This window comes from Micromonospora sp. NBC_00821, from assembly GCF_036347035.1.
Lineage (GTDB): Bacteria > Actinomycetota > Actinomycetes > Mycobacteriales > Micromonosporaceae > Micromonospora > Micromonospora hortensis.
In genome coordinates this window covers 4,395,768-4,855,356 of the sequence record NZ_CP108880.1, presented here as the reverse complement: position 1 = coordinate 4,855,356, position 459,589 = coordinate 4,395,768, and the positions used below count along the sequence as shown (strand labels likewise).

The 459,589-nt window shown below is 70.4% G+C and carries 403 protein-coding genes, 4 pseudogenes and 1 riboswitch (2 of these 408 only partly in view); of the genes and pseudogenes, 230 read left to right on the top strand and 177 right to left on the bottom strand.

Features of this window, described 5'->3' with window-relative positions; genetic code table 11:
- Positions 1-336 carry the 3' end of a penicillin acylase family protein gene (locus OHB44_RS22175; protein ID WP_330438112.1) on the top strand. It extends 2,850 nt beyond the left edge of the window, so 336 of the gene's 3,186 nt are visible here — the last part of the coding sequence; the start codon falls outside the window, past its left edge; its stop codon occupies positions 334-336.
- 59 nt (positions 337-395) lie between these two features.
- On the opposite strand, the gene OHB44_RS22170 is transcribed toward OHB44_RS22175, so the two are convergent.
- Both OHB44_RS22170 and msrA read right to left on the bottom strand, forming a co-directional pair.
- Entirely contained in the window at positions 396-1,052 is a 657-nt protein-coding gene (locus OHB44_RS22170) for a TetR/AcrR family transcriptional regulator (RefSeq protein ID WP_330438111.1), read from the bottom strand.
- A gap of 238 nt (positions 1,053-1,290) precedes the next feature.
- Complete coding sequence (msrA, locus tag OHB44_RS22165) at positions 1,291-1,797, bottom strand: peptide-methionine (S)-S-oxide reductase MsrA (protein ID WP_238684211.1); 507 nt, start codon at positions 1,795-1,797, stop codon at positions 1,291-1,293.
- A 466-nt stretch (positions 1,798-2,263) separates the two neighbouring features.
- On the opposite strand from msrA, the gene OHB44_RS22160 reads away from it, so the two are divergent.
- Positions 2,264-3,181, top strand: a complete 918-nt coding sequence (locus tag OHB44_RS22160; RefSeq protein ID WP_238684210.1) for an NADP-dependent oxidoreductase — start codon at positions 2,264-2,266, stop codon at positions 3,179-3,181.
- Positions 3,182-3,423: 242 nt separating this feature from the next.
- Positions 3,424-4,434 (top strand): mechanosensitive ion channel family protein, encoded by a 1,011-nt coding sequence (locus OHB44_RS22155; RefSeq protein WP_330438110.1) that lies wholly within the window; start codon positions 3,424-3,426, stop codon positions 4,432-4,434.
- A 23-nt stretch (positions 4,435-4,457) separates the two neighbouring features.
- On the opposite strand, the gene OHB44_RS22150 is transcribed toward OHB44_RS22155, so the two are convergent.
- Positions 4,458-5,585: a hypothetical protein gene (locus OHB44_RS22150; protein ID WP_238684209.1), complete on the bottom strand. Its 1,128-nt coding sequence runs from the start codon at positions 5,583-5,585 to the stop codon at positions 4,458-4,460.
- Positions 5,586-6,000: 415 nt separating this feature from the next.
- On the opposite strand from OHB44_RS22150, the gene OHB44_RS22145 reads away from it, so the two are divergent.
- Positions 6,001-6,270, top strand: coding sequence for a hypothetical protein (locus tag OHB44_RS22145; protein ID WP_238684208.1), 270 nt, complete (start codon positions 6,001-6,003; stop codon positions 6,268-6,270).
- Positions 6,271-6,319: 49 nt separating this feature from the next.
- On the opposite strand, the gene OHB44_RS22140 is transcribed toward OHB44_RS22145, so the two are convergent.
- From OHB44_RS22140 to OHB44_RS22110, 7 genes are all read right to left on the bottom strand, one after another.
- Positions 6,320-7,531, bottom strand: coding sequence for an esterase-like activity of phytase family protein (locus OHB44_RS22140; protein WP_238684207.1), 1,212 nt, complete (start codon positions 7,529-7,531; stop codon positions 6,320-6,322).
- A gap of 110 nt (positions 7,532-7,641) precedes the next feature.
- A complete protein-coding gene (locus tag OHB44_RS22135) occupies positions 7,642-8,376 on the bottom strand; it encodes a hypothetical protein (protein ID WP_330438109.1) in 735 nt (244 codons plus the stop codon).
- Complete coding sequence (locus tag OHB44_RS22130; protein ID WP_330438108.1) at positions 8,373-9,983, bottom strand: hypothetical protein; 1,611 nt, start codon at positions 9,981-9,983, stop codon at positions 8,373-8,375. The genes OHB44_RS22135 and OHB44_RS22130 overlap by 4 nt, the downstream gene beginning before the upstream one ends.
- Positions 9,980-10,852: an ATP-binding cassette domain-containing protein gene (locus OHB44_RS22125; RefSeq protein WP_238684204.1), complete on the bottom strand. Its 873-nt coding sequence runs from the start codon at positions 10,850-10,852 to the stop codon at positions 9,980-9,982. Before OHB44_RS22125 ends, OHB44_RS22130 begins: the two co-directional genes overlap by 4 nt.
- Positions 10,849-11,676: a hypothetical protein gene (locus OHB44_RS22120; protein ID WP_238684203.1), complete on the bottom strand. Its 828-nt coding sequence runs from the start codon at positions 11,674-11,676 to the stop codon at positions 10,849-10,851. The genes OHB44_RS22125 and OHB44_RS22120 overlap by 4 nt, the downstream gene beginning before the upstream one ends.
- Positions 11,673-12,215, bottom strand: coding sequence for an RNA polymerase sigma factor (locus OHB44_RS22115; protein WP_238680895.1), 543 nt, complete (start codon positions 12,213-12,215; stop codon positions 11,673-11,675). Before OHB44_RS22115 ends, OHB44_RS22120 begins: the two co-directional genes overlap by 4 nt.
- A gap of 172 nt (positions 12,216-12,387) precedes the next feature.
- Positions 12,388-13,728, bottom strand: coding sequence for a carbohydrate-binding protein (locus OHB44_RS22110; protein WP_266301871.1), 1,341 nt, complete (start codon positions 13,726-13,728; stop codon positions 12,388-12,390).
- A gap of 434 nt (positions 13,729-14,162) precedes the next feature.
- Between OHB44_RS22110 and OHB44_RS22105 the strand changes: the two genes are divergently transcribed.
- Entirely contained in the window at positions 14,163-15,029 is an 867-nt protein-coding gene (locus OHB44_RS22105; protein WP_266301872.1) for an alpha/beta fold hydrolase, read from the top strand.
- Positions 15,030-15,109: 80 nt separating this feature from the next.
- On the opposite strand, the gene OHB44_RS22100 is transcribed toward OHB44_RS22105, so the two are convergent.
- Together OHB44_RS22100 and OHB44_RS22095 are read right to left on the bottom strand one after the other, a co-directional pair.
- Entirely contained in the window at positions 15,110-15,961 is an 852-nt protein-coding gene (locus tag OHB44_RS22100) for an alpha/beta fold hydrolase (RefSeq protein WP_330438107.1), read from the bottom strand.
- Positions 15,962-15,977: 16 nt separating this feature from the next.
- On the bottom strand, positions 15,978-16,811 hold the full coding sequence (locus tag OHB44_RS22095) for an alpha/beta fold hydrolase (protein WP_330438106.1): 834 nt from the start codon (positions 16,809-16,811) through the stop codon (positions 15,978-15,980).
- A gap of 125 nt (positions 16,812-16,936) precedes the next feature.
- On the opposite strand from OHB44_RS22095, the gene OHB44_RS22090 reads away from it, so the two are divergent.
- The 3 genes from OHB44_RS22090 to OHB44_RS22080 all read left to right on the top strand — a co-directional run bounded on the left by OHB44_RS22090 (position 16,937) and on the right by OHB44_RS22080 (position 21,805).
- Entirely contained in the window at positions 16,937-19,894 is a 2,958-nt protein-coding gene (locus tag OHB44_RS22090) for an AfsR/SARP family transcriptional regulator (protein ID WP_330438105.1), read from the top strand.
- Between the two features lie 92 nt (positions 19,895-19,986).
- Positions 19,987-20,499, top strand: a complete 513-nt coding sequence (locus OHB44_RS22085) for a response regulator transcription factor (protein ID WP_330438103.1) — start codon at positions 19,987-19,989, stop codon at positions 20,497-20,499.
- 34 nt (positions 20,500-20,533) lie between these two features.
- Positions 20,534-21,805 carry a CehA/McbA family metallohydrolase gene (locus OHB44_RS22080; protein ID WP_330438102.1) on the top strand — a complete coding sequence of 424 codons (1,272 nt, stop codon included), beginning with the start codon at positions 20,534-20,536 and terminating at the stop codon, positions 21,803-21,805.
- 105 nt (positions 21,806-21,910) lie between these two features.
- Here the strand turns inward: OHB44_RS22080 and OHB44_RS22075 are convergent, their stop codons facing one another.
- Entirely contained in the window at positions 21,911-23,251 is a 1,341-nt protein-coding gene (locus OHB44_RS22075) for a M1 family metallopeptidase (protein WP_238684200.1), read from the bottom strand.
- Positions 23,248-27,165 carry a Pls/PosA family non-ribosomal peptide synthetase gene (locus OHB44_RS22070; protein WP_330438099.1) on the bottom strand — a complete coding sequence of 1,306 codons (3,918 nt, stop codon included), beginning with the start codon at positions 27,163-27,165 and terminating at the stop codon, positions 23,248-23,250. Before OHB44_RS22070 ends, OHB44_RS22075 begins: the two co-directional genes overlap by 4 nt.
- A gap of 394 nt (positions 27,166-27,559) precedes the next feature.
- Between OHB44_RS22070 and OHB44_RS22065 the strand changes: the two genes are divergently transcribed.
- On the top strand, positions 27,560-28,906 hold the full coding sequence (locus OHB44_RS22065) for a PP2C family protein-serine/threonine phosphatase (protein ID WP_330438098.1): 1,347 nt from the start codon (positions 27,560-27,562) through the stop codon (positions 28,904-28,906).
- 594 nt (positions 28,907-29,500) lie between these two features.
- Positions 29,501-30,586 (top strand): branched-chain amino acid aminotransferase, encoded by a 1,086-nt coding sequence (locus OHB44_RS22060; RefSeq protein ID WP_330438097.1) that lies wholly within the window; start codon positions 29,501-29,503, stop codon positions 30,584-30,586.
- 54 nt (positions 30,587-30,640) lie between these two features.
- Here the strand turns inward: OHB44_RS22060 and OHB44_RS22055 are convergent, their stop codons facing one another.
- A complete protein-coding gene (locus OHB44_RS22055) occupies positions 30,641-31,870 on the bottom strand; it encodes a PucR family transcriptional regulator (protein ID WP_330438096.1) in 1,230 nt (409 codons plus the stop codon).
- Positions 31,871-32,112: 242 nt separating this feature from the next.
- Between OHB44_RS22055 and OHB44_RS22050 the strand changes: the two genes are divergently transcribed.
- The 5 genes from OHB44_RS22050 to OHB44_RS22030 all read left to right on the top strand — a co-directional run bounded on the left by OHB44_RS22050 (position 32,113) and on the right by OHB44_RS22030 (position 38,366).
- Positions 32,113-33,030 carry a dihydrodipicolinate synthase family protein gene (locus tag OHB44_RS22050; protein ID WP_330438095.1) on the top strand — a complete coding sequence of 306 codons (918 nt, stop codon included), beginning with the start codon at positions 32,113-32,115 and terminating at the stop codon, positions 33,028-33,030.
- A 178-nt stretch (positions 33,031-33,208) separates the two neighbouring features.
- Positions 33,209-35,254, top strand: a complete 2,046-nt coding sequence (locus tag OHB44_RS22045; RefSeq protein ID WP_330438093.1) for a M6 family metalloprotease domain-containing protein — start codon at positions 33,209-33,211, stop codon at positions 35,252-35,254.
- 85 nt (positions 35,255-35,339) lie between these two features.
- Entirely contained in the window at positions 35,340-35,774 is a 435-nt protein-coding gene (locus OHB44_RS22040) for a hypothetical protein (RefSeq protein WP_238684193.1), read from the top strand.
- Positions 35,771-36,349, top strand: coding sequence for a TlpA family protein disulfide reductase (locus OHB44_RS22035; protein WP_330438090.1), 579 nt, complete (start codon positions 35,771-35,773; stop codon positions 36,347-36,349). The genes OHB44_RS22040 and OHB44_RS22035 overlap by 4 nt, the downstream gene beginning before the upstream one ends.
- 121 nt (positions 36,350-36,470) lie before the next feature.
- Entirely contained in the window at positions 36,471-38,366 is a 1,896-nt protein-coding gene (locus tag OHB44_RS22030) for a CocE/NonD family hydrolase (RefSeq protein ID WP_330438089.1), read from the top strand.
- A gap of 134 nt (positions 38,367-38,500) precedes the next feature.
- Here OHB44_RS22030 and OHB44_RS22025 read toward each other — a convergent pair whose 3' ends face one another.
- Positions 38,501-39,694, bottom strand: coding sequence for a DUF418 domain-containing protein (locus OHB44_RS22025; protein WP_330438088.1), 1,194 nt, complete (start codon positions 39,692-39,694; stop codon positions 38,501-38,503).
- Positions 39,695-39,906: 212 nt separating this feature from the next.
- Between OHB44_RS22025 and OHB44_RS22020 the strand changes: the two genes are divergently transcribed.
- Positions 39,907-40,794, top strand: coding sequence for a TetR/AcrR family transcriptional regulator C-terminal domain-containing protein (locus tag OHB44_RS22020; RefSeq protein ID WP_330438087.1), 888 nt, complete (start codon positions 39,907-39,909; stop codon positions 40,792-40,794).
- A gap of 59 nt (positions 40,795-40,853) precedes the next feature.
- On the opposite strand, the gene OHB44_RS22015 is transcribed toward OHB44_RS22020, so the two are convergent.
- Together OHB44_RS22015 and OHB44_RS22010 are read right to left on the bottom strand one after the other, a co-directional pair.
- Positions 40,854-41,939, bottom strand: a complete 1,086-nt coding sequence (locus OHB44_RS22015; protein ID WP_330438086.1) for a hypothetical protein — start codon at positions 41,937-41,939, stop codon at positions 40,854-40,856.
- 205 nt (positions 41,940-42,144) lie between these two features.
- Entirely contained in the window at positions 42,145-44,355 is a 2,211-nt protein-coding gene (locus tag OHB44_RS22010; protein WP_330438085.1) for a hypothetical protein, read from the bottom strand.
- A 290-nt stretch (positions 44,356-44,645) separates the two neighbouring features.
- Between OHB44_RS22010 and OHB44_RS22005 the strand changes: the two genes are divergently transcribed.
- The gene (locus tag OHB44_RS22005) at positions 44,646-45,854 is read left to right on the top strand and encodes a low temperature requirement protein A (RefSeq protein ID WP_330438084.1); all 1,209 of its coding nucleotides are present in this window, start codon (positions 44,646-44,648) and stop codon (positions 45,852-45,854) included.
- 177 nt (positions 45,855-46,031) lie between these two features.
- Here the strand turns inward: OHB44_RS22005 and OHB44_RS22000 are convergent, their stop codons facing one another.
- The 3 genes from OHB44_RS22000 to OHB44_RS21990 are packed head-to-tail and all read right to left on the bottom strand — an operon-like array spanning position 46,032 to position 48,342.
- The gene (locus OHB44_RS22000) at positions 46,032-46,712 is read right to left on the bottom strand and encodes a GOLPH3/VPS74 family protein (protein ID WP_266301890.1); all 681 of its coding nucleotides are present in this window, start codon (positions 46,710-46,712) and stop codon (positions 46,032-46,034) included.
- Positions 46,709-47,428 carry an ABC transporter permease gene (locus tag OHB44_RS21995; RefSeq protein WP_330438080.1) on the bottom strand — a complete coding sequence of 240 codons (720 nt, stop codon included), beginning with the start codon at positions 47,426-47,428 and terminating at the stop codon, positions 46,709-46,711. Before OHB44_RS21995 ends, OHB44_RS22000 begins: the two co-directional genes overlap by 4 nt.
- Before the next feature lie 26 nt (positions 47,429-47,454).
- Positions 47,455-48,342, bottom strand: coding sequence for an ABC transporter ATP-binding protein (locus tag OHB44_RS21990; RefSeq protein WP_330438079.1), 888 nt, complete (start codon positions 48,340-48,342; stop codon positions 47,455-47,457).
- Positions 48,343-48,449: 107 nt separating this feature from the next.
- Between OHB44_RS21990 and OHB44_RS21985 the strand changes: the two genes are divergently transcribed.
- From OHB44_RS21985 to OHB44_RS21970, 4 genes are all read left to right on the top strand, one after another.
- Positions 48,450-49,604, top strand: coding sequence for a sensor histidine kinase (locus tag OHB44_RS21985; RefSeq protein WP_330438078.1), 1,155 nt, complete (start codon positions 48,450-48,452; stop codon positions 49,602-49,604).
- Complete coding sequence (locus OHB44_RS21980; RefSeq protein ID WP_330438077.1) at positions 49,601-50,203, top strand: response regulator transcription factor; 603 nt, start codon at positions 49,601-49,603, stop codon at positions 50,201-50,203. Before OHB44_RS21985 ends, OHB44_RS21980 begins: the two co-directional genes overlap by 4 nt.
- 280 nt (positions 50,204-50,483) lie before the next feature.
- Positions 50,484-50,978 carry a nuclear transport factor 2 family protein gene (locus OHB44_RS21975; protein WP_330438076.1) on the top strand — a complete coding sequence of 165 codons (495 nt, stop codon included), beginning with the start codon at positions 50,484-50,486 and terminating at the stop codon, positions 50,976-50,978.
- A gap of 220 nt (positions 50,979-51,198) precedes the next feature.
- The gene (locus OHB44_RS21970) at positions 51,199-51,549 is read left to right on the top strand and encodes a hypothetical protein (RefSeq protein ID WP_330438075.1); all 351 of its coding nucleotides are present in this window, start codon (positions 51,199-51,201) and stop codon (positions 51,547-51,549) included.
- A gap of 178 nt (positions 51,550-51,727) precedes the next feature.
- Here the strand turns inward: OHB44_RS21970 and OHB44_RS21965 are convergent, their stop codons facing one another.
- Positions 51,728-52,639 (bottom strand): GNAT family N-acetyltransferase, encoded by a 912-nt coding sequence (locus OHB44_RS21965; protein ID WP_238684175.1) that lies wholly within the window; start codon positions 52,637-52,639, stop codon positions 51,728-51,730.
- A 237-nt stretch (positions 52,640-52,876) separates the two neighbouring features.
- Between OHB44_RS21965 and OHB44_RS21960 the strand changes: the two genes are divergently transcribed.
- Positions 52,877-55,090 (top strand): hypothetical protein, encoded by a 2,214-nt coding sequence (locus OHB44_RS21960; RefSeq protein ID WP_238684174.1) that lies wholly within the window; start codon positions 52,877-52,879, stop codon positions 55,088-55,090.
- Here the strand turns inward: OHB44_RS21960 and OHB44_RS21955 are convergent.
- The 7 genes from OHB44_RS21955 to OHB44_RS21925 form a co-directional block, all read right to left on the bottom strand.
- Entirely contained in the window at positions 55,052-56,185 is a 1,134-nt protein-coding gene (locus OHB44_RS21955) for a hypothetical protein (RefSeq protein WP_330438073.1), read from the bottom strand. The two genes, OHB44_RS21960 and OHB44_RS21955, sit on opposite strands and share 39 nt — an antisense overlap.
- 47 nt (positions 56,186-56,232) lie before the next feature.
- Complete coding sequence (locus OHB44_RS21950) at positions 56,233-57,048, bottom strand: NAD-dependent epimerase/dehydratase family protein (protein WP_238684172.1); 816 nt, start codon at positions 57,046-57,048, stop codon at positions 56,233-56,235.
- Positions 57,049-57,063: 15 nt separating this feature from the next.
- A complete protein-coding gene (locus tag OHB44_RS21945; protein ID WP_238684171.1) occupies positions 57,064-57,468 on the bottom strand; it encodes a cupin domain-containing protein in 405 nt (134 codons plus the stop codon).
- The gene (gene pdxR / locus OHB44_RS21940; protein WP_330438072.1) at positions 57,456-58,907 is read right to left on the bottom strand and encodes a MocR-like pyridoxine biosynthesis transcription factor PdxR; all 1,452 of its coding nucleotides are present in this window, start codon (positions 58,905-58,907) and stop codon (positions 57,456-57,458) included. Before pdxR ends, OHB44_RS21945 begins: the two co-directional genes overlap by 13 nt.
- 124 nt (positions 58,908-59,031) lie before the next feature.
- On the bottom strand, positions 59,032-59,916 hold the full coding sequence (gene sigJ, locus OHB44_RS21935; protein WP_330438071.1) for an RNA polymerase sigma factor SigJ: 885 nt from the start codon (positions 59,914-59,916) through the stop codon (positions 59,032-59,034).
- Between the two features lie 97 nt (positions 59,917-60,013).
- Positions 60,014-60,313, bottom strand: a complete 300-nt coding sequence (locus OHB44_RS21930) for a sigma factor (protein WP_330438070.1) — start codon at positions 60,311-60,313, stop codon at positions 60,014-60,016.
- Between the two features lie 29 nt (positions 60,314-60,342).
- Complete coding sequence (locus OHB44_RS21925; protein ID WP_238684167.1) at positions 60,343-60,777, bottom strand: hypothetical protein; 435 nt, start codon at positions 60,775-60,777, stop codon at positions 60,343-60,345.
- A gap of 252 nt (positions 60,778-61,029) precedes the next feature.
- Between OHB44_RS21925 and OHB44_RS21920 the strand changes: the two genes are divergently transcribed.
- The 3 genes from OHB44_RS21920 (at position 61,030) to OHB44_RS21910 (ending at position 62,961) form a co-directional block, all read left to right on the top strand.
- Positions 61,030-61,563, top strand: a complete 534-nt coding sequence (locus OHB44_RS21920; RefSeq protein ID WP_330438069.1) for a copper resistance CopC family protein — start codon at positions 61,030-61,032, stop codon at positions 61,561-61,563.
- 148 nt (positions 61,564-61,711) lie between these two features.
- Positions 61,712-62,479: an SDR family oxidoreductase gene (locus OHB44_RS21915; RefSeq protein WP_330438067.1), complete on the top strand. Its 768-nt coding sequence runs from the start codon at positions 61,712-61,714 to the stop codon at positions 62,477-62,479.
- Positions 62,431-62,961, top strand: a complete 531-nt coding sequence (locus OHB44_RS21910; protein ID WP_330438066.1) for a hypothetical protein — start codon at positions 62,431-62,433, stop codon at positions 62,959-62,961. The genes OHB44_RS21915 and OHB44_RS21910 overlap by 49 nt, the downstream gene beginning before the upstream one ends.
- 114 nt (positions 62,962-63,075) lie before the next feature.
- On the opposite strand, the gene OHB44_RS21905 is transcribed toward OHB44_RS21910, so the two are convergent.
- The 3 genes from OHB44_RS21905 to OHB44_RS21895 all read right to left on the bottom strand — a co-directional run bounded on the left by OHB44_RS21905 (position 63,076) and on the right by OHB44_RS21895 (position 68,532).
- Complete coding sequence (locus OHB44_RS21905; RefSeq protein WP_238684163.1) at positions 63,076-64,413, bottom strand: poly(ethylene terephthalate) hydrolase family protein; 1,338 nt, start codon at positions 64,411-64,413, stop codon at positions 63,076-63,078.
- A gap of 143 nt (positions 64,414-64,556) precedes the next feature.
- On the bottom strand, positions 64,557-66,896 hold the full coding sequence (locus OHB44_RS21900) for a non-reducing end alpha-L-arabinofuranosidase family hydrolase (RefSeq protein ID WP_442932707.1): 2,340 nt from the start codon (positions 66,894-66,896) through the stop codon (positions 64,557-64,559).
- 652 nt (positions 66,897-67,548) lie between these two features.
- Positions 67,549-68,532 carry a GNAT family N-acetyltransferase gene (locus OHB44_RS21895; RefSeq protein WP_330438063.1) on the bottom strand — a complete coding sequence of 328 codons (984 nt, stop codon included), beginning with the start codon at positions 68,530-68,532 and terminating at the stop codon, positions 67,549-67,551.
- A gap of 284 nt (positions 68,533-68,816) precedes the next feature.
- Here OHB44_RS21895 and OHB44_RS21890 point away from each other — a divergent pair, with 284 nt between their 5' ends.
- From OHB44_RS21890 to OHB44_RS21840, 11 genes are all read left to right on the top strand, one after another.
- A complete protein-coding gene (locus OHB44_RS21890; protein WP_330438062.1) occupies positions 68,817-69,695 on the top strand; it encodes a hypothetical protein in 879 nt (292 codons plus the stop codon).
- On the top strand, positions 69,688-70,188 hold the full coding sequence (locus tag OHB44_RS21885) for a SigE family RNA polymerase sigma factor (RefSeq protein WP_112639157.1): 501 nt from the start codon (positions 69,688-69,690) through the stop codon (positions 70,186-70,188). The genes OHB44_RS21890 and OHB44_RS21885 overlap by 8 nt, the downstream gene beginning before the upstream one ends.
- A gap of 233 nt (positions 70,189-70,421) precedes the next feature.
- Entirely contained in the window at positions 70,422-71,036 is a 615-nt protein-coding gene (locus OHB44_RS21880; RefSeq protein ID WP_330438059.1) for a hypothetical protein, read from the top strand.
- On the top strand, positions 71,029-71,952 hold the full coding sequence (locus tag OHB44_RS21875; protein ID WP_330438058.1) for a serine hydrolase: 924 nt from the start codon (positions 71,029-71,031) through the stop codon (positions 71,950-71,952). The genes OHB44_RS21880 and OHB44_RS21875 overlap by 8 nt, the downstream gene beginning before the upstream one ends.
- A gap of 165 nt (positions 71,953-72,117) precedes the next feature.
- On the top strand, positions 72,118-72,747 hold the full coding sequence (locus OHB44_RS21870) for a fasciclin domain-containing protein (RefSeq protein ID WP_238684158.1): 630 nt from the start codon (positions 72,118-72,120) through the stop codon (positions 72,745-72,747).
- A 2-nt stretch (positions 72,748-72,749) separates the two neighbouring features.
- Positions 72,750-74,330 (top strand): molybdopterin-dependent oxidoreductase, encoded by a 1,581-nt coding sequence (locus OHB44_RS21865; RefSeq protein WP_372488301.1) that lies wholly within the window; start codon positions 72,750-72,752, stop codon positions 74,328-74,330.
- A 138-nt stretch (positions 74,331-74,468) separates the two neighbouring features.
- Positions 74,469-75,257, top strand: coding sequence for a hypothetical protein (locus OHB44_RS21860; protein WP_238684157.1), 789 nt, complete (start codon positions 74,469-74,471; stop codon positions 75,255-75,257).
- Positions 75,258-75,273: 16 nt separating this feature from the next.
- A complete protein-coding gene (locus tag OHB44_RS21855; RefSeq protein WP_238684156.1) occupies positions 75,274-75,960 on the top strand; it encodes a class F sortase in 687 nt (228 codons plus the stop codon).
- 48 nt (positions 75,961-76,008) lie between these two features.
- A complete protein-coding gene (locus tag OHB44_RS21850) occupies positions 76,009-76,635 on the top strand; it encodes a sigma-70 family RNA polymerase sigma factor (RefSeq protein WP_238684155.1) in 627 nt (208 codons plus the stop codon).
- The gene (locus tag OHB44_RS21845) at positions 76,632-77,360 is read left to right on the top strand and encodes an anti-sigma factor (protein ID WP_238684154.1); all 729 of its coding nucleotides are present in this window, start codon (positions 76,632-76,634) and stop codon (positions 77,358-77,360) included. The genes OHB44_RS21850 and OHB44_RS21845 overlap by 4 nt, the downstream gene beginning before the upstream one ends.
- A 119-nt stretch (positions 77,361-77,479) precedes the next feature.
- Positions 77,480-79,135: a serine/threonine-protein kinase gene (locus OHB44_RS21840; RefSeq protein ID WP_238684153.1), complete on the top strand. Its 1,656-nt coding sequence runs from the start codon at positions 77,480-77,482 to the stop codon at positions 79,133-79,135.
- A 15-nt stretch (positions 79,136-79,150) separates the two neighbouring features.
- Here the strand turns inward: OHB44_RS21840 and OHB44_RS21835 are convergent, their stop codons facing one another.
- Positions 79,151-80,086, bottom strand: coding sequence for a DUF4394 domain-containing protein (locus OHB44_RS21835; protein ID WP_238684152.1), 936 nt, complete (start codon positions 80,084-80,086; stop codon positions 79,151-79,153).
- Positions 80,087-80,502: 416 nt separating this feature from the next.
- Here OHB44_RS21835 and OHB44_RS21830 point away from each other — a divergent pair, with 416 nt between their 5' ends.
- Positions 80,503-80,862: a VOC family protein gene (locus OHB44_RS21830; RefSeq protein ID WP_238689872.1), complete on the top strand. Its 360-nt coding sequence runs from the start codon at positions 80,503-80,505 to the stop codon at positions 80,860-80,862.
- Positions 80,863-80,942: 80 nt separating this feature from the next.
- Here the strand turns inward: OHB44_RS21830 and OHB44_RS21825 are convergent, their stop codons facing one another.
- Positions 80,943-81,548 (bottom strand): lytic polysaccharide monooxygenase auxiliary activity family 9 protein, encoded by a 606-nt coding sequence (locus OHB44_RS21825; protein ID WP_238680842.1) that lies wholly within the window; start codon positions 81,546-81,548, stop codon positions 80,943-80,945.
- 268 nt (positions 81,549-81,816) lie between these two features.
- Entirely contained in the window at positions 81,817-82,395 is a 579-nt protein-coding gene (locus OHB44_RS21820; RefSeq protein WP_330438055.1) for a hypothetical protein, read from the bottom strand.
- 473 nt (positions 82,396-82,868) lie between these two features.
- Here OHB44_RS21820 and OHB44_RS21815 point away from each other — a divergent pair, with 473 nt between their 5' ends.
- From OHB44_RS21815 to OHB44_RS21795, 5 genes are all read left to right on the top strand, one after another.
- A complete protein-coding gene (locus tag OHB44_RS21815) occupies positions 82,869-83,414 on the top strand; it encodes a carboxymuconolactone decarboxylase family protein (protein ID WP_330438053.1) in 546 nt (181 codons plus the stop codon).
- A gap of 132 nt (positions 83,415-83,546) precedes the next feature.
- Positions 83,547-86,144: a class III lanthionine synthetase LanKC gene (gene lanKC, locus OHB44_RS21810; protein ID WP_330438051.1), complete on the top strand. Its 2,598-nt coding sequence runs from the start codon at positions 83,547-83,549 to the stop codon at positions 86,142-86,144.
- Between the two features lie 5 nt (positions 86,145-86,149).
- On the top strand, positions 86,150-86,269 hold the full coding sequence (locus OHB44_RS21805; RefSeq protein ID WP_013734295.1) for a SapB/AmfS family lanthipeptide: 120 nt from the start codon (positions 86,150-86,152) through the stop codon (positions 86,267-86,269).
- A gap of 71 nt (positions 86,270-86,340) precedes the next feature.
- A complete protein-coding gene (locus tag OHB44_RS21800) occupies positions 86,341-88,068 on the top strand; it encodes an ABC transporter ATP-binding protein (protein ID WP_330438038.1) in 1,728 nt (575 codons plus the stop codon).
- Positions 88,065-89,843, top strand: a complete 1,779-nt coding sequence (locus tag OHB44_RS21795) for an ATP-binding cassette domain-containing protein (protein WP_330438037.1) — start codon at positions 88,065-88,067, stop codon at positions 89,841-89,843. The genes OHB44_RS21800 and OHB44_RS21795 overlap by 4 nt, the downstream gene beginning before the upstream one ends.
- 15 nt (positions 89,844-89,858) lie before the next feature.
- Here OHB44_RS21795 and OHB44_RS21790 read toward each other — a convergent pair whose 3' ends face one another.
- Both OHB44_RS21790 and OHB44_RS21785 read right to left on the bottom strand, forming a co-directional pair.
- Positions 89,859-90,443: a response regulator transcription factor gene (locus OHB44_RS21790; RefSeq protein WP_330438036.1), complete on the bottom strand. Its 585-nt coding sequence runs from the start codon at positions 90,441-90,443 to the stop codon at positions 89,859-89,861.
- Positions 90,444-90,559: 116 nt separating this feature from the next.
- A complete protein-coding gene (locus tag OHB44_RS21785) occupies positions 90,560-91,168 on the bottom strand; it encodes a response regulator transcription factor (RefSeq protein WP_266301917.1) in 609 nt (202 codons plus the stop codon).
- A gap of 691 nt (positions 91,169-91,859) precedes the next feature.
- On the opposite strand from OHB44_RS21785, the gene OHB44_RS21780 reads away from it, so the two are divergent.
- Complete coding sequence (locus OHB44_RS21780) at positions 91,860-92,036, top strand: hypothetical protein (RefSeq protein WP_330438035.1); 177 nt, start codon at positions 91,860-91,862, stop codon at positions 92,034-92,036.
- A 668-nt stretch (positions 92,037-92,704) separates the two neighbouring features.
- Here OHB44_RS21780 and OHB44_RS21775 read toward each other — a convergent pair.
- Complete coding sequence (locus OHB44_RS21775; RefSeq protein WP_266301918.1) at positions 92,705-93,844, bottom strand: substrate-binding domain-containing protein; 1,140 nt, start codon at positions 93,842-93,844, stop codon at positions 92,705-92,707.
- Positions 93,845-94,245: 401 nt separating this feature from the next.
- On the opposite strand from OHB44_RS21775, the gene OHB44_RS21770 reads away from it, so the two are divergent.
- The 10 genes from OHB44_RS21770 (at position 94,246) to OHB44_RS21725 (ending at position 104,668) form a co-directional block, all read left to right on the top strand.
- A complete protein-coding gene (locus OHB44_RS21770; RefSeq protein WP_330438034.1) occupies positions 94,246-96,249 on the top strand; it encodes a DUF2264 domain-containing protein in 2,004 nt (667 codons plus the stop codon).
- Positions 96,250-96,292: 43 nt separating this feature from the next.
- Positions 96,293-97,597, top strand: coding sequence for an ABC transporter substrate-binding protein (locus tag OHB44_RS21765; protein ID WP_330438033.1), 1,305 nt, complete (start codon positions 96,293-96,295; stop codon positions 97,595-97,597).
- Between the two features lie 116 nt (positions 97,598-97,713).
- Positions 97,714-98,577 carry a carbohydrate ABC transporter permease gene (locus OHB44_RS21760; RefSeq protein ID WP_238684139.1) on the top strand — a complete coding sequence of 288 codons (864 nt, stop codon included), beginning with the start codon at positions 97,714-97,716 and terminating at the stop codon, positions 98,575-98,577.
- Positions 98,577-99,473: a carbohydrate ABC transporter permease gene (locus OHB44_RS21755; protein WP_238684138.1), complete on the top strand. Its 897-nt coding sequence runs from the start codon at positions 98,577-98,579 to the stop codon at positions 99,471-99,473. Before OHB44_RS21760 ends, OHB44_RS21755 begins: the two co-directional genes overlap by 1 nt.
- A 5-nt stretch (positions 99,474-99,478) precedes the next feature.
- Positions 99,479-100,156 (top strand): hypothetical protein, encoded by a 678-nt coding sequence (locus tag OHB44_RS21750; protein WP_330438031.1) that lies wholly within the window; start codon positions 99,479-99,481, stop codon positions 100,154-100,156.
- A gap of 84 nt (positions 100,157-100,240) precedes the next feature.
- A complete protein-coding gene (locus tag OHB44_RS21745; protein WP_266301922.1) occupies positions 100,241-101,428 on the top strand; it encodes a glycoside hydrolase family 88 protein in 1,188 nt (395 codons plus the stop codon).
- Positions 101,429-101,473: 45 nt separating this feature from the next.
- Positions 101,474-102,298 carry a 5-deoxy-glucuronate isomerase gene (iolB, locus tag OHB44_RS21740; RefSeq protein ID WP_238684135.1) on the top strand — a complete coding sequence of 275 codons (825 nt, stop codon included), beginning with the start codon at positions 101,474-101,476 and terminating at the stop codon, positions 102,296-102,298.
- Positions 102,299-102,387: 89 nt separating this feature from the next.
- Entirely contained in the window at positions 102,388-102,777 is a 390-nt protein-coding gene (locus tag OHB44_RS21735) for a GntR family transcriptional regulator (protein WP_112583335.1), read from the top strand.
- Positions 102,774-103,655: an ABC transporter ATP-binding protein gene (locus OHB44_RS21730; protein WP_238684133.1), complete on the top strand. Its 882-nt coding sequence runs from the start codon at positions 102,774-102,776 to the stop codon at positions 103,653-103,655. Before OHB44_RS21735 ends, OHB44_RS21730 begins: the two co-directional genes overlap by 4 nt.
- A complete protein-coding gene (locus OHB44_RS21725) occupies positions 103,652-104,668 on the top strand; it encodes an ABC transporter permease subunit (RefSeq protein ID WP_266301924.1) in 1,017 nt (338 codons plus the stop codon). Before OHB44_RS21730 ends, OHB44_RS21725 begins: the two co-directional genes overlap by 4 nt.
- 68 nt (positions 104,669-104,736) lie before the next feature.
- Here the strand turns inward: OHB44_RS21725 and OHB44_RS21720 are convergent, their stop codons facing one another.
- Positions 104,737-106,512 carry a vWA domain-containing protein gene (locus tag OHB44_RS21720; protein ID WP_238684131.1) on the bottom strand — a complete coding sequence of 592 codons (1,776 nt, stop codon included), beginning with the start codon at positions 106,510-106,512 and terminating at the stop codon, positions 104,737-104,739.
- A gap of 84 nt (positions 106,513-106,596) precedes the next feature.
- Positions 106,597-107,889: a serine/threonine-protein kinase gene (locus OHB44_RS21715; RefSeq protein ID WP_238684130.1), complete on the bottom strand. Its 1,293-nt coding sequence runs from the start codon at positions 107,887-107,889 to the stop codon at positions 106,597-106,599.
- A gap of 664 nt (positions 107,890-108,553) precedes the next feature.
- Here OHB44_RS21715 and OHB44_RS21710 point away from each other — a divergent pair.
- Complete coding sequence (locus OHB44_RS21710) at positions 108,554-109,369, top strand: SigB/SigF/SigG family RNA polymerase sigma factor (RefSeq protein ID WP_330438026.1); 816 nt, start codon at positions 108,554-108,556, stop codon at positions 109,367-109,369.
- 110 nt (positions 109,370-109,479) lie between these two features.
- On the opposite strand, the gene OHB44_RS21705 is transcribed toward OHB44_RS21710, so the two are convergent.
- Positions 109,480-110,238, bottom strand: a complete 759-nt coding sequence (locus OHB44_RS21705) for a GAF and ANTAR domain-containing protein (protein ID WP_238684128.1) — start codon at positions 110,236-110,238, stop codon at positions 109,480-109,482.
- A 355-nt stretch (positions 110,239-110,593) separates the two neighbouring features.
- On the opposite strand from OHB44_RS21705, the gene OHB44_RS21700 reads away from it, so the two are divergent.
- Positions 110,594-111,334: a GAF and ANTAR domain-containing protein gene (locus OHB44_RS21700; RefSeq protein WP_238684127.1), complete on the top strand. Its 741-nt coding sequence runs from the start codon at positions 110,594-110,596 to the stop codon at positions 111,332-111,334.
- Between the two features lie 18 nt (positions 111,335-111,352).
- Here the strand turns inward: OHB44_RS21700 and OHB44_RS33515 are convergent, their stop codons facing one another.
- Both OHB44_RS33515 and OHB44_RS21690 read right to left on the bottom strand, forming a co-directional pair.
- Positions 111,353-111,739, bottom strand: coding sequence for an STAS domain-containing protein (locus tag OHB44_RS33515; protein WP_372488306.1), 387 nt, complete (start codon positions 111,737-111,739; stop codon positions 111,353-111,355).
- A 152-nt stretch (positions 111,740-111,891) separates the two neighbouring features.
- Positions 111,892-113,112, bottom strand: coding sequence for a PP2C family protein-serine/threonine phosphatase (locus OHB44_RS21690; RefSeq protein WP_330438024.1), 1,221 nt, complete (start codon positions 113,110-113,112; stop codon positions 111,892-111,894).
- A gap of 194 nt (positions 113,113-113,306) precedes the next feature.
- Here OHB44_RS21690 and OHB44_RS21685 point away from each other — a divergent pair, with 194 nt between their 5' ends.
- The 4 genes from OHB44_RS21685 to OHB44_RS21670 all read left to right on the top strand — a co-directional run bounded on the left by OHB44_RS21685 (position 113,307) and on the right by OHB44_RS21670 (position 116,683).
- Entirely contained in the window at positions 113,307-113,744 is a 438-nt protein-coding gene (locus OHB44_RS21685; RefSeq protein WP_238684124.1) for an ATP-binding protein, read from the top strand.
- Between the two features lie 48 nt (positions 113,745-113,792).
- On the top strand, positions 113,793-114,554 hold the full coding sequence (locus OHB44_RS21680) for a cyclase family protein (protein ID WP_238684123.1): 762 nt from the start codon (positions 113,793-113,795) through the stop codon (positions 114,552-114,554).
- A gap of 12 nt (positions 114,555-114,566) precedes the next feature.
- Positions 114,567-116,213, top strand: a complete 1,647-nt coding sequence (locus OHB44_RS21675; protein ID WP_330438023.1) for a thiamine pyrophosphate-binding protein — start codon at positions 114,567-114,569, stop codon at positions 116,211-116,213.
- Positions 116,214-116,299: 86 nt separating this feature from the next.
- Positions 116,300-116,683 carry a VOC family protein gene (locus OHB44_RS21670; protein WP_238684121.1) on the top strand — a complete coding sequence of 128 codons (384 nt, stop codon included), beginning with the start codon at positions 116,300-116,302 and terminating at the stop codon, positions 116,681-116,683.
- Between the two features lie 146 nt (positions 116,684-116,829).
- Here the strand turns inward: OHB44_RS21670 and OHB44_RS21665 are convergent, their stop codons facing one another.
- Positions 116,830-117,795 (bottom strand): GAF and ANTAR domain-containing protein, encoded by a 966-nt coding sequence (locus OHB44_RS21665; RefSeq protein WP_266301928.1) that lies wholly within the window; start codon positions 117,793-117,795, stop codon positions 116,830-116,832.
- On the opposite strand from OHB44_RS21665, the gene OHB44_RS21660 reads away from it, so the two are divergent.
- Complete coding sequence (locus OHB44_RS21660; protein WP_266301929.1) at positions 117,776-118,477, top strand: GAF and ANTAR domain-containing protein; 702 nt, start codon at positions 117,776-117,778, stop codon at positions 118,475-118,477. The genes OHB44_RS21665 and OHB44_RS21660 overlap by 20 nt on opposite strands.
- A gap of 363 nt (positions 118,478-118,840) precedes the next feature.
- The gene (locus OHB44_RS21655) at positions 118,841-119,077 is read left to right on the top strand and encodes a hypothetical protein (RefSeq protein WP_266301930.1); all 237 of its coding nucleotides are present in this window, start codon (positions 118,841-118,843) and stop codon (positions 119,075-119,077) included.
- A 403-nt stretch (positions 119,078-119,480) separates the two neighbouring features.
- Here the strand turns inward: OHB44_RS21655 and OHB44_RS21650 are convergent, their stop codons facing one another.
- Genes OHB44_RS21650 through OHB44_RS21635 form a run of 4 tightly spaced genes read right to left on the bottom strand, consistent with a single transcriptional unit; the run spans position 119,481 to position 124,812 of the window.
- Entirely contained in the window at positions 119,481-119,939 is a 459-nt protein-coding gene (locus OHB44_RS21650) for a hypothetical protein (protein ID WP_266301931.1), read from the bottom strand.
- A gap of 3 nt (positions 119,940-119,942) precedes the next feature.
- Positions 119,943-122,378 carry a molybdopterin oxidoreductase family protein gene (locus tag OHB44_RS21645; RefSeq protein ID WP_266301932.1) on the bottom strand — a complete coding sequence of 812 codons (2,436 nt, stop codon included), beginning with the start codon at positions 122,376-122,378 and terminating at the stop codon, positions 119,943-119,945.
- Complete coding sequence (locus tag OHB44_RS21640) at positions 122,347-122,973, bottom strand: HPP family protein (protein WP_266301933.1); 627 nt, start codon at positions 122,971-122,973, stop codon at positions 122,347-122,349. Before OHB44_RS21640 ends, OHB44_RS21645 begins: the two co-directional genes overlap by 32 nt.
- 12 nt (positions 122,974-122,985) lie before the next feature.
- Positions 122,986-124,812, bottom strand: a complete 1,827-nt coding sequence (locus tag OHB44_RS21635) for a thiamine pyrophosphate-requiring protein (RefSeq protein WP_266301934.1) — start codon at positions 124,810-124,812, stop codon at positions 122,986-122,988.
- 285 nt (positions 124,813-125,097) lie between these two features.
- On the opposite strand from OHB44_RS21635, the gene OHB44_RS21630 reads away from it, so the two are divergent.
- The 3 genes from OHB44_RS21630 to OHB44_RS21620 all read left to right on the top strand — a co-directional run bounded on the left by OHB44_RS21630 (position 125,098) and on the right by OHB44_RS21620 (position 126,774).
- Positions 125,098-125,499 carry an STAS domain-containing protein gene (locus OHB44_RS21630; protein ID WP_330438021.1) on the top strand — a complete coding sequence of 134 codons (402 nt, stop codon included), beginning with the start codon at positions 125,098-125,100 and terminating at the stop codon, positions 125,497-125,499.
- A gap of 199 nt (positions 125,500-125,698) precedes the next feature.
- Entirely contained in the window at positions 125,699-125,929 is a 231-nt protein-coding gene (locus tag OHB44_RS21625; RefSeq protein ID WP_330438020.1) for a hypothetical protein, read from the top strand.
- Positions 125,920-126,774, top strand: coding sequence for an alpha/beta fold hydrolase (locus tag OHB44_RS21620; protein WP_330438019.1), 855 nt, complete (start codon positions 125,920-125,922; stop codon positions 126,772-126,774). The genes OHB44_RS21625 and OHB44_RS21620 overlap by 10 nt, the downstream gene beginning before the upstream one ends.
- Here OHB44_RS21620 and OHB44_RS21615 read toward each other — a convergent pair.
- The 9 genes from OHB44_RS21615 to OHB44_RS21575 all read right to left on the bottom strand — a co-directional run bounded on the left by OHB44_RS21615 (position 126,771) and on the right by OHB44_RS21575 (position 135,089).
- On the bottom strand, positions 126,771-128,057 hold the full coding sequence (locus tag OHB44_RS21615) for a ricin-type beta-trefoil lectin domain protein (RefSeq protein ID WP_238684390.1): 1,287 nt from the start codon (positions 128,055-128,057) through the stop codon (positions 126,771-126,773). The genes OHB44_RS21620 and OHB44_RS21615 overlap by 4 nt on opposite strands.
- A gap of 119 nt (positions 128,058-128,176) precedes the next feature.
- Complete coding sequence (locus tag OHB44_RS21610; protein ID WP_330438018.1) at positions 128,177-129,529, bottom strand: ricin-type beta-trefoil lectin domain protein; 1,353 nt, start codon at positions 129,527-129,529, stop codon at positions 128,177-128,179.
- Between the two features lie 373 nt (positions 129,530-129,902).
- Positions 129,903-130,487 carry a DM13 domain-containing protein gene (locus tag OHB44_RS21605; RefSeq protein WP_372488299.1) on the bottom strand — a complete coding sequence of 195 codons (585 nt, stop codon included), beginning with the start codon at positions 130,485-130,487 and terminating at the stop codon, positions 129,903-129,905.
- A 66-nt stretch (positions 130,488-130,553) separates the two neighbouring features.
- Entirely contained in the window at positions 130,554-131,393 is an 840-nt protein-coding gene (locus tag OHB44_RS21600; protein ID WP_238684111.1) for an S-methyl-5'-thioadenosine phosphorylase, read from the bottom strand.
- A gap of 46 nt (positions 131,394-131,439) precedes the next feature.
- Positions 131,440-131,865 (bottom strand): hypothetical protein, encoded by a 426-nt coding sequence (locus OHB44_RS21595; RefSeq protein WP_238684110.1) that lies wholly within the window; start codon positions 131,863-131,865, stop codon positions 131,440-131,442.
- Entirely contained in the window at positions 131,862-133,028 is a 1,167-nt protein-coding gene (locus OHB44_RS21590; RefSeq protein ID WP_238684109.1) for a molybdopterin-dependent oxidoreductase, read from the bottom strand. The genes OHB44_RS21595 and OHB44_RS21590 overlap by 4 nt, the downstream gene beginning before the upstream one ends.
- Positions 133,025-133,738 (bottom strand): class I SAM-dependent methyltransferase, encoded by a 714-nt coding sequence (locus OHB44_RS21585; RefSeq protein WP_238684108.1) that lies wholly within the window; start codon positions 133,736-133,738, stop codon positions 133,025-133,027. The genes OHB44_RS21590 and OHB44_RS21585 overlap by 4 nt, the downstream gene beginning before the upstream one ends.
- Entirely contained in the window at positions 133,735-134,415 is a 681-nt protein-coding gene (locus OHB44_RS21580; RefSeq protein ID WP_330438017.1) for a TIGR04282 family arsenosugar biosynthesis glycosyltransferase, read from the bottom strand. The genes OHB44_RS21585 and OHB44_RS21580 overlap by 4 nt, the downstream gene beginning before the upstream one ends.
- Complete coding sequence (locus tag OHB44_RS21575; RefSeq protein WP_238684106.1) at positions 134,412-135,089, bottom strand: glycosyltransferase family 2 protein; 678 nt, start codon at positions 135,087-135,089, stop codon at positions 134,412-134,414. Before OHB44_RS21575 ends, OHB44_RS21580 begins: the two co-directional genes overlap by 4 nt.
- A 156-nt stretch (positions 135,090-135,245) precedes the next feature.
- Between OHB44_RS21575 and OHB44_RS21570 the strand changes: the two genes are divergently transcribed.
- Positions 135,246-136,601, top strand: coding sequence for a hypothetical protein (locus OHB44_RS21570; protein ID WP_330438015.1), 1,356 nt, complete (start codon positions 135,246-135,248; stop codon positions 136,599-136,601).
- Here the strand turns inward: OHB44_RS21570 and OHB44_RS21565 are convergent.
- Complete coding sequence (locus tag OHB44_RS21565) at positions 136,573-137,652, bottom strand: NAD-dependent epimerase/dehydratase family protein (RefSeq protein ID WP_330438014.1); 1,080 nt, start codon at positions 137,650-137,652, stop codon at positions 136,573-136,575. The genes OHB44_RS21570 and OHB44_RS21565 overlap by 29 nt on opposite strands.
- Before the next feature lie 159 nt (positions 137,653-137,811).
- On the opposite strand from OHB44_RS21565, the gene OHB44_RS21560 reads away from it, so the two are divergent.
- From OHB44_RS21560 to OHB44_RS21525, 8 genes are all read left to right on the top strand, one after another.
- Complete coding sequence (locus OHB44_RS21560; RefSeq protein WP_238684103.1) at positions 137,812-138,507, top strand: response regulator transcription factor; 696 nt, start codon at positions 137,812-137,814, stop codon at positions 138,505-138,507.
- On the top strand, positions 138,500-139,516 hold the full coding sequence (locus tag OHB44_RS21555; protein ID WP_330438012.1) for a sensor histidine kinase: 1,017 nt from the start codon (positions 138,500-138,502) through the stop codon (positions 139,514-139,516). The genes OHB44_RS21560 and OHB44_RS21555 overlap by 8 nt, the downstream gene beginning before the upstream one ends.
- Positions 139,517-139,705: 189 nt before the next feature.
- Positions 139,706-140,128: a YbaB/EbfC family nucleoid-associated protein gene (locus OHB44_RS21550; RefSeq protein WP_330438011.1), complete on the top strand. Its 423-nt coding sequence runs from the start codon at positions 139,706-139,708 to the stop codon at positions 140,126-140,128.
- Entirely contained in the window at positions 140,125-140,448 is a 324-nt protein-coding gene (locus tag OHB44_RS21545; protein ID WP_238684100.1) for a hypothetical protein, read from the top strand. The genes OHB44_RS21550 and OHB44_RS21545 overlap by 4 nt, the downstream gene beginning before the upstream one ends.
- A 4-nt stretch (positions 140,449-140,452) precedes the next feature.
- Positions 140,453-140,947 carry a WXG100-like domain-containing protein gene (locus OHB44_RS21540; protein ID WP_238684099.1) on the top strand — a complete coding sequence of 165 codons (495 nt, stop codon included), beginning with the start codon at positions 140,453-140,455 and terminating at the stop codon, positions 140,945-140,947.
- A complete protein-coding gene (locus OHB44_RS21535; RefSeq protein WP_238684098.1) occupies positions 140,940-141,470 on the top strand; it encodes an endonuclease in 531 nt (176 codons plus the stop codon). Before OHB44_RS21540 ends, OHB44_RS21535 begins: the two co-directional genes overlap by 8 nt.
- The gene (locus tag OHB44_RS21530; RefSeq protein ID WP_238684097.1) at positions 141,467-142,009 is read left to right on the top strand and encodes an SUKH-4 family immunity protein; all 543 of its coding nucleotides are present in this window, start codon (positions 141,467-141,469) and stop codon (positions 142,007-142,009) included. Before OHB44_RS21535 ends, OHB44_RS21530 begins: the two co-directional genes overlap by 4 nt.
- A complete protein-coding gene (locus OHB44_RS21525; protein ID WP_238684096.1) occupies positions 142,006-142,545 on the top strand; it encodes an SUKH-4 family immunity protein in 540 nt (179 codons plus the stop codon). The genes OHB44_RS21530 and OHB44_RS21525 overlap by 4 nt, the downstream gene beginning before the upstream one ends.
- Before the next feature lie 42 nt (positions 142,546-142,587).
- Here the strand turns inward: OHB44_RS21525 and OHB44_RS21520 are convergent, their stop codons facing one another.
- From OHB44_RS21520 to OHB44_RS21510, 3 genes are all read right to left on the bottom strand, one after another.
- The gene (locus OHB44_RS21520) at positions 142,588-143,190 is read right to left on the bottom strand and encodes a GNAT family N-acetyltransferase (RefSeq protein ID WP_330438010.1); all 603 of its coding nucleotides are present in this window, start codon (positions 143,188-143,190) and stop codon (positions 142,588-142,590) included.
- Positions 143,191-143,282: 92 nt separating this feature from the next.
- The gene (locus OHB44_RS21515; RefSeq protein ID WP_238684094.1) at positions 143,283-143,813 is read right to left on the bottom strand and encodes a GNAT family N-acetyltransferase; all 531 of its coding nucleotides are present in this window, start codon (positions 143,811-143,813) and stop codon (positions 143,283-143,285) included.
- A gap of 44 nt (positions 143,814-143,857) precedes the next feature.
- Positions 143,858-144,385 carry a MarR family winged helix-turn-helix transcriptional regulator gene (locus OHB44_RS21510; RefSeq protein ID WP_238684093.1) on the bottom strand — a complete coding sequence of 176 codons (528 nt, stop codon included), beginning with the start codon at positions 144,383-144,385 and terminating at the stop codon, positions 143,858-143,860.
- Positions 144,386-144,424: 39 nt separating this feature from the next.
- Between OHB44_RS21510 and OHB44_RS21505 the strand changes: the two genes are divergently transcribed.
- Complete coding sequence (locus tag OHB44_RS21505) at positions 144,425-145,051, top strand: mycothiol-dependent nitroreductase Rv2466c family protein (RefSeq protein ID WP_308193654.1); 627 nt, start codon at positions 144,425-144,427, stop codon at positions 145,049-145,051.
- A 151-nt stretch (positions 145,052-145,202) separates the two neighbouring features.
- Positions 145,203-146,078, top strand: a complete 876-nt coding sequence (locus OHB44_RS21500) for an endonuclease/exonuclease/phosphatase family protein (RefSeq protein ID WP_238684092.1) — start codon at positions 145,203-145,205, stop codon at positions 146,076-146,078.
- A gap of 22 nt (positions 146,079-146,100) precedes the next feature.
- On the opposite strand, the gene OHB44_RS21495 is transcribed toward OHB44_RS21500, so the two are convergent.
- Positions 146,101-146,700, bottom strand: coding sequence for a GNAT family N-acetyltransferase (locus OHB44_RS21495; protein WP_238684091.1), 600 nt, complete (start codon positions 146,698-146,700; stop codon positions 146,101-146,103).
- A 61-nt stretch (positions 146,701-146,761) separates the two neighbouring features.
- Between OHB44_RS21495 and OHB44_RS21490 the strand changes: the two genes are divergently transcribed.
- The 11 genes from OHB44_RS21490 to OHB44_RS21440 all read left to right on the top strand — a co-directional run bounded on the left by OHB44_RS21490 (position 146,762) and on the right by OHB44_RS21440 (position 158,445).
- Complete coding sequence (locus OHB44_RS21490; protein WP_266301953.1) at positions 146,762-147,604, top strand: ATP-grasp domain-containing protein; 843 nt, start codon at positions 146,762-146,764, stop codon at positions 147,602-147,604.
- Between the two features lie 577 nt (positions 147,605-148,181).
- A complete protein-coding gene (locus OHB44_RS21485; protein WP_330438009.1) occupies positions 148,182-149,558 on the top strand; it encodes a family 43 glycosylhydrolase in 1,377 nt (458 codons plus the stop codon).
- A 36-nt stretch (positions 149,559-149,594) separates the two neighbouring features.
- Complete coding sequence (locus OHB44_RS21480; RefSeq protein WP_330438008.1) at positions 149,595-151,034, top strand: glycoside hydrolase family 43 protein; 1,440 nt, start codon at positions 149,595-149,597, stop codon at positions 151,032-151,034.
- 51 nt (positions 151,035-151,085) lie between these two features.
- Positions 151,086-152,579 carry an RICIN domain-containing protein gene (locus OHB44_RS21475; protein ID WP_266301956.1) on the top strand — a complete coding sequence of 498 codons (1,494 nt, stop codon included), beginning with the start codon at positions 151,086-151,088 and terminating at the stop codon, positions 152,577-152,579.
- Between the two features lie 296 nt (positions 152,580-152,875).
- Positions 152,876-153,907, top strand: coding sequence for a hypothetical protein (locus OHB44_RS21470; protein WP_330438007.1), 1,032 nt, complete (start codon positions 152,876-152,878; stop codon positions 153,905-153,907).
- Between the two features lie 316 nt (positions 153,908-154,223).
- Positions 154,224-154,445, top strand: a complete 222-nt coding sequence (locus tag OHB44_RS21465; protein WP_330438006.1) for a hypothetical protein — start codon at positions 154,224-154,226, stop codon at positions 154,443-154,445.
- A 241-nt stretch (positions 154,446-154,686) separates the two neighbouring features.
- Positions 154,687-155,397: a ThuA domain-containing protein gene (locus OHB44_RS21460; protein WP_238684387.1), complete on the top strand. Its 711-nt coding sequence runs from the start codon at positions 154,687-154,689 to the stop codon at positions 155,395-155,397.
- On the top strand, positions 155,367-156,479 hold the full coding sequence (locus tag OHB44_RS21455) for a Gfo/Idh/MocA family protein (protein ID WP_266301958.1): 1,113 nt from the start codon (positions 155,367-155,369) through the stop codon (positions 156,477-156,479). The genes OHB44_RS21460 and OHB44_RS21455 overlap by 31 nt, the downstream gene beginning before the upstream one ends.
- 50 nt (positions 156,480-156,529) lie before the next feature.
- The gene (locus OHB44_RS21450; RefSeq protein WP_266301959.1) at positions 156,530-156,889 is read left to right on the top strand and encodes a DNA polymerase ligase N-terminal domain-containing protein; all 360 of its coding nucleotides are present in this window, start codon (positions 156,530-156,532) and stop codon (positions 156,887-156,889) included.
- Positions 156,890-156,947: 58 nt separating this feature from the next.
- Positions 156,948-157,682: a VOC family protein gene (locus OHB44_RS21445; protein ID WP_266301960.1), complete on the top strand. Its 735-nt coding sequence runs from the start codon at positions 156,948-156,950 to the stop codon at positions 157,680-157,682.
- A gap of 430 nt (positions 157,683-158,112) precedes the next feature.
- Positions 158,113-158,445 (top strand): TraR/DksA family transcriptional regulator, encoded by a 333-nt coding sequence (locus tag OHB44_RS21440; protein ID WP_266301961.1) that lies wholly within the window; start codon positions 158,113-158,115, stop codon positions 158,443-158,445.
- A gap of 72 nt (positions 158,446-158,517) precedes the next feature.
- Here OHB44_RS21440 and OHB44_RS21435 read toward each other — a convergent pair whose 3' ends face one another.
- The 3 genes from OHB44_RS21435 to OHB44_RS21425 all read right to left on the bottom strand — a co-directional run bounded on the left by OHB44_RS21435 (position 158,518) and on the right by OHB44_RS21425 (position 161,080).
- Positions 158,518-159,183, bottom strand: a complete 666-nt coding sequence (locus OHB44_RS21435; RefSeq protein WP_330438005.1) for a DUF2306 domain-containing protein — start codon at positions 159,181-159,183, stop codon at positions 158,518-158,520.
- A 98-nt stretch (positions 159,184-159,281) separates the two neighbouring features.
- Positions 159,282-159,944, bottom strand: a complete 663-nt coding sequence (locus OHB44_RS21430) for a response regulator (RefSeq protein WP_266301963.1) — start codon at positions 159,942-159,944, stop codon at positions 159,282-159,284.
- A complete protein-coding gene (locus OHB44_RS21425) occupies positions 159,941-161,080 on the bottom strand; it encodes a sensor histidine kinase (protein WP_238684079.1) in 1,140 nt (379 codons plus the stop codon). Before OHB44_RS21425 ends, OHB44_RS21430 begins: the two co-directional genes overlap by 4 nt.
- Before the next feature lie 349 nt (positions 161,081-161,429).
- Here OHB44_RS21425 and OHB44_RS21420 point away from each other — a divergent pair, with 349 nt between their 5' ends.
- Both OHB44_RS21420 and OHB44_RS21415 read left to right on the top strand, forming a co-directional pair.
- The gene (locus OHB44_RS21420) at positions 161,430-162,029 is read left to right on the top strand and encodes a hypothetical protein (RefSeq protein WP_330438004.1); all 600 of its coding nucleotides are present in this window, start codon (positions 161,430-161,432) and stop codon (positions 162,027-162,029) included.
- A 169-nt stretch (positions 162,030-162,198) separates the two neighbouring features.
- Positions 162,199-163,464, top strand: a complete 1,266-nt coding sequence (locus OHB44_RS21415; protein WP_330438003.1) for a prolyl oligopeptidase family serine peptidase — start codon at positions 162,199-162,201, stop codon at positions 163,462-163,464.
- A 70-nt stretch (positions 163,465-163,534) separates the two neighbouring features.
- On the opposite strand, the gene OHB44_RS33510 is transcribed toward OHB44_RS21415, so the two are convergent.
- The 6 genes from OHB44_RS33510 to OHB44_RS21380 form a co-directional block, all read right to left on the bottom strand.
- Positions 163,535-165,274 (bottom strand): RICIN domain-containing protein, encoded by a 1,740-nt coding sequence (locus tag OHB44_RS33510; RefSeq protein ID WP_442932618.1) that lies wholly within the window; start codon positions 165,272-165,274, stop codon positions 163,535-163,537.
- A complete protein-coding gene (locus OHB44_RS21400; protein WP_330438002.1) occupies positions 165,271-165,402 on the bottom strand; it encodes a hypothetical protein in 132 nt (43 codons plus the stop codon). Before OHB44_RS21400 ends, OHB44_RS33510 begins: the two co-directional genes overlap by 4 nt.
- A gap of 54 nt (positions 165,403-165,456) precedes the next feature.
- Positions 165,457-165,978: a hypothetical protein gene (locus OHB44_RS21395; RefSeq protein ID WP_266301965.1), complete on the bottom strand. Its 522-nt coding sequence runs from the start codon at positions 165,976-165,978 to the stop codon at positions 165,457-165,459.
- Entirely contained in the window at positions 165,975-166,496 is a 522-nt protein-coding gene (locus OHB44_RS21390; protein WP_330438001.1) for a hypothetical protein, read from the bottom strand. The genes OHB44_RS21395 and OHB44_RS21390 overlap by 4 nt, the downstream gene beginning before the upstream one ends.
- A gap of 55 nt (positions 166,497-166,551) precedes the next feature.
- Positions 166,552-168,207: an RICIN domain-containing protein gene (locus tag OHB44_RS21385; RefSeq protein ID WP_330438000.1), complete on the bottom strand. Its 1,656-nt coding sequence runs from the start codon at positions 168,205-168,207 to the stop codon at positions 166,552-166,554.
- Positions 168,208-168,269: 62 nt separating this feature from the next.
- Positions 168,270-169,784, bottom strand: coding sequence for a family 43 glycosylhydrolase (locus OHB44_RS21380; RefSeq protein WP_330437999.1), 1,515 nt, complete (start codon positions 169,782-169,784; stop codon positions 168,270-168,272).
- Positions 169,785-170,043: 259 nt separating this feature from the next.
- Here OHB44_RS21380 and OHB44_RS21375 point away from each other — a divergent pair, with 259 nt between their 5' ends.
- Positions 170,044-170,478 carry a glutaredoxin domain-containing protein gene (locus OHB44_RS21375; protein ID WP_238684072.1) on the top strand — a complete coding sequence of 145 codons (435 nt, stop codon included), beginning with the start codon at positions 170,044-170,046 and terminating at the stop codon, positions 170,476-170,478.
- Positions 170,479-170,492: 14 nt separating this feature from the next.
- Here the strand turns inward: OHB44_RS21375 and OHB44_RS21370 are convergent, their stop codons facing one another.
- Positions 170,493-171,680 (bottom strand): metal-dependent hydrolase family protein, encoded by a 1,188-nt coding sequence (locus OHB44_RS21370; RefSeq protein WP_330437998.1) that lies wholly within the window; start codon positions 171,678-171,680, stop codon positions 170,493-170,495.
- Positions 171,681-171,910: 230 nt separating this feature from the next.
- Between OHB44_RS21370 and OHB44_RS21365 the strand changes: the two genes are divergently transcribed.
- From OHB44_RS21365 to OHB44_RS21355, 3 genes are all read left to right on the top strand, one after another.
- Complete coding sequence (locus OHB44_RS21365) at positions 171,911-172,330, top strand: VOC family protein (protein ID WP_112583511.1); 420 nt, start codon at positions 171,911-171,913, stop codon at positions 172,328-172,330.
- 62 nt (positions 172,331-172,392) lie between these two features.
- Positions 172,393-173,271, top strand: a complete 879-nt coding sequence (locus tag OHB44_RS21360; protein WP_330437997.1) for a DUF1963 domain-containing protein — start codon at positions 172,393-172,395, stop codon at positions 173,269-173,271.
- Between the two features lie 111 nt (positions 173,272-173,382).
- Positions 173,383-174,336 carry a cyclase family protein gene (locus tag OHB44_RS21355; RefSeq protein ID WP_330437996.1) on the top strand — a complete coding sequence of 318 codons (954 nt, stop codon included), beginning with the start codon at positions 173,383-173,385 and terminating at the stop codon, positions 174,334-174,336.
- A 40-nt stretch (positions 174,337-174,376) separates the two neighbouring features.
- On the opposite strand, the gene OHB44_RS21350 is transcribed toward OHB44_RS21355, so the two are convergent.
- Genes OHB44_RS21350 through OHB44_RS21340 form a run of 3 tightly spaced genes read right to left on the bottom strand, consistent with a single transcriptional unit; the run spans position 174,377 to position 176,124 of the window.
- Positions 174,377-174,616, bottom strand: coding sequence for a hypothetical protein (locus OHB44_RS21350; protein WP_330437995.1), 240 nt, complete (start codon positions 174,614-174,616; stop codon positions 174,377-174,379).
- Positions 174,582-175,109, bottom strand: coding sequence for a hypothetical protein (locus OHB44_RS21345; RefSeq protein WP_330437994.1), 528 nt, complete (start codon positions 175,107-175,109; stop codon positions 174,582-174,584). Before OHB44_RS21345 ends, OHB44_RS21350 begins: the two co-directional genes overlap by 35 nt.
- On the bottom strand, positions 175,096-176,124 hold the full coding sequence (locus OHB44_RS21340) for a hypothetical protein (protein ID WP_238684066.1): 1,029 nt from the start codon (positions 176,122-176,124) through the stop codon (positions 175,096-175,098). The genes OHB44_RS21345 and OHB44_RS21340 overlap by 14 nt, the downstream gene beginning before the upstream one ends.
- A 231-nt stretch (positions 176,125-176,355) precedes the next feature.
- On the opposite strand from OHB44_RS21340, the gene OHB44_RS21335 reads away from it, so the two are divergent.
- Entirely contained in the window at positions 176,356-178,836 is a 2,481-nt protein-coding gene (locus OHB44_RS21335) for a M14 family zinc carboxypeptidase (RefSeq protein WP_330437993.1), read from the top strand.
- An 81-nt stretch (positions 178,837-178,917) separates the two neighbouring features.
- Here the strand turns inward: OHB44_RS21335 and OHB44_RS21330 are convergent, their stop codons facing one another.
- Positions 178,918-179,385, bottom strand: a complete 468-nt coding sequence (locus tag OHB44_RS21330) for a cupin domain-containing protein (protein ID WP_238684064.1) — start codon at positions 179,383-179,385, stop codon at positions 178,918-178,920.
- A 110-nt stretch (positions 179,386-179,495) separates the two neighbouring features.
- On the opposite strand from OHB44_RS21330, the gene OHB44_RS21325 reads away from it, so the two are divergent.
- On the top strand, positions 179,496-179,972 hold the full coding sequence (locus OHB44_RS21325) for an RrF2 family transcriptional regulator (protein WP_330437992.1): 477 nt from the start codon (positions 179,496-179,498) through the stop codon (positions 179,970-179,972).
- Between the two features lie 19 nt (positions 179,973-179,991).
- Here the strand turns inward: OHB44_RS21325 and OHB44_RS21320 are convergent, their stop codons facing one another.
- From OHB44_RS21320 to OHB44_RS21305, 4 genes are all read right to left on the bottom strand, one after another.
- On the bottom strand, positions 179,992-182,121 hold the full coding sequence (locus tag OHB44_RS21320) for a ThuA domain-containing protein (RefSeq protein ID WP_330437991.1): 2,130 nt from the start codon (positions 182,119-182,121) through the stop codon (positions 179,992-179,994).
- Between the two features lie 188 nt (positions 182,122-182,309).
- A complete protein-coding gene (locus OHB44_RS21315) occupies positions 182,310-182,552 on the bottom strand; it encodes a VOC family protein (protein WP_330437990.1) in 243 nt (80 codons plus the stop codon).
- Positions 182,553-182,566: 14 nt separating this feature from the next.
- Positions 182,567-183,775, bottom strand: coding sequence for an RNA polymerase sigma factor (locus tag OHB44_RS21310; RefSeq protein WP_330437989.1), 1,209 nt, complete (start codon positions 183,773-183,775; stop codon positions 182,567-182,569).
- Positions 183,775-184,140 (bottom strand): YciI family protein, encoded by a 366-nt coding sequence (locus OHB44_RS21305; RefSeq protein ID WP_330437988.1) that lies wholly within the window; start codon positions 184,138-184,140, stop codon positions 183,775-183,777. Before OHB44_RS21305 ends, OHB44_RS21310 begins: the two co-directional genes overlap by 1 nt.
- Before the next feature lie 451 nt (positions 184,141-184,591).
- On the opposite strand from OHB44_RS21305, the gene OHB44_RS21300 reads away from it, so the two are divergent.
- The 8 genes from OHB44_RS21300 (at position 184,592) to OHB44_RS21265 (ending at position 192,933) form a co-directional block, all read left to right on the top strand.
- Complete coding sequence (locus OHB44_RS21300) at positions 184,592-185,806, top strand: cellulose-binding domain-containing protein (RefSeq protein ID WP_330437987.1); 1,215 nt, start codon at positions 184,592-184,594, stop codon at positions 185,804-185,806.
- A gap of 193 nt (positions 185,807-185,999) precedes the next feature.
- Positions 186,000-187,004, top strand: a complete 1,005-nt coding sequence (locus OHB44_RS21295; protein WP_330437986.1) for an ABC transporter substrate-binding protein — start codon at positions 186,000-186,002, stop codon at positions 187,002-187,004.
- Complete coding sequence (locus OHB44_RS21290) at positions 187,001-187,789, top strand: class I SAM-dependent methyltransferase (protein WP_330437985.1); 789 nt, start codon at positions 187,001-187,003, stop codon at positions 187,787-187,789. The genes OHB44_RS21295 and OHB44_RS21290 overlap by 4 nt, the downstream gene beginning before the upstream one ends.
- Positions 187,790-187,884: 95 nt before the next feature.
- Complete coding sequence (locus OHB44_RS21285; protein ID WP_330437984.1) at positions 187,885-188,874, top strand: FecCD family ABC transporter permease; 990 nt, start codon at positions 187,885-187,887, stop codon at positions 188,872-188,874.
- On the top strand, positions 188,871-189,704 hold the full coding sequence (locus OHB44_RS21280) for an ABC transporter ATP-binding protein (RefSeq protein ID WP_330437983.1): 834 nt from the start codon (positions 188,871-188,873) through the stop codon (positions 189,702-189,704). Before OHB44_RS21285 ends, OHB44_RS21280 begins: the two co-directional genes overlap by 4 nt.
- A gap of 112 nt (positions 189,705-189,816) precedes the next feature.
- The gene (locus OHB44_RS21275; protein ID WP_266301984.1) at positions 189,817-190,458 is read left to right on the top strand and encodes a GNAT family N-acetyltransferase; all 642 of its coding nucleotides are present in this window, start codon (positions 189,817-189,819) and stop codon (positions 190,456-190,458) included.
- A 132-nt stretch (positions 190,459-190,590) separates the two neighbouring features.
- Entirely contained in the window at positions 190,591-190,737 is a 147-nt protein-coding gene (locus OHB44_RS21270) for a hypothetical protein (protein WP_167337290.1), read from the top strand.
- A 162-nt stretch (positions 190,738-190,899) separates the two neighbouring features.
- Positions 190,900-192,933 (top strand): hypothetical protein, encoded by a 2,034-nt coding sequence (locus tag OHB44_RS21265; protein WP_330437981.1) that lies wholly within the window; start codon positions 190,900-190,902, stop codon positions 192,931-192,933.
- A 41-nt stretch (positions 192,934-192,974) separates the two neighbouring features.
- Here the strand turns inward: OHB44_RS21265 and OHB44_RS21260 are convergent, their stop codons facing one another.
- The gene (locus tag OHB44_RS21260; protein WP_330437980.1) at positions 192,975-193,556 is read right to left on the bottom strand and encodes a TetR/AcrR family transcriptional regulator; all 582 of its coding nucleotides are present in this window, start codon (positions 193,554-193,556) and stop codon (positions 192,975-192,977) included.
- Between the two features lie 125 nt (positions 193,557-193,681).
- On the opposite strand from OHB44_RS21260, the gene OHB44_RS21255 reads away from it, so the two are divergent.
- From OHB44_RS21255 to OHB44_RS21235, 5 genes are all read left to right on the top strand, one after another.
- A complete protein-coding gene (locus OHB44_RS21255) occupies positions 193,682-195,130 on the top strand; it encodes a serine hydrolase domain-containing protein (protein ID WP_330437979.1) in 1,449 nt (482 codons plus the stop codon).
- A 176-nt stretch (positions 195,131-195,306) separates the two neighbouring features.
- A complete protein-coding gene (locus tag OHB44_RS21250) occupies positions 195,307-196,329 on the top strand; it encodes an NBR1-Ig-like domain-containing protein (RefSeq protein ID WP_266301988.1) in 1,023 nt (340 codons plus the stop codon).
- A 207-nt stretch (positions 196,330-196,536) separates the two neighbouring features.
- Positions 196,537-197,400: a peptidoglycan-binding domain-containing protein gene (locus OHB44_RS21245; RefSeq protein WP_330437978.1), complete on the top strand. Its 864-nt coding sequence runs from the start codon at positions 196,537-196,539 to the stop codon at positions 197,398-197,400.
- Between the two features lie 33 nt (positions 197,401-197,433).
- Positions 197,434-198,318, top strand: coding sequence for a peptidase inhibitor family I36 protein (locus tag OHB44_RS21240; protein ID WP_266301990.1), 885 nt, complete (start codon positions 197,434-197,436; stop codon positions 198,316-198,318).
- Positions 198,319-198,324: 6 nt separating this feature from the next.
- Positions 198,325-199,248, top strand: coding sequence for a peptidase inhibitor family I36 protein (locus tag OHB44_RS21235; protein ID WP_266301991.1), 924 nt, complete (start codon positions 198,325-198,327; stop codon positions 199,246-199,248).
- Between the two features lie 69 nt (positions 199,249-199,317).
- Here OHB44_RS21235 and OHB44_RS21230 read toward each other — a convergent pair whose 3' ends face one another.
- From OHB44_RS21230 to OHB44_RS21220, 3 genes are read right to left on the bottom strand one after another with little or no spacing between them, the layout of a single operon-like run.
- Positions 199,318-202,185: an FAD-binding and (Fe-S)-binding domain-containing protein gene (locus OHB44_RS21230; protein WP_330437976.1), complete on the bottom strand. Its 2,868-nt coding sequence runs from the start codon at positions 202,183-202,185 to the stop codon at positions 199,318-199,320.
- A gap of 23 nt (positions 202,186-202,208) precedes the next feature.
- Complete coding sequence (locus tag OHB44_RS21225; RefSeq protein WP_330437975.1) at positions 202,209-203,393, bottom strand: anhydro-N-acetylmuramic acid kinase; 1,185 nt, start codon at positions 203,391-203,393, stop codon at positions 202,209-202,211.
- Between the two features lie 11 nt (positions 203,394-203,404).
- A complete protein-coding gene (locus OHB44_RS21220) occupies positions 203,405-204,970 on the bottom strand; it encodes a sodium:solute symporter (RefSeq protein WP_238684050.1) in 1,566 nt (521 codons plus the stop codon).
- Between the two features lie 252 nt (positions 204,971-205,222).
- Between OHB44_RS21220 and murQ the strand changes: the two genes are divergently transcribed.
- Positions 205,223-206,116 carry an N-acetylmuramic acid 6-phosphate etherase gene (gene murQ / locus OHB44_RS21215; RefSeq protein WP_238684049.1) on the top strand — a complete coding sequence of 298 codons (894 nt, stop codon included), beginning with the start codon at positions 205,223-205,225 and terminating at the stop codon, positions 206,114-206,116.
- 457 nt (positions 206,117-206,573) lie between these two features.
- Here the strand turns inward: murQ and OHB44_RS21210 are convergent.
- From OHB44_RS21210 to OHB44_RS21195, 4 genes and pseudogenes are all read right to left on the bottom strand, one after another.
- A pseudogene (locus OHB44_RS21210) lies at positions 206,574-206,921 on the bottom strand (ADP-ribosylation/crystallin J1); the annotation flags it as partial.
- Positions 206,922-207,084: 163 nt separating this feature from the next.
- Positions 207,085-207,369 (bottom strand): hypothetical protein, encoded by a 285-nt coding sequence (locus tag OHB44_RS21205; protein ID WP_238684048.1) that lies wholly within the window; start codon positions 207,367-207,369, stop codon positions 207,085-207,087.
- Between the two features lie 981 nt (positions 207,370-208,350).
- Positions 208,351-209,589 carry an MFS transporter gene (locus OHB44_RS21200; protein WP_238684047.1) on the bottom strand — a complete coding sequence of 413 codons (1,239 nt, stop codon included), beginning with the start codon at positions 209,587-209,589 and terminating at the stop codon, positions 208,351-208,353.
- Positions 209,590-209,663: 74 nt separating this feature from the next.
- On the bottom strand, positions 209,664-210,302 hold the full coding sequence (locus tag OHB44_RS21195) for a DNA alkylation repair protein (protein WP_274530921.1): 639 nt from the start codon (positions 210,300-210,302) through the stop codon (positions 209,664-209,666).
- 236 nt (positions 210,303-210,538) lie between these two features.
- Here OHB44_RS21195 and OHB44_RS21190 point away from each other — a divergent pair, with 236 nt between their 5' ends.
- Positions 210,539-211,252, top strand: coding sequence for an alpha/beta fold hydrolase (locus OHB44_RS21190; RefSeq protein WP_238684045.1), 714 nt, complete (start codon positions 210,539-210,541; stop codon positions 211,250-211,252).
- A 65-nt stretch (positions 211,253-211,317) separates the two neighbouring features.
- Here OHB44_RS21190 and OHB44_RS21185 read toward each other — a convergent pair whose 3' ends face one another.
- Positions 211,318-213,081 carry an alpha/beta hydrolase-fold protein gene (locus OHB44_RS21185; protein WP_330437974.1) on the bottom strand — a complete coding sequence of 588 codons (1,764 nt, stop codon included), beginning with the start codon at positions 213,079-213,081 and terminating at the stop codon, positions 211,318-211,320.
- 346 nt (positions 213,082-213,427) lie between these two features.
- Between OHB44_RS21185 and OHB44_RS21180 the strand changes: the two genes are divergently transcribed.
- Positions 213,428-213,820 (top strand): YybH family protein, encoded by a 393-nt coding sequence (locus OHB44_RS21180; RefSeq protein WP_238684043.1) that lies wholly within the window; start codon positions 213,428-213,430, stop codon positions 213,818-213,820.
- A gap of 117 nt (positions 213,821-213,937) precedes the next feature.
- Here the strand turns inward: OHB44_RS21180 and OHB44_RS21175 are convergent, their stop codons facing one another.
- Positions 213,938-215,506, bottom strand: coding sequence for an alpha/beta fold hydrolase (locus OHB44_RS21175; RefSeq protein ID WP_238684042.1), 1,569 nt, complete (start codon positions 215,504-215,506; stop codon positions 213,938-213,940).
- Positions 215,507-215,575: 69 nt separating this feature from the next.
- The gene (locus OHB44_RS21170) at positions 215,576-218,404 is read right to left on the bottom strand and encodes an AfsR/SARP family transcriptional regulator (RefSeq protein ID WP_330437973.1); all 2,829 of its coding nucleotides are present in this window, start codon (positions 218,402-218,404) and stop codon (positions 215,576-215,578) included.
- 189 nt (positions 218,405-218,593) lie between these two features.
- Between OHB44_RS21170 and wrbA the strand changes: the two genes are divergently transcribed.
- Positions 218,594-219,202 (top strand): NAD(P)H:quinone oxidoreductase, encoded by a 609-nt coding sequence (gene wrbA / locus OHB44_RS21165; protein ID WP_091399821.1) that lies wholly within the window; start codon positions 218,594-218,596, stop codon positions 219,200-219,202.
- A 94-nt stretch (positions 219,203-219,296) separates the two neighbouring features.
- Here wrbA and OHB44_RS21160 read toward each other — a convergent pair whose 3' ends face one another.
- Entirely contained in the window at positions 219,297-219,899 is a 603-nt protein-coding gene (locus OHB44_RS21160; protein WP_330437972.1) for a class I SAM-dependent methyltransferase, read from the bottom strand.
- A 53-nt stretch (positions 219,900-219,952) separates the two neighbouring features.
- On the opposite strand from OHB44_RS21160, the gene OHB44_RS21155 reads away from it, so the two are divergent.
- The 4 genes from OHB44_RS21155 to OHB44_RS21140 all read left to right on the top strand — a co-directional run bounded on the left by OHB44_RS21155 (position 219,953) and on the right by OHB44_RS21140 (position 222,650).
- Complete coding sequence (locus OHB44_RS21155; protein WP_238684038.1) at positions 219,953-220,735, top strand: hypothetical protein; 783 nt, start codon at positions 219,953-219,955, stop codon at positions 220,733-220,735.
- Between the two features lie 76 nt (positions 220,736-220,811).
- Positions 220,812-221,648, top strand: a complete 837-nt coding sequence (locus tag OHB44_RS21150; RefSeq protein WP_238684037.1) for an alpha/beta fold hydrolase — start codon at positions 220,812-220,814, stop codon at positions 221,646-221,648.
- A complete protein-coding gene (locus tag OHB44_RS21145; RefSeq protein ID WP_330437971.1) occupies positions 221,641-222,231 on the top strand; it encodes a TetR/AcrR family transcriptional regulator in 591 nt (196 codons plus the stop codon). Before OHB44_RS21150 ends, OHB44_RS21145 begins: the two co-directional genes overlap by 8 nt.
- Positions 222,232-222,401: 170 nt before the next feature.
- Complete coding sequence (locus OHB44_RS21140) at positions 222,402-222,650, top strand: hypothetical protein (protein WP_330437970.1); 249 nt, start codon at positions 222,402-222,404, stop codon at positions 222,648-222,650.
- Positions 222,651-222,787: 137 nt separating this feature from the next.
- Here the strand turns inward: OHB44_RS21140 and OHB44_RS21135 are convergent, their stop codons facing one another.
- Together OHB44_RS21135 and OHB44_RS21130 are read right to left on the bottom strand one after the other, a co-directional pair.
- Positions 222,788-223,174, bottom strand: a complete 387-nt coding sequence (locus tag OHB44_RS21135; protein ID WP_330437969.1) for a hypothetical protein — start codon at positions 223,172-223,174, stop codon at positions 222,788-222,790.
- An 11-nt stretch (positions 223,175-223,185) separates the two neighbouring features.
- Positions 223,186-223,614 carry a hypothetical protein gene (locus OHB44_RS21130; protein ID WP_330437968.1) on the bottom strand — a complete coding sequence of 143 codons (429 nt, stop codon included), beginning with the start codon at positions 223,612-223,614 and terminating at the stop codon, positions 223,186-223,188.
- Between the two features lie 81 nt (positions 223,615-223,695).
- On the opposite strand from OHB44_RS21130, the gene OHB44_RS21125 reads away from it, so the two are divergent.
- Together OHB44_RS21125 and OHB44_RS21120 are read left to right on the top strand one after the other, a co-directional pair.
- On the top strand, positions 223,696-224,313 hold the full coding sequence (locus OHB44_RS21125) for a TetR/AcrR family transcriptional regulator (protein WP_238684032.1): 618 nt from the start codon (positions 223,696-223,698) through the stop codon (positions 224,311-224,313).
- Positions 224,314-224,436: 123 nt separating this feature from the next.
- Entirely contained in the window at positions 224,437-224,751 is a 315-nt protein-coding gene (locus OHB44_RS21120; RefSeq protein WP_266302004.1) for a chorismate mutase, read from the top strand.
- A gap of 19 nt (positions 224,752-224,770) precedes the next feature.
- Here the strand turns inward: OHB44_RS21120 and OHB44_RS21115 are convergent, their stop codons facing one another.
- Entirely contained in the window at positions 224,771-225,562 is a 792-nt protein-coding gene (locus OHB44_RS21115) for an IclR family transcriptional regulator (protein WP_330437967.1), read from the bottom strand.
- A 135-nt stretch (positions 225,563-225,697) separates the two neighbouring features.
- Here OHB44_RS21115 and OHB44_RS21110 point away from each other — a divergent pair, with 135 nt between their 5' ends.
- The 7 genes from OHB44_RS21110 (at position 225,698) to OHB44_RS21080 (ending at position 234,631) form a co-directional block, all read left to right on the top strand.
- Positions 225,698-226,972, top strand: coding sequence for an ABC transporter substrate-binding protein (locus OHB44_RS21110; protein WP_266302006.1), 1,275 nt, complete (start codon positions 225,698-225,700; stop codon positions 226,970-226,972).
- Positions 226,973-227,048: 76 nt separating this feature from the next.
- Positions 227,049-227,996 carry a carbohydrate ABC transporter permease gene (locus OHB44_RS21105; RefSeq protein ID WP_238684028.1) on the top strand — a complete coding sequence of 316 codons (948 nt, stop codon included), beginning with the start codon at positions 227,049-227,051 and terminating at the stop codon, positions 227,994-227,996.
- A complete protein-coding gene (locus tag OHB44_RS21100; RefSeq protein WP_238684027.1) occupies positions 227,993-228,823 on the top strand; it encodes a carbohydrate ABC transporter permease in 831 nt (276 codons plus the stop codon). Before OHB44_RS21105 ends, OHB44_RS21100 begins: the two co-directional genes overlap by 4 nt.
- A gap of 8 nt (positions 228,824-228,831) precedes the next feature.
- Positions 228,832-230,013 carry a mandelate racemase/muconate lactonizing enzyme family protein gene (locus tag OHB44_RS21095; protein WP_238684026.1) on the top strand — a complete coding sequence of 394 codons (1,182 nt, stop codon included), beginning with the start codon at positions 228,832-228,834 and terminating at the stop codon, positions 230,011-230,013.
- Positions 230,010-231,218, top strand: coding sequence for a fumarylacetoacetate hydrolase family protein (locus OHB44_RS21090; RefSeq protein WP_330437966.1), 1,209 nt, complete (start codon positions 230,010-230,012; stop codon positions 231,216-231,218). Before OHB44_RS21095 ends, OHB44_RS21090 begins: the two co-directional genes overlap by 4 nt.
- Positions 231,215-232,732, top strand: a complete 1,518-nt coding sequence (locus tag OHB44_RS21085) for an aldehyde dehydrogenase (NADP(+)) (protein ID WP_330437965.1) — start codon at positions 231,215-231,217, stop codon at positions 232,730-232,732. Before OHB44_RS21090 ends, OHB44_RS21085 begins: the two co-directional genes overlap by 4 nt.
- Positions 232,733-233,083: 351 nt before the next feature.
- Positions 233,084-234,631 carry an alpha/beta hydrolase-fold protein gene (locus tag OHB44_RS21080; RefSeq protein ID WP_330437964.1) on the top strand — a complete coding sequence of 516 codons (1,548 nt, stop codon included), beginning with the start codon at positions 233,084-233,086 and terminating at the stop codon, positions 234,629-234,631.
- 111 nt (positions 234,632-234,742) lie between these two features.
- Here the strand turns inward: OHB44_RS21080 and arfA are convergent, their stop codons facing one another.
- Positions 234,743-236,266 carry an arabinosylfuranosidase ArfA gene (gene arfA / locus OHB44_RS21075; protein WP_330437963.1) on the bottom strand — a complete coding sequence of 508 codons (1,524 nt, stop codon included), beginning with the start codon at positions 236,264-236,266 and terminating at the stop codon, positions 234,743-234,745.
- Positions 236,267-236,550: 284 nt separating this feature from the next.
- Between arfA and OHB44_RS21070 the strand changes: the two genes are divergently transcribed.
- The 8 genes from OHB44_RS21070 (at position 236,551) to OHB44_RS21035 (ending at position 248,783) form a co-directional block, all read left to right on the top strand.
- The gene (locus tag OHB44_RS21070; protein ID WP_330437962.1) at positions 236,551-238,923 is read left to right on the top strand and encodes a glycoside hydrolase family 3 N-terminal domain-containing protein; all 2,373 of its coding nucleotides are present in this window, start codon (positions 236,551-236,553) and stop codon (positions 238,921-238,923) included.
- Between the two features lie 289 nt (positions 238,924-239,212).
- Positions 239,213-240,235 (top strand): LacI family DNA-binding transcriptional regulator, encoded by a 1,023-nt coding sequence (locus OHB44_RS21065; RefSeq protein WP_238684020.1) that lies wholly within the window; start codon positions 239,213-239,215, stop codon positions 240,233-240,235.
- Positions 240,236-240,339: 104 nt separating this feature from the next.
- Positions 240,340-242,523, top strand: a complete 2,184-nt coding sequence (locus OHB44_RS21060) for an alpha/beta hydrolase (RefSeq protein ID WP_330437961.1) — start codon at positions 240,340-240,342, stop codon at positions 242,521-242,523.
- 104 nt (positions 242,524-242,627) lie between these two features.
- A complete protein-coding gene (locus OHB44_RS21055; protein ID WP_238684018.1) occupies positions 242,628-243,968 on the top strand; it encodes an ABC transporter substrate-binding protein in 1,341 nt (446 codons plus the stop codon).
- A 76-nt stretch (positions 243,969-244,044) separates the two neighbouring features.
- On the top strand, positions 244,045-244,986 hold the full coding sequence (locus tag OHB44_RS21050) for a carbohydrate ABC transporter permease (RefSeq protein ID WP_112589083.1): 942 nt from the start codon (positions 244,045-244,047) through the stop codon (positions 244,984-244,986).
- Positions 244,986-245,870: a carbohydrate ABC transporter permease gene (locus OHB44_RS21045; RefSeq protein WP_238684017.1), complete on the top strand. Its 885-nt coding sequence runs from the start codon at positions 244,986-244,988 to the stop codon at positions 245,868-245,870. The genes OHB44_RS21050 and OHB44_RS21045 overlap by 1 nt, the downstream gene beginning before the upstream one ends.
- Positions 245,871-245,956: 86 nt before the next feature.
- Positions 245,957-247,684 (top strand): IlvD/Edd family dehydratase, encoded by a 1,728-nt coding sequence (locus OHB44_RS21040; protein ID WP_330437960.1) that lies wholly within the window; start codon positions 245,957-245,959, stop codon positions 247,682-247,684.
- A gap of 112 nt (positions 247,685-247,796) precedes the next feature.
- Positions 247,797-248,783 carry a LacI family DNA-binding transcriptional regulator gene (locus OHB44_RS21035; protein ID WP_330441264.1) on the top strand — a complete coding sequence of 329 codons (987 nt, stop codon included), beginning with the start codon at positions 247,797-247,799 and terminating at the stop codon, positions 248,781-248,783.
- Positions 248,784-248,880: 97 nt separating this feature from the next.
- Here the strand turns inward: OHB44_RS21035 and OHB44_RS21030 are convergent, their stop codons facing one another.
- Both OHB44_RS21030 and OHB44_RS21025 read right to left on the bottom strand, forming a co-directional pair.
- Positions 248,881-250,581, bottom strand: coding sequence for a cellulose binding domain-containing protein (locus tag OHB44_RS21030; RefSeq protein WP_330437959.1), 1,701 nt, complete (start codon positions 250,579-250,581; stop codon positions 248,881-248,883).
- Positions 250,582-250,757: 176 nt separating this feature from the next.
- Positions 250,758-251,693, bottom strand: coding sequence for a hypothetical protein (locus tag OHB44_RS21025; RefSeq protein WP_330437958.1), 936 nt, complete (start codon positions 251,691-251,693; stop codon positions 250,758-250,760).
- A gap of 224 nt (positions 251,694-251,917) precedes the next feature.
- Between OHB44_RS21025 and OHB44_RS21020 the strand changes: the two genes are divergently transcribed.
- On the top strand, positions 251,918-252,745 hold the full coding sequence (locus OHB44_RS21020; protein ID WP_330441263.1) for an SAM-dependent methyltransferase: 828 nt from the start codon (positions 251,918-251,920) through the stop codon (positions 252,743-252,745).
- Positions 252,746-252,819: 74 nt separating this feature from the next.
- Here the strand turns inward: OHB44_RS21020 and OHB44_RS21015 are convergent, their stop codons facing one another.
- Positions 252,820-253,344 (bottom strand): MarR family winged helix-turn-helix transcriptional regulator, encoded by a 525-nt coding sequence (locus OHB44_RS21015; protein WP_238684013.1) that lies wholly within the window; start codon positions 253,342-253,344, stop codon positions 252,820-252,822.
- A gap of 143 nt (positions 253,345-253,487) precedes the next feature.
- Here OHB44_RS21015 and OHB44_RS21010 point away from each other — a divergent pair, with 143 nt between their 5' ends.
- Positions 253,488-255,785, top strand: coding sequence for an LLM class flavin-dependent oxidoreductase (locus OHB44_RS21010; protein ID WP_330437957.1), 2,298 nt, complete (start codon positions 253,488-253,490; stop codon positions 255,783-255,785).
- On the opposite strand, the gene OHB44_RS21005 is transcribed toward OHB44_RS21010, so the two are convergent.
- Positions 255,764-256,474 (bottom strand): DNA alkylation repair protein, encoded by a 711-nt coding sequence (locus tag OHB44_RS21005; RefSeq protein ID WP_330437956.1) that lies wholly within the window; start codon positions 256,472-256,474, stop codon positions 255,764-255,766. The genes OHB44_RS21010 and OHB44_RS21005 overlap by 22 nt on opposite strands.
- A gap of 158 nt (positions 256,475-256,632) precedes the next feature.
- Here OHB44_RS21005 and OHB44_RS21000 point away from each other — a divergent pair, with 158 nt between their 5' ends.
- From OHB44_RS21000 to OHB44_RS20990, 3 genes are all read left to right on the top strand, one after another.
- On the top strand, positions 256,633-257,349 hold the full coding sequence (locus tag OHB44_RS21000) for a GAF and ANTAR domain-containing protein (RefSeq protein WP_330437955.1): 717 nt from the start codon (positions 256,633-256,635) through the stop codon (positions 257,347-257,349).
- Between the two features lie 43 nt (positions 257,350-257,392).
- Entirely contained in the window at positions 257,393-257,926 is a 534-nt protein-coding gene (locus OHB44_RS20995; protein ID WP_330437954.1) for a hypothetical protein, read from the top strand.
- 64 nt (positions 257,927-257,990) lie between these two features.
- Positions 257,991-258,875 (top strand): pyridoxal-phosphate dependent enzyme, encoded by an 885-nt coding sequence (locus OHB44_RS20990; RefSeq protein WP_330437953.1) that lies wholly within the window; start codon positions 257,991-257,993, stop codon positions 258,873-258,875.
- 77 nt (positions 258,876-258,952) lie between these two features.
- On the opposite strand, the gene OHB44_RS20985 is transcribed toward OHB44_RS20990, so the two are convergent.
- Complete coding sequence (locus tag OHB44_RS20985; RefSeq protein ID WP_330437952.1) at positions 258,953-259,798, bottom strand: SDR family oxidoreductase; 846 nt, start codon at positions 259,796-259,798, stop codon at positions 258,953-258,955.
- A gap of 87 nt (positions 259,799-259,885) precedes the next feature.
- On the opposite strand from OHB44_RS20985, the gene OHB44_RS20980 reads away from it, so the two are divergent.
- From OHB44_RS20980 to OHB44_RS20935, 10 genes are all read left to right on the top strand, one after another.
- A complete protein-coding gene (locus tag OHB44_RS20980; RefSeq protein WP_266302023.1) occupies positions 259,886-260,365 on the top strand; it encodes a MarR family winged helix-turn-helix transcriptional regulator in 480 nt (159 codons plus the stop codon).
- Positions 260,366-260,464: 99 nt separating this feature from the next.
- Positions 260,465-261,655 carry an MFS transporter gene (locus OHB44_RS20975; protein ID WP_330437951.1) on the top strand — a complete coding sequence of 397 codons (1,191 nt, stop codon included), beginning with the start codon at positions 260,465-260,467 and terminating at the stop codon, positions 261,653-261,655.
- 64 nt (positions 261,656-261,719) lie between these two features.
- Positions 261,720-262,349: a VOC family protein gene (locus OHB44_RS20970; RefSeq protein ID WP_238684004.1), complete on the top strand. Its 630-nt coding sequence runs from the start codon at positions 261,720-261,722 to the stop codon at positions 262,347-262,349.
- 286 nt (positions 262,350-262,635) lie between these two features.
- Positions 262,636-263,460, top strand: coding sequence for an AfsR/SARP family transcriptional regulator (locus tag OHB44_RS20965; RefSeq protein WP_238684003.1), 825 nt, complete (start codon positions 262,636-262,638; stop codon positions 263,458-263,460).
- A 9-nt stretch (positions 263,461-263,469) separates the two neighbouring features.
- On the top strand, positions 263,470-266,811 hold the full coding sequence (locus OHB44_RS20960) for a type 2 lanthipeptide synthetase LanM family protein (RefSeq protein ID WP_330437950.1): 3,342 nt from the start codon (positions 263,470-263,472) through the stop codon (positions 266,809-266,811).
- Between the two features lie 73 nt (positions 266,812-266,884).
- On the top strand, positions 266,885-267,136 hold the full coding sequence (locus OHB44_RS20955; RefSeq protein WP_112603060.1) for a mersacidin/lichenicidin family type 2 lantibiotic: 252 nt from the start codon (positions 266,885-266,887) through the stop codon (positions 267,134-267,136).
- 88 nt (positions 267,137-267,224) lie between these two features.
- Positions 267,225-267,503 (top strand): mersacidin/lichenicidin family type 2 lantibiotic, encoded by a 279-nt coding sequence (locus OHB44_RS20950; RefSeq protein ID WP_091399738.1) that lies wholly within the window; start codon positions 267,225-267,227, stop codon positions 267,501-267,503.
- Positions 267,504-267,596: 93 nt separating this feature from the next.
- Positions 267,597-270,929: a type 2 lanthipeptide synthetase LanM family protein gene (locus OHB44_RS20945; protein WP_330437949.1), complete on the top strand. Its 3,333-nt coding sequence runs from the start codon at positions 267,597-267,599 to the stop codon at positions 270,927-270,929.
- Positions 270,922-271,419, top strand: coding sequence for a hypothetical protein (locus OHB44_RS20940; protein ID WP_238684000.1), 498 nt, complete (start codon positions 270,922-270,924; stop codon positions 271,417-271,419). Before OHB44_RS20945 ends, OHB44_RS20940 begins: the two co-directional genes overlap by 8 nt.
- Positions 271,416-273,590 (top strand): peptidase domain-containing ABC transporter, encoded by a 2,175-nt coding sequence (locus OHB44_RS20935; protein WP_330437948.1) that lies wholly within the window; start codon positions 271,416-271,418, stop codon positions 273,588-273,590. Before OHB44_RS20940 ends, OHB44_RS20935 begins: the two co-directional genes overlap by 4 nt.
- A gap of 9 nt (positions 273,591-273,599) precedes the next feature.
- On the opposite strand, the gene OHB44_RS20930 is transcribed toward OHB44_RS20935, so the two are convergent.
- Both OHB44_RS20930 and OHB44_RS20925 read right to left on the bottom strand, forming a co-directional pair.
- Positions 273,600-276,437 carry an AfsR/SARP family transcriptional regulator gene (locus tag OHB44_RS20930; protein WP_266302028.1) on the bottom strand — a complete coding sequence of 946 codons (2,838 nt, stop codon included), beginning with the start codon at positions 276,435-276,437 and terminating at the stop codon, positions 273,600-273,602.
- Positions 276,438-276,599: 162 nt separating this feature from the next.
- Positions 276,600-277,208 (bottom strand): TetR/AcrR family transcriptional regulator, encoded by a 609-nt coding sequence (locus OHB44_RS20925; RefSeq protein WP_238683997.1) that lies wholly within the window; start codon positions 277,206-277,208, stop codon positions 276,600-276,602.
- A 116-nt stretch (positions 277,209-277,324) separates the two neighbouring features.
- Between OHB44_RS20925 and OHB44_RS20920 the strand changes: the two genes are divergently transcribed.
- Positions 277,325-278,335: an aldo/keto reductase gene (locus OHB44_RS20920; protein ID WP_238683996.1), complete on the top strand. Its 1,011-nt coding sequence runs from the start codon at positions 277,325-277,327 to the stop codon at positions 278,333-278,335.
- Positions 278,336-278,338: 3 nt separating this feature from the next.
- Here the strand turns inward: OHB44_RS20920 and OHB44_RS20915 are convergent, their stop codons facing one another.
- Positions 278,339-279,166, bottom strand: coding sequence for a hypothetical protein (locus OHB44_RS20915; protein ID WP_266302029.1), 828 nt, complete (start codon positions 279,164-279,166; stop codon positions 278,339-278,341).
- Positions 279,167-279,173: 7 nt separating this feature from the next.
- Positions 279,174-280,745 (bottom strand): helix-turn-helix domain-containing protein, encoded by a 1,572-nt coding sequence (locus tag OHB44_RS20910; RefSeq protein ID WP_266302030.1) that lies wholly within the window; start codon positions 280,743-280,745, stop codon positions 279,174-279,176.
- 198 nt (positions 280,746-280,943) lie between these two features.
- On the opposite strand from OHB44_RS20910, the gene OHB44_RS20905 reads away from it, so the two are divergent.
- Positions 280,944-281,204 (top strand): hypothetical protein, encoded by a 261-nt coding sequence (locus OHB44_RS20905; protein ID WP_266302031.1) that lies wholly within the window; start codon positions 280,944-280,946, stop codon positions 281,202-281,204.
- Between the two features lie 13 nt (positions 281,205-281,217).
- Entirely contained in the window at positions 281,218-282,351 is a 1,134-nt protein-coding gene (locus OHB44_RS20900; RefSeq protein WP_266302032.1) for a cupin domain-containing protein, read from the top strand.
- Positions 282,352-282,399: 48 nt separating this feature from the next.
- Here the strand turns inward: OHB44_RS20900 and OHB44_RS20895 are convergent, their stop codons facing one another.
- The 6 genes from OHB44_RS20895 to OHB44_RS20870 all read right to left on the bottom strand — a co-directional run bounded on the left by OHB44_RS20895 (position 282,400) and on the right by OHB44_RS20870 (position 290,615).
- On the bottom strand, positions 282,400-283,776 hold the full coding sequence (locus OHB44_RS20895; protein ID WP_266305128.1) for a PepSY-associated TM helix domain-containing protein: 1,377 nt from the start codon (positions 283,774-283,776) through the stop codon (positions 282,400-282,402).
- Positions 283,710-285,839, bottom strand: coding sequence for a cytochrome c oxidase assembly protein (locus OHB44_RS20890; protein WP_330437947.1), 2,130 nt, complete (start codon positions 285,837-285,839; stop codon positions 283,710-283,712). The genes OHB44_RS20895 and OHB44_RS20890 overlap by 67 nt, the downstream gene beginning before the upstream one ends.
- 183 nt (positions 285,840-286,022) lie before the next feature.
- A complete protein-coding gene (locus OHB44_RS20885) occupies positions 286,023-286,604 on the bottom strand; it encodes a copper resistance CopC family protein (RefSeq protein ID WP_442932617.1) in 582 nt (193 codons plus the stop codon).
- Positions 286,601-287,815, bottom strand: a complete 1,215-nt coding sequence (locus OHB44_RS20880; protein WP_330437946.1) for a Dyp-type peroxidase — start codon at positions 287,813-287,815, stop codon at positions 286,601-286,603. Before OHB44_RS20880 ends, OHB44_RS20885 begins: the two co-directional genes overlap by 4 nt.
- 23 nt (positions 287,816-287,838) lie before the next feature.
- Entirely contained in the window at positions 287,839-288,441 is a 603-nt protein-coding gene (locus tag OHB44_RS20875) for a copper chaperone PCu(A)C (RefSeq protein ID WP_266302036.1), read from the bottom strand.
- Positions 288,442-288,506: 65 nt separating this feature from the next.
- Positions 288,507-290,615 (bottom strand): copper resistance protein CopC, encoded by a 2,109-nt coding sequence (locus tag OHB44_RS20870; protein WP_330437945.1) that lies wholly within the window; start codon positions 290,613-290,615, stop codon positions 288,507-288,509.
- A 130-nt stretch (positions 290,616-290,745) separates the two neighbouring features.
- Positions 290,746-290,959, top strand: a riboswitch (cobalamin riboswitch).
- A gap of 197 nt (positions 290,960-291,156) precedes the next feature.
- Here OHB44_RS20870 and OHB44_RS20865 point away from each other — a divergent pair.
- The 3 genes from OHB44_RS20865 (at position 291,157) to OHB44_RS20855 (ending at position 294,175) form a co-directional block, all read left to right on the top strand.
- A complete protein-coding gene (locus OHB44_RS20865) occupies positions 291,157-291,603 on the top strand; it encodes an acyl-CoA thioesterase (protein ID WP_238684380.1) in 447 nt (148 codons plus the stop codon).
- A 109-nt stretch (positions 291,604-291,712) separates the two neighbouring features.
- Complete coding sequence (locus OHB44_RS20860; protein WP_330437943.1) at positions 291,713-292,705, top strand: zinc-dependent alcohol dehydrogenase family protein; 993 nt, start codon at positions 291,713-291,715, stop codon at positions 292,703-292,705.
- Between the two features lie 537 nt (positions 292,706-293,242).
- The gene (locus OHB44_RS20855; RefSeq protein WP_330437942.1) at positions 293,243-294,175 is read left to right on the top strand and encodes a GNAT family N-acetyltransferase; all 933 of its coding nucleotides are present in this window, start codon (positions 293,243-293,245) and stop codon (positions 294,173-294,175) included.
- A 260-nt stretch (positions 294,176-294,435) separates the two neighbouring features.
- Here the strand turns inward: OHB44_RS20855 and OHB44_RS20850 are convergent, their stop codons facing one another.
- The 4 genes from OHB44_RS20850 to OHB44_RS20835 all read right to left on the bottom strand — a co-directional run bounded on the left by OHB44_RS20850 (position 294,436) and on the right by OHB44_RS20835 (position 297,780).
- The gene (locus OHB44_RS20850) at positions 294,436-294,993 is read right to left on the bottom strand and encodes a hypothetical protein (RefSeq protein ID WP_330437941.1); all 558 of its coding nucleotides are present in this window, start codon (positions 294,991-294,993) and stop codon (positions 294,436-294,438) included.
- Positions 294,994-295,174: 181 nt separating this feature from the next.
- Entirely contained in the window at positions 295,175-296,011 is an 837-nt protein-coding gene (locus tag OHB44_RS20845; protein ID WP_330437939.1) for an NAD(P)H-binding protein, read from the bottom strand.
- On the bottom strand, positions 296,008-296,901 hold the full coding sequence (locus OHB44_RS20840) for an NAD(P)H-binding protein (protein ID WP_238683982.1): 894 nt from the start codon (positions 296,899-296,901) through the stop codon (positions 296,008-296,010). The genes OHB44_RS20845 and OHB44_RS20840 overlap by 4 nt, the downstream gene beginning before the upstream one ends.
- A 276-nt stretch (positions 296,902-297,177) precedes the next feature.
- Positions 297,178-297,780, bottom strand: a complete 603-nt coding sequence (locus tag OHB44_RS20835; protein WP_330437938.1) for a helix-turn-helix domain-containing protein — start codon at positions 297,778-297,780, stop codon at positions 297,178-297,180.
- Positions 297,781-297,859: 79 nt separating this feature from the next.
- Here OHB44_RS20835 and OHB44_RS20830 point away from each other — a divergent pair, with 79 nt between their 5' ends.
- Together OHB44_RS20830 and OHB44_RS20825 are read left to right on the top strand one after the other, a co-directional pair.
- On the top strand, positions 297,860-298,837 hold the full coding sequence (locus OHB44_RS20830; RefSeq protein ID WP_330437937.1) for an NAD(P)/FAD-dependent oxidoreductase: 978 nt from the start codon (positions 297,860-297,862) through the stop codon (positions 298,835-298,837).
- 133 nt (positions 298,838-298,970) lie between these two features.
- The gene (locus tag OHB44_RS20825; RefSeq protein WP_330437935.1) at positions 298,971-300,569 is read left to right on the top strand and encodes an MFS transporter; all 1,599 of its coding nucleotides are present in this window, start codon (positions 298,971-298,973) and stop codon (positions 300,567-300,569) included.
- A gap of 1,051 nt (positions 300,570-301,620) precedes the next feature.
- Here the strand turns inward: OHB44_RS20825 and OHB44_RS20820 are convergent.
- The 4 genes and pseudogenes from OHB44_RS20820 to OHB44_RS20805 all read right to left on the bottom strand — a co-directional run.
- Positions 301,621-301,989, bottom strand: a complete 369-nt coding sequence (locus tag OHB44_RS20820; protein WP_238683978.1) for an SCO4402 family protein — start codon at positions 301,987-301,989, stop codon at positions 301,621-301,623.
- Positions 301,990-302,498: 509 nt separating this feature from the next.
- Positions 302,499-303,029 (bottom strand): AAA family ATPase, encoded by a 531-nt coding sequence (locus OHB44_RS20815; RefSeq protein ID WP_238683977.1) that lies wholly within the window; start codon positions 303,027-303,029, stop codon positions 302,499-302,501.
- A gap of 281 nt (positions 303,030-303,310) precedes the next feature.
- Positions 303,311-303,506: pseudogene (locus OHB44_RS20810) on the bottom strand (HD domain-containing protein); the annotation flags it as partial.
- A 59-nt stretch (positions 303,507-303,565) separates the two neighbouring features.
- Positions 303,566-303,676: pseudogene (locus OHB44_RS20805) on the bottom strand (transcriptional regulator); the annotation flags it as partial.
- 108 nt (positions 303,677-303,784) lie between these two features.
- On the opposite strand from OHB44_RS20805, the gene OHB44_RS20800 reads away from it, so the two are divergent.
- Positions 303,785-304,678: a sigma-70 family RNA polymerase sigma factor gene (locus OHB44_RS20800; RefSeq protein WP_330437934.1), complete on the top strand. Its 894-nt coding sequence runs from the start codon at positions 303,785-303,787 to the stop codon at positions 304,676-304,678.
- Positions 304,679-304,738: 60 nt separating this feature from the next.
- Here the strand turns inward: OHB44_RS20800 and OHB44_RS20795 are convergent, their stop codons facing one another.
- Entirely contained in the window at positions 304,739-305,098 is a 360-nt protein-coding gene (locus OHB44_RS20795) for an ankyrin repeat domain-containing protein (protein ID WP_330437933.1), read from the bottom strand.
- 176 nt (positions 305,099-305,274) lie between these two features.
- On the opposite strand from OHB44_RS20795, the gene OHB44_RS20790 reads away from it, so the two are divergent.
- Positions 305,275-306,174, top strand: coding sequence for an ABC transporter substrate-binding protein (locus OHB44_RS20790; RefSeq protein ID WP_330437932.1), 900 nt, complete (start codon positions 305,275-305,277; stop codon positions 306,172-306,174).
- An 84-nt stretch (positions 306,175-306,258) separates the two neighbouring features.
- Here the strand turns inward: OHB44_RS20790 and OHB44_RS20785 are convergent, their stop codons facing one another.
- Genes OHB44_RS20785 through OHB44_RS20765 form a run of 5 tightly spaced genes read right to left on the bottom strand, consistent with a single transcriptional unit; the run spans position 306,259 to position 311,392 of the window.
- On the bottom strand, positions 306,259-306,939 hold the full coding sequence (locus tag OHB44_RS20785) for an ABC transporter ATP-binding protein (RefSeq protein ID WP_330437931.1): 681 nt from the start codon (positions 306,937-306,939) through the stop codon (positions 306,259-306,261).
- Positions 306,936-307,940 (bottom strand): ABC transporter ATP-binding protein, encoded by a 1,005-nt coding sequence (locus tag OHB44_RS20780; protein ID WP_330437930.1) that lies wholly within the window; start codon positions 307,938-307,940, stop codon positions 306,936-306,938. The genes OHB44_RS20785 and OHB44_RS20780 overlap by 4 nt, the downstream gene beginning before the upstream one ends.
- Positions 307,937-308,821: an ABC transporter permease gene (locus OHB44_RS20775; protein ID WP_238683971.1), complete on the bottom strand. Its 885-nt coding sequence runs from the start codon at positions 308,819-308,821 to the stop codon at positions 307,937-307,939. The genes OHB44_RS20780 and OHB44_RS20775 overlap by 4 nt, the downstream gene beginning before the upstream one ends.
- Complete coding sequence (locus OHB44_RS20770; protein ID WP_330437929.1) at positions 308,814-309,833, bottom strand: ABC transporter permease; 1,020 nt, start codon at positions 309,831-309,833, stop codon at positions 308,814-308,816. Before OHB44_RS20770 ends, OHB44_RS20775 begins: the two co-directional genes overlap by 8 nt.
- On the bottom strand, positions 309,803-311,392 hold the full coding sequence (locus OHB44_RS20765) for an ABC transporter substrate-binding protein (RefSeq protein WP_266305129.1): 1,590 nt from the start codon (positions 311,390-311,392) through the stop codon (positions 309,803-309,805). The genes OHB44_RS20770 and OHB44_RS20765 overlap by 31 nt, the downstream gene beginning before the upstream one ends.
- A gap of 187 nt (positions 311,393-311,579) precedes the next feature.
- On the opposite strand from OHB44_RS20765, the gene OHB44_RS20760 reads away from it, so the two are divergent.
- The gene (locus OHB44_RS20760; RefSeq protein ID WP_266302052.1) at positions 311,580-312,089 is read left to right on the top strand and encodes a signal peptidase II; all 510 of its coding nucleotides are present in this window, start codon (positions 311,580-311,582) and stop codon (positions 312,087-312,089) included.
- On the opposite strand, the gene OHB44_RS20755 is transcribed toward OHB44_RS20760, so the two are convergent.
- The 4 genes from OHB44_RS20755 to OHB44_RS20740 are packed head-to-tail and all read right to left on the bottom strand — an operon-like array spanning position 312,078 to position 315,589.
- On the bottom strand, positions 312,078-312,692 hold the full coding sequence (locus OHB44_RS20755) for a LutC/YkgG family protein (protein ID WP_330437928.1): 615 nt from the start codon (positions 312,690-312,692) through the stop codon (positions 312,078-312,080). The two genes, OHB44_RS20760 and OHB44_RS20755, sit on opposite strands and share 12 nt — an antisense overlap.
- Positions 312,689-314,134: a LutB/LldF family L-lactate oxidation iron-sulfur protein gene (locus OHB44_RS20750; protein ID WP_238683967.1), complete on the bottom strand. Its 1,446-nt coding sequence runs from the start codon at positions 314,132-314,134 to the stop codon at positions 312,689-312,691. Before OHB44_RS20750 ends, OHB44_RS20755 begins: the two co-directional genes overlap by 4 nt.
- Positions 314,131-314,841: a (Fe-S)-binding protein gene (locus OHB44_RS20745; RefSeq protein ID WP_266302054.1), complete on the bottom strand. Its 711-nt coding sequence runs from the start codon at positions 314,839-314,841 to the stop codon at positions 314,131-314,133. Before OHB44_RS20745 ends, OHB44_RS20750 begins: the two co-directional genes overlap by 4 nt.
- A 28-nt stretch (positions 314,842-314,869) precedes the next feature.
- On the bottom strand, positions 314,870-315,589 hold the full coding sequence (locus tag OHB44_RS20740) for a GntR family transcriptional regulator (protein WP_238683966.1): 720 nt from the start codon (positions 315,587-315,589) through the stop codon (positions 314,870-314,872).
- Between the two features lie 112 nt (positions 315,590-315,701).
- Between OHB44_RS20740 and OHB44_RS20735 the strand changes: the two genes are divergently transcribed.
- The 6 genes from OHB44_RS20735 to OHB44_RS20710 all read left to right on the top strand — a co-directional run bounded on the left by OHB44_RS20735 (position 315,702) and on the right by OHB44_RS20710 (position 321,422).
- A complete protein-coding gene (locus tag OHB44_RS20735; RefSeq protein ID WP_330437927.1) occupies positions 315,702-316,541 on the top strand; it encodes a fumarylacetoacetate hydrolase family protein in 840 nt (279 codons plus the stop codon).
- Positions 316,542-316,567: 26 nt separating this feature from the next.
- Positions 316,568-317,329, top strand: a complete 762-nt coding sequence (locus tag OHB44_RS20730; RefSeq protein ID WP_308193648.1) for an SDR family NAD(P)-dependent oxidoreductase — start codon at positions 316,568-316,570, stop codon at positions 317,327-317,329.
- A gap of 12 nt (positions 317,330-317,341) precedes the next feature.
- Positions 317,342-318,250, top strand: coding sequence for a hypothetical protein (locus OHB44_RS20725; RefSeq protein ID WP_238683963.1), 909 nt, complete (start codon positions 317,342-317,344; stop codon positions 318,248-318,250).
- A 126-nt stretch (positions 318,251-318,376) separates the two neighbouring features.
- Positions 318,377-319,375: an RNA polymerase subunit sigma-70 gene (locus OHB44_RS20720; RefSeq protein WP_330437925.1), complete on the top strand. Its 999-nt coding sequence runs from the start codon at positions 318,377-318,379 to the stop codon at positions 319,373-319,375.
- A 182-nt stretch (positions 319,376-319,557) separates the two neighbouring features.
- The gene (locus OHB44_RS20715; protein ID WP_330441261.1) at positions 319,558-319,944 is read left to right on the top strand and encodes a DUF6069 family protein; all 387 of its coding nucleotides are present in this window, start codon (positions 319,558-319,560) and stop codon (positions 319,942-319,944) included.
- Positions 319,945-320,096: 152 nt separating this feature from the next.
- Positions 320,097-321,422: a carbohydrate-binding domain-containing protein gene (locus tag OHB44_RS20710; RefSeq protein ID WP_330437924.1), complete on the top strand. Its 1,326-nt coding sequence runs from the start codon at positions 320,097-320,099 to the stop codon at positions 321,420-321,422.
- Positions 321,423-321,440: 18 nt separating this feature from the next.
- Here OHB44_RS20710 and OHB44_RS20705 read toward each other — a convergent pair whose 3' ends face one another.
- Positions 321,441-322,214 (bottom strand): FadR/GntR family transcriptional regulator, encoded by a 774-nt coding sequence (locus OHB44_RS20705; RefSeq protein ID WP_330437923.1) that lies wholly within the window; start codon positions 322,212-322,214, stop codon positions 321,441-321,443.
- 183 nt (positions 322,215-322,397) lie between these two features.
- Between OHB44_RS20705 and OHB44_RS20700 the strand changes: the two genes are divergently transcribed.
- The 11 genes from OHB44_RS20700 (at position 322,398) to OHB44_RS20650 (ending at position 333,571) form a co-directional block, all read left to right on the top strand.
- Positions 322,398-323,636, top strand: a complete 1,239-nt coding sequence (locus OHB44_RS20700; RefSeq protein ID WP_266302062.1) for an ABC transporter substrate-binding protein — start codon at positions 322,398-322,400, stop codon at positions 323,634-323,636.
- Positions 323,637-323,711: 75 nt separating this feature from the next.
- Positions 323,712-324,665: a carbohydrate ABC transporter permease gene (locus tag OHB44_RS20695; protein ID WP_266302063.1), complete on the top strand. Its 954-nt coding sequence runs from the start codon at positions 323,712-323,714 to the stop codon at positions 324,663-324,665.
- A complete protein-coding gene (locus tag OHB44_RS20690; protein WP_238683956.1) occupies positions 324,662-325,477 on the top strand; it encodes a carbohydrate ABC transporter permease in 816 nt (271 codons plus the stop codon). The genes OHB44_RS20695 and OHB44_RS20690 overlap by 4 nt, the downstream gene beginning before the upstream one ends.
- Positions 325,478-325,484: 7 nt before the next feature.
- Entirely contained in the window at positions 325,485-326,633 is a 1,149-nt protein-coding gene (gene dgoD / locus OHB44_RS20685) for a galactonate dehydratase (RefSeq protein WP_330437918.1), read from the top strand.
- Positions 326,634-326,664: 31 nt separating this feature from the next.
- A complete protein-coding gene (manD, locus tag OHB44_RS20680; RefSeq protein WP_145795781.1) occupies positions 326,665-327,894 on the top strand; it encodes a D-mannonate dehydratase ManD in 1,230 nt (409 codons plus the stop codon).
- Positions 327,884-328,474, top strand: coding sequence for a gluconokinase (locus OHB44_RS20675; protein WP_266302065.1), 591 nt, complete (start codon positions 327,884-327,886; stop codon positions 328,472-328,474). Before manD ends, OHB44_RS20675 begins: the two co-directional genes overlap by 11 nt.
- Positions 328,475-328,529: 55 nt before the next feature.
- Positions 328,530-330,236 (top strand): ABC transporter ATP-binding protein, encoded by a 1,707-nt coding sequence (locus OHB44_RS20670; RefSeq protein WP_330437917.1) that lies wholly within the window; start codon positions 328,530-328,532, stop codon positions 330,234-330,236.
- Entirely contained in the window at positions 330,233-332,059 is a 1,827-nt protein-coding gene (locus OHB44_RS20665; protein WP_330437916.1) for an ABC transporter ATP-binding protein, read from the top strand. The genes OHB44_RS20670 and OHB44_RS20665 overlap by 4 nt, the downstream gene beginning before the upstream one ends.
- Positions 332,060-332,229: 170 nt before the next feature.
- Complete coding sequence (locus OHB44_RS20660; protein ID WP_238683950.1) at positions 332,230-332,808, top strand: sigma-70 family RNA polymerase sigma factor; 579 nt, start codon at positions 332,230-332,232, stop codon at positions 332,806-332,808.
- A 69-nt stretch (positions 332,809-332,877) separates the two neighbouring features.
- Positions 332,878-333,099, top strand: a complete 222-nt coding sequence (locus OHB44_RS20655) for a hypothetical protein (RefSeq protein ID WP_330437915.1) — start codon at positions 332,878-332,880, stop codon at positions 333,097-333,099.
- 10 nt (positions 333,100-333,109) lie between these two features.
- On the top strand, positions 333,110-333,571 hold the full coding sequence (locus tag OHB44_RS20650) for a hypothetical protein (protein ID WP_330437914.1): 462 nt from the start codon (positions 333,110-333,112) through the stop codon (positions 333,569-333,571).
- Between the two features lie 86 nt (positions 333,572-333,657).
- On the opposite strand, the gene OHB44_RS20645 is transcribed toward OHB44_RS20650, so the two are convergent.
- Positions 333,658-339,120, bottom strand: coding sequence for an ATP-binding protein (locus tag OHB44_RS20645; protein ID WP_330437913.1), 5,463 nt, complete (start codon positions 339,118-339,120; stop codon positions 333,658-333,660).
- A gap of 875 nt (positions 339,121-339,995) precedes the next feature.
- On the opposite strand from OHB44_RS20645, the gene OHB44_RS20640 reads away from it, so the two are divergent.
- Complete coding sequence (locus tag OHB44_RS20640; RefSeq protein ID WP_330437912.1) at positions 339,996-341,093, top strand: winged helix DNA-binding domain-containing protein; 1,098 nt, start codon at positions 339,996-339,998, stop codon at positions 341,091-341,093.
- Positions 341,094-341,198: 105 nt separating this feature from the next.
- On the opposite strand, the gene OHB44_RS20635 is transcribed toward OHB44_RS20640, so the two are convergent.
- The 4 genes from OHB44_RS20635 to OHB44_RS20620 form a co-directional block, all read right to left on the bottom strand.
- On the bottom strand, positions 341,199-341,996 hold the full coding sequence (locus OHB44_RS20635) for an SAM-dependent methyltransferase (RefSeq protein ID WP_238683946.1): 798 nt from the start codon (positions 341,994-341,996) through the stop codon (positions 341,199-341,201).
- A 129-nt stretch (positions 341,997-342,125) separates the two neighbouring features.
- Positions 342,126-342,770 (bottom strand): response regulator, encoded by a 645-nt coding sequence (locus OHB44_RS20630; protein WP_238684378.1) that lies wholly within the window; start codon positions 342,768-342,770, stop codon positions 342,126-342,128.
- A gap of 8 nt (positions 342,771-342,778) precedes the next feature.
- The gene (locus tag OHB44_RS20625) at positions 342,779-344,074 is read right to left on the bottom strand and encodes a sensor histidine kinase (RefSeq protein WP_330437911.1); all 1,296 of its coding nucleotides are present in this window, start codon (positions 344,072-344,074) and stop codon (positions 342,779-342,781) included.
- A 42-nt stretch (positions 344,075-344,116) separates the two neighbouring features.
- Complete coding sequence (locus tag OHB44_RS20620) at positions 344,117-346,153, bottom strand: serine hydrolase domain-containing protein (protein WP_330437910.1); 2,037 nt, start codon at positions 346,151-346,153, stop codon at positions 344,117-344,119.
- A 250-nt stretch (positions 346,154-346,403) separates the two neighbouring features.
- On the opposite strand from OHB44_RS20620, the gene OHB44_RS20615 reads away from it, so the two are divergent.
- The gene (locus tag OHB44_RS20615) at positions 346,404-347,117 is read left to right on the top strand and encodes a hypothetical protein (RefSeq protein WP_238683943.1); all 714 of its coding nucleotides are present in this window, start codon (positions 346,404-346,406) and stop codon (positions 347,115-347,117) included.
- On the opposite strand, the gene OHB44_RS20610 is transcribed toward OHB44_RS20615, so the two are convergent.
- Entirely contained in the window at positions 347,114-348,478 is a 1,365-nt protein-coding gene (locus OHB44_RS20610; protein WP_330437909.1) for a serine/threonine-protein kinase, read from the bottom strand. The genes OHB44_RS20615 and OHB44_RS20610 overlap by 4 nt on opposite strands.
- 56 nt (positions 348,479-348,534) lie before the next feature.
- On the opposite strand from OHB44_RS20610, the gene OHB44_RS20605 reads away from it, so the two are divergent.
- Together OHB44_RS20605 and OHB44_RS20600 are read left to right on the top strand one after the other, a co-directional pair.
- Positions 348,535-349,083: an RNA polymerase sigma factor gene (locus tag OHB44_RS20605; RefSeq protein ID WP_330437908.1), complete on the top strand. Its 549-nt coding sequence runs from the start codon at positions 348,535-348,537 to the stop codon at positions 349,081-349,083.
- A 173-nt stretch (positions 349,084-349,256) separates the two neighbouring features.
- On the top strand, positions 349,257-351,338 hold the full coding sequence (locus OHB44_RS20600; RefSeq protein ID WP_330437907.1) for a PQQ-dependent sugar dehydrogenase: 2,082 nt from the start codon (positions 349,257-349,259) through the stop codon (positions 351,336-351,338).
- A gap of 26 nt (positions 351,339-351,364) precedes the next feature.
- Here OHB44_RS20600 and helR read toward each other — a convergent pair whose 3' ends face one another.
- The 4 genes from helR to OHB44_RS20580 form a co-directional block, all read right to left on the bottom strand.
- Positions 351,365-353,500: an RNA polymerase recycling motor ATPase HelR gene (gene helR, locus OHB44_RS20595; protein WP_330437906.1), complete on the bottom strand. Its 2,136-nt coding sequence runs from the start codon at positions 353,498-353,500 to the stop codon at positions 351,365-351,367.
- Between the two features lie 154 nt (positions 353,501-353,654).
- Positions 353,655-354,035, bottom strand: coding sequence for a YccF domain-containing protein (locus tag OHB44_RS20590; RefSeq protein WP_266302077.1), 381 nt, complete (start codon positions 354,033-354,035; stop codon positions 353,655-353,657).
- A gap of 48 nt (positions 354,036-354,083) precedes the next feature.
- Positions 354,084-354,698: an STAS domain-containing protein gene (locus tag OHB44_RS20585; RefSeq protein WP_330437905.1), complete on the bottom strand. Its 615-nt coding sequence runs from the start codon at positions 354,696-354,698 to the stop codon at positions 354,084-354,086.
- The gene (locus OHB44_RS20580; RefSeq protein ID WP_238683935.1) at positions 354,695-355,024 is read right to left on the bottom strand and encodes an STAS domain-containing protein; all 330 of its coding nucleotides are present in this window, start codon (positions 355,022-355,024) and stop codon (positions 354,695-354,697) included. The genes OHB44_RS20585 and OHB44_RS20580 overlap by 4 nt, the downstream gene beginning before the upstream one ends.
- A 152-nt stretch (positions 355,025-355,176) precedes the next feature.
- Here OHB44_RS20580 and OHB44_RS20575 point away from each other — a divergent pair, with 152 nt between their 5' ends.
- From OHB44_RS20575 to OHB44_RS20560, 4 genes are all read left to right on the top strand, one after another.
- Positions 355,177-355,866, top strand: coding sequence for a response regulator transcription factor (locus OHB44_RS20575; protein ID WP_112678279.1), 690 nt, complete (start codon positions 355,177-355,179; stop codon positions 355,864-355,866).
- On the top strand, positions 355,863-357,218 hold the full coding sequence (locus OHB44_RS20570) for a sensor histidine kinase (RefSeq protein ID WP_330437904.1): 1,356 nt from the start codon (positions 355,863-355,865) through the stop codon (positions 357,216-357,218). The genes OHB44_RS20575 and OHB44_RS20570 overlap by 4 nt, the downstream gene beginning before the upstream one ends.
- Complete coding sequence (locus tag OHB44_RS20565) at positions 357,215-357,778, top strand: GerMN domain-containing protein (RefSeq protein ID WP_266302080.1); 564 nt, start codon at positions 357,215-357,217, stop codon at positions 357,776-357,778. The genes OHB44_RS20570 and OHB44_RS20565 overlap by 4 nt, the downstream gene beginning before the upstream one ends.
- A 162-nt stretch (positions 357,779-357,940) precedes the next feature.
- On the top strand, positions 357,941-358,537 hold the full coding sequence (locus tag OHB44_RS20560; protein WP_330437903.1) for a hypothetical protein: 597 nt from the start codon (positions 357,941-357,943) through the stop codon (positions 358,535-358,537).
- Positions 358,538-358,588: 51 nt separating this feature from the next.
- On the opposite strand, the gene OHB44_RS20555 is transcribed toward OHB44_RS20560, so the two are convergent.
- From OHB44_RS20555 to OHB44_RS20525, 7 genes are all read right to left on the bottom strand, one after another.
- On the bottom strand, positions 358,589-360,505 hold the full coding sequence (locus tag OHB44_RS20555) for a glycerophosphodiester phosphodiesterase family protein (protein WP_330437902.1): 1,917 nt from the start codon (positions 360,503-360,505) through the stop codon (positions 358,589-358,591).
- Positions 360,506-360,606: 101 nt separating this feature from the next.
- Positions 360,607-361,344, bottom strand: a complete 738-nt coding sequence (locus OHB44_RS20550) for a cellulose binding domain-containing protein (protein WP_238683930.1) — start codon at positions 361,342-361,344, stop codon at positions 360,607-360,609.
- Positions 361,345-361,418: 74 nt separating this feature from the next.
- Positions 361,419-361,799, bottom strand: coding sequence for a DUF742 domain-containing protein (locus OHB44_RS20545; RefSeq protein WP_266302084.1), 381 nt, complete (start codon positions 361,797-361,799; stop codon positions 361,419-361,421).
- Positions 361,777-362,226, bottom strand: coding sequence for a roadblock/LC7 domain-containing protein (locus OHB44_RS20540; RefSeq protein WP_238683929.1), 450 nt, complete (start codon positions 362,224-362,226; stop codon positions 361,777-361,779). Before OHB44_RS20540 ends, OHB44_RS20545 begins: the two co-directional genes overlap by 23 nt.
- The gene (locus OHB44_RS20535) at positions 362,223-364,175 is read right to left on the bottom strand and encodes a sensor histidine kinase (RefSeq protein WP_266302085.1); all 1,953 of its coding nucleotides are present in this window, start codon (positions 364,173-364,175) and stop codon (positions 362,223-362,225) included. Before OHB44_RS20535 ends, OHB44_RS20540 begins: the two co-directional genes overlap by 4 nt.
- Positions 364,172-366,733, bottom strand: a complete 2,562-nt coding sequence (locus OHB44_RS20530) for a helix-turn-helix transcriptional regulator (protein WP_330437901.1) — start codon at positions 366,731-366,733, stop codon at positions 364,172-364,174. The genes OHB44_RS20535 and OHB44_RS20530 overlap by 4 nt, the downstream gene beginning before the upstream one ends.
- Positions 366,734-366,738: 5 nt before the next feature.
- A complete protein-coding gene (locus OHB44_RS20525) occupies positions 366,739-367,998 on the bottom strand; it encodes an Hsp70 family protein (protein ID WP_330437900.1) in 1,260 nt (419 codons plus the stop codon).
- A gap of 302 nt (positions 367,999-368,300) precedes the next feature.
- Between OHB44_RS20525 and OHB44_RS20520 the strand changes: the two genes are divergently transcribed.
- The 7 genes from OHB44_RS20520 to OHB44_RS20490 all read left to right on the top strand — a co-directional run bounded on the left by OHB44_RS20520 (position 368,301) and on the right by OHB44_RS20490 (position 376,680).
- Complete coding sequence (locus OHB44_RS20520) at positions 368,301-369,182, top strand: IniB N-terminal domain-containing protein (protein ID WP_238683924.1); 882 nt, start codon at positions 368,301-368,303, stop codon at positions 369,180-369,182.
- A gap of 196 nt (positions 369,183-369,378) precedes the next feature.
- Positions 369,379-371,154, top strand: a complete 1,776-nt coding sequence (locus tag OHB44_RS20515) for a dynamin family protein (protein ID WP_330437899.1) — start codon at positions 369,379-369,381, stop codon at positions 371,152-371,154.
- Positions 371,151-372,611 carry a hypothetical protein gene (locus OHB44_RS20510; RefSeq protein WP_330437898.1) on the top strand — a complete coding sequence of 487 codons (1,461 nt, stop codon included), beginning with the start codon at positions 371,151-371,153 and terminating at the stop codon, positions 372,609-372,611. The genes OHB44_RS20515 and OHB44_RS20510 overlap by 4 nt, the downstream gene beginning before the upstream one ends.
- Positions 372,612-372,748: 137 nt before the next feature.
- Positions 372,749-373,771 (top strand): ABC transporter substrate-binding protein, encoded by a 1,023-nt coding sequence (locus OHB44_RS20505; protein WP_330437897.1) that lies wholly within the window; start codon positions 372,749-372,751, stop codon positions 373,769-373,771.
- A gap of 31 nt (positions 373,772-373,802) precedes the next feature.
- The gene (locus OHB44_RS20500; protein WP_330437896.1) at positions 373,803-374,810 is read left to right on the top strand and encodes a FecCD family ABC transporter permease; all 1,008 of its coding nucleotides are present in this window, start codon (positions 373,803-373,805) and stop codon (positions 374,808-374,810) included.
- Positions 374,811-374,812: 2 nt separating this feature from the next.
- Entirely contained in the window at positions 374,813-375,910 is a 1,098-nt protein-coding gene (locus OHB44_RS20495) for a FecCD family ABC transporter permease (RefSeq protein ID WP_330437895.1), read from the top strand.
- Complete coding sequence (locus tag OHB44_RS20490; protein WP_266302089.1) at positions 375,907-376,680, top strand: ABC transporter ATP-binding protein; 774 nt, start codon at positions 375,907-375,909, stop codon at positions 376,678-376,680. Before OHB44_RS20495 ends, OHB44_RS20490 begins: the two co-directional genes overlap by 4 nt.
- Before the next feature lie 63 nt (positions 376,681-376,743).
- Here the strand turns inward: OHB44_RS20490 and OHB44_RS20485 are convergent, their stop codons facing one another.
- Entirely contained in the window at positions 376,744-377,034 is a 291-nt protein-coding gene (locus OHB44_RS20485; RefSeq protein ID WP_112678265.1) for a DUF1540 domain-containing protein, read from the bottom strand.
- 136 nt (positions 377,035-377,170) lie between these two features.
- Positions 377,171-377,830, bottom strand: coding sequence for a DUF2470 domain-containing protein (locus OHB44_RS20480; RefSeq protein ID WP_330441260.1), 660 nt, complete (start codon positions 377,828-377,830; stop codon positions 377,171-377,173).
- Positions 377,831-377,943: 113 nt separating this feature from the next.
- Here OHB44_RS20480 and rpsD point away from each other — a divergent pair, with 113 nt between their 5' ends.
- Both rpsD and OHB44_RS20470 read left to right on the top strand, forming a co-directional pair.
- A complete protein-coding gene (rpsD, locus tag OHB44_RS20475; protein ID WP_330437894.1) occupies positions 377,944-378,552 on the top strand; it encodes a 30S ribosomal protein S4 in 609 nt (202 codons plus the stop codon).
- Positions 378,553-378,807: 255 nt separating this feature from the next.
- On the top strand, positions 378,808-382,749 hold the full coding sequence (locus OHB44_RS20470; protein ID WP_330437893.1) for a ThuA domain-containing protein: 3,942 nt from the start codon (positions 378,808-378,810) through the stop codon (positions 382,747-382,749).
- A gap of 315 nt (positions 382,750-383,064) precedes the next feature.
- Here OHB44_RS20470 and OHB44_RS20465 read toward each other — a convergent pair whose 3' ends face one another.
- Both OHB44_RS20465 and OHB44_RS20460 read right to left on the bottom strand, forming a co-directional pair.
- Positions 383,065-383,853 (bottom strand): SDR family oxidoreductase, encoded by a 789-nt coding sequence (locus OHB44_RS20465; RefSeq protein WP_330437892.1) that lies wholly within the window; start codon positions 383,851-383,853, stop codon positions 383,065-383,067.
- A gap of 37 nt (positions 383,854-383,890) precedes the next feature.
- On the bottom strand, positions 383,891-384,253 hold the full coding sequence (locus tag OHB44_RS20460) for a nuclear transport factor 2 family protein (RefSeq protein ID WP_330437891.1): 363 nt from the start codon (positions 384,251-384,253) through the stop codon (positions 383,891-383,893).
- Between the two features lie 78 nt (positions 384,254-384,331).
- On the opposite strand from OHB44_RS20460, the gene OHB44_RS20455 reads away from it, so the two are divergent.
- Positions 384,332-385,168, top strand: a complete 837-nt coding sequence (locus OHB44_RS20455) for a MerR family transcriptional regulator (RefSeq protein ID WP_238683914.1) — start codon at positions 384,332-384,334, stop codon at positions 385,166-385,168.
- 28 nt (positions 385,169-385,196) lie between these two features.
- Here OHB44_RS20455 and OHB44_RS20450 read toward each other — a convergent pair whose 3' ends face one another.
- On the bottom strand, positions 385,197-385,715 hold the full coding sequence (locus OHB44_RS20450; protein ID WP_330437890.1) for a septum formation initiator: 519 nt from the start codon (positions 385,713-385,715) through the stop codon (positions 385,197-385,199).
- A 102-nt stretch (positions 385,716-385,817) separates the two neighbouring features.
- On the opposite strand from OHB44_RS20450, the gene OHB44_RS20445 reads away from it, so the two are divergent.
- The 4 genes from OHB44_RS20445 (at position 385,818) to OHB44_RS20430 (ending at position 389,031) form a co-directional block, all read left to right on the top strand.
- Positions 385,818-386,513, top strand: coding sequence for a response regulator transcription factor (locus OHB44_RS20445; RefSeq protein WP_330437889.1), 696 nt, complete (start codon positions 385,818-385,820; stop codon positions 386,511-386,513).
- Positions 386,510-387,805, top strand: a complete 1,296-nt coding sequence (locus tag OHB44_RS20440; protein WP_238683912.1) for a sensor histidine kinase — start codon at positions 386,510-386,512, stop codon at positions 387,803-387,805. The genes OHB44_RS20445 and OHB44_RS20440 overlap by 4 nt, the downstream gene beginning before the upstream one ends.
- A 28-nt stretch (positions 387,806-387,833) precedes the next feature.
- The gene (locus OHB44_RS20435) at positions 387,834-388,388 is read left to right on the top strand and encodes a DUF5872 domain-containing protein (RefSeq protein WP_238683911.1); all 555 of its coding nucleotides are present in this window, start codon (positions 387,834-387,836) and stop codon (positions 388,386-388,388) included.
- Positions 388,389-388,494: 106 nt separating this feature from the next.
- The gene (locus tag OHB44_RS20430) at positions 388,495-389,031 is read left to right on the top strand and encodes a PepSY domain-containing protein (RefSeq protein WP_330437888.1); all 537 of its coding nucleotides are present in this window, start codon (positions 388,495-388,497) and stop codon (positions 389,029-389,031) included.
- 101 nt (positions 389,032-389,132) lie between these two features.
- Here OHB44_RS20430 and OHB44_RS20425 read toward each other — a convergent pair whose 3' ends face one another.
- Both OHB44_RS20425 and OHB44_RS20420 read right to left on the bottom strand, forming a co-directional pair.
- A complete protein-coding gene (locus OHB44_RS20425; RefSeq protein WP_238683909.1) occupies positions 389,133-391,025 on the bottom strand; it encodes an ABC transporter ATP-binding protein in 1,893 nt (630 codons plus the stop codon).
- A 697-nt stretch (positions 391,026-391,722) separates the two neighbouring features.
- Positions 391,723-392,973: an HNH endonuclease signature motif containing protein gene (locus OHB44_RS20420; RefSeq protein ID WP_330437887.1), complete on the bottom strand. Its 1,251-nt coding sequence runs from the start codon at positions 392,971-392,973 to the stop codon at positions 391,723-391,725.
- A gap of 18 nt (positions 392,974-392,991) precedes the next feature.
- On the opposite strand from OHB44_RS20420, the gene OHB44_RS20415 reads away from it, so the two are divergent.
- Positions 392,992-393,117, top strand: coding sequence for a hypothetical protein (locus tag OHB44_RS20415; protein WP_330437886.1), 126 nt, complete (start codon positions 392,992-392,994; stop codon positions 393,115-393,117).
- 318 nt (positions 393,118-393,435) lie between these two features.
- Here the strand turns inward: OHB44_RS20415 and OHB44_RS20410 are convergent, their stop codons facing one another.
- Together OHB44_RS20410 and OHB44_RS20405 are read right to left on the bottom strand one after the other, a co-directional pair.
- Positions 393,436-393,801: a hypothetical protein gene (locus tag OHB44_RS20410; RefSeq protein ID WP_330437885.1), complete on the bottom strand. Its 366-nt coding sequence runs from the start codon at positions 393,799-393,801 to the stop codon at positions 393,436-393,438.
- A gap of 281 nt (positions 393,802-394,082) precedes the next feature.
- Positions 394,083-395,294, bottom strand: coding sequence for a chitosanase (locus OHB44_RS20405; protein WP_330437884.1), 1,212 nt, complete (start codon positions 395,292-395,294; stop codon positions 394,083-394,085).
- A gap of 271 nt (positions 395,295-395,565) precedes the next feature.
- On the opposite strand from OHB44_RS20405, the gene OHB44_RS20400 reads away from it, so the two are divergent.
- The 3 genes from OHB44_RS20400 (at position 395,566) to OHB44_RS20390 (ending at position 397,640) form a co-directional block, all read left to right on the top strand.
- Entirely contained in the window at positions 395,566-396,165 is a 600-nt protein-coding gene (locus tag OHB44_RS20400; protein WP_238683905.1) for an RNA polymerase sigma factor, read from the top strand.
- A complete protein-coding gene (locus OHB44_RS20395; RefSeq protein WP_330437883.1) occupies positions 396,162-396,875 on the top strand; it encodes a hypothetical protein in 714 nt (237 codons plus the stop codon). The genes OHB44_RS20400 and OHB44_RS20395 overlap by 4 nt, the downstream gene beginning before the upstream one ends.
- Before the next feature lie 141 nt (positions 396,876-397,016).
- The gene (locus OHB44_RS20390; protein WP_330437882.1) at positions 397,017-397,640 is read left to right on the top strand and encodes a hypothetical protein; all 624 of its coding nucleotides are present in this window, start codon (positions 397,017-397,019) and stop codon (positions 397,638-397,640) included.
- 46 nt (positions 397,641-397,686) lie between these two features.
- Here OHB44_RS20390 and OHB44_RS20385 read toward each other — a convergent pair whose 3' ends face one another.
- Positions 397,687-399,312: a glycoside hydrolase family 43 protein gene (locus OHB44_RS20385; RefSeq protein WP_330437881.1), complete on the bottom strand. Its 1,626-nt coding sequence runs from the start codon at positions 399,310-399,312 to the stop codon at positions 397,687-397,689.
- Positions 399,313-399,554: 242 nt separating this feature from the next.
- On the opposite strand from OHB44_RS20385, the gene OHB44_RS20380 reads away from it, so the two are divergent.
- Positions 399,555-400,535 carry a LacI family DNA-binding transcriptional regulator gene (locus OHB44_RS20380; RefSeq protein ID WP_442932706.1) on the top strand — a complete coding sequence of 327 codons (981 nt, stop codon included), beginning with the start codon at positions 399,555-399,557 and terminating at the stop codon, positions 400,533-400,535.
- Between the two features lie 29 nt (positions 400,536-400,564).
- Here OHB44_RS20380 and OHB44_RS20375 read toward each other — a convergent pair whose 3' ends face one another.
- The 5 genes from OHB44_RS20375 to OHB44_RS20355 all read right to left on the bottom strand — a co-directional run bounded on the left by OHB44_RS20375 (position 400,565) and on the right by OHB44_RS20355 (position 403,608).
- A complete protein-coding gene (locus OHB44_RS20375) occupies positions 400,565-400,867 on the bottom strand; it encodes a hypothetical protein (protein WP_330437879.1) in 303 nt (100 codons plus the stop codon).
- A gap of 19 nt (positions 400,868-400,886) precedes the next feature.
- A complete protein-coding gene (locus OHB44_RS20370) occupies positions 400,887-402,038 on the bottom strand; it encodes a WXG100 family type VII secretion target (RefSeq protein ID WP_330437878.1) in 1,152 nt (383 codons plus the stop codon).
- Between the two features lie 2 nt (positions 402,039-402,040).
- Positions 402,041-402,355 carry a type VII secretion target gene (locus tag OHB44_RS20365; protein ID WP_330437877.1) on the bottom strand — a complete coding sequence of 105 codons (315 nt, stop codon included), beginning with the start codon at positions 402,353-402,355 and terminating at the stop codon, positions 402,041-402,043.
- Entirely contained in the window at positions 402,345-402,743 is a 399-nt protein-coding gene (locus tag OHB44_RS20360) for a YbaB/EbfC family nucleoid-associated protein (RefSeq protein WP_330437876.1), read from the bottom strand. Before OHB44_RS20360 ends, OHB44_RS20365 begins: the two co-directional genes overlap by 11 nt.
- A 157-nt stretch (positions 402,744-402,900) precedes the next feature.
- Positions 402,901-403,608 carry a SanA/YdcF family protein gene (locus OHB44_RS20355; protein ID WP_330437875.1) on the bottom strand — a complete coding sequence of 236 codons (708 nt, stop codon included), beginning with the start codon at positions 403,606-403,608 and terminating at the stop codon, positions 402,901-402,903.
- A 900-nt stretch (positions 403,609-404,508) separates the two neighbouring features.
- On the opposite strand from OHB44_RS20355, the gene OHB44_RS20350 reads away from it, so the two are divergent.
- Complete coding sequence (locus OHB44_RS20350) at positions 404,509-404,955, top strand: hypothetical protein (protein WP_330437874.1); 447 nt, start codon at positions 404,509-404,511, stop codon at positions 404,953-404,955.
- Between the two features lie 550 nt (positions 404,956-405,505).
- Here the strand turns inward: OHB44_RS20350 and OHB44_RS20345 are convergent.
- On the bottom strand, positions 405,506-406,840 hold the full coding sequence (locus OHB44_RS20345) for an extracellular catalytic domain type 1 short-chain-length polyhydroxyalkanoate depolymerase (RefSeq protein ID WP_330437873.1): 1,335 nt from the start codon (positions 406,838-406,840) through the stop codon (positions 405,506-405,508).
- 440 nt (positions 406,841-407,280) lie between these two features.
- Here OHB44_RS20345 and OHB44_RS20340 point away from each other — a divergent pair, with 440 nt between their 5' ends.
- The gene (locus OHB44_RS20340; RefSeq protein WP_330437872.1) at positions 407,281-409,341 is read left to right on the top strand and encodes a cellulose binding domain-containing protein; all 2,061 of its coding nucleotides are present in this window, start codon (positions 407,281-407,283) and stop codon (positions 409,339-409,341) included.
- A gap of 81 nt (positions 409,342-409,422) precedes the next feature.
- Here the strand turns inward: OHB44_RS20340 and OHB44_RS20335 are convergent, their stop codons facing one another.
- Positions 409,423-412,182, bottom strand: coding sequence for an AfsR/SARP family transcriptional regulator (locus OHB44_RS20335; RefSeq protein ID WP_330437871.1), 2,760 nt, complete (start codon positions 412,180-412,182; stop codon positions 409,423-409,425).
- A gap of 147 nt (positions 412,183-412,329) precedes the next feature.
- Between OHB44_RS20335 and OHB44_RS20330 the strand changes: the two genes are divergently transcribed.
- A complete protein-coding gene (locus tag OHB44_RS20330) occupies positions 412,330-412,707 on the top strand; it encodes a hypothetical protein (RefSeq protein WP_146766342.1) in 378 nt (125 codons plus the stop codon).
- Positions 412,704-413,081, top strand: coding sequence for a hypothetical protein (locus OHB44_RS20325; protein ID WP_146766340.1), 378 nt, complete (start codon positions 412,704-412,706; stop codon positions 413,079-413,081). The genes OHB44_RS20330 and OHB44_RS20325 overlap by 4 nt, the downstream gene beginning before the upstream one ends.
- Positions 413,082-413,199: 118 nt before the next feature.
- Here OHB44_RS20325 and OHB44_RS20320 read toward each other — a convergent pair whose 3' ends face one another.
- A complete protein-coding gene (locus tag OHB44_RS20320; RefSeq protein ID WP_330437870.1) occupies positions 413,200-415,554 on the bottom strand; it encodes a VWD domain-containing protein in 2,355 nt (784 codons plus the stop codon).
- Positions 415,551-416,153, bottom strand: a complete 603-nt coding sequence (locus tag OHB44_RS20315; RefSeq protein WP_238683895.1) for a hypothetical protein — start codon at positions 416,151-416,153, stop codon at positions 415,551-415,553. Before OHB44_RS20315 ends, OHB44_RS20320 begins: the two co-directional genes overlap by 4 nt.
- A 447-nt stretch (positions 416,154-416,600) precedes the next feature.
- Between OHB44_RS20315 and OHB44_RS20310 the strand changes: the two are divergent.
- Positions 416,601-416,690 (top strand): annotated as a pseudogene (locus tag OHB44_RS20310) (DUF397 domain-containing protein); the annotation flags it as partial.
- A gap of 69 nt (positions 416,691-416,759) precedes the next feature.
- Here the strand turns inward: OHB44_RS20310 and OHB44_RS20305 are convergent.
- Positions 416,760-419,552: a M14 family zinc carboxypeptidase gene (locus tag OHB44_RS20305; protein WP_330437869.1), complete on the bottom strand. Its 2,793-nt coding sequence runs from the start codon at positions 419,550-419,552 to the stop codon at positions 416,760-416,762.
- Between the two features lie 187 nt (positions 419,553-419,739).
- Between OHB44_RS20305 and OHB44_RS20300 the strand changes: the two genes are divergently transcribed.
- The 3 genes from OHB44_RS20300 (at position 419,740) to OHB44_RS20290 (ending at position 424,686) form a co-directional block, all read left to right on the top strand.
- Positions 419,740-420,117 carry an effector-associated constant component EACC1 gene (locus OHB44_RS20300; protein ID WP_266305130.1) on the top strand — a complete coding sequence of 126 codons (378 nt, stop codon included), beginning with the start codon at positions 419,740-419,742 and terminating at the stop codon, positions 420,115-420,117.
- Positions 420,118-420,320: 203 nt separating this feature from the next.
- Positions 420,321-422,414, top strand: a complete 2,094-nt coding sequence (locus OHB44_RS20295) for a hypothetical protein (RefSeq protein WP_330441259.1) — start codon at positions 420,321-420,323, stop codon at positions 422,412-422,414.
- 10 nt (positions 422,415-422,424) lie between these two features.
- Positions 422,425-424,686 carry a hypothetical protein gene (locus tag OHB44_RS20290; RefSeq protein ID WP_330437868.1) on the top strand — a complete coding sequence of 754 codons (2,262 nt, stop codon included), beginning with the start codon at positions 422,425-422,427 and terminating at the stop codon, positions 424,684-424,686.
- Between the two features lie 61 nt (positions 424,687-424,747).
- On the opposite strand, the gene OHB44_RS20285 is transcribed toward OHB44_RS20290, so the two are convergent.
- Positions 424,748-426,091 carry a glycoside hydrolase family 18 protein gene (locus OHB44_RS20285; protein WP_238683892.1) on the bottom strand — a complete coding sequence of 448 codons (1,344 nt, stop codon included), beginning with the start codon at positions 426,089-426,091 and terminating at the stop codon, positions 424,748-424,750.
- Positions 426,092-426,237: 146 nt separating this feature from the next.
- Here OHB44_RS20285 and OHB44_RS20280 point away from each other — a divergent pair, with 146 nt between their 5' ends.
- Positions 426,238-427,122 carry a bile acid:sodium symporter family protein gene (locus tag OHB44_RS20280; protein WP_238683891.1) on the top strand — a complete coding sequence of 295 codons (885 nt, stop codon included), beginning with the start codon at positions 426,238-426,240 and terminating at the stop codon, positions 427,120-427,122.
- A gap of 59 nt (positions 427,123-427,181) precedes the next feature.
- Here OHB44_RS20280 and OHB44_RS20275 read toward each other — a convergent pair whose 3' ends face one another.
- On the bottom strand, positions 427,182-427,601 hold the full coding sequence (locus tag OHB44_RS20275; RefSeq protein ID WP_196926210.1) for a PPOX class F420-dependent oxidoreductase: 420 nt from the start codon (positions 427,599-427,601) through the stop codon (positions 427,182-427,184).
- Positions 427,602-427,741: 140 nt separating this feature from the next.
- On the opposite strand from OHB44_RS20275, the gene OHB44_RS20270 reads away from it, so the two are divergent.
- Positions 427,742-428,635: an NAD-dependent epimerase/dehydratase family protein gene (locus OHB44_RS20270; RefSeq protein WP_330437867.1), complete on the top strand. Its 894-nt coding sequence runs from the start codon at positions 427,742-427,744 to the stop codon at positions 428,633-428,635.
- Position 428,636: 1 nt separating this feature from the next.
- Here OHB44_RS20270 and OHB44_RS20265 read toward each other — a convergent pair whose 3' ends face one another.
- Positions 428,637-429,740, bottom strand: coding sequence for a glycoside hydrolase family protein (locus tag OHB44_RS20265; protein WP_330437866.1), 1,104 nt, complete (start codon positions 429,738-429,740; stop codon positions 428,637-428,639).
- Between the two features lie 494 nt (positions 429,741-430,234).
- Here OHB44_RS20265 and OHB44_RS20260 point away from each other — a divergent pair, with 494 nt between their 5' ends.
- The gene (locus tag OHB44_RS20260; protein ID WP_330437865.1) at positions 430,235-431,863 is read left to right on the top strand and encodes a hypothetical protein; all 1,629 of its coding nucleotides are present in this window, start codon (positions 430,235-430,237) and stop codon (positions 431,861-431,863) included.
- Positions 431,856-432,407 carry a hypothetical protein gene (locus OHB44_RS20255; protein ID WP_330437864.1) on the top strand — a complete coding sequence of 184 codons (552 nt, stop codon included), beginning with the start codon at positions 431,856-431,858 and terminating at the stop codon, positions 432,405-432,407. The genes OHB44_RS20260 and OHB44_RS20255 overlap by 8 nt, the downstream gene beginning before the upstream one ends.
- Before the next feature lie 10 nt (positions 432,408-432,417).
- On the opposite strand, the gene OHB44_RS20250 is transcribed toward OHB44_RS20255, so the two are convergent.
- Together OHB44_RS20250 and OHB44_RS20245 are read right to left on the bottom strand one after the other, a co-directional pair.
- On the bottom strand, positions 432,418-432,924 hold the full coding sequence (locus OHB44_RS20250; RefSeq protein ID WP_330437863.1) for a nucleoside deaminase: 507 nt from the start codon (positions 432,922-432,924) through the stop codon (positions 432,418-432,420).
- Between the two features lie 429 nt (positions 432,925-433,353).
- Positions 433,354-434,307 carry an AraC family transcriptional regulator gene (locus tag OHB44_RS20245; protein WP_330437862.1) on the bottom strand — a complete coding sequence of 318 codons (954 nt, stop codon included), beginning with the start codon at positions 434,305-434,307 and terminating at the stop codon, positions 433,354-433,356.
- Between the two features lie 224 nt (positions 434,308-434,531).
- Between OHB44_RS20245 and OHB44_RS20240 the strand changes: the two genes are divergently transcribed.
- The 4 genes from OHB44_RS20240 to OHB44_RS20225 all read left to right on the top strand — a co-directional run bounded on the left by OHB44_RS20240 (position 434,532) and on the right by OHB44_RS20225 (position 439,493).
- Positions 434,532-436,073 carry a flavin-containing monooxygenase gene (locus tag OHB44_RS20240; RefSeq protein WP_330437861.1) on the top strand — a complete coding sequence of 514 codons (1,542 nt, stop codon included), beginning with the start codon at positions 434,532-434,534 and terminating at the stop codon, positions 436,071-436,073.
- Between the two features lie 115 nt (positions 436,074-436,188).
- Positions 436,189-437,388 carry a low temperature requirement protein A gene (locus tag OHB44_RS20235; protein WP_238683883.1) on the top strand — a complete coding sequence of 400 codons (1,200 nt, stop codon included), beginning with the start codon at positions 436,189-436,191 and terminating at the stop codon, positions 437,386-437,388.
- A 158-nt stretch (positions 437,389-437,546) separates the two neighbouring features.
- A complete protein-coding gene (locus tag OHB44_RS20230) occupies positions 437,547-438,443 on the top strand; it encodes an acetyltransferase (RefSeq protein WP_330437860.1) in 897 nt (298 codons plus the stop codon).
- Positions 438,444-438,518: 75 nt separating this feature from the next.
- Positions 438,519-439,493 (top strand): alpha/beta hydrolase, encoded by a 975-nt coding sequence (locus tag OHB44_RS20225; protein WP_330437859.1) that lies wholly within the window; start codon positions 438,519-438,521, stop codon positions 439,491-439,493.
- A gap of 181 nt (positions 439,494-439,674) precedes the next feature.
- Here OHB44_RS20225 and OHB44_RS20220 read toward each other — a convergent pair whose 3' ends face one another.
- Complete coding sequence (locus OHB44_RS20220) at positions 439,675-440,769, bottom strand: aldo/keto reductase (RefSeq protein ID WP_238683880.1); 1,095 nt, start codon at positions 440,767-440,769, stop codon at positions 439,675-439,677.
- A 131-nt stretch (positions 440,770-440,900) separates the two neighbouring features.
- Between OHB44_RS20220 and OHB44_RS20215 the strand changes: the two genes are divergently transcribed.
- The 12 genes from OHB44_RS20215 (at position 440,901) to OHB44_RS20160 (ending at position 455,164) form a co-directional block, all read left to right on the top strand.
- Complete coding sequence (locus OHB44_RS20215) at positions 440,901-441,512, top strand: TetR/AcrR family transcriptional regulator (protein ID WP_210785280.1); 612 nt, start codon at positions 440,901-440,903, stop codon at positions 441,510-441,512.
- 212 nt (positions 441,513-441,724) lie between these two features.
- Entirely contained in the window at positions 441,725-443,350 is a 1,626-nt protein-coding gene (locus OHB44_RS20210) for an ABC-F family ATP-binding cassette domain-containing protein (protein WP_330437858.1), read from the top strand.
- A gap of 186 nt (positions 443,351-443,536) precedes the next feature.
- On the top strand, positions 443,537-444,640 hold the full coding sequence (locus tag OHB44_RS20205) for a LacI family DNA-binding transcriptional regulator (RefSeq protein WP_238683878.1): 1,104 nt from the start codon (positions 443,537-443,539) through the stop codon (positions 444,638-444,640).
- Positions 444,637-445,572 carry a carbohydrate ABC transporter permease gene (locus OHB44_RS20200; protein ID WP_238683877.1) on the top strand — a complete coding sequence of 312 codons (936 nt, stop codon included), beginning with the start codon at positions 444,637-444,639 and terminating at the stop codon, positions 445,570-445,572. Before OHB44_RS20205 ends, OHB44_RS20200 begins: the two co-directional genes overlap by 4 nt.
- A 1-nt stretch (position 445,573) precedes the next feature.
- Positions 445,574-446,413: a carbohydrate ABC transporter permease gene (locus OHB44_RS20195; protein WP_238683876.1), complete on the top strand. Its 840-nt coding sequence runs from the start codon at positions 445,574-445,576 to the stop codon at positions 446,411-446,413.
- 40 nt (positions 446,414-446,453) lie between these two features.
- Positions 446,454-447,746, top strand: a complete 1,293-nt coding sequence (locus OHB44_RS20190; RefSeq protein WP_330437857.1) for an ABC transporter substrate-binding protein — start codon at positions 446,454-446,456, stop codon at positions 447,744-447,746.
- 4 nt (positions 447,747-447,750) lie between these two features.
- Positions 447,751-448,920, top strand: a complete 1,170-nt coding sequence (locus OHB44_RS20185; RefSeq protein ID WP_266302120.1) for an ADP-ribosylglycohydrolase family protein — start codon at positions 447,751-447,753, stop codon at positions 448,918-448,920.
- On the top strand, positions 448,917-450,278 hold the full coding sequence (locus tag OHB44_RS20180) for an ADP-ribosylglycohydrolase family protein (protein WP_330437856.1): 1,362 nt from the start codon (positions 448,917-448,919) through the stop codon (positions 450,276-450,278). The genes OHB44_RS20185 and OHB44_RS20180 overlap by 4 nt, the downstream gene beginning before the upstream one ends.
- Positions 450,275-451,213: a ribokinase gene (locus OHB44_RS20175; protein WP_266302122.1), complete on the top strand. Its 939-nt coding sequence runs from the start codon at positions 450,275-450,277 to the stop codon at positions 451,211-451,213. The genes OHB44_RS20180 and OHB44_RS20175 overlap by 4 nt, the downstream gene beginning before the upstream one ends.
- Positions 451,210-453,159: an SUMF1/EgtB/PvdO family nonheme iron enzyme gene (locus tag OHB44_RS20170; RefSeq protein ID WP_330437855.1), complete on the top strand. Its 1,950-nt coding sequence runs from the start codon at positions 451,210-451,212 to the stop codon at positions 453,157-453,159. Before OHB44_RS20175 ends, OHB44_RS20170 begins: the two co-directional genes overlap by 4 nt.
- Positions 453,156-454,343 carry a CaiB/BaiF CoA transferase family protein gene (locus tag OHB44_RS20165; protein ID WP_266302124.1) on the top strand — a complete coding sequence of 396 codons (1,188 nt, stop codon included), beginning with the start codon at positions 453,156-453,158 and terminating at the stop codon, positions 454,341-454,343. Before OHB44_RS20170 ends, OHB44_RS20165 begins: the two co-directional genes overlap by 4 nt.
- Entirely contained in the window at positions 454,343-455,164 is an 822-nt protein-coding gene (locus OHB44_RS20160; protein ID WP_266302125.1) for an HpcH/HpaI aldolase/citrate lyase family protein, read from the top strand. The genes OHB44_RS20165 and OHB44_RS20160 overlap by 1 nt, the downstream gene beginning before the upstream one ends.
- A gap of 44 nt (positions 455,165-455,208) precedes the next feature.
- On the opposite strand, the gene OHB44_RS20155 is transcribed toward OHB44_RS20160, so the two are convergent.
- The 4 genes from OHB44_RS20155 to OHB44_RS20140 all read right to left on the bottom strand — a co-directional run.
- Positions 455,209-455,829, bottom strand: a complete 621-nt coding sequence (locus OHB44_RS20155; RefSeq protein ID WP_330437854.1) for a DUF305 domain-containing protein — start codon at positions 455,827-455,829, stop codon at positions 455,209-455,211.
- A 71-nt stretch (positions 455,830-455,900) separates the two neighbouring features.
- Positions 455,901-456,815, bottom strand: coding sequence for a DUF1996 domain-containing protein (locus tag OHB44_RS20150; protein ID WP_266302127.1), 915 nt, complete (start codon positions 456,813-456,815; stop codon positions 455,901-455,903).
- Between the two features lie 242 nt (positions 456,816-457,057).
- Entirely contained in the window at positions 457,058-457,717 is a 660-nt protein-coding gene (locus OHB44_RS20145; RefSeq protein ID WP_330437853.1) for a C39 family peptidase, read from the bottom strand.
- A 615-nt stretch (positions 457,718-458,332) separates the two neighbouring features.
- On the bottom strand, positions 458,333-459,589 hold the 3' portion of the coding sequence (locus OHB44_RS20140; RefSeq protein ID WP_330437852.1) for a Xaa-Pro dipeptidyl-peptidase. It continues 627 nt past the right edge of the window; the window shows 1,257 of its 1,884 coding nt (coding positions 628-1,884); the start codon falls outside the window, past its right edge — the gene reads right to left on this strand; it ends in the stop codon at positions 458,333-458,335.

Sequence of the window (459,589 nt, the reverse complement as noted above, 5' to 3'; positions counted from 1 at the left end):
AGCCACACCCCGGCCAAGGCGGTCGACGGCAGCCTCGGCAGCCGGTGGGCGAGCAGCTACAACGACAACCAGTGGCTCCGGGTCGACCTCGGCGCGGCCCGCAGCGTCAACCGGGCGGTGCTGCGGTGGGAGTCCGCTCACGCCACCTCGTACCGGATCGAGGTCTCCGGCGACGGCACCTCCTGGACGCCGGTGTTCGCCACCACCGCCGGCAACGGCGGCGTCGACAACGCCACCTTCGCCCCGGTCACCGCCCGCTACGTGCGGGTGTACGGGGTCAAGCGGGCCACCTCGTACGGGTTCTCACTCTACGAATTCGAGCTGTACGGAAAGTGACAGTGCCGGGAGGGGTCGGCGGGAATCACTCGCCGGCCCTTTCGGTCTACAGCGGGGCCCTAGCGCGTCGGCTCCTCGGACGGCGGCACCAGGAACGATCTGATGTGTTCCAGCGCCATGTCCAGAGCGACTTCCATGGGAGCGACGTCGTGTGCGGCGTTCGCCAGCAGGTAGCCGCCCTGCAAAGCGGCCATCAATCCCGTGGCCAATTTCTCCGGGTCGGCGTCCTGGCGCAGTAGGCCGCTGTCGCGCATCCGGTGCAGACCATCACTGATCAGCTTTTCCCATGCCGCGAACGTCTCCGACAGGGACGATCGAGCCTGCTCATCTTGATCAGACAGCTCCAGAGTCATCGACCCGAGGCCGCACCCGTACTTGCCGTTGTTCAGCGAGTTGGCCTGGACCAGCGCGTTACGCCACCGGACCAGCCCGGAGAACGATCTGAGTCGTTCGAGCCCCGCGCGTTCACGCTGAAGCACGAGCGCGCCTCGATGTTTGACCAAGGCGCGCACGAGTTCCTGCTTGTCGGCGAAGTGGTGGTAGAGCTGAGACTTGCTCGTCTGGCTTGCCTCGCGGATGTCGTCGAGGGTCGTCGCGTTCACTCCGCGTACGAGCATGAGCCGGTTCGCTGCCTCGAGGATCCGCTTTCGCGTCGCGATGCCCCGTTGACTGATCCGCCGCCTGTTCGTCGGCGCAGCCAGCTGCTCGTCGCTCATCTGTCAAGTCTATCCGGCACACCAGATGATCTAGGTGGAGTTGGACCTCGGAGTCCATCATGCGTCATGGCGCATTGCGTGCTGGTGAAGGGCGGGCACGCGTTCCCATGGCTTGGTGGACGGGGGCACCACTACCGCTAGATCATCATCGGTGCGAAATTACCTGGACCCTTCGGTCCTAAGCGCGAAGGGGCTCCCCGGGACCGGCGCGCGGACCGGGGTCCGCGCGCCGGAGGTGTCAGGCCGTCGCCCGCTTCGGAAGCTTCCACCCGGGCCGGGGGAAGTGGCAGGTGTATCCGTTGGGGTAGGTCTGCAGGTAGTTCTGGTGCTCAGGCTCTGCTTCCCAGAAGTCGCCTGCCGCGGTGACCTCGGTAACGACAGTGCCGGGCCACAGGCCCGAGGCGTCGACGTCGGCGATGGTGTCCTCGGCGACCCGCTTCTGCTCGTCGCTGGTGTAGAAGATCGCCGAGCGGTAGCTGATGCCGATGTCGTTACCTTGGCGGTTCTTCGTCGACGGGTCGTGGATCTGGAAGAAGAACTCGAGCAGCGCGCGGAAGTCGGTCTTGTCGGTGTCGTAGACGACCTCGATGGACTCCGCGTGGGTGCCGTGGTTGCGGTAGGTGGCGTTCGGGACGTCGCCGCCGCTGTAGCCGACGCGCGTGGACACGATGCCGGGCTGGCGGCGGAACAACTCCTCCATGCCCCAGAAGCAGCCGCCGGCGAGGATTGCCTTTTCGGTGTTCACGTCGTCTCCTTGCCTGTCGTCGTGCCAGCCCACCTGGACACGTAGGTACAGACGCTCTCCTGGTCGGTCATATTCCCGCACCCTCGATTCTATCTGGACTCTTGAGTCCAGTCGTGATCCTGTCCAGCCGTGCCGGGCAGTCGCGCCGGTGATGAGGTTGAACTGGGACTTCCTGCTCGGCCACAGCAGTAACCCCGCGCCCCAACAGTGGACTTGACAGACCAGTTTTACCGTAGCTAGGTTCGGGATGACCGACGGGCGGCTCCGGTAGCGACGAGGAGCCCGACTTACCCGTCGGCGTCAGTTCGACACACGTCCCCGCCCCTCTCGGCGATGTCCTCGCGCCCCAACCACTGCCGATCAGCGTGGTGTGCACGGCGTCGAGGCTTGGCGCCGTCAATGCGGGGAAACGGACATGCGCTCCTCGTGCCAGTGCAGACGAGGGCTGGATGCAGGGAGATATCTGATGAAGGCGATAGTGGTGACGGACGAGGCTGCGGGAACGGCCGGGATGACGCTGGTGGAGCGGCCTGAGCCGGAACCGGCACTCAACGACGTCGTCGTTCAGGTTCACGCGTCGGGGTTCGTCCCGACCGAGATGGCGTGGCCCTCGACCTGGACCGATCGCCTCGGCCGTGACCGGACTCCGTCGATACCCGGGCACGAGCTGGCCGGGGTGGTCAGCGCTCTCGGGTATGGCACCACGGGGCTGTCGGTGGGACAGCGGGTGTTCGGCCTGACGGACTGGACCCGCGACGGCACCCTGGCGGAATACGTGGCCGTCGAGGCGCGCAACCTCGCGCCGCTGCCCGGCGACGTCGACTTCACTGTGGGAGCGAGCCTGCCGATCTCTGGCCTGACCGCCTGGCAGGGGTTGTTCGAGCACGGCCGCCTGCAGGCGGGGCAGAGCGTCCTCGTGCACGGTGCGGCCGGCGCAGTCGGGTCGATGGTGACGCAGCTCGCCCGTGAGTTCGGCGCCTACGTCATCGGCACCGGGCGCGCCGCCGACCGTCAGAGGGCGCTCGACTTCGGCGCACACGAGTTCGTCGACCTCGGCAACGAGGCAGTGGAAGACGTCGGTGGGGTCGACCTGGTTTTCGACGTCATCGGCGGTGACATCGGGAAGCGGTCGGCAGGCCTGATTCGAGCCGGAGGAACACTGGTGTCCGTTGTCGGACCGTCCGAGGCGCGGCCGGCGGGCGGCCTGGCGATAGATTTCGTCGTGATGCCCGATCGCACCCAACTGGGGGAAATCGTCCAGCGGGTACGGGACGGGCGACTGCGGACGAACATCGGCAACGTCGCAGACCTCGACGACGCCGTCGCCGCTCTCAACCCGACCAAGCGGATCACCGGAAAGACGATCATCCGCGCTCGCTCCTAGGTTCGGGCACAGCGACAGTCGCGGTCAGCGCCTCGCCACCACTCCGCTTGCCGGCGCCGGCTCCCCGGCCGCACGAGTGCAACTGCTCCGGTGAAGCGATCGTCGAGCGGCTGACGCGGTTGCGGTCAGCTGTTGTTCGCCGATGTTGGCCGCCTGCCACTGGACGGGGTGGCACCCTGAGCACGTGGACTGGGCAGTGAGCCGGGGGAAGCTGGCATCGGGACTACGGTGAGCGGCCTCTGATGCGTACCGCGTTGATCGTAGTGGCCGCGCTGGCGACGGCGGTGGTCGTGGACCTGGTCTCTGGCATGGTCGTCCGCCGGGTAGCCCGCGGCCGTTACCGGTGGCTGCTGGAGCCCCTGCGGCATGCCTGCCGCCGCCCGGCGGCGGCGCTGCTGCTGGTCGGGGCGCTGTACTACGCGCTGCCGTTGGGTCCGGCCGAATGGCAGCCTCATCTGCGGCACGTCGCCCGGGTGGCGTTGGTGATATCCGGGGCATGGTTGGTGAACAAGGCGTTGCACGTGGCCGAGGCGGTCGCGTTCAGTCGACTGCCTGGTGACGCGGTCGCCAGCCGGCGGGTCCGGCGGGCCCGGACGCAGATTCGGCCCATGCGGCGGCTCACGGTCGCCGTGGTCACGATCGTCGCGATCGGCCTGATCCTCATCACCTTCCGGCCGGTACGCCTCTTCGGCGTCTCCGTGCTGACGTCGGCGGGCGTGGTCGGCGCGTTGATCGGCCTCTCGGCCCGTACCGCGCTCGGCAACGCGTTCGCCGGTGTCCAGGTCGCCTTCGCCGACGGCCTGCACGTCGGCGACGTGCTGGTGGTGGACGGCGAATGGGGCCGAGTTGAGGAGGTGAAGCTGACCAACGTGGTGATCCGGCTCTGGGACGAGCGGATGCTCATCCTGCCGACCACGTACTTCACCGAGCGGCCGTTCCAGAACTGGACCCGGAACGAGTCCCGGGTTGTCGGCAAGATCCAGATTCATGTCGACCACACCGCCGACCTGGACGACCTGCGCCGGGAGGCGCGCCGGCTGGTCGAGTCCTCACCGCTCTGGGATCGCGACCAGTGGGTGCTCCAGATGGTCGACTTCACTCCACAGACAGCGGTCATCCAGGTGCAGGCCTCGGCCGCCGACGGGGCCAGCGCCTGGGACCTGCGCTGCGATCTGCGCGAAGGGCTGGTCAGCTACCTTCGCGACCATCATCCGCAGTGGTTGCCCCGCACCCGCGGTCAGTATCAGCCTTGAGTAGGGCGGGCCCGACGGCCCGCTTACCTCCCGCCGCGGGACTGCCCGCTCTTCTCGTCCCGCCAGCCATCGGGTTGCGGGTGATAGCCGTAAGCGGCGGCCCGAACCGTCTCCTCGTTCTCGAGCCCGGAGCCGATCGCGCCGCCGACGGTGGCCAGCGAGCTGGTGATCCAGGCGAGCGTCAGATAGTCGGTGACGTCGACCGGCCGCTGCAAGGTCTGTTCCAGGACTGATGTGTCGATCAGCAGCGCCGCGACGAGCACCGTTCCCACGAACAACACCACGTAGGACAGCACCGTGGCCAGAGTGAGGGTGAGGATCGTACCCAGGTTGAACAGCCGTGCCAGCTCGGTCGGCGTCTCGCGGCTCGGTTTCTCCCACAGGTCGTGCGCGACGATCAACCAGGCCACCAACGCTGTCAGCCCGAGCACCATGATCACGGCGAGCCGCAGTCCGCCGAGCGCAGCGCCCATCTGCCAGATGGTGTCCGTGGTGAGTGCGAACGCGGCAGTGCCGAACGCGCCCACCAGCAGCTTCGACAGGCCCAGCAGGGCTCGCCCCGGACGGTTGGCGCGAACCATGCCGATCAACAGCCGTAACCGGCCGATGAGCCGCGAGGCGACGTAGCGCCGCTCACCGGTGTCGGCCTCGCCGACGACCCGGTGGACGGCGGGAACCCGGCTTGCCGTCTCGGCCGGTGCCCAGCCGCCAGGCGGCACTCGCTGGTCGGTTGCGTCGGTCAGCAGCCGGCTCACCAGATCCGGAACGGCTGCGCGGGCCGCTCGCAGCTGGTGCAGTCCCAGCGCGGGCAGGGACACCACAGCGACTCGACGCCGAGCGGAGGTCTGCGCGACCAGCGGCACCCGCTCGGCATGCAGCGGCAGGTCGGTCAGGCAGACGGCGACGTCCCACTGGTCGTCGGCACGCCGTTGGGCGAGATCATCGAGTAGCGCCTCAACGCCGCCGTCGCGGCGCGGCGCCACGTCGCCCCAGCCTTCCCGGACGATCCACCGCACGTCCGCGTTCACCCGCTCGGCGAGCCCGCTGGTCAGCTCGGCGGTGAGCCGCGCGGCCACCCGGGCCGGGTGGTCCGGCGGGGTTGCCACCAGTCCGACGACGATCTCCGGGCGGTCCTGTTCACTCTGCGTCATCGGTGCTCCTCACCGGTAGCCAGGCTCGGCCGCTGACGGCGAACAAACCGGGGCCTCAGGCGCCGTCGCGGCGGCTCCCGTGTCGACTGAGGTAGCGGTACCGCCAGGCCGCCGGGAGGAGCACCCGACCAGCCCGTACAGCGCCACCGCGAACCGCACTCGTCGAACCGGGCACCCCGCCCACGCAGCCTAAGAGACCGCCCCGATCGGTGCAGCGGATTCAGTTGAAGGGCTCCGCCGCCGCCACCACCGCCCGCCTCGCTCGCCGAACTGATGCGCCTGGCCCATGGGCCACCTGCGGCCCGATGTGGTCCTGGACGACCTTGTCCTCATGCTGATGGCCAACGGTGGCCTGATCGGCACCCAGCAGTGTGCCGCTGAGGCCGGCGGGGGGAGACCACCGGACAATGGGGCGATGAAGCGAGACGTGAGCCTGATGCGGTTGACTGGTACGCGCGCCAACGGCGCGGTGGCGACGGGCGCGGCGGCTACCGGCGCCAGGGCTGCGGGGGCGGCGTCGCTCGGTGCCCTCGCCGTGGGGGCGCTGGCTGTGGGAGCCGTGGCCGTCGGGGCGCTGGTCATCGGGCGGCTGGCGATCCGCCGGGCGGTCGTGCGGGAGTTGCGCGTCGGCCGGTTGGAGATCGACGAGTTGGTGGTGCACAGCCGGCCCACTGCCGAGGGATGACCCACGGACGGGGTGGACAGCCGGTCGGCTGCCCACCCCTGGCATCGGGTCAGTAGCGACGCAGGACGCGCTTGTCCGCGTCCAGGTGGCGGTCGAGTTTGATCACGATGAACTCGTTGTTGTCCGCCTGTCCGGCCGTCCGGCCCGCCGATGACGGGAAGTTGTTGTCGTTCAGGACGGCGAGCGTGCGGTCGTCGAGGATTACCACGTCCTCGATCGTCTGGAACGGGAATGTGAACGGGTCACCGAACCCGCCGACGTGCCGAGGGTTGCCGATTGCCATCAGGTCGGCGACCAGCGTCTTGTCGAGCAGTCCGTCGCGGTTCCGGTCGCGCTTGTCGGCGAGATAGATCTTCTTGACCTTTGCCGTCTCGCCCTGGCCGTTGTCGCGTTCGATGATCAGGAAGCGGTCGCGATCGACCATGATGGCGTCACCGATCGCGTGAGCGGGAGAGTCGAGCGCGTAGGCCCAGCGCCGGCCGGTGTAGGTGTTGGTCCGGGTGTCGAACTCGTTCAGCCGGAGGGTGCCGGCCGGGTCCCCAGTGGTCGTGCCCTCGAGCAGCGGGTAGAGCGTGCGACCGTCTGGCGACTGGGCCATGCCCTCGAAGCCCTTGCTGCTGGCGAGGTTGGCCGGGGTCGCACCGCGGCCTGGGTTCTCGGGGGCGAACACCCCGGGCAGCGGCACCGGTGCCTGTAGCAAGCGGCCCGCCCGGTCGAAGTGCAGCAGGTACGGACCGAACTCGTCACCGAGCCAGTACGTGCCATCCGCCGTCCGGGTGATCGACTCGACGTCGAAGTCGGCTCCGGTGAGCACGCGGTCGGCACGAGTGAGCGGGAAGCGCACCTTGCCATACGGGTCGGTCAGGTTGATGCCACCGAGCACGTCCACGGCGCCGCTGCCGAAGTCGGGCGCGACCCGCTGAACGCGCAGCACGAAGTCGGCACTGTTGGCCTTGTTGCCGAAGCCGTTGTCGGACAACACGTCGAAGGTGCCGTCGGTGTTGCGCAGGACGCCGCTGAACCCCTGGATCGGTTGGTCGGCGAACGGCGGGGTGATCCCATTGACGGGGGCACTGCCGAGCGACGAGCCGGACGGTTCGCTGCCGGGAACGAAGGTTGCCGCTGGCAGCGCGGCGAACCTCAACAACTCGGCCTGGCCCCACGTGTTCCGCTCGGCCGCGGCCGCTGTCGCGGCGCCCGGCAGCGTCAGGGTCAGGGCGACCACCGCAGCGGTCAGTCCCACCCGCTTGCTTACTGCCATCAATCCTCATCTCTCCACGTACGAGCAGGGTGTTCTCGGTCCGCTGGCACCGTAGAGCGACGTGGTGAATTCGAACTGGCCACAGGGGAATGCGCGCTCAAACCGTGCTGTCACTTTGCCGGCGAATGCCGCACGGCTGTCAGCCGCACCCGGGGGTACCGGCGGACGGTGAGCACCCCGGCGCTCGCCACCAGCGTCCCCGCCAGGAGGTACGTCCAGCGGTCGTGAGCCGCGCCCCAGCCGTCGCCCACGCCGACGAGTAGTGCCACCGGGGTCGGCAGCAGTGCCACCACCGCCATCCCGAGCAGCAGCATCGGCGCGGCGAGTGGACTGCCGATCCCGCGCGGCGAACGCCGCCAGCCGATTGCCGACGCGAGGAACGCGACCGCCGCGACGGTCGCGGCCTCACGGGTCAGGTCCGTGTACGGCAGCGATGCCGTTTCTGGCCCGGACCGTGTCACCAGCAGCGCTGCCGCCCAGCACGCACCGCCGACGACCGCGGCGAGGGCCGCTCGGATCAGCGCGCCGAGCCAGGCCGGAACCGGCACGGTCTCCGTGGTCGGCTTCGCCGGGTCGTCGAGCGTGAACGTGACGCCGAGGCCGATGCAGGCCATCACCAACCGCAGCAACGTGAGGTGCTCGTCGGGAGGCAGGACCGACCCGGTCACGGCCGGTGGGGTCACGATCGCCGCGCCGACGACCCCGGCCGCCAGCAGCGGCGAGATGCGCGTCGCCCGCAGCGTCGGCCAGAGCAGCGCCGCCGCCGTCCGCAGTCGCCCGGCCCGCCGCCGCGCGGGCCCACCGGCCGCCGGCCCCGACGCGCTGACGGCGGGCACGTCGCTCACGGGACGCACGGCGGCGCCTCGTCGTCCGGCGCGAGCGGCTGGATCGGCACCCCGAAGATGGCGCCGAAACGCTCCAACGGTGTGTCGGGCGCCGTCAGCTCGGCCCAGTGCCGCTCGACGAGTGGTGGCACCTCGTCGGACTGCCGTTCCAGCAACTCCAACGCCGGTGCCGCCGCCCGGTCGGGTGCCAGGATGCCGTACAAGCCCGATATGTCGCTGAAGACGAGCGCACCGGTGCTCGTCTCGTCCAGCGAACGCATCCCGGCCAGGGTGGTCGGCGACGCCCGCCCGACCAGCCACACCAGGAGCGCCGCCCGCGCCCCGCAGAGGAAGTTCCCCCCGTCGTACGTCTTCGCGGCCATCAACCGGTAGGCAACCTCGGCGGCCAGGGCGGCGGCTGCCCGATCGTCGCCCCACGCGGTGTCGACCCGGACCGCCTCCGGGGTGCCCGCCGCCGCGTCCTCGACCTTCCAAGCGGCCACCGCCTGCATGGCCTCGGCGACGGACCCGGAACCCCCGGCCGAGATCTCCTCGGCGAGGGCCCGCTGCCGCACCGCGAGCGGTGGCCCGGACGAGGCGGCGCTGTCCGGCACGACCGCGCGTACGGAGGTGACCACCGACTCCCACCCGGGAACGAACCCGTCGAACCCGTCGAAGTAGCAGTAGGTGACGTCGCTTCGCATGGTGCACGACTGGATGCTCGCCGGCCGGTCTCTGACGGTCGCGCGGGCCACCGCGATGTCGGGGTCGGGTCGCGACTGGGCCAGCCCGCCGCCGACGGTGAGGATCAGCCCGACGGCGAGCCCGGCCGCGACGACCGACCGCCGTGCGTGGGCCCGAGCCACGGCGGCCGCGACGAGCAGCACGGTGATCCCGACCAGGTAGACCAGGTGCCGGGCCGCGGGCCGGTCGGAGACACCGGCGGGCACCGGAGCCGGGAACTCACTGATGTAGACCGGAAACAGGAAGCGCCAGCCGGTCCCGATGAGCATCAGGGTGCCCACCATGATCGCCGCGTACTCCAGCACGAGGACGAGCAGGGCGAGCAGGGGGGCGACCAGCACGGAGCGGATCAGCACCCCGGCGAGCACCCCGACGGCGCCGAGGAGCAGCGTCAGCGCCGACGGGGTCAGCAACGTGGCGACGTCGACCGACCCGGCAGCGCCCGGCAGCGCCGCGGAGACCCCGACCCGGACGCCGACGAGCAGCAGGCTGAGGCCGGCCAGCGGCAGCAGTGCCAGCAGGAACCCGCCGATCCGCCAGGCCGGCGGCAGCACCAGCACGTCGTAGGACGCGTCGACGTGGTGTCGGTGCGCCCGTAGCGTGACGAGGTTCGCCACGATCAGCGCCGACCCGCCGAGGACCGGCAACGCGAGCAGCTGGATGGTGATCAGCTCGTCGGGGAGCACCGGATATCGGTTGGCCGAGCCGGACAACGAGCCCCACAGCCACGGGCCGAGGAACAGCAGCGCGGCCGCGATGGTGAGCGGGTGTCGCAACATCCGGACCGACTCGAACCGGGTGAGGGCGAGCATCGCTCGCCGACGCCCGTGCGTGGACGACGGCGTCGGACGGGCCGACGCGGCCACCGTCAGGGTCGCGGTCATCGCGTGCCGCCCGCGACCGCCGATGCCTCGGTGACGACGCCGACAAGCGTCAGGTAGCCGTCCTCGATCGACGGCTGCACCAGCGCGGCCCCGGGTGGTGGGTCGCCGACGTGGCGGTGCAGCCCCGTGCCCGTCCGCCACGACGCCAACGCCCCTGCCTGGCGCGCCGCGCTCGTCCACACCCGACCGGCGGCCAGCCCGGCCAGCTCCACCGGGGTGCCCTCGAACCGCACTCGGCCCCGGTCGAGGACGATCACCTCCTGGCACAGCGACATGACGTCCTCGGTCTGATGGGTGGACAGCAGCACCGTCTTGCGCTCGCCGAGGTCCGCGATCAGCTCCCGGAACCGCAGCCGCTGCTCCGGGTCGAGGCCGACCGTCGGCTCGTCGAGGATGACCAGGTCCGGGTCGCCGACCAGGGCGGCCGCCAGCGCGAGCCGTTGCCTCATGCCGCCGGACAGGGTCCGGATCCGGGATCGCCGTCGGTCGTCGAGGCCGACGGCGGAGAGCACCCGGGCGACCTCGGTGTGCCGCGTAGCCCGGTGGGTGAGCTCCTTGAGGATCGCGACGTAGTCGACGAACTCGAACGCGGTGAACGACGGGTGGAAGCCCGGGTCCTGCGGCAGGTAGCCCAGCAGCCGCCGGACCGCGAGCCGCCCTGGTGGTGTGCTCGGGTCGTGGCCGAAGACCCGCAGCGATCCGCCGTCGGCCGGCAGGGCGGTCGCCACGATCCGCAGCAGCGTCGTCTTGCCCGCGCCGTTCGGGCCGAGCAACCCGGTCACCCCGGTGCGCAACGTGAACGACACGTCCTCCAGCGCTGTGGTGCGCCCGTACCGCAGCGCCAGACCGGTTGCCTGAACGGCAGTCATGAAACCCTCCTCATGAAGTTGGGGACGTGGTAGCGGTCGTAGGTGCCGCGCTGACGGGACAGCGCCACCGCGGCGATCCCGCCAACGATCACGACGCCGACCTGCCCGGCCACTGTGAAGATGAGCCGGTCGCCGACGGTGACGGCGACCACCGCCGCCCAGCCGACGCCGACGACGACCGCGGCCGGCACCGCGCCGAGCCGAGGCGAGAGCAGCACCGACAGCACTGTCAGGGCGAGCGAGGGCAGGAACCAGCCGGTCGCGCGCAGCCCGTACTCGTAGATGAAGAGGCTGGCCACGGCGGACAGCGCGGTGGTCGCGGACAGGACAGCGAGGCACCGCAACAGCAGTAACCGGAACGAGCGGATCGGAGCGACCACAGTGATCTCGTCGGTGGGGTCGATGCCGGGCGCGAAGGACATCGCGACAGCGACCAGCGGCAACAGCGGGGCTACGGCGAGAAAGACGACCGGGTCGGTGAACACGGCGACCGTCGCCGTCAACGCGGCAGTGACCGCGATCGCCAGCAGCCACGACAGTCGCAGCGCCGGCGTCGCCGCGAGCAGCCGCGCGGTGTGGTCAGGCACGCCCACCGTGGTCATCAAGCGTTCGACAGGCCCCGGTCGCGGCGCGTCCAGGGTGGCGTCGAGGCGGGCCCAGCCGCCGTCGACCGCCCACCGGAGGTCGACTGTCGCGGCGGCGGCGAGGCGTTCGCGGCACTCACCGCACGCGACCAGGTGCGCTTCCGTGGACCACAGACCAGGGGCGGCGAGGGTACGGGTGGCGTAGGCCCGTAGGTCCTCGTCGAGTAGATGCCAGGTCATGTCAACTCCTCTCGCAGCTGCCGGCGGGCGCGCATCGCCCGGGTCTTGACGGTGCCGGCGGGGATGCCGAGCAGGACGGCGGCCTCGGCGGTGGAGAGGCCGTCGAGGACGGTGGCGCGGATGACGGCGCGTAGCTCCGGGGAGAGACGGGCGAGGGCGCCGCCGAGGTCGCCGTGCTCGAGACCGATGAGGACCTGCTCCTCGGCGGACGACTCGTCGCGGCCGCGCAGGCGGGCCAGAAGCCGGCCGAGCCGGTCGCGGGACGTGCGGCGACGCAGCGCGTCGATGAGCCGGCGCGACCCGATTCGCCACAGCCAGGCAGCGGCGTCGGTGTCGCGAGGGCGGAAGGAAGCCGCGGCGCCGGTCCACACGGCGAGGAACGTCTCCTGCACGACATCGTCGATGAGGGCGTCGTCGGCGCAGCGGTAGCACAGGCGCAGACGCAGCCACGGCGCGTGCCGGCGGTAGAACGCCTCGAACGCGTTCCGGTCGCCGCCTGCGATCAGGGCCAGGAGGCCGACGTCGTCCTGGACGGTCATGCCTACCTATCGCAGCGGCACCGAACTTTGGTTCGCAATGGTGGCACGACTTCTCGTTCCTGGTCGGCGCGCCGCACGACCGAGTGCGATTCCGGTGTGCCGACCATTCGAAGCGCCGGGCCTACCGCCCGCCGGAAAGACCGGCTGGCGGTAGGCCCGGCGCCGTCACCCGTCAGCGGCCCTGCAGGCGCTTCACGTTGTCGCCGAAGGTCCAGCCCTTCGACCCGTCCCAGTTCGCCGACCAGGTCATCAGGCCCTTGAGGCCGGGCACGGAGTTCCAGGCCTGCGTGACAAGCGACGTCGGCAGGTAGCCGCCGCCCGCCCCAATCTGCGCCGGCAGACCCGGGACCTGCTTGTCGTACGGCACCCGGATGGTGGTGCCCTGGATGGTGAGCCCGTTGTTCAGGCACTGCGTCTGCACGGTGAAGCCCTGCACGGTGCCCGCCGGGTACGAGTCGCCGGCGCAGCCGTACATGCTGCCGTTGTAGTACTGCATGTTCAGCCACCAGAGCCGGCCGTTGTCCACGTACTTCTTGATGATCGGCAGGTACGAGCCCCAGATCGAGCCGTAGACCACGCTGCCGCCGGTGACGTAGGCCGTCTCCGGTGCCATGGTCAGGCCGAAGTTCGACGGCATCCGGGCCAGCACGCCGTCGATGATCCGGATCAGGTTGGCCTGCGACGTGGACAGGGTGTTGATGTTGCCGCTGCCGGTCAGGCCGGTCTCGATGTCGATGTCGATGCCGTCGAAGTGGTAGGCCGTCAGGATCGGCACGATCGTCGCGATGAACCGGTCGGCGACGGCGGCGGAGCTCAGGTCGATGCCCGCTGCGGCTCCGCCGATCGACATCAGGATGGTGGCGCCGGCCGCTTTGGCCTGGCACATCTCGGCCGGGGTGGCCACCTTCACGCCGACGTCCATGCCGTTCTCCCAGAGGACGGTGCCGTCCGAGCGGATCACCGGGAACGCCGCGTTGATCACGTTGTAGCCGTGCTGGTTGAGCCGGCTGTCGGTGATCGGGATCCAGCCGAGGCCGGGGTGTACGCCGTTGGAGGCTCCGTCCCAGTTCTCCCAGTAGCCCTGCAACACCTTGCCGGTGGGCCGCGACTTCACCGCACAGGTCCCACCGGTCGGCGGCGGTGTGGTGGGGGGAGGTGTGGTTGGTGGTGGGGTGGTGGGCGGCGGGGTCGTCGGTGGTGGCGTGGTGGGCGGTGGCGTGGTTCCCGAGCACGCGCCGAGGTCACGCCACAGCGATGGGGTCGAGGCGGGGTTCCAGCCGGCGCCGGGGTGTGCGGTGTGGGTGACCAGCGCCTGGTAGAGCCGGCCGCCGTAGGTGACCTGGGTGCCCGCCTGGTAGGTGGGGCCTTCGGCCCAGGTGGGGGCGGTGCAGGCGACCATCGGGACGGCGTTGGCCGAGGGCATGGCCGCCATGCTGCTGGGGACGAAGGCGACGGCGGCCGTGACGGTCATCGCCGCCCCGGCTACCACTGCGAATATTCGACGGCTTCTCATGGCTCACTCCCCAGGCTTCGATGACCCGCGACCTCCACATATTGACGTTCATGAGACTTAATATCAAGGGTTGTTTACAGATACCGGGAAGTCGGGGGAGTGGCCGACCCTCGTGGCCACGAACCTGCGTGCGGCGACTCTTCGCGGGGGCCGGTCGTCGCGTCCGCTGGTCCGTTGAGCAGGCCCGTTTGACGGCGTGTCCTACTGCAAGGTGAAACTTGAGTTATTTTCCTCTTCTGTCCGAGATTCGCCCTCGGCGCGAATACGGTGAGGTCGGGCGATCAGGCACGTCATCGCGGCAGCGGAGCCTGCCGCCATCGGTACACGCGCTGCTCAGCGGCGCGGCCGGCCGGTTGCGGCTTGGACCGGGTCGCGTTGGCAACCGTGCACATCTGCCCGCGTTCCCAAACGACTGACCAACGAGGGGGAAGAACGTGCTCGGTATCTCGCTACGTCGGCCGAAGAGCATCGCCGCAACGCTCGCCGCCGCAACCCTGGTGACGGTGCTCGGCTCAGCCGCCCCAGGCGTGTCCGCGGACGGCGGTGGGCGACCAACGCCGGACGAGGGGCGTCGCACCAAACCGACAATCGTCCTGGTGCACGGCGCCTGGGCCGACGGCTCGAGCTGGAGTGGGGAGGTCAGCAGACTCCAGGCACGCGGCTTCGATGTCCAGGTCGCGCCACAACCCAACCGGGGGCCGTCGATCGACAGCGGCTACCTGAAGGACTTCCTGTCCACCATCGAAGGTCCCATCGTGGTCGCGGCCCACTCGTACGGCGGTTTCGTGGCGAGCGACGCCGCGACCGGCAACAAGAACGTCAAGGCACTCGTGTTCGTCGACGCCTTCGCCCCTGACAAGGGTGAGACCGTGGAGGAACTCACCGCCGGCTCCGGCTCGGTGCTCGAGCCGGCCTTGACCGACCCCACGAGCGTCTTCAAGCTCGTGCCGTTCCCTGGCGCCCCGGAAGGCGCTGTCGACGCGTACGTCCTGCCGAAGATATTCATCACCGGCTTCGCCAACGGCCTGCCCCGGCGGCAGGCGGAGGTGCTCGCCGTGTCCCAGAGCGCCCTGGCCACGAACGCCCTGGGTGAGCCGGCCACGGAGCCGGCGTGGAAGACGATCCCCGTATGGGCGGTGATCGGCACCGAGGACCGGGTCATCCCGCCGGCCCGTCAGGAGGAGATGATGAAGCGGGCGGGGGCCGACATCACCCGGATCGACGCCGGTCACCTCGGCCTGATCTCGCATCCCGGTGAGGTCACCGAGGTCATCCTGGAGGCGGCCCGGACGACCGCCTGACGGTCTCCTGACCCTCGGCGGCAACGGCGAAGAAGCCGGCCGTGGCATCGCGGTGAGCGATGCCACGGCCGGCTGTCGTGTCAGTCGGTCGCCTTGGCGGCCGCCTCGATCTGGTTGGTGACCGCTCCCGCGTCGGTGACCATGGACAGGTGGGGGGCGTTGATCTCGATGGCGTGCGCCTTGGCCCTCTTGGACATGGCGATCTGCTGAGCGGCGGGGATCACGGCGTCCTGCTTGCCGATCACCGACCACGAGGGAATGGTGTGCCAGGCCGGCTCGCCGGACTCCTCGACCAGGGCGTTGAAGGCCAGTGGACGCTGCCGGGCGGCCAGCACCGCCACGTCCTTGGCGGGAATGCTCTTGTCGGCGAACGCCTTGCCGAAGATCGACGGCTTCACGTAGAGGTTGACGTTGTGCGGGTCGTCACCGGGGATCGCCACCTGGTCGAAGACGGTGGACGCTTCGGCCGCGAAGACCGAGCCCGGCACGGCCGACGTCAGCGACAGCACCGTGTCGTGCTGCTCCGGGATGTACGCGTCGACGTACACCAGGGCCTTGACCTGCTTGTCGCCCAGAGCGGCGTTCGTGATGACCATGCCGCCGTACGAGTGCCCGACGAGGACGATCGGTCCGGTGATGGTGTCCAGGTACGCGCGCAGATTCGCGGCGTCGTTCTGCACGCCCGTCAGGAGGTTCGGCGGCGTGACTACCCGGTAGCCGTCGTGCTGGAGCTTGGCCGCCACCTTGTCCCAGCTCGACCCGTCCGCCCACGCCCCGTGCACGAGTACGACTGTCGGCTTGACCGCTGCGGGGCGCGAATGCAAAGCGTTACTCGTCGAGGCCTGCGCGGTGCCGATACCGGCACCTACCAGGGTGAGGGCACCGATGGCCACGCCTACGGAAATGAGGCGCCGCCGGAAGGACAATGTCACTGTGTTTCCTTTCACGTCACTTCGCAAAGAAGTCGAGCAGGGCGGCGTTGACCTGATCGCTGTGGGTCCAGGCAATGGCGTGCGGCCCGCCCTCGATGACGAGCAACCGCGAATCCCCGACGAAGGCGGACACCCGCTGGCCGGTCACCCCGATGGGTAGGACCCGGTCCTGGTCGCCCTGAATCACGAGTACCGGCACGTCAATCTTGGACAGGTCGGCACGGAAGTCGGTGAGCCAGGTCGGGATACAGGCCACCGCGGCGACAGGAGATCCGGCTACGGCCACGTTCGCACTTGCCTGGAACTCGTCGTCGCTGACCAGCGAGCCGCCGTAGACGTCGAAGTTGTAGAAGTTCTTTAGGAACTGCTCGAGCCACCCGTTGCGGTCCGCCCGCGCGGCCTGAATGAACCCATCGAACAACGACTGCGGTGCGCCGTCGGGGTTGTCGTCCGTCCGCAGGAGAAAAGGCGGGATCGGCGACATCAGCACGGCCTTCGCGACCCGCTCGGTGCCGTAACGACCCAGGTACCGGGCAACGTCGCCGGTTCCCATCGAGTGACCCACGAGAATGGCGTCGCGGACGTCCAGTTTCGTGAGCAGCACGTTCACATCGTCGGCGAACGTGTCGACGTCGTACCCACCGTCGGGCTGGCTGGAATTGCCCCAACCACGCCGGTCATACGTGATGACCCGGTAACCGGCTGCGAGCAGTGCGGAGACCTGCTTTTCCCAGGCCTGCCCGCTCAGCGGGTAGCCGTGGCTGAGCACCACAGGCGTACCGGCGCCGTGATCCTCGTAATAGATCTCGATCGGGTCGGCTCCCTCTGAGCCAACTGTGACATGGGGCATGCGCACTCCTTGGGCTTGCGTTCCGCGTTGGAACCATGCCGAAGGTACGGAGATGACACCCTTTCGCGAATCACCCGAACCACGTAGTCCCCGTTATTGGCGACCGACTCGACAGACAACGAGAAGTGGGCGATGCGGGGGACCCGGGGCAAACCGCAGGCTGGGCCGAAAAGCGAAGCCGCTGTCCTTCCATCCCTAGGATGTCAATCGTGACGACGCCCGACCGCAGGCTGCCGGACGGGCCGCCGTCCCACTGCGAGTTCAAGGTCTTCGGCGGTCTTGGCTGCCGGCGAGACGGCTCAGACGTCGATCTTGGCCCGGTCCGCCAGCGGATCATCCTGGCCAAGCTCCTCGCCGCCGGGGGTGACGCGGTCAGCCTCGACACCATCATCGACAGCCTGTGGGACGAACAACCGCCGCCCAGCGCCGCCAACCAGATCCACCGGCACGTCGGGAACCTCCGGCGGATCCTCGAACCGGACCTGGACGTCCGCGAAACCGGTCGGTACCTTCTACCGGCCGGTACGGGCTACCGGCTGACCCTCGCGACCGAGGCCTCCGACCTGGCCATGTACCGCGAGTTGGTCCGGCGGGCCCGCGAGGCGCTCGCCAGCGAGGACGTCATGCCCGGCGTCCGGGCGTACCTGACCGCTCTGGAGCTTGGCCGCAGCCCCGCGTTCACCGACCTTCCGGCCAGCGCGTTGAGGTCGCCGGAGTTCGTCGCCATCGAACGGGAGCGCGTCGCGGTGGCGCTCGCGGCCAGCGAGGCGGCGATCGCCCACGGCATGCCCGACGCCGTGTTGACCCCGCTGCTGAGCGTGGCCGCCGCGGTGCCGCTGGACGAGGCGTTACAGGCGTGCCTGATGCGCGCGTACGTGGCCACCGGTCACCGGGCGGAAGGGGTGCGGGTCTTCGAGCGGACCCGTCAACATCTCGCCGAGGAACTGGGGGTGGACCCGGGGCCGGAACTGCGGGAGGCGTACCGGGAACTGCTCGCCAGCGGCTGGACCCTGCAGGAGGAACTGCGCCCGCCGGAGGCTCCCCGGCCCGCACAGCTGCCGCCACAGGTCGCGGGCTTCGTCCGCCGAAACGACGTTGCCACCGTGCTCGACGACCAACTGTCTGACGCCTTCAGCGATGCGACCATCGTGATCACCGTGCTCGGCGGCATGGGTGGCATCGGCAAGACCGCGCTCGCCGTGCACTGGGCCCACCAGATCGCCAGCGAGTTCCCCGATGGCCAGTTGTTCCTGAACCTGAGGGGCCTCGATCCGGACGGACGCGTCATGTCACCGGAGGAGGCGCTCGCCACGTTGCTCGCGTCACTGGGCGAGGCGGCGGTGTCGTCACCGCAGGAGACCGTCGACGCGCAGGCAGCTCGTTACCGCAGTCGCCTCTTCGGTCGTCGGCTGCTGATCCTCCTGGACAACGCGCGCGACTCCGATCAGGTCCGCCCGCTGCTGCCAGCCTCCCGCGGCTGTCTGGTCATCGTGACGAGCCGCAACCGGATGACGAGCCTGGTCACCCGGGAGGGTGCACGCTACCTGCAGGTCGACCGGCTGACCGGGGCCGAGTCCCGCCAGCTTCTGATCAACCGCCTCGGGGCCCGTCGCGCCACAGCGAACCCGGAGGCGTTGGAGAAGGTCATCACGCTCTGCGCCGGGCTGCCGCTCGCACTGGCGATCGTCGCGGCCCGGGTGGCCCTCAATCCGGCCCTGCCGTTGAGCGCGGCCGTCAGCGACGTCTCGGCGCCGTCCGCGAGACTCGACGCGCTGTCCAGCACGGACTCGACCGACGATGTCCGATCGGTGTTCTCGTGGTCGTACCAGGCCCTCGACCCCGCAACGGCGCAGGCGTTTCGTACCCTCGCCGTCCACCCGGGCCCACTGATCTCGCTGGAGTCGGCTGCCAGTGTCGCCGGGGTCGGCCACGCACAGGCGCGCGCGCTGCTCATGGAACTGGTGACAGCGAGTCTGCTCGATGAGTTGCAGGCCGGGCGGTATGTGCTGCACGACCTGTTGCGGGCCTACGCGGGTGAGCTTTTCGACGAGGATCAGGAACGACCGGAGTACGAGCGGCGTCTCATCACGCATTACCTGCACTCGGCCCGCGCCGCGTACGCGAGGCACCACCGGCAGCCAGTCGGCGCCGTCGGCGAACCGCCGTCAGAGGTGACGCCTGAATCGTTCGACAGCGTGCCACGGGCTGCCGCCTGGTACGCACGGGAACGGGCCGCGCTGTGGGCGACAATCGACCTGGCCCTCGCCCACGGCCTGGGGCGGGACGCGGCGGCCATGGTCCTCGCCGCCTCGGCGCCGGGCAGCAACTCCATACCCCCGGGCCGGACGCAGACCGTACTCGCGATCTTCGATCTGGTCAGCGTGCTCGGTGAGCCGCTGATGGAGGCCGAACTTCTCCGTACCGTCGGTGAGGCCTTCGCCCCGCTGCCGCAGGCCGACGAACATCTCCGTCGAGCCCTGTCCATCTTCGAAGGCGCTGGAGAGCTGGCCGGACAGGCCGACGTCCTGCGAAACCTCGCCGTGTTGTCGTTGTCGCGTGGCGACCACGATGCCGCCAACGCGTACGGCGAACGTTCGGTGGGTCTTGCCCGGCAGTCGGGGCACCAGGAACTGCTCGCCGTATCGCTGCTGACTCTCACCAGAGCGCTCCTGGGGTCCGATCGGTTCGAGACCGGCACACGGCTCGCGGACGAAGGCCTGGCCATTGCCGTGGCGCAGCACCTCGACCACCTGAAAATCTACTACGCACAGCTCATCGCCGAGTCCTCCTGGAAACTTGGCCGGCTCGAACGAGCGGTGAAGGTGTCCGAGTGGGGATTGACCGAAGGCGTCTGTGAGTCGGACGGTCCCCGCTGTGCCGTCGCGGCGATCCTCGCGCGGGCCGCCTTCGATCTGGGCGACCTGGTGCGCGCGGAACGGGGGTGCCAGCAGTTCGAGAACCTGATCGCCGACAACGGCTTCCGGGAACTGATCGAGTTCTCCGGCCTGGAGCAGGCCGAGACATACCGGACAATGGTCGCGTATGTCCGGGCCCGCTTGAGCTTGATGAGGGGCGCGTCGTGAGCGGATAGGGCGAGCACTCAGTCTGCACTCGTCGTGCACCGCGGTGCGATCGGATGGTCGTCGAGACCCCGAACCCTCGCCCGAGGAGCACCATGCGCTGCGTCGTAGCCGAGCCTGCCCGAGCCCTTCCCCGTGCGGTGTTGACCCCACGGCAGGAACAGATCGCCCTGCTGGTGGCGGCCGGCTCCACAAACGTCGAGGTCGCGACGAACCTGGTCATCAGCACCCACACCGTCAAACATCACCTACGCGGAGTGTTCCACCGGCTGGGCGTCGCGTCGCGCCGCGAACTGCGCGGCAGGCTGGCCGGCCACGACACGACCAACCACTTTGCCCAGAGCTGCTGCCTGACCGGCCAGGAGCGGGACATCGCGCGGCGGGTCTCGAACGGCGCCTCCAACCGCGAGGTGGCGGCACAACTGTTCCTCAGCCCGAGCACTGTGGACTATCACCTACGCAAGATCTTCCGCAAGCTCGGCATCACCTCGCGCAGAGAGCTGGCGAGACGGGACGCACGAGCCGCGTCCGACCTGGTCCGGCAACCAACCCTCACCCAGCAACACGACGCGTACCGCAGTGTTCGCCTGACCGACGACTCGGCTTGACGTCTCGGCCAGATCCATCTACATCCATATAGCCATGACCGCACATCACTCACACCACTGCCATCACGACAACGGATCCGACGACGACGTGCCGTACGGCCAGGTGGCGATTCCCGCGGGCCTCGGCCGACGGGCGCTCCTGGCCGGTGCCGGCGGAACGTTGATGCTGGCCGCGCTGCCGACCGCCGCCAGGGCGACCAACACGACGATGGCCGGCGCCCCGACCGCTGCGGTCGGCGCCGGCCGGTCGTCCCTGATCACCCAGGGCACCACGCTGGTCCACGCCGACATGCACAACCACACGGTCATGTCGGACGGCGACGGCAGCGCCGAGGCCGCGTTCGCCTCGATGCGCGAGGCCGGCCTGGACGTCGCCGCGCTGACCGATCACGCCACCCTCTTCGCCATCGACGGGCTCAGCTCGTCCGAGTGGCGGACCACCGGTGACCTGGCCAACGCGGCCAACGACCCGGGTCAGTTCACAGCGATCCGCGGATTCGAGTGGTCGCATCCGTTGCAGGGCCACATCAACGTCTGGAACACCTCCGACTTCGCCGACCTGTTGCGGGCCGGCAGCCCCGGCAGCCTGTACAACTGGCTCGCCGGCCGGCCCGGGGGTCTGGCGAGCTTCAACCACCCCGGTCGGGAGGCGGGCCGGTTCAACAACTTCTCCCTCAACGCCTCGGTCCGCGATCAGCTCGTGGGGCTGGAGATGTTCAACCGGACCGACGACTTCCTGTTCGAGGGCTGGTCGTCGGGCGTGGCGTCGCCGCTGGTGGCCTGCCTGAACGCCGGTTGGCGGCCCGCTCTGACCGGTGTCACCGACGAGCACGGCACCACGTGGGGCTTCCACGAGGGCAAGGGCCGCAGCGGCCTGTGGGTCGCCGAGAACACCCGCGCGGCGGTGTTCGAGGCGATGGCCTCCCGCCGTTCCTTCGCCACCCGCGTCTCGGGCCTACGGGTGGACGCCACCGCCAACGGCGTACGCATGGGCGGGGTGCTGAACGTGACCTCCGGCGACGTCCGGTTCCTGCTGGACCTGGACCGCGGCTCGGCCTGGGACGGCAAGCCCCTGCGGATCCAGGTCCTCCGCCCCGGCACCTCGGCGCCGACCGTCGTCGACGTCATCGACACCGTCAACGGCCAGGTCACCGACTTCACAGTGCCACTCAACGTCGCCGACGGCGACTGGGTGGTGCTCCGGATCTCTGACCCGTCAGTGCCCAACGGCACCCCCGGCCCAGCCGGCCACCCGTGTAACGACTTCGGCGTGGCCTACACCAGCCCCTGGTGGCTCCGGCAGTGACCGTCGAGGTGCCGGTCCCGGCCCAGCCGGCCAGCCGCGGGCGGCTGCGTCGGTCGTTGCGGGACCGGCATCCGGTTTCGCGAGGCGGCCGCGTCTCGGCCCCGGTCAGCGGGGTGGCGGGGGCAGCGTCGGGCTGTCGAGCCAGGCAGCGAACAAATCATCCAGTGGCTCGCGGGCGAAGCGCTGGGCGTGCAGCCGGAACTGCTCGGTCGTCACCGTCGCGTGCTGGTGCTCGGCGACCCAGGCTCGCAGCAACGCGAAGAACGAGTCGTCACCGACCCTCTTCCGCAGGGCGTGCACCGCGAGCGCGCCACGCTTGTAGACCAGCGGGTCGAACATCCGGTCGACGCCGGGATCCGCGACGACGACCTCGCGCGGACGATCCGCGACCCACGCGTACCACTGTGCGGCAAGGGCGTCAGTGGGCAGGCCGCCGCAGACGCCCGACCACAACCACTCGGCGTACGTGGCGAAGCCCTCGTTGAGCCAGATGTGCCGCCAGTCCGCCACCGTCAGGCTGTTGCCGAACCACTGGTGGGCCAGTTCATGGACGACAAGCCGTTCGTGTGTGCGCCGCCCGTCGACGTGGTTCCGGCCGAAGACGGCCATGCCCTGCGCTTCGACGGGATCGTCGAGGTCGTCGTCGGCGACCACGACGACGTACTCGCGGAACGGGTACGGTCCGAAGAGCCGCTGCAGCGCCGACATGATCTCGCCGTGCCGACCGAAGTCGTGGGCGACGTTCCTGCGCAGCGCGGGTGGGATCGCGGCGCGTTGCACCACCGCACCGACGGTCAGGTCCACCACCTCGTAGCGTCCGATCTGCACGCTCATCAGGTACGGCGAGGTGGGCTCGCGTCGCTCGTACAGCCAGGTCGTGCTGCCCGCGCCCCGGCGCTGGAGCACCGGATCGCCAGTCACCAGCACTGTGTACGGGGAGGAGGTCGTGACCGCCACCCGGAAGGTGGCCTTGGCGCCCGGCTGGTCGTCACACGGAAACCAGGACGGCGATCCGTTCGGCTGGCTGGCCACGAGCGCCCCGTCGGTGAGTTCCTCCCACCCGAGTTCGCCCCAGCGGCCGGAGATGGGCACCGGCTTTCCCGCGTACCGGACCTCCACCCGGAAAGTGTCCCCGGCACCGATCGGCCGCTCGGGTTTGATCTGCAGTTTGTCCGGCCGGTGCAGGTACTTCGCCGGTCGCCCATCCACCCGGACGTCCTGGACGCGGAGCCGACCGAGATCGAAAGTGAACCGCGACAACGACTGCACGGCCACCGCGGTGATGTCCGCCCGCCCGCCGAGGCGGTTCGACACGACCCGGTAGTCGAGGTCGAGGTCGTAGTGCAGCACCCGGTAGCCGCCGTTGCCGTGCTCGGGCAGGTAGGAGTCGCCGGAGTGGCTGGCGCCGGACGTTGCGCCGCTCGACGCCGACGCCTTCGGACTCATGCCGACCGTGCCGCTGGCGCCGGCCAGGTGGTGATCGGATTCCCCAACCACCGGCTGTCGCACGGCACGGCGTCACCGCGGGTCACCAGCGAACCGGGCCCGACGGTGGTCCGCGCGCCGATGCTCGCGCCCGGCAGGATGATGCCGTGTGGGCCCAGCGCGGCTCCCGCGCCCAGTGTCACCTCGTCCATACTCATCACACGATCATGGAACAGGTGGGTCTGCACCACACAACCGCGGTTCACCGTCGCGCCGTCGCCGAGGCGCACCAGGTCGTACTCGGGCAGCCAGTAGGTCTCCAGCCACACACCCCGGCCGATCTTCGCGCCGAGCGTGCGCAGCCACGCCGCGAGCAGTGGCGTGCCGGTCGCGAAGCGCACCAACCACGGCGCGGCGAGGACCTCGACGAACGTGTCGGCAAGCTCGTTGCGCCACACGAAGGAGGTCCACAGCGCGCGCTCGGCCACCCGGAAACGCCCGACCAGCAGCCACTTCGCGGCCGTTGCGATGGCGGCGGCGACGAGCGCCGCACCCAGCAGCACCGGCCCGGCCCCGAGCGCGGCCGCCCACCACCCGACAGCGCGCCACACGAGCGCGAGTACGGCCAGGACGCCGACCGCCAGGGCACCGGCGCACATCACCGGAACGATCCGGCACAACTCGATCGCCGCCCGGGCAAGCTTCAACCGGACCGGCGGGTCGACGGTGCGGCTGGTGTCGGCTGCCTCCACGGTCCGGCGCAGCGGCATCGGCGGTGCGCCGAGCCACGACGAGCCCTTCTTCGCCTTGAACGGCGCCGACGACAACACGCCGACAAGTCCACGCTTGGGCACCGAACGCCCTGGCGCCGCCATTCCTGAGTTGCCGAGGAACGCCTGCTTACCGATGCGGGCCGGGGCGACCCGCAGCCACCCGTGGCTCAGCTCGTAGGTCGCGACCATTGTGTCGTCGGCCAGGAAGGCCCCGTCAGCCACAGTGGTCATCGCCGGCAGCGCGAGCACTGTGGATGCCTCCACTCCGCGTCCCACCTTCGCGCCCAGCAGCCGCAACCACACCGGTGTGAAGAGGCTGGCGTAGAGCGGAAACAGTCCGACCCGGGCCATCCCCATCAGCCGCTCGGTCGTCCAGACCTGCCACGCCACCCGCCCCTGCACCCGGTGATAGCCGGCGCGCAGACCGACGCTGAGCGCCCGGACCGCTCCGAGCACCAGCAGCGCGTAGCCCACCACGTAGGCGACGGTCGCCACCGCGACGGCACCCAGCATGGCGCCGACCGTCGGTCGGACGGCGAGCGTCCAGCCGAGCAGGGCGAGCGCCGGCAGGGCCGCCACGACCGGAACCAGCCCCAGCACCTGGGCGGTCATCCCATACGCGAGCGGCCAGAGGCGTGCGCCCATCCGCGATCGAGGGGGACGCCGGCCGGGCCACCCGTTCGAATCCTTCTTGCCAGCGGCGGCGGCCGGTGAGCCGGCCCAATGGTGGTTCGGCGGTACGGCGCCGGCCACCGTCGAGCCCGCAGCGACCCGGGCACCCTTGCCGACCCGAGCGCCCGGCATCAGGGTGCTGCGGGACCCGACCCGGGCGTCGGCCCCGACGCGAACCCTGCCGATGCGGACGACATCGCCGTCGACCCAGTGGCCGGACAGATCGACCTCCGGCTCGATCGCCGCGCCTCGGCCGAGCTTCAGCAGGCCGGTCACCGGCGGCGCGGAGTGCAGGTCGACGTCGGCCCCGATCTGCGCGCCAAGGGCCCGGGCGTAAGTGATCATCCAGGATGCTCCGGCGACGCTGGTGGCGCCGCTCAGCTCGGCGAGGCGTTCGGCGGCCCACAGCCGCAGGTGCACACCGCCGCCGCGCGGGTAGCTGCCGGGGCGGACCCCACGAAGCAGCAGTCGCGCTCCCGCGGCGGCCAGGGTTATCCGGCCCGGCGGACTGAACAGCACAAGCCAGCCCAGGGCCACCCACCACCAGGAAACGACCGGTGCCCAAGGTGCCGGAGCGAACAGGGCGAGGACGTTGCCGAGGGCGGCCAGAACGGTCAACCAGCGAAGCCCGACCAGCGCGAGCATCGGCACCATCATCGCGGCCTGGATCAGCCCGGCGCGCCTCGGCACCGGCCGGACCTCACGGCGCGTCACCGCCGAACTGTCGAGCGCGTCGAGCACGGCCGCGAGCCGCGACAATTTCGGGTGGAGGTAGATGTCGGCCACCGAGACGCGCGGGTGCCGGTGCCGGATCCACGCCACCAGTTGCGCCGCGTTCAGGCTGCCGCCGCCACAGGTGAAGAAGTCCGCGTCCGCCTCGGTGGGGCGTACGCCCAGGATCTCCGCCCAACCGCCGGCGAGCCATTCCTGCGTCGCGGTCAGCTCAGCCACCGTGGCGCCCGCGGTGGCCAGCGGCCACGGCAGCGCGGCTCGATCAACCTTGCCTGATGTCCGGGTCGGCAGCGCATCCACCACGGCCAGCAGCGGCACGAGCGCGGCCGGCAGTTGCTCACGGATCCGCAGCGCCGCCGCCGCGGCATCGAATGCGGCGCCGTCGTGCGGAACCACGTACCCCACCAGCAGTTGATTGCCCGCGGCGGTGCGCTGCACCGCCGCAGCCGCACCGGCGACGGTGGGCAGCGCCTGCAGTGCGGCGTCTATCTCACCCAACTCGATCCGACGTCCGCCGAGTTTCACCTGCTCGTCACCGCGACCGACGAACAGGAGCCCTTCTGGCTCCGCCCGGACGATGTCCCCACTGCGGTACGCCCGCTGCCAGCCGAGCGCGGGCAGCGTCGCGAACTTCTCGGCGTCCTTGGCCTCGTCCAGGTAGCGGGCGAGTCCCACCCCACCGATGACCAGCTCACCGGTCTCACCCATCTCGACCGGAACACCGAAGCCGTCGACCACGGCTAGCTCCCAGCCGGCCAGCGGCAGCCCGATGCGTACCGGTTCCTCGCCGGTCATCCGCGCGGCGCAGGCGACCACCGTCGCCTCGGTCGGTCCATAGGTGTTCCAGACCTCGCGACCCTCGACGGCCAGGCGCTGCGCCAGCTCCGGTGGGCAGGCCTCCCCACCGAAGATCAGCAGCCGGACCTCCTCCAGCGCGTCGACCGGCCACAGCGCAGCGAGCGTCGGCACCGTGGACACCACCGAGATGCGCTGCTCGGCCAACCACGGACCGAGGTCGACGCCACTACGGACGAGTGACCGCGCGGCCGGCACCAGACACCCGCCGTGCCGCCACGCCAGCCACATCTCCTCGCAGGACGCGTCGAATGCCACCGACAGCCCGGCCAGGACCCGATCCTGTGGGCCGATCGGCTCACTGGCCTCGTCGGTGAGGAACAACTGCGCCTCGGCGTCCACGAAAGCCGCCGCCGCGCCGTGGCTGACCGCCACACCCTTCGGGGTGCCCGTCGAACCGGAGGTGAAGATGATCCAGGCGTCGTGGTCCGGGCCGGGCCGGCCGCTTCGACCCGCGGGGGTACGGCGCAGCGACACCGCCAGCCCGTCACCGAGGACCGCCACGACCCCCGCCTCGGCGAACACGAGCTCGGCGCGTTCCTCGGGATCGTCCGCGTCGACCGGCACGTAGGCCGCGCCCGCCGCGAGAACGCCGAGGATAGCCAGGTACAGCTCTGCCGTACCGGAGGAGATCCGGACGCCAACCCGATCGCCGACACCGATTCCGTACCCGGCGAGCGACCTCCGTAAGGCCTCGACCTCATCGGCCAGGTCGCGGTACGTCAGCGCCGTAGCACCGTTGTCGAGAGCAAGAGCCTCAGGATGCGCGCGCACGGAGTCGTCGAGAATGTCGACCAGCGTGCGGCGGGGCGGGGCCGTGGAGGATCGGAACACCGCCGGGATCACCGGTGCGGCAGCTGTCGGCGGTAGCGCGACCACCTGTGGATCACTCGTTACGGGCACCGGGCGTTCACCATCTTCAGCTCGCGGATCAGCGTCAACCAGGCGTGCGGCAAGCGGACCCGCCCCGGGCAGCCCTCAACGCTACGTCGCACCGGCCGAATTTGACGGCGAAGCATCGGCTTCGTGTCCACCACCACACGATTCGTTCCGAGAACACCGAACAGTGCCTGACACGGCCCACGGCCTGAGCCGCCGGTACGGGTCAGGCAACTTCCGGCGACACCGGTGACAGATCGCTCAGCGGCAGAGCCGATCGGCCGCTACCACCAGTGGCGGCGGTGTGGTCACAATGACCCCATGCCGGAAGCTGATCATGCTGACACCGGCAGCGCCGCGACCGCCCGCTGCCCGCACCGTTGGTCACGCAGCTCGCAGTGATGAATCAGGCGGGCCGGTGACCCGGTCGACGCAGGACCACCCCCGTGTCCTCGACCCGGCCCGCATCTCCGCGGTGTACCGCACCCGGCTGCTGGACACCGGGCCGGAAGTGGCGTTCGACCGGCTGACAGGTTTGGCGGCGACCCTGCTGGGCACCCCATTCGCGTTCGTGACATTGGTCGACGAGACCCGATCATTCTGGAAGAGCTGCATCGGCGTCAGCAGCACCCACCTCGCCGACCGGCAGAACAGCGTGCAGCAGTCGTTCTGCCGATACGTCATCGAGGCCGACGCCGAACTCATCGTCGACGACGCCCGCGCGGATCCGCGGACCGCTGACAACCCTTCCATCGAGCTGATGGGAGTCGCCGCGTGGGCGGGCTTCCCGGTGCGCTCCCCGGACGGTCACGTACTGGGCACCTTCTGCGCCGTCGACACCTCGACACGGCACTGGACCCCCCACGACATCGAAGTCCTCAAGACTCTCGCGCTGGCGGCAGCCGGCGAGATCGCACTGCGAGAAGCCGTCGAGAACGCCGAGACGGCGACCATCCACGCTCAGGCCGCGACGACCCGGGCCAACGAGGCGACCGCTGACGCACGCGCCGCCGCCGACCAGGCGCAACAACTGGCCGACACGCTGCAGGAAAGCCTGCTGCCCCCACACCTGCCACAGGTGCCCGGCGTCGAGATCGCCGTTCGCTACCGGCGCGGCGCCGGCGGCACCGCCGAAGTCCTCGGCGACTTCTACGACGTCTTCCCGTCGGCGCGCGACACCTGGGCCGTCGTCGTGGGCGACGTGTGCGGCAAGGGTCCGCAAGCGGCCAAGACCACCGCGCTGGCCCGCTACACCCTGCGCGCGACAGCGGGCCGCTTCATCACCCCGAGCCGCAACCTCGCCACCCTAAACACCACACTGCGTGCCTGGCAGACCAACGATCCTCGTTTCCTCACCGCCGCCTATGCCGCCCTGGGCCTGCACCCCAAGGGCGTCAGCGCCCAGATCAGCTGCGCCGGACACGAGCCCGCCCTGATCCGCCGCGCCGACGGCCGGGTGGAATCCTTCGGCCATCACGGCGTGGCCATCGGCCTCATCGACCAGCCCGTCCTACGGGACAAGCGTACCGTGTTACACCCCGGCGACAGCCTCATCCTCTACACCGACGGGGTCACCGAAGGCCGCCGCGCCGACAGCAGTGAACTGTTCGGCATCGAGCGACTACACCACGTCCTCGCTGGCAACGGCGCCACCTCCGCCGGTCGGCTCGTCGACGCGATCGACAACGCCGTCACCACCTTCACCGCCGGTCACGTTCACGACGACACCGTCATCCTCGTCATCCACCTACCCGCCAGCGGATAGCGGTCCAGCAGATCGCGTCCGCCTCCTCCCGAAAACCCATGCCGCCCATGCTGGCTCCCGCGACACTGCCTCGACGCCAGGTTGGCCGTCCATCACAGGGTCGAGAGTGGCCGCCCACGGCAAGAACACCATCCTCCCGTCGTACGGCTTCCCTCACCGCCTGAAAAGGGCGCGAGGGTCGAGCTCGCACGGTTTCGTCGGCCGGCACCGGGTAGGTCACCCGTGTAGACCGAACCGACGAAGGGACTAGGGCCCCGGCCGCGGATATGCAGCAGGTAGATCGCCGCTCGGGCCGTTGCCAGGGTGATCCGGCGGGTGTCCTCGGTCCAGCAGTCGGGCAAGGACGCCCGCGTCCAACCATTCGCCGTGCGACGACCGCGGCGCAGAATTTCGTGACCTCGGCGGCGGCCTCGTGGTCGAGTTGGACGCCGGTGCGATGCGCGATCTCGACGAAGTGGGGCGGCGGCTCGGCGGTCTACGGCCGGAGACACTACGGTCGGTATTCTGCACCGGTCATCCGACAACCTTCCCCCCGGCGTGTTCGTTCTCGGTGACCTGAGCGCCCAGGGATGCGGCCATTGAGAGGACCCGGCGATGAGCCTGTCGTTCCCGTTGCACCAGAATCCGAGCCCGGCGAGCGCGCAGCGGCGAGCCGAGATCATGGCGAATCCGGGGTTCGGCAGGCACTTCACCGACCACATGGCGCGGGCGCTGTGGAGGCCGGACGGCGGCTGGCAGGACTCCGAGATCGTCCCCTTCGGTCCGATCCTCATGCACCCGGCGGCTGCCGTACTGCACTACGCCCAGGAGATCTTCGAGGGGATGAAGGCGTACCGGCACCGTGACGGCTCGATCTGGTCGTTCCGGCCGCAAGCCAACGGCGAGCGCTTCGCCCGGTCCGCCCGGCGGCTGGCACTGCCCGAACTGCCGGTGCCGGACTTCATGGCCTCGGTCGAGGGCCTGGTCCGTGCCGATCAGGTGTGGGTGCCGGACGAGGACGAATACAGCGTCTATCTGCGGCCGTTCATGTTCGCCTCCGAGCCGTTCCTGGGGGTTCGCCCGGCGAAGGAGATCACCTACATGGTGATCGCCTGCCCGGTCGGCGCGTACTTCTCCGGTGGCGTCAAGCCGGTCTCCATCTGGCTCTCCACCGAGTACACCCGGGCGGCGCGGGGCGGCACGGGCGAGGCGAAGTGCGGCGGCAACTACGCCTCCAGCCTGGCGCCGATGGTCGAGGCCGCCGAGCACGGCTGTGAGCAGGTCTGTTTCCTGGACGCCGCCGAGGGCCGCTACGTGGAGGAGCTCGGCGGCATGAACGTCTACTTCATCACGGCCGACGGCCGGATCATCACCCCGGAACTCGGCACGATCCTCGAGGGCGTCACCCGGGGATCGATCCTCATCCTGGCCAAGGACCTGGGCCTGGAGGTCGAGGAGCGCCCGGTGGAGATCAGGGAATGGCAGGAAGGGGTGGCCTCCGGCGCGATCACCGAGGTCTTCGCGTGTGGCACCGGTGCCGTGGTCACGCCGGTCGGGCGCCTGGTCTGGGACGGCGGCGAGGTGACGGCCCCGAAGGCCGGCGCCGAGGACTCGGTGACCATGCGGCTGCGCCGCCATCTGCTCGACATTCAGTACGGCCGGGCCGCCGACCCGTACGGCTGGATGACCCGCCTCGTCTGACGAGGAACGCCCGGGACCGGCTGTCCGCGGTGGCACCACGGGCGGGCGGCCGCCTCACGGCGTGCGGTAGTGACCGGTGAGCCGACCGAGCTTCATGGCCAGGTGCAGGCACAGCCGTTCGTTGCCGTCCTTGAGGTCGGTCCCGGCGAGCTGCTCCACCCGTTGCAGCCGGTAGTAGAGGGTCGTCCGGTGCAGTCGGAGCTTCTCGGCGGTCGCGTGCGCGTTGCCCGCCAGGTCAAGGTAGGCCTCCAGGGTCTCCAGCAGCACCTGGTGGGCATCGTCGCGCAGCAGCCGCTCCAACCCGGGATGAACACCCGCGACGTCGAGCTGCTGGCTGTCCAGTTGAGACAGCACCCGGTAGATGCCCAGGCCGGCCCAGGAGACCACCCCGCCCAACGCGGGCAGTTGCACACCGACCCGGGCGGCCTGCGCAGCCTCCTGGTAGGACTCCACAGCGCTGGACAGCCCTGCGCGAGGTTGGCCGATCCCGGTGACCGTCCGGCCCACCGAGGCCAGGCCCCGGGTCGCGGTGCCCAACGCGTCGTTGAGGTGCCCGGCGGAGGCTTCCGGCGAGGGGCGGCCGGCGACCCGGTCGCCGCAGACCAGCAGCACCCCGTGGTCGTGCCAGACCAGGTGCAGCGTCTCCCGCACGCCGATCCATCGGCGGGTGGCGACCAGGGCCTGTTCCAATGCGATCCGGGCCACCTCGTCGGGCTGCCGCCCGGGAGCCGGCACGAGCTGGGCGACGAGCGCGACTGTCGACCCGTCGGCGATGACCACCCCCTCCTCCACCAGCGCCCGCGCCGCGTGCTCGCGCGCCTGCCGGCTCTCCACCAGCAGGGTGCGGGTGGCCTCGGTCTCGCGCTGTGAGGCGAGCTCACCGAGCAGGTTCTCCCGGTACAGGGCCAACGACAGGTCGGTGAAGGGGCCGGTCGCGGTGGCGATGTCGGCGTCGGTCATCGAACCGTCCGCGTCGATGAACCAGACGAACCCGAGCAGCAGGTCGTCGTGCCGGATCGGCACGCACACCCTCGCCAGCAGGTCCAGCTCGGCGCACGCGGGGGTGCGGACCGGCGCGTGCGCCGTGAGCACGCCCTTGTCCCGGAACCAGGCGATCACCTCCGGCGTCGTCTGCCGGCGCAGGATCGACGTCCGGCGGACGTCGTCCATCGGGCCGTCGTGCTCGCTGTAGGCGACCACCCGCTGCCGCCGGTCCTCGATGAGGGCGGGTCGCCCCACCCGGGCGGCGACGGCGTCGACGATTCGCTGGAGCTCACCGTGCATGTAACTCCCCAGGTTGCGCTGCGTGACAGGGATCGCGCGACCGCCAGTCCTTACCCTCCGGTGCGGGTGGGTCATCGCGCAAGGTCCACTGTCGAAGTCACGACAAAAAGACGGACGGCGCCGCGACTGTTCCGGCATCTGTCCGAAGACCGGGGGCGACGGGCGTTCCTAGGGTTCCGGTACGGACCGCACCAGCGCCGCCGCGCACGGTGCGGGTGGGATGACGGGCGGGGGATCGCCGAGTGGGAGCTGGTAGGCCCTGGCGGGGCGTGCTGGTCGCCATCGCCACGCCGTTTCGCGCCGACCTGTCGGTCGACTTCGACAAGCTCCAGGAACACGTCAGTTGGCTCGCCTCCGAGGGGTGTGACGGAATCGCGCCGTGCGTGTCGATGGGGGAGTACCGGGCCCTCTCCGACGATGAGCGGGCCGCAGTGGTGCGGGCGACGGTGCAGGCCGCGCCGTCCGGCTGCGCTGTGGTGCCGGGCGTCGGTGGCTACGGCAGCAGGCAGGCCCGCCGTTGGGCGGAGCAGGCCGCCGAGGCCGGCGCCCACGGCGTGCTCGCGCGGCCACCCGACGGACCCGCCGCTCGCGCCGCCGACGTGGTCGCCCACTACCGGGAGGTGGCGGCGGTCGGCCTGCCGGTCGTCGCCCACAACGACCCGTACGACTCCCGGTTGGACCTCACACCGGACCTGCTGGCGACCGTCGCCGAGATCGACGGGATCGTCGCCGTCAAGGAGGTCACCGGCGACGTACGCAGGTTGCACCGCCTGCGGGACCTCTGCCCGCACGTGGACGTGCTGGTCGGCGCGGACGACGTGGTGCTCGAACTGGTGCTGTGTGGCGCCACCGGATGGGTCGCCACCCTGCCCAACGCGCTGCCCCGCCAGGCCGTGCGCCTGTACGAGCTGTGCGCCGCCCGCGACCTGGGCCGGGCGCTGCCGCTCTACGCCGAGCTGCACCCGATCCTCGGCTGGGCCTCCCGGCCGGAAGCCGTGCAGGCCGTCAAGCTCGCCATGGAGTGCGCCGGACGGTTCGGTGGGCGGTGCCGCCCACCGCGCGGACCGCTGTCCGGGACTGCCGCCGACCGGGTGCGCCGCGACGTGCTGCGGGCCCTCGCGGCAACTGCCGATCCGGCTTCCGGGACGGGCCCTGGCTGATCCTCCGGTGGGCGGGGGTCATTCAGGTGTCGGAAGTCGCCGGCCCACCTGCCGACATCTGCACAGTGACCGGCACCGGCCCGTACTCCTAGATTCGCTGCGCGGCCTGCTGACAGGTGTTCCCCTCCACCCCCACCGGAACGCCGGCGCCGCGTTTCCTCCGACGAGAGGTGGTTCCGTGCACCGTGCTACCCCCCACCGCACCCGGCTGAGGCGGGCCGTGCTGGCCGCAGCCGTGGTGACCACGCTCGTGGCGACCGGCGCGGCGCAGGCCGCCGCGGCCCCGGCCAACCCGGCCGGCGGCACCGCGCCGTTCCAGGTCCTCGATCCGCAGGCCTGGCAGAACCCGGACACGATGACCTGGAACGACTACAAGGCCGTGCCCGGCAAGAACTGGGCCGACCCGAGCGTGTCCGGCTCGGTCCGCAACTTCAAGATCGCCCTGGTGGCGCTCGACTATCCGGACGAGACGTTCGCGGTGTCCCAGCGGGCCCGCTCGACGGTCTTCGGCAACCCTCAGTCCGTCGCGACAAACATTCCCCGGGCGGACGTGCCGACGTTCTACCAGGACTTCCTGAACACCCCGAACACCCTCAACAAGGGCCACACGCTGCACGAGTACTGGATGCAGGACTCCAACGGTCGCTACGGCGTCGACCTCACCGGGTTCGGGCCGTACCAGATGCCGGCCAAGTCCTACCAGTACGGGCTGGACAACGGGTTCAACCCGGGCGCCTGCCCGAGCGGGGACGTGTGCGGCAAGAACATCCGTACCGACGGCCTGGGCGCCTGGCGGGCTGCCGTCGGCGAGGAGGTCGCCAACCAGTACGAGCTGGTGTTCATCCTCAGCGCCGGCCAGGACGAGTCGTCGACCTGGCAGGAGTTCGGGCAGATGATCTTCCAGAACAAGGAGGACGTGCCGGACGCCTGGGGCCCGCCGGACCCCACCCTGCCGAACTGGGCGAAGACCCGCTACGTGGACTGGACCTCGTGGAAGGCGGCGGCGACACTGTGGCCGAACGCCGGCGGCGGTTCCTCGACGCAGGGGGAGAGTTCCGGCATGGGCGTCTACGCTCACGAGCTGACCCATCTGCTGGGCATCGGCGACAACTACAACAACCCGTACGGCGAGCCGCTGCGCAGGGCGTACACCGGGATCTGGAGCATGATGTCGCGCGGGTCGTTCAACGGCCCGGGCGGTCCGCACACCCGCTGGCAGATCCCGCCGACAAACGGCGGCTCGATGGGCTCGCTGCACACGGTGCGGGACAAGCTCAAGATCGGCCTACTCGGTGAGGAACACGTGCTGCGGCTCTCGCGGGAGTCGCTGGCCTCCTCGGGCCTGGTGGTCGCGCAGGTCACGGCCCGGGCGGTCGACGCCGGCCCGAAGGGTCTGAGCGGCGTGAACATCGCGCTGAACAAGGACCTGTCGCCGACATGCGGTGTCACCACCGACCCGTTGTGCGACGGTGGCAACTTCAACAACTACACGGTCGAGGTCGTCGACCGGATGGGTGCGGACTCCTTCACCCCGGACAGCGGCGTGCTGGTCAGCAAGACGAAGAACGCCGACAGCGCGCCGTTCCAGTGGGTGGTGGACTCCAACCCGCAGGACATCGACATGATCGACTTCTATCGGCCCGACGGCACCCCGCAGAAGATCACCATGGGTGACTACCGGCAGCTCTCCGACGCGCTGTTCCACGCCGGCGCGGACACCGGCAGCCAGTACGAGTACGTCGACGAGGCCAACCGACTGCACTTCTACATCATCGACCTCAAGCGGGACTCGGCCGGCTCGCTCTCCTACACGGTGGCGGTGCGTTCGCTGGACGGCACCGGCGGGCCGAGCAGCCACGACGTCCTGCTGGGCAAGGGCGAGGTGACCGGCGGCGGCAAGCCGACCAACCGCGGGGTGACCTGCTCGTTCGAGCTGACCAACACCGGTTCCTACTCAGCCGGCGGGCAGCAGCACCCGGAGGACGTCAGCGCGTACCTGAAGTCGGACGTCTATCGCCTGTCGGCGGAGGTGGCCGGCAAGGGCTGGCGAACCTGGTTGCCCAACCAGCTCGCCACCGCGCAGTTCGGCAAGGCCACCACGGTCAAGGTGTCGGTGGGTGCCACCGCCGCCGCCGCGAACACCGGTTTCGTGAAGCTCACCGCGACCTCGGAGAGCGACCCGACGAAGACGGTGACCAAGCAGTGCCGGGTCGAGAAGTCCTGACCGGCGTCCGAGGTTGACCCCGTTCCTGCCGGGTCCGCGGCGGTAGGCCGCCACGGACCCGGCAGGCGGACGGAAGGAGGATGACGTGCGGCGAAGCATCGTGACTCTGCTCTCCCTGCTGCTGGCCGGCGCGACCGGCTGCGGCACCGTCGGCGCCGCCCAGGAGGCCGGCGATCCGACGACCGTCCGGGTCCTGGTTCGTGACATCAACATCCGGGCCGCTGGCGTGGACTGCGCCGGCACAGGCCCGTACCAGCACTTCCACAACCGGGCGCCGTTCCGCGTGCTCGACCCGGACGGGGTGGCGCTGGCCAGCGGGCAGCTGCCGGCGGGGACCGCGGTGGCCGCCTTCGCCGAGGATCTGGGGGTCGAGCGCCTGCCCACCTACTGCGAGTTCGCCGTCGGAGTGCGTGTGCCGCAGCGGACCTCCTACCGGCTGGAGGTGGACGGTCGCCCGGCGCTCGACCTGACGCCGGACAGCAGCGAGGGCCCGGCGCTGGTGGCGGTGGTGCCGTCATGAGGCGGGTGTTCCTGCCGCTGGTGCTGGCGGCGGCGCTGCTGGGCGGATGCAGCACGCCCGAGCCCGCGCCCGCTCTTACGCCCGCCGGAGGGGCGGCGACACTGCCCGGGCCGGTCCCCGCCGACCTGGCGTTGCGCCCGGCGCCCGGCACCGCCCCGGCCGCCCCGGCGTTCACCGGCGCGCTGACCGACGGCACACCGTTCGTCGCCGCCGAGCTGTGGGCGCAGCGACCCGTGGTGCTCACCTTCTTCAACTCCTGGTGCACCACCTGCGCCAGCAGCCAGGCCGCCCTCAGTGAGCTGGCCCGCAGCTATCGGGACCGGGTGGTCTTCGTCGGCGTGGCCGGCGCGGACCAGGCCGACGAGGTCCAGGACTACCTCCGCGCTCACCGGGTGGAGTACCCGGTCGTCCTGGACGACCAGCAGACGATCTGGCGCTCGTACGCGGTGCGGGAGCCGCCGACCGTTGTGCTGGTGGCCAAGGGTGGCGCCCTGCTCCGTGGCTGGCCGGGCGGTCTGGACGCCCCGACACTCGACCGGCGGCTGCGGGAACTGGTGCTGGCCGACACGCCGTAAGTCCCGTCGCCCGGGTACGGCCCGCGTCGAAGCACACCCGGCGAAGTTCCTACAGGTGCAGGTGGTGGCGCAGGCCACCGGCTCGTAGCGTACGCAGCCTCGGACACATCAAGGAGACTGCATGCCTACAGTGGGAACGCGCTGGCGCACAGGCGTGGCCGTACTGTCCGCGACTGTGCTCGCCGCCCTCGGCGCGGCGCCGCAGGCGCAGGCGGCGGACGGCCCGCCGTCGATCGTCGTCCAGGACGGCGTCACCCAGCCGGTGTTCGGCTACGCCGACGCCATTCGGGAACGCCTGTTCATCGACTCCACCTTCGACAGTGACAACGATGGTCTGCGCGACATCATCGCGTTCGACCTGATGCGGCCGGCGGCCACCGCGCAGGGGCTCAAGGCCCCCGTGGTGATGGACGCCAGCCCCTACTACTCGACGGTCTGCCGAGGCAACGAGTCCGAGTGCAAGGCGGACCTCGACGGCGACGGGCTGCTCGACAAGTGGCCGCTGTTCTACGACAACTACTTCGTGCCGCGCGGCTACGCGGTCATCCTGCTGGACATGGTCGGCACCAACAACTCCACCGGCTGCCCGACCACAAACGCCAACCAGGACAACCTGAGCGCCAAGCAGGCCATCAACTGGCTCAACGGCCGGGCCACCGCCCGTAACGCCGCCGGCGAGGTCGTCAAGGCGGACTGGCACAACGGCAAGACCGGGATGATCGGCAAGTCGTACGACGGCTCGCTGGCCATGGCCACGGCGGTGACCGGCGTGAAGGGCCTGACCACTGTCGTGCCCATCAGCGGACCGACCGAGTACTACGACTACGTGCGCAGCAACGGCGTGGTCACCCGTGGCAACAGCTACGTGTCCTCGCTGGCCAACACGGTCACCAACCCTGAGCGCCGGGACTACTGCAAGCCGGTGCGCGACGCGATAGGCGCAGCCGACGGCGACGAGCACGGCGACTACACGGCCTTCTGGAACGAGCGCAGCTACGTCAAGAAGGTCCCCAACGTCACCGCCAGCGTCCTGCTCTACCACGGCCTCAACGACGACAACGTCCGGCCGGACCACTTCAGCAAGTTCTGGTACGCCCTGGCGGAGAACAACGTGCCGCGCAAGCTGTGGCTGTCGCAGGAGGGCCACGTCGACCCGTTCGACTCGCGCCGCGCGGTGTGGGTGTCGACGCTGCACCGGTGGTTCGACTTCTGGCTGCAGAACGTCGCCAACGGCATCATGGATGAGCCGCGGGTGGACCTGGAGCGCTCCGCCGACGTGTGGGAGACCCACGCCGACTGGCCGATCCCCGGCAAGGCCGACACGGAGGTGTTCCTCCAGCCCGGCACCACCGGCGCGGGCGGTCTCGGGCTGGTGCCCACCACGAAGCCGGCGACCGGCGCGTTCCAGGACAGCCGCACGCAGAGCCAGAACACCATGATCCTCAACCCGGACGTGGTGCAGCCCAACCGGCTGGCCTTCCTCTCCGCGCCGCTCACCGCGCCGCTGCACATCTCCGGCACACCCACAGTGCAACTGCGGGCCTCCGCCGACCAGATCGACACCAACCTCGGGGCGATCCTTGTCGACTACGGCACCGACGAGCGGGTCGCGCACCGGGCCTCCGGCGAGGGAATCATCACCCTGACCACCGAGGACTGCTGGGGCCAGAGCAGCCCGACCGACGACGGCTGCTACAAGCAGACGACGAAGCGGGTGGCCACTGCCGACTACGAGCTGGTCACCAAGGGCATCATGGACGCCCAGAACCGGCAGTCGATCCGCGTCGCCGTGCCACTGGTGCAGGGGGAGTCGTACAACTTCAGCTTCCCGCTGCTGCCGGAGGACTACGTCTTCAAGCCCGGCCACCGGATCGGCGTGATCATCGTGGCCAGCTACCCGCAGTACTCCAGCCAGGCGGACACCACCGCCGCGAACCTGCAGGTCGCGCTGAAGAGCAGCAACATCGTCCTCCCCGTGGTCGGCGGCACCGCCGCCGCGCACGCCGCCGGCCTCTGACCGGCTGACCGGCGGGCCGCCGCGCGCGGCTCGTCACCGGGACGGCCCGGCGATCAATCCCTCACGGAGGGCTTCGATCGCCGGGCCGCCCCGCTGCCGACACCGGCTGACCTCGTCGCGGAAGCCACCACTCGCTACCGTCGCATGGCGGGTCGCCTGCTGTGGGTCCACGCGCGCAACGCCCATTCGAACGGGCCGTACCGGAACCGCCGCATCCACCAGTAACTGGCAGCCACCTGGGCTACGAAGATCGTCAGTGCGATGAGCAGCGTCTGAGCCGGCGAGGTGTGGCCGGCCAGGCCCAGCCCGACGCCGGTGAAGACGAGCACGCAGATGACCGACTGGCCCAGATAGTTCGTCAGCGCCATCCGTCCCGCAGGCGCCAACGCGTCCGCGACGCGTGGACGCCGTGTGAACAGACGCAGCAGAGTCGCGGCGTAGGCCGCCGCGAGGAACGGCGCGGTGACGATGCTGACCATCAGTGCGGTCATGTTCGCCGTGCCGCCGCCGATCGCGAACACGGTGGCGCCGGCCAGACCAACCGGATAGCCGACCCGCTCACATCGGCGCAGCACGTTCTCGTGGGTGTGCGTGGCGGCGAGCATCCGGTGCTTGCCAGCGGCCAGACCGACGAGGAAAGCGGCGAAGGCCAACGGTCCTTGCACGACCAGGGCGCCGAGCATCGCCGGCAACGAGCGCACGTGCTCAAGGACGACATCACCGAGCCCGCCGCGTAGGGCCTCCGTCGAACGCGCACCGGCGGTGACCGCGGCGGCCTGGTCCGGGACCACCGCGGCACCAAGGACCGCGGCCAGACCGACCACGAACGCGGTAACACCCACGATGATCGCCGCCGTACGCAGGGCGGAACGCGGCTCGATCCGCCGAACGGCGAGCAGCACGAGACCGAGCAACGCGTACGTGATGAGGATGTCGCCGTGGAACAGCAGCACCGCGTGTAGCGCCCCAAGCACGAACAACCCGGACAGCCGACGCGCGAACGACCGGCCGAAGGCCGCCCCACGCCGGGCCGCCGAGTCGAGTTGCAGGGTGAAGCTGTAGCCGAACAGGAACGAGAACAGCAGGTACGCCTTCATCGCGAACAGCAGTTCAACAGCACCTGTCACCAGCCGGTCGAGCGCACCGTGCGCCGGGTCGCTGACCAGTTGGAACGCGTATCCGGAGCTGAAGTACCACACGTTCACCAGCAGGATGAACAGCAGCGCAATCCCGCGCAACGCGTCCACAACGTTGATCCGGGCGGCGTCGGTATCCTCAGCGGTTGCATCCGGGGCATGGCCCTGCCGGCCAGGTCGGAGCACAGTCATGACATCGCTCCTCGCCAGACCGCGGTGTCGGCGTACGTGACGTTGTTGGGCGCGGTCACCGGGCCGTCGTAGGTCTCGCGAAGCGATTTCAGCGCAACGAAGTCAGTCATGTCGTACAGCGTATGAGTGCACTATTAGTTAGCGACAGTGAGGCTGGCACCCGTATTCGTCCACGGGGTACCGTGACTGCACTAGTGCACGGGGAGGCCGCTGTGGAGGAACCGCCGTACCGCCGGATCGCCGCCGATCTCGCGGACCGGATCGCGTCGGGCGAGCTCGCGCCCGGGGCGAGGATCCCGTCGACCCGGCAGCTCATGGCCGAGTACGGGATCGCGATGGCGACCGCGACGAAGGTCCTGGCGACCCTGCGCGAACGGGGTCTCGCTGAGCCCATGCGGGGTGTCGGCACCGTGGTCGCCGCCGCAGGCGCGGGTAGAGCACCCGGCCCCGACCGCGAGCAGGTGGTCGCCGCCGCCGTGGCCATCGCCGACGCCGAGGGGCTGCACGGTCTGTCGATGCGCCGGCTCGCCGGCCAGCTCGGCATTCCGACAATGACGATCTACCGGTACGTGGCCGACCGGGAAGAGCTGGTGCTGTTCATGATCGACAAGGTCATGGCCGACAACCCGCCCCCGGCCCTCACCCCGGACCGCGACGGCTGGCGGGTCTGCCTGGAAGCCGTCGCCCGGTCGCAGTGGGCGATGTACCGCCGGCACACGTGGCTGGCCCAGGCACTCTCCTTCACCCGGCCACTGCCGGCCCCGCACGCCATGGCCCACACCGAGTGGATGATGCGGACCCTGGGCGGGCGCGGGCTCGACCTCAACGCACAGTTCACGGCGGCGGTGACGGTGGCCAACTACGTGCGCGGCACGGCGGTGAACCTGGCCGAGGAGGCGCAGGCCGAGCAGGACAGTGGCCTGACCGACACCCAGTGGATGGCGGCCCACGGAGAACGGATCGGAACGGTACTGGCCGACGGGCGGCTACCGCTGATGGCCCGCTTCATCACCGCCGACGACATGGTCTGGAGCCTGGACACGCTCTTCGAGTTCGGCCTCCAGCGCCTCCTCGATGGCCTCGCCCCGCTGCTGCGATGACGTCAGGGCATTCACCGGGCCGGCGGCAATGGAGACCGCCGGCGCGGCGCGATGCGGTGTCAGAGTCGGGAGGTGAAGGTGGCCAGGAAGCGGTGCGGGGTGACGACGCCGGCGTTGTCGAAGCAGATGACGTCGACGTCGGCGTTTGTGGTGTACGGCCAGGGTTGGGTGAGGTGGCAGTAGTTGTTACCGGTGCCTTGCGCCACCACCTGGGCGTGCGTCTCCTTGAGGCCGACCTGCGGGAAGGTCGCCAGGTAACGGCCGGCGGGCGCCAGCGGTGCCACAGTGTTCGCGCCGACGCCGAGCACCGAGTTGTCGTTGGTCGGCCCGCCGACGGCGGTGCCCAGATAACCGAAGTACGACGGCGGTCCGAGCGAGCCGATCACCGGCCGCCGACGGTGGTACGAGAACGCGAAGTCGGTGTTGACGAACGCGCCGGCCTGGTCGTAGCAGAAGACGTACACCTGCACGCCGGTGCCGACCGCGCTCCAGGAGTAGACCTTGCAGCGACGTGGACCGGCGTTCGGCTGCACGGCGGTGACCTGCACGTTGCCGGCGAGCACTCCGGCCAGTCCCACCCCGGGCAGCCGCACCAGATACTGCCCGACGCCGAGCGGCCCGACAGTGTTCACCGCACCCGTGGAGTTGTACGACTGCGCCACCAGGCCGCTGCTCCACTGCGCGTACGCGTGGGCGGTGCCGGCTGGAAGCACGCCCGAGCTGGTCGTCCAGAGCACTGTGAACGGAGTGTCATCGCGCGCGCCGCCCGGCTTGTGGCACTGCACGTCGACGATCTCGTCGGCGCCGGACTGGAACCAGCGGACCACCTCGCAGTAGTGACCGGTCCGGTTCACCGGGGTCACGTGCGGCACGCCCCGGGAACCGGCGCCGATCTGCGGGAAGCGGACCTGGAACCGGCCCGGTGCGAGCTTGATGCCGTCGGCCCAGGCGGCCGGGAACGCGGTCTTCCAGCTACCCCACTGCCGGCTGGTGTCCAGCACGGTCCAGACCGACACGGTGGGGTCCTTGACGTACGCGAAGCCCCAGCGGTCGGCGGTGGCCGCCGCCGCCGGCGCCGGCGGCGCGAGTGCGCTGGCGGCCAGGACGGCGGCCAGCGCCGTGGTGACGAACGATCGGAGACGCATCTGTTCCTCCAGTCGACGGGAACATGTCGAAGAGGAGTGTGCGCGTAGTGATCTGATGGTCACAGTCGGCTACATCGTGGTCTGGTGTCGGCTGTCCGCTACTCGTGACCGCACTTCTGCGCAGTGCGAGCACATGGGGGACGTCTCGGGTCTGCTGTCGCTGACCGCATCACACCGAGACCCAGGCACCCTGCGATCGGTGCCCTCAGCGGAGGTGGTCGGCCAGGTGACGCACCGCCTCGGTGAACGCCTCCTCGGATTCGCAGGGCCGGTGCCCTTTGATCGGTGGCGGGAAGATGTCGCCGGACGGAGGCGTGACGCCGTACGGGTCGCGAAGCCGTCGGTCCACGGTCGCCTCTCGGTCGCACGCCGCGGGCGTCTCGTCGGGGCCATGCGGCGGAAAGACGCGGCCGCCGATGGGGTCGGTGTCCCGCCACAGATTCACCCACCGCCAGTCCACCCGGTCGGCGATCTCGTGGATCACCTCGTCGCTGACGTATGCGGGAAAGAGACGGGCGTACAACCGACGCAGCGGCGAACCGTGGGTCAGCAGCGCGACCCGGTCGGTGACCCGTCGCGGCAGTTGGAGCACTGTCGCGGCGAGCAGGACGGAGCCGTGGCTGTGCCCGGTGAGCACCACAGCGTTGCCGGAGTCGACGAGGTGAGTGATCCGGCAGGTCAGTTCGGGAACGGCCCGTTCGGCGTAACACGGTGGCGCGAACGGGTGCGCGGCTCTCGGCCAGAAGGTGCCCAGGTCCCACAGCACGCCGACGTACCGGCGGAATCCGGGGGTGCGGTAGGCGAAGATTCCGCCGACGACCAGGCCGACGATGAGGGCGGCGATCAGATAACTGCCGACACCGATGCCGAAGTTGACGAAGCCGGCCGGCAGCCCGACGTAGCGCTGGACCAGTTCGCTGGGAGGCGTCGGTAGCAGGCCGAGCGCGACCGCTGCTATGCCGATCCCGGCCAGGCAGGCGTAGAGAACCGCGAGCGGCACCAGCCGCTCGGTGAACCGGGCGCGGGCCATGCTCTTGCGCACCTGCCGCAGCCGCGGCGTGGCATCGGCAGGCGCGGCCGGGAAGTCACGAGCAACGATTGCCGACGCGGCCCGGATCCGTCCCGGTCGTGACGCCACCGACACCACACCGGCGACGGCAAGCGTCACCAGCACCGCCAGCGAGAAGCCGAGGATCGCCCAGATGCAGGCACGCGGTGGGCTGGTAATCAACGCCTCCGCGGTCGGCGCCCCCCTGTTCAGGACGTCGGACACCCGATAGACCAGTTCGGCGGAGAACGTGAGCGCCAGGCTGATCGCGGCTACGGAGGTCGCCAGGGCGCCGAATCCGAGCGCGGGCGCGACACCCGGCTCTCGACGCCGATGCCAGAACAGCACCACCCCCAGGGCAGCCAGCAGCACCGCCTGACCGATGAACAGCCCGACGACGGTCAGGTTGTAGCCGGGCAGCCCGTTCCGTTCCGGCCAGGAGGCTGAACTGGTCAGGACGTGGATCCAGACCAGCACGGTCAGACCGAGGGCGATCGTGCGCAGTGCGCTGACCAACCGGTCGAGCCGCCACTCCGTTGGCCTGGTCAGGGGTGGGATGCAGAGCAGAACCGCACTCATGATCAGCAGGAGTCCGCAAGTTGCCGCCAGCGCGACGGTGCCGATCGACAAACCCTGTGCGGCCCGGGCACCGAGCAGGCTGAGGTCCAGCGTGGCAAATGCCGCCGCGACGTGAATCGAGCGCAGTCGACCGACCAGCGGCTCATTGTCCCACCGGCCGACGGCGGTGAGCCGATTCGCCGCAAGAGGCTGGTCGGCCGAGCGGAAGACGTGAGACGGGAGTGCCGGGCGAGCGCTGAGCCCCCACACCAGGCTGATGGCCGCAGCCGGCACCAGCGCGAGTACCGCCAGGCGCAGTCCGGCAGGACGCCCCCCGAGCCAGGAGAGCCAACTGCGTCCCGCCAGGCACTCCGGTGAGGACATGCACTTCCACGCAATCACATCCAGCGCGATGCCCACCATGCTCAGCACGTACATCCCGGTCAGGGTGAGCGCCAACAACCGGCACAGGGCCTTGATCACCGGGTCGGAGCCGGCCGTGGCCGGACGCATCCAGATGGCGAGGTTGATCAGCATGAAGGGCAACAGGATCACCATCGACAGCGTTCGCACCGCGTTGCCGGCGGGCAGGTTGTTCCAGCGGTAGGCCTCCAGCGTCACCCCGTCCGTCTCGGCGCCCTCGTGGTTTCCCGGCCGGGGTCGATAGAAGCCGCCCCTGTGGTCACCCGCCACCTGCTGCACGTGCTGTCGATCCAGGAGGTCGTCCGGTCCGGTGGCGGAGACCCCGTGCACCCGTAGTTCCACGAAGCCGTCGGCCCTGGCGCGCCCGCCAGCGTCTCGCTGATCCATCCGGTACCGGCCCTCCGGCGCGTACGCGGCTCACACCGACCCGCTCGGCTGATCCGACGGCACCCGCGTGGCGCAACGGGCGTACCCCTCGAAGGGGGATACAACCCCGCGCTCGTAGCGCGCCGAATCGTGCCCATTACCGGTGGCGGACCAACCCGTCGGAGGAATGGGGATCGCGACGCCTACCAAAGAGGTTGTGGCCCACCGGCATTCTTCGGGTATCGACTCGACGACCCTTCCGGCGTGGTACCAATACCCGGATAGGCGAAGCCGGCAGGAATGGGCGGCCCATGTCGACAAGGGCAGCAGCGCTGCTTCGAAAACCCGGGCAACCGCAGCGTCCGAGCCTTCTGGAACTCTTCTTCGACCTCGTCTTCATCTTCGCCCTCAATCGGGTCTCACAGCGACTGGTCGCGGAGCTTACCGAGCAGCGCGTCGTCCTCATCGACGTCGGCGAGACGCTCCTGTTGCTGCTGGCCTTCATCGTGCTGTGGTTCGTCACGGCGTGGGTCACCGACCTCTACGATCCGCAGCGGCCGCAGCTTCAGGTGCTGGTCTACACGGCCATGCTCGGCGCGCTGGTGATGGCGGTCGCGGTGCCGCACGCGTTCGGGGACAGAGGTCTGGCCTTCGCTGGGGCCTACGTCGCCGTCCACATCATTCGTGGGCTGGTCATCGTGCCGCTGCTGCGTGGCCACGAAGCTCAGCGCCGAGCGGCTGGGGTGTTCTTCTGGTTCACGTTGTCGGCAGTGCCGTGGATCGCCGGCGCGATCGTGACGGATCTGGCCCGCAGCCTGTTGTGGACGCTCGCGATCGCCATCGACGGCGCGGCACTGCTGCTGTTCTATCCCGCGCCGTGGTCCCGTCCCACGCAACGGCAGTGGCCCGTTCTGGCCGAATACCTGTCTGAGCGCTACCGACAATTCTTCATCATCGCTCTCGGTGAACTTATTTTGACGACCGGCTCGGCCTACAGCGACACCTCGTTTCGGCACGGCGGAGCCGCGGCAGCCTTCGCGGTGTCATTCATCACCACCGTGCTGCTGTTTCGCGTCTACGTCTTCAGGGCGGGCCAGCTGTTGCCCGAAGCCATCAGGGTCGCCGCTGAGCCCGCGCACCTCATCCGGGAGGCTTTCCTCGCGCACGTACTCATGGTGGCCGGGATCGTCGCCGTTGCCGTGGGGTACGAAATCGTGATCGAACATCCGTTCGGGCACACCAACGCGGCGTGGGTTCTCGTCGTCCTCGGCGGGCCGATGCTCTTCCTGATTGGACGAGCCCTGGTGGAACATGCCGTATTCGCCCGGGTGTCCCGCTCCCGGATCATCGGCGCTCTGGCGCTCGCCGCCGCCTCACCGTTCATGATCCTTCTGCCGCCGCTGGCCGTGGCCGTCACCGCCGTCATCGTCCTCGCCGGCATCGCCGCCTCCGACGCCGTCCACGCCAAGGGGAAACCACCCGAACGGCCGCACCCGTCCAACACCCGAGAGGGAGCGTAGAAGGCTTCCACCGAACCGCACACGTCCGTCGGTCCTGCGGAGGCCGCTGCCGGGGCGCGGTGTGCTGCCGCACCCTGGCAGCGGGTCGCCGGTCGTCAGACGGAGACAGTGAGCACCAGTTTGCCGGCCGTGTGACGGTCTCCACGGCCGCCAGCGCCTCCCGCGCTCTCCTCGAAGCTAGCTTCGAGGAAGCACTGTGATGGCCGCGATGGCGCTGTTGACGACGGTGGCCGTCACGGTGCGGGTCACGGCCGCCGCCGCGGCGTCGGCACCCCAGTTGCCCCGCTCGAGTTCCTTGGCCCGGCTGATCACCGGTGACGTCCACGGGATCTCGCGGTCGAACTGCGGGAGCGTCCCGCTCGCCGAGAGCAGCGCCGCGAGCGCGGCGACACGGGCTTGCGGCTCCGCGCCGTCCACCAGGACCCGCCGAACGTCGGCGAGCAGGCGGGCCCGTCGTTCGGTCCTGCCCTCCCGAAGCGCCGTCGTCCGGAACAGGCCGAGCACCTTACGGGGCTCCTGGTCGATGTCGCCCCGCGCGATGAGCCGTTCCAGCACCGGCTGGCGCAGGGCTGGACCGATCGCGGCCAGGGCCGTCTGCACCCCCCTCGGTTTCTCGGCGAGGTAGTCCCACGCGGGACCCAGGAGGCCATCGGTGGGTGGGTGACCTGCCACGCTCCTGAGCCGCCCCCGGTCCGCAGTGGTCAGGTGGTCGCCGAGGGCGAGGTCCGCGAGAACGGCGCCGCCGAGGACGTAGAAGAGGGTGTTCTCTCCCGCGATGGTCCCGGATCTGGGTTGGAAGAGGAGTAGTAGGAGATCTTCCACCACTGTCGGCGCGTCGGATCGGGCTTCGATGGTCATCGGCGCGGCTCCCAGCGGAAGAGTCGGGTGGCCAGAGCGACGGCGACGACGACCCAGCCGAGCGTGGGCGCGAGCAGGAGCAGGGAGTCGGTCACGGCGACGCCGCCGTTCCAGGCGTTCATTGTCAGTTCGGTGGCCGCGCCGCCGGGCAGCAGCCGCTTGAGCCAGGCGAGGTTCTCGGTGCCGGTGATGCCCACCCAGCTGGCCATGGCGATCACCCCGAGGGTAACGGGCAGGGTGGTGACCTGGGCGTGTTCGGGGGAGTTCGTCAATCCGGCCGTGGCCAGCGCCAGGCCGATCATCATGGCCACTGTCGCGAGGACCGCCACCACCAGCAGGGCGACGTTCGCCGGTGCGTCGGCGACCACGGCCAGGGCGGTCAGGATCGCTGTCACCTGCACCCCGGCGAGGACGACCACTGGCAGCAGGAGGCCGGCGAGGATGCCGGCGTCGCCTTCGGCGGTGGAGCGCAGCCGCTTGAGGAAGAGATTCTGTCGCCGGGACGCCAGGGTGGTGACGGCGGTGGCGTAGAGCCCGAACGCGGCCACCGTGAACGTGACGATCGCGGCGATGTAGCCGAGGCTCCCGATGGCGGCGTACGTCTCGTGCTGACGGACGAAGAACACGCAGACCGCGACCGGGATGATGAGGCTGGTGATCAGCACGAGCCGGTTGCGGAAGATCTGGATCAGTTCGCTGGACGCGATGGACAACACGGTGAGGCTCCTCGCGGAAGATCGAATCAACTGTTGATGGCGCGGAAGACGTCGTCGAGGCGGGTCGGCCCTGCCGCCAGGTCCCGCAGCTCCACGGCGTGGTCCTGCGCCCAGCCGAGCAGGAGGTGCAGGTCCTTCTGCAGCTCGAAGGTCTCGACCACGACCTTCCCGGCCGCGTCGACGGCGGCACGCACCGGCAGCGTCGGTGCCGGTGCCGGTGCCGGAAGGGAGAAGCGGATGACCGCGGGCAGGGTGCGGGTCAGTTCGGCCACGGTGCCCTCGCGGTGGAGGGTGCCCTGGTGCATCAGTCCGATGCGGTCGGCGCGTTGTTGTGCCTCCTCCAGGTAGTGGGTGGTGAGCACGATGGTCGCGCCGTTCTCGCGGAGCCGGTCGACGGTCGCCCAGACGGCGTCGCGGGACTGGATGTCGAGGCCGGTGGTCGGCTCGTCGAGGAAGATCAGCTCCGGGGTGCCGTAGACGGCGGTGGCGAAGTCCAGCCGCCGCTTCTCTCCGCCGGAGAGCTGCGACACCTTGCGGCCGGCTCGGCCGGTGAGGTCGACCATGTCGAGCACCCGGTCGACGTCGTCGCTACGCCCGCTGAGCCGGCCGATCAGACCGACGGACTCACGGACGGTGAGGTCTGGGGAGAATCCGCTCTCCTGGAGCATGACGCCCATTCGGGGACGTACCGCTCTCCGGTCGTCGGGGCTGTGCCCGAAGACGCGTACCGAGCCCGAGGTTGGCCTGCGGTGTCCCTCGATGACCTCCAGGGTCGAGGTCTTTCCGGCGCCGTTGGTGCCCAGCAGCGCGTACAGCTCTCCGGGTCGTACCTGGAAGGAGAGGTCCTTGACGGCGTGGAAGTCGCCGTAGGTGAGGTTCAGCCGTTCGACGTCGATGACGGGTGTGGTGGACATGCACCAATGACAGCGCGGGCGCGGCCGACCCGTCAGTGGCACCACGTCATCACCGCATGTGACGTGGTGTCACTGGTCGGCGCCTCTGGCTGCCGGATACTGAGGTGGTGACCGCTCGATCGCCGCGCTTCACCGAGTCGACGCAGGGGAGGCTGCGCCGGCTCAACCTGGCCACGTCACTGCCGCCGGTGGTGTTCGCCGCCGTGGTCCTGCTCTACACCGATGCGCGTGCCTGGTGGCACCTCGCCGTTCTGGCCCCGGGGGCCGTGGCGGCCGTGGTGGCGTTCGAACGGTGGACGGCAAACGACCTCGCCCGGGTCGCGCTGCCCTGTCTGGTCGTGGCGGCAGCGGTGTGGCCGCTCGGGGTCCTGGTGACCGGCAGCCCCAACGCCTACTGGGGTGTCTGCGCCGTAGGTTCACTTGCCCTGCGCGAGGTGCGACGACGCCGGAAGCTGGTGATGGCCGGGCTGTTCACCTACGTCGCTGTCGTCGGCGCGGCGCGGCTGCTGGTGCAGCGGGACGACGTCGGTCACGTTCTGGTCACCTACGTTCTCATCCCGACCGCCCTCACCATCGTCGTGACGGTCTTCACGGTGGTGGGCGAGCGGTTCTACGACCTCATCCGGGAGCTCGAACAGACCCGGGAACGCGAGGCGGAGCTGGCCGTGGTGCGGGAGCGCGTGCGGTTCGCCAGCGACCTGCACGACATCCAGGGTCACACCCTGCACGTGGTGAAGCTGAAGATAGCCCTGGCCCAGCGACTGCTGCTCCGCGACACCGCTCGGGCGGAGAAGGAACTGCGGGAGACGTACACGCTGGTCAGCGACACCATCGCGCAGACCAAGGAACTCGCCTACGCGCAACGGCGGCTCAACCTCACCGCCGAGATCGAGAACGCGAAGAACCTGTTCGAGGCCGCCGGAATCCGGGTCCGGGTGACCCGGGAGGCCGAGGTCGACGCCCGCGCCAGCGAACTGCTCGGGCAGGTGCTGCGCGAGACGACCACCAACATCCTGCGCCACGCCCAGGCCACCCAGGTGCAGATCACGCTCGCCGCGTCGGGCATCACCATCGTCAACGACGGCGCGACCGCCAGCACGCCCCCGGAACTCAGGGGCCTGGCGGCGCTGAGGCAACGGGTGGCGGGCGACGGGGGTGAGCTGACTGTGGAACAGGAGGACGGGCGGTTCCTGACCGCAGCGACCTTCCCACCCACTCGGGTCGACGCGCCCCCGACGGCTACCGGGAAGGACGGCCGATGACCACCATCGTGCTCGCCGACGACGAGGCGCTGCTCCGCACGGCCCTGGCCGCGCTGCTGCCGATGGAGGGCGACATCACCGTTCTCGCCGAGGCGCAGGACGGCCGCACGGCGATCGCCGCCACCCTGCGGCACCGGCCCGACGTGCTGGTCATCGACCTGGAGATGCCCGGCGTGGACGGCCTCGGCGCGGTCGCGGAGATCCGCCGCGAGCGACCGGAGCAGGTGGTCCTCATGCTGACCCGACACGCCCGCCCCGGCGTGCTGCGCAAGGCCCTGAAGCTCGGCGTCCAGGGCTTCGTCAGCAAGTCCGCCGAACCGGCCCACATCACCTCGGTCATCGCCACCCTGCACGCGGGCAAACGCTGGATCGACCCGGACGTGTCCACGCTCGCCGTCACCGACGACTCCCCCCTCACCGACCGTGAAGCCGACGTCCTGCGGGTCACCGGCGAGGGCTACTCGGTCGCCGACATCGCCGCACGCCTGCACCTCGCTCCGGGCACCGTCCGCAACTACCTCTCCAACGCCATGCGCAAGACCCAGACCCGGACCCGCCACGAAGCGGCCCGCTACGCCCGCCAACACGACTGGCTGTAGACGGGCCGAAGTGGCGATCGCGGCGCCGGTTGCCTTCCACGTCGCCATGGTGGTGCTGGTCTGGCTGCACGAGCGGCGAGCCCGGTTGTCGAACGCGGGACGTCGTGTACGCCATTCACCAACTACGTTGGACGTACGCACCCCAGCCCTGATTGCCGAACGATCGCTGCGGGACGAACGTGCCGACGGCGGAGAGCCGTCTCCCCAAGGCGGTCCTGACGTGACAGCGGCATGCAGTACCAGAGCCTCCGGTGTCCACAGCAAACATGGGGGAGTGCCCGTGAATCAGTCGTATGACGCCGTCGCCGCCTGGCGGACCGCCGGCGAGGCCGGTGACGCCGCCGGCGCGGTCGCCGCCCTCAGCCCTGATGTCACAGTGGTCTCGCCGATCACGGAGCAGTTCACCTTTCAAGGCCGCCAGCAGGTACGCACCTTGCTCGAAGTGGCCCTGGCCGCGATCGATGACATCACCTACACCGACCAGGTCGCCGAGGGCCGCACCGTGGCGCTCTTCTACGAGGCGCAGGTCGGCGCGGTGCGTCTCTACGAAGCCCAGCGCCTGCGTCTGGGTGCCGACGGCCTGATCAAGCACATCACCCTCTACGTCCGGCCCTTGCCGGCGCTCACCCTGCTGATGGCTCGCCTCGGGCCCGACCTGGCCCGACGCAACGGACAGCCGGGCCTGGCTCGGCTGATTCCGCTCGCCAGCGCCGCGATGCACTCGATGGCCGCCACCGGCGAACGGAGAATCATGCCGAGAGTGGCACCCCGGTAGCAGCATTCGACACTCCCGCACCTCGCTCTGCTGGGGGAGCGAAACCCACCCAGGGCGGGAGGCGTCACGGTGCCGCCTTGGCGAGAGTGCTGGTATGTCCGCTCGCAGAGGCCGTCGCTGGGCGTACGGCGCCTTGGCTTGGTTGATCTTCTTTGTGGTGTCCCACGTGTTCCTGGTGTTCTTTCCTGGGCCCGATCCAACCGGTGATGGACCGTGGGGCATGAGGGCCTACGTGATCTTCAACGTGGTGCTCATCTCCATGTCGGCCATCGGAGCAGCCGTCGTTCTGGCCACAGTCCGCCCGCCGGCCCGACGTCTTCCCCAATGGTTGCTGCTGACGCCACTGGTGTTCGGCAGCACCCTGCTCGTCATCCGGGGTGTTCCAGGAATGGTCGAGAATCTTCTGATGGTCACCGGTGTCCGTCGCGGTGGTTTCGTGGGGGCGGTGGACATCTCGACGGGCGAGTTCTGGACCGGCATCGGAGTCAACACCTACTTCTTCGCAGGAGCGGTGTTGCTGGTGGGGACAACCGTCTCCTACGGCCGACGATCAGCGGGCCCGTCTCGGTGAGGCGTACCGGCGTCCGCGCGGGCGATCTCCTCCCGCAACAGAGTCGCCTCGTCGTCGCGGTCACAGAGCAGCAGCACAGTGAACTCTGGCTGGCCGAACGGGCTCGCCCAGTGATGAACGGCCTGCGCACTGCGCGAGCAGACCTCGACCTGAGCGGTGGAGCCGCTCCGCCAGTTGCTCATCGGACGATGACCAGGTTGGCCATGTCGACGACCGGCCGGTAGCCGAGGGCGGCGTAGATCTTGTTTGACGTCGGGTTGGCCTGGTCGGTGAACAGGCAGACCCGCGCGCCCTCGGCCTGGATTCGGCGGGAAACCTCGGCTACCGCGTTGCTGGCCCAACCGCGTCCGCGCTGGGCCGGCGGTGTGTACACCGGGCCCAGGCGGGCCACCCCGAACGACTGTGGGTTCGCGCCGGTGAGGTGCACCGGCTCCCCGGTCTCGTCGACCCAGAACCACAGCCGTCCGGCTCGGATCCGACGCAGCACCTCCGCGTGGTCGGGCGCTTCGTGCGCACTCGTACCGGGCGGGCGGCCCGCCTGTTCGTCGGCGTCGCCAATGAACGCGGCGAGCCACTGCGTGACCAGTCCCGCGTCGTCTTCGGTCGCGGTAACCAGGCTGCCCGGTACCAATGGTGGCCACGTCAGCTCGCCGAGCTCATGCAGTCGTGTGTGCTGGGCGACCTGAACGTCACCCCCGCTGAGCCGGGCCAGCGCGGCGGCGCACAGCTCGGCGGCAGGCAGGGCCCCGTTGACAGCGAGGACCTCCTCCCCGCGCTCGTGCAGGGCGTGGGCCAGCGCAGCGGCCGCCTCGTCGGGCATGGGCAGCAGGAACGGGGGATAGGGGGCATACGGCGCCGAGCGCATCCCGGCGCCGACCACGGCACCGGAGTCGTCGCTGACCACCAGCCACCAGTTGCGGTCGGGCTGCGGGATCCCCTCGGTCCGCTGCGACAACAGCCGGTGCGCGATGGTGGTCACGACAGTGCTGACGACCGGATCGGCGCGCAGGTAGTCACCAGCAACGGCCAGGAACTCGCCCGGATCGCTGAGGAACCGCAGCCGCAGGCCGGTCCTTGGGACGATGCTCATCCGCGTACGCTAGCCACCGCCTACCAGATCGACACAGGAATTTTGTGCGGCCCGAGGACCTGTAAGCGCTGAGCCAGCCGTGCGGCGGGCGCACGGTTGGTCTCGGCCGGGCGGGGTACACCGCCGCGAGTGGCGCGGGGGCTGGGTTCACCCGGTTTGGCCACCGAAGGTGCTTCGGAGGGGCCGATGTCGGGTGCATCAGCGCGGTCAGGCGGGCCCGGGACGTCCGATGACGTGGTGGAACTGCGGGTACACGGCGCCGCCAGCGCAAGCGCCGCCCAGGTGTTGAACGTGGCGCAGGTCGAGCAGGTCGCGGGCGACCGCAGTGGGGGCTTCTACCGACCCCGACGCCCATGTTCGTGCGGCGGCGGCGAACGGGTGACTGAGGCGTACCGCTGGGGTGACCTTCCCGCCGGAAGCGTGGTCCGAACACTGACGCTGGTGTTCCTCCTGCCGTTCATGCTGGCCAACCTGGCGATCTGGATGCGACCGGCGAGCCCTGGCTCCGACGCGACGGTCAGATCCCTGTGCCGGTTGCTGGCGCTCACCCTCACCGCGCTGTACGTGCTGGCCTTCGTCGGCGTCACGCTGGACCTGATCGCGTGGAAATGCATGGGCTCGTCACGTTGCCTGGCCGGGCGTACCTGGTTGTCCTGGTTGGGTGGGCAACCTGTGGGCCTGCGCCTCGCGGTACTCGCTGTGGTTCCGGCCGTCGCCATCGGCCTGCTCTGGCGGGCCAGCACCCGGCCGGGAAAGATGTTCGACGCGTTCCGCGCTCCGGCGGACGAGGTCTCCGAGCACCGACTCAGTGGGATCGGTCAGTGGGACGCCGGGCCGCTGGTGGGTCGGCTGCGCTCGATTCACGTCGCGGCGGCGTTCGCGACACTGGACGTCGCCCTGCTCGCCGCCCGAGCCGCGAACGGCGCCTCGGCCAGCACGATCGTGTTGGCCGTGGCCACCGGGACGGTGCTGGCCGGCTGCGTGGTCCTGCTCTGCCTGCCCGCGCTGCTCGACCGGGCCGCCTCGGATCAGCGACTGGACCGAATCACCCGCACGGTGCGGACGGTAACCGTGGCCCTGACCATCGTGGTGGCGGTCCACGTCCTCGCCAGCCCGGCGCCGTGGCACGAGGGGGGCGGCCTACCCGGCTACGGCGCACTCCTCACCTCGCTGTTCGTTGCCCAGACGACCCTGCTGACCGCCCTCGGCGCTGTGCTGCTCTGGCGCCGGGTACGGCGGCGGGACGCCATCCCGCTGCTCGGGCTGGGCGCGCTGGTGATGGCGGCCAGCGCGGTCAGTCTGGCGGTGGCAGTGTCCGCTGAGTTCGTCTACCGGGTGGCGGATCTACTGGATCGCGACGCGCCGACCGGAGAGGGCCTGGCCTCCGGTCTGCCGCCGGCGTTCACCTGGGCGATCTTCGGCTTTCTCCGGACAGTGCTGTTCACGCTGGTGGTAGCGGTTCCGGTCGTCCTCGTCTCTCGACGCCGTCGACGTCGTGCCGCGGCGGCGATCGTGGCCTGCGACTTTCCGGACCGCCCGCCCGCAGCCGCGACCCGACTACGGCAGGTGCAGGAGGCGATAGCCAGGGCCCGTTTCACGGAAAGGCTGATTCCGTTGGCGGTGGTCTACGCCTGCCTGGCCGGAATCGGCACGGCCACCACCACCCTCGGTCTGCTGGAGTTGCTGCCGAGCGAGTCTGTGCAGCGGTACGCACGGGTACCCGGCGACCTGATCACCTTCTCCATCGCGTTCGGGAGCTGGGGGATCGCCGCGATCATCCTCGGCCTTATCATCGGCGGCATCTTCGCCTACCGGACGGCCGAATTCAGGCGCCACGTCGGTGTCCTGTGGGACCTGGGCACCTTCTGGCCACGGGCCGCCCACCCGTTCGCGCCACCCTGCTACGCCGAACGAGCGGTGCCGGAGTTGACCAGACGAATCACGTATCTGGTCGGACGCGGCAACCTCGTGCTGCTCACCGCACACAGCCACGGTGCGGTCCTGGCCGCCGCGACAGTGCTCCAGTTGCCGCCCCAGGTCAGCAGTCGAGTCGCTCTGCTCACCCACGGGTCGCCACTGAGCCGACTCTACGCGCGACTGTTCCCCGCCTTCGTCGACGACGAGGTGCTGCACGAGATCGGCTCTCGCGTCGATTGGCGGTGGGTGAACCTGTGGCGTGACACCGACTCGATCGGCGGCTGGATATTCACCGCCCACCGGACAGCAGTGCCGGCGACCGTCGGCCAGAGGGCGGCAACGGTGGACCGCCGGCTACGGGATCCCGCCGACGTGGTGCCGTTACCCGGCGACAGCGTCCCGCCTCCGATCCAGGGGCACCGGCCCCGCGGATCGGAGCAGCGGTACGCCGAGGCCGCCCGCGAGTTGATCGAGCGCCTTCGCCAGCCGATGGACTCAGTGCCGCTTCCGGGCGACCCGCCGACCGGGCACTGACGAACCCGCGACGGTGGCGCGGGCGTGCCCGAAGTACATGAGCTCCCAGATCGCGTCCTCGGCGAACGCCTCGACCACCTGTCCGCCCTTGTGGTGCTCGATCGTGAGCAGGCCGGCGAAGCGGAGGTAGGCGCCGTCGAACCGGACCAACCGGGCCGCTGCCCGCTTCAGCCAGGGCAGGTCCTTGGTGAGGGGATTGCGGACCAGGTCGCGCTCGCGGTCGAAGGTCACCACGTACGTGTCGTCGTCGTCCACGTAGGTGTAGCGGACGATGCCCGCCACCGGCTTGCCGGTCTTCGCGTCGGTGTAGACCCCGTCCCGCTCGAACGTCATCTTCGCTGGATCGTCGCCGATGATCCGGCCGTCGCGGGCCAGCATGAAGATGGGAATCTCGGCGAAGCCGTACTTTTCGGCGCCGGTGATGAACGACGCGATGACCGTGTACGGTCCGGCCTGCCCCCGTCCCCAATACCAGTCATTGATGATTTTCGGCAGCCCGACGTTGCCCCAGTTGTGGTCGTGGTAGCCGACGCCGGTCGTCTCGTGCCGCACCCCGTCGATCGTGTACGAGCCCCGCACGGCTCCCTGGGGCACCGAGGGCAGCCAGTTGAACTCGAGGTCGCCCTCCGGGCCGAACAGCATGTGCCCGGTGGCCGGACGCCAGGCCGGGACCTCGGACGTCAGTGTGAAGTCGACCCTCAGCCCCCCGGCGGTCGCCTGGATCCGGTACTCGCGCAGGCTCTCGCCGTGGAAGCGGTTGCCCGGCCCCATGCGGACGTCAGTACGCCCGCTCGCCGCCGACCAGTCCGCTGCGGGGATCGCGATCGTGTTGTGGGACGTCGTCCCGTCAGGCAGTTCCAGGTTGACCCGGAGCTGCGGTGACAGCGGGCTACCCGCCGCGCCGAGGTCCTTGTTCATGAACACCACGACAACCTTCGCGCCGTCGTCGAGGTGGGCGTCGAAGTACCACCACTCGTACGACCCGGCGCGATTGTCGGTGCGGGCGCCGTCCTCCCATTCGCGTACCGCATCGCGCTCCAGCCCGAAGCGGGCATAGTCGTCGCTGAGCGCGGCGAGTTCGGGGTGATCGAACATGACTCTTCGTCTCCGTTGCTTCTGCAAGATCAAATTGTGCGGACGCCTCACAGGGTGGCGAATCCCTGACGCCAGGACGGGTAGGTCGGGTTCCAGCCAAGGTGCGTGCGGGCGTGGTGGTTGCTCGCTCCTCGCGCCCAGCCATGCCGCTCGCCCTCGGTCACCGCTGGCGCTGGCACATTGGCCGCCGCGCAGAACGCGGGCACCCACTGCGAGGCGGCGGCTGGCTCGTCGTCGCAGACGTTGACGACGCCGACGGGCCACTCCAGAGCCGCGACCGCGGCGGCGACGGCGTCGTCGACGTGCAGCAGGCTACTCACGTCCGCGTCGGCGGGGACCTTGCCGGCGGCGGCGAACTGGGCCATCAGACCGTCGCGGGCGTACCAGGTGCCCGGGCCGTAGAGGGTGCCGTACCTCAGCAGGACCCACTCGGGCGCCTCCTGGACGGCGGATTCGAGCGCGGCGGCACCGGCCACACTGGTCTGGCGTGGCTCTGGGGCGTCGAGGTCGAGCGGGGTCTGCTCGGCCGCCGGCTCGGCGCCCGGCTCGTACGCCCAGGCGATGCTCTGTGCCACGATCCGGCGTACCCCGGCGGCGAGCGCCGCGTCGACCAGATTGCGGGTCCCGGTCCGGCGCAGCCGCGAATTGGCGGCGAAGTCGCCGGTGCTCAGGCTGGTCAGCTGGTGCATCACCACGTCGGGCCGGGCGTCGCGGACGGCGGCCGCGACCGCGTCCCGGTCGAGCACGTCGACGGCGACCGGGCCGTTGCGGGCCAACCCGATGACCTCATGCCCCCGGGCGGTCAGGATCGGCTCGAGCCGGCGGCCGATGACGCCGGTCGAACCGGCGAGAACGATACGCATGACGTGCCTCTTCCGTCAGTTCGGCCGGATTGAGCGGCGGTTCTTACGCTGTTCGAGCTCGTCGGGGCTCACCAGCACCAGCATTTCCTGGCCGGGCGCGCACACCATCACGACCAGGAACTTGGTCACCCGATCGGACAGGTTGTTGGCGGACCGGTAGTGGATGACGTCGCCGCCTGGCTCCCAGAACGCCTCACCGGCCTTGATCACCCGTTCGGGCTCGCCCTCCAGCTCGAAGATCATCTCGCCCTCGAGCAGGTAGCCGAAGACCGGGCCGGAGTGCCGGTGTGGCGGCGTGCCCGGGTCGCCCGGTGGCAGTTCGATCGTCGCTGTCATCACGTGGGAGCCATCCGGCAACTCCGGTGGCATGGCCGTGCCCAGCAGCACGATCTCGTTATTTCCGATCTTCATGGTCTGCATGAGTCGAACGTATCCCCGACCGGACCAGCAGGATGGACCAGTTGGTGACCGGTCTGATGGACCAGTTGGCAGAGTCCGGACAGTGCCTCCTGCCAGGCGTGAGCCGGCGGCGCCGCGTATCCGAGGACCAGGGCCGCCGGCTGCCGCTCATCCGCGGGATCGTGCCAGTAGCCGTTGCCGTGCAGGCCGATCAGGCGCAGTCCCTCGCGGCGTCCGGCCTGGATCAGCCAGCGCTCCTCCGCCACGGAAGCCAGCGGTAGCAGCGCGTGCACGCCGGCAGCGATGCCCTCCAGCGCAGTGGTGGTCACCTCGGCAAGGCGGGCGGCCAGCTCGGTCCGGCGACGTCGGTAGGTCAGGCGCATGCGGCGGATGTGCCTGTCGTAGTCGCCGTGCGTGAGCAGGTCGGCCATCGTGAGCTGGTCGATCGCGGAAACTGCGGCGCCGGCCTCCGCGATCGTCGTCGTCAGGTCACGACGCAGTGGCTCGGGTACGACGAACCAACCCAGGCGGACGCCCGGCGCCAGCGACTTGCTCGTGCTGCCCGCGTACACGATCCGCTCTGGTGCCAGCGCCTGCATGGCGCCCACCGGCCGCTGGTCGTAGCGGAACTCGCCGTCGTAGTCGTCCTCGATGAGGAACGCGTCGTGCTTCCGTGCCCACGCGATGAGCCGGTAGCGGTGCCGTGGGGCGAGCACCACTCCGGTCGGATGCTGGTGCGCCGGGGTGAGCAGCGCGGCCTGACCCGCCGCGTCATCCGGGTCGGCCCCGCCGGGGCCGACGGTGAGCGGGGTGACGGTCAGGCCCGCAGCACGCAGCACCGTGCGGTGATGGGCCAGACCGGGGTTCTCGGTGGCGATGGCGCGGACGCCGCGCCGGTGCAGCGTCCGCGCCAGCAGGGAGAGGCCCTGGGTGAAGCCCGCCGTGATCACCACCGCCTCCGGGTCGCAGAGCACCCCACGAGTGCGCGCGAGATAGCCGGCCACCGCCGCCCGCAGTGCGGGTAGCCCGGTCGGTTCGGAGTAGTCCAGCGTGCCGCGTGGAGCCGTCGTCAGCGCCCGGCGGACGCTGTCCGCCCAGGCCGTTCGGGGGAAAGACGCGAGGTCGGGAATCCCCGGCCGCAACTCGATCAATGGCCCGGCCGGGGGCGACGGCCGCGGTTGTCCGCGCGTGCGGGGCGGATCATGGAGCACGTCAGCGACCCGGGTGCCCGAGCCGGGTGCCGCCAGCAGCCACCCTTCCGCCACCAACTGCGCGTACGCCTGCACCACGGTGCCCCGGGCCAGGCCCAGGTCGGCGGCCAGGCTCCGGCTGCCAGGTAGGCGCGACCCGGCCCGCAGCCGGCCGGTCCGAATGCTCTCCCGTAACGCGCTCTCCAGCGAGCGACCCGGGGAACCCGCACTCCGATCGAACTCCAGATGCAGGTCAAGCGACTTCGTCACTCAGCAACGATCCCATTCGTGCGAGCGGCACCGGCAGGTTCGGCGACGACTCAGGCGCCAGACCACCGACCTCGACGTACGTGCCGTCGACGAACCACGCGTCGCCAGGCGCCGGTGCCGACTGTCACCGCTGGAACTGGGCTAGTTTCTGCGGGTTGAGGACGATCAACACTCGTTCGATCCCGGCTGGTGAGGCGTCGATGGTGACCAGAGCGACAGTTGCCCCGGGCCGCGAGACGAGGATCGCGGCGTGGCCGTTGGACTCGACGATCTCCGGTGAGAGGTCGCGGCCGAACTTCCGGATCAGTCCCAGGATGTAACGCGCGACGTTGTCACGTCCGACGACGGGTAGCTGGGCGGCCCGGACGGCGCCGCCGCCGTCGGCGTAGGAGATGGCTGTTTCGGCGAGCAGTTCCTCGAGCTGGGCCAACTCACCGGAGCGGGCCGCGGCGAGAAAGGCATACAGCAGGCGGTCGCGGTCGGCGTGGCCGACCGGTTCGCGCCGCTGCCGGGCCAGGTGCGTGCGGGCGCGGTGGCCGAGCTGTCGTGCGTACGCCTCGCTGACGTCGAGTACCTCGCCGATCCGCCGGAATGGGTAGTCGAACGCCTCCCGCAGCACGTACACCGCCCGCTCGGCCGGGGTGAGCCGTTCCAACAGGAGTAGCACGGCGAGTTCGAGTGACTCGTTGCGTTCGGCCTGGAGTGTCGGGTCGGCGGAGGTGTCGACGGGCTCGGGCAGCCACGGTCCGGGATACAGCTCGCGGCGGGCGCGGGCCGACGTCGCGGCGTTCAGGGCGAGCCGAGAAGTCGTCGTGACCATGAACCCGACCGGGTCCCGTACCTGGCTGCGTTCGGTCTGCTGCCACCGGAGCCAGGCTTCCTGCACGATGTCCTCCGCCTCGGCGACGCTGCCGAGCATCCGGTAGGCGATGCCGAAGAGCCGTGGACGGACCGCGTCGAACACCGCCAACGCGTCGACCAGTGCCCCGCCTTTTCCTTGCCCTGCCATGGCCGCCTCGTCGCCCCTATCCCTGAATTCGCACTGCCGCCGATATCGCTGCTGTCTGTTGAGCGCCAGCCACACAGGTACCCCTTGCGGGGCCGTACTACAGCACTTGAGCGGTGTTCTGGCCAGCGGCTTGGGTCGGCGACGATGTGAGCAGACCGATACAGACCTGCACGAGCGTGCCGACGAGCCAGGTAAAGGGACTGTCGATGCCATCCTGTTCGTCGTCCGGCATCGTGTACCAGACGGTGTACGTCGCTTGTACCGCGTGTTCAGCGACGTCGACTGAACCCAGCAGCTGGTACGCGAGGTTCTTGAGGAGGCGTCGTTCGGCGACGACGACGCAGAACGCGCTGGGTAGCGCGTTTGGCCGAAGTGGCCGGAGGGGTTCGGGAACCATCGGCTCTCCCAGTGGTTGACGCAGCAGGTTCAGTGGGCGGCCCGAGCCGAGGCGAGGTCGCGCCGAGCGGCCGAACGGTCGCGTAGCGCCGTCAGCAAGATGATCACCAGGCCGATGAGCGCCACGGCCGCGTTTGCGGTGGTGAGGAGGATCGCCTCACCTACTGTCGCCCCCTGCATGTTCGTGAGGTGATAGAAGAAATGGGGGAGCGCGAAGACCGAATAGGCAGCCGCGGCGGGGATGACGAAGTGGGCCTTGGGTTTGACCGCCGCGATGCCCAGCAGCAGGGCGATCGCCAGTGATGCCGTACCGAAGTCCCGCGCGTAGTGCTCGCTGAACGGCGGCGTGAGATCCACTGTCGGGAAGTTCGCGTAGAAGCTGGCCGGCCAGATCGCGTTCCAGGCCCCGACCACGAAATTGTCGAGAAACACGATTGCCAGTGCGATGCGGATGATGGCGGTCATGATCGTCGCTCCTTGCGCTGTACCGGTGGTGGGCGAGTGTCACCAGGTACGGACCGAGCAGGTCTCCGATTCGTGACACAGGGCCCCGGCCGCGACCTCTGCTGTCACGAATCGGGGGGCCGCTCGGTCCTGTTCGCAGACGCCGCGGTCGTTCGCGGCGGAGGGGAGCACGCCATGAAGAGAAGCACTGCGGCTCGCGTGACCGACACGTCAGACACCGGTCGGGCGTCTCGCATTCGTCCTAGCATCAGATTGATCGTCACGGTCGCGCTCGCTGCCGGTTTCCCGCTGGCGGTCACGCCCGCGCCCGCGTTCGCGCACGGCGCGACGCATTCGATCACGCCGACCGCCGGTGCCAGGCTCGCGAAGGCCCCGCAACGGGTCGAGGTGGTGTTCGCCGGCGAGATCACGTCCGACAGCAGTGTCACGGTGACGGACCACACGGGGACGGACTGGACAGGCGGTCGGCCGGTTGTCCACGGGGCGACGCTGCGCCATCAGGTGAGAGCGGATATGCCTGACGGCTGGTACGAGATCAGTTGGCGAGCGACCTTCACCGACGGACACCCGGTGGCCGGCACCGCGGAGTTCACAGTGGGAGCGGCGGCTGCGGCGGCCGCAGCGGCGAATCCGCTTCGGGCCCGTCTCACGCACGGCGGCGTCGTCGCGTTGTACGCCGCCTCGGGTGCAGCGGTACTGGGTCTCCTCCTCGCGATCATGACGCTCTCCCGTGGTGTCTACGCCGCCAGCAAGCGCACCGACCCAGGCGAAGGTTCCACCCTTTAGGGCTATTGCGCGGTCTATGTCGTGAACAAGAAGTCTCGGAAAGGTAGAACGGTGACATCACAGCGGCTCATCCCCCTCTCACCCGGCCCCGGGTCCGGGCCACCCGCCAGCGCGGCGTTACGGCGAACGCGGATCGGGAGGTAGCTCAGTGCGTATCGCGGTAGCCGGCGGGACCGGCGGCGTCGGACATCTCGTCGTTCACGCCGTACGGTCCGCCGGCCACGAGCCGGTCATCCTCGCCCGCTCCACGGGCGTGGACCTGATCCGCGGTTCCGGGCTGGACGAGGCGCTGACCGGCGTGCCGGTCGTGATCGACGTCAGCAACGTGTCGACGATCAACCGGAAGAAGTCGGAAAGCTTCTTCGGCGCGGCGACGACGAACCTGCTCGCCGCAGGCCAGCGCGCCGGGGTGCGGCACCACGTCGCACTGTCGGTCGTCGGCGCCGACCGGGTCAATTGGGGTTACTACGCGGGCAAACGACGCCAGGAGAGCCTCGTCCTGGGCGGTGCGGTACCCGCGACGGTGCTCCGCTCGACGCAGTTCTACGAGTTGGCCGCGCAGATGCTCGCCACCATTCCCGGCCCGATCGCGGTGGTGCCCCAGATGCTCATGCAGCCGATCGCGGCCCACGACGTCGCCAACTGTCTCGTCGACCTCGCCCTGGCAGAACCGGCCGGCCGCGCGCCCGACATCGCCGGCCCGCAACAGTTGCGCATGTCTGCCATGGCCCGCCGCCTGCTCCGCACCCGCGGGAGTCACCGCCTTGTCCTGCCCGTCCGACTTCCGGGAGCGACCGGTCGAGCCATGGCCGGAAACGGCCTGCTGCCCACCGGCCCCGGTCCGCGCGGCAGACAAACCTTCGACCAGTGGCTGGCGAGCCCGGCAGCGCGGAACGACGCTGGGCGGACCCGGTGAACGAGGGCCGGTCACCCACCCCCGCCGCACCGCGGGCAACGTCAACAGACGGGCGCGACACCGCGCTGACCGCGTTGATCCGGATCGCCCTGGCCGTCCTCTTCCTCGACGAACTCGTTGTCGGGTTCTGGAACCAGGTCTTCCCCGAAAGCTTCTACAACAACTTCCCGACCGTCAGCCTCACCCCGCCGTTCAGCGAGCACTACGCGCGAGACTTCGGCGGAGCCACCCTCGGCCTGGCCGTCGTCCTCGGCATAGCGCTCGTCGCACCTCGGGCCGTTTTCACCATCCCCGCCGCGGCGGCGTTCTCCACCTTCGCCATACCCCACTTCTTCTTCCACCTGACCCATCTGCACCACGCCACCCCTGGCGAGAAGGTGGCCCTCACAACCGCCAATGCCGTCGTCGCCCTGCTCGGCCTTCTCGTCATCGCCCTGACGCTGGTGCGAGACGCCAGGCGTCGCCGCACCTCGGCGACGTGATGCGGGCGGACCCGGCGCGACGCCGGGTCCGCCCGTTTCAGGTGTGCGGGATCTCGCCCTGCCGCTGGTCCATCCGCAGACCCCCGAACAGGTGCTGTGCGAACTCGGCCGCGATCAGCCTGCGAGCGGCGCGAGCCTGAACTGTTGGTTGGTCTGTCCGTGGCAGTCGTAGAGCTGGATCTGGGCGCCGTTGGCGGTGCTCCAGGCGTCGAGGCATCGTCCGGACTGGACGTTGCTGATGGTGCCGTTGGAGTTGACGTTCCACTGTTGGTTGGTCTGGCTGTGGCAGCTGTAGATCTGCACTGCGGCGCCGTTGCCGGTCCCGGCGGCGTCGAGGCACATGGTGCCGTACACCTGCAGTTGTTTGGTCGACGTGTAGGTCCATGCCTGGTTGGTCTGTTTGTTGCAGCCGTAGAGCTGGACCCTGGTGCCGTTGTTCCGTGAGGCGTTGGGTACGTCGACGCACCGGCCGGACTGCGTGCCGACGATCTCGCTGGCGGAGCCGGGCGGAACGGTCGGCGGATCGGTGGGGGTTGGCGGATCGGTCGGCGGATCGGTCGGCGTCGAGGGCAGCAACGGGCAGGTGCTGCGGTAGGTGACCACGCCACTGGAGTCCAGCAGGGGACAGAGGAACTGGCTGTACCGGGTGTCGTTGTCGATGAACATCTTGACGAACGGCAGCATGGTCCGGACCATCACCGGGTTCGACCGTCCGACCATGAAGCCATGATCCGCACCGGCGACCTCCAGGTAGACGCTCTCCGTCGTGGCCGGGAGGCTGTTGTACAGGCCGGTGGCGTAGGACGGGGTGACCACCGTGTCCGCCTGCCCAGAGAAGATCATGGTGGGCACCCGGTCGTTGGCCAGGTTCGACGACGGCGAGTACGGCGCGATGCCGACCACGGCCTTCAAGGACGAGCGTCGGGTGGCCGCACTCAGCGCGCCACCGCCGCCCATCGAGTGACCGGCGACCGCTAACCGGTTGGGGTCGACCCGGTCACGTACGGGACTCTGCTGCGTGAGGTAGTCCAGTGCGGCGAGCAGTTGGGTGCCTCGGGCAGTGTCGAAGTCGTTGCGGCTGTTGGTCTCGATGCCGATCACGACGAAGCCGTGCGACGCCAGCCACGGTCCCATCCAGGCCAGCTCGGCGGAGAACAACGCGGTGTAGCCCGGCGAGATCGCGATGGCCCCGAAGGTGCCCTGGCTGGTGTCGGTCGGGTAGTAGATCCGGCCGCCGTTGAAGCCGTACCCGGTCGGGACGCTGACCGACGTGTTGGCGAAGGGGCCGTTCACGGCGGTGACGCTGGTCCGGGTGGGGTCCGGGCCCCGCTGGTACGGGTTGTCGGCGGCCGACGCCGATCCGGTCGCCACGGTGATGGTGAGCAACCCGACCGCGGCGGCGATCCCGGCCGCGGCGAGCTTGAACAGCCGTCCCCGAAGACGGGGGGACACTCGCTCGGTGTGGGTGTTGCCCGCGGGCGGGGGGTGGTGCCCGTGTCCTCGCACTATCGCTACCTCCTGGTGGTGGTGGATGGGTGCGGGGCGGGCGGGCCCGGCGTGGTGCCGAGCCTGCCCGCCCCGGCGTTGTCCGGTCGTCAGCGTTGCAGCGTCAGCAGACCCGGCCGGTACGGCAGCAGGCCGTAGTCGCCGCCGGAGCTGGGAGAACGCCCCTGGTAGAGCAGTTGCAGGTTGCAGGCGTCAACGGTCATGGTCTGATCGGCGTTGCTGCGGATCAGTTCGCCGTGACTGATGTCGTTGGTCCAGGTGGCGCCGCTGTTCGCCTTGCCGGCGAACGGGTTGCTCTCCGACGTGGCCTGCGGCGTCCACGTACCACCCAGGCTGGTGGCCGTGAAGGAACGGAAGTACCGGCCCTGCGAACCGATCGCCTCGACGATCATCAGGTACTTGTTCAGGCCCTGGAGCTTGTAGACCTGAACGGCCTCGAAGAGGTTGTTAGTCGTGTCGGTCATGATTGTCGTGTAATTGGAGCCGAAGCTGCCCGGGAAGTTCCCGATGGGCATGCTGGCCCGGTAGATCCGGCCGTTGTCCCCGGCGAAGAACAGGTACATGTTCTGGTCGTCACCGATGAGCGCCTGGTCGATCGGACCGGTGCTGGAGTTGGAGATGCTGCCGCTGAACAGCGTCTGCGGCGACGACCACCCGTTCGGGTTGGTCGGGTCGCTGGAGGTCCGGTACGAGAAGGCCGGGCCGCCCCACTGGTAGGCCAGCACCCAGATGTTGCGCGGCGCGAAGTAGAACAGCGACGGTGCGACGGTCGCCGAGTTCATCGCGTTCTGGCTGGCCGAGCCCATCTGCGAGTAGTTGCTGAAGAGGCCAAAGTTCATCGAGCCCCACGTGGTGCCGGTGTCGTGGGTGGTGGCGTAGACGAGCTGCTGGCCGTTGTACGGCGCGACGGTGAAGTCCTTCAGCGACACCCACCCGGACCTCGGCTGCGCCAGCGCACCCGACGACGACCAGCGGTACGACGACGGAAGGTCACACGTGCCGCCGGTCGGCGGCGGCGTCGTCGGGGTCGGCGTCGGGGTCGAGCCGCCACCCGAGCCGGCGAGCCGGAACTGCTGGTTGGTCTGTCCGTGGCAGTCGTAGAGCTGGATCTGGGCACCGTTGGCGGTGCTCCAGGCGTCCAGGCATCGTCCGGACTGCACATTGCTGATGGTGCCGTTGGAGTTGACGTTCCACTGCTGGTTGGTCTGGCTGTGACAGCTGTAGATCTGCACCGCCGCACCGTTGCCGGTCCCCGCGGCGTCGAGGCACATGTTCCCGTACACCTGTAGCTGTTTGCCCGAGGTGTAGGTCCATGCCTGGTTGGTCTGCTTGTTGCAGTCGTAGAGCTGCACCCGGGTGCCGTTGCTGGTCGAGGCGTTGGGCACATCGACACACCGGCCCGACTGCGTGCCGACGATCTCGCTGGCGGAGCCGGGCGGGTTGGTGGGCGGGTCGGTGGGTGGGTCGGTGGGCGGGTTGGTGGGGCCCGCGCTGTTCAGCGCCTCCAAGGTGGAGGTGTAGGCGGCCTTCTTGGTGCCGTTGCACTCGAAGAGCAGCGGAGTGCCACCGGAGCGCCACGAGTCGCAGTCGCGCACCCCCCACACGGTGAGCCCGTTGCAGCGCGCCACGGCAAGGCAGTCGTTGACCACACTGCGGTAGGTGTTGGCCTGCGTCGTGCCGGATCCCTCGATGTCCAACTCGGTGACCTGCACGTCCACCCCGAGGGCGGCGAAGCTGGACAGGGTGGTGCGGTAGTTGCTGTTGTACGGCGAGTTGGCGTTGAAGTGCGACTGGAAGCCGACGCAGTCGATCGGCACCCCACGAGACTTGAAGTCGCGCACCATGTTGTAGACGGCCTGCGTCTTGGCCCAGGTCCAGTTGTCGGTGTTGTAGTCGTTGTAGCAGAGCTTCGCGTTCGGGTCCGCCGCGTCGGCCGCGCGGAACGCCGCCTCGATCCAGTCGTTGCCGGTGCGCTGGAGGTTCGAGTTGCGGCGGGCGCCGCTGTTGCCGTCCTCGAACGCCTCGTTCACCACATCCCACGAGTCGATCTTGCCTCGGTAGTAGCTGGCCACCCGGGTGACGTGGTTCAGCATCGCGTTGCGCAGCGCGGTGCCCTCCATGCTCTGCATCCAGCCCGGCTGCTGCGAGTACCAGGCCAGGGTGTGGCCGCGGACCTTCCAACCCCGGGAGATGGCGTGGTTCACGATCCGGTCCGCGTTGCCGAAGGTGAAGTTGTTCTGCTGCGGCTCGGTCGCGTCGATCTTCATTTCGTTCTCGGGGGTGACGCTGTTGAACTCGCGGTTCAGGATCGTCGTGTAGGCGCTGTCGTTGAGTTTGTTGGCGGCGACGGCGGCACCGAAGTACCGGCCGGACTGCGCTGCGGCGGCACCGAGGGTCGTCTCGGCGGCCTGGGCCAGGTTGGGCAGCAGTGCCACGACTAGGGCCAGAATTATCGCGGCCGTTCCGGAAAATGTGAGCGTTCGCAGTCGGGCGCGCCCGATGGGACGGGTTCGGGGAACCATGCTGATCCTCCTGTGGTGGGGTAAGAGATTCCTGTCGCTGTTTCGTTGGGAGGTCCCACCGGATGGCGGCGGGCACGATGGTGAGTCCGCCCGAGCGGGCCGGAGCCCAGGTCAGGCATCAGACCGGATGCGAGTCGGATCGGGGCTTCCTGGCCAGCGGATAAAGGAGCGGTGGCAAGTAGGCCCGGTCGCCCGTCGGGGGTGGTTGGGGGCGTTGCGCTCTTTCGGTGGTGGACGTGGTCACCTGGCAGGTGGGTGGGCCCGACGGTCGCGTGGAGCGCCTCCAGTCCTAACGGATCTTGTTAACGTTCACACTTGTCGATGCCTCTCAGGCTGGCAGAAAATTCCAGAGTTTTCAACCGGTAGTTTCGGGCCTGTTACGGATCTGGGCGGCGGGATTGGAGGCCCGCGCACGGTGGCTGGTCGACCGGGCGTTGCGCGGTGGACCGGCTCGGAGGCGACAAGCTGGACGTACGCGTCGGCGGGCTCCACGCGCTGTGGCGAATGGCGGAACATTCCGCGTACGCGGCGCAGAGCGCGCGCCGACGAACCGCTTGGCTTACGGCTGCTCGTCGGCCTCGGGGGTGAGCTGCCGCATCAGCACCGCGAACCCTTGCCCCGACTCCACGAAACCCAGTTTCCGGTAGAGCGTCAGAGCGGGTTGATTGCTGTCGGTGACCTTGAGTCGTAGTTGTCTGACGCCGGCTGAGCTGGCGCGGTGCAGGACCCGCGAGATCATCGCAGTGGCCAGGCCGCTGCGGCGCCAGGGTGCTCGGGTGCCCAGACAGTGCAGAATCGCCGTCGGTGTGTCGGTGCTGCCGTCGGCGAGCGCGAAGAGGAAGGCGGCCACCGGGTTGTCGCTTCGGTCGGCCTCGGCGAGCGCCAGGCAGGAGAGGTCGGGCAGGAACCGCGGATGTCCGGTCGCGTGCTGGGGCCAGGTGCGTTGGTCTGGTCGAACCGCTGCCGGACTGTCGGCGTAGGCCTCATTGTGGGCCAGCCGGGCCAGCTCGTCGTAGCGCTCGTCGACGGGTGTCAGCACCAGACCGGGCGGAAGCGCGGGAGCCGGCGGCTCATCAGGCACCGCCAGGACGAGGTCCCGTTCGTGTCGGACCAGCGCGAAGCCGCCACGGATCAGCCGCTCGCGGCCGGCCCGGTCGTTCTCGGCACACCGGATACCGAGGACGGCCTGTGCCGATCCCCGGTCATCCCGTAACTGCTTCGCCTGGTCGACGAGCCAGTGGTGCAGCTCTGCGCGGACGTCGTCGGCAAGGTCGGGATGAAACACGGTGGTCAGGCGAATCCGGAGCACGTCGTCAGCTGTTCCCATGTCGGCGACCTCGCCGTACGCGGCGACGCCGCCGGTGTCATCGCGGCCGACTCGGGTACGTCCGGCGCTGTCCGGCCCGAGAGTGGCCAGTCGATTTCGGACGTCCTCGGCGCGCTGCTCCAGGCCGATCGGGGCGACCCCCTCGGCGCGCTGGAAGAGTGCTGCCAGCGCTGCCGCCTCGGCTGGTGTGGCGCGACTCCAACCCGCGATCCTCATCGATGGTCATCTTATGGAACCGGTTCGACGACGGTCAATCGCACGCCCGGATCGCCGAAGAGCGTCGACCTAACCTCCTAGGACGGTCTGCGGGTTGTGCCTCACCGCTCACACAAGCGGAGCGTGACGCTACGAAGGTGGCCGCACACGTACTGAAGCACCGCGTTCCGCCGACGCGTTTGCGGAAAGTTCGCGCCGATGTTCGGTAACCAAATCGGCGGGTCAACCCGTCAGGTCAGTGACGGATCGCCACCGGGGCGGTCGGCCGAGGAGGAATACGGGACATGGGCGACGTGCGTGGGCGTTTCAGGGACGACCTGGCCCGACACCCTGCACCGCCGTTGGGTGACCTGGTCCAGCAGTCGGTTGCGCAGGGCCGCCGACTGCGCCGCCAGCGCCGCCGGGCCCAGTTCGGCGCCGGCGGATCGGCGTTGGCGGTGCTGCTCGTGATCGGCCTGGCCGCCGGCCCAATCGGCGTCGGAGCGGATGACGCCGGTCAGCCCGGCGGGGCGAACGTGGGCTTGCCGGGCGGATCGGTCGACCCCACCACGCCGTCCCCGGCTGGATCCTCCGGTGGTGCTCCGGCCGGGTTCGAAGCGGGCACTGAGAGAGACCCCTTTCGGCCAGCGCCGCCGACTCCCTCGACCACGGTGATCGACACTGTGAGGATCGGGGCAGGACCGGAGGGTGAACTGCTGACCACCACACCGCAGGGTGCCCTGGAACTGCTGACCAGGCTGCTGCCCAAGGGGAAGACCAGCGGTTACACGAGTCTGGAGAGCAGCGGGGCAGGCCCCGGCATGCCGTACGTCCAGCTCTACCTGGACCGAGGCGATGGACCGGGCATGCTGCGGCTCTCCATCTACCGGGACCGCCTCGGCGGCGACCCCGCCCCGGGAACGGTGGAGCTGACCGAAGTACCCGACAACTGCGTGCAGACCCAGACGGTCACCGTGCACCACCACGCCGGCCTCCAGGTCGATCTCATGATCTCCACCTGTCTGGTCTGGGACGCCAAGGGGACTTTGCCGGCACCGCCCGTCCTCTCCGTGAAGGAGGCGATCGAGGTCGCCGCGAACCCGAACTGGGGGACGACGCTGCCGGCCGAGTACGTCGTCAACGGGACCAAGAGGTTCCCGAAGCTGGCCCGGTCGAATGGCTGACGAAGACTTCGTGGAGTTCGCGCAGGCGACCGTTGGCCGCCTGCGCGACGCGGCGTTCCTGATGTGCCGCGACTGGCATCTCGCCCAGGACCTCACCCAGACGACGCTGGCCAAGGTGTACGCCAACTGGAGGCGGGTCCGCCGGGCCGACGACCCCCACGCGTACGCGCGCAAGATACTGCTGCGCTGCATGATCGACCAGCAACGGCGTCGCTCCAGCCGGGAGTTGGCGATGTCGGCGCCGCCGGAGCGGGGCGAGGAACATCCGGCCGAGCTGCGCATGACGTTGCTGGACGCGGTCGCCACCTTGCCGTTGCGGGACCGGGCGATCATCGTCCTGCGCTACTGGGACGACCTGAGCGTGGAGACAACCGCCGAGGTTGTGGGCGTCTCCACTGCCGTCGTCAAGAGCCAGAGCATGCGCTCCCTCAACCGCCTGCGTGAGTTGCTCGGCGAGACCCGTTCCGAGCTGTTCGCCGAGGAGCGCCATTGACCGGTCCCGCCTGCGGCCGGGGTGCGGCGGATCCCCGATGGGGTCGGACCGTCGGCCGGTAACCGCCGGGTCGGTGCTGCGGCGGCGACGAACGTGCCGCCGCGCGTCGTCGGCTGAGGCGCCACCTGCGGTGGCCAAGTACCTGCGTCTGGGGGAGGTTTTCGGTGTCCGTATCGAGTAGCAGGACGAGCCGAGGCCGGATTCGCGGCAGAGGCCGAGGTTCGGTCGCGGTCGTGCCGGCGGTCCTGTCGGCGTTGATGCTGATTGCCGCAGGGTGCCATCGGGGGGAGCCCGGTGTCGCCCCCGACGAGCTGCACACCGCAAACGCGGAACGGGGCGACCGGAGCCCGCTGCTGGGGGCGGGAGATCTGGGAGCGGACTGGCATGAGGACGAGGCGCGAACCGGTCTGGCGTCCTGGCCGTGGGAGCAGGACAGCTGCCCCAAATACAAGAGCAGCGACTACCCGGCCAAGTCGCATCGGCGCGCTGCCGTGCAGCGCTACTACCGGCCGTCTGACGGCTCGCCGCCGGCCCACCACGTCGTGGAGACGTACGAACCTGGGTGGGCCGAGCGGAATGTCGATGACGTCCGTCGGGTCCTCCTGCGGTGCGCCAGCTACCCGGTCCTCGGATCGCAGGTCTCGTTCGACGTCGTCGATCCGCATTATCTGGAGGGCACCGGCATGCTCGTTCGAGGTCGCATCGCGCATGCGGAGATCCCGAACACCATCACGTACTTCGTGATGCTGAAACGAGGCGAGACGGTCTCGACGATCCGCCTGCCCGATCCGGGCAGCCAGGCCGCGGTGGACGAGATCGCGGCGAGGGCGGTGGCCCGCCTTGGTTGAGCGGAAAGGGCGGCAGTTGCCGCGACGGTGGGTCGTCTCCGCGGTCGCCATGTCGCTGGCCGGCGTCGGGACGGCCGCCTTCGGTGCCACGCGCGGTGGCGACGGCGACGGAGTCGGACCATCGCACGGCCCATCGCCTACCAGCCCGATCCCCACGACGCCGGCCATCGACCGGATCGAGGAGGCGAGAACGCGCATCAAGGCCTACGTGCAGCGATACGACGGCCACCTGGCGGTCGCGGCACTGGATCGACAAGGAACGGCTGCGGTGACGGTCGGCGCCAAACGGTTCGAGACCGCCAGCATCGTCAAGGTCAACATCCTCGCGGCCCTTCTGCTGCGCCAGAACCCGCCGGGAAAGGCCCTGAGTTCTGACACCCGGCGGTTGGCCGAGGCCATGATCGTGTCCAGTGACAACGATGCGGCGGTCGCCCTGTGGCAGCGGATCGATGGCTCGCGCGGCCTCACCGCCGCGAACCGCGCGCTCGGTCTGCGTGAGACGAAGCCCAACTCGCAGTGGGGACTCACCACGACAACTGTCGCCGACCAACTCCGTCTGCTGACCGCGCTCACGTCACCGACGGGACCGCTGACCCCGCAGGACCGTACCTTCGTCATGGGCCTCATGAAGAAGGTGATCCCCGAGCAGCGGTGGGGAGTCACCGCCGCGCGGGAGCCGGGCAGCCGTTCCGCGTACGTCAAGAACGGCTGGGACACCGCTGATGTCGACGGCGGCCGCTGGCTGGTCAACAGCATCGGACGGATCGTCGAGGCCCGTCACGACTGGCTCATCGCCGTGCTCTCCGATCATCACGTGAGCCAGAAAGAGGGCATCCGCGTCGTCGAGAAGGCCGCCACGTACGTGCTCAAGGAGCTGCGTACCGCCACTGCGGGCGACGGGCTCTCGCAGGGGTAGGCCCCACGTCCGCTCGGGCCGACCATGGGTCCGTCGACCTGCCCCGACGGGGCGCTCGTCATCGGTGGCGGCAAACAATTCCCGATCTTGTACCCATCCGTCTGCGGGGCGGCCTCGAATGCCTCATGACAGCAGCAATCGAGTACAAGCATCTGAGGAGTTCGTATGAAGCGGCGCCTGTTTGCCACGGTCGGCGTAATCGCCGTGCTGGCCCTGTCCGCCTGCGGCGGTACCGACAGCGAGGACACCGCCAGCGGCGCGCCGAGCACGTCCGCCAGCGCACCGATGGCCTCGGCCTCGCCGTCGATGATGATGTCTGGTCAGTTCGGCTCGGGGTGCGCGGCGGTGCCGACCGACGCGTCCAACCCGGGAAGTTTCGAGGCGATGGCGAAGGTGCCGGTGGCCACCGCCGCGTCCGGCAATCCGCTGTTGTCGACGCTGGTGACGGCGGTGAAGAAGGCCAACCTGGTGGACTCGCTCAACGGCGCGCAGGGCGTCACGGTGTTCGCGCCGACCAACGACGCGTTCGCCAAGATCCCGAAGGCCGACCTGGACAAGGTTCTGGCCGACGACGCCATGCTGAAGAAGATCCTCACCTACCACGTGGTGACGACCCAGCTGTCCCCGGACACCCTGGCCGGCACCCACAAGACGTTGCAGGGCGACGACGTCACGGTGACCGGTAGTGGCACGTCGTTCTCCGTCGACGGCACCTCGATGGTGGTCTGCGGGAACGTCTCGACGGCCAACGCCACCGTGTACATCGTTGACAGTGTCCTGATGCCCAAGAGCTGAGGATGTCCACCACCATCGAGCCCCGACCGGCGACTCGCCGGTCGGGGCCGTCCCGAAGCATGACCGCCGCCCGCGGCCTCGTCGTCGGCGTGCTGAGCGCCGGGGTCACCCTCGGCGTGGCGCACCTCGTCGCGGCACTGGTCGATCCGGCCGCCGACCCGGTGCTGGCAGTCGGCAGTGTCGCTGTCGACCTGGCACCGCAACCGGTCAAGGCATTCGCCATCCGCACCTTCGGCGCCAACGACAAGGTCGCCCTGCTCGCTGGTGTCTACACCCTGCTGGCCCTGAGCGCGGTCCTGCTCGGCGCGGCGACGTTACGACGACGCCGGTACGGTCTGGCGGGCCTTGGCGCGTTCGCTGCCGTCGGTGTCGCCGCCGCCCTGTCCCGCCCGACGGCGACATACGTGGACGTCCTGCCGGTCCTGGCGGGCGCCGGCATCGGGACGGCAGCGATGCTGGTGATGGCGCGCGCCGCTGGGACGGTCCCGGTTCCTGGCTCGGGTCGGCCCCGGCTGCTCGACCGCCGCCAGTTCCTGGCCGCGGCGGCGGGGGCAGCGGTCACCGCCGGGACCACAGCAACCATCGGTCAGGCTGTCGGTCGTCGCAGCGCCGCAGGTGCCCGTTCCCGAGCGGCCGTTCGCATACCGCCGCCGGCGCGACCTGCGCCGCCGCTACCCGGCGGCGTCGCGGTTGGCGTGGACGGGGTCCCGGCGTTCCTCACCCCCAACCGGGACTTCTACCGCGTCGACACCGCCCTCACCGTCCCGCAGGTCGACGTGGAAACCTGGCGACTGACAGTGGATGGAGCGGTCGACCGGCCCCGTACCTGGACCTTCGATGACCTGCTCGCCCGTGGCCTGGTGGAGCGCGACATCACCCTCAACTGCGTCTCCAACGAGGTCGGCGGACCCTACATCGGCACCGCCCGTTGGACGGGGATCCCCCTGGCGCCGTTGCTCCGCGAGGCGGGCATCCGCGCCGGGCAGAACCAGCTCGTCAGCCGTTCCGTGGAGGGCATGACCATCGGCACTCCGCTCGAGGCGATCCTCGACGGCCGCGACGCGCTGTTGGCAGTGGCCATGAACGGCGAACCCCTGCCCCTGGAGCACGGCTTTCCCGTCCGCATGCTCGTCCCCGGTCTCTATGGCTACGTCGGTGCCTGCAAGTGGCTCACCTCCATGCGGGTGACCACCTTCGACGCGTTCGATCCTTACTGGGTGCAGCGCGGGTGGGCCGCCGAGGCGCCCGTCAAGACCGCATCCCGCATCGACACTCCGAAACCCTTCGCCAAACGGCGCGCCGGCCCGGTCATGATCGCCGGTGTCGCCTGGGCGCAACGGCGCGGGATCACCGCCGTCGAGGTGCAGATCGACGACGGGCCGTGGCGGCAGGCCCGCCTCGCCGACGGCCCATCGCCGGACCTGTGGCGGCAGTGGACCTACCGCTGGGACGCCACCTCCGGCAGTCACACACTGCGCGTACGGGCCACCGATGCCACCGGCGCCACCCAGACCGACGAACGGGCCGCGCCCTTCCCGGACGGCGCGACCGGCTGGCACAGCACCACCGTCACCATCACCTGACCTGGTGCGCCCGACGGGTCGCCGTCCGGGCCGGAAAAGAATCCGGGCCCGGACCAATCCGGTGGACGGGAGGCGACGAATCCCCCATGACAGCACCTGAGCATCGACGCCGTACCCAGGCGGAGACGGAGATTCGTTGTGAGATTGTCCCGAGCCCTGCTCGCCGTGCCCGCCGCCGCGCTGGTCCTCGCGTTTCCGGGCGTCGCGCACGCCGACGAGAGCGTGCAGGTCCAGTTGCAGGACCTCAACGAGACCGGCGCGACCGGTACCGCCACGTTGACTGCCACCAGCGGCGGTGACCTGAAGGTCATGATCCGCTCGAAGGGCATGACGCCGAACTCGCCGCACGCCCAGCACGTGCACGGCGCGGCGAACGGCATGGACTTCCACTGCCCGGACAAGTCCGCCGACGCCAACGGCAACGGCTACGTCAGCACCGAAGAGGGCCTCAAGATGTACGGGGACATCTTCATCTCGTTGACCACCACCGGAGACACGACAAAGGCCAGCGGCCTGGCGGTGGACCGGATGCCGACCGCCGACGCGAAGGGCAACCTCAGCTACGAGCGCACCATCCCCGCCGCGGACCTGCCCCAGGGCACGATCGCGCACCTGAAGGACCTGCACCTCGTGCAGCACGGCATCGACGCCAACAAGAACGGCAAATACGACATGGAAGCGCTCGGGGAGTCGATGTTCGCCAAGTCCGTGGGCGTCAACGGCATCCCCGCAGAGGCCACCGACCCCGCGACGTGCGGCATGGTCAGCGGCGCGGCCGCCGGCTCCGTACCCGCTGGGGGTGTCGCCACCGGCGACGGCAGCACCTCCGGCGGATCGCCGATGATGATCTACGCCGTGGGTGGCCTCGCGTTGCTCGGGGCCGCCGGTGCGGTCGTCGCGCGACGCCGGCTAGCCGGCGAGAGCTGAGCCGGCGGCGATCGTGATGGACACCGGTGACGCACCAGTGCCGGCCGGCCGTCGCCGGGGGCGCCGCGCGCTCCTGGCGACGGCCGGCATCCTCACCGCGACGGCGGCCCTGACGATCGGTGTCGCAGTCGCCGACCGGGGCGGCGACCCACCCGGACCCGACGCGTCCGCTGCGGCACCAGCCGCGAACGCGTCGCCTGCCCAGGCGAGCGGGCCGGGTGAGCTGACCTCGGGACCGCTGATGGCCGGCTCACCGCCGACGCGGGTGTCGATCCCGTCGCTGAAGGCCACCGCCGCCATCGTCGCCCTTGGCCTGCGGGCGGACGGTGCGATGCAGGTTCCCGACAGCGCCACCGACGTGGGCTGGTTCACCAAGGCGCCGACGCCCGGCGCTCTCGGCCCGGCCGTGCTGGCCGGGCACGTCGACTGGAAGGGCCGGCGCGGGACGTTCTTCGACCTGGGCAAGCTGCCCGTCGGCGCCGGGATCACCGTCGACCGTCAGGACGGCAGCACCGCGATGTTCACCGTCACCAAGGTCGAGCAGCATCCCAAGGACCGCTTCCCCACCGCTGAGGTGTACGGGGCGACCGACCACGCGGCGCTACGCCTGATCACCTGCGGCGGCGAGTTCGACGACACCACCCAGCACTACCGCGACAATGTCATCGTCTACGCGCGCCTCGCCCACGCTCATCCCGCCTAGACACGAGTGCGGCGGCACACCGGAGCCGCCGACAGCACAGGAGAGGACATGCCGAGAATGAGCGGTGACCCGGAACAGGGGCGGCGGTTGCGTTCGGTGCCGCCGGACACCGCGACCCCGCCGAACGCCGACGAGCTGCTGCCACGGGTGGCGCGGGGTGACGAGGCGGCGTTCGCCACGCTGTACGACGCCATGGCGGGCCGGGTCCTCGGGCTGGCCCGGCGGGTCGTACGCGATCCGGCGCAGGCGGAGGAGGTGACGCAGGAGGTGATGGTCGAGGTGTGGCGCACCGCCGGTCGCTTCGACGCCGGGCGGGGCTCCGCCTCGGCGTGGATCCTGACCATGGCGCACCGCCGCGCGGTGGACCGGGTGCGCTCCGAACAGGCCCACATCAACCGCACCCAGCAGGTCGCCGCCACCGAGGCACACGTCCCGTACGACGAGGTGGTCGAGGATGTCACCGCCCGGTTGGAGCGGGAACAGGTCCGCCGGTGCCTCGGCCGGTTGACGCCGGTGCAGCGGGAGTCGGTGACGCTGGCCTACTACGGCGGTCACACGTACCGAGAGGTCGCCGAGAAGTTGCAGACGCCGCTGCCGACGGTGAAGACGCGGATGCGCGACGGACTGATCCGGATGCGCGACTGCCTGGGCATCGAGATGGAGGGACGGGCATGAGCGCCGATGTTCACACCCTCGCTGGTGCGTACGTCCTGGACGCGGTCGACGATGTCGAGCGGGCTGCGTTCGAGCGGCACCTGGCCGAGTGCGAGCCGTGCCGCGTCGAGGTGGCCGAGTTGCGGGAAACCGTCGCACGCCTCGCCGACGACACCGTCATCGAGGCGACCCCGCCGGGTCTGCGGGAGCGGACCCTCGCCCAGGCGGCCCGGACCCCGCAGCTGCGCGTCGAGGGCGCGGGCGCCAGCGGCGGACGGCAGGCGGGCAGGTGGCGACGGCTCACAGTGGCCGCCGCCGCAGCCGTCCTCGTCGCCGGTGGGGCGAGCGCGGTCACCTGGACCGTCAGCAACGATCGGATCAGCGACGAGCAGGCCAGCAGCGAGCAGGCCCGGCAGATCGCCGCCGTCCTGGACGCCCCGGACGCCCGGGTGTTCGAGCGGTCGCTGCCGCCCGGTGGTGCCGCCACGGTGGTGGTCTCCCGTGACCGCGACCGGGGTGTGGTGCTGCTGCGCGACCTGCCCGCGCCCGGTGCGGGGCGGATCTACGAGCTCTGGCTCATCCGTGGTAGCGAGCCCCGCAAGGTGGGACAGCTCGCCGAGGGGGACAGGGCGTCGACCACTGTCATCGGTCCGGTCGGCGAGGCGGGCACGTTCGGGGTGTCCAACGAGCCCGTCGGTGGTTCGGTCGCCCCCACGCTGATCGTGGGTACGGTCGGGCTGAGCTGAGACCGGGCTGGGCCGGACGCCGTCACACCGGTGGCCGGCCCAGCCCGGTCCGCTGCCCGACCCCTGGTGCATCTGGTCAACCCACCCATCCGGGCGGCGGACTGCTCCGAATCACTCGCATGGATGACGAGTTGCTCGCCGGCCGGTACCGCAGGCTCCTGCTGATCGGGGACGCGGCGACCCCGGGACGAGTCTGGCTGGCACGCGACGAGGTGCTCGACCGGCACGTCGCGCTCCAGCAGATCGCCCTGCCGGGATGGGTGAGCGACGCCGAGCGGTCCCGGCTGCGGAACGGCACGCTCGCAGAGGCGCGCGGCCTGGCCGGTCTGGATCATCCAGGCGTGCTCGGGGTGTGGGACGTGCTGAGCACCGACGGATATCTGTGGCTCGTCATGGAGCACGTGCCCTCCCGGTCCCTGTCCGAGGTGGTTGCCACCGATGGTCCGCTGGCACCGGCCGAGGTGGCGCGCGTCGGCCTGCACCTGATCGCCGCACTGAGTGCCGCCCACGCGAGGGGCGTGACGCATCGGGAGGTCCGGCCGCACAACGTGCTGCTTGCCGACGATGGGCGGGTCGTGCTCGGCGGATTCGGTCTGTCGATCTTCGACACCCGGGATCCGGCGACCGTCACCACGGCGAGCCTGTCGACGGTCCACTACACCGCGCCGGAGCGGGCCCGCGACGGCAGGGCCACGCCCGCCACCGACCTGTGGGCCCTCGGCGCGACGCTCTACCTGGCCGCCGAGGGCCGCCCGCCCTGGAGCCGGCCGTCGACACTGGCCATGCTCGCCGCCCTGGCCACCGAGACGCCGGACCGGATGACCGTCGCGCCGCTCGAACCCGCGATCACCGGTCTCCTGCTGCGCAACCCCCGCCAACGTCTCTCCGCGCAGGAGGCCCGCGACCAACTGGAGCAGGTGGCCGCTGCGACGCCCGTGCCGGTGCCGCGAGCGCGCCGCTGGCCTCGTGTGCGCGCCACCTCGCGCCGTCGACCCCGGGCCGTCACGCCGACGCATCCGATCGCCGCGGACGCGATCACCACTATGGTCATTCCGGTCCTGGCACCCATTACCCGCGATCGGACGACCGGCTGGGCGTTCGCTGGCGCCGTGGTGGGCCTGCTGGGGGTCGTGGCCGTCGTCGTCACGGCAACCGGCGTCGTGATCGGCGGTTGGCGCGGCCAGGACAGCACTGCGGCGGCCGAACCAGGCGGTGCGGCCGCCGGCGTGGTGGAGTCGACCGCGACGGCACCGCCGGCCCACCCCTGCCTTGACGATGCCGCCTTCAGCGAGGCCGAGCCTCTGCGGGAGGCCGACGCGCCGCTGCCGTACGCCCTGCCGAACGGGTGGGCGTGGCACCAGGACCCCGCCGGGTTTCTGCTGGCGGTGCCCGAGAGATGGACCCGGCACACCGAGGGCGCACTGGTGTGCTTCCGCGACCCCGCCGAGGTGCGGGTCATCGCCGTCGACCCCGCCGCCGCGGCTTCCTCCGTACCGTCGAGGCGGTGGGAGGCCGCCGAGCGCGACGCGCTGACCACCGGGGCGCTGGCCGGCTACCAGAAGATCAGCATCGGGCCGGTCATCCGCCCCGGTGGCGCGGCGGAGTGGGAGTACACCTGCGACCAGGCCGGCGGGGTGCGGCTGCACGCCCGCCGGCTGCTGGTCAACGACAGCAGGGCCCGCGCTTACAGCCTGTCCTGGATCACACGGGACAGCCGGTGGAACGAGACCGAGCCCTTCCAACGACTGGCCCTCGCAAGCATCCGCCTCGACTGACGCGGCGGTGGCCGGTCACTGCCGCAGGAGCAGGGCGAGATCGAGAACCACGTGCCCGTTGAACACGCCGGTCGTCTGAGCCGCACCGGTGAGCAGGTCGACCCGGTACAGCCGGGAGCCGGCGATGCCGTTGAGGACGGCCCAGGCGTTGTTCCCCACGGCGCGGTCTCCACTCAGCGGGCTGTGGATGTCGAAGCCAGCTTGGAGGGTCGCGTTGACCCCGAGTGCGCCGGTGGCCACCAGTTGCCCGGAGTTGGCGGGAGATTGCAGGGCAACCTGGTCGAGTGTGGTGTCGATGTCGAACAGTGTGGTCGCGGTGGCGGGGTTGAGGTCGTTGTTGGTGTACGCCGCGGCGGTGACACCGACGGCGGCGGTGCTGGGCGGGTAGGTGAGCGAGCCGTCGACAAGTGTCGTGCCGCCGGGGTTGATGTTGTGGCGCAGGTTCTGGCCGGTGTCGCTGATGATGCGGAGTCGGTCGGCGGCGGGGTTGAAATCGACGCCGAACGACGTGCCGTTGAGCGCGACGGTCAGTTGGCTGATCGTCGTGGCCGCCGCGGTGCGCGTGTTCAGCGCGTAGACGCCGCCGTTGTTGCCGACGCCGTAGAGACGTCCGTCCTGGACGCGAAAGTCGATGCCGATGAGCGCTTCGCTGCCGGGCAGGTCGACTGTGCCGATGGTGCAGGCGAGGGCGGGGCGGTTGGCGGCGAACTTGATCAGCTGCTGGTTGGCGGTGAGACCGATGGCGATGAGCCCGTTGCGGCCTCCGGCGTTCAGCAGGTCCCACAGCAGGGTGCAGGTCCCATTGCCCAACGAGGGCAGGCCGCGCGCCGGGAGGCTCGCTGCTGTGCTGTGGCTTGGTGGGGCGGCGGTTACTGGCGTCGCGGTGATTCCGATGCTGGCGACCATCATCGTGGCGGCTACGAGCAGCCCTCGGCGAAGCGTACGGTGCATGAGAGGCACTTCCTTGATCAGATGCACCGACGGACTCCTCGGCGGAATCCGACGCCGTTTCTGGCGACGGTGCAGGGATGAATTCCCTGCTCAGAGCCTATGTAGAGGCGATCCGAAGCATCTGTCGGGATTCGGCCTTTCCTTCAACTTTCGCACCTTCTGCACACTGTGGTCGGGTGCGGCGATCAACCGCACCCCGAAACAGCGAATCCCCGGCCTGTGGCACGGCCCGGTCGGCATCGCCCGGGTGGGCGGTGGCGAGAGCCGTCGTCGCTGACAACCACTGCCCAGGTGCTCTGCCGCGTTGCCCGCAGGGCGCGGACCTGACGGTCTCCGATTCGACGCCCCGATTCGTCGAGCACCTGCCAGAGTGGTTCATGCCCTTGAGTACGTACCACCTCAGAGCCTCTGTCGCCGTGTCCGACATTCAGACGGCCGTGGCCTTCTACGAAGGCGCGCTGGGCCTGCGCGCGTTGCGGTCCGGCCCCAGCGCCACCATCGCCGACGGTAGCCGCGTCTATGGCTCCGGTGGCGGGCCGGCGCTGAACGTGTACCAGTCGGTCACTGCCGGGCAGACCTCGGCGACGGTGGCGACGTGGTACGTCGACGACATCGACCAGATCGTCGACGAACTCACCTCGTCCGGCGTCGAGTTCGTTCGCTACGAGCAGTTCGAGCACGACGACAAGGGGATTACCGCGCGGGCCGGAGGCGGACGTATCGCCTGGTTCCAGGACCCGGACGGCAACACCTTCGCTCTCGAAGCCGACGCGTGACCTCCACCTGAGACAACCAATCCGGCTCAGGGCGTTGACGCCCTGAGCCGGAATAGTTCTGTAGCTGTTGGTGCCGCCGATCAGGTGACGTTGATGTCGCTGCACCACATGTAGGTCTGGTCGAGGTGCGACGCCCTCCAGAGCACGAACAGGATGTGGTTTCCGCTGCGCGACGGGAGCGAGACGTTGAACGAGATGTTCTGCGCCGGCGCGTAGCGCCCGGTCGTCGTGATCAGGTCGAGGTTGCCCCATCCGAGCTTCTGGGTGGACGGGTTGAACCCCTGCTTGGTGACGTAGACCTGGAAGTAGTCAGCGCCGTGGCTGGCCTGGTCGTACAGCTGGACCGTCAGGTTGCGGCTGACGGTGGTCGTCTTCCACGCCCCGGGCTGGTTCACGCTGTCGTTCCTGGACAGGGCGTTGCTGCACAGTTGGCCGTCCGGGGTGCGGGCCTGGTACTGGCCGCCGAGGCCGTCGCGCAGCTGGCTCATCCAGTTCCACATGGTGTCGGGGTTGGCCTGGAACGCCCGCCAACACATGGGGTCCTGCTGCTGCATGGCGGGGTTCATGTGCTGGTTGCCCCACGCCTTCCAGCATTGGTAGGCGCGACTCATCGGGTTGATGATCGTGCCGTGGGCCTGGGCTGCCCCGGTGAAGGGCAGCATGCCGGCCACGATGGCGAACACCATGACGAATGCTCGCAGCGACCGACGGACTGGTGACCGGGATCGTCCGCCGGATCGATCGGACTTGAGTGAACGCACTGTTCATCCTCCGCTCTTCGGGACTACTTATCGGTATGGGAACGCTCCCAAGCCAACTGTTGCATCTCACGACTTAAATATCAACCGTTATCTATCTATGGTCGGATGTGGATCGAGCTGACCGGGGTGTCCGCAGCCGCCCGGTTCGGATCCGGGTGCGGGTAACGACCGCGCCACCGTTCGCCTGGCGCGGTCACAGGCCGGCTGCGGCGTCGTATCGGCGGCGCTGGTCGGCCATCTCCGACTCGGACAGCGCCTCCTTGAGCGCCAGATCCGCGTACTTGGGCGGGAGCATCTGCCGCACCCGGTCGGTGAACATGACCTCGGCGGTCGCCTCGACCACCTGGATGCCCGGAGGCTGGGTGGACATGTCCATGATCACGGGGCCGGCCAGTTTGACAGCCACATCCCAGGGGCGCTTCTGTTCGGCGACCCCGCAGAGGTGGAAGCCGTAGACCGTCTGCACATCGGCGAGCGCGGCGGCCTCGGTCGGCTCGTAGCCGTAGACGCGGACCCCGCAGATCACCGCCGGCTTCTCCGTGGTGGCCGCCTGCTGGGCGCCGTGTCCGGCGTGGTTGTGCTGCCCCGGGTCCGCCTGTTCGAGCGTGGTACGCATCCGGGCGACGATCTGCGACTGCAGATCCGCCGGCTTCGCCTCCGAATCGGCCCGGTTGACCAGTACGACCGCGCCGGCCGATACCACCAGCAGGATCACCGCCACCCACACGAAGCGGTTTCGGTACCAACCCGCGAAGTTCTCTCGGGAAATCATGATTGCTTCTCACCTCGTCGCCGGTGCTGGTGCTGGCAGGCCGAATCGGACGCTCCCCGTCGGGTCGGGCGTCGAGCGCGTCAGCCGTTGGGGGACACGTGCCGGGGGTTACCGACGGCGGGCGAGGATGATTGCCCGGCAAGGTGCCCCGCCGTCGTAGAGATGGCCCGGCGATCCGCCAGGCGAGCGCCCGCCAAGGCGGCGCGCTGCCGGCGCTGCGATGCTCCCGTGCTGGCCGTTCCCAGCGCGGTTGCCCCCGCGCTGCGGCGATATCAGCCATTCCAACACGTCTGGGCCGGCTCTGGCAACATCGACGAGCATCAGCGTGGATTTGCCCAGCTCACCCGCGCCTTCGTCGCGCACGAATGCTCATCGGCACACCGCCGCCGGTCTCGCCGAACGGGATCCGCCGCGAGCGCAACCAGGATCGGATATGGTCCGTGACACCCGATTTGCCGCTTCTAAGGGGAACCATGAGTCGCCTGCCATATGTGAACCCGGCCGAGGCCCCGCCACCGGTCCGCGACGCTTTGCAGGCCGCGCGTCCCCTGAGCTTCTTCCGCGTCATGGCCCACGCCGAGACCGCGTTTCCGGACTGGATGCGCTGGGGCGGCACGCTGCTCAAGGACCTGGCCCTCGACCCACTGCTGCGCGAGATCGCGATCCTGCGAGTCGCCCAGTTGAGCGACGTCACATACGAGTGGGCTCAGCACGAGCCCATCGCCCGCTCCGCCGGCGCCACGGACGAGATGATCCACGCGCTCGGGCGCGACGAGATCGGGGACGACTGTTTCACGTCAGACCAGCGGATCGTCCTGCGTTTCACCACCGAGGTCGTCCGCGACGTCCGCCCGCCCGACGACACCACCGCCGCACTCACCGGGCTGCTCTCCCCGCGCGAGGTGGTCGAACTCCTGATGGTGATCGGGCAGTACATGATGATCGCCCGGGTCGCCGCGGTAACGGACCTCGACGTCGACAAGCCCATGGGCGCCGCCGTCTACGGCGCGCGGACCTGACTAATGTCATGAGTACCTGTGCACCCCGCATCGAACGTCGTGACTAAGCGCACTGGAGCCCACTCGTCCCGTCGATGAGACTCGATTCAACGCCGGAACACCAGCCGGCCGAGTTCGAGGGGCGGCGAGACGGTGGACGAACGCTACGACAGCTACTGCGCCGCGGATCGGCTGTTCTACGACTCCCTCGGCAGCGCCGTCGCACAGCCCGTCTTCCCGGCCGCCGAACGGCCGACGCCGAACGGCTGGCGCCGCGAGCCGCTCGACGACTGGCTGATCTACGCGCCCGACGGCGGCTCGCTGCCGCAGCAGGGCTGGAAGATTCATGTGTCGGCGGGTCTGGCGAACGCCGAACGGGTGCTGGACGCGGTCTGGAACTACTGCGTCCCCCGTGGCCTGTCCTTCAAGTTCCTGCGCGGGCCGCGCACGCTGCTGCTGCGCAATTCCAAGTACGCCGCCCGGGCCGCCAGCGGCAAGTTCATCACCGTCTATCCGTGCGACGACGCGGAGCTGGAGCTGGCCTGCAAGGAACTCGACGAACTGCTGACCGGCGAGACCGGGCCGTACATCCTCAGTGACCTCCGCTACGGCGCCGGCCCGGTGCACGTGCGCTACGGCGGTTTCGCCGCCCGCTACTGCCACTCGCCCGACGGCCAGGTGGTGCCGGCGATCGAGGACGACTCCGGCACGCTGGTGCCGGACCGGCGGGAGCCCGTCTTTCACGTACCGTCCTGGGTCACAGTGCCCGACTTCCTCGGCCCGCACCTGGCCGCCCGCAGCGGCACCAGCACGGACCAGGTGCCGTACCGGATCGAGCGGGTGATCCACTTCTCGAACGGCGGCGGCCTGTACGTGGGCAGGGACCTGCGTACCGACACCGCTGTCGTGCTGAAGGAGGCCCGACCGCACGCCGGCCTGGACGCCGACGGCACCGACGCCGTCGCCCGGCTGGCCCGCGAGGCGCAGGCCCTGCGGCAACTCGCCGACCTGCCCCAGGTGCCTCGGGTGCACGACGAGTTCGCCCTCGGCGAGCACCGGTTCCTCGCGCTGGAGTTCATCGAGGGCCGACCGCTGAACAAGGTGCTTGTCGACAGGTACCCGCTGATCGACGCCGACGCGACCGACGGCGACCGGGCGGCGTACGCCCGGTGGGCCCGCCAGACCTACGAGCAGGTCGAAGCCGTCGTAGCGGCGATCCACGGGCGCGGCCTGGTCTACGGGGACCTGCACCTGTTCAACATCATGATCCGGCCGGACGACCGGGTGGCCCTTGTCGACTTCGAGGTGGCCGCCCCGATCGCCGGGCACCGCCGACCCGGGCTGCGTAACCAGGGCTTCGCGGCACCGAGGGACCGCAGCGGGCCGGCTGTCGACCGGTACGCCCTGGCGTGCCTGCGGTTGGCGCTGTTCCTGCCACTGACCCAGCTGGTCCGGCTCGCCCCGGCGAAGGTGACCCACCTGGCCGACATCATCGCCGCGAACTTCCCGGTGCCGAGGTCCTTCCTCGATCCGGCGGTCGAGGAGATCACCGGTGAGCCGCGCATCACCGCCGAACCGCGAGGGGATCTCGACGCCGACGACTGGCGCACCATGCGGGACCGGCTGACGACGGCGATCGTGGCCAGCGCCACCCCCGAGCGCGACGACCGGCTCTTCCCCGGTGACATCGAGCAGTTCCGCAGCGGCGGCCTCAACCTCGCCCACGGGGCGGCGGGAGTGCTGTACGCGCTCGACAGGAGCGGTGCCGGACGGTGGCCCGAGCACGAAGACTGGTTGGTGCGGCGGGCGACAGCGCCCCCGTCCGGCACCCGCTGCGGCTTCTACGACGGGCTGCACGGCGTCGCGTACGCGCTCGTCCACCTCGGACGCCGGCAGGACGCGCTGGACGTTCTCGACATCTGCCTGCGGGAACCTCTGGACGGGCTCGACCACAGCCTGGCCAGCGGACTGTCCGGGATCGCGCTCAACCTGGCCGAGATGGCCGCGCGTACCGGGGAGGTGTCGTTGCGCGACGCCGCGTGGCGGGCCGCCGAGCGGGTGATCGACCAGTTGGCCGACGACCCGGGCCCGGACGTCAGCGGCGGACGTAACCCGTACGCAGGGCTGTTGCGCGGCCGGACCGGACCGGCGCTGATGCTGGTGCGGCTCTACGAGCTCAGCGGCGACGACGAGCTGCTGGGGCACGCCGCCACGGCGCTGCGCCAGGATCTGCGCCGGTGTGTGCTACGCCCGGACGGTGCGCTGGAGGTCAATGAGGGCTGGCGCACCATGCCCTACCTGGCGCACGGCAGTGTCGGGATCGGGCTGGTCCTCGACCAGTACCTGCGCCACCGGGCCGACGACCGGTTCGCCGAGGCGAGCGCGGGGGTACGCCGCGCCGCCCGGTCACCGTTCTACGCACAGTCCGGGCTCTTCGCCGGCCGGGCCGGCATCATCGCCTACCTCGCCGCCTCGACCGACGACGCCGACCGTCGTGAACTCCGCGCGCAGGTGGATCGGCTGGCCTGGCACGCGCTGCCGTACCGGGAGGGGACCGCCTTCCCCGGTGAGCAGTTGCTGCGGCTCTCCATGGACTTCGGCACCGGCACCGCCGGCGTGCTGTACGCGCTGGCCAGCGCGGAGCACGACCAGCCGCCGGCGCTGCCCTTCCTCGCGCCCCTGCCGGGCGCGAACAGACTCCCCCGCGACAGCGGGGGCGACCTGATCGGCGAACGGAAGGAAGGGAGGTGAACGACATGGCACTTCTGGACCTCCAGGGCCTGGAGATGGCTCCGGCCGACCGCACCGGTGGCGGCAGCCGGGCGAGCCTGCTGCTCTGCGGCGACAGCTCGCTCTCCGTCACGACCTGCAACTGATCCATCACACGTGGGGCCCTGGGTGGGTAGACGTGCCCACCCAGGGCACCCGCGTACCAACGGGAGGACCGATGCCGACGTTCGCCGTGGGGGACAGGCTGCTGCGGCAGACGGTCCTGGCGGGCGGCGGCTGGACCGCCGGACTCGCGGCGGTCGCGCTGCTCGGCGCGGCCGCCGAACTGTTGCTCCCCGCAGCCCTGGGCCGCGCCGTCGACGCCGCCCTCGCCGGCGGCTCCGGCTGGTGGGCGGTGTCCGCCGGCGCCCTGGTCGTCGTCCTCATCGGCGTCGACACCCTGACGGACCTGGCCAGTGGGTTCGGCGCGGCGCGTGCCACCGCCGGGCTGCGTCGGCGGCTACTGCGTCACCTGTTCGCCCTGGACGTCCGCGCCGCCCGCCGGCATCCGGTCGGTGACCTCGTCGGCCGGCTGGTCGGCCAGGCCGCTGACGCGGGACAGGCCGGCAACGCCGTGGTCCTGGCCATCGTGGCGGTGCTTCCGCCGCTCGGCAGCGTCGTCGCGCTCACCATCATGGAACCGGTCCTCGGGGTTACGCTGCTCGCCGGTCTCGGCCTGCTCGCCGTCCTCATGCGCGCCTTCGTGGCCGACGCCTCGACCGCGACCGCCGGGTACCAACGGGTGCTCGGCGCCATCGCCGGCCGACTGCTGGAGTCGCTCACCGGCGCCCGGACCATCGCCGCCGCCGGCACCACCCGCCGCGAGGAGGCCCGGGTGCTGGCGGCCCTACCGGAGCTGGACCGGCACGGCCGGCGCACCTGGGGACTGCTGGCCCGGGCGAGTGCGCGCACCTCGGCCGTGGCGCCGCTGCTGAACCTGAGCGTCATCGCGGTCGGCGGGTACGCCCTGACCGCAGGCTGGCTCACGCCGGGTGAACTGGTCGCCGCGGTCCGGTACGCGGCCATCGGCGCCGGGCTCGGCGCAGTGCTCGCCACACTGAACCACCTGGTCCGCAGCCGCGCGGGAGCACACCGGGTCGCCGAGCTGCTGACGCAGCCCGCCACGTCGGCGGGCGACCGGTCCCTTCCACCCGGCGGCGGCGCCCTGCGACTGCGCGGGGTGTGCGTGCACGCCGACGACGGCCGGCCCATCCTGGACGGCGTCGACCTGGACGTGCCGGCCGGCGCGACAGTGGCCGTCGTCGGAGCGTCCGGTGCCGGCAAGTCGACCCTGGCGGCCGTGGCGGGACGGCTGTACGACCCCGACGGCGGCGAGGTGCGACTGGACGGGGTGCCGCTGCGGGACCTCGACCCGACGGCGCTGCGCCGGGCCGTCGGCTACGCCTTCGACCGGCCGGTGCTGATCGGCGCGACAGTCCACGACGCGATCGGCTTGGCGCTGCCGGTCGACTCGGCGGCGCCGCCGGCCGATCGGAGCCCGGCCACACCGGCGGTTCTGCGGGCGGCCCGGATGGCGGCGGTCGCCGACGTGATCGAGCGTCTGCCCGGCGGTTACCGCACCCCGCTGGTGGACACACCGCTGTCCGGGGGCGAGACCCAACGTCTCGGCCTGGCCCGCGCGTTCGCCGCCGAACGGCTGCTCATCCTGGACGACGCGACGTCCAGCCTCGACACCGCTACCGAACACCGGATCACCGAGGCGGTTCTCGGGCGCGCCGGGGGGCGTACCCGACTGGTGGTCACCCACCGGACCGCGGCGGCCGCGGCGGCCGACCTCGTCGCCTGGCTGGACGGCGGTCGGCTGCGCGACCTGGCACCGCACCGGCAACTGTGGGCCGACCCGGACTACCGTGCCGTCTTCCAGCCGGCCGGCGGTGGGTCGTGAGCCGTCCCGGCGTACGCCGGGTGACCTGGCGGGCGCTGCGGGCCCGGCGGCGAGAACTCGCCGGGCTCGGCGGCTGGTCGCTCGTCGAGTCGCTGCCCGCGCTGCTCGCCGGCTACCTGGTCGCCCGCGCCGTCGACGAGGGCTTTCTGGCCGGACGTCTGCTCAACGGCCTGGCCTGGTTGGGGGTCCTCGCCGTGGCCGTACTGGTCGGCGCGGCGGCCACCGGTCGGACGTACCGGAGCCTCGGCGCCGTGGTCGAGCCGTTCCGCGACGAGGTGGCCGGCCAGGTGATCCGGGGCGCGCTACGCGATGCCACCAGGGCGGGTGGCCGTCCGGACAGCGCCGCCGTGACCCGGTTGACCCATCAGATGGAGATCGTCCGCGACACCTTCGCCGGTCTGCTGATGGTGACCCGCGGTTTCCTCTTCTCCGCTGGCGCGGCAGTGCTCGGCCTGCTCGCCCTCGCGCCGGTGGTGGCGGCGCTGGCGGTCGCTCCGCTGGTCGCCGGCCTGGTCGTGTTCCTCGCCGCGCTGCCGGCGATGGTCACGCACCAGCGCGCCTACGTCCGGGCCGGTGAGCAGCTCGGCCAGTCGGCGGCGACAGAGCTCGCCGGTCATCGCGACGTGCTGGCCTGCGGCGCCCAGACCCGCGTGTCGGAGGAGGTGGCCCGCTGGGTGTCGGCGCAGGCGGCCGCCGAACGAATGCTCGCCCGGATGGCGGCGATCCGCAGCCTCAGCCTCGGTATCGGCGGCTGGCTGCCACTGCTGCTGCTGATGGTGACCGCCCCGTGGCTGGTCGAGCGTGGTCTCACGGCAGGCGCGGTTCTGGGCGCGCTGATCTACGTCTCCACCGGGCTGCAACCCGCCCTGCACACACTGGTGCAGGGCCTCGGCGGCGGCGGGCTCCGCTACGCCGTCACCCTGGAGAACATCCTGCGCGCCTATCCGGGCTCCGACGACCAGCGCCCACCGGCCCTCGCCGCCCGGATGCCCCGTCCCGGACCACCCGTCGGTCCTGCCGGTCGCCCGCCAGCCCTCGAGGTCCGGGGAGTGACCTTCGGGTACGGCCCGCGCGCCCGGCCCGTCCTGCGGAACTTCTCGCTGACACTGGCCGACCGGGAGCATCTCGCCGTGGTGGGCCCGAGCGGTGCGGGCAAATCCACACTGGCCGCCCTGATGGCTGGTGTGGTGCCTCCGCAGGCAGGCACCGTCCACCTGGCCGGCACGAGGGTCGCCGAGATCGAGCCGGCCGTTCTCGCCCGGATGCGAGTGCTGGTCCCCCAGGAGGCGTACGTCTTCACCGCCAGCCTCGCCGACAACCTCCGCTACCTCCGGCCGGACGCCGACGATCACACGCTGGAGGGCGCCCTCGACGCGCTCGGCGCGCGTCCCCTGGCGACCCGCCTGGGCGGCCTGGGGGCGCCTGTCGCACCGGCCCTGCTCTCCGCCGGCGAGCGGCAGCTCATCGCGGCGGTACGGGCCTGGCTGGCACCCGCTCCGCTGGTGGTCCTCGACGAGGCGACCTGCCACCTGGACCCGGTGTTGGAAGCGACGGTCGAGACGGCCTTCGCCCGGCGGCCCGGCACCCTCGTGGTGATCGCGCACCGGATCAGTTCCGCGCTGCGGGCCGGACGGGTGCTGGTCCTCGACGGCGACGAGCCCGTGGTGGGGACGCACGATCAGTTGATGGCCCGCTCGGCCACCTACGGGGTGCTCGTCGGCTGCTGGGACGACTCGGCGGTGCCGTCCCCGGCGGCGCCGGCGCGGCAGGGCTGAACCCCGCGCATCCGGTCAGATCCAGCCCGCCTCGCCGGCCATCCGCACTGCCTCCACCCGGGTACGCGCGCCGACCTTGCGGGCGATCCGACCGAGATGGTTGCGGACGGTCCCACGGGTGAGCCCGAGCGACACCGCCACCTCCGCGACCGGCGCGCCCGCGGCCGTCAGCCGCAACACCTCCGTCTCACGGCTGGTCAGTGGGCCGTCCGAGCGCAGCGCCGCGACGACGAGATCCGCGTCGAGCACCGGCTCCCGGCGGGCGAGCCGCCGGATCCCGTCGATGACCCGTTGGGGCGCGGCGTCACTGCGCAGGATGCCGACAGCCCTCGTCGGGCACAACATGCCTCGCAGCCGCCGGGCCCGACGTGGGTGGGCCAACACCAGGACGGGACACCGGTCGAGACGGTCGGGATCGACTCCCTCGACGAAGTCGAGGTCGGCCACCACCACGTCGGGGCGTTGGGCGCGGACGGCAGCGGAGACCGCGTCGCCGCGATCCACCTCCGCCACGACACGGATGTCGTCCTCGGCGGCGAGGACCAACGACAGCGCGCCCAGGACCAGGGCACCGTCCAAGGCGAGCAGGGTACGGATCACGATGAACCTTCCCGCACTGCGATGGCGATCACACAACGTCAACATTCAAACACGCAACCGGTGGGGCCGCACGGCGACGGGGCGGGCCCGGAAACTCCGGACCCGCCCCCGAACTGTCACAGCCAGCCGTTACGCCGCGCGCGCGACACCGCCTCCAGTCGGTTGCGGGCCCCGGTCTTGCGCAGAATCACCGACAGGTGATTGCGCACCGTCCCGTGTGCCAGGTAGAGGCGTACGGCGATCTCCTTCAGGGGTAGGCCCTCGGCCGCCATCCGCAGCACGTCCATCTCCCGAGGCGTCAACGGCGTCTCCGGAGGGCTCAGCACCGCGATCGCCGCAGCCGGGTCGATCGCCCGCTCCCCGGCCGCGAGCGCGCGGATCGCCCGCACCAACTCGGCCAGCGAGCTGTCCTTCCCGAGAAGGCCGCGCGCGCCGGCTGCCAGCGCCGCCTCCACCAGTGCCGGGCTCCACCGAGGGCTCATCGCCAGCACGGCGGCGTGCGGCGCCTCGTCGTCGATCCGGGCGACCACCGCCACCGGGTCGGGCAGCTCCGGTGTCAGTGCCAGCACCACCACCTGCGGTCGGCACCGCCGGACCACAGTCAACAGCTCACCGACACCCTCGACGTCGGCGACCACCTCCATGTCCTCCTCGCGTGACAGCGCGGCGCAGAGCGCCCCGCGCAGCAAACCCATGTCCTCGGCGACGACAACGTGGATCACCACGTTTTCTCCGATCTCCGGTACGCGTCACGACGGCCACCGATCCCGGAACATCCACGGGTTGGTCAGGGCGATCGTGCGCTACAGACGGGTGGGCATCGGCCCGCGGCGCCGTCGCGGCGGACGGGCGCGGGCACTGATCGACCGACCAGCGGGTGAACAGGCCGGCCGCTCGGGCCAGCCACCGGGGTCGGTCGACCCGCCTCAGCCTGGGCGGGCGATCGCGGACGGGGTTCGGCTCTCGACCAGAGGTGGCACGAGATCGCAGCGTGGCCCGGCGCCGAGGTGCGACTGCCGGTCCAGCGGTCGGACCAGCCCTGACCCGGGTGTCGGTCCATTGTCGACACGAACGGCGTCCTGGTCGGTGGGTGCGACGGGCTGGCCAGGAAGCACACCCCGCGCGGCCACCGGTACCGGGCGTGCGGCGAGGTGCCCCGTCGGGGCCGCGGCACGGGCGGGGCCGTCGGCGGAATTCGGCGGTGGCGCGGCCGGGGTCGGCGGTGCCGTGGCGCGTACGGATGCCACTGCCGGAACCACCGGTGACGTCGGAGCTGTCAGTACGGGAGCCGGCTGGGTCACCGGCGGGGCGGCTGGCCCGAGCACCGGGGGAACGGGCAGTGCGGGTGTCGCCGCCGGAACGATCACCGGGCCGGGAACCGGCGGTAGAACGGCATCGACGACACGGAGGAGCGCCATGACGACGGGCCTGATCGGCACCGTGCGCACGATGTCGACGACGTACGGCAGGGGAGCGGTGACCAAGCCGACCACGGGCGGACCGGGCGGCGGACGCACCGCCGACGGATCGGGGGTGGCGGTGGTCGGCCGTCGCGGCGGATCGGCGGCCGGTCGCGACAGGTCCACCCGGTGAGCCGAACGATGAGCGGCGCGGGTCACGGAGGCCGGGCGGAGTCTTTCGCGCTCCGCCGTGCCGGCTGAGACGGGTGCGCCGAGCCTCGACGCACCCGCCGACCGTCGGGGCTCCGTCGAGGGGGGACCCTCGCGGGGGGCGGCCACCGAGTCGGTGGGTACCGCCAGCGGGGCACGGGGCCTGTCATGGCGGCGGTCGTCGGCAGCCGGGGCCCGTTGACGATCCTGGTCGGGGCGCTCGGCGACAGTCAGCCGCGCGACCGACCCGACCAGACCGCCGATCCTGCGATGGGGCTCGTCGCCGGACCCGCTACGCATCCCGTCGGCGGCGGCCGGCCCCTGAAACAGGGTGGCCACGACGAAACCGGCCCCGACGGCGGCCGCGATCAGCGCCAACCGCCGGGCGAGCCTGCGCAACCGGCCGGCCGCAAGCGGCGCGGACCGGTCCGGCGCAGACGCCGACGCGGTTCCGCTGACGGGACTTCGCACGCGGGCACGACCCCTTCCCTCTGGGTTGCTGACCCATGGTAGCGACGCGCTCACGTAGCCGCATCCGGTGGATGCGCGCTCGCCGGCAGGATGGCGGCAGCACTACGTCTGACCTGGAGGTCGGCGGCCGCCGCCCGGCTGGTCCGTGATCGGCGAACGTCCCGGAACGGGAAAGGCCGCCTACGCGGGTGGCGGCGCGGTCGACTCCCGGATCCGCAGCGACGGGCTGATGACGACCCGGTGGGTGGGGCGGTCGGGGTCGGCGAGCCGGTCGGCGACGAGACGCACTGCGGCTCGTCCGATCGAGCGTCGCGGCGGTCGGACCGCTGTCAGCGGCGGGCTGAAGAGCCCGGCGACCTCGTCGTCGTACGCCACTATCGAGAGGTCGCCGGGTACGGACAGGTGCCGTTCCTCGCAGTGCTGCACCAGCGCGATCGCCTCGGCGTCGGCGTGCACCAGCAGCGCCGTCGTCCCGGTCGCCTGGCACTGGTCGAGGATGCCGTTGAGCACGCTGTCCCGCTCGGGCGACCGCGCGTCGGGCACCACAGCCACGACCGTCGCATCCGAGTCGAGGCCGCACTCGGAGGTGGCGTCGAGCCAGCCGCGCCGTACGTGCTGGCTGGTGGGGCTGTTGGCGTCGAGCACCAGGCCGACCTTGCGGTGTCCGAGCGAGGTGAGGTGGCGTACCGCCATGGCCGCACCGAGCGCGTGGTCGGTGACCACCGACTCCATGACAGCGTGGTGGCTGCCTACCGTGGCGGTGCGTTCCAGCAGGACGACCGGGACGCCGACCTGGTCGAGCCACTCGACGGTGCGCTCGGCGGTCGGTGTGTCCATGCTCGGCGCGATGATCAGCGCGTCGACGCCCATCCGCCCCACCATGCGGGCCAGTTGCGGCTGGTCGTCCTCACTGTCGTAGGAGGAGCCGCGCAGAACCACACGCATGTCCAACTCGCGGGCGGCCCCCTCGACGCCGCGCGCCACGTCCGGCCAGTAGTAGTCCAAGGAGGGCACGAGCATGCCGAGGGCGCGCCCGACCAGCGGGTCCCGACCAGCGGCGGGTGGCTCGTCGGCTGCCGGGACGTCGTCCGGCAGGATCAGGGCGACCCCACCGTGGACCCGGCGAACCAACCCTTCGGCGGCGAGTTCCGCGATGTCGCGCCGGATGGTGACCGGCGCGGCACCCAGCACATGGGACAGGTCAGAGATGCGCATCGAGCCGTCGCGTTGCAGGGCTGCCAACAGTTGCTGGCGGCGGGCGACCTGAAGCGGCCCTCGGGGGGCCTCCGCCGTGGCGACGACGGGGCTGTCCTTGGTCATGGGGGACCTCCGAGGAACGCTTCGTGCGGCGGAAACTCTTGCAGGGTGCGGACGACCTCGCCGGCCCGGCCGAACGCGGTGGCGTCGATCGCGAGCCGGATCGGCTGATCTCCCCCATCCGACGATGAGCATAGGAGTCGTGCTCCGCCGGATCGGTCATGACTCCTTCGGCAGTGGAGCAGCTATGAACGATTGTGAGCGTATCAGAGCACTTGGCGCGTCACGGCGGTGTTGTGCGCCTTCTTGATCGAGTGTGTTCACATCGGTTTGGGAACGGCATTGACTTGCTCCTTTGTGAGCGTTTTACTTCGGAAACCCTGCGGATGCCTGCACGTCACATTCATGGGCAACGCCCCGCTCGCCACAGTCGACGGAGACGGATCGATGCGACAGGACCACGGATGACGTTCAGGACGACCGGCCGGGTGGCACCGGCGACGGACTCGGATGTCGCTACCGCCGCGACCTGGAGCCGCGATGACTGGTTGGCCCTCGCCGACCGGATCCTCGCCGCCGCCCGACCGTTCGCGTCTCCCGGGCACGCCCTCGTCACCTTCCCCGGGCCGGAGGGCGGCTACGGGCGGGCCGTCGACGGACTGGAGGGTTTCGCCCGCACCTTCCTACTGGCCGGGTTCCGCATCGCGGGTGCCCGAGGGGTGGGCGTGGACGAGCTCGTGGACCGGTACGCGGCAGGCATCACCGCCGGCACCGACCCAAGCTCCGCGGACCGTTGGGTGCGCTTGGACGAGCACCCCCAGGCCAAGGTGGAGGCCGCCTCCATCGCGCTGGTCCTGGACATGACCCGCCCGTGGATCTGGGATCGACTGCCATCCGTGGTGCGCCAGCGGGTGGTGGACTACCTGCGCCCGGCAGTTGGCGACGACACGTACCCACGGATCAACTGGGTCTGGTTCCGGCTGGTCGTACAGACGTTTCTGCGTTCGGTGGGCGGGCCGCACTCGCTCGACGAGATGGCCGAGGACCTGCGCTCGCACGACGGCTTCGCCCGCCGGGACGGCTGGATGTCCGACGGGCCGGACCGCGCCTACGACCACTACGTGGGCTGGGCCCTGCACCTCTACCCGACGCTGTGGGCGCGGATGGCCGGCGCCGCTGACCTGGCCGAGCAGCGCCGCGAGCGGGACCTGGCCGGCCTCGACCGCTTTCTGAGCGACGCGGTCGCGCTCGTGGGCGCGGACGGATCACCGTTGATTCAGGGGCGGAGCCTGACCTACCGCTTCGCCGCGGCGGCGCCGTTCTGGGTTGGCGCCATCGCCGGTGTGCCATCGGTCAGCCTCGGCCGGTTGCGCGGCGCGGCCACCCGCATCGTGCGTCACTTCGTGGCCAACGGCGCCCTGGATCAACGAGGCCTGCTCACCCTCGGCTGGCACGGGCCGTGGCCGCGACTCGCGCAGTCGTACTCCGGGCCGGGCTCGCCGTACTGGGCCAGCAAGGGCCTGCTCGGCATCGCGCTACCCGCCGACCATCCGATCTGGACGGGTCCCGAGGAGCCGTTGCCGGTCGAGGAGCGGGACGCGGTGCGGGCGATACACGCGCCAGGCTGGCTGATCTCTGGCACCCGTGCCGACGGCATCGTCCGCGTCGTCAACCACGGCACCGACCACGCCGTCGAGGGTGCCACCGTCTCAGATTCCCCGCTCTACGCCCGACTGGGCTACTCCACCGCCACCACCCCGGTCCTCGACGACAGCGGCTGGGACGGTCCGCTCGACCAGTCCGTCACTCTCGTCGACGACGCGGGCCGGGTCACCCACCGCGCCGGCATGCGCCTGCTGACCGTTCGCGTCGGCAGCGACGGCGTGGGCGTGGCCGGGTCACGTGCCCTCGCCCACTGGGTCGACCCGGATCCCGGTCAGCGCGATCACGGCGGCGGCCGGGTGGGCAGGTCCCGACCGGCCGGGCACCTCACTGTGTACTCGCTGGTCCGCGGCCCCTGGGAACTACGTCTGACCCGTGTCGACGGCCTCGCCGACGGCGTCGAGGCGGCTGCGCTCAGGCTACGGATCGGCGGTTGGGCCATCGCCGGGAATGCGACGGCCACCGCCGGCGGCGGTGTGGCGGTCGTGACCGGGGTCGACCTGACCAGCCGGCTCGAAAGCCTGCACGGCGGCGGAACGGCCGGCGTCACCGCCGTTGCGCACGGCGGGCCCCTGGCCGGCGGGCTGGTCGTGCCCTGGCTGGACCACCCCGTCCGGCCGGGCGCGTGGGCCGCCACCTTCACCGAGTTGTCCAGGGTGCCGGTGGCCACGGCCGAGCAGGCATGCCAGGTCGCGGTCGACGAGGACGTCGACGGCCTTCACCTGGCGGTCGACTGGCCCGACGGGATCAGCACGGCGACACGTCTGGACACCGAGCATGCCAGGCCCACCCAGGCGTCCTGGTAGCAGTGCGGGCCCGTCCGGGCCCCTTGACCTGAAGGAGAAAGGGATGAAGCGTGCGATACCGGCCGTCATCAGCGCTGCGACGGCCCTGACGCTTGTTCTCGCCGGTTGCGGCGGCGGAGACGAGCCAGTCGACCCCAACGCCCCGGTGACGATCAGCCTGGCCGGCTGGAGCCTGTCGTCCACGCCGGAGTTCAAGACGCTCGCCGACGGCTTCAAGGCGACCCACCCGAGCGTGACTGTGGAGCTCAAGGAGTACGCCCCAGGCAACGACTACGACACCCAGATGATCACGGACCTGGCCGCCGGCACCGCCCCGGACGTCTACGTCATGAAGAACCTCAAGAACTTCTACACGTACCAGAGCGGTGGTCAGCTGCTCGACGTCTCCGACGCCACCTCCGGTCTCGGCTCGAGCCCGGCGCTCGCGTCGTACCAGGTCGATGGCAAGGCGTACGCGGTGCCGTACCGGCAGGACTCGTGGGTGCTGTTCTACAACAAGGACCTGTTCGCGAAGGCGAAGGTGGCGCCGCCGGACGGCAGCTGGACCTGGGACGACTACACCGACGCGACGAAGCGACTGCACACCGGGCTGAAGGGGGCCGGTTCGAACGCGACCGGCGCGTACCAGCACACCTTCCAGTCGACAGTGCAGGGATTCGCGCTCGCCCAGACCCCCAACGCGGACCTGCTCTCCGGGGACTTCGGCTATCTGAAGCCGTACTACGAGCGGTCACTCGACCTGCAGGCGGCCGGCGCGCAGCCGAGCTTCGGCACCGCGAAGACCAACAAGCTCACCTACCAGGCGCAGTTCGGCAAGCAGCAGTCGGCGATGCTGCTGATGGGCACCTGGTACGTGGCCACGCTGCTCAACCAGCGACAGAGCGGTGACGCCGACACGTTCCAGTGGGGGATCGCCCCGGCGCCGCAGTTCGACAAGTCCACCACCGGCACCTCCGCCACACCTGTCACCTTCGGTGACCCGACCGGCCTGGGGATCAACCCGAAGATCAGCAAGTCCAAGACCGCCGCGGCCAAGGACTTCCTGAAGTACGCGGCCGGCCCGGAGGCCGGCAAGGCGCTGGCCGGGATCGGCATCACCCCGGCCCAGGTCACCGACGCGGTCACCGCGTCGCTGTTCGGGCTGAACGGCGTACCGCAGGACGACCTGTCGAAGTTCGCCTACTCCAAGCACACCATCAAGCCGGAGAACCCCGTGTCGAAGCACACCGCCGGCCTGCAGAACCTCCTCAACGAGACGCACTCGGCGATCCTCTCCGACAGCAAGGGCGTCGACGCGGAGCTGAACAAGGCGCGGGACCGCGCCAAGAACGAAGTCCTCAACCAGTGAGCCGATGGCGGGCCCGGCGCGCCTGCGCCGCACGCCGGTCCCGCCCCCAGGCCGAACGCTTCCGGAGACTCCCTATGGCAACCTTGCCGCGCACGAGACCCAGGAACCGGCGGCTGGTGTCGCGCAACACGGTCGCCGGCTGGTCGTTCATCCTTCCCAACTTCATCGGCTTCGCCGCGCTCACCCTGGTACCCGTCGTCGTGCTGTTCTACGTGGCCTTCACGAACTGGAACGTCTTCGGGGTGGCCGAGTGGACCGGCACCGCCAACTTCCGGCGGATGTGGGACGACTCGAGCTTCTGGACCGCACTGCGCAACACCGTCTACTACGCCGTCTTCCACATTCCGCTGACCCTCGTGGCAGCACTCGGGCTGGCGCTGCTGCTCAACCGCAAACTGCGCGGTGTGCGGTTCTTCCGAACCATCGCCTTCTTCCCCTACATCACCTCGATCGTGGCGATCGCGGTCGTCTGGAACCAGCTGTTCAGCCCGGAGTACGGCCCGATCAACGCTCTTCTCGGTGCCGTCGGCGTGGACGATCCGCCGGGCTGGACCGCGTCGGCGACCTGGTCGATGCCGGCGGTCATCATCGTCGGCACCTGGCGCTACATGGGCTACTACATGCTGCTGTTCCTGGCCGGCCTGCAGACCATCCCGGCCCAGCTCTACGAGGCGGCCGAGACCGACGGCGCCTCACCGTGGCAGCGGTTCGTGCACGTGACCCTCCCCGGGTTACGAACCACGACCTTCTTCGTCACGGTGCTGCTCACCATCGAGAGCTTCAAGGTCTTCGACCTCATCCTCGTGATGACCGGCGGCGGACCGGGCCAGTCGACACTCGTGCTCTCGCAGTACATCTACCAGAAGGGCTTCGAGGAGAACCAGTTCGGCTACGCCTCGGCGGTCTCCGTCGTCCTGTTCGCCATCTGCTTCGGCATCACGGTCATCCAGTTCATGGTCAACAAGCGGAGGAACAGCTGATGACCGCTACCGACCTCTCCCTGCCCGCCCCGGCCGTCGCCGCGCCCGGCAATCGCCGCGCGCCCCGCCGACCGGTCCGCTCCCTGGGCGGGCGGCTCCTCGGGTACGCCGCTCTCGTGCTCGCGGCGGCCGGGCTGCTGCTGCCGTTCTTCTGGATGGTGGTGGCGTCGTTGAAGACCAACAATGACGTCTTCACCATCCCGATCACGTGGCTCCCCGATCCCGTGGTGTGGCGGAACTACGTCGACATCTGGCAGCGCTCGGACATGACGACGTGGCTGTGGAACACCCTGCTGTTGTCGGTGATCGTCACCTTCCTGCAGGTGTTCACCGGCAGCTTCGCGGCCTACGGCTTCGCCCGCGTCCGCTTCCCCGGCCGCAACCTGCTCTTTCTGGCGTACGTCGGGACGATCGCGGTGCCCTGGCAGTCGTACATGATCCCGCAGTTCATTCTCATGTCGAAGCTGCACCTGTCGAACACGCTGTGGTCGATCGTCGCGATACAGGCGTTCGGCGCGATCGGCGTGTTCCTGATGAAGCAGTTCTACGAGACGATCCCCGAGGAGCTCAGCGAAGCGGCGCGGGTCGACGGGCTCAGCGAGTACGGCATCTACCGACGGATCATCCTGCCGTTGTCCCGGCCGGCGCTTGCCAGTCTGGCCCTGCTGATGTTCACGACCACCTGGAACGACTACCTCGGCCCGCTCGTCTACCTGCGCAGTCCGGAGCTGCGCACCATCCAGTTGGGGCTGAACACCTTCATCTCCCAGTACAACGCCGAGTACGCGCTGATCATGACGGGCTCGGTGCTGTCAGTGCTGCCCGTCGCTGTCATCTTCCTGCTCGGCCAGCGCTACTTCATCGAGGGCGTCGCCTCGACCGGACTGAAGGGTTGAGGCCCATGCGTTCGCGCCACAACACCATCACCGCCGTCTTCGACGGGTTCTACATCGCGCTCGCCACCAACCTGCTGCTGGTGCTCGGTTGCCTGCCACTGGTGACGCTCGCGTTCACCACCGACGCGGCGCGGTCCTGGCCTCTGTACGCGCTGACCGCTCCGCTCTGCGCGCCAGGGCTCTGTGCGGCCTTCGCTGTCATGTCCGCCTACTCGGCCGGCGACACCGGCGGCGTGCTGCGCACCTACTGCCGCGCCTGGCGAGCCACCGCCCGGCCGGCGATGCTCTGGACGGCGGCGGCCATGGCTGCCCTGGTCGTGCTCGCCGTCGACGCCCGCGCCGCGTGGGGCCACCGGGTCGGGGCACTCGCCCTGCCGGTCCTCGCGACCCTGATCGTCCTCACCGTCGCGACCACGCTGCTCGGGCTGGTGACCCTCGCCGACCGACCCACCGCGCGGTTGCGTGAGGTGGCCCGCGCCTGCGTGTACCTGGCGGTGCGCCGCTGGTACCTCACCGCAGTGTCACTGCTCGTCCTCGTGCTGCTCGCCCAGATCCTGGCGGCCCGCCCCGCGATCGCGCTCGGCCTCGCCGCCGCGCCACTGCTCTACGTGGTCTGGGCCAACAGCCGCTTCACACTGCGCGCCGCCCTCGACCCACCGACGACCGCACCCCAGACCACCTGAGCACCAGGTTCCGGCCACCGAGCCGACCCACCGACGACACACCTGCCCGGCACCGGACCGGACCCACGAGGGAGACCAGCATCCATGACGGCGACCGACGTCCGTCCCAACTCCGACGCAGCAGCCACGGCGGCCGCGGTGGCCGCCGCGATACGTACCGTCGACTCGAACATCGCCACCTTCGGCGACCGGTACCCCGCGGACACCACCGACGCCAACCGCTACCCGCTCCGGCCACCGAGCGCAGGCCAGCCCGAGGGCGCCAACGTCGGCTGGACCACGAGCTTCTGGCCCGGCATGCTCTGGCTGGCACACGACCTGACCGGCGACGAGCGCCACCTGCGGGCGGCGCTCTCCCACGTGGACAGCTTCGCGGCCCGGATGACCCACGGCATCGACCTGGACACCCACGACCTCGGGTTCCTCTACACCCTCGCCTGCGTCACCCCGGCCCGCCGTACCGGCGATCCACAGGCCCGAGACGCGGCCCTCGCCGCCGCCGACCACCTGATGACGCGCGTCCTCGAACCGGCCGGAATCATCCAGGCCTGGGGCGACCTGAACGACCCCCGGCAACGCGGGCGCACGATCATCGACAGCCTCATGAACACGCCGCTGCTCTTCTGGGCCAGCCAGAGCACCGGCGACGACCGCTACGCCGCCGCGGCCCGCCGGCACACCGCTCAGCTGCGCCAGCACATCCTGCGTCCGGACGGCACCACCTTCCACACCTTCTACTGGGACCCGGCCAGCGGCGCGCCGCTACGCGGCGAGACCGAGCAGGGCCACTCCGACCACTCCTGCTGGGCACGTGGGCAGGCATGGGGCATCTACGGGTTCAGCCTCAACCACCGGCACATCGGCGACCCCGCGCTGCTCGCGGCCGCGAGGACCTGCGCCGACCGCTTCCTCGCTCACCTGCCTGACGACCACGTCGCGTACTGGGATCTGGAGTTCGGCGATGGCAGCGGCCAGGAGCGGGACAGCTCGGCCGCGGCCATCGCCGTCTGCGGCCTGATCGAACTGGCGGACGGCCTCACCGACGACACGGCCAGCGCCGACCGGTACCGGAAAGCCGCCGCCGAGATCCTGCGCTCGCTCATCGGCCACTACTCCACCGGCGGCCACCCGGCCTCGAACGCGCTGATCCTGCACGGCGTCTACGACAAACCCAAGAGCGTCGGCGTCGACGAGGGAACCCTGTGGGGCGACTACTTCTACCTGGAAGCCCTCACCCGCGCCACGATTCCCGGCTGGACCAGCCCTTGGTGACCACCGCGCACCGACCCGCTCCGCCCCGCATTCCGAAAGGTGATCATGGACTACCGCTACCACTGTTCCATTCCCGCCGTCGACGGCCGGAACACGTTGCCCTTCAATCCCTGCCGGCTGTTGGACTTCACACTGCTGCGGCTGTCGGCCGGCGAATCCTGGACGGGCGAGTCCGGTGACCGGGAGATCCTGGCCGTCATCCTCGGTGGCACGGCCAGCTTCACCGTCGCCGGCCACCACTTCCCGCAGGTCGGCAAGCGTCCGGACGTCTTCTCCGGCAAGCCGCACTCGGTCTACATCCCGGCCGGCGCCTCGGTGACCGTCGAGGCGGTCACCGCCGTGGAGATAGCCCTACCCAGCGCACCCAGCGAACTGGCCACAGACCCCTATGTCATCGCGCCGGAGCAGGTCGTGGGCGGCCGCTGGGGAGCGGCCAACTTCGGCCGTACCTACCACCAGATCCTCACCGAGATCTCCCAGCCGGAGCTGCCGGCCCGCCGGCTCATCGTCGGCGAGACCTACACACCCTCGGGCAACTGGAGCACCTACCCGCCGCACCGGCACAAGGTCGACGACCTGCCCGCCGAGGCAGCACACGAGGAGATGTACTACTACCGCGTCAACCCGGCGAACGGGTTCGGCATCAGCCGGGTCTACACCGACGACGGGTACGAGGAGAACGTCACCATCCGTGACCATGTGATGCAGATGATGCCCGAGGGGTACCACACAGTGGTCAGCGCACCCGGCTACACCACCTATTTCCTGTGGTTCCTGGCCGGCACACAACGCACCCAGGGTGCTCGCGAGGACACCGACCTCGCCTGGGTGGGTCAGACCGTACCGACCCTGCGGGGCCTGGGCCTGTAGCCACGTTGGTGGGACCCATCGCAACGAGGTAGCGGACAGCTCCTCCATGGCCCTATTCTACTAGGCAACTAGTAGAATGGGGTGGCGAGGTGATTGAGTTTCACCTGGACGCGCGGTCCGGAGTAGCGCCGTACATGCAGCTCATCCGACAGGTACGGCACGCGCTCCGGCTCGGGGTCCTGAATGAGGGCGACAAGCTGCCCACCGTCAAGGAGGTGGTGGCCCGGGTCGCCATCAACCCGAACACGGTGTCCAAGGCGTACCGCGAGTTGGAGTACGAGGGCCTGGTCACGGCCCGGCCCGGGCTGGGCACGTTCGTCACCCGCACGCTGGTCGGCGACTCGCTGAGCAAGCACGAGCCGCTGCGGCAGGGCCTGGCCCGCTGGCTGACCGAGGCACGGGAGGCGGGCCTGGACGACGAGAGCATCGAGGCGCTCTTCCTCAGCAGCTTTCGGGCATTTTCGGAGGCCCGAGGATGACTAGCGCCCTGATCGCGGACGGCCTGACCAAGCGGTACGGGCGGCGCTCCGCACTGAAGGACTGCACTCTGGACATCCCGGCCGGCCACGTCGTGGGCCTGGTCGGGCCGAACGGCGCCGGTAAGTCCACGCTGCTGCAACTGGCCTGTGGGCTGCTCGATCCGACCGCGGGGCGGATCGAGGTGCTCGGCGCGCGGCCGGTCAGCGGGTCGCCGCAGGTCGGGTTCGTCGCGCAGGACACCCCGGTCTACGCCGGCCTGACCGTCGCCGACCACCTGCGGATGGGCGCGCACCTCAACCCGTCCTGGGACGCCGCGCTCGCCGAGCGGCGCATCGCCCAGGTCGGCCTGGACCCGAAACAGAAGGCGGGCAAGCTCTCCGGCGGCCAGCGCGCCCAACTGGCCCTGACCGTCGCCGCGGCGAAGCGGCCCAATCTCCTGCTGCTCGACGAGCCGGTGGCGGCCCTCGACCCGCTCGCCCGGCGCAATTTCCTGCAGGGGCTGATGGAGCTGACCGCCGAGCAGGGCATGAGCATCGTGATGTCCTCGCACCTGGTCGCCGACCTGGAACGGGTCTGCGACCACCTGATCGTGCTTGTCGCCTCCCGGGTGCGGGTGGCCGGCGACGTGGACGACCTGCTCGCCACCCACCACCGCCTGGTCGGGCGGCGGCGCGACACCGCCGAGTTGGGCGCCGGGCGAGCCCTGGTCGAGCAGAGTCACACCGAGGTGCAGTCGACACTGGTGGTGCGCAGCACCGCGCCGATCGTCGACCCGTCCTGGCAGGTCGACCGGCTGGACCTGGAGGACATCGTGCTGGCGTACATGAGCGGCGCCACCAACGACGGTACGGGTCGGGTTCTGGAGGGGCAGCGATGATCTGGATGACCTGGCGGCAGTTCCGCACCCCGGCCCTGGCCACCGGCACCCTGTTGCTGGCGCTCCTGGGCGCTCTGGCGCTGACCTGGTCGGAGGTGACCGAGCTGGCCACGCAGACCGGATACACCGGCTGCCAGGGCGACGCCTGCCGTGCCGCCGGCGAGGCGTTCCTCCAGGCGCTGCAACCGGGATGGGCGAGTGAGTTCCACATCGCCGCCATCGGGGCCCTCTACCTGCTGCCTGCCCTGGTGGGCATCTTCTGGGGCGCGCCGCTGGTGGCCCGGGAGTTGGAGTCCGGCACGTACCGCATGGTCTTCAGCCAATCCGTCAGCCGCGGGCGTTGGCTGCTGGTCAAACTGGCGATCGGCGTCGGTGCCGCCGCGCTCGGTGCCGGCCTGCTCAGCCTGGTGCTGACCGAGTGGGCGCAGCCGATCGACGGGGCCTCGGCGGACCGGATGAACCCGCTGGTGTTCGCAGCCCGGGGGATCGTCCCGGTTGGCTACGCGACGCTGGCCTTCGTGGTGGGTGTCGCCACCGGGCTGCTGCTGCGGCGGACCCTGGGCGCGATGGCGGTGACCCTGCTGGTGGTGGTCAGCCTCCAGATCGCCGCGCCGTTCGTGGTGCGCCCCTGGCTGGCCCAGCCGATCACCACGGTCACCCCTCTGACGTTCGACGGCGACTTCGGGATCTCGATGAGCTCCGACACTGGGCAGATGACTGTCCACGTCGAGCCCGACCGTAGGGGTGACTGGGTCGTGTCGAGCACCACGATCACCTCGACCGGAGCGGAGTTCACCGGTCCGGCCGACATGACCCGGTGCGGACCGAGGGCGCTCGGCGGGCGCGAGGCGTGCCAGAGGTGGCTGGGCGAGCAGAACCTCAGCCTGAAGGTGAGCTACGTGCCCGCCTCGAAGTTCTGGGGCCTGCAATGGCGGGAGTTCGGCGTGCTGATCGCGTTGACCGCCGTGCTGTCCCTGTTCTCCCTCTGGTGGGTCCGCCGCCGACTCGTCTGACGGCAGAGCCGGTGGGGGGCGGGCCGAGCGCCTGGCCCCCACCGGTCTGGTTGTCCCAGCGGGAAGTGTCAGAAGCTGCTGACCAGCTTCACGAACGCCTCGTCGATCTTGGCGGGGTCGGTGGCGTCGTAGGCCTTGCCCGACGACGCCTTGGCGATCCGGTCCAGGGTGGCGAAGTCCGACTCCCGGTCGAGGGCGATGCAGAACACCTTTACCGGACGCCGCGGGTCCAGGGCGACCTCGGCGAGCAACCGGGCCAGGTCGTTGTCCTTGCTGTACTCGTTCTTGCCGTCGGTCAGCACCACGATCGCGTTGATCCGCTGCGGGTCGTACCGGTCGAGCAGTTCTCGGTGTGCGGCCCGGATCGTCGCGTAGAGCGCGGTATCGCCAGCGACCTGCAGGCCGGCGATCTTGCTGTTGATCCGCTTCTGGTCGAACCCGCCGAGCGGAACCTCCTCCCGGTAGGGGCTCTTCGGCCGCTGCTGCGTCTCCGAGGAGAACGACCAGAGACCCACCCGGTCCTCGGTGTTGAGCAGCGCGAGGCCCTTGCTCGCTGCCGTCGCGGCCACCTGGAAACGGGTACGGGTGCCGACCTTCGCCAGCATGGACCCCGAGGTGTCCAGGGTGATCAGGATGTTGGCCTTCTTGCGGAGCGTGCGCCAGCCGTCCAGCATCGCGCTGACCACCTGCGGTTCTGGTGGCTCGAAGTAGTTCAGCCCGCCGGTGGGCTCGGCGCCGACACTGGCGAGCAGCTCCGCCGAGGCGCGACGCTCGTGGTCCCGGAAACCGAGGCGGGCGAAGCTCTCCTGCTGGGCGTCCTCGGTCAGGAACGTCCGGAAGTCGGCCGCTGCCGCGCGCTGCCGATTGTCGGCGGAGGGCAGCACCACGAAGGGGTGGTCGAGGTTGAACGTGCCCTCCTTGGGATGGACGGCGACCAGCGGGACGTTCGGCCGGCGGCCCCGCTCCTGCCCTTCCTGCCGAGGGCTCAGCGCGCCCGTGTTGTAGAGGTCCACCAACTCCTCCTGCAGAACGATGGCACTCATGTCCTCGGTGCTGCCCGCGCCGCCGGTCAGGTCCGCCTCGGCGAGGCTGCGCAGCAGGTCCACCGAATCGTCGCTGTAGTGCGACACGTTGGCCTCGATCCGGCGGACGAACTGGGTCACCGCCGGGTCGGCCAGGTCGGACTCGGTCAGGTCATTGGCCCGTCGCACTGCCGCGTAGTAGGTGGCGATGGTCGCCGCCAGCCCGGAGGTGGACAGGTTCGGGTTGTCCTTGCCGAAGGTGAACCGACCCCACTCCGGCTTGCCGAAGTCCGCCCACCCGTCCCGCCCGGACAGGCCCAGGATCTCACCCCAGCCCAGCGCCCCCCGCTTGCCTACCAGCTCGGCCTTCGGCTGTGGCATGGCGATCACCAACGGGCTGTTGGCGATCGACGGGTAGTCGTCCGGAGTCTGCAACTCCCGCCCGGCGGCCTCGTCGAGCAGCCGGAGCTGGCCGGTCCACAGGCTCGACGTCGGCAGCCAGACCTGTGGTTGCGGCAGGCCGGTGTTTGCCCAGTCGGTGGCCAGCGCCTCGGTGGCCTTGCCCGAGTTCAACGCGCTGACGTGCACCTGGGCGCAGCCACCGTCCTTGATCGACCGCTCGCTCACGTTGTATCGCTCGGCCAGGTCGACCAGCAGAGCCGCCTTCTCCGTCGAGGAATTGACCTGGAGGATGGTCGCACAGTCGTTGCCCGCTTCGCGCTGTCGAACGAACACGAACGCCCCGGCGATGACCACCAGCCCGGCGGTGACGGCGGCGGTGTACGGCAACCACTGCCGCGTACGCGTAGCGGATGGGGCCATCGGGACGTCCTCCTCGGCGGGCGGCTGGTGGCAGTCAACCTATCGATGCGGCGCCAGTCGGCGACCCCGCCCCCGGCGTGCCGGTCACCAGCGGTCGGACCGCCTCCCGAGGGCCGTCGCGACCAGCAGTCGAACCAGGTAGACCACGACGAAGGCGACAGCACCGACAGCGGCGGCCGGGCCGACAGCGCTCGACGCCACGTAGCCGGCGGCGGCACCAACAGAAGCGAGGAAGAGCGCTGTCGAGATGCCCCAGGCGTCAAGGGCCTCACGACGCAACCGCCGCAACCCGCCGCCGCCTCCAGCACCAACGCCCGGCTCCGTCGCCGGCAGGTGCGCCGGCTGGGTTTGCACCGGCAGGTGCGCCGGCTGGACCGGTCGGGCCTGGGTCGGCACCGTCGGCCGGGCCGGCACCTGCGGCTGCGTAGCGCCCGGTTGCGGTGCCGTCGGCGTGAGCTGGGGGAGCGGTTGGTCGGGAGTCGGCGCGCCCGCCGTCTCGTTGCCGACCTCGAGCAGGCTCTCCCGACGTAGCGGCTCGGTGACCCTGCCGTCCTGCCGAAGCAGCCGCACCAACACCCGCTCGGCGGCCGGCCGGTCCGCCGGATCCTTGGCCAGGCACTCCCGGATCAGCTCGTCCAGAACGGGAGGCATCGCCGGCAGGTCGGGCGGATCGTTCAGCACCCGGTGCATCACGGCGAAGAGCGAGTCGTTGCCGAAAGGCGGCCGACCACCGGCGGCGAAGGCGACAGTGGCCGCCCAGGCGAAGACGTCGCAGGGTGGACCGATCGGGTCGTTGCGGAACCGCTCCGGCGCCATGTACGCGGTGGTCCCCATGACCCGGCTCGACGCCGTCTCCGTGTTGCCCAACGCCCGGGCGATACCGAAGTCGATCACCCGAGGACCGTCCTCGCCCAGCACCACGTTGTCCGGCTTCAGATCGCAGTGCACCACCCCGGCACTGTGGATCGCCGCGAGCGCCGTGACGGTGCCGACCGCGAGCCGGTGCAGGGCGTTACCCGTCACCGGACCACGTTCGCGGACGTGCCGGTGCAGGGTCAGGCCCTCGATGAACTCACTGACCACGTACGGCCGCTCGCCGTCCACCTCCGCGAAGAGCACCTGCGCGGTGCAGAACGGGGCGACCCGGCGGGCGGCGGCGATCTCCTTGACGAACTGCGACCGCGCCCGTGGATCACTCAGATCGACGTTGACCATCTTGACCGCGACCCGGTCACCGGCGTCGTCCTCGCCGAGATAGACGACCCCCTGCCCACCCGCGCCCAACCGCCCGACCAGGCGATAGGGGCCGGCGGTGACCGGGTCGTGCGTCCACAGTTTCGCCAACCCTGGCACCGGCGGGCCGGCCAGCTCTGACATCCCGACTCCATCAGTGTCGTGCCCGGCCACCGGCGGCGCAGGACACGGCCATCGTGCCATGTCGGCCGCCGACGACCGAGCACGTTCAACAGTGGACGGTTCCGCCACCGCCGAATCACACTGGTCGACGCCCACCCGACCTCGACGCGGCTCTACCGCAGGGGTCGACCTAGATCCTTTGTGTGCCGGCGACTCGGCGGAGGGCCAGATAGGCGACCCCCGCGGCCAGCGCCCAGGGGGGCGGCGACGAGGATCGGATCGAGAGGGTGGTGTACGCGGTCGACCCGCTTGCCGCCCAGCGCCCGGCCGAAGCGCCACGAAATTGGTACCCCTGCCTCTTGCCGGCAAACCGGAGCTGGGTTGAGCGGTGAGTCAGCCCTGCCGGTACCGGAGCGACACCCACCGCAGCTGCTGACCGGTGGCAGAAGTTCGCCCACCGTTCTAGGCTTTCCTCTGGGTCAAGCCACGTGCCCGACACCATCCCGAGTCTCGGGAGGTCCGCACGTGACCCGACGAGCCAGCGACCGCAGCGGCCGTGAAGGCCCACCTGATGTCCATTGACGCAGGTTTGCCGACGGCTGGCGACCCGCCCCGGTCTGAGCACGACGCGACCTCCCCGCACGGGGGGTCGCGACGACGCCCACACCGGACAGCGGAGGAACCCATGACCATCACGTCGACAGGCCGGCCCGCACCGACGAACAGCCTGGCTGACCGCAGCACCACGCCCGAGTCGCCGGCCAGCCACCTCCTCGCCGTGATGGTCGCGCTGCCGACTGGCCATCCGTCCAGGCCCGCCGCCCTCGCCCGGGCCATCGAGGCCTGGCTTCCGTTGGCCCATCACCTCGCCCGGCGCTACAACGGCCGTGGCGAGCCGAACGAGGACCTGAGCCAGACGGCAGCACTGGGATTGATCAACGCGATCGACAGGTTCGACCCTTCTCGTGGGATCGAATTCGTCAGCTACGCGGTCCCCACCATCGTGGGGGAGATCAAGCGCCACTTCCGCGACCGCACCTGGGACGTCCGTGTTCCCCGGCGGCTGCAGGAGCGGCGGATGGCCATCGGCGAGGCCAACAACAGCCTCACCCAGTTGCTGGGCCGCTCACCGACCGTCGCCGACATCGCCCGACATCTCGACCTCACCGAGGAGGAGATCCTCGAAGGGCTGGAAGGCGCCCGCGCCTACAACGCGGTCTCACTGTCCACCCCGTTCGGCGATGGCACCACGTCCAGGGAACTGGGCGACACTCTCGGCGGCGACGACAACGAACTTGCCCTCGCCGAACTCAGGGTGGCTCTCACGTCGGCGCTGGCGGTCCTTGACGACCGGGAACGGAGGGTCGTCGCACTGCGCTTTCACGGCAACCTGACCCAGCAGGGCATCGCCGAGCAGATCGGGGTGTCACAGATGCACGTGTCCCGGCTGCTGACCCGCGCGCTGGCCAAGCTGAGGATGCAGCTCACCGCCATCCCGTGAGGTGCGGGCCGGTGCCCTGCGGCGGTCGGTGGATCCGGCCGCGCTGGGCCGACGGCGCCCTCGCCGTCCCGAAACGGCGAGGGCGTGACCTCGGCAGCTGGCCCGTCGTCCTAGGTTTCGGGTATGGGCCTGTCATCGTGGTGTCTCGTGGAGGTTGCGGTCTCGATGAGTGATCTGCCGGTTTCGGCCGCCTTCACCCGCAGGATCAGGTAGGCCTCCTCGGCCGTGCTGCGCCGCTGGTGCATGATCATGCCGAGGGCCTGCTGGATCACGGCACGCACGGCGAAGGCCTCGATGAGTCCGCTGACGAGTTCCTCGGTGCCCGGGTCCGCCGACGGTGGGTCCGAGGCTCCGGTGCGGGTGCGCTCCGGGTCGTACACCGTCCAGACCCGGTCGGTCAGCGGGGCCATCGCGTCGGCGTCATGGCCGTAGAGGTTGAGCGCGGCGACTGTCACACCGGCACCGGCGAACAGGGGGATGGACAGCGATGCCCGCAGGCCCAGGTTCAGCGCCGCCTCGCGGAACCCGGGCCAGGTCATGGTTGCCGCGATGTCCGGCACGGCGACGGGCACACCGGCGTCGAGCGCGTCCAGGCACGGCCCGGCCCGGTCGGCGTACTGGGCGCGGTCGACAGCGAACGCGATCTCGCTGCTTATGGCGACCGTCGTCGGCGCGCCGTCGCGCGTCCGGGTGACCGACGCATAGCTCACCGGAGCCACGAGGTCAGCGGTCAGCCGCACGATCCGCTGCAACAGATCATCGATCAACGAGGCGTCACTCGGGGTTTCGGCGAGGCTGACCAGCGCGTCCGCGAGCCAGCCAGTTACTTCCCGGCGGGATCCCGGCGGTGAGTACGGCGGCTTCCTCATAGAAAATCTCCTTCGGCAGTCGATGGTCCAGTGCCCCGACGGGGGCGGCTTACGCATCGTCCGAGTAGCCGGCTGAGCCGAGGGATCCGCAGGAGCCGCCGGACGGGTTTCCTGACATCTGCGTCGGGACAACCATTAACGAGCCGGGTTTCGCTGCAATCCGCAATCCGCGCAGCAAGGTGCGGGTGACCAGCTAGCGTGGATTATCGCTGGCGGCGTTGCCGGCTCCGTGACGGTGGTCTTGACGTCATGGCCTGGGCAAGCTGGGGCGCGGTTCGCGACAAGTGCCCCGGTCAGGCCCGGCCGGTAAGGAAATCCCGTCCGGGGCCGCCCGCCTAGGTGAGGGAGCAGCGGGATGGCTGGCAGTGACAGCGATGCGGGCACCGACGAGCCACGGCCCGTAGCGGTGGACGATCTCGCGGCGAAGCTGAGTGACCTGGCTCGGACGTTGCAGCACGAGGACAGCGTGGAAGCGACCCTGCAGGCGAGTGCCGGCGCAGCGGTGGGCACGGTGCCGGGCGCGGATTACGCCGCCCTGTCCGTGGTGGAACACCGCCGGGAGGTCCACACTCGGGCCGGCACCGCCGACCTGGCGTACGCGGTGGATCGGGTGCAGTACGAAGTCGGTGAGGGCCCGTGCCTGAGCGCGGTGTACGAGCAGCAGACCGTGCACGTGCCGGACATGACGGTCGAGGAGCGGTGGCCCCGGTTCACCCGGCGCGCCGCCGAGCTGGGCGTGTCGAGCATGTTGTCGTTCCAGCTGTACGTGCAGGAGGACAACCTCGGCGCGCTGAACCTGTACTCGTCGCGCACGCACGCCTTCGATGACGACTCGGCGCACGTGGGGCTGCTGTTCGCCGCGCACGCCGCGGTGGCGATGTCCGGCGCGCAGCATCTCGAACAGCTGAATCAGGCGATCTCGGTGCGGGACGTCATCGGGCAGGCGAAGGGCATCCTGATGGAGCGTCACAAGCTGACCGCCGATCAGGCATTCGCTGTCCTGGCGCGGGCCAGTCAGAACACCAACCGGAAACTCGTCGACGTCGCAAGCTCCCTGACGGCGACGGGCCAACTGGCCCAGCGCACGCCCCGGTGAACGCCCCCTCTGTGTCCCTCATGCTTCGGATCGAGACGGCGGGGACAAGCGGTCGGGCACGCCGAGGACACCCAGTAGCCCGGTGATGGCCAAGACCCTGTGCACGGTCGGAGTCAGGTTGCTCAGACGCAGCCGGCATCCTGTCTCGTAGGCGTGTTCTTGGCAGGTGAGCAGGCACCTGATGCCGGCAGAGTCGATGAACCTCACGCCGGCGAAGTCCACCTCTATGTCTCTAATGTCGTGCTCGCGAAGGATGCCCTGCACAACCTGTTCGAAGTGATCGGTAACGCAGCCGTCCAGCTCACCGACGGCGGTGACTCGGGCCCGCGTCGAGGTCTCGATGTGTACGTCGACCCGCAGGAGGCATTGCTCAGTCGGACATTGACCGGGTGAGAAAGGGTGCACGAGGTACCTCCCGCGGAAGCGGCAGTCATGGTCCCTCGCTGCTGAAGGTAGAACTTGTTCGACGGCAACTATAACCTTTGTCGCTCCGCCGTCCACGACGCCGGATCGCCGACACCCGGAGAGGCCTCAACCAACCTCCCTGGACAGCACATCTAGTCCGATGATGGTTGGCGGCGGATGACGAGCAGGGCGATGTCGTCGTTGGGGTGCTCCTCCGCGGTGGTGACCATGATGTGGTCGCACAACGCCTCGGCGGGCCCGGACCGCACGGCGTCGGCGAGGCGCTCGATGCCGGTGTCGATCAGTTCGCTGCGGCGTTCCACCAGTCCGTCGGTGTAGAAGACGAGCGTCGCTCCCGGCGGTAGGTCCAGAACTGTGGTGCGGCGACTGGTGGATGGTCGGCCCACGCCGAGTGGCCGGTCCACCGTCAGGCTGACGAGCTGGGTGGGATGACCGGGTACAGCCAGCAGCGGTGGCAGATGGCCTGCGGAGGAGAGGTGCACCGTTGCCCGGTCGGGCGCGATCAGGGCGTAGACGGCGGTGGTGAGGGTGCCCGCCTCGAAGTGGTGGATCTTGCGGTCGAGAGAGGTCAGCGCCACGGCGGGATCGTCGGAATCGAGGGCATAGGCGCGTAGCGCGCTGCGGATGCGTCCCATGACAACGGCGGATGGCAGCCCGTGGCCGGAGACATCTCCGATGACGGCGCCCAGCCAGCCCGAGGGCAACGTGAACACGTCGTACCAGTCGCCGCCGATGCCCAGGTCATGGCCGGGCACGTACCGGGCGGCCAGGTCCAGGCCGGGAATGTCGGGTAGCCGGCCCGGTAGCAGGCTGTGTTGCAGGGCCAGCGCTGCCTGCCGGTCGAGGACCTGCGCTCGGGCCTGACCTGCGAGGCTGGCACGATCGGCGACGAGCTGCAACAGTTTCACGTCTTCGGAGCCGAAGCGCCGCAGGGCCAGGGAGCCGACGTGTAGTACGCCGATGAGGTTGCCGTTGGCGAGCATGGGCACACCCAGCAGGGCACGTATGCCAGTGGCGAGCAGGATCGGATTGACCACGTCGTCGGGTGTGACGTCATGGATCGTGACCGGCGCGCGTGTCGCCGCCACCCGCCCGGCGAAGCCGCGTCCGACCCGGATGCGGAACCCGCGGCGTACCTCCTCCTCCAGGCCCTTGGCCGCGGTCGCGACGAGCTCGCCGGTGTGGTCGTCCAGCAGGAGGATGGTGGCGGTATCGACCTTGAGCAGATCCCGGACCCGTTCGAGGAGCTCGTCGAGCAGGTCGGCGACGTTCAGCCCCGACAGGGCGGCATCGGTGATCGCCTCGATGCGTCGCAGCCGCTCCTCATTCGTCACCACCTCGGCGTCAGCCACCCAGGCAGCCTAGACGCCGGCACGCCGCCGATGGCACGTCAGGAGCGAGATCAACAGTGTCGTGCCGTCGATGCGGGGTACCTTCCGATGTCACATCGACGCAGTGCCCGACTGGTGAGCCCGTTCCGGAGAGCTATCCTCCCTCGTGCCACCGGTAAGGTCACCGGCTCCACGTCCGACAGGGAGGGGAAGCAGTGGCGAACCCGCCGCTCGACCACCACACTCCCACCGTCGGTAAGCCCCTGCTCTCGACGTCGTTCACCCTCGCCGACCTCAACCGCGTCCGACACGAGGTCGAGGCCGTCAGTCGCCGGTGCGGCCTCGACCACGACGAGATCGAGAACTGGGTCATCGCGGTCAACGAACTGATGATCAACGTGATTCGGCACGGGGGCGGCGAAGGTGACCTACGCCTGCTCCTGAACGGTCAGCTCACCTGTGAAGTCACTGACCAGGGACGGGGCTTCCGCGCCGCTCGCTACGTCCCGTGCGCCGAGCGACCGCCGCTGTCCGACACCGGAGGAATGGGCCTCTGGGTGGTCGGGAACATGGCTGACTACCTCCTTGTCGACAGCGGACCCGCAGGCACCACCATCCGCATCGCGGCACGCACCCGCAGCACTCTCGGATGACAATTCCACGGTCCAATTCGGAGGCATGTGCGGGTGTACCGTCGCCGCATGACGGTGCTCCAGGAGTTTGTCGCCGCTCTCTCCAGCGGCCGGATCCAGGTTGTCGACCTCACCGCTCCGCTCTCGGACCAGACCCCGATCCTCGGTCTGCCCGAGCAGTTCGGCCAGACCTGGCCGTTTCAGCTCAGCGAGATCAGCCGGTACGACGACCGGGGCCCGGCCTGGTACTGGAACAACTTCTCCACCGGCGAGCACACCGGCACCCACTTCGACGCCCCGGTGCACTGGGTCACCGGTCAACAGGGCGCGGACGTGTCGCAGGTCCCGGTGAGTCAGCTGATCGCCCCGGCGGTGGTGATCGACCACGCCGCCGACGCCGCCGACAATCCTGACTTCCTGCTCGAGGTCCACCACGTCAAGGCCTGGGAGGCGCAACACGGCGCCCTGCCCACCGGTGGCTGGCTGCTTTACCGCACCGGCTGGGACGCGTACGGCGACGACCCGGAGCGGTACGCCAACGCCGGGCGCACCCCGGGCATCTCGGTGGAGTGCGCCCGCTGGCTGGCCGAGGAGTCACCGATCCAGGGCGTCGGGGTGGAGACGGTCGGGACCGACGCTGGGGCCGCGCACTCGTTCGACCCGCCGTTCCCGTGCCACTCGTACCTGCTCGGCCAGGACAAGTACGGCCTGACCCAGCTCCGTAACCTGGCGCAGTTGCCGGCGACCGGCGCGGTGGTGATCGCCGGGCCACTGCCGATCGTCTCCGGCTCCGGCAGCCCGTGTCGGGTCCTCGCTCTCGTCGAACGGTAGGCCGGGCCACCGATGCGGGTAGCCGAGGTGGTCGGGCGGGTCCTGTACGCACACGGCGCACGGCACGTCTTCGGGGTGGTCGGCAGTGGCAACTTCCATGTCACTAACGCGCTCGTCGCGGCCGGCGCCCGGTTTGTGGCGGCGGCCCACGAGGGCGGCGCGGCCAGCATGGCCGACGGGTACGCCCGCACCGCCGGGACGGTCGGACTGCTCTCGGTGCACCAGGGCCCAGGCGTCACCAACGCGCTGACCGGCCTCACCGAGGCCGCGAAGAGCCGTACCCCGATGGTGGTCCTGGCCCCGGAGGCGACAGCGCCGCTGTCGAACTTCTTCATCGACCTACCGGCGCTCGCCGCCGCGGTCGGGGCTGACTTCCACCGGGTACGCGCAACGCACGCGGCCGAGGACACGGGCCGGGCGTACCGGGCCGCCGCCCGGGGCGCGACAGTGGTGCTGGGTCTCCCGTTGGAGGTGCAGCAAGCCGTGACCGAACCGTGGTCCGGCCCGGTCCCTACGGTCGCGCCGACCCCGGTCACCGCCCCGCAGGTCGAGCCGTTGCTGGCCGCGCTTCACGCCGCCCGCCGACCGGTCTTCATCGCCGGTCGGGGCGCTCGGTCGGCCCGGGAGCCGCTGACCCGGCTCGCCGACGCGTGCGGCGCGCTGCTCGCGGTCTCGGCCGCCGCGAGGGGACTGTTCGCCGGGAACTCGTGGAACCTCGACGTGGCCGGTGGCTTCGCCACCCCGCTCACCGCCGAGCTGATCGGCGCGGCGGACCTGGTCGTCGCGTGGGGCAGCACGCTGAACATGTGGACGACCCGGCACGGCGAACTGATCCCGCCCTCCGCCGTCGTCGTCCAGGTGGACCACGACCCGGCCGCGTTCGGAGTGCACCGTCCGGTCGACCTGACGGTTGCCGGCGAGGTGACGGCGGTCGCCGAGGCGCTGCTCGCTCGGCTGAGCGTCGGCTCCACCGGGGCCGGGGACGCCACCACCGGCGGATGGCGTACGCCGGAACTGGCCCGACGGATCCGTGACCACTGCCGGTGGCGGACGGTTCCCTACCAGGACGAGGGCGGCGGAGCCCCGGCGACGATCGACCCGAGGACGCTCTCGACCGCCCTGGACGACCTGCTGCCGGCCGACCGGACGGTGGTGGTCGACTCCGGCAACTTCATGGGCTACCCGTCGATGTGGCTCGACGTGCCGGACGTCGCCGGATTCTGCTTCACCCAGGCGTTCCAGTCGGTCGGGCTCGGTCTGGCCAGTGCGCTCGGCGCGGCGGTCGCCCGCCCGGACCGGCTCACCGTCGCCGCGGTCGGCGACGGTGGCTTCGTCATGTCCGCTACCGAACTGGTCACCGCCGTCCGGCTGGCGCTACCCCTGCTCGTGGTGATCTACGACGACGCGGCCTACGGGGCCGAGGTGCACCACTTCGGCCCGGACGGGCACCCGTTGGAGACCGTCACCTTCCCCGAGACCGACCTGGCCGCGATCGCCAGCGGTTACGGCTGCGACGGGCTGACCGTCCGGACCGTCGACGATCTCGAACCGGTACGCCGGTGGCTCGCTGGTCCCCGTACCCGGCCGCTGGTGATCGACGCCAAGGTCAGCGCCGCGCGCGGTTCATGGTGGTTGGAGGAGGCGTTCCGCGGCCACTGAGCCACCACCGCCGTACCCAAGGCCCCAGCGCTCCGGGCGTCAGCCGGGTCGGTGACAGGGCCTCATAGCTGACGTACGTTGGCGCGGTGGCCACTCTCTGGACCCTGGGATGCGACGCCGACGATCCCCAGCGGATCGCCGCCTTCTGGGCGTTGGCCCTCGGCTATGTGAAGGAGGCCGGGTTCGACGAGCCTGACAACGCCTCCATCGTCGACCCGGACGGCAGGGGTCCCGCCATCAGCTTCCTCAAGGTCCCCGAGGGCAAATCCGCCAAGAACCGTGTGCACATCGACATCCGGGTGGCCGGCCCAGGTTCCGGGGACATGGCCGAGCGGGCCCGGTTGATCCGGCAGAAGGTGCCCGAACTGGTTGCCGCCGGCGCGACTGTGGTCCGCGAGGAGCGGTACGGCGACGTCCTCGGGCACGTCGTCATGCTCGACCCCGAGGGAAACGAGTTCTGCGTCGCGTGAGGCCAGGAGCGGGGCCGCACCCGCATGTGGCCGCCGGCCGGCTTCTCGACCGGCGGCCGCGGGATGCCCGCCGCTGCAGCGGCTGTGGCATCGTCGCCAATTTTTCCCCTAACCGGGACAATTAAGCGCGGGCGAGCCGCCGTTGGCTACTGTCCGGCCGTTTCGGCGGTGTGCTCCACAATGGCGTGGGCAACCTCGCGGACGGTTCGGTTGGTGTCGCGCGCCATCGTGGTCAGGCCGGCGAAGGCCTGCTCGGGGGTGCAGCGCCGCTCGCCCATGATGATCCCCTTGGCCTGTTCGATGACGGCTTCACTGTCCAGGGCGGCGCTCACGTGTTGCGAGAGGGTCACCTGGGCGTCGTTGAGATGGTCGTTGGCCATGGCGAGAGTGGCGTAGCTGGCGAAGACCTGCGCCACCGCCACGGTGGCGGCGTCGAAGACGTGGGGGTCGGTGGCGTAGAGGTTGAGCGCCCCGCCGCCCGTGGCGCGGGCCGGCAACCCGATGGACAGGGAGCTGCGGACTCCTGCCCCCAGCGCGCCGACGGTCCAACCCGGCCACCGGCTCTCGGTTGCCATGTCGCTGACGGACTCGATCGTGGTGGCACGTGCGGCCTGCAGGCACGGGCCTTCGCCCAGCGCGTACTGCGACTCGTCGAGGGTCAGGGCGAGGCCGCCGGTACACGCCGGGGTGTGGAAAGGGCACCTCACCGGCGCCCTCGGCGGGGCCGGCGTGCGTAGGTCGCTGCAGCCCCCGCTCCGGAGGGGTCCTAGACCTACGCCGCTGCTTGACGATGGTTCGGTCGACGGTTGGAGGCGTCGACTACAGACCCCGAGCGTACGCGCCTTCGGGAACCGCCGCCGATCGTCGCGAGGGGCGGCACGCCGCCACCGCAGGACGTGGATGCCCGCCCGACGTTCCGGTACGGGTAGGCTGGAGACCTGTGGCACGGCGCCTTCGATGGGCGTCGTCGAGACCAGCGTCAAGAAGCGGCGCGGATCCCGGACTCCGCCTGCGGAGTCCTGCAGCGATCCGCGCACTCCACCCCACCCCAGGCGGCTGGTGGTGACACGCGCCCTCGTTAAGGACGCTTTGATGACGCACGTCGAACCCATGGACCCGCACGAGGCGTTCGCCGAGCTCGGCCGGATTCGACTCGCGGACGTTGACCTCGACGCCCTGCTGGACAGAATCGCGCAGCTGGCCAAGCGCACGATCCCGGGGGCCAGTGAGGTCAGTGTCACCCTGCTGCACGGCAACAAGCCGCAGACCGCCGCGTTCACCGGCGAGCTCGCCCGTGCCCTGGACGAGAAGCAGTACGAACGTGGCTACGGCCCGTGCCTGCAGGCCGCTGAGAGCACCTCCAGCCTGATGGTGCCGGACACCGGCAGCGAGCAGCGGTGGCCCGGCTGGGCCCAGGCCGGCGCGCACAGCTCCCTGTCGGTCGGGCTGCCCGTGCACGAGCAGGTGACCGGTGCGCTGAACATCTACGCCACCACGTCGAACGCCTTCGACGACGACGCGATCGCTATCGCTCAGACGTTCGCCGGGTTCGCCGCCGTCGGCCTGGCCAACGCCCACCTGTACGAAACCCAGGCCACCCTGGCCGGGCACATGCAGAAGGCGATGGAGAACCGCGCCGTCATCGAACAGGCCAAGGGCATCATCATGGGCGAGCGTCGTTGCACCCCCGAGCAGGCCTTCGCCATCCTGAGCAAAATGTCGCAGGACAGCAACCGCAAGGTCCGCGACGTCGCCTCGGCGATGGTCGAGAACGCACGCCGCCCACAGCGGTAGCAGACCGTTGGTGCGGTACCCGATACGTCGGCCCACCGTGCGCAAGAGCAGCGCGACGGCAGCACCGGCGGGACCGTTTGCTGGTGAACCCGGAGGGTAGGGGGAATCCATGACTACGCCCGAGCAGAGTCAGCAGGAGAGAGCCCTCGAGACCGGCGCTGTGTATCAGGACGCCGAGGGGCGTCGGACGACGGATCCCGGCTCCGGGGCCGCACACGCCGACAGCGAGGCCGACCGCAACGCGGAGCACCTGAGGCGGGGAGAGGTCGGCCCGCGCGTCCCGGAGGAGTAGCGGGCCGGGGTGTGTGGAAACCACCTGGGGGTAGCGGTAGGGGGCGAGCAGAAACCCCCGAGGAGGACGAGATGACCGATCCCAGGTACGTACCGGTCGGACTGGCCGACGCCGGACGGCTGATCGACGACGAGGGCGCGGGCGCCGGTCCCGCCGGGGAGATCGTCGGCGCGGACGACGCGAAGGTGGACGCCGCCCGGACCGGTGCCGACGTGGACCTGTCCCACGCCACCCGCGACGGCGACGGCACCCCGACCGGCGCGGCGGACGCCGAGGCCGACAGTGACAGAGCCGCCGGCGGCGAGTGACCCGACGAGGCGCCAGTTGGCCCGCCCCGCCGCCTCTCGGCGGCGGGGCGGCTCGCGTTCCATACCTGTCAACCGGCCCGCACCGGCCACCGGGGACAGGTCAGCGGCGCGCGAGTTCCGGGGCCGCGGTGTCCAGGGGAACGGCGGCGTCGGGCACCAGGCCGAGTTGCAGGCTCGGCCGGGATCCGATCGCGGCGAAGAGCCAGTCGGCGGCGGTGCGGGCGCGGTTGGGCGGTCATCGGGGTGATCTCGCCGGGTCGGGCCGGGTCGGGTACGGCGGCGGCGTCGCCGCAGGCCAGGATCTCCGGGTGGCCGGGCACCGTCAGGTACTCGTCGACGGTGACCCGCCCGCGGGTCGTCGGCAGCCCGGTGGCCTCGACGAGGGGGTCGGAACCGGGTGCCGTCAGTCGGCGACGACGAGCGCCTGGGGCGCGGCGGCCTTCATCCGGGTACGCAGCCACTTGAGCTGGATCGCCGTTTCTCCCTCGCAGCGCTGCACTACCGTGAGCAAGTCCTTGTCGCGGGCGCCGTAGGCGGCCTGGCCGACGACGGTCCAGGTGATGTCGCACTCGGCGGCCATCAGGTAGAGGTCCTGGAGGTCCCGCAGGAGGCCGATGCCGCCGGTGCGGGTGCCGGTGAACAGTTGCGAGTGCAACCGGTCGGGTTCGTCGGGGGCGTCCTCGGAGTAGCGGACCACGAACGGGTGCAGCTGTTCGGCGTGCGCGTCGCAGCGCTTCGCCTGCTGCTGGCAGAGGTGCTCGATGTCGGGTTCCTCGGCGTGCGCCTCGGCGACCTGCCGGAACGCGTCGGCGAGATTGACCTGCGCGCGGTGCAGGAGACCGAGGTAGTGGGCGAGATGCACGGCTCACTCCTTCCCGCTGGTGGCCTCGGCCGCCGGCCCACCAACTGTGGGCGGCACGTCAGCGTCCGCCGGTGGTGCGCTGCCGCCGACGGTCGGCGCCGGCGAGGGTACGCCCCGCCCGTCGGCGAGTTTCGTCACCGCGACGGCGGCGACCTTGAAGAGGGGCTGCTTGGACACCGGGTCCCAGGCGGTGATGGTCAGCTCGTTCGCCGCCCGCGGGGTGCGGTCGGCGGGGTCCTGGTCGAAGTAGCCGTAGTGGAACGGCAGGAAGACCACGCCGGGCCGGATGCCGCAGAGCCGGGCGCGGGCCTGGATGGCGCCGCGGGCCGAGGAGACGCCGACCAGGTCGCCTTCGACGATGCCGAACCGGGCCGCGTCGGCGGGGTTGAGTTCCACCCACACGTCCGGTGCCGCCTGGTTGAGTTGCGGGGCGCGGCCGGTCTTGGTGCGGGTGTGGAACTGGTAGACGGTGCGGCCGGTGGTGAGGAGCAGCGGATGCTCGTCGTCGGGCACCTCAGGTGAGGGTTGGTAGTCGACGGTGTGCAGGAACGCTCGCCCGTCCGGCTCCTTGGCCTGGTATTCCGCCTCGGTGAACTCCGCGCCGGTGGCCAGGTCGTGACCGTACGTCTCGCAGTAGTCGGGGTCGGTGTGGAACCGTCCGTCGGTGTAGAGACGCTCAGTACCGTCGGGGTGCTCGTCGGTGCAGGGCCACTGGATGCCCGAGCCGCCGCGCAGCTTCTCGTAGGTGATGCCGGTGTAGTCGCACGGCCGACCCCGGGAGCACTCCTTCCACGCCTCGAACACCTCCTCCGGCCCGCTCCATTCGATCAGCGGCTGGCCGTCGCGGTCGCGGAAGTCCATCCGGCGGGCGTAGTCGAGGAAGATGTCCAGGTCCGAGCGGGCCTCCCCGGGCGGGTCGACGGCCTTGTCGGAGATGTGCACGGTCCGGTCGACGCTGGTGAACGTGCCGGTCTTCTCGCCCCAGGTGGCGGCGGGCAGAACGACGTCGGCCAGCTCGGCGGTCTCGGTGAGGAAGAGGTCCTGGACCACCACGAACAGCTCCGGCCGGGTCAGGATCTGCCGGATCCGGTGCAGCTCCGGCAGCGAGACGGCCGGGTTGGTGGCGGAGATCCAGAGCAGTTTGATCGAGCCCTGCTCGGCGTACCGGAAGATCTGCATGGCGTGCGTCGGCGGCGCCCAGTGCGGAATGGTGTCCACGTCCACGTTCCATAGCCGGGCCAGCTCCTCGACGTGCCGCTCGTTGTCCCAGTTGCGCAGGCCGGGCAGGTCGCCGTCGGCGCCGGTCTCCCGGTTGTTCTGGGCGGTGGGCTGACCGTTCATCTGGTAGATCCCGGCGCCCGGCCGGCCGATCATGCCGCGGACCAGGTGCAGGTTGTTGACGGCGCAGGCGGCGGCGGTGGCCTGGTTCGACTGGTAGAAGCCCTGCAACACCGTCGACAGCAACCGCTGCGAGGTGCCGAGCAGTTCGGCCGCGCGCTCCACGTCGGCGGCCGGCACGTCGCAGATGTCGGCGACCCGCGACGGCGGGTAGCCGTCGACGATCCGGCACAGCTCCTCGAAACCCAACGTGTGTGCGTCGACGTAGTCGTTGTCGTACCAACCGCGTCGGATGATCTCCCGGAGCAGGCCGTTCATCAGGGCCACGTTGGTGCCGTTACGCACCGCCAGGTGCAGATCGGCCTCCCGGGCGACCGGGGTGGCGCGCGGGTCCACCGCCAGCATCGCCGGGGGATTGGGGCCACGGCGTCGGTCCAGCATCCGCATCCACAGCACCGTCTGCGTCTCGGCGACGTTGTGACCCCACAGCGCGATCGCGTCGCAGTGGTCCACGTCGGTGTACGAGCCGGGCTGCCCGTCGGTGCCGAAGCTCGCCTTCATCGACGCCGCCGCGGTGGCCGTGCAGAGACGGGTGTTGCCGTCCATGTGCGGCGTGCCCAGACCGGCCTTACCGATCACACCGAGCGTGTAGTACTCCTCCAGGAACAGTTGCCCGCTGGTGTAGAAGCCGAAGTGCCCCCACCCACCCGGCCCGTCGAGGAGCTCCTTCGACCGGGCCACGATCCGGCCCATCGCCGTCTCCCAGTCCGCCTCGACCAGGCGGCCGCCGTCGCGGACCAGCGGTCGGGTCAACCGGTCCGGGCTGTGGTTGGCCTGCCAGCCGTACAGGTCCTTCGGGTCGACCCGCCCCCGGTTGATCCGGTCCACAGCCCGACCGCGCACCCCGACGATCCGCCCGTCGCCGACCGCGATGTCCAGCGCGTCGCCGTTGGAGTGCAGCACCGAAGCCGACTGCACCCACCGGTCCACGTCGGCGTCGGTCCGGCCGTCGGCCAGGTACCGGTCCACCCGCACCGGCCACTGCTGTCCCGGCCCGTACGGGGTCCGCTCACCCCACGGGTCGGCGATCCGATCCACCACGATGTCCCCCTTCCGGTGACGGCGCGGGCGCCGCCCACAGTGGCATCGGCCGGCCCGACACCCGTCCGTACAGCCAGTCGACGACCGTGACCAGCACCACCGCGCCGGCCACGACGAGCAACTGGGTCGGGGTACGGAGCAGGCCCAGGCTCACGATCAGTGTCGTCGCGCCCGCCGGGGCGTGCGACGCCTTCAGCAGCACCAGCACCGATGCGGTCACCGCCAGCGACCCGGCCACCGCCACGATCCTCATCCCGGTCACCCCCTCCTGGAGCGCCGAGGGTTCGTCGGCAAGCCCGCAGGCCACCAGGAACAGGTAACCGGCCAGCAGGGCCACCCCGTGCCCGATGAACGTGTTGCGCGGCGAGGACTCCGGCGACGCCGGCTTCTCCACGTGCAACATCACCGCCGGCCCCAGACTGGGAAACAGCCACGGCTGGTGGGTGACGAGTGCGACCAGCCCGGCGAGCACCACCGCCAGTGCGCCGCCGGTGAACGCGTGCGCGGAGCGCCCCACTCGGCCCATCACGTTCCCCCTGTCGCTCGTGCCGCTCCGCGCCTGCTCAGGATCCTTCTCCCGAAGCTTGTTCGTCATGCCTGCCCGGTGTCACCGCGGATCGTCGAAGCCTTCGGTGGCCCGTTCCCGGCGCAGGTGCGCCAGCGCCCGCCGGCCCAGGTCGGTGTCCTCCCGACCGAGCGCCTCGTACATGGTGGCGACCTTCTCGTAGGGCTGCGCGGGCGGAAGCAGCGGGATCGCCGGGTCCACGATCGCCTCGATCAGCGTCGGCCGGTCCGCCGACAGGGCCTCGTCCCAGGCCTTGTCGACCTCGGTCGGGCTGGTGACCCGGACGCCGCGCAGGCCCAGCAGCTCCGCCCACCGGGCGTACGGAGCATCGGGCAGGCGCTGAGAGTCGACGAAGCGGGGATCGCCCTCCATCTCCCGCTGCTCCCAGCTCACCTCGGCCAGGTCGCGGTTGTGCAACACCAGCACGACGAACCGGGGATCCGCCCAGTCCCGCCACCGGTGCGCGACGGTCAGCAACTCGGCCAGCCCGTTCATCTGCATCGCCCCGTCCCCGGCGAGTGCCACCACCGGTCGGTGCGGGGTGGCGAGTTTCGCGGCCAGCCCGTACGGCAGCGCCGAGCCCATCGACGCCAGGGTGCTGGACAGGTGCGCGTCCACACCGGCGGGCAGCCGCAGGTGCCGGGCGTACCAGTAGGTCACCGACCCGACGTCCACCGCCACCTGCGCGTCTGCGGGTAGCCGGTCGGTGAGGGCGTGCAGGACGTACTGCGGGTTCACCGGCTCGGCAGGAGCGGTCGCCCGCTGCCGGGCGATGTCCCGCCAGCGGGTCACCTCGCCCTCGACGCGCTGACGCCAGCTCCGGTCGGGCCGGGCGGTGAGCAGCGGCAGCAGCGCCCGGATGGTCTCGGCGGCGTCACCGAGCAGGGGCACCTCCACGGGGTAGCGCATCCCCAGGCGTCGACCGTCGATGTCGATCTGCACCGCCCGAGCCTGCCCCGGCGCCGGGTAGAACTCCGACCAGGGATCGTTGCTGCCGACGATCAGCAGGGTGTCGCACTCGCTCATCACCATGCTGCTGGCGGTGCTGCCCAGGTGGCCCATCACGCCGGTGTGGAAGGGCAGCGCCTCGTCCAGCACCGGCTTGCCCAGCAGCGACGCCGTCACGCCGGCGCCGAGGGCCTCGGCCAGCTCGACCACCTCGTCGGCGGCGGCTCGGGCACCCTGCCCCACCAGGATCGCCACCCGCTCCCCGGCGTCGAGCAGGTTCGCGGCGGCCCGCAGATCATCGGCGCGGGGCCGCAGCTCGGGCACCGGCAACCCCGGGTTGGTCACCATGATCCCGTGCTCCTGTGCGCCGAGGTCCGGGGCCGGGGCGGTCTGCACGTCGTGCGGCAGGATCACACAGGTCGGGCTACGGGTCGCCAGAGCGGTGCGGATCGCCCGGTCGAGCAGCATCGGCAACTGCTCCGGGGTGTACGCGGTCTGCACGAACTGTGCGCACACGTCGCCGTAGAGACGTACCAGGTCGATTTCCTGCTGGTAGCCGCTACCCAGCACGGACGTCACCTGCTGGCCGACCAGGGCGAGCACCGGCTGGGAGTCCAGCCGGGCGTCGTAGAGGCCGTTGAGCAGATGCACAGCGCCCGGTCCCTGGGTCGACAGGCACACCCCCAGCGCGCCGGTGTACTTGGCGTGCCCGCACGCCATGAACGCCGCCGTCTCCTCGTGCCGGGCCTGCACGAACTCCGGTCGACCGGCCCGACGCAGGGCCCCCATCACCCCATCGATACCGTCCCCGGAGTAGCCGAAGACCCGGTCCACGCCCCAGTCGGCCAACCGAGCCACCACCAGGTCCGCCACCGTCGCGTCCGCCACCGTCGCCTCCTCGCCTCGACCGCCCTTCAGCATGTGCCCTACCCCGGGCCGGCGGACCAAACCGGACGAGCGGCACCTCTTCGGGGATTCCCGCCATCGCCGCCGGATCGAGGTTCGCCCACCGCTCGAATGGTGTCGGCGGCGAAAATCGTGGGTAGGGTGGTTCGCGGGTCAAGACATGCGCCCAGGTCCGCCGTCCGCGCCTCGTCGCCGCGGGAGGGTCCGACTCACCGATGCACCAGATCGGGAGGCGTCATGTCCATCCTCGAACAGCCAACTCGGCAGCACGCTCAACTCACTCGGCAGCACGCTCAGCCCGTGCGGCAGCACGCTCGGCCCGCCAAACCGATCATGACGCTCGACCTGCGCAATGATCGACACGCACCACTGATCGTCGTTTCCGGCGAGGTCGACATGAGCACCGCTCATCTCATCAGTGAGATGGCCGAACACGTGATCACCCGGCGACCCGCTCGTCTGGTGCTCGACCTCTCCGGGGTGACGTTCTTCAGCGCCCACGGCATCAGCGCCCTGCTGCGAACACAGCGCGCGGCGGAGTCTGCCGAGGTGACGGTGGCTCTGCGCGCCGCCGCTCCGTGCGTCAGCTACCTGCTGGCGGTGAGCAGCGCCGGGATAGACCTGAACATCCCGGTGGCCAACGCGGGTCGGTGGTCCCCTTCTCGGTTGGGGAGCGCCGATCGGGGGAGTGGCCCTACCTGAGGGGTGCAGGCGTTGTGGTGGGCGCGGCTCTGGTTCTGGTCGGCGCGGCCCACTCCACGACCGGGGTCGAGGCCGACCGCCTCCACCCACGCCATCGGTCCTGCTCTTCGGGCCGGTGGCACCGGCGTGGTGGGGGCCACCCGCGAACCGCCCATGGCACCGGGCGCTCTGGACCGGGCCGGTCCCCTCGGGCGGCGCGGTGGCCGAGACCCACCCGGCGTTGGCGGCCCTCGGCGTGGCACAGGTCCTGGCGGCCGCAGAGGAGGTCGAAGGGATAGGACACGAATTGTCCGCCGCCGTGCCGGCCACCCCCCACCAGGGAAAGTTTCACCTGACGATCCTGGTGATCATCGATTACCGGGTCTGCCAGGTCGTTCGTGCGACGACGTTCGCCCAGGTGAACCAACATTTGGTACGGGGATGCGGGTGATGGAAAATAGGCGAATGCGTGTACGCGACCGCAACAACGTGCTGGTGACCGGTCGTGAGGGCGGCCCTACCGTTGTGCTCGCGCACGGCTTCGGCTGCGACCAGCACATGTGGCGCCACGTGGCAGCCGAAATCGGACAGTGGGCCCAGCTGGTGTTGTTCGATCACGTCGGATCAGGCCAAGCCGATCCGGCGGCCTGGGACGCTGACCGGTACTCCTCCCTGGACGGCTACGCCGACGACGTGCTGAACATCTGCCGGGACCTCGACCTCCAGCAACCGGTCTTCGTGGGGCATTCGGTCAGTTCGAGCATCGGGGTCCTCGCGGCGAACCGCGAACCGGACCGCTTCTCCGCGCTTGTCCTGGTCACCCCCTCACCGTGCTACATCGATGACGAAAACTACCGAGGTGGTTTCACCCGCGACGACATCGACGACCTGCTCGGTTCACTCGAGAGCAACTACCTCGGCTGGTCGTCGAGCATGGCACCGTTGATCATGGGCAACCCGGAGCGGCCGGAGCTGGGTGAAGAGCTGACGGCGAGCTTCTGCCGGACGGATCCCGCGATGGCGCAGGTGTTCGCCCGTGCGACGTTCCTGTCCGACAACCGTGCGGATCTCGCAGCGGTGAGCGTTCCCACGTTGATCCTGCAATGTGCTCAGGACGCCATCGCGCCGCCCGAAGTCGGCGTCGGCGGACCCGGGCCTGGATACGCCTGCCCGTCGGCTGGCGGATCGTCACCGCGCACGTCTCGGTCTGCGCCGCGTCACCGCCTGACGGCAACGCGCCGCCCGGGACAGGACCCGAGCGGCGCGTCTCCGACAGGGCGGGTGGTGCGGTACTAGGCGCGCCTGGCCCACTGCTGGTTGGCCCCGCCGTGGCAGGCCCAGAGGTGAAGCTGTGTCCCGTTGGCCGTGCCGGAGGCGATGGCGTCGAGGCACAGCCCGGACTGGGCGCTGGTGATGGTGCCGTTGGAGTTCAGGTTCCACTGTTGGTTGGCCTGGCCGTTGCAGTCCCAGATGAGGACCGCGGTGCCGTTGCTGCTGCCCGCGCCGCTGGCGTCCAGGCACTTGTTGCCGTAGACGGTCAGGGTGCGGTTGGCGGTGTGGGTCCAGCGCTGGTTGGTGCCGCCGTGACAGTCCCACAGTTGCGGGCGGGCGCCGTTGGCGGTGCTGGAGTTGGGGATGTCGATGCACCGGCCGGACGGGCTTCCCACGATCTGCACGTTCTGCTGGCCGGGCGGCGGGGTCGTCGGCGGGGGAGTGGTGGGCGGCACGTCCGACCCGAACTGGGTGAAGAACCGCCACACCTCCTGCTTGACCCAGCTTCGCGCGCCGCTCTCACAGCCGGCGCACCCGTCCACCGGGCCCTGCTGGTGGCCGCCGTCGAACGCGGCCCAGAGCACCGGGTATCCGGGCTGGCAGGAGTACGCGGTGGTGATGTGGGTCAGGCTCCCAGCCCTCGGCTCGGGTGGGCTCTGTGCGGCGCATCCGTTGTTGCGGACGAACCTGTCGCGAAGCGACCGTCCGCTGGGAATGTTGTCGTTGATGCCGTGGATGCCCAGGTACGCCACGGGCTGGGTGCCACCGCTGCATCCGCTGATCGCCCCCGGGGCCGCGATTGCCGCGACCGCACGGAACACCGTCGGCCGGGAACACGCCAACGAGTAGCTCATCGCGCCGCCGTAGCTGAACCCGACCGAGAAACGTTGGGTGGTGTCGACGCAGAGAGCGTTGTCGATCATGCGGATCATGTCGTCGGTGAAGGTGACGTCCTCACCGTTGGAGTTTCCCCAACCGTTGTTGAGGCCCTGCGGGGCGACGAAGATCGTGGTGTTGTTCGACTGGGAGAGCATGCCGTAGTAGGCCCACGCGGCTCCGTCGGAGCCGCCGCCCGCGACCTGGCTGGCGGTGCCGCCCAACCAGTGGAACCCGAAGGCCAGCCGGTGGGCGTAGGTGTTGTTGTAGTTGTCCGGCAGCCGAAGGGTGAAGCTGCGGCTCTTCCCGCTGCTCTGGATGGTGTGGGTGCCGCTGTTCAGTCCGGGCGCCTTGCCGCAGCCGGCGGTGGTGGCCGCCGCCGCCGGCGCGACGGTCGCGAGGACGTACATTCCGACGGCGATCAGAACCATGACCGCCATGGCTGCCCCCAGCCAGGGGGCGGAGAGTCTGCGAAGTGGCACTGTTGAGCCTCCTTGTGGGTGGTGGAACATCTGTTGGGCCGGTCCCCGTCCCGGGAACCTCGCCGGGCTCAGCTCCGGCTCCATCGTTGGTTGGCCGCGCCGGTGCAGTCCCAGATCTGGACGCGCGTGCCGTTGGCAGTGCCGTTGCCGACCATGTCCAGGCACCGGCCCGAACCAACTCCGGTGATCGAGCCGTCGGTGTTGAGCCGCCACTTCTGGTTGGACTGCCCGTTGCAGTCCCAGATGATCACCGAGCTGCCGTTCGCGGTGCCGGCGCCGTTGACGTCGAGGCACTTGCCGCCGAAGACGCGCAGCTCCTGAGCGGCGGTCGAGGTCCAGCTCTGGTTGCTCTGACCGTGGCAGTCCCAGATGATCGCCGCCGCGCCGTTGGTCTGCGAGGCGCCGTTGACGTCGAGGCAGCGTCCGGAGAACGTGCTGCGCAGGGCCGAGGTGCCACTCGGTGGCGGGGTGGTCGGTGGCGGCGTCGTCGGGTCGGTGCTGCCGCCGAACTGGGTGAAGAACCGCCACACCTCGCCCTTGGTCCACGTCCTGGCTCCGCTGTCGCCGCCGCCGTCCACCGGGCCGGGGGTGTGCCCGCCGTCGAAGGCGGCCCAGACCACCGGATAGCCGGACCGGCAGCCGGAGTAGGTGGTGGTGATGTGGGTCAGGCTGCCCGCCCTCGGTTCGGGTGGGCTCTGTGCGGTGCACCCGTTGTTCCGCACGAACGTGTCGCGCAGGGACCGTCCGGCCGAGACGTTGAGCACCGCGTCCCCGATGCCATGGACCCCCATGTACGCGACCGGCTGGGTGCCGCCGCCGCACCCGCTGAGCTGCCCGCCGGAGTAGACAGCGACAGCGCGGAAGACGCTTGGTCGGGAACAGGCCAGCGAGTAGCTCATGCCGCCGCCGTAGCTGAAGCCGAGCGCGAAGCGTTGCGTGGTCTCGACGCAGAGGTCTGCCTCGATCACCCTGATCATGTCGTCGACGAAGGTGACGTCCTGGCCGCCTGGGTTGGCCCAGCCGTTGCCGTTGCCCTGGGGGGCGACGAAGATGGTGCTGTTGTTCGCCTGCTGCCGCAGCCCGTAGTAGGACCAGGCTGCCCCGTCGGACCCACCGCCGTCGACGTCGTTGGCGGTGCCGCCGTTCCAGTGGAAACCGAAGATCAACCGGTAGGCGTGGTTCCTGTCGTAGTTGTCAGGAATCCTCAGGATGAAACTACGGTTCTGGCCGCTGCTCTGGATGGACCGTTGGCCGCTGGTCAACGTGGGCGCCTTGCCGCACCCGGCGGTCGCTGCGGCCACTCCGATGTTCGCGGCCGACGCGGTGGTGCTCGCGCCACCGGCCAGTGCTCCCGCGCTCACTGTCACGACGACGGCCGCCGCCGTCGCGAGCAGTCCAAGGATGGGTCTACGTCTTGTCATGAAGGGGCTCCCGCCACTCGGCACGAACTGGTTGAAAGGGGTCCACGGCAACCCGTACGCCGCCACGACGCGCCACCGCTGGTCACCCCGTCGACCACGTTCGCCGCGGGCGAACCCCAGAGGACGCGATGTGCCGGCGGCGCCCCGGCCGGCTCATCGACACAGGTTTCCGTCACTGGTCTCGCCGCCCATGCAGGACCAGTCCGTCGTCGAATCGATGGTGGCCATCACAGTGCGCCCGAACACCACGTGACCGTTCGCCCGACGGTGCCGAAACACCCGACTCGGCGTCGAATCGATTCGCCCCGACGCTAGATCGCGCAGTGAAAGATGTCAATGCCGTGTCCGGCAGGTTGCGCCCCGGGTGGGCCGGTCAGGCGCTCGTGAGATCTGCCGCGCCGAAGGAGACCGCGAACCGCTTGCACCAGATGGAGACGCTGCGGAAGTCGGCTGGGTCGACTGACGCCGGTAGCTCGTACACCTGGTTGCCCTTGTTGCCCTTGAGCTTCGCCAGCTCGACCCATTCGCCGTCGTCGAACACCCGCCAGCCGGCTGTGCCCCGGATGACCGGTTGGTCGGTCAGCCACACCCGCAGGTCCGGACCGTTCGAGGTGTTCAGGTCTCGGATAACCAGCTGGTGGTTCCCGTTGGCGAGCCGGTGGATCTCGGCAGTGCCGGTCGTCCGGTGCTCATGGGTGACGAACTCGCCGACGGTCAGGATCTCGTTCGCCGCGGGGGTGGCTGCCGAGGTCGCGGGGGCCGGCGTCGAGGACTCCGGGGTCGCGGACGCCGGAGTCGGCGCGGCCGACGTCGCCGCTACGCGGGGAATCGCCTCGTCGACGTAGGTGTCGGTGAACAGCTTCCACGGCTGGAACCAGTAGAGGCCCAGCATCGCCACGACGACAACGACGGCGAGACCGGCTCGGACCACCGGCGACCGGAACATCCGCTTTATCACCCCCGCAGCGTACGGCCGGAACCGCCGTCGAACTGTTCGCGAACCCTTTCGGAACTCTTACGACGCTCACCGCTCGATATCTGCCAGCGCCTGTCCGCACGGGCAGGCTCCCTGGTCCTCCGGCAACGTCTTCACCGCGTCGCCGAGCAGGAGCCGCAGGCGGTCGATGTTCCGGGCGAAGACAGTGAACACCTCCTGCTGGGTCACGCCCTGGCCAACCTCGACGCCCGAGTCGTGGTCGGTCACCACTGACAGCGCGGTGTAACACAGTGCCAGTTCGCGGGCCAACACCGCTTCCGGGTGGCCGGTCATGCCGACGACCGACCAGCCCTCCCGCCCGTACCAGCGCGATTCGGCACGGGTGGAGAATCGGGGCCCTTCGATGACGACCATGGTTCCGCCGTCGACCGGCTGCCAACCGGCGGATCGGGCGGCGTCGAGGACGGTAGCTCGTCCGACCGGACAGTAGGGGTCGGCGAAGGACACGTGAACGACCTGGGAGGGCTTCCCGTCCGCGCGCGGCTGTCCGTCGTAGTAGGTCTGCTCCCGGCCGCTGGTCCGGTCGACCAGTTGGTCCGGTACGACGAGCGTCCCCGGCCCCAGATCCGGTCGCAGGCCACCCACGGCGCCCGGTGCGAGCACCTGGCGGACGCCGAGTGCCCGCAGCGCCCACAGGTTGGCCCGGTAGTTGATGCGGTGTGGGGGAAGGGCGTGCCCGCGTCCGTGGCGCGGCAGGAACACCACCGGCCGCCCGGCGACACTCCCGACGGACAGCACGTCGCTCGGCGGTCCGTACGGTGTGTCCACTGTGACCTCGGCGACGTCGTCGAGGAACTCGTAGAACCCCGATCCACCGATCACGGCGACCGGCGGGCGATCGGTCGTGCTGGTGTCTCCTGCTGACATGTGTAACCCCTCCTGGGCGAACAGTGAAAAGCGGCTGGGGGTCGACTCAGCGACGGTCGGCCCGTCGGTGCGCGACGCGTCGGTCGACAATGGCGGCGACGACCAGGACGACCACGATCACGGCCCAGAGGACAGCCAGCCCGACGGCGAGCCCCAACGGGTAGTCGCGGTCCGGTAGGCCCGGGTTCGGAGGCGCCGAGGGCGGTCGCCACAGCAGGGGCACCGCGACCAGCACCAACGTGGCGCTGGCCAGCAGGCCCGCGGCGATCCACGCCAGGCGCAGCCGGTTCGTCACCAGTCGACCCAGCGCCACCCCGACCAGTCCGACCAGCGGTGCCACCAGGACGTCGTGCAGCACCGGGCCGCCGATCAGCCACGGCAGGGCGGGGCCGAACTGGGGGAGGAGCAACCAACCGCCGTACGCGGTGGCCGCGGCACCGACCACGAACAGGAGCAGCCGAACGGTTCTCACCGCAGAACCTCCAGCCGGGCCACCCACTTGGTCTGCAGGACTCCCGGCCGGCTCGGCGAGATGAGTCGACACGGGTAACCGTGGTCGGGAGACAGTTGCTCACCATTGATCCGCAGGGCGAGCAGGGTCAGCGGGTCGCGGGCATGGGCCGCAGGGAGTGTGCTGGCCGCGTACAGGCCGTCGGTCTCCAGTGAGGTGACCCGAACCGGTCGGCCGGTCGGGGCGCCGGCCCAGCGGAGCAACTGAACGACGGGCACGCCGGTCCAGTGGGCCGAGGCGCTCCAGCCCTCGACGCAGGCGATCGGCAGTTCTGCCGTCCGTTGCGGCAGGGCCGCCAGGTCGGCCAGGGAAAGGCTGCCTCGCCCGCCCGACCAGACGATTTCCAGACGCCAGTCCGGGGGAACGACGATGCGCGCGGCAGCCGCCGTGCGGTTGATCGGTACGCCCTGCGGCCCGGACGCGGAACGCCACGCCAGCGGCGAGACCCGACGCAGCCATGGCACTGTGACCCCGGCGGTGGCCAGTACGGCGATGCCGGCGACGCCCGCCGAGGTACGCAGGAACGCCCGTCGCTCCGACGACTCCCGATCGTCCGGCCCCGGTGTCGCAGTCGGCACCGCCCTCCTGCGCCGTAGTGGGGTGCTCAGCGCCGCGCGGGCGACCGGGAGCTTCACCGCGACGTGCAGCAGCATCGCCCCGACCACCAGCCAGGCGACCGCGTAGTGCGCCGTCGGGAAGAAGAACCCCCACGGGTACGACTGGGCGACGTTGAACAGACCCGTGACCAGTTCGAAGAACGCGCCGCAGACCAGCACCAGAACGGAGATCCGTTCGAGGGCGTGGGCGGACAACCGGATCGGCTGACGCACCGGCGGACGGACGAACAGCCGGGGATAGACGCTCCACAGCTTGGCCAGCAGCAACGGGATCGCCGCGACACCGGAGAGCACGTGAACGCCCTGGGTGATCCGGTACAGGTTGACCGGTCGGGTCGGCCAGGTGAACCAGCCCGGCGGGTGCTGGATGTAGTGGCTGAGAAGCCCGGTGCCGAAACACAGCCCGAACGCCACCCCGAGCCAGAGGCCGAGCCGGGCGGTGACCAGCGGTGAGTGCGAGGGCGCGGTGAAGTCCTCGGGGGCGGGGACGCGGGGCCGGCGGATCAAGAGCGTGCCAACTCGGCGAACCAGCGTTGACCGAACCGGAAACTGTCGACGACGCGCAGGCCGGCAGCGGCGGCGGCGCGGGCCACCGCCTCCGCCCCGACCCGCGCCCAGCGAAACGCCGGCCCGCGCAGTTCCCGATCGCCGGAGGTCCCGGACAGGACGTACGCCTGTCCCTGCCACAGCCCGGCCCCCGGGGGTTCCACCTCCACCAGCAGCGTTCCGTCGGCCGCGATCAGGGTGCCGCACCGGCGCAGCAGGCGGACCGGGTCGCCACCGATGCCGATGTTGCCGTCGATGAGAAGGGCGTGCGCCCACCTCCCCTCGCCGGGAAGGGGTTCGAAGACATCGCGTCGTAGAGCCACCACACCCCGCCCCTGGGTCAGACGTACCGCCTCGGCCGAGATGTCCACCCCCAGTGCGACGAGGCCGCGCTGGGCGAGTGCCCTGGTCAACCGGCCAGGGCCGCAGCCGAGGTCGATCGTGGGCCCGGTGCAGCGTGCCGCGACCGACTCGACTGCCGGTTCGGGCGGACCGTGCCAGCGCCGTACCGGCAACAGGTCACGTCGCCCGTCGGTGTGCACCAGCCAGTGGTCGGGTGGGGTCGCAGGTCTCGGGCCGACCGACGTGCCGTACGCGTCCTGGTCGGCGGCCCACCCGCCGAGTCTGCCCAGCACCACGTCGAAACCGTCGAGACTGATCGTCGGGTTCACCGGGGGTGTCCGCTCAGCAGCTGGCCGCCCACCGACGCGACGGCGTTCGCGAACCGGGTGCCAGGTAGGTCGTCCGCGACCGCCAGCGCCGTCGACCAGTCGTCGACATCCCGCAGCACGGGCAGGATCGCCGGGTCTACGCCGCGCCCGTGCAGCGCGGCGAGGGTGCGGTGCCCGGTGTCGTCTGTCGACATGGGTACGTCGCGCAATGCGCTGGCGTGCCTCGGATCGCGCAACCCGAGTGCCCACCAACCGCCGTCCAGCGCCGGCCCGAACACCGCCTCGTGTTCGGCGAGCCGGTCGAGCGCGGTGGTGAGCACTGCCGGCCGGATCTGCGGGGTGTCCATGCCGATCTGCAGCACCGGCCGTCCGGGAAATGCCGCAGCGGTGTCGGCGTGGGCGTTCGCGAGGCGGTCGGCGAACGTGCCACCGCGCTGCGGAAGCAGGTGCCAACCGGCCAACGCGGCGGTCAACTCCGCGCCGTACTCGGCGTCGGCGAATCGACCGGTGTGGGCCAACACGGGAATGGTCGCGGCGGTGGCGCGCACCGCCGCGAGGGTGTCCAACAGCGACGCCGCCGCGATCCGGGCTGCCTGGGTGGGATCGGCTGGCGGGCAGAGGCGCGTCTTTGCCTGCCCGGGGACCGGCGCCTTCGCGACCAGGAGCAGGACGTTCACCGGCCACCACCGGCGTCGGCCCGCAGCACTCCGGCGAAGTCCCGGGTCGCCCGCAGCGTGCCCCGGACCGACCCGGAGACCTTCGAGCGGGTCCCGGCGGCCCGGGGCGCGTACGCGACGTCCAGTTCGAGGATCCGCCAGCCCGCTCCGGCCGCACGCAGCAGCAACTCCAGGGGATAGCCGAACGCGCGGTCGTCGACACCGAGGCCCAGCAGCGCCGCCCGGCGGGCCACCCGGATCGGACTGATGTCGTACACCGGCACGCCGCGACGCCGCAGCAGGGCCGCGACCACCGCGTTCCCGGCACGGGCGTGCCACGGCCAGGCGTCCGCCGAGACCGGCCGACGCCGCCCCACGGCGAGATCGGCCCGCCCGTCGAGCACCGCCGAGGCGAGCCTGGGCAACTCGGCCGGGTCGAACGAACCGTCCGCGTCGAGCACGCAGACCAGATCCGCCTCCGCCGCCAGCAGGCCGGTGTGCACGGCAGCCCCGTACCCGCGTCGCGGCTCATGGACGACCCGGGCCCCGTACTCGGCCGCGACGACCGGCGAACCGTCGGTGGAGCCGTTGTCGACCACGATGGCGCGGTAGCCGGGCGGTAGCCCGCTCAGTACGGCAGGCAGTGCGGCCGCCTCGTCCAGACACGGCAACACCACGTCGATCGTTGTGTGCATACCGGCGACGCTAGGCCCGCCACCGGGCGTCCGGACCGCCGTTTCTCCTTACGAATCGCTTACACGGCAACGGATCTTACGACTCGCTGACGTCTCACCGTCTGGCCGCCGAATGCCTGGTAGGAGGTCGTATCGTCGGCCGTCACCATGACCATGATGACCCGGCCGGGACGAACCCGGTCCGCCGACCTGATCGTCCTCGGCGCCGAGGTGGCAGTGCTCGCCCTCGCCGTCGCCGTCGGCGCCCTGCTCAACCATCAGGGCGTACGGCTACACGCCGACGCGGCGCCGCTCTACGCGACCTGGCAGCCCCATCTGGGGCCCGGCACCCCCGCCGCGTTTCTCCTCGCGGCGCTGTTCGTCTGGCGGGGCGTGCGCTGGGGAACCGACACGCCGTGGCCGCGGCTGCTGGCGGTCGGCTACCTCGCCTCGCTGCTCTGGACGCTGTCGCTGGCCCTCGTGGACGGCTGGTCCGCGGGGTTGACCGAGCGGCTCACCGTGCAGGCCGAGTACCTGCACGAGGTGCCCCGGGTGACGGACGTCGGCATCATGCTGTCCGGCTTCGCCGACCGGATTCTCGACTTCCAGCCCGACTCGTGGTCCACCCACGCCGCCGCCCACCCACCGGGAGCGTTGCTGTTCTTCGTCTGGCTGGAGCGGATCGGCCTGGGTGGTGGGACCGCCGCCGGGCTCGCCTGCGTCCTGCTCGGCGCCACGGTGTCGGTGTCGGTTCCGGTGACGTTGCGGGCACTCGGCGCCGAGGACGCGGCCCGAGCGGTGTGGCCGTTCCTGGTGCTCCTCCCGGGGGCGGTCTGGGTGGGCGCGTCCGCGGACGGGATCTTCGCCGCGGTGGTCGCCGCCGGGCTGGCGCTGCTGGCGGTGGGTGGCCGAGCAGGTGCCGCAGTGGGCGGGCTGCTGCTCGGCTTCGCGCTCTACCTGTCGTACGGGTTCGTCCTGGTCGGGTTGCTCGCGCTGACAGTGGTGCTGCTCCGCGCGCGGGACCGCCTCGCCGTGCTCCTGGTCGCGGCGACGGCGGTCGCGGCCGTCGTCGCCGTGTTCACTGTCGCCGGCTTCTGGTGGCTGGACGGCTACCACCTGGTGGCACGTCGTTACTACCAGGGCTGGGCGGCGGAACGTCCGTACGGTTACTGGGTCTGGGCGAATCTCGCCGCCCTGCTGCTCTCGGCCGGCCCGGTGGTCGGGCCGGCGCTGCGGCGGGCGGTGGCCGCCGTGTCGATCCGAGCACCGCAGGCACCGTTCGCGACGGCCCTCCGACAGCGGATCGCCAGCGCCGGACCCACCGTGTGGCTGCCCCTCGCGGCGACGGCGGCGGTGCTCGCGGCGGACCTGTCCGGGCTCAGCAAGGCCGAGGTCGAGCGGATCTGGCTACCGTTCGCCGTCTGGCTGCTGGTAGCCACCGCGCACCTGCCCCACTGTCACCGACGGTGGTGGTTGGCCGCCCAGGCCGCCACGGCTCTCGCCGTCAACCACCTACTGTGGACGGTGTCGTGACCGATGCCGGTTCCCGCATCACCGCGGTGGTGAAGTCGGCGATGCCAGCGGCGAAGCCGACCCGGGCGGTGAAACCGAGCACCCGGGCGGCGCGTGCCGGGTCGGCCACGACGTGCCGTACGTCCGCCGCCCGCCCGCCCCCGACCGTGACCGGCGGTGGCCCGCCCATCGCCGACGCCAGCTCGTGGGCCAACTCGCCGACGGTGTGTGGTTCGCCCGAGCAGACGTTGATCGGGGTCAGGGGATCCGGTGCCGGTGTCGTGAGGGCCAGCAGGTTGGCAGTGGCCACGTCGGTCACGTGCACGAAGTCGCGACGTTGCCGGCCGTCCTCCAGCACCCGGGGCGGTCGTCCGGCGGCCAGCGCCGACCGGAAGATCGACGCGACGCCCGAATACGGGGTGTCGCGGGGCATTCGCGGGCCGTAGACGTTGTGATAGCGCAGGGCCCAGACCGATCCGCCGGTCTGCCGGGCCCAGGCGCCGGCGAGGTGTTCCTGGGCCAGCTTGGTGGCGGCGTACGTGCTGTGCGGCTCCAACGGCGCGTCCTCGGGCACGAGACCGGGGGAGAGCGCCTGGTCGCAGCGAGGGCAGGTCGACTCGTACTGGCCCTCGGCCAGGTCGACGACCCGGCGGCTGGCTGGCCGGACGATCCCGTGGCTGGGGCAGTGATAGCGACCCTCGCCGTAGACCACCATCGAGCTGGCCAGCACCAATCGGCGCACCCCGGCGGCGTGCATCGCCGCGAGGAGGGTGGCAGTGCCGAGGTCGTTGTGCGCGGCGTACCGGGGGGCGTCGGCGGGGTCGACGCCGTGGCCGACCATGGCTGCCTGATGGCAGACAGCGTCGACGCCGGCCAGTAGCCGGGTCAGCAGCTCGCCGTCGCGTACGTCACCGACCACCAGGTCGTGCCGCTCGGTCCACTGCGGCGCCGTCGCGCCGTGCGCCTCGGGCAGGAGGGCGTCCACCGCCACCACCTCGTGCCCGTCGTCGGTGAGCAGGTCGGCGACGTGTGAGCCGATGAACCCGGCCGCACCGGTGACAAGGATCCGCATTCCGGTCACCGTATGACCTCGCGTACGCCTGGGCGGGTCTCCGCGCGCAGCCGTAAGAACCTCGCAAGGTTTGCCGGTGCGGGCGGAGTCTGGTGCCTGGCTACGCTGGGCCGATGGACATCTGGGGGAGACGTTGACGGGGCGGAACGGGGACGGTCCGTGACACAGCGTGTGCTGGTGGTCGACGACGATCAGACCGTGAGCGACGTCATCCGTCGTTACCTCGAGAACGACGGCTTCCAGGTGAGCCTCGCGGCCGACGGTGCGGCGGCACTGGCGGCCGTGGAGCGGCAGGCGCCACACCTGGTCGTGCTCGACCTGATGCTGCCGCTGATCAACGGCCTGGAGGTGTGCCGGGCGCTGCGGGTACGGCCGGACGGCGTACCGATCGTCATGCTCACCGCGCGCGGTGACGAGTCCGACCGGATCCTCGGGCTGCAACTCGGCGCGGACGACTACCTCACCAAGCCCTTCTCACCCCGGGAACTGGTGCTGCGGGTCCGTTCGGTGCTCCGTCGCGCCGGCGCCGGGGCGCCACCCGAGCGGCCAGAGGCGCTCACCGACGGCAACCTGGTGGTGCACACGGCCTCCCGAACCGCCCGCCTCGCCGGTGCGGATCTGGCCCTGACGTTGCGCGAATTCGACCTGCTCGTCCACCTCATGCGGCATCCGTCCCGGGTGTTCGGCCGGGCCGAGCTTCTGGAGCAGGTCTGGGGCTGGAACTTCGGGGACCACTCGACAGTGACAGTGCACGTACGCCGGCTGCGGGAGAAGATCGAGGCGAACCCGGCCGATCCGCGGCGGATCGTGACGGTCTGGGGCGTCGGCTACCGCTATGAGCCTGCCCATGCGTGACGTACTCCTGATCTTCGCGATCGCCCTCGGCGCGGCGCTCGGCATCGGGCTCGCCGGCGCGGTGCTGCTCCGCGCGCTCCGGCGCAGCTCGATCACCGTGCACCTCAACGTGCTGCTCACCACCACTGTGGTCGCCGTCGCCGTCGGGGTGATGGCGGTCGCGGAAGCGATGTTCCTCTCCGCGCACGACCTTGAGGTGGTCCTGATCACCGTCGCGGCGGCAGCGGTGGTCAGTCTCGCCGTCGGCGGGCACTTCGGCCGGCGCCTGGCCCGCGCCGCGGTGTGGCGCGACCAGGCCCGGGAGCGGGAGCGGCAACTGGAGAAGGGCCGGCGTGACCTGGTCGCCTGGGTCTCCCACGACCTGCGGACCCCGCTCGCCGGGCTGAGGGCCATGGCGGAGGCGTTGGAGGACCGGGTGGTGCGTGATCCGGACACTGTCGACGAGTACCACCGACGCATCCGACTGGAGACCGACCGGATGACCCGACTCGTCGACGACCTGTTCGAGCTGTCCCGGATCAACGCGGGAGCGTTGCGGTTGTCGTTGACGGCGGTGCCGCTCGGAGAGGTGGTCTCGGACGCGCTCGCCAGCACCATCCCGTTGGCGGACGCTCGCCGAATCACGTTGATCGCCAGCGAGTCGGGATGGCCGACGGTCGCCGCGAGCGAACCGGAGCTGGCCCGGGTCGTGGCCAACCTGCTGCTCAACGCGGTCCGCTACACCCCTGAGGACGGCACCGTACGCATCGAAGCCGGCCGGGAGGACGACCACGCCTGGCTGTCGGTCGCCGACACCTGCGGCGGCATCCCCCCGGCCGACCTTCCCCGCCTGTTCGACATCGCGTTCCGCGGTGAACCGGCCCGCACGCCCGGCCCCGGTGACGGCGGGGCGTCCGGAGGGCTCGGCCTGGCCATCGTCCATGGCCTGGTGGAGGCGCACGGCGGTCGGGTCGAGGTGCGCAACACCTCCGACGGCTGCCAGTTCATGGTCCGTCTGGCGACCGCCTGAGGCAACGTACGGTGGCGCCATCGGCCAGCTTCACCCAGAGCGCGCGCGGGGCGTACCCGGTCGCCCCCGGTCCGTCGACGGCTCGCACCGTTCGACAACCCTCGATGGGGTACCCGTCTCCCGGGACCACACGATTTGCCGGGTCTGACTACGCTTTCCACTGTCTCGGAGGCGATCGATGGAGGGCGCATGTCGGTGAATGAGCCGGCGAGCGGAGAGTTCGCTCGCATGCTGGACGCGACGGTCGGCGCGTTGCGCGCCGCCGGCACCGCGCCGGAGGACGAGGAGGCCGCGCGCCTGCGTCGGGTCGGTGAGTCCGCCGAGGGACAGGTCCGTGCCGAGTTTGGCGCTGATGGCCGGTTGGAGTCGCTGACGCTGGACCCGCGGATGATGCGGCTCGGCTCGGCCGAGGTCTGCGACCACGTGATCGCGGCCGTGAACGCGGCGATCGACTCGATGCGCGGCGCCGGCCCGGTGCCGGCCTCCGGCGACCTCTCGCAGCTCACCGAGCAACTGGAGCAGGTTCGAGACACGGCCGTGCCACGGCTCGGCGCGTTCCTGCAGGCGCTCACTGACGCGCAGGAGCGGATGGCCCGGGGAGGTTCCCGATGAACGGCTTCGAGGTCGAGCCCGCGTTGCTGCGTTCCGGCGGCGACGAGGTCATCGGCGCCGCCGAACGCTTCATCGGGCAGCTGGAGAGCTTCGAGGCGCAGATGCAGGGATACGGCGAGCCGTGGGGCGCCGACGACATCGGCTCGCTGATCGGCATCGCGTACACGGAGACCTCAGCCTGGGTCCTGGACTGCATCGGCGTGGCCGCCGAAGAGATCGGCTCGGCCGGTAGCGACCTGACAAAGATGGCCGACAACTTCGAGTTGGTCGAGGAAGCCTCCGTGAGCGCGCTGCGAGACATCCAGGGAATGCTGGGGTGACGACATGGGACTGCAACTGCCGGGTGAGCTGATCACGGCGCTCAGCTGGATCGGCTACACCTGGCCCGAGGCCGACGAGGAAAAGCTGTTCGAGATGGGCCAGGCCTGGCTGGACTTCTCCGGCACGGTCGCGGACGCCTCCGGGGAGGCCGGTTCGGCTGCGGCAGCGGTCTGGTCGCAGCACCAGGGCGAGTCGATGCAGGCGTTCCAGAAGTGGTGGTCCAAACCGGAGAGCGGTCCCGGCGCGCTGCCGGACTACTCCCAGGCCGCGATGCTGATCGGCACCGGGATGATCATCGCCGCCGCGATGGTGCTCGCGCTGAAGATCCAGGTGATCGTGCAGTTGGCGATCCTCGCGTTCGCGGTGGCGCAGGCGATCGCCACCGCCGTCGTCACGTTCGGCGTGTCGCTGGCCGAGATCCCGATCTTCCAGATGATCACGCGGGAGATCGTCGGCCTGCTGATCGATCAGGTGATCCAGGAGCTTCTCGATGCCTAGCAGGGCGCCGAAAAGCTCGAAACAACGTGGCGGGTCGGGCAAGCCGAAGGGCGGCAAGCTTGTCCGCGCGGCGGTGCAGAAGGCCTCCGCCAAGCCGGTGGTGCGCAACAACGACCTGCCCGAGGTCACGATCAAGGTGAAGCGCAAGTCGATGCACGCGCGGGCCCAGTTCGACCGCAAGATGAACGCGCTGAAGAAGCTCAGCGACGAGGGCAAGCTGTTCAAGCAGGCCAATCCGGTCGCCCGGGACGAAACAATCACAAAAGGCTACAAGGCGCGCATCCGGCAGAAGATCTTCGACAAGTACTGGCCCCACGACAAGAAGCTGTCGAACAAACTCACCGAGCGGCTCCGCCTGCAGCAGCCCGACCATGTGTGGGAGCTGCAACTCGGTGGCCCCGACGACGTTAGTAATCTGAAGCTGCTGCACGGCGACACGAACCGGGATGTCGGTCAGCAGATCTGGCAACAGATCATGAAGCTGCCCGACGGCACGCCGATCCGAATAGAGGTAGTGGATTGAATCCCGAGCTGCGGGAGCTCATCGCGGAGCTGCGCACCGACCTGGAGGCGGACCAGCCCGCGACGCTGGTCTGGGCACAGATCGACCAGGGCGCTCCGGCTGAGCGGATACCCGCTGGTCTGCCGCAGTCGGTCCGGGAGCTGCTGGAGACCGCCGACGGCATCCTGGCTGGCTCGTTCGACCTGCCCGCAGCCGCGAACATCGGCAAGATCCAGGGCTACCTCGATCAGATGCCCGAGTTCACCGGCGTCGCTGACGAACCCGCCGAGTGGCTGGTCTTCGGCACACTGAAGGAAGAGCCGCTGCTGATCCGCCGCGACACCGGCGCGGTCTGGTACTTCCCGGCGGAGACGACCGACGAGTGGTTCATGCGTGAGGCGTTCTTCGAAGTCGCGCCGGACCTTGACTCGTTCCTCGCCTACTACGTCTTCGGCGCCGGGTACGGCGAGGTTGGCTACGACGACGACGACTGGTGGGGCTTCCTCGACGAGCAGGGCCTGACCACGCCCGGCGACGAGGACGAGGAGACGGACGATTGACCGCCACACATGAGGAGCTCACGGCGCTCTGGGGCGCCGACGGGATGGTCTACTTCCCGCTCGACCGGTTCGAGGACGTCCTCGGCCCGTTGACGCCAGAGGTCTTCCCGCCGTTCGGGGCCATCCCGGTCGACGTGCCGATCCTGTTCACGGTCGACGTCAACGTCTCCGGCATGGAGTTGTTCTCCAAGCTGAAGATCGAGGTCGGCGATGCCAGCCCTCGTATCCACATCGTCCTCGGCAGCTCACCGGAGGACCCGCAGCTGCTCTTCTGCCTCGACGCGCTGACCGGAGCCGTCGTGTTGCTGGACCTGGAGACCCCCAACTTCGAGGCGGTCAACGCGACATTCGCGGCGTTCGTCGAGTTCCTCTACCGGCTCGGGCAGCTCATCGCCACGGACCCGGGCGGTCGGGCTCGAGCCGCCCGCGCTGCCGCGATCCGCGAGGAACTGATGGGCGTCGACTCGTCCGCGTTCGCCGACCCGAAGTCCTGGTGGAGCATGGCCTTCGATCAGCTGGAGTCCACCAGCGGCTAGCCTCGCCACCGCCGGCAGGCAGCTCGCCGTGACGCTACAGGTTCACCGTGCTCGCGGCACCGGTATGGACGCGACCGGCTGCTCCGACGGTGCCGCCTCTCGATGCCATGCCTCGGCGAGGAGCGCGTAGGTGTAGCCGTCCACCCAGCCCAGTTCGGCGTGCCAGGAGTCGCCGACGCCGTGCTGCTCACGACGCATGCCGACCTTCTCGAGGATTCGCACCGAGGCGAGGTTGTCAGCGAAGCAGCCGGCGGTGATTCTCCGAACGCCCAGCCGGTCGAACGCGTGCGCCACCACTGCGGTCACCGCCTCGGTCGCGTACCCACGTCCGCCGTAGGCGGGATCGAAGATGTAGCCGAGCTCAGCCTCGGTCCGTGGTGGCATGCCGGGTTGACCCATGCCGTCGACGACGCCGAGAGAGACGGTTCCGATCACCACGCCGTCGAGCGTGGCCGCCATGCTGTGATCGTCGGGGTCGGTGGCCGCGCGTCGCCATGCCGCGCGGAAGGACGCACTGTCGACCTGCGTACGGAGTAGCCAGCGCGTGACCTGCGGTAGGTTTCGGTACTCCAGGATCCGATCGATGTCCTCGTCCCGCACCGGGCGGAGTTCGAGGCGTTCAGTGCGTACCGTGGTGTTCTCCATGAGGCGGGACGCTAGTGGACGCGCCCCGGCGAGACGCCCGAATATCGGTCCGATGGCCCCCACCCCACGCTCAGTGGCAAAGGGCGCACGGCTCAATCGACCCGCTGGGCCAGCACCTGCCCCGGCCAGGATCCGGCCAGGAAGGTCTCGGTGGGAGTGAACCCGTGGCGCTCGTAGTACGCCACCAACTCGCCGTCACCGCCCGCCCAGCAGTCGACCCGGAGCAACCGCACGCCGGCTCGCCGGGTTTCCTCCACTGCGTGTGCCAACAGAGCCGACCCGAGTTTCCGGCCGGCGAATCGTCGGTCGGAGACCAGGAGGCGGACGAACCGCTCGGGTTCCTCAGCGGGCGCGATCGGTGCCCGGGGGTCGGGCCCGGAATCCAACACCAGGGCTGCGGCCGGCGTCCCGTCCACTTCCGCGATGAACGGGAGGTTCTCGGTCAGGTACCGATCGACCTGTGCGGCCCGTTCGGGTTTCTCCGAGAACGGCGTCGTGCCCCACTGCTCGGTGTTGCCGCGGTCGTTCATCCAGACCACCGCGGAGTCGAGCATGTCCAGTACGGCGGGCGCGTCGGCCGGGCCACCGCGTCTGATGCGTACGCCGCCGGTGGTGTCGTCCATGGCGGAATGGTAATCCGAGGACTGGCCGATCATGACCGAGGGCGTCACCCGTCGTGGCCGCCGCCCCCGGGTCCACGATCTCCGGAGGTCAGGGTTCGATTCATCACCTCCAGGAGGCGCTCGAGGGTTCGGCGGTCGCTGTCGGTCAGGCCGCGAAGGATGGCCGCCTCGTTGGCCAGATGTTCCTCGATGAGCCGGTCGGTCAACGCCACGCCGGTCGGCGTCAGCCCGACCACTCTGCCGCGCGCGTCGGCTGTGGAGACCGAGCGCGACACGAGGCCGCGGGCGATCAGTCGGTCCACCCGCTTGGTCACGGCTCCGGTGGTCACGAGCATCCGTTGGCTCAGCTGGCCCGCCGTGAGCGTGTAGGGCTCACCCTCGCGGCGCAGCGCCGCGAGCACGTCGAAGTCGCCGTTGCCGAGGTCCGCCGCGGCGAACGGCGGCCGCAGGGCCTCATCGAGTACGGCGGCCAACTGCTGGATGCGACCGATGATCAGCAGCGGGGTGGGGTCGAGGTCTGGTCGCTCGCGACCCCACTGCCCAACGATGTCGGCGATCCGGTCGTCTTCCACAGTTGCATCTTACCTTCCGAGGAAGATAAATTGTCTTCCGTGGAAGACAAATTGCCTCGAACGTCAGCTCCAGTGGTCACCGCGTACGTGGACCCGTCCTGTCCGTTCGCCTGGATCACCTCCCGCTGGCTCATGGAGGTCGCGAAGATGCGGCCGCTCACCCTGCGGTTCGAGGTGATGAGCCTCGCGGTGATCAACGAACACCGTGACCTGGAGCCCTGGTACCGCGAATTCAACGACCGGGCGTGGGGGCCGGCCAGGGTGTGTGTGGCGGCGGCCGCGCAACACGGCTCCGCCGCCCTCGCGCGGCTGTACCCGGCGCTCGGCCGCCGGATCCACGACGCCGACGACAAGGACTTCGACACCGTCGTCCCGCTGGCCCTGGTCGAGGCCGGCCTCCCGGCCGACCTGGCCGACGCCGCCCACCGCAGCGACCTCGACCCGCAGATGCGGGCGAGCACCGCCCACGCGCAGCAACTGGTGGGCGAGGACCTCGGCACCCCCACTGTCGTCGTCGACGACGTGGCCTTCTTCGGCCCCGTGCTGACCTCGATCCCTCGTGGCGAGGAGGCCATCCGTGTCTTCGACGGCGCTCGCCTGCTCGCCGGCTGCCGGGCCTTCTCCGAGCTCAAACGCGCCCGGTCCGACGGCCTTACCTTCGCGTAGCTCCACCACTGCCGATGGGGGATCTGGTCGACCGGCACTGGCCGACGCAGGTCTGTCGGTGCTTCGTCACCGGATGTTCGGCGTCGCGTCGGCTCCAGTCGATAGTGTCCGTTGGCCGGCCATCGCCGGCGGCCTATCCGGAGGGAATTCGATGCGCAGCACAACGGACTGGGCGACCCGCGCCCTGGTCGCTCTCGCGGGCGCGGTCGCGCTGGTGGCGGCCCTGCTGCCGGCCGCACCAGCCGCTGCCGCGAGCGTGGGCTTCAAGGCGGCCACGCTGAACATCTACTACGGGCTGAGCCAGGCCGACTTCGTGCACGACCTGAACCTGATCGCGTCCAAGGCCGACCTCGTCGGACTCAACGAGGTCGGCGCCCGCAAGGCTTTCCTGGCGAACTGGGCCGCCGACAACGGCTGGTGGCTGTACGCGCCGGGCGGCACCAACCAGGCCGGCGAGGCGCTGATCGCCAAGAAGAGCATGTTCGACGTACTCGACAGGGGCTCGATCTTCGTCTGTGACACCAACGGTCCGGGCGAGGTGCCGCCAGCGCGGTACAACAACTGGGTCACGTACCGGCACAAGTCCACTGGCCGCAACGTGACCCACATCAACGCCCACGCGGTGGCCAGCATCGAAACCGCCGGCCGGCCGGAGGACCTGCCGCGCACCAGGTGCGCCGAGGCGCAGTTCCAGGGTCTCAAGGAACTGGCGGTCGACAAGCAGGACGAGGGCCAGGTCATCGTGAGCGGAGACCTCAACGTCGACTTCAGTGCCGACCGGAGCTACGGGTACGCGAAGTTCCCGTGGCAGGTCTTCGAGGCCAACGAGCTACCGAATCTGCGCTCCAACTACAACCTGTACGGCGAGAAGGGCACCGGAACGCACGGCAACCGGCACATCGACTACGTCTACTTCTGGAAGCGGTTGCCCGAACGCCAGTTGATGTGGATGACCGATTACGACATCGTCGGTGGCACCAGGTCGGACCACAACGGTGTTGTCGCGACGTTCTCCATCCAGAGCTGACGCCCTCGGTCCTCGACCGCTGCTACGAGCCTCGGCGCTCGGGGTGTCCCCGGTGCTCCGCCCACTCGGGAGCGAGGATCGACATCACAGTGGCGTCAACCCAGTCGTCGCCGTCGCGCAGGACCTGCCGCAGCACACCCTCGGCAACGAAGCCGACCTTCTCGTACACCCGCCAGGCCCGGGGGTTGAAGGCGAACACCTCCAGCGAGATGCGGTGCAGGCCGAGCCTTTCGAAACCGTGGCCGACGACCAGGCGTACCGCCTCGGTCCCCAGGCCCCGGTCGCGGCCGGCGGCGGTGAGCAGCGTGCGGAAGTTGCAGTTCCGGTTGTCGGGGTCCCAGTCGTTGAGGACCACCTCGCCGACGCAGGCCCCGGTGGCGCGGTCCACGACCGCCAGGTCGAGTCGGTCGGTCTGCGCGTTGCGGCTGCCGTACCAGGAACGCATTCGCTCCTCGTCGGGAGCGTCGTCGGCCGGGCTGCCGGTCAGCCTGGCCACCTCGGGGTCGGCCACCGCCGCCCAGAAGGTGTCCAGGTCGTCGTCGACGAAGGGCCGCAGGATCACTCGCTCACCGGTGAGGGTGGGCTTGATCGAGAAGTCAGGGGTTGCCTGGTCACTGGGCATCGACTGATCGTCGGCGCGACCCCGGCGACAGGCAACCAGTTTCCGCGGGCAGGATACGGAGGTGATCCTGATCGTTCCCGCGAACCCGCTACGTCCACGCCGCCCGGACGAGCACTTCGTGGCCGAGGCTGAAGCGGCCCGTGCTGCGGGATTCCAGGTGGCGGTGGTCGACCACGACGCCTTGGCGCGGGGCGCTGACGTACGTCGGGCGGTGGCCTCGGTCTCGGGCAGCGGCGTGGCGGTCTACCGCGGTTGGATGCTGCGCAGCGAGCGGTACGCGGCGTTCGCCGAGGCTCTCGCCGAGCGCGGTGTGGTGTTGAGAACCGGTGGTGAGCAGTATCGGCGGGCACACGAGCTGCCCGGCTGGTATGCCGCGTTGGCGGCAGTCACCCCGGCGTCGGTGTGGACCCACGGCTCGGAGCAGGCAGATCTTGACCGCGCGCGTGTCGCGCTCGGTGCGGGACCGGCGGTGCTGCGCGACTACACCAAGTCGATGAAGCACTACTGGAACGATGCCGCCTTCATCCCCGAACTCGACGACGCGGTGGCCGTCCGGAGAGTGGCGAGCCGGTTCCTGGAGTTGCGTGAGGACGACTTCGTGGGCGGGTTCGTGCTGCGTCGCTTCGAGCGGTTCACCTCCGCCGAGGTACGCACCTGGTGGGTCAACGGCGAGTGCGTCCTGGTCGGCCCACATCCGGACACCCCGAACGATTTCCCTTCGGTGGAGGTCGACCTGGAGCCGGTCGCCCCGATGATCGCCGGGCTCGGGTTGCCCTTCGTCACAGTGGACCTCGCCCTACGCGCCGACGGCGTGTGGCGGGTTATCGAACTCGGCGACGGGCAGGTCAGCGATCGGCCAACCACCGTCGAACCCGACGCGCTAATCGCCGCCCTACACGGCTAACCCTCGCACCACTGTCGACGACACCGCGGCCAGTTCAGGCTTCGCCGGCAGAGACACAGTGGGCACACCCGGCGACTGGGGGTCCGTGTTGTCGGACTCGACGATTCGGGTGTCACTGCCGCAGGACCCGCTGCGCGTCGCGGATGACCTGCTCCGAGGCGATCGGGGCCCACGACGCGAGATCCCGCAGCACCCCACGATCGGCCCGCTTCGCGCTCAGGCAGGTGCGTCAGGCGCTCAGAGAGCAGGGCACCCACGAAGCGGATCGAGCGTGACAACCGGCTTCGCCGGATGCCGGGGAGCGACCACGGTTGATCCCTTGACACTGGTCTATGCGATCGCTAACACTTGTCCGCAACGCGAAATTTACGAACCGAACACATTGTGCCTGTAGTCGCGTGTCACGCCAGGGGTGCCCCGTGCGGGCGCGTCGCCGGTTACCTGAACCGCTAAAACCCGAGCCAGAGTACGGCCCGTTCTTGTTAACGCTAACATAGATGATCTTTCGAGAGGGGCCGGGATGGTGGTTCCACGACGTATGACAGTGGCATCGACCACGCGTCTCCGTTGCCTCCTCGTGCTCTCCGCCGTGGCCACCGCAGCTGTTGTGGTGGTGGCCGACGGGCCGGCCCAAGCCGCCACGCTGCCGACCGGAGCGGTCTCGCTGGAGGCGGTCAACCAGTCCGGACGGTACGTGCGGCACATCGACTATCTCGGTCAGCTCGACCCGGTCACCTCCAGCAGCACCAACCAGACCAAGCTGGATGCCACCTTCACAGTGGTCAACGGGTTGGCGTCGCCGACCTGCTACTCGTTCCAGACCAAGACCGGCATGTTCCTGCGGCACCGCGACTACCGGCTGCGGGTCGACGCGAACACCGGCGACGCGGCGTTCCGGGCCGACGCCACCTTCTGCGCCGTGGAGGGCTCGGTCAGCGGATCGGTGGCGCTCGTCTCGTACAACTACCCGAACCGGCGGATCCGGCACCGCGACTTCGCGCTCTGGCTCGACGCCTACCAGGACACGGCCGCCTTCCGAGCGGACAGCTCCTTCCGCCCCGTCGCGCCCTGGGCACCCAGGACCACCATGGGGCCGGTGATCCCCGGCCTCTTCGCCGACCCGCACATCGCCGTCGTCAACGGCCGCTACTACCTGTACCCGACCACCGACGGTTACGCGAGCTGGGCCGGCACGTACTACAAGGCGTTCTCCTCCACCGATTTGGTCAACTGGACCGACCACGGCGTGATCCTCGACCACGGTCCGGACGTGTCCTGGGCGGACAACTCGGCCTGGGCGCCGGCGGTGGCGACCGCCAACGGCCGCTACTACCTCTACTTCAGCGGCGGCGCGGCCAGCGGCAACACGGCCAAACAGCTCGGCGTGGCGGTGGCCGACAGCCCCACCGGACCGTTCCGTGACGCGCTGGGCCGACCGCTGATCCGCAGCGACCAGTTCTCCGGCGGGCAGACGATCGACCCCATGGTGTTCACCGACGACGACGGCCAGTCCTACCTGTACTGGGGGCAGGGCGTCGCGCGGGCGGTGCGGCTGAACGCCGACATGGTCTCCTTCGACGCGGCGCAGGCGCGGGTCATCACCCCGTCGGGCTACAACGAGGCCCCGTTCGTGTTCAAGCGCAACGGTCTCTACTACTTCATGTGGTCGGAGAACGACACGCGCAGCGAGGACTACCGGGTCGCCTACGCCACCGGCTCATCACCCCTCGGGCCGTGGACGAGGCGCGGCGTGGTGCTGCAAAAACGCCTCGACGTCGGCATCAAGGGCACCGGCCACCACTCAGTGGTCCGCGCACCCGGCAGCGACACCTGGCACATCGCCTACCACCGGTTCGCCGTGCCGACCGGCAACGGCACCAACCGTGAGACCGCCATCGACCGGATGGAGTTCAACACCGACGGCACCATCCGCCCCGTCGTACCGACCCTCTAGCTGACTCGTCCGCGCCCCGCGAAGGAGAGAAGACCCATGTCGAGAGTCCTCGCCCGGCTCTGCGCGGTGGCGATCGCCGCATGCCTGCTGTTCACCACCTGGTCAGCGGCGACGCCGAAGCAGGCAGCCGCGCTCGACCCGACCGTCGGCTACCTGATGGCGCACTTCACCGGCGAGTCGTCGACCGACCAGCAGATCTACTTCGCCCACAGCGCCGACGGCCTGCGCTGGACCGACCTGAACAACGGTGGGCTCGTGCTGCGTTCCCCCATCGGCACCCGCGGCGTCCGGGACCCCGCCCTGGTCCGCTCACCCGGCGGTGACAGGTACTGGATCGTGGCCACCGACCTGTGCATCGCGTGCGGTCAGGACTGGTCGAACGCGATCAACAACGGCAGCCGGAGCCTCGTCGTGTGGGAGTCCACCGACCTGGTCAACTGGTCGGCGCCGTGGCTGCTGAACGTCGCCGGCGCGATCCCGGACGGACGCAACGCCTGGGCCCCGGAGGCGATCTGGAACCCGGACACCGGTGACTACGTCCTCTACTGGGCGACGAACGTCCCGCTCAACGGTGCGGCCAAGCACCGCATCTACTACGCGCGCACGACCGACTTCCGCGGCATCACCACTCCGCAGATCTACGTCAGCCGACCCGGCAACCAGGAGATCATCGACACGCAGATCGTCGAGGTGCCATCCGGTGTCGGCGCCTACCGCTACGTCCGGGCCTCCCGGGACGCCCAGATCACCCTCGAGGGCAGCAACTCGCTCCTCGGCACCTGGACGAACCTCGGGAACCTGTCCGGCATCGGGCTGACCGGGGCCCAGGTCGAAGGGCCGATGTGGATGAAGGTCAACGCCCGTAACGAGTGGGTGCTCTACCTGGACCAGTACGCCAGCGGACGCGGTTACCTGCCCGTCCTGACCACCAACCCGTCGAGCCCGAGCGCCTACCGGCTGCCGGCGTCCGGCTCGTACGCGATGGGCGGCACCAAGAAGCGGCACGGTTCAATCCTCAACCTGACCGCTGCCGAACAGAACCGGGTGCTCGCCCGCTGGCCCGCCGCAGCTGTCAACCGGATCCAGTCGTACAACTTCCAGGACCGGTACGTGCGGCACTACGACTACGACGTCCGCATCGACCCGAACGTCAGCCCCGCCCAGGACGGCCAGTGGCGGGTGGTGCCCGGCCTGGTCGGCTCCGGCACCGTCTCCATCCAGTCGGTCAACTATCCGGGCCACTACCTGCGCCACTACGGATACGACTTCCGGTTGGAAGCCAACGACGGCACCGCCACCTTCGCGGCCGACGCCACCTTCCGGCAGGTCGCCGGTCTCGCCAACTCCTCGTGGACGTCGTTCCAGTCCTACAGCCACCCGGACCGCTACCTCCGGCACTACGCCTACCTGCTCCGGCTCGACCCGGTGTCCGACGCGCAGAGCCGCGCCGACGCGACCTTCCGCGTGACCAGCTAACCCCTCAACATGTCGGGCCCGGAGAGGCACGAACTAGTGATTGGACAACGCATGAAACGGATCAGCCGGTCGATGCGCCGGACGTTGATCGCCCTGGTGGCCGCCATGACGGCGATGGTTGGCGGCGTGGTCGTCGTCGCGTCGTCGCCCGCCGCCGCCGCCACCAACCAGTTCCGAGGCATGAACTGGGCTCAACTGGGTGACAACTTCAGCACCAGCCCGCTCGTCGTGCAGGGCCTGAGCCAATCCGACAGCTACGCGACAGTGCAGGCCAAGGCCAACGCCCTCTACGACGACATGGCCTCCACCATGGGGATCAACACCGTCCGGCTGCCTATCAACACTCAGACAGTGGCCAACACCACCTGGTGGAACGCCTACCGGGGCGCCATTGACGCCGCAACTGCCCGTGGATTCAAGGTCATCCTCGCCTTTTGGACGGACCATTCCTCCGGCGCGAGGATCGCGAACCTCGCCGCGTGGAACACGATGTGGTCCAGCGTGACCAGCGCCTACGGTTCGAACACCAACGTGTACTTCGAGCCAATGAACGAGCCGGGCGGTTACAGCTCGGCACAGTGGCGCGACATCGCAGCCAACTGGCTCAGCACCCACTACTCGGCCGTGCCCAGCCGGGTGCTCATCGGCGGCACTGGCGCAAGCCAGGACCTGCGCGACATCTGCAACGACAGCCGCTTCAACTCGACCCTGCTGTCCTTCCACCACTACGCTTTCTTCTACGGCTCGATGACCTACGACGCCTGGCGAAGCCACATGCAGACGCGTCTGGGCAACTGTGCCTCCCGGGCGGTCGCGACCGAGTTCGGCGGGCCCATGGACAACGGCCTCAACTACGCCGACGCGAACAGCACCGACAACTTCGTGCGCCACATCCGCGCCATGGCTCAGGTCATGCGTGACAACCAGATGGGCGGCACCTACTGGCCCGCCCTCGGCGGCAAGAACTCCGGCTCCGGTCACGACTGGTATTCGATGTTCGCCCTCAGCGGCAGCGGCACCAATCTCAACTTGACCATCCGCAACACTTCTGGCGCCGACCGGATCCGCTATGCCTATGGCGACACCATCGGCGGCGGCGACCCGACGACGCCTCCGCCCACGACGGGAACGTTCTACCGGATCGATGCGCGGCACAGCGGCAAGGCCATGGACGTCCAGCAGCCGAACACCGACAACGGCGCGCGCGTCGGCCAGTACACGTACAGCGGCGGTGCGTGGCAGCAGTGGCAGTTCCAGGACGCCGGTAGCGGCTACTGGCGCATCGTCAGCCGCAACAGCGGAAAGTGTCTCGACGTGGTGAGCGCGTCGACCGCCGACGGCGCCGAGCTCGTCCAGTACACCTGCGGCACCGGCACCAACCAGCAGTTCCAGATGGTCACCAACGGCGGCTACTTCCAGCTCCGGGCACGACACAGCAACAAATGCGTGGACGTACCGGCCGCGGCGACCGCGGACGGGGTGGTCCTCAAGCAGTACTCGTGCAATTCCGGCACCAACCAGCAGTGGTCCCGCACCACCGTCTGACGGTCGTCTCGACGTGACGGCCACTTGACTGTGGTCGTCCCGGCCGGACAACGATGGATTGTGCATGTCGGCGATCCGTCGTTGTCCGGAGGACGGCCCGCGTCGGGCGCACCGGCGACGCCGTCAACCGGGGCCAGCTGCGCTATCTCACCCGGCTCGACGGCAGGCTGCTCAGCGGCATGCTAGTTTGATGTCCCGCGAAGCGGAGTCCACGGAAGCACCGGGACAACCAGCGCGGACCTCTGTTCCTACTTCGTAGCCCAGCGTGCCCTCATGCGCGCCCGGGAGGAGCTGTCGTGCCCAGAGAAGTAATCGCCTTCGTGCCCCAACACACCACCACCAAGTCGCGTGTCATGGCAATCGTCGACAAAGGCAACGGCAACGAGTTGGATGCCATCGCGACGCTCGATTGGCCACACCAGGCGATCGCCATTTGCAACCTGTTGAACTCTCCAGACAAGGGGCAGGAGAACTTCTCCGGCCTCTGGCTCAGTCTGCCGGCAAGCGTCCGAGCCGGGCTTGAGCAAGCAGCGCAACAGCGCGTCGACGTCACCGATGAACGGCAGTTCCTTGCCACCTGGTTCGTGAGCGAACTCGACGTCCCCGACCTGCCGAGGGATGGCAGCAAGATCGATTGGGCGGGGTTGTTTCCCGCCGCGCAGTGTCCCGCCGATGGGTGCGACTACTGCGACGGCTGTCCATCGTATGCCGAACGCCGAGGTGATGATGTCGGCAGCGGCCAGTGCGGTCCCGGCGGATCGTGCCGCTGCCTGATGGAGAGCGCGGACGACGACGAAGAAGTGTGCGTATGTCCCATGTGGGGCGTCGGCCCTCGCTGGGCTGCTGCTCTCTACGAGTCGTTGTGCGGTATGGCGGAGGTCCTCGTTGATCAGGCGGATGGCCTCATGTGGGGGATCGAAGGTCCCGCGGTCGGGTTTCCGGCTTCGTTGATCGCTCAGCCGCCAGAATTCTTCGTTCGGCTCGCGCAGACCTGCGTCGACCTGTGTGACCTGCTGGCCAGGGGAGTGACGCCGGTGCCACACACCATCGCTGAGCTGCTGATGCTCGACGAGGCAGCGCGCTCTCACCTCGAGAGCCACACGACGAGTGCCGGCCTCGATGTCGACGAGATGAAGCAGGAGTTCGCACACCTTCCCGAAGGGCACGGTGACTTCGAGTTGGACGCCCTGTGGATGTTCCAGTTCACCAATTCCGACTGGGAGAAGATCGCCGAGTCCCAGACGACGTACCAGCCGTACTCCATGGGCCGCATCTTCGACCTGCTCCCGGAGGCTGCGGAGTGGCCCCGGGACGCGAAGCCGGCGTAGCGACGGATTCGTGTCCACCAGCACGGCGCACGGTGGTGAGCCGGCGGTGACAGCGTTTGCGCTGTCACCGCCGGCGTGGCCTAGGCAGCGGCGGTCACGGCAGCGGACGGCCGAGGCGGGAGGACTCGCATTCCGGCTGGCTGCGAGTGTGGGCGGGGCTGGCGGCGACGAGCGTGCCCGCCAGCACGGAGCGGGGGAACACCTCGCCTGGGTCTGGCGTTGCGCTACCGTCAAGGCGCGCACCTCGGCGTCGATCAGTCCACGGCCGCCGGCCGTCGATGGCCCGCAGGACCCCACCACATCCAAGGAGAAGCCGATGCCGGAGCACGAACCCGCCCAAGACGACCCCACGGCGGCTGCCGACACCTCGACAACGGCCGAGACCGAGACCGAGCAGCCGGCCGTTCCCGCGAATCGGGCTGCCCGACGCGCGAAGGGCAAGGTGGCCTCGCCGCAGCCGCATGGAAAGGGTCAGCACCTCGGTGGCCGCGGCTCGGTCCAGAGCCCTCGCCAGTACGGTAACCGCCGTAGCGGTTGATCAGCAGATCCCGCCACGGCACCCGCTATTGCGACCCGACCGGCTCGGATCCCCTGCGCCGGTCCGGAACCGGTGCATCGTACGGCGACCGGCCACAGTGGAATCCGGAAGCTCGCGTCAGTCGGCTTCGTCGGCTACCACGGGTAGGGTTTTGGTGCTCGACACGTACGGGCATCGGCGGCACGTCGTCGGGGCGGGAGCGGCCAGCCCGGTGGCGACGGACCCGTGGGAGGGAGCGACGGTGGCGCAGCGGAGAGCACTGGTGGTTCGGGGCGGTTGGGAGGGGCACCAGCCGGTCAAGGCGACGGAGTTGTTCCTCCCCTTCCTCGAACGTAGCGGCTATGCCGTGCGGGTCGAGGAGTCGACGGAGATCTACGCCGACGCCGCCGAGATGGCCGAGACCGACCTCGTCGTGCAGTGCATGACGATGTCGCAGATCACCGCGGACCAGGTGGCGGGCCTCAGCGCGGCGGTCATCGCCGGCACGGGTCTCACCGGCTGGCACGGCGGCATCGTCGACTCGTTCCGCGCGTCATCCGAATACCTGCACCTGGTGGGCGGCCAGTTCGCGACCCATCCGGGCCGGGAGCCGTGTGAGCGTCACGGTGGCCCGGAGGACAACTTCCTGCCGCACACGGTGCGCGTCACCGACCTCGGCCGGGAGCACCCGATCACCGCGGGCATCGAGGACTTCGACCTGGTCACCGAACAGTACTGGGTGCTGCACGATGACCTGATCGACGTGCTGGCCGTGACCACCCACCCGACGCAGGCCTGGCATCCGTGGCGTCGGCCGGTCACCTCACCGGCGATCTGGACCCGACAGTGGGGTGCCGGGCGCATCGTCGTGACGACCCCGGGGCACAGCCTCGACGTGCTGGAGCACGCGGATGTCCGTACCGTGATCGAGAGGGGAATGGTGTGGGCGACCCGCACCGCGTCGGCGTCATAGGTCTCGGGGTCATCTCCCGCGCGTACCTGGACACCCTCGCGGCCCACCCCGAGGTCGACATCGTCGCGGTGGCGGACCTCGACGCCGCCCGGTCGGCCGAGGTCGCGGCCACGATTCCTGGAGCCGAGGCGATGAGCGTCGAGCGTCTGCTCGCCCGCCCGGACGTGCAGACCGTGCTCAACCTCACCATCCCTGCCGCCCATGCCGACATCTCGCTGGGCGCTATCGACGCCGGCAAGAACGTGTATGGGGAAAAGCCGCTCGCCGTGACGTTCTCGGACGGTCGCTCGATCATCGAACGTGCCGCGTCGGCCGGTGTCCGCGTCGGGTGCGCGCCGGACACCGTTTTGGGTACGGGTACGCAGACGGCACGGTCGGCGATCGACGGCGGGGTCATCGGCCGCCCGATGTCCGCCTCGGCCGTCATGGTCACTCCGGGTCACGAACGCTGGCATCCCAATCCTGACTTCTACTACGCCCCGGGCGGCGGCCCGCTGCTGGACATGGGGCCGTACTACATCTCGGCGCTCATCCACCTGCTCGGGCCGGTCCGGGCGGTGACCGGAGCCGCCAGCCGCCTGCGCGCCGAGCGCGTCATCGGCTCGGGCCCCCGCACCGGGCAGCGGATCCCGGTGGGGGTGGACACTCACCTCACCGGCGTACTCGAGCACACCAACGGTGCGCTCTCCACCATCACGACGAGCTTCGACGGCGTCCGGACGACGGCCGCGCCGATCGAGGTGCACGGCGAGGCCGGCACGCTCGCCGTACCCGATCCGAACTACTTCGACGGTGAGGTCCGCCTCTTCGCGCTCGGGGACACCGGATGGCGAGCTCTCGACCCGCGGGCTGGTTACGCCGAGGCTTCCCGGGGCATCGGTCTGATCGACCTGGTCAGGGCCGACGGTCAGCGCCCACCGCGCGCTGACGGCGACGTCGCACTGCACGTACTCGAAACCATGACCAGCCTGCTCCGGTCGGCGGCCGAGGGCCGGCGGATCGAGCTGACGACAGTGGTGGAGCGGCCCGTGCCGGTTCCGCTCACGCAGATCGAGGACTGGAAGGCGTACCAGGCCTCATAAGGTGGCCGCGTTAACAAGCGGCAGGGCCGGTCGGCACCGACAATGAGGGAGTGGCACCCGCCTTCGTCCTGCATCATCACCGCAAGCCACGACCGCACTTCGACCTGCGGCTCGAAGAAGACGGTGTGCTGCGGTCGTGGGCGGTGCCCCGCGGTCTACCGGACAGCCCCAGCGACAACCGCCTCGCGATCGCCGTGCCCGACCACGACCTCGATCACCTCACCTACGAGGACGTCGACAAGTCGATCGCCGACATCGGCACCTGGGAGGAGCACGATCGCACCGACCGCCGGATGCTGTTCACGCTGCACGGCCGCACCGATCGCCGGCGATACGCGCTCATCCGCACCGGCGAGGGATGGCTGCTGCACCTGACGAAGGAACAGCCCCCGGACGAGCGCAGACGGTAGCGGGGGTAGGCGGCGATGACGGTCAGCGAGACCTCGACGCAGGCCCTAGCATCGCGGCATGGCGACACGGCTTGTTCAGATCAACATGAAGGCTCGGAACGACTCCGCACTGGGCGGTTTCTGGGCGCAGGCGCTCGGTTGGGAAATCTCCAGTGAGGGACCTGGCGTGACCAACCTCGAACCCGAGGGCTTCGTCTACCCTGACCCCGTCGCCGTCTGCGTCGACCTCGTCGTCTCCTCGGAGCCCAAGACGGTGAAGAACCGCGTGCACGTGGACCTCGCCACCACCTCGGCGGCCCACCAGGCGCAGGTGGTCGCCCGCCTGACGGATCTGGGCGCAACCGTTGCCGACGTGGGTCAGGGCGGCGTGCCGTGGACGGTCATGGCCGACCCGGAGGGCAACGAGTTCTGCGTGCTGGAGCCCCGGGAGCTCTACCGGGACACCGGACCGATCGCCGCCGTGGTGGTCGACTGCGCTGACCCGCGAGCCATGGCCCGATTCTGGAGCGAGGCCACGGATTGGACACTGCACGAGGTGACCGATCAGGGTGCGAGACTGCGCTCCGCCAAGGGCGTCGGCCCCTACCTGGAGTTCGTTCGTACCCCTGATGTGAAGAGCGTGTGGAACCGCGTCCACCTCGACGTCCGTCCGTACCCCGGTGACGACCCGGAGGCCGAGGAAACCAGGCTTCGGAGTCTCGGCGCGACCCGCATCGACCTGGGGCAGGACGTCCCGTGGCGGGTGCTCGCCGACCCGGAGGGCAACGAGTTCTGCCTCCTCACCCCGAGCTGACCAACCGGCGGCGCCGTGCCGACGGAGAACCGGACGGTCGCCGACCGAGTTCGGGCAACGGCCCTATTGTGGCGAAAAGTGGTGGAACGAGGTCCCACCGCGACCGTTGGCATTAGGGCAACCCCGCTCTATGGTGGGGGCATGCCGCCGGTGACTCTCCGCTCGCCCGCCGCCACCGAGGTGGCGGCGGGCGGTGCTGTGCGCGTGCCGACGGCGACCCGTCCCAAGGCCGACATGCGGGTGCCGGTTGTCCGCGCGCCGCACACCGTGCCCACGCACACCGTGCCCACGCACACAATGTTGAGCCCGACGCGAACCGGCCGAGGCCCACCTGCGGAGTCGTTGCATATCCAGAGCGACCGCCAGGGCGAAGCTATCCAAGCTTCGGCCCTTTTTGTTTTTCCCGACCATTCCCCTTGAAAGGCAGATCATGAGCGTCGATCATCGTCCTACTCTCGACCAGAGTTGGCTGGCTGACCTGCGAGCGTCCCTGGCGGACGACTTCGCCACCCAGACGGCTCGGCTGCGGGAACTGACCGAGCTCAACGCGGACACCGGCGACCCCGGCGAGGCCCACAACCAGGCCGCGCTGCTGCTGGCCACCCGTCAGAACATCGAGCAGATCACCGGTGCGCTGAACCGGATCAGCGACGGCACCTACGGTGCCTGCCACAGGTGCGGCCAGAGCATCCCGGCCGAGCGGCTCGAAATTCTCCCGCACGCTCGCTTCTGCGTGCCGTGCCAGGAGAAGCAGAACAGGTGACGCCAGGGTGTGGCTGCCGTACCGCCGGCACGGCAGCCACACCGTCAGGTGCGACAGGGGGACCGCAGCCCCTCAGCCTTTCTGCCGCTCGGGCTCAGCTCGGCGCAGGGCCGCCGCGGTGACGACCGGAGCCGGACGGCGCAGGTACCACTCGGCCACCGCAAGGTTGATCAACCAGCCGGCGACCACCAGGCCGGCCCGGAGGTTCCCGTTGGGCTGTTCACCGGTCGCGAGGAGGTACGGCGCGTGGGTGAACGCCTGGGTGCCGGCGCCGAGGCCGATCGCGTAGCCGCGCGCCATCCATCTGCGATGTTGGGCGATGTCCCGGCGGAGCACGGCGGCGAGACCGAGCAGGATCGCGCCGGCCATGGCCGAGCCGAAGACGAGTCGCATGCCGGCGAGCACGTCGTTGTCATGGGCCGGTAGGTCGTACGCGACGGCCATCCACAGGCCGGTGAAGGCGACCGTCAGCCCGCAGGGGACGAGCGCGCGGCCGGCACGGCGGTGCCAAGAGTGACGGCGCAGACGGGGCACGAACTGGAACGCGCCGAGGATCGTGTAGACCACCGCGCCGACGATGTGCAGCACCACCGGCAGCGGATCGGCGACGAAGCGCGCGTTGGCCGCGGTGACCTCCGGTCCGCTGCCCAGCTCGGTGAGGCGTCCGGCGCCGGCGAGCATCGGTATCAGGCCCAGCAGGATCAACGCGGCCGGTAGCCGCCACTCGCGCATCGTCATGCCACCGATGGTGGACGCCGCACCCGCCCCCGCTCATCGGCACAAGGGCCGCGATCGGGTTGGCCCATGGTCGGAGACGGTCGTCGTACTTCCGCCGGTCACCAGTGCCGTCGACGGCGGTTGGTCTCGTACGCCCACATCGCCACCTCGACCCGGTTACGCACCCCCAGCTTGGTCATCAGGCTGGTGACGTGCGACTTGACAGTGCTCAACGTGATGTAGAGCTCGTCGGCGATCTCCTGGTTGGTGCGTCCCCGCGCGACGGCGACCAGGACCTGCTCCTCCCGGTCGGTGAGCGCCTCGATGGGCTGCGTGCGCGGTGCGGCCGGATCCGCGTCGGCGAACGCCTTCAGCAGCCGCGTGGTGACGCTCGGCGCGATCAGCGCGTCCCCGTTGGCGGCGGCGTGCACGGCCTGGCTGAGCAGGTCAGGGCCGGCCTCCTTGAGCAGGAAGCCGCGGGCGCCGGCCCGCAGCGCCGCGTACACGTACTCGTCGAGGTCGAAGGTCGTGATGACGACCACCGCGAGCGGCTCCGGGACCGTTGGCCCGGCGAGCGCCCGGGTGGCCTCGATGCCGTCCAAGCCCGGCATCCGGATGTCGAACAGACACACGTCGGGGCGGAGCCGCCGGGCGAGTTCGACCGCCTGGCGGCCGTCGCCCGCTCCACCGACGACCTCGATGCCGGGCTGCGTGTTCAGGATGATGGTGAGGCCGGTACGGACGATCTCCTGGTCGTCCGCCACGAGCACGCGAACCGTCACGCGCCGACCCCCTCGCGCGGAAGCACGGCCGTGACGGTCCATCCACTGTCGGGATCGGGGCCGGCCTCGCAGGTGCCTCCGAGCAGGTCGGCGCGCTCCATCATGCCCACCAGGCCGAAACCGGGCGAGCCGGTCGGACGGGCGGCGCCGGCCTCGCCATCGTCGCTGACCCGCAAACGCACTGACGTGTCATCGGCCGCGACGCTGACCTCGATCCGGGTGGCGTGGCGCGCGTGGCGACGGGCATTGGTGACCGACTCCTGGGCCAGGCGGTAGAGCGCGGAGCCGACAGTGGGCGGAAGGTCGTCGAGGTCGCCGCGCAGCTCCACGTCGACGGCCGGACCGGTGCGGAACTGGCCGGCGAGCCGCCCGATGTCGGCTACCTGCGGGTTGGGCGCCAGATCGGCGGGCTCGTTGCGGCGCAGGACGCGGACCATCGCGCGCATCTCGGCAAGCGCGCGGGACGCCTCGGCCTCGATGGTGCGCAGCGCCTCGACGGCGGCATCCGGCTCGGTCGTCGACGCGGCGATGCCGGCCTGAGCGCGGATCGCCATCGCCGACACGTGGTGGGCAACCGTGTCGTGCAGGTCGCGGGCGAGCCGTTCACGCTCCAACAGCTTCACCCGATCGAGCTCGCGCAGCCGGGTGGCGGCGCGGAAGCGGATGGCGACACCCAGCGTGGCGGCGGCGAACATCACCGCGAAGCCGGCGACCAGTTCACCGCCGTCGACCGAGCCGACCAGCCCGGCGGCTGTCACCTTGGCCACCACGAAGAACGAACCGAGCACGGCTTCCCGGCCGGAGCCCCAGCGGAACAGCGCGTAGACCAGGAGGACCAGGAAGCTCGCAGTGAACAGCTGGCAGGGATCGCCGGGTAGCACGAACGGGGCGACCGTCGTGCAGCCGAAGGCGATCACCACCATCGCGAGCGGTGCGGTACGCCGCCACAGGAGCGTGGGCAGCAGCGCGAGCGCGACCACGACGCAGCCCACCCGCCAGGGCAGATCGGGTCGGAAGATTCCTTCCACCACGATCGCCGGCGCGAGAGCGGCGATCATCGCCCAGTCGCGCCACGTCCGCGCCGGAGCGGGGGAGACACGCGGCTCGGTCGACACCGCGTGCAGGCGAGGATGCATTGATTCATCGTACGAACGGTGGTGCGACTCCAGATCGTCCCAAAGTACGACCCGGGTGGCCGGTCTCTGGGCGATGGGCTCGATTACGTGAGCTGGAGTTTGGCGCGGACGGCGGCGGCGTCCGGATGGTCGAGGGCCGTGAAGATGTCCAGTGCCCGCTGCCAGTCGGCCCGGCCGGAAACGGGGTCGCCGAGGGCGTGGCGGGTGTCACCGAGCCGGCTGAGAGTGTCCGCCTCGCCCCAGAGGTCCCCGAGGTCGCGCGCGGTGTACGGAATCCCGGCCAGAGGCCCGGCCCGATCGGCGATTCTGCTCGGGTGCAGAGCGCACTGATCGAACCATTGGAGGTTACGTGTCCGTACATCTCAAGCCTCTGGTCCTGGCCCTGACCGTGCTCGCGGCGACGCTCACCGTCCCGGCGGCGGCCGCGTCGGCGGCGCCCGGCGCTGCCATCTGCACGACGAAGGCGGCCTGTTCCGACGGCGGCCTGCGCGCGACGCCGTCGAGCGGCTCGGCCCGCACCACCGGTGACATCACGACCAACGCGATTCCGGTGCCCACGCCGCCCGCGTTCCCGCCGGGCACCCCCTGCTACCGCGAGGAGGTCTCCGAGGAGGTCTACGAGACCGCCGCCTACACCACCATCTACGAGCTGTACTTCCAGGCGAGCGTCTGCCTGTTCTCCAACGAGATCGTGCTGTACGGCCTGGACACGTCCCTCTCCTTCCCCAACGACGTGCAGGACCCCCGACTGACCTCGATGCAGTTCGTCGTGCGGGACCAGGTCGTCAGCTACAGCCCGACCGAGAAGGACGGCTACTCCGAGCTGTGGGTGACGTTCTGCCCCGACCCGGCGCAGCCGAGCGCCTGCCAGCGGTACCTGCACCGGCTGGGCCTCATCTTCAACCCCGCCTGGGTCTACCCGTTCTCCGTGTTCCAGCGCCTGAGCTGACTGTGCGGGCGGCCTTCCTCCCGTGACTGGTCAGGGCGTCTTCCGCCTAGCTCCGAGGGCGCGGGGCGCCCTGATCACTCGTGCCGGCACCGGTTGCCAGCGGATCTCCGCGGCGTTACGTTGAGATGCCATCGATGAGCTTCTACATCGCAAGGTACCGGGGGCCCGCATGTCCACGTCTGTCACTCGCCGCACCGTCCTGACCGGTGGGGCCGGTGCCGCCATCGGCCTGGCCCTGCCCGGCGCCGCCGCCCACGCCGATGGGCGCCATTCCACCAGCGTGAGCTTCACCCTCGACGCGAGAACGCTCGACGGCGGTGAGCAGGTCACCTCGGTCACCCTCGACACCCGCCGGCTCGGGCCGATCGACCCGGCCGGGCTGACCCCCGGCACGTTCACAGTGCACGCCAAGGCCACCAGCCCGATCCCGATCGCTCCCGGCGACCAGATCTTCAGCGAGTACGACCTGGACCGCACTGTCACCAGGGCCCGGCTCGACCGGCACGGCAACATCGTGCTGGAGTTGAGCCACGCCGAGGGCCAACCCGGCGGTGGGACCCTCGGCTACATCCTGAGCAGGGGCCGCAACGTCCGGCTGGACCTCGTCTACACCATCACCCAGAACACCCCGGTCGTCCGGCGTCGCGGCTCGCCGGTGATCATCAGCCGATTCGTGCAGGCAGGGCTGTCGAACCCGGAGGTGGACGCCTTCAGCTACCACGTCTCGGGCTCGGGTATGAAGTACCGGCTGTACTCGCCCGACCACTCGCCCCGGCACGGCCGACGACCGCTGATCGTCTGGCTGCACGGTGGCGGCGAGGGCGCCTCGCTGCCTGACGACTACTACGACAACGAGACCACGTTGCGTGCCAACCGGGGAGCGCTCGGCTTCGCCACTCCGCAGGCCCAGCGGATCTTCTCTGGCGCGTACGTCGTCGCTCCGCAGAGCACCTCCTACTGGATGGAGGACGGCCCCCGGTTCGCCCCGCTGATCCGCGAGATCGTTGCTGACCTCGTCCGTCGCAAGCGTGTCGACCCGGACCGGATCTACGTGGTCGGTTGCAGCAACGGCGGCTACATGTCCCTGGAGATGACCTCGACCTACCCCGACCTGTTCGCCGCCTCGGTGCCGATCTGCGGTGTCGTCGAGCCGCTCAGCGGGGAGGGCCCGCCGCTGATCACCGACGCGGAGTTGGCGAGCATTCGGACCCCGACCTGGCTGGTCACCTCGCGCGACGACGACACAGTGCCACCCGAGACCAACACGATCCACGCCCACGACCTCATCCCGGGATCGCTGATCAGCCTGTACGACCACGTCGTCTGGAACGGCTACCAGTTCCCCGGTCACTGGTCCTGGATCTACGTGGCCCGCAACGACCCGAGCCTCAACGGCACCCATATCTGGCAGTGGATGGCCCGCCGCCGTCGGTGATCTGCCGGCCGGCGAGGCGGAGGTACGGCTCCGGGTCGGCCCCGCGAGGTCGACCCGGAGCCGGGGACGTTCAGCTGACCCGGGTCAGGCGCCAGTTGTTCCTGGTGCTGCCGTTGTCGGCGTACTGGACGGCCTGGGTGCCCCAGGTGCTGGACCCGTTGAGGATGGCGAGCACCTTGCCGCTGTTGACGTTACGGATCCGGTAGGACCCGTCGCTGTTCGCCACCAGGGTCCAGCGATGGTCGGCGGTGCCGTTGTCGCTCCACTGCATGACGCGGGCGTTGTCGGCGGTCGACATGTTCTCGACGCCGAGGACCTTGCCGCTGTTGACGTTGCGGAACCGGAACGCGTTGCCGTCGGTGACCCGGACCCAGTTGTGGTCGGCGGTGCCGCTGTCACCCCAGACCACGGCCAGACCGCCATCGGCGGTGGACATGTTCTGTACGCCGAGAACCAGGCCGGTGTCGACGTTGACCAGCTTGTAGGTGTCCCCGGGGCTGGTGGCGCTCACGCTGGTCACGAAGGTCATCACGCTTCGGGCGGGAAGCGTGACGGTGAGCGAGCCGTTCGACATGCTGAGCGCCCCCTGGGGCGCGACTGTCCTGCTGCCGTCGGTCAGCCAGTTCGAGACACTGCCGGAGGCGGTGGCGTTGGACAGCGTGAACTGTTGGCTCACCGACGAGGTGTTCTTGTTGATGGCGACGATGACGACCGTGTCGCCGCCCCGGTACGCCGAGACGTAGACGTTCGAGGCGGGGTTCGCCGTAGCGTCGATCCGTACGTACCCGGGGCGGACGAACCTGGCGAAGTGCGCCATCATGGCACCGCGCTTGCTGATCTGGCCGTCTTCCCGCATGGGACCGTAACTGCGCCGGAGATACCACCAGACGTACGCCTGGAACTCGGCGTCCACCATGGCGCGGTGGACGTGTTCCCCCACGTCGAGCGCCTCGGGCCAGGCGTCACCCGAATTGGTGTTGCTGTTGGGGTAATAGACCTCGGTCATCCAGAGTTCCTTGCCCGCGCCCTTCTGCCGGAAGAGGGGGTAGGGGAAGTTCGCGTACGACGTGCCGTAGAGATGGGCGCCGATGATGTCCACGTTCGCGAGCGCCGCGGAGTCGTTGAGAATCGGGTCCGACACGGACTTCACGTACTGGAAGGACTCCGGAGCGATGACCCTGGTACTGATCGAGCCGGCGTTCTCCCGCAGGAACCGGAGCATCTCCGAGGACGTCCACCACGTCCACTCGGCCGCGTAGTCCGGCTCGTTCTGCACCGATATGCCGTACAGGTTCACCCCGTTGTTGCGCATGTGGGCGGTGAAGTCGTTCAGGTGCGTGGCGTAGGCGCTGTACGAGCTGTATCGGAGCCGCCTCGCGTTGGTCTGGTTGCCGCGAGTGAAGGTCTCGATCATGCTGGCCGGTGGGTTCCACGGCGATGCGAAGACGGTGGCTCCGAGCGCGACAGCGCGCTGCGCGGTCGCCAGGTCGCGGCTCCAGTCAGCCTGGTTCTCGTTGACGGGGATCCTCAGCAGGGAGAAGCCCAGCCGACCCTCGCCGGTGCCGAAGGCCGTGTCCCGCTGGGCGGCGGTCAGGTCGCCGATCCAGGCCGCGTGGGCCATGGCGCCGAAGCCGCGGATCGTCTGCCGCGTTGCCGACGGGTTGATGCTTGCCGGTGCGGCGACGGCTTCGGTGGCCCCCACGACCGTCGCGACCGCTGCGACCGGTACGGCCCCCATCGTCGTCAGGACGGTGCGCCGGGTCAGCAGTTTCCGTTCGCCGCTCACCTGCTCATTCTGATCGTGCGTCATGTCTTGTCCTCCTGGGTGGTGGTGGTACGCGCCCTCTCGGTCCCGTCGGCCCGGTCGGCACCGGTCTGCTGCGCTGTCACGTGGTTGACCTGCTCGTGACGACCGATCCGGCTCTGATTGATCGTCATAACTGTTAACGCTAACAGAATTGTTACGCCTCTGGCATCGGTCGACGTGGATCATTACTTACGGCGTAGCTCCCGCAACACGCCGTGCCGGCGCACCGCCCACGCGAGACGCCGGACGCGCGGGTGCCACACGAACAGCACCGCCGCCCGGCGGATCAGGCCGAAACGGTTGTCGCTCAGCTGGTTCTCGATCGCCTGCCAGATCAGCTCGCGTACCTTGGCGCTGGCCAGCACCGCCCGTACCTCACGCCGCACCACAGGATCCTCGGCCGCCGACGCGATGGCGGCAGCCTGACCCGGCCGGTCCGCCAACGGCTCCACCGCCGCCGCGACGAGCGGCCTGCGCACCTCGTCCCGCTCCAGAAGCAGCAACACCGCTTCCCGAATCTCGACGGTGTCCAGGGCGGACCGCAGCAGGCTCAGCAGGCTGCGCTCCACCTCGTGGTCATGGTCCGGAACGGACAGCGTCGCCAGCAGCCCCGCAATCTCCTCGAGATCGACGACGTGTCGCACCCCGGCACGGAACTCCGGCAGCTCCCACGCGACCTGTAGAGCCTTGACGAGATTGCGGTTCATGGGCCATCGCTACCCGCAAGCGCCAGCCGGCGAAACCCGACCTGGCGCCGGATGAACTGCATACCGGCGGTCGTGGTGGCCACCAGCGCCGCAGCTGCGGCGACCAGTAGCAGTGTGGTCTCCGCCAGGACGGCGTGCATGTATTCGCCGCCGTTCGCGGTGGCCGAAAGGTACCGCTCGGCTGCGATCAGGTTGAGGGGCACGGCGATGAGCGCGCTAACCCACCACCTCGTCCTTCCTGCTGTGGGTGCGCCCGCTGGTCGCGCGCGCCGGGTCTGGATGAACCAGTTGGCGACGCTGGCCGAGGCGGTGAGCAGCGTGAGGATCAGCAGACAGAATGTCACTGTGGACAACTCACGAAGCGACACGATGCTGTCGAGGATCTCCACTATGCCGGACCCGTCATGGGTCACCCCGCCGACGCGGCGCTCGTATGCCCCAAGAGCGACGAGGGTGTGGGTGACGTCGACGACCGTGAGTGCGACCAGGGCGGTCACGGCGATGCGGGAGCTCGGCATCTGGCGACGATAGCCCTCGTTCGCAATTTTCGTGAGTCGCTCTGCCGAGGGCCTCTCAGCACCATGTCAGGGTCGAATTCACCCGGGTGACGTTGCTGATCGTGTTGTTCGCCCCACCGCAGGGGCTCTGGGTGATGTTGGTCCCGCTGACTGTCAGATTCTGGAACCGGATGCCAGAGGAGATCGGGAACTCGCTCCGGGCCGCGATCCGCACCTCGCCACCGCCCGTCACCGTCCCGGACACCCCGGCGATGACGACGTTGTAACAGTTCTCCACCAGGATCGCGTTGTTGCCCGTGTTCGAGATCGTCACCCGGTCGATGACCGCGCCACCGGACTCGGACACGCAGAAGATCCCCCGGCCGCCGCCGGACGCGAGCACGGTTCCGACCCGGATGTTCGTCGGGTACGAGTTGCCCACCCGGCCGTTGCGGTTGGCCATCCGGAACGCCGCGTACCCGGTTCCGGCCCCGGCGCCCTGCGCGTCGACAGTGCCCACCGTGGCGTTGATCGTGTCGTTGAGCAGTAGGCCGGAGTCCCGGGTGTTCCGGGCCGTGACAGTGCCGATCGTCAGACCGTCAACGCCGTACGTCTCGACCCCGTGGGTACCGGTTCCCGACACGTACACGTTGTCGATGCGGACGTTGCGGACCTTCACCGCTCGATCTCCACCGTGGTTGTCGATGCGCACGCCCAGACCGGCGGAGAGCCGCATGTCGATCTGCCCGAGAGTCAGGTTGTTCACGTTGCGCATGAAGATCCCGTACAGCGGCGAACCGGTAAGGGTGAGGTTCTGCACCTCGACGTCAGTGGTTCCCCGCGAGTACACCGGCGCCTGGTCGCCCGAGCCCGACCCGGTCACGTTGATCGTGCCGCACACGGCAAGGGTCGTGTACGACGGCAGCGACAACCGCGACCCCGCGCTCATCGAGCCGGAGCCACGAACCACCACCCGCTGCTTCGACGTACGACCCGCCGAGAGCGAGTTGACCGCCGCCTGCATCGCCGACAGCATGTCCGAACCCGAGTAGACAGTCGACGAGCCATTGCGGGCGGTCCAGGTGCTCCCGCTCAGTACGGCCTCGGCGTTGCTCGACCCGCTGCCACAGCCGGTGGTCGGTGGCGTGCTGCCGCCTACCGCGACCAGCTGCCACTGCTGGTTCGGGCCGTTGAGGTCGGCGTACTGACTGATCCGGCCGCCGTCGGCGGTGGACCGCTCCCAGACCTCGAGTGCCTTGGCCGAGTGGCGATTGATCAGTCGGACGTAACCGCTGTCGGAGTCGAGGACCTGGAACTGCTGGTTGGTGCCGTTGGCATCGGACCACTGGCGGTACTCGGCGCCGTCGGCGGTGTTCCACTCCCAGAGGTCGACGACCTTGCCGCTGTGCCGGGCCTTGAGGCGGTAGTAGCCGCTGCCGGAGGAGACGAACTGGAACTGTTGCCACGCGCCGTCGTTGCGGGACCACTGCTGGATCACGGCGCCGTCCGCCGTCGAGGTGTCCCGGACGTCGAGGACCTTGCCGCTGTGCCGGTTGACCAGGACGTAGTAGGCGTTGGTGTCGATGCTCGCCGCCGCTGCCGGGGGTGCGCCGACCAGAACGGCGCCAACCGCGCCGACCAGCATGGTGATCATGGCGAGCACCAGGCCGGTACGTCGGCCGCGACGCATCGACCCACTGCCGGACGGTCTTCTGGTGATGGTGAAGGACATCGCTCCTCCTGGCTGCAATGGGCTTCGGGCGTACCTGGACGGGTGTCGACGACCGTGGGCGCCTACTCCAGATGGAAGGTGGCCGAGGCGCGTTCGGCGCTCGAACTGACCGCCTCGATGTAGAGCAGTCCGTCGCGGTGGCGTACGTGGCGGCCCGGGAAGTTCTGCGACTCCAGGGAGATCCCGGCGCTGTCGGCGAGGCCAGCTTGGCGACGGAAACTCGCGTCGCCGCCGAACAGCGCCGAGCCGTCGTTCTTCTCCACGTACAGGGCGTAGCCCCGGTGACGGAGGTAGTAGCCGGGGAAGTTGGTCGACTCCAGCGACACCGAACCGCCGCCGGCGAGCCCGGTGACGATCCGGAACTGCGAGTCGGCCAGGTTGGTCACGTTCGGCTCGATCCGGGCCCGGTAGTCGTAGTGCCGGATGTAGCTGCCGGCCTGGTCATGTGAGCGCAGCCGCACGGGTGTGGCACCGTCGGGGACCGGGATGCCGAGGTTCGGGGTGCCGTCGGCGTTCCAGTACACCTTTTGCAGTCGGGTGCGTCGGTTCGGGTCGTTGAGCGGATCGCCGGTGATGTCGCGGTAGTTCCGGTCGTGGTAGACGAGGATGTCGCTCTGTCCGTCCTCGGAGACGGTGAACGAGTTGTGGCCGGGGCCGTACTGGCCGGTGGCCGCGTTGCTGGCGAACACCGGGCTGGGGCTCTTGCTCCAGGAGGCGGCGTCGAGCAGGTTCGCGCTGGCGGAGGCGCTCAGCATCCCGAGGCAGTAGTTGGCGTCCGTGGCGCTGGCAGAGTAGGTCAGGAAGATCCGGCCGTTCCGTTGGATCACCGCCGGTCCCTCGGCGACCCGGTAGCCGCGGGTCTCCCAGTCGTACGTCGGGACGACGAGTCGGGTCACGGTGCCGGTGATCTGCCACGGATTGGCACCCATCCGGGCGAGGTAGACGTTTGAGTTGTTTCCGATCGCCGGTTCCTGCTGTGCCCAGGTCAGATAGCGCACGCCGTTGGCGACGAAGGTCGAGGCGTCCAGGCTGAAGGTGTCCCAGGGTGTCGAGATCCGGCCGCGTTCGGTCCACGAACCGGCCAGCGGATTCGGGTTGGCGTTCTCCAACACGTACATCCGGATCCGCCACACGTCGTCGGTGCGGCCGGCGGCGAAGTAGACGTACCACCTGTTGTTTATGAAGTGAATCTCGGGCGCCCAGATGTGGGCGCCCATCTCGCCGCTGGTGTGGCGGCTCCAGATCGTCGTCTCCGCCGCCGTCGCCAACCCTTGCAGGGTGGTCGCGCGGCGCAGGACGATCCGGTCGTACTGCGGCACCGTCGCGGTCAGGTAGTAGTAGCCGTCGGTGTGCCGGAAGATGTGCGGGTCGGCCCGCTGGTTCACCAACGGGTTCGTGTAGGTGACGGCGGGTGCGGCCTGCGCCGGCGCGGCCACGGTCAGGCCGGCCGACACGGCCAAGACCGCCAGCACCGCGGCCAGCATCGACCGCAGACGCCGAGGGATGCCGTGGCCGGCGGGCCCCCGGTGGACGGCCCGACGGCTGTTCGGGTCGGTTCGAGGGAATGGCAGCGGCATCTGTCCTCCGCGAGCTTGGGAACGGTCATTGACCAGCACCGGTACGACCGCGGCGATCCCGTAGCCGATCCGGTCGTCGCCGCGCGGCGACGTCGGGCAGGACCGGGGGAGAGGCGCGAAGGGCTGGGAATGTGACTGTGGCGTTGCAATCAGGTGGCGGAGTTCATGTTGGCGTTAACATCGATACCTGTCAAGGTGTTGTGGCCGCCCACCTGGCCGGAAAAGCGGCCATCGCGTACCTGGAGGTAGGGTCCTCGGCGTGCTGCGACGGTGGGTTCTGGCGATCCTGATGGCGGCGTTCGGCGTGCTGGTGGCGGTGACGCAACTGGCCGACGGTCTGCCTGTCGTCGGCGGCGTCGAGTTGCTGGTCTTCCTGGCGTTGGCGCTGCTGCTGTCGCCGTGGGCCTTCCCCCGCTCGATGGGCGCCGCCGAGGCGCAACGGGCCAGCGCGGTGGACGGCCGGCCGATCGTGTACTGGCGTCCCGGCTGTCACTACTGCCTGCGGCTCCGGTTCTCCCTCGGCCGGCTCGCCCAGCGGGCGCACTGGGTCGACATCTGGAACGACCCGGCCGCTGCCGCCGCCGTCCGGGCGGTGGCCGGCGGCAACGAGACAGTGCCCACCGTCGTGCTCGGCGACCAGGCCGTCGTGAACCCCGACCGGGCCTGGGTCCGCGAGCAGCTCCGCTCGTCCTGACCCGGCGACGCCCCTTATCTCACGAGGTCACCGGCGAGGTACACAGCGAGCGGGCGGCGCAGCACAGTGATGTCGCTCGTCGGGTCGCCGTGAACGATCAGCAGATCGGCGTCGAACCCGGGGTGGACGCGGCCCTTGCGTCGCCCCAGGCCACACACCTCGGCTCCGACCGAGGTCGCCGCGGTGAGAGCGACCGTGGCGGGAATGCCGCAGGCCACGTACTCGACCAGCGTCTCGGGCAGGATCCCGTGCGGCTTCGCGGGCCCGAGGCCCGCGTCCGAACCGGCGACCAGGCGGACCCCGGCCCGGTGCAGTGTGGCGACGCCGTCGCGCAGCGCGGCCTCACTGAGCCCGGCCCGTGCCGCCATCTCCACCACCTCAGGTGGCGTGACCACTGCCGGGTCGGTGCCGAGCGTGGCACAGACCGCCACCCCCGACGCGGCCAGCCGGTCCGCGAGCTCAGCGGGAACACGGGCGCCGGCCGCGGTCACGCAGGTGCAGTGCTCGATGCCGTCCACGCCGACGCGCAGCGCCTGCTCGACCGCGCTGAGCGCGTGCGCGTGCGCGGTCACCGGCAGACCCAGCTTGTGGGCCTGTGTCAGTGCGGCGGCCAGTTCCTCATCGGTGAACTGCGGCCTCGTGGTGTCGGTGCCCGGGGTGAACACCCCGCCGCTGGCCATGACCTTCACCAGGTCTGCTCCGGCCGCCGCCCGCAGGCGTACGGCCTCGCGGACCCCGTCGACACCGCTCGCCTCACCCCCCAGCGACCAGCAGTGCCCGCCGACGCTGGTGAGCGGTGCGCCCGACCCCACCACCGTTGGTAGGTCGTCCCGCACCCGCCGATCCCGCCACCGCAGCACCGCGTCACGTCGGTCGCCCAGGTCCCGGACCGTCGTGACGCCCGCCACCAGCTGCGTACGTAGCGACGCCTCGACGACCCCGTCGAGGTCTGACTCGGGACGATCAGCGAGCCGGCCGAGCGCGTCGGACCCGGCGTCGGCGCACAGGTGCACGTGCGCGTCGACCAGACCGGGCAGCAGCGTGCCGTTCGGTTCCTCGCGCACCGGCCAGCCTTCCGGCACCTCGGCGTTACCCCGGTGCACCTCGGCGACGCGCCCCTGGTCAACCAGGACCAGCACCCCACCGTCCACGAGCCGTTCGCCGTCGAACATCCGGGCCACCCGCACAGCTTGCTGCGTCATCGTCACCCCAACCCGCTCGGCCACAGCGGCCACCGGTCCTGGCCTCACCATCGCACCGCCACGGGCACCCGGCCTCCCTCGCCAGAGCGATATGCCATCCCCCGGCCGGGTCGGCACCTGTCGGGTCAGTCGGGACACCACCCGCCGCGGTGGCGTTTTCGCCACCATCTGCGGGGGATACGACACCGCCCGACTTCTCGCGCTGAACGGGCGACGACAGGAGGACGGTCATGGCGTTGGCCAACCCGGCACCCGACTACTTCGAGCCCGAGGACGGCATGTTCCTCGCAACCTTGCTGATCGTTCGCGATCTGGCGCGGTCGCGGGAGTACTACGAGCGGGTGTTCGGGGCGACCTGCGTCCACGAGAGCAGCCCACTGATCATGAAGTTCTTCAACAGTTACATCATCATCAACGTCGAGGGCGGTCCGACGGACGACAAGCCGACGGTGCAGGCCAAAGCGCCAGCCGACTCCAACACCCTGAGCTGCGCGATGAACGTCCGGGTCCGGGACATTCGGAAACTCTACGAGGAGTGGAAGTCCCGGGGCGCGGACTTCCTCACCGAGCCGAAGGACCACGGAACGGAGATCCGCTGCTACCTGCGCGACCCGGACGGCTACCTGGTCGAGGTGGGTCAGGGTCTCTGACCATCGAGCCATCCGGCCGCCCAGCATCCTCTCGTCGTAGCTTGATGGCATCATGCTGGGCCATGGATCATCAAGGCCAGCTCCGCCGTGCCGCGCTCGCGGCGGGCATCCCGGACGACGAGATCGGCAGGTTCACCGAACAGCTGCGTCTGTCGATCCGGTTGGGCGGGGGTTCCGGCGGTGCCCCGGTCGGGCAGTTCGGTGGCTTGCCCCGACTGCCGGTGGGCACCGACTGGCCGACCGCCGGAGCCAGCCCGTTGCCGTTCATCTTCTCCGTCGACTGCGCGGCGCCGCCGAGAGTCGACGGCTTCGGCCTGCCGGCAGATGGGTCGCTGCTCTTCTTCCTGGCCCACGAGGAGGACCACCTCGCCGGTGGCACCGGCGACCGGAGGTACGCCCGAGTCGTGTACGTGCCGGCCGACACCGCAACCGAGGTGGCGGAAGAACCCAGCATCCCCAACTTCGTCGGCGAGCAGTACGACCTCCACGCCACGCTGGGCGCGGAGCTGCCCCCATGGATCGCCACGCACGACGATGAGGACGAGGACGACCTGTCGCCCTTCCAGCAGCAGCTGGCCCATGACCTGAAGCGTGACCTGCCGCACCTGGAGGAGCTCCGCGCGTTGGCCGACGGCCTCTGGCCGCCCGATGAAGGGCTCGCCAGCGCCGATATCGGCGGGTATGCCGACGACGAGGTGATGAGGAATATCGCGGAGCAGACCCTAGCCGGGCGGGAGAAGGCCGGTGAGATCGTCGTCCCGGTGGCGCAGTGGTATTCCCAGGTGGAGCAGGAGAAGCACCGGCTGACGAGCGAGTGGGTGTCGCTCGCCCGTTTTCCGCTGGCCGACGGGTTCTACTACGGCAGTTTCGTCATCCGCCACGACGATCTGACCGCCGGCCGGCTGGACGAGGCGCTCTCCGTGACCGAGTTCAGTGAGTAGAACGGCGACGGCAGCGCACCTGCGCTGCCTGCGGTCGTCCGTCGATCATGCGGCGGAATACCCTGACCTGCGGTGCCTCGACACCGCGTGACACGAGGAGTCGATGCTGACATGACGGCAGGACGACCGATGCCGACCCAGGACGAGGTGCTCGGGTACTTCGACACGCTGTCCAACTGGGGGCGGTGGGGCGATGACGACGAACGCGGCACGCTGAACCACATCACCGACGATGTCCGGCTGGCGGCGGCGCGGGCCGTACGACACGGCAGAAGCGTGTCCTGCGCGTGGGAGGTCTCCGCACCGGGAGACATGGAGCGGTCGACGACGACGTGCCCGTGCACCGCCGACATGCCGGGTGCCGAGAACATGCCGCCCGCCTTCCACGCCGACCGGCGCTGGGGCTTCTCGTCCGAGCGGATCGGCATCTCGTTCCACGGCAACACCCTCACCCACCTCGACTCGCCGTGCCACCTCTACTGGGACGGCACTATGTACAACGGGCGGTCGCACTCGTTTGTCGACGCCGCGACGGGCTCAGCGTGGGCGGCCGTCACGGCAGCCGCGAACGGGATCGTCACGCGTGGTGTCCTGCTGGACGTCGCGTCGGCCCGGGGTGTGCGGTGGCTGGAACCGGGGCAGGGCGTGTTTCCCGACGATCTCGAGGAGGCCGAGCGTCGCCAGGGTGTGCGGGTGCGACCCGGCGACGCGGTACTCCTGCGGACCGGCTACGGGCGGTTCCGGCACGAGAACGGCGCGGCCAGCGGTTTCACGCAGGCCGGCTGGCACGCGTCCTGCCTGCCGTGGCTGCACGAACGGGGAGTCGCGCTGATCGGCGCCGACACACCACAGGACGTTCAGCCGTCGGGGTACGACGACGTGTTGATGCCGGTCCACGCCGTGAGCCTCGTCGCGATGGGCCTGTGGATGCTCGACAACTGCGACCTGGAGGCCTGCGCGACAGCGGCTGCCGAACTCGCCCAGTGGGACTTCCACCTGGCGGTCGCACCCGTCCGCTTCGCCGGCACGTCCGGCAGCCCGGTCAACCCGATCGCCACGTTCTGACCGGGAAGGAGTACGCGACGAGGGCTTGTCGCGGCGCTGCTCAGCTCAACTCCAGGACGGGCCGGGTCAGGATCTCATCGGCGTACCGGTCGTCAGAGGCGAGCCACTGGCCGAAATCCTTGTCCCGGTAGGCGGTCGCGAGGGTGAGCCACCCCACGAAGAAAGCGCTGTCTCCGCAGGTGGTGCCGCCGCCATCGCCGCCGCACACGATGGTGCGCTCGGTGGTCGCCTCGTGCTGCGGATCCTCATGGCTTCTCCAGTCGTCGAAAATTGGCTGCACGCCGGCGGTAGTCGGCGGCCACGGCGATGACGAGCGGGCCCCACGCGAGCATTGGGGCGTAGTAGCGGAGCACCTCCCAACCGGGAGTCGGGTGCACCGGTTCGTCCTCACCGATGCCTACCCAGATGCTCTGCACGACATGGAACCTCTGGTTGAGGAGGAAGTACACGCAGATGGCGACGAGCAACCAGCCGCCGGTCAGCGCGATGCGCACGACCGGACGCGCCGGGATGGCACGGCCTCCGACGCCGGGTACCCAGTGCGGAACTCGCTGTCCCCACCGGTGCACCAGCCCGAGTGTCAACAGGGCCAGTCCCATCGACAGCGCGGACAGGAAGACCATGTACCAGTGCGTGGTGCCATCGTCGCTGAACACCAACGACAGTCGCCAGAGCGCGGACGGCAGAACGCAGAGCGGGACGGCGTAGGCGGCCCAGATCGCCCAGGTCGGCGGGGCGGTGGCTGCGATGCGGGCGGAGTCAGCGTGGTTCATGGACGCTCCGATCCTGGGAGGCGGTCATGGCGGCGTCGGTCGAGGTGGCCAGGGCGTAACCGGTGGTGGTGACGGCCAACGACACTCCCCAGCCGAGGAAGACCAGCAGCGTGGCGGTGACGGCCCACCCGTCCCACACGTCGGACCAGCGCGTGTCACCTGTGAGCAGTCGGCCGACGAGCACAGCGATGCTCAGCACGCCGTAGGTGACCAGCGTGAGCGCCACCACGCCGGCCGGGATCACCGCCAGCGGTCGGGGGACCTGTCGATCGTGCAGTCCCGGCACCCAGCGCGGAAACTGCTGCCCCCACCGCCGCACCAGCCCGAGAACGAGCAGTCCGGCCAGCGGCGGGACGAGCGTGATCGCCAAACCCGTCGCCGTGGAGAGGTTCCGCTCGATGTCGTTCAGTTCCCGCTCGGAGATGCCGACCGGAACGCCGAGCACCCACAGCGCGTGGGGCACGGCCCAGCCGACCACTGGCAGCGCCACGGCGACGTACGCCCAGCGGCGCGTCCACCGCGGCACCGGCCGGTAGCCGACGGCGGCCGGTCCGCGCCGGGGCCCGGATGCGTTCGCGAGCCCGGCGAACAGGACGCCACCGGCCACCAGCAGGAGCCGGGCTCCGAGGTCACGCCAGTCCGAGGGCCGTCCCGCGAGCGCCGCCGGGATCTCGAAGAGCAGGTGCAGCGGGAACGCGGCCACCAGGAGCAGCGCGGCGGCGGCCCAGCTGCCGGCGGTGGCCCAGCGGCCGGGGAACCGGACCGTGCACCCGAGCACCACCGCGAGGGCGACGCCGACTCCCACCGCGCCCCACCCCGACCAGAGCGGCAACGCCACGACCTGGTCCGCACCGCACCCGCCCGCCGGGTCGACCAGATCGGTGCGGTCGCACGCGGTGTACCCCCACCGGCCACCCGCGATCCAGTAGAGCCGCTGAGTCACCGCGGCAACGACGAACACGGCACACGCCAGCGCCCACGGTCTGGCACGGGTCGGTATCTCAACGACAGCCATGGACCTACGATCGCCGGCTGCGGATCAGCTCTCCTCCCCGACAGATGGGGAGGCGCTCCCTCGGCCGGGGGAGAGGCCGCCGAGGTTACTGACGCGGCGGCGCGGAGTCGGCGACGGTCGCCTCAAGGAATGCTCAAATTCGATCGACGTGAACCACTGCAGCCGCTAACGCACATACGCTCACCGGACCGGTCCGCCGGCAATCACCCGTCGTAGGCAGAAGGAGGGGGAATGCGGCGATCACAACGGCGCATCGCGCTGCTCGCGCTGTCCACCCTGGTGGGCAGCATCCTCGTGACGACCGGCCCTGCGGGCGCGGATCCCACGGGGCCATCGGCCGCCGCCAGCCGATCCCAGCCTGAGGATCGGGAGTCGGTACGCCTCGTACACATCAGGCTGACCGGCGCCGACATGCTGGACACTGTGGCAGCGGCCGGCTTCGACCTCGAACACGGCCTCCGGCGCGTGCCGAACGGCATCGAGGGCGAAGCGGTGGTTACCGCCGAGCAGGTCACCGAACTGACGGCGATGGGCGTCGAGGTGCTCGGCGAGAGCGCCGGCTTCGCCTGGAGCGACGAGGCCGACGGCGGCCTCGGCATCGGCGCGGCCAGCGCGCGGGCGGCCCAGCCGGCGAGCCACGACGCGACGGTACGCGTCGTCCGCGCCGACTGGTTCACCACGAAGGGTCAGGGCTTCCTCTACGTCGAGGCGCGGACCACCGAGGGGCAACAGGCGGACCCGATCGTCGGGATGCAGCTGGAGAACGACTCGGGGAAGGGCACGCCGTTCGGCTTCGCCCGGACGATGAGCCGGTTCGTCGACTCCGGGCAGTACATGTTCCACCGGAACCTCTTCAAGCTCGACGTACGCCCCAACACGATCAAGCTGACGAGTTCCACCGGTGGCGTCGCGACCGGTGCCGTCTCCAACTGGCTGGAGGACGCCCCGCCGCCGCTGACGGCGAACCCGTCCTACAAGTCGGACTTCGTGGACGGCTACCGGCACCCGCAGCAGCTCTACAGCCGCGCCAAGGAGATCGCCCGTCAGTACCCGGACATCGCCGAGATCGTCTACCTGCCGAACCAGACGAACGGGTACCAACGCAAGGCGCAGGCCCAGATCGGCGGCGCGGGGCAGGCTGCGGTCGTCGTCTCCTCGGCCGCATGGGGTCACCAGGGCGGCAACGACGTCACTGTGGATTTCGTGGACCGGCCCGAGCCGGATCTCCCGCTGGCGGTGGAGGTCACCGGCAAGGCGGTCCGTGTCCTGCTCGCCACTGACGTCTCGGGCGCACCGACGAGCACGGCCGCCGAGGTGGCCGAGGCGCTGCGGAGCCGCTCCGCGGGGCTCATCGACCGGGCGCACCCGTACCGCACCAACGAGGGCACCGGCATCGTCGCTCCGACGGCCGGCCCGGTCGCGCTGACCGACTTCCTCGACCAGAAGCGCGTCGGAGCACCGGAGGGCGAGGTGCCGCGAGGCCCCGCGACGATCCCGGTCCTGCGGATCGGCAAGCACCGTGACGGTAAGAAGCCCGGTGTGCTCATCCAGGCGCAGGACCACGCCCGCGAGTGGGTGCCGGCGACGACCAGCCTCGAGTCGGCCGAGCGTCTGGTGCACAACTACCGGTCCGACCGGGAGACGAAGAAGATCGTCGAGAACACCGACGTCTTCTTCATCCTGTCCAACAACCCCGACGGGGCGAACTACAGCTTCTACAACTTCGCCTCCCAGCGTAAGAACATGACGAACCACTGCCCGGACGCGAGTGCCGATCCGGCTCAGCGGAACTCCTGGGGCGTCGACCTGAACCGGAACTATCGGGTCGGCTCGGGCCACGACGGCTACGCGGGAGGGTCGACCAACTGTGTCAGTGGCACCTACCAGGGGCCGGAGGAACTGTCCGAGCCCGAGTCGAAGAACATCATCTGGCTGGTCGAGAAGTACAAGAACATCAAGTTCATGATGTCGGTGCACTCCAACGGTGGCCAGCTCTTCTGGCAGCCCGGCGCCTACATCGCTGACGGCCGGATCACCACGCCGCGTCCGCCACTGGGTGACGAGGCGTTCTACTGGCAGTCCGCCGCCCGGATCCTGTCGCAGGTCAAGGCGCACCGGGAAACCGTCGTCACGCCGGAGAACGTCGGCGGCTCGTCCGACGTCCTCTACTCCTCGGCGGGCAACGTACGCGAGGACCTGTACCACACCTACGGGATCTACGCGTTCGGCTGGGAGGTCGGCGGCTCCGTCTACAACCCGGCCACCGGTGACTGGCAGGGCGGTTCGTTCCAGCCGGAGTGGGACGGAAACCCCGAGCTCGTCAGTGGCCACGCCGAGACCATGGAGTACGCCAACGGGATCATGGAGATGTTCCGGGTCGCGGCGGACTGGGGCAGGGACAAGAAGGACCCGACGTCCCGGTTGGTCCCGGGCGCGGGGCGCTACTCCGGGCCTGTCGACGTGCACTTCGAGACCAGCGAGCCGGCCACCATCTACTACACGACCGACGGCAGCCGGCCCACGCTCGAATCGCCCCGCTACGCGGCGACCGAGTTCCGTGAGCCGGGGCAGGTGTTCCACGTGACCGAGACGACGACGTTCCGCTGGTTCTCGGTCGACAGCGCCGGCAACATCGAGAAGAACTACGACCCGACGAAGAACGACAGGCGCAACAACTACCGCAGCGCGACGATCAGGATCGCCAAGAGGTAGCGCCAGTCCGACAGTCGTTGCCCCGTCGGTGCGGATCACCCGCGCCGACGGGGCAGCCTCTGCACGAACAGGTCGCGTCGGTCAGCCTCGTCGGCCGGCCCACAAGGGGCTGTCCACGTAGTGGTTGTCGTAACGGTCCTGGGTCTCGGCGACGTCCTGCCAGGTGGCTTCGCCCCGGTGCACCTTGTCGAGCAGTCGGTAGTAGTCGAACCGGGGCTTGCCGGGGGTGATCACGACGAGGAAGTCGGCGTCCCGGCCGTCGGCGGGGGCGAAGGCATGTGGGGTGTTCGGCGGGACGAAGAGCACGTCTCCCCGATGCAGGGTGCGCAGTTCGTCGTTGACGAGTATCTCCAGGGCGCCGTCGAGCACGAAGAAGAACTCGCCGGAGTGGGTGTGCAGGTGCGGCGGCGCACCGTCAGTGCCGTGCTTGAGCACTGTGCGGTTGCTGGTCAGGGCGCCGCCGGTGTGCTCGGGGTCGAGGAGCAGCGTGATCACGCTGGCCGGATCGCTGTCGAGAACCTCGGCCTGGGCCGCGCGTACCACAGTCATTTTTCGACTCCTTCGTCGTTCAACGATTCCTAGACACTAGATGTCCAGAATCAGCGACGCCAGCGATCACATCCGACGTCCCAAATTCTGGACAGGTAGAGTCCAGGATCATGCGGATGAGTCAGGGCGTCGAATGGGCCCTCCACACGTGCCTCAACCTGAGTTGGCTGGACGCCCCGGTGCCGACCAGCACCCTCGCCGCCTTCTACGAGCTGCCGCCGGCGTACCTGAACAAACAGCTCCAGGCCCTGGCCCGAGCCGGAATCCTGACGTCGACCTCGGGGCCGCGCGGGGGCTTTCAGCTCGCCCGCGCCCCGGCGGAGGTCTCCCTGCTGGACATAGTGGCCGCGATCGAGGGCCCGGAGGAGCTGTTCCAGTGCGACCAGATCCTCCGCAAGGGCCCGGGCGAGCACGCGGGCGTCGACTATCGACAGTCCTGCGCGTTCGCCCAGGCCATGCGTGGCGCCGACCTGGCCTGGCGGCGGGAGCTGGCCGGCAAGACCGTTGCTGACGTCCGGGCCGACGTCGAGCGCGGGCACCCGGAGGCCCCAGCCAACACCCGCGCCAGGATCGTGGAGCTGCGCTAGGGCGTAGTCCGGCCCGCGGTCAGCGGCCGTGCACCTCCAGCTCCCAGAGCGAGTAGCCGTACGCGGGCAGGGCGCGCTGGGTGCCCTGCACGCGCAGGTAGCGACCGGTGGCCGAGAGGGCGATGTCGTCCACGCCACCGTCGCCGGTGGTCGTGGTGTGCACCGGCGTCCAGGTGACGTTGTCCGGGGAGACCTGGATCTGGTAGGCCCGCGCGTACGCCGCCTCCCAGGTCAGCCGGACCCGGTCGAGGGTGCGGGACGCGCCGAGGTCCACCGAGATCCACTGCGGGTCGGCGTACGCGCTGCCCCAACGGGTGGTCGTGGTGCCGTCCACGGCGTTGGCCGCCGCGTGCGCGCTGCCCGGCTCGACGCTGGACGCGGTGACGGGCTTGCCCCGGGAGAGCACTGTGCCGCCGGCGGCGCTGCCGTAGACGTTGAGGTCCCACAGCGAGTAGCCCCACTGGGTGGCGCGTTGGGTGCCGTACACCCGCAGATAACGGCCGGTGCCGGTGACAGTGAGGTCGTCGACGCCACCGTCGCCGGTGGTCGTGGTGTGCACCGGCGTCCAGGTGACGTTGTCCGGCGACACCTGGACCTGGTACGCCCGCGCGTGGGCCGTCTCCCAGGCCAGCCGCACCCGGTTGATCGCGTACGAGGCCCCCAGGTCGACGGTGATCCACTGCGGGTCGACGTACGCGCTGCCCCAGCGGGTGGTCGTGGTGCCGTCCACGGCGTTGGCCGCGGCGTGCGCGCTGCCCGGCTCGACGCTGGAAGCCGTCACCGGGCGGCCCTGGGCCAGGTCGGTGGCGGGCGGCTCACTCGGGCCGTCGGTCTTGATCCGCACGTTGCGGTAGTTGATGTCCATTCCGGCGCCGTCGTTCTGCAACCCGATGTAGCCGTTGGCGATGGTCCGGCTGCTGACGTAATCGTTGATCTTGAGGCCGTTGAGCCAGATCTCGACCCGCTGGCCGTGCACGCCGATCTCGTAGGTGTTCCAGGAGCCGGGTGGGTTGAGCGCTGTCGCGCGGGCGGCCTGGTTGGGTGCCTGGAAGCTGTAGACACTGCCGGTGGTGCGCGTCGGGTCGCCGTCGGTGGCGTCGATCTGGATCTCGTGACCGGCGGCGACCGGGCCCCACGGATCGCCCTGCGGATCGGGGAACCCGATGAAGACCCCACCGTTGTCGTCGCCCGGCATCATCCAGTCGACCTTGAGCGAGTAGTTGGCGAAGGTACGTACCGGGTACCAGAGCAACCCCATGCCACCGTTCGACGTGAGGGTGCCGTCGGCCAGTGTGAAGCCGCCCGGCCCCGCCTGCCGCCACTGCCCGAGGCTGGCCTGGGTGCCGTCGAACAGCGGGGTGTAGCCGGGCTCCGGCCGGCAGTCGGCCGCCACCGCCCCGGCCGCCACCCGAATGCCGCCCAGCAGCATGCGGGTGAAGTTCGGGTCGGCGTAGCTCTGCTCGGTGTGGCCGAGGCCGGTGTACCAGGAGCGTCCGCCGCCATAGCTGTGGCACCAGGTGATCGGGTGGTCACCACCCATCGACCCACCGGTGTACGACGACTCGTCGAGGTTGGCCAGCACCTTGACCGCCGAGCGGGGGTTGGTCCGGTAGTTGTACCACTCGTCGGTGCGGGTCCAGGTCGACGGCAGGTGCGCGGTCGAGGCGTTGGCTCGGTCCTCGACCCGCACTGTCGCCTGCTGGGTGGCCGGGTGCGAGGCGAAGTACCCGCCGACCAGTCCGCCGTACCACTGCCAGTCGTACTCGGTGTCGGCGGCGGCGTGCACTCCGACGAAACCGCCGCCGGAAGCCAGGTACGCCTCGAACGCGCCCTGCTGGCCGGCGTCGAGCACGTCGCCGGTGGTGCTGAGGAAGACCACCGCCTGGTACTGGGCGAGGTTGGCGGTCGTGAAGGTCGTCGCGTCCTCGGTGGCGTTGACGGTGAAGCCGTTCGCCGCGCCGAGCTGCTGGATGGCGACGATGCCGTTGGCGATGGAGGTGTGCCGGAAGCCGGCGGTCTTGGAGAAGACCAGGACCTTGCCCAGCGGTGCGGCCTCGGCCGGGGTCGAGGTGACCGTCGCCGCACCGGCGGCGAGGGTGAGTCCGGTGACGACGGCGGCGGCGAGCGTGCTGATGGCGCGTCTGCGCATGCAGGGCTCCTTGTGAGGAAGTGCCCGGTGTGCCCGCGTCCGCCGAAACGAGGGCGATGGCGAGACGACGCGGAGCGGTGTCACCAGGCAGGCTCGAACCAACCGGATGAACATCGATCCACATCGTTGATATGCAGTTAACATCGGGCGTCGGTAAGGGTCAATCCCTCGGGATTGTCCCGATCGCCTCAGGAGCGGTGCGCCGCCACGTTGACGACGTTGCCGTCCGGGTCGCGGACGAAGAACCGTCGCATGCCGTACGGCTCGGTGGTGAGCGGGTGCACGATCTCCTGACCGAGCCGCTGCGCCTCGGCATAGGCGCCGTCCACGTCGTCCACCCGCGGGCTGATGACCGAGTCCTCGGGTACGGTCGCGTCGCCGAAGACGAGCTGCACGGCCACGTCGGGGTCGGACGAGGTGTAACGGGCCACCCACCCCAGGTTGCTCAGCGCGCCGCCTTGCCGAGCAGCACCGAGCGTTCGCGCTGATTGGCGCAGAGCCGGGCGGCGAGTTCCAGCTCGGTGCGCGCCTCCGCAAGCCGGCCGAGGCGGGTCAGCAGCTCGCCGCGTACGGTCGGGACGAGGTGCGACCCGGGGAGCCGGTTCGAGGCGACCAACTCGTCCACGATGGCCAGGGCCGGCGCCGGACCCGAGGCCATGGCGACGGCGACGGCCCGGTTGAGTTCGACCACCGGCGAGGGCGCGACCCGGCCGAGCCTCTCGTAGAGCCGGACGATCCGGGCCCAGTCGGTCTCCTCGACCGAGGGTGCCGACGCGTGCGTGGCCGCGATCGCGGCCTGTAGACCGTAGGGGCCGAGGCCGCGCTGCGATGCCCTGGCCAGCGCGCCCAGCCCACGGCGGATCGCCGGGAAGTCCCACAACCGGCGATCCTGGTCCGCGAGGAGGATCGGGGCGCCGTCGGGGTCGGTCCGGGCCGGGAAGCGCGCGGCAGTCAGCTCGCACAGGGCGAGCAGGCCGTGCACCTCCGGCTCGTTCGGCTGGAGCGCGGCAAGTGTGCGGGCCAGCCGGATCGCCTCGTACGCCACGTCGGTGCGCAGCAGCCGGTCGCCCGACGTGGCCGTCGACCCCTCTGTGAAGATCACGTAGAGAACGCTGAGCACACCGCCCAGCCGCTCCCGGCGCTCACCGGCCGGCGGTAGCTCGAACGGCACCTGGGCCGCCGCAATCGCCTTCTTGCCCCGGGTGATGCGGGCCTGCACGGTCGGCACCGGCACCAGAAACGCACGGGCGATCTCCTCGGTGGACAGGCCGCCGACCACCCGCAGGGTCAGCGCCACCCGCGCCTCGCGGGAGAGCACCGGGTGGCAGCTGACGAACATCAGCGCCAGCACGTCGTCGTCGATCCGGTCGGGGTCGATCTCCTGAACGAGCGCGGGATCGGCCGCCAACAGTGCGTATCGCTCCTGGAGGGCGACCCGGCGGCGGATCGCGTCGATCGCCCGCCGCCGGGCGGTGGCCATCAGCCACCCGGCCGGATTGGCCGGAGAGGCACGCGGCCAGGACACCGGCGCCTCGGCCACCGCCTCCTGGGCGGCGTCCTCGGCCAGCCCGAAGTCACCGGTGAACCGGGTCAGCGCGGCCACGATCCGCGCCGACTCGATCCGCCAGACGGCCTCGACGTCGGCCGTACCCATCAGATCTGGCCGTCGCTTTCGCCACCCTGCGGGACCTCGTCGGCCTCGGCCACCCGCCGGACCTCGATCTTGGACCCGCGGACCGCCGGGACCCGCTCGGCCCACTCGACCGCCTCCTGTTTCGTGGCGACATCGAGCAGGAAGTAGCCCCCGAACAGCTCCCTGGTCTCGCCGTACGGACCGTCGGTGACCACCGGTGCCTCGCCACCGAAGTCGACAACGACGCCCTGGCGCGGATCGTCCAGCCCTTCGGCCGCGACGAGAACGTCTGCCTTCATCATGTCCTCGATGAACTGGCGGGTGGTGGCCATCATCTCGTCGATGTTGGCCATCATGGCCGCATTCGTCTCATCGGTGCCCCGCATGATCAACATTTACTTCGACATCGCGTCCTCCTCATCCGACGGGGCCGCCTCCCGGTCCCAGCATCCCCACGTCGAACGGGCAACCCGCGGATCGACACGGCCCCGAAAACCGGCCCCTGCTCCGCGATCTTGCACTTACTGTCCCGGCATAAGTGACATCCCGCCCATATCGGCTACTGAAACTGCAAGATCGGCGCGGCAGTCAGGGGTCACCGACGCTTGATTCGATCGGCAATCGTCAATAGATTGAGGATGGGCGCCGCCGGGGTCCGGGTGAACCGGGCCGTTGGCGGCTGACAGGTCCACCCCCGAGCCGGGCACTTTGGTCGTACGCACGACCGCTCGCTGTGGCGCACCGCCGCGCCACATCCAGGGCACGTTGTCGCGCCGCGTCCGTCCAGGACGCGCCGCCGTGCCGTCTCCGCCCAGCTCGATGGCAGAAGGACCCTTCATGACGATTTTCCGCGCCCGCCCCGCCGCGACCCTGGTGGTCGCCGCCGCGCTGGCCGCCGCCGCGACCACCACCGGAGCGGCACTACTCAGCGGCCCGGCCGCGGCCGCCCAGGGTTGCCGGGTCGACTACACGCCCAACCAGTGGCCCGGCGGATTCACCGCCACCGTCAAGGTCTCCCCGGGGGACGCGGCCGTCTCCAGCTGGACCGTCACCTGGACATACGCCGGGGACGAGCGGGTCACCAGCGGCTGGAACGCCACGGTCAGCCAGTCCGGATCGACGGTGACCGCCCGCAACGCGTCGTACAACGGCGGCATCCCGGCCGGCGGCTCCACCGAGTTCGGGTTGCAGGGCACGTACGGCTCCAGTGGTGGCGCGCCGACCGGGTTCAGCCTGAACGGCGTACCGTGCAACGGCGCCACGCCGCCGCCCACCACCCCGCCGCCGACGACACCTCCGCCCACTACCCCGCCGCCGACGACACCTCCGCCGACCACCCCGCCGCCCACCACCGAGCCGCCGACCGGGTGTGCCGGCGCGGTGCTCTGCGACGGCTTCGAGGGCCAGACCGGGTCGACGCCGTCCGGTGACTGGGCCGTGGTGAGCCCGGACTGTTCCGGCGCCGGTACCGCCACCATCGACACGGCGACCACGCACAGCGGCAGCCGGTCGGTTCGGATCAGCGGCGCCGCCGGGTACTGCAACCACGTCTTCATCAGGTCCACGAAGAACCTCGGCAGCGTGGGCAACGTCCGGTACGGCCGCATCTGGGTCCGGCACACCACCGCCCAGCCCACCGAACACACCACGATGATGGCGATGGCCGACGCCGCCGATGGCAGCAAGGACCTGCGGTTGGGTGGCCAGAACGGCGCCCTGCAGTGGAACCGCGCCTCCGACGACGCGACCCTGCCCGAGCAGAGCCCGGCCGGGGTGGCGCAGAGCCTGCCGTTGCCCACCAACCGGTGGACCTGTGTGGAGTTCATGGTGGACGGCGCGGCCGGTCAGCTGCGTACCTGGGTGGACGGCACCGCCATCCCTGGGCTGACCGCGGACGGCGTACCGACGCACGACATCGACGGCCAGTGGCACAACCGCACCTGGCGGCCGCAGCTCACCGACCTGAAACTGGGCTGGGAGAGCTACGGCGGCGGAGCCGACACCCTCTGGTACGACGACGTCGCGCTGGGGTCCAGCCGGATCGGCTGCTGACCCTTCCGGGGTCGTGAACGGGGCCCGTCAGCGGTGCCCCGCCATGGTGATGAGTGCGTCGAGGGTGTGACCGAGGTTCCGGGTCACACCCTCGACCGCGTCGGCCTGAGCGGATGCGGGCACGCGTCCGCCGGCTGGCGCACCGCACCCCCGCCGGCCAGGCCACCGAGGCGCTGTTGATATGTTCCTGCCCATGAAAACCGTTTTCATTAAGGTGGGTCTGTGCCTGGTACTGGCCGCGGCCGGCTGCTCCGACGGGGGAGCCGCCGCGCCGGCCGCGCAGGGCCACCTGGCCACCCCGGTCCAGCTGACAAACTGCGGATTGCCGGTCAGCGTCACCGCGCCACCCCAGCGCGCGATCGCACTCGAACAGAACGCCACCGAGATCATGCTCAGCCTCGGTCTCGCCGATCGGATGGTCGGCACCAGCTACCAGACCGACCCGGTGCTGCCCGACCTGCGCCCCGCGTACGAGAAGGTGCCGGTGCTGGCCAAGCTCTACCCCTCACGAGAGGCGGTCCGGGCGGCGAATCCGGACTTCGTCTACTCGACCTACACCTCCGCGTACGCTCCGGACGCCGCCGGCTCGCGCGCTGACCTGGCGACGCTCGGCGTGCCGGCGTACCTCTCCGAGTTCGCCTGCGAGAAACCGGCGGACGCCACCCAGACGGTCACCTTCGACGGGATCTTCGACGAGATCCGCGACATCGCCGGCGTCTTCGGCGTCCCGGAGCGGGCCGACAAGCTGATCCACGACCAGCAGAGTCGGTTGGCCGCCGCTCGAGGTGCGGCGCCGACGGCCGTGCCGAGCGCCGGCCCGTCACTGCTCTGGTACTACTCCGGAACGAGCACCCCGTATGTGGCCGGGCACGGCGGGGTTCCAGACGCGATCAGCTCGCTGCTGGGAGCCCGCAACACGTTCACCGATGCCAGCCAGAAGTGGCCGGCCGGCAATTGGGAGGAGATCGCCAAACGCAACCCGGAGGTGATCGTGGTGGCCGATCTGACCAGGGGCGGCGACGGCGACAGTGCCCAATCGAAGATCGACTTCCTGCGCCGCAACCCGGTGACATCGAAGCTGGACGCGGTGGTCGCCGGACGGTTCGTCACAGTGCCCGGCTCGTCGATGGACCCGTCGATCCGCAGCGTCCAGGCGGCGGAACTGGTCGGCGCCAACCTGCACGGGAGCGCCCGATGACTCCGCCGGCCGGCGCCGAGGTCGCCGCGCTGGACCAGTCGGCCGCCCGCCGTCTGCTCGAACTCTGGAACGACCAGCAGTCCGCCTACGTGGCCCACCGCGACCTGCGGTTCGACGTGATGGCCGACGTGCTGCGGCTGCACTGCCCGGACGACCCCGCGATCCTCGATCTGGCCTGCGGCCCCGGTGCGATCAGCGACCGGATGCTGGCCCAGTTCCCCCGTGCCACCGCCGTCGCTGTCGACTACGACCCGATCCTGCTGGCGGTCGCGCGGCGTGCTGTGAACCGGTACAGCGCACGGGTCGAGGTCCACGACGTCGACCTGGTGGCCGACGGCTGGGAGCACGCTCTGACCGGACGGCGGATCGACGCCGTGCTCACCTCGACGGCACTGCACTGGCTGTCGCCGGAGCAACTGCTGCGGGTCTACACCACAGTGGCGCGGCTGCTGCCCGCCGGTGGTGTGCTGCTCAACGCCGACCACCTCCGATACGACGAATCGGCGCCCACCCTGCGTGACATCGCCGCTCGACACGATGCGCAGGTGCAGCAGGAGACATTCGCTGCCGGAGCGCTCACCTACTCCGCCTGGTACGCCGAGGCGGCCCGACACCCGGAACTGGCCGGGCTGGCGGCCCAGCGGGAACTGCGGTTCGCCGACCGGCCGCCGCAGGCCCCAGCGTCACTGGAATTCCACCTGGCTGCCCTTCGCACGGCAGGGTTCGCCGAGGTCGGCACCGTCTGGCAGTACCTGGACGACTACGTGGTGTTCGCCCGCCGATGAACCCGCGAGTCGCACGATCCCCAGTCTCGGCGAGCGGCCGGCGGGAGTCGCCACCCCCTCCCGGCATCTCGAGAAACGGTCGGTACGTCCTTCCGTTGGCCCTGCTCCTGCTACTGGCCACCATCGCGGCGGCGGTCAGCGTGGGCTCGGCCGATCTGCCGGTCGACAGCGTCCTGCGCGCGGTGGCCAGCCATGTGGGCCTCCCGGTGCAGCCCCTACCGCCGTTGCCGGACAGCATCGTGTGGGATCTCCGGTTGCCCCGGGTGCTGTTGGCCGCGTTGGTCGGTGCCGGTCTGGCGGTGTGCGGGGCCGTCCTACAGGCGCTCACGCGTAACCCGCTGGCCGATCCGTTCCTGCTCGGTGTCTCGTCCGGCGCCTCCACCGGAGCGGTGGCGGTGCTGGTACTCGGCATCCGGATCGGCGCCGGCCCGGTCGACCTGACCACCGGCGCGTTCGTCGGCAGCATGGCCGCGTTCGGCGCGGTGCTGCTGCTGGCCGGCCGGCGGGCCGGCGAGCCGACCCGGATCGTTCTCGCCGGGGTGGCCGTCTCACAGCTCTTCAGCGCGGTGACCAGTCTGATCGTGATCTCCGACGCGCACACCCAGGACACCCGTAGCGTGACGTTCTGGTTGCTCGGCTCGCTGACGGCGGCCTCCTGGTCGTCGGTGACGCTGAGCGCGGTGGTTGTCGGCGTCGGCCTGCTGGTGTGCTGGACCAGTGCGACGGCGCTGGACGCATTCGCGTTCGGCACCGATACCGCCCGCTCGCTCGGCTTCTCTCCCGGGCGCACCCGGCTGCTGCTGTTCACCGTCACCGCTCTGATGGCAGCCGCGCTGGTCGCGGCGAGCGGCGCCATCGGTTTCGTCGGGTTGACAGTGCCACACGCCGTGCGGTTCCTGTTCGGCTCCCGGCATCGCACGTTGCTGCCCGCCTGCGCGGTGATCGGCGCGATCTTCCTGATCTGGGCGGACACCGTGGCGCGGACCGTCTTCTCACCACAGGAACTGCCGGTGGGCGTGCTCACCGCGCTGCTCGGGGTGCCGGTGTTCGCGCTGGTCATGCGACGCCGGACGGGTACGCCGTGATCGCGCCGGGCACCACCGGCCGGGGACTGGGCGGTGACCCTTCCCTGGCGGGAGCGTCGCCGGCGCGGCTGGAAGCGGACGGGATCGGGTGGGGCGTGGCCGGCGTACGGATCCTGGCCGGGGTGGCGCTCACCGCCGAACCGGGTGCCACTGTCGGGCTGCTCGGGCCGAACGGCTCCGGCAAGTCGACCCTGCTGCGGCTACTGGCCGGGCTGGCGCGGCCGGAGTCCGGGCGGGTGCTGCTCGACGGCGTCGCGGTGGACGCGATACCCCGGCGTGCGTTGGCTCGTCGGATCGCGGTGGTCACCCAACAGGTGGCCACCGACGTGGAGATGTCCGCACTGGAGGTGGTTCTGCTGGGCCGGACCCCGTACCGGCCACGCCTTGCCGGGGTCGGCGCCGCGGATCTGGACCTGGCACGGCGCGCGCTCGCAGACGCCGGCCTGGCCGGGTTCGAGCAGCGGCGCTGGTCCAGCCTCTCCGGCGGTGAGCGGCAGCGGGTGGACCTGGCTCGCGCGCTGGTGCAGGAACCGGATCTGCTGCTGCTCGACGAGCCGACCAACCATCTGGACATCCGGCATCAGCTGGATCTGCTGCGGTTCCTCGCCGAGTCGGCCAGCACCGTCGTGGTGACCCTGCACGATCTCAATCTGGCCGCGCAGTACTGCGACCGGCTGGTGCTTCTGTCCGACGGGCGGGTGGTCGCGGCCGGCACACCCGTCGAGGTTCTCACCACCAGCCAAATAGAGCAGGTCTACCAGGTGCGTACGGACGTCGACATCACCGCTGACGGTCGGCCTCGGATCTGGTACCGCAGCCACGCGACGTAGGCGCCGACGGAGCTGACGAAGCGGGGGCCGATGCATCGCGGCACAGTGCCGTACTCCAAGCGGGAGGATGTCCGAGCACTGTTTGGTCCGTATACCGGGGGAGAAGATGACCATGGACCGCACCTTGGCCGAGATCCTGGAAGCGGCGGCGTACGGGCACTTCCCGCCACCGGACGGCGGGACCACTGTGGTGTCGCAGCCGAGCCGCCGCGACGCCGGAGTCATCGCCTTCACCGGACACTCGGTGGTGTTCACCGACGAAGATCCCCAGTGGGTACGTCGTACGCTGGCCACCCTCGACTGCGACTCCCTGGCGGCCACGATGAATCCGCGTTTCCTGGGTGCGCTGCTCGAACGCACCCGGCGCTGCATGGACACGATCGACCTGTTGACCGTCGCGAGTTGCCTTGCCGGGCCACCTCCGTTGCCGCTGACCGAACTGGCGGACGCCGGTCATCCTCGTGAGGTCAGGTCACGTCGGCGCCGTGACGACATCCGCGTCTGGGCCGCCGAGGGTGGGGTGGTCGTGCTCGGCCGCGGCGTGGCCGGTCGTTGGGAGGCGGCGGTGGAGGTCGACGACGAGCGTCGCCACCGGGGCCTGGGGCGGGCGCTGGCCACGGCCGCCCGACATCTGGTGCCCGACGGCCAGCCGGTCTGGGCCCAGCAGGCCGCCGGCAACGCGCGCAGCGTGCGCGCCTTTCAGGCGGCGGGCTTTCGACCGGTGGGCGCCGAAGCGCTTCTTCTCCCGACGTAGGTAGCGCATCGGACGATCGGCACCTGCCACTGTGGGCCAAACCGTGATCGGCAGGAGGGTTTCCGAGATCACGACCGGGGGCATCCCGCGGATGAAGTCAGCCGCTCGTTACCCCTGATCGAGGAGAGCACCATGTCGGTCCAGGCATTTCTCTACGTTGTCGCCGTCATCCTGATCGTGCTCGCTGCTCTGCCGCTGCCCACGAGGGGCGTCTCGCTCGCGCTTCTGGGCGCCGCCTGCGCCCTGCTCGCCTACGCCTGGCCGGTGATCACCGACTGACCTTTCGTTAGTCGTCGTCGATGCGGCCGGTGGCCGGCAGCCAGAGCGTGATCGGGCTGCCCGACCACCGGCCGCGACTGTGTTTCGCTTGCTGAGTCTCTTTCACACGCGTAGGAAGAACACCACCCGTCGATCCGCCGTCCAGCGTCGAAGGAGATGCGTGTGACCACCTCCAGAGGGCTCCGTCTCACCGTGTCCGTGCTGGTGACGGCGGGCGCCGTCCTGCTCGGCACGGCGGCCCCCGCCGCACCGCCAACGACTCCCGCGCCGGCCGCGCACCCGTCCTGCGACCCGATCGACCCGACCGCCTGCCTGCTGCCGTTCCCGAATGACTACTTCACGGTGCCGGACCGGAGCAGCCCCACCGGCAAGCGGGTGCGGTTCGCCGCCGCCGCGATGCCCGCCAACGTGCAGGGGACCCCGATCGACCCGACGGAGTGGAACCGGCAGGACGGGTTCAGTCCGGGCTCACCGATCCTGGTGCGCGTACCCGGCCTCGACGCCGTGGCGAGCGGGATCGCGCCGGTCACCGACATCGGCCGCTCGCTGGCGTCGAACGCGCCGATCGTGCTGCTCAATGCCCGGACCGGCGAGCGCACGCCGTACTGGGCCGAGGTGGACGCGCACGCCGCCGGCCAGCCCGACCGGCAACTGCTGATCATCCGGCCGGCTGTGGCGCTGACCGAGGGCACCCGCTACGTCGTCGGGTTGCGCGGCCTGCGCGACGGCAACGGGGCGTTGATTCCGGCGCCGAAGGCGTTCACGGCGTACCTGACCGGTGCCGGCCTCAAGCAGTGGGACGCTCGGGGGCAGCAGCTGAGGCGCATCGCCGCCGAGCTGAGCCGGACCGGCGTCACGCGGCACAGTCTCTACCTGGCCTGGGACTTCACTGTGGCCAGCCGGCACGGGCTGACCGGGCGGATGGTGGCGGTCCGGGACGACGCGTTCGCCGACCTCGGCCGGGCCGCGCCGCCGGTCACCGTCACCCAGGTGACCGACTATTCACCGGAGCAGGATCCGCTCATCGCCCGGCAGGTGACCGGCACCATCGGCGTACCGTCCTATCTGACCGGCGACGGCGGCCCCGGCTCCCGCCTGCACTACGGGCCGGCCGGCGGCGCCGGGACGCCGCCCACCCCGAACGCCCTGCCCACGCCGTCCGGCGCGACGGTGGCGGCCGACTTCGTCTGCAACATCCCGCGCAGCGCCTCGGCCGCGCGGCCGGCCCACCTCTCGCTCTACGGCCACGGACTGCTCGGCCGACCAACCGAGATCAACGCCGGCAACGTCAGGACGATGTCGAACACCCACAACTTCACCTTCTGCGCGACCAGTTGGATCGGCATGGCCGCTGCCGACGTTCCCTTCGTGGCCAACGCGTTCACCGACCTCAGCGTCTTCCCCGCTGTGGCGGACCGGTTGCAGCAGAGCTTCCTGAACTTCCTCTTCCTGGGTCGCGCGATGATCCACCCGGCGGGGTTCGCCGCCCATCCGGCGTTCCGCGACGCCACCGCCCGGCCGCTGATCGATCGCGGCGGCGGGCTGCACTACGACGGCAACAGCCAGGGCGGCATCAACGGAGGGGCGCTCACCGCCATCGCCCAGGACTGGACCCGGTCGGTGCTCGGCGTACCGGCGATGAACTACTCGACACTGCTGCAACGCAGCGTGGACTTCGCGCCGTTCCAGACCGTGCTGGACGGCTACTACCCGGACACTGTCGACCAACAGTTGGTCCTCGCGCTGCTGCAGATGTTGTGGGACCGGTCGGAGGCCAACGGGTACGCCCAGCACATGACCGACCGGCCGCTACCGCGGACCCCGGCGCACCAGGTGCTGATGCACGTGGCCTTCGGTGACCAGCAGGTCTCGCCCGCTGCGGCGGAGGTGCAGGCGCGCACCATCGGCGCGCGCCTGCACACCCCGGCGCTCGCCGACGGCTGGTCACTGGACGTGCGGCCGTACTGGGGTATCACGCCGATCCACCGCTACCCGTACACCGGCTCGGCGATCGTGATCTGGAACAGCGGCGCGGCGTACGCGCCGCCGCCGACCAACCTCGCCCCGGCCGGGCCGGAGTTCGGCGACGATCCGCACGAGTTCCCCCGCGCCCAGGCCGGGGCCCAGAAACAGAAGGCGGTCTTCCTGCTCACCGGCGAGGTCGTCGACGTCTGCGCGCGGACACCCTGCCCGTGACGCCGGGCCCGCCGGGCGCCATCCCGGCGGGCCGGCGCGTCCTACGACCGTGGCGTCATCCCCCCCAGCAGAGCCTCGAGTACGCGATCGACGTACTCGTGGGTCAGCGGCTCCTGCGTGATGAGGAACTGGAAGTAGAGCGGGCCGGACAGGATCGCCATGGCCACGTCCAGGTCGAAGTCGGATGAGATCTGCCCCCGCTGCTGGGCGCTCCGCAGCCGGGCGAGGGTCCGGTCCGCCTGCGGGCGGATGAAGCGTTCGTTGAGCGCGGCGGCGACCATCGGATCGTGCTGGGCCTCGCCGACCAGGGCCCGGTAGAGGGGGCCCAGTGGGGGCTGGCCCAGGAGGTCGACCGCCGCGTGGATCTGTTGGCGCAGGTCGGCCACGATGTCGCCGGTGTCGGGGTAGTCGAGTGCGGGTTCGCCGGAGGTGAGCACCGCGTCCAGGAACAGGGCGCCCTTGGACGGCCAGCGCCGGTAGACCGTGTGCTTGCCGACGCCGGAGCGTGCCGCGACCCCCTCGATGCTGAGTTTGGCGTAACCGACCTCCTGCGCCAGCTCCAACGTCGTACGCATGATCGCGTTGGTCCGGTCGGTGGCCCTGGTGCGGCGGTCGTCGCTCATGCCGCCACTGTAACGGCACGGCACGTGCCGTTGACAATCCTCCGGGTGCGTGGCCAAACTGAGCGCGATCCACCAGCAGCACGGCACGTGCCGTGCCAAAGCCTGACCGACCGAAGGGAAGCACCATGACCGAGACGCTGATCCGGAACGCCGACAGCGACCTGCACCCCCCACCTGTACGGAGGTCGCCCAGCCGGCGATTCGACGTCGACCGCTGGCAGCGGCGGTTCGACGAGCTGCGCCACACGCACCACGTCCCCGGCGCGAGCCTGGCCGTGCTGCTCGACGGGCAGGTCCACGAGCTGGCGAGTGGGGTGCTGCACGGTGGCACCGACGTGGCGGTCACCCCGGACTCGGTGTTCCTGTCCGGCTCGATCGCGAAGGTCTACACCGCAACGCTCATCATGCGGCTCGCCGACCAGGGAAAGCTGGACCTCCACGCGCCGGTAGTGGAGGTGCTGCCGGAGTTCGCCACCCCCGACGCCGAGGCGACCAGGACGATCACCGTTCGGCAGTTGCTGTCGCACACCGGCGGCGTGACAAACGACTTCAACTTCGACGGTGGCAGGGGTGACGACTGCCTCGCCCGATACGTCAGCGCCGCCCGACGGGTGGCGCTGGACTGCCCGCCCGGCACAGCCATCTCGTACGGCGGGCTCGGTTACATCGTCCTGGGCCGCGTCATTGAAAAGCTCACCGGCCTCACCTGGGACCAGGCCCTCAAGAGCCTCCTGTTCGAGCCGCTCGGCCTGGAACGCTCGATGACGCTGCCGGAGGAGGCCCTGCGCTTCCGCGTCGCCATGAGCCACCTGGGCGAGTCCGGTGGCTATCCCGACCCGGCCCCGTCCTGGGACCTGATGCCCCGCTCCATGGGTCCGGCGGGCAGGGTCATCGTCTCCGCCGGCGACATGGCCCGCTTCGCCCGGATGCACCTCGACGGCGGCCTCGCGCCCGACAGCACCCGGGTGCTGTCCACCGAAGCTGTCGCCGCCATGCGACACCGCGCCGTCGACGTGCCCGACAAGTGGACGGTGAGCGCCGACGGGTGGGGTCTGGGTTGGACGCTCTACGACTGGAACGGCGTCCCCGGCTACGGCCACGACGGCGCGGCCATCGGTCAGTACGCCTACCTGCGCGTCGTCCCGCACGCGAACCTCGCAGTGGTCCTGATGACAAACGGCGGCGCGGCCCGACTGCTCTACGCCGACCTGTTCCGCGATCTGCTCTCCGAACTCGCCGACGTCACAATGCCCGCGCCGTTCGCCCCGGCCCCCGTGCCACCCCCGATCGACCTCGAACCGCTGCTCGGCACGTACCGGCGTGAGGGTGTCGTCCTGACCGTCTCCCGCACCGACGACGGCACACCGCACCTGCGGTACGAGTTCGTCGACGACATGGCAGGCATGTCGCCGCCCCTGGAGATGGACCTCGAACCGGTCACCGCAACGGTCTTCGCCGCCTCCGGCGCGGGACCGTCGTTCAGCGAGGACTACATGCCGGTGGTCTTCTCCACCCTCACCAACGGCACTCGGGTCTGCTACGTGGGCATGCGCGCCACGCCCAAGGTCGCCTGAAGACGCGGCGGCGCAACGCGGGTTGGTCCCGGCGTGCGCGGTCCCGGTGATCGCCAGCACCGGGACCGTCGCGCCCGGTGCCGTCGATGCACCACATTGATGACGGCCTTGTCCCGTTCGATACCCTCTGACACGCTCTGACAACGCCTGACGACGTCGTCTGACATGGGGGAGTGATGAAGGACCAGCGTGCCGCCGCCCAGTCGATTCAGGACAGACAGGCCGCCGAGAGGTTCGCCGAACAGCTACGGGCCCTGCGGACAGCCGCCGGCGACCCGTCGTTCCGCAAGATGGCGGGGCGGTCGGGCCGGATCTCGCACACCACGCTGCACGAGGCCGCCGCCGGGACCAGGTTCCCCTCCTGGGAGACCGTGCGAGAGTTCGTTCGAGCCTGCGAGGCGGACGAGGTCCAGTGGCGGCGTCGCTGGGAGGACGCACAGCGCCCCGCGTCTGCGCACGGCACCGAAGACGGCGATACCGCGCCGGTCAGCACCGAGTCCCCGACCGGCGACGAGACCCCGATCACCACCGGCGGAAAGAAGCCCGACACCGGCACCGACACCCCGGAACCGGACGGGCCTGTCGTGTCCGTCGTCCCCGCGTCGTCCCCGAATGAGCAGAACGCGCTGCGCAGCACGGACTATCCGCCGACCGACGAGGACGTCGCGGGTGCACGGCGGCACCGGCTGCCATGGCTCGCCGCCGCAGCGGTGGTCCTGGTGGTGGCGATGGTCGCCGTTCTGGGCGTCGTCGTTCGCGGCCGGTCGTCACGGGACGGCTCCGGCGCGGTGGCGGCGTCATCCGCGCCGTCGCCGTCGGCGTCACCGTTCTCGGACTCGCTGATCCCCGGCGACTCCAGCAAGTTCATCTCCGACGTCACCATCCCCGACGGCACCCGGGTGCGGGTGAACTCGCAGTTCGTCAAGGTGTGGGCCCTCAAGAACGTGGGGAAGGTCGCCTGGCACAACCGTTTCCTCCAGCGGACCAACCCCACCGCCGACGCCGACGGTTGCCAGGTGCCGGACCGGGTGGCGATCGGTGACACACCGCCCGACGAGCAGGTGATGATCAGTGTCGAGGTCACCGCGCCGAGTCGTCCTGGGAAGTGCTGGGTGAGTTGGAAGATGGTCGACGAGAACGGGCAGGAGTACTTTCCCACCCGCCGGCCGGTGTACTTCATGGTCACCGTCACCGCCTGAGTGCGCTCCCCGGTCACCTCGACCGGTGTCAGAGTGCTGACCATCGGTGTCAGAGCCGGGCGCCGCCAAAGCTGACAACACCACATCCACCGAGGTCGGTGACGGCCTGACGGATCTGACAGGACAGCAGGGGTACCGAACAGCAGGCCGATTCTCGCAAGGTGATGTCCGTTCCGAACGACTCACCAACTGCGAGGAGGATCGACAGTGCGCCGTCCCTGGCTATCCGTCGGGCTCGCCGCGCTCTGCGTGGCAGTCGGCGTCCCGGCCCACGCGTGGGCCGCGACATCAGGCGCCACAGCGCAGCGAACCGTCACCGCGGCCGCGCGACCGGTCGTGGACATGGAGGCCACCGTCCTGGCCGCTCAGATCGACCCCCGCCGGGCCGACAACACGCTGACCCCGGGCGCGAAGAACTCCGTACTCGCCGTCGAACAGGCGCTGCAGGCGCAGGGTCTGCTGAACGCGCAATGGGTCGACGGCTACTTCGGCACCGTGACCGTCTCGGCGTACGCGGCGTACCAACGCTCGCTCGGCTACACCGGGCTGGCCGCGAACGGGCTGCCCGGCACGACGTCACTGACGAGACTCGGGCAGAACCGCTACACGGTCGCCAACACGATCGGCCCTGGCGCGAAGGTCCCGCGTGACGGGTACGTCGTCAACGCCCGTACGCGGGCGATGTTGGCCGAGGCGCAACGTCTGCTCGGCTACCCCCTGGTGCTCGATCAGGGCTCGTACAACCCCGGGGGCGACCCCACCTCGGCCGGTACGCACGACGGCGGGGGTGTGGTGGACATCGCGGTCACCGGCATGACCGCTGCCAAGCGCACCGCCGTCGCCCGGGCCCTGCGCCAGGTCGGCTTCGCGGCCTGGGTCCGCAACCCGAATCAGGGTGACTGGCCGTGGCACATCCACGCCACCGCGATCAACGACACGGACCTGTCCAGCCAGGCGCAGCACCAGGTCGGCGACTACCACCTCGGCATGAACGGCCTGGCCAACCAGGGACCGGACGACGGCCCCCAGGTCCCGATCAGGACCTGGGAGCAGTACCAGCGCGGGCAGTGACCCGTACCCCCTCACCGTTTCTGAAAGGACACCATGAACATCCGTAAGAGCCTCGCGGCCGTCGGCGTCGCGCTGGCCGCGACCACCTCGATCCTCAGCGTCGCATCGCCCGCATCGGCGGCGGCCCGAGACGGGGTCTGCGACAGTGGCGAGTTCTGCTACTACTACAACAGCGGCAACGCGGGATCGATCTCGGACTTCACCGGATCGCTCGACGACTACGGCACCGAGCAGCCCTCGTGCTACGACTTCAAGGGCACTGGCGCTGGCAAGGGCCTGTGCATCAAGAACGAGGCCGCCTCGGTCTGGAACCGCAGCACCAAGACGGTACGCGTCTACTACAACAGCGGCTACGCCGGCTCTTACCAGGACTTCGCAGCCGGCGCGAAAGGCAACCTCAACGCCACGCTGAAGAACAACAACGCCTCGCACCAGTTCTCGCCGTCGACGCGCACGAACCTGTCGTACGCCCTGTACCAGGCCAGCGGCGGCACTGTCACGTGCGCCTTCGACGGTTACACCACGACGCCCGGTCGGCACGAGGGCATCGACATCGCCCGCAGCGTCGGCTCGGACGTGCGTGCCCTGGTCTCCGGAACTGTCATCTACGTCGCGCGGGGCAACACCGGCAGCGGCGGCCTGTCCACTGTCTCCGTCTACAACTCCTCACTCAACAAGTCGGTGATCTACCTGCACACCGCGCCGAGGTCCGGTGTGAGCGTGGGCGACGCCATCAGCAAGGGCGAGATCATCGCCGATGAGTCGTGGCACGGGGTGTCGTCCAGCTCGGGCGCGCACACCCACGTCGAGGTTCGGGCCGGTCGGCAGACCCACGCGGCCGTCAGCGTCGGCGACTCCACCCTGGACAACGCCGACCCGACCGCGTTCTGGAACTCCCAGGGCTACAACGAGAAGTAGGACACCATGAGTATCCGCAAGGGCCTGGCCATCGTCGGCGCAGTCCTCGCCATGTCCACCTCGATCCTGAGTGTCGCGTCGCCGGCAGCGGCGGCCATGCGGGATGGCACTTGCGACAGTGGCGAGTTCTGTTACTACTACAACAGCAACCAGGCGGGCTCGGTCTCCGACTTCACCGACTCACTGGACGACTACGGTACGACCCAACCGACCTGCTACGACTTCAAGGGCGCGGGCAGCGGCAAGGGTCTGTGCGTGAAGAACAACGCGGCGTCGGTGTGGAACCGGACCAGCAAGACGGTGCGGGTCTACTTCAACAGCAACTTCGCCGGTGCCAGCCAGGACTTCGCGGCCGGCGCGAAAGGCAACCTCAACGCCACGCTGAAGAACAACAACGCCTCGCACGAGTTGGTGAGCGGGCCGACGGGCTGTAGCACCGACGGCACCAACAGCAAACTGCCGAGCACCATCCTCGTCTACCGGGTTAGTCTCGGCCGGGTCGATCGGGTCGACTTCAAGACGTACGTCAAGAACGTCCTCCCGAACGAGTGGGTGACGAGTTGGCCGGCCGCCTCGCTGGACGCCGGTGCGATGGCGGTCAAGAGCTACGCCTGGTACTGGGCGCTGCACTCGACCCGCAAGACGTCCGGCGGACAGTGCTACGACGTCCGGGACGACACCGGCGACCAGGTCTACCGGCCGTCGTCGGCGCAGTCGTCGACGTCCGCGGCGGTGGACCGGACCTGGTCGGCCCGGATGACCCGCAGCGGCAACATCCTGCGGGCGCACTACTGCGCGACGACGACCGCGTGTGGTGGCTGGGTGGACGGGGACTGGCTGTCGCAGTACGGCTCGCGTGATCTCGCCAACGAGGGCAAGAACTACCAGGCGATTCTGCGCTACTACTACCGCGACATCGCGCTCTCCTGAGGTAGGGCACCAACAGCGCCGCCCGCCGCAGATCTGCGGCGGGCGGCGCGCTCGCGGGTACGACACCGGCTACACCAGCGGCTCGACCGCCTCGACGAGCAGTTCGAGCACATGCCGGTACGGCTGACCGGTGGCCCGGCTCATGCCCATCTCGCAGGTGCGGTTGCAGGAGGCGTACGCGTCGTGGTCGCGCTCGTTGATCTCGGCGGCCTGCGCCGCTGTGGCGCCGGCAGTGACCTCGGGGTGCAGCAGCCCACGGTCACCGGCAAAGGCACAGCAGCCCCAACTGTCCGGCACGGTGACGGTGTCGGCGACCGCCCCGGCCACCGCGCGCAGGTCGTCGATGCCGCCCAGGTGCACAGTGGAGCAGGTGGGGTGCAGGGCCAGCGAGCCCAGTCGCCGGGGCTGCGGCAGCGCCGGCAGGAGGTGCTCGGCGGTGAAGGTCACGCTGTCGACGAAGCGCAGCGCGCCGTAGCGTGCCCGGTCATCCTCGGCCAGCGCGGCGGTCAGTTGCGTCAGCCCGTGCGTGCACGACGACGCGTCGCACACGACGGGCAGGCGGCCCTCGTCGCTGGCCGCCCAGAGCGCGGCCAGGGTCCGCTCGGCCATCTCCCGGTGACCGGCGGGGTAGCCCTTTGACTGCCACGGGGTTCCGCAGCACAGGCCCGCCGTGCCGGTCGGCACGACGAGCGGCACCCCCGCCAGTTCGCAGAGGCGCAGGAACGCCGCCGCCGAACCGCCGGACGAGCCGTCCTCGGGTGCGAAGAGGCTGCCGACGCAGGCCGCGAAGAACACCGCCTGGGCGTCCGGCGCGCTGCGTGGGGTGGGGCGGGGCGCGCCGGCGCGCGGCATGTCGTCGCTCCACAGCGGCACGAGTTCGGTGGCGCCGAGCCCGCGGATCGCCGTGGTGGCGGCGCGGGTGACCGGCGTCGGCACGGCGTGCGCGGCGGTCAGCCCCACCCGGACGCCCGTCACGGCGGCCTGCCAGTGCCGGGCGGCGGTGCGGGCGGTGCGCTGGGCGCGAGGGCTGTGCCGCTCGGCGCGCAGCCGTTTCATCGCCGCCCCGGTGTCGATGCCGACCGGGCAGGCGGTGACGCAGAGGCTGTCCGCGGCGCAACTGTCCACTGCTGCGTACTCGTAGTCGGCTGTCAGCTCCCGGCGGCGCTCCTCGTCGCCGGCGGCGGTGGCGAGGGCGATCTGCCGTTGCAGGACGATGCGCTGCCGGGGCGTGGTGGTGACGTCGGCGGTGGGGCAGACCGGCTCGCAGTAGCCACACTCGACGCAGGCGTCCAGCTCGGGGTCGACAGTCGGGACGGCCTTGAGCTGCCGCAGGTGCACTGTCGGGTCGTCGTTGAGCAGCACACCGGGGTTGAGCAGGCCGCTCGGGTCGCACAACCGCTTGAGGTCGCGCATCACGTCGTACAGCTCGTCGCCGTACTGCCGGCGGACGAAGGGTGCCATGGCCCGGCCGGTGCCGTGCTCCGCCTTGAGTGTTCCCCCCTCGGCGAGCACCAGGTCGACCATGTCGTCGGTGAACCGGGCGTAGCGGTCGATCTCGGCCGCTGTGTCGAAGGACTGGGTCAGCATGAAGTGCAGGTTGCCGTCGCGGGCGTGTCCGAAGATCACCGCGTCCGGGTAGCCGTGCCTGTCGAACAGGCGGATCAGACCATCGCAGGTGCCGGTCAGGCGCGGCATCGGCACCGCGACGTCCTCCAACAGGGCCGTGGTGCCGGGCGGGCGGGCCCCGGCGACGGCGGTGTAGAGGCCCTTGCGCAGGTGCCAGAGGTTGGCCCGTTCGCGCGGGTCGCGGGTCAGCTCGGTGCCGGTGACGGCCGGCAGCCGGTCGAGCACGGGCCGGGCGTCGGCCAGCCTCGCGGCCAACTGCTCCGCGCTGTCCTCGGCGAACTCCACAAGCAGTCCGGCGTGGCCGGTGACCGTCAACCCGCGCAGGGCCGCGCTGGCGCCCGGATCGCGCTGGCTGACCCGTAGCGCGGCCGCGTCGAGCAGCTCGGCGGTACGGGCGCCGGCGGCGAGCAGGGCCGGCAGCGCGTCGGTGGCGTCGGTGAGGCCGGGAAGGATCAGCAGGCCGGTGGCGGCGTGGTCGTGGATCTCGACGGTACGGAAGACCGCCTCGGCCACGAAGCCGAGCGTGCCCTCGCTGCCGATCATCAGGTGGGCGAGCATCTCGACCGGGGTGTTGTGGTCGAGCAGCGAGTTCAGCCCGTACCCCATGGTGTTCTTCATGGCGAACAGCCGCTCGATGGTGGCGCGTGACCCCGGCGTCGATCGCACCCGGTCGCGCAGGCGCAGCAGCCCGGCGTGCAGCTCGGGCTCGTCGGCCCGCAGCCGGTCGTCGGCGTCGCGGGCGCCGGAGTCGACGACGGTGCCGGACGGGAGCACGAAGCGCAGCGACTCCATGGTGCGGTACGCGTTGTCGGTGGTGCCGCAGGTCATCCCGCTGGAATTGTTTGCCACCATGCCGCCCACAGTGCAGGCGGCCTCGCTGGCCGGGTCCGGGCCGAGCCGGCGTCGGTAGCGGGCCAGCCGGGCGTTGGCCTGCCGGATCGTCAGGCCCGGCTGGAGCCGGATGCGGCGGCCGTCGTCGAGGACCTCGGCGTGGCGCCAGTCGGTGCGGACGTCGACAAGCACGCCCGCGCCGCCGGCCTGCCCGGCGAGGCTGGTGCCGCCGCCGCGCAGGGTCAGCGGCACGCCGGCCTCCCGGGCGCCGGCCATCAGCGCCCCCACCTCGGCGGCCGAGGCGGCGCGCACCACTGCCTGCGGCTCGAAGAGGTACGGCGACGCGTCGTGCGCCGCCGCCAGCCTTCGGGGCAGCTCGGCGCTGGCCCGGCTCGGATCATCGAGGCGCGAGCGCAGCAGTTCGGCGACCGCGCGGGCGCGAGCGCCGGCCGAGGTTGGCGCGGGTACGGCGGTGCTCATGGGCGATCCTCCCAGGAGGGTGGTCAGTCGACCACCGGAGACTCGGCGATCAGCAGTCGGCGGGGCGGGGTGCTGGCCGGTGCCGGCAGCCGCAGCGGCTGCCGGCCGGGGGTGATGCTGCCGAGCACCGAGGCGTGTCGCGCGCCGGTGCCCGAGGGCAGGGTGCCCGGCAGCCCGTGCACTGTCAGGTAGCCGAGCAGCGCGAAGGCCAGCGCCTCCTTGGCGTCCGACGCGATGCCCAGGTCGTCGCTGGAGGACAGCTCGACGCCGGGCAGCTCGTCGGCGATCATGCGCATCAGCGTCGGGTTGTGTGCGCCGCCGCCGGAGACGACGAGTCGGGTGACGCCGTGGTCGCGGCAGGCGCCGGCCACAGTGACCGCCGTCAGTCGGGTGAGCGTGGCCAACACGTCCCGCGGGTCCGGTGTGGGCGCGTCGGCGAGGGCGGCGAGCAGGTAGGGCAGATGGAACAGCTCCTTGCCGGTGCTCTTCGGGCCGGGCAGCCGGTAGTACGGCTCGTCGAGCAGCCGCCGCAGCAGGTCCGGGTTCACCTGCCCGGCGGCGGCGCCGCGCCCGTCCTGGTCGTACTCCTCGGTGCCGCCGCTGAAGTGGCGGGCGGCGGCGTCGAGGAGCGCGTTAGCCGGACCGGTGTCGAAGGCGAGCGGGTCCGCGTCCGGCGCGACGACGGTGATGTTGGCGATGCCACCCAGGTTCAGCGCGGCCGGGACGCCGGGCAGGCCACCCAGCAGCAGCGCGTCGAAGAGGGCGACCAGGGGAGCGCCCTGGCCGCCGGCGGCCACGTCGCGGCTGCGCAGGTCGGCGACGACCGGAAGGCCGGTGGCCTCCGCTATCCAGGCCGGCTGACCCAGCTGGAGGGTGCCCCGAACCGTGCCGTCCTCGACCCAGTGGTGCATGGTCTGCCCGTGCGAGACGACCAGGTCGGCGTGGCCGTCGCACAGCTCGGCGAGGGCCCGCACGCCGGCCTCGGCGAAGGCCTGGCCGATGCCGGTGTCCAGCACGCAGATCGCCTCGGTGGTGGTCGCCGCGGGCGGCAGGGCCGCGGCGATCTGCGTGCGCAACTCGTCGGAGTACGGGTGGCTGAGCCGGCCCAGCGGTCGCATCCGCAGTGTGTCGCCGCTCATCTCGAGCTCGGCCGCGGCGGCTTCGATGCCGTCGTAGGAGGTTCCGGACATCAGGCCGATCACGCGCATCACGTTCTCCTTCACGCCCGGCCGGCTGGCGTCGCCGCCGCGTCGTCGTCGATCTCGTCGCGACGTCCATGGTCGTACGGTGTCTCCGGGGCCGGGTGGAACCGGCTGGACACCGCGCCGACGACCAGGGTGATCAGGACGCCGATCGGGACCAGCCACTGCGCGGCGATGGCGGTGGCGGTGGTCGTCCCGGCGGTCGTCACATCGATCTTCACGTAGCGGACGATGTAGGTCATCACTGCCACGGTGACCAGGAAGGCGATCACCGCGTCGACCTGGTTGGCCCGCTTGACGAGACGGCCGAGCAGGAAGGCGCCGAGCAGCGCCCCGTAGGTGTAGCCGGCGATGGTCAAACCGGTCAGGTAGACGTTTCCGGTGCTGGAGCTGAACGCGCAGGCGAAGACCGCCATCAGCACCGCCCAGACCAGGGTCATCACCCGGGCGAGGCGGAGCATCGCGTCGTCGGATGGGACCTTGCGGAAGAAGCTGTGGATGAAGTCCGCGACCGTGGAGTTCGACATCGAGTTCAGCGCCGAGGAGAGCGAGCCCATGGCGGCGCCGAGGATGCCGGCCACCAGCAGACCCGAGATGCCCACCGGCAGGGCGTGCAGGATGAAGCTCGGGTAGAGGTTGTCGCTGCTGGCCAGGCCGAGTTCCTTGAAGGTCTGACCCTTGTTGTACGACCACAGCAGCGCGCCGACCAGGGAGAACGCCGCGAACTGGATCACCACGAAGATGCCCGAGGAGATCATGGCCTTCTGCCCCTCGCGCAGCGTGCGGGTCGACAGGATGCGCTGCACGATCAGCTGGTCCGACCCGTGGCTGGCCATCGCGAAGATCGCGCCACCGATGATCGCGGTCGGCAGGGCGAACGGGCTGGTGAGCACGTGCGAGAGGGCGAAGTTGGTGTCGAAGAGCTGGAACTTGCCGGCGTCCAGCGCCTGCGAGTAGCCGTCGAAGCCGACGGCGTGGCTGAGCACGGCGATGGCGAGGATCGCCCCGCCCAGGTACAGCCCCATCTGGATGGCGTCGGTCCAGATGACCGCTTTGATGCCACCGAGGTAGGTGTAGACCACAGTGATGAGCGTCAGGACGACGATGATGGCCTGGTAGCCGACGTTCAGCCCGAACTCGTCGAGAAGAAGCTTGATGGGGATGGCCGAGGCGAACAGCCGTACACCCTCGGCGAGCAGGCGGGTGAAGACGAACGTCACCGACGCGAGCCCTTGGAGTTTCAGGCCAAACCGCTCACCGAGGTACTGGTAGGCGCTGACGAACCCACCCCGCTTGTAGAGCGGGATGAGCACCGCGGCCACGACGACCCGACCGATGACGTAGCCCAGGGCCAGCTCGACGTTGCCGAAGCCCTGACCGCTGTAGGCGCCGCCGGGAACACTGATCACGGTCAGGACGCTGGTCTCAGTGGCGACCACGGAGAACGAGACGGTCCACCAGGGCAGTCGACCCTCGCCCACGAAGTAGTCCTTGGCGGACTTCTGTTTACCGGACAGGCGTAGTCCGACGTAGGCGATCACCACGAGGTACAGCACGATCACGACGAGGTCGAGTTGACGCACGGCTCGCTCCCAACCAGCGGTTGTCAATAAGTGACGTTGGGCCAGCCTAGCGCGAAACTTTTTGCCACTGCCCGTCCGGGCTGGTTACGCTGTGGTTTCAGCCTGCTGATACGGGGACTGTTCGCAGCTGCGCCCTCGGCCTGGCCGCGGCGGCCGGTCGCGAGGACACGCTCGACGGCGAGCCGCCGGGCCACCGGAGGCCCTCTCCCCGCCGGCCGGCGACTGCACACCAGCGAGAGGAACGAGCACCCCGTGGACCTCAGCACCCTCGGCACCGAGACCCGCAACGACAAGACCGGCGACCTCGACCTGATGTCTCCCACCGAGTTGCTTCTCGCGATGAACGACGAGGACCAGACGGTCGCCGACGCCGTCCGCCGGGCCGTGCCGGACATCGCCGCCGCCGTCGACGTCATAGTGGCGTCGCTCCGTCAGGGCGGACGGCTGATCTACCTCGGCGCCGGCACCAGCGGCCGGATCGGCATGCTCGACGCCGTCGAGATCCCACCCACCTTCGGTACGACGCCCGAGCGGGTCATCGGTCTGCTCGCCGGCGGGGCACGAGCCTTCGGCGTCGCCGTCGAGGGCGCGGAGGACGACCCGACCCGCGCCGTCGCCGACCTGGACGCCGTCGGCCTGACCGCCCGCGACACTGTGGTCGGGCTCGCCGCCAGCGGCCGTACCCCGTACGTGGTCGGTGGGTTGGATCACGCCCGCGCGCTCGGCGCGGCGACCGTCTCGGTGGCCTGCAACACCGACGCGGTGACCAGCCGGCACGCCGACGTCGCCATCGAGGTGCCCACCGGCCCCGAGGTGCTCACCGGCTCCACCCGGCTCAAGGCCGGCACCGCCGAGAAGCTGGTCTGCAACATGCTCTCGACTGCCACGATGGCACGGCTCGGCAAGGTGTACGGCAACCTGATGGTGGACATGAACGCCACGAACGAGAAGCTCGTCGACCGGGCGCGGCGGATCGTCGCCGAGGCCGCCGACACCGACCTCGACACGGCCGCGCGGGCGCTCGCGGCGGCGAACGGGCACGCCAAGACGGCCATCGTGCTGCTGCTGGCGAACTGCACCGCCGAGGAGGCCGCCGCCCGGCTGCGCGCCGCCGACGACGACGTCCGGGCGGCCGTCGCTGCCTGACCCGGGGATTCGCCGGGGCGTCGTGACCGGGCCGGGGCAGCGGTAGCTCGTTGCCCGGCTCGGGTCAGTCCTCCAGGTCGAACGCGAAGGTGCCCGCCTCGATGCGGTCGATGAGCTGGCTGACATCGTCGGCTTGCCGGATGGCGGTGTCCCACCCGCCACTGGCGATGTCGACAAGCAGCACCGGGGCGGGGTCACTGCGCAGGTCGAGGACGAGCTGTTCCCTGGAGCCGTCACCGCCGATGATCGCGATACCGGGGTGCGCGGCGGTGGCCTGGTCCCATGCCTCATGCAGCTCGAGCATCTCGCGTGGGGAATTGAGCCACACGTACGCCTCGGTGGCCATCCAACCCCGCCGGAACCACGACTCGCCCCGCAGGTAGGTGCGCCACGCCTCGGGCAGCGCTCGCCCCAGGGCCTCCTCCGCGTCGGTGAACTCCTCGTCGTCGACTGCCCCCCGATACTCGGCCTCGGCGGTGATCGCGCCGGCGATGTTGGCGTTGAAGTCGTCGAGTTCCTCGGCGGGAATCCAGTACTCCAGCACATCGCGACCACCGGCCTGCTGAACCTCGTAGCGGTCCAGGTAGGAACGTCGCACGTCGAACCGGGTCACGTAACCGACGCCTTTGGCGGGGACGTTCCACTCGCGGGCGATCTTCGTGGCGTACCAGCGGTTGAGCACGGGGTAGAAGATCGGCTGGTCGGGAAGGCGTGGTGGCCAAGCCCGCCAGCCGGCCGCCGCCACGAGGTCGAGTTCGGCCTGCCCGGTGGGCCGCCACAGCGTGATCGTGTCGGAGGTGCCGATGGTCTGCTCCCTGTCAGTCCCGTTGATGGCGGCATGATGCCACCGCCCGACATTCTGCCCTCTCGGCCCCGACACTTCGCCGATGAGCGCGACGCCGTGGACGACGGCAGATTGCTACTTCGACGAAGCGCCCCGTCCATAGCGGACGGGGCGCTTTCTGGTGTCAGTCGAGCTGTGGGTCCGGAACCGTTCGGTCCTCGTCCGCGACGCCGTCGGGGGAGCTGGCCAGCTCGATCCGGGGGGACCGATCCGGCGGGAGGTGGGCGAAGTCGGCGATGACGACGACATCCACCTCCCCGTCGATCATCGTCTGCTCGACGGTCTCCCAGGGTGCCCGCATGATTCCTGCGAATCGGTAGGAGTGTTCGCGAAGGTGGCTGAGACACCTCGCGACGGCGGGCTCCGACGGCTCGATGTGGGCGGGGATCCAGATAACGGCGATTTCCATGAACCTCTCCTGATCAACGTCGTGGACGCGAGTGGGTGATCAGGAGGTGTCGGGGCGGGGGAGGACCCCGCTCGACGGGACGGCTGGTAGCGCGCCTGTCGACGGCGGTGACGGTAAGACCTGGCCGCAGCGGCGACATGGGCGGCGAAACTTCGGCTGTTGACGTGGGTGGATCAGCGCCGCCGCCGCCGACGCCGGTCGGTGCGGACGCGAGCGCCAGCACGAACGCCGGTGGCCCCGGTGCGGGACGGACGGGCGGGTTGGGCCGCTGTCCGGTGACGGCGGTCATCGTCGCCCGTGCCTGCGCCCACGCGTGACCATCGGACGTGCCACGAGCGCCGCTTCGGGTCGCCGTCGCCGGTACACGCGTCGACGGTGCCGGCGATGGCGGTGAGGCTATCCGTGCCTTCGGGGATGCCGAGGGCGCGGGTGTGGCCTGCGGCGACGGTGTGCCGGCCGGCCGACTTGGCCGGGTGGTGGAGGGCTCGGCCGACGGCGTCGGCAGCGGAACGGCCGACGGCAGGGGCAGCGGGTCCGTCGACGGCAGGGGCAGGGGCAGGGGCAGGGAGACGGCAGCGGTCGGCAGGGGCAAAGGGACGGTCAGCCGCACCTCGACGAGGTCGGCCACCGAAACCGTGATGGCCTCCGGCGAGGTGGCGACCTCCACCAGCGGGAGCCGCGACGGCGATGGGGTGTCGGCGTGGGCAGGGTTGGCGCCCAGAGCCGCGCCGAGCGCCACCGCGCCGAGCGCCACCGGGGGGAGGCTGTGCCTCAGCCGCATCAGAGGGAGGCCGCCGGCAGCGCGGTCGCCAGGCCTGCCAGGTCCGGCTCACCGGTGCGGTGCCGCCGGCCGAGCTGTTGACCCTCGCACCCTGCCGTTCCCTCCATGTGCGGGTTCTTGCCCCGGGGGACCGGGGGCTACACCTTCTGTCGATATCTCCGGTGAACGATGTGGACGGACCGGGAGCGCACCCGATCGGGTCACACCCTCGCCTCGGCGGGTGTCGGCGTGGGGTCGAGCGGCAGGTCGCGCAGTCGGCGGATCGGCGTCGACAGGTAGATGATCGGGGACAACACGGTGAGCCCCCCGAAGATCAACAGGGTGGTTCGCGCGCCGAGTGGCCCGGCCAGGATGCCGGCGAGCAGGCCGCCGAGCGGGATGGCGCCCCAGGACACGAACTTGACAGTGGCGATCACCCGGGACAGCAGTTCCGGTGGGCTGGCGAGCATCCGGTAGGTGCGGGTGGTCACGCTGAGCACCACAGTGGAACTCGCGAAGATGAGGTTTCCGACCGCGAAGGCCAGGAACGCGGCGGTGCCGGTGCCCAGGGGGATGATGAGCGCGCCGACCACGCCGACGAAGGCCGCGATGATCAGGCCGCGTGCGGTGCCGAACCGATCGGTGAAGCGGGTCGTCAACGCCGCGCCGATGAGCGCGCCGAGGCCGTCGGCGGCGATCAACAGCCCGACCATGAGCGGCGACGCGTGCAGCTCACGCACCAGGTAGAAGGGGAACAGGGCGAGCATGGCGCCGTTGACGAAGTTCGTCGCGGTGGCGTCCCACATGGCCGGTCCGATGATCGGGTGCCGAAGCACGAAGTGCCAGCCCTCGCGGATCATCGTGATCATCGGCGGCCGCTCGGCCGGTCGCTGCACCCGCCGGGCCGGCAGGGTGCGCAGCAGCACGGCGGAGAGCAGGTAGCTGACGGCGTCCACGAACAGCGTCGGCACCGCACCCAGCACCTGCACGGCGAGACCGCCCAGGGATGGCCCGCCCAGCGCGGTGGCGGCGTGTGTGCCCGAGGTGAGGCTGTTGCGGGCCTGTAACTGCGCGGGCGGCACGATCTCCGGCAGGAAGGTCTGGTTCGCCACGTCGAACAGCACATTGGCGAAGCTCACCACTAGGGCGACCGCGACCAGCTGGGCCACCGTCAGCATGTCGTACCACCAGGCCAGCGGGACCGACGCGATGGCGAGGGCCCGGACCAGATCCAGGACGACCTGCATGCCGCGCAGCGGCAGGCGCTGCACGATCACGCCCGCCGGCAGGCTGATCAGAAGGTACGCCAGGTAGCCCGCCGCCGTGATCAGACCCATTTCGAACGCCGACGCGTGGAGCACTGTCAGCGCGGTCAGCGGCAGGGCCAGTGTGCCGACCGCCGAGCCGAGTTGGCTCGTCGTGCCGGCGACCCACCATCGCCAGAACGCAGTAAGTCCCATAATGGAACTCACTATAGGGGCGCGCGGGAGACGGCGTCGACCCCGCCGATGCGGGCTGACCGAGAACCCGCTGCCTATCCCGCTCTGCGCACCATTTCGCCGATCCAGGTGGGCGCGAACGGAGACGTGCAGCCGGGGGAGGTGGGGTAGTCCTTCAGCACCTCAAGGCGTTCGCCGATGGCGATCGCCCGAGCGCGGTGTTCGGCGTGCTCGATGCCGATCTGCGCCAGGCAGTGGTTCATCGCCCACTGCAGGCGATCCGGCGCGTCCTTCATCTCGGTCTCGATCACATCGAGCAACCCCGGAAGGTCGAGACCCTCGGGTTTCTTCGTCACACGTTCGGTGGTCAGCGCCCAGCCGGCACTCGCGACCACGGCATCGGGGTCGGCGAACCAGGCCCGCCGCAGATTTTCGGAGTGCGGGCTCTTCTTCACCACGTAATTCACGAGCCAGTCGTGCACCTTCGGGGTGCGCGCCTCGCGCACCATGACGTCCAACTCGTCCCGCTCGAACGCCTTGGGACGGCAGATCAGAACTGCCAGCAGCCGCGCCGAGGCATCGCCCGTCGACCAGAGTTGGCGCGCGAGGTCGTGCTGCGTCTTCAGCCGCTTCGCGAGCGCGCGAAGCGCGCCGAGGTGCACCGCATGATCGTCACCGTGTCTGGCGTTCACCTCCCGTGCCTTCGGGTCCTCCAACTCGGCCAGCTCGGCCATCACCTCGGCCACCGTCTCAGTCGACGTCGTCGCAGCCACCACAGCCTCCTTCCCGTCGGGTTGGTGCACCTTACGGCGACGGTGGGACACCGGACGCCCGGCGCGGCCCCGACCGACACGTTCAGCAGGCCGGGCGCAAGCCGTCGGGCCGAACGTTTCACACTCGCGTAACGGGTATCCAGGCGTACCAGTGCGACCGGCGGTGAACAGCTTCACGGAGTGAGGGGGCACCTGTCATGCCTGATCCACAGCCCACCATCGTGCTCGTGCACGGTGCGTTCGCCGAGTCGGCGAGCTGGAACGGTGTGCTCGAGCGGCTGGGCGCCGCGTACGACTCGGTGGCCGTCGCGAACCCGCTGCGGAGCGTCGCGGGCGATGCCGCGTACGTGCGGGATGTCGTCAGCGGGATCGGCGGTCCTGTCGTCCTCGTCGGCCACTCGTACGGCGGCATGGTGATCACGCAGGCCGCGGCCGGCGACACCTCGGTGCGGGCCCTCGTGTACGTCAACGCCTTCGCTCCGGACACGGGAGAGTCGGCAATGACGCTGTCGGCGAAGTTCCCCGGCAGCACGCTCGCCGACACGCTGGTGCAGTACCCGCTGTCGAGCGGTGGGAACGAGGTGGCGATCGGCCAGGACCAGTACCACGCGCAGTTCTGCGCGGACTCGTCGGACGACGTGGCCGCGCTGATGGCCCGGACCCAGCGGCCGATCACCGAAGAAGGCCTGGGCGGCAAGCTCACCGGCGACCCCGCCTGGCGGTCGCTGCCCAGTTGGTTCGTGTTCGGGGACGCTGACAAGAACATCCCCGCCGACGTGCACCGGTTCATGGCCGAGCGGGCCAACCCCCGGGGGCAGCGCGAGGTCGTCGGCGGCTCCCACGCGATGGCTGTGGCCCGGCCGAGCGAGGTCGCCGAGACCATCATCGAGGCGGTTCGGGGCGTGAGCTGACGGTCCGGCCGGACAACTGGCGGTGGGCCGACGACGACAGGTCGCCGGCCCACCACCGCCTTTGGCTAGCGAACCCGTAGCTGCTGGTGGACCGCTGCGGTGGGGGCGTGGACCCTGTCGCCGGAGTAGGCGACGTGCACCGGGTACACCCCTGCGGGCAGCCCGCCGGTCGGCAGTTCGACGACGGCCGCACCACCACGGAGCGGAACGACCTGGGTGGTGCCGCCGAAGGTGACGGCGACCTCGCCGGTCACCTTCGGAGCCTTGCGGTGCGGAGACTGTGCCCGTACGTCGACGGTCAGCGTGAACGTGCCACCGCTGACGACCGAGGCCGGCGTGGCCTTCGCCTGCACCGCGACCCGTGCCGGGCCCGGAGGCGTCAGTGTGACCTCAGCCCAGCGTGACTGTGTCGGATCGACCACCGACGTCGCCACGACGGTGAGCGACGACGCGGTCTCCGCGGCGGCGACCGACAGCAGACCCGCCGCGGAGATGGTGGTGCCGGTGGAGGTCGCTCCCTGGACCGACCACGTCACCGCCGGGCTGACACCCTCGTTGGTCCTCACCTGGGCGGTGAACTGCCTGGCCCAGTTCCAGCCCTTCGTCAGGTTCACCGTCGCCGGCGTCACCGACACGGAGTCCACCCCCGACCACAGGTGATCCCGGGCGAAGATCGTGAACAGCTGGCCCGCCGTCATTCCGTCGTGCGCGCCGGGGACCTGGGTCGTCGCGGCGGCGTATCCCCTGGCCCGGAAGTTGTTCGCGATGGCGTTCTGGGCGTTGAGGTTGCCCTCGAAGATGCCATTGCCGAGGAAGACGGACAGGTTGTCGTCCCCGACCGCGTTCGCGATGGTGTCGTAGTCCTGCGTGGTGAGCGACGGATTGCCGGAGAAGTGTCCGTAGAACGCGAAGGTGGTCGGGTAGTTCCTGATGACGACGCCGCCCGTCATCCCGCCGTACGAGAATCCGGCGTAGGCCCGCCCGGAGCGCTCGGTCGAGACGTTGTAGCTGCTCTCGATGAGGGGCAGGATCGTCTGGACCAGGTTGTTTGCCGCGTTGGTCTGGTTGTAGGACGCGAAGCCGAGGCCGGTGCCCGTGAAGTGGTTGCCCATCGTGACGACCACCGTTGGCTCGATCTCGCCCCTGGCCGTCATGTTGTCCAGGATGTTCGGGACGTTCGCGGGGACCATGAAATCGGTCTCGTCGCCGAAGATGCCGTGGGCGAGGTACGCGACCTTGTACGGCTTCGCGCGGTTGGCGTCGTAGGTGGCCGGCAGGTAGACGCCGAGGTAGTGGCCGCTGTCGCCCAGGATCGTGGTGTACGGGACGTACCGGACGGTTCCCCGCTTCGCGCGGTCGGCCACGGGCAACTCGTAGTCCGCACGCGCCTTCAGCACCGGGTCGTCCTGCTTCTTGGCGTACGGCACGTGCACGGCGTCGAGCACGTCGTTGTTCCTGACCCGGAACGAGGAGTCGCCCGGCGGCCGGGGGTTCGTCGAGGCGGGGTCCCAGATGCGCTTGTTCTCCCAGCCCCGCGTCGGGTCCCAGACCCGGTACCAGTAGCTGAGACCTCCGGCGTGCAGCGGGACCGAGACCGACCAGTTCCCCTTCGGGTCCCTGGTCATCTCTCGGAGGAACTCGGTGCCGCCCGCGTGGTAGCGCCCCGGCTGCCACTCTTCCGGCTGGTAGCGCGTGGTGCCGGTGTTGACGTCGAGCAGGGTCAGGTCTCCGGCGAGGCGGACCTGGGTGGCGTGGGGATTGCGGTAGACGAAGGTGACTGTTTGTCCGGTCGGTGAGGTGCGGTCCGCCTTGACCGTCGCACCGGGCACTGGTGCGGGCCTGCCGGCGGCGGCAGCCGGCGTGGGGACGGCGGCCCCCGCTCCGAGTGCCGTGAGCGCGAGAATCGAGATCGCAAGCCGGAGCCTGCGTCTTCCGGTCGTTTCCCTCATGCGCGAAGACTCCTTTGTGGTGGTCGCTCGTCGCGGTCTGGTCCGGTGCGGGGAGTTGAGGGCTTCGATGGTCGCTAAATCGAATTAGCATCGGGAGTGTGGCTGGCTGAAGCTTTCGATGTCAAGGGTGTCCAGGGCCGAGGCCGGCCAGCGCCTCGATGGGTGCACCACCTGCGGCCTGCGGGTTTTCCCAGCTGACCGGCGCTCGGATGGCAAGGTGAGGGCCATGGACAGGAAGCACGTCGCGGATTGGCTGGCCACCTACGAGCGACTCTGGCGGACCCCGGGCACCGACGCGCTGGTCACGCTCTTCACCGAGGACGCGAGCTACCAGCAGGGGCCGTACTGGACGCCCGTCGTCGGCCTGCCGGCCATCGCCCGGATGTGGGAGAAGCAGCGCAAGGGCCCCGACGAGGTGTTCCAGCTGACCACGAAGATCGTCGCGGTCGAGGGTGACACCGCCGTGTCGTGCCAGGAGGTCCGCTACGGCGACCCGGTCGACCAGGAGTACCGCGACCTGTGGGTCATGCGATTCGCTGACGACGGGCGGTGCCGCTCATTCGAGGAGTGGCCGTTCTGGCCGGGACAGCAGCCCGCCGACCCGCCCGACGGCTCCTGACCGGAAACGGTTGCGGCGACGCCCCAGCCGACGGGGTAGGGGACCTGACCGACGCTCCGTCGGACCGGTCGCACCACCTGCCGTGAGCTGGGGCGTCACCGTGATGACGTCGACCCGTCAGACCGGGGCGGCCGGGCAGCTAGCGCCGACCGGCGGTGTGCTTCTGGTGATGAAGTACCGCTCCACCTGACGACGGGTGCACTCGGTCCGTGGGTAGCTGGCGTGGCCCGACCCCTCGTAGGTGACGAGGTGGCCACGGCTGCCGAGCTGGCGTACCACCCGCTGGGCCCCGTCGTACGGGGTGGCCGGGTCGTACCGCCCGTTGAGCACCAGCAGCGGCGCGCTCGTCCGGACCCGCAGCCGATGTTGTGGGTTGTTCGCCGTCCAGCCCAGGCAGATCGCGGCGAAGCGGACTGCCAACGGGGAGGCCCGCAGGTGCGGTGCCGTGGCGCGGGACAGGTCGAGGTACCGGTTCCAGTCGGCGAACCCGTCGACGGGCAGCGACCAGTCCTGGCAGAACGCCGGCAGGGCGTACTCGGTCAGGGTCTCGTCGCCGTCGACCGGCACCATCGGGGACGCGAGTGCGGCGGCCTCGCCCCGCTCCAGCGCGAGCAGCATGTTCGCGAGATCGGCCCAGGTCGCGTCGAAGAAGTTGACGACTGTCGCGAACCCAAGCTCGAACCAGGTCAGCGGGGCGCCGGTGGTCGCGTCGACAAGCGTGCCGGCGTCGGCGCGGCGCATCAGGCGGTCGTAGAGCGCCGGCACGTCACGTCCGTGCAGCGCGCAACCAGAGTTCCGCTCGCACCAGGTCACGAATTCGTGGAACAGCTCCTCGTTACTGGCCGCACCACCGCGGAAGTACTCCCGCACCCCCTGGCTGTGGTCCATCACGCTGTCCATGACCAGTGCGCGGACACGGTCGGGGAACAGTTCGGCGTAGGACTGCCCGATCAGGGTGCCGTAGGACCACTGATAGAAGCTCAGCTGCCGCTCACCGAGTGCGGCCCGGATGGCGTCGGTGTCGCGCGCGACGCTCACACTGTCCAGGTGGTCGAACAGGGGGCCACTCTGGGCGCGGCAGTCGTCGCGCAGCTGGCGGTTGTAGGTGCGGAGCCGCTCGAACTCCGCCGCGTCGGCGGGCGTCAGGGAGGGGTGCCGGGCCAGCAGCGCCGATGAGCAGCGCACCGGCGCGCTACGGACGGTGCCCCGGGGATCGAAGCCGACGATGTCGAAGCGGCGCAGCACGTCCGGCCCGAGCTGGCTCTCGGCCGTCAGTGCCACGTCCACCCCGGACAGGCCCGGACCGCCGGGGTTGAAGACCAGGGCACCGATGCGGGCGGCCGGGTCGGTGGCGGTGCGCCGAGCCAGCGCCAGTGGGAAGGTCTCCCCTCCCGGTCGGGCCCAGTCGACAGGCAGGCGCAGGGTGCCGCACCGCGTGCCCGGATCGTCGGGCCGTTCCGGGCACGCCTGCCAGTCGATCCGACCGTTCCACCCGCCGGTGGTGTCTACGGTGGCCGGCCCGGTGCCGTCGGCGTCGGCTGGCGTGGTGCCCGCGAGCGACGGTGGGGCGTTGAGCGAGAGGGCGACGAGGACCGCGACGACGGCCGAGAGGCTGCCGAGGAGCCGCCGCCGTCGACGATCAACCCCGGGCGGATGCCGGAAGGTGGTTCTCTTCGTGGTCAACATTCGTCCAGCCTGCCGACGGCCGGTCCACGTCGGATCCATGCCGGTCCGGGGACGGCCGGCGCGGGGATTTCATCGGTACGCGGCCAGTCGTTCGGACAGCACCGCGGCCTGTGGATGACCGACGCGGTCGAGGATCGCCAACGCCTGCCGCCACAGGTCGACCGAGGTGTCGTGGTCGCCCACCGTCTGATGAATGTCGCCGAGGCGGACGAGCGTGTCCGCCCTTCCGCACGGGTCCTGGACATCGGAATAGAGCGTGAGCGCGCGCCGGTAGCAGTCCGCCGCGGTCTGGTGTTTCCCGAGGCCGTGATGGGCGAACCCGAGACTGTCCCAGGTGTTTGCCGCACCGAGCCGGTCCTCGGCCTCCTCATAGAGCGCGAGCGCCTGCTTGCAATAGGTGATGGCGCGAGCGTGCTCGTCCAGCCGCGCGTGGCTCCAGCCGATGGCGTTGAGCGCCGCCGCCTCGCCGAGCCGGTCGTCGGTGCCGCTGGCCAGCGCCAGCGCCCGCCTGGCGTGCGGCAGTGCCGCCCCGGCGTCGCCCTCGATGTCGGACAGCCAGGCGAGGTGCAGGTGGGTGCTGGCCTGCCCCGGGCGGTCGCCGGCCTGGTCGTACCGGGCCATCGCGCGCTGGAGGTGATGGTGGGCCGCACCGAACCGGCGGTGCTGGATGTGAGCCAGCGCGAGATCCCGGTGGGCCAGCGCCTCGGCCCGGGGGTCGGCGCGACGCTGCGCGACAGTGACCGCGACGGCCTGCACGGTGGCCAGGTCGTGCCACTGCGAGAGCCGGCTGAGCAGGGGCGTGAGGGACTGGGCGAGCTGCCCGGCGTGGGCGTCGAAGCTGTGCGCTACCGCGTCGTCGACGACGGCCAGCAGCACCCGCGCTTCGATGGTGAACCAGGCCAACGCGGCCCGGTGGTCGGCGAACGCCGGCGGTGACGCGTCGGCGCGCAGGGGCGGCGGATCGAGCGGCTGCCAGCCGGGGTCGACCAGCCTCGCCGCGTCGTGAGCGACACACAGGTAGTGGTCCAGCACGCGCCTCCGGACGGCGCTACGGTCGGCCGGACGGTCGAGCGTGTGCGTCAGCTCCTCCCCGTACGCGCGGAGCAGATCATGACAGCGGTAGCGGTCGGGGGACAGCTCGGCCAGCAGGTTCGCCCGGGTCAACTCGTCGAGCGCCGGCCGGATCAGGTGCGGTGGCGCCCCGGCGAGGCTGGCCGCCGCCGCCCCACTGACGTCCGGGGCGGCGTGCAGGCTGATCTGGCGGAACAGTCGGGCCGCGTCCACGCTGAGCAGTCGGTACGACCAGGAGAGCACGGTGCGCACATCGGTGGCGGCATCGTCGGTGGCCAGGGCGGCGAGCCCGCCCCGGCTCGCCGCCAGATCGTCGGCGATGGCCTGGAGCGGAAATGTGGGCCGGGCGGCGGCTCGGGCGGCCACGATGGACAGGGCCAGGGGCAACCGCGCGGTACGTCGGATCAGCTCGTCCACCGCTGCCGGCTGCGCGGCGGCCCGCTGCGCACCCAGTCGGCGGACGAGCAGTTGGCGCGCCTCGTCGTCGCTGGGCAGGTCCAGCGCGAGGGGATGGGCGCCGTCGGTGGCGACCAGGCCGGGCAGGGTGTGGCGACTCGTCACGAGCACACCGCAGCCTGTCGACCCCGGAAGCAGCGGCCGCACCTGTTCCGCGTCGCGGGCGTTGTCGAGCAGCACGAGCAGCCGTCGGTCCGCGGTCAGGCTGCGGTACAGGGCGAACTGGGCCGCCGGCTCCGCCGGGATCTCCAGGGGTTTCACACCCAGGGCGGGCAGAAGCGAGCGTACGACGACGGCTGAGGGTGACGCCTCCTGCGTCGCGGTGCCGAATCCCCCCAGGTCGACGTGGAGCTGCCCGTCGGGGTAGTGATGCAGGTTGTCGTGCGCCCAGCGCAGTGCCAGCCAGCTCTTTCCGACGCCGCCCGTACCGGTGATGACGACGGTGCTGGCAGAGTGGGAGTCACCGAGCAGCAGCGTGGTGAGCCGGGCCAGGTCCCCGGCCCGGCCGGTGAACAACGTCGGTGGGGCCGGCAGCTGCCGGGGGACGATTCGCGGCGCGATTCTCTCCGGTGGCCGCGGATCGGATGTCAACAGCTCTCGCTCCGCCCGCAGGATGCGGGTGTGCAGGTGTTGGATGTCGGGACCGGGCTCGACTCCCACCTCCTCGGCGAGGAGGTGGCGGAGCTGCCGGTACGTCGCCAGCGCGTCGGCCCGCCGGCCGGTCCGCGCCAGGGCCACCATCAGTTGCCCCCATGGGCGCTCGCGCAGCGGATCGTCGTCGACCTGGCTCCGCAGCGGTTCGATCAGCTCGTGATGCCGTCCGGCGCGCAGCTGGAGGTCCGCGACCTCTTCGGCCAGGCTCGACCGCTGCTCCTGGAGCCGCGCTCGGACGGAGAGCAACACGCCCCAGCCGGGGAGGCCCGCGAACGGCTCCCCACGCCAGAGCGCCAACGCGGCCTCGAACGACTCCTGGGCGGCTGCCCAGTGACAGTGCCGCAGCGCGGAATACCCGCGCTGGGCCAGGTCGTCGAAGGCCACGCTGTCCACCGTCAGCCCGTCCAGGGCGAGGCGGTAGCCGGTGGGCCCGGCGAGGATGGCGGGGTCGGGGAAGCCCGGGGCGCGCAGCGCCCGGCGCAACGCCCAGACGTAGGTCTTCACGTTGCCGGCTGCCGTCTTCGGTGGGCGCCCCTGCCACAGCTCGTCGACGAGTTGGTCGATGGACCACCCGGCGCCCGGCTGCGACATCAGCACGGCCAGGAGGCGCACCCGCATCGGCGTGCCGAGGGCCAGCCGTTCCCCGCAGGCCGACCGCACCTCGACCGGCCCGAGTAGTTGGTACCGCGCCGCCGGTGGCGCCCCAGCGGGGTCCATCGCCTCATCGTAGGGGTCCGAATCATTCCGTCTCATCGGCCGGGCGGCCGCGGTCCGCCCCCGTCTGTCGAGTGGTGTGCTGCGTCACGCAGGTGGGCATGGTCAGGACGTTGGGGTGCCGCAGAGGCGGCTGCTACAGTCGAGATTGTTGCGGCCGCAAATTTATCAGCGGCAACTACTTTGGGAAGGATGCCTCCGATGACCAAGCTCTCCGTCATCTACTACTCGTCCACCGGAACCCTCCACGCCATGGCCAAGCGCCTCGCCGAGGCCGGCGAGAAGGCGGGCGCCGAGGTGCGGCTGCGTCAGGTTCCGGAGCTCGCCCCGGCCGAGGCCATCGCCTCCAACGCCGCCTGGAGCCAGCACTTCGACGCCACGAAGAACGAGCCGAAGGCCACCGCCGACGACGTCGTCTGGGCGGACGCTGTGCTGTTCGGCACGCCCACCCGTTACGGCAACGTGGCCAGCCAGCTCAAGCAGTTCATCGACACCCTCGGCCCGCAGTGGGCGCAGGGCCTGCTCGCCGACAAGGTGTACGCGGGCTTCACCGCCTCCATGACCGCGCACGGCGGCCAGGAGTCGACGCTTCTCGCGCTCTACAACACCGTCCATCACTTCGGCGGTCTGGTCGTCGCCCCGGGCTACACCGACCCGCTGAAGTTCGCCGACGGAAACCCGTACGGCGTCTCGCATGTCACCGGCGGAAGCAACGACGCCCCGCTGGGCGACGCCCAGTTCGCTGCCCTCGACCACATGGCCGAGCGGGTCGTCAAGATCGCCGGGAAGCTCAGCGCCTGATCGCGCTGGCGCTCTAACGGACGTCCGCGTCCACGCGGGTGCTCAGCCGGGCGAGGGCCGGTCTCCCACGAGGGGAGGCCGGCCCTCGGCGTCCTCACACCGCGATCGCCGCGACGGCGGCAAGCCGTCGATGCTCGTCGGTGCCGGGTCGCCGGAGGCGTTCGACCTCCTGGAAACCGGCCCGGCCGAGTCGTTCGGAGATCTCGTCGACCGGCCAGCGGTAGGCGGTCAGGACCTTGTGGTCGAAGGCGCCGACCTCCTCGGCGTCGAAGACGCCCAGGACCAACCGCCCGGCCGGGACCAGCACCCGCCGGAACTCCTTGAGCATGTCGTCGACCTCCGGCGGCGGAAGATGAATCAACGAGTACCAGGCCAGGATGCCGTCGATGGAGTCCTCGGCGGCGTCCAGGCGTTCCATCGAACCGATGTGAAACTCGACGCCCGGGTGGGACGCGCGCGCATGCGCGATGAACTCGGGGACCAGGTCGATTCCCGTTGCGTCGACGCCCAGCTCACGAAGGTAGGCGGTGAGGTGGCCGGGCCCGCACCCCAGATCGAGCACCCGGCCGGGTCGGCTGCCCAGATGTCGTCTGATCAGGGCGAGGTCGTCGGTGTCCACCTGCTGGCCCGTGCCGAACAGCTCGATGTAGAGCTCCGCGACGGACCCGTAAGCCTGCCGTACAGTGTCCGTTTCCATCGCGGCACTATACGGGGCACCAGACCTTGCTGAGGCGGCCTACCGTGATGGCCATGACGCGTCGAGCCACACTGGCCGGCATTTCTGCGGGCCTGCTCCTGCTGGGTTGCTCGGTTGGCGCGCCGACCGAGAACGCACCCAAGACTGAATCCGCCCCGATGTCGGCCGCCAGTGCCGATGCCACCACGACGGCTGAGGCGATCGGTCTGCTGCGTGGGGGCACGGCGTTCGTCAATCAGACGAGTTATCGCAGCGACGTCGACATCGCCAGCCAGATCACGACGCTGTCGCACACCGACAACGTCCACAAGCGTCTGAACGCCAAGATTTCGGCGCCGGGTGGGGTCATCGAGATCCGGATGATCGACGACGAGGTCTACATGAAGACCGGTCTACCCATGCCCGGTGTCGGCGACGGGTGGATGGCCCTCGACCCGGCCCGGATGCCGTCGGACTTCGGCCTGAGCTTCGCGCCGGGCAGGAACGACTCCGGCGGCTCGGGCCGCCTGATCGACGCCATCGTCACCGCACGAGCTGACGGCCCGCAGATCTCGGGGACACTCGACGCGACCCGGATTGGCGCCGGTAACGGGATCAGCTTCCGCCCCGGTCCCGGTGCCGTCTTCCCGGACAGCGCGCGCAGCCACGCGTTCCGGGCATCGCTGGACACCGAGGGTCGGCTGGTCAGCTTCCTGATGCCGGAGGCCAGCGGGCTGCCGAACGCGTCGCTGCGCTACAGCGACTTCGGTACGACAGTCACTGTCGCTCGGCCGGCCGGAGCGGTCGCCGCCCCCGACGCCCTCTATCCCCAGCTCGGCATGGGCGGAGGGAAGTAGCGGGGACCGGCGTTTGCCTTCTGAAGCTAACGCGGTTAGCCTTCAGCTAATTACGTTAGCTTCAGTGGAGGACGTCATGACCGAATACCTGGACATTGCCGGCAACACCATCGCCTATGAGGTCACCGGGCAGGGCCCACTGGTCGTCCTGGCGCACGGCATGGGCGACACCCGGCACTCCTACCGCTTCCTCGCCCCGGCCCTGGCCGCGGCCGGATACCGGGTCGCCAACGTCGACATCCGTGGCTGCGGCGACTCCAGCCTCGGCTGGGACGGCTACAGCCGTACCGACATCGCCGGTGATCTCGTCGCGGTCGTGCGCCATCTCGGCGGGCCGGCCGTGATCATCGGCCAGTCGATCAGCGGGGGTGCCGCGACCATCGCCGCCGCCACCGCGCCCGAGCTGATCGTCGGCGCCATCGAGCTGGCGCCGTTCACCCGCGCACAGTCCTTCGACCTTGGCGGGCTGGTGCGGGTGAAGCGCTTCCGGGCCGGCTTCACCCAACTGGCGCAGGTTCTCCTGCGGGGCAGCCTGGCGAACTGGCGCAGGTACCTCGACCTGGCGTACCCCACCAAGCCCGCCGACTGGCACAGCGAGCTGACGCGCATCGAGGCCACGATGAGTGAGCCCGGCCGGATGAAGGTCCTCCAGGCCATGGCCAAGAGCAGCCCGGACGACGCCGGTCGGCAACTGCCCAACGTCACCTGCCCGGTCCTGGTGATCCAGGGCAGCGCCGACCCGGACTGGGCCGACCCGCGGGCCGAGGGGGAGCGCATCCTCGCCGACCTGCCGCGAGGGCTCGGCGAGCTGGCTGTCATCGAGGGGGCGGGCCACTACCCGCACGCCCAGACGCCCGACGAGGTCCTCGCCCTGGCCCTGCCCTTCCTCGCCCGGACGCTGACCAATGCCTAAGGCCCGGCTCACCCCGGCATCGGTCACCGAGGCCGCGGCCGCGTTGGTCGACGAGGTCGGCTTCGACAACCTCAGCATGGGTCTGCTCGCCGAACGGCTCGGGGTCAAGACCCCCTCGCTCTACAAGCACGTCACCAGCCAGGCCGAGCTGGCGCACCGGATCGCCGTCCTGGCCATGACCGAGGCCGGCGATGCCATCCGCGACGGCATTCAGGGCCGGTCCGGCAGCGATGCCCTCGCCGCTGGCGCGCAGGCGATGCGGGCGTACGTGCGGGAACACCCGGGCCGATACGCAGCCGCCAACGCCACCCGCCCGACCGGCCCCGACGACCCGTTCATCCCGGCCAGCGAACGGGTGCTCGCCTCCTGGGCGGCCATGCTGAGCGGGTACGGCCTGGATCCCGGCCAGGAGATCCACGCCATGCGGACGCTGCGCAGCGTCCTGCACGGTTTCGCCACCCTCGAGGCGGCCGGTGGCTTCCAGATCGACGCGTCCGTCGACGAGAGCTTCACCTGGTTGATCAACTTCATCGATCAGGGCCTTCGCGCCGGCGCCGCCAGCGGCAGCGACGCCGTCCGCTGATCGCTTCGACCGGTACCGGTCGCCCGCGGTGCCTACCCCTGGCAGGGAGTGGCTGGGGCCGGCAGGGCTCGCAATACTTCGAGCCATCAACGCGAGAGGACAGCTCGGCGACTTCCTCCAGGCCCGGCGCTCCCAGCTGCGGCCGGAGGGCACCGGCGTGCCGACGTACGGTGAGCGGCGCCGGGTTCGAAAGCGACTTCGCCTTCGTCGGTGACCACCGGGTCATCGCGACGCTGAACGGACCGAACACTGTGGTGGGCGTCGACGCGGCCGGCCGTTCCCGAACGTTGATGACCGCCGCCGACGGGTTGCAGAACCCGACCTCGGTGGCTGTGCGTGGCCGCACCGTCTACGTGCTCAGTCCCGCGTACAGCACCGGCATCGACCCCAACCTCGCGCTGGCCACCCTGCCGCTCTGACCCGTCACTCCTTGGACGACCCCGTCAATCAGTGGGGCCCGCTCCCTCGATACTGAGCGCTCGGGTCGCCCGTCGCCGTCGGATGACGGCGACGGGCGACCCGACGCTTCCGTGCAGGCGGGGGAGAGGCGGATCGGTCACGGCGCGGGTCGGAAGTGCTGCTGCTCGCTCGACGAGCCGTCGGGCCTGCTCGGTCGACGACGGCCGAGGTGGAAGGCAGTTGCCGCGGCCAGCGCGGCCACGACGATGAGTGCGGCGAAGACCGGGTGCATGTCCTTGGACAGGCTCGGGGCGCGGTCGGGCCCGATGGCCCAGAGGATCAGCGGGACGGCGTAGGCGGTGGCGAGCGCTCCCGTCCAGCGGCGTAGTCCGTGTAGGTGGGCGTGCCGCAGGCTGACGGTCAGCGCAAGGACGACCGGGACGATGGCCAGCATGGCGAACTGGCCGACGACCAGGACCGGGACCGTCCAGATCGAGATGATGACGGTATGGTCGACGCGCCGGGAAGGCGAGATGGGGGGCATTGTCGTCTCCGTCATCGGGTCGGGTTGGTGGTCGAGGGACGCCACGCCAACCAGCCACGGCACAGCAGGTAGGCGGCCGCGACGACGGCGACGAGCCCGAAGTCGATGATGGCCGACAGGCGTGCCTCGGGGACGTCTCCGATCAGCGCGCCGAACACGACGAGCGCGGCCTTGCCGACGAGAACGATCTCCCAGACACCGGCCGCTTGTCGGGGCCTGACCGCGAGCAGGGCGAAGAGCGCGGCGAAGATGCCGAAGCTGGAGACTCGCCAGCCTTCGATGAACAGGCGATCGTCGCCGGCGTTGAGTGTCAGTAGTACGCCGTTGACGAACGCGACGCCGGTGGCGAGGGATGCGAGGGCCGCCAGCCCACGGCCGACGAGGTCCGCGCGGTGCGCGGGGCCGGCGGTGTCGATTCGGGTAGCGGTAGCGGTGGTCATGAGAGGCTCCATCCTTAGGTAACGCCTGTGAACTTACAGCCGTTAACTTACGCCCTCGCCTAACACCTGTAAAGTCAGAGTGTGACCACACCGAGAACGCGGGCCCGCAACAAGCGCGGCGAAGGTGCCCAGCTGCGCGACGAGATCCTCGACGCCGCCATGGCGCTCCTGGAGGACGACCCGCCGCAGAACGTGACCCTGCGGGGGGTCGCCCGGCGGGCCGGCATCTCCGCACCGTCGATCTATCCGCACTTTCCGGACCTGGATTCGATCCTGCTCGCTGTCGCGCAACGCGCGTTCGGCATCCTCGAGCAGGAGTTGGGCGCACTGGATGACGCGGATCCGGTCGAGCGCCTGCGCGCGATCTGCGTGGCCTACCTGACCTTCGCCGAACGCCGGCCCCATCAGTACCGGGTGATGTTCGGTGCCGTCTGGGATGCGGGGCAGGCGCTTGAGCGGGCCCCGGCCATGGCGGACGAGCTCGCCGTGCTCGGCATGGGAGCCTTCGAGGTCTTCCGGCGTACGCTCGCCGACTGCGTCGCGGCGGAACGATCGACCAGCGCGGACCTCTTCGCCGACGCGACGGCCCTCTGGGTCGGGCTGCACGGATTCGCCCAGCTCCAGGTGGCGGCGCCGTTGTTCCCGTGGCCGCCGGGGCTGCTCGACTCCATCATCGACCGGATGGCGCTGCTGCGCTGAGTGAACGGCTCAGGCGTCCGCGAGCAGGAAGTCGACGGTGCCCGTGCCGCCCGGTCGAGCCGCCGAGGACGGGCGGGCGAACGGGTCGCCTGATCGTGTCGGCGTCGTGCGACGATTTCCGGCGTGGCAGAGACTGCGGCGACGTTGACCGAGATCCGTGCGCGGATCGACGAGTTGGATCGAGAACTGGTCGGGCTGCTCGCCAGGCGGGAGGCACTGGTCCGGCAGGCCGCCCCGCTCAAGAGCGATGCTCAGGCGGTCCGTGCGCCGGACCGGGTGGCGCAGGTGGTGGCCCGGGTCCGCACGGTGGCCAGCGAGGCCGGCGCCGACCCGGATCTGATCGAACAGATCTACCGGGGAATGATCCAGGCCTTCATCGACATGGAGACCGACGAGCACCACCGCGTCACCGGCGGGTCGGCGCCGACGACGCGGTGATCGCCCGGGACGTGCGCGCTCAGGTCGCGGAGCGGATCTCACCGTCCTGGCTCGCCAAGGCGGGCGGCGCGTAGCCGAGCTCGTACGAGATCTCGTTGGCGGTCTTCAGGAGCAGCGGAAGGTTGCTCTTGAGTTGGTCGAGGCTTGCGATGACCTCGATCGCCGTGATCGAGGCGGCGGCGATGACCTGTCCCCGAGAGTCCCTGATCGGCGCGGCCACGCACATCACGTACGCGTCGTGCTCGCCGTTGTCCACTGCCCAGCCGCAGTCGTGGATGCGGGCAAGTTCGGCTTCCAGGGCACCGTGGTCGGTGAACGTGGTGTCGGTGAATTTCTCGAAGACGACGTGGGAGAGAAGGCGGTCGCGTTCCTGCCGGGGAAGGTAGGCCAGGATCGTCTTGCCCACAGCGCTCGCGTAGATGGACACCGCGCGTCCCACCCGCGAGGGCAGCTTGACGGCGTCGAACGCCGGGCTGTCCACCTTGTCGATATAGATGATCTCGTCGCCGGTCAGTTGCGCCAGGTGTACGGTGTGGCCGGTCGCGCGTTGCAGCGCACGCAGGTGCGCGGCAGCGGGCTGGCGGAGGTCCATCGAGCCGAGCGCGAGCTCGGACAGCTCGATCAGGCCGCTGCCGAGCACGTAGGTGCCCGCGCCGGTACGGCGGACGAAGCGCGCGGACTCCAGTGTCTGCAGGATGCGCAGGGCTGTGGACTTGTGGACGCCGAGCACGTCCGCAGCCTCCGTGAGGGACAGCGGGTGCTCCGCGGATCGACGGATGAGGTCGATCGCGCGGCGGATTGATTGCGCCAAGGCTGTGTCTCCCCTCGCGCGACGGGCAACGCCGTCGCTCTCATTGCACATTATGCAATATAGATGACGCTATGCGCAATCGCCACTTGACACCGTTGCACATGACGCTACGATCGTTGCAATTTAATCGGTTCGATGCCAACACGTAACAGTGGAGTAACGATGGGTAATAAGCGCGCTCATTTCGGCATCGCCAGGGCGACATGCGCCCTCGGCCTGGTCGCCACCCTCCTGACCGGTTGCGGCTCGGACGGCGACTCCGGCGACGGCGTCACCAAACTGACCTTCGCCGCCTCGACCTTCGGCGACCCGGGCCGCGGGCCCCTGTTGACGAAGTGGCTCGACGAGTTCAACCAGAGCCAGACCAAGGTCCAGGTGTCCGCCGCCGCGGTGCCGTACCCGACCTTCGGCCAGACCGTGCTCACGCAAATGGGCAGCGGCAAGGGCCCCGACCTGATTCGCTTCGACATGCCCGAGTTCGAGGCGGCCTCCGACGCCGGCCTCGTCGCGCCGCTGGACAAGATGATCGACGCCAGCAAGTACGACCTGCTCAAGCAGCCGGACCAGTTCATGGTCCACGACGGCGTCCGGCACGGCGTCATCTTCGAAGCGTCGAACTACGCGATGTTCTACAACGCGGACCTGATCCCGACGCCCCCGACCACCTACGAGCAGTTCGCCTCCACCGCGAAGTCGCTGACCAAGGGTGACGTCTTCGGCCTGGCGTTCCGCCAGACGGAGGCAGAGGAGGCCGGTGTCTGGCAGGACATCTTCAACTACGTCTACGGCTTCGGCGGGGCGTGGTCCGACGGGAAGAACCTGACGATCAACTCGCCCGAGAACCTCAAGGGTCTCCAGGCGTTCAAGGACCTGTACGACGCGAACGTGATCCCGCGCGGCGCGGACGCGGCGACGTTCCGGCGGATGTTCGCCGAGGGCAAGGTCGGGATGGAGCTCAACAACGGCGGCTACGTGACCGCCACCCGCGGCCAGAACGCCAAGCTGAACTTCACCGTCGCGCCCATCCCGTTCCCGGTCCGCAAGCAGGGCGCGATCCTCGCACCGATCGTCATCAACGAGGCGAGCGAGGGTAAGGACGAGGCCGGCACCTTCATCAAGTGGGCGCTGGAGCCGCAGAACCAGGTGAAGCTGCAGGAGATCCTCGGCGCGAGCAGCGTCGCCACCACCACGCAGCGCAGCGCGGAGGCGCTCAAGGCGACCCCGTTCCTCCCCGTCTTCGACGGGCTCACCGAGACCAGCCTGCCGCAGATCGTGCTGGGGTTCGAGGCGAAGACGCCGGACATCCGCAAGGTGGTTGTGCAGAACGTGGTCGCGGCACTGCAGGGCAAGGCCGACCTCAAGTCGGCACTGGATCGCGCCCAGCAGCAGGCGACCGAACTGGTGCGCTGACCGCTCGACACGGCGACGCTGCCGGCGCGACGATCCGTGCGCCGGCAGCGTCCTTCCCCCAGAAGGACCGAACCCGATGACTGTGGTCGAGCAGACCGGAGCACCGAAGACAACACCCTCAGGCCGGCGTCGGCCCAGCCCGCTGGGCAGCAAGTGGACGCCCTACCTGTTCCTGGCACCCGCCGCCCTGTTCATCCTCGTCTTCCAGGCGGTGCCCCTCATTCAGGAGGTGTACCTCAGCTTCACCAGGACGAGGCTGCTCAACCCCACCCGCAGCGAGTGGGTCGGGCTCGACAACTACAACCGGATCTTCGGTGACCCCGAATTCCACCGCACCCTGCTGATCACCTGTGTCTACGTGATCACCTGTGTGGTCGTCGCGATCGGCGCCGGGCTCGCCGTCGCGCTCCTGCTCAACAAGAAGTTTCGCGGCCGGGGCGTGGCACGGGCGCTGGTGACCGTCCCCTGGGCCGCCCCGGGCATCGCGGTCGCGCTCATCGCCACCTGGATGCTCAACGCGCAGTACGGCATCGTGAACCGCTTCCTCGACGCGGTCGGGCTCGGCGTCCCGGGTGGGGCCATCCTGGACAGCTCGCGCTACGCGCTGCCGGCGGTGCTCGCCACGACCATCTGGCAGCTGTTCCCGTTCACCTCGGTGGTGCTGCTCTCCGCCCTGCAGTCCGTCCCGCAGGACCTCAACGAGGCCGCGACAGTGGACGGCGCCGGACGATGGGCCACCTTCCGGGCGGTCACCTGGCAGGTCATCAAGCCGACGGTGGGCCTGCTGGCCCTGCTGATGACGATCTGGTCGCTGCGGCGGTTCGAGCTGATCTGGCTGATGACCAAGGGCGGACCGGTCGGTGCCACCGAGACGCTCGTCATCGACCTCTACTCGCAGGCGTTCGACTCGAAGGAACTCGGATCGGCGGCGGCCATCGGAATGGTCGGCGTCGTCATCTCGCTCATCGTCATCATCGGCAGCCGCCTGGTCGCCCGTGCCGTGGAGAAGGGGGACGTCCGATGAGGCGCTTCCGATTCGGTGTCACCGCACGGATCGTCGCCGTGCTCGTCGTGCTGGGTGTCGCGGTGTTCCCGCTGTACTGGATGTTCGTCACCGCGCTAACCAGCAACAGCGACCTCTTCGCCGATCAGCCCCGGCTCACGCCCGACCTCGGTCAGTTCGGGGTCTTCGTGGACGCGCTCGCCGAGGGCAAGGCGGCCGGGTGGCTGCTCAACAGCCTGATCATCGCCGTCGGCACGATGGTTCTCTCCGTCGGCCTGGGCATCCCGCTCGGCTACGCACTGTCCCGGTTCTCGTTCTGGGGCAAGGCCGTGCTGACCGTTGTGCTGCTGTTCACGCAGATGCTTCCCGAGGCGCTCATGGTCGTCCCGCTGTTCGCGCTGTTCCGCCGCTTCGAACTGCTCGACTCGCTGACCGGCCTCGTCCTGGTGAACTCCGCCTTCGTCCTGCCGATCGTCGCGCTGATCCTCAAGGGCGCGATCGACGGAATCCCGAAGGAGCTGGAGGAGGCCGCGCGCGCCGACGGCGCCCGGCCCTTCACCACCCTGACCCGCATCAACGTGCCGCTCATCGCGCCGTCGATCGCGGCCACAGCGGTCATCGCCTTCTTCCACGCCTGGAACGAGTACGTGTTCGCGGTGACGTTCATCTTCAACCCCGACCTGCAACCCGCCTCCGTCGGCATCGCGAACTTCATCGGCGAACTGGGTACACCGATCCAGACGGTGATGGCTGTCGCCTTCCTGTTCACGTTGCCCGCCGTCGCCTTCTACCTGTTGGTGCAGAAGTACGTGGTGTCCGGCATGACCGCCGGTGCGGTGAAGGGTTGAGCCGAAAGATGAAGATCGTCTCTGTCGACACACTGGTCGTCGACTTCTACCGTACGAACCTCGTCATCGTGCGGGTCCACACCGACGAGGGGATCGTCGGGCTCGGTGAGGCCACCCTGGAGGGCAAGGAACGTGCCGTCCAGGGGGCCATCGCCGAGCTGGCCGAGGCGGTGGTGGGCCTGGATCCCACAAGCATCTCGAAGATCCTCTACGAGACCGCGCGGGACTGGTACTGGCGCGGCGGTCCGGTGATCATGACGGCGTTGAGCTCGCTGGAGATGGCCCTCTGGGACATCTCGGCGCGCGAGCTTGGCGTACCGGTCTCCCGGCTTCTCGGCGGCGCGACCCGCGACCGGGTCCGCGCGTACGCCAATGGTTGGTTCTCCGGTGCCGTCACGCCGGAGGACTACGCGGCCGCCGCGCGCCGGACGGTGGAGTCGGGCTTCCGGGGCCTCAAGTGGGACCCGTTCGAGAACTACGACCTGACCATCACCACCGCGCAGTTGGACCGGGTGCTGGCCCAGATCGACGCCGTCCGTCAGGCGGTGGGCCGCGAGGTGGAGCTGTTCGTCGAGGGGCACGGCCGATTCGACGTCCGCCACGCCATCAAGGTCGCCACCGAGATCGCCCAGTTCGACCCGGTGTGGTTCGAGGAGCCCTGCCCACCGGACAACCTCGATGCGCTCGTCGACATCCGTCGCGCGTCGCCGGTGCCGATCGCCGCGGGGGAGCGGTGGTACGGGCGGCAGGGCTTCGCGCCGGCGCTGGCCCGCCAGGCGGTCGACTTCGTCCAGCCCGACGTGACGCACGCCGGTGGGATCGCCGAGTTGGCCTTCATCTCCACGCTCGCCGCGACCAGCTACGTGGGCTTCGCGCCGCACAACCCGAGTGGTCCAATCAGCACCGCCGCGACGCTGCAACTCGGGGCGACGTTGCCCAACTTCCGGTACCTGGAGATCATGGCGACCGACGTGCCCTGGCGTCCCGAGATCACCAACGAGCGGCTGGTGCTGACCGACGACGGCGACATCCTCGTCCCGACCGGGATCGGCCTGGGCATCGAGGTGGATCTCACCGCCATCGAGCAGCATCCGTTCACACCGCATCCACTGCGGATGTTCCAGGACGCCGTCTTCGACATCCGTCCCCGCGACGAGCGGTCCTTCTTCAACCTGGAGAGCGACTCATGACGTTGCCACGGCCCCGGGGGTCGGTCGCGGCCGCGGACTGGGTCGGCACCGCCGCCGAGGCGTTGCCGGACGATGCCGACAGCGTCCTCATCGGCCGGATCTGGGACCCGTCCGGCGGCGGCCCCTCACCGGTGACCGTCCGCGACGGCGAGGTCATCGACCTCAGTCACCGGTTCCCGACCGTCCGCGACATCTGCGAGCTGCCCGATCCCGCCGCGACGGTGGTTGGGCTCGACGGGCCGAGGGTGGGCGACTTCGGGGAGATACTGGCCAACACGGGGGCCGCTACCCGGGACCCTGGCCGGGCCTGGTTGCTCGCCCCGGTCGACCTCCAGGCGCTCAAGGCCGCTGGCGTGACGTTCCCGATCTCCATGATCGAGCGGGTGATCGAGGAACGGGCGCGGGGAGACCTGGCGCTGGCGGCGGACATCCGGCACCGCATGCTCGCCGACGTCGGTGTCGACCTGCACAACCTGGAGGCGGGCTCGCCGGAGGCGGATCGGCTCAAGAGCATGCTGGTCGCCGAGGGCATGTGGAGCCAGTACCTGGAGGTGGGCATCGGCCCGGACGCCGAGATCTTCACCAAGGGACAGATCCTCTCCGCGGTCGGCACCGCCGTTCCGGTCGGCGTGCTCGCCGCGTCGACCTGGAACAATCCGGAGCCCGAGGTCACGCTCATCGTCCAGTCCAGTGGCCGGATCGTCGGCGCCACCCTCGGCAACGACGTGAACCTGCGCGACATCGAGGGCCGCTCGGCGCTCCTTCTTCCCCTGGCGAAGGACAACAACGCCTCCTGCGCCCTCGGCCCCCTGATCCGGCTCTTCGACGACCGGTTCGGCATGGACCGGGTCCGCGAACTCGAGGTGCGCCTGGAGGTTCTCGGCGAGGACGACTTCCACCTGGAGGCGGTCTCGGAGATGACCCAGATGTCGCGCGATCCTGAGGAGCTGGTCCGGCAGCTGATCGGGCCGCACCACCACTATCCCGACGGGGCCGCGCTGATGCTCGGCACCATGTTCGCGCCCATCCAGGACCGGGACCGCCCCGGTGAGGGCTTCACCCACAAGGTCGACGACGTGGTACGGATCAGCTGCCCGGCGCTCGGCACCCTGGTCAACCGGGTGCGGCACGCGGAGGAGTGCGAGCCCTGGCACTTCGGCGTCCGCGATCTCATGGGCAATCTGGTAAGGAGAGGACTGCTGTGAACGTGGTCAGCACTGTCGATCCGCGCGACGGTCAGCGTCGCGCGACGGAGCTCACCGAGACCGACGAGTCTCGACTGGAGGTGATCGCCGGTCAGACGGCCCCGGCGGCGCAGTGGCTGGCCGCGCGCGGGAGGCTCGGCCGCGCGGAGCTGCTGGACGCGATCGCCGCGTCGCTGGAGTCCCGTCGGGTGGATCTGGTCGCTGCCGCCGAGGCGGAGACCGGGCTGGGCCACGCGCGACTCGACGGGGAACTCACCCGGGCGGCGCTCCAGTTCCGGATGTTCGGCGAGGTGCTGCGCGACGGAGCGTACGTCGAGGCCACCATCGACCACGCCGCCGACACACCGCTCGGCCGTGGACCGGACCTGCGGCGGATGCTGGTACCCCTCGGGCCGGTGGCGGTCTTCGGGGCCAGCAACTTCCCGTTCGCCTTCTCGGTCGCCGGCGGTGACACGGCCGCGGCGCTCGCCGCCGGGTGTCCGACGATCCTGAAGGCCCACCCGTCGCACCCGCTGACCTCGCACGCCTCCGCCGCCGCGATCGAGTCGGCAGTCCGCGACCTCGGCGGGCCCGAGGGTGTCGTCGCGACCGTGTACGGGGAGCAGGCCGGTCGCGCGCTGGTGCGCCACCCGGCGATCCGTGCGGCCGCCCTGACCGGCTCGGTCAACGCCGCCCGCGCCATCCAGGCGGCCATCGACGAGCGGCCCGACCCCATTCCCCTGTACGCCGAACTGAGCAGTGTGAACCCGATCGTCGTCCTGCCCGACGCGGCCGCCGCCCGAGCAGACCAGATCGCCGAGGGGCTGTTCGGCTCCTTCACGAACTCGGGCGGTCAGTTGTGCACCAAGCCCGGTTTGGCGTTCGTTCCGTCGGATCCGTGTGGTGACGGCCTGGTCGACGCGCTGCGGACCAGAGTCGACGCGTCGGGTGGCACGGTCCTGCTCAACGAGCGCATCCGGGACGCGTACGAGAACCGGTCCACCGAGTTCGAGCGGGCCGGCGCCCGGGTGTCGGCGCGGCCCACTGTCGAACCCGGTGCGGGCTTCACAGTGGCACCGACCCTCCTGGAGGTCGGCCTCGCCGGCCTGACCGCCGAGATCGCCGACGAGTGCTTCGGCCCGCTCCTGATCGTGGTCCGTTACGACGACGTCGCCGACCTCGACGCCGCGCTGGCCTCCGTACCGCCGTCGCTGACCGGTTCGCTCCACAGCGGACCGGGCGACGACGCCGACGTCGTACGCCGACTGGTCGACGTGCTCGCCGCCCGCGCGGGTCGCATCGTCTTCGACGGCTACCCCACCGGTGTCCGGGTGTCGTGGGCCCAGCACCACGGTGGCCCGTGGCCGTCGACAAACGCCGTGCACACGTCGGTGGGCGCCACGTCGATCCGACGGTTCCTCCGCCCGCTGGCGTGGCAGGACGCCCCAGCCTGGGTCCTCCCCGAGGAGTTGCGCGACGAGTACACCACCATTTCCCGGCGAGTCGACGGAAGGTTGCAGCCAGCGGTCCAATAACCGCGTCCGCCGGTCTCTCCCGGGCACGTTTCCGGGCCACCTGTGACTGGCGCGCGAATTTCTCGACAACATCGACCGGACAGAGAATTCGCGCGCCAGTCGTCCTGGTGCCGATGACGCGCGCCCGAATTGTTTGGACGCGATTCTCCGCTCCGATTTCCGTCTTGACCGTCAATGCAATTCATGGTTGTGTTTTCGACAGGGAACGATGTTAGCGCTCGCAATAGCTGCATCGCTCGTTACTGGTATCCCTTCACCTCACCATCGAATGGTCGGTCGGCCGCTCGGTGCGGTCTGACCACACGCCGAAGAGGGAGCAGGACCATGCCCGTCGCACCTCCCCGTCCCCCGATGCCGGCACCGACACGCCGGCTGATGCTCGCGCTGCTCGCCGCCGTCACAGTGACGGCCGGAACGGTCGCCGCACCGGCGGCCTCGGCCGCACCGCCCGCGCCGCTGGGCCCGACCGTCACCCGCACCGACAAGCCCCCGACCGGGTACACAGTCACCTTCCGGTACCGGGCGCCCGAGGACGTTCAGCAGGTCCACGTCTACGGCGACTGGTTCTACTCCCGACCGGAGAACATCGCCTGCCAGGACTGCGGCGACGCGCGGCCGCCCGCCGAGTGGCAACCCGGCGACGTCGCGGCCACCCCGTGGCACATCCAGGCCATGCGGAAGGGCCCCGACGGGGTCTGGACCTTCACCACCCCGCTGCCGGCGGGCACGTTCCGGTACGCGTTCACTCACGACTGCGCCAACGAGCTCGCCACCGGCTGTGCCCTGCACGACGACCCCGCCAACCGGTGGCAGATCCAGCCGCAGTACCCGGGAGCGCCCGGCGCGGTACGCAGCACGATCTACGTCCCGGCCAGTCGGAAGTTCCCGACGTACGACACCGGTTACCAGGCGCCGGTCGCCAGGGTCGGCCGGCTGGAGTCCCGGCGGTACACCTCGCCGCTGTCGACAAACCCGGTGGGAGTCCACGACATCGTCGTCTACCTGCCGCACGGCTACGACCCCAACCGCGTCACGCCGTACCCGACGCTCTACCTGAGCCACGGCAGCGGCGACCACTCGACGGCCTGGACGATGCAGGGCGTGGCCCACCTCATCCTGGAGAACGCGATCAAGGACCGTGCGGCGCAGCCCATGGTGATCGTGTCCACCGACTTCAACGGCCTCCCCGGTGGCAACGAGGGCTACGTCAACGAACTACGCAACAACATCTTCCCGTTCGTCGAGCAGAACTACCGCGTCTCGACCCGGGCTCAGGACCGCGCGTTCGCCGGCTTCTCCGCCGGCGGCAGCCGGGCGTACACCATCATGTACAACCACACCGACCTGTTCGGCTACCACGCGGCCTGGAGCGCGGGTGGCCCGGCAGCCACCCAGGCCCAGGTCGACAGCATGAAGGCGGTGGCCGGCGGCATCATGATCGGCACCGGGCTCCAGGACCGGCTGGGCAACATCGCCGAGAACTCGCAGCGTAACGCCGCCGCCCTGCGGGCCGCCGGTGTCGAGCTGGACGAGTACAACGTGCCGGGCGTGCACACCTGGCACGTGTGGCGTCCGCTGCTGAACCACTACCTGCGCACCCTGACGTTCCGGGCCACCACCACCGATCTCGACGTCGCCACGTCACCGGCGGGCCCGTCGCACCACACGAGGGTCACCGCCACCGCGACGGTCGGCACGGTCAGCACCAGCACGTCGACACCCTCCGGCACCGTCGACTTCTCCGCGGGGGACACGCACCTGGGGTCGGCCCCGGTGCACCACGGAGTCGCCCGGCTGAAGAAGACCGTCAATGGTGCGCTGAGCGCGCCGGTGGTCGCCCGCTACCAGGGCGACAAGCTCTTCAACGACTCCCACAGCTCCCCGGTCGACGCCCGGTAACGACAGGCTGGACCCCGTACTCCCTGTGGTGGGGAAGCCCCCGGCCGCGCACCCCTGGTGATTGCCAGGGTGTGCGCGGCCGGGGCACGTCCGGGACTGCTCGTCAGCCGATCACGGGGTCGTGTCTGTGGCGCGCAGGCGCAACATGGACCAGGACGCGGGCGGAAGAGTCAGCTGGACGCTGGCGTCGGCGCCGCGTGCCGTTTCGTTGGGGCGTGGCGCGGCGTGGTCCGGACCGTCGGCGGTGTTCTTGGCCCGCAGGTCCGTGCCGCCGACGCTGACGCACTCGATGATGTCGCTGACCTGGGCGCCGGCGACGTCGATGGTCACCTCGGCCGGGGTGTCGAGGGCGCGGTTGACGAGGAAGACGGCCATCTCCCCGGTGGTGTCGTCCCAGGTGGAGACCGCGTCGACCGCGTCGATCTCGCCGTAGCGGTCGGTGGTCGTCGTGCTGCCCTCGCGCAGCACGTCCAACACGGTGCCCTGGGCGTGCCGTGCGGTGCGGGCGAAGGGGTGGAAGATGGTCTGCCGCCAGGCCGAGCCGCCCGTCTCGGTCATGATCGGTGCGATGACGTTTACCAGTTGGGCCTGGCAGGCAGCGCTCACCCGGTCGCTGTGCCGCAGCAGGCTGATGAGCAGGCCGCCGACGACTACCGCGTCGGCCACGCTGTAGTGGTCCTCCAGCAGGGGTGGCGCGACCGGCCAGTCCTCGCCACTCGGGGGCGTGGACGGGGCGGCGGACTGGTACCAGACGTTCCACTCGTCGAACGCGATCATGATCTTCTTGGTCGACCGGCGGATCGCTCCGACCGAGTCGGCGATGGCGGTGACGGCGTCGATGTACCTGTCCATGTCCTCGGCCGAGGCGAGGAAGCTGGCCAGGTCGTCGTCGACCGGCTGGTAGTAGGCGTGCAGCGAGATCAGGTCCACGTCGTCGTACGCCTCGGTCAGCACGTCGCGCTCCCAGCTGCCGAAGGTCGGCATACCGAGGTGTGAGGAGCCGCAGGCGACGAGTTCGAGATCGGGGTCGAAGCGGCGCATGGCCTTCGCGGTCTGCGCCGCTAGTCGCCCGTACTCGGTCGCGCTGCGCTGACCCACCTGCCACGGGCCGTCCATCTCGTTGCCCAGGCACCACAGCTTGATCCCGTACGGATCGACGGCGCCGTTGTCGCGGCGCTGGTCGGCGAGGTGGCTCCCACCGTGGTGATTGGCGTACTCGAGCAGGTCGACGGCCTCGGCGGTGCCACGGGTGCCCAGGTTGACCGCCATGATCGGATCGACGCCGGCCTTGCCGACCCAGCGCATGAACTCGTCGAGCCCGAACGCGTTGGTCTCCAGGCTGTGCCAGGCGAGGTCGAGCCTCGCCGGCCGTTTGTCGACCGGGCCGACGCCGTCCTCCCAGCGGTAGGACGAGACGAAGTTGCCGCCCGGGTAGCGCACCGTGGTGACGCCCAACTCACGCACCAGCGCGAGGACGTCGCCCCGGAAGCCGTCGGCGTCGGCCGTCGGGTGCCCCGGCTCGTAGATTCCGTTGTAGACGCAGCGACCCAGGTGCTCGACGAACGAGCCGAAGAGCCGCCGCGGCACCGGCGCGACGCGTCGGCGAGGGTCCAGGGTCAGACGGGCCGTGTGCACGCCGTTCTCCGGCGCGCTGTCGGGGTGGGTGTTCAGGGCTGGCTCCCTTCGTGCAGGTCCGACGCCGGCAGCACTGCCCGAGCGCCGGGACCGAGGGGTGGTGGAGGCACTGTGAGCTCTGGACAACGTGATCGACTTCGATTACGTTCTCGATCTATGTAAACGTTACCGATTACGTTTACGTAAGGGAACACGACGCCTGGACCAATGTCTCGCCGGCATCCCCCGCGGGTCCTGCCGCCCCGGGCGAAAGACCAGCTTGTCGCGGTGATTGGGGTGACCGGGTGACCACTGTTGAGCCGGAGACCGAGGCGACCTACGCGGATGCGACCGCGCCCGTCGACGAACGGGTGTCGGACCTGTTGGCCCGGATGACCCGCGAGGAGAAGCTCGCGCAACTGGGCAGCACGTGGGCGTTCACACTGCTGGAGGGCGGACGGTTCGCGGCCGAGCGGGCCCGGCCGATCCTTCGACACGGCCTCGGGCACGTCACCCGCGTCGCGGGCGCGACCAGCCTGAAGGCGGCGCAGGTGGCGCGGGCCGCCAACGCGATCCAGCGCTTCCTGGTCAGCGAGACCCGGCTGGGGATCCCGGCGATCGTGCACGAGGAGGTCTGCTCGGGGGTGATGGCCCGCGAGGCGACCATCTTCCCGCAGGCGATCGGCGTCGCGAGCACCTGGGCGCCGGAGCTGAACCGACAGCTGGCGGACGTCGTTCGCGCACAGATGCGCGCCATGGGAAGTCATCAGGGGCTCTCGCCGGTGTTGGACGTGGTGCGCGACCCGCGGTGGGGCCGGACGGAGGAGACCTACGGCGAGGACCCGTACCTGGTGTCCCGGATGGGCGTGGCGTTCGTCAGGGGCCTGCAAGGCATCGACCTGACCGACGGCGTCCTCGCCACCGCCAAGCACTTCGTCGGCTACGGGGCCTCCGAGGGTGGGTTGAACTGGGCGCCGGCCCACCTGCCGCCACGTCTGCTGCGCGAGGTGTACCTGTATCCGTTCGAGGCGGCGGTCCGCGACGGCGGGCTCCAGTCGGTGATGGCCGGCTACCACGAGCTCGACGGCGTTCCGTGCCATGCCAACCAGGAACTCCTCGCCGACGTCCTGCGTGGGCAGTGGGGCTTCACGGGCAGCGTGGTCTCCGACTACTTCGCCGTCAACGACCTCCACTCGTACCACCACTTCGCGCAGGACAAGCAGCAGGCCGCGACGGTGGGCCTCGGTGCGGGCGTGGACGTCGAGCTTCCAGCGACGGACGCGTACGCGGACGCCCTCACCCGCGCCTTGGAAGCCGGCGAGGTCAGCGAGGCCCAGCTCGACGAGGCGGTCGCACGGATCCTTCGGCACAAGGTCGAACTCGGGCTCTTCGAGAACCCGTACGTCGACGAGGACGCGGCCGCGACCTCGGCGAACGCCGAGCGGCACCGGGACGTGGCGCTGGAGATCGCCCGCCGCAGCCTCGTCCTACTCAAGAACGACGGAGCGCTGCCGCTGCTCGCGGGCGCCGGAACTGTCGCTCTCATCGGCCCGAACGCCGACGACGCCCGACACCTGTTCGGTGACTACTCGTTCGCGGCCCACATCGAGGCGTTGGTCGCGGCACGCAAACGGCGCGGCCTGCTCGGCGAGATGATGACGATCCCCGACGATCTGGAGATCGACGAGAGCATCGACGGTGTGCCCACGGTGCGGGACGAACTCGCGGCGCGGCTGGGCGACCGGCTGCGCTTCGCCCCGGGCTGCGACGTGCTCGACCCGTCGACCGAGGGGTTCGCCGAGGCGGTCGCGGCAGCCGCGGCGGCCGACGTCGCGGTGCTGGTCCTGGGTGACCGCTCGGGGCTGACACCCGGGGCCACCACTGGCGAGTCGCGGGACCGGTCCAGTCTGGACCTGCCGGGGGTGCAGGAGGAACTCGTCAGGGCCGTCGTCGCCACCGGCACACCCGTCGTGGCAGTGCTCGTCGCCGGCCGACCGGTCGGCAGCGACTTCCTGCACGAGCAGTGCGCCGCGGTGCTGATGGCCTGGTTGCCGGGGGAGACCGGGGCGCAGGCGATCGCCGAGGTGCTTCTCGGTGAGGTCGACCCGAGCGGAAAGCTGCCGATCTCGTACCCCCGCGGCGTGGGCCAGATCCCCGTCTTCTACGGCCACAAGGTGTCCGGGGGGCGGTCACACTGGCACGGCGACTACGTGGATTCGCCGGTCGCCCCGCGCTACGTCTTCGGCCACGGCCTCGGGTACACCTCGTTCGTGATCGAGGAGGCCACGCTGGAGAGCGCCGAGGTCCGCGCCGGGGACAGCGTCGGTGTCGAGGTCACACTCGCCAACACCGGACACCGGGCGGGGGAGCAGGTGGTGCAGCTCTACGTCCGTGACCCGCAGGCCACGATCACGCGGCCGGTGCTGGAGCTGAAGGCCTTCGCCCGCGTCGAGGCCGCCGCCGGCCAGCGGGTGGCGGTGCGGTTCGCGCTCCCCACCGGCCAGCTCGGTTTCTACGACCGGAGCATGGCCTACTCGGTGGAGGCCGGGCAGATCGAGGTGTACGTCGGCTTCTCGGCTGCCGACCACACCCATGCCGGCACGTTTGTCATCAGTGCGGACCCGGACCGGCCGGCGTCGAAGGTCTTTACCGGGGCCGTCGAAGTTCGGCAACTGTGATCGTTCACCCGGGGACGGTGAATGGTTCTTGACGGAGTGTGTCGTCCTGTTGTCAACGGGTGGCACCAACGCCAAAATCAGGCTCCACGTCGACCCCGGGAGACGATGCGATTGCGTTATTCGCAACGGCGTCCGAAGGTCAATCGCACCCCTCGTGGGCGTCCAGTTCGGACCTTGTTCTCGACGGTCGGTTAAGGACGAAGAGGTCTTGTGTTCGTAATCGTTCTCAGTTACGTTGGCAACATCCTGGAAACGTAACCGATAACGATTGCAGTCCAGAGAGAGCGGCATGATTGAAGTCAATGCGCCGGTAACAATGAGTGATGTCGCCCGAGCTGCTGGCGTTTCCACCGCCACCGTCTCGCGCGTCGTCAACGGGCATTACGGCGTCAGCGCTCGCACAGTCGCTCAGGTGCGCTCCGCCATCGAGCAGCTCGGCTACGAGTCGAGTCTGGTGGCCACCAGCCTTCGGCGCAGCCGCACCAACGTTCTGGGCCTCGTGGCGCACAGCTTCCAGTCGTACACCGCGGAAGTGCTCAAGGGCGTGATGAAGGCGCTGAGCCGCTCGGGCTTCGATCTGATCATCTACGCCAACAGCGACCTCTACGGGTCGTATTCGGAGGGTTGGGAGCAGCGGCACCTGACCCGACTGTCGGGCACTCTCACCGACGGCTGCATCGTCGTCACGCCCTGGGGTGACTTCCGGACCCGGACGCCGGTCGTGGCCATCGACCCGGTGCGGGGCTCGACGACGCCCTCGGTGATATCCGACAACCTCGCTGGCGCCACCACAGCCGTCGAGCACCTGCTCGGCCTGGGCCATCGGCGCATCGGGTTCATCGCCGGCCGCGACAGCCTGGCCTCGGCCTGGTCGCGGGAGGAGGGATACCGGGCCGCGCTGAGCACCGCCGGGGTTCCGGTCGACCCGACACTGATCGGCCGAGGTGATTTCAACCCCGAGTCGGCGACTCCGCTGGCGCGCGTCCTGCTGCAGCGACCGGACCCGCCGTCGGCGATCTTCGCGGCGAGCGACGGGATGGCCCTCAAGGTTCTGGAGGTCGCCAGGGAGTTGGGGTTCTCGGTGCCGGGGGACCTGTCCGTCGTGGGGTTCGACAACATCCCCGAGTCGGCGTTGACCCAGCCGGGTCTGACCACCGTGGACCAGTCGATGTATCAGCTCGGGTACGAAGCCGCGCGGATGCTGAAGTCACTGGTGACCGGCGAGTGGGACGAGCCGAGCCAGATCGTGCTTCCGACCAGCCTCGTCGTACGCGACTCGACGGCACCACCGAAGAGCGCGGCACGACCATGACATCAGCGTGAAGGAGGTGCACCAGCACACACGGCCAGATCCACAGTTGAGTTGAGCCGGTCAGTCGGGTCGCATCCGCTGCCGGCACATGAAAGGAGTGGAGTGTGACTACCGAACAGTATCATGGGCGCTTACGCCGTCTGGGCGTACGCCGGCGGCTCTCGGCGGCGTTCACCGCCGGGGTCATCGCCACCGCGGCGGTGCTCATCGCGCCGCAAGCAGCAGCGGCGGACACGCCGTGGCTCGACGTCTCCGCGGACCGCTACGCCACGTTCGCCGTCCCGGCGGCGTACGTCCAGGAGAACCTGGGCACCGTCTCGCAGGTCGTCGTGGAGGGAAACTTCGGTCCGTCGGCCAGTTGGGCGGAGTTCGGTCTGACCCGTCGGGGTGACGTGTGGTCGGGCGTTCTCGGCGCGCTGGAGCCCGGGCTGTACAACTACCAGCTCACCGCCGACGACACCAAGAGCATCAAGGACCCGACGAACAGCACCAGTGTCGCGTCCAACCCGCTCCTGAGCACCTTCCTCGTCGCTGGAGACTCGGCGCGGTGGCTGCTCGACGCGCCCGCCGGCACCGGTGGAAAGATCGAGACGTTGACCTATCGGAGCAGTAACGCGCAGCGCTCCGCCCTGGTCTGGACGCCACCGGGTTACGCGGCCAAGGGCCCGAAGGGGTACCCGGCGCTCTTCCTGCAGTCGGGTGGCGGTGTGGCCGCGAGCGACTGGCTCGACCTTGGACGATCCCAGCAGATCCTCGACAACCTCTCCGCCGCTGGTGCCATGAGCCCGATGGTCGTGGTGATCAACAACGCCGACGCCTCGGACGACAAGGAGTTGAAGGACCTCCGGAAGGCGGTCACCGACAACTACCGGGTCCTTCGCGACCCGGCGCACCAGGCGATCGCGGGCGTGTCCGACGGCGGCACGCAGGCGTTGCGGGCAGCGCTCACCAAGCCGGGTCGGTTCGGCTACGTCGGTTCGTTCTCGGGCACCTCGGCTCCGGAGATCGACCGCAAGGACGCTAAATCGATCAACCGCGGCGTCAAGCTGCTGCGCCTGTACACCGGTAACGTCACCGATCCCGCGTACAACACCACCTACCGGCTGACGAAGGCGTTGAGTCGAGCCGACGTCCGGTTCGAGTTCGACGGGGTCAACCCCGACGGCGGCGCGACCTGGACCACCTGGCAGGAGAACCTCGTCGACTTCGTGCCGCGGTTGTTCCGGCACGTGGCCGACCACGGGCCGAGCCCTGGTCACCAGCCGCTCAAGCGGGAGTTCACCCCGCCGCCGGCCGGCACCACCCCGACGCCCTTCGTCACCGAGGACGGGTTCGTCACCCTCGAGACCACCACGGACTTCGCTGACGCTCAGCACGTCACGGTCTGGGCGAACGTCGCGCCGGGCGGCAGTTGGCTGCGACTGCCACTGACCCGTGACGGTGACCGGTGGCGGGCAACGGTGGGCCCACTGAAGCCCTGGTTCTACTACTACCGGCTGATCGTGGACCGGGTCGCGGTCAAGGACACCTCCAACCCGACGACCGTCACCACCGAGCCGATGTGGAGCACCTTCTTCATCCCCGGGCCGGGCGCCCGACTGCTGTCGGACGTACCCGCGGGTCGTGGCGGGAAGGTCGAGAACATGACCTACGCCAGCACGGTGGCGGGCCAGGACCGGACCGCGCTGGTGTGGACCCCACCCGGGTACGACCCGAACCGGACGCAGCCGTACCCCGTCCTCTACCTCCAGCACGGCGGTGGCCAGAACTACACGGACTGGGTCGAGATGGGCCGCGCCAAGCAGATCCTCGACAATCAGTTCCTCGACGGCGACCTCACGCCGATGGTCGTCGTGATGGGCAACGGCAACTCGTCGAACTTCAACCGGGAACTGCGGGAGAACATCGTTCCGACGGCCCGTGCCCGCTACCACATCTCCAGCGATCCGTCGCAGCAGGCCCTCGCCGGCCTGTCGATGGGCGGCGGGCAGGCGTTCGGGGTGCTGCGGGCCTACCCGGGCGAATTCGCCTACGTCGCCGCGTTCTCGGCCGGTTTCGGAAGCGGCGCCGGCGTCGACGTGGCGGCGATCAACAACGGCACCAAGATGCTGCGCCTCTACGTCGGTGACCAGACCGACTTCGTGTACCCGAGCTTCATGACGTCGCTGACCACGTTGAACAACCTCGGTATCCGCTACGAGTTCGACGGGGTCACCCCCGGGCCGCACGGCTGGGACGTGTGGCAGAAGAACCTCATCGACCTGGCGCCCCGTCTGTTCAAGCGCTAGGAGCCTTCGCCGGCGACGCCACCGGGAGCAGGGCTTCCTGCTTCCGGTGGCGCCCGCCAGCGCATGGATGCAGTGCACCGCCATCGCCGAAGGGAACCATCTCAATGAAGAGAAGACGAATACTCGCCACGGTAGCCATGCTCGCGGCGGGGACCGGCCTCGTCGCCTGCTCCTCCGACGAGGGCGGCAGCGACGCGAGCAATTGCACGAACACCATCACCAAGCAGAACGTGCCGGTCGTGACGATGTGGGGCTGGTACCCCAACACCCAACTCGTCGTCGACAACTTCAACAAGCAGCACGACGACGTGCAGGTCTGCTGGACCAACGTCGGCCAGGGCAGCGACGAGTACGACAAGTTCCAGACCGCCATCTCGGCGGGCACCGGCGCACCTGACGTGATCATGGTCGAGGCGGACCGGATCCCGACGTTCCAGATCCAGGGCGCGCTCGTCGACATCAAGCAGTACGGCTTCGACGCGGTCAAGGCCAACTACGGCGAGGGCGCCTGGAAGGACGTGTCGGTCGGCGACAAGGTCTACGGCGTCCCGGTCGACGGCGGTCCGGCGGCGATGATCTACCGGAAGGACGTCTTCGACAAGTACAAGATCACGCCGCCGAAGACCTGGGCCGAGTACGAGCAGGCCGCGCAGAAGGTGAAGGACGCCGGCGGCCCGCTGTTCGGTGACCTCGGCGCGAACGTCCCGGCGCTCACCATGGCGCTGCAGATCCAGAAGGGCGCCGCGCCCTTCACCTACGACCCCGCGCAGCCGAAGGCGATCGGCGTGAAGCTCAACGACCAGGCGTCCAAGGACGTGCTGGACTACTGGGGTGGCCTCGCCAAGAAGGGCCTGGTCGGCACGCAGGACCAGTTCACCCCGGAGTACATCTCCGGCGTGATCAACGGCAACTACGCGACGTACATCTCGGCGGCGTGGGCGCCCGGCTACCTCACCGGCGCGGGCGTCGGTAAGGGTCAGGACACCGGCAAGTTCGCGGTGGCGCCGCTGCCGCAGTGGGATCCGGCCAACCCGGTGCAGGTGAACTGGGGTGGGTCGGCCTTCTCGGTGACCAAGCAGGCGAAGAAGCCGGAGCTGGCCGCGAAGGTCGCCTACGGGCTCTACGCCGACAAGGAGTCGCTCACCGACGGCTGGACCAACCAGATCATCTTCCCGCTGAACCTCACGGCGCTCAAGGACCCCGCGTTCGTCGACCTGAAGGTGGCTTTCTTCAACGGCCAGCAGGCGAACAAGGAGGTCTACCTTCCCGCCGCCGAGGCCTACAAGGGTGTCGCGTACGCCCCCTTCGGTCAGTACTACCTCGACGCCATGACCAAACAGGTCAGCGAGATCATCAAGGGCTCCGTCACCGGTTCGCAGGCTGCCGACCGGCTCCAGGAGGACGTGGCGAAGTACGCCAAGGAACAAGGCTTCACCGTTCAGTGACCGGATGGGTGGGCCGCGCCGGCACTGGCCGGCCGGCCCACCCGCCCCCCTCAGCGTCCACGTCCCGGAGACCAAGATGACATCCCTGACCGAGAAGCGCGCACCGCGTACTCAGCCTGAGACGCGCAAGATCCGTGGCAAGGTGCACCTCCGCGAACACCTGATGGGGTGGCTCTTCGTCGGGCCGTTCGGGATCGTGTTCCTGGCGTTCCTCATCGCGCCACTGGGGTACGCGCTGTACCTCAGTCTCTTTCAGAAGAAGCTGATCGGCGGCACCAGCTTCGTTCTCTTCGACAACTACGTGAAGGCGTTCACCGACCCGAGCTTCCTGTCCGGGGCGTGGTTCGTCATCCGCTTCTCGCTGGTCTCGATCCCGCTGCAGATCGTCATCGCGCTCGCGCTGGCCCTCATCCTGGACTCGGTGACCACACTGTTCGCTCGCTTCTCCCGCCTCATGATCTTTCTGCCGTACGCGATCCCCACCGTGATCGGGGCCGTGATGTGGGGGTTCCTCTACAGCCGGGGCTTCGGCCCGCTCACCGACATCTTCGGGCTGTTCGGCGCCACCGCACCCGACTTCCTGAGCAGTGACCTGATCTTCTACGGGCTGCTCAACGTCGTCACCTGGCAGTGGGCCGGCTACTACATGATCATCCTGTACGCGGCGTTGCAGGGCGTCGACCCGACGCTCTACGAGGCGGCCCGGATGGACGGCGCCGGGCGGTGGCAGATCGCGACGCGGATCAAGATCCCGCTGATCGCGCCCGCCCTGATCCTCATCCTGGTCTTCTCGCTCATCGGCACCCTGCAGTTCTTCAACGAACCGCAGATCCTGCGATACCTCGCCGCGGGCACGATCGGCTCGGACTTCACCCCGAACATGTACGCGTACCAACAGGCGTTCTCGCTCGCCAACTTCAACTACGGGTCCGCGATCTCCTTCGCCCTCGGCGGGCTCGTGTTCATCTGCGTGTACGCCTTCCTGTTCTTCACCCGCAAGCGGAGGAGCTTCCTCTGATGACCGACCACACCAGCGTCCGCGCCGGCGCCCGCCGACCGCAGCGCTATCTCCCGCTTCAGATCCTCCTCGGCTTCCTGGTGATCTACTTCCTCGTACCGTTCTGGTGGGTCATCGTCAACAGCTCCAAGGACGCACCCGGCCTGTTCGGCGGCGGCAACACCCTCTGGTTCACCGACCAGATCGACTACATCGGGAACCTGCGGCAGCTCTTCACCTACGACGGTGGCATCTACCTGCGGTGGATGCTCAACTCCACGCTCTACGCCATCGCCGGCGGCGTCGGCGCCACCGTCCTGGCGGTCATGGCCGGCTACGGGTTCGCCAAGTACCGGTTCGCCGCCCGACGCTTCAGCTTCGCCATCGTGCTCGGCGCGTTGATGGTGCCCGCCACCGCTCTGGTCATCCCGACCTTCATCATGTTCTCCCGGCTCGGCCTGACGAACACGGTCTGGGCGGTGATCCTCCCGTCGCTGCTCAACCCGTTCGGCGTCTACCTGATGCACGTGTACGCGCGCGACGCGGTGCCCGACGAACTCCTGGACGCGGCGCGGGTCGACGGTGCGGGAGAGGTGCGGACGTTCCTTCAGATCGCCCTCCCGCTGATGCGTCCCGCGGTGGTCACCGTGCTGCTCCTGTCGGCCGTGGCGTCCTGGAACAACTATTTCCTGCCGCTGGCCATGCTCTCCGACAACCGGCTCTTCCCGGTCACCGTCGGTCTTGGCCTCTGGCAGGGAATCGCGTCCGCGAACAACGCGGGAACCACCTCGCTGTGGAGCCTCATCATCCTGGGCTCCCTGGTGTCCGTGATCCCACTGATCATCGCGTTCTTCAGCCTGCAACGACACTGGCGCGGCGGCCTCTCCGTCGGAGGGCTGCGGTAGGCCGCGCCAACGCCACCAGCCAACCCACCACACGCGATTGATCGCCGCGCAGGACGCGGCCGGACGGATGACAGAGAGGTGTGCTGATGTCGACGACGAATCGACCGCTGCGCAGCGGGGAGTGGTTCGGTGCGGAAGGCCGCAACGGGTTCATCCATCGGTCCTGGATGCGCAACCAGGGTTTCGCGGACGACGTCTTCGACGGTCGCCCGGTGATCGGCATCGCCACCACCTGGTCCGAGCTGACACCCTGCAACGCGCACCTGCGCGACCTCGCCGAGTCGGTGAAGCGGGGCGTGTGGGAGAGCGGGGGCCTGCCGCTGGAGTTCCCGGCGATGAGCCTGGGCGAGCCGCTGATGCGACCCACGACCATGCTCTACCGCAACCTGCTGGCAATGGAGTTGGAGGAGTCGGTCCGCGCCAACCCGCTCGACGGGGTGGTGCTGCTGTCCGGCTGTGACAAGACCACCCCCGGCCTGCTGATGGGAGCGGCGAGCGTCGACCTGCCGACCCTTATGCTGACCGGCGGCCCGATGCTCAACGGCAAGTTCCGCGGCCAGGACATCGGCTCGGGCACTGTCGTCTGGCGCTTCACCGAGGAGATGCGGGCCGGTCGGATGACGGCGGCCGACTGCTCCGAGGCGGAGGTCGGCATGTCCCGCAGCCGAGGCCACTGCATGACAATGGGTACGGCGTCCACGATGGCCTGTGTGACCGAGGCGCTGGGTGTGCAGCTGCCGGGGTCGGCCGCCGTCCCGGCGGTCGACTCCCGGCGGTACGCGCTCGCGCACGGCGCCGGACGCCGCATCGTCGCCATGGTCGAACAGGACCAGCGGTTGTCCTCGGTGCTGACCAGGAAGGCGTTCGAGAACGCCGTCCGGGTCAACGCCGCAATCGGTGGCTCCACCAACGCCGTCGTACATCTGCTCGCGATCGCCGGACGCCTCGGCGTCCCCCTGTCGCTGGAGGACTTCGACACCCTCACCGCCGACGTGCCCATGCTCGTCAACCTCATGCCGTCCGGGACGTACCTGATGGAGGACTTCTTCTACGCCGGCGGCCTCCCGGTGGTGATGAAGGAACTCGCCCCGCTGCTGCACATGGACCACATCACCGTCAGCGGCAGGAGCGTGGCGGAGAACGTCGACGGCGCCCAGTGCTGGAACCGGGACGTGATCGGCAGCATGGAGGAGCCGTTCCAGCCCGCCGGCTCGGGCACCGTGGTGCTGCGCGGTTCGCTCGCGCCGTCCGGGGCGGTGCTGAAGGTCTCCGCCGCCTCCGCCCACCTCCTCACGCACACCGGCCCGGCGCTCGTCTTCGACCGGATCGAGGAGTACGTCGTCGCCGCCGACGACCCGGACCTCGACGTCACCCCCGACACGGTGATCGTCGTCCGCAACGCCGGACCACGGGGCTACCCCGGCTTCCCGGAGGTGGGCAACGTGCCCATGCCCCGACGGTTGCTCGCGGACGGCATCACGGACATGGTGCGGATCTCCGACGCTCGGATGAGCGGCACCGGCTACGGCACCTGCATCCTGCACGTGGCACCGGAAGCGTCAGTGGGTGGCCCGCTCGCGCTGGTTCGCACAGGTGACCTGGTCTCCGTCGACGTCGCGACGCGCCGCCTGGAACTCCTCGTCGACGACGCCGAACTGGCCCAACGGCGCACCGCCTGGCAGCCTCCGAAGCCGGTGGCCGACCGGGGCTGGGTACGGCTCTACAGCGAGCACGTCCTGCAGGCGGACAGCGGCGCGGACCTCGACTTCCTCGTCGGTGGCAGCGGCAGCGCGGTGCCCCGTCACTCACACTGACGGCCACGAACGGACGAGGCTCACGAGGAACTGATTCCATGGAAGAACGGACGGCCCGCCAGTGCGAGTTCACGCAAAGGCCGCTGTGACAGCGGCCGACCGGCCCCCGGTCATGGCCGACGTCGCTCGCCTGGCGGGCGTGTCACACCAGACGGTGTCCCGGGTCATCAACGGGGCACCCAGCATCAGGCGCGAGACGCGGGAGCGGGTCCTCGAGGCCATCCGACGGCTCGACTACCGTCCCAACACGGCCGCCCGCGCGCTGGTGCGCGGACGGTCCGGGATGATCGGCATCATCGGCACGGCCAGGACGCTGTTCGGCCCGACGAGCATCCATCGCAGCGTCGAGGACGCCGCCCGCGCGGCCGGCTACTTCGCCACCTCGGTGAGCCTCTCCGAGGTGACGGTGCGGGCGCTCAGCGACGCCACCGAACACCTCATGCGCGTCGGCGTGGAGGGCGTCGTGATGATCGCCGGCAACGACGAGGCCCTCGAGGTGGTGCGGATGACGCGCTCGGGTGTTCCGTTCGTCGTCGTGGAGGGCGATCTGTCCCGGGCCAGCGTGACAGTCGGCGTCGATCAGGTGCTCGGCGCCCGGATGGCCACCGAGCACCTCCTCGACCTCGGGCATCGAGAGATCGTGCATGTGAGCGGCCCGCTCAACTGGGCGGAGGCCCGCGCTCGGCTCGAAGGTTGGCGTCAGGCGATGAGTTCCGCGGGCCTACGCCCGCCGGAGCCGGTCGAGGGGGACTGGAGAGCGCACAGCGGCTACGCCGCCGGGCTGCGGATCGGTGCGATGCGCGCGACCACTGCGGTGTTCGCCGCCAACGACCAGATGGCCATCGGCGTGCTGCGCGCGTTGCACGAGCGGGGGCGGCGGGTGCCACACGACGTCTCCGTCGTCGGATTCGACGATGTCCCCGAGGCGCCCTTCCTCATCCCGCCGCTGACGACGATCCAGCAGGATTTCGACGCTGTCGGTCGGCGGGCCATCACCGCCGTCACCCAGGCCATCGACGACACGGTGCCGCAGCGTCTGCCGCTGGTCGTCCCCAAGCTCGTGGTGCGGCAGAGCACGGCGCCGCCGACCGCTCCCTGAACAGCCGACGATCTGGACCGGCTGCCCGCCGACGGGCGGGAGCCCCGGCGTGTGGCCGGGGCTCCCGTGACGTCGACGGTGTTCGGGGGAGTGGTGTTCAGAGGGTGAAGACGAGCGTGGAGATGCTGCGGGCGCCGACGTTGATGGTGGCCTGACCGCCGTTCACGCTGGTCGGCTGGCTGGCCGCGTTGGCGTTCTGCGAGGTGAGGTAGTGCTCGGCCCGGCTGACGTTCTGCGGGGCCTGGATCACGGCGTTGTTGACCGCGCTGTTCGAGCGGTTGAGGATCACCAGGGTGATCTTCCCGTCCCCCTGGTAGGCCGTGACCTCCAGCGGCGAGGCCTTCGAACTCTTCGACAGGGCGACCCGCTGGTAGCCGGGGCGGACGTACTTGGCGTACTGCGAGAAGGCGTACCCGCGCTTGAGCGGAGCGCCCGCGACGGTCCCGAACGCCGACTCGCCGTCACCGATGAAGGAGTAGTAGCGCTTGCCGTACCACCAGATGTAGGCGTTCCAGTTGGCCTCCATCGACTTGTGCACGGTGCGCATGATGTCGTCGAGGGTCTCGTTCCAGACCGCCGCGTTGGCGGGGTTGCCCCAGATGTTGGAGCCGCCACCGTCGGCGGCGTGCAGGTTCCACTCGGTCATCCACACCGGCTTGTTGTGCTGCTGCGCCAGCGAGTACGGCCGCAGTCGGCCCGACTCCTCGGTGCCGTACAGGTGCCCGCCGACGTAGCCGATGTTGTTGCGGGCGGTCGCGTCGTTGAGGGTCGGGTCGGTGAAGTTGTAGTTCATGTTCACCGCCTCGGCCACCATCAGCTTGGTGTTCTGCACCTTGGTGCCCTGGTCGCGGACGAAGGTGCGCAGCTCGGTGCCGCTCCAGTCCATCGAGTCGTAGTCCGGGTGCCAGTCCGGCTCGTTCTGCACCGACGTGACGTCGATGGGTACGCCCTGGCCGCGCATGTACTGCACGTAGCTGTTCAGGTGGTTGGCGTAGTCGTCGTAGTAGTCGGTCCTCAGCTTGCCGCCGTTGACCCGGCTGTTGTTGGTCTTCCACGCCGCCGGCGCGGTCCACGGTGAGGCGAGGATCTTCACGTTGGACCCGTACGACTTCGCCGTCTTCAACGAGTTCACGTGCGTCGCCCACTCGCTGGATTCCGGCGACAGGCCGGTCCGCACTATGGAGAGCCCCAACTGGTTGGCGCCCATCCCGACCAGCGTCTGCGTGTCCGCCGTCGACCAGGCGCTACCCCAGATGGAATGCGCGGCCCCGAACCCGTCGACCGTCTGGTATTTGGTCGCGCTGTTCACGGTGATGTCCGCCGGCCCGGTCGGCGGCGGGTCCGTCGGCGGTGGGTCGGTCGGCGGTGGGGTCGGCTCGGTGCCACCGGTGCAGCCCACCCCGTTCAACGCGAAGGTCGTCGGATCGGGGTTGCTGCCGGTCCACGAGCCGTTGAAGCCGAACGAGACGGTCCCGTTGGTCGGGATGGCCCCGTTGTAGCTGACGTTCTTGGCGGTGACGGCGGTGCCGCTCTGCGTCAGCGTCGTGTTCCACGCCTGCGTGACGGTCTGTCCGGCGTTGTAGTTCCAGGTCAGGGTCCAACTCGTCACCGCGTCACCGAGATTGGTGATGGCGACGTTGGCGCCGAAGCCGCCCTGCCACTGCGACGACACGCTGTACGTGACCGAACAGCCGGCGGCTGCGGCCCCCGCTGGCATCGCCACGGCGACCGCTGCCGAGGCCAGCAGGACGGCGCCGGCCGTTACCAGGGCGGCGTTGGTCACTCTTCTCTTTCTCATGAAACTCCTCCTGAAAGTGGTGGTGGCTTCCACGCCTCGGGAGGGCTCGTCTGCGGGCGAGATTCAGCGATGGTGTGGGCGGCGAAGAATTGGGAGCGCTCCCAGGTGTCGATTCCAGAAAGCTAATTCGTCCAACGATTCCTGTCAATGCAATCGGCCCGGGTGCGATGGTGCCGTCACCGGCCACAGGCACCGCACTGCCTGCGAGTGCGCAGGTGGTAGTCCGTGGACGCGATCACCAGGCCCACCCCCATGACGAGGTACGCCGACATCGCCACCCACAGGAACGCGTCGGAGAACTCGCTGTGCGAGCCCGACGTCACCTGCACCATCCCCATGCCGAAGTAGGCCACGATGCCCGCGCCGAGCCCGAAGCTGGGCACCAGTAGCAGCAGACGAGCAATGGTGCGCCCGGCGAGCAGCGGAACCCACCCCGGCCAGACCTCACCCCAGTGGTACACCAGCGCCAGTGGCAACAGCACTCCGGCCAGCACCAGGCCGATCTCCAGCCCGAGCAGCGAGGCGCTCTGGTCGACGCGGTCGAACCCCACCACGAACTGGGCCGCGAAGCGGGTCACGAGACCGCCCACAGCGGCCCACGCCGCCCAGCGCGCCCGCCGCGCGGGTGCCGAGCGCCGCGTACCCGGTCGGACCGTCCGGCAGCAGGCTGGGCAGTCGCCACGGGTGCGCCGCTGATAACGCGCGGTGCTCAGGGCGAGCAGTACCGCTCCGGTGACACAGGCCAGCCGGCTGACGAACGCCAGCGGGTCGAAGAACGGGCCGACGGTGAACAGCAGGAAGCCCACCAACTCCGGCAGCAGGATCGCGGCTGCCGCGACCAGCGCTCCGGCGACCGTCCAGGCGAGCCCCGCGATCGCCGGTCGCCAGGTCGCCACCCGGTCCAGGGCAACCGCCAGCCCGCCCGCGGCCGCACACAACGCGACGGACCACCAGCCGGTGAAGCCGAGCAGGTCCAGCCCGAGCCGCCCGAACCCCGGAGCCTCGCCGACCGTCCAGGCCAGACGCACGCCCCCGTATGCCACGGCCCAGCCGAGCACTGCGTACGTCAGGCCATGGACGCTCCGCCCGACGATTCGTGTCGATGTCGTCATGGACCGATCCTGCCGTCGTCCCAGGGTGGGCGGACCCCGCTGGGAGGGGACGTCACTCCCTCGCGCGAGGGATCAGCCGGGTCGGGTCTGCTGTGGAGCGACCGGGTGTGGTGCGAATCCTCGGCCTTCTATACCGTGGCACGGTCACGGGTGGCCACTTCCTCGACTGGGCCGTCCCGCGACGACGTCGCGTACGCGTTCGACATGGGGGTTTCGTCGTGACCATGGAATCGCCGACGACCGGCCGGCCCGAGGCTGGTGAGGCCGACGTGCAGCAGAAGATCGACACGTCGGTGCCGCATTCGGCGCGGATCTGGAACTACTGGCTCGGCGGCAAGGACAACTTCGCTGTGGACCGCGAGGCCGGGGACCAGTATCGCCAGGTCTTCCCCGGCGTCGTCGACGTGGCCCGCGCCTCTCGGCAGTTCCTGGTTCGCTCGATCATGTTCCTCGCCGCCGACGCGGGCGTCCGCCAGTTCCTCGACGTCGGCACCGGGCTGCCGACCGCCAACAACACGCACGAGGTGGCCCAACGGATCGCCCCGGACGCGCGGATCGTCTACGTCGACAGCGACCCGCTGGTGCTGGTGCACGCGCGCGCGTTGCTGGTGGGCACGCCCGAGGGCAGGACCGCCTACATCGACGGCGACCTGCACGATCCGGCCGCGGTCATCGCCGAGGCCGGTAAGACGCTCGACTTCACGCAGCCGATCGGCCTCATCCTCAGTGGCGTCATGGGCCACGTGCCCGACTACGAGGCGGCCCGCTCGATCACCCGGCAGTTGGTGACGGCGCTGCCGAGCGGCAGTTACCTCTCGCTGAACGACGGCACGAGCCTGATCAGCGCCGAGATACAGCAGGCGCAGGACGACTACAACGACAGCGGCGCGACTCCGTACACCCTGCGCTCTCCCAGCGAGATCGCCGGCTTCTTCGACGGTCTGGAGCTGGTCGAGCCCGGCGTCGTGCCGTGCCCGCAGTGGCGACCGGACGACGCGGTCGACACGCCGGCCGACATCGACGCCTTCGGCGGGGTGGGCCGCAAGCGCTGACGCTGTCGTGCGGCGGCGGTCGGCGCCGGGGTGGGTCGTCCCTGGTGGCTACGCCGCCGCCCGGTCACTGACGGTCAGCCGGACTGGTCGGTGGGAGGAAGGACGCTCCGCACCGCCACGCAGGGGTCCGTGGCGGGTGCGGCGGCATGGATCGCTTCGGCGGCCCGGGCGGCGAGGTCGCGAAAGACCTCGCGCTGCTCCTCGGGTAACCCACCCAGCACGTGGTCCTCGGCGTGGGCGACCCGCCGCTCGGCCTCGGCGAGCGTCTGGCGTCCGCGTTCGGTGGCCACCACCCGTCGGGCCCGCCGGTCCTGGGGGTCGGGCCTGCGCTCGATGAGACCGGCGTTCGCCAGGTCGTCGATGACGTAGGTCAGCACGCTGCGGTCGATGGCCAGACGAGCGGCCAGGGCGGCCTGCGTGGGCACCTCTTCGTGCACGACGACGGCCAGGATGTGATAGCCGCGACTGCCGTGCGGCAGGTCCTTCAGCAGCTCCTCGACGCGCTCGTGCCAGTTGCGCAGCACCATGCCCAGCGACCAACCGAAGTTCGAACCGCGCTTGCGGTCGGCCGGCAGCTCGCACGGATCGCTCGCGGACATGTCCCGATGCTAGTGGCCGGCGCGTTGATCATCATCCGACATCACCGCACCCAGGAATGATTGGCGGCGAAGATAGGTTGTTCAACAAACGATAGATTCTAAACATGATAAGTTGATCAAACGATCGCGTGGATGGGGAAGCAATGTCGGACTACGGGCACGAACTCCGGTTTGGGTCGTTCCTGACACCCAGCGTGCACGACCCGGATCAGGTGGTAGCGCTGGCCGAGTTGACCGAGGCCGCGGGACTGGACCTGGTCACCTTCCAGGACCACCCGTACAACGCGGAGTTCCTCGACACCTGGACCCTGCTGAGTTGGGTCGCCGCCCGCACGGAGCGGCTCCGGATCTCCGGGAACGTCCTCAGCCTGCCGCTGCGCCCGCCGGCCGTGCTGGCCCGGGCCGCGGCGAGCCTGGACCGGTTGTCGCACGGCCGATTCGAACTGGGCCTCGGCGCCGGCGCGTTCTGGGACGGTATCGCGGGCATGGGGGCACGTCGGCTGACAGCGGGGCAGGGAGTCGCGGCGCTGCGGGAGGCGATCGACGTCCTGCGCGGCGTCTGGGACGACACCGCCACCGGGCCGCTGCGGCTGGACGGGGAGTACTACCCCGTGCCCGGCATGCAGCGCGGCCCGAAGCCGGCACACGACATCGACATCTGGCTCGGCGCGTACCAGCCGAAGATGCTGGCACTGACCGGCCAGAAGGCCAACGGCTGGCTGCCGACGCTCGAATACCTGCGATCTCCGGACCGGGTGACCGCCAACCGGCTCATCGACGACGCGGCCATCGCCGCGGGCCGCGAGCCCTGGGAGATCCGGCGGCTGCTCAACCTGTTCACCGTCGACGTCTCGTCGCGCAGCCGCGGCTTCCTCCAGGGGCCTGTGGAGCAGTGGGTCGACCAACTCCTTCCGCTGGTCATCGAGGAGGGGTTCAGCACGTTCCTGATCGGGCGCGACGACCCACGCCTCATCCAGACCCTCGGGCAGGAGATCGCCCCCGCGCTGCGGGAGGCCGTCGCCAAGGAGCGCGCCGGGGGTGAGGTCGGCAGCGGGCCGGTCCGCACTACCGTCGCGCTGGCCGAGCGGCACCCCGGCCTCGACTACGACGCGCTGCCGCCGTCGCTGGCCGCCAGGTCCGTCGAGCCCGGTGACCAGGAGTACGAGCGGGTACGCCACACCTACAGCTGGCACGGCTCGCCGGCCCTGGTGATCCGTCCGCGCAACGCCGCCGAGGTGGTCGACGCCGTGTCGTACGCCCGGACGCAGGATGTCCCGCTGTCGGTGCGCAGCGGCGGGCACGGCATCAGCGGCCGGTCGACGAACGACGGGGGAGTCGTCATCGACATGTCGAGGATGAACAAGGTCGAGGTTCTCGACCGGGCGACCCGTCGAGTGCGCCTGGAGCCGGGTGCCCGGTGGGGCGACGTGGCCCAGACGCTGGCCCCGTACGGCCTGGCCATGAGCTCGGGCGACTACGGAGACGTGGGCGTCGGTGGTCTCGCCACCACCGCTGGCGTCGGGTACCTGGCGCGCAAGCACGGCCTGACCATCGACCACGTCGTCGCCGCCGAGATCGTCACCGCGGACGGCCGTCTGCTCCGCGCCGACGACGAGCATCACCCCGACCTGTTCTGGGCCATCCGCGGCGCCGGGGGAAACTTCGGTGTGGTCACCGCGCTGGAGCTGGAGGCGTACGAGGTCGACACGGTCGTCCACGCCCAGCTCGTCGCGGACGCGACGGACACCGCCGGACTGCTGCGCCGGTGGGGCCAACTGGTCGAGGACGCGCCACGGGAGCTGACGAGCTTCCTCTCCCTCTTTCCCGGCCGCCGTGGCAACCCCCCGGCCGCCCAGGTCACCCTCGTCTACGCCGGTGACGACGTCGAGGCGGCGCAGTCCGCCCTGAGCCCGTTCCTGGAGATCGGGCCGATCCTCGACCAGCAGGCCCAGCTCGTGCCGTACCCGGCGATCGTCGTGCCGCCGGGCAACCAGCATCGGGGGCAGGGGCTGAGGGACACCCGCAGCGGTCTGTTGCACCACGTCACCCCGCAGGCGGCCGACCTGATGGAAAACATGATCCATTCCGGCGATGTGATGATCATGCAGTTGCGATCCGTCGGTGGGGCGGTCAACGACGTCGCCCGCGACGCGACCGCCTACCCGCACCGGAAGCAGAACTTCTCGGTACTCGCCGCCACGGTCCCGGACCGCCGGCCCCAACTCGACAAACTGTGGGCCGAGCTGTACCCGCACCTCGACGGCCTGTATCTCAGCTTCGAGAGCGACACCGATCCGGCTCGACTGCTGGACGCCTGGCCCGAGCCCACCCTCGGTCGGCTGCGTGCCATCAAGGCCAGCTACGACCCGGACAACGTCTTCAACCGGAACTTTCCCATCCCACCGGCCGGGCCGGTCGATCAGACGGCGCCGGACAGGTAGTCGTGGCGACGCTGCGGTTCGAACTTCTCGACCGCGTACCGCAGCATGACCCGCGGCATGACCCGGTAGCGGCGGGCGAGGAACTCCTCCTCCGCCGCCCTGTCCCGGTTGCCCACCTCGCGCAGCATCCAGCCCACCGCCTTGCGGACGAGGTCGTGCGGGTCGTGCAGGAGCCGGTCGCCGAGTCGGAAGGTCCACGCGAAGTCACCGGCCCTGATGAAGGCGAAGGTCGCCATGATGGCGATGCGCCGCTCCCACACGAGGCTCGAATCGGCCAACCGGTCCAGGACGCTCCGGTCCCTGTCGAGTAGCCAGGGGCCGACGATGTACGGCGCGGACGAGTCCACCAGGTCCCAGTTGTCGATCCGGTCGGTGTTGGCCAGGACGATGTCGAAGATCCGACCCCGCTCCTGCTCGTCGCCCCGGGCGAACTTCCGTACCAGGATGAACAGCGCGGTCAACCGCTCCTCGTGCGCGCCGTCGATGAGCAGCTTCGTCGTCTCGGCCAGCGAGAGGTCGCGCCAGAACCGGGCGGCCACAGTGCGCTGGTCGGGCACTGAGACACCGAGGGCCCGGTCGCCCTCGCCGTACCCACCGGGGACCATCCGGAGGAACCGGCTCGACGCCTCGGCTCGACGTGGATCGGCGAGGGTGGCGAGTTCCCGACGCACGTCGACGTTGGTGGCCATGACCGTCGACGCTACCGGGGGTCAGCCCGCGCGGCGTAGGCGTCCGAGCGCTGGCCCGCCACACGCGGCCCCGACCCGCTGAAGCTGATCTGTGGGAACGCGGGCCGCCAAACCCTCGGCAGGGTGTGAGCGGCTGATTCAGGGGGTAGGACGCTGCGATGACGCAGCCGAGGATGGATCCCGCCGACGCGTTGGCCGAGCTGGGCCGGGTCAGGCTCGACGAGATCAGCCTGGACGACATGCTGCTCCGGATCGCCGAACTCGCCAAGGGAAGCATTGCCGGGACGAGAGAGGTGACTGTCACCCTGGTGCGGGGTCGGGTCGGTTGGACCGGGGCATTCACCGGCGAGTTGGCCCGTCAGCTGGACGAGTGGCAGTACGAGCAGCACCGGGGCCCCTGCCTGGATGCCTCCGCCAGTGGTGACACCATCTCCGTGCCGGACATGGACACCGAAGAGCGCTGGCCAGCATGGGCGGAGAGGGCTCGCGCCGCCGGCGTGCAGAGTTCCCTCTCCATCGGGCTTCCCATCCAGGGCTCGGTTGTCGGCGCGCTCAACGTCTACAGCGATTCGCCGAACGCGTTCGATCCGTCCTCGATCGCCAGTGCGGAGGGCTTCGCCGCCTATGCGGCGGTGGCACTGGCCAACGCGCACCTGTACGAGAACGCCGCCACGCTGGCCGCGCAGATGCAGGAGGCGATGCGGAATCGAGCCGTGATCGAGCAGGCCAAGGGAATCATCATGGGCAGCCGGCGGTGCTCGTCGGAGGAGGCGTTCGCGCTGCTGTCGAAGATCTCCCAGGACACCAACCGAAAGGTGCGCGAGGTCGCGGAGGCCCTGGTCGCCCAGGCAGTGGGAACCTCCCAAGGGTCTTGAACTTCGTGGGTGTGGGTGCCTGGGCCGTGGGTAGGGCTGAACCATGCTGAAGCGAGCGGTGTGGCAGGGGCTGGTGGCGGGCCTGGCCGGGGCTGCGGTGATGACAGCCGCCGAGAAGATCGAACAGCGGCTGACCGGTCGGCCCGACTCCTACGTGCCGGCCCGAGTTCTGGTCAGGCTGACCGGCCTGTCGGAATCCTCAGGGCAGCAGCCCCGCTGGCAGAACCTGGCGATGCACTATGGCCAGGGCGCGCTGGTCGGCGTGCTGCGCAGTGTCATGGCGCAGGCCGGGCTGCGGGGCACCTGGGCTTCGACGATGTTCACGGCGGTGCGCCTGACCAACGACCAGATCCTGGAGAACGCCACCGGCGTGGGGGCGCCCCCACTGACCTGGCCCCGCCCCGAACTCGCCATCGACGTGTTGCACAAGTCCATCTACGCGTTCGCCACCGGAGCGGTGGCCGACGCGCTCGCCGCCCGCGACGGAGCGGGTCCCGGGCAGCGGCACGCGGCGCTGCGTCCCGGTCGCCACTCGGACGTCGGTCCGCTGCCCCGGGCAGCAGCACGCCGGGCCTAGCCCCCGGAAGAGCGCCCACGGCCAGGAAGCTGCGTGCGCGGCCGGGGAGTGTTTAGCTGCACGGATGATCACACCCGTTCCCCTCGGTACGTGGCCGACGCCGCTGGAGGCCGCACCCCGGCTCGCCGCCCGGCTGGGGCTGGCCGAGCTCTGGTTCAAGCGCGACGATCTCAACGGCCTCGGCGGGGGCGGCAACAAGATCCGCAAGCTCCGGTACACCTGCGCGCAGGCGATCGCCGACGGCGCCACCACGCTGATCACCTCGGGGGCGCCGCAGAGCAACCACGCCCGGCTCACCGCTGCCGCTGCCGCGCGGCTCGGCCTCTCCTGTGTGCTGGTGCTCGCCGGCCCGCCCCCGGAGCGTCGACGAGGCAACCTGCTGCTCGACGGGCTCGCCGGCGCGGAGATCGTCTGGGCCGGAGACAGTCCGCTCGCCGAGGTGGTGGCGGTCGAGGCGGAGCGACGATCGGCGTACGTCATCCCGTTCGGCGGCACCTCACCCGCGTCGATCCAGGGCTATGTGGACTGCGGTCGGGAGTTGCGGGCCCAGTTGCCTGACGCCGACGGGGTCGAGGTGGTGGCGGCGCTCGGTTCCGGCGGGACGATGGCCGGCCTGGTGCGGGAGTTGGGCGCGCAGCGGGTCGTCGGCGTGGATGTCGGCGCCGTGCCCGACCCCCGGGCGACCGTCGCCGGGCTGCTCGTCGGTGAGGTCGAACCGGACGCGCTGCGGATCGACGGCACCCAGGTGGGTGCGGGATACCGCACGCTGACCGACGCCGTCCGGACGGCGCTGGAGGTGACCGCGCGTACGGAGGGGGTCTTCCTGGATCCGACGTACACCGGTCGGGCGATGGCGGCGCTGCTGGCCGGCAGCTTCCCGCACGGCGACCGGGTCGTCTTTGTGCACACCGGCGGCCTGCCGGGACTCTTCGGCCACCCCGAGCTGTAGGGGCGCCGGCCGGGCACGAGCGGCGGTGCCCTCCGGTGGAATCGCGCCGGAGGGCACCGCGCCGAGCTGTCGACGGATCAGACGCTGGCGAAGTGCTCGCGGTGATCGCGAACGAACTCGGCGAAGCTCCGCGGCTGCCGGCCGACGATCCGCTCGACGTGGTCGTTGGTGAAGTCGCCCCACCCGGAACCGTAGGCGACCCGGTACTCGGCGAGGACCTCGGCCGACCACTGGTCGAGGCCGGCCTGGAGCAGGCCGTCGCGTGCCTGCTCCGGGCTCTGCGGCACGTAGCGCACCGGCTCGCCGAGGGTGCGGGCGATCTCGTCGGCCGCCTGGTCGAGAGTGATGCTCTCCGGGCCGGTGGGAGTGTAGATCTTGCCCTGGTGCTGCTCCGGCGCGGCGAGAATCGTTGCCCCTGTGGCGGCGATGTCCCGGGCGTCGATCAGGCCGACCCGCGCGTCACCGAAGAGACCGTAGAGGTGCTCACCGGCCTTGGCGCCGAGCAGGTTCTGCATGAAGTGACTCGGTCGCAGGATGGTCCAGGGGATACCGGACTCCTGTAGCTCCGCGTCGGAGAGCGCGTGCAGGCGGCCGTTGCGGGTGGGCGCGTCGTGCGCGGCGCCGATCGCGGAGAGCCGGACGACGTGCCGGACGCCGGCCTGCCGGGCCGCCCACACCGCGTTCATGCTCTGGCTCGGTGCCAGTGGGCCCATCGGCATCAGCAGCCAGAGCGTCGTCACGCCCTCGAAAGCGGCGGTCAGTGTGGTGGGGCGGTCCAGGTCGCCGACGACGTACTCGACCCCATCGAGCCCTGGCGTGCGCGACGCGTCCCGGACGAGGGCGCGCAGCGGCTGCTTGCCGGCCAACTCCCGCAGCACCTCCCGCGACACGGTGCCGTTTGCCCCGGTTATCAGAATGGTCATGGTCATCCTCCTCGGTCAGGCGGACCGAGGTCGGACCACCGGTCGCCGGCACCGACGATATAGTCCAAAACTTGTACCGTCCAATGATTGGACCAAATTATGAAGCGCAGCACACTGAAGGAGCAGGACCCTGACCTCGGGATCCTGGCCGTGCAGCTCTCCGCGCGTGTCCAGCGGGAGATCTTCCGACGCTCGGCGGAGCAGGGGTTCGACGACGTCCGGCCCCGCCACGGCGCGGTCCTCGCGTACCTGGACGCCGAGGGCACCCGCCCCGGCGAACTGGCCCGGCTGGCCGGCCGCAACAAGCAGACGATGGGCGCGATCCTCGACGAGTTGGAACGGCTGGGCTACGTCCGGCGTACGCCCGACCCAGCCGACCGCCGGGCAAAGTTGATCGTGCCGACGGATCGGGGTCTCCGCTTCATCGCGGCCTCCGACGGCTTCGTGCACCTGATCGAGCAGAAACTCGCCGACACGCTCGGCCCCGACCGGTACCGCGACTTCCGAGACGCGCTGGCCCGCGGCGTGGCGAGCCTCCCCGCCACCGGCCCGGACACCGAGGGCTGAGCTGGCATGTGCCGGCGTCAACCGGGTACGCCGCCGTAGCCCCCGGGGCCGGCGGACCGCACGGGCTGACCGCCTTCCACGCAGCCGAGGAGCACCGACATGCCTATCGCGGGGCGGGCCCGACTCACACCGACGGTCTCCCTGGTGCTGCTGGCGTCGGTCCTGGTGTCGTTCCTGGCCGCGTCGGCGGCCCCGACCCCGCTCTACGGTCTGTACCAGGAACGCTGGCACTTCTCGCCGGTCACCACCACTGTGGTGTTCGCCGTCTACGCCCTGGCGGTGCTGGCGTCGCTGCTCACGTTCGGCAGGTTGTCCGACCACGTCGGTCGGCGGCCGGTGCTGGCCGTCGCGATCGCTGTGCAGATGCTCGCGCTTGTCGTCTTCATCGTCGCCAACGGCGTTGCGGCCCTGCTGGTCGCCCGCCTCGTGCAGGGGCTGGCAGCCGGCGCCGCCACCGGCGCGGTGGGCGCCGCCATGCTCGACATCGACCGGGCCCGGGGCACGCTCGCGAACTCGATCGCCCCCGGCATCGGAACCGGAAGCGGCGCCCTGCTCTCGGCGCTCCTCATCCAGTTCCTGCCCGCGCCGACGCGACTGGTGTACGTCGTGCTGCTCGTGATCCTGCTGATCCAGGCCGTCGGGGTCGCGCTGATGCCGGAGACGGTCACCCCGATGGCCGGGGCCCGAGGCAGCCTCCGGCCGGACATCACGCTGCCCCGCTCGGTGCGCCAACCGGTCCTGGTCGTCATCCCGGTGCTCTTCGCGGTCTGGGCGCTGGCCGGGTTCTTCGGCGCGCTCGGCCCGGCGCTGATCCGCAGCCTCATGAACACGTCGATCGTGGTCGGCGGTCTGGTTCTCTTCGTCTTCGCCGTCTTCGGGTCGATCGCCGTGCTGGTCCAGCGCAACACCGCCGCGCGGACCGTGATCCTGACCGGGATAGTCGCGCTCATCCTGGGCATGATCGTCACATTGGTGGCCGTCATGGCGCAGTCCATCCCGGTCTTCTTCGTCGGCCTCGCGCTCGGGGGCGTCGGCTTCGGCAGCGGCTTCCAGGGCAGCCTCAAGACGGTCATGCCGCTGGTCGAGGCACACCAACGCGCCAGCGTGCTGTCAGTGCTCTACGTCGTCTGCTACGTCGGCTTCGGTCTCCCCACGGTGATCGCCGGCTTCCTCGTGGTCTACGCCGGCGGCCTGCCGAGGACCGCCGACGAGTACTCCGTCGCCGTCATCCTCCTCGCCCTGGTCGCCCTGTTGGGCGTGCGCAGGGCCACCAGGATGGCGCCGGGCTGATGCCGGGAGGCCGGCGCCGAGCACTGACGCATCCAGCAGCGTCATGATCAGAAAGGGAGGGGCGATGAGCCCGAAAGTGACCCAGGGCGAGGCGACTGCGACGTCGCGCATCGAGAGCCTGGACGTCAAGCTTGAGGTGATCGTCATCCCGGTCTCGGATGTCGACCGGGCGAAGGCGTTCTACGAACGGCTCGGGTGGCGGCTCGACCAGACCCCGCCCGGCATCGTCCAGTTGACGCCACACGGCTCCCCGTGTTCCGTACAGTTCGGCCCCGGGCTCACGTCGGCGGCACCCGGCTCGGCCATGGCGTACCTGATCGTGTCCGACATCGAGGCTGCCCACGACACACTCGCCGCCGCCGGTGTCGAGGTCGGCGACGTCTTCCACGTCACCCCGGACGGCCCGGTCGACGGGCCGGACCCGCAGCGGCGCAGCTACTTCTCGCGCGCCACGCTGCGCGACCCGGACGGCAACACCTGGCTGATGCAGGAGATCACGACCAGGCTTCCCGGACGCATCGAGGGTGGCCTCACGTCGTTCGGCTCCACGAGCGACCTGGCGAGCGCGCTTCGGCGCGCGGCGGCCGCGCACGGTGAGCACGAGGAACGTACCGGCGAGCACGACGACAACTGGCCCGACTGGTACGCGGCGTACATGGTCAGCGAGCAGTCGGGGGCCAAGCCGCCCGAGTGAGCGACGTCCACGCGTAAGACCTGCTGATCGCGGTGCTGCCGGTGAGTCACCTGATGACTCACCGGCAGCACCGCTCCTCGCTGCGCGCTGTTCGTACGGGCGATGTACGCGAGTTGTACGCCGACCGTCCTACCATCCCCTGGACACGATGATCTTCGATCCAGCGGCACCGCCGGATTCAGAGCTGACCGGGTGGGTGCCGTGCCTCGTCGCCTGTGTGCGGTCCCCCGGCCGCCGGTAGGGAGGAGACCTCGATGACGAGTCCTGGTGCGGGCGGTGCGATGCCGTGACGCGGGTACGGTTTCTCGCCCTCGGCCCGCTGCACGCCGAGGTCGGCAGAGAGTGGCTCGACCTCGGGCCCGTCCGGCAACAGGCGGTCTTCGCGATCCTGCTGTTCAACGCGAACCGCGTTGTCACACCGGCGTCGATCCTGCAGGGAGTCTGGGGCGGCCAGGCCCCGGCGACCGGCACGAAGCTGATCCCGCCGTACATCTACCGGCTGCGGCGCACGCTCCAGGCGGCGTGCGTCGGCAGCGACGGTCCCGCGATCGACAGTTCCCGGATCGGCTACCGGCTGCGTCTCGGGTCGGCCCGCACCGACGTCGCGGACTTCGACGACGCGGTTGAGCGGGCGGCTGCCGCCGAGACGGCCGGCGACCTGGCCGGGGCCGCGGCGCTACTGGCCGAGGCCGAGCAGAGCTGGGCGGGCGAGCCGTTGGCGGGCCTGACCGGTCCGTACGCGGAGAGCCGTCGGCAACACCTGCTCGAACGCCGCGTCGTCTGTTTGGAACACCGGCTGGAACTGCACCTGCGGCTGGGCGACTGCCACCGGGCGATCCCCGCGCTCATCGCCTTGCAGGCGGAGTATCCCCTGCGGGAACGGCTGGCGATCATGCTGATGACCGCCCTGTACCAGACCGGCAGGCAGGGCGAGGCGATGGATGTGTTCGGCGCCTTCCGTACCCGCCTCGCGACCGAGTTGGGCGTCGAGCCGACCCCGGCGCTGCTCGCGGCGTACACCTCGATGTTGCGCGGCGACCTGGGCCCGCCCTGGGTGTCGGGCCGTTTTCCCGAAGGACCCGCCCGGGCACGGGCGGCCACCACCACGTGATGCGCGGCGATGCCGCGCGGTGAGGCGGAGCAGATGGACGACGGCCTTGCCCCGGTGCAGCCGGGGGACGCCGGATGGTTTCTGGGTCACTCCCTGCGGGAGCGGCTGACCGGCGCGGTGCCCACCGGCCCCGTCGACGAGGATCTCGGCCGGATCCGGCTGAAGATGTGGCTGGACGAGCCGGTGCACGCGAGGCGGCCCGACCTGATCCCGCAGCGGCTGGCCCAGCACGGGCTCGACGAGGCCGGTCTGATCCGGGTCCTGGGCGAGCAGCCCGAGACCGTTCGGGCCCGGTTCGACACGGCACCGGATTACGCCCGGCGGCTGGTCGAGGCCGCGCGGCGACATCCGGCCGCCACTGTGGCGCCCGGCCACGGCGCGGCCGGACACGATGACAGCGCGGGATTCGCGGCGCTCGTCGCGCCACTGATCGCCGCCGCACTCGAACGGTTGGGCGCGCGGGTGGCGGCGCTCGTCGACGGCCACCCGCACCTGTCCGCCGAGGCGCTGACCACGCGGTTGGGCCCGGGGCCGGTCGACACCGTCAACATGCTGGTGGCCCGGACGATGGCGCTGGAACTCAACGTGCTGCGGATCCGGGGCGAGCTGTCCGGGAGCAGCCCGCACGAGCGCTTCCACGACTTCCTGCACCGGTTGGAGCAGCCGCAGCACGCGTTGCGCCTACTGCGCGAATATCCGGTGCTGGCCCGGGATCTGGTGCGGGTCGTCGACAACTGGGAGGCCAGCCGGCTGGAGTTCGCCGAGCGCGTCGTCGCCGACCACGCGGAGCTGTCCGACCGGTGCGGCGGGCCGGACTCGCTCGGCGACCTGGCCGAGGTGAGCTTCGGGGCGGGGGACAACCATCGGGGCGGTCGCTCGGTGGCGGTCGTCCGCTTCGCGACCGGCGCGCGGGTGATGTACAAGCCCCGGCGCCTCCAGGTCGACTGCCACTTCCAACACCTGTTGGCCTGGCTCAACGAGCGTGGCGCGCACCCCGCGCTGCGGACGTTCTGGGTCGTCGACCGCGAGGTGTACGGGTGGACCGAGTTCGTCGAGAGCGGACCCTGCGCCGACCGCGACGCCCTCGGCCGGTTCCATCGGCGGCAGGGCGCGCTCCTGGCCCTGTTGCAGGCCCTCGGCGCGACGGATTTCCATCAGGAGAATGTGATCGCCTCCGGTGAGCACCCGATGCTCATCGATCTGGAGGCGATGCTGCACAACTGGCAGTGGGAGCGGCCGATCGGTGACCAGGCGGGCTACCTGCAGAGCGTCGGGGTCGGGTTGATGAGCAGGTCCGTCGTCACTGTGGGGCTGCTGCCGGCACCCGTGCTCTGGACCGAGGGCAACCAGGTCAACCAGTTCGACATGAGCGGGATGTCCGGGGCCGGTGGGCAGTTGACCGCCCGGCCGGTCACGGTCTGGGACGGGTTCGGCACCGACGAGATGCGCCTGGACCGGCGGCGGGTCCCGCTGCCCGGTTCGGGGAACCTGCCCACCCTCGGCGAGCAGCGTCTGGACGTGACGGAGTTCGCGCCCGAGATCGGCGACGGATACCGCACGCTCTACCGGATCCTGCTGCGACACCGGGACGAGTTGCTGGGGCCGTCCGGCCCGTTGGCCGCGTTCGCGCACGACGAGGTGCGGGTGGTCCTGCGCGCCACCGAGTCGTACGTCCGGCTGCTCGCCGAGGCGCAGCACCCGGACCTGCTGCGGGACGCGTTGGACCGGGACCGGTACTTCGAGAACCTGTGGGCCGGGCACGAGGACCGCGAGGACCGCGACCTCCTCATCGCCGCGGAACTGGCCCAGATGTACGCAGGCGACGTGCCGATCTTCGTGACCACACCGTCGTCGACGGACCTCACCGGCGGCGACGGCACCGTGGTGCCGGGGGCACTGCGCCAGACCGGCCTGGACGCGGTCCGCGACCGACTGGTGGGCATGTCCGAAGACCACCTGGCCCAGCAGAGCTGGATCATCGAAGCCTCGCTCACCGCGCTGATCATGGGAGACCCGTCACGGTGGCGTCCAGCGAGCCGCCCGGGCGCGGTGGTCCTGCCGCCGCTGGTCGTACCCGCGACTGTCGTGCACTCGCCTGTTGCCCCCGCGACGGTCGCACCTGAGCGCTTCGTCGACGCGGCGCGCATCATCGGGGATCGGTTGCTGGCGACCGCGCTCACCGAGGACGACCGGATCTGCTGGCTGGGCCTGAGCCTGATCGCCGACAAGGTGTGGATGCTCGGCCCGAGCGCGATGGACCTCTACAACGGCATCAGTGGCATCGCCCTGTTCCTCGCCCGGCTGGCGGACGTCACCGGCGACACTGTCTACCGACAGGCCGCCGACCGGGCCGCCACGATGATGCTCCGCGAGGCGCGGAGCTGGCTCGCCGGCCCGACCGCGACCGCGGGCGTCGGTGGCTTCGACCACCTGGGCGGTTCGGTGTACGCCCTGAGCCACCTCACCGCTGTCCTGGACCGCGCCGACCTGGTCGACACCGCCGTGGGCCTGGCCGCGTCGATGGTCACGCACGCCACCGATAGCCGCGAGTACGACATCATCAACGGCAGCGCCGGCGGGCTGCTGGCCCTGCTGTCGCTGCACCGGGTCACCGCGGACCCCAGCCTGCTCGACGGCGCCCGGACGCTGGCCCGGCACACGCTCAGCGGTGCACGGCCGGTCGGCGACGGGGTCGGCTGGTCCGGCACCCTCTACGCGGACACGCCGCTGGCCGGCTTCTCCCACGGCGCGTCCGGTATCGCGACCGCCCTGGCCCGATGGGACCGGTACACCGGGACGCACGAGCATCGCGACGCGGTCGACGCGGCGCTGCGCTACGAACGCACCGCATACGACGAGGCGACCGGCAACTGGCGCGACCTACGCCCGGACACGCCAGAAGGCGACTCCATGGTCGCCTGGTGCCACGGCGCGGCCGGGGTCGCGATGGCCCGCGCCGAACTCCTGGGCTACGCCACCGACGACGCGCTGGTGCGCGACGACCTGCGGCGTGCGCTGACGGCGGCGCTGGAGCCGAGCAACCTGCTGCACAACCACTCGATCTGCCACGGGGACCTCGGCAACGCCGAGGCGGCGCTGGCCGCCGCCCGAGCCCTCGGGGACGACGAGGCGGCCCGGCGCGCCGCCGCGATCGCGGCGACCGCCGTCGTGGACATCGAGAATCGTGACTGGCGGTGCGGCGTGCCCCGGGGAGTGGAGACACCGGGGCTGATGAGCGGCCTGGCCGGCATCGGCTACGCGCTCCTGCGCTGGGCCGACCCGGCGGGTGTGCCGTCGGTGCTGCTGCTGGAGCCGCCGACCGACCATCGCGGTGCCATCGATCTGCCATAGCGCGGTCCTACGGTTCCGCCCGTGGAGGTCCATCCACGTATCGCGCTTCACCACCTATAGATCGGAGTTTCACATGGACTACATCAGGGCGTGGAAGGACCCGGTCTACCGGGCGTCCCTCAGCGCCGAGGACCGGGCCAGCCTGCCGGCGAATCCGGCCGGCTTCGTCGAGCTGAACGACCAGGAGCTCGACGGCGCCGACGGCGGCACGTGGACCCCGACTCCCACGATCACCGTGGTCACCGGGGCCGCCGGCTGCTTCTCCTTCAACGGCACCTTCTGCAACGGCACCTGCGCGGCGTTCACCGCCGGCTGCTGCGGCTGACCGAACCACCTCGGCGGCGAACCCGAACCGTCCCGCACGGACGCGTTTCCTCGCCGGCACACCCCGAATTCCCTGAGGAGAGCCCTTAATGAACATCGTGCAAGCCTGGAAGGACCCCGAGTACCGGGCGAGCCTTTCCGCCGAGCAGTTGGCGGCGCTGCCGGAGCACCCCTGCGGCGTCGTCGAGCTCGGTGACGACGTCCTCGCGCACATCGCCGGCGCGCGTACCGAGGGACTGTGGACCCTCGGCTGCTGCGGCGGCTTCACCGCCCGGGAGACCCCGTGCGGTTCCTGTGGCGCGACGTGCGGCGGAACCACCTGTGGCACCTGCCAGACGCAGTCGACCTGTGGTCTGTGCACCGCCTGATCCACCCGCTTGACCGGCGGTGCCCGGACGCCTGAGGTGTCCGGGCACCGCCGGCCGCGAGACCCGACCGCTGCGCGAGAGAGAGCACCCCCGATGACGCAGTCGCACCTGCCCGGCCACGACCCGGTGGACGTTTCGAACCCCTGCTGGTACCTGGCGTACTCCCTGCCGGAGAGGCTCGGCGGCGCGGCGCCGACCGGCTCGGTGGACGAGGACCGGGGACGGCTTCGGCTCGATCGGTGGAAGAACGAACCGGTCTTCGCCGGTGACACGGACCTGTTCGAGAGCTGGCTCGACGCCCTCGACCTCGACGAGCCCACGCTGGCCACTGTGCTCGGCGAGACGCCGGAGACGGTCCGCAGCAGGTTCGCCGACATCCCGGACTACGTGCGCACCATCGAGCGTGCATGGCGCGACCACCGGCCGGGCGAGACCGCTGACGCCGACCACCACGACCACGACCACGACCATGACCACCACCACGAGCCGCACCCGCACGCCGCGTTCGTCGAGCTGGTGCGCCCGCTGGTGGACGACGGCGTCCGCCGGGTACGCGAGGCGGTGCACGCGGCCTGCGCGGGTGCGCCGGGACCACACCTGGATGCCGACCTGCTCGCCGACCAACTCTGCGAGCCGCCCTACGGGGCGATCAACCTGCTGGTCGGCCGGGTGCTCGTGCTGGAGCTCAACGTCCTGCGGTTGCAGGGGCAGTTGGAGGGGGAGACCTCGCAGCAGCGCTTCCAGGACTTCGCCCGGCGGCTACGCGACCCGAAGTACACGCTCGAGGTCCTGATGGAGTACCCGGTGCTGGCCCGGGACGCGACAATCCTCATCGACAACTGGGTGGACGCCCGGATCGAGTTCGCCCAGCGCCTCACCGCCGACGCCACCGCGCTGACCGCCCGACTGGGCGACCCGGCGGAGCTGGGCAGCGTGACGGAGGTGTCGTTCGGCGCCGGTGACTCCCACCGCGGTGGTCGCTCGGTCGGGTTCGTCCGCTTCGCCAACGGCGCCCGCGCCGTCTACAAGCCCCGAGGGCTGCAGGTCGAGCTGCACTTCCAGCAACTGCTGGACTGGCTCAACGCGCGCGGCGCGCAACCGTCGCTGCGCACCATGTGGGTGCTCGACCGCGGTGACTACGGCTGGTCGGAGTTCGTCACCGCCGGGCCGTGCGCCGATCACGACGCGCTGCGCCGCTTCTACACCCGGCAGGGCAGCTACCTGGCGCTGCTGCACAGCCTCGCGGCCGTCGACTTCCACCTGGAGAACATCATCGCCGCCGGCGAGCACCCGATGCTCGTCGACCTGGAAGCCCTCTTCCACCCGCAGGGCGAGCAGACGGACCAGCAGATCGGCGTCTCGGCGGAGTCGTTCCGGACGATGCGGGAGTCGGTCCTGGAGGTCGGGCTCCTGCCCCGGCCCATCATCTACCAGGACGACGACGGCGTCGGCGGCGTCGACTTCAGCGGCCTGGCCGGCACCGCCGGGCAGCTCACGCCCACCCCGGTCGCCACCTGGGAGGAATCCGGCACCGACGAGATGCGCCTGGTCCGCAAGCGGATCGAGATGGGCGGCGGGCAGAACCTGCCCAGCCTGAGCGACGCGCCACACCACACCCTCGACTTCAGCGCCGACATCATGGCCGGGTTCGAGCAGACCTACCGGCTGCTGCACCGCCACCGCGACGAGTTGCTGACACCCGACGGGCCGGTGGCCGCGTTCGCCGGTGACGAGGTACGCGTGATCCTGCGCGCCACCCGCACCTACGGCAAGCTGTTGCAGGAGAGCCGCCACCCCGACCTGCTGCGCAACGCGCTGGACCGGGAGCGGTTCTTCAGCTTCCTCTGGTTGCAGGAGGAGTGGCCCGGCGCCGAGGCCCGTATCGCCACCGCCGAGCAGGCGCAGCTCAGTCGCGGCGACATCCCCTTCTTCAGCACGACGCCCGCCTCGCACGACTTCGTCGCCGGAGACGGCTCGGTGGTCGCCGGGGTGCTGCCCACCAGCGGTCTGGAGCGGTCGCGGCAGCGCATCGACGCCCTCTCCGAAACCCACCTGGCCCAGCAGACCTGGATCCTGCGCAGCTCGCTCGCGGCGCTGACGATGGGCGTGGAGAGTCAGGGGCAGTGGTCGGAGTACCAGGTCAGCGCCGCCACCGTTCCCGCCGACGTGGACCGGTTCATCGCCGCCGCGTGCGCCGCCGGCGATCGGCTGCTGCTGTCGGCCGACACCGGCGAGGACTCGATCGCCTGGCTCGGGCACACCCTGGTGGCCGACAAGATCTGGCAGCTCGGCCCGGTCGGGATCGACCTCTACAGCGGGCTGTCCGGGATCGCGCTGTTCCTCGGCTACCTCGGCGAGGTCAGCGGCGAGCAGCGCTTCCGCAGCGCGGCGGAGGTAGCCGCCGGGATGTTGGTACGTCAGATCGACCTGCTCGACGAGACGCCGACGGAGAGCCTGGAGAACTTCACAGTCGGCGCCTTCAACGAGCTGGGCGGACCGCTGTACGCGTTGAGTCACCTGGGCGCACTGTGGCAGCGCGACGACCTGTTGGACGCCGCCGGCCGCATCGTTCCCGTCCTGCTGCACCTCGCTCCGCAGGACGAGGCGTACGACGTGATCAGCGGCGCGGCCGGAGCGATCCTCGCGCTGCTGGCGCTGCACGCGGCACGGCCCACGGAACCGGTCCTCGACGCGGCCCGCACGTTCGCCCGGATCCTGGTGGACAAGGCCGAGCCGGCCGGCGACGGCATCGGCTGGGCGGGCGCGGTGAACCCGAGTCGGCCGCTGGCGGGTTTCTCACACGGCGGGTCCGGCATCGCTGTCGCCCTGGCCCGGTTGGACCGCGCCCTCGGCAACCGCGACCACCTACCGCTGGTCGAGGGAGCGATGCGCTACGAACGCTCGGCCTTCGACCCGGAGCACATGTGCTGGCTCGACCTGCGCGACACCACGCCGGAGCGGTACTCCATGGTCGCCTGGTGCCACGGCGGGCCCGGCATCGCGCTCGCCCGCGCCGACCTGGCCGCCTACGTCGACGACCACGAACTGCTCGACCGCGACCTCTCCGACGCCAGCACCGGCATGCTGCGGTTCGGCCTGACCGGCGAGGTCATCACCGGCACCGGCAACCACAGCATCTGCCACGGCGACCTCGGTAACGTCGAGGCCCTGCTGGCCGCCGCACGGGTCCGCGGCGACGAGGACGCCGCCCGACAGGCCGAGCTTGTGGCCGCCAGCATCCTGGACTACATCGACCGGGACGGCTGGCTGTGTGGCGTTCCACTCGGCGCGGAGACTCCCGGCCTGATGAGCGGCATCGCCGGCATCGGCTACAACCTGCTGCGCCTGGCCCTGCCGGACCGGGTCCCGTCGATCCTGCTGGTCGAGCCTCCGATCCCGGCCGTGGGCGGTGACCGGCGTGGCTGAGCAGCAGGTCTGGCCGTACCGCCCGCAGGCGTTGGCGACCTACCGCGATGGCGTGCACGACGGCCCCGCACGCAGCCCGATCCGGTCCTCCGGACGGCCGCTGGTCGCGCTCGCCGTGCTGCTCCTGGTCGGCCTGGGCTTCGCGGCGGTGATGCGGGTGCCGCGCACCGTCGACGGCGCGGCGATCGGTGCCGACGGGTCGAACCTGGTCTCCATGTTCGCCGGACGCCTCGACCCCGAGCCGGCGCAGGGCACTGAGGTCACACTGGTCCAGGAGGGCGGACGGGCGACCCTGCGGGTCGTCCGGGCCGAGGTCGTCGTCGACGACGCCGCAGCTCGGCGCTGGAACATCCCGGCGGAGGTGGCCCGGCCGGTCACCATCGTCCTGCTCTCCGGTGAGACGCAGCAGACCTTCGGCCGGCTCAGTCTCGTGGTCGCCAACCCCACACTGCTGGAGTTGGTGCCGGGCGTTGGGAGGGTCCTCCGATGACGCCGAGCTGGCTGCGACAGCGCCGCCGGGTGCCGATCATGCTCCAGATGAGCGCCACCGAATGCGGCGCCGCGTGCCTGGCCATGGTCTTCAGCTCCTACCGGCGGTGGACCTCCGTCGCCGAGTGCCGCGAGCAGTTGGGCATCGGCCGCGACGGCGCCACGGCGTTGCAGATGACCCAACTCGCCCGCCGGACGGGCATGCGGGCCCGAGGTGTCAGCGTCGACCTCGACGGACTGCCGCAGCTGCGGCTGCCCGCGATCGTGCACTGGAACTTCCGGCACTATCTGGTGCTGGAGCGGTGGGACCGACGCGGCGCCGTCGTCGTCGACCCGGGGATGGGCCGGCGGCGGATGAGCCGCGAGGAGTTCGGCGAGGGCTTCACCGGCATCGCCATCGAACTGACCCCCGGTGAGGAGTTCGAGCGCCGTCCCAGCCCGGGACGGCTGGCCTCGCTGCGGTTCGCCCGCAGCATGCTGACCTTCTCCCGTCCGCTGCTCGGCCTGGTCCTGGTCGTCTCGCTGCTGCTCCAACTGGCGGTGCTGCTGCCGGCACTGATCACCAAGTTCGCTGTCGACACGGTGATCGGGAAGGGGCAGGTCGAGGCCCTGACCGTCCTCGGCCTCGGCATGCTCCTGTTGTTGGCCACCCAGGGCGTCGGTACCTACGCCCGAGGTGTCGCTCTCAACGTGCTGCACGCCCGCATGGACGACACCATGATGCGGCGCTTCTTCGACCACCTGCTCGCCCTGCCGTACTCGTACTTCCAGCTGCGCAGCAGCGGCGACCTGCTGATGCGGATGTCCAGCAACACAGTCATCCGCGACCTGGTGACCAGCCAGACGATGTCGCTCGTCCTCGACGGACTGTTCGTCGTCGTCTACATCGGCATGCTCCTGGCGTTCACACCGCTCTACGCCTGGCTGGTGCTCGGCCTGGGTCTGCTGCAACTCGGCGCGATCGTGGCGACGTACCGGGCCATGCGCGAACGCACACATCGGGACATCGCCGCGCAGGCCGAGGAGCAGAACTACGCGGTCGAGGTGCTGGCCGGCGCCGAGACGGTGAAGGCGATGGGCGCCGAGCAGCAGGTCCTCGGCCGCTGGTCCGGGCTGTTCCAGACCCGGCAGTTCGCCTCGCTGCACCGCCGTCAGCTGGAGACCGGGTTGGAGGCGACGCTCGGGGTGTTCCGCATGGGCTCGCCGCTGCTCCTGCTGTGGGTCGGCGCGCACCAGGTCGTCGCCGGCGCGATGTCGCTGGGCACCATGCTGGCGCTCAACGCTCTCGCCGCTGCCGTGCTCACCCCGCTGATGGGCCTGGTCAACACGGCCCGTCAACTACAGACGGTCGGCACCCACCTGGAACGGATCCGGGACGTGATGGACGAGGCCGCCGAGCAGGACCGGTCCACGTCTGAGCCACCGGGCCGCATCTCCGGGCAGGTGACGCTCAGCGGAGTCGGCATGCGCTACAGCGCCAACGCCGCCTGGGCCGTACGCGGGGTCGACCTCTCCATTCCGGCCGGCGCGAAGGTGGCGCTGGTCGGACGGACCGGTTCGGGTAAGACGACGCTCGCCAAGACGATCATCGGACTGTACGTGCCCAGTGAGGGCGAGGTCCGCTTCGACGGCCGTCTCCTCCAGGACCTCGACTTCCGCGAGCTGCGCCGTTGGTGTGGCATGGTCACCCAGGAGCCCGCCCTGTTCGCCGGATCCGTCCGCGACAACATCTCCCTCGGGCACCCGTCGGCGAGCTACGACGAGGTCGTCCTCGCCGCCGAGCGCGCGCAGATCCACGACGAGATCATGGCGATGCCGATGGCGTACGAGACCCGACTCACCGAGGGCGGTGGAGGGCTCTCCGGCGGTCAACGACAACGGCTGGCCCTCGCCCGTGCCCTCGTGCACAACCCGCCGCTGCTCCTGCTCGACGAGGCGACCAGCCACCTGGACGTGGTCACCGAGCGTCGGGTGGACGACATCCTCTCGGCGCTGTCGTGCACCAGGATCGTCATCGCGCACCGGTTGAGCACAGTGCTCAACGCGGACCTGATCGGTGTGATGGAGGAGGGTTCCCTGGTGGAGCAGGGCACGCACGACGAGTTGATCGCGCACGGGCGCTACTACGAGGCGCTGATCCGCGACCAGCTCCAGACGGCCCGGCCGCTGTAGCCGGGCGTCTCACTCGGGCGGGGTCACCGGGCCGGAGTGGCCGGGTACGACGCGTGCCAGCAGTTGCCGCACCACGTCGGCGGCCGGGTCGCCCAGGTCGTCGTAGATCCGGATGGCCCGCTGCCATGCTTCTGCGGCGGCCGGAGGGTCCGCCATCGCCTCGCGCGCCTCGCCGAGCCGGACGAGGGTCAGCCCTTCGTGATACCGGTTGGCCGATTCCTGGAAGCGTTGGACGGACTGCTCGTAACAGACCGCCGCCCTGGCCGGGTCACCGAGCCGGTGGTACGCGAAGCCCAGACTGTCCAACGTCGCGGCCTGCCCGACGCGATCGTCGATCGCCTCCTGCTGGGCCAACGCCTCGGCGCAGTCGACGACGGCCTGGTGGTAGTCGCCGGTCAGGGCGTGCAGGTAACCCTTGACGTTCAGCGCGCGCGCCTCGGCGTACCGGTTGCCGATGAGCTGCGAGACCCGCAGCGCCTCGGCGCTGTGCTTGAGAGCCTCGTCCAGTCGGCCGTACTGGGTGCAGTGCTCGGTGTACTGGCGCAGGATCAGCGCCAGGCTGTCCAGGTCCTCGAGCTGCTCGTACAGTTCGAGCGCCCGCTGTACGTGGTGCTCGGCCGCGTGCTGGTCGCCGAGCCGCATGAGCGCGCGCGCGAGCATCCGGCTGGCCTGCGCCTGCGCCCGGACGTCGCCGATCCGCCGCGCCGCCGCGAGCGCCGCCTGCTGGGCCGCGAGCTGCTCCTGGAACATGCCCCGAGGCGCGAGGTACGCGGCCAGGGCCCAGGCGAGCTGGCAGGCGTACCGCTCGAAGCCGGTCTCGGCGGCCTGACGCAGCACCCGCAGCAGGACGGGGTGCTCGGCGTGGAACCAGGCCGCCGCGACGACCCGATCGGGCATCGGCACGTGCACGTTCGCCGGCATCGGCGCTTCCAGCTCGATGGGTGCCCAGGTCGGCTGGAGCGACACCGCACCGGGGTGCGCGCTGTGCAGGTAGTGGTCGTACATCCGGCGCGCGGCGGCCTGTCGCTCCTCGGCCAGGTCGGATGCCTGGGCCAGTTCGGCCGCGTACGACCGGAGCAGGTCGTGCAGGGCGTACCGCTCGGGTAGGTGCTCGGTCAGCAGGTGCAGCCGGGTCAGCTCCTTCAGCAGCGGGGTGACGGCTGCCCGGGGGCGGCCGAGCAGCGCGGCGGCGGCATCTCCGGTCAGGTCGGGGCCCGGGTGCAGGCCCAGCAGGCGCAGCAGGCGGGCCGCCTCGGTGCTCAGTGCTCGGTAGGACCAGGAGAAGATCCGGCGGACGTCCCCGTCGGCCAGCTGCTCCAGCCGGGACTCGGACGGGCGTAGTTGGGCCGCGACGGCGTCGATCGGGAAGGTGGACCGGGCGGTCAGCCGGGCCGCCACGATGGACAGGGCGAGCGGGAGGCGGCCGGTCGACTCGATCAGCTCGCTGGTCGCCGCCGGTTCCGCCGCCACCCGGTCGTCACCCAGCCGGCTGCGGAGCAGCCTCGTCGACTCGGCGGCCGTCAGCACCTCCAGCGTCAACGGTCGGGCGCCCTCGGCCACGGCGAGGCTGCTGAGCTGGTCGCGGCTGGTCACCAGGACCGCGCACCGACCCACGCCGGGCAGCAGCGGCCGTACCTGCTCGGCGTCGCGCGAGTTGTCGAGGACGACGAGCATCCGACGTGAGGCCAGCAGGCTGCGGTACAGCCCGGCCCGAGCTTCGACGCTGCTGGGGATGCGGCCGACGGGTACGCCGAGCGCCTCGAGGAAGTCGACAAGGGCATCGGCGGGGGACACCGCGTCCGCGTCGTCGTAGCCCCGGAGGTTGACGTACAACTGGCCGTCGGGAAAGCGTTCGGCGGCCCGATGGGCCCAGTGCAGCGCGAGCGTCGTCTTCCCCACGCCGGCCATGCCGCTGACGGTGACGATGTCCACTGTGGCGGGCCGTTCGGGTCGGGCGCCGAGGGTCGCGTCGAGGAGGTCGAGTTCGGCGTTGCGCCCGACGAAACCGGGCAGGGCCAGTGGCAGCTGCTGAGGGCGGCCCGGCGTCGCGCCGGCCGACGCGTCGTCCGCCGACCCGGTCGTCGCGCCCTGCTGGCCGAGGCGGTGGTGCAGGATGTCGTCGTGCAACCGGGTCAGCTCGGGGCCGGGGTCCATCCCGGTCTCCTCGGCCAGCGCGCGCCTGGCCTGCTGGAAGGCTGCCAGAGCCCCGGCGATGTCGCCGATCTGGTAGAGGCCGGTCATGAGTTGGGACCAGGCCCGTTGCCGCAGTGGGTGACGATCGAGCAGCGCCCGCAACCGGGGGATCACCTGGGCTGCCTCGCCGAGCGCGAGCCGCGCCGCGGCGTGGTCCTCCTCGGTCAGCAGCCGCCGCTCCGTGATCCGCGCGACTCGGCCGGTGAGGAGCCGGGGCAGCGGCAGCCCGGCGAGGGCGGGCCCCCGCCACACGCCGAGCGCGAGGGCCAGCTCCGGCTGCGCCGCCGCCGGGTCGCCGGCGGCCAGCGCTGCCCGTCCGCGCGCCGCCGCCGCGTCGAACCGGTCCACGTCCCGCTCGTCCGCGTCGACGCGAAGCAGGTAGCCGCCCGGTGTGGTGAGGATCCGGCGGCGCTCGCCCGCGGCGCAGTCGAGTGCCTGGCGCAGCCCTCGCAGGTAGGTGCGTAGGTTCGCGGCGGCCGAGGCGGGGGGCTGGTCGCCCCACACCAGCGTCATCAGCTCGTTGGCGGAGATCGCCTCACCCGGGCGTAGCAGCAGAGCGGCCAGCACCAGCTGCTGTTTCGTCGACCCGAGGGCGACCGGCCGGCCGTCCCGTGACACTGTCAGCGGCCCGAGCAGGTCGAAGTGGAGGGGCATCCTCACCTCAGGTTGCGGTGCCGGCCGGGCGAGACTGACGATCGTATGAGCATCGATCAATGACGTTAGCATCGATTGAACATGATCTTCATGTTGGTCGGGTGGTCGCCCGCGGGGCCCGGTCGATCTGTGGCGTGGCGTGGTGGCCTGCCCGCTGGTCGGTCAGCGCAGTCCACGGATGAGGTTGTCGACAAGGGTGCGGGCGAAGTCCTCGGTGAGCGGCAGGTCGGCGATGAGCAGCCGGTGGTAGCAGGCGCCCCAGAGTTGGTCGACGACCGATTCGGGGTCGATGTCGGGCCGTAGCTGCCCCCGGGCCATTGCCCTGCTGAGGGTTTCGACGGCGAGGGCCCGGCGGGGTGCGGAGTAGCGCTCGCGGTAGGCGGCGGCCAGTTCCGGATCGGTCTGCGCCTGTCCGATGAGTTGGCTGATGACCCGTCCGGCGGTGGTGTCCCGCACCAGGTGGACGAAGGCCACGAGCTGGTTGGTCAGGTCGGCGACGATGTCGGCGGTGTCGGCGAAGGCCAGGGTGGGCGCGACGACTGTGAAGTAGCCGTCCAGGGCGAGCGCTCCCTTGGAGGGCCACCACTTGTAGATGGTCATCCGGCTGGCTCCGGCGTGGGCCGCGACCTTTTCGATGGTGAAGCCGGCCATGCCCTCGGCCAGCAGGAGGTCACCGGCGGCCGTGAGGATCTCCGCGCGTACCTGGTCGGCGGGGCGACGGCCGCGACCACGGCGCGCTGGCGTCTGGGCATCCGGGGTGAGCTCGGCCACTGGTCCTCCCGATTATATGGACACGCTGTCTACTAGCTGGTTATATGGACACAGCGTACACAGCGGTGCCCGCACACCACGACGCACCGCGACGACGACCGAAGGAGACGAGGGGCATGACGGGTCTACGACGGCGACGGTTGGGTGCCTCCGGGCCGGAGGTGTCGATCATCGGGCTCGGCGCGATGGGCATGTCCGACCTGTACGGCCCGGCCGACGAGGCGGAGAGCGTCGCGACGCTGCACGCGGCGATCGACGCCGGTGTGAACCTGATCGACACCGCGGACTTCTACGGGTCGGGTCACAACGAGATGCTGATCGGCCGCGTGCTGCGGGAGCGTCGCCGGGACGAGGTGGTGCTCAGCGTGAAGTTCGGCGCACGCCGGACACCCGACGGCGGCTTCCAGGCGGCACCGTACGACGTGTCGGCGGCGGCGGTGAAGGACCGGCTCGCGTACTCGCTGCGCCGGTTGGGCACCGATCACATCGACATCTACCGGCCGTCGCGGCTGAACCCGCAGGTGCCGATCGAGGAGACAGTGGGCGCGCTGCTGGAGATGCGGCAGGCCGGCTACATCCGGCACATTGGGCTCTCCGAGGTGGGCGCGGACAGCATCCGCAGGGCCGCGGCGGTGGCGCCGATCAGCGACGTCCAGATCGAGTACTCACTGCTCTCCCGGGGCCCGGAGGCCACCATCCTTCCGGCGCTGCGGGAGCTGGGCATCGGGTTGACCGCCTACGGGGTGCTGTCCCGAGGTCTGCTCAGCGGCCACTGGTCTGCCGACCGTGCGCTGACCGGCACGGACTTCCGGGCCAACAGCCCACGCTTCCAGGGCGAACACCTGGCCGCCAACCTGCGCCTGGTGGACGCGCTCGGCCGGGTCGCACAGCGGCTGGGGGCGACCACCAGCCAGGTGGCGATCGCCTGGGTGGCGGCACAGGGCGAACAGATCGTGCCGTTGGTCGGGGCGCGGCGACGCGACCGGCTGACCGAGTCGCTGGCCGCTGTCGACCTGGTGCTCGACCAGGACACGCTGGACGAGATCGAGCGTGCCGTGCCGGCCGGCGCCGCGTCCGGCCAGCGGTACGCGACCGCCATGATGTCGCTGCTCGACAGCGAGAAGTGAACCTCAGGCAGTTGCTCGCCAGACCCAGTTGCGGCGTTCGTAGAGCGGCACCAGCCCGGCCCGGCGCATGTTGTTCAGCGACGGGTTCTGCTGGCCGGGCGCGGGCTTGCCGGTCTCGGCGAACAGCCACCGGCATCCCGCCTCGGCCGCGGCTCGGGCGCGGGCGGCGATCAGCGCCGACTGCGCCCCGAGGCCGCGGTGCCCGGAGGCCGTCGCGGCGGCGTTGAGCGACGCGGCCTCGCCGTGCAGGAACAGGTTGCCGCCCGCGACGAGTTCCTCGTCGTCCCAGGCCGCGTACGGTCGCCACGCCGGCCGGCCGACCGTCGCGGCCAGCATGTCGGTGAGCCCACCGGTCGGCATGCCGAACCCGGTGAGCAGCACGTCGGCCCAGCGACGCGCCTCGGCGGCCGGCACCGGGGCGACGCGCAGACGGGTCTGCGCCACGGCGACGTCGCCGGGTCGGGCGGCGAGCTTGACCCAGGTGCTTCCCGGCTCGAGCCCGCGCGCGGCAGCGACCTCGTCGAAGCCCGCCGGCAGCACCGACGAGACGAGCTGGAAAACTGCCTGGTCGACGCCCTGCTCCCGGTAGAAGTCGAGGACGGCGTCCAGGGTCTGCACCGTGAACGGCTCGGTGGTGCCGAAGCCGAGGGCCTTGTTCCAGTACCCGCCGGAGGGATCGTTGCGCATGGCCAGGGCGACACCGCCGCCGATGCGGGTGGTCGCGATCCCGAGATCGGTGTACGCGGGCCCGGGCGCCTGCGACTCGTAGGAGTGCATGAATTCGCACTCCACGGCCTCGGCGAGCGGGGTCAGGTCGGCTGGCGCGGTCATCGGCTGATTATCGTCTGGTTCGTTCCCAGGCCCGCACCAACTGCATCCGATTGTGAATGCCCAGCTTGTGGTATATGGAGCGGAGTTGGGTGTCCACGGTGTGGAAGGAGACGAAGAGGCTCCTGGCCGCCTCCTTCTTCGTGGCGCCGGCGGCGAGCATCTCGGCCACCCGCTCCTCGGCGGGGGTGAGCGCGCCGATGCCCCGGCTTGGCAGCTCGTCGATCGACGGCCGGTGGCGCGGGGTGGCGGCGAGGTCGGCGCACCGCCGGTCCGCGATCGCCTGGTCACCAGGAGCGCCGATCCGGGCGTAGAGGGCAGCCGCTTCGTGCGCGGCGTCTTGCGCCTCGGCTGGCCGTACCCGGGGATTGTTCGCGAGGTCGAGCAACGCGTCGGCCAGCGCCGGCCGCGCGGCGGTGGTGCGCAGCCGGTCGACAGCCGACCGGAGGGCGTCCGGGTCGCCGTCGCGCAACCCTCGGCTCTGGTCGGCCAGCGCGTGCCACAGCGGCACCGGGGTGCGGGTGGAGACCATCTCGACCAGTTCGGTGACCCGGTGTGCGGCCCGGGTGTCGTCGGCCGCCACCGCCGCGCGTACCAGTCGGGGGCCGAAGTGCGGCACGGGCAGGAGTGACCGGACCGACCGGTGCAGGTCGGCGACGACAGTGGTGAGCAGGCCGGCCGGCGCGCTGAGGGCGGGATCGCGCACCGCCACACAGAACGCGAACGTCCACATCGTACGGTCGGGCCATCGGTTCTCGGCGAGGCAGGCGCGGAGGATGGCGCGGGCGTCGTCGTGCTCGCCCCGGCGGTAGCGCACCTCGCCGATCACCGCTACCAACAGGGCACGCACCTCCCTGCTGAGGTCCGCAGTGCCGGAGCTGAGCGTCGTCACGGCCAGCGCGGCCGCCTCGGGCAGCTCTCCCACTGCCACCATGCGTAGGCAGTCGAGCGCGGTCAGCCCGGTGAGGGAGAGGTCGGGCGCCTGGCGTGTCGCGGCGCGCGCGTCCTGGTGCCGGCCCAGGCCGAGCTGCACGAGGATCCGTTCCGCCCGGATGGACGGGGCGTCGGCGCGTGCCGTCCAGGAATCCGGGTCGAGGGCCGCCAGCACAGCCTGGGCGCCCGGCAGATCACCGTGCGCGAGCGAGCGGGCGGCCCGGCCGAGCGCGAGCTGGCGAGCGGACGCCTGATCACCCGACGCGGCGTGCGCCGTGCCCGCGTCGCGCAGCAGGGCATCGGTGTCCGGATGTCCCGTGCGGGCCGCGATCGTGGCGATCAGGGCGAGCAGGGTGCCGCGGCTGCGGGCGTCCAGTCGGAGGTTCAACGCCTCCCGCAGGCCGGCGAGGGCGATGGTCGGCTGCTCCAGTGCCACGATCTGCGCCACCCGCCCAAGCAGGTGGGCGCGGTGGCGCTCGCCGTCGCGACTCGTGGCGATCTCCGCCGCCAGGACGTGCAGCGCCTCCATCCCGCGTCCGGCCAGCCGGAGCTGATCCGCCGTGGCGAAAAGCCGATGCCGTCGTTGCTCGGCGTCGCTGGTGATGTCGTCGGCCGGGAGCGTTCCGGCGTTGAAGGGTGATTCGGACAATGGCGTTCTCCCCGGTTGTTACCAGGCGTGTCGAAAGGCCGTCCTGCGACCGAGCCTAGCCATGGTGGCAGGTACGGGCGAGCAGATCGACGAACCGGCGGGATTGCGCCGAATGGCCCCCGCCGTCCGGGATTTGACCTGCGGTAATGGCGCGATCACGTGATGCGACGGGCGGCGTTCGGCGCCGATCATCGAATCATGGCCCAGCTCACCGAACTTCCCGGTCTGCATCGGCTCCGGGTCGTACTGCTGATGTTCGTCCTCTACGCCGGCACCGGGGCGGGTGGTCATGCTCCGGCGTGGACCCGCCTGGTGCTGATGGCGACCGCCGCGGCGATTCCGGTCGCGATCGCGGTCCAGTACGGCTGGCCCGGACTGCGCGCGCTGCTGGGGATCTCGTCCCGGCTACGGCTGCGGGGCGGGGCCGTTTCCGCGCCCCACCCGATCCAACCCGAGTGAGGAGACAGCGATCATGGCGAACAGCGATCCCGAGCCGCGGCGCGGCGACCAGGGCGCCCCGCCCTTCGCAGGCCGCAACGTGGAGGTCGAGCGGCAGAACCCGGATCTCCTGGTTCCACCAACGACCGACAGCCGGCTGGTGCCCAACCTCAAGTTCTCGTTCTCGCAGGCGCACACCCGTGTGGAGAAGGGTGGCTGGACCCGCGAGGTCACCAACCGAGACCTCCCGATCGCCAGCCAGTTGTCCGGCGTCCAATTCGGTCTCGAGCCGGGCGCGTACCGGGAAATCCACTGGCACCAGCAGTCGGAGTGGGCGTACATGCTCAGCGGCAGCTGCCGGATCAGCGCCGTCGACCACGAGGGCCGCAACTTCATCGAGGACGTGAAGGCGGGCGATCTGTGGTTCTTTCCGCAGGGCGTGCCGCACAACATCCAGGCGTTGGAAGACGGCGCGCAGTTCCTGCTGGTCTTCGACGACGGCGCGTTCTCGGAGAACAACACGTTCCTCCTCAGCGACTTCTTCGCCCACACCCCTCGACACGTCCTGGCCAAGAACTTCGGCTGGACGCTGGAACAGATGGAGAACCTGCCCGAACGGGAGAAGTACATCTTCCAGGGCGACGTCCCACCGCCCCTGCAGCAGGATCGGGTGGTCAGCCCGACCGGTGACATCCCACGAAGCTTCAAGCACCGGATGCTCGCGCAGACCCCGCAGCGATTCCGCGGCGGAACGGTCCGGATCACCGACTCGACCAACTTCGCCGCCTCCGTGACCACCGCCGCGGCCCTGGTCGAGGTCGAGCCGGGAGGGATGCGCGAACTGCACTGGCATCCCACCACCGACGAGTGGCAGTACTACATCTCCGGCACCGGGCGGATGGGCGTCTTCGCCTCCCAGGCCGCAGCCCGGACGTTCGACTTCCAGGCCGGCGACGTGGGCTACGTCCCGTTCGCGTACGGCCACTACATCGAGAACACCGGGGACGAGCCACTGGTGTTCCTGGAGATGTTCCGCCATCCCCGGTTCGAGGACATCTCGGTGATGCAGTGGATGGCCAACACGCCCCACGAGGTCATCGCCGACACGATCAACGTGCAGAAGTCGATAGTCGACAGCCTGCCGAACACCAAACAGGTAGTGATCTGAGCGAAGCGTCCGGCCGTCCGTCGGAGGACGGACGGCCGGTCCGGTGGATCAGCTCCCCGCGGGTGCCGGGGAGGTGGGGGCCGCAGCAGGTCGCCGGCGTCGAGACACCGCACCCACCACCACGTCGATGACGAGGAAAGCGAGCAGGGTGAGCCCGAACAGGGGCAGCGTCCAGCCGATCGCCACTGTCACCGGTACGCCGATCAGCAGCGCCCAGAGCGGCAGACCGCGTACGCCGCCGCGGGCCGGCGGGGTGCCGGCGATCGCACGGCGGTCGGCGCGGATGGGCCGGCGTTGCCACCACATGCGGTAGCCCCAGAAGATGACACAGAGCAGGCCGAGGGCGAGCGCGGCGAGCAGGATCTGGTTGACCAGACCGAAGAGGATCCCCATGTGGGCCTGGATGCCGAGACCGCTCAGTTTGGCCAGCAGGGGCCAGTCGGCGAAGTCGCTGCGGGCGGTGACCGTGTTGGAGGCCGGGTCGACGGCGATGCGGTCCTTCTTGACCGGCCAGGTGTTGTCGACCTGCGTGACGGTCCAGGCGGAGCCCGGCTCCGGCGCGGGGCTGATCTCGACCGGCCCGGAGAGGCCCGCGCCGCGAGCGACCGTCAGGACCCGATCGAAGGCCGCCGACTCGACGACGCCGCCCGCCCCGGCGGCGCCGTGCTCGTGGCCCCCGCCGGTCTCGGCAGGGGCGGGGGGACCGGCGGTGAGGCTGGTGGAGATCTCCGGGGTGCGGGCGCTCAGCGCGTCGAGGCCTGCGGTGAAGTTCGCGCCGGCGTAGCGGGACCAGGTCAGGCCGGTGACCGAGAGGAAGAGCAGTCCGACGGTGAGCCAGATGCCGGTGGTGGCGTGCCATCCCCGGGTACGGCGGACCCCCTTGCCGGTGGACAGGTCCGGCACGAGCAGGTGCCGAGCGGCGGCTCGGGCGGCGCCGCGTCGACGCCACCAGAGGATGACCCCGCCGAGCGCCATCACCCACAGCCAGCTCGCGGCCAGTTCGGAGTAGTTTTCGCCCACGGCGCCCAGGTGCAGGTGGCGGTGCAGGTCGTCCAGCCAGGTGGTGACCGGTGTGGACCCGAACCAGGTGGTGAGTTGCCCCTGGGACTCGCCGGTGTACGGGTTGATGTAGACGGTGTGCTGGTTCTCGCCGAGCTCGGGCAGGGAGAACACCACCTTCGTGGTCCGGTCGCCGTCACCGGGTTGCACAGTGGCGATGCTGCCGTCGGGGTGCGCGTTGCGCGCGGCCCCAATCTGCTCGGCCAGCGGCAGTTGACGCTCACCCACCTGGGCGACGGTCAGCTGGTCGCCGTAGAGGATGGTGTCGAGTTGCGGGGTGGTGGTGAAGGCCAGGCCGGTCAGTGCGGCGACCACCAGGAACGGGGCGACGAGGATGCCGGCGTAGAAGTGCAGCCGCAGCAGCAGCGCGCCGAACGCTGACGGGCGCCGGACGGGTCGGGCCGGTTTCTCGGTGGTAGTGGCGGGCTCCGCCGTCGGCGTGCCGGACAGTTCGGTGAGAGACATGGTGATCCGATCGGAAGAGTCGGGAAGTACGAAGCTGTTCCCGTACTGGTCTGGTCGCCCGGTGGGGTGTCGCGCCGGCCCTGACTGGTAGTCGGGGGAGAGCCGTCGGCGGTTCCCGAAGATCGGTCGGCGCGGAGGCACTGGCGAATCAGGACGATCATGACGACGACGGCGGGCAGCTCGCCGAACGCCCAGGCGATGCCGGCGCCGAGCTTCTGATCGGCCAGCAGCGACGACGCCCAGCTCGGGTGCACGGCGAGGTACCAGTCGGGGGCGATGACTGTGGTCGTCTGCATGAGGACCAGGCCGAAGAAGCCGTGCGCCATCATCGACGCCAGGTGGATGATCACCAGCAGGGGATGGGGGAGGCGTCGGCGGCCCGGGTCGACCCCGATGAGCACCCAGAACAGCAGATAGCCGGCGACCACGAAGTAAGTGAGCATCGCGAGGTGACCGAGGTGGGAGCGCATCAGCACACCGAGCAGGTCGCTGAAGTACAGGCCGAACAGGCTGGCGGTGTAGATGCCCAGCGCGACGAGCGGATGGGTGAGCAGTTTCGTGAGCCGGCTGTGCACCGCGATCAGCAGCCACTCCCGGGCACCGCGTACCCCCGGGTCGGTTGGTCGACGCAGGGTGCGGAGGGCGAGGGTGATCGGCGCGCCGCCGACCAGCAGGATCGGCACCAGCATCGACAGCGCCATGTGCTGGGCCATGTGCGCGCTGAACAGCACGTACGCGTAGCGGGCGACACTGAGGTTGGTGGTCGCGGCGAGCAGCAGCAGCCCGCCCACCCAACTTGCCGTCCGGGCGAGAGGCCAGGGGTGCCCTCCGATGTGCATCCGTCGCACGCCGGCCAGGTAAGCGCCGATGCCGAGAGCGCAGAGGGTCAGGAAGAACATGTCCGGCAGCGGCTGTCCGAGCAGGTTGCCAGCGGTGGGTGCGGTGGGCATCGGGAAGCCGAGCAGTTCGGTGATCGGGTCGGCGTCGGTGCCGGCTTCGGCGACCGGAGTGGGGCTGCGGGAGAGCGCCACGGCCAGCCCCACCGTGGCGGCGAACACGATCAGTTCACCGGCGGCGAGTCGGCCGAACGCCCATCGCCGTCCAGCGCGCAACGCCGGCAGGGTGCGGGAGCGGTGTACCGCGCCGAGCGTGCCGAGGATCAGCAGGGCGGCGAGCTTGCCGAGCACCAACCAGCCGTAGCGGGAGTGCCAGAGTTGGTCGACCGGACCGAGGCGAACCGCGGCGTTGGCTGCCCCGCTGACAGTCACGGCGACGAAGCAGCCCAGGGCGAGGCGGCTGTACCGGGCGGCGGCGTCGGCCAGCAGCCGACTGCGTCGTACCACCAGCAGGGCGATGAGGGCGCCGATCCACACCGCGGCGGCGAGGATGTGCAGGGCCAGACTGGTGACGGCGATCTGGTGGTTACCGGCCCCGGCGGAGTGCCCGGTGAAGGCCGGGGGCAGCACCGCCACCAGGGCCAGGACCGCGACGGTAGCGGCGAGCCCACGGGACACCCCGAATCTGGCCAGCAGCGCCACGACCACTGCCAGTGTGGCCTGGAGTGTGAGCGACTGGCCTTGCGAGATGGTGGTGGCGAAACTGACGACGGTCGCGGGCCCGAGTGTCGTCAGTGGTTGGCCGAGCAGGTCCGAGGCGGTCAGTGCCAGCAGGGACAGCGCCGCCGCCGACCAACCGAGCGCGGCGACACCGGCCCGCCGCAGCAGCAGGTAGCCGTGCGGCGAGACGCTGCGTCCGTCGCCGGGCAGCAGGAACGCGGCGGTCACCAGCATGCCGACGGTGACGGTGGCCAGACCGTCGGACAGCAGCCGGAACACGGGTAGTGCCCTGGTCGTGATCGGTCCCGCGTCGGGGAGGCCCGGGATCGCGGACGTGAGCGCACCCCCGACCCGGAGGCCGAGCACCAACAGTGTGACCGCCGACGCGACGGCGACGACAGTGACCAACCAGCCGGAGCCCGGAGAACCCTTGTCTCGGACGCGGACGGGGCTGGACCGGTCGGGGTTACCGCGACGGTGCGGGCACCGCTCGGATCGTCATTGGTGGACTGCCGTGGTTCTGTGTCGGACACGTGATGACCTTGCTTGGTGAGGTGATGGGGCGAGCCGACCGCACGAGGAAGGGTCGGATCAGCGCCGGGCCGCCCGCCGCCACAGCAGCCCAGCCGTCGCCAGGACGAGAAGGGCCAGCGCGGCAGCCGCGACGAGTACGCCGGCGCTCGGACCGCCGCCGGACTCCCCGGCGGCGGCGGACGGGGCGGGTACCGACGCGCTGACGTTGGCAACCGGCGCGGCACTGGACGTCGGATCGGCCACAGTGAACGGGTAGGACCCCTGCACCGGGTGCCCGTCGACGGAGACGACCCGGTAGGCGACCGTGTAGGTCCCGTTCGGCAGGGTGTCGGTCACCTGGACCGTGCTCTTCGCGCCGGTGACCACCGGCTCGCCGATAGGAAGCTTCCGCTTGCCGGCGTCGGTGAGCACGATGGTGGTGAACGCCGGGTCGAGTCGCTGCATGAATTCGAGCGTGACCTCGGTCGGCGCGCTCTGCACCGTCGCGTCCCGGGCGGGCGTGGCCGTCTTGAGCGAGTTGTGCGCCCAGGCCGGGCTGGCCGGGATGAGCACCGCCACGAGGACGGCGAGCACCGCCGCGCCCAGCCGGACGGCGGTGGGGCGGGACGACGGTACGGTCATGACGGTGGGCATGGTCATCCGAGCACCTGCTCGCCGATCCACCCGCCCGGTTGACATCCGGGCGGGATGGCGAAGACAGCGGACCCGATCGGCGTGGTCCACTCGTTGAGCAGGTCCCGATCGGCCAGCCGGCGCTGGATGGGCAGGAACTGTCGGGCGATGTCGGCCTGGTACGACGTGAAGATCAGGCCGCTGTCCGCGTGGCCCTCCGCCGTCGGCACCCCGTCGTAGTTGTAGGGCCGGCGCAGGATCTTCAGCCGGTCGTCGGTGACGTGAGCGCGGGTCATGTGCGAGAAGTCGGGGATGACGGTGAGGCCGTCGGCGTCGGTGGCGGCGAAGTCGGGTTCGTCGTGTTCGGCGGTGCCGGTGAGTGGGGCGCCGGTGTCGAGCCGTCGCCCGACAGCGAGTTCGCGGTCGGTCCGGCCGAGCAGGTCCCACGTTTCCATGTTCATGCTGATCCGCCGGAGGACCACTGTCGTGCTGTCACGCAGCCACGCCGGGCCGTCCGGGACCCAGAGGGCGGTGTCCATGGGCGTGCCGGGTCGAGGGTTGGCGGTGCCGTCGAGCTGACCGAACAGGTTGCGTTGGGTGTGGCCGCCCGGCTCGACACCGGGGCTGCGCCGGAAGCCCTGCTGGACCCACCGCACAGTGGCGAACGGTCGGCTGTCCTTGATCAGGACCCGCTGGGCGTGGGCGACGGAGATCGCGTCGTCAGCGCAGATCTGCAGCAGCAGGTCGCCGCCGGACCAGGCCGGCTGAAGCCGGTCGATGCGGAACGACGGCAGTTCGGTGACCGATGCCGGCCGGCGGTCGTCGACGGCGGCCGCCCGGTAGAGGCCCGGCCCGAAGCCGAAGGTCACTGTCAACCGTGCCGGCAGCAGCCCGAGTTCGGCCTCGGTGTCGGCCAGCGCGGGTCGGCCCTGGGTGAGCCGCGCGGCGTCGTCGGTGAGCAACCGCAACATCCGGCCCAGCGCGGCCCGGTCGACGCCGGCCCGCACTGTGAGCGCCACGAACGACGCGTGCGCCTGCGGTTCGGTGGCCACCCCGGCCTGCCGGGCGCCGTGGAACGGCTCGACCAGCCCTCCGACGGTCGCCACGGGCGTCGTGTCGGCGGCGGTCGCCGTCGGCGGCGCGGTTCTCCCCGCGCGGGTGCCGGCGATCGCGGCACCACCGGCCAGGGCTCCGCCAGCGGCCAGTGCTCCGCCGGTGAGCAGGCCGCGCCTGCTCACCGGCCGGACCTGTGGTGTCCGCGTCACGATGCCGGGCTCATGCTCATCTCCGGCGTGGCGCTCATGCTGGGCATCGGCTCGCCGTGCCCGGGGGCGTAGCTCTCCTGCGCGCCGGTGAACGGCTTGGCCATGGCGCGGAACTGCTGGGTCTTGCCGTCGGCGAAGGTCAGGGTGACTGTCAACTCGTCGCCGGCCTGAACGGGCTTGGTGAGGTTCATCAGCATGAGGTGGTCGCCCCCGGGCTCCAAGGCGTGCGTGCTCTTGGCCTTGATCACGATGCCGCCCTGCTTCTGCCGCATCACCATCTTGCCGTCCTTCATCGCCATCTCGTGCAGCTCCATCGGCGACAGCGAGGTCGTGGCACTCGTCACCGTGACATCGGTGTCGCCGTCGTTGACCAGGGTCCCGAAGGCCGCCGTCATGCCCTTGTCGGCGGCCTTCACCCACGGGTCACGAATGCCGAGCACACCAGCGTCCGGGTTGGCCGAGGCCGACGCGGGCGGGCTCGCCTGCGCTGTCGACGGAGAGTCGGACGAGCCGCAACCGGCGACGCCCACCGTCAGGATCGCGGCGGCGAGGATGGCGGCCGAGCGGCGGCGTGAAGCGTTCGGGCTGGTGGTGCGCATGTGTTCTTCCTCCGATGGTTGCTGCTGGGAGGTTGGTCGGCCGCAGCTCGGAGAAAGTTCCGGACTCAGGGAACGTTGATCGTGAACTCCCCGGTGTGCACAGTGCCGGCGACCTGGAAGTCGAAGAAGGCCCGGTACCGGCCTGAACTCGGCGCGGTCAGCCAGAACTTGACGGTCCCGTCGACCAGTTCCTGCTCGGGGTGGACGTGCACGTAGCCGAGGTCGCCCTCACGGACGACGACCAGGTGCCCGTACGAGCCCAGGTACCGCTCCAACTGCGCCGGTACGGTCGGGTCGGCGCTGACCTGGAAGTGCATCGGCGCCGTCACCCCCACCGTCGGGGCGCCGGTCATCGACACCGTGTACGGGCCAGCCGTCGCCTGTGCCGCCGCGGGCGGCAGCACGGTCGGGTTGTGCGCGCCGGGCACCGTGTGGTCGACGCCGAGCACGAGGGGCTGCTGCTTGCCGTCGGCCGCGGTGACGGAGAAGTCGGCGTAGACGCGGTAGCCCCCGGGCCGGGCCAGCGTCAGGGGGACGCTCCAGGTGCCGTCGGGTGCCATCGTCGGGTGCAGGTGCTGGTAGCCGGACAGGTCGCGGCCGACCACGATCAGGTGCAATGGCTTGTCGTGGACGACAGCGAAGGTCGTTGCCGGCTGCCTGTCGGTCCCGACGATGCGGAACCGGTAGTCGGCGCGTACACCAGGGGGTTGGGACCGCTCCAGCGGTTGCAGGGTGTACCCACCGGCGCTGACCGTCGTGCCGGTCGCCAGCGTCGCGCCTGTCGCGTCGTCACCCCGATGCGTGTGCGGCCCGGTGCCCGCCGGGTGTTGGTGCCCGTCGGTCGCGGAGCCCACCTGTCCCGAGGCGGGCGATCCGCCGGCTGACGGTCGTGCGTTGCTGGTCGCCGGACTCTCGTCGGCGGTGCCGATACGGGCCAACCCGAACCCGGCCAACAGGGCCGCCACCAGGCCACCGACGAACAGCGCCAGGTGGGTGTTGCTCAACCGGGACCCAGGCGTCGCGGCGGCGAGGTCCGTGTCGGGCCGTGGTCCGGTGTCGACTGTCAGCTCGTCGTCCGTGCTGGCGAGGGCCGTGGTCACCTGATCGGTAGGCATCGGATCGACCGCAACGCCCGTGCGGGCCGTGACGACCGTGGTGCCCTTGCGCGCCGCCGGCACTGTGGCGGGCCGCCGTTTGTCGCTCGCGGTACGCGCGACGACGCCGGTCGCCGCACCGGCCTTGCCCCCGACGGTCTTGCCAGCGGCGGTCTTGCCGCCGACGGTCTTGCCCACGATGGTCTTGCCCCCGGCGGTTTTGTCCCCGGCGGCCTTGCCGCCGACGGTAGTGCCAGTGCCGGCCCTGTTCGTGGTACGGGCGCCACCGCCGCGTCGACCGGAGGTCGCCGCCGAGGCACGGCCCCGGCCGGTGGGTGTGCCGGCGGATCGGCGACGCCAGACGACGAACCCGACCGCCGCCCCGACCGCCGCGACTGCCGCCGCCCAGCCGGCCCAGGCCGGTGCCCCGGGACCGCTCTCCTCGGTCGACCCGGTTGACGGGGCCGCCGCGGCCGGCGGGGTCGACGGATCGTCGGCGGTGGTCGGCACCGCCGAGGCCTGCCCGGACGAGTTGTGCTGCTCGGTGGCGGTCACCAGCGCCGGGTCCGGTTGGGTCGACGGCGGGCTCCACCCCTTCGGCGCTGCCGTCACCCGACCGTCGTAGCGGAAGGTCAGGGTGCCCCGCACGGTGTCGCCGTCCGAGGCGACCGACAGGTAGCTCACCGAGTACTGGCCCTTGGCGGGCAGGTGGGCGACGGACACCACCGCGGGGAACCCCGTCGTGTACTCCCGTGGCTCGAACTGACCGTTGACCAGGAAGTACTCCCGTACCGGCTTGTCCAGTGGCTTCGGCTCCCCATACGACCAGCCGTTATCGACACGGACGCCGCCCGGGGCGGTGATCGTGAAGAACGCATTGGCGGCGGCCTTCTCGGTGAAGTACAGCCGCACCTCCGTCAACGGCTCGCGCACTGCGGCGCCGCTCGCCGGTGTGGACATGGCGAGGGTCCCGTGCGCGGCGGCGGGTTGGGCGGACGCGAGGAGGGCGACCGCCGAGGCGAGGAGGAACGCGAGGAGGCCCGAGACCACCCGCCCGCAAGTCTGGGGGAGACGACGCATCTGGATATCCTCACCCTCGCGAGACTTTTTTCAATAGCTGGCGATCTTCTTCCTCAGACGACAAAAGTTGACGATCAGGCCATCCGTCGCGGCGGCGGGACGCCCCGGGTGGACACATTCCCTGGCCAGCTATGCTGCCGACGGCGCTGGTTCGCCCCGTCGTGACCGGCGGGGCGTCGTAAGAGGGAACCCGGTGAAAATCCGGGGCTGCCCCGCAGCGGTGAGTGGGAACGACCGCCGTCATCAGCACTGGGCCAACGGCCTGGGAAGCGACGGCCAGTAGGGGACCGGCGCGACCGGTCAGGCCCGCGAGTCCGAAGACCTGCCGGCGCCGCGTACACAACCGTGTGCGCTGCCGTCGGCCTCGCGGGTGGGCTGAGCGGGTGACGGGCCGTGCGCGTGGTGCGCGGCCAGGTCCTCGTCAGCGTGTGTCCGCGACCCGGCGGTGTGGTTTCCCGAGGGACGGACTACCGCTGTGCATGACACCACCACCATCGCCGGCCGAGCGCCGTCGGCGTCGCACCTGACCCTTTCGCAGATCATGGACCAGCACCACACCAACCTGATGGGTACGGTGCACGGCGGCCGGATCCTCAACCTCATCGACTCCGTCGCCGGTGTGGTCGCCGCCCGGCACTCCGACGGACCGGCGGTGACCGCCGCCATCGACGAGACGGCGTTTCTCCGCGCGGTGCGGGTCGGCGACGTCGTGCACGTCGACGCCCGGATCACCTGGGCCGGCCGCAGCTCCATGGAGGTGGCCGTCAAGGTGACCGCCGACCGGTGGGACCGGGCGGTGCCGCCCACCGACGTGGCCACCGCCCACCTGGTCATGGTCGCCATCGACGACGACGGTCAGCCTCGGACGGTGCCGCCGCTGCTACCGGAGACCGACGGGGACCGGCGTCGGTACCGGGAGGCGGAGATCCGCCGGAAGCACCGACTGGCGCTGCGACGCGCGTTGCTCGACGGTGCCGAAGACGACTGACCAGCGCTCGGGCCCGCCCGTGGCGGCGCTGGCGCGGTCCGAGGAACCCGCCCCGCCGCCTATCCGGTCGGATAGCGTCCACGTGAAGCCTCGATCACGGAGAGTGTGGATGGTTATGCGCGCTGCGGTGTTGCGGGAGTTCGACGTTCCGCTGACGGTCGAGGAGATCGATCAACCCACCCCCGAGCGCGGGCAGGTGCTGGTGCGGATCGTCGCCAGCGGGGTCAACCCGCTCGACACGAAGATCCAGGCTGGAAAGGCCGCGCACGCGCGTGTCGAGCTGCCTGCGGTGCTCGGCCTGGACCTCGCCGGTGTCGTCGCGGCGGTCGGCGCGGACGTGACCGGCTTCGCGCCGGGAGACGAGGTGTACGGGCTGTGCGGGGGCGTCGGCGACCTTCAGGGCTCGCTGGCCGAGTACGCCGCAGTGGACGCCCGGCTGCTTGCCCACAAGCCGAAGGCACTCTCGATGCGGGAGGCCGCCGCGCTGCCCCTGGCGGCGATCACCTCCTGGGAGGGGCTCGTCGACCGGGCTGGGGTCCACGCCGGCCAGAAGGTGCTGGTGCACGGCGGCGCCGGCGGGGTCGGATACGTGGGTGTGCAACTCGCCCAGGCGCGCGGCGCCGAGGCGTACGCCACGGGCGGGCCGGCGAGCATGCGGGTGATCGAGAGCCTGGGCGCGGTGCCGATCGACTACACGACGAGCAAGGTCGAGGAGTACGTCGAGAGGTACACCGGCGGCGAGGGGTTCGACATCGTCGTGGACAACGTCGGCGGCGCGACGCTCGACGCGTCGTTCGCGGCGGTACGCACCTATCACGGGCACGTCGTCAGCGCGCTGGGCTGGGGCTCGCACTCGCTCGCCCCGCTGTCGTTCCGAGGCGCGACCTACTCCGGGGTGTTCACCCTCTTGCCGATGCTCACCGGCCGGGGCCGCGAACACCACGGCGACATCCTGCGCGAGATCGCGGCGCTGGCCGATGCCGGCGCGTTGCGCCCGCGACTGGATCCGCGAGCGTTCACGCTCGACACGGTCATGGACGCCCACGACCTGGTTGCCGGCGGCACCGCCGAGGGCAAGGTCGTCGTGGACGTCGCCGGTTGAGCCGAGCCGTTCGTTCCCGCGGAGTGCTCTGTGGTTCTGCGCAGCGGTCGACAAGGTTCTAGGTGGCCTTGCAGGGGAGTGTGCGCAGGTCAAGGCGGTGAGCTGTTGGTGGGCCTGGCCCCGCAACTGGGAGCAGATTGGGTGCAGGTTGGCGAAGTGGTCAGGCGTGTTGTTTCGGGATGGCTGGCGCCGGCCCCAAACAGGGTCGTAAGGAACCACCCGCGGCGGTGCAGGAACGAACTCTTGCTCTAACCCATCAGGCCGATGGTTGCGATGACCACATCTCGTTCAGCCGGTAGGTGAGGAACCTGCCACCGTCGGAACGTTTGCCCAGACGGGAACAAGGTCGTTCGCCCGGTAGGGCGCTCCACCTTGTCCCCGTCCTGGGGAGGCTGGACGGTCTACGACTGCCCAACGAGGAGGTCCGCTTGAGTCCGCAGGGACTTGAGCCGCAGGCACTGGAGCCTTGCTCTAGCCGAGCGAGAGGAGCCCTTCCGTCCGCGCGAATCATCCTCTGAGCTTCGCTAGCCTCTGCACGTGATCTCCTACCGCGCTACCGCCCCCGCGGACCTCGACCGCGTGACGCCGTGGATCGTGACCGAGCCCGTTGGGTGGATCCCCGCCGACCGTTACCTGGCTGAACTGGCCGAGGACATGTACCGGCCGGAATGGACATGGATCGCCGAGCACGACGGCCAGGTCGTGGGACGGGCATTGTGGTGGGGGCCGAAGGGGAGCCCGCATCCGGTCGCGCTCGACTGCCTCGACGTGGATCCAGCCCTGGGCGACCGTGCCGCCGTCGCCGCCGAGCTGATCAAGGCCGCGCTGGCCGGGATCCCGGAGCCGGTGGAGTACAGCATCGAGGTCACCGGCGGCTGGCGTGACGATCCGGCCACCTTGGCGGCCGTGGAGTGGCGGCGGGCGGCGGCGCACGCGGCGGGCCTCACCCGCGAGGTGGAGCGGCTGCAGTTCGAGTGGGCGCCCGCTGACGGGGTGCCCCCCGCGGGCGGCAGGCTGCGGTTCACCGAGGCCTCCGACGAGGAGTTCCTCGCGGTGTTCAGGAGAATCGCCGAGGGCAGCCTGGATGCCCAGACCCGTGCGAACCTGGCCGCCAAGGGCGTGGACGCGACCGCCCGCGAAGATATGGACTTCTATCTCAGGGCGCCCGGCAAGCGGGAGTGGTGGCGGATCGCCTACACGCGCGAGGGCGAGGTGGCGGGCATGGCGATTCCCTCCGCGACCCCGTACAACGTCAACGTCGGCTATCTCGGGGTGGTGCCGGAGTTCCGCGGGCGCGGCTACGTGGACGAGGTGCTCGCCGAGATCACGCGCCTTCACGCGACCAACGGCGAGTCGCGCATCACCGCCACCACCGACATGGGCAACGCGCCTATGGCGGCCGCTTTCGGTCGCGCCGGCTACCGCAACACGGAGTTCCGGATCAACCTTTCCAACGACGTCCAGCCATAGACGAGGAAAGGTCGGTGCCGACATTGCAACGCACGAGCTCGGACCGCCTCGCCGAAGCTACGGATCAGAAGGTGCGGGCTCGTCGTCAAGCGGGCTGGACTACCGCGCAGCCGGAGTGCGTGCCGGCGGCTCGTTGGATGAGCATCCCTCAAGACATCCGGATCTGCCCGGCGACTCGCGGAGACGGTAGGGCGACTTCCGTACATGTCAATGATGATGCATTCGATCGAAGGTGAAACCGTACTGGAATTCGCAAGGTTTCAGATATTCCTATAAAGCTTGGTCTGAATGCCTGTGTCAGAGATGCCCTCCAAAGGCACGACGACGTCGGCAAAGAAGGATTGATCGCCTAGCCCTGTCACTAAGTATGCGTAGAAGGCTCGTCTGTGCGTCCAGACGACGGCGCGGTCGAGGAGCAACAGCCCTTCAGCCGCCGGTGCGGCGAAGCCTCGCTCGCCGGACGTGGCGACGATGGCGGCGACAACGGCCGTCGCGATGACCTTGTCGGGCTCTGCGAGATCGTGAGAGGCGCGAAACGATGGAGTCGCTGTGCGTACGGACGTCTGGAACCTACGCAACACCCCGGCTACCTTCTCGTAGGGCACGTTCGCCCCGTTGCCCTCGGCAAGCAGGCCTGACGAGGTCACCAGTACGAAGTCGAGGACCTGGCCCCTGGGCGTCGGATAGGTGTAGGGGGTGCTGTCGCCGGCCATCCAGACGATGCTCGGCTGTTTGACCGGCTCGCGCAGTCCCTCAGCACGGCGAGATTGTCCGAGCGCCCGCTCGAGGTCGCCCTCGGCGCCTTCGCCCCTGAACATCGATGAAAGGTATCCGATCGCTTGCATCAGGAGTCCGCAGGGGTTCCGTCATCTGAGACATCGACCCCACGGGCAACGGCCCTCACCAGCCCCTTCAGGCTGGTGACCTCTTCGGCGGACCCGAAGGAGTTGGCGTCGGCGTTCTCTGTAGAAGCGAGGGCGGTGTCCGCCTATGAACGGTCTACCGGAAGTCGGTCGCGTGGTCGGTGGCCCATTGCGCGAATGTCCGCGCGGGTCGGCCGGTCAGACGCGGGACGATGTCTGCCCACTCCTGGTTCGTCCGGGCGGGGGCACGCGCGGATTCCGCCCACATGGCGAAGATCCAGTCGACGAACGCCTCCGGATAGCCGTTGCTGATCCACTCGGCTCGGGCGTGGGCCGGATCGAGTTCGTCGAATCGCACCGTGGCACCGATCGCAGTGCCGATCGCGTCGACCTGCGAGACGGTGGTGAGCGCCTCGGGGCCGGCAAAGGTGTAGGTCCGGCCGGTGTGGCCGTCCTCGACGAGCACCCTCGCGGCGACCGCGGCGATGTCCGCCTCATGGGTGGGCTGGGTCACCGCAGCCCCGTACGGCCGGCGGACCACCCGACCTTCCTTGATGGTTGGAGCCCAGTCCAGCCAGTTCGCGGCGAGCTCTCCAGGTCGCACATGCGTCCACTCCAGACCGGAATCCTCGACCGCACGCTCGACCGCCAGGTATCCGTCCTCACTGTCATCGGTGTCGGCCAGCGCCCCGGACAGCACGACGATGCGCCGCACGCTGGCCCGCTTCGCAGCAGCAACAACATCACGCGCTGTCCGTCCGACCGGGAACAGGTACATCCGCTCCACGCCGTTCAACGACGGCTCCAGGGACGGCGGGTCCGTCAGATCGCCGCCGACGACCTCCACCCCGTCCGGAAGGCTCGACGCCGACGGCGTCCGCGTCAGTGCGCGGACCCGATGACCGGTCTTCACCAGTTCGGCGACGACGTGTCGGCCCACCATGCCGGTGGCACCCGTGACCAGAATCGTCATCGTGTCACCTCCGGCCGGAAGTCGGCGGCGTGATCGTTGGCCCACCGGGCGAACGTGCGCGGTGGTCGCTCCGTCACCCGCAGGTAGGTGTCCGTCGGCGGCAACGCTCCCGTCCCGTCGACCGCGTCGGCGAGCAGCGCAATCATCCAGTCGACGGTCTCCTCATCGAAGCCGTCGCGCAGCCATTGCCTGCGCGCCTCGGCCGGATCGAGCTCCTCGAATCGCACCTGCACGCCGATGGCGGCGCCGATCGCGGTGACCTGCTCCGCCTGCGAGACCTTCACCGGGCCGGTGACGGTGTACGCGGCACCGACATGGTCGTCGGTCAGCAAGGCCGCGACCGCCACATCGGCGACGTCGGCCTCGTGGACCACCGGATAGCCAGCGGACGCGTACGGCCCGCGCACCACCCGTCCGGCCCGGATCTGGTCGGCCCACTGCAGAGCGTTGGCGGCCAACAGGCCCGGCCGCACATGGGTCCATTCAGCGCCGGAGGCCTCCACCAGCAGTTCCAACCCGCGGTGCGCTTCCCGCTCTTCGGTCAGGTGCCGGCCGAGGGCGCCGTCGCCTCCGGTTCCGGCCGGGAACCCGGCCGCCGCTGCGGAGTGCACGACGAACCGGGTGACGCCGGCCTTGACCGCCTCATCGACGAACCCATGGTCGGGCGCGGCGTACACGAAGGGGAACAGGTACACCGACTGCACTCCGTCCAGCGCCGCCGGCCAGGTGTCGGGACGTTCGAAGTCTCCCTGGACTACCTCGGCGCTGTCCGGCAGCCGGCTTGTCTGCGGCCGGCGGGTCATCGCCCGCACCGGTTGCCCGGCCCGGACCAGTTGGGCCACCACCTGGCGACCCACGTTTCCGGTCGCTCCGGTTACTAGGATTGTCACGTTGCTCCTTCTCGAATACCTGGAGTGGGGCAATAGACCGCCGCCGCGAATCCACGGCCAATGGCGCGGCGGCGGTCACCACGCAGGCTAGGCGGAGATTTCAAAAGTCGCACATCGTACATATGTACGACATGCACGGCCACCGCACCCGGTTGCGTCGGTCTTCCGGCTGGCGCGGGTACCCCTACGCACGGCGTTGCTCAGCCGGTGCCCTGCACAAGCAACGCGACGTCTGGAGGGCGGCGGCAGTAGCGGCCGAAGGCTGGCCATCGTCCGTTAGGCGGCGCTGTCCTGGCGTCGTGGCGTCTTCGGTCTCGCCCGGAAGTGGACCTGCTCACCCTGCTGGCCGAACAGGCTGAGGAACTCGGCCCCTGCACCCTCGAGCGTCCCGAACCAGTGGGGAGTACGGGTGTCGAACTCGGCGGCCTCGCCGGGAAGGAGGACGAGGTCGTGACTGCCGAGCATGAGGCGTAAGCGCCCGTTAAGGACGTAGAGCCACTCGTAACCCTCATGCGTGCGGAGGTCCGGCGTGTCCGATCCGCCTGCCCCGAGGACAATCTTGAACGCCTGGATGCCACCCGGCCGGCGTGTGAGCGGGAGCAGGGTCGCCCCGTCGCGCCTGACCGGACGCAGGTTGATCCGCGGGTCGCCGCTCGCGGGGGCATTGACGAGGTCGTCCAACGTGACTTGGTAGATCTTCGCGAGCGGGAGCAGCAGTTCGAGGCTGGCACGTCGTTGGCCCGATTCCAGCCGCGACAGGGTGCTCTTCGAGATGCCGGTTCTCTCGGCCACGTCGGTGAGGGTGAGGCGGTGGCTGCGCCGCAGCTGTTGCAGCCGGGGGCCGGCGGCGGCGATGGCCTCTTCCATGTCATCGGACATCCCCCGATGTTGCCATAACTGGGAAGGAAGTTGTCGCTCTGCCGGTCGCGGCGCACTGTCGTGCCCGGAGGTGATCGCCGTGAAGAAGCACGGAGAACGGGCCGCGCGAGCGGTTGATGTAGTGATCATCGGTGGTGGTGCCGCCGGCCTGAGCGGAGCGTTGATTCTCGCCCGCTCCCTGCGCTCGGTTGTCGTCATCGACGCAGGTCAGCCGCGCAACGCCCCTGCGGCCGGAGTGCACGGACTGCTCGCCAGGGAGGGCACCGCGCCCGGCGAGTTGCTGGCGGCGGGCCGCGACGAGGTCCGCGGCTACGGCGGGGAGATTCTCACCGGAGAGGTCAGTGGCGCCCGTCGTGACGACGACAGGTTCGCCGTCACCCTCGCCGACGGAACGCAGTTGCATGCCCGTCGTCTGCTGGTCGCGACCGGCCTGGTCGACGTGCTGCCCGACGTGGCCGGGCTGGCACCCCAATGGGGACACGACGTCGTGCACTGCCCCTATTGCCACGGCTACGAGGTACGCGGACGGGCCATCGGAATCCTGGCCACCGGCGCGCCGTCGGTGCACCACGCCCTGTTGTTCCGCCAGCTCAGCGACAACCTGGTCTACTTCACCCACCGCAGCGAACTCACCGAGGAGCAGCAGGAGCAGTTCGCTGCCCTCGGCATTGACGTGGTGACCGGGGAGGTGGCGGCCGCCGAGGCCGTCGATGGGGATCTGACCGGGCTGCGGATGGCCGACGGCCGCGTGGTACCGCGAGAGGTCATCGCGGTCGCGACCCGGATGGAAGCGCGCGCCGGCTTCCTCAGCGAACTCGGACTGCACGCCGTGGAACACCCCAGCGGTATGGGGCACCATCTGCCCGCCGACCAGTTCGGCCGCAGCCCGGTGCCCGGAGTGTGGCTGGCCGGAAACGTCACCGACCTGACCGCTCAGGTCGGAGCGGCCGCGGCCGCCGGAGCGACCGCCGGTCAACACCTCAACGCCGACCTCGTCGCGGAGGACACCCGCACGGCGGTCGAGCGCCACCGCCACGTGAGCGCAGGTGCCTCGTGACCAGCACGACCCGAAGCTGACCGAAGGTCGGCACCACTGTCCGACCCGAAGCCGGGGTTGGCCCAGCGCGCGGCCGGCGGCCTCGCCGCGCCGCGCAGGGCCAATCTTCGGCGGGCACCACAAGGAAGGAACCATGGCCAACACGAACCCCACTGAGGTCGCCGAGGCGCCGCAGGTGCCGGTGACACGGCACCTTGGCTGGGCGCTCGCGCTCATCTCGGTCACCCAGCTGCTGATCGTGCTGGACGGCTCGATCGTCACCATCGCGCTGCCCTTCATCGGCGCGGACCTCGACATGTCCGGCGCCAGTCTCACCTGGCTCACCATCGGCTACGCGCTGTTCTTCGGTGGGCTGCTCCTGCTCGGTGGCCGGCTCGGTGACATGTTCGGCTATCGGCGGATGCTCGTCACCGGCATGGTGGGCTTCGCTGTCGCATCGGTGCTCGGCGGTCTCGCCGCGAACGGACCACTCCTGCTCGCCGTGCGTATCCTGCAGGGAAGTAGCGCCGCGCTCATCGCCCCCGCCGCCCTGGCCCTGGTCACCACCACCTTCCCGCTGGGTGCGGCGCGCAACCGCGCCTTCGGCGTCTACGCCGCGATGTCCGGCGCCGGCGCCGGGATCGGCCTGATCATCGGCGGCTGGCTGACCAGCATGGACAGCGTCGTGGGAATCGAGCTGGACGGCTGGCCCCTGACCTTCTTGCTGAACGTCCCGATCGCGCTGGCAATCGCCGTGTTGGCCCCGAAGCTGCTGCATGAGTCGCCCCGCCAGCGCGGGCTCGTCGACGTCCCGGGAACCGTCACCGGTTCGCTGGGCATCGTCGGTCTGGTCTACGGGCTCACCAGGCCCGGTGAGGGGCATGGCTGGGACGACCCGGCGACGATAGGGACCCTGGCCGTCAGCGTGGCCATGCTCGTCATCTTCGTGCTGATCGAGCGGCGCGCAGCCCATCCGTTGCTGCCACTGCGGATCTTCCGCAACCGGGTCCGGGCCGGTGGCTACCTGGCCCTGACGCTGGCCATGGCTTCGATGTTCGCCATGTTCTACTTCCTGACCCTGTTCGTTCAGCAGATCCTCGGCTACTCGCCGCTGCGGACCGGCATTGCCTTTCTGCCGTTCGCGCTCGGGATCGTAGTGACGGCGACCGTGGCGGGCAGGGCGATGACGCGGATCCAGCCGCGGATCATCGCCGGCATCGGCAGCCTGCTAGCTGCCTTCTCGATGGCGATGTTCTCACGGCTTTCGGTGGACGACAGCCCGGTCGCCGCGGCGCTGGCCGCCACCGGCGGCACCACGGTCGGCGGGAGTGTCAGCTACTGGGGCCAGGTGTTCCCGTACCTGATCACCATGGCCGTGGGCATGGGAATGGTGCTGGCCGGCCTCACCCCGGCCTCGCTCTACCGGTTGGCACCGCAGGACACTGGCGTAGGCTCCGGCCTGTTCAACGCCGCGCAGCAACTCGGTGGATCAGTCGGCCTCGCCGTACTCAGCAGCGTGTCCCTGTACTTCGCCGGGCAGCGCACCGAGCAGGTGCTCGGCCCGATCACCACAGCACTTCCTGGCGACCCCGACGCCGTGGGGCGGGCACTGTTGCAGGCGACCTTCACCGAAGGAGTCACCCACGCCTTCCTGGTCGGCTCGATCCTCCTGCTGATCGCGTCGCTGATCGTCTGGACGACCACCCGCGTCCAGCCGAATGACGCAGGCACCAACGACCAAGGCATGGGCTGAATCTGCACCGACGCTCCGGGAGGACCCCGGGGGCGTCGAACATCCGAGCGGATTCGGAGTGCGTATTGCCGGCTGAAGGTGCTGTGGTCACGGCTTCTGCACCTGCGTTCGAGCGCGGCGGCGTTGGCGGCGGCGTCCGGTGCCCTTCTTGTAGCGGAGCGACACTCGCGTCTGGTTCGACTGGACCCCTAGACGGGAGCGCCGTTATGGGAGCAAACGTTGAGGGCTGCTGAGGCACTACCGCCGCGCCGGATGTCTCGTGCCGATCCCGTCCGCTCACGTGGGCTTGTTCGCAGCCTGCGCGTATGGGGTGTTAGCTTACGGCTCCCTTGATCAGGAAGAGTGAGACTTAAGAATGCATGACTCCCAGGCCGCCCTCGGTCCCTCTGCTGGTTCGAGACTTCGGCGTCGGTGGATCGGCCTGGCGGCGGCGTCGGTTGTCCTGCTCGCTCTGGTGGGTGGCGCCGCGGTGTACTGGCAGCTAGCCGACCGTGGGGATGAAGACCCGGGAGTGACGGGATGCCGGTCGGCGGGGATGTTGGTTCGCGCCGAGCAGGGGGAGATAGCGCCCGCTGACGAGCTGCGGCGGATGGGTGAGCTGTTCCAACGGTCGGCTTACGAGGACCTGAAGTCTGCGGGCGTGACAGCGGTGGGAATGGTGCAGCGTGTGCAAGATCCTCGCAGTGCGGGTCCGGGAGGGGACTTCCTGCGTTCCCGGTTGGGTCAAGCCATTCCGGCGATGATCGCTGCCTGCGGGAACCACCAGGTCACCGTCAAGGCATAGCGCGGGCGTCCGCGACGCCGCTGGCGTTCGGCTGTGGCAACTCGCTATAGCTGAGTCGTTAGCTTCGCCGACCGGGACGCCCAAGATCGGACGGCCAGGGCTCGTTGTCGAGGAGGCGTTCGGCGGCGGTCGCGCTGCTTGGCCAGAGGGACGGACGTGGCCTCTCGTGCGGCGGGGGCAGGAGCCGTCGAGTCGGTATCAATTGCATGCGGTGACGGCCACGTCCCCCGCGGAGTGGTGTAGAGCCGTGAGTCTCTGCTCGCCCGTTCAGTCTCGGGGTCGAGTTGGGGTTTTGCCGGGCATGAGGTGGAGGGTGTTGGTTGCGGCGTTGGTGACTTCATGCCATCGCGGGTGGGTGAAGTAGTCGTCGTCGGGGGCGGTGGGTCCGAGTTCGTCGAGGATGGCCGTCAAGGGTTCGAGTGTTGCGCGGATCGCGTTGGCCTCGCTGGTGCTGGCGAGGATGGTGCCGATGTCGTCGCGGGGATGACGCTGGTCCCAGAAGGTGTCGTCGATGAGCCAGTGGACGGCTTCGGTCAGGCCGGGCCAGGGGATGGGCTCATGTGGGCGCAGCGCCGCGAGGATGGACAGGGCGTTGATGATGTCGGCCCTGCGGTCGGGCCAGGCGATGGTGGTCATGCTGCTGCCAGTTCGGTCGTTGCGATGGTGAGGGCGGGCGTGGCGATCAGTGCCATGGTGCCTTCGGCAAGGTAGCGGTGGTCGCCGGTCTGCCATCCGTCGTGTGTCGCACCGAAGAGGTCCCTGGTTCGGATACCAGCATCACCCACTCTCAGTTCCGCGAGTCAGAGGCCGTTTCCCGAGTTCGGGAGGCGGCCTTTCTGGTCGCGTACAGCAGTTTCTGTACGTCTTCAGGCGGCCCTGAACGGGCCGCAAGCGCCGCCGCCTCGGCACGCGTCCGTTGCTCCGCTGGCGCTCCGACTCCGGCCATGCAGAACACCCGGCGGCTGGCGCGGAGAGCGGGAAGTCCGGGGCCGCCGCTGACGGTAGCGACCCGGGGGCGAGCCGAGCCGATGCGGCGGTCAACATCGGCCAGCAGTGGCCCGCCCCGCCAGTTGACTCGGTCGTCTGCCGCTCCACCGCCAGCAGGCGCTAAGCTCGTCCGCCCTGACTCAACCGCATTCCTCAGGTTAGACGTGTGAGCCTTCCGTGGTGGCTCGGACGATCTGCACGGCGGCCTGGGCGGGAGTCAGGTTCGTAGTGTCGACGACCTCGGCCTCGGCATGTAGCCACGTGCGGGCCGCCTCGGCGTAGGGCTTGAGGTACTTGAGGCGGAACGGGGAGGGGACGGGGTGTTCCCCCTCGATACGCCCGCGGAGGGTGGCTTCGTCAGCGTGGAGAACGAAGTGCCGTACCGGGATGGCATGGTGGTCAAGGCCTGTGCTGATTTCGCGCCAGTACTGCTCGACCAGGACGGTCATGGGCATCACCAGAGTGCCGCCGGTGTAGTCGAGCACGCGGCGGGCGGTCTCGACGACGAGTTGCCGCCATGGCGGCCAGTGCTGGAAGTTGTCCGTGGCGGGTAGCCCGGGTGTGATGTCCATGAGTGTTTCGCCGACCTTCTCGGCGTCGAACACCCGTGAATCCGGTATCAGATGCTGCACGAGCGCGCTGGTCGTCGTCTTGCCCACGCCGTGGGTGCCGTTGAGCCATACGATCACGGGACACGGTAACGCGCTTGAGCAACCGGATAACGTGCACAGGACTTGTGCGCGAGACGTCAGGCATCAAGGTGGCAAGAGCCGGCAGCTCGCCTCCGCATCCCTCGGCGGAGACCCTGGAGATGGCGTCAAGATCAGGCCGCCTCCAGGCTGTCTGAGGTCAACTAGCAGTGACCACCGATGACCGTCTATGACCTCTTAAGCCCAGGTCGTAGGGCGTCTCGTCCAGTTTGATCGACTACGCCCATCACCGAGATCAATACCACGCCAAGTGATGACGCTTACTCCTGCGGCGGGTGAGTGAGCCAGGCCAGGGGGTTGCCCGCTGAGGGCGGCGTCGGCAAGGCGGTGGGCGCTGGCGGTCTTGAGTGCCGCTCGTGAGCTGTCGATCCAGCGCTGCACGGTGTCGACGCCCTGGTGGCGGTACTCGACGGCTTGGACGAGGCATTCCAGCTTGTCGGCGTCACGGGCGGCAATGTCCGGGCGGCGCGCTTGAGGACGCCAGCCTCGAAGATGACGTTCATCGCTTGAGTCGCGGCGGGATTGTCGAGAGCGAGACCGCGTCGTGCGGCCAGCAATGCCCAGATGTTGTGGATGTTGAGGTCGACGAAGGGGTGCCCTGGATCGAGGCGATGGACCAGGTGTTGCTCGCTCGCAGGCGTCGTCGGGGTGCCGCGTCCCGGGTTCGGCGGTGTCACGTTCGCTGTGTCTGAGGGTTCATCTCTGTGAGCCTTGGCGATGGGATGGTGTGACCGATGGACGAGAATGACTGGTTGGCCGCGCGCTTCGAGCAGCACCGACCCCGGCTGCGGGCGGTGGCTTATCGAATGCTCGGCTCGCTGGCTGACGCGGACGACGCTGTTCAGGATGCCTGGCTACGGCTGAGCCGGTCCGACGCGAATCAGATCGACAACCTCGGCGGATGGTTGACCACTGTCGTCGCCCGGGAGTGCCTGCACATGTTGCGCTCTCGCCGACGCCGCCGGGAGGATCCGTTCGCCACGCACCTGCCCGACCTGGTTGTCATCCCGGACGGGGACCTCGACCCCGAGCAGGAGGCGTTGCTGGCCGACTCGGTGAGCTTGGCCCTGCTCGTCGTGCTCGACCAGCTCACTCCTGCTGAGCGGTTGGCGTTCGTGCTGCACGACATGTTCGACCTGCCCTTCGAGGAGATCGCCGGCATCGCGGGCCGCACCCCGGCCGCCGCGCGACAACTCGCCAGCCGGGCACGGCGCCGGCTGCACGGTGCCGAGATCCCGTCACCCGGTCCGGATCTAGCGCGCCAGCGGCGGGTCGTCCGTGCTTTCTACGCGGCTGCGTGGACCGGTGACTTCGACGCCCTCGTGCAGGTCCTCGACCCCGACGTCGTCCTGCGCACCGACTTCGGCACTGCCAGGCCGGCGACCGTCGTTCGCGGCGCGGCGGCCGTGGCCAAGCAGGCCCGCGCCCCACGCGGTGGCCAACTGCGCCCCGCCCTGGTCAACGGCGCGATCGGAACGTTGATCACCCGCGACGGGCAGCCGTTTTCTGTCATGGCCTTCACTGTCGCGGGTGACAAGATCGTCAGGATCGACGTTGTCCGCGACCCCGACCGCGTCCACCGCCTCGCGTCCGCCCTCCTGAATCAGGCGGAGCGACCAATGGGGTGAATGCCGAGCCCCACTTCCACGAGCGGTGGGTCTGATGCCGCGTGACCGGACGGCGCAGCATCAGGCCAACGACTCGAGATATCTCTGGGTTTCCCGCTTCTTGAAGTACTGCGCCCAGCCCGCCGGCTGCGCGTTGAACCCCGGTTCGCGGGCGGTGTGGTCGGCACCGTGCTCGACCAGCAGGCGCGCGATCGACAGCTCACCCGCTGCCGCCGCATGGTGCAAGGCGGTGGCGCCGACGGCGGTGACACCGTTGACGCCGAAGCCAAGATCGATGAGCAGCCGGACCGTTGGCCAGTTGCGCGCCTCGGCCATCCGCGTAACCAGGTCTGCATGCCGATCGCACAGCCCAGGGTCGGCGGACAGCATCGACCGCATCGTCGCTTCGTCGGCGGCCTCGGCGGCTTCTTCAAACTGCACTGTGTCCTCCTCGTGTGTTTGCACTCGTGCTTATGAGCCCAGACGACGAGCCAATGTGACAGGGCGAGGTACTCGAACGCATCGTCATGGACACGACTGGCCTGACGAAGACTGCCTGGCCGGTGGGGTCATCTGTGAGTGGACGTGGCTCGGTCGCGCCTGGTAGGCAGGCGGACGTGCGAATCGTCTCCCTGCTGCCGGCGGCCACGGACATCGTGGCCATGCTCGGCCTGACCGGGCACCTGGTCGGCCGTACCCACGAGTGTGACTGGCCGTCGGGGGCCCTGGCCGACATCCCGGCGGTGACCGCGACGTCCCTGCCGGAGACGTTGACGAGCCGGGAGATCTCGGCGGCGATCGCCGGTGACGCGCACCGAGGCTCGTCGGTGTACCAGCTCGACGTCGCCATGCTGGAGGGGTTGAAGCCGGATCTGATCCTGACCCAGGATCTGTGCGACGTGTGTGCGGTCTCCTACGAGCGGGTCAACGACGCGGTTGGTCTGATCGATCTCGACACCCGTGTGATGTCGCTGGAGGCGAGGACCATCGACGGGATCCTGGACACTGTCGATGCCGTGGCCGCGCTGACCGGCGCCGAAGGCAGGGCGGCGGAGATCCGAGCCGACGCCGAGCGTCGCCTCGCCGCGTTGCCGGGGCCGGTGCCCGGCGCGCCGACGGTGCTGTTCGTCGAGTGGCTCGACCCGTTGATGCCCGGCGGGCACTGGGTGCCGGAGCAGATCGCCTACGCGGGCGGGCGGTCGCTGCTGCTCGGGCCGGGCGCGCACAGCACCCCGCACCTGTGGTCGGTGGTCGCCGACCTGGCCCCCGACGTGGTGGTGTTCGGGCCGTGCGGGTTCACGCCCGAGCGAACCGTCGACGAGTTGTCCGTGGCGACCGCGCAACCCGGTTGGGCGGACCTGCCCGCGGTGCGTGCCGGGCAGGTGTGGGTGGTCGACGGGCCTGCCTACTTCAACCGTCCCGGCCCGAGGGTCGTCGACGGCGCGGAGATCCTCGCCGGCATCCTCGCCGGCCGCCCCGACTCCCGCGCTCGGCGGGTGCCCCTCGACGTCGGCTGACGCTGCCGCGCCCGAGTGGCGGCGGCGGACCTCCGATGCCGATCGTCGGTTGCCCCCGGCAGGCGCACCGCACAGCATCGAGGGTCAGGCGCGTACCCCCGCTGTAGCGGCCAGGTCGACGATCCGGTCGCTCCAGCGGTCCAGCAGGGTCTGGTCGTGGGTGATGACCAGGACACCGGCCTGCTGGGTTCGCTGGTAGTCGCGGATGACGGCGGCGACGTGCGCCTGGGTCGAGGCGTCGAGCATCGCGGTGGCCTCGTCGCAGAGCAGGTAGTCGGGGCGGTGGACGAGGGCCCGGGCGAGGCAGGCGCGTTGCAGTTGCCCGTCGGACACCGCGTGGGGACGCCGGCTGCGCAGGTCCGCGGTGAGGCCGACAAGGTCGGCGAGTTCGGCCACCCGTTCCCGGACCACCGACTCGGGCGTCCGGGTGGCGCGCAGCGGTTCGGCGATCAGATCGGTGAGGCTCAGTCGAGGGTCGGCGGCGGCGCGCGGGCTCTGGAAGAGCACGGCGACGCGGGTCCGCAGGCCGACCGGCACGGCGTAGCGCACGCCGTCGACAGGGGTGCCGTCGATGCTGACCCGTCCGCGGTCGGGGCGGTGCAGGAGCGCCAGGACCCGGACCAGTGTCGACTTGCCGCAGCCGGACGGGCCGCGAAGGCCGACCGTCTCGCCCTGGTCGATGCGCAGAGTGACGCCGTCGAGCACGACCTGCCGGCCGTACCCGACGGTCACGTCGTCGGCGAGCAGATGCGGCGAGCTGGTCACGTGACGGCTCCGGTGGTGATCGGGTGGTGGCAGGCGACCGTGCCGCCGCCGGTGACCGGTGTCGGCGGTGGCTGGCTCGCGCAGATGTCGGTGCGGCGTGGGCAGCGGGGCGCGAACGCACACCCCGCAGGCAGCGCGGTGAGCATCGGCGGGTCGCCCGGCACCGGCCGGAAGGCGCGGTCCGGCAGGGCGTCGAGCAGCGCCGCCGCGTACGGGTGGGTTGGTGCGGTGAAGAGCTGGTCGGCGTTCCGGTGCTCCACGATGCGACTGGCGTACATGACGGCGACGGTGTCGGCGACCCGCTGCGCGGCGGCTAGGTCGTGCGTGATGAGCACGACGGCCGAGCCCTCGTCGCAGCGGCGGCGCAGCAGGTCGAGGGTGTGGTCCACCAGCGGGCGGTCGAGGCCGGTGGTGGGCTCGTCGGCGATGAGCAGCGACGGGTCCGGTGCCAGCGCGAGCGCGGTGACCAGGCGCTGCGCCATGCCGCCGGAGAGTTCGTGCGGGTAGCGGTCCAGGTCGGCCGGGTCGAGCCCGACGTCGACCGCGAGCCGATCGCCGTCCTCGCGGCCCCGGCCGTGCGCCCGCAGCGTCTCGGTGAGCAGTCGTCGCCCGGTGCGGACCGGGTTGAGCGCGGTGGCCGGGCTCTGCGGGACCAGGCCGACCCGGCGACCGCGTACCCGGCGGGCCAGGTGGCGCTGACCGCAGGTGACCAGGTCGACCGGGTCGGCGTCCGGGTGGTGCAGGACGGCGTGGCCGGTGGTCGTGGCGTTGCCCGGCAACAGGCCGAGCAGGGCATGGGCGAGCACGGACTTGCCGCAGCCGGACTCGCCGACGACGGCCAGGAGTTCGCCGGCCCGTACGGTGAGGTTGAGGTCGGTGACGGCGTGCACGCTCGTGTCCCGGAGCCGGAACTGGACGCCGAGACCGTCCACGGTGAGCAGCGGCCGACGCACGGCCCTGCGGCCGGGTGCCGGCGCGGTGAGGCGTTCGGTGGTGGTCACAGGTGCAGCTCCGCTCGGACGCGGGGATCGAGGCGGTCGCGCCAGCGGGCGGCGAGGACCGCGATGGCGAGGGTGACGACGACGATGACCGCGCCCGGTGCCAGGCTGGCCCACCAGGCACCGGTCAACAGCGACCCCTGGCCGTCGTTGATCATGTTGCCCAGCGAGGCGAGGTGCGGCGGCAGACCCAGACCGAGGAACGACAGGGCGGTCTCGTGCCACACCGCGTGCGGGATCATCAGGGTGGTCGCCAGGGCCAGCCGGGGCAGGACGTGCGGCAGCAGGTGCCGGGTGAGGACCCGGAGTCGACCGGCTCCGCCGCTGATGGCGGCGTCGATGAACGGTCGGGTCCGGAGGCTCAACAACTCGGATCGGACGATGCGGGCGGTGGAGAGCCAGTGGGTGAGCCCGACGGAGGCGATCACGGCACCGAGGCTTGGACGCAGCATGGCGACGATGAAGATGCCCAGCAGCAGGTGCGGCATCGCGGCGATGGTGTCCACGATCCGCATCAGGATCCGGTCCACCCGGCCGCCGAGCGTGCCGGCGATCCCACCGACCACGCCGCCGAGGACTGTGGCGACGAGCGCGGCGACCGCGCCGACGAGCAGCGAGACCCGCAGCCCGTAGACCGCGCGGTGGGCCACGTCGCGGCCCAGGTCGTCGGTGCCGGCGAGGTGGGTCCAGGACGGCGCCAACCGGGTCTGGTCCAGCGCGACAGCGCTCTGGTCCAGCGGCCAGACCAGCGGAGCGAGCAGCGAGCCGGCGATGGCCACGAGCAGGACCAGGCCGGCCGCGAGGGCACCGGCGCGGCCGGGCCGCAGCCGCAGCCGTGACCGGGCCACCCGCAGCAGCGGCGGTCGGGCAGCGAGGTCAGCCATCGAGTCGTACCCTCGGGTCGGCGGCGGCGTAGGCGAGGTCGGTCGCGAGGTTCGCGGCCAGCACCACAGCTGTGGTGACCAGCGTGATCGCCGCCAGCAGCGGGAAGTCGCTGCCCAGCGCGGCCGCGACAGTGACGGCGCCGAGGCCCGGCAGCGAGAAGACCGTCTCGACCAGCACCGCCCCGCCGACCAGTTCGGGCAGGTGGGTGCCGACAAGGGTGAGGAACGGCAGCAGCGCGGTCCGCAGCGCGTGCCCGAACAGCACCGTCCGACCGGGCAACCCGCGTGCGCGCGCCGCGAGAACGTGGTCGTCGCGCATGCTCTCCGCCACCGCGTCCCTGACGAACAGCACGAACCACGGCGCCTGGGACACGGCCAACACCGCGACCGGCAGGATCAGGTGATGCGCCACATCGGACCAGGACGTGCTGGTCGCTGTGACGTCGGTGAGCCCGCCCGCCGGCAACCAGCCCAGGGCCAGCGCGAACACGGCGATCGCGGCCAGGCCCAGCCAGAAGACCGGCATCGACTGCACCGCGTACGCGGCCGCCCGCAACGCGCGGTCGAACAACCCACCCCGGCGGTACGCCGCCAGCGCGCCCAGCAGCAGGCTCGCGACCAGGACCAGGGTGAGGGCCACACCGATCAGGAGCAACGTCCAGCCGGCCCGGGCGGCGAGCACCGAGGCGACCGGCTCGTGGCGGCTGGTCGACCACCCCAGGTCGCCCTGGACCAGGTTGCTGATCCAGCGCAGGTACTGCACCGGCAGGGGGTCGTCGACGCCCCAGTTCGCGCGCAGCTGGGCCAGGTTCTCCTCGCTGGCGGTGAAGGCCGCCGCGCCCGCGTACTGCTTGGCGGGGTCGACAGGCGAGGCGGCACCGAGGGCGAACATCCCGACGCTGGTCGCGGCGAGCACCGGCACGGCGACCAGGAGCCGACGCCGGACCACCGCACCGGCCCCGGCCAGGCGACCGGAGCGGGTCACGACCGCGTCCAGGTGTCGATGTTCCACCAGAGGCTGTTCGCCACCCCGTGCTCGTGCGCCTCGACCCGAGGCGCCACGCCCCGCACCGAGGACTTCAGCACGTAGGTGTGCCGTAGGTAGGTGAGGAACAGCCACGGTACGTCGGCGGCCAACTGCTTCTGGAACTGCGCGTACGCGGCAGTGCGAAGGGCAGGGTCGATCTGGTCGCGACCCTCCTGCAGGGCCCGGTCGGTCACCTCGGAGCGGTACGAGCCGGGGTTGAAGTAGCCCTGCCCCGCGAACGACGAGCCGAACAGCTTGTACGAGACGAAGTCCGGGTCGTACGGGGTGCCGTAGCCCATCAGCAGGGCGTCGGACTTCATCCGGGGGTCGATGGCGTCCCAGGTCAGCCCCGCCGGGGTGACAGCGATGCCGACCTTCTTCGCGTCGGCGGTGACGGCGAGGGCCAGGTCCTTGCGCAGCGTGTCGCTCGCCGGGTACATCAGCGTGAACCGGGCCGGTCGGCCGTCCTTGACGCGTACTCCGCCGGGGCCGAGGGCCCAGCCGGCCGCGTCGAGCAGCGCTCCCGCCGCCGTCGGGTCGGCGGTCGGCTTGCCGATGATCGACGGGTCGGCGAACTCGGAGGTCGGCGGAATCGGCCCGAACGCCGGTTCGCCGGCGCCACCGAGGAGCCCGGTCACCATCGCGGCCCGGTCGACGGCCAGGTTGAGCGCCCGGCGGACCGCCGGGTCGGCGAGGACGGCGTTGCCCGTCGGCAGCATCACGCCGCGGTAGTCGGCGGTCGGCACCCGCTGCACCCGGTACGTGGCGTCGGCGTCGAAACCGGAGGCCAGCTTCGGCGGCAACTCGGCGGCGTCGAACTCGCCGGCCCGCATCCGCTGGGCGCGGACGTTGTCGTCGGCGACGAACGCGACCACCACCCGGTTGTTCTTCGGCCGACCACCGAAGTAGCGCTCGTTGGCGGTGAGCACCAGTCGGTCGCCCGGCGTCCAGGAGTCGACCCGGTACGGCCCGGTCCCGATCGGCTTGCGGTTGAACCCGGCGGTGTTGATGTCCTGGCCGCTGAGCAGCTTCGCCGGCACGATGCCGAGGGTGAGCCGCTGCAGGAACGGCGCGTACGGGTAGCGCAGCCGGAACACCACAGTGGCCGCGTCGGGCGCGGTCACCGACTCGACCATGTCCAGGTCGGAGCGGAGCGTCGAGTCGACAGTCGGATCGAGCACGGCCTGGTACGTGAAGACGACGTCCTGGGCGGTCAGCGCGGTGCCGTCGTGGAACTGCACGCCGTCGCGGAGCTTCGCGGTCACTGTGCGCCCGTCGGGGGACAGCTCCGGCAACGCCGTGGCCAGACCGGCGACGAGGCGGTTGTCGGCGTCCCGGCTGACGAGGCCGTCGAAGATCAGCGAGGCGCCGTCGACGCCGTAGTTGAGCACCGGGTTCAACGCGTCCGGCTCGTCGGAGGTGGCGACGACAAGCGTCGCACCGCCGGCTGAGCCGTCGGGGTCGGCCGGGGCCGAGCACCCGACGAGGACGAGCATCCCCGCCGCCGCGGTCGACGCCACGAGGCGTCGGAAGGTCGGACGCATCCGGGTCACAGAGGGCTCCTGTGGTGTGGGGAGGATCGTTGATCGGGTGGGCGCAGCGCCGCAACCGTTGATCAACACGGTGGCACAGTTGCAAGTCTTTGGCAATTACCAGAGCTATGCATCATGTGGTTGATCAGGAGTCGTCCCTCGGTGGTGACGGTCACCGGTGACCGGCTAGGGTTCCGTGATGTTCCGCGCCGTCGTGTTGATCGCTGCTGTGGTGCTCGCCGCGGATCAGCTCACCAAGTACTGGGCCGAGTCCGCGCTCTCCGGCGGGCAGACCATCACCGTCGTCGGCGACCTGCTGCAACTGCGGCTCTTGTACAACCCGGGCGCCGCCTTCTCGATCGGCTCCGCGTACACCTGGATCTTCGCGGTGTTCGCGGCGGCGGCGGTGGTCGCGGTGACTGTCGTCGCGTGGCGGGTCACGTCGCGCGCCTGGGCGGTGGCGTTGGGCCTGGTGCTCGGCGGCGCGACGACGCACCTGCTGGACCGCCTCTTCCGGGAGCCGGGGTTCGCTCGCGGGCACGTGGTGGACTTCATCGACTACGCCGGGTTCTTCGTCGGCAACGTCGCCGACATCGCCCTGGTGGTCGGCGTGGGCATCGTCATGCTGCTCAACGTGCGCGGCGTTCCGCTGCGCGCGACGGCTAGCGAGCCCCGCAGCGACGAGCAGGTGCCGTCGTCAGGCTCTTGAGCCGCCCGGCGGGCTGATCAGGACGACCTCCAGCCGGCGTGGACCGTGCACTCCCTCGACGCGGTTGAGCTCGATGTCGCTGGTGGCGGACGGGCCGGAGATCCAGGTCAGCGGGGCGCGCGGGTCCAGTCGGGTGAGCGCCTCCGGCAGCAGACCGACGACCTGGTCGGTGCGCACGACGCAGATGTGCCGATCGGGCACCAGGGTGAGCGCGCGCCGCCCCTGCGCCGGGCCGGCGTCCAGGATGATGGTGCCGGTGTCGGCGACCACGACGGCGCAGCCGGTCAGGACCGCGTCCAACTCGTCGAGCGCGGCCGGTGACAGCGGGGGAGCGTCGCGGTGCAGCTCTCCGGCGTAGCCGGCCAGCCAGTCGGCGGGGACGTCGGTGGGGACGGCGAGCCGGTCGACCCCATCGAGCAGTCGGGGGAGGGCGTCGATGCCACTGTGGACGATGGCCCGGTAATCCTCCAGGCGATCGACAAGGGTTTCGATCACGTCGGAGCGGTCGTCGACCCGGCGGTACCCGCGGGGCACCTGCACCGGCGGCGGGCTGTCGGCCAGCGCCGTCCGGAGCCGCGCCAGGATCTCGTCACGTGCGCTCACTGCTTACCCCACCATTCTCGGAAGGTCTGCGGCGCGGGCAGCGGCAGGTCGCGCGACCGGGTCCACGCCGAGGCGGGCCAGGGCAGTCGCCGCAGCGTCCGAGCGCCGGTGCGCCGCTCACGGTACGCCCCGAGCGGCCCCGCGCCGGCCCGGGCCAGGCGCAGGGCGGCGGCCCACCGTCGAGGGCTGCGCATCGCCCAGGACAGGACGCGCATGGTGGCCCGTTCGACCGGTGGGTGCGGTGCCTGCTGGCGGAGATGGACCAGGATCTCCGGAATATTGATCTTCACGGGGCACACGTCGTAGCAGGCGCCGCAGAGGGTCGACGCGTACGGCAACGAGGCGTTGTCGGCCACGCCGGTCAGCTGCGGCGACAGGATCGCCCCGATCGGCCCCGGGTACACCGAGCCGTACGCGTGCCCGCCGGCCCGTTCGTACACCGGGCAGACGTTGAGGCACGCGGAGCAGCGGATGCACGACAACGCCGGCCGCCCGACCGGGTCGGCGAGCACCGCGGACCGGCCGTTGTCGACGAGCACGATGTGCACGTCCTGCGGGCCGTCGCCGGGGGTGACGCCGGTCCACATCGAGGTGTACGGGTTCATCCGCTCGCCGGTCGAGGATCGCGGCAGCAGTTGCAGGAAGACTTCCAGGTCGGTGAAGGTCGGCAGCAGCTTCTCGACGCCGACGACGCTGATCAGCGTCTCGGGGAGGGTGAGGCACATCCGGCCGTTGCCCTCGGACTCCACCACCACGAGCGTGCCGGTGTCGGCGACGGCGAAGTTGGCGCCGGAGACGGCGACCCGGGCCGAGAGGAAACGCCGTCGCAGGTGGGCGCGGGCCGCCTCGGCCAGCGCGGCCGGTTCGTCGCTCAGGTCGGCCGGCGCGTCGGCCATGCGACGCTGGAAGATCTCCCGGATCTGGGCCCGGTTGTAGTGGATCGCCGGCACCAGGATGTGCGAGGGGGTGTCGTCGCCGAGCTGCACGATCAGTTCCGCCAGGTCGGTCTCGTACGCGGCGATCCCGGCGGCCTCCAGCGCCTCGTTGAGCTCGATCTCCTGGGTCGCCATCGACTTGACCTTCACGACCTCGTCGGCCCCGGTGGCCCGGGTCAACGCGACGACGATCCGGCACGCCTCGGCCGCGTCGCGGGCCCAGTGCACTGTGGCGCCGGCAGTGGTGGCGGACGCCTCGAACTGCTCCAGCAGCTCCGGCAGGCGACGTTGGACGTCCGCCTTGATCGCCGAGCCGGCGTCGCGCAGGGCCTCCCAGTCGGGTACCTCGTCGACGACGCGTGCTCGCTTGGCCCGGATGGTGCGGGTGGCCCGGTGCAGGTTGGCCCGGAGTTGCGTGTCGGCGACGGCCGGCTTGGCGGCGGTGGGGAACGGCAGCGGCGTGCGGATTCGCCCGCCCCCGGTGGCGGGTGCGACCGGTGGGTTCATGAGGTGGCTCCCGTCTCGGCGAGAATCTCGGCGTAGTGCACGGCCCGTACGCCCGAGCGGTGGCGGTCGAGGCCCCCGCCGATGTGCGCCAGGCAGGAGTTGTCGGCGGCGGCGAGCACCCGTGCGCCGGTGTCGCGGACCCGGGCGCACTTGTCGGTGAGCATCGCGGTGGAGACGTCCGGGTTCTTCAGGGCGAAGGTGCCGCCGAAACCACAGCACTCCTCGGCGTCGCCCAGCTCGACCAGCTTGATCCCGCGGACCTGACGCAGCAGGGTCAGCGGCCGGTCGCCGAGGCGCAGCATGCGCAGGCCGTGGCAGGTCGGGTGGTAGGTGACAGTCTCCGGGAACTCGGCGCCGACGTCGGTGACGCCGAGAACGTCGACGAGCAACTCGGACAGCTCGTACGTGCGGGCGGCCACCGAGGTGGCGGGCGGGTGCAGGTGCGGGTACTGGTCGCGGATCATCGCGGTGCACGAGCCGGATGGCGCGACGATGGCGTCGTAGGAGTCGAAGACGTCGACGTAGTTGCGCACCATCGACATGGCCTCGGCCCGGTAGCCCGTGTTCGCGTGCATCTGCCCGCAGCAGGTCTGGTCGGCGGGGAAGTCGACGGTGTGGCCGAGTCGCCGCAGGATGCGGGTGACAGCGATGCCGGTGGCCGGGAACGCGAGGTCGTTGACGCAGGTGATGAAGAGGGCGATCCGCATGGCGGCTCCTCGGAGGTGTGGGGGTGGGTCACGCCGAGTCGCGCGGTGTTCCGGGGGTGGCGAGCTGGTCGAAGGCGGGCAGGTGACGCTCCCGGGCGGCGCTGAGGTGGGCGCGCATCGCCTCGGTGGCGGCTGCCGCGTCGCCGGCGACGATGGCGGCGGCGATGCGCTGGTGCTCGGTGTTGGTGTCCGGTGCGCCGGCGACCGGGAAGTAGAGGCGGTGCAGGTGCAGGTGTGAGTGCAGCCGGGTGATGGTGTCCCGCAGCAGCGGGCTGCCGGAGACTTCGGCGATCAGGTCGTGGAACTTCGCGTCCAGCGCGGTGAAGGCGGCGTGTCGGCGATAGCCGTCGCCGGCCTCCACGTCGATGCTCGCCGCCGCCTCGACGCTGATCCGTTGGCGGGCTTCGGCGGAGGCGTGCGTGGCGGCGCGTCCGGCGGTGGCGCCCTCCAGCAGTTGACGGACGTCGAACAGGTCGTCGAACTCGGCGCGACTGAGCAGCGGCGTGGTGGTGTAGCCGGAGAGTGGGCGTTTACGGACCAGGCCGTCGGCCTCCAGCCGGGCGAGGGCCTCGCGGACCGGGGTGGGGGAGACGTCCAGCTCCCGGGCCAGCGCGTCGATGTTGACCCGCTCGCCGGGGGGAAGGATGTGGTCCATCACCAGCGTCTTTATCGACTCGTAGACGTCCTCGGTGAGGGTGAGTCGACGGGCGGGACGGAGTCGACCCTCGCGAGGTTCCTGCTGGGCCATCTCGTCTCCTCAGCCACCCCTTGACTGTGCCGGTGTGAGCGAGTACACACTAGCAAGGCAACATCCTATAGGAAATAGGGGCTTTGCGTCCTATGCACTGGAGGTCGGGTTCGTGAGATTCATGCGCGTCGGGCCGGTGGGGCGGGAACGCCCCGTGCTGTACGTCGACGGTCGGCACCTCGACCTCTCGTCACTCACCGCCGACATCGACGGCGAGTTCCTCGCCGGCGACGGCGTCCGGCGGGTCCGCGAGGCCACCGACCTGCCCGAGATCGACGTCACCGGACAGCGGGTCGGCGCACCGATCGCCCGGCCCGGGGTGGTGCTCTGCGTGGGGCAGAACTACGCCGCGCACGCCGCCGAGTCGGGCGCCGCGCCACCGACCGACCCGATCATCTTCTACAAGGCGCCCAACACCGTCGTCGGCCCGTACGACGAGGTCCTGATCCCGCGCGGATCGACGAAGACCGACTGGGAGGTGGAGCTGGCGGTGGTGATCGGCCGACCGGCCCGCTACCTCGCCTCACCGGCCGAAGCCCTCGGGCACATCGCCGGGTACGTGCTCTCCAACGACGTCTCCGAACGGGACTTCCAACTCGCCGTCTCCGGCGGCCAGTGGTCGAAGGGCAAGTCCTGCGAGACGTTCCAACCGTTCGGCCCATGGCTGGTCACCGCCGACGAGATCGGCGACCCGCAGGCGCTGCGGCTGCGCTCCTGGGTCAACGGCGAGCCCCGCCAGGACTCCAGCACCAAAGACATGATCTTCGACGTGGCGTACCTGGTCTGGCACCTGTCCCAGTTCACCGTCCTGGACCCGGGCGACGTCATCAACACCGGCACCCCGCAGGGAGTGGCGCTCTCCGGCCGGTTCCCGTACCTGGCCGCGGGCGACGTGATGGAGGTCGAGATCGACGGCCTCGGCCGGCAGCGCAACACGCTCCGGGACGCCTGATGCGGTGTGACGGTCTCGTGGCGGTGGTGACCGGAGGCGGATCGGGGATCGGTCTTGCCTGCGTGCGGGCGTTCGCCGCCGCCGGCGCCCGGGTGGGTGTCCTGGACCTGGAGCTGTCCGGCCTGCCGGAGGATCCCGGCGTACTCGGCGTTCGGGCGGACGTGGCCGACCGGTCCTCCCTCAGCGCGGCCGTCGCCTCGGTCGCGGCAGCGTTCGGCGGCATCGACATCCTGGTGAACAACGCCGCCATCTCGGCCGTGGGCACTGTGGAGGAGGACGACGACGAGCAGTGGAGCCGGGTCCTCGACGTCAACGTCTCCGGCGTGGCCCGAACCAGCGCCGTCGCCCTGCCGTACCTGCGCCGGTCGTCGTCAGCGGCGATCGTCAACATCTCCTCGATCGCGGCGACAGTCGGCCTGCCCCGACGCGCCCTGTACTCGGCGTCGAAGGGTGCCGTGCACGCCCTCACCCTCGCCATGGCAGCCGACCTGGTGACGGAGGGCGTCCGGGTCAACTGTGTCGCCCCCGGCACCGTCGACACGCCCTGGGTGGCCCGCCTGCTCGCCGGCGCGGCCGACCCGACGGCCGAGAAGCGGCAGTTGGCCGCCCGCCAGCCGACCGGCCGCCTGGTGACAGCCGACGAGGTGGCCGCCGCCGTCGTCTACCTCGCCTCGCCCGTGACCAGGTCGGTGACCGGTACCTCGCTGGCCGTCGACGGCGGCATGTCCGGCCTGCGCCTGCCCGCCCCGGTGCCGCCCGCGGCTGGTACTGCCGAACCGGGCGCGTGACATGATTGCGCCATGGGGAAACAGCAGGACGTCGGCGAGGCCGACCGTCACAGCGGGTCCGGCACCACCGCCCACCGTCCGATCGGTGGCAGCGCTGACGCTCGGCTCGCCCTCGCTCAGGACCCCACAACGCCACAAATGACCCTCATCGACCTGGCGTCCGACCCGTCGGAGCTGGTCCGCAAGGCGGTCGCCTCCCGGGCCGACGCACCAGCGCAGGCCCTGCGGCCGCTCACCCGCGACCATGATCGTCAGGTCCGGGAGGCCGTGGCGCGGAACCCCTCCACCTCGATCGCCAACCTCATGCGCCTGGTGAAGGACGCCGACCGCTGGGTCCGCTGGGCGGTCGCCGGCAACCCGGCCTGTGACGAGTCGATCCGCCAGGTCATGTCGCAGACCTCGGACAAGGAGCTTCGCGGTCTCCTCGCGGAGAGCCGTGAGCTGGAGCCGGAGCTGGCCGCCAGACTGATCGACGACGTGTCACCCGAGGTACGGGAACGACTCGCCACGCACACCCACGACCCCGACGTGATCACCGCTTTGCTGGCAGATCGCACCGCACGCGTACGCAAGGGGGTTGCCCGCAACCCGCGGACCACCGCCGAACAACGCAGCGCGCTCGCCGCGGACCCCGTGGTCGACGTCCGTGCCGCGCTGGTGCGGGCCGTCGAGCTGAGCGAGAAGGATCTGGCCCGCCTGGTCGACGACCGTTCGGTGCAGGTCCGACTGGCGATGGCGACGTCCGAGTTCGTTCCGCCGCACATCCGGCAGGCGCTCGCTCGCGACGCCGACGAGATGGTGGCCAGCGCGGCACGGGACTACCGCCCCGGCGCCGGCAACGCCTCCGCCGTGCGGGCGCCCCGCATCGCGCACCGGCCCTCCGCCGGCGCGGGCCGATCGGGTGGCGGCACCGCCCAGTAGGACCCTCGCTCCGCCGAGCATGATTCCAGCACCGCTCACCATCTCGATTCAGGCCCGAGTGATGAGTTGTCGCGGCCGCGCCCGTCATACCTACGACAGGACATGACGAGGCGGAAGGATGACGCGATGAGTGCGAACACGCGGCTGGAGGAGCTGGGCGTGAGCGGTCTGAGCGAGGTCGACGAGCCGGCGTTCTCGGGGCTGGCGCAGCGGCATCGGCGGGAATTGCACGTGCACTGCTACCGGATGCTCGGGTCGTTCGAGGACGCCGAGGACACCGTGCAGGAGACGTTCCTGCGTGCCTGGCGGCGGCGGGAGACGTTCGAGGGGCGGTCGACGTTCCGGGCCTGGCTGTACCGGATCGCCACCAACGCCTGCCTCGATCTGCTCGCCAGGCGCCGCCCGGAGCCGGCGACCGGCGGCGAGGTGCTGTGGTTGCAGCCCTACCCGGACCGGCTGCTCGACGAGCTGCCAGCGGGCGACGCGGACGAGCCGGAGACCGTCGCCGTCGCGCGAGAGACGATCGAGCTGGCGTACCTGGTAGCGGTCCAGCATCTCGCGCCGCGTCCGCGGGCCGTGCTGATCCTGCGGGACGTGCTCGGCTGGCCGGCGAAGGACGTCGCGGAGCTGCTCGGAGACTCGGTCAACTCGGTCAACAGCGCCCTGCAGCGGGCGCGCGCCGGGATGCGGGAGCACCTGCCCTCCGAGCGGCAGGACTGGACCGGCGGCGAGGAGGACGCCGGCACGCGCGAGCTGGTGCGCCGCTTCACCGACGCCAGCGTCGCCACGAACGTCGAGGTGCTCGCCGGCCTGCTGCGGGACGACGTCCGCTGCTCGATGCCGCCCACGCCGGGCCTCCACGTCGGCCGCGACGCCGTGGTGGACAGCTGGGTCGAGGACGGCTTCGATGGCATGACGGGCCTGCGCGCGGTCCCCACCTCGGTGAACCGCCAGCCCGCCGTCGCCTTCTACCACTGGCGCAAGCAGGAGGGCGCGTACCTGCCGCTGACGATCGACGTCCTGCGCGTCACCGGCGGCAGAATCACTGAGATATTCACCTTCCACGGCGACCAGTTCCCGCGGCTCGGGCTGCCGGAGCGCCTGCCGGCGGACGGCACGGAGTAGTCCGGTGTGGACGCTCACGCTGCGCCGTGGCGCGCGTGCCGCCGTGGTGACGGCGGAGTGTCACACACCAGTCGACACATCCGGTACGTCAGCCTCCAGACGAGGGAGACGACATCAACAGCACGAAGGACACCGAGCTCGTCGCCGGCCCGGCATCGGGCCGACCCAGTCACGCCCACCGAATCCGCGGGCTCGCCGGCACCGGCGTGACTGCCATGCTCGCGGCGATGGCGAGCACCACCCTCGCCGCCGCGCTGGCCCGGTCCGCTGGCGTCGACTTCGAGATCCCCGATGGTGGCGAGACGATTCCACTGTCCGGTGTCACGGTGGTGACCGGCTTCTTCTCGTTCGTGGGCGTCGTCATCGCCGTGGCCCTGCTGCGGTGGAGTGCCCGGCCCGCCGACCGGTTCGGGTGGACGGCGCTGGCGCTGACAGCGCTCTCGCTGGTCCCGCCCCTCATCTCCGGGGCGAACGCGGCCACCATCACCGCCCTCCTCGGGCTGCACCTCGTCGCCGCGGCGGTGATGATCCCCGTCCTGGCACGGAGCCTCCGTGCCCGGACCGACTGATGCAGTACAACTCGGGTACGCAGGATGGCCGTTAAGTATTCACATGTGTCGTCCCGATTCGTCCTAGGCTACGAATGCCCAGCTTCTGGGCGTACGTCGACAAGGGAGGATCAGCGGTGCGAATCAGGAGATCAGGGTCCACGATCGTGGCGATGGCCGTGGCGACCGTGGTCGTCATCGCGGGGGGAGCGTTCGTCGGCAGCACGGCGAGCGCCGCCGAGGCTTCCCCGTTCACCGTCGTGGACGGTGCGATCCGTACGGCGACCGGCACCCCGGTACCGGCGTCCGGCACGCACGCCTCGCTCTGGGGTAACTCCAGCTACGCCAGCACCAGCATCAGCGGCTCCGGGCGAGTGGTGATCGGGGCCATCGGTGACAACTGTCAGGGCTGGCCCACCGTCCGGGTGACGGTCGACGGCGTCAACGTCGGCCAGACCACGATCGTCAGCGCGACCAGTTACGGCACCTATCCGGTCGGCGCGGCGGTCGGCGCCGGCCAGCACACAGTGCGGATCCAGCTCGTCAACGACTTCCGGGCCGACTCCTGCGACCGCAACGTCCACATCGCGTCCGCGCGGATGGAGACCGCGGGCACCACCGACCCGAAGTTCAGCTTCGCCGTCCTGCCGGACACCCAGCAGGAGGTGCTGGGCAGCTCGGACCCCCGGTTCCTCAACCGCACGAACTGGTTGGTGCAGAACCGGTCCGCGCTGGACCTGCGCTTCGTGACCTCCTCCGGAGACGTGGTCAACTGGGACACCCCGGACCACGCGCAGTACGTCATCGCCCGTAACGCGATGCGGCCGATCGAGAACGCCGCAATCCCGTACGCGCTGGCTCTCGGCAACCATGACACCCAGGCCACCGGCGTCGGCGGCTCCGCCCGCGACCCCGCCCGCACCCGTGAACTCATCCGCGACACCAGCGTGTTCAACCAGTACTTCACAGTCAGCCAGTACCGCGCGGTCACTGGGCAGTTCGAGGCCGGCAAGGTCGACAACTCGTACTCGACCTTCACGGCCGGTGGCGTGCACTGGATGGTGCTGACCCTGGAACTCTGGCCCCGGGTCGCGGCCGTGAACTGGGCCAGGAGCGTCGTCGCCGCCAACCCCCGGCACAACGTCATAGTGGTCACCCACGACTACATCGACGGTAACGGCGCCATCGAGCAGAGTGCCGGGTACGGCGCGACGAGCCCGCAGTACCTCTTCGACAACCTGGTCAAGCAGTACGCCAACATCCGGTTCGTCTTCTCCGGTCACACGGGCATCGCCGCCAACCGGGTCGACACCGGGGTCAACGGAAACAAGATCTACTCGTTCCTCCAGACGTTCCACTCCAACAGCACCAACCCGGTACGCCTGGTCGAGGTCGACACCGCCGCCAACTCGCTGCGGACCTGGATCTACGCGCCGTACACGAACCGGTCGTTCACCGAGTACGACAGGTCGTTCACGGGTATCGGCGTGGTCCGCTGAGACGATCGAGGGGCCCGGTCAGCGTCTGATCGCCCCGCGCTCGGGCTCGCCGGTCTGCTCCCACAGCGACTTCATCTCGTCGAAGGCCTGCTCCATCAGCTGCACCATCGCCTGCCGGGCACGCTCCCCGTCGCGCCGCTGGATCGCCTGGGCGACGTCGGCGTGCATCTGGAGAGCCTGCTCGTGCGGGTGGTGCGGCATGAGGTGGTGCTTGTGCCGGCCGGTGAGCACCTCCGCGACCAGGTCCTGCAGCCGGACGAACATCTCGTTGCCGGAGGCGAGCAGGACGCGCCGGTGAAACTCGATGTCGAGGTGCAGGAAGCGCTCCTCGTCGCCGGCCTCGCCGGCGGCCCACATCTTCGCCGCCAACCCGACGAGGTCGCTCGCCTCGTCACGGCCGATCCGGCTGGCGGCCAGGTAGGCGGCGTGCGGTTCGACGGCGGTGCGCAGCTCGGTGATCGAGCGGAGCTGGGCCATCCGGCTGGCCGAGGCGAGACGCCAACGGATCACCTGCGGATCGAAGACGTTCCACGCGCTCGCCGGCCGGATCATCACACCTACCCGTCGGCGCGCCTCGATGAATCCGATCGAGGCCAGCACCCGTAGCACCTCGCGGACGACCGAGCGGGACACGGCGTACCGGTCGACCAGCTCGTCGATGTTGAGGACCGATCCGGGTGCCAGCTCGCCGCCGCAGATGGCGGTGCCGAGGTGTTCGAGGACGCGCGCGTGCAGCCCGGACTCGGCGGGGCGGGCCGGAGCGGCTGCAACCTCTGATGAGGACGGTTCCACTCAAAGATCATATCATTTGCATCTACCTCTTGAGATAATCAGCTTTTTCGGCCTAGCATCCGGATGTTAAGCGGATGTAACGCCGAGGTAGCGGCTCTCTCGGGGGCGGCGGCCACGACAGAAGGAGAGACAAGCGTGCGACGTCGATCGATAATCGGCACTTCTCTGGCTGTGGTTGCCGCCATGGGCCTGACCGCCTGCGGCGGCGACGACGGCGGCGAGGGCTCGAAGACCGTTCGCGTGACACTGGTCAACCACGTGTGGACAGAGAACATCAAGAAGGTCCTGCCGGAGTTCGAGAAGGAGTCCGGCCTGACTGTCGAAGTTACCCAGCTCGGTGAGGACCAGCTCTCCGACCAGTACAACGTCAAGCTGAACGCCGGGTCCGACGACCTCGACGTGATGATGTACCGGCCCCTTCAGGAGGGGAAGCTGTTCGGCAAGAACAAGTACCTCGCCGACCTGAGCGAGAAGGTCAAGTCCGACAGCGCCTTCGAGTTCGGTGACTTCCAGGCCGGGCCGGTGCAGGCGACGACCTACGAGGACAAGGTCGTCGGGCTGCCGATCATCACCGAGCAGGAGGTCCTCTACTACCGCAAGGACCTGCTGACGAAGTCCGGCTTCACCGCCCCGCCCAAGACCCTCGACGAACTCAAGGCGCAGGCCGCGAAGATCGAGGCCGACAACCCGGGCGTCGCCGGCTTCGTCGCTCGTACCGGCAAGGCCGCCGCCGTCACGCAGTTCTCCAGCTTCCTCTTCAGCTTCGGCGGCGACTTCGTGGACGCCAGCGGGAAGGCCACTGTCAACACCGAGCAGGCCAAGCAGGCGTACGCCTACTACGGCGGTCTGCTCAAGGACCACGGCCCGGAGAACATCAGCACCGACATGAGCTGGTCGGAGGCGATGGCGATCTTCACGCAGGGCAAGGCCGCCTTCTACACCGAGGCCAACTCGCTCTACAAGAACGCCACCGACCCGACCAAGTCCAAGGTCGTCGACTCCGTCGGCTTCGCCGCCTTCCCGGCCGGCCCGGCTGGATCGAAGCCGTACAACATCCCGTCCTGGGCCCTCGGCGTGAACGACAGCTCGGAGAACAAGGACAACGCCTGGAAGTTCATCCAGTGGGCCGCCGGCAAGGAGCAGGCGCTGGCGCAGCAGACGGCCGGCGTACCCGGCGCGCGCGCCTCGGTCTGGGCGAACCCGGCGGGTACCGCCTCCTACCCGAAGGACCTCGCCGAGGCCAACACGGTCAGCACCGCCAACGGGGTCGGGCACGACCGTCCGCTGGTGGTCAAGGTGGCCCAGGCGCGGGAAATCGTCGGCCAGCCGATCGTCGACGCGATCACCGGCAAGGACGCCGCCAGTTCGGCGGACGCGGCGAACGCGGCGTTCCAGAAGTTCCTCGACGACGAGGCGAAGTAACCCACGCGCAGGGCGGCGGGGCCGACCGGCTCCGCCGCCTCGCCGGGACCTGACCCCTCCAACCCGGAGATCTCAATGTCAGCCGTACTCACCCCCCGTACCGATTCGCCCGAGGCCCCCGCGGCGTCAGCGGACACGACGTCGGCCTGGTCGCGTTGGGCCAACGAACACCGCAAGTGGCTCTTCGCGGCACCCGCCATGGCGTTCGTCGCCGTGCTGATCATCTTTCCGGTGGCGTGGACCGGTTACCTGAGCCTGACCGACGCCGAGGGTTCGGTACGCGCCGAGTCCGAGTTCATCGGCTTCCAGAACTACCTCGACGTGCTCACCGACACCGACCGGTTCTGGCCGGCGGTCTGGCGCACTGTCCTCTTCACCGGCGTCGTGCTGTTCTTCGAGGTCATGCTCGGCATGGCGATCGCCCTGCTGCTGTGGCGGCCCTTCCGCGGTGAGAAGTGGGTCCGCGTCGCGATCCTCCTGCCGCTGGTGGCCACTCCGGTGGCCGTCGGCATGATGTGGCGCCTGATCTTCGACCCCAACATCGGGATGGCGAACCAACTGCTCGGCTGGATCGGGATCGGCCCCCAACCCTGGCTGGCCGGGCAGCACTCGGCCCTGCCGACGACGATGTTCATCGACATCTGGCAGTGGACGCCGATGGTCGTGCTGATCCTGCTCGCCGGGCTCACCTCGCTCTCCGACGAGCCCCAGGAGGCGGCCCGGATCGACGGCGCCAGCAGCTGGCAGCGGTTCCGGCACGTCACCCTCCCGCTGCTGATGCCCACGGTGATCGTCGCCATCCTGCTGCGCGGCATCGACGCGCTGAAGACGTTCGACATCCTCTACGCCACCAAGGGGCGCGGCGGCGGTTCCTTCCACGAGGTCGAGACCCTCAACGTGTACGCGTACGGGCTCAGCTTCGACTACAACGACTACGGCGTCTCGTCCACAGTCCTCATCATCTTCTTCCTGATCATCATCGGGGTGATGTGGGCCCTCACCTATCGCAAGAAGGGGCTGGGCCGATGAAGCCGAGCAAGCCGTACCGGGTGTTCCGCAACTCGGCTCTCGTCGTCGTGGTGTTCGCGCTGATGGCACCCCTGCTCTGGATGATCGCCGCGTCCTTCAAGACCAACGTGGACATCTACGACACGGCCAAGGCGTTCGTCTTCTCGCCCAGCCTGAAGAACTACGAGACCGTCCTCCAGCAGGCGAACTACCTCGAGTTCATCGGCAATAGTCTCTGGGTGGCGTTCGCGGCCACCACGCTGTCGCTCCTGCTCGGGGTGCCCGCCGCGTACTCGATGAGCCGGTTCAGCATGAAGAAGTCCGCGCTCGTCGTGCTCATGGCCCGGGTCATCCCCGGCGTCTCGCTCCTGGTGCCCTGGTACTACGTCTTCTCGAACCTGAAGATGGTCGGCGGCTTCACGGTGCTGATCCTGAGCCACATGTTCGTGTCGCTGCCGCTGATCGTCTACATCATGATGGGGTACTTCGACGGCCTGCCGACCGAGTTGGAAGAGGCCGCGCTGGTCGACGGGCTGACCCACATCGGCGCGTTCCGGCGGATCACCCTCCCGCTGTCGGTGCCCGGCGTCGCGACCGCCGGCATCCTCTCCTTCATCTTCTCCTGGAACAACTTCATGTTCGCCCTGGTGCTCTCCGGCTCCGACACCAAGACGCTCCCCGTCGCGATCTTCGACTTCGTCGGTTACGCCAGCATCGACTGGGGTGGCCTGATGGCCGCCGCGACAGTGGTCACCCTGCCGATCATGCTGATCGCCCTGTTCGTGCAGAAGTACGTCGTCTCCGGCCTCACCGCCGGTGCCACGAAGGGCTGACCGGGACATGACGACTATCGCGAAGGTGGAGACGTTCCTTGTCGCGCCCCGCTGGCTGTTCGTCCGGATCGAGACGGAGTCCGGCATCGTCGGCTGGGGCGAGGCGACCTGCGAGGGCCGCTCCGAGACCGTGCGCACGGCCGTCCACCAACTCAGCGAGCTGCTCACCGGACGGGACGCGCTGCGCATCGAGGACCACTGGCAGGTGCTGACCAAGGGCTCCTTCTACCGGGGTGGCCCGATCCTGGCCAGCGCGGTGTCCGGTCTGGACCAGGCGCTCTGGGACATCGCCGGCAAGCACTACGGCGCCCCCGTGCACCAGCTCCTCGGTGGCCCGGTCCGGGACCGGATCCGGGTCTACGGCTGGATCGGTGGTGACGAGCCCGCCGAGATCCGCGACCAGATCAGCGCCCGGATCGAGGCGGGCCTGACCGCCGTGAAGATGAACGCGTCCGGGCGGATGGGCGCGCTCGCCTCGGTCGCCGAACTCGACGCGGTCGTGCAGCGGGTGGCCGTCGCCCGCGAGGTCCTCGGCGACGACCGCGACGTCGCTGTCGACTTCCACGGTCGGTTCACCCTCGCCAACGTCCGGCGGGTCGCCCCGCTGCTGGAGCCGTACCGGCCGTTCTTCCTGGAAGAGCCGGTGGTGCCGGAGAACTCGCACCTGATCGGTGAGGTCGTCCGCTGCACCACCACCCCCGTCTCGACGGGGGAGCGGCTCTACAGCCGGCAGGAGTTCCTGCCCGTGTTGCAGGCCGGCATCGCCGTGGCGCAGCCGGACCTCGCGCACGCCGGCGGCATCACCGAGGTTCGCAAGATCGCCACGTTGGCCGAGGTGTACGACGTGCAGCTCGCCCCGCACTGCCCGCTCGGGCCGATCGCCCTCGCCGCCTGCCTCCAGGTCGGCTTCGCCACACCCAACTTCCTGATCCAGGAGCAGAGCATCGGCATCCACTACAACCTGGGCGCCGAGGTGCTCGACTACTGCCTCGACCAGACCCCGCTGACCTTCGTCGACGGGTACGTGCGGCGGTTGACGGCGCCCGGCCTCGGCATCGAGATCGACGAACACGCCGTGCGGACCGCTGACAAGCGCGGGCACGCCTGGCGCAGCCCGACCTGGCGGCACCCCGACGGCTCCTACGCGGAGTGGTGAGACCCCGACCGTCGAGAACGAAAGGCACCCCGTGAAGATCGTCGCAGCAGACATCATCGTGACCAGCCCCGACCGGAACTTCGTCACCCTCAAGATCACAACTGATGAGGGCATCACCGGTCTGGGCGACGCCACGCTCAACGGCCGCGAGCTCTCCGTCGCCTCGTACCTGCGTGACCACGTCGCCCCGCTGCTGATGGGCCGGGACCCGCACCGGATCGAGGACACCTGGCAGTTCCTGTACCGCTCGGCGTACTGGCGGCGCGGCCCGGTCACCATGGCGGCCATCGCCGCGGTGGACGTCGCGCTGTGGGACATCAAGGCCAAGGCCGCCGGCATGCCGCTGTACCAACTGCTGGGCGGCGCGTCGCGCACCGGCATCATGGCGTACGGGCACGCGTCGGGGCGGGACATCCCCGAGCTGTTCGACTCGATCCGTCGCCACCTCGACGAGGGCTTCCGGTCGATCCGGGTGCAGACCGCGGTGCCGGGGATCAACGCGGTCTACGGCGTGGCCGCGCAGCCCAGCGCCACCGGCCAGCGCTACGACTACGAGCCCGCGCAGCGCACCCCGCTGCCCGCCGAGGAGGACTGGGACACCCGCGCGTACCTGCGCCACCTGCCGTCGGTCTTCGAGGCGGTGCGCGGCGAGTTCGGCCCGGAGTTGCCGCTGCTGCACGACGGTCACCACCGGATGACCCCGATCCAGGCCGCCAAGCTCGGCAAGGCCCTCGAACCGTACGACCTGTTCTGGCTGGAGGACTGCACCCCGGCCGAGAACCAGGAGGCGCTGCGGCTGGTCCGCCAACACACCACCACCCCGCTGGCCATCGGTGAGGTCTTCAACACGGTCTGGGACTACCAGACCCTGATCCGCGAACAGCTGATCGACTACGTCCGTTCCGCTGTCACCCACACCGGCGGCATCACGGCGATGCGCAAGCTGCTCGACTTCGCCGCCCAGTACCAGATCAAGTCCGGCATCCACGGCCCCACCGACATCTCCCCGGTGGGCATGGCCGCGGCGCTGCACCTGGACCTCGCCATCCACAACTTCGGGATCCAGGAGTACATGAAGCACACCCCGCTGGCCAACGAGGTGTTCCGGCAGTCGTTCACCTTCACCGACGGCTACCTGCACCCGGGCGACCAACCGGGGCTCGGGGTGGAGCTCGACGAGGAGGCGGCGGCCCGGTTCCCGTACGAGCCGGCGTACCTGCCGTTCAACCGGCTCAAGGACGGCACGGTTCATGACTGGTGAGCGGCGTGGCGCCCGGCCCACCCGGCACGTAGTGGTGATGGGCGTCTCCGGGGCGGGCAAGACCACAGTGGCGCGCGGGATCGCCGTGGCGGCGGGGCTGACGTTCGCCGAGGCGGACGAGTTCCACTCCCCGCAGAACGTGGCGCGGATGCGCTCCGGCGTACCGCTGGACGACACCACCCGGTGGCCCTGGCTGCGGGACATCGCCGGGTGGATCGCCGATCGCGGCGCGGAGGGCCGCTCGACGGTGCTGGCCTGCTCGGCGTTGAAGCGGTCGTACCGGGACGTGCTCCGCCAGGGTCCATTCCGGGTGGACTTCGTGCACCTGGACGGGCCGACGGAGGTCATCCGAGCCCGATTGGCCCGGCGCGAAGGCCACTACATGCCGGCCAGCCTGCTGGAGTCGCAGCTCGCCACGCTGGAACCGGCCGAGCCGGACGAGGCGGTGCTCGTACTCGATGTCTCACTGCCCCCGGAGGCCCTGGTCGCGGCGGCCATGAAGGGTCTCGGTCTGCCCGCCTCGGTGCCGGTCGGGGAGCACCGGGACCGCGCGTCCAATCCCACTTCGGGGGCATGTTAGGTTAGCCTGCCCTAATCGTAGTGGAGTCCGTCGCCGTGCCCTCACCGATCCGAGCATGACAGTCGCCGAGACCACCGGTGGTGTGGTGCTCCGTCGCGCGCTGCGTCGACAGCGCGCCCGGGTGGCCGCCGGCATCGCGCTGCTCTGCACCCACCAGGCCACCGAAGCCCTCGTCCCGGTGGCCATCGGCGTGGTCATCGACCGTGCGGTGGCCACCGGGGACGTCAGCGCCCTGCTGCTCTCGCTGGCCGGCCTGGCCGCCCTGTTCACAGTGCTCGCCTTCGCCTACCGGGCCGGCGCACGACTGGCGTTCGCCGCCGTCGAACACGAGGCGCACGCCACCCGGGTCGAGATCGTCCGCAGCGCCCTCGACCCGCGCGGACGCCGGTCGGGCATGCGCGACGGCGAACTGCTGTCGGTGACGGCCTCCGACGCCGAGCTGTCCGCGCTCGTCGTGCGGGTCGCGGGACTCACCGCCGCGGCACTCACCGCCATCGTGGTCGCGGCCGTCGCGCTGCTCGTCGTCGACGTCCCTCTCGGCCTCGGGGTGCTCATCGGCGTACCCCTGCTGGTCGTCGCCCTCCAACGGATGGCGCCGCTGCTCACCCGGCGCAGCACGTCGCAGCAGGAGGCGCTCGCCGCCACGACCGCCCTCGCCGTCGACCTCGTCAGCGGCCTGCGCGTGCTGCGCGGCATCGGCGCGCAGGACCACGCCGCCCGCCGGTACGCGAGAGCCAGCCGCCACGCGCTCGACGTCACCCTGCGCGCCGCCACCACAAAGGGTCTGCACCTCGGACTCACCACCACTGTCAACGGCCTCTTCCTCGCGACGGTCGCCGGAGTCGCCGGGTGGCTCGCGCTTCAGGGCCGGCTCACCATCGGCGAGCTCGTCGCAGTGGTCGGGCTGGCCCAGTTCATCGCCGAGCCGGTGCAGACGCTCGGGTACTGCGTCCAGTTGTTCGCCATGGCCCGAGCCTCCGCCGGGCGGGTCGCCCGGGTCCTCGGCGCCGCGCCGATCGTCCAGCCGGGCGACGCCGGGCCGCCCGCACCGAGCCCGTCCCGGCTCGCCCTCGACGGCGTCTCGTACGCGGGCCTCGACGACGTCAGCCTGCGCGTTCGCGCCGGTGAGATCCTGGGCGTGCTCGCCTACGACCCGAGCGAGGGCGAGGCGCTGGTCGCTCTGCTGGCCGGCCGCGTGCCGCGCGCGGACCATCGGGGCACGGTCCGTGTCGACGGCGTACCCGCCGACGAGCTGCACATCGACGCCGCGCGTGCCGTGGTCCTGGTCGAACAGCACGACGTGGCGCTGTTCGAGGGGACGCTGCGCGCCAACCTCAGCGCCGGCGCCTCCGTCGACGACGAGGTGCTGCGCGCCGCCGTACGGGCTGCCGCGGCCGAGGACGTGCTCGCCGCGCACCCGCACGGGTTCGACCGTCTGCTCACCGAACGCGGCGCGAACCTCTCCGGTGGCCAGCGGCAGCGGATCGGGCTGGCGAGGGCGCTGGTCGCCGACCCGCCGGTGCTGGTGCTGCACAACCCCACCACGGCTGTCGACGCGGTGACCGAGGGGTTGCTCGCGACCAGGCTGGCCGAGGCTCGCGGGACGGGCTCTCGCGGCACGGTGCTGATCACCACCAGCCCGGCGCTGCTGCGGGTCACCGACAGGGTCGCGGTGATCGACCGGGGACGGGTCGTCGCCGAGGGTCCGCACGTGCGGTTGCTCGCCAGCGATGCCCGCTACCGGGAGGAAACCCTGCGATGACGTCCGAGCCGATCACCCGGCACCTGCTGCCGACGGCCACCGGCCGGCAGACCTGGGCCGCCCTCCGTACCGAGCTGGCCCTCCTGCCAGGGCTCAGCGCCGTCGCCGGCACGCTGCTGATCGCCGCCGCCGCGACCGGGCTGGTCGCCCCCTGGGTCCTCGGGCGCCTCGTCGACGACGTCATCGCCGGGACCGACACACCTCGGGTGATCGCCTGGGCCGCCGTGATCGCGGGCGCCGCCGTGCTCGCGGGGCTCCTCACCGCGGTCGGAGCGGCGGTCGCCGCACGTCTCGGCGAGACGGTGCTGGCCCGACTCCGGGAGCGGGTCCTCGACCGGGCCCTGCACCTGCCCTCGGCCACCCTGGAGCGGGCCGGAACCGGGGACCTGGTGGCCCGTGCCGGCGACGACGTGGCGGTGGTGACGAATGTGATCGCCACCAGCGGCCCCGCCTTCCTCGGCGCGCTGCTGTCCGTCGTGCTGACCGCGGCGGGGCTCTTCGCGCTCGACTGGCGGCTCGGCATCGCCGGGTTGGTCGCCGCCCCGGCGTACGCGGTGGCGCTGCGCTGGTACCTGAAGCGGTCGGTGCCGTACTACGCCCGCGAGCGGGTGGCGACGGGCGAGCGCGCGCAGGCGACGGCCGAGGCGCTGCGGGGCGCGGCGACAGTGCGCGCCTACCGGATGGAGGACGCCCACGTCGCACGGATCGCGGAGTGCTCCGGCGTCGCCCGCGACCTGTCGCTGGAGATCTTCGGTCTCTACACCCGCTTCGGGCTGCGCATCAACCGCTCCGAGTTCGTGGGGCTCGCCGCCGTGCTGCTCGCCGGCTTCCTGCTGGTACGCGGTGACCTGGCCACCGTCGGCGCCGCCACCACTGCCGCCCTCTACTTCCACCGCCTCTTCAACCCCATCGGCCTGCTGCTGTTCGAGTCGGACTCGGTGTTGCAGGCCGGGGCAAGTCTGGCTCGACTCGTCGGGGTCACCACCCTGCCGGACACCGCGGCCCCCTCCGGCACCGAGCCCACCCGCCACGATCGGGGCGTACCGGCGGCACTGGAGGTGACCGTCGGGCAGCACCGCTACGACGACGGGCCGGTGGTGCTGCGGAACATCAGCCTGCGTCTCGCCCCCGGGGAGCGCGTCGCCCTGGTCGGCGCGAGCGGTGCGGGCAAGAGCACCCTCGCCGGCATCATCGCCGGCATCATCGCGCCCACCGACGGTGCGGTCACCCTGCGCGGCGTGCCGCTGACCCAACTCGGCGAGCACCGCCTCCGTCGGGAGATCGCCCTGATCAGTCAGGAGGTGCACGTCTTCGCCGGCCCGCTCGCCGACGACCTGCGCCTCGCCGACCCGGACGCCACCGACGCCGAGATCGCCACCGCCCTCGACCTCGTCGGCGCCACCGAGTGGGTGCGGACCCTGCCGGACGGCCTCGCCACGGCGGTGGGGGAGGGTGGGCGACAACTCACCTCGGCCCAGGCCCAGCAGCTCGCACTGGCCCGCCTCATCCTCGCCGATCCGGCCGTCGCGGTCCTCGACGAGGCCACCGCCGAGGCGGGCAGCGCCGGCGCACGCGACCTCGACCGCGCCGCCGTGGCGGCCACCGAGGGTCGTACCACGCTGATCGTCGCCCACCGACTCAGCCAGGCGGCCACCGCGGACCGCATCGTCGTCCTCGACCAGGGGCGCGTCGCCGAACACGGCACGCACGCCGAACTGCTCGGTGCCGGGGGCGGGTACAGCCAGCTGTGGCGCTCGTGGAGCATGCCCGACCCCGTGGTCCCGCGAGAACGCGAGAGCGCGGACCAGCCCGTACCGAGCTGAGCGGCACCGGTTCCCGTCACCTCGAACATGCGCGAGATCAGTCGAACGGGGGAACCTCGGGAACTTTTCCGGACCGGCCGGCGACCACCAGAGTGCGCGGCCGACCGGCGGCGTTCCGACGACGGCATCTCGGCATGAAGGAGCGCCCGTGGCACACAGGACGGTGGTCTGTGCGGAACGGCGTCGCTGACGACGACCAGGTGACCCGGTGGGCGCGGGAGGCGGGCCGGGGTGACCGGCAGGCCGCCACGGCGTTCGTCAGGGCACTGCAGGACCAGGTCTGGCGGTTCCTGTCGCACCTGGCCGGGCCGGGCGAGGCCGACGACCTGACCCAGGAGACGTTCCTGCGGGCAATTCGCAACCTGCCCGGCTTCGCCGGCCGCTCGTCGGCCCGTACCTGGGTCTTCACCATCGCCCGGCGTGTTGCCGTGGACCATGTCCGGACGGCGGTGGCCCGGCCGAGGCTGGCGTCGGTTCCGGACTGGCAGGCGGCGGCCGAGGCCGCCGGCGCGATCACCGCCGGTGCCGACGAGGGCGTGACCCTGCACCAGTTGATCGCCGGACTGACCCCGGAGCGCCGTGAGGCGTTCGTCGCCACCCAGGTGCTCGGCCTGTCCTACGCCGAGGCGGCGGACGTCTGCCAGTGCCCCGTCGGCACGATCCGTTCCCGGGTCGCCCGAGCGCGCGAGGATCTCGTCGGCGCCTGGCAGGCCGACAGCGACCCGGGCCACGGGCGACGAACCGGCTGAGGGTGGATCGCCGCGCTGTTCGACAGCGGGTACGCCTCGTTCTACAGGGGACTTCAGGGCGTCGGTGGGGTGGCCCGCGCCCTCCCTGACCCACCACAGACGCCCCTGTTCCACGTCCACCTCCCCATCGGCCCGGACGCCGCGATGCGGGCCGCCGACGCCCTGCTCGCCGCCAACGGGGTGAAGCTGTTCGGCCGCGTACGCTCCGCGCCGGCTCCGGACCGGTGCTCGTCTGCGGGCGGCCCTCCCCGTTCGGTCAGCGGAATGGACGGGGCGTACCGGGCTTCCTAAGATCACGCCGGTGAACACCGAACCCCTCAACGTCGCCGGCGTAGCTGGCCCGATAGTCATCGCCACCAAGGCATTCTTTGGCCACCCTGCCGTCACCGTCGGCGGAGTGCCGGCCCCCAGGACGGGCAGACGGTACTCGTTGCCCGCGGTGGACGGTGGTCTCGTCCAGGCCACGGTCCGCAACGTTCTCGCCGACCCGTACCCGACCGTTGAGGTCAACGGTGTCAAGCACCGGACCGGGCCCTCCATGCCGATCTTCCTGCGCATCCTGGTTATGCTGCCGATCCTGCTGTTCACCGTCGGCGGCATCCTGGGCGCGCTGGTAGGGGCGTTGGGCGTCTGGGCGAACCTGACGGTTGCCCACACCCGGATGACAACCGCCGTCAAGGCGCTCGCCATGGTCGGTATCGGTATCGGCACTGTCATCGTCTGGCTCGCCGTCGCCGTCGCGCTGAACGTGGCGCTCAGCTAGACCGCCAAGCACCTCACCCCCCACAACGGTCAGCACCACCGGTCGTCGACCGGTGGCGCTGACGTGGTGCTGGCGTTCCGGCCGCTCTACCCCAGGCGGGCCTCGATGGTCTCGATGATGCGCGGACGCAGCTCGGCGGCGCGGATGACGGCGTCCACCGAGCCGACCTCGACGGCGCGGTGGATGTTGTGCACCCGGTCGAACTCCGCGGCCACCTCGCTGAGTTTCTCCGCGCGCACCGACGAGCGCAGCTCGTCGAGTTCCGCTGTCAGCGCGGCGCGTTCGGTGCCGGCCGAGGCGGCGGTGCGGGCCTCCAGGTCCCGCACCCGCGGGTCGGCAGCAGTACGAGCGTTGACGTCGGCGGAGAACACCACAGCGGCGGCGGGTGCGCCACCGAGCACCGAGGCGAACGAGCCCTCCAACGCCAGCACCGTCATGTTCGGGTTCAGCGCCTTCGAGAACACCACGAACGCACCACCGTGGTAGCGCGAGATCACGCAGAAGACGATGGGCCCCCGGAAGTTCACGATCGCCCGGCCGATCTCGGCACCGTACTCGAGTTGCAGCTTGCGCATCGACTCCGGTGAGCCGTCGAAGCCGGACAGGTTCGCCAGCACGACGAGCGGCCGGTTGCCGCTGGCCGCGTTGATCGCCCGCGCGGCCTTCTTCGACGAGCGGGGGAACAGCGTGCCCGCCGTGTAGGTGTCCGGACCGTCGGTGGGCGGGAAGCCGTGCCGGGGCACCGACCGGGACTCGATGCCGAGCAGGCAGACCGGAATGCCACCGAGGTGGACGTCCTGCACGACAGCGGTGTCAGCGTCCGCCATGCCGGCCCAGCGCTCCAGCACCGGGTGGTCCTGGTCGGAGAGGGCCCGCATCACCGTTCGGATGTCGAACGGCTTCTTGCGGTCCGGGTTGGACTCGACGGAGAAGATCTCCCCGACGGTGGCGAAGGAGCTGCCCGCGACGTCGTGCGGGAAGCCGGAGATGTCGCGGTCGGCCGGGTCGGTGGTGACCGCCCGCCGGGGCGCGTCCTCGCCGGGCGCGACGTACGTGTGGTCGTAGTGCGCCATCACCACGTCCCGTGCGGCCGTCAGGTTCGGCGCCCAGTACTGCGCCTGCCCGTTCGGCCCCATCACCCGGTCGTAGCCGCCGATGCCGAAGTTGTCCTCAGCCGACACGCCACCGGAGAAGTCGAGCGACTGCTTGCCGGTGAGCACCATCGCCGAGTCGGGCGTCATCACCAGGATGCCCTTGGTGTGCATGAGCATCGTCGCCTCGGCGTTCCAGTACGGCTGCGCGCCGACGTTGATGCCCGCGACCACGATGTTGATCTCACCGCCGGCCTGGGTGAACTCGACGATCCGCTTGAGTGCGGCGGCCACCCAGTCCATGTTCTCCGTGCCGGAGGTCATCGAGATCCGGGCCCCGGCGGACAACGCCCACCACTCCAGCGGCACCTGCATCCGCTCGGCCAGGTCCAGTGCGGCGATCACGCGCCGGCACTCCGGCTCCGACAGGGCGCCCAGCGACTTCGTCGGGTCGCCGAGCAACACCACCCGGGTGACACCCTGCGGGTAGCGCTCGGTCGGCGTCGTCACGACCCCGGCGACGATGGCGGCGCTGTTGCGCCCCTTCGGCCGGTCCACCGGCACCAACACGTGGTCGTCGTCGAGGTCGTGCTCGACGAAGTCACCGAGGCGGCCGGTCAGCTCGTACGGATACACGGTGTTGCGGCTGCTGGCCCGCAGCACCTTGAGCCGGTACTCGTCGAGCGGCTCGATCGGCTCGACCGGCGGCTCCCCGACGGCCAGTTCGGCGCCGCCCGCGGCGTCGAACGAGATCCGTACGGCGATCTTGGTCAGCTCGCCGGTCCGGCGGTCGCGCTGGCGCGCGATGAACAGGATCTCCTCCAGGCCGGCGCCCGCGGTCGTCGGGCGGACCCGCCCGGCGATCATCTCCATCTCCTCGCGGGTCAGCTCGCTCGGCGGCCACACGTAGACCACGATGCGGTTGGTGTTGAAGCGCGTCTTCGACGGCCGCCGCGACTGGGCGCGGCGGATCGAGTCGAGGCAGGTGGCGATGGCGTCCTCGGCCGTCGGCAGCGCGACCAGGCGGCCGTCCTGCTCGCGAAGCTCGGTCAGGTCACGCACCTGCGCGAACGCGACGAGGCGCTCGTCGGCCCGGTTCTCCCGCGCCACGCACTGGAAGAGGTAGACCTCCTCGTCCGACGATGGCAGCCGGGTCAGGTCGAACTTGTGCAGCCGCTCCAGCTGCATCCGCTGCGCGATGTACGGGTGCAGCCCACGGATCAGACGGTCCTCGGTCAACTGGGCGCCCGACGGGCGGAAGGTGAAGTGGTGGTGCATGACCGCCCCGCCGCGACCCGCGACGGTGGTGGTGACCCTTCGGACCTGGGGCGGCAGCGGGTGCGCGGCGATGACCTCGGCCAGCGCGGCAGCCATCGCGTCGAAGTCCTCCGGCTGGTTCTCCCAGCCGAGGTAGATGTCGGCGTCCACGGCCTCCTCGCCGGTGGCCAGCTCGGCCAGCCCGCGCAGGGCGCTGCCCAGCGCGTCGAAGCTGACCGCGGCGGAGACCACGCTGGAGTCGGCGCGCTCGGCGACCACGAACGTGCAGCCCGCGACCTCGCGGGTGCGCACGCTGGTGAGCGACCGGTTGCCGTAGTAGCGCCGGGTCAGCACCTCCAACATGACCGCGTTGTCGAGGTGGTCGCGGACGAGCCGCTGACCGAGCAGCCGGACCAGCGGCTCGGTGCTGCGCACCATCTCGGCGATGCGCTCGGCGCGGTCCGGCGCGTCCGGGTGCGCGTCGAGGTGCCGCAGGTGCCCACGGACCTCGGCGTAGACGCGGGCGCGGTTGCGGCGCAGCAGCGGCTGGGCGAACCAGGCGAACACCACGCCGCGGGCGAGGTCCGCGACCGCTGGGAAGCGGACCTGCGTCGCGGCGATCAGCCGCTCCAGCGCGAGGCCGGCCGGCTCGCGCAGCGTCTCGTCCGGCGGGGTCTCGCGCAGCCACGCGCGCAGCAGCGCCGCGATGACCTGCGCGTCAGCGGAGGCGCGCTGCTGGGCGAGGAAGATCCGGAAGACGGCGGCTTCGAGGGCGGGGGTGCGGTCCAGGTCGGTGACGCCGTACCGGCCGAGGGCCTTGCCGAGCCTCGTCTGGAAGGCGTCCGGCAGCCCGGCCCGCTCGACGTCGAGGCTCTGCAGGTAGGTGTGGAAGTACTCCCGGGCGCTGTGCACGTGCGCGGCGCCGCCGTCCTCGCCCGTCGGCCGGTTGCGGCTCAGTTCGGCGAGATCGGCGAACACCTCGATGAGGTCGAGTTCGGCGGCCAGGGGCCGCTGGCCGGCTTCGGTGGCCGTCCGTCGCGCGGTGAGGTAGTCGTCGAGCACCCGGCGGTCGTCGTGCGGGTCGACGTCGAAGCCGAGCAGCAGACCCCGCAGGTCCTCCTGACCGCGCCGGCTGCGCTCGTACGCCGGGATGTCCGCGGCGGCGGTGGGCAGGTCCAGTTCGACGGTCTCGGTGCTCGGGTCGTCAGGGGTCTCCTCGGCGTCGTCGGCGAGCGGCTCCAGGCGCAGCAGCGGCGAACCGGCCTCCACCTGGCTGCCCACCGACACGGCGCACTCCTTGAGCCGCGCCTTGAACGGCGCCCGCAACACCGTCTCCATCTTCATCGCTTCGAGCACCAGCACCGGCGCGCCCGCCTCGACCTCCGCGCCGACCTCCAGCGGCGTGGCGACGACCAGCGCGGGCATCGGGGAGCGCAGGACGCCACCCTCGTCCCGGCTGACCCGGTGCGTCACTCCATCGACCTCGACCAGGTGGGTCGGCCCGTACGTGCCGGTGAGCAGGCGGTAGCGGATGCCGTTGACGACGATCTGACCGGTGTGCCGGTCGAAGCGGTCGAGCTCGACGTCGGCGGTGCGCACGACGGGGCCGGTCTCGATGCCGACCCGGAACCGGTGCGCGCCGACCCGCGCCACCCGGGTGCGGTAGCCGACGCCGCGCAGCTTGAGGTCCAACGGTCGGCCGCTGGCGTGCTGCACCTGTGGGCGCCCGCCGGCCGCCGTCGACAGCAGCCGCTGCCGTTCGACGCGCTCCTCCTCCTCGTACGCCTCGATGGCGGCGGCGGCCAGGGCGACAGCGGAGTGGCGGTGGGTGACGAGGCGGCCCTCGCCGCGGACGCGGTCGATCCAGCCGGTGTCCGCGCTGGCGTCGATCACCTCGGGCTGGTCGAGCAGGTCGAGCACGAAGCTCTTGTTCGTCGCCCCACCTTCGATGATCACCGTGGTGTTCGCCATCGCCCGGCGCAGCCTGCCGAGCGCCTCGTCGCGGTCACGGCCGTACGCGATGATCTTCGCGATCATCGAGTCGAAGTCGGCGGGGATGGTGTCACCCTCGCTGACGCCGGTGTCCACCCGGATGCCGGGGCCGCTGGGCAGGTCCAGCCGGGCGATGCGGCCGGGGGACGGGGCGAAGTCGCGGTCGGGGTCCTCGGCGTTGAGCCGCGCCTCGATGGCGTGCCCGCGCTCGGCCGGCGGCGCACCTTCGAGTCGCCCGCCGGCGGCGACGTGCAGCTGCGCCTTGACCAGGTCGAACCCGGTGGTCAGCTCGGTGATCGGGTGCTCGACCTGGAGGCGGGTGTTGACCTCGAGGAACGCGAACAACCGGTCCCCGGGGTGGTAGAGGAACTCGACGGTCGCCGCGCCTCGGTAACCGACAGCCACGGCCAGCCGCTCCGCCGACGTCTTCAGCTCGGCGGCCTGCGCCGGGTCGAGCACCGGCGACGCCGACTCCTCGATGACCTTCTGGTTGCGTCGTTGCACGGAGCAGTCGCGGACGCCGAGCGCCCACGCGGTGCCCTGTCCGTCGGCGATCACCTGGACCTCGACGTGCCGGGCCCCGGTGACGAGGCGCTCCAGGAACACGATGCCGCTGCCGAACGCCCGTGCCGCCTCCTGGCTGGTGCGGTCGTACGCGTCGACCAGCTCGGCCTCGTTCCTGATCACGCGGATGCCGCGCCCGCCGCCGCCGGCGGTCGCCTTCAGCATCAGCGGGTAGCCGACCTCGGCTGCCGAGGCCTTGGCGGCGGCGAGGGTCTCGACGGCGCCGCGGCTCCACGGCGCGACCGGCACGCCGACCTCCTCGGCGATCAGCTTCGAGCCGATCTTGTCGCCGAGTTGGCGCATGGCGTCCGCGCTCGGCCCGACGAAGGTGACGCCGATCTTCTCGCACAGCTCGGCGAACGCCGGATCCTCGGCGACGAAGCCCCAGCCGACCCACGCGGCGTCGGCACCGGTCTCGGTCAGGGCGCGCTCCAGCACCGCCAGGTTGAGGTACGGGCGTGCGGACGCCGGGCCGAGATCGTAGGCGATGTCCGCTTCGCGAACGAATGTGGCGCTTCGGTCGACATCGGTGTAGAGGGCCACGGTTTCGAGCTGGATGCCGGTCTCCGCGGCCAGCTCGCGGACCGCGTGGATGAGCCGCATGGCGGCTTCACCACGGTTGACGATGGCGACACGGTTGAACACCCGAAAAACCCCTTAGCTAGACCTCGACCTGCGCGCCGGGAGACGACGGCTCCCAGCAGTGATCACCTTTCCGCGTGGCGGCGGCCAGCGCTATGGCGCAACCACCGAACCCACCGTCCCTCAGTTGTAGGAAATGCACAAAACTTTTTGGCACACCGGAAGACGTACCGACCCGATCTGGCACTCCGACAGTTGATCAAGGCGGTGCGGGCGGTTCACGTCCGCAGCCTCCCGAGTTGATCCCCGGGTGATCGGCTGACCAGGAAGATCATCGCCGGTCCGGTCAACGCTGGCCCGGCTCGACCATCCCGGACCAGGTCAGGAACGCACCAGGGAAGGAGCGGCAAGGAGGTCACCGCACCTCGTACGCCCACGTCTGGCGCTGCTGCTCGCGGCGGGACTCACCACGCTCGTCACGCCGGCCGGCGTCGCCCACGCGGCGAGGGCCACGGTACCCGCGACGGGTGCCCCGATCACCATCACCGCGACCGCGCGGCTCGCCCCTGGCGTCACGTACGGCTCGTTCGAGGTGGCCACGCCCCGGGACGTCACCCTCGGTCACCCGCTCACCGGCGACCTGAAGAAGGACAAGGTCTCCCTCGACCTGCTGCACCCCGAAGCGGCGGCGGATCGAGCACTGTCGCCGTCCGCGAGCCGGGCCAGACCGCGGCCACCGCCCGCAACAGCCGGTCCGACGGTACGGAGCGTCTGGTCACCAACGGCATCGGGATCGTCGTGGGCAAGCACCGATCGGTGTACGCACCCGAATTCGCCCCGTCCGCTGCCCCGGACGGGGCGAGTTCGCTCAGCCGAGACGGTCGGGCACCCGGACTGTCGGCCCCAGCTCAGATAATGACGCCGGCCGAAGGGACCCGATGACAGTTCTCGACACCAGGGCGCTCAACCGCGCGACGCTCGCCCGGCAGTTGCTGCTCGACCGCGCCGACCTGCCGCCGCTCGACGCCGTGGCCCACCTCGGTGGCCTGCAGGCCCAGGAGCCGCAGGAGCCGTTCATCGGGCTGTGGTCGCGGCTGCGCGCGTTCGACCCGACGGTGCTCTCCACCCTGCTGACCCAGCGACACGTGGTGCGTACCCACCTCATGCGCCGCACCGTCCACCTGCTCGTCGCCGACGACCTCGTGGCCTGGCGCAACCGTCACGACGCCATGCTGCGCCAACGCGTGCTCGGGGTCTACCGCGGCGAGCTCGACGGGGTGGACCTCGACGACCTCGCCGCTGCCGCGCGGGCGGTGGTGGCCGACGGTGAGCCCCGCTCGATGCCCGAGATCGGGCGGGCGCTCGCCGAGCGCTGGCCGACGCCGGGGCCGCGGGTGCTGGGCGAGATAGCTGTCGCGCTGCTCCCGATGACACAGGTGCCGCCGCGCGGGCTCTGGCGGACGACGGGGGGCGCGCGCTACGTCCTGCTCTCCGCGTGGCTCGACCGGGAGATCGCCCCGTCGACCGCGGCGGGCACCGATCCGGTCGGCCAACTGCTCGTCCGCCGCTATCTGGCCGCGTTCGGCCCGGCGGCCACTGCCGACCTGCGGGCCTGGTGCGGCCTCGCCGGGCTGCCCGCTGCGGTGACCGCCATGCGGGACGAGTTGGTGACCTTCCGCGACGAGCGTGGCCGGAAGCTGATCGACCTCCCCGACGCGCCGCGCCCCGACCCGGAGACACCCGCCCCGGTGCGGTTCCTGCCGGCGTTCGACAATGCGATCCTCGGCTACGACGACCGCAGCCGGATCATCGACGACGCGCACCGTCTCCTCTCGGTGGCCGGCGAGCGCGTGGTGCTCGTCGACGGCCGGGTCGCCGCGACCTGGACGGTCGAGTCGGAAACGGTGACCGTCAACCCCCTACGCGGCTTCTCCCGAGCTGACCGGGCCGCCGTGACCGAGCAGGGGCAGGCCCTGGCGTCCTTCCTCTCCGACAACGAGAGCGACCGGGTGCGGGTCGGTTCGTCTCCCCGCTGAGGGCCGACGCAATCGGTGCCCGACGGCCTGACCCTACGTGCGCGCGGTGAACGACGTCCGCCCCGCTCCGGCGCGATGGCGGGAGCGGGGCGGACGTCGTGTCGGTCAGGGCTTGCGGGCCACAGCGCCGTAGGCGTCGATCCCGACGGCGTCGGGCTCCTCCGGTCGCCACAGCGGGATCGGCACCAGGCCCGGCTCCACCATCGCCAGCCCGTCGAAGCAGCTCTCGAGCTCCTCCGGGCTGCGCAGGATGTACGGAACCCCGCCGCTCTGCGCCAGCCGCTCGGCACCCGAGACCACCGCCGGGCTGGTGTTGGTGCCGTCCCAGAGCACGAGGTGTGAGCCGGACGGCACCGCGTCCATCGTGCGCCCGACGATCGAGCGCACCACGTCCAGGTCGGGCTCGTAGCCCATCACGCCCATGTACATCACGGCGATGGGCTGGTCGAAGTCGAGCGTCTGCGCCGCCTCGGCGAGGATCTTCTCCGGGTCGTGGTAGTCGGCCGGGACGTAGGTGGTGACACCCTCCGACGTCGTGCTGGCCAGCAGTGCCCGCGCGTGCACCAGCACCATCGGGTCGTTGTCCACGTAGACGATCCGCGAGTCGGGCGCGACGCCCTGGGCGACCGCGTGCGTGTTCTGCATGGTGGGCAGGCCGGTGCCGATGTCCAGGAACTGCCGGATGCCCGCCTCGGCCGCGAGGTGACGCACGGCCCGCACCAGGAACACGCGCGACTGCTGCGCCATCAGGACGATCTCCGGGTAGACCTCGGCGACAGCGTCGCCGGCCGCCCGGTCGGACTGGAAGTTGTCCTTGCCGCCCATCCAGTAGTTCCAGATCCGTGCCGCGTGCGGCACGTCGGGCTGAAGCTTCGCGGCGAGTTCGGGGTCCGGGCCAACCATGCCTGGCTCCTATCGAGGGGTCGTCAGCTGGAGGTCACCACAGCGGTACGCCCGGGATCGTACTCCGGCAATGTCCACTCTCGACCAGGGGTGGACCTACCGTCGCCAGGCAGGGGATCAGGGTCGCTGTCATCGGTGGACCACCCCGTTCTGGTACGCCCACACGACGGTCTGCAGCCGATCTCGCGCACCGATCTTGGCCATGGCCCGCCCGAGGTGCGACTTGACGGTGCTGGTCTCGATGAAGAGCCGCTCGGCGATCTCGACGTTCGACAGGCCCTGCGCGAGCAGCTCCACGATCTCGGTCTCCCGCGCGGTCAGCTGGTGCGCCGCCGCCGCGTCCGATCGGGGAGCGGGCGTACGCCTGGCGAACTCCGAGATCACCCGACGGGTGACGGTCTGGTCGACGAGCCCGTACCCGCTCGCCAGGCGACGGATCGCCTCGATCAGCTCCTCGGGCTCACAGTCCTTGAGGATGAAGCCGCTGGCGCCGGACTCCAACGCGCCGAAGACGTACTCGTCGAGGTCGAAGGTCGTCACGACCAGGACCGCCGGTGGCGTTCCGGTCGCCTCGGCGACGATCTGCCGGGTCGCGGTGAGCCCGTCGCCGTGCGGCATCCGGACGTCCATGCAGATGACGTCCGGTTGCAGCCGGCGGGCCAGTTCCACCGCGGCGGACCCGCTCGACGCCTCCGCGACGACCTCGATCTCGCCGGACTGCTCCAGGATGACGCGGAAACCGGCCCGGACGACGGCCTGGTCGTCGACGAGCATCACTCTGATCACGCGGGGGCCTCTTCCTTCGGACGGGACGCGGCGGGGCCGTTCGTCGGGAGTGTCGCGGCGACCGACCAGCCGCCGGCCGCCGTCGGGCCGGCGGTGAACGTCGCCCCGATCAGCTGGGCGCGCTCACGCATGCCCACCAGGCCGACGCCACCGGTCCGAGCCGCCGGTACGCGTCGCGGCGCGACGGGTTCGTTCACCACCTCCAGCGACACCGAGCGGGGCTCGAAGCGGAGCACCACCCGTGCTGCGGCACCCGGGGCGTGCTGGCGGGCGTTGCTGAGCGACTCCTGCGCGATCCGGTAGAGCGCGACGTCGGCGATCGGTGGCACCTCGCGTTGCTCGCCCTCCCGGACGAACTCCACCGGGCCGGCGAGGCTGCCCGCGGTGCGGACGAGGTCGTCGAGCATGCCCAGCCCCGGCACCGGGGCGGCACCGTCGCCGCCCTCGTGCCCGGGCCTGCCGCGCAGCACACCGACGACCAGCCGCAGGTTGTCCAGGGTCTCCTTGCCCTGGCTGCGGATCCAGGCCACACCGGCCTTCGCGGCCGCCGGGTCCCGGTCGATCAGCCGCTCGACCGCCGCCGCCTGCACGACCATGCCGGAGAGGTGGTGCGCGGCCACGTCGTGCAACTCCCGGGCCATCCGGGAACGCTCCGCGCCGATCGCCGCCTGGACCTTCGTGCGCTGCTCCCGGACCGCCTCGTCCGCCCGCACCCGGACCAGCTCCACGTAGCGCCGGTAGGTGGCCACGTAGCCGCCGACGAACGTCGCGCTGGCGTAGGTCAGGGCGCTCGCCGAGACGTACGCGACGGCCGTCAGCAGATCCGGGGTCACCACGACGGCCGCCCCGGTCGACTCCACCACCACGACCGCGCTGACGGCCAGCAGCGCACGGCGAACCGGCAGCAACGACCCGACGGTGTACGCCACGACGAACGGTGCGAGGCCCCGGATGGTCGCCTCGGGCAGGGAGAAGCCGATGATGGGCAGTTGGAGGCCGACGACGAGCGCGAGGCAGAGCAGGGGCCGGACCCGACGCAGGCACAGCAGCATCGCCTGCGCGCAGCAGATGGCGACGAGCAGCCAGGCCCGCGCCGGGTCGAACGACACCCCGTCCTCCGGTGCCACGAACCAGAACAGCGAGGTGAGCAGTACGAACGTCAGGACGGTCAGCACCGCGGCCAGCAGGCAGTCCCGGGGGAACACTCCGGTCACCCCGAGCCGGGTGAGCCGGGCGTCGAGCCACTTCGTCAGTCGTCGTGTGCCGAAATCGGTGTCCGTGTGGTCCCTCATGGGGTGCGCATCCTTGCTCCGGATCGTCCCGGGTCGGGCGGGTCAGTAGGAGATGCTAGGCGCGAGCAGGTGGAACTCCACGGCGAACCAGCCCGCGCCGGCGAGAGCCAACAGGATCAGGCCGCTGCCGGTGATCCGCCGCCAGCCGACGTGGCGTCGCACGTCGTCGACCAGCCGGACCGCGGCGGGCAGCACTCCGAGCAGTCCGACCAGTTGCAGCACCTGAATGGTGCGCAGGACGGGCCCGGGAACGTCCTGCAGGCTCATGATGCTGCCGATGCTCAGCACCCAACCGGCGAACGCGAGCAGCGTGCCGGCTACGGCGAGGCGGCTCAGGATCCGCGCGGTGCGCCCCGCCCGCTCCCGGGGAGCGCGGCCCAGTCGACGGCGGACGATCGCGCCGACCGGCCAGGACAGGACGGTGAGCAGCAGCACGACTGTCGACAGGGCCAGCACCGGAACGGCCACCATGGAGGCGCGGGCCGGCTCGACGGGCAGCAACGCGAACGCGGAGTCGAAACTGATCGCCTCGACCCGGTCGTCGGTCGCCCGCATGGCGATCGTGCGCTGCCCGCCGACCTCGCGCCAGACCCAGGGCGCCACCTCCTCGTAGAGGGCGGGGGAGTCCGACAGTGGGCCCGGCTCCACCAGCAACCGGTCACCGTCGGCGACGCTGACAGTGGTCCGACCGACCAGGCCGATCGCCGTCAGGAAGTTGCTCTGAATCGCTCGCGAGGACTCGTACGTGCCGGCGGCCAGCGCGGCGTGCGTGGCGGTGGTCGCCGGGTCCACGCCGGCGGTCGGCTGGTCGTCGCGGGCGGGGAAGTAGCGGTCGGCGAAGCCGTTCATGATCGACTCGCGAAGCTCGTGGCTGTCGAGGGCGCCGGAGCCGTTGCTGTTGAGGGACAGGAAGATGCCGGCCCGGTCGTCGGGGTAGATCTGCAGGTGGGAGTGGAAGTACTTGGTGTCGCCGCCGTGGCCGAGGATTCGGTGGCCGTTACGGTCCTCGGCGAAGAATCCGAGGGTCATCCGGGGCCCGTCGGTCAGCGTGCCCAGCGACGTCGCGTCGAGTGCCGGCCGCTGCATCAGCTCACGGGTCGGCTGGTCCAGCAGGGGCGCGAAGCCCACCGGCTCGCCGAGCTGGGCGAGCATGAATCGCGCCATGTCCGTCGCCGGGGCGCTCAGCGCGCCGGGCGGGGGCGTACCGACGATCTCGAACGGCGCGGCGGGCCCGGCGGAGGTGTCGTACCCGTTGGACATCCGGTCGCGCAGCGCCGCCGGGAGGGGCTGCGCGAAGGTCGACGACGGCATGCCGGCGCGGTCCAGGACGTTGCGTTGGACGTACTCCTCGAAGCGCGTCCCGCTGACGCGTTCGACGATGTAGCCGGCGAGCGCGTTGCTGTAGTTGGAGTACGCGGGGACGGTGCCGGGCTGGTAGATCTGCTCCGGTGGGTCGGTCATCAGGGCCCTGCGGAGGTTGAGGTCGCCGCCGTCGGTGCCGATGAGGCCGGCGATCCGCTCCTCGAAGCCGGCGGTGTGCGTCAGCAGGTGCCGCAGTGTGACGGCCCGCTCGTAGCGCAGCGGCAGTTCGAAGTCGAGGTACGTCGTGACGTCGGTGTCGAGGTCGAGCTTCCCGCTCTGCACGAGTTGCAGCACCGCGGTGGCGGTGACGAGCTTCGACACCGATCCCATCCGGAACAGGTGCCGGTCCGGGTCGACAGGTACGGCACCGTTGCCGCCGTCACCGGTGTCGGCGTACCCGTACCCCCGGGCTGTGAGGATCTTGCCGTTGTTCACGACGGCGACAGTGGCCCCGGCGATGTCGGTACGGTCGAGCGCGGCCGGCAACAGGCCGTCGAGCCAGGCGTTGACGTCGGTGTCGGTCAGGGCGGAACCCGTCCCGCTCGCCACGGCGGGCGCCGCCGGAGCATCGATGTGCGGTGCGGGGTTGTGCTGCGGCGCGCCGCAGCCGGCGGCGCCCACGGCGAGGACGACAGCGGTCGCCAGCACCGCGCCGAGTCGGACGACCGGCCGGGCGGGTCGGGGTGAACCGGGGGCGGGAAGGGGAAGAGAGCGCATCGTCTGCCGGTGCCTTTCCTGGCGAACGGGTGTCCGGAGCAGGTCCGTACGGCGTCACCCGATGCCTTGGGACAAGCCTGTTCGAGTGATCGCCCCGAGCCATCTGGCGCGAGACGGCAATGCGCCTACGACTTGAGGAGGAGGGGCGGGTGCGCCGATGGTGGGCAGAGGTGTCGCCCCGGTCGCGTGAACCACCGCCCGTACCGGTGCATCAAACCCTGTGACAGACCCCGTGGAGGAAGGACCACCCATGCGCGGCAACCTGCTCGTCGGTGCGATGCTCACCCTTACGTTCGTCGCCGGTTGCACGTCACCGGTGAAACGGGTCGGCGGCGACGCCGGGCCCGCCGGCTCCCCGTCCACCAGCGCGAGCCCGCCGAGCCCGTCGGCGTCGAGCGCTCCGGCGACCGGCAGCGCGGGCCCGAGTGCTCCGGCCACCCGCAGCGCCACCCCGGGCGCCCCGACCACCCGCACCTCCCGCCCGGCCGCTCCGGTGAGCGAGATCAGGCGGACCGACTGGCCCAACGCTGTCATCCGCGGTCTGAGATTCTGCGGTGAGTCCGACACGGTGAAGTTCCGGAACGGGTCGAACGGCCTCGACATCCCCTGCCGAATCCTGCCCGGTGGCGCGCGACCGGTGTACGCCGACTTCATCACCGAGGAGCCGGTGAGTCTGCCGTCGACCGAGGACGCGCTCGTCCTCGTCGAACTGGGCAACTCCGACGCCGCGCGGCGGCAGGCCCTCGTGCCGGTTCAGCTCGACTACACCGGCCGAGAGCGGTGGGCGCAGCCGGTCATCCTGGGGGACGATTCCAGTCCGAGCGATGACCGGGTCATGACGTTTCTGTCGTACCGCGTCTTGGGAGACAACAGGGTGCAGGCCACCGTCCGCAAGCTCGATGGCGGCACTGAGACACGCCGGTGGCGCACCATCGACTACGCCGGCAACTGGGAACGGTACTAGCGTTGCGCGACCATCGAGCCGTTCACCCGCAGCGTGCCGAGGATCTCGTCGGTGCGGTCGACGCCGTCGGTCTGCTTGACCTGGACGTACACGCCGAAGGTGCCGGTGGCCGCGACCAGGGTGACCTCGCTGAACGACGTCCGCGCGCCACCGCATCGCGACCAGTGCCGGACGGTCCCACCGAACGCGGCGACGGTGACCGCCCGGCCTGCGGCGGGTGTGCATCCGCTGTGATCGGGCAGCGCAGGTTGCTCCGCTCCGCGCAGCCCGGGGCTCACTCCCACGAAGACCCCCGGTGTCGCGCTGTCGACATCGGACCAGTCGGCGAGGTCGGCTCCGACGAGCAGACCGGGGCCGCGCCCGTCGGCGAGGCCGATCACCGCCGGGTCCCAGCCGCCGTCGCGCAGTTGCCGCGCCCAGCCGTCGGGAACGGCCACCGAGACGGCGCCGGTCGTGTCGCCGACCCGGGTCCAGCCGTGCGGCGCGGTGGTCGCGGTGGCGGATCCGGCCATGACCAGCGTCGCGGTCACGGTGCCGACGGCGGCGAGGAACCGGCGGATGCGCCGCGGCGGCGGGCGGGCCGCCAACTGCCGGCTGGCGAGCAGACCCTCCAACGCGGCGGCGTACGCGGCCGCTGTGGGCCAGCGGCGGTCCGGATCGCGATGCAGGGCCCGGCGGACGGCGCGCTCGACGGCGGCGGGTGCGCGGGGTGCCGCCGTCACCGGCTGCCCGGGCGGCGAACCGGTCAACATGTGGTGCGTCAGCGCGCCGATCGCGAACACGTCGGCGCGCACGTCGATCCCTCCGCCGGGGACGAACTGCTCGGGCGCCATGTAGGCGGGCGTGCCGGCGACCACTGTGAACCCGGACGCGTGCGCGAGCGTCTTGGCCAACCCCAGGTCGGCGACCAACACCCGGTCGCCGGCCGGGCTGGTGTCGAACAGCACGTTGGACGGTTTGAGGTCGCGGTGCAGCACACCGCTGTCGTGCAGGATCGACACCGCCCTGGCGATGTCGGCGGCGATCCGCAGCGCCGAGCGCACCGGCATCGGCCCGCCGCTCAGCCGGTCGGCGAGCGTGCCACCGGCGGCGTACGTCATCACCAGGTACGGCCGGCCGTCGGGCAACTCACCGATGTCCAACACCCGGACCAGGTGATCGGAGTCGACCTGCCGCATGAACCGGGCCTCCTGGCGGAAGCGCCCCCGGATGTCGGCCCGCTGCGACCAGTTGTCGGCGAGCACCTTCACTGCCACCGGCGAGTGCAGCTCGTCGTCGTACGCCAGCCACACGGTGGCGAACGCACCGGCGCCGACGGGGCGCGCGATGCGGTACCGGCCAACCTGCGGCGGGATGGACACGATCGTATTATCCGGCGACCGGGACTCCGGTGACGCCCACGAGCGGGGGAGCGCGGGTGGCGAAGGAATCTGACACCGAGGAGCTGGCGAGGCGGGCGGCGGCCGGCGACAGCCTCGCACTCGACGCGCTGCTGGCCGCGATCGGTCCACGGGTGCTGGAGCAGTGCGGGCGGTTCCTGCCCTGTCGGCAGGACGCGGAGGAGGCGGCGCAGGACGCGTTGTTGCAGGTGGCCCGGCACATCCAACGGTTCGAGGGGCGGTCGCTCTTCTCCACCTGGTTGCACACGGTGGTCGCCAACTGCGCCCGCCAGACCTACCGGTCACTGCGGCGACGAGCGGCCGAGCGGCCCAGCACGCTGCTGCCCGTCGAGGTGGCCGACCCCCGTACGACGAGCGTCATCGCCGGATCGCGCCTCGATCTGCTGGACGCGCTGGACCGGCTGGAGGCGCACCGGCCGGAGCTGGCGACGGCCCTCGTGCTCCGCGACCTGTGTCAGCTCGACTATCAGGAGATCGCCGGGCAGTTGGGCATCCCGATCGGCACGCTGAAGTCCCGGATCCATCACGCCCGTCGGTACGTCCGGGAGGCGTTGGGGAGTAGTTGAGCGATGCGTACGCCGATCCGTGGTTTTGCCCCCGATCGGCGGACATCGTTTGACATGTGTGGCGATCGCATCTTTGATGGTCGATGTGTCTGTTCGGCGTGGTCGGGCGCTTGGTCGTCTGGGTGGGCCGGTCGACGCCCTGAGCCTGTCGACGCCCTGAGCCTGGAGGACGGATGCGAGTCATCGCGCGGAGAAGCCCACGACGCCCACGACGGCGGCTGTTGCCGGTGGCGATGGTGGCGGTGACGCTGCTGAGCCTGGCCGTCGGTGTGCCGGCGGCCGCCGCGGCGCCGTCGACAGTCGTCGGCGTGGCCAGCGGTCGTTGCCTGGACGTGGTCGGCAACGTCAGAACCGCCGGTGCCGGCATCAACATCTACGACTGCAACGGCCAGGCCAACCAGGCGTGGACCTTGACCTCCAGTGGTGAGTTGCGGGTCTACGACGACACGATGTGCCTGGACGTGGTCGGCCAGGACACCACAGCTCCCGCCGCGGCGCAGATCAGCGGCTGCACCGGCGGCGCCAACCAACGCTGGCGGATCACGACCTCCGGGACCATCGTCGGGGTCCAGTCCGGCCTGTGCCTGGACGTCTCCGGCGCGGGCACCGCCAACAGCACCACAGTCGGTCTCTGGACCTGCAACGGGCAGTCCAACCAGCGGTGGACGACATCTCTCGGCAGCGCCGACAGTCAGCCGCCGACGGCGCCGGGTAGCCCACGGGTCAGCGGCCTGACCTGCAACTCGGTGACGTTCGCGTGGAACGCCTCGACGGACGACGTCGCGGTGGCCTTCTACGACATCTACCACGACGGCCAGCTGATGACGTCGGTGAGTGGCACGATGCTCTCCACCAACCTGACAGTGGTGGCCGGGGCGACCTGGGGCCTGTACGTCAACGCCCGTGACGCCGCCGGCAACGTGTCGCAGGCGAGCGCCACCGTCTCGATCACTCCGCCGCCCTGCCAGGCCGACAGTCAGCCACCGACCGCGCCGCAACAGCTCACCGGCACCGCGTCGGGCACCACTGTGACCCTGCGTTGGACCGCGTCGACAGACAACATCGGGGTCCGTGCGTACGACATCTACCGGGCCGGCGCGAAGGTGGGAACGGTCACCGGCGCGCCGCCGGCGACCACGTTCACCGACAGCGGTCTGGCGGCGAACACCTCCTACCAGTACTACGTGGTGGCTCGGGACGCGCAGGACAACGCCTCGTCGCGCAGCGGCACCGCGACGGTGACCACCGGCGCGGCGTGCGCCAACCCGGTGTGCGGGGTGCGACAGGTCACCACCGACACCGACGTCCCGTGGGGTCTGGTGACGTTGCCCGACGGCAGCGTTCTCTACAACCGCCGCGACGCCCACGACATCATCCAGCTCAACCCGACCACCGGGGCCAAGACCAACCTGGGCACGGTGCCGAACGTGCAGAGCACCGACGGTGAGGGTGGCTTGTTGGGGCTCGCCATCTCGGCCAGCTACTCCAGCGACCGCTGGCTGTACATCATGCACACCTCGCCGAGCGACAACCGCATCGTCCGGATCAGGCTGGAGAACGGGCGACTCAACACCGCCAGCGAGCAGGTCCTGCTCAGCGGCATTCGGCGTAACAAGTACCACGACGGTGGTCGCCTGCGGTTCGGCCCGGACGGCAAGCTGTACGCCAGCACCGGCGACGCCCAGAACGGCAACTACGCCCAGGACCGGTCCAGCCTCGAAGGCAAGATCCTGCGACTCAACCCGGACGGCACCGTTCCCTCGGACAACCCGTTCGGCAACTACGTGTGGAGCTACGGCCACCGCAACCCGCAGGGGCTCGCGTTCGACTCGCAGGGCCGGCTGTGGGAGCAGGAGTTCGGCAACTCGGTAATGGACGAGACCAACCTGATCACCAAGGGTGGAAACTACGGCTGGCCGGCGTGCGAGGGCACCAGCGGCACCTGCGGTACGGCCGGGTTCATCGCGCCGGCGCGCACCTATCCGACTGCCGAAGGGTCCTGCTCCGGCATCACGATCGTGCGTGACGCGCTCTACGTGGCCTGCGCCCGAGGCGCTCGGATGTACCGCGCGGTGATCAGCGGCAGCAGCCTGACGAACGTGCAGACGTACTTCAGTGGCACCTACGGTCGGCTGCGGACGGTGGAGCCGTCTCCCGACGGAGGGCTGTGGCTGACCACCACCAACGTCGGTGACAAGGACAGCACCCCGAACAACAGCAACGAGAGGATCCTGCACGTCACGCTCGGCAACTAGACCCTGATCGATGTGCGGCACGCCCCTCAGCCGCTGGTCAGGAGCACTAGTTGCTGGGTGGCCCGGGTCATCGCGACGTAGCGGTCGACCGCCCCGGAGATGCCGGTGCCGAACGTTTCCGGGTCGACGAGGACGACCAGGTCGAACTCCAGCCCCTTGGCCTGCTCCGGGCTCAGTGACCGGACCCGGGCCGTGGGCGGGAAGGTCGGGTCGCCGATGACGCAGGCGATCCCGTCGGCGTGCGTGGCGAGCCAGGTGTCGAGGATCGGCAGCAGGTCGGCGACCGGTCCGTGGACGACGGGAAGCCCGTTGCCGCGGATGGAGGTCGGTACGTTGGCGTCGGGGAGCACGGCCCGGATGACCGGTTCGGCCTGCGCCATGACCTCCGCTGGCGTCCGGTAGTTGATGCTCAACGACGCCACTGTGACCTGGTCGAGCCCGATCCGCTTGAGGCGTTCCTGCCACGACTCGGTGAACCCGTGCCGGGCCTGGGCGCGGTCTCCCACGATGGTGAAGCTGCGCGACGGGCAACGCGTCAGCAGCATCTGCCACTGGGCGTCGGTCAGCTCCTGCGCCTCATCCACGACGATGTGCGCGAACGGGCCGGCCAGCAGGTCCCGGTCGGCGTCCGGCAGCGCGGACTCGTCGACCAGGACCTCGCGCAGGTCGGGTTGGCGCAGCATCGCCAGCAGACCCTCGCCGTCGTCGTAGGTGTCGGCCGCGAGCAACTCGTCGACGACCCGGGCCATGTGCTCGCGTTCCACGGCGGCGGCCGGGTCACGTCGGCGGGTTTGCCCCGACCTCTCCGCGTCGCCGAGCCGCTGCCGGGCCGCGTCGAGCAGCGGCAGGTCGGACACGGTCCAGGCCCGGGGCTCGTCGCGTTGCAGCTTGCGGACCTCCTCGGGGCTGAGCCACGGCGCGCACCTGCGCAGGTACGCGGGCACCGACCACAGGTCACCCACGACATCGGCCGCGTCGAGCAACGGCCAGGCTCGGTTGACCGTCGCCCGCAGCTCCCTGTTACGCAGCAGCGAGTCGCGGAGCACGTCGTCCGGCTCCTCGCCGTCGTACCTGTCGACGAGGATCGTCAGCAACTCCTCCCAGATCTCCTCGCGCGCCTCGTTGTGCGGGGTGCCGGGACCCGGCGCCCGGAACGCGTCGGCCCAGTCGTCGGCGCTCAGACGGACGTCGGAGTCGCCGACCGGGACCGTCATCTCGGCGGTCGGTGGGTCCTCGTAGAACCGGACGGCCGCGTCGATCGCCCGGACCAACTCGGCCGAGGACTTCAGCCGGGCCACATCCGGGTCAGTGTCGGCGGTTGCGGTGGCCCCCTCTTCGACGAGGTCGCGCAGGGTGCAGGTCTGCACGTCCTCCTCTCCGAGGCTGGGCAGGACGTCGGCGACGTAGGCCAGGTAGGGCTGGTGCGGCCCCACGAAGAGCACCCCACCCCGGCGTTGACCGAGGCGCGGGTCGGAGTAGAGCAGGTACGCGGTGCGGTGCAGGGCGACAACGGTCTTGCCGGTGCCCGGACCGCCGTCGACCACGAGAGCGCCGGCCGACCCTGCCCGGATGATGGCGTCCTGGTCTGCCTGGATCGTGCTGAGCACGTCGCGCATCCGGGCCGACCGGGCGCTGCCCAGACTGGCGATGAACGCGGATTGGTCGTCGAGCGCGACGGCGTGCCCCACGAACCCGTCCGGCGTGAACACCTCGTCCCAGTAGTCGCTGATCCGGCCGCGGGTCCAGCGGTACCGACGGCGGCTCGCCAGGCCCATCGGGTTGGCATGGGTCGCGCCGAAGAACGGCTCGGCGGCGGGTGAGCGCCAGTCGAGCAGCAGCCGCCGGCCCGTGCTGTCGGTGAGACCGCGACGTCCGACGTACACCGGCTCGGGGTTGTCCGCCTCGACCACGTGGCCGAGGCACAGGTCCAGCCCGTAGCGGCTCAGCGAGCGCAGGCGGGCGGTCAGCCGGCGGACCTCCTCGTCCCGGTCGACGGCCTGCCGGCCCTTGCCGCCGGGCGCCCGGCGCGCGGTGTCCAGACGGGCGGACAGCTCGGCGCTCAGCTGCGCGAGGCCCTGCGCCATGGCCGCGAAGTGCCGCTCGTCGTGGGCGATGAGCGCGGGGTCGGCCTTGGGGGCGAGGTGATCGGGAAGTTCGAACACGGAGGTAGGCGAGGAATCCAATTCATGACTTCCATTTCGGCAGAATGTGGCTTCGGCCGACGATTCTGCGTCATAAATGGGGTCTTGCCGCAAGCCCCCCAGTGCGGTATAAGTTAGAAGTGGCGGGAGACCTGGTGTCTCCCGTTTTCCGTGTTCAGGGCACGTCGACGACGTCGCGGCCGAGGGGCCAGAACGCGGCCGGCACGAGCTTGAAGTTGGCGATGCCGAACGGAATCCCGATGATCGTGACGCACAGGGCGATGCCCGCCACGATGTGGGAGAGCGCCAGCCACCATCCGGCCAGCACCACCCAGAGGATGTTCGCCAGGCCGGAGCCGACGCCCGCGCCCGGCTTGGGCACCACAGTGCGGCCGAAGGGCCACAGCGAGTAGACCGCGAGGCGCAGCGACGCGACGCCGAACGGGATGGTGATGACCAGGACGAAGCAGATCAACGCGGCGATGCCGTAGCCGACCGCCAGCACGAGGCCACCGCCGAAGACGAGCCACAGCACATTCAGTACGAAACGAATCATTACTCCAGCATGAAACATGCTCGCCACTCCGTTGGCTCGCCTCGTGCCTCAGCGGGGGACGGCCACCGCGTGGGCCTCGGGGACAATCCTCTCGCCACCGTCGGCCAACTGGGCGAGGGCGTCGTCGCGGCTGTCGAAGATCGGGAAGGCCCCGTCCAGACGCATGGTGTGCAGGACGGTGCGGATGAATCGCGACGGCGCGGCGAGGCAGAGCGTGACACCGCGATCGCGGGCGTCACGGTGGGCGCGGACGAGCAGACCGAGGCCGGTCGAGTCGATGATGTGCACCCGGCTCAGGTCGACCACGACGTGCCCGCCCACCTCGGCCACGTGCCGCAGGGCCGTGCGCAGGTTCTCGCCGGTGTCCAGGTCGATGTCACCGGTGGCGGCGATGACTGTCGTGCCGTCGAGGTGGTCGATGCCGAGGATGCCGCCGGGGCCGTGGTCGTCGCGCGACGCGTGGCCACCGGTCGAGGCGGGCAGGAGGCTGCAGTGGGGGCAGCGGTGCGGCCCGGTGGCGAAGGGGGAACCGCTCCAGCCGTGCTCGGCCACCAGGGTCCAGACGACCTCGGCGTCGGGGAGCACGCAGGCGGTGCCGCGGATGGTCTCGCCGCAGGTGTCGCAGATCAGGGTCATCAGATACTCGTCCGGGACGACGGTCATGCTGCTGGTCCTTCCTCGCTCATGATCGAAAGCACCTGATCCAGGCGGGTGATGTGCAGGATGCGCCGGACCCGGGGGTTCGGATCGCGGACGGTGAGGGCCGCGTCGGCGCGAGTCAACCGCCGGTGCAGGTCGAGCAGCAGGCCGATGGCGGCGGCGTCGAGGTGCTGGCAGTCGGACAGGTCGAGCACGACCTGTGCGGGGCGCAGTGCGAGCAGTCGGTCGAACGCCGCGCCGACCTCCGGCAGACAGGCCAGATCGAGTTCGGTGACGCGAACCTCGACCAGCGGCAGCGTGTACCTCGCGGGCAGCACCGGCGTCGCCATTGCCGTACCCCTCTCTCCTCGCCCCTCGCTTCCTTCCCACCGTGCTGGGCGGGGTTGGCGGTCACTGCAAGGCTCTGTGACAGTTGTGTGACAAAACCGCCGGCTGGCGGGCACGGTTGGCCGCCCGGCGGTCGGCCGAGGATGATTCCGGGATGACGGCCGTACTGGTGATCGAGGACGACGACCGCATCCGGCTCGCGCTGCTGCTCGCACTCGAGGACGAGGGCTACGACGCCCTCGGCGCGGCCACGGCCGAGGAGGGCCTGCGCGCCCAACGCCACCACCCGGCCGACTACGTGCTCGTCGACCTGATGCTGCCCGGCCTCGACGGCTTCGAGTGCATCCGGCAGCTGCGCCGTGACGACGACGTCCCGATCGTGGTGGTCAGCGCCCGCGACGGCACCGACGACATCGTGGCCGCCCTGGAAGCCGGCGCCGACGACTACGTGGTCAAACCCGTTGCCATCCGGGAGTTGACCGCCCGCCTGCGGGCTCTGCGCCGCCGCGCCCGGCCGGTGGTCACGACCTCGGCGCCGGAGCCCGTGCCGGCGGTCGCCTTCGGGGAGTTGGAGATCAGTCCGGAGGCGGGGGAGGTACGCCGCGCCGGCCAACAGGTCACTGTCACCCGCACCGAGTTCCGACTGCTGTGTGAGCTGGCCGAGCACGCCGGCCGGGTGCTGTCCCGTCAGCAGTTGCTGCAACGGGTCTGGGGGTACGACAGCGGCGACGAACGGCTCGTCGACGTGCACGTCGGCCGCCTACGGCAGAAGATCGAGCCGGACCCGGCGAACCCCCGGCACCTGGTCACCCTGCGGGGCCTGGGCTACAAGCTGCAACGATGAGACGCCTCGGACTGCGCACCCGGGTGACCGCCGCGTTCGCCGTCGGCGCGCTCCTGCTCTCGGCGTCGATGGCCCTGATCTCCTACGAGTTGACGCGCCGGTCCCTGCTCGACGACCGCGAACGCATCGCCCTGCGGGCCGCCTACTTCGACGCCGCCGTGGTGCATGCCGGCCTCGACACCGACACCCCGGACGTGGTGGAGGTGCTCCGGTCGTTGGACACCGGCGGAAGCCGTCGACCGGTGCTGCACCTCAACGGCGAGTGGTACGCCCGCGCCGCCGATCCCGGGACCACTGCCGCCATCCCCGGCGAGTTGCTGCGGGTCGTCTCCGCCGGGGAGCCGGCCGTGCAGCGCGTCCGCGTCGACGGGCAACCGGCCCTGGTGGTCGGTGTGCCGCTGTCGGCGTCCGCGACGTACTTCGAGGTCAACTCGTTGCGCGAGCTGGAGCAGACCTTCCAGGTGCTGGCCCTCGCGCTGACCAGTGTCGCGGTGCTGGTCGCCGGATCCGGCGCCACCCTCGCGTGGTACGCCACCCGTCACGGGCTACGGCCGCTGACAGCGGTCGCCGACGCGGCCGAGAAGATCGCCGCCGGTGACTTCACCGCCCGGCTCGACCCGGCCACCGACACTGACCTCACCCGACTCTCCTCGTCGTTCAACCAGATGGTCGACCGCCTCGCCCTGCGCATCGAACGGGACCGCCGGTTCGCCGCCGACGTCAGCCACGAACTGCGTTCCCCGTTGCAGACCCTCGCCGCGGCGGCCAGCGTCCTGGCCCGCCGACGGGAACACCAGGACGAACGGACGGCCATTGCCGCCGGGCTCGTCGCCGACGAGATCGACCGTTTCCAACGGCTCGTCAACGACCTGATCGACCTGGCCCGCAGTGACCAGCCGGCCCACCGTGCCCCGGTGAACGTGGTGGAGTTGGCCTGGGAGACCTGCGACGCGTACGACCTGCCGGGCACCCTCGTCCGCCTGGCACCGGACGTGCCCCCGACGTGGCAGGTCGAGCGGCGGCGGATCGCCCAGATCCTGGCGAACCTGCTCGACAACGCCGTCACCTACGGCGGTGGCCCGGTGGCTGTTCGTCTGGGCCGGGACGGGGGCAGCGGCGTCATCGAGGTCGACGACGACGGTCCGGGCGTTCCCGTCGAGGACCGCGAGGCGATCTTCGACCGGTTCGTCAGGGGGCGAGCAGCCCACACCCGTGGCGCCGGCGACGGCACCGGTCTGGGGCTGGCACTGGTAGCCCAGCACGCAGCCGCGCACGCGGGGCAGGTGACGGTGGCCGACCGTCCGGGTGGGGGCGCCTGCTTCCGGGTGACCCTGCCGGAGAGCCTGTCGTGAGGCGCCGCCGCATCGTCCCGTTGGCCCTCGCCGTGCTGCTGACCGGATGCGGCATCCCCATCGACGACACCCCGCGCACGGTGCCGCCCCCACGAGGGCCGTTGAGCAGCGCCGCTCCCGCCGACACCACAGCACCGGCCGGCAGTGCCGCCGAGACGCTCTGCCTGGTCCGGGACAACCGCATCGTCCCCGTGGTCCGGCGCGTCGACAGGGCACCCAGCATCGCGGACCAGTTGCGGCACCTGCTCGCCGGGCCCAGTGGGGCCGAACGGGACACCGATCTGACCAGTGCGTTGCCGGGGGCGGTCAACGCCGCTCGCGCGACAGTGACCGGTACGCAGGCCCTCGTCGCGGTGGACGAGCCCGCGGAGGTGGGCGGTCGCAGCGACGAGGTCCTCGCCTTCGGGCAGATCGTCTGTACGCTCACCAGCCGCGAGGACGTCTCCACTGTGGCCTTCCTGCGCGACGGCAGGGCTCTCGGCGTGCCCCGGGCCGACGGTTCCCTGTCCAGCAGGCCGCTCACCCGCGGCGACTACGCCCCCCTCATCAGCGAACGCTGAGCGCGCGCCACCGGGAGCACGGGTCACCCCGATGTCGACGACGACCGCTCGACGGTGGCGGGGTCTCGGGGTTGCTCGGTGGAAGACCTGAGACGAAAGCCAGGGCGATCCGAGGGAAGCTCCCGGAGGCCGGCTGGCGTCGGCGGCCAGATGATGGCGGGCATGAAACGCGCTGCGCTCTACGTGCTGGCCGGTCCGGTCGGCATCCTGGCCTACGGCCTGGTCCGTCTCTGGGCACGATCCGACGGGGTGTACGGCCCCGGGCTCGACTGGCAGGCGGCCCACCTGGTCGCTCTCGCCGGCATGGTGTGCTTCGTCCCGGGTGTGCTCGCGCTGTCCCGCCTGCTGCCCCGCAGCCGCTGGCGCACCGGCGTGGTGGCCTTCACGTTGGTCGGGCTCGCCGCGACGATGGTGCAGTTCGTCGCCGACATCGTCGAGGGGCTGTTGGCCGCGGACCGGGCGGAGATGTCCAGGCTCGGCGCGCAATTCAAGGACATCCCCGGCGTGGAGGTGGCCTTCTACGACGTCGTACCCCAGTTCTTCTTCCTCGGCCTCCTTGTGCTGACGGGCATGCTCGCCGCCCGACGGCGGCTGCCGTGGTGGAGTGTGCCGCTGCTCCTCGCCGGCATCGTCCTGCCGGCGGTCACTCTCGATCTGCTTCCGATCGGCGGCCTGTGCATGGCGCTGGCGTTGGCCCCGGCGCTGCCGCTGGTGCGAGAGCGCGGGGAGCGGACCGAGTCGCCCGCGACCGTCCGCTAAGGACTCAAGGTGGCGCTGGCCCCCTTCGGACCAGCGCCACCCGTCGAGCCACTACTTCAGAGCGAGGGTGCGGGCGTCGGCGGCGATGACGCTGGCGACCTCCGCCGGCACCAGCTTGCCGGCCTGCCGGTCGGCGTAGGTGGCCAGCTCGGCGTACTGGGCGTGGGCCAGCTTGGTGGTCATCGCCGTGACGGCGGCCGGGTCCGCGCCCGAGGTGAGGATCAGGTAGCCGAGGCCGGCCTGGCTCACCGTCACGGTGAAGGTGCTGGTCGCGGTGGCGGTGCCCTCGGGCCCGGTCGCCTCGGTGGTGATGGTGTGCCGGCCGGCGGTCAGCGTGGCCAGGTCGAGCTTGCGCCCGGCGGCCGACTTCTTACCGTCCAGCGTCACGGTGACGGTGTCCGCGTTGGTCGCGGCGACAGCGATCACCGGGGACTGCGCCCGGTCCAGCCGCGCCCCGCCGGCCGGCGAGGTGATCCGCACGGTGGGGTCGGCGGGGGCCCGCTGGACGAATGCCGAGTTCCAGCCGACCAGCTCGGCAGCCCGGTTGGTGATGATCGCGTCGGTGCCAATCCGCTCCAGCCGCTGCCACAGACCGGCGGAGTCCATCGTCCAGGCCATCACGGCGACCCCGGCGGCGTGCAGCGGGGCGAGCACCTCCGGCTTGGCCAACAGCGCGTTGCCGTCCGGGTTGTACGCGGTCAGGTGCAGTTCCTTCGCGATCGCCACCGGGTCGGCGTCCACTGTGCCGCGGAGCAGGCCGAGCGGCAGCTCGGGAGCGATCTCGTAGGTGTACTTCAGGGCGTCGACCTCGAAGCTCTGGATGAATACCCGGCCCATCATCTGCTCGTCCCGGATCACCTGGATGATCGTGGCGACCTCGTCGCGGGTGTGCTTGCCCTTGATCTCCACGAGCAGGTTGCCACCCCGTGTCCGCAGGTCGGCGAGCTGCTCCGCGAGGGTGGGCACCCGCTCGCCGACGTACTGCGGCCCGAACCAGGAGCCGGCGTCGAGCGCCTTGATCTGTGCGGCGGTCAGGTCCCGGATGTTGCCGGTGCCGTCGGTGGTCCGGTCGACGGTGCCGTCGTGCAGGATGAACGGGATGCCGTCCTTGCTCGGCTGGACGTCGTTCTCGATCCAGTCGGCGCCGCCCTTGCGGGCGATCTCCTGGGCGACGAGGGTGTTCTCCGGTGCGGCGGCGGACGCGCCCCGGTGGGCGATCACTGTGAACGGGCTGCCCTCGGGGCGGAGGTAGCCGTTCGGTGCCAGCTCGGTGACTGTGACGTCGTCGTACGACACTGTCGCGCCGTTGACGAAGAGCCCCTGGACGCCGTCGGTGGAACGCTGGAGGCTGCTGGTCCGCATCGCCTCCCGCCCGTCGAAGATCCAGCGGGCCTGGTTGCCGTGCACCTCGACAGCGACGCGCACGTCCCGGCCCGTGCCGGCGGCGGACGGGGCGGAGGCGGTGTTCGTCACGACCCAGGCGTTGGCAGTGGTCCGCTGGGCGAATTCGAGCCCGTTGGCGGCGGTGGTGCCGCTGCGCATGGTGGCGATCCACCAGGGGGTCGCGCCACTGGCGGGGACGTCGATGCCGAGCGAGGCCCAGCGGGTGGCGGCCGATACCGACTCGAAGCGCATTGTCGCCTCGAGGCGGAAGTCGTTCAGGTGCCGACCGAAGGTGATCTTGTTGTTCTCGCTGGAGCTGGCGGAGGTTCCGTACAGTCGGCCGTTCTCGACCTTCCAGGCGCCGTCGACCGCGTGCCAACCGGCGGGCAACGACCCGGCCGAGAAGTTCTCCGACACGACGACGCTGCTCGGCTCGGCGGTGGCGGGTGACGAGGTCGCGACGGCGACCGCGACGGCAGCGCCCGTGACGGCGAGAGCGGCGGCGGAGGCGGCGGCCCGGGTACCCAGGGCGCCGAGGCGTGACCCGGCGTGGCGAGGCGACGGTGATGCGGGTAGGACAGTCATGGACGCGACGGTACGAAGCGCGCCCGAACTGATGATCAATCAAGCATGGCGGCCGCCGGAACGCCTGGTGTACCGCGCTCGATCCGAGCGTCCCGGATTGGTCAGTTCGACAGGCCGGAGCAGGCGACCCCGTCGATCGTGCACGCCTTGGGGGCGGAACCGGTCAACGATCCATTGACCCGGAACGTCACGGGGACCGAGGCGTTGCCGGGCACCTGGCCGGTGTTCGGGTCCGGCACGAACGTCCACACCGCACCGTCCCGGCTGACCTGCGCCCCCTCGACCCCGCTGACCCCCAGCGACTCCCGGGGCAGGGTGACCACAAGCGTCCACCCCGGCGCCGGGACCGCGCCGGGATTGCTGATCGTCACTGTCGCGCCGTAGCTGAGCAGGGCGTTGTCAGTGATGGCGAAGGCCGCGCCGAGGGCCTCCGGGGTGGGTTCGGCTGTCGCACCGGTCGGCGTGGGCCGGGTCGACGACGTGACGGCCGGTGGGACCGAGGAGGCCGAGGCGGACGGGGCAGCGGTCACCGCCGGGCTCGTGAGCGCCGGTCGCGCCTGCGCCCGGGGGGTGGCGGACGGGGACGCTCCCACCTGCTCGACGGACGGCGGCGGGTCGAGGGTCACCGGTGTCATCTTCTCCGGCGTACGCAGCACCCCGACGATGGACACGGCCGTCGCGATCAGCACCCCGAGCGCCGCGACGACGGCCACCCAGGTGGCCCGCGAGACGTCCTCCCGACCGGTGAGCACCCGCCGCGTGGCCCTGACGAGGGCCACGACTCGATCCAGCAGGATGATCGCCACGGTACGGCGTGGCTGGGGTGGTGTTGCCGGCACTGCCAGTCTCTCCTTCAGTTCGTCGCAGGGTGCGTGCCCACGATCCGTCCGGGTCGCGGATGGCACCTGCCCGGTCACAACCCGCGAAGCCCGACGAGTATCGCCTCGAGCAGATCCTCGGTCGGCAGCTCAGACAGCATCGGCGGTTCGTGCGTCTCGATCAGCCCGGCCGCGAGCAGGTCACCGAGCAGCACCCGGACCGTCCCCAGCGGAAGATCCAACTCGGCGCCCACCTCGGCCACCGACACTGGATGGTGACACAGCTCGACGATCCGCGCCTGTTCGGGGAAGAGCGGTGTGGGAGGCATGACGCCCCTCCGAGCGACGACCAGCGAGATCAGGTCGAACTGGCCGCGTGCGGGGGCGGTGCGCCCCCCGGTCATCGTGTAGGGCCGGGCCACCGGGCCCGCGTCGTCGTCGTACCACGCCTCGTCAGTGGTGCCGCTGGTGTGCACCAGTGTCCCCGATCGTCACCGAGGAGGCCGGGCCCAGCGTGATCGGCAGGTGCTGCTCGGCCTGCCCCACGAAGAGCGCCACCTCGTACGCCATGTCACCGACCTCGACGTCGTCACCGGCGATCCGCACGGTGAGGATCGTCCCGTTCGGGATGGTGGCGATGAACAGAAACGCTCGCGACATCTGCACCACTACCTGACGCAGCTGACCCGCGTCACAGGTCCGGGTGGCGGCCAGCCCCAACGCGATAAGTCCGGCGACCACGCCGGAGATCTGCTCGGCCAGCTTCGCCCCCACCCGCCGCGAGCCACCGAGCGGCAGCCCGTCCGGTGAGAGCACCACGGCGAACTCCGCGCCGTGCACCCGGTCGACCAGGTCGTTCAGGGCGTCGGTCAGGCCGTCCTCGGTGACCACTGCAGACGTCATTGTTGTCTCCTTGCTGTTTTGGCGACCGGCAACTCGACAGTGTCGAGGCTGGTCCTGCCGTGTTCCGGGCCGGTCGGCCCGGGGTGGCGGACCCGCGTCGGCAGCGCGCCGTTGCCGTTGGGGTCGGTCGGGGTGGCGCCGGCGCGGGCCGGTGGGTACGGGCTGTCGGGTGGTGCGCTTGCCGGTGTGCGGCCGGTGTCGGTGACCGAGATCAGCCGGGAGGGTAGGAGCACGACGGCGGCCGTCCCACCGCGCCGGCTGGGGCGCAGCGAGACCTGGGCGCCGCAACGGCCGGCCAGGACGGCGGCGGCGTACCAGCCGGCGAGGCCCTCTGGCGGGCCGTCCGGTGGCGGGTTGCCGAGCAGGTGGTTCGCCTCGACCAGCGCGGCGGCGTCCAGGCCGGGTCCGTCGTCGACGACGAGGACGGCACACCCCTGCGGTCGCTGTTCGCCGCTGACCCGGACGGTGGTCTCCGCCCCGGAGAAGGCCAGAGCGTTCTCGATCAGCTCCGCCAGCAGGTGGATGACGTCAGTGACGGCCGACCCCGCGAGCGACCACGGCCAGTGCGGCGCGATCAGGACCCGGTGGTAGTCCGGCACCTCGGCGACCGCGCCGCGCGCCACGTCGAGCAGGGGCACCGGGCGTCGCCAGCGGCGGGCGGGTGTCGCGCCGGCCAGGGTGATCAGTTTCTCCACGTTGCGTCGGACCCGGGTGGTGAGGTGGTCGAGTTGGAACAGCTCGCCGGTCTCCTCGGTGGATCGTTCCCGACGTTGCATCCCGTCCAGCAGGCTGAGCTGGTCGCGCAGCAGGACCTGGTTGCGTCGGGTCAGCCCCAGGAACAGCTCCCGCTCGGCGTCGCCCCCCGGCGTCGCCGGTTCCTGAGCCGGGGCCGGCGTGTCCGGCACCGGAGCCGGAAGGTCGGCATTGGTAGTGGTCAACTCGTCGGTCAGGCGTCGGACGGTGCCCGCCCAGCTCAGCAGGAGCACCAGCACGACGATGAGGCCGAGCCCCACGACGGCCCCGGTACGCGCGATGAGCACTGCGGCACCGGGGGTGGCCCGCTCGACGCTGCTGCGGGCGGTGTTCGTCACCAGTGCCTGCAGCGCGCCGAGGGCGGCGTCCGCCGCCGCCCGCCAGCCCTGGATGGTGAGACCGGCCAGGGCGTTGGCGGTGCCGGCCTGCAGCAGCAGCCGGTCCTCCAGCGCGAGCAGGGCCGCGAACTCGGGGCCGGTCGCGAGGCGCTGATGCTCGGCCTGGCCGTCGGGCGGAAGGCCGGCCGTGGCCTCGGTGCGCGCGTACCGCTGGATGCTGACCAGGGCGGTCAGCCGGCGCCGCTCGTCGACGCCGAGCCGTGCGCCGGTCAGGGCCGCGCTGACCAGCGTGTCCTCCCGGGCGAGCGACTCCCGGGCGCGGGCCAGCGCGATCACCGCGCGGGTGTCGGCGGCCAACCCGCTCTCGTACGCGCCCCACTCCGGGCCGTACACCCGAAAGGCGACGTCGATGACCTCGTCGTACCCGTCGACTGCCGCGCCCTGGTCGAGTCGGCCGGTGTCCACCTGGGATCGGGTCGTGCCCAGGCCGTCCAGCCGTCGGACCAGCTCGCCGGCCCGGTCGCGCACGCTGCCGGCGCTGAGCAACCGGAGGTCGCGGCCCCTGGTGAACTCGCGGATCTCGGCGGCGGCCCGGTCGGTGCCTTCGCGGGCCCCGACCAGCGCGGGCGTCGTCTGCTCCGTCCCGGCCATCGTCTCGACGGTGATCCGGCGTTCCGTCTGAAGGCCCAGAATCAGGCGGTCGATGGGCTGGCCCAGTGTGTCCGCCAGCGCCCGGACGCGCAGTAGGTCGATGGCATCCTGGCTGGACACGTAGGCCGCGTACGACCAGAGCGTGACCAGCACGGCGGCCAGCACGGCCAGCCTGGTCCGGATCAGCCGAACCTCGTCACGGGTCATCGGGTCGCCCGCTGCGGCCACGGTTGACCGGCCGTGTCGCTGGCCCGGTCGGCGACGAGGGTGCGCAGCAGCGCCAGTAGTTCGGTGCGGTTGGCGCAGTTGAGCCGGTTGCGCATCCGCGCCACGTGGTGTTCGACGGTCTTGGCCGAGATGAACAGCCGATCGCCGATCTCCCGGTAGGTCAATCCGGCCAGCACCAGCTCGGCGACCTCGTACTCGCGGTCGCTGAGACCATGCTGCGTCGGACCGGCGACCCGTGCCGTGCTCGCACCGGTCGTCGGTGTCTGCTCGCTCTGCCCACCGGAGGGCCGCCCCTGCAACGCTCGGGCGCACTCCAGCAGGGTGGTCATCGCCCGTCGGTCCGCGGTGCGGATGGCCGCCTGGCCGGCGAGGCGGGCGCCGTCCCAGCACAACCCGGTGTCGTGCAGTCCTCGGGCCGCGGCCTCCACCCGGGTCGGGTCGACGACCCCCCGGAGCACCTCCACCCAGCTCTCCGCGGCGGCGGCGACCACTGCCGCGTACCGGCTGTGGCCAGCGGCGGCGAGCAACGCCGCGACGTGTTCGTCGGCGGTCGTCGGCTCGCCGGTCAGGATGGCGGCGTGCAGTCCGCTCCAGTGCAGCGGCACACTCCACAGTGGTGGGTTGTCGAGGCGGTCGAGCAGCGCACGCCCCTGGTGCAGGTACGGCTCCAGCCGGGCCAGGTCACCCAGCCGCGCGCCCGCGATGGCCAGCTCACCCAACGGCAGCAGGGTGAACAGGTCGACGGGGTGCCGCACCACGGCCTCCAGCGCCTGCCCCCAACCCCGCTTGAGCGCCCCGAGGTCGCTGTTGCGCCGGCCGACGCCCATCCGGATCGCGGCGGCGAAGAGCTGGTCGCGTGACTCCAGTGGTCGCCCGTCGAGCGTCACTGTGGCGAGCCGCTCACCGGCGGCGTGGATCTCGCCACGGACCATCAGGATCCAGGCCTGCAACAGCCGGTGGCGGCGGGCCATCAGTGGGCCACCGACACCGGCCCCCAGGGCACGGTGCAGCACCCGCTCGGCGATGTCCAACTCACCGCAGTGCACGGCCGTCAACGCGGCGAGGGCAGCCGGGCTGTCCGGCAGCAGGGCCGCCCGGCCGTCCGGCTCCAGCAGCGCGGCGGCCTGCACGAGCGCGGACAGCGCGGCGGTCGGCGGGCCGGTCACGCTCTCCCGTACACCGTTGGCCATCAGTCGGGCGGCGCTGGCGTGCAGGGTCGGGGGTTCACCCGCCGGGTCACCCGCCGGTGACTCGCTGCGAGCGGCCGGGTCACCGGTGGCCAGCCCGCCGACGATGGCGAACGCCGCCGCCGAGGCGGTGCCCGACCACCGGAACAACTCGACGCTGCGACCGACATGACCACGGTGGGCCAGGGCGGTGGCGGCGACCACTGCCGCCTCGGAGCGCTCCGGGGGAGCGGCAGTGGCCAGGAGTCGGTCCGCCAGCCGAAGCGCGTCGTCGAGGTCACCGGCGAGCGCGGCGGCGAGCGCCTGCCGCGCGTTGGGTGGCTGCCCGGCCGCCGTGGCCGCCGCGAACAGTTCGGCGGCGAACGCCGGCTCGTCGGCCAGCGCCTCGTCCGCCGCGGCGGCCAGTGTCGCGGCCGGGCAGTCGCCGAGCGCGCCGACCGCGAGCAGCGAGCGGACCAGCGGCAGCACCGCGCCACCCCGAGCGAGCTGCAACTCGGTGAGCCGCCGCCAGACCGCTGTCCGCTCGGTGCTGGGGCTGAGCGTCGCGACGGCCCGCCGGACGATCGGTGCGAGCCGGCCGTCCGCGCCGAGCAGCCCGGCCGCCCGGGTCGTGGCGATCAGTTCGTCCACTCCCGCCGGGTCCCGGCCCAGCAGCGCACCGAGCATGCTCACCGGCAGTGCCCCGCCGGCCGCGAGAGCGAGCAGCAGCCGTCGTACCGCGGCGGGCTGGACGTCCAGGTCCGGCCCGAACTCGAGGATGACGGACCGGGGTGGGTCCACGGTGCCGGTCCGGGTCTCCGCGCCGACCAGGCCGTGGGCCAGCCGTTCCACGTCCCGGGGTACGCCGGCAGTCTGCGTGTGGACGAAGTCGACCAGGTCGGCGGCGCGGCCCAGCTCGGGTGTGGCGGCGAGATAGGCGGCGGTCTGCTCCCGGGTGAACGGCGTGAGCAGCACTGCCTGCCCGTCGCGCCGCAGGGCGTCGACCAGCTCACTGAACGCCGCTGACCGGGGCCACGGGCGGTGGGCGACCACCAACCGATGTCGCCGGCCGGCGGCCAGACGCAGCAGCGCCTCGGTCCGTGCGTCGTCGAGCAGGTGCGCGTCGTCGACGAGCACCACGGTGTCGGGGTCGACCGGCTCGTCCGGCTCCGGGGCGGTCGTGCGGACGGCGATCCCGGCGCGGTGGTGAATGCGCTCCAGCTCGGCGAGGAGCGCTGTCTTTCCGTGACCGGCCGGGCCGGCGACGCCGACGGCGAGCGGGCCGGTCGGGTCCTGCGCGACAGTGTCCAGCAGCGCCTGCAACCCCTTGTCCACTGTCAACCCTGGTGCGGCGAGGTCATTCATGATCATCGGGCTTATCCTTCGCGTCCACGGCCGCGGGCCAGCGCCAGGCGGGACGGCTTCGGCAGTTCCAGTGGGAGGACCCGGACCGGGGGCCGCGGTGGCGGATCGCCCGGAACGGTGTGATGGGCACGGCGTGGTGCCGGAAGGGTGGCTCGCCCGGCGCCGCTGACCGGTGCCGGAACGCGGGCCGGCGGCGGTTGGCGAGGGCGTGGTGACACCACCTGACAGGCGGCCATCGCCGCCCCGGTGGCAGCGGTCAACTGTGCGTCCGGCTCCACCTCGACGGGCACCGGGAGGGCCGCGCCGATCAGCTCGGTCACGAGCGGGACCCGGGTGGAGCCGCCGGCCAGCAGCACGCCGTCGAGCTGCGCCGGAGCCAGGTCGGCGCTGCGTACGGCCCGGAGCAGGAGGTCGACTGTGGCCTGCACCGTCGGGCGGATCATGGCCTCGAACTGTGCCCGGGTCACCGGCACCCGCGCCGGGCCGCTCGGCAGGGTCAGCACCACGTCGGCGGTGAGGTCGACTGTCAGCACCCGCTTGACCCGGTCACACTCCGCGCGCAGCCCGCGCAACGCGACCTGGGCCCCGCGACGACCGGTCGCGGCCAACTCCCGGGCCAGCACGGTACGAGCATGCTCGGCGAGCGCCTCGTCGAAGTCGGCGCCACCGATCGAGTCGAGACCCTGCGGGGTGCCGAACGTCTCGTACGTGCCGCGCGGGGTGCGGCGCACCAGAGCCGCCTCGAAGCTGTTGCCCCCGAGGGCGTAGACCACCGCCGTGCTGCCCGCGAACCCGCGAGCGGCGTGGCTCTCGGCGACGGTCACAGTGCGGGGCAGCAACGTCACGTGCCGTAGGCCCAGGTCCGACAGTGCCCGGTGCAGCACCTCCCGTCGGTAGGGACGCCACCCCGCCGGGTGGCTGAGCACTATCGCCTCGGCCGCCCCACCCTCCAGGGCGTGGACCCGCTCCACCACCCACGCCGCCAGCTCGGCGGTCAGGGTCTGTGGCGCGCACGGCTCGCCGCCGAGCAGCACCGGCACGTCGTCGCCGATCCGGTGGACGAAGTCGCGGGTGGTGCGGCTGCCGTCGTCGGTCACGGGCTCGCCGACGCGCAGCGAACCGTCCTCGGCCAGGCACAACACCGACGGCATGAGAGGTGAGCCGGCGCTCAACGGGACGGCCTCGGGACGGGTCCAGGTCGCGCCGCGTCGCCGTGCGACGGCGGCGGCCGTGTTGCTGCTTCCGATGTCTATCCCCAGGACGTACGGCATCGTCTCTGTCTCTCCCCGTGAGTCGGCCGGTCGGTGGCGATGGCCTCGGCTGCCCCGACGACCCACCCCCGGCGAACCCCGCGGGCTCCTACGTTCGTACCAGAGATCAGTCCCTGGTCGGGACCCTAATCTCGCCGGGACGGTTTCCCCCTGTCCCCCTAACGTACGAGGTGGGGGAGCCCCTAGTTCAACCGGCCCGGATGCGGGTTGAGCCCCGATGCCCGGGGGCGACCCCCGGCAATAGCGTCGTCACCGTCGACGTACGACACCCCGCCAATGCCACATCCGAGGAGAACCGGCACATGGACTCGCAGCAGACGCTCCACGACTTCGTGCTCGACCTACTGACGAACCCGGACGCGCGGTCGGCCTTCGACCTCGACCCCGAGGGCGCGTTGCGGGGCGCCGGGCTCACCGACATCACCGCCGCGGACGTGCAGGACGTCGTACCGCTGGTCGTCGACTACGCGCCGGGTGCGGGCCTCGCGCCGTTGGCCTCGCCGGTCGAGCAGCTCGGTCTGAACCCGCTGCTCACCGACACCACCGACGTGGTGGGTCAGTTGCAGAGCGTGGCGCAGCAGATCAGCGTCACCAGCTCGCCCAGTGGCGTGGACGTCAAGGCCGGCGTGCTCGGCGCCATCGCTGTCGACCCGTCGACCGCCGCCGCCGGGGTCACCGTGCTGCCGGGCATCGGTCTGGGCGTCGGTCCGTACGGCCTCGACACCGACCTGGCCGGTGTCTCCGACGTGGCGCACACCCTCGACGCCGACGTGGTGCAGCCGGTGGACGCGATCGCGGACCCGGTGCTCGGTGACGTCACCGGCACCGTCGGCGACCCGAGCGGTCTGCTCGGCGTCACTGACTCGAATCTGATCGGCGGCGACCTGACCGGTGGTGTCCTCTCCGGCACCCACGGTCAGCTCGGTGGGGTCGTCAGCTCGCTGGGTGTCGACGACACCCTCAACGGGCTGGGCCTCGGGCATGGCGACGGTGTCGTCGGCGGGGTCCCGCCGCTCGACGTGCCGTCGACTGTGGGCGGCGTGACGCACCAGGTGGACAGCCTCCTCCCCGGTGTCACCGACACTGTCGGTGACGTGACCGGTGGGGTCACCGATGGTGTGCTCGGCGACTCACACGCCTCGTCCGATCACGGGCTGCTGGGTATCACCGGCGGTCTGCTCTGACCCGGATCTCCGGTCGGAGCGGAGGGCCGGATCGTCTCGGGCGATCCGGCCCTTCCCGGTTCCACATCCGGTCCCTCTTGATAATTAAGCCGAAATCCGCACACTTGGTGCGGTGATGGCCGGGATCTGGTTGGACGTGCTGGATGAGATCGCTCGCACGTGCACTGCACACGGTCGCGGTGACCTACTTCAGACGGTGCGGCAGAAGCGCGCGCAACTGCTGGACCCGACGCTGCGCGTCCTGGTCATCGGTGAGCCGAACCAGGGCAAGAGTCAGCTGATCAACGCGATCATCAACGCTCCGGCGTGCCCGGTCGGCGACGGCCGGACGACGGTCCTGCCGACAGTGGTGCGGCACGCCGAGGCCCCCACCGCGGCGGTGGCGCAGGCGCCGCAGCCAGCCCCGGGGCACCCCGCCGGCACCGCCGACGCGGTGGCCGTCGAGCGGACCCCGGTGGCGCTCAACCAGGTCGCGGCGGGCGTTGCCGGCCTGGTCGGACGTCGGCCGGGCGGCGGTCCGGCGTACGTCGAGATCGGACTTCCCCGTGCCCTGCTCGGTGCCGGGCTGGTGCTGGTGGACACTCCCGGCACCGACGAGGTCGCGAGCATCGGCGCCGCCGCCACGGTCGCCTCGCCGGCCCGCGCGGACACCGTGTTGCTGGTCTCCGACTCCACTCGGGAGTTGTCGGTCGCCGAGCTGAACATGCTGCTGCACATCATGCGTTCGCATCCGAACGTGGTGGTGGTGCAGAGCAAGACCGATCTGGTGGCGGACTGGCGTACGGTCGCCGAGCGCAACCGCCAGCACCTGGCCGAGGCGGGGGTTCCGGCGACGCTGATCCCGGTCTCGGCGGCGCTGCGACTGCGCGCGGCCGCGGCCGACGACCGCGTGCTCAACGCAGAGTCGGGCTTCCCGGCGCTGATCGCCCGGCTGCAACGTGATCTGGCCGGCAAGGCCGACCACCTGGCCCGGGCCGCGGTGCAGACGGTGGCCCGGACGGTGGTGGAGCAGTTGGCCGCGCCGCTGCGCGCCGAGTTGGCGACCCAGGACGTCGAGGAGCAGTCCGGGCCGATCTCCCGGCTGCACGCGGCGCAGCGCGAGGTCGACGAGCTGCGCCGGTGTTCCACCCGGTGGCAGAACACGTTGACCGACGAGATCACCGACCTGCTCGCCGACCTTGAGTACGACCTGCGTGACCGGACCCGACAGATCCTGCGCGCGGTGGACGAGGCGTTCGACACGGCCGACCCGTTGGTCGCCTGGGACACCTTCCAGGACTGGCTGGAGCGGAGCCTGGTGGAGGCGGCGGAGGCGAACCACGAGTGGCTGATCCAGCGCTGTGACTGGATCGCCCGGCGGGTGGCCGCCAACTTCGACAGGTACGGCTACGACGTCCTGCCGCCCTGGTCGATGACGATGCCGGACGACATCGGCGAGCGGATGCCCGAGCTGCAGCGGCCGACGATCGACCGGTTCACCACCGGTCAGAAGCTGTTCACCGGCATGAAGGGCTCGTACGGCGGCATGCTGATGTTCGGTCTGGCGACCACCCTGGCCGGCATGCCGATGATCAATCCGGTCTCGGTCGGCATCGGGGCGCTCTTCGGCGGCAAGAGCATCCGTGACGAGAGCAAGCAGTTGCTCCGCCGTCGGCAGGCGACGGTCAAGACGGCCATCCAGCGGCATGTCGACGACTTCTTCGTCCGGATCATTCGCGACTGCCGCGACGCCGCCCGGCAGGTGCAGCGGATGCTGCGGGATCACTTCACGGGGCTGACCGAGGAGCTGCAGGAGGCCATCGTGCAGTCGTTCCGCAGCGCGAAGCAGGAGGCCGACACCGACGCCTCGGTGCGCGAGCAGCGGCAGCGCGAGATCCGGTCGAAGATGACCCGGTTGGCGGCGGTGTACGAGCAGGCTCAACAGTTGACCGGTGCCCGTTCCGCCCCGCTGCTGCTGGAGCCTCAGGCATGACAGTGGGGGTGCGCCTGGACGAGGCGGCGTGGGGGTTGCTGCACCAGGCCATCGAGCTGTACCAGGACAATCCCCGGGCCGTCGCTGAGCTTCGGCAACAGGTGGCCCGGTTGGAGCAGCCGCTGCGGATCGCCATCGTCGGCCCGTGGCGGTCGGGCAAGTCGACGGTGCTCAACGCGTTGATGGGCGAGGAGGTAGCGCCGGTCGAGCGGGCGGACGGGGCCTTCACCTGGTACGAGGACGGGGCCGCGCCGCGTGCCACCGCCTACCCGGTCGGGCAGCCGCCGCAGGAGTTGGCGGTGGTGAAGTCGGCGACCGGGTTGCGGGTGGATCTGGGCTGGGGTGCGGGGGAGGTGCGGGACATCGTGGTGCGGTGGCCGACGCGGGCGCTGCGGCAGATCACGCTGATCGACACCCCGGCGGTCACCGTCGGCGCCGAGCAGGGCCGGGCGCCGGTGTTGGAGCGGGTCCTGCGCGACTCGGACGCGGTGTTGTACCTGACCCGCGACGGTCGCGACAGCGACCTGCGGGTGCTGGAGTCCGCACGGGACAGTGCCGTCGGACAGTCCGCTGCGGTCAACGTGGTGATGGTGTTGTCCCGCGCCGACGAGACCGGCGGCGGCCGGATCGACGGTCTGCTCACGGCCCGTCAGCTCGCCCGCCGGCACTACCGCGACCCGAGGGTGAACGCGCTCAGCGTCAACGTCGTGGCGTGCAGCGGCATGATCGGCCTGGCCGGCCGGATGCTCGGTGAATCCGACTTCGCCGCGCTCGCGACCCTGGCTCAGGTGCCTCGGGCGGAGCTGGACACCCACCTCATCTCCGCCGACCGCTTCCTCCGCGGCGAGCTGCCGGTGCGGCTGGACACCGAGGTGCGCGCCGCGCTGCTGGGTCGGTTCGGGGTCTTCGGTGTCCGGCTGGCGGCCACGCTGGTGCGCAGCGGGTTCGACAGTCGGGTGAAACTCTCCGCGGAGTTGATTCGGCGCAGCGGTCTCACCGAGCTGCGTGAGTCGGTGACGCGGTGTTTCATCGATCGCCGCGACGCTCTCAAGGCGCGGTCCGCGCTGGCCGCTGTGGAGGCGCTGCTGCGGGCCGAGCCCACCCGGGGCTCCGCCGAGCTGGTCGGCGCCGTGGAGCAGATCCTCGCCGGCGCGCACGAGTTCCGGGAGCTGCGCCTGCTGGTGGCGCTGCGGAACACCCGGTTGGGGTTCGACGCGGAGTTGGCCGCCGAGGCGCAACGGCTGGTCGGCGGCGACGGGGTGGGCCTCGCGGCTCGGCTCGGCGTCGAGCATGAGGCCGACGTGCGGCAGCTCTGGGAGGTCGCCTCCGACGCGCAGTGGCGGTGGCGGGATCGGGCGGAGGATCCTCTGCTCCCGCTGGCGCAGCGGCGCGGCGCTCAGGTGGTCGTCCGCAGTTGCGAGGGGATGATCGCCGAGCTGGTCGCGGGCGGTCGCTGAGCGTCCGATCGCCCGTTTCGCGGCCGTCTTTCGAGGTGGGGGCACCCGGCATTGGCCAAAACCGGAAGTGTTGGTTAGCCTAACCTAACTTTCGGGCCGGATGGCTCGCTTCTCTTCGAAAGATCGGGAACCTCACCATGCACTCATGGCGTCCGGTCCTGGCCGTCGCGGCGCTGAGCGCCGTGCTCGGCGGGCTCACCGGTTGTGGCAACGACACGGGCACCGGTGACACCGCCGCCGCTGCCACCGTCTCCGGCCCCTGGTCTTTCAACGACGGCTCGGGCAAGGTCGTCAAGGCGGACAAGACACCGACGCGGATCATCGCGCACGCCGGCGAGGCCGCGGCGCTCATGTCCTTCGGCATCAAGCCGGTCGGCGTCTACGCCGACGAGTCGGTCAAGACCGACCCCAATCTGAAGAACCTCGACCTCACCGGGATCCAGATCCTCGGCGAGGAGTGGGGCAAGATCGACGTGGAGAAGGCAGCCGCCCTGCGGCCCGACCTGATCGTCGGCGACTGGTGGCCGGCCGAGAAGGCGCACAGCGGCATGGAGGAGGGCGTCGACGAGAAGAGCAAGAAGCTCGCCGAACTGGCCCCCGTCGTCGGTGTCACGCAGGGCAAGTCGATCGTCGCGCTGGCCGAGGGGTACGAGGACCTCGCCGAGAGCCTCGGCGCCGACGTGGCCAGCCCGCAGATCGCGGCGAACAAGAAGCGCTTCGAGGACGCGGTGACCGCGTTCAAGGCGGCGACCTCGGCCAAGCCGGACCTGACGGTCGCGGCGATGTCGCCCTCGACGGAGAAGGTCTACGTCGCGAACCCCGAGTACGCGCCCGAGCTGCTGGACCTGCAGACCTGGGGCCTCAAGGTGATCAACCCGGCCAGCCCGGACCCGGCCTTCCCGTACTGGGAGAACCTCAGCTGGGAGAACGCCGACAAGTACCAGCCGGACCTGATCCTGTGGGACGGCCGATCCTTCACGCCCACCGCCAACGCCGAGTGGAGCACGAAGCAGCCGACCTGGTCCAAGATCAAGGCTGCCAAGGTCGGTGCCACCGTCTCCTGGCCGGCGTTCTGGCTGCACACCTACGGGGACTTCGCCACCGAGCTGGACAAGCTGACCCAGGCGGTCAAGGCCGCTGATCCGAATGTCGGCAACTAACCAGATCGGGACGCGCACCTCGACGGGAGGCGTGCGGCGAGCCTCTGCCCTCGGGCCGGGGCTCGCCGTCCTCTGTGCGGTCCTCGCCCTCGTCGGCTTCCTGAGCGTGACAATGGGCTCGCGTTCGATCGGGCTCTCCGAGGTGCTGCACGCCCTGTTCAGCCTCGACAGCGACGGACCGATCAGCAGCACCGTCACGCTGGAGATGCGCGTACCCCGCACTCTGCTCGGCATCCTGGTCGGCGCCGCGCTCGGGGTGGCCGGGGCGATCCTGCAGGGCGTCACCCGCAACCCGCTGGCGGACGCGGGGATCCTGGGCATCAACTCCGGGGCCGCCGCGTTCGTGGTCCTGGCCATCACCGTGCTCGGGGTGCGCGGCGTCGGTGTCTACGTCTGGTTCGCGTTCGCCGGCGCGATCGCGGCGTTGGCCCTGGTGTACGCGGTCGCCTCGCTCGGCCGAGAGGGTGCCACCCCGGTGAAGCTGGCTCTGGCGGGCGCGGCGGTCACCGCCGGCCTGGCGTCGGTGACCAGCGGGGTCGTGATGACGAACGTGGACGCCCTCAACGAGCTGCGGTTCTGGCAGGTGGGGTCGCTCGCCGGTCGGTACACCCCGATCCTGGCCGGGGTCGCGCCGTTCCTGCTGATCGGCCTGGCCGCGTCGTTGGGCTTCGGGCGGGCCATCAACGGCCTCGCGCTCGGCGAGGACGTCGCGCGTGGCCTCGGCCAGAACGTGACCCGTACCCGCGTGGCCGCCTTCGCCGTGGTCGCGATGCTCGCCGGGGCCGCCACCGCGGCCTGCGGACCGATCGTCTTCGTCGGGCTCGTCGTACCGCACCTGGCGCGGTTCATCTGCGGCCCCGACTACCGCTGGATCCTGCCGTACTCGATGCTGCTGGCGCCCATCGTCCTGCTCCTCGCCGATGTGCTCGGCCGGATGGCCGCCGCCCCCGACGAGGTTCAGGTCGGCGTGATCCTCGGGCTGATCGGCGCGCCCGCGTTCATCGCGATCGTGCGCTACGGCCGACTGTCGGAGGTCTGAGCATGGTGACGACAACGACAACGACAACGACAACGACAACGACAACGACCGACCGCCGCTCCGCCCCGTCCGGCACGGCAGCGGCGCTGCGCGCCAACCGGAGGCGTCGAGCCGGCCGGTCCATCGTGGTGACCTGTGCCCTGACCGTGACGGTCACCGCCCTCTTCGTGCTCACCATGATGGTGGGCAGCTTCCGCATCGGCGCCGCCGAGGTGATCGCCTCGGTCCTGCACCTGTCCGACAATCCCAGCGTCGACTTCGTCGTCCGTGGCCTGCGGCTGCCGACCGCGGCCGCAGCCCTGACTGTCGGGCTCGCCCTCGGCGCGTCCGGCACGATCTTCCAACAGTTGCTGCGCAACCCCCTCGCGTCCCCGGACTTCGTGGGGATCACCTCGGGGGCAGGGCTGGCGGCCGTCACCGGGATCGTGCTCCTCCAGGCCGGCGGGCTCGTCGTCAGCGGTCTCGCTCTCGGTGGCGCGGTCGCCGCCGCACTGGCGATGTACCTGCTGGCCTGGCGCGACGGCGTCAGCGGCTACCGCTTCATCCTCATCGGCATCGGGGTGGCGCTCTTCTTCGAGGGCCTGGTCGGCTACGTGCTCAGCCGGGCGCAGCTCTTCGAGGCCCGCCAGGCCATGCACTGGCTGATTGGGTCGGTCGGGCAGGCCAGCACCACGGAGCTGTGGGTGCTCACCGGCGCCCTGATCGTCCTGCTGCCGGTCGCCACGTTGCTGCAACGGCCACTGAGCGCCCTCGCACTCGGTGACGACGCCGCCCGGATGCTGGGTGTCCGGGCCGAGCTCAGCCGGGCCGGGCTGCTCGGCACCGCCGTGGTGCTGGTGGCCCTGGCGGTGTCGGTGGCGGGCCCGATCGCCTTCGTCGCCCTGGTGGCCGGGCCGATCGCCAACCGGCTCCTCGGCCCGGCGGCCCAGGGGGTCCTGCCCGCCGCCCTGGTCGGTGCCGCGCTGCTGCTCACCGCCGACCTCGTCGCCGTGCACGTGCTGCCGACACCGTTGCCCACCGGCGTGGTGACGGGTGCGGTCGGCGCGCCCTACCTGCTGTGGCTGCTGGCCACCACCAACCGACAAGGAGCGGGTGGATGACCCGACTACGCGCCGAGGGTCTCACCCTCGGCTACGACGACCGGACCATCGTCGACCGCCTCGACGTCGCAGTGCTCGACGGCAAGGTCACCGCGATCGTCGGTGCCAACGCCTGCGGCAAGTCCACCCTGCTCCGTGGCCTGGCCCGACTGCTGGCACCGCGCGACGGCGCCGTCTTCCTCGACGACAAACCCCTCGCCGACCTGCGTAACGTCGACGTGGCAAAGGTGCTCGGGCTGCTCCCGCAGACTCCCGTCGCGCCCGACGGCATCACCGTCGCCGACCTGGTGGCCCGTGGCCGCTACCCCCATCAGGGGTGGTTTCGACGGTGGAGCAACGACGACCACGACGCCGTCGCCCGGGCTCTCGACGCCACCGGCACCGCGGACCTGATCGACCGTCCGATCCGGGAGTTGTCAGGTGGCCAACGCCAGCGGGTCTGGGTCGCCATGGCCCTGGCGCAAGACACCGACCTGCTGCTGCTCGACGAACCCACCACCTACCTGGACATCAACCACCAGGTCGAGCTGCTGCGGCTGCTGCGCAAACTGAACGCGGAGTCCGGCAAGACCATCGTCATCGTCATGCACGATCTCAACCTCGCCTGCCGTTACTGCGACCACCTCATCGCGATGTCCGGCGGTGCGATCGTCGCGGAGGGAGCGCCGGTCGACGTGGTCACCGGCGACCTCGTCGAGCAGGTCTTCGGTCTCAGCTGCCTCGTCGTACCCGACCCGATCGCTGGCACGCCGATGGTCGTCCCCGCGTAGCCGGCCTCGAACGCGGATGAGGGACGGCCGTCGCGGCCGTCCCTCGATCGCGTCGCGCCGGGATCAGCGCGGCTCGTACGTCTGACAGTCCGCGATGTCCTGACCCGGACCCACCCGGATGGACGGTGCGTGGCACTCCAGCTCGGCATTGTGCTGGCAGTCGTCCCGCTTGCAGGCGCCGACCTGCGCGATGACGCGGTCCAGCCCGCCCTTCGCCGAGGTGTCGATGAACGTGGCGCAGCTGGCGTTCTGCTGCCCGATGGTGATGGCGAACGCGTGGCAGCCGTCGTGGTTGTAGCCGCAGTCGGTGACAGTGCACTCGTGTACCCGCGGCATCTCCAGCATGTCGGTCATGGCGATCTCGCTTCCGTCGGTGGTGCCGGGTCACCGTGATACCCGGCCTCGACGGGACAACTCCCTATCAGCCGCCTCTTTTCGGGATTTTTTGCATAGGCCAGCCTTGCCTAACCGCCGACGAGGGCGGCGCTCGTCAGCGGGCGTGCCGGGCGCGGCAGCCGCGCGGGTGCCGAAGCAGTTCCTCGATCCGCGCCCCGAGTTCGACCGGATGCCGCAGTGGTGCCCGGAAGTTCAGCCGGACGTCCCGATCACCAGTGCCCAGCTCCAACCGGAGTACGACACCGTGGCGGTCCAGGCGTACCGGCCGGACCTGGCGGACGCCCTGAAGGTGGCGGGCGGGGATCAGGCGGCTCAGCCCTTCGACGGTGTGCGGGTGGTGGTGGTCGAGGTGGCACAACAGATCCGCCTCGACGGCGGCCAGCGGGTCGGGTTGGGCGGTCGCGAACTCGTCCGGGTCGACGCACGCGGTGCGACCGTCGACGGTCAGCTCGGCGGTGGCGAGGTCGAGGACCGTCACCAGCTCCTGATCGCTCCCGGTCGCATCGGCCTCGGTCGCCAACCAACCGGTGAGCGTGGCGCGCCCTCGCACCCGGTCGCGGACCGGGGTGGGCGCCAGGTCGGTCACCTCGACCATCGCGACGGTCTCCCGCTGGTGCGTGAGGTGTTCGGCCAGGTGGCAGCCGACCGGTAGGTCGATCCGCAGCCGCCCGTCGCTCATCACGAGGTGTCGTCCGACGACGTACGCCTCGACGCCCGGGATGTGCAGGGTGAGGGAGTCGGCGGCGACGAGCATCGATCGGATTCGGACACCCGCGTCGTCAGTGGAGTCCGCCGTGGTGGTCGAGGGCTTGCTCAAGGCGATCATCTCCTAATAAGGTTAGGCTTACCTTACTTGAGAGGCGAAGCATGAATCAGTCCCGTCCCAAGGTCAAGCGTTCCCGTGCCCTGGGCCTCGCGCTGACCCCGAAGTGCGTGCGCTACTTCGAACGCCGCCCGTTCCCGCCGGGGCAGCACGGCCGGGCCCGACGCACCACCAGCGACTACAAGGTCCGGCTGTTGGAGAAGCAACGGCTCAAGGCGCAGTACGACCTGCACGAGGGCCAACTCCGGCGCGCGTTCGACCGGGCCGTGCGCCGGCCCGGCAAGACCGGTGAGGAGTTGATCGTCGAGCTGGAGAGTCGGCTGGACGCGCTGGTGCTGCGAGCCGGTTTCGCCCGCACCATCTACCAGGCCCGCCAGGTCGTCACCCATCAGCACGTCACTGTTAACGGCCGTCGCCTGGACCGGCCGTCCGCGCGGCTGCAACCTGGTGATGTCATCGAGGTGGCGCAACGCAGTCGGGGCAAGGCTCCGTTCGTCGTCGCGGCGGCCGGGGCGCACGCCCCGGAACGTCTCGCCCCCTACCTCGAGGTGAGCCTGTCCGGCCTGACCGCTCGGCTGACCCGGCTTCCGCTCCGCTCGGAGGTTCCGGTGGTCTGCGACGAGCAGCTCGTCGTCGAGTACTACTCACGCTGACCGGGGGTTGGGAAGGGTCCCGAGTGCGGGCACCTGCACCGGGGCCCTCCGCGGATGGATCGCGGCCCGAAAACCGTTATTCGATCTCACTTCGCACGGTCGCCCCTGACCTGCGGAGATAACGCTCTCACGGATGGTGGGGAAGTGCTTGACGCGCCCGTGATCCGGACGCAACGATGCATTCACATATCTCGTCCCACCACCGCCAGGCGTGATCGGCGCACGCCGTCCCTCGCACCGCGAAAGGACCCCACTGTGCGCAGATCCCTGAGATCGTGGCTCGGCCTCGCGCTGAGCGCGATCCTCGTGGCGGGCGGCATCGTCGCCTCGCCACCCACGGCCAGCGCCGCACCGTTCACCGTGCTGGTCTTCAGCAAGACCGCCGGGTTCCGGCACGGATCCATCACCCCGGGCATCGCCGCGATCCAGCAGCTCGGTGCGGCCAACGGCTTCACCGTCGAGGCCACCGAGGACGCCGCCCAGTTCACCGACGCCAACCTGGACCGGTTCGCCGCGGTGATCTGGCTCTCCACCACCGGCGACGTGCTCAACGCCGCCCAACAGGCCGCGTTCGAGCGCTACATCACCGGCGGCGGTGGGTACGTGGGCGTGCACTCCGCCTCCGACACCGAGTACGACTGGCAGTGGTACGGGGGACTGGTCGGGGCGTACTTCGCCTCGCACCCGGCCGAGCAGAACGTCACAGTGAAGGTCGCCGACCAGGTGCACCCGTCCACCGCGACGCTGCCGCAGCGGTGGACCCGGTTCGACGAGTTGTACAACTACCGCACCAACCCCCGCGGCAACGCGCACGTACTGGCCACCCTGGACGAGAGCACCTACACCGGGGGGAGCATGGGCGCCGACCACCCGATCTCCTGGTGCCAGAACTACTCCGGCGGCCGAGCCTGGTACACCGGCCTGGGGCACACCGACGCGTCGTACACCGAGGCGAACTTCCGTCAGCACCTGCTCGGCGGCATCCGGACGGCCGCCGGCGCTGTCGACGCCGACTGCGGCCCCACCGTCACCAGCAGCTTCCAGCAGGTGGAGCTGGCCAAGGGCGCGGCCGAGACCGGTGAGCCGATGAGCCTCACCGTCCTGCCGGACCGGGGCGTGCTGCACACCTCCCGCAACGGCGTGATCCGGCACACCGACGCCGCCGGCAACACCAAGATCGCCGCCACCCTGCCGGTCTACACCGGCGACGAGGAGGGTTTGCAGGGCATCAAGGCCGACCCGAACTTCGCCACCAACCGCTGGGTGTACGCGTACTTCGCGCCGCCACTGAGCACTCCCGGCGGTGGTGCGCCCGCCGAGGGCACGCCGGCCCAATTCGCCGTCTGGGAGGGCGTCAACCGGCTGGCCCGGTTCACCGTCAACGCGGACAACACCATCAACCTGGCCAGCGAGACGTTGATCCTCAACGTGCCAACCAGTCGGGGCATGTGCTGCCACGTCGGCGGTGACATGGACTTCGACGCGGCCGGCAACCTCTACCTGTCCACCGGTGACGACACCAACCCGTTCGACTCGGCCGGCTTCACCCCGATCGACGAGCGGGCCGGACGCAACCCGGCCTTCGACGCGCAGCGCACCTCGGCGAACAGCAACGACCTGCGCGGCAAGGTCCTCCGGATCAAGCCGAGCGCGGCCGGCGGCTACACCATCCCGGCCGGCAACATGTTCGCCCCGGGCACCGCGCGGACCCGCCCGGAGGTCTACGCGATGGGTTTCCGCAACCCGTTCCGGATGAGCGTGGACAAGGCCACCGGCATCGTCTACCTCGGTGACTACGGTCCCGACGCGGGCACCGCCGACCCGAACCGGGGGCCGGCGGGCAACGTCGAGTTCGCCCGGATCGACCGGCCCGGCTTCTACGGCTGGCCGTACTGCACCGCCCGCAACGACGCCTACAACGACTACACCTTCCCGTCCGGGCCCTCCGGGGCGAAGTTCAACTGCGCCGGCGGGCCGGTGAACAACTCACCAAACAACACCGGCATCACCCAGCTGCCACCGGCCATCTCGGCCTGGTTGCCGTACGGGGGCTCCGGCTCGCCGCCGGAGTTCACCGGCGGTGGCCTGTCGCCGATGGGCGGGCCGGTCTACCGGTACGACCCGAACAACACCTCGCCAGTGGCGTTCCCCGAGTACTACGACGGGACCTACTTCGCCGGTGAGTTCGGTCGCCGCTGGATCAAGAACATCAAGCTCGACGCGTCCGGCCAACCGCTGAAGATCAACCCGTTCCCGTGGACCGGCACCCAGGTCATGGACATGGAGTTCGGCCCCGACGGCGCGCTCTACGTGCTCGACTACGGCACCGGCTGGTTCAACGGCGACGCCAACTCGGCGCTCTACCGCATCGAGTACGCACGCGAGGGCAGAGCACCCATCGCGAGGGTGTCCGCCACCCCGACCAGTGGCAGCGCGCCACTGACAGTCGCCTTCTCCTCGGCCGGCACCCTCGACCCGGACGGCGACCCGTTCACCTACGCCTGGGACTTCGACAACAACGGCACCACCGACTCGACAGCGGCGAACCCGAGCTTCACGTACACCACGAACGGAACCCGCAGCCCGACGCTGACGGTCCGGGACACCACCGGCAAGACGGCCACCGCGAGTGTGGTCGTCACCGTCGGCAACAGTGCCCCGGTGGTCACCGTGAACACCCCGTTGAACGGGCAGACCTTCACCTTCGGCGACGCGGTGCCGTTCTCCGTCACCGTCACCGACGCCCAGGACGGTGCTATCAACTGCGCCCGGGTAAAGGTGAACTACGTGCTCGGCCACGACTCGCACGGCCACCAGCTCGGCAGCGTGCAGGGCTGCACCGGGGTCATCCAGACCTCGGCGGACGGCGAGCACGACACGGCGGCGAACATCTTCGGCATCATCGACGCCGAGTACACCGACCTGGGCGGTGGTGGCCAACCGGCGCTGACCACGCACACCCAGGCCGTGCTGCAACCTCGGGTCCGCCAGGCCGAGCATTTCGGTGACTCGTCCGGCGTCCAGATCGTCGCCGGGGCAGCCGGGCACGGCGGCGCGGCGGTCGGCTACGTCGACAACAACGACTGGATCTCGTTCCGTCCCTACAACCTGACCGGCGTCCAGTCGTTCAGCGCCAGGGTCGGCGCCCCGGCCGGTGGCGGCGGCACGTTGGAGCTGCGGGTCGACTCGCCGACCGGGCAGTTGGTCGGTTCGGCCACCGTGGTGCCCACCGGCGGCTACGCCAATTTCGCCACTGTCACCGGTGGGGTCACCGCCCCGACCGGCACCCGGACCCTGTTCCTGGTCTTCAAGGGCAGCGGCCCGTACTTCGACATCGACGAGTTCACCCTCTCCACCAGCCCCGGCGGTCCCGGACCTGACCCGGACCCGGACCCGGATCCCGAGCCGGGTGCCAACCTGGCCCGGGGCAAGCCGGCGCGCGCGTCCAGCTTCGAGGGCGCGTTCACAGCGGCCAACGCTTTCGACGGCGTGGCGGGTACCCGATGGGGCAGCGCCTTCGGTGACCCACAGTGGATCGACGTGGACCTCGGTGCCACGTCCGCCATCAACCGGGTCAAGCTGACCTGGGAGGCGGCGTACGGCAGCGGATACCAGATCCAGACCTCACCGGACGGCGTCACCTTCACCACCATCCGTACGGTGACCGGTGGTGACGGCGGCGTGGACGACCTGACCGGGCTCAGCGGGTCCGGCCGGTACGTCCGGCTTCTCGGCACGGCCCGGGGGACCGCCTGGGGCTACTCGCTGTTCGAGTTCGAGGTGTACGGCGGCACCGGAACCCCGACAGGCGGCAACCTGCTGCTGAACAAGCCCACGTCAACGTCCAGCAACGAGGGGGCCGACGTGTCCGGCGCCCAGGCGGTCGACGGCAGCCTCACCACCCGCTGGTCGAGCACGTTCTCCGACCCGCAGTGGATTCGGGTGGACCTCGGCAGCGCCACGGCGATCGGCCGGGTCAAGCTGAGCTGGGAGGCGGCGTACAGCAGCGCGTACCAGATCCAGACCTCGAATGACGGCACCACCTGGACCACAGTGAAGACGGTGACCGGGGCCGACGGCGGCGTGGACGAGCACACCGCCCTCGGCGCCAACGGTCGCTACCTGCGGATCAACGGCACGGCCCGGGGCACCGGATACGGTCACTCGCTCTGGGAGTTGGAGGCGTACGCGAGCTGAACCACCACCCGAGTCCGCCCCCACTGTCGATTCGGCGGTGGGGGCGGACTCGTCGTGCAGATCACCAGTCGGTCAGACCTACCCGAGCCGTTCGATTGGCTGGCCGGGGGAGCGGTGTGGTTGGTGGAAGACGTGGAAGCGTGGATCATCGAGCACCGGCCCCTCCAGGCGCGAGGCGCTGACCCGGACGCACCCGGTGTCACGGTGCTGCGGCGCCGTTGCGCGAGGGCCGCGCCATCCGAGGTCGGTGCCAGACCGGTCAGGTTAAGCCTGCTCACAGGACTCGCACGTGCCTGCTCGAAACCGTTTGCGGGCTCAGACGGTAGGGACTGTTCCGCCATCGATCACGTACTCGGCGCCGACGATGGCCGAGGCGCGGTCCGAGACCAGGAACCCGACCAGGTCGGCGATCTCCTCGGTGTTGGCAAACCGTCCCAGGGGTACGCCTCCGAGGGAGTCGTGAATGCTCTGCTTGGCTTGTTCGCGGCTGATCCCGTTGCCCTCGGCGATTCGGTCCACGAACCTCTCGTAGGCCTCCGTCTCGATGCCGCCGGGGCTGATCGCGTTGACGCGGACGCCGCGCGGGGCGAGCTCGTTGGCGAGCCCCTTGCTGTAGGTACGCAACGCGGCTTTCGCTGCCGCGTAGGCCAGGGACGCGTCGTACTGAGGAAGTTCACGCTGGATCGAGGTGAAGTGCAGCACGACCGCCGAGCCGGACTCGATCATCGCCGGTAGGAGGGCTCGGTCGAGCCGCACCGCTCCGAGGAGGTTCAAGTTCAGCTCGATCATCCACTGCTCGTCGGTGATGACCGCGAACCCACCGGACGGCGTCGAGGCACCTCCGACGACGTGTACCAGGATGTCCAGTGCGCCGCCGGTCTCGGCGATCCGGTCGGCCACCGCCTTCGCGCCCTCGACCGTCGAGGTGTCGGCCTCGATGAACCGGTCGGGGTGCTCGTACCCCTCGGGCATCGTCCGGGCCGTCACGTAGACGTCGGCACCCATCTCCCGCAGTCTCTCGACGACGGCCTTGCCTGAGCCCTTCGATCCGCCCGTGACCAACGCACGGCGTCCATCGAGACGATCGCGATCTGAAGTAGGCATTCGCTCTCCCCTGAAGATTGACGTGGTGCGGGTCTTGTCAGGATCCGTGGTTGGCGATGACGAGTTCAGTGACGAGGTCCTTACGAATCGTGAACCGGTAGTCGAGTTCGGCGACGCCGCCTGGGAAGGTTCCCTCGAGCCGCAGGGTCACCACCCAGTGACTGTTGTCGATGCGGGCAGCGCCGATCTGCTTGGTCGTGTACTCGAACTCGGAGCCGGCGTCCCGCAGGAACGCGTAAATCTGCTCTCGGCCGCGGAAGGACTCGCCCTGATCGACGGCGACCGCGTCCTCGGCGAAGAACGACGAAGCCGTGTCGGCGTCGCGAACGACGTGAGCGGCGAGGAACCCGCGGACGGTGGTTGGCAGTGGATCGGACCGGAGGTCGTTGTGGTGTGTCATGAGCCCACCGTGTGGCCTCGCGGTGCAGGAAGGTCAAGCGCTGGACTCTCCCCCTGGGGGAGCCTTCATACTGCGAGGGTGCTGACGATCGGGGAGTTCTCGCGCCTGACCCACCTGAGCGTGCGGACCCTGCGTCGGTACCACGAGAGCGACCTGCTGGAACCCGCAGTAGTGGACGAGACCTCCGGCTACCGCTACTACACCATCGAGCAGATCCCGACCGCCCAGGTGATCAACCGGCTCCGCGAACTCGACGTCCCCCTGGGCGACGTGCAGCGGATCCTGCGGTCCCCGGACCCCGGTGTCCGCGCGACCCTGATCGCCGACCACCTCCAACGCCTGGAGGCCGAACTCGACCGCACCCGAGCCGCTGTCGCGTCGCTGCGCCGCCTGCTCCGGCCCGACCCCGCGCCGATCAAGGTTGAGCTTCGTGCCGAGCCCGCCCGCACGGTCGCGGCGGTGGCGGCCGTGGTCGACGAGGGCGAGGTCGAGGCCTGGTTCGCGGGCGCAATGGCCGAGTTGGAGGTGGCAGTTGGCGACGCGGTGACCGGTCCACCGGGTGGCACCTACGACAACTCCCTGTTCGAGCAGGGCCGCGGTCACGTGTTGGTCTACCTGCCGACGGCCGCTCCACCTCATACCGGGCGGGTGCACGCCGCGACCCTACCCGCCGCGGAACTGGCAGTGGCCACCCATGTTGGCGAGCACGATGGCATCGAGGTCACCTACGGCGAGCTCGGTACCTGGGTCGTGAAGAACGCCATGTCGGTGGCGGGGCCCGTGCGGGAGGTCTACCTCGTCGGACCTCGGGACGCAAGCGATCCAGCCGCGTGGCGCACCGAGATCGGGTGGCCGGTGTTCCGAGTGACCGGAGTGGGTGGGCGGACCGACGGTCGAGAACGTCACGGTGGTTAGGCGAACACCACTCATGTGTACGTCCCGGCTAGTCGTCGGCGACGGCCACCGGCTCCGAGCCGATGCAGCGCACCTTCAACTCGTACTCCCGGGTCGGCCCCTGGAACGTGACCTCGACGTCGTCGTCCGGGCCCCGGTCCACGTCGCGGACCCGGTAACCCTGCGCGGGCGCCCAGGAGACGAGGCGTACGCCGCCGACGCCGCACTCGGCGACTGCCGTGCCGCCGTCGGTGGCGAACCCCCGGCGGGCCCCGGAGCTGGCGCTCGGTGCGGGGCCCGTCGTGCCCGGTGTAGCCGAGGCGGTGCCTGTCGTGCCCGGCGTAGCCGAGGCGGTGCCTGTGGTGCCCGGCACGGCCGAGGCGGTGCTCGTGGTGGGCGCCGGCTCCGGTGCGGCGAGCGCCCGCTCGATCTCGGCCTCGCTGCGCACCCCGCCCGGGGTGCCGGTGAGGCTCTCGCCCACCAATCGGATCGCGCCCAGGCCGATGAGGGTGGCGATGGCGGCGGTGGCCACCCAACCGGTGGCGACGAGGATCGAACGACGGCCCATCCCCTGACTATCCCCGATCCGTCCTTGTCGTTTGCACATCCGTTCGCTAAGGCGTGGTTAACGTGCGCGGCGCTGCCAGTCGCAGCGGTTAGCCTGCCAGCTGTGGCCCGCCTGTTGCTCATCGAGGACGACCTGACGATCCGTTCCCCGCTGATCCGGGCCCTGCGCGAACGCGGCCACGCGGTGGCGGCGGCCTCGACCGCGATGGCCGGGCTCCGTGACGCGCTGGAGGACCGGCCCGACCTCGTCGTGCTCGACCTGGGCCTGCCCGACCTGGACGGCCGCGAGCTGCTGCGGATGCTGCGCGCGGTCAGCTCGGTGCCGGTCATCGTGGCCACGGCGCGTGACGACGAGACCGAGATCGTCCGGGTGCTCGACGCGGGCGCCGACGACTACGTGGTCAAACCGTTCACCGCGGCGCAGCTCGACGCCCGCGTCCGGGCGGTGCTGCGGCGGGGTCCCTCCGGCGCCGACGGGCAGGTCCCGGCGCTCGTCGTCGGCGGGCTGCGCGTCGACCCCCGGGCGCGGCAGGTGACCCTGGACGGGGTCGCGGTCGAGTTGACGCCCCGTGAGTTCGATCTGCTGCACCACCTCGCCGGCCGACCGGGCCAGGTGGTCACCAAACGTGAGCTGCTCACGGAGGTGTGGCAGATCCCGTACGGCGGTGCCGACAAGACCGTCGACGTGCACCTGTCCTGGTTGCGTCGCAAGTTGGGGGAGAACGCCCAACAGCCTCGCTACCTGCACACCGTGCGTGGTGTCGGGGTGCGTCTCGAAGCCCCGGCGGCGCAGCCGTGAGGGCACGTCTCGCGCTGCTGGTCGCCGCGGTCAGCGTCCTCACCCTCATCGCGTTCCTGGTGCCGTTGGCGCTGCTGGTCCGCACCGTCGCCGAGGACCGGGCCACCGTTCGGGCCACCGCCGACGCGCAGAGCCTGGTGCCGGTGGTCGGCACCGCCGACGCGGCGACCATCCGGCTCACCGTCGAGCAACTCGCCGCCGACTCCGGTCGACCGGTGAGCGTCTTCCTGCCCGACGGCACGGTGCTCGGCGCCCAGACACCACGTACGCCCGCTGTGGCCCTCGCCGCCCGCGGACAGAGCCTCACCGGCGAGTCGGCGGCCGGCCGGGAGGTGGTCATCGCCGTGCAGGGTCGGGCGGACGGCACCGGGGTGATCCGGATAGCGGTGCCGCAGCACGAGTTGACCGCCGGAGTCACCCGGGCCTGGCTGGTGCTGGCGCTGCTCGGCGTGATCCTCGTGCTGATCGGGCTCCTGGTTGCCGACCGGCTGGCGCGCACCCTGGTCCGGCCGATCAGCGACCTCTCGGCAGTCTCACACCGGTTGGCCAACGCCGAGCTGGACGCCCGGGTCACGCCGGCCGGCCCGCGCGAGCTGCGCGAGGTGGCCGGCGCGCTCAACCATCTCGCCACCCGCATCCAGGTGCTCCTGGTGCAGGAGCGCGAACAGGTCGCCGATCTGTCCCACCAGCTGCGTACGCCGCTGACCGCGTTGCGGCTGGAGGCGGAGTCGCTGCGTGACCCGGACGACGCCGCCCGGATCACCGCCGCCGCCGACGGGCTCGAACGGGCGGTCACGGGGCTGATCCGGCAGGCCCGGTGGCGGCACGCGCCGGCGCAGCCGGCCTCCTCGGACGCGGCGGCGATCGTCGCCGACCGGGTCGCGTTCTGGTCGGTGCTGGCCGAGGACACCGGCCGGGCCGTCACCCTCGACCTGACGCCCGGCCCTCTGCCCGTCGGTGTGGCCGCCGACAACCTGACGGCGGCCGTGGACGCTCTGCTCGGCAACGTCTTCGCGCACACCCCCGACGGGACGCCGTTCGCCGTCCGGCTGGCCCGTGCGGCGGGCGAGGCGGGCGAGGTGGTCCTCACTGTCGCCGACGAGGGCCCGGGCATGCCCGCCGGGGCGATCCGGCGGGGTGCCAGCGCGGCCGGGTCCACCGGCCTCGGCCTGGACATCGCCCGGCGCGCCGCGCAGGCCGCCGGGGGCCGGCTGGAGTTGCGGGCCGGCCCGCGAGGCGGCGCGCAGGTGCTGCTCCGGCTCGGGCCTCCGACGTCGCCGCGGGACGCATAGCCGCTGCGGTGCCGGGTAGCTGCCAGTCATGGCGCGGTATACGAAACCCGAGCTCAGAGAGCAGATCAAGGAAGAAATCAAGGCTTCCGACAAGGGCGGCCGGCCGGGGCAGTGGTCGGCGCGCAAGTCACAGCTGGTCACTCAGGAGTACAAGAAGCGCGGCGGCGGATTCCTGGGCGAAAAGGACGAGCGGCAGAAGTCTCTCCAGCGCTGGGGCAACGAGAAGTGGCAGACGAAGGAGGGCGACACCCGTGCGCGCAAGGGCGCCACGACGAGTCGCTACCTGCCCCAGAAGGCCTGGGAGGAGATGTCGGAGAACCAGAAACGCGCGACCGACACGAAGAAGCGCGAAGCGTCCCGATCCGGCAAGCAGTACGTCGCCAACACCGGGCCGGCCAAACGGGCGCGTCGGGACGCCACCACGGCCGGACGGATGACGGAGATGTCGGTCGCGGAGGCGGCCAAGCTGGTCCGTGGCCTCGACACGCGACAGCTCAAGACCGCGCTGCGCAACGAGCGCGCCAGCAAGGACCGCAAGACGCTCGTCCAGCGGCTGGAAGCGGAACTCAACCGGCGCGGCTGACCCGGCCCCCGACCGCCTTAACCCGCCCTTAGCGTCCGGACAGCGCGGTGCTATCCCGATCTGGCCGATCCTCGAAGTCGACAACCGAGGAAAGGTGGACACCACGATGAAGCGCACCAATCTGCTTCTGGCGTCGGTCGGCGGTTCGGCGGTGCTGGCGGTGGCCGGGGTCGCGCTCGGCGTCAACGCCGCGAACGACTCGCGGACCGGCGGCACGGCACTCGCCGCGGCAACCGTCGCGCCGACGGCCACCGACGCGCCGGCAGCCACCGGTACGCCGTCGGCCGGCACCCCATCGGGTACGCCGTCGACCGGCACCCCGTCCGGTACGCCGTCGACCGGCAGCGCGCCCGCGGGCAGCGCGGTCGACGAGAAGCGCGCCGGTGAGATCGCGCTCGCCAAGGCCGGCGGCGGTCAGATCGTCGAGGTCGAGGCCGAGCAGGAGAACGGCCGACCGGTGTGGAGCGTCGAGATCGTGGCCGGCGACACCGAGCACGAGGTGGACGTCGACCGGGACAACGGCTCGGTGGTCAAGGCCGAGCAGGAGCCGGTCGACGACGACGACAACGACGACGCTGACGACAACGACGCCGACGACGTTGACGACAAGGACGACGACGACGACGACGACGACAACGACTGACCACGGTCGCCGCTCATCCCGGGTGCTTCGGTGGGGTGAGCGGCGGCTCGCTGTGACGCGGTGGTCGGGCTGCCCACGTGGGCAGCCCGACCACGCGTGCGTCAGATGGCGACGCGTTGCTCCTGCACCGTCGGCTGGTCCTCGGCGAACTGGGTGCGGTACAACTCGTGGTAGCGGCCACCGGCCGCGAGCAGATCACTGTGCCGCCCGCGTTCGACGATGCGTCCCGCCTCCACGACGAGGATCTGGTCGGCCGCCCGGATGGTGGAGAGCCGGTGCGCGATGACCACGCTCGTCCGGCCGGTCAGCGCCTCGGCGAGGGCGTCCTGAACCGCCGCCTCCGAGGTGGAGTCGAGATGCGCTGTGGCTTCGTCGAGGATGACCACGCGCGGACGAGCCAGCAGCAGACGTGCGATGGTGAGCCGTTGCCGTTCCCCGCCGGAGAGGCGGTATCCGCGCTCGCCGACGACGGTGTCCAGCCCGTCGGGAAGTGAGCGGATCAGGTCGTCGAGTCGGGCCCGCCGGAGCACATCCCACATCTCATCCTCGGTCGCGTCCGGCTGGGCGAACGCCAGGTTGGCGCGGATGCTCTCGTGGAAGAGGTGCCCGTCCTGGGTCACCACGCCCAACGCCGTCCGGATCGACTCGGCCGACAGCTCACGTACGTCGACGTCGGCCAGCTTCACCGCGCCGTCCTCGACGTCGTAGAGGCGAGGCACGAGCTGCGCGATAGTCGACTTGCCCGCCCCGGAGGAGCCGACGAGCGCCACCATCTGCCCCGCTTCGGCGCGGAACGACACCCCGTGCAGCACTTCCTCACCGCCGCGCGTATCGAGCTTCGCCACGTCCTCCAGGGACGCGAGCGACACCTTGTCCGCTGAGGGGTAGCCGAACCGGACCCCGTCGAACTCGACCGCGACCGGTCCCTCCGGAAGTGGCCGGGCGTCGGACCTGTCGAGGATCAGCGGCTTGAGGTCGAGGACCTCGAACACCCGCTCGAAGCTGACCAGCGCGCTCATCACCTCGACCCGAGCACTGGCCAGTGAGGTCAGCGGTGCGTACAGCCGCGACAGGAGCAGCGCGAGGGCGACCACCGTCCCGGCGTCGAGGCTGCCCCGTAGGGCGAAGAGACCACCCAGCCCGTAGACCAGGGCCAGTGCCAGCGAGCCGACGACGGTGAGCGCGGTGATGAAGACCCACTGGAGCATCGCGGCTCGGACGCCGATGTCCCGGACTCGACGGGCCCGCGCCGCGAACTCGGCGGACTCCTCGGCCGGCCGCCCGTACAGCTTGACCAGCGTGGCACCGGGTGCGGAGAAACGTTCCGTCATCCGGGTGCTCATTGCCGCGTTGTGCTCGGCCGCTTCACGCTGCAACTGAGCGAGCCTCGAACCCATCCGACGGGCCGGGAGAACGAAAATGGGCAACAGGACAAGCGCCAGCAGCGTGATCTGCCACGAGAAGGTCAGCATCACGGCCAACGTCAGCATCAGCGTGACGGCGTTGCCGACCACGCTCGACAGGGTGTCGCTGAAGGCCCGCTGCGCGCCGATCACGTCGTTGTTCAGGCGGCTGACGAGTGCACCCGTTCGGGTCCGCGTGAAGAACGCCACCGGCATGCGCTGAACGTGGTCGAAGACAGCCGTGCGCAGTTGGACGATCAACCCCTCACCGATGCTGGCGGAGAGAAATCGCGTCACCAGACCCAGCCCGGCCTCGGCGAGGGCGATCACGGCGATCAGTACGGCCAACCGGATCACCACGCTGCTGTCGGCGCCGTCGACGATCGCGTCGACCACCCGACCGGCGAGCACGGGCGCCGCCACCGTGAGGACCGCCGTCACCACACTTAACAACAGGAACCTGACGATCAAGGCGCGGTGTGGCCGTGCGAACTGCGCGATCCGCTTCAAGGTTGCGCGGGACAGCGGCCGCTCATCCTGCGCGTTCATCGCGTGGTGCAGGGACATCCACGCGGTAACTTCCATGCTCATGCGTAACCTCCGATATTGGAGGCTAGGACCTCACCCGAGCTTGAGGTCAAGTCGCCACGCGAGTCTGTGGCTGCGGGTCGTTCACGTTGGCCGTAGTCAGGGACCGCAGCGGTGCCGTCGACATCCGGTACCGCGCTCGACGATACGACCTCGCGGCCGTGAAGCACTGGCTCGTGGAGGTTGTTCCACGAGCCGCCGTGGGTCGCTGCGGGCCGCTGCGGGCCGCTGCGGGCCGTCGTGGGCCGCCGCAGGCGGCGTAGGCGTTCTGTATGCGTTGCGGATTGTGGTTGGCCGTCGCAGGCGGTCGGAGTTGTTGCGAGTCGTCGGGCGCCTGTTGGCCGGCGGCGGCGTCATCTGGCTTGCAGGCCCGACGCGGCTTTGCGGCCGGGCGCGGGCGGTCGTAAGCCGTTGCGATTCGTCGGGCGCCTGCTGGCCCGTGCGGGGGCGTCATCTGGCTCGTAGGCCGACGCGGCTTTGCGGCCCAGCTCAGGCGGGTGTGAGCTGCTGCGGATCAGTGGCGAGCCGTTGCGAGCAGCTCTCTTCTCGACCCAGCCGGCATGCGCCCGAGGCGCGCCGCTCAACGCTTCGGCCTTCACGGCGGGGGGCCTGGCCAACCAGCCTCCTAGGATGCCTTAGGCGGTGTGGGGTGGCCGACGGTGTGGGCCCGACACGGGTGATCGTCCTCGACTGGCTGCTCTTACGTTCGTCGGTGGTAGTGGTTGCGGCGGGGGAGTTGTTCGGGGTCGAGCCAGGCGGGTGGCACGAATTCGGGGTGGCCGTCGTGGCCGAGTTGGATGATCCAGTCGCTGTGGTGCAGGTGGCGGTGGTGGTGGCCGCAGAGCAGGACGGCGTTGTCGAGGTTGGTGGTGCCTCCGTCGGCCCAGTGGTGAATGTGGTGGGCGTGGCACCAGCGGGGTGGTCGGTCGCAGCCGGGGAACGCACAGCCGCGGTCGCGCAGCACGAGGGCGCGTCGCAGCGGCCCGGTGATGAGTCGGCGTTGTCGCCCGACGTCGAGGACTTGGCCGGTGCCGCCGAGGACGGTGGGCAGGATGGTGGCGTCGCAGGCGAGCCGGCGCACCGTGTCCGGGGTGAGCTGTAGGCCGATGTCGAGTGCGCCGGCACCGAGTTGCCGGGTCAGCGTGTCGTAGGTGGTGGTGACGACGATCTGGGCGGGGTCGCCGCCGCTGTCGGGTAGCTCGCCGCTTCGGAGGGCGAGTCGGCACACGTCGGCGAGGGCGTCGTGGCGGCGTTGACCGGGCGAGCGGGTGTCATCTGGTCCGGATGGGGCTGTCAGTGGGTCGATGGTGGCGCGGAACAGGCCGGCGGTTTCGGCGTCGAGGGTGCCGGTGAGCCGCAGTCGGCCGTCGGTCTGCTCGGACAACGTGAGGTGCCGGTCGCGGGCGGCGCGGCGTGCTTCGGCGTCGAGGGCGGCTTGGGCGGCGGCGTCGGCGATGTCGGGGGCGACGTGGTCGAGGATGCGGGTGCCGAGTTTGCGCAGGTGGGTGGCGTCGAACTGGCTGGCCCAGCCGACGAGCACACCGACGGCTTTGTCGGCGGTCTCGGCGTCGGTCGACGTGTTCACGGTGGTGGCGGTGTCGGTGATGACCCGGGCCTGGTCGACGCTGATGTGCCCGTCGGCTAGCGCTTGTCGGATCCCGGGGTTGCCGGTGTCGAGGGCGGTGGCGAGGTCGATCAGGCGGCGAGCGGCGGGGATGGTGAGTCGCAGTCGTTCGCGCAGCCAGACCGCAGTGGAGGAGGCCCCCTGCGCGCGGGGCGTGCCGCGGCCGTCGAGCTCGCGGACGAGGGTGAGTTTGACGGCGGCGAGGCGTTGCTCCAAGCGGTGCGCGGCATCGAGTGCGGCGATCAGCTCGGGCTCCGGCAGGGCCCAGGCGGGGGCGTCCACGCAGGCCGCGACCGCGTCGTCTGCCAGCGCCAACTCCTCGACCATGACCCGAGACTAGAACAGGTGTACGACAATTTCACTCACCATGATCGATTTGATCGGCTGGTTCCCGAAGGGCTCATCGATGCCGAACTCAGCCAGATGGTGGCCGTGGTGGGCGTGCTGCTCGGCGGTGCCGGGAGCTGGTAACGACAGCGTCTGGCATCAGCGAGGGCTGCGTGTCGCGGCTGCCGGTCCCTGGCGTGACCGAAGACTGCGTGTCGGCGGCGCTGGCGGTGCGCGACATCAGGGAGGGCTGCGTGTCGGCGAGGCTGCCGGTCGCCCGGTATGAGCGAGGGCCGGGCGCGTCGCTGGGGATACGGCGAGGGCCGGGCGCGTCGCTAGGGATTAGCCGGACGGGCGTTGAAGGGCCTTGGCCCAAGTCATGACGTGATCGACGGAGTCGCGCGTGAGGCCGATCGTCGGGTCGGCGGTGATCAACAGGGTTGGGCTGCTGCGTGCTGCCGCCTAGGTGTGGGCTTGCGGCGTGTGGAGGTCGTCGATCCAAGCTGCGGGCCGTTGCTGGGCGTAGGCGGCGATGGCCGGAATCTTGTCGCTGGGGTGGAACGGCGCGGGTGGCATGGTGATCACGGGCAGAGGAGCGATGCGCAGGAGTGGGGCGAGGAGTTGGTTGGCCTCGTCGTTCCAGCTCGTGGCCCAGGCGATGTCCAGGACGGCGCTTGCCTCGGTGATCCAGGCGCCGTGGGTGAGGTTGACACGGACGGGCTCTTCGCCGGGGAACAGGTGGTGCTCGGTGTAACCGGCGGGTGGTTGAGGGGTCCCGTAGGGGGTGAGGACACCATCGACGTCGAGCAGGAGCAGGGGCCGGTTCACTCGGAGGATCCTGCCGTAAATGGTCCACCGATGCTGACCGCGAGATACGTCAGCGGCCAAGGCCCGCCCGCCAGGACCGGCCGGGCAGACGCCAGGCGGCCGGGCAGACAGCAGGCGGCCGGTCAGGAAACGGGCAGGCGCCAGGTGGCTGGGCACGTGCGGGCAGCCACCAAGCGGCCAGGCAGGGACAGGAGTAGGCACCAGGCGGCGGGGCGTAGGGATGGGGGCCGGGTGGCGGGACCGCCGGCGATCGCCGGCGACCCCGCCACCACTCCAGCCGCTCAGCCGATCCGGAACTGGTCGCCGTACACGGCGAACACCAGCGGCGTGTTCAGGTTGAAGTTGCCGTTGTTGAGGAACACCCGCTGGGCGGTGTCGACGCGGGAGGTGTCCGAGTGGGCCACTTCCTTCTTCATCTCGACGACCCGCTCGTCGAGGAACGCGTTGAGCCAGGTCCGCTCGTCGCCGCCCTGGGCTGGCGGCTTGGCCCGGTTCAGGGCGCGGTTGCGGATCTGGCGCATGCCCTCGTACCCGTGCATGACCGCCGCGTCGTAGTAGGCGAACTGACCGAGCGCCCGGACCTGGTCGTTCTTCCCGTCGCGTACCGATGGGTTGAAGTAGACCCGGTCGCGTTCGGCCTCCTGGGCGGCCTGGAACACCGAGTCGGTGGCCGCGGTCCGCCAGTCGCGGGAGAAGTTGGGGTCGAGGCCGGCGTGTGACGGGGTGCCGTTGACGGCGCGCAGCGCCGGCAGGTAGCCGGCGAGTACGTTGCCCGGCTTGGTGCGGGTGTACGCCTCGACCAGTTCGAGCATGTCTCCGGTGCCGGAGCAGAAGCCGATGATGCCGGCGGTGTAGCCGCGCCCGTCGCCGATGTCCTCGATGTAGGAGAACTGTGCGCGCCAGTCGAGTGAGGAGTTCTCCGCGGCCGAGACGAGTTGCATGGCGACGTTCTTCTTCGCCGGGTCGTCGAGGTTGGTCCCGGTCGGGGTGGTGGGTGTGGGCGTGGGGGTGCTGCCGCCGCCCGGCAGGGTCCACCGCTGGTTCGTGGTGCCGCCGCAGGTCCAGATCTGCAGCCGGGCGCCGTTCGCGGTGCTCCGGTCGGTGACGTCGAGGCACTTGCCGGAGCCGGAGTTGACGAGCGCGCCGTTGCTGGCGGTCCACTTCTGCGCGGCGGTGTTGTTGCAGTCGTACAACTGCACCTTGGCGCCGTTGGCTGTCGACGCGGCGGTCACGTCGAGGCACTTGCCGAGTGCCTGGATCGAGGTGTCGGTGTTGCCGACGGTCCACGTCTGGGCCGCGCTGCCGTTGCAGTCGTAGAGCTGGACGGCCGTGCCGTTGGCCGAGCTGGCGCCGGCCACGTCGATGCACTTACCGCCGAGGCCGGTGATCGGGCCGGCGGTCGCGGCGCTCGCCGACGGCAGGCCGTAGCCGACGGCGGCGACGCCGACCAGCAGTGTGCCCACGACGTAGGCGGCTGTTCTCTTGTGAACCATGGGTGTTCCTCGGGGAAGGGGCGGCGTGCCGCCGGCCGGTCGGTTCGCGGTGCCCTACGGCGCCGAACCGCCGCGCCGGGCCAAGCATCAGGAAACTGTATTAACAGATACCAGTACGTCGATTCCTCGTCAATCGACGACCGCGAGGCGTGACGGCGTCTGTTCATCCCGTCGTTGGCGGGACGTACCCGCCGGTGGCTATCGTCGGGCCGTAACTGATCAAGGGGCCGGTCCGTCGGAACCAGCACCGTCCGACGGACAGAGAATGGTCATGGAGTCGAGTCTGCGCGCTCGGGTGCGAGCCGGTGACCCCGGCGCGTTCGCCGAGCTGTTCGACACGTACGCGCGCTCGGTGTACAACCACGCGTTCCGGCTGACCGCCGACTGGGCCACGGCGGAGGACGTCATGGCCGCCACGTATCTGCAGGCCTGGCGTTCCCGGGAGCGGGTCAGCGAGGAGGGCGGGTCGCTGCGGCCCTGGCTGCTCGGCGTCGCCACCAACGAGGCTCGTAACCACACCCGCAGCAACCGTCGCTACCGTAGGGTCGCCGCAGCGCTGCTCGCCTCCGACTTCACACTGCCCGACCACGCCGACGAGGTCGCCGGCCGACTCGACGACAGCCGACGCATCGCCGCCGCCATCGACGCGTTGGCCCGGCTGCGTCGACCCGAGCGCGAGGTGCTGACCCTGTGCCTGTGGGAGGGCCTGGACTACGAGTCCGCGGCGCAGGCGCTGGGCGTTCCGGTCGGCACTGTGCGCTCCCGGCTGTCGCGGGCCCGCGCCCGACTCCGTACCCTCGTCGACGCCCCGCCGCGCGCCGCACGGCCGCCGGTCGTGGACGCCTCGCTCGTGCGGGAGGGCAGCCAGTGAGCGCGTCGGACCCGGCCGAGTGGGCGAAGATCGTGCCCCACCCCGGTGACCACGACCTGCCGGCGGGCCGGCACGAGCTGCACCGCGCCCGCCTGCTGGCGGCGATCTCGCAGCAGCCGCGTACCCGAAGAAGGGCCTTCGTGTCGTTGCGGCCCGCGCTCGCGGCGGCCGCGTTGGTCCTGGTTGTCGCGGGGATCGGCGGAGGGCTCGCGGCCCGGTCCGGCGACGCGCCCCCGGCCGCGCCCCCGTCACCCGAGGCGACCCGTCCGGCCGCTCGGCCGGCGCCGCCGGGCACGGCCGCGAAGAACCGTGGGTACGGCACGCTGCGCCAACTCACCGACACGGCCGACCTGGTGGTCCGCGGCGAGGTGGCGTCGGTGACGGACGGGCGGGCGGTCTACCGGGTGGCGGAGGTGCTGTACCGCGCCCCGGGTACTTCGGTGCCCACCGAGATCATGGTGGCCGCGGAGTTGGCCGGGGCGGCCGGCCGACCGACAGTCCTCTACCTGGGCCTCGTTGACCCGGGTGCGCGCGTCTACCATCCGCTCGGCGGCGAGTTCGGGATCTTCGACCTCGCGGCGGAGACGGCCACCAGCCGGTCACCGGCGATGTCGGTGACCGGTCTGCGGACCGAGGACGCCACCGCGGCGGGTCGTGCGTTCGTCACCACGTTGGCCGAGCTTCGTCAGCTCGCGCGCGAGCGGCGCTGACCCGCGGAAAGCTGAGCGCGAGAAAAAGACGCCCAAAAAAGAAGGGAACTCGGTGCCCGGGACGCACAGATAGAAGGCGTAAGCAGTGCCGCGTTCCGGGCGAGACGGCCCGGGACGGCACCGAGACGCAAGGAGCGTTCCATGGCAGTCGACCTTCGCCGTACCCGGCCGCTGTGGGCCACGGCCGCCGCCGTGCTGTCCGCCGCGGTCCTGTCCGCCTGCGGCAGCGGCGGTGGCGCCGACCCGGCCGCCGCGCCCGCCCCGAGCAGCGCCGCCCCGAGCAGCGCCGCCACACCGACCGAGGTCGCGCCCCCGCCGATCAAGGGCAAGCTGCGCGGGTACGCCACGGTGCGGCAGCTCAGCGACACCGCGGACCTGGTCGTACGCGGTGAGGTCGAGGCGGCCGGATTCCGGGTCGACGAGGTGCTGCGCGCGACGACCGGATCGACAGTGCGGGCCGGGGCGCGGATCAGGCTCGCCCCGCTGCCCGACGGCGTGCCGGACATGGCGCACATGTCGAAGCTCGAGGCCGGCCAGGTCGTGGTGCTCTACCTCGCCCAGGACCCGGCGGCCCCGACGTTCCGGACGCTCAGCGGCGACTTCGGCGTGTTCGACGTGACCGGGTCCGACGCGGAGGCCGTCGCCACGACCCGCTCGCAGACCATGGCCGTCAGCGGCCTGAACGCCGAGGACCCGGCCGCGTCCGGCCACGGTTTCCGCACCACCCTCGGCCAGCTTCGGGCCGTCGCCGCTCAGGCCAGGTAGGACGAGTGGGCACGCGGACGGCACCCGCCGAGTGCCGTCCGCGTGGTCACTGTTCCCGGTAGGTGGCGAGGTCGAAGTCGGCGTGCACGCCGTCGCCGCCCAGGTCCTGCACCCACAGGCCGAGAAACGCCCCGGTGAAGCCCCACGCCGCCGGCTCGCCGTCGATGATCAGCGCGGCGTGCTCGTCGGACAGGATGGTCGCGTCCAGCTCGACCGGTAGCCGCTGCCAACCGACGCCGAGGTCGTAGTCGAAGCGCACCGCAGGCCCGTCGAAAACGGCCCGCAGGCCGACCCGCGTGACGCCGTCGACGTCGACTGTCAGCTCCGGGTACGCGGTGCGCCGCCCGTTGTCGGAGCTGAGCAGCTCCAGCACCGTCCGGCTGTCGTCGGCCCGGGTCAGGTAGAGGTGGTGCCAGTTGAGCGTGTTGTAGTAGGCGGTGATCCCGGCGAGCTGACGGTGGTCGGCCGGTTCGAACTCCACAACAGTCTCCAGCGAGCACTTCCGTGCGCCGACGCGTCGCCCGACCAGGCTGGGTGCCTGTCGACCGACCGGCGACTGCCCGCCGTGGACCCGCAGGTACGACGGGCGGGTGTGTAGGTCGACCCAGTCTGGGGTGGCTGGTCGACGCAGCGTCGACCAGCACCGGCCCAGCTCGGGGGCGTCGAAGTGGTCCGTCTCGGGCTCCGCCGGCCAGGGGTGCGCGGGCAGGTCGGGTGCGATGACGTCGTCCGCGGGCACCCCTCCGGCGATTCGCGGCCAGCCGCCCGACGGCCACTCGACCCGCTGGATCGCTGTCTCCCGACCCAGCACGCAGTTGCCCAGCGGGGAGTATGGGCGGCCAACCAGGTGGGCCAGGTACCACTCGCCGTTCTGCGTGTGGACCAGGCTGCCGTGACCCGCCTTCTGCAACCGCAGGTCGGGCCGTCCGAAGGAGGTGAGCAGTGGCCCGTGCGGGTCCACCTCGTACGGTCCGAACAGCTCCCGGGACCGCGCCACGGTGACCTGGTGCTCCCAGCTGGTGCCGCCCTCGGCGGTGATCAGCCAGTACCAGCCGTCGTGGCGGTACAGGTGCGGACCCTCGGTGACACCGACCGGGGAACCGGTGAACAGGATGCGGGGGCTGCCGACCAGACGGCGTGCGGCCCGGTCGTACTGCTGGATCTCGATGCCACCGAAGCGGTCGCGGCCGGGCCGCCAGTCCGCGCTCATGCCCAGCAGCCAGGTCGTGCCGTCGTCGTCGTGGAACAGCGCCGCGTCGAACCCGCGCCCGTGCAGCTTCACCGGATCGGACCAGGGGCCGGTGATGTCCTCGGCGGTGACCAGGAAGTTCTGCGGATCCCAGTAGCCGCTGGCGAAGCTGGCCACGTCGCTGTAGACGAGGTGGAACTGACCGTCGTGGTACGTCAGGTCGGGCGCCCACACCCCGTTGGAGTCGCCGCATCCGCGCAGATCGAGCAGGCGCCTCTCGGTGATGACCCCACCCAGGCTGCGCCAGTTCACCAGATCGCGCGAGTGGTGCACGAGGACGCCCGGATACCACTCGAAGGTCGAGGTGGCCAGGTAGTAGTCGTCGCCGACGCGCAGGATCGACGGGTCCGGGTGGAACCCGGCGAGGACGGGATTGCGGATCGACCGGGTAGCGGTCGCCACGTTAGCGATGTCGGTCGACACGAGCACTCCTCTGGACGGGCTGTCTGGAACTTCCGGAAAAACATCGTCCCGGATCACTGGAAGCCCTGCTTACGCTAGCCGGTCTTTTCGCAATAGGACAGAGGTCTTGACCGCTGGGACAACAGCTCGTAGCGTGCCGGCCATCGATCATCATTACCGGCGAAGCATTGAAAGTTTCGGAGATCCATAGCTCCGCAGGGGGGACCGTGGGCACGGAGAACGGCCGAAACGTCACCATCGCCATGATCGCGCGGTTGGCCGGAGTCTCCGTGCCGACCGTCTCCCGGGTCATCAACGGCCGCTCCGACGTCGCCCCCGACACCCGGGAGCGCGTCGAGGCGCTACTCAACCGGCATGGCTACCGCCGCCGCTCACCGTCCCGGCGTACCGACGCCGCCCTCATCGACCTGGTCTTCAACGACCTGGACAGCCCATGGGCCGTGGAGATCATCCGTGGGGTGGAGGACGTCGGCCAGACCAGCGGCGTCGGCACCGTCGTGTCGGCCATCCACTGGCGCATCTCCTCGGCCAAGCAGTGGCTCGACAACATGCGTACGCGCTCCACCGAGGGAATCATCTTCGTGACCTCGATGGTGAACCCACCGTTGCAGGCCGAGCTGCGCCGGCTCCACCTACCTGTCGTCATCATCGACCCGGCCGGGGTCGACCCGCAGGAGTCACCCACCATCGGCGCCACCAACTGGGCAGGCAGCCTCAGCGCCAACCAGTACCTGATCAGCCTCGGCCACCGCCGCATCGGCTTCATCGCCGGCCCGCCGCACCTGATGTGCAGCCGGGCCCGGATGGACGGCTACCGGGCCGCCCTCGGCGCCGCCGGGATCCCCATCGACGACGCCCTGATCCGCCCCGGCAACTTCTACCACGAGGCTGGCTTCACCGCGGGTACGCAACTGCTGGCCCTGCCCGACCCGCCCACCGCCATCTGCGCCTCCAGCGATCAGATGGCGCTCGGCGTCTACGAGGCGGTCCGCAAACGGGGTCTGCGGGTGCCCGACGACGTCAGCGTGGTCGGCTTCGACGATCTGCCGGAGGTGCGCTGGTGCTCGCCACCACTGACCACCGTCCGGCAACCTCTGGCCGAGATGGGCATGCTGGCCGCGCGGACCGTGCTGCGCCTCGCCAGCGGCGAGAGGACCGAGAGCCCCCGGGTCGAACTCGCCACCGAGCTCATCGTCCGCGACAGCGCCGGCCCGCCCCGCTGAGCGGCGTAGTCTGTCGCGTAACGGAGCCGTCAATCAAGTACGACGAGGCGACCGGTTCGCCCGTCGAAGTACTCGACATTGCACCGACCTGCGAGTTCTGCGGCGAGTCGGCGGGCTAAGTCATGCCCTTCGGCGTAAAAGTCCGCCTCCTGAGCTGTGGTGGGAAATCCAGACGATGCCGGGTCCGCATGGTCCAGGGTGTCGTCGTAGGTCTGCGCCCACTGCAAGAGCGAACTCGTCAGATTGTCGGGGATGGGCAGTTCGGCCGGGTCGATGTTGTCCAACCCGCTTGACCCGGTCAACCACGTCGGATAGCTCTCATAATCCGCCATGACCCGCACAGTCCCAGCGTTAACGTCCAACTGGGTTCGCCCCCACGATGAATCCGTTGTTTCCGACGGAGACAGCGAGCTTATACGTCCTGCCCTCGAAGAGCACCTCATAGATCGGACGTGTCCTTTGCGTCCCAACCACCTCACCCCGCGTCACGGCGGTGAACACTAGATCAGGGATCTTCTCCTCCGGCACGCCGACCTTCGCGAAGTCATCGGCGTGCCGGCTCGTGATATGGGCGAGACCGGCACGATCATTGCCGGTCTCCAAGAAAACGATCTTCCCGTCGCGATTACGACCGATCGCGACTATCTGCTCCGGGTTGTGTTTGATCCCTGCCTGGCTGAGTTCGTCGAGTAGCTCCTGTCTCTCGCCTCGGCCGGGTCTTGGCTTCGGCGTTCCGCTGTCGCCGGCACCAAGCTTCTTCAATGCCTGCTTGAGCTTCTCGATGAGTTCGCCGAGCCGGCGGATCAACGGGATCAGCTGTCGCAGGCTTGCCAGCAGCCCGCGCAGCATTCGCGCGATCCGCGCGCCCCACGACGCCACCAACGTAGCCACCTGCTCCACCACCAGCGGGGCGGCGAGTCCGCCGGTGAGGAGGAGCTCGCCCGCGTACACGATGAGACGGGAGACGCAGGTGGCAATAGCGTCACGAACCAGGAGCCGGACGGCGGCGACGAGGCCGGCTGCGCCTTCGGTGATCGCGGCCAGGGTTTCGGCGCCTTGAGCGAGGCCGATGATGGCCTGTTGCTGCTCGCCGGCCCAGTTCCGGTAGGCGAGTCCGGCGCTGCCGCCCCAGGCGGCGACGTCGTTGCGGACGGCGGCGGCAAGAGCCGTGACCTCCTCGCGAAGTGAGGCCGCGACGTTGCGCCAGGTCTGAGCGTGGGCAGTGATCTCGGCGGGGTTGCCGGCGAGCCAGTCCAGGGCCTCGCTGAGCGGTTTGACGTGTTCGATGAGCCAGGCGATGCCGTACTGGAGTAGGGCACCGACCGGATCGGAGACGAGGGCGAGGGCGTCGAGGCCGGCGCTGACCACGCCAAGGCTGCCGTCGATCCAACTGCCGTTACTGATCCCTTGGGCGATGAGTTCGATGTCCTCGCAGATCCAGATGCCGGCCCACGCGCTCGGCGATGTGTCGGACGCCGTAGCGATGAGCGGGTTGACCGTCATCACTAGCTCCGTGTTTGACGCAGAAGCTGTTCAGCGCTGGCGTCCGAGGCCCGGTACCGGTCCGCGCTGGCGCGCAGTCTCTCGGCGGTGTCGTGCACCGATCCGACGGCGCCCGCGATGCCGTCGACCAGGGTGCGTTGCAGGCCATCGAGAAGGAGAGGCATGATCGCGCAGAGCTGCCCGTACGCGTCGGCGCTCATCTGGACGTGATGACCGGCCTGGCGCGCGACGTCCAGGCCGTCAGCGTTGCGCTCGATGTGAGCGGCGTGGGAGGTCAGGTCGCCTGGGTCGACCTGGAAGCCATCATCATCGGGCATCTGGCGGGCCTTCGTCCGGGCCCAGGCGGCGCTGATAAGAGTCGACAATGGCCTGACCGGTAGGGTCGCCGTCACCAAGGATCTTCGTGGTCGTGTCGGTGAGCCTCTTCAACAGATCGGCGTGGGCGGCTCTGGTGGTCGCCATGATCTGGCGGGCGGTCTGGGCCGAGGAGCATTGCCGGATGCGTTCATCGAGCCGCAGGCCAATCAGCAAGCCGCTCGCGTTGACGGTTACCTCGACCGAACGATCGGGGCTGGTGGCGGTGCCGGTGAGTGCCTGCACCTGTGTGGACAGGGCCTTTGCGTGGGCGGCCCGATCAGCCATCGATGTTTCCCACTCATCGAGGCGGCGCCCTGCGGCGTCCAACGCGGCTTCGTCCGCCCACATGCCGACCCCCCGATGGCATCGGCGGCCATCACCGCCATGTCATCGCCACGTTACCAATCGGTGGTGCTGCGTGCCGTCCCCGGATTGCATCGGCCCCTTCGAGGTCTTCGGGCCGACAATGCCACTGTTATCCGTCGACTAGAAGCCGCGCCCGCGTTCAGCCGACGCGCAGAGCGTCGTCGACGCCCGTCTCCCGGCGGCCGAGGTGCGCCGGATCCCGACCGGAGAGCAGCTCCAGCGCTGCCTTCACGCACGCGCCGTTCTCCCGGGAGGAACTGAACCACCACGTCTGGGCGTACTGCTTCGCGCTGTCGTCTCCCACGCCGTTGGCGTCGATGCCGAGGCGCCGGCACAGCGCCACGGCGCGCGGAAGGTGGAAGGTCTGGGTCACCACAGTGGCTTGCCGCACCCCGAAGATCCGCTCGGCCCGCGCACACGAGTCGTACGTGTCGAAGCCGGCGTAGTCCGGCACCACCTTGTGCGCTGGCACACCCCGCTCCACCAGCCAGTTCCGCATCGCGGCGGGCTCGTTGTAGTCGGCGTTCATGTTGTCGCCCGACACGAGGATCGCCCGCACCTTGCCGGTGTCGAACAGCCGCCGCGCGATCTCCAACCGGGCGGTGAGGACGGGTGAGGGCGTGCCGTCGGCGTCCACCTTGGTGCCCAGGACCAGGGCGACTGGGGCGTCCGGCACCTCGGCCTCACCGTAGAGGTGGCCCTCCGCGGTGTCACGGATCCACGACACGCTGGCCACCGTGCCGCCGGTCAGCACCACGATCCCCACCGCGAGCGCGACGACTGTGCGACGGACCAACCGCCGTTGCTCCCCGTACCACCGTCTGGCCGCACCGAATCGTCCCCGCATGCCGCAAGGCTATTCCGCCCGCGCTCACCTCTGTCGTCGGCGTCCTCTCGACCTGATGCCGCAGCCGAATCAACGGTCGAGCATCGGGACCCTGTGCCGCCGGCCTGTTCCGACGACCGACCGTCACGCCCTGCGCCGCATAGTAAGTCGTCTTTCCGACTAACCCGCGGCTCAGCGACGTGCATCTGCTTCGGTATCCGGGTCACGTGTCCATGACCCGACGGGAGGGCAGATGGTTGCGCCACACGAGACGACGCCGTGGGCGGTGTTGGATGGCGCGAAGCAGCATCGAGTGCCGCTGCGCCAGCGGACGTCCTCATGGGCCGGCCGTCAGCGTGGCCGGCGCTGGGAGGACATTCACAATCTGACCGACGAGGGCGGCTCATGAGTTCACGCCTGCCCGTTGGGCCCGCCTGCGTGAACTGTGGTGACGCCGTCCACGGCAGGGCCAACACGCGTCACCGCGGCCCGGACATCGCCTGGTACGCGCACTGCCCTCCGTGCGCGGCGCTGGTCGTGGACCAGATGGAGCCTCTCGGCCTCCTTCCGGCCGACAGCGGCGTCGACATGTACCGGTGCCGGAGCTGCGGCAACCACCGGATCTGCCGGAAGGGGTGGCGGACCCGCTGCCACATCTGCCTCGACGAGCGATCCTCGGGTGCCACGCTCGACATGGGTCGGGAGGTACTTTCCCGGCTGTCAGCGGAGCCGGTACTGGCTCACCAGGTACGCCAGTTCGCCGATGTGGCAACCGATGACGCGGTCTCACCGCGCGCCGCCGCCGAGTTCCGCGCCGCGGTAGCGCTCGGGAATGATCTCGACCGCCGCCGCGGCGATGGCTGGACTGATCTGGCCGGCGACGTCCACGGCCTTCCCTGGTACGGGCAACGGCGGCAATCCATGTCCCACGGGACCTGGGGCGTCCACCTCCAGTGCGGGTCCTGGCAACGGCTGACGGGCCCGGGTAAGGGCTGCGTCGCGTGTCCGCCGGAGGCCGATGACCGGTCGTTCACCGCGTTGCGGGACACGCCCTACCTGCTCTACCTGGTCAAGCATCGCGGGCTGCTGAAGTTCGGTGTGGGTGGGACGCCGAGGGTGCGGAAGCATCTTCGGGCCGGTGCCGAACTGTTGGAGGTCGTCGAGGGCCGACACGCTGACGTCATCGCCGCAGAGGCGATCCTCAAGCGCCGTAAGCGGGAGGCTGCGAAGCCGCTGCGGGCGTGGCGGACCCGGCGGATGCCGAACAGCTTTGGCAGGGGCACCGAGGTGGTTCGCACCCGCGTGCGGATCCGGTTGACGGACGTCCTGCCAGACGGTCTGGATGTCACCGACCGTTTCGTTCGATAGCCGCCTCCTCGGTCAGCGGGTGGTCGAACTGTCGTCGCGGATAGTTCCGTTGCGGCAGTGCCGGTGAGCGGTAACCGCTCCGGAGCGGCGGCAAGGACGGTTGTCTATGGACAATCGCTCGCTGTTAGCGCTAACGTGACGGACAGTCGTCGATCCTTGACGGACTTCGGGCCGCTGTGACGGAGCTGTCGCCATTGGCCCGAGGCGTGCTGGACGACGATCGTGGCGTGGGGCGGGTGGCACGTGGCCGGCGCGAGACGGCCCGAGACCACCATCGGGCGACCCGCGCGTCACGCGGCCGAGGCATGAACGGCCACCGGGATTCCAGGGCACCAGAGCAGCCGGAAAGTCGTGCGCCGACAACCGGTTCCGCTCACCTGCCCAGCGGACGCCGATGGGCAGGAGTCCGTACCTGGGCCGCCCTGATGGCGACCGTCGGCCCCCGCCCTGGCCGCCGGGTCGCGTCCCGCTGTTCGGAGTCCGGGCCCGAGCAGCGGGACGCCACCCGCACGAGCAACCGACGGGGTACGCCGAGACGTCGGTCAGCGCGTCAGCTTCGGGTCCACCGCTGGCTGTTCGTGCCGTTGCAGCTCGACAGCACCGTGGGGGTGCCGTTGGCGGTTCCGGCGGCGTTGGGCGTCAGGCACAGGCCGGACTGCACGCCGGTCACAGTGCCATCGGTGTTGACGTTCCACTGCTGGTTGGTGCCCCCGTTGCAGTCCCAGATGATCACGCGGGTGCCTGGCGAGGTCCCGGCGCCCTCGGCGTCCAGGCACTTCGTGCCGTACACCTGGAGTTGTTTCGCGGCGGTCGAGGTCCACTGCTGGTTGGTGCCGCCGTTGCAGTCCCACAACGTCAGCTGGGTGCCGTTGGTCTGCGACCGCGACGGGACGTCGAGGCAGCGGTTGGCACCGGTGTTGCGCAGTGGCGCGGCAGCTCCGCCGGGTGGTGGGGTGGTGGGGCTCGTGGAATCGAAGCCGAGGAACCGGATGGCCTGGGCGGCGTCGAACGGGATGGAGTGGCCGTACCCCTGGAAGCTGATCGCTTCGACGGGCGCCGTGCCGCCGGTGCCTCCGTACCGGGTGCGGGTGGCGCTGGTCTGCGGGGAGTCGGTGAAGCTGGGGGTCTGCGACACGCCCTGCACGTTGGTCCACTGCTTGATCTGCTCGCCGAAGTTGACGTAGCTCAGCGTGGTGTCCGTGGTGCCGTGCCAGATCTGGAACCGGGGACGCTTGCCGGAGTAACCGGGGTAGGCGTTGCGGACCAGGTCACCCCACTGCTGCGCGGTCCTGACGATCCGTCCGCCGGAGCACTCGCTGTTCCACTCCGCGCCGTTGGTGGTGGCGAAGCACCCGAACGGGACCCCGGAGGAGCTGAACCCGGCGTGGAACAGGTCCGGGTAGAGGCCGACCATGACGTTCGTCATCATCGCGCCGGAGGAGAAGCCGCCCACGCCGATCCGGTTGGCATCGACCGGGTAGCGGCTGCGGACGTGGTCGACCATTGACTTGAGGCCGACCGGGTCGCTGCCGCCGTCACGTCGAAGGGCCTGCGGTGACGAGACGTCCCAACACTTGCTGCTCCGGGTCACCGACGGGTAGATCACGATGAAGCCGTAGCGGTCGGCGAGGGTGCTCAGGCCGAAGCCGCTGTGCACCGCCGGACCGCTGCCGGTGCAGTAGTGCAGAGCGAGGAGCAGGGCCGGCTGGGTCGCGACCCGATCCGGCACGTACAGGTGCATCTGGAGGTTCGTCGGGTTGGTGCCGAAGTTGGTCACCTGGGTGAGCGTCGCGGCCGACGCCGGGGTGGCGACCGTGACCACGGCCGTCGTCGTCGCCAGGGCCGTCGCCAGCGCGGCGGCCAGCAGTGCGATCCTTGATCTCATCGGCGGTTCCTCTTGTCGTGAGTCGGGGACCCGGCGGCAGCGCGGCGGTCGGTGGAGGCGGTCGACGACGGCGCCGGTTCAGCCCGAGGCGCGCGACACCCGCATCGACTGTGAGCGATAACATGCCGTTCGTCAAGCCGTAACGTATGACGTCTGCCGGTGAGTGTCAGTGGGCCTCGTTCAGGGCGCGGCGAGCGCGGCGAGGACGGCGCCTGACACACCTTGAGATTGCCGAACCGGCAGTGCCATTGTGGTACGTCGATGAAGAGCCGCGCGCGGGGCTGACGTCCGTCCACTGGGCAGCCGGGATCCAGATGTGATCTTCGGCGGACGGTGACACAAGCGATGGACCAACCAGGGTCCGCCGTCCACGAGATCGCCCGTCACCGCGTCGCACCCTGACCGGCCGGGCGGCTCATCTGCGCGAAGGAACCCCGCCCATGCGTAAACCGAAGACCCGAACAGCACTCCTGACGGGCCTGCTGCTCGCCACGAGCGCGCTCGCCGGCGTCAACCCACCGACCGCCAGCGCGGCGGCCGACCCGGTCACCGTGACCGTCAACACCCGCGCCGGTCTGGCGACAGTGCCGGACACCGCTCTCGGCGTCAACCACGCCATCTGGGACTCGAACCTCGGCACCGCCGAGACGTCGGACCTGCTGCGCGATGCTGGCGTGCAGATGATGCGCTACCCCGGCGGCTCGTACGCCGACATCTACCACTGGAAGGACCACACCGCGCCCGGCGGCTACGTCGCGCCGGGAACCGACTTCGACACCTTCATGGCTGCGGTCCGGCGCGTCGGCGCGCAGCCGATGATCATCGCGAACTACGGCACCGGTACGCCCGCCGAGGCCGCCGACTGGGTGCGGTACGCCAACGTGACAAAGGGCTACGACGCGCGTTACTGGACCGTCGGCAACGAGAACTACGGCAACGGCCACTACGGGTCCGCGTGGGAGGCCGACGACCACCCCGACAAGAGCGCGACGCAGTACGCGAGGTTGGTCGTCGAGTACGCCGACGCGATGAAGGCGGTCGACCCCAGCATCAAGGTCGGAGCGGTGCTGACCATGCCGGGCAACTGGCCGGACGGGATCACCGCCGGCAGCGACCCGGGCCCGTGGAACCAGACAGTGCTCTCCATCGCCGGCCCGAAGATCGACTTCGTGGACGTGCACTGGTACCCGGGCGGCACCGCCGCCGAGTCGCTGGCCCGCGTCAACCACCTCCCCGACGCCACCTACCTGCTGCGGCAGCAGCTCGGCAGGTACGCCGGCGCGAACGCCGACCGGATCGGCATCAGCTTCACGGAGCTGAACGTCGACGCCGGCCGGAACACCCAACCGGCCGCGCTGTTCCTGGCCGACGTCTACAGCGGTCTGCTGGAGAGCGGCGTCTTCACCGCTCACTGGTGGAACGTGCACAACGGCATGGGCACCGTGACGCAGGTGGCCGGTCAGACCGACTACGGCGACTTCGGGATGCTCTCCAGCGGGGCCTGCACCGAGGACGGCTCGGTCTGCCAACCGCCGCTGAACACACCGTTCGCGCCGTACCACGGGCTGAGCATGATGAAGCTCTTCGCGAAGACCGGCGACCAGTTCGTTCGCGCCGGCACAGACGAGCCCCTGGTCACCGCTCACGCCGTCCGCCGGAGCAACGGTGACCTCGCCGTGCTGCTGGTGAACAAGGACCCGGACAACGACCACCCGGTCACCATCGACTACGCCGGGTTCACCCCGTCGGGCGTCGCGCCGACGGTGTCCACCCTCACCAATGGCGCCACCGGCATCGTCACCAGCCAGTCCGGCTCGGCGACCAGCCGGACGCTGCCGGCGTACTCGTTGACAACGCTGGTGCTGCGCCCAGCCGGCGCGACGGCCGGTCGGCCTGCGGCACCGGGCCAGCCGACCGCGAGCGGTGTCACCGACCGCGCGGCGACGATCACCTGGCCGGCGTCCACCCCGGGCGCCGACCCGATCGCCAAGTACGAGGTGCACCGGCAGCACGGCGCGGTCAGCGAGCAGCTCGGCGAGACGACGACCACCTCGTTCACCGTCGACAACCTCGTGCCGGGCAGCAGGTACACAGTCAACATGCTGGCCCGCGACACCGCCGGACGGGTCTCCTGGGCCTCACCGCCGCTCACCTTCGCCACCGGCAGTCCCGCCGCCAGTGCGTGCACCGTCCGCTTCAGCGCCAACAACGACTGGGGTAACGGCTACATCGGTGGCGTCGAGATCATCAACAACGGGTCCAGCCCGATCAACGGCTGGACGCTCACCTGGACCTGGCCCACCGGTTGGCAACAGGTGAGCAATGGTTGGAGCGCCACCTGGGAGCAGGTCGGCACCGCTGTGCGGGTAACGCCCACCACCGACAACCGGCAGATCGCCGCCGGCGGCACCGTGAGCGCCGGCTTCGTCGGCGCGTACGGCGGGCCGAACGTGCTGCCCACGGCGTTCACCCTCAACGGCACCATCTGTAGCACCGGCTGACACCACAGTGGTGGTCCGGCAGACCCTCTCGTCTGGTCGGCCGGACCACCACGTGCCACCGTCCGACCGGCGGGCGGGGTGTCACGGCGAGCCGGCGCTGTCGAGTCGACGGCGCAGCTCGGCGATCTCCACCGGATTGTCCTCGGTGAGCTGGCGCAACGCCCGCAGCCAGGTGCCCCGGGCCGCCTCGACGTCACCCGCGTCGTGCAGGACGTCGCCCAGCCGGGTCAACGTCTCGGCCACGCCCCACCGGTCATCCGACTGCTCGTAGAGTTCCAGCGCCCTGCGATAGCAGACGCAGGCCTCGTCGGAGTCACCCCGCTGGTGGTGGACGTAGCCGAGGCTGTCCCAGGTCTTGGCCGCTCCGGTCAGGTTGCCGACCTCCTCGTGCAGAGCGAGAGCGCGCCGGCAGTGGTCGGCGGCCCGATGGTTGTCGCCAAGGCGGGCGTGATCCCAGCCGATCGCGTTGAGAGCCTTCGCCCGTCCGACCAGGTGACCGACCTCGCCGAAGAGGATGAGGGCCCGCTCGTCGCACTCCAGCGCCTCCCGGTGCTGACCCTGCCCCTCGTGCACCCAGCCGAGGTAGAGCGCGACGTACGCCTCGCCGGCGAGGTCGCCAAGCCGCCCGAACAGCTCGCCGGCGCGCCGCAGGTGGCCCAACCCGTTGGTCACCTCGCCGAGCTGGTGCAGCGCCAAGCCGAGATCGCGGTGGCCGTGTGCCTCCCCGACGAGGTCACCCGCCCGCCGCGCCGCGGTCACGGCGGTGCGCTGGGCCGAGGCCAGATCCGTCCATCGGGACAGCCTGCTGAGGTAGGTGGCCACGGCCCAGGCCAGCCGCCAGGCGTGACCGTCCAAGTCGGATTCGGCGGCCTGGTCGATCGCGGCGAGGAGCACGAGCCGTTCCGCGTCGAGCCAAAGCTGTGCCTGCTCGCTGTCGGTGAACGAGGCGACGGCTGTCCCGGCGGCCGGCGGTGGCAAATCGATGCGGTCGCGATGCGGCTCGATCGTCAGCGCGGCAGCGTGAGCCCCGTGCAGCCAGTGGTCGTACAGCCGGCGCACAGCGGATGCCCGTTCGCTGTCGTCCAGCAGCTCGCCGGCGTACGCCCGCAGCAGGTCGTGGCACGCGTAGCGATCCGGACCGGTCAGGTCCACCAGGTGGGCTCCGAGCAACTCGTCGAGCGGCTCACCTACCTGCTGAACGGGAAGCCCGACGAGGCTGGCCACCGCCGGCAGGCTGACGTCCGGGCCGGCGTACAGCGCGAAGAGGCGGAACAGCGCGGCCGCCGGCGCGCTCAGCGCCCGGTAGGACGCGGCGATGACCGACCGTACGTCGGCAACGGCGTCGCGGTCGGCCAGGGCGTCCAACCCATGGTGGTGGTCGGCGAGTTCGTCGGCCAGGTCCTGAAGCGACAGGGCCGGATTCGTGGCGGCCCGGGCCGCCACGATCGACAGGGCGAGCGGCAGACCGGCGCACGCCCCGACGATGCTGCCCGCCGCGTCAGCCTCCGCCGAGAGCCGGTCCCGGCCGAGCCGGCCGGCGAGGAGGTTGAGGGCCTCATCCCGGCTCAGACAGCCGAGCGGCAGAGGACGGAGCCCTTCGGTCGCCACCAGGCCCGACATCTGATTCCGGCTGGTCACCAGTACCGCGCAACCGGCCGAGCCGGGCAGCAGCGGGCGGACCTGATCGGGATCCCGGGCGTCGTCCAGCACGATCAGCATCCGTCGGTCGGCCACCAGGCTCCGATACAAGCCGATCTGGGAGTCGAGATCGGCCGGCACAGCGGTCGGGGCGACGTCGAGCGCGTCCAGAATCGCACGTACCGCGCCAGCCGGGGTCATCGGCGGTTCGGTGGGGTGGAAACCGCTGAGGTTTACGAAGAGTTGACCGTCCGGGTACCGGTCGAGGTGGGTGGCTGCCCAGTGCAGCGCGAGCCAGGTCTTGCCGATCCCGCCGGTGCCGCTCACGGCCACCGCGGTACCGGTCGTCCCACCGCTCGTCAGCAGGGCCGCGTCGAGCTGCGCCAGATCATCGGACCGGCCGGTGAACGACCCGGACGGCATGGGCAGTTGTCGGGGGACAGGTGACCCGGTCTGCGGCGGGTCCGCCGCGACCTCCGGCGCCAGGATCGACCGGTGCAGCTGCTGGAGATGCGGGCTGGGCTCCACGCCAAGTTCCTCGACCAGCAGGTCCCGAAAACGCCGGTAGTGCTCCAGCGCCTCGGCCGACCGGCCGGCGCCGGAGAGCGCGAGCAACATCTGGCCGGCCAGGCGCTCGTTCAACGGTTGCCCCGGCACGAGCCGCGACAGGTCCGCCAGAATCTCGTCGTGGTGGCCGACCCGCAGCGCCGCATCGATGCGCTCGAGCTCCGCTGTCAGCTTCTCCTGCTCCAGATCCGTCCGCACGGTGTCGAGCCAGAACGCGTCCAGCCCGGAGAACGGGTCGCCGCGCCAGAGGCCGAGTGCCTTGTCGAACAGGGCGAGGCGGTCGTCCGCGGACCGCTCGGCGCGGGCCTCGTCACGCAGATGGCGGAAGCGGTGCAGGTCCACCGCCATCTCGTCGACGGCCAGCAGGTAACCACCGGACCGGCGCGTGATCGCCGCGTCGGGAACATCGGCCAGGTTGCGGCGCAAGCGGTACAGGTAGCCGTAGAGGGTGTCGCGGGCGCGCTGCGGTGGGCTCTCACCCCAGACCCGGTCGATGAGCTGGTCGACGGAGACCGCCCGGTTGACGTCGACGAGCAGCGCGGCCAGGACGCATTGCTGTCGGGCATGCCCGAGGGTGACCGGGCGATCGTCGACTGTCGCCACGACGTCCCCGAGCAAACCGAATCGCACCGCCACCCGCATCTCCTCACCCAGGCGCCGTCTATGTCTTACCCCGGTTCCACCAGCGGATACCAGGTCCGTCCCAGACCGGCCCCAGACCCGACGTCGATAGTCGATCGGGACAGCCCAGGACGGGCTGGCAACGAGATGGAGGAGAACGACATGGGATGGCTGAAACGACCACTCGTCGTGGTCGCCACGACCGCGGCGGTCCTGGTGGGCACGGGCGGCATCGCACAGGCCGGCACCGACCGGGTTGCCACGGTGTCCGGCGCGAAGGTGACGTTCACCAGTTACGGCGACTCGTTCTCGGTCTGCGACACCGAGACCGACGGGTTGAACGTCTACAACGAGTACAAGTACATCCGCAAGGACGGCACTGTCCAGCGCGACCTCGAGTACAACGGCCTCGGAAGCGGGACCTGCGCCTCGTACGACCACAACTTCGGCGAGGGCCGCAGCGTCACCTTCCGTGCCTGCCTCGACATGCCGGGAATCATCCCGGATCCCTGCAGCAACTGGGCGGTGGGTGTCGCATGAGGACGCTCGGAAAACTCAGTGTGGTAGCCGTCGCCGCGACGGCGACGATCCTCGCGACCGGAACCAGCGCGTACGCCGGGACCGACGCGGTGTCCGAGGTCACGGGCTCGTCGTCGCGGTTCATCAGCTACGGAGACAAGTTCGAGAACTGCGACACGTCCTCGGACGGCCTCATCTCGTACGTCGCGTTCGAGTACGTCCGCATCGACGGATCCCTACAGACCGGCTCGCACTACAACCCGGGAAGCAGCGGCGACTGCTCCCAGTGGAACCACAATTTCGGAGAGGGGCGCACCGTCCGGTTCCGCTCCTGCGTGGACCAGCCGGCCTGGGCCACCGACACCTGTGACCGGTGGCGGAGCGGGGTCGCCTAGCGCCGGGTGACCTGGGCGTCGACCACAACAACAGGTCACTGCCCCGCGCGAAGGACGCTCAACGGCCCGTCCCCGACCGATGCCCGGTCGGGGGCGGGCCGGCCGGCGGACGGCAGGTTCAACCGACCTGACGGACGGTGACGGTCGCCGAGCCGGTCTCGTCGGCCCACGGGTCCAGCACGAGCGTGTACGTGCCGCGCTTCGGCAGCGGACCCGTCTCGAACCGGCCGGACCCGCCGATGACGCAGCCGCTGCCCATCGCGTCGCCGTCCGGGCCGGTCAGGAGCAGGACACCGCACCGGTCGGGCAGGCTCCCGGCGGTCACCTCGACGGTGACGCGTCGACCCGCGTCGGCGGGAAACCTCAGCCGGCTCACCGCGCCCGGTCGGCTGACCGTCAGTGTGGCGGCCCGGCCGTCGGCGACGGTGTCGGCCTCGTCGTCGTGCGCGTCGCGTAGCCGCACGTTCGCCGAGCCGGTGTCGGTGGAGGTCCCGTCGACCTCCAGCACGTACCGGCCGGTGGCCGGCAGGACGAACCCGTCGACATGCCCCTGGCCGCCGATCACGCAGCCGCTGGTCACCTGTTCACCGGCCGGGTCGCGCAGGCGCAGCAGGTTGCACCGGTCCGGCAGTGTGGCGTCGGTGACCTGGACGAAGACCTTCTGACCGGCGCGGCCGTCGAAGGGCAGGCGGCTGATCGCACCCGGTTGGGCGAGCGTCGCCCGGACCGGGGGCCCGTCCAGCGTGAGGGTCTTCTCCTCGTCGGTCACCGTGACGACCCGTACCGTCGCTCGACCGAGGTCGGCATCCCACGGGTCGAGCACCACCTGATGGTCGCCGGTGGCGGTCAACGTGGTCGTGTCGATGAATCCGATGCCGGAGATGACACATCCGGTCGCCAGTTGACGGCCCTGCGGGTCGAGCAGCAGCAACACCCCGCAGCGATCCGGCACGGTGGCGGCCGGCACCTCCACGAAGATCTTCTGACCGGCCCGGCCCGGCACCTTCATCGCCGCCGTGGCGCCGGCCCGGGTCACCGCCAGGTCGACGTCACCGGCAGCGGGCAAGTCGCGCTGCGCGCGGGCGGCGTCCTCGGCGAACGCCACCTGCCCGGTGAGGCCGACGTCGAGCACACAGTCGGCGAGGATCTGCGGATCGGTGACACCGGCCCGCCGGCAGACGAGTTCGGCGGTGGCCCGGTTGGGCAGGTCCCCGACGGTGAGCAGCCGGTCCGGGAAGCGCCGATCGGTGAACGTGCCGGTGTTCTGCCCCGGCTCGTAGTCGAACAGCGACAGTTGCGCCTCGACGCGCCAACTGTCGGCGAAGCCGGGGTACAGCGCCTCGAACGTGGGCGGCTGCGCCACCCGCTTCCCGCCACGCACGGCCAGGTCGTCGCCGGGGTCACCGTCGTGGTCGCCGAGCAGACCCTCCAGCGTCCCGGCCCGTGCGGTGGGCGCGCTGACGCTCACGCTCAGCCCCCACACGCCGATCGGCTGCGCGGTCAGTCGGGCACCGTCCGGCCACTCCACAGTCACCGTGCCATCTCCCCAGGTGGTGACGGTGCCACCGCGCGCCAGCTTCACCCCGTCGGGCGCGGACACCGGCGCGGCGCCGTTAACCCGGACCGCCGGGCCGTCGGGTGTGACGTACACGCCGACCCGGTCACCGGCCACCCGCACCGCGACGGCCGAGTTGACGGCCACCACCGAGCTGGCCGGGAACATCGTCTGTCGTACCTGGACCTCGAAGTCGTCTGTCGTCGAGCGGGTCAGCACGAACTCCCCGGCGGCCTGGAAGTCGTACCGCAGGCCGTCGTAGGTGAGCAGGTGCGGGTCGCCGTTGCTGTTCGCGCACCGGTAACCCTTGCCGATGACCGAGATCGAACAACCACCACCGCCGGCAGGTCGGGGCTTGGGCCGGTCGCAGTCCTTGCCGTTCGACGGCAGCTTCACTCCGCTGTACGTCGTGCGCAGCGGCACCCCCACGGCCTTGCGGTACGCGTTCTCCGCCAACACCGCGTGCACCTCGGCGGGGTCCACGGTGCTCGCCTGTTGACCGCCCTGCGTGCAGAACTGGCCCCGGTCGGTGTCGTTCACCTCGTCGAGGGCGTGGTTCATCTCGTGGATGAGGGTGGCGCACTGGTCCTCGGTGAAGCCGGAACCCTCGTCGTCCAGCTTCCGCCCGTCGTTCTCCGGCACCCAGTTGATCTGTACGTCGCTACCCGGGACGTATGTCGTGGTGCTGCTCTCCGAGCCGAGGATGGGTCTGCGTACCTTGATCTTCTTGCCGGAGCGTTCCAGCTCGTCGAGCACGGCGCCGTTGCCGGAGCCGCGGATCTGTCCGACGCAGCCCGCGTACTCCGTTTGCAGGTCGGCGTTGACGCTGACCACGGCGGACGCCGCCTGTGGGGCGAGCAGCACCAGGACGCCCGCCAGCACAACGCCCATTCGCACCCGGCTCCGCAACCCGGTCACCCGCCCTTCACCTCGAACGCGACAGTGCCCTGCTCGGCCGTCGCGGCGCAGGCATCCGCCGGCACACCGCGCAGCGGCGCTCGCAGGTAGCCCAGCACCAGCCGGTACGCCCCCGGTTGGTCGACCGGCCACCAGGTCACTGTGGCTCCACCCCGCCCGTCCGGCGCGCTGGTGGTCAGCGCCGCGCCGACCGGGCTCTGCGGGTCGCTGCCCAACGTCAGCTCCACCGACCCACGCGGCGGTACCTTCACCAGGTTCTCCACCAAATACGCGGTGAAGTCCCGGTAGTAGGCGGCGCCGCCGACCGCGGGGGCCACCGCCGTGCCGTCGCGGGTCAACGACATGACCGTCACCGCCCCGTCCGGCACCCGACTGAGTTGGCACTCGGCGTCGCGGTTGTTGACCAGTTTCAGCCGCAGACTGATCTGCTCACCCACCCGGTACGACGGTTGGCCGGCACTGACGGTCAGGCCGACCGTCGCCGTGCCGCCGCTCGGGGCCGCTGACGGGCGCGACCGTCTGCACCCGACCGTGGTGGCCATCAGCAGCAGGGCGAGACCGCCGGCGAGCACCGCCGTCCCTGCGCGGGGTACGCCCATGGGCCGCGAGCCTCCTCCGGGTGCCGAGGGTCGGCACAGATCCCGGCCAGCCTGCGCCGTGGGTGCCGGGAGCGCTGTCGAGATCCGGCCCGGTGGGTGTCCGCTAACCGACCCGAGGGGCGCCGAGCCGCCGGCCGCCGAGGACCCGTAGGTCGCCCGCACCGGCTACAGCGGCGTCGCCCGCAAACCCTGGGCCGGCCTGGTCCGCTCGGGCCGAACCACCGATGCGGCCTGTTCCGCACAACGCCGACGTCGGTCCTGGCCAACGACGTTGTCTATTTTGTTCCGAATTTGTCCCGAACGGACAATCCGGCTCGCCCGCCACCGCATGCGCCGGACGGATTCCGCCGTCGCGCCGCCCCGGCGCGGGTCCTCCCACCAGCCGCGCCGTTGGTGACACTCCGCCGAGTCGACAACTACGCTCAGGTAAGGCTCGGCGATTCGGGGCGGGACTCGAAGGACCCCGAAGGGCCGGCGCTGGTCTTCGGGCCGGTGGCCTGGCGGGCGTTCGTCACCGAGGTCGCCCGGCGGTCGTAGCCGATCCCCGAACGCGCCGAAGCGCCCGCCCCCAGTAGAGGGGACGGGCGCTTCGCTGTGTGGCCTCCGTCAGCCCACCACCGACCGCAGTGGCACCTTGGCGGCATTCAGCGCGCGTACCAGATCTCTTGCGAACGGGTGTTCGTCCACCTGGAGCCCTTGCGGGTTCGGGATCACGACGTACGCCGAACCGTTCTTCTCGGACGCCCGCGCGTCGGCGGTGAAGCGTTCGACGATCGCCCGGGTGCGGGGCAGGTCGCCGGCCGCCACCTGGATGGTGATCGGCCGCCACCCGCCGCCCAGGTCCGGCGGCACCGGCGCGGCGGCGGCGCTGGCGCGCGCCGCGTCGACCCCGGCCGGACGCCGGGCGTCCGACGCGGCGGTCGCCGGGTAGAGCAGCGCGTTGGCGACCAGGTGCAGACCATTCTCGTTGTACGCGCGGAAGAGCGGATTGAACGCGAACAGCACCGCCCGACCGGCGCCGGTCGGCTCGTCGACGACGGCCGCGGTGCCCTTCAGCGTCTCCGCCCCGACTGTGAAACCGTTGGCCCAGAAGGTGTCACCGGTCGGGTAGGTGAGCACGTTCGTCCCGGTGGTGCTCGGGGTGAGGATCGGGTCGCTGTTGTTGAACTCGAAGTCCTCCGCCGGGCGACCCAGCGCCACCGGGCTGTCCCGGTCGACGTCGACGCGCAGGTGCGAGCCGATCACCAGGTAGTCCGCCGGCTTGGTCTTCTCCGTGGTCGAGGTGAGCCCGGCGGCCCGGGCGACCCGGGTGCCCTCGTTGCGCAGCCCGAGGTAGGTGTGGCCCTGGCCGATCCAGTCACGCAGGTTGGCCTGCCCGGCGGCGGTCAGACCGCCGGTGGCGCTGCCGCCGTCCGGCACCAGCAGCACCGTACGCCCGGTGAACGCCTCGGTGTTGTCGTTGATGTCGGCAGTGGTGACCGGTTTCAGGTCGAGCCCCCACCGCTTGCCGAGCACGTAGCGGGCCTCGCCGTGCGAGCCGGAGGTGGTGGAGATGCCGGTGCCCTGGAACAGCCCCACGTCGGGCAGGTCGAGGCGGGTGCCGGAGGGCCGACCACCCGGAGTGAGGCTGACCCCGAGGGATTCGGCCAGCCCGTCCACCGTCCGACTCACAGTGGCGGCCGGGATGGCGACAGTGCTGGTCGTGAGGTCACGGACCAGGGGTACGCCACGGCCGAGCAGGCTGAAGGTGAACTCCGCGGCGGCGGCCGAGTCGAGCGGGTACGTGTACGAGCCCCAGGGCCACGCCGCACCGGTGCGACCGCCGGAGACCTTGCGCACCAGTTCGGCCCTCGGCCGGACGGAGTCTCCGGTGTAGATGGTGTTGATGCCCATCAGCAGTGGGTTGCTCCAGGACGACACGTCGTAGAAGTACGGGAACGGCACGTACGGGTCCTCGCCCATGAGGGCCTGGATCCAGTGCTTCTGGGGCTGGTCCATCGGGATCCAGTACGCGCCCTTGGGCACCGTCACGTTGGTGGCGCTGCGCCCGCCGAAGACCCGCGCGGTGGGCACCCGGGTCGCCTTCTGCACCTCGTACACCTCGACGTCCATCCGGCGCAGCCGCTCGACGAGTTGGCGGACGTCGGCGAGCTGCCGGTCGGGCAGCAGGAAGTACGAGCGGATGGTGAGGTCCGGCACCGGGAACTGGACCTCGTTTGTGGGTTGCACCACCTCGTTCGGTTCGAGCGTGCCCGCCCTGCCCTGGGCGAGCGCGTCGGTCCAGATGTCGAAGTAGCCGTCCAGCACCTCGCGCTTGTTCGCGGCGGCCCAGCCGAGCGTCGACCACTGGGTGTGGAACTGCTGCTGGACCCGGTCGGCCACCGCCGACGCGCTGCCCTTCTCGTACGTCATGCCGGCCGCGCCGAAGCCGGTGGTCGGCACCGTGTCGCCGTAGCCCATGAAGAACATGTCGTACGTGTCGTAGTTGAAGTAGCACTCGGTGAAGGCGTTCTCGTCGCAGGCCCCGTTGAAGCCGAAGCCGGCCTTGTTGGCCTCGCCGATGCGGTTGATCCAGTCCACCGCCTCACCGGCGATCTCGTGGTGGATCGGGTCGGCGTTGGGCGGGAAGAAGTACTGCCGGCCGCCCATCTCGTGTGCGTCGACGAAGACCTGCGGCGGGTAGCGGCGCAGCAGTTCGAGCTTGCCGTCGGTCTCCTGCTGGGTGCGGGCGAACCAGTCGCGGTTCAGGTCGAAGCCGAACTCGTTCTGCCGGCGGGTCGCGTCGCGGCCGTCCGGGTTCTGCGTGGGGACGATGATGGTGACCAGGTTGTCGTTGCGCTGGGCGACAGCGCAGGACAGGCCCGCTGCCAACTCGTACAGCGTCTTGAGCGCCGCGTCGGCGCCGCTCTTCTCGCCGCCGTGCACGTTCGCGGTGACCCAGACGATGGCCGGGCTGTCCTTCGCCGTCCGGGCGGCCGTTCGCGCGCTGGTCCGGCGCGGGTCGCGCAGGTCCCGGATGTCGTCGGCGATCTCGCGTAGCGCGGCGGGCCGCACGTGGCGTTCGTTGGACACCACCGCGTACGGCAGCGGCTGGCCGAGCACGCTGGTGGTCATCACGCCGGTGACGACCCGGTTGGAGGCGCGGTCGACGGCCCCGAGGTAGGTCCGGACCTCGTCGTTGGTGACGACCCGCTCCTGCCCCGTGCCGAGCGGGAAGCCGAGCACGGCGTCCGGGCTGGGCACTGTGGTCAACCGGGCGGTCGGGTCGTCGCTGCACCGGGAGGGCTGGGCGGCGCTCGCGGCCGGTGTGCCGCCGAGCAGGGGAGTCATGCCGAGCAGGAGCGTGATCGTGGCGGCACTCGCCAGCCGCCTGGCGGGGGCCATCCGGAACGGACGCATCGATGGGACCATGAGTCGTGTTTCCCCTCTCGGGAACAACCGCGCAGTGGCCGGAGCCTATGAACCGCCGATACGACGGTCAAGGGTTGATCGATATAGTTGACTACTCGGCGTGCCGGTCCCGACGCGGAGTGGCAGGATGGTGGCGTGGGCTTGTCGTCGTCTGGGAGGAGGAGACGTGCCGGAGATGATCACGCTCTCGGTCCATCCGGATCTTCCGTCCGCCGATGCTCGGCGTTCGCTGGCGTCCTGGCTGCGCGCCGAGGATCGGCTTCGGGAGGGGGTGACCACGACGCCCCCCGACGGGATGTCGGCGGACACCCCGGACGAACTGCGGGTGGCGGCCAGCGACGCGGGCACCGCCATGGTGCTGGTGCAGGCGATCGCCGGCTGGCTGACCCACCGCCGCGATGATGTGACGGTGAAACTCACCCGGCCCGACGGATGGTCGGCCGAGGTGGACGTGCACCGGGCTCGCGACATGGATCAGGTGACAGCGCTCATCGAGGCTGCGGTGCGTGCTCTGGCCGATCACCAACCATCGGTCGAGACGAACGACCGCTGAGCGGCCCCGACCTCACCAGGTCGACCGCGCTGCCCGCACCCGACGGCCGCTCGCGGGCCGATTATCCACCCAGGCGACGATGACCGATATCGATCGCTGCACGGACGCCCGGCCAGGCGCTCCGAAGTGGATCGATGTCGGGTTCTCGACCCAGCGCTACCGCCCGAATCTCCCTGCCCGGACAGTGCACTGCGCCGGAGGAGGTGGGGACGTTGGGGCAGCCGACGGGCGAGACCGTCATGATCCGGGAGTGGTTCAGTGTGCCGCGGGTGTCCGCCGAGAACCGGGCGGCGGTCTACGGTGGACGCACCCAGGATCCGCGGGTGGAGTTCGTCGCGCTGACCGTACGGTACTGGGTGGACGCGCACGCCACCCGCTCGATGACCCACGACCGGGTGTTGCAGGCGATGACCGGCCGGATCTCCGCCGACAACGTCTGGGACCTGGTCGCGATGCTGGCGAGGCTCAGGCTGGCCGAGGCGTTCTTCGACCTGGCCGCCTCCGACGTCGACACGGATGGCGCGTTCCGACGATTCCTGCTCGGCCTCGACCCCGCGCTGCTCGACGCGATGCGCCACTACGCGGCCTGGAACGGCATCAATCCGAAGCTGTTCCTCGACGGCTTCCTGGTGGGCGTCGGGGAGTCGTTCGCGACGGTGGTGGTCGACCTCGGCAAACTCGTGCAGCTAGTCGGTCGCCTCCAGCAGGAGCAGCTGACCACCCTGATCGTGCTCACCGTGGACCCCCGGGCCGGTCTGCAACGGCTCGCCGAGCAGGCCACCGTCGTCCGCGAGGCGCTGGCCGGCGTCGTGGCCGCGCTGGATCCGAGCACCGTGCCCGAGCGGCTGCTGACGCTCTGGCGCGGCTGGGCAGCGGAATTCGGGCGGCACCTGGAGGAACTCGACCCGTTCGCCGCCGGCCGGCTGCTCGGCAGGATCGCCGGCGACCTGTTCCAGGTGCTGACCGGCCTGGTCCAACTGGTCCGGCTACTCGGTGGCGTGGCGGTGCGCGCCGCGATCCGGTACGTGCCGCTGCTGATCGTGGGCGCCCGGGAGGCCGCCGCCGAGGTCCGTCTCCTGACCACCCAGATCGCCGCGCTGCTCGTCGCGATCGGCCGGGCGGCACTGCTGGCCACACCACAGGTAGGCCTGGCCGTGCTGCGTACCCTGTTTCCACCGAAGGTGCTCGACGCGCTGTTCCGGCAGGGCCGGACGCTGCTTGTCGATGCCGAGCTGACCCTGACCGTGTTCCACCAGGCCGCGCACGCCGAGGCGTTCGCCGGGGCGGGTGCGGGAGCCCGGCTCAGCGCGCTGATCAGCGCCGACGGCAAGCCGGTCCTGATGGCGTGCATGTCGGAGACGGTCTCGTCGGCCGGTCGCTCGGCCAGCCGAGCGGAGCTGAACCAGGCGCTCGACGAGATCATCAAGCGGGTCGAGGACCTGCGCGAGCTCAAACCGCCCAAGACCCCGCGAGACATCCGGGCCGCCGCAGTGCGGGCCGCCATCGCCCGCCAGCTCGAGCAGCGCCTGACCACCGTGTTCAACCGGGCGTTGCAGACCGCCGCGTACGAGGAGTTCCGCGCGCTGCGCAAGGCCGGGCAGGCGCAACCCTGGCGGCTCGGCCAACAGGTGCACCGGCGGATGGCGGCCGACACCGCCCAGTTGGTCGCTGGTTCACCGGGGTTGCAGCCGTTCGCGGAGAAGTCACTCGCCACTGTCGTCGAGGCGGTCCGCGCGGCCAACCCGGAGCTGGCCGCTGCCCTGCGCGGCTCCGACGCGGTGCTACGGCAGACGGTCGCCCAGCTCCTGCTCAGCCACCCGGACCGGGACCTGCTGCTGCGCCTCGTCGGGTTCGCCCGGAGCCCGTCCGCGGCCGGCGCGGAGAAGGCGTTGGCCGCCCACCTCGCCGAGCGGTTCGGCTGGAAGGCGTCCACGACCGTCGGTGAGCTTCGCAGCGACCTGCTGTTGGTCGACTCGGAGGCGGCCCGGGTCACCAACGTGGACTGGACCGCGTCGACGAAGTTGGAGCGCTTCGAGAAGACGTGGGGCACTGTCGCCGACGACCTCGGCGAGGCGTTCGGCGGTCGCTGGGAGGCGATCGCGGACGCCTACCAGCGGGCCAGGAAGGGCGGGGTGCCGGCTGAGGTCGTCGCCGGCCTGGAGGAGCTGACGGCGCACGCCGTGCGGGAGACCGTCGTCCGGCAGGCCGCCCTCAGCCAGTTGTTCCCCGGGTTCTTCGTCACCTCGCACGAGATGACGTACCAGGGCCTGCAAACACTGTTCAAACTGCCACTCTAGAGGAGCACCGATGGGTGAAGTCGTCGTCGCCGACGCGGACCTGGCGACGCTGGGGTTCAGCACCGCGCACTCCGACCGCTACGTCTACTCCAACTACTTCGTGCCGGTCCAGCTCACCTTCGACGACGGCGAGACGCCCCTGCTGCCGTTCTACGTCAAGCAGGCGCTGATCGAGGCGATGCGGTACGGCGGGCTCTCCCCTGACCGGCTGCCGCACCTGCTCAAGGAACTCGGCCTGTCGGGGCTGTGGAAGGCCAACGACATGGACGCCGCCGAGGCGGCGCTGCCGGGGCAGGACTCGGGCATGACCAACCGCGAGCCGCCGGCCCGGCGCCAGAGTCTCCTCGGTGACCAGGAGGCGGAGTTCGTCGCCGGTCTGCTCCAGTCCGACGTGGGCATCGCGTTCCTCGACCGGACCCGGATCCGGCCGGTGGGCTTCGCGCTCGGCGAGCACGTCTACGCGCTGGCGCTCGCGCCCGGCGAGGAGGCGGTGCTGGAGCAGCGCACCTACACCAAGCGTGAGCTGACCCTGGAGGAGCAGGACGAGACGGAGAAGCAGACCGACGTCGAGCTGACCAGCGCGCTCACCACGGAACTGCAGGAGGGCTTCGAGCGGCAGAAGTCGCTCACCGACACCTGGGGGCTCAACGCCAGCCACACCGGCGAGTACACCAGCCCGACCGGCGTCTGGGGCACCTTCAACGCCAGCCACACGATCGGCTACACACGCAGCGTGACGGCGGCCAGCCAGGAGACCAGCCGCCGTGCGGTCAAGGACAGTCAGACCGCCACCTCCAAGGTCGCCGCCCGCTACCGCACCCAGCACAAGACCGACTTCAAGTTGGTCAGCGAGACCGGCATGGAGTCGACCTCGAAGCGGACCGTACGCAACCCCAACCGGGCAACGCCGATCACGCTGCACTACTTCAAGGTGCTGCAACGGCTGGAGCTTGCCCACGAACGCTACGGTGCCCGGGTGTGCTGGGCGCCGACGGTGAAGGACCCGGCGCTGGCGTTCGCCAAGAAGATCACCGACGGGCGCCAGCGGATCAGAGACAACGCTCTCGCCGCGCTGCCCACCATGCCGGTCAAGCCGGTGCCCCCGGCGCCCGGCGTGCCGGCCGCCGTGGAGACCCGCACCATCTACTCCCCGGTGGTCACACTCGACAAGTGGGGATTCACCGGCGACATGAGCGCCGACTACGACATCGACGTCGCCTTCGACAGCGGGTGGGAGTGGGACGGCGACATCGAGGCCATTCGGCAGAACCTGACCCTGATCACCCGCCGGCCGCCGTCGGGCATCGCGGCTCGGGTGGTCGGCGTTCCGGTGGTCACCGACGCCAACGGTCAGCCGGCACTGCGGGTACGCATCCACGTCGGCGCGGCCAGCTGGCTCGCCGGTCCCGGCGCCGACGTGCAGCTCGCCGCCACGTTCCGGCGTACCCCGACGCTGGTCGCCGAGAACGCCGACGACGCCGCCTACAACGCGCTGGTAGCGGGCTATCTGACGGACCTGCAGGACTGGCAGGACAAGCGCGACGGTGCGCTGGCGGCGGCGGAGGAGGCCGCTGACGAGTTCGAGGCGCGGCTGCGCGGCGGGTTCTCGCCGGTCAACGAGATGGTCTCGCAGATCGTCGAGGCGCACTTCCCGGCCAGTGTGCGGGACGAGGCGTGGGAGATCGAGTTCTGGCACCGCGTCTTCGACTGGGAGCGCGCCTCGTTCGTGTCGTACCCCGGCTGGTGGTCAGCCGGTGACGCCCGCGCCCCCGAGCGCGACCCGAGTGACTTCCTCAACGCCAGCTGGGCGAAGCTCTACCTTCCGGTGCGGGCCGGTATGGAGCTGGCCGCGCTGCGGTGGATCTTCGGCAAGGCCGTGGCGACCCGGCTCGCGCCGGCCGTGGAGCAGCAACTGGCCGCGTTCGTCGACGAACTGGGTGCGTTCCGCACCAGCCACCTCGGCACCGGCGACGAAATGCCGGACCTGACCAGCGAGTGCCAGGAGGTGCCGGAGCGGGTCTACTGCCTGGCCAAGTGGGCCGAGCTGATGCCCACCGACGGCACTCACCTGGAGGTCGTGCAGGGTGCGACGACCGCGGCCGACGCGGTGACCAGCAAGGAGATCGCGGACGCGGAGGCTCTGCGGGCGGCGCTGCTCGACGGCGAGGTGCAGACCAACCGGCTCAAGACCAGGGCGTACGACCAGATGACCGGGGTCGCCGACGTCGACGTCCACCTCGGCACGTCGGGTAACAGCAGCCCGACGGCGTGACACGGCGGCCCGCCGCCAGCCGAGGAGTCGGCCGGCGGCGGGCCGGGTGGCACACGTACGGCTACCAGGTGGTCAGGCCGAGGCCGATCGTCTTGGTCAGCGTGGCGTTGTCGTCGTCGCCGTCGAGCGACCAGATCATGGCGCCGGCCAGGCCGGCCCGTCGGATGTAGAGCGTCTTCTGCAACACGACCGCCGGGTCGTCGTACGTCCACAACGTCGTACCGTCGAACAACCAGGCGTGTCCGGCGCGCACGTCGCGGTGCACCGTGTAGCCGTTACCGGCCAGGGTCTTCAACTTCTTGTAGTCCTCGTACCCGGCCTCGAAGGTGGCCGGCGCGGGCCCGGTGGCCGGCTGGAACAGGCCGTTGCCGCCGCCGGTGATGCCGGTCCAGCCGCGACCGTAGTAGGGGATGCCGAGAACGAGCTTGTCCCGCGGCGCGCCACGGGCGATCCAGCCGTCGATGGCCACCTCGACGGAGAAGTCCGGGTTGTCCGGGGCACCCGCCGGGACGCGAAGCGCCGACTGCTGGTTGGCCCGTGCGTCCCAGCCGCCGTGGAAGTCGTACCCCTGCACTGTGGCGAAGTCCAGGTACTTGAAGATCTTGCGGCCCTCGTAGCCGGCGTCCATGGTGGCCGGGCTGGCCGGCAGGAACGCGGTCAGCGGGTGGTGCGCGCGAGTCGTGCGCCCGTACGCGTCGAGCTGCCGGCGGAACTCGGCGAGCAGCTTGGTGAAGTTCTCCCGGTCCTCCGGGCGGATGACGTTGCCGGGCTCACCCTCCCAGTTGGGCCACTCCCAGTCGAGGTCGATGCCGTCGAAGACGCCGGCCCCGGCGCCGGGGCCGCCGGCGGCGCCGTCACCGCCGGGCAGGTTCCCCTTGAGGTAGAGGTCGATGCAGGACGTCACGAACGCCTTGCGGGAGGCGTCGGTGCGGGCAGCGTTCGAAAAGTACGTCGACCAGCTCCAACCGCCCAGCGAGATCAGCACCTGCAGTTTGGGGTGCTTGGCCTTGAGCTTGGCGAGCTGGCCGAAGTTGCCGTTGAGCGCCTGGCCCGGTGCGTCCGCGACACCGTCGACGCTCTCCTCGGCCGGGACGGGACGCTGGTAGTCGGCCCAGGCGTCGCCCTCACCCGGCCCACCGTCCACATAGCAGCGGCCGTCCTCGCTGACGTTGCCGAAGGCGTAGTTGAGGTGGGTGAGGCGACTTGCCGCCCCGGAGGTTTCGAGCTTCTTGACCGGGAAGGCTCGGCCGTAGATGCCCCACTGGGTGAAGTAGCCGACCCGGTGGTAACCGGTGCGGCGCTGGTGGTTGTCACCGGCGCTGGCGGCGGTGGGCGGAGCGGCGGTGACCAGCACTGTCGCCAGGGCGACGACGGCGGTGAGACGGCGGTGGCGGAATGGTCGCATCGGCACACTCCCACGAGACATCAAGCAGAATTAGTAAAGACACTTATCTGATTGATGAAGTTAAGCCGATCACCCTCCGGGGTCAAGAGCCGTCCAGCCACATGGGGGATTGTGACGGCGTTACCGGGTGGTAACGATGTTGTGCCATGGACTCCGCCGTGACTCTGATCGGACTACCCGTCGCCCTCGGCATCATCATGCTCGGTCTGGGTCTCGGACTGACAATGGCGGACTTCCGCCGGGTGGCCCACCATCCACGAGCCGCCGTCATCGCCCTGGTCTGCCAGGTGCTGGTCCTGCCGGCGCTCTGCTTCTGCCTCGTCCTCGCGTTCGACCTGGCACCCGAGCTGGCCGTCGGCATGATGCTGCTGGCCGCGTCACCGGGTGGCACCACCGCCAACCTCTACAGTCACCTGTTCGGCGGGCACGTGGCCCTGAACATCACCCTGACCGCCATCAACTCGGTGCTCGCCGTGTTCACCCTGCCGATCCTGGTCAACCTGTCGGCGGCGTACTTCCTGCCCGACGGCAGGAGCATCGGCCTGCAGTTCGACAAGGTGCTCCAGGTCTTCGCCATCGTGCTCGTCCCGGTCACGATCGGCATGCTCATCCGGGCGCGGATGCCGCACCTGGCCGAGCGGCTGAACCGCCCGGTCCGGATCATCTCCGTCGTCGTACTCGTCGCGGTGATCGCCGGCGCGGTGCTCGGCGAGCGGGAGAACATCGCCGACTACTTCGTCTCGGTAGGCCTGGCCGTGCTCGCCTTCAACCTGCTCAGCCTCGCCATCGGCTACGGGGTGCCGCGCCTCGCCGGTGTCGACCGGAGCGCCGCGACGGCCGCCGGTTTCGAGATCGGCATCCACAACAGCACCCTGGCCATCACTATCGCGCTCAGCCCGGCGCTGCTCAACAGCACCCAGATGGCGATCCCGGGCGCCGTCTACGGCATCGTCATGTTCTTCACCGCGGCGGCCTTCGGCCTCCTGGTGACCCGCGTCGGCGCCCGGTCCGCCACCGCCCTGACGCCCTGACGGCCGGTGCCCTGTCGCCCCGACGGCAGCCGTCGAGGCGACAGGGCTGACGGCAGCGGTCAGCCGACCTGGTTGTTGTCCTTCTGCGCGCCCCAACCGTGCCAGCGGTCGATCTCGATCAGGGCACTGACCCGGGCACGTTCCCGGCGTGGGTACGCGTTGCCCGTGTAGTGCTTCGACAACCGGTCGATGTCCGCCAGGCCCTCGTCGGGGCGCAGTTCGGCGACGTGCCCGATGATGCTGACGTGGGTGTACCAGCCAGCCTCGTCGAGCACGGTGAGGGACACCCGGGGGTCGTTGCGGACGTGCTCCAGCCGGCGGCGGCTCTCGTCCATGTTCACCAGGATCCGGCCGTCCTCCCACAGGTACCAGGTGGCGGCGGACACCGGCTGGCCACCGTTGCGAAGGGTGGTCATGACGGCGGGGTTCGGCTTCTGGAGCATGGCGACCGCGGCCTCGGGAAGCGGTGGCTTGGACATGAAGTCTCCTCGTCGCGACAACGTTTACCCCTGCACGTTACGCACCCGCCCGCCCGATCGCGCTCGGATCGCGATCGCGGCGCGGCGGGCCGAGCCCACCCGGCTGCCGGGCTGATGTCGCCTGCGGCGAAGATGTGGTCATGAGCGAATCCACACTGCCCAGGCGTGTCGTCGTCACCGGCGCCACCGGCAAGCTCGGCCGTGCCGTGGTCGCCCACCTGCGCGCCGTGGGCGTCGACGTGCTGGCTGTGGACCGCGCCGGTGGCCGCGACCCACGCGACGTGAACGGCGAGTTCCTGCTTGTCGACCTGACCGACTACGGGCAGGTGGTGGAGGCGTTCACCGGCGGCGCCGACGAGCACGCGGGCGGCGTCGACGCGGTCGTGCACCTCGCGGCGATCCCGGCCCCCGGGCTGATGTCGAACGCGACCACCTTCGCCAACAACTCCGCCGCGACGTACAACGTGTTCGCCGCGGCCCGGTCGGCCGGGATCAAGCGGGTCGTGTGGGCCTCCAGCGAGACGGTGCTCGGGTTGCCGTTCGACACCCCGCCGCCGTACGCGCCGGTCGACGAGGAGTACGCGCCGCGGCCCGAGTCGACGTACTCGTTGAACAAGGCCCTGGAGGAGGAGATGGCCCGGCACTTCTGCCGGTGGGACCCGGAGCTGGTCATGGTGGGGTTGCGCTTCTCCAACGTCATGGACGTCGAGGACTACGCGCCGTTTCCCTCGTTCGACGCCGACCCGCAGCTGCGCCGGTGGAACCTGTGGGGCTACATCGACGCCCGCGACGGCGCCCAGGCGGTCGAGCGCGCTCTCGCGCACGACCAGCCCGGTGCCGACGTCTTCGTCATCGCCAACGCCGACACCGTCATGAGCAGGTCCAGCGCCAGCCTGATGGCCGAGGTCTACCCGGGCGTCGAGGTCCGTAAGGAGTTGGGTGAGCACGAGACGCTGCTCAGCATCGACAAGGCCCGCCGGGTGTTGGGGTACGAGCCGCAACACTCCTGGCGGGACCACGTCGACGTGCTGTAGATCAGCGCGCCGCCTGGTAGGCGCGGCCGACGGCGGTCGCGCTGCTGCCGGTACGGAACAGGCCGGTCTGGTCCTTGTCGGTGGCGGGCAGGCCGAACCACGCGTACCGCTGTAGCCAGGACAGGCCACCCAGCATCCGGGTCGCCGCGGTGAGGAACGCGGCCTGCTGTGCCTGGGTGGGGAAGCGGACGCCGTTGGAGAAGTCGATCAGGGCGAACTCGGTGAGCCAGATCGGCAGCTTGTACCGGTCGTGCACGGCCTGGAGGTACGACCGGAGCTGGTTGACAGCGTTGGCGGTGGTGAAGTCGCCGCCGTACCAGTGCAGGGCGATGAAGTCGACGCGGTAGCCGCGCTGCTTCGCCCCGGCCATGAACCGGTCGAGCCACTCGCCCGGCCGGTCGCCGCCCCAGGCCACCGCCGGGCTACCCAGCGGAAGGCCGGTGGCCTGCAACTGCGGCCACAGCTCCAATGCCTGCTCGACCGTCATCTCCGCCTGACCCTTCAGGTCCGGCTCGTTGAACCCGAGCAGGTAGCGGCCGTTCTTCTTGGCCTGTTGCAGGTTGGTGGCGGTGACGCTCTTCGCCCCCCAGATCATCGGGACGAACTCGGCGCCCTTCGGGCTGGTGACGCCCGGGTGGGCCACGTCCCAGGTGTAGTACCAACTCGCCCCGGAGTTGGCCAGCGCCTGGCTGACGCCGTCGAAGGTCCACACCCCGACGCCCTTGCGTTTCGAGGTCGCCACCGGGACTGCCGGGGCGACCGGACGTCCCGTTGTCGGCTTCGCCGTCGGCGTCGGCGTCGGTGACGCCCCCGCCGGGCTCGGCGTGGCGGTGGGCGTGGTCGTGGTGGGTGCGCCGGGTTGCGGGCTCGTGGGTGGCGGCGCGTCGAGCGCCTGCGTCGCCGCCGGGGCGGGCGTCGGCCCGGTGGGCTGCACCACGACGATCACACCGGTCACCAGTACGGCGACCACGGCGGCCACGAGGAGCGGCCACAGCAGACGCCTCGCGCCGATCGGGAGGCGGCCGAGCATCCCACGTCGGGCTTCCGCGTGGACGCCCCGGTTTCCCCTCGCGGCGTCCGCTTCGCCCTGGCCGGTTGCGCGCATCGTCTCGACTCCCTCGTGTGTGGTCGCAGCACTGTTCCATGCTGCGGTGGCGGGGGAACCCGCCAACGCCTCACCTCAGGAGACTCGCCGGCCGTGGCCGGATAACAGTTTCGTCCGCGAAGCGCCGCCCAATTGCGTGGCCCGTGCATCAACGTGCCTGTCGGGATGGCGGCCGGCGAGGTGCGGGCGGGTCGCGCGGAGTGACCGCAGCCGTGACCCATAGGACCGCTCCTCCCCGCTCACGACGGCACCCGGAAATCGAGCAACGCTGGTAGGTTCTGGGCGCCTAGATCAGTGTCTGCAATGGAGTTTGCATGCCGCCCGCTCGATCCATGTTCGTGGCCAGTCGGCGGCAATTGTCCAGGGCTGCAATCATTGCGGTCGCTGCCGGCATGGGTGCGGCGTGCGTGCTGCGGAACGTGGGACCACCGGCTGATAGGGCTGAGGTGGTATGGCAGGTCGACCTGGGTTTGTTCTCGGCCATGCTGACGGCGGTGACCATCGTGTTCGCGGTCACGATCACGCCGCAAACCCGGTGGCCGTCCTTCAGTGACCTGATACGGGCGATGGCCGCGATGTCCTGGCTGGCGACGGCCACGGTCGGGATCACGTGTGCGGCGGCGGGCGACATTTGGTCGCGCTCGGGTCTCACGGCGGTCGGAGCGGTGCTCACGGTCGTGCAGCTCGGCTTCGGACTTGACTCGCTGTGGGTCCTGATGCGGTTCCGGTCGGCGGCCGGACGCCGGAAGATTTTGATCAGGCTGGCCACCCGGCGGCTGCATCGGGCGGCGGCTGACGGAACGCCGACGATGGAGCACCACGAGTTGGCCGACCTGAACGACGAGATTGAATACTCTATCGATCGCGGTGACGTGGCCGAGATCGCAGCGCGGGTCACCGAGATCGTCGACGGATGCCCGGACGATCGGACCGCCGATCAGGCACGGTACCGGCTGGCTCTGCTCACCCACCTGCTGGAGCGGCTGGGTCGGTCGGTGCTGTTCGAGTCGCTAACCGGTGACGCGGCTCGCGCGGCGGTGCCACCGTTGGTGCGTGGTGTGCTGCAGACCAGTTGGCGGCTCAGCGAGCTGACGTTCCCGAATCGGACAGCCGCAGAGCGGGACGAGGTGGCTGCCGCGGTGGCGCTCGGGCAGGTGTGTCGCGTGATCGCGTGGCTGCAGCAGTGCGCTCAGGAGCGTCTGCAGACCGACCAGGGCGACCCGGGAAGCCGCCAAATCGGCATTGCGCTGAGCCAAGGTCGGCAGCGGATCGTGCAATTCGTCGACCCGGACCCGCCTGGCCTGTTCCGGGCACCGAACGACCCCTGGCCGTATGGGTTCAGCGATCCTCGCGCCGCCATGCTGTGGTTGTCGACCCTGTGCGAGTTCGGCGGCAGCCAGGCCGGGGTTGGGCTGTACATCCTCTGCGAGGTGCTGACCGGCGAGAAGTTCTTTGGCAACTACTGGGACGACGCCTGCGTGTTCAGCGAGATCGAGCGGCGGGTCGGGCCCTTCGGGGAGCGCTCGGCCACGGCCAGCGACCTCGTCACCGGGTGCGGCGGCCTGGGGACCGTCAGCCTCGACCTAGCCGCCACCGTGATCGCGGGGCTTCGCAACCGCAACTTCGTCCCGCCTGCGGGCTGGGAGTCCGATGCGAACTACTCGACCGACAAGCGGTATCTGCGCAGCCAGTTGACGATGTTCGCCACCTACGACTGCCTCGCTGATGAGGAAGCTGCGCTCGACTGGGTGGCCGACGCGCTGCTTAGCGCGCCGACGAGGCGCTGCGTGGAAAATGTCGTCCAGGACGCGTACGCCCGGCATGCGGAGCCGAGCCGGATTCCCATCCGGTCCCTGGGCGAACGCCCTGGCGCGGTCGTCCTGGCCGCGCTGATCCGGCTGGCAATGCACCGACCGCCGCAGGCTGAGGCGTTTCTGCGTCGGCTGCCGCCGCCTTTGTTGGGTGGGGCGCTGCAGCAGGCCCGGTTCACCCTCCGTGCGTTCACCGCCGCGGAGCCCGTGGCTTCCATCTGGACGGCGAGCGCTCGGCGGCTGCTGCCCTCGCGACCGGACCAGGAGAGAGAGCTGATGAACATCGTCACCGAGGTGCTGGCCCGTGACTGACGACGCGGACACGCAGTGGGTGGAAGCCACGAACGCGGTCGAGGCGGCCGAGACGGTCTGGATCGTCCAACTGGCGGACCGCTGGCTCATCGATCCAGCGACCGCCGGTATCAGGGACGCCTTGGACCTGGCACTGTTCCAGCGGCTGCTGAGAGCTCCGCAGCGCATCGCGATCCGCCGGCTGTTGCACTACGACCCGCCGAGCGACCTGGGTGGCGAAATCGGCTATGAACGGGCCAAGTCCGAGCATGAGGACTGGGTAGCCAGGGTGCGGCGGCAACTTGCCTACGTCGGCGCGGCCGGAAGCATGAACCGCAACGACGCGCCGGAGTGCGACTACCTGATCCGGCTCGTCATCCTTCCAAGGGCGGGACGACAGGTGACCGTTGCCCCACCGGACGGGATCTGGATCGACTCCCAGCCGCCGGACCCGGTGCTCGAAACGTGGGCCGCCGACGGCTTAATCGTGCTCGACCCGCACGAGGTAAACGTCGTCGGGCCGTACAGCGACCGCAACCCGCTGTGGGTGGGAATCATGACGTGACGCGGCGTGGTCACAGCTTCGGGACGACGGGTTCCGGAAATTGGGCCGCCCATGACTTGAGCACTGCGGCGGCTTGGTCGTGGAGCGGGCCCTCTGCGGCCTCGACGCGCAGGGTCCGCATTTTGGATTCGACGGTCAGCTCGCGGTAGAGCTGGAGGTCCTCGAAACCGTAGGCGCCGACATCGTGACTCGACGCGCCGTAGACGAGCCGTGGAATCTGCGCCCAGTAGCAGGCGACCAGGCACATCGGGCACGGTTCACTGCTGGCGTACATGGTGGCGTCGGGCATCAGGTGGCGTTGAAGCTTTTTGCCGGCCCCACGGAGGGCCATGACCTCGGCGTGCGCGGTCGGGTCCCGCAGTTCGACCACACTGCTGGTGCCTTCGGCGACGACCGCCGTGCCGATGACGACGATGGCGCCGAACGGGGTTTTTCCCTCGTCTTCGAGTGCGTATCGTGAGATCTCGATCGCGCGGCTGAGGAACTCTGTGTCGGTCGAGCTGAGGCTTGCCGGCATGGTCGTACCCTTCTCGGGTTGTTCCGTGTCAAGTCAGCGTTGACGCTCATAGGAAGATACGTGCGTCGGTAACAGCAACGATTTTGACACTCCGCTCAACCGCAGTGGCGTGGTGGTACGAGCAACTGGCGATTTCGGCACCGGGCTTGACGTAGCGCCTGACGGTGCCCGGGTTGCGGTGCCGTGTTCTGGCCATGATGAGCTGCAGGGGACGCCCTTGTCGGCGAGGTGGGTGGCCGCTGAGTGGCGTAGCTGGCGGAGGTCCCAGCCGTTGTATTGATGGAACAGGACGCGGACGCGGTCGTGTCCGACCCGGGCGCAGCCGGCGGTGGGGCACAGGTCGCCGGCGCTCTGGTGGACGGCGATCCATCCGGTGCCGCCGCTACTGGAACGGATCGGGCCGGGACGGTACGACGCGGGACGGCCCGGTCAGTGCCTCAGCGTCGCCGACGGTGACTCCCCGAACCGCTTCCGGTACTCGGTAGCGAACCGGCCGAGGTGCACGAAGCCATGGTGCAGGGCAACCGTCGTCACGGACGCCCCCGGCGCGGCCGAACGGAGCGTGCGGTGCGCCGCGTCGAGCCGGCAGGCCCGCAGGTACGCGGTCGGGGTGGTCTGCAACTCACGGCGGAAGCAGTCCTGCAGTGTTCGTACGCTCACCCGTAGCGCCTCGGCGACGTCACCCACGGTCAGTGCCTCCCCGTGGTGTTCGGAGATCAGGGCGCAGGCCCGGCGGACGAGACGCCCGGGGTGGGCGTGCTGGCCCGGCTCGGCCAGCAGGTGGGAGTGGCTGTGCTGATGGGCCAGCAACAGCTTGCCGATGAGCCCCTGTTCGAAACGGGCGGCTACCTGCGGGTGGTCGAACAGGGACGCGTCCGCCGGCTGGGACAGCTCGTCGGCGAGGAACGCCACCCCGCGTGCCCAAGCCCGCGCGGTCGGCGTGGTCATGAGCATGCCGACGTCGAGGCGGACCGGGTCGTCCACCGGGTGGCCCAGCAGGCGGGCCAGTTCCCGGTCGACGGCCCGCCGGTCGGCGTAGAAGATTCGGTGGGGCGATCCCTCGGACCACCGCATGTCCGAGGAGTCGTACGGGGACAGCACCGAGGCGACGTCGCGGGTCGAGGTCACGCTGTGACCGGCATGGTGGACCATCGTGCTGCCGGCGCTGGGGATCTGGACGAGGTAGAAGCTCTCCAGCGCGGGCGGTTGGATGCGCACCGCCTGCCCGTAGTCCAGGTCGATGACGCCCACCCCGCCCGCCCGGCGAGCCGCCATCCGCAGTCGCACGCTGTGCACACCCGCCTGCGGGGTGAGCCGGTGTGGACAGAAGACCCGACCCACCTCGGCGCGAGCCCGGTCGACGTCGTCCGTCCGGACCGTCACCGCATCCATCCGACACCTCCCGGGCGTCCCGTCGCGCTGACCGTAAGGCGTGACCGGGCCGGACCAGACCCGAAAGCCGTCGACCCGACAGGAAAAGGGTGCTGTCGCGTACCGCGGACAGCGTCCGCGTCGAGCGGATAGCGACCTTCCCGGTCTGCTCGCTAGCGTGCGACCACCGCGGGCGGTCAGCGCCGGCGCCGTTCGTTCGTTCTTCGGAGGAGACCATGAGGATCGCCGTCGTGGGTGCCGGATTCGCCGGTGTGAGCGCAGCGAAGGTGCTGCGGCAGAGCGGATTCGACGTCACAGTGTTCGAGCGCGCGCCCGACGTCGGCGGGGTGTGGAGCCGCACCCGGCGATACCCCGGCCTGCACACCCAGAACGACAAGGGCACCTACCACCTCTCCGACCTGCCGATGCCCGCCGACTACCCGCAGTGGCCGTCGGGAGAACAGGTCCAGCGGTATCTGGAGAGCTACGTGGAGAAGTTCGGGCTGGCCAGCGCGCTGCGCCTGTCCACGGAGGTCGCCTCGGCCGAGTTGGTCAACGACGAGACCGGGTGGCTGGTGACCTCGCGGCCGGCGGGCGCCCAGGCCCCGCTGACCGTGGAACGGTACGACCACCTGATCGTCGCCAATGGCATCTTCTGCGACCCGTTCGTTCCGTCCTTCGACGGGCAGGCGAGCTTCACCGCCGCCGGAGGGCGCGTCGTGGCGACGGGGGAGTTCCACGACATCGAGTCGGCCCGGGGTAAGAACGTCCTCGTGGTCGGGTACGGCAAGTCGTCCTGCGACGTGGCGGTCCCGGTGAGCGAGGTCGCCGCCCAGACCCATGTGGTGGCGCGCGAGCTGCTCTGGAAGATGCCCCGCAAGCTCGGCGGTGCGCTCAACTACAAGTACCTGCTGCTCACCCGGATGGGTGAGGCGCTCTTCCGCTACCTGCACCTGAGGGGCTTCGAGCGGTTCCTGCACGGCCCGGGGAACGGTCTGCGCCAACGCATGGTCGACAGCGTCGGCTCGGTAGCGACCCGGCAGTTCAACCTGCGCGAGCTGGGTCTCGTGCCCAAGGGCAGCTTCGAGGACATTGCCCGCAGCACTGTCAGCCTCGCCACCGAGGGCTTCTTCGAGCGGGTCACCGACGGCCGCATCGCCGTGCACCGGGAGCAGGTGATCACCGAGTTGCTGGTCGACGGTGGCCGGCCCGCCGCCCGACTGGCCGACGGCACTGTGCTCCCCGCCGACCTGGTGATCTGTGGTACCGGCTTCCGCCAGCACGTGCCGTTCTTCGACGACGCGTTGCACGCCCGGCTCCAGGACGACGCCGGCAACTTCATGCTCTACCGGCAGATCCTGCCGATCGGCGTGCCGAGGCTGACGTTCGCCGGCTACAACTCGTCGTTCTTCAGCCCGCTCAGCGCGGAGATGGCGGCGGTCTGGACGGCCGCGTACCTGCGGGGTGGTCTGGCGCTGCCGACCGAGGTCCGGATGCGCGACGAGGTGCGCGCCCGGCTGTTCTGGATGGCGAAGCGCACCAACGGACGGCACGCTCGCGGCACGAACATCATCCCGTTCTCGATGCACAACGTCGACGAGGTGCTCGACGAGTTGGGGCTCAACGTCGGCCCGCTGACCCGGGCCCGGCAGTGGCTGTTCCCCGTCGACCCGGGCTCGTACCGCAGGGTGACGGCACAGATGATCCGGCGTACCGCCGATCCGGTATCCGCCATCAGCGACGGAGACCCGATGAAGATGGATAAAATACGCAGATAGGGATCAAGCGGGGCCGGTCGGCGAGGGAGGCTCGGGGACGATGGCAGCGGAACAGGGTCACCACAGTGGTGTGCCCGTGCCGGCGGCCCTGGCCGGCTGAGCTGTCTCGCCGTCCGTGCTGACGCGCACCGAGTTCTTTCGTGGGCTTGGGGAAAGCAAGAGCCCTCGCTCGGCGACCGTCCTGGAACTGCTCTTCGACATCGTCTACGTCTTTGCGCTGGCCCGCCTCGCCGGGCGGGTCGCGGACGACCTGACCATCGTCCGGCACACACTGCTGTCCGAGGCCGGCCAGACCGTCCTGTTCTTCACGGCGATGTGGATGATCTGGTCGCTCAACGCCCTGCTGGCGAGCACCTACGACCCCCGACGCCCCGATCTGCAGGCAGTGCTGCTGGCGACGATGTTCGGCACGCTGGTGCTGGCCGTCACGTTGCCGCAGGCCTTCGGCCAACGCGGCGTCGTCTTCGCCTGCACCTACGTCGTCATCCAGGTCGGCCGACCGCTCTTCCTGGCGTTCGCCCTACGGGGCCACCCGGCGCACACGTTCTCGCTCCGGGTGCTGACCTGGCACCTGGCGTCCAGCGTGCTCTGGATCAGTGGCGGCATCAGCGGCGGTCTCGGTCGAGGCATCTTCTGGACCATCGCCCTCGCCATCGAGATGATCGGCGCCGCCACCACCTACCCCCTTCCCCGAATAGGCCGGAGACAGCTGAACAGCCTGAGGGTCACCGTCTCGCAGGAGCATCTCGCCGAGCGGTACAACCAGTTCTTCATGATCGCTCTCGCCGAGGTGGTGCTCGAAGCCGGCGCCGCGGTCAGCTTCCCGGGCTTCACCACCGAGGGAACCATCGTCCTCGTCGCCTCGTTCGTGGTGGTCGTCTCGTTCTGGCGGATCTACTTCTACCACGTCAGGTCCGGCCATGCCTCGACCCCGAGCGGGGAGGGGATCCAGTTGTCCCGGTGGGCGAGCTACAGCCTGCTGCTGATCGTCGGTGGCATCATCTGCACCGCCGTCGGCTTCGGTCAGGTCATCGAGGATCCGCACCCGCCGATCGACTGGGCACTGGTGGCCATCATCTTCGGCGGCCCGGTGCTGTTCCTGATCGGGCGGAGCGCCCTGGAGCGGGAGGACCGATCCGCGCCGCGGTGTCGGGCGCTGTACTACGGCGCGGTGGCGCTCGCCGTGGCGGCTCCGCCGATGGTGCTGCTCCCGCCGGTCGCCGTGGCGGCCGTCGCGGCGGTGATCCTGGCCGGCATCACCGTGTACGACCAGCGTGCCCACAAGCGTGGGGCGGAGACCAACCCGACGCTGTGACGATCCGTTGCGAGCGGGCGACCCCTGCGCGTATGGTCGTCGGGCACGCCGTCGAGCTGGAAGGAGGTCAGAACAATGTCCGATGTTCTGCGCCCCCTCCGCGCTCCGGCGTCCGCGCGGATCTGATCCGGGGCGCGCGCTTCCCGGAGGACCAACCCATGACTGATCTGGTCATCCGTCCGCTCGTCGCGGGCGAGGAAAACCTGTTCGACTCCATGCCTGATCCGCTGCCGCAACTGCGCCAGGTCGCCTACGCCGACGGGATCGCCGGCGGCGGTTACCGTCCCGAGCGCACCTGGGTCGCCCTCCGTGCCGACCGGGTGGTCGGTCGGGCAGCCTGGGTCCTCCCGCCGGGCGCCGTCGGTGCCCCGTGGTTGGAACGGTTCGACCTGGACGCCGAGCCGGAGGTGGGCGCCGAGCTGCTGCGCGCCGCCCACCAGGCACTAGGCGGTCCCGGTCTGTACCACGCCGCGCTGCCGGCGCACTGGCGGCGTCGGCCCGAGGTGCTGGCCGTGGTGCGGGCGCCCATGGGGGCCGCCCGGCTCGCCGGGCTTGTCGAGCGGGGGGAGCGGCTCCGCTGTTCCTGGACGGGCACACCCCTACCGGCGTCCTCCGGACGGTACGACTTCCGCGCCCCCGTCGACGTCGCGGAGGTCAAGGCCCTGGTCGCCAGGATCGCCGAGCCGGACGTACTGACCGGCGTCGAGAACGCACTAGCTGTCGGCGGCGTCGACCTGGCCACCGATCCGCTCGCCTGGCTGGGCGACGCCCTCGACGGATGGCGCGTCGCGATGGACGCGGGTAAGCCGGTGGGCCTGGTCGGAACGGCCGGCGACGCCTGCTTTCCACTCATCGCCTATCTCGGCCTGCTCGACGAGGCCGTCCGACCCGAGTTGCTGGCCGAGGCGGTCCGGGTGCTGGCCGTCGGCGGTGCCCGCGAGGTCATCGCCGACGTGGACGCCCACCGGGTGGCGGTGCTGGCGGAGTTGGAGCGGACCGGCTTTCGGCAGTTGCGCTCCCGGGTCGTCTTCGCGCCGCCGAACAGCCAGGAATAGCTGACCGGGTGCGCCCGGTCACCCGGGCGCACCCCCTCAGCCGGCGTCGAGCGCGGCCCCTGTCAGCATCTGCCCATGCCGGAGATCATCGCGCTCCTCGTCGGCGGGTTGGCGCTTGCCGGGGCGGCGGTCGCCGGGCTCTACCTCTGGCCGGTGGGCCGCCGTGGGCTACGGGTCCCGCCGGCCCGACCGCTCGACTTCGACACGGCCACCCGTGCCGCCGCGGCCATGATCGCCGCCGAGACGGCCGATCCGGAGGTGCGACCGGAGTCGCGCAGTCGCCTGCTGAGCCACGGCTCCCGGACCGGCCGGGCCGTGCTGCTGTTGCACGGGTACACCCTCGCGCCCGAGCAGTACGAGGGGCTGGCCGAGAAGTTCTTCGACAGTGGGTACAACGTCTGGGTTCCCCGGGCGCCCCAGCACGGGACCGTCGACCGGCGGGCCCACCACCGGGTCGAGGCCGGTGAGCTGACGACGTACGCCGCGCAGGGCTGGGCCGTCGCGGCGGCGCTGGGAGACGAGGTCGGCGTCGTGGGGATCTCCGGCGGCGCCGTGCTCGCCGCCTGGCTGGCCCAGGTGCCGGGCAACGTCGTACGGCATCTGCTGTTGCTGTCGCCGTTCTTCGGTCCGAACCCGCGACAGGCGCCGGCCTACGCGGTGAAACCGCTCATCGTGCTGTACGGGCGCCGCGTCCTCCGGGACCGCGTCACGTCACGCGGATACTCCCTCGCCGCCGTCACCCAGTACCTGACGATCGCCCGTACTCTGCCGAACCCGCCCCGGCGGACCGGTCTGCGGACCGCGGCGGTCGCGATCAGCCCGCTCGACGGCGTGGTGGACCTGAGGGCCGCGGTCGACGTGCCGCGCCGGATCGCCGACGCGAACGCGATACCGCTGCGGGTGTGCACCCTGCCGGCGGCGCTTGGCGTCGAACACAACACCCTCAACCTCGCTGCCCTGGGCGCCGACGGTGACGAGTGGCGCCGACGGTACGTCGCCCTCTACGAGGGCGAGCCAGCGCCGACGAACGACGCCCCGACCCATCGGTAACCCCGCCGCCCCCGCCCCCGCCCCCGCCCCCGCCCCACCCCGCCCCGCCCCGCCCCGCCCCACCCCGCCGATCTTGCACTTTTGGTTGTCGACATGAGTGGGACGCCCCTTATGCCGGGACAGCAAGTGCAAGATCGCGGGGCAGGGGGTTGGGGGCCGGCGGCGTGCTGCGCGCGAGGTTCTAGGCGGCGGCGCTGTTGAAGACCGGTGGGGCGTAGCCGGCCGGCTTGTCGCCGATACCGAGGCCGGGGCTCACCACCCAGGACTGGTACTGCGGGGTGAACATCACGTAGGGCGCCCCGAGTTCCGGCGCGCTGGCCTCGTCGAGCCGGCGACGGGCATCGGCCGGGATCTCGACGTCGAGCGCCTCGAAGTTGCTGCTGACCTGTTCGGCGCTGCTCGCCCCGATGATCACCGAGGCGACGGCGGGCTGGGTGGCGACCCAGTTGATCGCGACCTGGGCCATGCTGCGGCCCAGGTCGGCGGCGACGCTCTCCAGAGCCTCGATGACCTTCCACTCGCTGGCGCTGACCTGGCGACCTCCGGTGCCCGGGTTGGTCAACCGGCCGGTCCCGCTCAGGCCGTCACCGGTGCGCCGGTACTTGCCGCTGAGCAAGCCGCTGGCGATCGGGCTCCACGCGGTGAGGCCCATGCCCATGGTCTGGGCCATCGCTACGTACTCCGCCTCGATGCCCCGGCTGACCAGGGAGTACGGCAGCTGAAGGTTGATCATCGGAGCCAGCCCGTGTGCCTCGGCGTAGCTCTGCGCCCGCGCCGCGTACCAGGCCGGTACGTCGGAGAGACCGGCGTAGCGAATCTTGCCGGCGCGGACCAGGTCGTCGAGGGTGTGCACGACCTCCTCGACCGGGGTGATCCGGTCCCAGGTGTGCAGCAGGTACAGGTCGATGTAGTCGGTGCCGAGCCGGCGCAGCGAAGCCTCCACGGCCCGCATGATGTGCTTGCGGCCGTTGCCGCTCGCGTTCGGGTCGCTCGGGTCGACGGTGTTGGTGAACTTGCTGGTGAGCACGAGTCGTTCGCGGACGCCGGCCCGGTCGATCAAGCGGCCGAGGATCTTCTCGCTCTCGCCGGCGGTGTAGAAGTCCGCCGTGTCGATGAAGTTCCCGCCCGACTCCAGGTACTGCCGGAAGATCGGCTCGGCCTCCTCCTCGGTCTTGCCGTACGCGGCGTGGAACCCGTCGACGCCGAAGTTCATGGTGCCCAGCGCCAGCCGGCTCACCCGCAGACCGGACCGCCCGAGCAGGTAGTAGTGGTTCACGGTGGTGCCCTCCCGATCGTGGTGCCGGCCCGCTGCGGGCCGCGCGTTCCCGACCTTTGCTCGGCAAAAATGGACCTGCAAGTCCAAAAACCGAGATAGGTTGGACCGGCAGTCCGAACCCAGGAGGTCGCATGACACGGGCGTTGACCCGCAAGGGCGAGGCGACCCGGGCGCGGATCGTCGCCGGCGCCGCCGCCGAGATCCGCGAGCGCGGCGTCGACGAGGTACGCCTCGAGGACGTGATGGCCCACACCGGCACCAGCAAGGGCCAGCTCTTCCACTACTTCCCCGACGGGAAGGAAGGGCTGCTGCTCGCGGTGGCCCAGCACGAGGCGGACCAGGTGCTCCTCGACCAGGAGCCGATGCTCAGCAACCTGACGTCCTGGCCGGCCTGGCTCGCCTGGCGCGACCGACTGATCGAGCGGTACCTCGCCCAGGGGGTGAAGTGCCCCCTCAACGGTCTGCTCGGCCAGACCGGCCGACGGGCGCCCGGCGCGCAGGCCATCGTGACCGGGCTCATGTGGCGCTGGCAGAAGGCGATCACCGAGGGGATCCGGCACATGCAGTCGACCGGCGACGTCGACCCGGACCTCGACGCCGACCGGGCCGCCGCGGCACTGCTCGCCGGCATCCAGGGCGGTGTGCTGCTGCTGCTCTCCACCGGAAAGATCGACCACCTCGAAGCCGTCCTCGACCTCACCATCGACTCGCTGCGCGCTGGTGCCCGCACTGGCGGGAGCTGAGCCGGGGCCAGCGACGCCGAGTTATCCTTGCGCCCGAGTTTTCGGAGATCGGAGCAGGCGTGGCAGGTGACGACGACATCTCCGGGTGAGCACCCGGACCGGCCGCCGACGGGCGCGTGATCGCGCCTCAGTCGCCGCGGCCTCCGTCGTCATGTCCTGCTTCCGCCGGGGTGCCCGTGTGCGCCCCGGATAGTCGTTCTCCGAGGTTCCCCATGTCTGTTCGACCTGCTCTCATCGCCCATGACCTCGTGCGGGTCCGTGGCGACCGCCGGGTGCTCGACGGCGTCTCCCTGACCGCCGCGCCCGGCCACCGGATCGGCCTGATCGGTGAGAACGGCACCGGCAAGACGACCCTGCTGCGGCTCCTGGCCGGCGTCGACCAACCCGACTCCGGCACCGTCACGCGCCCACCGGACGTCGGGTTCCTGCACCAGGAACTGCCGTTGCGGGAATCAACCACCATCGCCGCCGTTCTCGACGAGGCGCTGCGCGAGGCCCGTGCCGACCTCGCCGAGCTGGACCGGATCGGCGTCGCGCTCGCCGACTCGCCGCAGGGCACCGAGCAGCACGACCGGCTGCTGGCCGCGTACGGCGAGGTGCTGGAACGGGCACAGGACCGCGACGCCTGGGACGCCGACCGGCGTGCCCGCACGATCCTCGACGGCCTCGGTCTCGGCGGGCTGCCCCACGACCGGACGTTGGGCGCGCTCTCCGGCGGGCAACGTGGCCGGCTCGCCCTCGCGGCGATGCTGGTCCGCCGGCCGAGCGCGCTGCTGCTCGACGAGCCCACCAACCACCTCGACGACGCGGCGGCAGCGTTCTGCGAGGACCAGCTTCGTGCCATGCCGGGGGTGGTAGTGGTCGCCAGTCACGACCGGGCCTTCCTGGACGCGGTCTGCACCGATCTCGTCGACCTGGACCCGGCGGTCGACGGGCCGGTCCGCTTCGGCGGCGGCTACACCGCGTACCTGACGGCGAAGCGGGCCGAGGCGCAACGGTGGCGACGGCGCTACGACGACGAGCAGGCGCTCCTCGCCGAGCTGCGCGAGGCCGCCGCCGTGACCGGGCACCAGGTCGCCCACGGCCGGGGCCCGCGCGACAGCGAGAAGATGGGGTACGGGCACACCGCCGGGCGCGTGCAGAACCAGATCGCCCGTCGCGTCCGCGACGCCGCCCGTCGACTGGAGACGATCGAGCGCGACCCCGTTCCGGTGCCGCCGGAGCCGTTGCGCTTCCACGCGCCGGCGCTCGCGATCGGCGACAGTGACGGGGTCATCGTCACGGCGGACCGGCTGGAGGTTCCCGGCCGACTGCGGGTGGCGCACCTGGTGCTCAGGTCCCGCGACCGGCTGTTGGTGACCGGCCCCAACGGCACCGGCAAGTCGACTCTGCTCGCCGTGCTCGCCGGTCACCTGGTCGGTGCCGGAACGCTCTGGCGACGACCGGAGCTGCGGGTCGGCCTGCTCGCCCAGGACACCGTCTTCGCTGACGCGCGGCGGACGGCCCGGCAGGTCTTCGACGCGGCCGTCGGCGTGGAGCGAGCCGATGTCGTACCGCTGTCGTCCCTCGGGCTGCTCGCCCCGGCGGACCTCGACCGCCCGGTGGCCGACCTGTCGGTGGGACAGCGCCGTCGGCTCGCCCTGGCGGTGCTCGTCGCCGATCCGCCGGAGCTGCTCCTGCTCGACGAGCCCACCAACCACCTCTCGCCGACGCTCTGCGACGAGTTGGAGGACGCCCTGGGCGTCGGCCCAGGTGCCATCGTCGTGGCCAGCCATGACCGCAGACTCCGCTCCCGCTGGCCAGCCCGAGAGCTACCCCTGACGTTGCCTCGCCCTTAGGTCGGTGATCAAGAGGTTCGCGTCACGCCACGCCGGGCGGGATGACGCAAACCTCTTGATCAACGGCGGTCCGGTCTGCTGGTACGGGGGGTTGGAAACGTTTTCGTAACGGGGGGTTGACCTCTCCGCCGCCTACGGAGCAGACTCCCCGGAAACGTTTACAGCTATCGGGTGGAGGTGCCGGACGTGGGTCGTAAACGTTTACAGGAACCGGCGGACGGCCGGCCCACGGTGCACACCGTCGCCGCCCGCGCCGGCGTCTCCATCGCGTCCGCCTCGCGGGTGCTCAACGGCGTCGGCGGCAGCCCCGAGACGATCCGCAAGGTTCGCGAGGCGGCCGCCGAGGTGGGCTACGTGCCCAACGCGATCGCCAGGTCGTTGCAGTCCCAGCGCACCGGCCTGATCGCGCTCGCGGTGGAGGACATCGGCAACCCGGTCTACGTGGAGATGATGCGGGCCATCGAGGCGGTGGTCGCGTCCTCCGGGCGGCAGCTGCTGGTGCACGCCACCGGCGGGCGGATCGACAACGAGACCGCTCTGCTGCGACGACTGGCCAACCGCTACGTGGACGGAATGATCGTCTCACCGATCCGGGTCACCAACGACCACCTCACCGCGCTGGTGGACAGTCCGGTGCCGGTGGTGGTCGTCGGCCAGCTCGACGCGGACGCTCCGATCGACAATGTGCGTACCGACTCCCGGCACGGTGTGGCGCTGGCAGTGGACCATCTCGTCGCCACCGGTCGACGGCGGATCGGATTCGTCAACGGCCCGCTCGACACCGTCCCGGGCGCCGCCCGCGACGCCGGATTCCGGGCCGCCCTGGCCCGACACGGCATCGGGCTCGACGACGAGCTGATCGAGGTCGGCGACTTCCAGTACGCGGCCGGCCGCGCCGCCACCGAGCGACTGCTCGCCCGCGCCGACCCGGACGCCCTGGTCTGCGCCAACGACCTCATCGCGGTCGGCGCACTGCACGCCCTGCTGGTCGCCGGTCGTCGGGTGCCACAGGACGTCGCCCTGGTCGGCATGGACGACACCGAGCTGGCCCGGATGATGTTTCCCCAGCTCTCCAGCGTCTCGCTCGGCTCGGCCGAGCGTGGTCGCCGAGCCGCCGAACTGCTCCTGCAACGCATTGCCGACGCCACTTTGCCGCCACGGCGCGAGCAGGTGCCGCCAAGTCTCGTCGTTCGCGCGTCCAGCGCCGCGACTCTGCCGGGCCCTCGACCTGCCACCGGCCCGGCAGGCCCACCGACCACCCACCCGTCCAGCGAAGGGGTGACCGCATGACCACCCTGGCCGAGCGACCGGACGTCGAGCGGGCCGAGCCGGCCCGCCGGCCGAACCGGTTCCGCTCCGACCGCACCACCATCTACCTCCTGTTGCTGCCGTCGCTGCTGCCGATCCTGGTGCTGTCGGTGTTCCCGCTGTTGCGCGGCATCTACCTCGGCTTCACCGACGCCCGCGCCGGTCGCAACGTCGAGGTCAGCTTCACCGGCCTGGCCAACTACCGCGACCTCCTCGGCGACGAGCTGTTCTGGAACTCGTTCAAGATCGGCCTGCTCTGGGCGGTCGGGGTGACGGTGTTGCAGTTCCTGCTCGCCCTCGGGCTGGCGCTGCTGCTCAACCAGCAACTGCGGTTCCGAGGTGTGGCGCGGGTGCTGGCCGTCGTGCCGTGGGCGATGCCGCCCGTCGTGGTCGGCATCCTGTGGAAGCTCGTCTACCACCCCGACGCCGGCCTGATCAACGAGTTCTTCCACCGCATCGGCGCCGACGGACTGCGGACGAACTGGCTGGGCGACTTCAGCACCGCCCTGCCCGCGGTGATCATCGTCGGAGTCTGGGCGGGCATGCCGCAGACCACAGTCGTCCTGCTCGCCGGCCTGCAGGGCGTGGGTCGCGAGCTGCACGAGGCGGCGGCGGTGGACGGAGCCAGCACCTGGCACCGGTTCCGGCACGTCACGTTGCCCGCGCTGGCGCCGGTGATCGTGGCGATCACCTCGCTGGACTTCATCTGGAACTTCAACTCGTTCGGCCTGGTCTACGTGCTCACCGCCGGTGGACCGGGCGGCAAGACGATGCTGCCGATGCTGTTCGCGTACGAGGAGGCGTTCCGCTACGGCAACTACGGCTACGCGGCGGCGCTCGGCAACGTCATGGTCGTGATCATCATCGCGTTGCTCGCTGTCTATCTCCGTCGCCGGCTCAGGGAGGCGAACTGACATGTTCGGAAAACCGAGCCGCACGAGCCGGACGCTGCAGTACCTGGCGCTCGCCGGCTACCTGATCTTCCTCGGGTTCCCGCTGGTCTGGCTGCTCTCCACGGCGTTCAAACCGCCGCGCGAACTGGTACGCCTGCACCCGACGTTGATCCCCGACAACCCGACAGTGCAGAACTTCGTGCAGGCGTTCACCGAGCAGGAGCTGGGCCGGGCGGTGCTCAACAGCCTCCAGGTCTCCCTCGCCTCGGCGGTGCTGACCGTGCTGGTCGCCATGCCGGCGTCGTACGCCCTCGCCCGGTTCCGCTCCAAGCTCGGCACCGCCGCGCTGGGCTGGGTGCTGCTGTCCCAGCTCTTCCCGTTCGTGCTGCTGATCATCCCGATCTTCCTGGTGCTGCGGCAGGTCGGCCTGGCCAACACGCACGCCGGGCTGGTGCTGATCTACGTGGTCTGGGCGCTGCCGTTCGCGCTGTGGATGCTGCAGGGCTTCGTCCGCAACATTCCGAGGGAGCTGGAGGAGGCCGCCTCGGTCGACGGCGCGACCCGAGTGCAGGTGCTGCGACGGGTGGTCTTCCCGCTGCTCGCTCCGGGCCTGGTCGCGACAGCGCTGTTCTCGTTCATCTCGGCCTGGAACGAATTCTTCTTCGCACTGGTGCTGATCAAGACCCCGGAGCTGGCCACCCTGCCGGTGGCGCTGGCCCGGTTCGTCGGCATCGAGGGCACCGCCCGCCTGGGACCCCTGGCCGCCGGTTCACTGCTGGCCACGCTGCCCAGCCTGATCTTCTTCGCGTTCATGCAGCGCCGGCTCTCGTCCGGGTCGCTCGCGGGCGCGGTCAAGGGCTGAACCGTCCCCCCAACCACCACCACCAAGGAGGTAATCCCCCATGCTCCGTACCCGATTCCGTCGACTCGCGGCGGCCGCCGCGGTCACGGTCATCGGCCTCGGCGCGCTCACCGCGTGCGGTGCCGGCGGCGACGACGAGGCCACCTCCGGCCCGGCCAAGCTGCGTTTCCTCAGCCTCGCCTGGCAGAAGGAGTCTCTGCAGGTCAACAAGGATCTGGTCGCCAAGTGGAACGCCGAGCATCCGGACATCCAGGTCGAGTACGTCCAGGGTGACTGGAACTCGGTGCACGACCAACTGCTCACCTCGTTCGAGGGCGGCGACGCGCCGGACATCGTGCACTACGAGGCGTCCTCGATCGGCGAGTTCAGCAAGCAGGGCTACCTGGCCGACCTCTCCGACCTGGTCTCGGACGACCTGAAGGGGCAGATCGACAAGGGCATCTGGGACACCGCTACCGTCGACGGCAAGGTCACCGGTGTGCCGTTCCTGCTGGAGTCGCAGGTCGTCATCGCCAACAAGAAGCTGCTCGACGCCGCCGGTGTCGCGGTCCCGCCGGCCGACGGCGGCTGGACCTGGGACGAGTTTCAGGCCAACGCGCAGAAGCTCACCAAGCCCGGCCAGTACGGCGCGGCCTGGGCGCTGAAGTCGCCGACCAACCGGGTGCTGAACCTCGCGCTCAACTACGACGGCACGTTCTTCTACGGCGACGGTGGCCGCACCGAGGTGAAGGTCGGCGACGCCGAGAAGGAGATCCCGAAGCGGATCCACGACATGCTCTACACCGCCAAGTCCGCCTCCCCGGAGGCACTCGGCATGAGCGGCGCGGACACCCTGCCCGGCTTCTTCGGCGGCAAGTACGCGATGCTGCCCGGCTCGGTGTCGCTGCGCCAGCAGATGGTCGAGCAGGCGCCGGCCGGCTTCGAGTGGGTCACAGTGCCCCCGATCAAGGGGCTCTCCACCAAGCAGGCCGCCAACCCGCAGACGCTGTCGATCTCCGAGGACAGCAAGCACAAGAAGCAGGCCGCGCAGTTCCTGGAGTACTTCCTGAACCCGACCAACATGGCCGCCCTGGCCAAGGGCGACTGGTTGGTGCCGACCGGCAAGCAGGCCAACGAGGAACTGGTCAAGCTCACCGCCGGCAAGCAGGGCTGGGACGTCGCCGCGGACAGCGCCACGGACCTGACCGTCGCCCCGTTCCAGCAGGCCGACGGCTACCCGGAGTGGAAGACCAAGTACGCCACCCCGGCCCTCCAGCAGTACTTCGCCAACAAGATCACCCTCGATCAGCTCGGCACGCAGCTGGTCGACGGTGGCAAGCAGGTTCTGAGGTAACGACATGTCACTCTTGCTCGACACATCGGTCGGTTGCCTGGTCGGCGCCGCGGTCGGAGACGCCCTGGGTGGCGCCACCGAGACGGCGCTGCCCGAGCAGATCCGCACCCGCTTCGGCGGCTGGGTCGAGGGCATCGTGCCCCCGTACCACGCCGACTGGGCCACCGCACGACCCCTCGCGCCGTACCACAAGGGCGACGGGCACATCACCGACGACACGTTGATGACCCACGCCCTGGTCCGCGCGTACGCGGCCAAACGGGACCACCTCGACGCGTACGACGTGGTGGAGCTGCTGGTTCCCGACCTGATCGAGCGGGTGGTGTACATCCCCGACCTGGAGCGCGACGGGGTGACCTTCCACCGGCTCGCGGCCGCCGAACGGTGGCTGGTCACCCGACTGCACCACGCCCACGCGGACCCGCGCGAGGCCGGGGTCGGCAACATCGTCAACTGTGGCGCGGCCATGTACATGGCTCCGGTCGGCATCGTCAACGCGGGCGACCCGGCCGGGGCGTACGCCGAGGCGGTGGAGATCGCCGGCGCGCACCAGCACAGCTACGGGCGGGAGGCCGCCGCCGTGTTCGCGGCCTCGGTCGCGGCGGCCGCGACCCCCGGCGCGGGCGTCGAGGACGTCGTGGCGGCGGCGCTGGACCTGGCCCGCGACGGCACCCGCGCGGCCATCGACGCGGTGGTCAAGGAGGCCCGAGGCCACCACGACTGGAAGCAGGCCATCCCGGCGCTGCGGGCCGCGGTCGCCCCCTACGACACTGTGGGGGAGGAGTACCGCAGCCCCGGCCTCGGCGCGCGGCGGCCCAGTCGCCTGCACGCCATCGAGGAGCTGCCGGTGGCTCTCGGCATGCTCGTGGTGGCCGGCGGCGACTTCCGGGCCGCGGTGCTCGGCTCGGTCAACTACGGCCGGGACGCGGACTCCACAGCCACCATGGCCGCCGCCATCGCCGGGGCGCTCGGTGGCGCCGACGCGGTGCCGGCGGAGTGGTCCGACGTGGTCGCCACCGCCTCCAGGACCGACCTGGTGGAGCCGGCCCGGGTCCTGGCCGCGGTGGCCGGCGAGGTCTTCGAACGCGACCAGGCCCGGTTCGCCCGCCGGGCGGAGCGGTTCGCCGGGCTGGCCGTCGGTGCCACCCGGGGGGTTGGGGGCGAGACCCGGTGAGGATCACCTGGGTTCAGCCCGAGGACCTCCTGCCGCACGAGCTGGCGGCCAGCCGGGACGAGGGGCGCGACGTCGCCGCGATCGCCGAGCGGTGGACGGCGGCCGGCGGGGACCTGACCCCACCGGTCAGTGGGGCGTCGGCGACCCCGGCGTCGCCGCAACTGCGGGCCCTCGCCACGGAGCTGCTGGACGCCGCCGACGCGGTGCCCGCCGTCGACACCGCCGACGAGGCCGACGACCTGGCCACGCTGCGCGCCGGTTGGCCGACCAGCTGGTCGCTGCCGACCGAGGCGGCGTACGACAGGCTGCACGGCGGGTGGCTCGGCCGGGCGGTCGGCTGCCTGCTCGGCAAGCCGGTGGAGAAGATTCCCCGCGAGGGCATCCGGGAGATCCTCATCGCGACCGACCGGTGGCCACTGCGCGACTGGTTCACCGCGAAGGGACTCCCGGTCGAGGTGGCCGCCCGCTGGCCGTGGAACCGGCGCAGCGCGCCGACCAGCCTCGCCGAGAACATCGACGGGATGCCCGAGGACGACGACCTGAACTACGCGTTGCTGGCGCTGCGCGTGCTGGAGACGCACGGTCGGGGCTTCACCAGCGCCGACGTGGCGCAGGCGTGGCTGGACTGGCTGCCCGGCGGGCGGGTCTTCACCGCCGAGCGGGTGGCGTATCGCAACCTGCTGCTCGGGTACCCGCCGCCGCAGAGCGCCCGCCGGCACAACCCGTTCCGGGAGTGGATCGGCGCGCAGATCCGCACCGACGTGTACGGCTGGGTCAACCCCGGCCGGCCGGACCGCGCGGCCGAGCTGGCGGTGCGGGACGCGACGGTCAGCCACGTCCGAGGTGGGGTGCACGGCGCGCTCTGGGCGGCGGCGCTGGCCGCCGCCGCGCCGGTGGCCGACACAGTGGACGAGGTGTTGGACGCCGCCGAGGCGGTGCTGCCGCCGGGTAGCCGGTTCGCCGCCACCGTCCGGGAGGCACGTGCGCTCGGCGCGGGCACCGACGACTGGGAACGCGTGGTCGACGAGCTGTACGCACGACACGGCCACCTGCACTGGGTGCATGTCCGCAACAACGCCGCGCTGGTGGCCGCCGCCCTGGCGTACGGGCGGGGGGACCTGGAACGGTCGATCACCGCTGTGGTCAGCGGCGGCTGGGACACCGACTCGACCGGCGCGACAGTCGGCGCGGTGACCGGAGCGCTCACCGGCGCGTCCGGGCTGCCGCCGCGTTGGGTCGCCCCGCTGCACAACCGGCTGGCCAGCAGCATTGGCGGCTTCGACGGGATCGGCTTCGACGAGCTGGCCGAGCGGACCCTCGCCCTGGCGCAGCCGCCGACGGAAGGGAGCGTGGCATGAGCGCGCGGGTGGCGGTGGTGGGCAGCAGCAACCTGGACCTGGTGGTCACGGCGTCGCGGCTGCCCCGCCCTGGTGAGACGGTGCTCGGCGAGAACTTCCGGACCGTACCCGGCGGCAAGGGCGCCAACCAGGCCGTCGCCGCCGCCCGGGCCGGTGCGGCCTGCGACTTCGTGGGAGCGGTCGGCGACGACGAGTTCGGTACCCGGATGCGGGCGAGTCTCGTCGACGCGGGAGTGGACGTCAGTGGCCTGCGGACCGCCGCCGGCCCCTCCGGTGTCGCGTTGATCGCCGTCGACCGGGACGCGGAGAACTTCATTCTGGTCGCGCCCGGCGCCAACGGCACGCTGACCGAGCTGGACGCTGACGACCGGGCGACGATCGCGGCTGCCGACGTGTTGCTCCTGCAACTGGAGGTGCCGCTGACCGCGGTGCTCCAGGCGGCGCACTGGGCCCGGGCCGACGGCACCACAGTGGTGCTGAACGCCGCACCCGCAGCCGCGCTGCCCAGCGCACTGCTCGATCTCGTCGACGTGCTGGTGGTCAACGAGCACGAGGCGGCTGTCGTCGCCGAGGTCGCCTCCGACGACCCACCGGTGCTGCTCGACGCCCTGCTGAAGCTGGTGCCCCGGGTGGTGCTCACCCTCGGCGCGCGCGGGGCCGCGTACGCCGATCGACACGGCCTGCGTCTCGCGGTCCCGGCGCCCCAGATCGACGCGGTGGACACCACCGCCGCCGGTGACGCGTTCACCGGCGCGCTCGCCGTGGGCTGGGCCGAACGCGGCGGCGCCAGCAGCGAGGACACCGTCACCGCCAGCCTGCGCTGGGCCTGTGCCGCCGGCGCGGCCTGCGCCCAGCGGCCCGGAGCGTCCACCGCTCTGCCCGACCGGCCGGCCATCGACGCCCTCTACGACGCGACCTACCGAGGTGCACAGTGAGCTTCAACCCGTACGTCCCGCGCCCGATCGACCGGCCGACCGAGGTGCCGTTGGGCGGGCACGCCGACCTGAGCACCCTGGACGAGGCGAAGATCTTCGCCGCCCCGACCGACAGGGCCGACTGGCCGGCCTGGCGGGAGCAGATCGTCCGGTGGCGCGTCGACGCCCGGCACCGGATCGGCTACGGCGGCGAGCACTACGACGAAATCGCCGGTGACTGCTTCAGCATCTGCCTGGCCTGGCTCTGGGACGAGACGCTCTACGACCACGAACGCGGCGTCTTCACCGTCGACGAGTTCCTCGACGCGGCCGGGCGGGACTTCGGCGGCTTCGACGGGGTGGTGCTCTGGCACGCGTACCCGGTGATCGGCCTCGACGACCGCAACCAGTTCGACTGGTACCGGGACGTACCGGAGCTGCCCGAGGTGGTGCGCGCGTTCCAGCAACGTGGGGTGAAGGTCTTCGTCGACTACAACCCGTGGGACACCGGCACCCGGCGCGAGCCGGGCAGCGACGCCGAGGAGGTCGCCACGCTGGCCGGCAAGCTCGGCGTCGACGGGGTCTTCCTGGACACCCTCAAGGAGGGTGCCGGGGAGCTGCGCGCCGCGCTGGACGCGGTGCGCCCCGGCATGGTCCTGGAGGGCGAGAGTCGGGTGCCGCTGGCCCGCATCGCCGACCACGCGATGTCCTGGGCGCAGTGGTTCGCCGACTCCGAGGTGCCCGGCGTGCTGCGGGCGAAGTGGTTCGAGCGACGGCACGTGCTGCACCACACCCGGCGCTGGCACCGCGACCACCTCGACGAGCTGCACTCCGCCTGGCTCAACGGTGTCGGCGTGCTGGTCTGGGAGAGCGTCTTCGGCGTCTGGGTCGGCTGGAACGAGCGGGACCGCGCGGTGCTGCGGGCGATGCGCCGGGTGCAGGCCAGCCACGCGGCGTGGTTGCGCGCCGAGGACTGGGTGCCGCTCGCCGACCATCCCGGCGACGGCCAGGTGTACGCGTCCCGCTGGACGCACGACGACGAGCCGCTGTGGACGGTGGTGAACCGGGGCGCGGACCACGACGGCCCGTGGCTGGTCACCGACCCGAGCGTCGGCCGGCACTTCGTCGACCTGGTCACCGGTGCCGAGTTGACAGTCACCGAGACCGCCGACGGTCGACTGGCGGTGGGCGGCTCGCTCCCGGCCGGCGCGATCGCGGCCGTGGCGCGCGGACTCGCCTCCGCGCACCGGCACGAGCCGCCGACCGGCGACCCGTCCTTCCCGGCCCGTGCGGCGGTGCGCGTCCGTACGCCGTGGACGCCGCTAGCGCAGGTGCCGCCGGGCCTGGTCGCCGTCGAGGGCGGCCGGCACGAGCTGGTCGTCCGGCACCGGGTACGGGAGACCGGGCTGTACGGCGAGGCGCCCTACGTCGACGAGTGGAAGCCCCTGCCGCCTCGGCTGCACCACACCGGGACGCTGCGCCGCAGTGTGCGGCTCGGCCGGTTCGCCATCGCCGTGCACGAGGTCACCCACGGCGAGTACGCCGAGTTCCTGCGCGCCACCGGCTACGTTCCGGTGCGCCCGGAGCGGTTCACCGCCGGCTCCGGCCCGGCCAACGCCCCGGTGACCGGGGTCGAGTTGGCCGACGCGCGGGCGTACGCGACCTGGGCCGGGCTGCGCCTGCCCACCGAGGACGAGTGGCAGGTCGCCGCCGAGGCGGGACTGCTCGTACGGCGGGAACCGCTGGTGTGGAACCTGACCGAGAGCGAGCACTCCGACGGCCGTACCCGCTTCGCCATCCTCAAGGGTGGCGCCCAGTACCGGGCGGAGGGCTCCGACTGGTACCTCGACGGAGGCCCGCAACCGGCGGACGTGTCGGTGAAGCTGCTGCTCACCGGCGCCGGTCTCGCCCGCTCCGAACAGGTCGGCTTCCGCTGTGCGGCCGACCTGCCGGAGGTGACCCGGTGACCGCGCCACTGCACGGCGTCACTGTCGTCGACCTGGCCACCCTCTTCGCCGGGCCGCTCGCGGCGGCGTTCCTCGGTGACTTCGGCGCCGACGTGATCAAGGTGGAGCATCCGGCCAAGCCCGACCCGTCGCGGGGGCACGGCCCGGCCCGCGACGGTGTCGGGCTCTGGTGGAAGGTGCTCGGCCGCAACAAGCGCACCGTCACCCTCAACCTCTCCGACCCGGACGGCGCGGAACTGCTGCGCCGGCTGCTCGCCGACGCCGACGTGCTGGTGGAGAACTTCCGCCCCGGAACCCTGGAGCGGTGGGGGCTCGGCCCGGCCGAGCTGCACGCCGTCAACCCCCGGCTGGTGATCACCCGGATCAGTGGGTTCGGGCAGGTCGGCCCGTACGCCCGCCGGCCCGGCTTCGGCACCCTCGCCGAGGCGATGAGCGGTTTCGCGGCGGCCACCGGGGAACCGGAGGGGCCGCCCACGCTGCCCCCGTTCGGGCTGGCCGACTCGGTGAGCGCGCTCGCCGCCGCGTACGCGGTGATGCTCGCCCTGCGGGCCCGCGACGTCACCGGCGCCGGGCAGGTGGTCGACCTCGCCATCATCGAACCGATCATGGCGATGCTCGGGCCGCAGATCACCTGGTACGACCAGCTCGGCTACGTCCAGCCCCGGCTGGGCAACCGGTCCAACAACAACGCCCCGCGCAACACCTACCGCTGTGCCGACGGGCGCTGGGTGGCGGTCTCCACCAGCGCGCAGAGCATCGCCGAACGGGTGCTGCGGCTGGTCGGCCGCGGCGAGCTGATCGACGAGCCGTGGTTCGCCACCGGCAGCGGCCGGGCCGCCCACGCCGACGAGTTGGACGCGGCGGTGAGCGCCTGGGTGGCGCAACGGGACCGCGACGAGGTGGTGGCCGCGTTCGAGGAGGCCCAGGCCGCCGTCGCTCCCGTCTACGACGTGCGCGACATCCTCGCCGACCCGCAGTACGCCGCGCTGGGCACCGTGCGCACAGTGCCGGACGAGGAGTTGGGCGAGGTACGCATGCAGAACGTGCCGTTCCGCCTCGCCGAGACGCCCGGCGAGATCCGGCACGCCGGTCGGCGGCACGGCCAGGACACCGACGCGGTCTTCGCCGCGCTCGGCCTGAGCGCCGAGGAGCTGGCCGCGCTGCGCGAGCGGGGGGTGCTCTGATGCTGTTGAGCTGGCTCTACGTGCCCGGCGACCGCCCGGACCGGTTCGCCAAGGCGGTCGCCTCGGGTGCCGACGCGGTCATCCTCGACCTGGAGGACGCCGTTGTCGCCGGGCGCAAGGCGTACGCCCGGGACGCGGTCGCCGAGTTTCTCACCGAGGCGCACCAGGTGCCCGTGCAGGTCCGGGTCAACGAGCTGACCGGCCCGGACCTCGATGCCGACCTGGCGGCGGTGGCCGGCCGGCCCGGGTTGGCCGGGCTGCGGCTGCCGAAGGTCGAGTCGGCCGCGACACTGGCGGCCCTCGCCGAGCGGGTCGACGTGCCAGTGCACCCGCTGATCGAGTCGGCGGCCGGGTTGGAGGCCGCGTACCCGATCGCCGCTGCCCACCCGGCGGTGGCCTCGATCGGGCTCGGTGAGGCCGACCTGCGCTCGGATCTGGGGGTAAGCGACGACGACGGTCTGCTCTGGGCGCGCGGCCGGGTGGTGGTCGCGGCCCGCGCGGCCGGTCTGGCCCCGCCGGCCATGTCGGTGTACGCCGACGTCGTCGACCTCGCCGGTCTGGCCGCCTCCTGCGCGGCGGGCCGACGGCTCGGCTTCCTCGGCCGTGCGGCGATCCACCCGCGCCAGCTCCCGGTGATCGTCGACGCCTTCCGGCCGGCCGATCGGGAGGTGGCCCGCGCCGCGGAGCTGCTGGCCGCCGTGGCGGACGCGCACCAGCGGGATTCGGGGACCGTGGTCCTGCCCGACGGCCGGTTCGCCGATCGGGCGATGGTGGCCGCCGCCCGCCGTGTCGTGGACCTCGCCGCCCGCTACGCCGCCTGAGCCGTTCCGTCCGGTCGAGGCTGTACTGCTCGCGGCGGAGCCCGTCAGCGCTCGCGGCTGAGCGCGCGCTGCTGTCTGGCGTCGAGACGATCGAGCCGTTCGAGGTCGGCGGTGCCGGACCGGACCACTGCCGCCGCCAGCGCCACGGTCGCCGGCTGGACTCCGCTCTGCTGCTCAGCGGTGGCGATCCGGACCGACTGCGCGAGATGCGCCCGCAGGTGCCCGGCGAGCAGACGGTGAAACGGCTGCCCGCTGGCCGCCCGCAGCGCTGTCATCTCCTGCGCGGTGGCCATGCCCGGCATGTCGTGCCCCTCGTGCGGATTCGTCGTCGGGGCCGCGGCGTCGGCCAGTAACCGGCGGGCGCGGTCCAGGTCGGCGCGCCGGGTGGTCGCCACCTGGGTGGCCGTCTGCCGCCAGGCCGGGTCGGTGGTCCGCGCCGGCACCAGATCGAGGACGGGCAGCAGGCGTTCGGTCATCGCCACCGTCAGTTGCAGCCAGGCGATGTCGGTGGGGTTGAACGCCGTACCCGTCGGTGTCGGCGCTGTCGTCGCCGGTGGCGCGGTCACGGGCGGTGTGGCGGTGCTGGTCGCGTCCCGTGGTCCGCCGCCGCAGCCGGCGACGAGCAGCACCGCGACGAGCACCGTGGACGCCGTGGGCTGGCGCATCCGATCTCCCTTCCCAACCAGTGCGGCGGGCCCGGGTGACCGGACCCGCCGCCGTGGTGTGGAGCTGTCGCTCAGATCGGTCGGCCGTCGTGACCGCACTTGATCACGGGACGGATGCAGTCCTGGACCCGGCGGGCAAGCTCCGCCACCGGCCAGGCGTTGAAGAAGTCGCCGTGCATCGTGTAGCCCGGCCCGGAGGCCAGCCGGAACCGCGACGGGTCGCCGGTCACCGGGTACCGAAGCACCTGGCGCAACTTCGGCACATGCACCGGGTGGGTGCTCGGGCAGGCCTGGTTCACCGGGTACGCCAGGTGGCTCTTGTGGTCGGGCGAGTCGAGATCACGGCCGTTCCAGCACTGCGGGAAGTCCAGGTACGACTCCAGCATGGTGCCCGACGGGCAGTTGACGAAGTCCTTCGACGGCGGCACGTGCCCGGCGTGCAGGCAGGACCAGCGGGCGATGCTGTCGTTCGGCCCGGTGGCCTTCGCGTTGCCGGCGACGAGCCGCAGCCCCAGCGGAAACGGCTGGGTGTTCGCGACGACGTCGGCGCGTACGCCCTCGCCCAGGTAGTAGAACGTGGCGATCGCCGGTTCCACCGCGACGTTGTCCCGATACAGGGTCGGCACCCAGTACGACGAGACGTCCACCCGCGGGTTGCAGGTGGTGGGCGAGTTGACCAGGTCCGGGAGGGTGGTCCTGGCGTTCGTCACGGTGCTGCCGAAGAAGCTGTGCATGTGCGACGCCCCGGGCAGCCCGGGGAAGACGATCGGGTCGTCCGGCAGTCGGTGGCTGTAGGTGCAGTCGGCGGGGAACTCGGCCACCCGGATGGCGTTGGCGCCGAAGTCGGCGCCGGCTTGGCCGGGGGCGGCGTCGGCCCGGTTGGTGGTGGACACCAGGAACGTGCCGAGTAGCACCAGCAGGGCGCCGATAGCCGTGGCGACGCGCAGGCGGCGGGGGATGCCGGAGAGGGGTGCGGCCCTGTCCATCTCGTGACTCCTGTCGGGGGACGGGTCAGGGACAGCTCCGGCGCCGCCGCCGAAGGCATCGGAGTTGTGCCTGGCCAGACTTGGTGGTGGCCGGTTGGGCCGGTGCGAGAGAGCGCTCTCACTGCCCCCCAGCCTCACGCTGAAGTCGACAATTGTCAATACGTGCCGCAGATGGTGGAAAGACGACGAAGGGCCGGGCCCCGTGGTGGGGGTCCGGCCCTTCGGCGTTCGTGGTGATGGGGTCAGCTGGTGGCGTAGCCGCGGGTGGCGATCCAGTCGGCGAGGTGCTCGACGGTGACCTCGTAGGAGGCGGTGTTCGCATCGGCGGAGTCGGCGATCTTCACCACGTTCCCGCCGTCGCGATAACCCACGACGCTGATGTAGTGCCCGCCCTCGAAGGAGTGCACCCCGCCGTCGGTGTCGACGCTGGTGCCGGCGATGTTCGCGACCACGGCCCGGCCGTCGTCCACGGTGCGCACGACGTCGGCGCGCAGCCGGTCGGTCTGCTTGCCGTCAGCGTCGGGGCTGGAGATCTCCACGCTGTGGTAGGCGTCGTTCTTGCCGGTCTCCTTGTTCAGCACCGGGGTGATGTCGTTGATGGAGTTGGTGCCGGCCTCGGTGGTGCCCATCTCCTTGGCCATGGCGTCCACGCTGATCTCCTTGCCCTGCACGGACAGGGCATTACGCGTGGCGGCCGGGCCGCAGTAGTAGAAGTTCGGCTGGGCCTCGTAGCGCACACCGAGCTGACGCTCACCGGCGGGCTTACGGTCGGTCTGCGTCTGGGTGGCCGGCTTGGCGTCCGACGCGGCGTACGCGGCGGTCACCGGTCCGGCGATAGCCCCACCGGTGAACGCGAGGCCAGCGGCGGTCAGAGCGGTCTTACGGATCAGATCGGTACGCATGATGGCGTGCTCCTCTGCATCGGGGGTGTCCGCACGGCACTCAACGGGGGTCAGTGCGACAGTGCGGGGAAAGTTCCAGGGTCTGCCCGGTGACCCGCAACAGGGGGTCGGCGTCGGGACAGGGTGTAACCGTTCGCGGTGGCAGGTCATTTCGCGCACCCGCGGGGGTTGGCCAGTTGTGGTACTCGGCCGTGCGGGGGATGTAACCGAGGCGGCCTGGCGGGTGTTCCCGGCGGGGCCGGCGCGCCAATGACCCGGGCTGTTGCGGTGGTCTGCCAGGTATAACGACCCGGCCCGGCCGCCGATTCCGCCGCCGGGGTAGCCCCGACCACCCGACACCCGACATCAAACCGGACAAACCACACGCATTGCCACCAGGCGAACCCGATACGGAGGTCGCCGTGGCTTGATCCGCTCGGGTTCCTGAAAGTCGCGGTGTCCGGGAGCCGGGGATGCCCCGACGTCATGAAAGTCGAGTGGATCAAGCCACCGCGCGGCGGCCGGCGGCATCTGTGGGGCGGTACGCGCGGGGCTACGGCGGCGGGGTGGTCCCGACGTGCGGGTGGGGCAGCCCGCACATGTCGGACTGCCCCACCCGGGAGCACAGGGACGGGATCAGAACCCGAGGACGCTCCGCCCGCCGACAACCGGCAGTCGCAGTTCGCTGTCGTTCGGTGCGACCCGCAGCTCGGTGCCGCCCAACGGCAGCAGGGTGTACTCCTGGTCGCTGGAGAAGACGACCACGCCGATCCGGTGTCCCGCCGGGAAGATGTAGTCCTTCGGCTCCATGGTCCACCGGTAGTCGTACAGCTTGCCCTGCTTGACCGCCTCGGTGCGCGCGGCGCTCTTGCGGTTCTGCGGGTCCATCCACCCTCGCGTCACCACGGTCGGGGCGGCGGTCGACCCGGCCGGGCCGTAGTCGACCAGGTACGCGGTGAGGTTCGCGTCCGGCTTGTTGTCGATCGCCATCCGCAGTCGCATCTCCGGACGCCCGGAGATGCGCACGCTCTGCGTCAGCTCGGGGGAGCGGTAGGCGAGTCGGTTGGCGCTCGCCGTGTCCGGGTTGGACACCAGGGTGTCCGGGTGGATGGTCCGGCCCTCGTCGACGAAGCTCTGCTCGATCTTGGCCTTCGGCGGCTTGCCGGTGGTGAGCGCGCCGGGTGCGGTGCCGTCGGTGGCCGCGAAGCGCAGGCCGACCTCCCGCGCCGCCGGGTCGGGCCAGTTGGCGTACGTGGTGTAGGCGCGGTCCTCGCGCTGGAGCACCGCCGTCGGCTCGTCCATGATGCCGTTGCGCACGTTCCACAGCCAGAAGTCGAACCAACGGTTCTCGGTCTGCTTGTAGGTCCACGTCTGGCCGCTGGGCAGGGTCACCGAGGCGCTGCTGCCGGGACCGCCGTGGCCGCCCTGGTGCAGCCAGATCTTGCGGGGCACGTCGCGCTTGGCGAGTTGGTCCCACCAGCCGGCGAAGTGTTCGGTCTTCACGTTCCAGTCGTTGAGGCCGTGTACGACGAAGACGCTGGCCTTGACGTCGCGGGCGTCGAGGTAGTCGCGGTCGCGCCAGAACGTCGAGTAGTCGCCGGTGACCCGGTCCTGCTTCGCGGTGATCTCCGCGAGTTCGTCGGCGCACTGCCCCTCGGCGCGGGCCTGCCCGGCGGTGTACTGGGCCAGGATGTCGAGGTCCTCGCCCTGGAACGTCCCGGGCGCGACTACCAGACCGTTGGCCCGGTAGTAGTCGTACCAGCTGCTGATCGCGGAGACCGGCACGATGGTCTTGAGCCCCTTGACGCCAGTGGTGGCCACCTGGTTGGGCAGCGTCCCGTTGTAGGAGACACCGGTCATGCCGACGGCGCCGGTGGTCCAGCCGGCGGTGAC

Excerpts from the sequence above, each read along its gene's own strand:
- OHB44_RS22170 (WP_330438111.1), bottom strand. The coding sequence starts at position 1,052 with ATGAGCGACGAGCAGCTGGCTGCGCCGACGAACAGGCGGCGGATCAGT.
- OHB44_RS22160 (WP_238684210.1), top strand. The coding sequence starts at position 2,264 with ATGAAGGCGATAGTGGTGACGGACGAGGCTGCGGGAACGGCCGGGATG.
- OHB44_RS22155 (WP_330438110.1), top strand. The coding sequence starts at position 3,424 with ATGCGTACCGCGTTGATCGTAGTGGCCGCGCTGGCGACGGCGGTGGTC.
- OHB44_RS22150 (WP_238684209.1), bottom strand. The coding sequence starts at position 5,585 with ATGACGCAGAGTGAACAGGACCGCCCGGAGATCGTCGTCGGACTGGTG.
- OHB44_RS22145 (WP_238684208.1), top strand. The coding sequence starts at position 6,001 with ATGAAGCGAGACGTGAGCCTGATGCGGTTGACTGGTACGCGCGCCAAC.
- OHB44_RS22140 (WP_238684207.1), bottom strand. The coding sequence starts at position 7,531 with ATGGCAGTAAGCAAGCGGGTGGGACTGACCGCTGCGGTGGTCGCCCTG.
- OHB44_RS22130 (WP_330438108.1), bottom strand. The coding sequence starts at position 9,983 with ATGACCGCGACCCTGACGGTGGCCGCGTCGGCCCGTCCGACGCCGTCG.
- OHB44_RS22125 (WP_238684204.1), bottom strand. The coding sequence starts at position 10,852 with ATGACTGCCGTTCAGGCAACCGGTCTGGCGCTGCGGTACGGGCGCACC.
- OHB44_RS22120 (WP_238684203.1), bottom strand. The coding sequence starts at position 11,676 with ATGACCTGGCATCTACTCGACGAGGACCTACGGGCCTACGCCACCCGT.
- OHB44_RS22115 (WP_238680895.1), bottom strand. The coding sequence starts at position 12,215 with ATGACCGTCCAGGACGACGTCGGCCTCCTGGCCCTGATCGCAGGCGGC.
- OHB44_RS22110 (WP_266301871.1), bottom strand. The coding sequence starts at position 13,728 with ATGAGAAGCCGTCGAATATTCGCAGTGGTAGCCGGGGCGGCGATGACC.
- OHB44_RS22095 (WP_330438106.1), bottom strand. The coding sequence starts at position 16,811 with ATGCCCCATGTCACAGTTGGCTCAGAGGGAGCCGACCCGATCGAGATC.
- OHB44_RS22085 (WP_330438103.1), top strand. The coding sequence starts at position 19,987 with ATGCGCTGCGTCGTAGCCGAGCCTGCCCGAGCCCTTCCCCGTGCGGTG.
- OHB44_RS22080 (WP_330438102.1), top strand. The coding sequence starts at position 20,534 with ATGACCGCACATCACTCACACCACTGCCATCACGACAACGGATCCGAC.
- OHB44_RS22075 (WP_238684200.1), bottom strand. The coding sequence starts at position 23,251 with ATGAGTCCGAAGGCGTCGGCGTCGAGCGGCGCAACGTCCGGCGCCAGC.
- OHB44_RS22060 (WP_330438097.1), top strand. The coding sequence starts at position 29,501 with ATGAGCCTGTCGTTCCCGTTGCACCAGAATCCGAGCCCGGCGAGCGCG.
- OHB44_RS22055 (WP_330438096.1), bottom strand. The coding sequence starts at position 31,870 with ATGCACGGTGAGCTCCAGCGAATCGTCGACGCCGTCGCCGCCCGGGTG.
- OHB44_RS22035 (WP_330438090.1), top strand. The coding sequence starts at position 35,771 with ATGAGGCGGGTGTTCCTGCCGCTGGTGCTGGCGGCGGCGCTGCTGGGC.
- OHB44_RS22030 (WP_330438089.1), top strand. The coding sequence starts at position 36,471 with ATGCCTACAGTGGGAACGCGCTGGCGCACAGGCGTGGCCGTACTGTCC.
- OHB44_RS22025 (WP_330438088.1), bottom strand. The coding sequence starts at position 39,694 with ATGACTGTGCTCCGACCTGGCCGGCAGGGCCATGCCCCGGATGCAACC.
- OHB44_RS22015 (WP_330438086.1), bottom strand. The coding sequence starts at position 41,939 with ATGCGTCTCCGATCGTTCGTCACCACGGCGCTGGCCGCCGTCCTGGCC.
- OHB44_RS22010 (WP_330438085.1), bottom strand. The coding sequence starts at position 44,355 with ATGGATCAGCGAGACGCTGGCGGGCGCGCCAGGGCCGACGGCTTCGTG.
- OHB44_RS22005 (WP_330438084.1), top strand. The coding sequence starts at position 44,646 with ATGTCGACAAGGGCAGCAGCGCTGCTTCGAAAACCCGGGCAACCGCAG.
- OHB44_RS22000 (WP_266301890.1), bottom strand. The coding sequence starts at position 46,712 with ATGACCATCGAAGCCCGATCCGACGCGCCGACAGTGGTGGAAGATCTC.
- OHB44_RS21990 (WP_330438079.1), bottom strand. The coding sequence starts at position 48,342 with ATGTCCACCACACCCGTCATCGACGTCGAACGGCTGAACCTCACCTAC.
- OHB44_RS21980 (WP_330438077.1), top strand. The coding sequence starts at position 49,601 with ATGACCACCATCGTGCTCGCCGACGACGAGGCGCTGCTCCGCACGGCC.
- OHB44_RS21970 (WP_330438075.1), top strand. The coding sequence starts at position 51,199 with ATGAGGGCCTACGTGATCTTCAACGTGGTGCTCATCTCCATGTCGGCC.
- OHB44_RS21965 (WP_238684175.1), bottom strand. The coding sequence starts at position 52,639 with ATGAGCATCGTCCCAAGGACCGGCCTGCGGCTGCGGTTCCTCAGCGAT.
- OHB44_RS21955 (WP_330438073.1), bottom strand. The coding sequence starts at position 56,185 with ATGTTCGATCACCCCGAACTCGCCGCGCTCAGCGACGACTATGCCCGC.
- OHB44_RS21950 (WP_238684172.1), bottom strand. The coding sequence starts at position 57,048 with ATGCGTATCGTTCTCGCCGGTTCGACCGGCGTCATCGGCCGCCGGCTC.
- OHB44_RS21945 (WP_238684171.1), bottom strand. The coding sequence starts at position 57,468 with ATGCAGACCATGAAGATCGGAAATAACGAGATCGTGCTGCTGGGCACG.
- sigJ (WP_330438071.1), bottom strand. The coding sequence starts at position 59,916 with ATGGCAGGGCAAGGAAAAGGCGGGGCACTGGTCGACGCGTTGGCGGTG.
- OHB44_RS21930 (WP_330438070.1), bottom strand. The coding sequence starts at position 60,313 with ATGGTTCCCGAACCCCTCCGGCCACTTCGGCCAAACGCGCTACCCAGC.
- OHB44_RS21925 (WP_238684167.1), bottom strand. The coding sequence starts at position 60,777 with ATGACCGCCATCATCCGCATCGCACTGGCAATCGTGTTTCTCGACAAT.
- OHB44_RS21895 (WP_330438063.1), bottom strand. The coding sequence starts at position 68,532 with ATGAGGATCGCGGGTTGGAGTCGCGCCACACCAGCCGAGGCGGCAGCG.
- OHB44_RS21890 (WP_330438062.1), top strand. The coding sequence starts at position 68,817 with ATGGGCGACGTGCGTGGGCGTTTCAGGGACGACCTGGCCCGACACCCT.
- OHB44_RS21885 (WP_112639157.1), top strand. The coding sequence starts at position 69,688 with ATGGCTGACGAAGACTTCGTGGAGTTCGCGCAGGCGACCGTTGGCCGC.
- OHB44_RS21870 (WP_238684158.1), top strand. The coding sequence starts at position 72,118 with ATGAAGCGGCGCCTGTTTGCCACGGTCGGCGTAATCGCCGTGCTGGCC.
- OHB44_RS21865 (WP_372488301.1), top strand. The coding sequence starts at position 72,750 with ATGTCCACCACCATCGAGCCCCGACCGGCGACTCGCCGGTCGGGGCCG.
- OHB44_RS21855 (WP_238684156.1), top strand. The coding sequence starts at position 75,274 with ATGGACACCGGTGACGCACCAGTGCCGGCCGGCCGTCGCCGGGGGCGC.
- OHB44_RS21850 (WP_238684155.1), top strand. The coding sequence starts at position 76,009 with ATGCCGAGAATGAGCGGTGACCCGGAACAGGGGCGGCGGTTGCGTTCG.
- OHB44_RS21845 (WP_238684154.1), top strand. The coding sequence starts at position 76,632 with ATGAGCGCCGATGTTCACACCCTCGCTGGTGCGTACGTCCTGGACGCG.
- OHB44_RS21840 (WP_238684153.1), top strand. The coding sequence starts at position 77,480 with ATGGATGACGAGTTGCTCGCCGGCCGGTACCGCAGGCTCCTGCTGATC.
- OHB44_RS21835 (WP_238684152.1), bottom strand. The coding sequence starts at position 80,086 with ATGCACCGTACGCTTCGCCGAGGGCTGCTCGTAGCCGCCACGATGATG.
- OHB44_RS21825 (WP_238680842.1), bottom strand. The coding sequence starts at position 81,548 with ATGGTGTTCGCCATCGTGGCCGGCATGCTGCCCTTCACCGGGGCAGCC.
- OHB44_RS21820 (WP_330438055.1), bottom strand. The coding sequence starts at position 82,395 with ATGATTTCCCGAGAGAACTTCGCGGGTTGGTACCGAAACCGCTTCGTG.
- OHB44_RS21815 (WP_330438053.1), top strand. The coding sequence starts at position 82,869 with ATGAGTCGCCTGCCATATGTGAACCCGGCCGAGGCCCCGCCACCGGTC.
- OHB44_RS21805 (WP_013734295.1), top strand. The coding sequence starts at position 86,150 with ATGGCACTTCTGGACCTCCAGGGCCTGGAGATGGCTCCGGCCGACCGC.
- OHB44_RS21800 (WP_330438038.1), top strand. The coding sequence starts at position 86,341 with ATGCCGACGTTCGCCGTGGGGGACAGGCTGCTGCGGCAGACGGTCCTG.
- OHB44_RS21780 (WP_330438035.1), top strand. The coding sequence starts at position 91,860 with ATGACGACGGGCCTGATCGGCACCGTGCGCACGATGTCGACGACGTAC.
- OHB44_RS21775 (WP_266301918.1), bottom strand. The coding sequence starts at position 93,844 with ATGACCAAGGACAGCCCCGTCGTCGCCACGGCGGAGGCCCCCCGAGGG.
- OHB44_RS21770 (WP_330438034.1), top strand. The coding sequence starts at position 94,246 with ATGACGTTCAGGACGACCGGCCGGGTGGCACCGGCGACGGACTCGGAT.
- OHB44_RS21765 (WP_330438033.1), top strand. The coding sequence starts at position 96,293 with ATGAAGCGTGCGATACCGGCCGTCATCAGCGCTGCGACGGCCCTGACG.
- OHB44_RS21755 (WP_238684138.1), top strand. The coding sequence starts at position 98,577 with ATGACCGCTACCGACCTCTCCCTGCCCGCCCCGGCCGTCGCCGCGCCC.
- OHB44_RS21750 (WP_330438031.1), top strand. The coding sequence starts at position 99,479 with ATGCGTTCGCGCCACAACACCATCACCGCCGTCTTCGACGGGTTCTAC.
- OHB44_RS21745 (WP_266301922.1), top strand. The coding sequence starts at position 100,241 with ATGACGGCGACCGACGTCCGTCCCAACTCCGACGCAGCAGCCACGGCG.
- iolB (WP_238684135.1), top strand. The coding sequence starts at position 101,474 with ATGGACTACCGCTACCACTGTTCCATTCCCGCCGTCGACGGCCGGAAC.
- OHB44_RS21730 (WP_238684133.1), top strand. The coding sequence starts at position 102,774 with ATGACTAGCGCCCTGATCGCGGACGGCCTGACCAAGCGGTACGGGCGG.
- OHB44_RS21725 (WP_266301924.1), top strand. The coding sequence starts at position 103,652 with ATGATCTGGATGACCTGGCGGCAGTTCCGCACCCCGGCCCTGGCCACC.
- OHB44_RS21720 (WP_238684131.1), bottom strand. The coding sequence starts at position 106,512 with ATGGCCCCATCCGCTACGCGTACGCGGCAGTGGTTGCCGTACACCGCC.
- OHB44_RS21715 (WP_238684130.1), bottom strand. The coding sequence starts at position 107,889 with ATGTCAGAGCTGGCCGGCCCGCCGGTGCCAGGGTTGGCGAAACTGTGG.
- OHB44_RS21710 (WP_330438026.1), top strand. The coding sequence starts at position 108,554 with ATGACCATCACGTCGACAGGCCGGCCCGCACCGACGAACAGCCTGGCT.
- OHB44_RS21705 (WP_238684128.1), bottom strand. The coding sequence starts at position 110,238 with ATGAGGAAGCCGCCGTACTCACCGCCGGGATCCCGCCGGGAAGTAACT.
- OHB44_RS21700 (WP_238684127.1), top strand. The coding sequence starts at position 110,594 with ATGGCTGGCAGTGACAGCGATGCGGGCACCGACGAGCCACGGCCCGTA.
- OHB44_RS21680 (WP_238684123.1), top strand. The coding sequence starts at position 113,793 with ATGACGGTGCTCCAGGAGTTTGTCGCCGCTCTCTCCAGCGGCCGGATC.
- OHB44_RS21675 (WP_330438023.1), top strand. The coding sequence starts at position 114,567 with ATGCGGGTAGCCGAGGTGGTCGGGCGGGTCCTGTACGCACACGGCGCA.
- OHB44_RS21660 (WP_266301929.1), top strand. The coding sequence starts at position 117,776 with ATGACGCACGTCGAACCCATGGACCCGCACGAGGCGTTCGCCGAGCTC.
- OHB44_RS21665 (WP_266301928.1), bottom strand. The coding sequence starts at position 117,795 with ATGGGTTCGACGTGCGTCATCAAAGCGTCCTTAACGAGGGCGCGTGTC.
- OHB44_RS21655 (WP_266301930.1), top strand. The coding sequence starts at position 118,841 with ATGACCGATCCCAGGTACGTACCGGTCGGACTGGCCGACGCCGGACGG.
- OHB44_RS21640 (WP_266301933.1), bottom strand. The coding sequence starts at position 122,973 with ATGACGAACAAGCTTCGGGAGAAGGATCCTGAGCAGGCGCGGAGCGGC.
- OHB44_RS21635 (WP_266301934.1), bottom strand. The coding sequence starts at position 124,812 with ATGCTGAAGGGCGGTCGAGGCGAGGAGGCGACGGTGGCGGACGCGACG.
- OHB44_RS21620 (WP_330438019.1), top strand. The coding sequence starts at position 125,920 with ATGCGGGTGATGGAAAATAGGCGAATGCGTGTACGCGACCGCAACAAC.
- OHB44_RS21615 (WP_238684390.1), bottom strand. The coding sequence starts at position 128,057 with ATGGTTCTGATCGCCGTCGGAATGTACGTCCTCGCGACCGTCGCGCCG.
- OHB44_RS21610 (WP_330438018.1), bottom strand. The coding sequence starts at position 129,529 with ATGACAAGACGTAGACCCATCCTTGGACTGCTCGCGACGGCGGCGGCC.
- OHB44_RS21600 (WP_238684111.1), bottom strand. The coding sequence starts at position 131,393 with ATGTCAGCAGGAGACACCAGCACGACCGATCGCCCGCCGGTCGCCGTG.
- OHB44_RS21575 (WP_238684106.1), bottom strand. The coding sequence starts at position 135,089 with ATGCACACAACGATCGACGTGGTGTTGCCGTGTCTGGACGAGGCGGCC.
- OHB44_RS21570 (WP_330438015.1), top strand. The coding sequence starts at position 135,246 with ATGACCCGGCCGGGACGAACCCGGTCCGCCGACCTGATCGTCCTCGGC.
- OHB44_RS21565 (WP_330438014.1), bottom strand. The coding sequence starts at position 137,652 with ATGCGGATCCTTGTCACCGGTGCGGCCGGGTTCATCGGCTCACACGTC.
- OHB44_RS21555 (WP_330438012.1), top strand. The coding sequence starts at position 138,500 with ATGCGTGACGTACTCCTGATCTTCGCGATCGCCCTCGGCGCGGCGCTC.
- OHB44_RS21550 (WP_330438011.1), top strand. The coding sequence starts at position 139,706 with ATGTCGGTGAATGAGCCGGCGAGCGGAGAGTTCGCTCGCATGCTGGAC.
- OHB44_RS21545 (WP_238684100.1), top strand. The coding sequence starts at position 140,125 with ATGAACGGCTTCGAGGTCGAGCCCGCGTTGCTGCGTTCCGGCGGCGAC.
- OHB44_RS21540 (WP_238684099.1), top strand. The coding sequence starts at position 140,453 with ATGGGACTGCAACTGCCGGGTGAGCTGATCACGGCGCTCAGCTGGATC.
- OHB44_RS21535 (WP_238684098.1), top strand. The coding sequence starts at position 140,940 with ATGCCTAGCAGGGCGCCGAAAAGCTCGAAACAACGTGGCGGGTCGGGC.
- OHB44_RS21520 (WP_330438010.1), bottom strand. The coding sequence starts at position 143,190 with ATGGAGAACACCACGGTACGCACTGAACGCCTCGAACTCCGCCCGGTG.
- OHB44_RS21515 (WP_238684094.1), bottom strand. The coding sequence starts at position 143,813 with ATGGACGACACCACCGGCGGCGTACGCATCAGACGCGGTGGCCCGGCC.
- OHB44_RS21500 (WP_238684092.1), top strand. The coding sequence starts at position 145,203 with ATGCGCAGCACAACGGACTGGGCGACCCGCGCCCTGGTCGCTCTCGCG.
- OHB44_RS21495 (WP_238684091.1), bottom strand. The coding sequence starts at position 146,700 with ATGCCCAGTGACCAGGCAACCCCTGACTTCTCGATCAAGCCCACCCTC.
- OHB44_RS21480 (WP_330438008.1), top strand. The coding sequence starts at position 149,595 with ATGTCGAGAGTCCTCGCCCGGCTCTGCGCGGTGGCGATCGCCGCATGC.
- OHB44_RS21475 (WP_266301956.1), top strand. The coding sequence starts at position 151,086 with ATGAAACGGATCAGCCGGTCGATGCGCCGGACGTTGATCGCCCTGGTG.
- OHB44_RS21465 (WP_330438006.1), top strand. The coding sequence starts at position 154,224 with ATGCCGGAGCACGAACCCGCCCAAGACGACCCCACGGCGGCTGCCGAC.
- OHB44_RS21445 (WP_266301960.1), top strand. The coding sequence starts at position 156,948 with ATGGCGACACGGCTTGTTCAGATCAACATGAAGGCTCGGAACGACTCC.
- OHB44_RS21440 (WP_266301961.1), top strand. The coding sequence starts at position 158,113 with ATGAGCGTCGATCATCGTCCTACTCTCGACCAGAGTTGGCTGGCTGAC.
- OHB44_RS21435 (WP_330438005.1), bottom strand. The coding sequence starts at position 159,183 with ATGACGATGCGCGAGTGGCGGCTACCGGCCGCGTTGATCCTGCTGGGC.
- OHB44_RS21425 (WP_238684079.1), bottom strand. The coding sequence starts at position 161,080 with ATGCATCCTCGCCTGCACGCGGTGTCGACCGAGCCGCGTGTCTCCCCC.
- OHB44_RS21415 (WP_330438003.1), top strand. The coding sequence starts at position 162,199 with ATGTCCACGTCTGTCACTCGCCGCACCGTCCTGACCGGTGGGGCCGGT.
- OHB44_RS33510 (WP_442932618.1), bottom strand. The coding sequence starts at position 165,274 with ATGACGCACGATCAGAATGAGCAGGTGAGCGGCGAACGGAAACTGCTG.
- OHB44_RS21400 (WP_330438002.1), bottom strand. The coding sequence starts at position 165,402 with ATGACGATCAATCAGAGCCGGATCGGTCGTCACGAGCAGGTCAACCAC.
- OHB44_RS21395 (WP_266301965.1), bottom strand. The coding sequence starts at position 165,978 with ATGAACCGCAATCTCGTCAAGGCTCTACAGGTCGCGTGGGAGCTGCCG.
- OHB44_RS21390 (WP_330438001.1), bottom strand. The coding sequence starts at position 166,496 with ATGCCGAGCTCCCGCATCGCCGTGACCGCCCTGGTCGCACTCACGGTC.
- OHB44_RS21385 (WP_330438000.1), bottom strand. The coding sequence starts at position 168,207 with ATGTCCTTCACCATCACCAGAAGACCGTCCGGCAGTGGGTCGATGCGT.
- OHB44_RS21380 (WP_330437999.1), bottom strand. The coding sequence starts at position 169,784 with ATGCCGCTGCCATTCCCTCGAACCGACCCGAACAGCCGTCGGGCCGTC.
- OHB44_RS21370 (WP_330437998.1), bottom strand. The coding sequence starts at position 171,680 with ATGACGCAGCAAGCTGTGCGGGTGGCCCGGATGTTCGACGGCGAACGG.
- OHB44_RS21365 (WP_112583511.1), top strand. The coding sequence starts at position 171,911 with ATGGCGTTGGCCAACCCGGCACCCGACTACTTCGAGCCCGAGGACGGC.
- OHB44_RS21360 (WP_330437997.1), top strand. The coding sequence starts at position 172,393 with ATGGATCATCAAGGCCAGCTCCGCCGTGCCGCGCTCGCGGCGGGCATC.
- OHB44_RS21355 (WP_330437996.1), top strand. The coding sequence starts at position 173,383 with ATGACGGCAGGACGACCGATGCCGACCCAGGACGAGGTGCTCGGGTAC.
- OHB44_RS21345 (WP_330437994.1), bottom strand. The coding sequence starts at position 175,109 with ATGAACCACGCTGACTCCGCCCGCATCGCAGCCACCGCCCCGCCGACC.
- OHB44_RS21340 (WP_238684066.1), bottom strand. The coding sequence starts at position 176,124 with ATGGCTGTCGTTGAGATACCGACCCGTGCCAGACCGTGGGCGCTGGCG.
- OHB44_RS21335 (WP_330437993.1), top strand. The coding sequence starts at position 176,356 with ATGCGGCGATCACAACGGCGCATCGCGCTGCTCGCGCTGTCCACCCTG.
- OHB44_RS21330 (WP_238684064.1), bottom strand. The coding sequence starts at position 179,385 with ATGACTGTGGTACGCGCGGCCCAGGCCGAGGTTCTCGACAGCGATCCG.
- OHB44_RS21325 (WP_330437992.1), top strand. The coding sequence starts at position 179,496 with ATGCGGATGAGTCAGGGCGTCGAATGGGCCCTCCACACGTGCCTCAAC.
- OHB44_RS21320 (WP_330437991.1), bottom strand. The coding sequence starts at position 182,121 with ATGCGCAGACGCGCCATCAGCACGCTCGCCGCCGCCGTCGTCACCGGA.
- OHB44_RS21310 (WP_330437989.1), bottom strand. The coding sequence starts at position 183,775 with ATGGGTACGGCCGACGTCGAGGCCGTCTGGCGGATCGAGTCGGCGCGG.
- OHB44_RS21305 (WP_330437988.1), bottom strand. The coding sequence starts at position 184,140 with ATGCGGGGCACCGATGAGACGAATGCGGCCATGATGGCCAACATCGAC.
- OHB44_RS21300 (WP_330437987.1), top strand. The coding sequence starts at position 184,592 with ATGACGATTTTCCGCGCCCGCCCCGCCGCGACCCTGGTGGTCGCCGCC.
- OHB44_RS21295 (WP_330437986.1), top strand. The coding sequence starts at position 186,000 with ATGAAAACCGTTTTCATTAAGGTGGGTCTGTGCCTGGTACTGGCCGCG.
- OHB44_RS21290 (WP_330437985.1), top strand. The coding sequence starts at position 187,001 with ATGACTCCGCCGGCCGGCGCCGAGGTCGCCGCGCTGGACCAGTCGGCC.
- OHB44_RS21275 (WP_266301984.1), top strand. The coding sequence starts at position 189,817 with ATGGACCGCACCTTGGCCGAGATCCTGGAAGCGGCGGCGTACGGGCAC.
- OHB44_RS21270 (WP_167337290.1), top strand. The coding sequence starts at position 190,591 with ATGTCGGTCCAGGCATTTCTCTACGTTGTCGCCGTCATCCTGATCGTG.
- OHB44_RS21260 (WP_330437980.1), bottom strand. The coding sequence starts at position 193,556 with ATGAGCGACGACCGCCGCACCAGGGCCACCGACCGGACCAACGCGATC.
- OHB44_RS21255 (WP_330437979.1), top strand. The coding sequence starts at position 193,682 with ATGACCGAGACGCTGATCCGGAACGCCGACAGCGACCTGCACCCCCCA.
- OHB44_RS21250 (WP_266301988.1), top strand. The coding sequence starts at position 195,307 with ATGAAGGACCAGCGTGCCGCCGCCCAGTCGATTCAGGACAGACAGGCC.
- OHB44_RS21240 (WP_266301990.1), top strand. The coding sequence starts at position 197,434 with ATGAACATCCGTAAGAGCCTCGCGGCCGTCGGCGTCGCGCTGGCCGCG.
- OHB44_RS21235 (WP_266301991.1), top strand. The coding sequence starts at position 198,325 with ATGAGTATCCGCAAGGGCCTGGCCATCGTCGGCGCAGTCCTCGCCATG.
- OHB44_RS21230 (WP_330437976.1), bottom strand. The coding sequence starts at position 202,185 with ATGAGCACCGCCGTACCCGCGCCAACCTCGGCCGGCGCTCGCGCCCGC.
- OHB44_RS21225 (WP_330437975.1), bottom strand. The coding sequence starts at position 203,393 with ATGCGCGTGATCGGCCTGATGTCCGGAACCTCCTACGACGGCATCGAA.
- OHB44_RS21205 (WP_238684048.1), bottom strand. The coding sequence starts at position 207,369 with ATGGAAATCGCCGTTATCTGGATCCCCGCCCACATCGAGCCGTCGGAG.
- OHB44_RS21200 (WP_238684047.1), bottom strand. The coding sequence starts at position 209,589 with ATGGGACTTACTGCGTTCTGGCGATGGTGGGTCGCCGGCACGACGAGC.
- OHB44_RS21195 (WP_274530921.1), bottom strand. The coding sequence starts at position 210,302 with ATGGCCGAGCTGGCCGAGTTGGAGGACCCGAAGGCACGGGAGGTGAAC.
- OHB44_RS21190 (WP_238684045.1), top strand. The coding sequence starts at position 210,539 with ATGCCTGATCCACAGCCCACCATCGTGCTCGTGCACGGTGCGTTCGCC.
- OHB44_RS21180 (WP_238684043.1), top strand. The coding sequence starts at position 213,428 with ATGGACAGGAAGCACGTCGCGGATTGGCTGGCCACCTACGAGCGACTC.
- OHB44_RS21175 (WP_238684042.1), bottom strand. The coding sequence starts at position 215,506 with ATGTTGACCACGAAGAGAACCACCTTCCGGCATCCGCCCGGGGTTGAT.
- OHB44_RS21170 (WP_330437973.1), bottom strand. The coding sequence starts at position 218,404 with ATGGACCCCGCTGGGGCGCCACCGGCGGCGCGGTACCAACTACTCGGG.
- wrbA (WP_091399821.1), top strand. The coding sequence starts at position 218,594 with ATGCCTCCGATGACCAAGCTCTCCGTCATCTACTACTCGTCCACCGGA.
- OHB44_RS21160 (WP_330437972.1), bottom strand. The coding sequence starts at position 219,899 with ATGGAAACGGACACTGTACGGCAGGCTTACGGGTCCGTCGCGGAGCTC.
- OHB44_RS21155 (WP_238684038.1), top strand. The coding sequence starts at position 219,953 with ATGACGCGTCGAGCCACACTGGCCGGCATTTCTGCGGGCCTGCTCCTG.
- OHB44_RS21150 (WP_238684037.1), top strand. The coding sequence starts at position 220,812 with ATGACCGAATACCTGGACATTGCCGGCAACACCATCGCCTATGAGGTC.
- OHB44_RS21145 (WP_330437971.1), top strand. The coding sequence starts at position 221,641 with ATGCCTAAGGCCCGGCTCACCCCGGCATCGGTCACCGAGGCCGCGGCC.
- OHB44_RS21135 (WP_330437969.1), bottom strand. The coding sequence starts at position 223,174 with ATGCCCCCCATCTCGCCTTCCCGGCGCGTCGACCATACCGTCATCATC.
- OHB44_RS21130 (WP_330437968.1), bottom strand. The coding sequence starts at position 223,614 with ATGACCACCGCTACCGCTACCCGAATCGACACCGCCGGCCCCGCGCAC.
- OHB44_RS21110 (WP_266302006.1), top strand. The coding sequence starts at position 225,698 with ATGCCAACACGTAACAGTGGAGTAACGATGGGTAATAAGCGCGCTCAT.
- OHB44_RS21105 (WP_238684028.1), top strand. The coding sequence starts at position 227,049 with ATGACTGTGGTCGAGCAGACCGGAGCACCGAAGACAACACCCTCAGGC.
- OHB44_RS21100 (WP_238684027.1), top strand. The coding sequence starts at position 227,993 with ATGAGGCGCTTCCGATTCGGTGTCACCGCACGGATCGTCGCCGTGCTC.
- OHB44_RS21095 (WP_238684026.1), top strand. The coding sequence starts at position 228,832 with ATGAAGATCGTCTCTGTCGACACACTGGTCGTCGACTTCTACCGTACG.
- OHB44_RS21090 (WP_330437966.1), top strand. The coding sequence starts at position 230,010 with ATGACGTTGCCACGGCCCCGGGGGTCGGTCGCGGCCGCGGACTGGGTC.
- OHB44_RS21080 (WP_330437964.1), top strand. The coding sequence starts at position 233,084 with ATGCCGGCACCGACACGCCGGCTGATGCTCGCGCTGCTCGCCGCCGTC.
- OHB44_RS21065 (WP_238684020.1), top strand. The coding sequence starts at position 239,213 with ATGATTGAAGTCAATGCGCCGGTAACAATGAGTGATGTCGCCCGAGCT.
- OHB44_RS21055 (WP_238684018.1), top strand. The coding sequence starts at position 242,628 with ATGAAGAGAAGACGAATACTCGCCACGGTAGCCATGCTCGCGGCGGGG.
- OHB44_RS21050 (WP_112589083.1), top strand. The coding sequence starts at position 244,045 with ATGACATCCCTGACCGAGAAGCGCGCACCGCGTACTCAGCCTGAGACG.
- OHB44_RS21045 (WP_238684017.1), top strand. The coding sequence starts at position 244,986 with ATGACCGACCACACCAGCGTCCGCGCCGGCGCCCGCCGACCGCAGCGC.
- OHB44_RS21040 (WP_330437960.1), top strand. The coding sequence starts at position 245,957 with ATGTCGACGACGAATCGACCGCTGCGCAGCGGGGAGTGGTTCGGTGCG.
- OHB44_RS21035 (WP_330441264.1), top strand. The coding sequence starts at position 247,797 with ATGGCCGACGTCGCTCGCCTGGCGGGCGTGTCACACCAGACGGTGTCC.
- OHB44_RS21030 (WP_330437959.1), bottom strand. The coding sequence starts at position 250,581 with ATGAGAAAGAGAAGAGTGACCAACGCCGCCCTGGTAACGGCCGGCGCC.
- OHB44_RS21025 (WP_330437958.1), bottom strand. The coding sequence starts at position 251,693 with ATGACGACATCGACACGAATCGTCGGGCGGAGCGTCCATGGCCTGACG.
- OHB44_RS21020 (WP_330441263.1), top strand. The coding sequence starts at position 251,918 with ATGGAATCGCCGACGACCGGCCGGCCCGAGGCTGGTGAGGCCGACGTG.
- OHB44_RS21015 (WP_238684013.1), bottom strand. The coding sequence starts at position 253,344 with ATGTCCGCGAGCGATCCGTGCGAGCTGCCGGCCGACCGCAAGCGCGGT.
- OHB44_RS21010 (WP_330437957.1), top strand. The coding sequence starts at position 253,488 with ATGTCGGACTACGGGCACGAACTCCGGTTTGGGTCGTTCCTGACACCC.
- OHB44_RS21005 (WP_330437956.1), bottom strand. The coding sequence starts at position 256,474 with ATGGCCACCAACGTCGACGTGCGTCGGGAACTCGCCACCCTCGCCGAT.
- OHB44_RS21000 (WP_330437955.1), top strand. The coding sequence starts at position 256,633 with ATGACGCAGCCGAGGATGGATCCCGCCGACGCGTTGGCCGAGCTGGGC.
- OHB44_RS20995 (WP_330437954.1), top strand. The coding sequence starts at position 257,393 with ATGCTGAAGCGAGCGGTGTGGCAGGGGCTGGTGGCGGGCCTGGCCGGG.
- OHB44_RS20990 (WP_330437953.1), top strand. The coding sequence starts at position 257,991 with ATGATCACACCCGTTCCCCTCGGTACGTGGCCGACGCCGCTGGAGGCC.
- OHB44_RS20985 (WP_330437952.1), bottom strand. The coding sequence starts at position 259,798 with ATGACCATTCTGATAACCGGGGCAAACGGCACCGTGTCGCGGGAGGTG.
- OHB44_RS20975 (WP_330437951.1), top strand. The coding sequence starts at position 260,465 with ATGCCTATCGCGGGGCGGGCCCGACTCACACCGACGGTCTCCCTGGTG.
- OHB44_RS20970 (WP_238684004.1), top strand. The coding sequence starts at position 261,720 with ATGAGCCCGAAAGTGACCCAGGGCGAGGCGACTGCGACGTCGCGCATC.
- OHB44_RS20960 (WP_330437950.1), top strand. The coding sequence starts at position 263,470 with ATGCCGCGCGGTGAGGCGGAGCAGATGGACGACGGCCTTGCCCCGGTG.
- OHB44_RS20955 (WP_112603060.1), top strand. The coding sequence starts at position 266,885 with ATGGACTACATCAGGGCGTGGAAGGACCCGGTCTACCGGGCGTCCCTC.
- OHB44_RS20950 (WP_091399738.1), top strand. The coding sequence starts at position 267,225 with ATGAACATCGTGCAAGCCTGGAAGGACCCCGAGTACCGGGCGAGCCTT.
- OHB44_RS20945 (WP_330437949.1), top strand. The coding sequence starts at position 267,597 with ATGACGCAGTCGCACCTGCCCGGCCACGACCCGGTGGACGTTTCGAAC.
- OHB44_RS20935 (WP_330437948.1), top strand. The coding sequence starts at position 271,416 with ATGACGCCGAGCTGGCTGCGACAGCGCCGCCGGGTGCCGATCATGCTC.
- OHB44_RS20930 (WP_266302028.1), bottom strand. The coding sequence starts at position 276,437 with ATGCCCCTCCACTTCGACCTGCTCGGGCCGCTGACAGTGTCACGGGAC.
- OHB44_RS20920 (WP_238683996.1), top strand. The coding sequence starts at position 277,325 with ATGACGGGTCTACGACGGCGACGGTTGGGTGCCTCCGGGCCGGAGGTG.
- OHB44_RS20915 (WP_266302029.1), bottom strand. The coding sequence starts at position 279,166 with ATGACCGCGCCAGCCGACCTGACCCCGCTCGCCGAGGCCGTGGAGTGC.
- OHB44_RS20905 (WP_266302031.1), top strand. The coding sequence starts at position 280,944 with ATGGCCCAGCTCACCGAACTTCCCGGTCTGCATCGGCTCCGGGTCGTA.
- OHB44_RS20900 (WP_266302032.1), top strand. The coding sequence starts at position 281,218 with ATGGCGAACAGCGATCCCGAGCCGCGGCGCGGCGACCAGGGCGCCCCG.
- OHB44_RS20885 (WP_442932617.1), bottom strand. The coding sequence starts at position 286,604 with ATGACCATGCCCACCGTCATGACCGTACCGTCGTCCCGCCCCACCGCC.
- OHB44_RS20875 (WP_266302036.1), bottom strand. The coding sequence starts at position 288,441 with ATGCGCACCACCAGCCCGAACGCTTCACGCCGCCGCTCGGCCGCCATC.
- OHB44_RS20870 (WP_330437945.1), bottom strand. The coding sequence starts at position 290,615 with ATGCGTCGTCTCCCCCAGACTTGCGGGCGGGTGGTCTCGGGCCTCCTC.
- OHB44_RS20865 (WP_238684380.1), top strand. The coding sequence starts at position 291,157 with ATGGACCAGCACCACACCAACCTGATGGGTACGGTGCACGGCGGCCGG.
- OHB44_RS20860 (WP_330437943.1), top strand. The coding sequence starts at position 291,713 with ATGGTTATGCGCGCTGCGGTGTTGCGGGAGTTCGACGTTCCGCTGACG.
- OHB44_RS20850 (WP_330437941.1), bottom strand. The coding sequence starts at position 294,993 with ATGTTCAGGGGCGAAGGCGCCGAGGGCGACCTCGAGCGGGCGCTCGGA.
- OHB44_RS20845 (WP_330437939.1), bottom strand. The coding sequence starts at position 296,011 with ATGACGATTCTGGTCACGGGTGCCACCGGCATGGTGGGCCGACACGTC.
- OHB44_RS20835 (WP_330437938.1), bottom strand. The coding sequence starts at position 297,780 with ATGTCCGATGACATGGAAGAGGCCATCGCCGCCGCCGGCCCCCGGCTG.
- OHB44_RS20825 (WP_330437935.1), top strand. The coding sequence starts at position 298,971 with ATGGCCAACACGAACCCCACTGAGGTCGCCGAGGCGCCGCAGGTGCCG.
- OHB44_RS20820 (WP_238683978.1), bottom strand. The coding sequence starts at position 301,989 with ATGACCACCATCGCCTGGCCCGACCGCAGGGCCGACATCATCAACGCC.
- OHB44_RS20800 (WP_330437934.1), top strand. The coding sequence starts at position 303,785 with ATGGACGAGAATGACTGGTTGGCCGCGCGCTTCGAGCAGCACCGACCC.
- OHB44_RS20775 (WP_238683971.1), bottom strand. The coding sequence starts at position 308,821 with ATGGCTGACCTCGCTGCCCGACCGCCGCTGCTGCGGGTGGCCCGGTCA.
- OHB44_RS20765 (WP_266305129.1), bottom strand. The coding sequence starts at position 311,392 with ATGCGTCCGACCTTCCGACGCCTCGTGGCGTCGACCGCGGCGGCGGGG.
- OHB44_RS20760 (WP_266302052.1), top strand. The coding sequence starts at position 311,580 with ATGTTCCGCGCCGTCGTGTTGATCGCTGCTGTGGTGCTCGCCGCGGAT.
- OHB44_RS20750 (WP_238683967.1), bottom strand. The coding sequence starts at position 314,134 with ATGAACCCACCGGTCGCACCCGCCACCGGGGGCGGGCGAATCCGCACG.
- OHB44_RS20745 (WP_266302054.1), bottom strand. The coding sequence starts at position 314,841 with ATGCGGATCGCCCTCTTCATCACCTGCGTCAACGACCTCGCGTTCCCG.
- OHB44_RS20740 (WP_238683966.1), bottom strand. The coding sequence starts at position 315,589 with ATGGCCCAGCAGGAACCTCGCGAGGGTCGACTCCGTCCCGCCCGTCGA.
- OHB44_RS20725 (WP_238683963.1), top strand. The coding sequence starts at position 317,342 with ATGGGGAAACAGCAGGACGTCGGCGAGGCCGACCGTCACAGCGGGTCC.
- OHB44_RS20720 (WP_330437925.1), top strand. The coding sequence starts at position 318,377 with ATGAGTGCGAACACGCGGCTGGAGGAGCTGGGCGTGAGCGGTCTGAGC.
- OHB44_RS20710 (WP_330437924.1), top strand. The coding sequence starts at position 320,097 with ATGGCCGTGGCGACCGTGGTCGTCATCGCGGGGGGAGCGTTCGTCGGC.
- OHB44_RS20700 (WP_266302062.1), top strand. The coding sequence starts at position 322,398 with ATGGGCCTGACCGCCTGCGGCGGCGACGACGGCGGCGAGGGCTCGAAG.
- OHB44_RS20695 (WP_266302063.1), top strand. The coding sequence starts at position 323,712 with ATGTCAGCCGTACTCACCCCCCGTACCGATTCGCCCGAGGCCCCCGCG.
- OHB44_RS20690 (WP_238683956.1), top strand. The coding sequence starts at position 324,662 with ATGAAGCCGAGCAAGCCGTACCGGGTGTTCCGCAACTCGGCTCTCGTC.
- dgoD (WP_330437918.1), top strand. The coding sequence starts at position 325,485 with ATGACGACTATCGCGAAGGTGGAGACGTTCCTTGTCGCGCCCCGCTGG.
- OHB44_RS20675 (WP_266302065.1), top strand. The coding sequence starts at position 327,884 with ATGACTGGTGAGCGGCGTGGCGCCCGGCCCACCCGGCACGTAGTGGTG.
- OHB44_RS20670 (WP_330437917.1), top strand. The coding sequence starts at position 328,530 with ATGACAGTCGCCGAGACCACCGGTGGTGTGGTGCTCCGTCGCGCGCTG.
- OHB44_RS20665 (WP_330437916.1), top strand. The coding sequence starts at position 330,233 with ATGACGTCCGAGCCGATCACCCGGCACCTGCTGCCGACGGCCACCGGC.
- OHB44_RS20640 (WP_330437912.1), top strand. The coding sequence starts at position 339,996 with ATGACAGTTCTCGACACCAGGGCGCTCAACCGCGCGACGCTCGCCCGG.
- OHB44_RS20635 (WP_238683946.1), bottom strand. The coding sequence starts at position 341,996 with ATGGTTGGCCCGGACCCCGAACTCGCCGCGAAGCTTCAGCCCGACGTG.
- OHB44_RS20630 (WP_238684378.1), bottom strand. The coding sequence starts at position 342,770 with ATGCTCGTCGACGACCAGGCCGTCGTCCGGGCCGGTTTCCGCGTCATC.
- OHB44_RS20625 (WP_330437911.1), bottom strand. The coding sequence starts at position 344,074 with ATGAGGGACCACACGGACACCGATTTCGGCACACGACGACTGACGAAG.
- OHB44_RS20620 (WP_330437910.1), bottom strand. The coding sequence starts at position 346,153 with ATGCGCTCTCTTCCCCTTCCCGCCCCCGGTTCACCCCGACCCGCCCGG.
- OHB44_RS20615 (WP_238683943.1), top strand. The coding sequence starts at position 346,404 with ATGCGCGGCAACCTGCTCGTCGGTGCGATGCTCACCCTTACGTTCGTC.
- OHB44_RS20600 (WP_330437907.1), top strand. The coding sequence starts at position 349,257 with ATGCGAGTCATCGCGCGGAGAAGCCCACGACGCCCACGACGGCGGCTG.
- OHB44_RS20590 (WP_266302077.1), bottom strand. The coding sequence starts at position 354,035 with ATGATTCGTTTCGTACTGAATGTGCTGTGGCTCGTCTTCGGCGGTGGC.
- OHB44_RS20585 (WP_330437905.1), bottom strand. The coding sequence starts at position 354,698 with ATGACCGTCGTCCCGGACGAGTATCTGATGACCCTGATCTGCGACACC.
- OHB44_RS20580 (WP_238683935.1), bottom strand. The coding sequence starts at position 355,024 with ATGGCGACGCCGGTGCTGCCCGCGAGGTACACGCTGCCGCTGGTCGAG.
- OHB44_RS20575 (WP_112678279.1), top strand. The coding sequence starts at position 355,177 with ATGACGGCCGTACTGGTGATCGAGGACGACGACCGCATCCGGCTCGCG.
- OHB44_RS20570 (WP_330437904.1), top strand. The coding sequence starts at position 355,863 with ATGAGACGCCTCGGACTGCGCACCCGGGTGACCGCCGCGTTCGCCGTC.
- OHB44_RS20560 (WP_330437903.1), top strand. The coding sequence starts at position 357,941 with ATGAAACGCGCTGCGCTCTACGTGCTGGCCGGTCCGGTCGGCATCCTG.
- OHB44_RS20555 (WP_330437902.1), bottom strand. The coding sequence starts at position 360,505 with ATGACTGTCCTACCCGCATCACCGTCGCCTCGCCACGCCGGGTCACGC.
- OHB44_RS20540 (WP_238683929.1), bottom strand. The coding sequence starts at position 362,226 with ATGACGTCTGCAGTGGTCACCGAGGACGGCCTGACCGACGCCCTGAAC.
- OHB44_RS20535 (WP_266302085.1), bottom strand. The coding sequence starts at position 364,175 with ATGACCCGTGACGAGGTTCGGCTGATCCGGACCAGGCTGGCCGTGCTG.
- OHB44_RS20530 (WP_330437901.1), bottom strand. The coding sequence starts at position 366,733 with ATGATCATGAATGACCTCGCCGCACCAGGGTTGACAGTGGACAAGGGG.
- OHB44_RS20525 (WP_330437900.1), bottom strand. The coding sequence starts at position 367,998 with ATGCCGTACGTCCTGGGGATAGACATCGGAAGCAGCAACACGGCCGCC.
- OHB44_RS20520 (WP_238683924.1), top strand. The coding sequence starts at position 368,301 with ATGGACTCGCAGCAGACGCTCCACGACTTCGTGCTCGACCTACTGACG.
- OHB44_RS20510 (WP_330437898.1), top strand. The coding sequence starts at position 371,151 with ATGACAGTGGGGGTGCGCCTGGACGAGGCGGCGTGGGGGTTGCTGCAC.
- OHB44_RS20505 (WP_330437897.1), top strand. The coding sequence starts at position 372,749 with ATGCACTCATGGCGTCCGGTCCTGGCCGTCGCGGCGCTGAGCGCCGTG.
- OHB44_RS20495 (WP_330437895.1), top strand. The coding sequence starts at position 374,813 with ATGGTGACGACAACGACAACGACAACGACAACGACAACGACAACGACC.
- OHB44_RS20490 (WP_266302089.1), top strand. The coding sequence starts at position 375,907 with ATGACCCGACTACGCGCCGAGGGTCTCACCCTCGGCTACGACGACCGG.
- OHB44_RS20485 (WP_112678265.1), bottom strand. The coding sequence starts at position 377,034 with ATGACCGACATGCTGGAGATGCCGCGGGTACACGAGTGCACTGTCACC.
- OHB44_RS20480 (WP_330441260.1), bottom strand. The coding sequence starts at position 377,830 with ATGCTCGTCGCCGCCGACTCCCTCACCCTGCACATCCCGGGCGTCGAG.
- rpsD (WP_330437894.1), top strand. The coding sequence starts at position 377,944 with ATGAATCAGTCCCGTCCCAAGGTCAAGCGTTCCCGTGCCCTGGGCCTC.
- OHB44_RS20465 (WP_330437892.1), bottom strand. The coding sequence starts at position 383,853 with ATGCCTACTTCAGATCGCGATCGTCTCGATGGACGCCGTGCGTTGGTC.
- OHB44_RS20460 (WP_330437891.1), bottom strand. The coding sequence starts at position 384,253 with ATGACACACCACAACGACCTCCGGTCCGATCCACTGCCAACCACCGTC.
- OHB44_RS20450 (WP_330437890.1), bottom strand. The coding sequence starts at position 385,715 with ATGGGCCGTCGTTCGATCCTCGTCGCCACCGGTTGGGTGGCCACCGCC.
- OHB44_RS20435 (WP_238683911.1), top strand. The coding sequence starts at position 387,834 with ATGGCGCGGTATACGAAACCCGAGCTCAGAGAGCAGATCAAGGAAGAA.
- OHB44_RS20430 (WP_330437888.1), top strand. The coding sequence starts at position 388,495 with ATGAAGCGCACCAATCTGCTTCTGGCGTCGGTCGGCGGTTCGGCGGTG.
- OHB44_RS20425 (WP_238683909.1), bottom strand. The coding sequence starts at position 391,025 with ATGAGCATGGAAGTTACCGCGTGGATGTCCCTGCACCACGCGATGAAC.
- OHB44_RS20420 (WP_330437887.1), bottom strand. The coding sequence starts at position 392,973 with ATGGTCGAGGAGTTGGCGCTGGCAGACGACGCGGTCGCGGCCTGCGTG.
- OHB44_RS20405 (WP_330437884.1), bottom strand. The coding sequence starts at position 395,294 with ATGGTTCACAAGAGAACAGCCGCCTACGTCGTGGGCACACTGCTGGTC.
- OHB44_RS20400 (WP_238683905.1), top strand. The coding sequence starts at position 395,566 with ATGGAGTCGAGTCTGCGCGCTCGGGTGCGAGCCGGTGACCCCGGCGCG.
- OHB44_RS20390 (WP_330437882.1), top strand. The coding sequence starts at position 397,017 with ATGGCAGTCGACCTTCGCCGTACCCGGCCGCTGTGGGCCACGGCCGCC.
- OHB44_RS20380 (WP_442932706.1), top strand. The coding sequence starts at position 399,555 with ATGATCGCGCGGTTGGCCGGAGTCTCCGTGCCGACCGTCTCCCGGGTC.
- OHB44_RS20375 (WP_330437879.1), bottom strand. The coding sequence starts at position 400,867 with ATGGCGGATTATGAGAGCTATCCGACGTGGTTGACCGGGTCAAGCGGG.
- OHB44_RS20370 (WP_330437878.1), bottom strand. The coding sequence starts at position 402,038 with ATGACGGTCAACCCGCTCATCGCTACGGCGTCCGACACATCGCCGAGC.
- OHB44_RS20365 (WP_330437877.1), bottom strand. The coding sequence starts at position 402,355 with ATGCCCGATGATGATGGCTTCCAGGTCGACCCAGGCGACCTGACCTCC.
- OHB44_RS20360 (WP_330437876.1), bottom strand. The coding sequence starts at position 402,743 with ATGTGGGCGGACGAAGCCGCGTTGGACGCCGCAGGGCGCCGCCTCGAT.
- OHB44_RS20355 (WP_330437875.1), bottom strand. The coding sequence starts at position 403,608 with ATGCGGGGACGATTCGGTGCGGCCAGACGGTGGTACGGGGAGCAACGG.
- OHB44_RS20350 (WP_330437874.1), top strand. The coding sequence starts at position 404,509 with ATGTCCCACGGGACCTGGGGCGTCCACCTCCAGTGCGGGTCCTGGCAA.
- OHB44_RS20345 (WP_330437873.1), bottom strand. The coding sequence starts at position 406,840 with ATGAGATCAAGGATCGCACTGCTGGCCGCCGCGCTGGCGACGGCCCTG.
- OHB44_RS20340 (WP_330437872.1), top strand. The coding sequence starts at position 407,281 with ATGCGTAAACCGAAGACCCGAACAGCACTCCTGACGGGCCTGCTGCTC.
- OHB44_RS20330 (WP_146766342.1), top strand. The coding sequence starts at position 412,330 with ATGGGATGGCTGAAACGACCACTCGTCGTGGTCGCCACGACCGCGGCG.
- OHB44_RS20325 (WP_146766340.1), top strand. The coding sequence starts at position 412,704 with ATGAGGACGCTCGGAAAACTCAGTGTGGTAGCCGTCGCCGCGACGGCG.
- OHB44_RS20315 (WP_238683895.1), bottom strand. The coding sequence starts at position 416,153 with ATGGGCGTACCCCGCGCAGGGACGGCGGTGCTCGCCGGCGGTCTCGCC.
- OHB44_RS20305 (WP_330437869.1), bottom strand. The coding sequence starts at position 419,552 with ATGCGTCCGTTCCGGATGGCCCCCGCCAGGCGGCTGGCGAGTGCCGCC.
- OHB44_RS20300 (WP_266305130.1), top strand. The coding sequence starts at position 419,740 with ATGATCACGCTCTCGGTCCATCCGGATCTTCCGTCCGCCGATGCTCGG.
- OHB44_RS20290 (WP_330437868.1), top strand. The coding sequence starts at position 422,425 with ATGGGTGAAGTCGTCGTCGCCGACGCGGACCTGGCGACGCTGGGGTTC.
- OHB44_RS20285 (WP_238683892.1), bottom strand. The coding sequence starts at position 426,091 with ATGCGACCATTCCGCCACCGCCGTCTCACCGCCGTCGTCGCCCTGGCG.
- OHB44_RS20280 (WP_238683891.1), top strand. The coding sequence starts at position 426,238 with ATGGACTCCGCCGTGACTCTGATCGGACTACCCGTCGCCCTCGGCATC.
- OHB44_RS20275 (WP_196926210.1), bottom strand. The coding sequence starts at position 427,601 with ATGTCCAAGCCACCGCTTCCCGAGGCCGCGGTCGCCATGCTCCAGAAG.
- OHB44_RS20270 (WP_330437867.1), top strand. The coding sequence starts at position 427,742 with ATGAGCGAATCCACACTGCCCAGGCGTGTCGTCGTCACCGGCGCCACC.
- OHB44_RS20265 (WP_330437866.1), bottom strand. The coding sequence starts at position 429,740 with ATGCGCGCAACCGGCCAGGGCGAAGCGGACGCCGCGAGGGGAAACCGG.
- OHB44_RS20250 (WP_330437863.1), bottom strand. The coding sequence starts at position 432,924 with ATGCCGGCAAGCCTCAGCTCGACCGACACAGAGTTCCTCAGCCGCGCG.
- OHB44_RS20240 (WP_330437861.1), top strand. The coding sequence starts at position 434,532 with ATGAGGATCGCCGTCGTGGGTGCCGGATTCGCCGGTGTGAGCGCAGCG.
- OHB44_RS20230 (WP_330437860.1), top strand. The coding sequence starts at position 437,547 with ATGACTGATCTGGTCATCCGTCCGCTCGTCGCGGGCGAGGAAAACCTG.
- OHB44_RS20225 (WP_330437859.1), top strand. The coding sequence starts at position 438,519 with ATGCCGGAGATCATCGCGCTCCTCGTCGGCGGGTTGGCGCTTGCCGGG.
- OHB44_RS20215 (WP_210785280.1), top strand. The coding sequence starts at position 440,901 with ATGACACGGGCGTTGACCCGCAAGGGCGAGGCGACCCGGGCGCGGATC.
- OHB44_RS20210 (WP_330437858.1), top strand. The coding sequence starts at position 441,725 with ATGTCTGTTCGACCTGCTCTCATCGCCCATGACCTCGTGCGGGTCCGT.
- OHB44_RS20200 (WP_238683877.1), top strand. The coding sequence starts at position 444,637 with ATGACCACCCTGGCCGAGCGACCGGACGTCGAGCGGGCCGAGCCGGCC.
- OHB44_RS20195 (WP_238683876.1), top strand. The coding sequence starts at position 445,574 with ATGTTCGGAAAACCGAGCCGCACGAGCCGGACGCTGCAGTACCTGGCG.
- OHB44_RS20190 (WP_330437857.1), top strand. The coding sequence starts at position 446,454 with ATGCTCCGTACCCGATTCCGTCGACTCGCGGCGGCCGCCGCGGTCACG.
- OHB44_RS20185 (WP_266302120.1), top strand. The coding sequence starts at position 447,751 with ATGTCACTCTTGCTCGACACATCGGTCGGTTGCCTGGTCGGCGCCGCG.
- OHB44_RS20175 (WP_266302122.1), top strand. The coding sequence starts at position 450,275 with ATGAGCGCGCGGGTGGCGGTGGTGGGCAGCAGCAACCTGGACCTGGTG.
- OHB44_RS20160 (WP_266302125.1), top strand. The coding sequence starts at position 454,343 with ATGCTGTTGAGCTGGCTCTACGTGCCCGGCGACCGCCCGGACCGGTTC.
- OHB44_RS20155 (WP_330437854.1), bottom strand. The coding sequence starts at position 455,829 with ATGCGCCAGCCCACGGCGTCCACGGTGCTCGTCGCGGTGCTGCTCGTC.
- OHB44_RS20150 (WP_266302127.1), bottom strand. The coding sequence starts at position 456,815 with ATGGACAGGGCCGCACCCCTCTCCGGCATCCCCCGCCGCCTGCGCGTC.
- OHB44_RS20145 (WP_330437853.1), bottom strand. The coding sequence starts at position 457,717 with ATGCGTACCGATCTGATCCGTAAGACCGCTCTGACCGCCGCTGGCCTC.